Raw genomic sequence first — 461373 nt, 5'->3', positions numbered from 1 at the left:
CCCTGAAAAGTTAACGCAATTACTTGCAGAGCAAAGCCAAAACCGTGACTTAAATGACATGGTTGTGGTTTCTACATGTAATCGAACTGAAGTTTATGCCATGTCTGATAATGCGGATATGGTAATGAATTGGCTCGCCCAAGCAAATGGCATAGATGTTAAACAATTGTTTAATCATGTATATCGCTATGAAAATGCGCAAGCTGTAACACATTTGATGCGTGTTGCCAGTGGGCTTGATTCCTTAATGTTGGGTGAACCGCAAATTTTAGGGCAAGTGAAGTCTGCTCTTTCTTTGGCTAAAGATGCGCATACTGTTTCTCCTCGTTTAAACCGAATTTTTGAATATGCTTTTTATGCAGCCAAGCGAGTGCGTTCGGAAACGGCTGTGGGTAGTCATGCGGTTTCTATGGGTTATGCGGTTGCTCAGCTCGCTTTACAGGTGTTTAGTAAGCCTGAAAAGTTGACGGTCATGGTGGTTGCTGCGGGTGAAATGAATAGCTTGGTGGCGAAGCATTTGGCCGAAATGGGCGTGGGTAAAGTTTTAATTTGCAATCGTACAGCTGCACGTGCTGAAACTTTGGCGCAAGAAATCGCTCATCGAGTTGATGTGGAAATTATTGATTTTTCAGCGTTGGCAGAAAACTTATACCGTGCAGATGTGATTTCTAGTTGTACTGGAAGTTTGCACCAAGTGATCTCTTATGCTGATGTTAAAATCGCCTTAAAAAAACGTCGTTATCAACAAATGCTTTTGGTGGACTTGGCCGTACCGCGTGATATTGAACCTAAAGTTAAATCTTTAGATGGCGTATATTTATATGGCGTTGACGATTTACAAAGTGTGATTGATGACAATCTTGCACAACGTCGCCAAGCGGCTGTTGAAGCCGAAGTTATGGTCAATCAGTTGGCAACAGAATTACTGACCCAACAAAAAGTTAAAAAAGCGGGCGGTACAATTCATGCTTACCGTGAGCAGGGTGAAGTATTAAGACAAGAAGAATTGGCTTTAGCGATGACACGAATTGCTAATGGTGACAATGCTGAGCAGGTTCTACAGGAATTTTCTCATCGCTTAACGCAAAAGTTATTGCACCCAACCTCTATTTTATTGCGTGAAGCAGCGAAAGCAGAAGATCCTGCATATTTTGAGATGTTGCAGGAAAGTTTGCAAGATGTGGTAGCGAAGCGTCGTAAAGCAAAGCACTAAAATAAATGAAGGTTGATATTTATAGTGCCTCATATTGTTGTTAAGGGTTAAAAAGATTTTGTGTAGGCGATGCCTTACTTTTGATGGGTCAAAAGTAACAAAAACCCTTTATTCATCAGATGGTACGTCCCTGTAACCACTGACGAACGAGCGACATCCATGTCGCCAGTCAAGTATTCTAAATATCTTTGTAATATCTAAAATAAGTTTAATGCATCACCGTATTGAGATTATGTAATCGATTGATTCAAAAATTAAAATTTAATCTTCTAAAAGTGTCAGTGATCTTTTTTTATCAATTTCATAAATTTGATGTTTTAAATTTCTCATTTCGGCAATGCTGGTAAATTTTTTCGATTTAATTTTTTGTTGCAAGCATTGGTATTGTAATTTAATAGAAAAATCTTCAGCGAGTTTGTCTGCTTGTTCAGGTGATGAGGTGTAATCACTAATATTGGCTTGAGGTAAAATGTGCTGTAAGTCGTGGTGAAAGTTGGCACATGCACCTAGAACATAATACTGAGATAGCTCTGTATCATCGGGTAAATCATCAAAAATCGTATTAAAAATATTTAAAATTTTAAATAATAATTGATTGTGTGAAATTAAAGCACGTAGGGGTTCAAAGTGAATATAAAGATAGGGGTGATTCATTAAAATCGCAATCACATATTCCTCAGCATCAATTTTGGTGCTAAAGCTTAAGGATGCATCGTTGTTGACTTGCGGTTGCCATTTACGACTATAACCAAGCTTTTCACGGAAATATTGCTGTAGTAAATAACGATAAGAACCATGTTTGGGTAACAGTTCAGTGAGCTGTTTTAACTCACCCATCACCTGACTTTTACCTTCAGGTGATGTGCTGTTGTGATTTTGAGTTAAATGCGCAAAAATAAACTCGGACAATAAAGGCGCAGTTTGTAACATACGTTGAAAGCTTTCTAAACCTTCACGACGAATTAAAGAGTCTGGATCGTGATCATTAGGGAGTACGAAAAACTTAAGTTCGCGACCATCATTGAGTAAAGGTAAAGCAATTTCCAAAGTTCGTCTTGCTGCTTTTTGCCCAGCAGCATCACCATCGAAAGCAATGGTAATACGATTGTTTTGCTTAAATAAAATATTTAGATGTTCAGTATTACTGGCTGTTCCCAGCGTTGCAACCGCACCATAGATGCCATATTGCTGTAAAGCAATCACATCCATGTAGCCTTCAACCATTAACCAATCGTGAGCTTTTTGTTTGCGTCCTTCATATAAACCATACAGCAGTTGGTTTTTATGGAACACTTCAGAATCGGGTGAGTTAATATATTTGGGTTTGATTTCATCATTGAGCGCACGACCACCAAAACCGACCACGCGACCTTTGGGATCCCGAATGGGAAAAATGACTCGATCACGTAGTAAATCGAAGTCTCGACCTTTGTCACTGGTACGAATTAATCCCAGTTGTCTTAAGCCTTCAATGTCATAAGGAAACGCTTTTTCCAAATGCTGCCAATCTTCAGGGGCATAGCCTAAACGCCAGTATTGAATGGTTTCTGCACTTAAGCCACGTTGTTTAAAGTATTGTTGTGCGGTCTGACTGTGCGGTAATTGCTGCGCATAATACAGCGCAATATTTTCCAGTAAATCGTATAAATTGCCATCTTGAACTGTGTTTTGATCAATCGGATCAAATTGTTCAAATGCGGCAAAAGGATCGTTATGATTAAAATGTTGCTCTGTATAGGCATCATTTTGAAATTCTTCAAAAGGATCGTTGCTGCTAAAAGCAACATTTGGCGCAGGTTGTTGTTCTGCTACGATAGCTGCGGGAGCCACTTGAACGCTGATAGGTTTTTTGATTTCGCGCTTATAAGAGAGGCGTTTTGAATCTTGATTGTCTTTCGGTAATTCGATACCTGTTTGGCTAGATAGATCCTTCATCACATCGACAAAATTACGCCCGTCAATGTCCATTAAAAAGCGGATGGCATTTCCGTTGGCTTGGCAACCAAAGCAATGGAAATACTGTTTGTCGCGATAAACATGAAACGATGGCGATTTTTCCTGATGAAAAGGGCAGCAACCTGAATAGGTGCGACCTGTTTTCTTAAGTTTCACGCGCTGACCAATCAGATCGACAATATCTGTGCGATCTAATATTTGATCAATCGTGTGTTGAGGAATAGCCATACGTATGCAGTCGAGTTGAGATCTATCTATTAAAAATGACTGACGAATCAGAGGTCAGAATTTACGCAGAATGAAAGTGCGCAAGCAATTAAAGGTTAATTTGTATACCTTTTGCACAAAATGATCAATATGATCGGTTAAAATAACAAAAGGGCAAGTATGATAACTTGCCCTTCATGAAAATGCGAACAATAAGCTTGGCTTATTCAGTTGCTGGTGTTTCTTTTGGCGTTTCTTGTTTCGGTGCTGGAATGTTGGTTTCTGCTTGTGGACGATCGAGTAAACCAAAACTTAAACGATTGGTGATACTACGTTTTTGAGTATCGTCAGAATTTTGATTTTGTTCTGTATCGGTTGATGTTTGAGCTTCGCGTCCGAAAACACCTAAAGTTGCACGATTCACCCAGCTGCCTTCACTGCGTGCAGCACGAAGATTCACGCTACCATCAGATTTAACTAAGTTTGGATAATTCAGCTTTAATACTTCAATATATTGTTTTGAAGTGACTTGATCACCTAACTTGTCATAACCATAAGCAATTGTGGCTAAAGCTTCAGGGATTTGAGGGGTTTGAGGGAAATGTTCAATCACCCATTGAGAGCGCTCAACAGCGGCTAACCATGCTTTACGCTTAATGTTAAAACGTGCCGCATTCATTTCACTTTCAGCCAATTCATTGCCAATAAATTTCATTCGTTGTGCTGCATCTACAGCATAAGTGCTAGATGGGAAGCGACGAATGAAATCGACAAAGTTTTGATAAGCCACTTTTAAATAGCTGACATCACGGTGGGATTGTTTTAATGAGGTGTAACGTAATAAGCCATCATAGTTTTGTTCCATATTCGCGACACCACGAACATAGTAAGCATAGTCCACATTTGGATGTTGTGGATTTAAACGAATAAAACGTTCAGCCAGTGCAATTGCACCTTCATAATCTTTTTGTTGGAATTTGACGTACAATAATTCTAATTGAGCTTGTTGTGCGTAGTCACCTGTAGGGTAATAGGTGTCTAAAGCTTCTAGATGCGTTGCAGCATCGGTATATTGCCCACGTTCGAGCGCTTTTTCTGCTTTTTGAATATAAACTTGCTCGCTAGATTGTGGTCCTGTATCCACAATTTCTTTCTTCGGATTACTGCTACAGCCTACTATTGCCGTTGCAACGCCTAAAGATAAAGCAAGCATTGTCATTTTATAACGTGGTAACGACATAAAAATTCCTCTGTTAGTACTGGCAATGAGCTACAATTGCGCTATTAAACCACTTTTGTCTGAATGAGCAAATGAGTCAAGCACAATCTTCTAACTCTAATTTACCTGAAACTGATTTCAATTTACTTGAAGATTCTGAGGATGCAGATAACCATACTTCAGACTCAACTGCAACACGTTTATCGTTGCAATTTCAATTGGATGAAAGCTATTTAGGACAACGTATCGACCAAGTCGCAGCGATAATCTGGAGCGATTTTTCGCGTGAAAAATTGAAACAGTGGCTAAAAGAAGGCCATTTGTTGGCAAATGGTAACAGCGTTAAGCCAAAGTATAAATGTGAAGGTAATGAACTTTTAACACTTGATGTTGAACTCGAAGTTCAAACTAAAAGCTTACCTGAAAATATTCCACTTAATATCGTGTATGAAGACGACGATATTATGGTGGTGAATAAACCGATTGGTATGGTTGTACACCCAGGCGCTGGCAACAGCTCAGGTACATTGGTGAATGCATTACTTTACCATTATCCTAAGTCAGCGGAATTGACCCGTGCCGGCTTAGTACACCGTATTGATAAAGACACCAGTGGCTTGCTGGTGGTGGCTAAAAACTTAGAAGCACAATTTTCGCTCAGCAAGCAATTGGCGAAGAAAACGGTTTATCGTGTTTATGACTTAATTGTTTACGGCAATATTATTGCAGGTGGAACAATTGATGAACCGATTAAACGTCATCCTGTCGATCGCGTTAAAATGAAGATCTTGCCAGGTGGTAAGGATGCGGTCACTCACTACAACGTGAAAGAGCGTTTCCAGCATTTTACGCGTGTTCAAGCACGTTTAGAAACAGGTCGTACCCATCAAATTCGTGTTCATTTTAGCTATATTGGCTTTGGTTTGGTCGGCGATCAAGTGTACATGAACCGTGTGCGTGTACCTGCGGGTGCTTCAGAGTTATTGGGTGACACTTTACGTGCTTTTAAACGCCAAGCTTTACATGCAGCAAAACTTGGATTGGTTCATCCGCGTTCGGGTGAAGAAATGATGTTTGAAGCACCTTGGCCAGAGGACTTCGCTCAACTGGTTGAAGTATTACGCAGCGAAAATAAAGCGTATTAAGTTGCTTTGATGTTGGGTGAATGACAAGGAAATAGACATGCAATTTGTTCAGGGACTTCCATCAGGTGTATATGTTGGGCAGACACGAGTACATTATGCAAAAGCTCAAGCTTCTGCTCAGCCTGAGCTTGTAGGATTTAACTTGGCATTGCATGTCGGTGATGATGCAAAGCGTGTACAGCAGCATCGTATGGCTTTGCTGCAAGAGTTTGCAGATTTTGGCGTTGATAAAATGACTTGGATGACGCAAACCCACAGCACCATTTGTCATACGATTAATGAAGAAATTCCATTTACAGCATTAGAAGGCGATGGTCTGGTTACTCAGCGTAAGGCCCATGCGTTGATGATGATGACTGCGGATTGTTTGCCTGTGGTGCTGGGAAATGCAGATGGCACCGAAGTTGCCAATTTACATGCAGGTTGGCGAGGTTTGGCACAAGGCATTGTTGAAAATACAATTACTGCGATGCAAAGTCAGCCGACTTGGGCATGGTTGGGTGCGGCAATTAGCCAGCCGAACTTTGAAATTGGTACAGAAGTGAAATTGGCTTTTTGTGCTAAATATCCAGAATTAGAAACTGCTTTTCAAGACAGCGAAAAAGTGGGTAAGTTTTATGCTGATTTATATGCGATTGCGCGTTATATCTTGAAACAACAAGGGATTGAAACAGTGCTTGGTGGCGACCAGTGTAGCTATCGGCAAACAGACGAATATTTTTCCTACCGCCGTGAAGCAAAAACAGGACGCATGGCAACATTCGTGTTTATGGCTTGAAACTGTTAAACTTCATTAAAATTTACTGTTTTTATTGATATGTCTTTATCTTCAAAATCTCTTGCCATCGTTTATCACAGCCCATACGGACATACTGCAAAGGTCGCATCTTTTATTGCTCAAGGGGCTGAGCAAACGGGTATAAATGTGCATTGCATGAACATTGAACATGTAGATTGGGAGATACTAGACCAAGCTGATGCGATTGTTTTGGGTTGTCCTACTTATATGGGAAGTTTGACCTCAGCCTTGAAGCAATTTATGGAGCAATCTTCTAAACGGTGGTTGGCTCGAACATGGCAGGGCAAGCTTGCAGCTGGTTTTACCAATGGCGGTGGNTTTAAGTGGTGATAAGTTGGCTGTTTTGCAGCAAATCAATTTGTTTGCCATGCAGCATGGCATGTTGTGGGCAGGTTTGCCTTTTATGCCTACAGGACGCAGTTCGCAAGATATTAACCGTATGTCGAGCTTTTTGGGTTTAATGACCCAGTCTGATAATGCACCTGCTGAGATCACGCCGCCCGAAGGGGATTTGGAAACAGCGGCTCGATTTGGTGCGCATCTCGCACTATTGCTAAATCGCTTAAATTAAGATTAAAAAAACCTCCAATTGGAGGTTTTATATATTTTATTTGTAAGACATTGAATGTCTTTTAAAGCTGTTATTCTTGATTGAAACATAAATGAACAGAATAGCAGTCATGGATAAGAAAAATGTAAACCTCGTAAGCCGTGTATTAAAAATTTATAGTGTTTTACCACGTGTACCCAGATCGGCTTTAACAATAGAAGAGTTTAAAGAGCAAGTACGTCATTGTTATGGTGATGACATAGAAGAAAAATCATTAACTAAAGCAATACAGAGAGATTTAGAGCTCATTCCCAGTTTACTTTCAACTGGAGCACTTTCTGTAACTGATGGTAAAGGTAGAAAAGCAAAACAATATCAATTAAGCCAAGATGCTTTCATTGAGCAGTTTAATTCTGAGTTAGCTTTGGTCTTGGTCATGGCAAATAATTATTTAAGCGAATATTTGCCATATGATATTCACCAAAATGTAAAAGGCTTTTTTGAAGCGGCAACACAACAACTAACCAAAGATACTCGTTTGGATAATTGGCAATCTCGTTTTCGTTTTGTGCCATCTGGTTATAGTCAAAATAAAAATAGTCATTATGATTCAAAAGAAATCAAAATAATTTATCAAGTAATTTTAGAAGATGATATTTGGCTTGATACTCAATACAGAAAAGAAGGCCATTTCGAAAGCCAAGCATATACGTTAAAGCCTCATGGAATTATTCACTATGGCTATAAACAATTTTTAATTGCTAGCAAAATCATTAAAGGAAAAAGTGAGTTACGTACATTTAATATGCTGAATTTTACTGAAGTTAAAATTATTCCAGAAAAAATTTCAGTAAATATTGATCCCTATGATGTTGATGACTTGGTTGAAGAGCGTGAGTTCGAAGATGCTTTTTTTGATAGGCAAGAATTGGGAGTATTTTGCGTCTTTGAAGGAGAGTTATTGGAAGAATTAGAAATCAATCCGATAGGTAATGATCAAACAATTATTCATTTACACGATCAGTATTATGAGCTAAATGCTCGGAGTGTGATCACTCGAAGTCGTATGGAGTGGTTTGCGAAAAATGCACATTTAATTCAGATCATATCACCAGATGAATTGCGTGAAGAGATTGTTGATAGGGCATCTATTGCATTAGAAAAAAATGATTTATGTGATCCCATTGCTAAGTTTCTGAATACTTGAATAGTAAGGGTAAAATAATGAAAAATGATATATCTGTAGATAGTATTTTGAGTAACTTGTCTTCCATTATTCGAATGGGAAACTTTCTTGAAGAAAAAGTTACTGGAAAACTTTTTGAAAACATTGAGACCATGATCTGGAATCAACAAAAACATGATTTTCCTGATATGACGTGGCAAACGATGGTCTGAGATGTGTGTGCTAATTTTGAATATAAAGAATTATGGTTTGCTCCAAAACAATGGATTCATTTTGAGCAACAGGATGAATTAATTTCAGATGAAAGTTTTGATATCTATGAAAGTTATGCTTTTTTCAAGCTTACTCATTATGACAGATGGAGTCATTATAATTCTGATGAAGATTTTAGAATCAATAATAATAGATTTCCAACAGCAAATTTTTTTAGACATGAACAGGGCTATATAACGCTACAATTTTTTCTAAATTATAATCTTATACGTAAACTTTCTTATAAACGCGAAGGTTTAATTAAAGAAATCGCAGAAATGGAAAATTACCGAGAACTGTGTGAGTGGAATCATTTCCGACAGAATACCTTGATGCAATATCAAGAGTTAGCGGGCTTGGGCTTTGGATTCGATACTTGCTCTGCATTTTGGTTGCTTAAAATAGATCCGTTAAATTCTGATTTGTTTATTAAAGAGTATAACCAAGGTACATTGGATAAATCACTCGAACCTATTCAGAGTGCATTAGTAAAAATAAATGAAAACTTTGGGCTGTTTGATGAAATTCAACAGAAAGCAAAGCATTATTATGTAGAAATAGCAAAAATGTAAAGAGAACAAAAGAATATGAGTTTAAATGAAACTGAGTTTTCCAATCAATTATCAATTTTTGTTCAGGATTGGAAAATTTTAGAGGAGTCACATAGTAATGAGCTATCAGATCAAAAAACTGCAGAAAAGTTAAATCTGTTTTTTAAGAAGTGGATAAATTTACCTACAATTAAAGAGCCTCAAGAAAAGCCTTTATATGTTGATTATGCAAGTTTGGAAGGCTTCTTTCAAAATTTTGATAAAGCAGTGGAGCCTATACGTGAAGCAAGAAAAAATGGTCTTGTATTGAATGTCTGGCAAACAGCAGGCTTAAAAACAAACGAAGTCCGAAATAGTCAGGTTTTAAAATGGCTTTTAGATTGGCGTGGTGATCATGGACAAGGTAATAAAATTTTAGTGGAATTTCTGAAATTATTGCCACCACGATTTTGTTACGAACCTAAAAGCTATTCAATTATCGCTGAATGTTGTCCATTAGGTAATATAGAAAATCGGGTAGATATAGAAATTGATGCACCTGAATTTCTTTTATTTGTTGAAGTGAAAATTAATGCACAAGAAGGAAAAGAACAACTTAAACGTTATTATAGAGAAGCGATGTTGAAAACTAAAAATATTAAGAAAGATTGGGGTGTTATTTATCTAACAAAAACAGGTTATTTATCAACAACTGAACATGAAATTAAAGCAGCTTTATTAAATGATAATGATGATATTACAAAACTGATTCATGATGATTTACGGAATGACACTCAGCAAAGATTGATTCCAATGTCGTGGTCAGATATTTCAAAGTTATTATATCAATATGCAGTGCAAGCAAATGTAACCAATCGAGGAGCATGGTTAGCAAAACAATTTGCCGATCATATTAAAACTTTTTAAACCAATTACTTTATGTAAGAGAAAATACGATGAGCAATGTGCAAGCAGCAAAATTGATTATTGAAAATATTCAATTATTAGAGCAAGCAAAAATAATTCTTGAAGGGGAAATAGCTGAAAAATTGCTGACTTCAGTTGATGAAGTTGTCAAAAGATATCTTGAGGGTTTTGAGGGGTGGGGTGGTAACTTTAATTTTTATGAAAAAAATGATCTTAAATTTGCACCAGAAAATTGGCAGGCTAAGCAAGAAACGGAATTTAAGCATCAAAATTTTTATGCTCGTTATTGTTTAAATTGCGAAAGTAGTGAAATAGGTGGTGATTATCATGAATGGTGGGTAAGTACATTTCTTAAAAACGATATTGATCGTATTATTTTTAGTATTTATCCATGGTATGAAAATTATAAAGAAAAAGTAAACAAGAAAAAATGGAATGAATTTGCAAACGAGAAAAATCAATTACAGCCAGAAATTGAGCAATGCGGTTTTAAATTTAATGCTTCAAATGGGAGTTGGTATATCGTTGTAGATGGAATTGAACCAAAAACTTTTATCGAAAATTATGAAAGTGATACTTTAGAAGATGCTTTAATACCGATTACGGATGCTTTAGGTAAGTTAGAAAAAGCTCATCCTTATTTTGATAAAATTGTACAAGCTGCGATTGAAAAGTTTGGACGTATTGAGAGCGAAGACGCAGTATAAATAAAAAATTTCAAAGAGCTTTGAAATACAAAGCTCTTTGTTTATTGAAATGACAGTTACTTATGAAAAATTCGTGCTTTATCACGTTGCCAGTCACGATCTTTTTCTGTGGCACGTTTATCATGCATTTGCTTACCTTTGACTAAAGCAATTTCAATTTTAGCTAAACGACCTTTCCAGTAACACGCCAGTGGTACGCATGAATAACCTTTTTGGTTGACTGCACCCATCAACTTTTCAAGTTCACGACGCGAAAGCAGTAACTTGCGTGTACGGGTTGCTTCAGGAACTACATGCGTAGATGCAGAGAGTAGCGGTTGAATTTGCGCCCCAAACAAAAATGCTTCGTTATCTCTAAAAAGAATATAGCTTTCAGTAATGGTCATACGTCCAGCGCGTAAAGACTTCACTTCCCAGCCTTGTAATGAAAGACCAGCTTCGAATTTCTCTTCAATAAAATAATCATGGCGAGCGCGTTTATTCTGCGCAATAGTGCCACCATTATTTTTTTTAACTACGATTGATTTCGACATAATACTAATATTCCAAGATTAACTATATTTTGCCTTAAACTCGCTCTAAGGTGAAGTAATTTCAAATTTAAGGAGAATGTTCGCTAAAAAGGAAGTTTTTGTTAAACTAGAAGTATAAACAATAAACTAGAGTACAAACGGATGTCTAAAACTCGCGTCATCTATCCAGGAACGTTTGATCCAATTACCAATGGTCACGTTGACTTAGTTGCCCGTGCAGCAAGAATGTTTGATGAGGTGGTGGTTGCAATTGCAATTGGACATCATAAAAACCCAGTTTTTAGTTTAGATGAACGAATTCGATTGGCTAAAATATCGTTAAGCCATCTTTCCAATGTCGAGTTTGTTGGTTTTGATGGTTTGTTGGTAAACTTTTCTCGTGAGCAGCGTGCAACAGCTGTATTGCGTGGATTGCGTGCTGTTTCAGATTTTGAATATGAGTTTCAGCTTGCGAATATGAATCGCCAGTTAGATCAACATTTTGAAACTGTATTTTTAACACCCTCTGAACAATTTTCATTTATTTCTTCGACAATGGTTCGAGAAATTGCGCGTTTAAAAGGTGATGTTGGTAAATTTGTACCACAATGTGTGGTCGAAGCCTTTGAACGCAAGCATCAACAAGGTTGGTAGCGTGTCTTTATATATTACTGATGAATGCATCAATTGCGATGTCTGTGAGCCTGTTTGCCCCAATGAGGCTATTTTTATGGGTGAAATCATTTATGAAATTCATCCCAATTTATGTACTGAATGTGTTGGACATTATGATCAACCACAGTGCCAATTATTTTGTCCAGTCGATTGTATTCCGCTCGATCCAGAGCATATGGAGTCACAAGATGAGTTGATGGATAAATATAAAAAACTGATTGCTCAAAAAAGCACAAGCAATTAGTGCTGAAGTTTGATAAGATGCGCCCCGAAGTGAGCTAGACGATCGCTGCTGTGGAAATCTCCGTGATTGAAGCAGGGGAGGAAAGTCCGGGCTTCATAGGGCAGGGTGCCAGGTAACGCCTGGGCGGTGAAAGCCGACGGCAAGTGCAGCAGAGAGTAGACCGCCATCTTTGCAATTTCCTTTCGGGGAAACCAAGAGAGATGGTAAGGGTGAAAGGGTGTGGTAAGAGCGCACCGCGTGTCTGGTAACAGTTCACGGCAAGGTAAACCCCACCAGAAGCAAGACCAAATAGGAATCCTGAGGCACGGCCCGTGCTGGATTCGGGTAGGTCGCTTGAGCGTACGAGTGATTGTACGCCTAGAGGAATGATCGTTCACGACAGAACCCGGCTTATCGGCTCACTTCACTAATTTTTTACAATTATTGTGCGATATTTCTTGACAAAAGGTTGCTTGAAATAGATAATATGCGCACAGTTTTGGCTATGTAGCTCAGTTGGTTAGAGCACCGCACTCATAATGCGGGGGTCACAGGTTCAAATCCCGTCATAGCCACCATTTTCATAGACCACGTTTCTAAAAACGTGGTCTTTTTTTATGCTTAAAATTTAATAAATAAGTTTAATTTATTGAGTAACTATATAAAAAATTAAAAAACTCAAATTTAAGTATGCACCCGCCAGTGATGCTGGTATTGCTATGGACTACATATCAACTTAAACATGATTGTTGATTGTTGATTGTTGATTGTTGATTGTTGATTGTTGATTGTTGATTGTTGATTGTTGATTGTTGATTGTTGATTGTTGATTGTTGATTGTTGATTGTTGATTGTTGATTGTTTCCTGTAAATGAGTCAATTAAAGTTATTCAGGCTTTTGGCTTAGTGCAAGATAAGTCTAAATAAAGCCATCATAATCAAGTGGATTTTTAGCGGACTATTCACATTGTACTGAGTTTAGATCAATTGTTATTTTTTGGCGTTCTTGGTTGTAGGTATCTAAAATCTGCTGTTTTTGATCATGATCAAAAATTTGGTTCTGCAATTGCTTTATTTTATGCTCGGTGAGGTATGGTTGAGCACAGTGCATGGCAATCATATTTTCTTTAATGATTTGAATTCTTTGTTCTTCCGATTTGTTTTCAATTTGATATAGCTTTTGCTGTGTCTTGCTTAGTTGTACTAAACTGCGCTTTTGTTGCATGCTGAGCAGTTGATGATTGTTGATCCATTTGGCTACATCCATTCGTACACCGTTATAATCTACAAAAAGAGGTGAGATGACTTGGCAACCTGAGATAATAAAGATGATTAAGCCTAAGCATGCTAATTTGAATTGATTCATGTTTTCTCTGTTTGGTTAGATTTTTAATTGAGAAGGTATTGTGAAAAATAACATGAATAAAAGAAGGTTTTGTTTAAAATTTAACTAAAAGCTTTTAAATTGTTTAAAGTATGAACATTCGAAAAACAAAGGACTTGACGCTACTCGTGTAAATTTAGATAATGCGCGCACAGTTTATGGCTATGTAGCTCAGTTGGTTAGAGCACCGCACTCATAATGCGGGGGTCACAGGTTCAAATCCCGTCATAGCCACCATTTTAAAAGACCATGCTCTCAGCATGGTCTCTTTTTTTGTGGGTCGAAAAGTGGAAATTGGTTTGTTTGGAATGAGATAGCCAGACAAAAATTACATATTATTTTCTATATATTGCTGTATAAAGTGATGCGTGGTTTCACTGAGATAAAAAGGTGAAATGAGTTCTTTTACAATCCCGTCTAATAACCCTTGTTGTTCCAAAGCTTGCAGGGTGTAGGGTAAAAAGCGCAATGCTTCCTGATGTAAATCAGCTTCATCTAGTCCTACAGACTGTAATAATTCTTGTAAGTTATATTCCGCAAAATAGTCATAAAAACAAGCAACCACATCTAAAATAACGTGTTGTAAATAGTCTGCTTGTCGTAACTGTCGCCATGTTTCATACACCAAGATGAAAAACTCCTCAAAGTCGATTGCTTGAAATTGAGAGAAGGTTTCTTTGAGTGTTCTTTGTTTAATATCATCCCATAAGTGTAGGCTAATATCGGCAAGCTCTTCATTGGGTAATAAAATGATATTGCCCAACTGTTTGAGCAATGCCTGAGCGAGTTGCTGCTCAAGTTTGAGTTCAATATTTTGTTGTTGGTCTTGAATAAAGCTGAGTATTTTAGAACCTAAACCATGGTCATGTGTATTGAGCTTACGCAAATGATCAAGCCAAGGAGTATTACTTTCTAGAATCTGATTTGCAAGCTGTAAACTCACGTGTTGTATTTGTGGGTTATGTAATAAGTTCGCTTGGATGTAATGACGTAGCTGATCTAATTCAAGGATCTTGGACATCCATAATTCAAATGATTCGTCGGAAAATAGCGCATTCATTTGAGTGTTGCTGTTGATCGCAAGCTGATGAATTCTTTGTGCAATCACACCAATAAATTCTAGAATTTCTGCGCCTAAATTTAATTCAAACGCATATTTTTGAACCACACCTTGTAATGCTTCAAGTTGAATGAATTGTTTTAATAGAATTTGATCTGAATGGCTGTAAATGTGATGAACAAATTTTTCGATGTATGGATTATTTTGTTCTGATAATAATTGTTTTTTAATAAAGCGAGTTTGCTCAAGCATAAGCGCTTGAGCAAACTGTTGAGCGAAGTCAGGCTTAGACACCTGCTATCCATCCATTAGCGATTGGATAGCGACGCTCGCGGCTAAATGCACGTGAGCTGATACGTGGTCCAATCGAACCTTGACGACGTTTGTACTCGTTACGGTCAACTAGGCGAATCACTTTTTCAACCACCTCTTTTTCAAAGCCTTTGGCAATGATGTCATCTTGGCTCATATCTTCTTCAATATAAGCATAAAGAATGGCATCTAGAATGTCATAAGGCGGTAGAGAGTCTTGGTCTTTTTGATCTGGACGAAGTTCTGCAGAAGGTGGGCGAGTAATCACGCGTTCAGGAATGACGGGTGTTTCTGAAATGCTGTTACGATATTTTGCCAATTCAAATACGATGGTTTTATACACATCTTTGAGTACTGCGTAACCACCTGCCATATCACCGTATAGTGTGCAGTAACCCACAGCAAGTTCTGATTTGTTGCCTGTAGACAAAACAAGATTACCGAATTTATTCGATAAGGCCATGAGCAATGTGCCACGTGCACGTGCCTGTAGGTTCTCTTCAGTGGCATCAGCAGGGCTATTGCCAAAGAATGGATATAGTGTGTGCATGAAGCTGTTTACAACTGGATTGATTTCGGCAATACCAAATGTTACACCCATGTTTTTGGCTTGTGCTGCGGCATCTTCAATACTGATTTGAGCGGTGTAAGTATAAGGCATCATGACGGCTTGTACTTTATCCGCACCAATGGCATCAACAGCGATTGCCAGTGTTAATGCTGAGTCAATGCCGCCAGATAAGCCGAGAATGACACCTGCGAAACCAGAACGTTGAATATAATCACGCGTCGCTAACACCAAGCCTTGGTAGATTTCAGCCATGGTCTCTAAAACTGGAGTAATGCTAGTTACTTTAAAGGCTTTTTGTTCAACTTCATATTCAGCGTAATACAGATCTTCTTTAAAGCTTGGCGCTTGTAAAGCAGTAGTCCCATCTTGATTGATCACAAAGCTGGTGCCATCAAAAATGAGATCATCTTGACCACAAACTTGATTGGTATAAACCAAGTTAACATGCAATTGTTTTGCAAGTTCACCCATAGTAGTCAGTCGATGCTGAGGTTTACCCACTTCGTAAGGTGATGCATTTAAAACTAAAATTGTTTCAACATTAAGTTGCGAGAGTTGATGCACCGTATTAAGCGACCAAGCATCTTCACAAATCAGAACACCGAATTTATGACCTAAATATTCAAAAACAAGGTGTTGTTGACCTTCGCTAAAATAGCGTTTTTCATCAAATACACCATAGTTTGGTAGGTTTTGCTTGTTGTAAATACCCAGCACCTGACCATCTTTCATGACCGCTGCTGCGTTATAGCGTTGACCGTCTTCTGTTTGGTTGACAAAACCAAAGACCACAACAATATCTTTTACTTGGCTAAGCAGCTCAAATGCTTTTTGTGTGCGTTTAGCAAGGCTCGGGCGAAGTAATAAGTCTTCCGCAGGATAGCCTACGGTTGAGAGTTCAGGGAAGATGATTAAATCAGCTTTTTGTTTTTTCGCTTCATTTATCTGCTCAAGCATCTTTTGAGCATTTGCTTCGATATTGCCAATATGCGGAGAGAATTGTGCAAGGGCAATTTTAAAACTTTTCATTCCAACTTAATCCTATACCTATAGGGATATATACACAGACTTTTGATTTATTATGGCTATTAGTTCAACGCTGTATACGTGACGATAAACAAATAGATGTTTAATCAATAATTAGCAATTGGATACTATATACGAATTGCGGCATTTAATGAGAGAAAAACAAAAAAAAATCCGAATTAAGACAAAAAATTACAGCGTTAATGAGAGAATAGTCAAGTGAAGAATGTGTGGTGATTGCCAGATCAGATGACATGACTTATGAAATCTATATTAAATAATTTAAATCAATTACTTGAAATTAAAAGCCGTCAATTAACGCAGGCTGAAAAACAGCTTGCCAAGTCTGTTTTTGGTGCGCATTTAGAGTTGGATGCTATTCGGATTGTGGCGCATCGTGGCGTCATTAAAAATTATGCCATCAGCCCGAATGGTAATGTTTATTTTAATCCTCAAAACTGGTGTGAAGACTTCTCAACGCGGTCTTTACAGCAGCAGTCATGGCTGATTCATGAGCTCACCCATGTTTGGCAAATTCAGCAAGGCTTATCTGTCGTTCGGAAAGCAATATTCAATCGTCAATATGATTACATTTTAGAGCAAGGCAAACTGTTTTTACAGTATGGCATTGAGCAACAGGCGCAGATGGTTCAGGACTATTTTATGAAAAAAGCATGTGGGCAAGAGTGTCAGGCTTATGAAGCCTGTATTCCGTTTTTGTCTCATAAAGCATGATTCTGTCCTGAACTGCTAAATTGCGCTAAAAATTGTTAGACAAGCAAATCTAAAGTCATAATTTGCTAATCAGTTGATGTGAATTGCTAATGGCATACAGGATGGTATCGCTTAATTTTTCTACAAGGTTTGGTTTTTATTTTTAAGTTGTCAGCAGAATTACCCTTAAAAATAAAAGTTGCTCAACATAGGAAAATAAGGTGTCGCCATGTCATTTGCACAATCTATAAAAGCTACATTTGCAAAGAAATTTGCAGCTGCACCCTTTAGCTTAGATCAACAATCTCCCATTGTACCTATTCGTCATATGAAGTTTGATTTCGATCCTCAGCAGATTGATTACAAGTTTTATATGAATGCCGAATTGGCCAGTGCTTATTTTGCATCATTGTCGATTTTTCTCACCTATGGTGAGGACTTGGTGATTGATACTGCACGTTACCATCGTAATTTGATTCAAGATCCGCTACTAAAGCAACGTGTGACTTCGCTGATTGGTCAAGAGGCATTGCATTCTAAATTACATGAAGAATTGAATGATGCCTTTTTACAAGTTGATTTGCCCGTGAAATTGTTTCGTACTTGGGCAGGTTGGGTCTTTGATTATGGTTTTAATCGCTTACCACAACCGATGAAATTATCATTGATGGCGGCAATTGAGCATTTTACTGCTGTTTTAGCTGAATATATGATGAATCATGAAGATATCTTTTTTGAGTCTCAAGATGAAAAACAGCGTGCGATTTGGATGTGGCACATGTTGGAGGAGTCAGAACATAAAGATATTGCTTTCGATGTCTTTCAGACTTTGTCGAACAACTATGCGTTACGTATTGCTGGGTTTTTCCCCGCGCTGATTACGATTTTAGTGCTGATTTCAGTTGCATCGTTACTGGTTCCTTTTTATCGCAATCCTAAAAATTTGATCAGTTTGAGTTATTGGCAAGATATGCGTCGCAGTGTTGGGCTGATTTTTGGGCTAAAAGATGGTGTTTACGGCAGCAGTATTCAGCATATTTTTGATTATTTACGTCCTGATTTTCATCCGAATGATCATGATACTTCGGCATTTCTTGCTTATTACAAACAGCGTTTACTTAATCCTACCGATGGTGTATTGGCAGCTTATTTTGTCAAGGAGTTTACCCCAGCACTAAAAGTTTAAAAAATAAAACTTAAATAAAGACAAAATAAATGGAATAAAAATATGGCTATTTTTTCAAAAAAGTTGGCACCTACAAAAAATGCCTATGCTGTGGTCACAGGTGCGGGAAGTGGTATCGGGCGTAGTTTTGCTGTGGAGTTGGCGAAGCGTGGCGGCACCATTGTCTGTGTGGACATTAACTTAGATGCGGCCGATGAAACGGTGCAGATGATTAAAAGTCTCACCTCGGCAGAAGCTTTTGCTGTGCAATATGATGTAGGAAATCAGGATCAAGTAAAAGCTTTGGCTGATCAAGCCGAGCAACTGATGAATCATCCCGTAACCTTGTTAATTAATAATGCTGGCGTGGGTTTGGGTGGGAAATTTGATGAAGTCTCACTGGAGGATTGGCAGTGGTGTATGCAGGTTAATTTATGGGGCGTGATTTATGGTTGTCACTACTTCGTGCCTAAATTTAAACAACAAGGTTATGGCGCGATTATTAACGTGGCTTCTGCGGCAGGCTTTACTGCGGCACCTGAAATGACTGCTTATAATGTGACTAAATCGAGTGTATTGGCGTTGTCGGAAACGCTTTCAGCAGAATTACGTCATGCAAATATCAGGGTGAATGTGCTTTGTCCAACCTTGGTGCCGACCAATATTATGAAAAATGGACGCTTACCGAGTCATTATTCGGAACAAGCCGATGATTTATTGATGAATCATGCTTTTACCACCAGTGATCAAGTGGTAATTAAAACACTGAATAATTTAGATGTAGGTCGGCTTTACACCATTCCTCAACCTGATGCAAAATTGTTCTGGTTGATGAAGCGTACTGCACCCAGCTTATATGCGAAACTGCTTGGGATGGGTTATCCAATCTTTAGTAAATACATAAAAAAATAAGAAGGTTAAGAGAATGAATATTAAAACCGAACTTGATGTCGCTTTAACAAATGATGATGCAACGATACTACAAAACTCAAAACCAGTTATAGCGAAACCCACTAAAAAGCGAACCTCAGCTAAAGCTAAAAACACAGCAGATCATAATGTACAGCTGCCTAGCCATGTGTATGACACGATCGTTGTGGGGGCTGGAATTTCTGGAATTGCTGCTGCGGTAAAACTCAATAAAGCGGGTTATGATAATTATATTGTGATTGAAAAAGCGGATCGTGTCGGCGGAGCGTGGCGTGAAAATACCTATCCCGGGTGTGGTTGTGATGTGCCATCTGCATTGTATTCATTCTCATTTGCACCGAGTTATAAATGGAGCCATTTATTTGCCAAGCAACCTGAAATTTTAAGTTATTTAGAAGAGGTTACAGAGCAATTCGATCTCCAGCAAAAAATCGAATTTAATAATGAACTCATGAATGCAAAGTGGGATGAAGAAAAACATGAGTGGCAGCTAGAAACCAAAAAAGGGACTTATCAGGCCAAAACTGTGATTTTTACCACGGGTCCGATTACTGAGCCTTCCATGCCTAAACTTAAAGGAATTGAAACCTTTAAGGGGGAAATGTTTCATTCTGCACGATGGAATCATGACTATGATTTAACCGCTAAAAAAATTGCGGTGGTTGGAACGGGGGCATCAGTCATTCAGTTTGTGCCGCAAATTCAACCTTTGGCGAGTGAATTGTTTATCTTTCAGCGGACTGCACCATGGGTGTTACCTAAACCTGATTTTCCATTGGGTGAAAAAGGCAAGCTTTTGGTGCAAAAAATCCCAGCAATTCAGCAGAAATGGCGTGGGGTGGTTGCGAGTTCATTAAATATTATTAACTTTGGTTTACGTAATCCCAAAGTTTTAGAACCAGTTAATTTTCTGAGTCGGAAATTATTAAGTTGGCAAATTCCAGATTTACAATTACGTAAAAATGTCACGCCTAATTTTTCGATTGGTTGTAAGCGTTTATTGTTTGCCAATAATTATTATCCTGCATTGCAAGCAGACAATACGCATCTTATTCCATATGGTTTGGTTGAGGTGGAAGGTAATACGCTTATTGCTGCCAATGGTGAGCGACATGACGTGGATGTGATTATTTGGGGCACGGGTTTTGAGGTGTCTCATCCACCAATTGGAAAGCGTGTCAGCAATGCTCAGGGGCAGTTACTTGCAGATTTGTGGAAAGACAGCTCCCCAGAGGCTTTTTTAGGCACCAGTATTGAAGGTGTGCCAAATGCCTTTCTGGTACTGGGGCCAAATATTTTAGTCTATGATTCATTTATTGGTATTGCAGAAGCACAGCTGGACTATATTGTTAGCGCTTTGGTGAAAATGAAAAGTCTGAAATTTATTCGTTTTGAAATAAAAAAAGAAGTGGTACGCAAACATAATTTTAGGTTGCAAAAGCAGCTACAAACCACTGTATTTAATAGTGGTGGCTGTAAAAGCTATTACTTAGATGCGCATGGGCGTAACTTTGCTGCTTGGCCTTGGTCGTTGGGTAAGTTAAAACAACAACTAAAAGAAATGAATTTACAGCACTACGATATTGTTCATTGATGAATGGTGGATATATTTTGTACATTAAAAAACCACCCAAAAGGGTGGTTTTTTAATCTTTAACTCTTAAGAATTAACGACCTGCGATGTCACGTTGAACTTCACCAGTGTAAAGTTGACGTGGACGACCGATTTTGTAAGGGCCGCTGTGCATTTCTAACCAGTGGCTGATCCAGCCAACTGTACGTGCAAGAGCGAAGATTACCGTAAACATTTCTGTTGGGATACCAATCGCTTTAAGGATGATACCTGAGTAGAAGTCTACGTTCGGGTATAAATTACGTTTAATGAAGTATTCGTCAGACAACGCAATACGTTCAAGTTCCATTGCAAGCGCAAGTTGTGGATCGTTAATACCTAGCGCGCTAAGTACTTCGTCACAGGTTTCTTTCATTACTTTTGCACGTGGATCGAAGTTTTTATAAACGCGGTGACCGAAGCCCATGAGTTTAACTTCTTTAGTTTTTACTTTTTCCATGAACTCAGCAACATTTTCTACAGTGCCGATTTCATCAAGCATCTTAAGAACAGCTTCATTCGCGCCGCCGTGAGCAGGGCCCCAAAGTGCCGAGATACCCGCAGCGATACATGCGTAAGGATTAGCACCAGTAGAACCAGCTAAACGTACAGTCGATGTAGACGCATTTTGTTCATGGTCAGCATGAAGCGTAAAGATACGGTCCATTGCTTTAGCAAGAATAGGATTAACTTTGTAATCACGATCTGCAGGAGTTGCAAACATCATGTATAGGAAGTTTTCAGCGTAGCTTAAGTCGTTACGCGGATACATGAATGGCTGACCGACTGTGTATTTGTAGCTCCATGCAGCAAGCGTAGGAACTTTAGCAATCAAACGGACTGCTGTAATTTCACGGTGATCAACATTTTCAATGTCTAAGCTGTTGTGATAGAACGCAGAAAGCGCACCCACTACACCAACCATAATCGCCATTGGATGAGCATCACGACGGAAACCATTGTAGAAGCGGCTAACTTGGTCATGAACCATCGTATGGTTACGAACCTTAGCATCAAACTCTACTTTTTGTTCGGCTGTTGGAAGTTCGCCGTTTAACAATAAGTAGCAAGTTTCTAGGTAGTCTGCTTTAGTTGCAAGTTGGTCAATCGGGTAACCACGGTGTAAAAGAATACCTTTGTTACCATCGATGAATGTGATTTTAGATTCACATGCAGCTGTTGCCATAAAACCAGGATCAAAAGTAAAGTGACCTGCGGCCAACACATCTTTAACGTCGATTACATCTGGGCCCAATGTGCCGCTGTAAATTGGTAATTCAATTTCTTTGCCATCAAGCTGTAAAACGGCTTTTTTGCCAGTTGCGTCAGACATTTAATCGATCTCCTGTCCTGGTGATTGTTTTATCCGACTCGTAGTACTCATCTTTATAATGCGCGAATCAGATGGATCAAAAATTTGCTATAAGATTAGTGAGTACTGAAATTTTGTCAATTATACTTATGGATAAAACTGATGCCCTCGCAGAGGTTTAGTTTATCGTCCCTAAAATAAAAAATGAATAAAATCACAGCACCGACGCGCTATAATAAGTGAAATTATTCGCTTGGTGCAGAAAAAAATATAAATATAGCTTTAATTGTAAATGTTTATAAAAAAATACGGGTTCAATTTTTTGAACAAATGGTGCTAATCTCTTTTTACGAAATTTATCTAATTTTCATAACTTACATTCATTTTTGTTCAAATAATATTTCATTTTATTGCTTTATTTGGCATTAAATTCGAATGCATTTACTGTGTTTGATTGGTTAAAAAATGACTCATTGAGAATTGTGAATTGATTAAAAGTTAATCAAAATGCGTCATTTTTTGCAATTTTTTTAAGTTTAAATTCATTCGCAGGCATAGTCTAATCATATTTATTTGTAGCTAAGTTATTATTTCATTTGGTTATATATCTAAATTATCTTTAAAAATAAATAGTGAACATTTTGATAGGAAATGCAAGTCCTCCCATGTAAATGAAAGCACATAGATATAGAGTGGATATTTTAAATATCTTTAGTCTAAATTATAGTGGTGCATAGAGGTCACTAAAAGGGTGTAGTCGGGGTGGTTTACTTATAAAAACCAAGGGTATAGCTATGGATTAAAGCTAAATTATTGGTTTATATAGGATGTTTTTTATTGTTAATGATTCTTGTTTATAGGTTTTTATTCAAAAAGCAGTCTTTGATTGTTTGTATTTTGATAGTTGACGTTTTATAATTCAGTGTCGTTTTAAGTTTAGGCGTTGCTGGAGATAGCAATTACCTAAAAATGCTAGCTTTCCTTCGAATTAATTCCAACAAACTCCGGATGGAGTTTTTACTTACAGGATGCCCGCTGTGAAAAGCAACAGACCTGTCAATTTGTCCATGGGTCAAGTTTTAGAAGTAAACTTAAAATCCCCTGTGGCTATTGCATCAATTCTACACCGACTTTCTGGTGTCATCGTATTTTTACTCGTACCAGTACTTTTGTGGCTTTTAGACAAATCATTGTCTTCTGCTGAAGGTTTTGCTCAAGTTCAAGCAATCTTTGGTAGCTTCATTGTGCGCTTCATCGTATGGGTATTTGTAGCTGGCTTAATTTTCCACTTTATTGCAGGTGTTAAGCATTTACTTGCTGACCAAGGTATTGCTGAAGAACTGCAAAGTGGCCGAGTAGCATCTACTATCGCATTAATTTTGTCTGCAATCGGTATTGTTGCAGCATTTGTATGGATCGTACTCTAATGAAAAGTGCTACTGGTTTTTCGGGTTCAGGTTCTCGCGATTGGTTTATCCAGCGTTTGAGTGCTGTTGTACTGGCTGTTTATACCGTTGTGGTATTTGGTTGGATCCTGTGTAATGGTGGATTCAACTTTGAACAGTGGTATGGCTTTATGATGACATTACCTATGAAGATTTTATCTTTATTGGCAGTCTTATCTCTAGTTGCGCATGCATGGATTGGTATGTGGCAGGTATTCACGGATTATGTGACTACTCGTCAAATGGGTCCTTCAGCTTCAGGTTTACGCCTTGTGCTGACTTCAGCAGTAATTGTTGCTGTATTTGCATATGCAATCTGGGCAATCCAGATTTTTTGGGCGAATTGATAGGAAAATGTCATGGGCGCTATAACCCCTAAAGAAGATTATTCAAATATTCCAAGCCAAGCTTTCGATGCTGTTATCGTTGGTGGTGGTGGTTCTGGTATGCGTGCTTCATATCAACTTGCTCAAGCAGGTTTGAATGTTGCAGTGCTGACGAAAGTATTCCCAACACGTTCACACACTGTTGCGGCGCAAGGTGGTATTGGTGCATCTCTTGGTAACATGCAAGACGATAACTGGCATTATCACTTCTATGACACAGTAAAAGGTTCTGACTGGTTAGGTGACCAAGATGCAATCGAATTTATGTGTCGTGAAGCACCAAAAGTGGTTTATGAACTAGAACACATGGGTATGCCATTTGACCGTAATGCAGATGGTACAATCTATCAACGTCCGTTTGGTGGTCACTCTGCAAACTATGGTGAAAAGCCAGTTCCACGTGCATGTGCTGCTGCTGACCGTACAGGTCACGCGCTTTTGCATACGCTGTATCAAAGCAACGTGAAAATGGGTACACAGTTCTTCGTTGAATGGATCGCACTTGATCTGATTCGTGATGATGAAGGTACTGTAATTGGTGTAACGGCAATTGACCAAGAAACAGGTAAAATTGCGGTATTCCAAGCGAAAGCAACATTGTTTGCAACGGGTGGTGCGGGTCGTGTTTACCGTGCATCAACCAATGCTTATATCAATACTGGTGACGGTCTTGGTATGGCGGCTCGTGCAGGTATTCCATTACAAGATATGGAATTCTGGCAGTTCCACCCTACGGGTGTTGCGGGCGCAGGTGTTTTGTTGACAGAAGGTTGTCGTGGCGAAGGTGCAATCCTTCGTAACAAAGACGGCGAGCCGTTCATGGAGCGTTATGCACCAACTTTGAAAGACTTGGCACCACGTGACTTCGTATCACGTTCAATGGACCAAGAAATCAAAGAAGGTCGTGGTTGTGGTCCTAAAGGTGATTATATCCTTCTTGATATGACACATTTGGGCGCTGATACGATTATGAAGCGCTTACCATCAGTATTTGAAATTGGTAAGAAATTCGCAAACGTAGACATCACCAAAGAAGCGATTCCTGTTGTACCAACAATCCATTATCAAATGGGTGGTATTCCAACCAATATTCATGGCCAAGTTGTTGTTCCTGAAACTGCAGAAACTGTCGCTTTAGAAGCAGGCTATGATCAAGCAACTGATACTTATAGCACCAACAATACTGATCGCAATTATGTAAAACCTGTTAAAGGTTTCTATGCAATTGGTGAATGTTCTTGTGTGTCTGTACATGGTGCGAACCGTTTGGGTACAAACTCACTGCTTGACTTGGTGGTATTTGGCAAAGCGGCTGGTGAACATATTATCGACTACGTGACTAAACATCACGGCGAAGACTATACGCCAGTTCCAACGACTGCATTGGTTAACACCATGAAGCGTATTCGTCATCTTGATGATTCAACTTCAGGTGAAAATGCACAAGACGTTGCAGATGCAATCCGTGACATCGTACAAGACCATGCTGGTGTATTCCGTACTCAAGCATTGCTTGACGAAGGTGTGAAGCAAATTCTTGCAATTGAACCACGTGTACGCAATATCCACTTAAAAGACAAATCTAAAGTATTTAACACAGCACGTGTTGAAGCGCTAGAAGTTGAAAACTTATACGAAGTCGCTAAAGCAACGTTAATCTCTGCTGCAGCTCGTAAAGAATGTCGTGGTGCGCATACAGTGGTTGATTATGAATTGCCTGCGGATCATCCGACATACTCTTATGGTCGTCGTGATGATGAGTGGATGAAACATACTTTATGGTATTCATCAGACAACCGTCTTGAATACAAACCAGTACGTTACAGACCATTGACTGTAGACGCTATTGAACCTAAACCGCGTACATTCTAATTAGGAGAATAAAGATGAGTAGAGGCACTCGTACTTTCGAAATCTACCGCTATGATCCTGATAAGGATAAAGCACCGTACATGCAAACTTTTAAACTTGAATTGACTGATAAGCACCGTATGTTGCTTGATGCGCTTCTTGCTTTAAAAGTACAGGATGAATCATTAACATTCCGTCGTTCATGCCGTGAAGGTATTTGTGGTTCGGATGGTGTGAATATTAATGGTAAAAATGGTTTGGCTTGTTTGTGGAATTTGAACGATTTACCTGAAAAAATCGTAATTCGTCCACTCCCTGGTTTGCCAGTGGTTAAAGATTTGGTTGTCGATATGAACCAATTCTATACTCAGTATGACAAAATCCAGCCATTCCTAATCAACAACCAGCCATCTCCTCCAAAAGAGCGCTTACAGTCTCCTGAAGAGCGTGAGCATTTGAATGGTTTGTATGAATGTATTCTTTGTGCGTGTTGTTCAACTGCATGCCCATCATTCTGGTGGAACCCTGATAAATTCTTGGGTCCTTCAGCATTGTTGAATGCATATCGTTTTATCATCGATTCACGTGATACAGCAACTCAAGACCGTTTATCGCGTCTTGACGACCCGTTCTCGTTGTTCCGTTGTAAAGGGATTATGAACTGTGTATCAGTTTGTCCTAAAGGTCTAAACCCAACTAAAGCAATCGGTCACATCCGTAATATGTTGTTAGATCAAGCGGGCTAATCTGCATCCGTTAAAAAAAGCACACCATAATGGTGTGCTTTTTTTATGCTTTTAATCTTGTTGTGATTAATGCTGTTGTGTAAAAAAAACACATGTGAAAATGCTTAGGGTTAAGCAGAGCTTTTCGAGAGTTTATTTGAATGGCTTAAAATTAAAGTTAAAATTGACTAAAAACCGATTTAATTGTTGTGAAGTTGTTCGAATCGGCAATTAAGGCATTAATCTTGAGCTTGAATCTGCAAAGATGCTGTTAAAATGTTACCATATAACGTAAATGAAGAGAGCGGGTTTAAATATTGTGCTCTCTTTTGTTATCTGTGATTTGGTGGTGTAGGACTATGGTCTACATTGAATCTAATTATTAGATAAAGCACCATATATTAGATGGAAATAATGGTTATGTATTTCGCAAGTTTATGAGAGGTATGTGTCAAAAAAATTAATTGTAACTAGAGAACATGTTACGATTTAACACCAAGCTATATGTGAAAAAAGTACTTTGTTTCGGTATATTTTTTTTAATGTTTTGGATTGTATGTAGGGTTTATCAATAGATATAAATCGCTTTAGAAAAATTAAGCCGCGTGCTTATTTTTTCTAAGTCGATTTGCAAAAAATTGCTCGATTTTGGTCGAGTATTTTAATGAGTGATGATGCCGCTGAGGGGCGTTATGATTCATTGTTCACATTGGGGTTATTCCTGATGTAGTGATAACGCCCCATGGCTTATGCCTTGTGGGGGATTAATGTCATATTACCAATTTGACATTATTAATCATGGGGTAGCTTAAAAAGCATCCTGAAATGTTTTTGCAATAGGAAATGGGTCCACAAATGCAAGAAGTTGCTGACGCACTGCGTCTTGACACTGAACTTTCCGCTGACAGTGCAGCGTATATTGAAGAACTTTATGAACATTATTTGACGTCACCAGATTCTGTAGGATCAGACTGGCGCGAATATTTCGATAAATTCCCTAAAGGTGATCAACCACATAGCAATGTACGTGAGCAATTCCTTTTATTAGGTCGCAATTCAAGTCGCGTTCAACCTGTTGTTCAAAGTGCTGTAAGCTCTGAACATGAACGTCGTCAAATTGGCGTTTTACAGCTTATCGCTGCTTATCGTAATCGTGGTCATCAAAAAGCAAAATTAGATCCTTTAGGTTTGGCTAAACGTGAAGATGTTCCAGATTTAGATCTTGCTTCACATGGCTTAACGAAATCAGATTTAGATACAGTCTTTAATGCAGGTAACCTTGCTCTAGGTAAGTCTGAAGCGACTTTAGGCGAAATGGTTAACGCAATGGAAGCAACATATTGTGCTTCTATTGGTGTTGAATACATGCATATTGTTGATACCAAAGAAAAACGCTGGATTCAACAACGTCTTGAAGGTGCTAAAGGTCAATTTGGCTTTACTGCTGATCAGAAAAAACATGTTTTAGAACGCTTAACTGCTGCTGAAGGTCTAGAAAAATTCCTAGGCAATAAATATGTTGGCGCGAAACGTTTTGGTGTTGAAGGCGGTGAGTCTTTCATTCCAATGGTCAACGAACTGATTCAACGTGCAGGTGCTGTAGGTTGTAAAGAAGTCGTGATTGGTATGCCACACCGTGGGCGTTTAAACTTACTTGTAAACATCATGGGTAAAAACCCTGCTGATTTATTTGGTGAGTTTGAAGGTAAGTCAATTCACAAGAAAGGTTCTGGCGACGTTAAGTATCACCAAGGTTTTTCTTCAAATGTGATGACACCGGGTGGCGAAGTTCACTTGGCATTGGCGTTTAACCCATCGCATTTAGAAATTGTTGGGCCTGTAGTTGAAGGTTCTGTACGTGCACGCCAAGTCCGTCGTAAAGACATTGGCGGTGATGATGTATTGCCCGTGATTGTCCATGGTGATGCGGCATTTGCAGGTCAAGGTGTTAACCAAGAAACCTTCCAAATGTCACAAACGCGTGGTTATACAGTGGGTGGTACAGTTCATATTGTAGTGAACAACCAAGTTGGTTTTACCACATCTGACCCACGTGATGCACGTTCTACAGAATACTGTACCGACATCGCAAAAATGATTCAGGCCCCAATTTTCCATGTGAATGGTGATGATCCTGAGTCTGTGTTGTTTGTTTCTCAATTGGCACATGATTTCCGTCATACCTTCCGTAAGGATGTTGTGATTGATATGTTCTGCTACCGTCGCCGTGGTCATAACGAAGCGGATGAGCCAGCAGCAACTCAACCGATGATGTATCAAGTGATTAACAAAAAAGCGACCACGCGTACGCTTTATGCGGATCAATTGGTGCAAGAAAACGTGTTAGACCGTTCTTCTGCAGATGCGATGGTTGAAAAATACCGTGCAGATTTAGAAGCAGGTAAACACGTTGCCAATGCATTGGTACTTGAACCAAACGAAAAAATGTTTGTCGATTGGACGCCTTATTTGGGTCACGATTATACAGATGACTGGGATACGACTTTCCCAATCGAGCGTTTGAAAGAGCTTGGCACGAAAATGCGTGAGCTTCCAGAAGGCTTCGTAATGCAACGTCAGGTGTCTAAAGTGATTGATGATCGCTTGAAAATGCAAACGGGTGAAATGCCACTGAACTGGGGTGCTGCAGAAGTTTTAGCTTATGCGACTGTTTTGGATGAAGGCTACTTATTCCGTTTAACTGGTGAAGACGTTGGTCGTGGTACATTCTCGCATCGTCATGCAAAATTGCATAACCAAGTGGATGGTTCTGTTTATATTCCACTTTGCCACATCAAAGAAAATCAACCACGTACTGCAATTTATGACTCACTATTGTCAGAAATGGCGGTGTTAGCATTTGAATACGGTTATTCAACGACTTTACCGAAAAGCTTGATTATTTGGGAAGCACAATTCGGTGACTTCGCAAACTGTGCGCAAGTGGTTATTGACCAATTTATCGCTTCGGGTGAAACCAAGTGGGAACGTGTTTGTGGTTTAACATTATTGCTTCCACACGGTTTTGAAGGTCAAGGCCCAGAGCATTCATCTGCACGTTTAGAGCGTTTCTTACAGCTATGTGCTGAAGACAACATGCAAGTGATTACACCGACTACGCCTGCACAGATTTTCCATGCCATGCGTCGTCAAGCAATTCGTCCAATTCGTAAACCAATGATTGTGACTTCACCGAAGTCATTGCTTCGTCATAAACTTGCAACCTCTACTTTAGAAGAGCTTGCAACTGGTACATTCCAGACTGTGATTGATGAAGTGGATCAAATCAACAAAGCAGACGTTACACGTCTAGTACTTTGTGGTGGTAAAGTTTACTACGACTTACTTGAAAAACGTCGTGCAGAAGAACTGAATAACACTGCAATCGTTCGTATTGAACAATTGTATCCGTACCCAGAACAACGTATTGCTGAAGTATTTGCTTCTTATCCAAATGTAAAAGAAATCGTTTGGACGCAAGAAGAACCTAAAAACCAAGGTGCTTGGTTATTCATCGCACCTCGTTTATATGATGATGTGATGAAAACGGGTAAACAAGTTCATATTAGCTATGCAGGCCGTCCAGCTTCTGCTGCGCCAGCTTGTGGTTCACCATACTTACATGCAAAACAACAAGCTCAGCTCGTCAATGACGCACTTGCGATCGTAGCTGAACAATCAGGAGATTCTAAATAATGGCAACCGAAATTAAAGCACCGGTATTCCCAGAGTCAGTTGCTGACGGAACAATTGCAACTTGGCACAAACAACCAGGTGAAGCAGTATCACGTGATGAAGTTATCTGTGATATTGAAACTGATAAAGTTGTTTTGGAAGTTGTTGCTCCTGCTGATGGTACGATTGTTACAATCATTAAAGGTGAAGGCGATACAGTTCTATCAAATGAAGTGATTGCTCAGTTTGAAGAAGGTGCTGTTTCTGGCGCTGCTCAAACTCAAGCCGTTCAAGGAAACGTTGAACAAGCTGCGTCTCAAACTGAAGCGGGTGCTGCACCTGTGGTTGAACGCGCTCAACAAGTTTCTGATCAAGCACCTGCGGTACGTAAAGCGTTAACTGAAACTGGCATTGCTGCTGGTGATGTTGCGGGTACTGGTCGTGGTGGTCGCATCACTAAAGAAGATGTTGCAAATCATCAAACTAAGCCAGCTGCGGCTGCGGTTGCACCGTTAAGTGTAGCGATTGGCGAACGTATCGAAAAACGCGTTCCGATGACGCGTCTTCGTAAACGTGTTGCTGAACGTCTTCTTGCAGCTACACAACAAACTGCAATGTTGACGACGTTTAACGAAGTGAACATGAAACCAATCATGGAAATGCGTGCACAATTTAAAGATGCGTTTGAAAAGCGTCATGGTGCACGTCTTGGCTTTATGTCATTCTTCGTGAAAGCTGCAACTGAAGCGCTTAAACGCTACCCAGCGGTAAATGCATCGATTGATGGCGATGATATTGTTTATCATGGTTATTATGACATCGGTGTTGCCGTTTCATCTGAACGTGGTTTAGTGGTTCCTGTATTACGTGATACAGACCGTATGAATTATGCAGAAGTTGAAAATGGTATCCGTGCATACGCTGGTAAAGCGCGTGATGGTAAATTGGGTATTGAAGATATGACTGGTGGTACGTTCACGATCACGAACGGTGGCACTTTCGGTTCATTATTATCTACTCCGATCTTGAATACGCCACAAACTGCGATTTTGGGTATGCATAAAATCCAAGAGCGTCCAATGGCGGTAAATGGTCAAGTAGAAATCTTACCAATGATGTATTTAGCACTTTCTTATGACCACCGTTTAATTGATGGTAAAGAAGCAGTAGGTTTCCTTGTAACAATCAAAGAATTGTTAGAAGAACCAGCTAGACTTATCCTTGATCTTTAATACTTACCATTACAAACCAATCTAAGACAGGGCGATCCTCTGTCTTAGAGCTTGGAGATAAAAATGTCTCAACAGTTCGATTTAGTCGTTATTGGCGGTGGACCAGGTGGTTATGAAGCAGCAATTCGTGCGGCTCAACTTGGTTTTAAAGTTGCTTGTATCGAAAAACGCATTCATAAAGGTAAACCATCTTTAGGCGGTACATGCTTAAACGTGGGTTGTATCCCATCTAAAGCATTGCTTGATTCTTCACATCGTTATGAAGATACAGTGCATCACTTAGATGATCACGGTATTACCACGGGTGACGTGAAGTTTGATCTTGCAAAACTACTTGCTCGTAAAGACAAAATTGTTGACCAATTAACTATGGGTATTGATGGCCTTTTAAAAGGTAATGGTATCGAGTGGTTAAAGGGTACGGGTAAACTGCTTGCGGGTAAAAAAGTTGAGTTTGTGTCTCACGAAGGCGAAACTCAAGTTTTAGAACCGAAATTTGTCATTCTTGCGACAGGTTCTGTGCCAATCAACATTCCATCAGCACCAGTTGATCAAAATATCATTGTTGATTCAACTGGCGCACTTGAATTCCAAGACGTACCTAAGCGTTTAGGTGTGATTGGTGCAGGTGTAATTGGTCTTGAGCTTGGTTCAGTTTGGCGTCGTTTGGGTGCAGAAGTTGTTGTATTTGAAGCAATGGATGCATTCTTACCAATGGCTGATAAAGCATTGGCAAAAGACTACCAAAAACTGTTGACTAAACAAGGTATGGATATTCGTGTTGGCGCGAAAGTTGCTGGTACAGAAGTCAATGGTTCAGAAGTTACTGTTCAGTACACCCAAGGCGGCGAAGATAAAACTCAAACTTTCGATAAGTTGATTGTTTGTGTCGGTCGTCGTGCATACGCTGAAGGTCTATTGGCTGATGATTGCGGTATTAAACTGACTGAACGTGGTTTAGTTGAAGTGAATGATTGGTGTGCAACTTCTGTTGAAGGTGTATATGCAATTGGTGACTTAGTACGTGGTCCAATGCTTGCACATAAAGCAATGGAAGAAGGCGTAATGGCTGTTGAACGTATTCACGGTCATGCAGCGCAAGTGAACTACGACACGATCATTTCAGTCATCTACACACACCCAGAAGCGGCGTGGGTCGGTTTAACAGAACAGCAAGCGATCGAGAAAGGTCACGAAGTGAAAACGGGTCAATTCGGTTTCGCTGCAAACGGCCGTGCAATGGCTGCTGGTGAAAATGCTGGTTTCGTTAAGTTTGTTGCTGATGCGAAAACAGATCGTTTACTGGGTATGCACGTGATTGGGCCTGCTGCGTCTGACATCGTTCACCAAGGTATGATTGCACTTGAGTTTGTATCTTCTGTTGAAGACCTACAATTGATGACTTTCGGTCATCCAACATTCTCTGAAGTGGTGCATGAAGCTGCACTTGCAGTGGATGGACGTGCGATTCACGCGATTCAGCGTAAACGTAAATAAGATTCAAAAAAGAGCGACTTAGGTCGCTCTTTTTACATTTGGTGGTTGTTTTTATTGGAACAATCATCTAAAAATAAAGATAAGAAAGATTTTAAAAAATGCCAATGCTGCTTTGACGGATGTCTGGGTATTGGTGGTTCATAACAAAGCGAAAAAGTAATAAAAGGTTATTCAATGAATTTACATGAGTATCAAGCAAAAGCGTTATTAAAAAAATATGGTATGCCAGTTCAAGAAGGTGTACTCGCAACAAATGCAGAAGAAGCCGTAAAAGCTTTTGAGCAACTCGGTGGTAAATTTGCAGTCATGAAAGCCCAAGTACATGCCGGTGGTCGAGGTAAAGCGGGCGGTGTAAAAGTAGTGAAGTCGGCTTCAGAAGCTGCTGATTATGCCAATCAAATTATTGGTACGCGTTTAGTGACCTATCAAACCGATGCCAATGGTCAACCTGTAAATAGTATTCTTGTTTGTGAAGATGTTTATCCAGTTGAACGCGAACTTTATTTGGGTGCAGTGGTTGATCGTTCTAGTCGTCGGGTCACATTTATGGCATCGACTGAAGGTGGGGTCGAAATTGAAAAAGTTGCGGAAGAAACCCCAGAAAAAATTATTAAAGTTGAAGTTGATCCTTTAGTTGGCTTGCAGCCATTTCAAGCACGTGAAGTCGCTTTTGCACTGAATTTAAAACATGGACAAATCAATCAATTTGTTCAAGTGATGACTGCGGCTTATGCGGCATTTATTGAAAATGATTTTGCTTTGTTTGAAATTAACCCATTATCTGTACGTGAAAATGGTGACATTCTATGTGTCGATGCCAAAGTGGGGATCGACTCGAATGCATTGTATGGTTTACCTGCGATTGCCGCGCTACGTGATAAGTCGCAAGAAAATGAGCGTGAGCTGAAAGCATCTGAGTTTGACCTGAACTATGTGGCGCTTGAAGGCAATATTGGTTGTATGGTCAATGGTGCGGGTTTGGCGATGGCGACCATGGATATCATTAAATTGTATGGTGGTCAGCCTGCCAATTTCCTTGATGTGGGTGGAGGCGCAACCAAAGAGCGTGTGATTGAAGCTTTTAAGATTATTTTATCAGACACCTCAGTTCAAGCTGTTCTGATCAATATCTTTGGTGGAATTGTACGTTGTGACATGATTGCTGAAGCAATTATTGCAGCGGTTCAAGAAGTAAATGTTACTGTACCTGTGGTGGTTCGCTTAGAAGGCAACAATGCAGAGTTAGGTGCAAAATTACTGGATGAATCGGGTTTGAAATTGATTTCTGCGAATGGGCTTGCTGATGCCGCAGAAAAAGTTGTTGCTGCAGTGAAAGCGTAAGGAGTATCAATCATGAGCGTATTAGTAAATAAAAACACCAAAGTATTGGTACAAGGCTTTACCGGTAAAAATGGTACTTTTCATTCAGGACAAGCACTCGATTACGGTACAAAAGTTGTCGGTGGTGTAACACCGGGCAAAGGTGGTCAGGTTCATTTAGATCTCCCTGTGTTTAATACCATGAAAGAAGCCGTTAATTCGACAGGTGCGGATGCTTCTGTGATTTATGTTCCTGCACCATTTGTATTAGATTCAATTGTGGAAGCAGTGGATTCAGGTGTTGAATTGATTGTCGTGATTACTGAAGGCGTACCCACTTTGGATATGCTTAAAGCAAAACGCTATCTTGAAACATATGGTAATAACGTGCGCCTAATTGGACCAAACTGTCCGGGCATTATCACTCCAGGTGAATGTAAAATCGGGATTATGCCGGGGCATATTCATCAGGCAGGTAAAATCGGGATTATCTCGCGTTCAGGCACATTGACTTATGAAGCCGTAGCGCAAACCACCAAGCTTGGTTTAGGTCAGTCAACGTGTATTGGTATTGGTGGGGATCCAATTCCAGGTATGAATCAAATTGATTGCTTGAAATTGTTCCAAGAAGATCCACAAACCGAAGCCATTATTATGATTGGTGAAATTGGTGGTACTGCGGAAGAAGAAGCTGCGGAATATATTCAATCCAATGTGACTAAACCTGTCGTGGGTTATATTGCGGGGGTGACTGCTCCTAAAGGCAAGCGTATGGGGCATGCGGGTGCCATTATTTCCGGTGGTAAAGGAACTGCGGAAGAAAAATTTGCGGCCTTTGAAAAAGCGGGTATGGCTTATACACGTAGTCCAGCAGAACTGGGTTCGACCATGTACGCTGTATTGAAGGAAAAAGGTTTGCTTTAATAATTCAAAAGGTAATAAAAAACCCTCAATTCATTGAGGGTTTTTTATTACTTGATATTTATGGTACGACAGTGCAATAGCTGATGATGGAATTAAAAATGATCAGTAATAATGGGAGATAAATAATCTTTTAAGTTGGGCATTAAAGTGACCAACATACAAAAAACATGGTTAAATTATCAATAAAATGCTTTATGAAAAGCATAGAATTAGAAAAAGAAAGATATTTTTCACTTTTAAATTAATGTGACATATATCATGTTGGTTAATAAAAATACAAAACTAAACATGAAAAATGATTGATGTTATTAGGTTTGAGCGTATTGTTTATGAGGGAATACAACAATTAATAACAATGAATTAAGAGTACTTTAACTATGAATAAGATGAATTCTAAATTAAATATACTTACTCTATCCTGTGGAACTTTACTGTTTTCTACATTGCTGCATGCAGAATTGTTATATAAGGACTCTGCCCCGCAACGTGAAGAAATAGTAAGTTTAATTAAGCAAGGGCAAGTGGATGTGGGTTTGCAAAAACTTAGACAATTACTCATGCAGCAACCCGATGATCAGAAATTGATTGCTGATTTTGTTGTAATCGCCTATGAAAATAAAAAATTTGTAGAATCTGATGTTAAATACTTAAATGGCATACAAATTACACAATTTCCAGAATACGGGAAAGTTAATGTTATTAAAGCATTACGAGATTTGAAAAAATTTGAATTAGCAGAACAATGGGCAAAAAAATTCGCCGAGACCGATCAAAATCAAATGTGGGGGGTGTGGATTGGAGTATTACAGGCAGAAGCAGGAAAAACCCTTGAATCGAAAGAAACATTGGCTCCGCTTGATATCAACTATATTGACCCTGACTATTTAGCACAACTTGCTTATGCCTATCGCATGTTAGATATGCCGATTGAAGCATTGAATGCAGCGAGCCTAGCCGTTGAAAAGAATCCCAATAGCAGTACGCAAGAACAGTATGTATTGGCACTTATGGCAAATGCTGATTATGCTAAAGCTGAAAAATATATTCAAGATAATGAAGTGCTCAGAAAACAGCCTCAACTTAGAGCTAGTGCCAAGATTAGTGAATTCACCCAACGTATTCAAAATGCAGTGCAGTATTACAAGGTTTTAACTTATCGTGATCGTGGGAATGTTGCTTATAGACAACTTAATCAAGTTCTAGCTGATATGGCGAAGTTTGAATCACAACTGCCCAATGATCAAAATATTAGACGTCAATTCTACTATGAATATATCTATGCTTTAAATGAGCGCAATTTGTCTGGAAAAGTACTTGAGCAAATTCCAAAAGTTGGCATACCGATCGATAAAATGCCTCCTTATGTACGCCAATCGATTGCAGATGCCTACTTAAAAGATCGGAAACCTAAATTGGCCGAAGCACTCTATAAAAATTTGTTGAAGGAAAAGAACTATCAAACCTATGAAATTTATTCTGGCTTGTATTACGCCTTAATTGAACAAGAAAAGTATAAAGAAGCGAATCAATTGATTTTAGCTATGGATAAATTATTACCGACTTTTCAATATAGTAATGCCAAAGGGGTTGATAGGGTTACCCATGATGATCGTATTGAATATATAGCTTTAGTGGGTCTTAATTATGTTTATCGCCATGAGTATGCTAAAGCTGAAGCATATTTTGAAGATCTGGTTGCAAAAGCGCCAAATAATATAATTTATCAAAATCACCTTGCAGAGGTACAACGCTGGCGTGAACAACCACAGCGTTCCGAAGAAACCTTGGCACTGTGGGATGGTGTTGAACCTGTTGATCAGGCTATACGAATCAATAACTTACAAAATATGCAGGCCTTAGGTCATATTCCAGAATGGCGTAAGCTGAATGCTTATCTCATGGAAGCGATGCCAGGGGATTCGGGTGTTGTAAAGAGCAAAAAAGAACTCGATGATCGCGATCGTGCATCGATTCAGCATATGAGTACTTTTTCAAAAAGTGACTCTGATAATACGGCTTTGCTCAATCGCTTGAAAGGAAGTCGTGAACAGGACAACTTGACCCGTATTAATAGCCCATGGTTTTACGATACTTTTCGTACTTATGTCGATCATAGTCTTCGTTCGGCTGACTATACCGAGGGCAAAATTGACGATCAACGCGTAGGACTGGGTCTGGAATGGGAATCGCATCGTAAAGCTGCAAATATTTTACTTTCCCAAAGTGTAGATGGGGGTAATGATCGTTTTGGGGTTGAACTTAATTGGTCGCAATGGTTGGGTGACCATTTGCAGTATGTTTTAGGCTTCAATAGTCAGGCAGATATTCCATTACAAGCGATCAAAAAAGGCAATGAGGGGAAATCTTATATTGTTGGGTTGAACTTGCAAAAAAATGAATCTCAAGAAGCAGGGGCAGCATACCAATTAACAGATATTGATGACGGTAACACACGTCATGAAATCACAGGTTACGTTAAACAACGAGTTTTTGCGGCACCACATAATATTACCAGTGTCACTTTAGGGGGCTATTACGGTCAAAATGATAATGTACTGGTCGATTATTTTAATCCTAAAGAAAGTTATAGTGTAGAAATGATTTTACAACATGACTGGATCACTTGGCGTAGACATGACAAAAATTTCACACAACATTTTGAAGCGGCTATAGGAACTTTTAGACAAACATCATTTCCTTCAGAAATGATTTATAACGTTTTTTATCAACATGACTGGCAACTTTCTCGAACTTGGAATTTGAACTACGGCATAGGGTGGGGAACACATCCGTATGATGGGGAGGATGAAAAAAGGACTTATGCAACTCTTGGCTTTAAGGGGAATTTCTAATGAAAAAAATTGCAAAAAGTTTATTTTCTTCAATTTTAATAATGGGTTTAGTGATTCCTGCCGTTGGCTTGGCTCAAAATGTGACAAAAACTGCACCTGAAACATCAGATAATTTATTTGTCACTCTGACTTTTCATGATGTGAGAGATGATGTTGCAAGAACAGGGGATCGAGATGTTTATGCCATTAGTACAAAAAATTTAGCACAATATTTTGCATGGATTCAGGAAGAAGGTTGGCATCCTATTCGTTTAGAAGATGTGTGGCAAGCTCGTCAAAAGAAAAAACCTTTGCCAGCTAAATCGGTATTATTGACTTTTGATGATGGAGCATTAAGCAGCTATACCCGAGTTTTTCCTTTGTTGAAACAGTATGATTTTCCAGCGGTATTTGCAATTCCAACCAGTTGGATTAATGGTAATACTAAAGATGCTGATCAAGCTTATGGCGAACATAATCTGATGAATTGGGATCAGATGCGTGAAATGCAACAGTCGGGTTTAACTGAGTTTGTTTCACACTCAGACAATATGCATAAAGGTATTGTAGCTAATCCACAAAATAGTATGCAGCCTGCTGCGATTACGCGTGAATATTCACCGATGTTCCAGAATTATGAATCTGATCAAGCCTATTCTGATCGAGTATTTTCAGACTTAAAACAGTCGAAGGAAACTTTAGATTCTGAACTGGGTATTAATAGTTTAGCTATTTTCTGGCCTTATGGGGCTGTGACCAAAGAAAGTGAAGAAATTGCGCTAAAGGCGGGATTGCCCATGTCCTTTAGCTTAGGCAGTATGTCGACGTTGGCAGACTCGGGGGTAACCTATCAACGTGGTCTGATTATGAACAATCCATCGCCTGAAATGATCCATGAGGAAATGATGGATTTTTTGACTTTTGCACGTGCTGACTATAAGCAACGCAAAAGTTTTATTCGTTTCGATTTAGCAGAAATGCTTAGCCCAAACAATCAAGTTTTTGATCAGAAATTGGGGAGATTTTTAAATCAAATCAATTCATTAAGCAGCAATACAATTTTATTGCAAACAGTGGCTGATCAAAATGGTGATGGAAAAATCGATGTTGCTTATTTTCCAAACCAGCAATTGAAAATGAGTCAAGATTTGCTCAATCGTACTGTCTGGCAAGCGCGTACCCGAATTAATAATCGTGTATATGCGGAGTTACCAGTGAGTTTAGAAACAAAACAAGGGTTAAATCTTGCGGAGTTAACAGCTGATTTGGTCAAAAATAATTCTTCAATTGAAGGTTTAATGATAGAAACAGGTGATGAGTTTTCATGTGCTATTGAAAATAAAACATGGGATGCAGCTTGTATCCAGAAAATTAATCAAGTTTTTAAAATTAAAGAGCGGACCAAAGAACAGGCAAAATATTATACGAATATCAGTAATAACTATCAAACTGCATTAAAAATGACTTTGAAAGATAAGCATATAGAGGGTTTAAAACCTTTACTTGAACATAGTTTAAATTATAGTGATTATCTATATCTTGATTTTGACCCAGTAAGTCAGCCTGAAATATTTAAAGCTGTACAAAAACAGTTGGAAAAGTTAAATGATCAACAAAAGCAACGTTTGATTTTCAGTTTTACCATTGATCCAAATGCATCAAAAAGAGAGTGGAAACGCTATCAACGCGATTATCAAGTGTTGAAAAAGTTAGCGATACAAAAAATTGGGATTAATAATTACCAATTGGCACAAGGACAGCGTGTTCAGGAAAACCTTTATAGTGAGTTAAGCTCGAATAATAGTCCATTAACTTATCTTAATCCTTATGAACAAGCTAATGTTAAGGAGAGAAAATAATGGAAAATTTAAATCTACTGCAATTCAGCGATTTTTATTTTGGCTTTGCTTTCTTCTATCCGCTATTTATGGCTTGGCTGTGGATTGCCGGTGGAATTTGGTTCTATTTAAAACATGAACGTAAACAACCTGTATTGCCAGAGCCCAGTGAGCATGCTTGCAGCATTATTATTCCTTGTTTTAATGAAGAAGCACAGGTCAGAGATACGATTAAATTTGCGATGCAAACCCAGTATCCAAATTTTGAAGTCATTGCAGTCAATGATGGCAGTAAAGATGGAACTGCTGAAATTTTAGATGAACTTTTATTGCAATATCCAAAGCTTAGAGTGGTTCATTTGGCTGAAAACCAGGGTAAAGCTTATGCCTTACGTGCCGGAGCGATGGTCAGTCGAAATGAATATTTGATTTGTATTGATGGTGATGCTTTGTTACACCCATATGCAGTGTTATGGATGATGCACCATTTAACCAGTTATCCTCGGGTTGGAGCCGTGACGGGCAATCCGCGTATTGTGAACCGCTCTAGTATTCTAGGTAAAATTCAGGTGGGTGAATTTTCATCTATCATTGGGTTGATTAAACGTGCACAACGAACTTATGGGCGTATTTTTACCATATCTGGAGCAATCGCAGGTTTTCGCAAAACGGCATTAGACCGCATTGGTTATTGGCGTGATGATATGATCACGGAAGATATTGATGTGTCATGGCGTTTGCAGTTCGATCATTGGGAACTGCAATATGTACCCAGAGCACTGTGCTATATCTATATGCCAGAAACGTTAAAGGGGCTGTGGAAGCAACGTCTGCGTTGGGCTCAAGGTGGCATTGAGGTCTTATTTGCTTATATTCCACGTTTATTTAAATGGAATTTACGCCGTATGTGGCCGATTGCACTGGAGTCAATGATTAGTGTACTTTGGGCATATGTGATGTTTGGTATTATTCTTTTATATTTATATGGTCTATTTTTTTCTTTACCCGGCGAGTGGGCAATTCAATCGCTTTTTCCTCAATGGTACGGGATTATTCTAGGATTGACCTGTCTGATCCAATTCTTTGTTAGTTTATGTATTGATAAGCCATACGATAAAAACCGAATCTTCAGGAACTATTTTTGGGTGATTTGGTATCCTTTGTTCTTCTGGATTCTTACGATGCTGACCACAGTGGTCGCATTACCTAAAACAATTTTCAAAACTCAAAAACGTGCGCGATGGGTTAGCCCAGACCGTGGATTTAGAGGAGAGCCAGAAAATGACTAATATAAAAGAACGTTTTTTTATTAAAGATGAGTCAAAGTTAGAGCTTCCTGAATATATTGATCGACCTGAGTATGTACGCAATAAGAGCGTGGGTTATAGTTTACAAATTGCGGGTTGGTTTGTGTTTATGTGGTTGTTCATGCCGCTGATCACGGTATTTTTTTGGTGGTTTGAAGGTAAAACCATTTATCAGCAAATGGTGGTACAAGCAGCACCGAATAGTCAATTAAGTTTAATGAATATCATTGTTATGATTTTACTCTCTATTTGTGTACTGCTACTTTGGGCAAGTTACAATTGGGTTCGCTTTGCTGGTGATGAGCGACGTACTGCACCGTTAGAAGTAGATGAACAACAGCTGGCGATAAGTTTTAAAGTCAATACGGCCGATATTTTAACGATGCAACAAGCCAAAAACTTAACCCTTTATTATGATGATAAAGGGATGCTTGAATTTTTCGAGGCTAATCACCAGTTAAAAAAGCGGATTTCAGCTTAGACGGTTGAGGGTGTTCATTCACAAAATCATCAGGGTAATAACCAATATGTTTTACCCCATGCTGTTCTAAAAACTGGATGGTTTCGGTAATTTCTTGAGTTGAAAGTTTTTGATTATTGATCCAATTCACGGCTTGAAGTTCAAAAATAGTACGATCCAATGTTGGGTCGTATTTTTTACTCTGCTGAATTAAGTCTAAATAGAATTGTTGATGATCATCTGCCTCTTCCATATAAGGCATTGCCATGATGGCATTGTAGTCATAGTATTGATAGGTGCTAGGCATAGACTGGCTAAACCAATTTTCACTTTCAGGATCTAATACCACAGGTGCATACATATTTCGTGCTGTGAGTATATTGGGTTGTTGTTGTTTAATAATTTTACTAATGCCTTCCGCAAATTGATCTAAATAGGCTGTTTTGAATTTCGCTAATTGTGATGGTTTCGGATGCTTCGATTGTTTTAATAATTGGTCTGAATTAAAGCCCCAAGACTGGTACATCTTTTTGGCTATGTTGGAGGAGTCTTCATAATCACTGAGGGTAACATCGTCATGATAGAGCACCCCATCGACTGAATTTGATTGCATAAAATCTAAATAAATTTCTGAGACATATTTAAGATTTTGTGGATCAAATGGTGATACTCGAATATAGCCTTGTTTTCCGCCAGCACTGTGTGAGACATAGGAAAGTTTGTAGCGTTTAGGAAACTCCCAAGCCATTAAGGGCAGCCATGCATAAATATGTTTAACCTGTGTTGTGCTACGAATTTGGCTGACAAGCGTGGGAAATAGATTGTCTCTTAATGGGATATGTCTATTTTTAAAGTAAACTTGATCTGCGGATCCATTGGCATCTGGATCAGCAAAAGCTTGTAAAAAAATGGTATTGGGTTGAATCATGTTTATGCGTTTCAATAACGCTTGAATATTCTGTCGCTGTTGTTGTTTGTCTTCATCATATACATAGTCAATGTCGATATGCATAATCCGCATCTGATCAATTTTACTTATTTTTTTTGCAGTCGCCGTGGTTTTAGAGGCTGTATATTGTTGAACAATATCATTTATAGGGTGGTGTTGAATTTCAGCTAAACCGGCTGACGTCGATAAAGGAAAATAACCCAAACTCAAATAAAGACAGTAAGTAAAACGATTTTTGTATAAATTTTTAAAATTAATCATTTTGAATGGTACTCTTTTTAGTAAATGATGAATTGCACTGCCTATTGAGTTATCGAAAATGAAAGCCCTAAGGTGGCTGTTTGGTGTTCAACTTATTGTTTATAAAAAGTTATTTTGTTTGAATTAAATCTTGAATAATCAGTTTTTTCATTTTAAATAATGCGGTGAGAGCATGAGGGTTATTTGTTAAAATTTCCCATAAATTTTGCGGGACAATTTGCCAACTGACACCAAATTGATCTTTACACCAACTACACTGGTCTTCAGTGCCATGTAAGGTGATGGTATTCCAGTAATAGTCAATTTCAGCTTGATCTTTGCATTCAATCACTAAGGATACGGCTTCACTAAATTCGAAATTTTGTTGAATGCCACTGTCCATTGCCATTAATGTTAGATTGTTGGCTGTAAATTGAGCATGTTTTACTTGTCCGACATATTCTCCCTCGCTATATTTGAGAACACCTTGAGATTGAAAGTTTTTAAATAAAGTTTGATAGAAATTCAATGCGGCTAGGCATTGTCCTTGATATGAACCGCAATACATGAGCGTCGGGACAATTTTTTGCTGATTGACGTCCGATAATTGACCTAAATAAAGTTGCCAGTTAAAACCATGTTGGTCTTGTAACCAACCATAATAATCACTCCAAGGATATAGACCCAGCTCCATTCGTCCGAAGCCACCATCAATCAATTGTTTCCAATATTTATCAATTTCAGTTCGACTTTCACAAATTACCATAAAAGAAATAGAGGGATTGGGGGTGAAAGGGGGGCCACCATTAATGCCCATAAATGGAACACCTGCGAATTGTACTTTTAGTGCAGTTTCATGTTCTTGTATGATTTGGCTGTTTGGAAAAATAGAGCAATACCATTGCAATGCAGTTTTGGCATTTTTTTTAAACCGCAAAGCAGGGTAAATAGAGTGAGTCATTATTGTGCTCTATATATGCAGTATCAGCAGATAATGTAGCTTTTTTTCGAGTTAACTTAAGTAAGTTTACGTAGATTGATTGTATAAAATTTATTCAATATAAAATGCAGCCTAGGTTGCATTTTTGCCTTCTAAGGCCTTACTTTGTTGAAGTAATTTGAGGTTTTAACTCTGAGTTAAGCCCTTATATCACCCCCCTTGAATACCCAGTTCATTCATTAGGCTGTCAATCAGTGGCGCTTGAGTGCGGTAACGTAATGGACTATTCACCACTTGATCAGATAGGGAATTTGTCCTTGATCTGCCTAGCCTTCACCCTGCACACTATTGCCAGCAATACCGCCTAAACCAGTGACCTGCAAAATCTTAATATCATCAATATTTTCCATAGGTTTAATGCTTTCACGGATAATTTCTGGTCAATATTTTAATATTGCTCTAAAAAGCTTTGAGAACCATCACCCAATAACAGCAAAATCAGCTCTAAAATGCCGAATAACAGCATGAGATAAATTGAAACGCTAAATGTATTATTTTTAATCAATTATTTTGTTGAAATGAACATAAATTAAAATTTACATCATCAAAAAAACGCTCAGAAAAAATTAAAAGCTAGCGATGACGAATATGCTGTTCTTAGGTGAAATGAAGGGGGGTAAAACAAGCTCATTTTAATATAAACAGGTTTGCATTCGAACCTGCATGTCTAAGGCTTGCTGTACAATAAAGCTTTTCATCCAATTATACTGTTGACCCATGGGATTGGTTTTAATCGCGCTATTGAGAAAGTCTAACTTTTCATGGTGAAACAATTGGCTTTCAATGGCATTTTCTAATTGGGCGCTATTTGCCATTAAAGGCAGATGAATCAAATAAAATGCTTTGGGATAATTATAAAAAGCATAAAGTAAATTGAAGGCTTTCTGATCCGCTTTTAAATGTCCCGCACCAATTTCATAACGACGGTCTTGATTGCTGTGGGTTAAACCAAGCAAAAATTCACATGTATTGTCCGTAAGTCGTAGACCAAATTGCAGACCAATTTGGTCAGCTGTCAGCTCATGTTGAACAAAATTATTCAGGATTGAACCATCGTCATTTAAGGGTTCTTGTAGTGCCAATAGATGTGAATGATGTTGATAGATATAGCCTGCCAGTTGTGCATCTTCTAGGCTGGTTTTAACGGTTTCGATAGTATGGTCTAGCGTAAGCATCATTCAACACAACATAAGGTATGGGGAGCATTTAGATACTGTATGAAATTTTTAAGCTGAATAAAATAGATCTTTTAGATAAGTGATCGGTCAGCTTATATTTTATACATTCCTCTGCGAAAGTTATTGTATTCGCTGTATTTAAGTAAAATTATAGCGTATTTGAAATTGATCATTAATAAAAACTTATACTTATTATTAGATAAGCTCTATATGATAATTTTGCATATCAATATAATAAAACAAGCAATAGTTCAGATCACTAAATCTTTATAATGAATATATATATTTTAAAAGTGTAATAAGTACACGTTGATCTGAGCTGGTGTTGTCAATGTCCATAAATGAGGAAAGACTTACTCATCTTAAACAGCTTGAAGCTGAGAGTATTCACATTATCCGTGAAGTGGCTGCCGAATTTGAAAATCCGGTCATGTTGTATTCTATTGGTAAAGATTCGGCAGTCATGCTGCATCTTGCCTTAAAAGCATTTTATCCTGCAAAACTTCCATTCCCACTATTGCATGTCGATACAGGCTGGAAGTTCAACGAGATGATCACATTCCGTGACAACATGGCAAAAACCCATGGTTTCGATTTGATCGTTCATCAAAATAAAGAAGGTAAAGACGCTGGGATCAATCCATTTGATCATGGCAGTTCAAAATATACCGACATCATGAAAACTCAGGGCTTAAAACAAGCACTGGATAAATACGGTTTTGATGCTGCCTTTGGTGGTGCACGTCGTGATGAAGAAAAATCACGTGCTAAAGAACGTGTTTATTCTTTCCGTGATAGCAAGCATCGTTGGGATCCTAAAAACCAACGTCCTGAACTTTGGAATCTTTACAATGGTAAAGTGAACAAAGGCGAAAGTATTCGTGTGTTCCCATTGTCAAACTGGACTGAGCTTGATATTTGGCAGTACATTTACTTGGAAAGCATTCCACTTGTACCTTTATATTTAGCTGCAGAACGTCCTGTGGTTGAACGTAGCGGTACACTCATTATGGTTGATGATGAACGTATGCCTTTAAAAGAAGGTGAAGTTCCACAAATGAAATCGGTACGTTTCCGTACTTTAGGGTGTTACCCCCTCACGGGTGCGGTTGAATCAACTGCCAATACCTTACCGGAAATTATTCAAGAAATGCTGCTTGCCACAAGCTCTGAACGTCAAGGTCGTATGATTGACCATGATGAAGCAGGCTCGATGGAAAAGAAAAAGCAAGAAGGCTATTTCTAATTAATCTCCCCTTGCGCAGCAGTGCTGCTCACCTCTTTAAAAAGAGGGATTTAGGGAGATTAAAAATCGATTTCAATGAATTTGTGGAGTTTGAGCAATGTCTCATCAATCTGAACTGATTAGCCAAGATATCTTGGCATATTTGAAACAACACGAAAATAAAGACTTATTACGTTTTTTGACTTGCGGTAATGTCGATGATGGTAAATCTACCTTAATTGGTCGTTTACTTTATGATTCAAAATTGATCTATGAAGATCAATTGCAAGCCGTGACTCGTGACTCTAAAAAAGTGGGTACGACAGGTGATGCACCTGACTTGGCACTTCTTGTTGATGGTTTGCAAGCAGAACGTGAGCAGGGTATTACCATTGATGTGGCATACCGTTATTTCTCCACTGAAAAACGTAAGTTCATCATTGCTGATACTCCAGGGCATGAGCAATATACGCGTAACATGGCAACAGGTGCATCTACTTGTGACCTTGCGATCATCTTAATTGATGCGCGCTATGGTGTACAAACGCAAACACGTCGTCACACTTATATTGCAAGCTTGTTGGGTATTAAGAACATTGTTGTTGCAATCAACAAAATGGACTTGGTGGAATTCTCTGAAACACGTTTCAATGAAATTCAAACTGAATATGCCAACTTCGTCAGCCAATTGGGTGATCGTAAGCCAAGCAACATCATCTTTACGCCTATTTCTGCATTGAATGGCGATAACGTGGTGAATGTTTCGGAACACACACCGTGGTACAAGGGCGAAACCTTAATGGGTACGCTTGAGTCGGTACAAATTAACCGTGATACCACGAAACGTGATTTCCGTTTCCCTGTGCAATATGTGAACCGTCCTAACCTCGACTTCCGTGGTTTTGCGGGAACGATTGCCCTTGGTGAAATTAACGTGGGCGATAAAGTTGTGGCTTTACCATCGGGTAAGTCTTCAACGGTGAAAGAAATCGTCACGTTTGATGGCAACCTTGAGCATGCATTTGCAGGTCAAGCGGTGACATTAACGCTAAACGATGAAATTGACGTATCACGCGGCAATATGTTGGTACGTGCGGATCAGGGCGTTCCTGCAATTTCCCGTTCTGTAAAAGCGACTGTGGTCTGGATGGCGGATCAACCGCTTGTGCTTGGCAAGTTGTATAACTTAAAAGTGGGTACACAAACTGTTCCTGCGAAAGTGACTGCCATTAACTTCCGTACTAACGTGAACACGCTTGAGCAAATGCAAGTAGATCATCTTGATCTCAATGCTATTGCCAATGTGACTGTTGAATTTGATGCGCCAGTGGTATTTGACCGTTATCAAGACAGCCGTTATACAGGTTCGTTTATCTTCATTGATCGTTTAAATAACGTAACGATTGGTGCTGGTATGGTGGAAGAATCTGTTGAGTGGTTTGCGCATAGCAACCCTGTAACAGCAGAAGACCGTGCAGCGCGTTTGGGTCAAAAACCTGCCTCTATTACGGTGTCGAACAAAGCTTTGGAAAATGCGCAAGCACTTGAAAGCTTATTGCTTCAACAAGGTATTGTTGCGATTGCGAAAGCGGATTTAGATGCTGCGCAAGTCGCATTGCTTCGTGAAACAGGGATTGCGGTTATTACCTCTGTGACTGAAGGTACGGATGTTACGTTTACGCAAGATGCTGTTGAAGAGCTTGCTGAAAAAATTGTGGAATTGGTTCGTCTCTAAGGTTGAGCTGATTTAAAAGGAACCCACCGTTAGGTGGGTTTTTTATTTGTGTAAGTTTTAAGTGTTTGATTAGTATACAGTCATTTTAAAGTTGAACTTTCACTTAAATTACTTCTCGATACAATATAAATATTGAGGGGGATTTATGAAAAAATTATTATTTTTAATGGGCTTGTGTTTATCTTTTGGGGCGGAAGCTAAGCAAGGTGCTGAAAATACCGCAGCAATTAAACAGAAAATTATTCAGCAGTCGATAGAAAGTTATCCGGGGAATTGTCCTTGTCCATACAATACTGCGCGTAATGGTAGCCGCTGTGGTAAGCGTAGCGCATACAATCGGGCGGGTGGTTACGCACCGATTTGTTATGCGAAAGATATTACATCACAGATGATTAGAGAATTTAAAGGACAAGGATGATCTTCTTACAATATGAAGCTGGAATTCTAAAAACCACCGTATGGTGGTTTTTGTAATAAAAATAATGAACATAAAAGTAGTTAGACCCAACATGGTTTTTAAATTTGATAAAGACGCTTTTTAAACAATATAAAGATATGTTAAGATATATCTTAATTTAATTAAGCTATATCTTATATATGTCTAAAACTCCCAATCCAGAACTGCTTACAGACTTAGAACAATCCCAAACACCACGCAAAAACCGTTTGTTTGAAGCAGGACATATGAAGCTTGTGGTGTTGTATCTTATCTCGCTCGCACCTAAGCATGGTTATGAAATTATTAAAGAAATAGGTGAAATCGTTGGTGGCGGTTACACCCCAAGTGCAGGCACGATTTATCCGACACTGAATTATCTGGAAGATATGCAGTTCATCTCCGCAGAAAAAATCGAAGGTGATCGTAAGCAATACAGCACTACCCAAACAGGCGTAGAGCATTTAAATGCTCAGCAAGCACAAGTCGAAAATATTCTAGGTCGATTCGAAACCCGACGCGAAATTCAAAACAATCAGCAATACATCGACATTCATCGTGCGATGGAAAATCTAAAAACTTCTTTACGCCTAAAGCTGAAAAATTCAGAAATCAATGCTGAAGAAGTCCGCCTAATTGCAGAACAAATCGATCAAGCAGCTGTAAATATTGGCCGCTTGTAGGAGAAAATATGAAACAACATGAATATGAAGTGACTGTAAAACATATTGCAGATGCACAAGGCAATCCATCTACATATACAGAAGCGTTGCAGTTTAAAGCCTATAACCATGACGATATTTTTAAAGTATTGGCATATGTGCAGAAAACAGGACTGGTTGATGATGAATCTGCAAAGGTTTTCGCAGTTGGGCTAAAACTGTTTGGCGAAGTGTTACTGGAAAATAAAGACGTGCCTTTGTTTCAAGCGTTTATGCCTCAGTTTGTACAGTTTATGAAAGCACTGAAAAAATCTGCTCCAAAAGAAAGTTAAGTGCTTATTTAATTCATATCCCTCAGGTATTTTATGTCAAATTCTATTCCAAAATTTCATCCTAAACATATGGCTTGGCTCATGCCTTTAATCCTGTCATGTGTCATGAGTGGTTCACTATCATGTTTTAATCTGTTGATGAATAAAGGCTGGGTCGATGGATTTATTTCGATCTGGTTGCATACGTGGGCATTGTCTTGGTTGGTGGCTTTTCCGTTAATTCTGGTCTTTATTCCTGTGGTTCGTAAACTGCTGATGCCTTTTGTTGCTTCAGCTAATCATTCAGCAAAGTAATGCGAATAAAATTGGATAAAGTACAGGTATTTTTTCTTGATGAGTCGGCTTAAGACATAAGTCCGACCTGACTTCATTCCTTACTCTATCTATGTTCAAATAAGCTCAATAAACTTGATAAGTAACGAATAGGGAAAACCATCATGTCACAAGCAACCATGCAACAAGTCATCATTACCGAAGCGGGTGGCCCAGAAAAATTAGCTTATGAAGCGGTCGCTATTCCAACTGCACAAGCAGATGAAGTTTTAGTGAAAGTGCATGCTTTTGGTATTAATCGTCCAGACATCTTGCAACGTCAAGGCTTATATCCCATGCCTAAAGGCGTAACACCTGTGCCGGGCTTGGAAGTGGCTGGCGAGGTTGTTGCAGTTGGTGAAAATGTCACTCAGTTTAAAGTGGGTGATAAAGTTTGTGGACTGACGAATGGTGGTGGCTACGCAGAATATTGCGTTGTGCCTGAAAGCCAAACTTTGAACATTCCTGAAAATGTCAGTTTTAGCCAAGCGGCAGCGATTCCTGAAACCTTCTTTACTGTATGGGCGAATGTGTTTCAAATGGGTAAAGCCAAAGCAGGCGAAACCATTTTGGTTCATGGTGGAACCAGTGGGATTGGTACGACTGCGTTGATGCTGTGTAAAGCACTTGGTCTTAAAACTTTTGCAACGGTCGGTTCTGATGACAAGGTTGCTGCTATTTCACAGCTTACGACAGCCATTAACTATAAAACTCAAGACTTCGAACAAGTGATTAATGAGAAAACGGATAATGGTGGCGTAGATATAATTTTAGATATGGTGGGTGCACCGTATTTAGAACGTAATTTAAATCTTTTACGTCGTGATGGTCGTTTGGTCTATATTGCATTTTTGGCTGGAGCAAAAGCCAAAGAGGTAAAACTCGGTCAAATTATGATGAAACGCTTGACCATTACAGGGTCAACCATGCGAGCACGTACTACGGCTGAAAAAGCTGAAATTGCTCAAGGTTTAAAAGGCACTGTTGCACCACTTTGGGCAAAAGGTGAATGCTTACCGATGGTCTACAAGACCTTTAAGTTCGATCAAATTGTCGATGCACATATTGCGATGGACATAGGTGATCATGTTGGTAAGATTGTGGTGGAAGTGATTTAAAAATTTAAGTTGTTTTAAATCCCTCTGTAATAAAGAGGGATTTTTTTCTGTTTTAAAAGTGTTCAGTTTTATTAGACCACTACAAGTACTGCTGCGTAAGAGGGGATTTTAAATAAGAAATAAAGATCGGAAATAAATTGCTGAATTTTTTATGATATAAATATTGTTAAACTCAAATTTTAGACATAAAAAAACCAGCAGAAGCTGGGATTTTTATTGCACCATTTTAAGAAGTATTAAAATGGTGCCCGAGGCCAGACTCGAACTGGCACGCTTTGTGGGCGGGGGATTTTAAATCCCCTGTGTCTACCGATTTCACCACTCGGGCATTTTAACAAGATGGAGGCGGAGGTCGGAATCGAACCGGCGTACACGGAGTTGCAGTCCGCTGCATGACCACTCTGCCACCCCGCCATGTCTTGTTGATGCGTATATTATCAACCTTTGAAAAAAAAACAATACTATAAATAGTGTATATGCACATAAAATCGGCATATAGAATAAAATCGGCTAAATAATCATGTATTATTTGCGAAATTGATTCATATCTACTCTGGAGATGTGCCGTGGCATTAGTTTTAGATGGTCGTGCATTGGCAAAACAAATTGAAGCTGACTTGTTAACACGTGTAGAAGCGTTAAAAGCAAAAACAGGTCGTACCCCAATCCTTGCCACGATTTTGGTCGGTGATGATGGTGCATCTGCAACGTATGTGCGTATGAAAGGGAATGCTTGCCGTCGTGTCGGTATGGATTCATTAAAAGTTGAATTAGGTAAAGAAACCACAACTGAACAACTTTTGGCAGAAATTGAGAAACTCAATGCCAATCCAGATGTTCACGGTATTTTGTTGCAACATCCAGTACCAGAGCAAATTGATGAGCGTGCATGTTTCGATGCAATCTCGCTTGCAAAAGACGTAGATGGTGTAACTTGCCTTGGTTTTGGTCGTATGGCAATGGGTGAAGCAGCGTATGGTTCTGCAACACCAGCGGGCATCATGACCATTCTAAAAGAAAATAATATTGAAATTGCAGGTCAACATGCGGTTGTTGTGGGTCGTTCTGCAATTTTGGGTAAACCAATGGCAGCGATGTTGTTGCAAGCTAATGCAACAGTTACGATTTGCCATTCACGTACTAAAAATCTTCCAGAATTGGTAAAACAAGCGGATATTATTGTTGGTGCGGTGGGTAAAGCTGAATTGATCCAAAAAGACTGGATTAAACAAGGCGCTGTGGTGGTTGATGCTGGTTTCCATCCACGTGATGGCGGTGGTGTGGGTGATATTCAATTGGTGGGTATTGAAGATGTGGCATCTGCGTATACACCTGTTCCGGGTGGTGTGGGGCCAATGACCATTACTACATTGATTCGTCAAACGGTTGAAGCTGCTGAAAAAGCTTTAGGTTAATTCGATTGATATGAGTCACGACGGAGTCTTTTCGTTGTAACTATTGATGTAAGAAGCTCGTATGTTACTTTTGTTTCGGCAAAATGAGATGCGAGCATCGCAAGAAAACCATTGCCATCTACAGAACTCGACATATTTAATCGTTGATTTAATATGTCGCAGAAACATTAATTATTTAATGGCTGTCTGCCTCGAACAGCTGTAGATGGCATATCGTGTATCAAATTATTATTGTAAATTCTAATAAGTTTTCAAGGCTTATCTATGAGCTGTACTTTCCAATTTCCTCAAGCACCCGAACATCTGCTAAAAGCCTTGCATGAGGTGATTCCAAATTGTGAGCTTTTAGCTCAGCAACTGCCTGAGACACCCATTTCACTGTGGTTGATTCCACCTGTATTTCCAACAGATCGCTTGGATGATGAAGTGATTCGTCGTATTTGGAATGATACGCCGTATTGGATCTTCTGTTGGGCTTCAGGGTTGGCAATGGCACAGTGGTTGCTTGCAGAGCCGCATCATGTCAAAGATAAGGTTGTTCTGGACTTTGGTGCAGGATCGGGTGTCGTGGCGATTGCAGCGAAAATGGCAGGCGCAAAACGTGTCATCTGTTGTGATATAGATCCCATTAGTTTGGATTCCTGTCGTGCCAATGCAGAATTAAATGCTGTGGAACTCGAATATTTAGATGATCTGTATCAAGCTGAGCAAGTCGATGTACTTTTGGCTGCGGATGTACTTTATGACCAATGCAATCGTTTTTTCTTAGATGAATTTCTGAAATTTGCACCAGAAGTATGGGTAGCAGACAGCCGAGTAAAAAACTTTAGTCATCCGAATTACCAAAAATTGGATGAACGTAGTGCCACCACTTGGCCTGATTTGGATGAGTCGAAGGAATTTCGTAATGTTAGTTTCTATAAGACGCTGTAATGAGCGTCTTATAGAATTATTTTACTTAAGAGCAGGTATAACGAACCACGCGCAATGTACTCGGGCGAGTATTTAGCGCTTGGCGAGTTGCATAATCTTCGCTGTTGTATAGGTCGGGGGTATTGCTCAAGCCAATACTGGTACGGCTGTTACCAATTTGACGACCCGATTTTTCGGGTTGAGTGGCAGAGTTTGCAATTTCATTGATACTTAAAATACTGAGTGTGTATTGTTTATTTGCACCTAGAACTTTTTGGCATGCACGTTGTAATTTTTTGGCATCCATTTGTTGGTTTTGACGACCAGCCAAAGTATAAGCCAGTGTAGCGGTATTATTTGACTGGCTTTCAATTTGATAGCCCACATTGCCATTGTATTGGCGTGGAGTGCTTTGACACGCAGTAAGTCCAAGCGCAATAAAACCTAAGCCAAGCAATTTATAGGTATTGTTCATCTTCAAAAGTTCCAAGCGTTATTATTCTATTGAGTATGCCATAAGCTTATTTTTTTAACGATCTTAGATCGGCCTATATTGCATAAAAAAGCTTTCTAATGTTGAGTATTTAGAAAGCTTTTTTAGATGATTTTTCAACTAAGTTAGATAGGCTTAGGCATCAGTAATGATGTTGTCCTGCAAAAGAACTTTGGTAAAACAGATCCTGTTAAAAAGCTCCTCAATTAATGTTCTTTAATTTCTGAATGGTGCTTGGTGTCTTTCATAAAAATATAAACAATCAAAGAGATAGAAATTAAAATAGTGACATAAATGAAGTACCAAGACTCATGTCCCGCTTCTTTGAAACTGAGTGCGAAAAATTCTGCTGTTCCCCCAAATAGGGTGTTGGCAAGTGCGTAGGGAAGGGCGACCCCTAGTGCACGAATATGAGCAGGAAACATTTCGGCTTTCACCACAGCGTTGATAGATGTATAACCTGTAACAATCACTAGACCTGCTAAGCAAATCCAAAATGCTGACCAATAATCTTGAGTTTGTCCTAACTTGTCAAATATGAAATAGGTAAATAAAACACCAAGTACACCAAAGCTAATCATGAGTGGTTTTCGACCAATCCTGTCAGATAAAGCGCCTGCGAAGGGTTGTAAACACATGAAAATAAACAGTGCTAAGGTGGTGATTTGCGTAGCTTCAGGTTTGCTAAATCCAGAAGTATTCACCAGATATTTTTGCAGATAAGTCGTGTAAGTGTAAAAAGCAACAGTACCACCAGCAGTTAAAAATAAAACTGTAAATGCTTGTTTAGGATAATATTTAAACAAGGAAAACATGCTGGATTCAGGTTGGTTTTTGTCTTGTTGGATATTTTTAAACGATTGCGTCTCTAACAGCCCACGACGAATATAAAAAACCACAATTGCGAGGCAAGCACCGATAAAGAAGGGAATTCGCCATCCCCAAGCATGGAGTTGTTCTTCGGTGAGCACAACTTGCAAAATGAGTAAAACGCAGAGGGCGGTAAGCTGCCCTGCAATGAGGGTGACATATTGAAAGCTGGAAAAAAAGCCGCGTCGGTTTTTTTCTGCCATTTCACTGAGATAGGTCGCACTTGCACCATATTCTCCACCGACACTTAAGCCTTGAATGAGTCGGGCAACAACTAAAATAATCGGTGAAAATATTCCAATTTGATCATGTGTGGGAGCAATCGAGATCATCAGAGAGCCAATACACATCAGTGTCACAGAAAGGGTAAGACCTGATTTGCGTCCTTTTTTATCCGAGTAAATGCCCATAATCCAAGCCCCAATCGGGCGCATTAAAAAGCCGACAGCGAAAATGGCAGCAGCTTGGAGTAGTTGTGCGGTTTGACTACCTTTGGGGAAGAATGCATGGGCAAAATATAATGTAAATGCAGCATAGACATACCAGTCATACCATTCAACAAGGTTACCTGCTGAGCCGCCCAGAATGGATTTGACCCGTGTTTTAGTGTCTAGATTTGCTTGCGGGACATTTTGTTCAATCATCTGTACAAGTCCATTTTGTTATTCTTTTTAAATGGTAAACCAATTGTTTTAATGACATAAGCATATGGATTTTTAGTTTTGTACAAAAAGTGTGCAATATTGGGTTTTTTAAGCAATAGGTTGAAAGGAAGATGAGGATATTATTGTTGTAAATGCTTTAAGTCCTGATGTGAAATGGTTATTTTATTTTCCTTAAACTGATAGATGATTTCTCGGTGTCATTTCACTTTAAATAGTGTTAAGTTTCCTAAAATAAAAAGAAGTTTAAGCCCAATTTTTTAATAATATAAGGGAGGTAATCATGCAAGTTAGTCATCCTGTTTATGATGTGGTTGTTGTTGGTGGTGGGATTAATGGCGTTGGTGTTGCTGTTGATGCTGTAGGGCGTGGCCTGTCTGTGTTTTTGTGTGAGAAGGATGATTTAGCCAGCCATACTTCTTCAGCGAGCAGTAAGCTTATTCATGGTGGTTTACGTTATCTTGAGCATAAAGAGTTTCGCTTAGTACGTGAAGCTTTAGCAGAACGAGAGATTCTGTTGGCGAAAGCCCCGCATATAATTCGCCCTTTGCGTTTTATTATGCCTCATCAGCCCCATTTACGTCCTGCATGGCTGATTAGAACAGGCTTATTTTTCTATGATCATTTGGGTAAAAGAGAAAAATTAGCAGCTTCAACTCATGTTACTTTTGATGCAGCAACAAGCCCTTTAAAAGCAGAAATCACTCAGGGTTTTGAATATTCTGATTGTGCTGTGGATGATGCGCGATTAGTGGTGTTAAATGCGATACAAGCACGGGAACGAGGGGCTCATATTGCGACCCAAACCCGATGTACATCTGCTTACCGTGAAAATGGCCTGTGGGTGATTCATTTAGAAAATACGCAAGGCAGTTATACCGTTCAGGCTAAGGCGTTGGTGAATGCTGCTGGGCCGTGGGTGGCGCAATTTATTCAACAGAATTTAAAACAAAAATCCCCTTACGGTCTTCGGTTGATTCAAGGAAGTCATATTGTTGTCCCGAAAATTTATGCAGGGGATAAGGCTTTTATTCTGCAAAATGATGATCATCGAATTGTTTTTGCGATTCCTTATTTAGATCAATACACCCTCATTGGGACAACGGATCATGAATATCAAGGTGATTTAAATAAAGTCGATATTACCCAGCCGGAAATAGACTATTTATTGGATGTTTATAATGATCACTTTAAGCATCAATTAGGCCCTCAGGATATTTTATATACTTATTCGGGGGTGAGGTCTTTATGTGATGATGAGTCTGATAATCCATCAGTGATCACCCGTGATTATACTCTGGCTCTCTCGCAAGAGCAGGATGCACCTTTGCTTTCGGTGTTTGGGGGGAAACTCACCACCTATAGAAAGTTAGCAGAATCTGCTCTGACACACTTACAGCCTTTCTTTCCAACGATGAAAAAGCCTTGGACAGAAAAGGCTTTATTACCCGGTGCCGAGAACTTGGTTTCAGTTGAGCTTTTAATTCAGCAGCTTATACAAGCGGTTCAGGATGTATCTGTTCAATTGGCTTCAAGGTGGGCGCATGCCTATGGTTCAAGGGTATGGATATTTTTGAACAATATTTCAATGTTACATGAGCTTGGGCAGGATTTTGGGCATGGTTTGTATGCACAAGAAGTGGACTATCTTGTAAATCAAGAATGGGCGATGAAGAGTGCTGATATCTTGTGGCGTAGAAGTAAATTAGGTCTAGAATTTACTGAAGCTGAAATTCAAGTTTTGGATGAATATTTGCTTGAGCTACATAAACGCCGTGCCATGTCTGCTGTAGCTTAATTTTTTTGATTGGATGTTCTGAATTTTTGGGTGGAAATGCCAATTATTTTGTCCAATTCCATCTGGTTTTTGCGATGTCAGCTTTGAGTGGATAGACGAGAGTGTAGTTATAAATTTTATTGTGAGTGATCGATCGGGCGTTTATACATAAAAGGTCACCGCAGTGACCTTTTAGCTGTTTTAAATCATTAAATTTCTGTGCCGCCCAACGCTTTGCAGTCAACGGGAGTATTCCATTTTACGGCTGTTCCCCACATTACTGGTCGTACAACGCGCCAAGGCCAGAAACCGAATCTTTGGCTGGCATTGTAGTTGATGACCACGTTAGCACCTACTTGATGCGCTCGCTCTGCAAAGCGCGGATACAGCTCTACTACGCTGCCATAAGTACCTTTGGCAACTTTAATGCGCTTTTTAATCTGAAATTGGCTGGAATCAGGTGTACCTTTGATTGCACAAATATGAAGAGCAGGTTGTTCGGTAGTCTCTGGTTTCGCCATAGCTAGACTAGATAAGCCGAGTAAGCAGGCCGTCAGTGTGAATGTTTTTAGCATGAGTTGCCCCTTGTTGTAATAAAGTTTTTTAGATTTTTTTGTAATGTGTAATTCTAAAAAAAGGTCGCCGAAGCGACCTTTTTTTTAATTTAGATTAAGCAGATTTTTTAACTGCTTCTAAAAGTTCATTTTGACGTGCTGTTAAAGCAGCGGGTAAACGCTCACCCAGTTTACTGAATAATTCAGTATGGCTTTCAAGCTCTTTGATCCATTGATCTTTGTCTTGCGCTGTTACGGTGTTGAATTGCTCTTTAGAGAAATCAATACCTTCCCAGTTTAATTGTTCGTAAGTTGGAACTAAACCGATTGGTGTTTCAGTCGCTTCAGCACGACCTTCACAACGATCAATCATCCACTCAAGAACACGCATGTTCTGACCGAAACCAGGCCATACAAAGTTGCCTTCAGCATCGCGACGGAACCAGTTTACGTTAAAGATTTTAGGAAGTTTATTGCCTGCAACTTCAGCTTTAGCTGCAACTTGTTCGCCTAATTCTAACCAATGAGAGAAGTAGTCAGCCATGTTGTAGCCAGCAAATGGAAGCATCGCAAACGGATCGCGACGAACAACACCTTGTTGACCAACAGCAGCAGCAGTGGTTTCAGAACCCATGGTTGCAGCTTTATATACGCCATCAACCCAGTCAAACGCTTCAGAAACTAAAGGCACTGTGTCTGCACGACGACCACCGAAGATGAATGCCGAAATTGGAACACCCGCTGGATTTTCCCAGTCAGCGTCAATTGAAGGGCATTGACCCGCAGCAACAGTAAAGCGTGCATTTGGATGTGCTGCTTTTTCTGCGCCAGTGTGCGGCTGACCTTTCCAGTTGGTGAGGTTAGCAGGTGCTTCTTTGGTTAGACCTTCCCACCAAACTTCACCGTTGTCTGTTACTGCAACGTTGGTATAGATCACGTCTTTATGAAGAGTAGCCATACAGTTTGGATTGGTTTTGGTGTTTGTACCCGGTGCAACGCCGAAGAAACCAGCTTCAGGATTGATTGCATATAAGCGACCGTCTTCACCTGGTTTGATCCAAGCAATATCGTCACCTACAGTTTCAATTTTCCAGCCTTCATAACCCGCTGGTGGAATGAGCATTGCAAAGTTGGTTTTACCACAAGCAGAAGGGAATGCCGCTGCGATGTAATGTTTTTCGCCTTGTGGATTAGTCACACCAAGGATCAACATATGTTCAGCTAACCAGCCTTGTTGACGACCCATAGCCGATGCAATACGTAGAGCTAAGCATTTTTTACCCAGTAATGCATTACCGCCGTAACCAGAACCGTAAGACCAAATTTCACGTGTTTCTGGGTAATGAACGATGTATTTTTCAGGGTTGCAAGGCCATGCAACGTCTTTTTGATCCGCTTCAAGCGGTGCGCCTACAGTGTGTACGCAAGGAACATATTCACCATCAGTACCAAGAACGTCATAAACAGCTTTACCCATGCGAGCCATTTTAGACATGCTGACTGCTACATAAGGAGAATCAGTGAGTTCGATACCGATGTGCGCAATATGAGAACCTAAAGGACCCATAGAGAAAGGAACAACGTACAAAGTACGACCTTTCATCGAACCATCAAACAAACCGTTTAAACGGGCACGCATTTCAGCAGGCTCTTCCCAGTTGTTTGTCGCGCCAGCATCTTCTTGTTTTTCTGAACAAATGTAAGTACGGCCTTCAACACGAGCAACGTCAGAAGGATCAGAATTAGCAAGATAAGAACCAGGATGAGTTTCTTGGTTAAGCGCTTGCATAGTGCCGTTAGCGATCATCAAGTTAATATAACGTTGATATTCTTCTTCGCTGCCGTCACACCATTCAATTTTCGCTGGTTTCGTTAATTTTGCAATTTCTTCAACCCATGCAATAAGCTTAGGGTGACGAACGAATTCTGGTGCGTTCACTTGGGTCATGGTGAGGCCTATCTCGAATGTGTACAATTTAACTGTACAAAGTACAATCTGAGTAATGGAATACATCACTCAGATAAAATATGAAAAAAAAGTGGCTGTATTAAAGCATAAAATCATAAAAAAAATAAGACCAAAGACGTGCTGGATTTCTATTGGTGGTTTAGCTTGATTTGTTATAAAAACCATAAAATACAATTGTTTATTAGGTTTTTTTAATTCAAATCTCTTTATTTAATGTATTTATGAGTGTTATTTATTTTAATTATGTTTTTAATAATCAGCCACTTATGTGTTACTTCTTTATGAGAATTGTTATTGATTAAATAAATGGTGCTAATTCAATATTTACATAAAGGGGCTTTAAATAATAGCTCAACTGGTTGAAATTAGAACAAAAGCTTTAATTGTGTATAAAAATGTTTAAACAGCACAAACCATTATCCATTATCTATAATGCAAAGTCAGGATTTCACGCTTCAAACCAAGCTGAGTTTTATGAGCAAATCATCAATCGACTATCTAAGCATGGTTTTGAAATTCAGTCTTTTGAAATCAGTTCACAGAACAGTTTTGATCTCTTGATGCAAAAGGTATTGGCACGGCATCGGGATTGCGAACATAAAGGGGTGATTGTTGCGGCAGGGGGAGATGGCACTTTAAATGCCGTCGCTGCAAGCTTAATGGGTTTGGATATTCCGATGGGGATATTACCCTTAGGTACTTTTAATTATGTTGCTCGGGTGCTGAATATTCCACTGGATTTACTTGAAGCTGCAGACGTTATTGCCATAGGAACCACCAGAAATATTCACGTGGCACAGATCAATAATCACATTTACCTAAACAATGCCAGCTTGGGCTTGTATCCGTTATTTATTCAGAAGCGCGAACTTTACAATCAGCGTTTTGGTCGATTTCCTTTGCATGCTTATACCTCAAGTCTGGATGTGTTAATTCGTGATCGCAAGGAATTGAAGCTTGAGGTTGAAGTGGATGGTAAAAAGTATCCAGTGAAAACACCGCTGATTTTTTTTGGCAATAATCAACTTCAATTGGCGGAAATGAATTTGAAGATTGCCAAATGCGCAGAACTTGGACAGGTTGCAGGAGTGGTGGTCGCGAAAAGTGATAAGCTGACCTTATTTAAAATGGTGTGGCAATTGATTCAAGGGAATTTGGAAAAAGCCCCAGATGTCTACAGTTTTGCCGCAGATGAAGTCAAGGTTCATTCGAAGCGCAACAAGTTGACCGTTGCCATCGATGGAGAGATTGTAGAAATGCAGCCACCATTAAAAATTACTGTGCGGAAAAATGCGTTAAAAGTCATGGTGCCTTATGATTCTGCACCTGTCTGATTTACATTTTGGCACTGAGAAATCTGCCTGTATGGCTGCGATTAGGCTGTTTTGTCTAGAGCATAAAATTGAAGCTGTGGTGGTGAGTGGTGATTTAACCCAACGTGCGCGTTATACGCAGTTTTATGATTGTAAACAGTTTTTGGACAGTTTAAATCTACCTTATTTGGTCGTGCCAGGGAATCATGATATTCCACTGTATCACTTATGGAATCGGGTCTTCAGCCCATTTACCCGTTATCAGTTATTTTTTGGCAATATGGAAACCACACTGGAAACAGATCACTTTTTCATTGTGGGTGTGAACAGTATTCGGCGACGTTATCATACCAAAGGGCATATTTCACTGGAGCAAATTCAGCAGATTGATCAGTCTTTGCAGCAGGCACCGCCAAATAAAATTAAATTAATTGTGGCGCATCAGCCTTTTTATACCCCTCCAAATGCTGAACATGGCGTGAAAGATTGTCCAATATTGGGGCGAATGGCGCTGGAAGTGTGGAGTAAAAGTGGTCTAAATGGCTTATTACATGGTCATTTACATCATACTGCTGTCTATGATCTCAATGAGCTTTATCAGTTAAATATGAGTCATGCTGTTTTGGAAATTCATGCAGGAACAGCAACCTCCTATCGCTTACATGGCGGTTTGCCAAACAGTTTTAATGTAATTCATTCTAATTGTGCTATTGCACATTATTATTTTGATAATGCCTTAGGTGATTTTGTTCTGCATAAAAGAAATGCGGATTAAGTCCAGAAATAGCGAGAATTGAATAAAAAAAAGACAAAATCATAAATATTTTTTCATTTTACCCTTGAAGCGTTTTTTTCCATCCCCACAAAAGTGTCATCGAAATTATTTTCTGATAATGACCCACGGAATAATTAAGTCATTATCAATTCACTGTATAAAGACCTGTTCTTACAATCAGGTAGATGGAGTTTCAAATGAGCAACATTCGTCCTTTACATGATAACGTTGTTATTCGCCGTGTTGAAAAGGAAACCAAAACAGCGGGTGGTCTAATCTTAAGCACTTCAGCAGCTGAACAGCCTGCTCAAGGTGAAATCATTGCTGTAGGTAACGGTAAAATTACAGACAATGGCGTGCGTGCTTTAGATGTTAAAGTAGGCGATAACGTATTGTTTGGCGCATATGCTGGAACAAAAGTAAAAGTTGATGGTGAAGAACTTCTTGTAATGAAAGAGTCTGATATTTTAGCCGTTTTAGAAGGCTAATACAGACCTGTTTTATTGAATCAGATTCTTGAAAAAATTAAAAATATTTGGAGTAAGTCATGTCAGCTAAAGACGTAAAATTTGGTGATTCAGCGCGCAGCAAAATGATTGCGGGCGTAAACGTACTTGCAGATGCGGTAAAAGTGACTTTAGGTCCTAAAGGTCGTAACGTTGTTATTGATCGTTCTTTTGGTGCACCGCACATCACTAAAGATGGTGTAACTGTTGCTAAAGAAATTGTTTTAAAAGATAAATTTGAAAACATGGGCGCTCAACTGGTTCGTGAAGTATCTTCAAAAACCAATGACATTGCAGGTGACGGTACAACGACTGCAACTGTATTGGCGCAAGCGATTTTAAATGAAGGCATCAAGTCAGTAACTGCGGGTATGAACCCAATGGACTTGAAACGTGGTATTGACCTTGCTGTTCGTGCAGTGGTGGAAAATATTAAAGCAACCGCTAAACCAGCTTCAGATACGAAAGCCATTGAACAAGTCGGTTCAATCTCTGCAAACTCTGACACCACTGTGGGTAAACTCATTGCACAAGCAATGGAACGCGTGGGTAAAGAAGGCGTGATCACGGTTGAAGAAGGTTCAGGCTTTGAAGATTCGCTTGACGTTGTTGAAGGTATGCAGTTTGACCGTGGTTATATCAGCCCGTATTTTGCAAACAAACAAGAAACGTTAACTGCTGAACTTGAAAATCCGTTCATTTTGCTTGTTGATAAAAAAATCGGCAACATCCGTGAATTGATTGCTGTGTTAGAAGCTGTTGCGAAAACGGGTAAACCACTGCTTATTATTGCTGAAGATGTTGAAGGCGAAGCGTTAGCAACACTTGTTGTTAATAACATGCGTGGCATTATTAAAGTATGTGCGGTTAAAGCTCCTGGTTTTGGTGACCGTCGTAAAGCAATGCTGCAAGATATTGCGATCTTAACTGGCGCAACTGTGATTTCTGAAGAAGTCGGCATGTCTTTAGAAACTGCATCATTACAAGATTTAGGTACAGCGCATAAAGTAACTGTTTCTAAAGAAAATACAGTACTTGTTGATGGTGCAGGTAATGCAGCTCAAATTTCTGAACGTGTTACTCAAATCCGTGCGCAAATTGAAGAATCAACGTCAGAATATGACAAAGAAAAACTTCAAGAACGTGTGGCTAAATTAGCAGGCGGTGTTGCAGTTATCAAAATTGGTGCAGCAACAGAAGTTGAAATGAAAGAGAAGAAAGACCGTGTAGATGATGCTCTTCATGCAACTCGCGCTGCGGTTGAAGAAGGTGTAGTTGCGGGTGGTGGTGTTGCGTTGGTACGTGCTGCTTCTGCACTTGATGGTTTAGTTGGCGTGAATGATGACCAAAATGTTGGTATCAACATTTTACGTCGTGCAATCGAAGCGCCTTTACGTCAAATTGTTGCCAATGCGGGTGATGAACCATCTGTAGTCATCAATGCTGTTAAAAATGGTGAAGGTAACTTCGGTTATAACGCTGCAACGGGTGAATATGGCGATATGCTTGAAATGGGTATTCTTGACCCAGCGAAAGTAACGCGTTCTGCACTTGAGCATGCTGCATCTGTTGCTGCTTTAATGTTAACAACTGAATGCATGATCACTGATATTCCAGAAGACAAAGCTGCTATGCCAGATATGGGCGGCATGGGTGGTATGGGCGGTATGATGTAATCTGCCTTTGAGTAATACATGTTGTTGTAATTTTTTATAAATATTACTTTTATATCAAGATTACGCACAGTATGACTCACATTTGTTTTTGTTGTAAAAAAGGTCGCTTAAATGCGACCTTTTTTATGTTTGGATTTCATGTTATTTCCAACTAATTTAAGGCTTGGGTGAGTCTACGTTAATTAATATACTTGGTTCATTTATGCTTTTAGAAGATCTATTTACACAGGTAGGCTTCTATTACGACTATATATATCTGTGCCTAGAAATAATCTTTAAGCCTATGCCAATGCAGAGGAAGTCTTAACAAAAGCAAGTAAAAGTGCACATAGCGGGTGCTAAACTAGAAACGAAAGTGATAAAAAATCTAGCGCTTGGAGAAGCTCTATTTTTGTTGTGATACAACTTAAGGTCGGTCTAATGGTGATGAAATCTTATGATCGTAAAGGTTTGCAAAATACGGTTAGGGGAGTATAACAACAGATATCCTTTGTTCGACAGAACTTATGGTCTGAGTGATAAATTTTAATTTTATACAGAATAAACAAATACTTAAATAATGAGGAATCTTAAAATGGCTAATTCTAAAAAACAATCTAAAACGATGAAAATTGATATTGGCATCTCTCATAATGATCGTGCCAAAATTGTTGAAGGTTTATCCAAACTACTTGCTGATAGCTATACCTTATATTTGATGACCCATAACTTTCACTGGAATGTTACAGGGCCACAATTCAATAGCTTACATAACATGTTCATGAACCAATATACTGAGCAATGGAACGCATTGGATATTATTGCTGAGCGAATTCGTGCTTTAGGTTTTCCGGCTCCTGGGACATATAAACAATTTGTAAAATTAACCGCAATTAAAGAAGTTGAAGGCGTTCCAAAAGCACAGGAAATGGTCAGCTTATTGGTCAATGCTCATGAAACTGTTGCGCGCACTGCTCGAGCTATTTTCCCGATTGTCGATGAAGTAAATGACCAGCCAACAGCAGATATCATCACACAAAGACTTGAAGTACATGAAAAAACAGCGTGGATGTTAAGAAGTCTTTTAGAAGAGTAAAAATAGACCTATCTCTATTGAATATGTGGGTTTTATTTATAAAAGTAATCTAAGCTCAATGGGTTACTGTTAACTTAAAAAATCTGTCTTATTTCTCGTTGAGTGAGTGAGACAGATTTTGAATGCGCTCTAAAACATATAATTTTACAGAGGCATGGTACTTTTGATTGAGGTACTAGGCTTTTAATTTGAACTGGAGAAGCTCATTGCGCGCTGCTCGCTATAAATCTGTGGTTATGATTATACTGCTTATGCTCACAGCTGGTTTTGCAGTATTTCACTGGTGGCAGGGGCCGCTGTTGTCGAGCTATACCGTTGCATCGATGCCACTGGTGCAAACGGTAGTCGCAACTGGGAGAGTAGTGACGGTGTCACGTACCCAAATTGGCAGTGAAATTACTGGAGTGGTACTTGAGCGGCTTGTGCAAGAAGGCGATCGGGTTTCACGCGGTGATTTGCTATTGGTATTGAAATCGGATGAGATGACTGCTCAGGTGCGGCAGGCCGAGGCGGCATTGACCGAGTTGGCGACCAGCAGGCGTCCACAAGCTGAAGTGGATTTGGCGAATGCGAAAGTACAGTTTGAACAGGCTCGTCGTGAAGCGCAGCGTAGACGCAATTTGACTGAACCTGAAATGTTGTCGGCCGAGGCAAGGGAACAGGCGGAGAAAGCGGAGAAAGTTGCCCGCAATAACGTTGAGTCGGCTCGCTTAAGCGTGGCAGCACTGGCACCTGGTAAAGTTGAGGAGGTTTTGCTCCGTGAGCGTCTTGCTGCACTACAGGCACAGCTTGCCAAAACAAAAGTACGTGCCGAAGTGGCAGGTACAGTGCTGACACGTAATGTAGAGCCAGGCGATCTGGTACAGCCGGGGCGAACTCTGCTCACGATTGCGCTTGATGGCAGCACGGAAATTCGTGTGCCATTTGACGAGCGAAATTTACCACGGCTTGCTTTGCAGCAAAATGCGGCAGTCATTGCCGATGCCTATCCAGATAAACCTTTTCCTGCCCGTATCAATTTTATAGCACCCAGTATTGATCCACAGCGTGGTACGGTGGAGGTTCGGTTAGCGGTTAATCCAGTGCCTGAGTTTTTGCGTCAGGATATGACCGTATCGGTGAATATCGAAACGGGTAAGCGAGAGCAAGCGTTGGTCATTCCAAATGATGCTTTAAGTCGTGTGCAAGGAAATAAGGCGCTGGTGCTGTTGCTGTGGGATGGAAAAATACAGCGTCAACAGGTCAATCTAGGTTTACGTGGTTTGGCGATGTCTGAAGTGATTTCGGGTTTAAGTGCGGGTGATCATGTACTGGCTGATGCTGAATCTTCACTAGCGGATGGTACGCGGGTACGCTTAAAGCTGCAAAAAACACCGTTTGCCAATCATGCCAATAAAGCAAACAGCAAAAATGAATTGCCGGTGAAATTCGATTGAAAAATTTTTTCGGGCGACTTTGGATCGAGTGGACTATTGCGATCAGTTTTTTGCGCGAGGGGCGTGCGCAGTCCATCATGATTACTGTGGGTGTTGCAGTGGGTGTAGCTGTGATTGTGTTTGTTACGGCTTTAATGCAAGGTTTACAGTCCAATATTATTCAGCGTACCTTAGGCACTCAGGCCCATATTCGTTTGCTGTCACCAGATGATGTGAACCAAATAGTACCACCAGCAGTGGGTACTTTACAGTTGTTGCAGGAAGATAAACGACCACAACGCTTGCGCTCTATCAACAATTGGCAGCAAATTACAGCAACTCTAGATCAGTTGCCATTACTGACAGCTGTGTCGCCAGTCGTGTCAGGACCTGCTTTTGCCCAGCGTGGTGATGCCTTGGAGTCGGTGGCATTGGTAGGTATAGATATTGAGCGTTATCAGAAAATCATCCCCCTTAAGCAGTATCTGATCAGTGGTCAGCTACGTGTGGGAGCCGATGATGTACTGATTGGCAGCCAATTGGCTGAAGATCTGGGGGTGCAGGTGGGCAATAAGCTGCGACTGGATACTGGTCAGCAGAACAGTGCGGTGGTAAATATTGCCGGTATATTTGAACTGGGGGTACGTGAGCTGGATGCTCGCTATGTCTATTTGGACTTGAAGCAAGCACAATCTTTACTCAGTCTCCCTGGTGGGGTCACGGTTATCGACTTAACCGTCGCAGATATTTTTCAGGCAGAAAATGTGGCTGCGCAGGTCGGACGTCTGACATCGCTGCAAGCTGAAAGCTGGATTAAAACCAATGCGCAATTAATGAATGCGATTTCAGCGCAGAGTCTATCGACCAGTATGATTATTGTTTTTGTGGCTATTTCGGTAGCCTTTGGCATTGCCAGTGTGTTGTCGGTCAGTGTCGTACAGCGCACCCGAGAAATTGGTATTTTGCGTGCGACAGGTGCGACCCGACAGCAAATTTTACGAATTTTTCTATTTCAGGGTGCGATGTTTGGCTTACTTGGCTCAGTTTTGGGCAGTGTGGCCAGTTACGCGTTAGTGTGGGTATTTAATAATTTTGGCCCAGGTTTGTTTTATATTCCCGTGTCTATAGATCTGATTATGCTGGCATTATTATTGGCAATACTTACTGGTGTGTTGGCTGCTGCTGTACCAGCACGCCGTGCAGCAGCACTGGATCCAGTGGAGGCGATTCGTCATGTCTGATCAGTCCGATGAAGTGTTACGTCTAGAGGCGCTACGCAAGTCTTACAATATTGCTCAACCCAATGAGGTTGAGGTGTTGCATGGCATTGATCTGTGTATTGAACGCCACGACTTTGCTGCACTGATTGGTCCGTCTGGCTCTGGTAAAAGTACCTTGTTGAATATTCTTGGCTTACTGGATAAACCCAGTAGTGGCGAGCTTTATCTGTTGGGGCAGGCGACAAGTGGCATGGATGATGCAGGACGCACTGCACTGCGCGGCAACAGTATCGGGTTTGTCTTTCAGTTTCATCATCTTATACAGGCCTTTACGGCTTTGGATAATGTGCTGATGCCATTGATGCTGACACGAGGTAAACCTGATAAACTTGCGATACAACAAGCACATGAATTGCTTGCCGCAGTTGGTCTGGAAAAATTTGCCAACCGTAAACCGAATGAACTCTCGGGTGGTCAGCAACAGCGAGTCGCGATTGCCAGAGCGCTTATCACTGAACCAGCATTGCTTCTAGCCGATGAACCTACAGGTAATCTGGACACTCAGACAGCTGCTGAGGTTTTTGAGTTATTTCGTAAAGTGAATCGTGAGCGAGACTGTGCAGTACTGCTGGTCACACATGATCCACGTCTGTCAGCAAACTGTGATCGAACCATTAATTTGGTTGATGGGCGTATTGAAAGTGATTCGAAAAATAATTAACGCAGATTTATCCATTTAACCGTCAGCTTATTTAGGGCAATCAAGAATGAGCACTTTATTGTCATTTATATAATGGTTTATTTTTAAACTAAACTATATAGCCAAGCATAATTTAAGTGCTATAAAGCATTTCCAGTGCATTCCAAAGCGCAATATCTTGAGATAACAGGCATCTGATTTTTGTTTGTCCAACCAATTTTTACGCATAATGGGGGTGTTGAAAATTTCCAGTAGCCTTTTTAATAAATTGGAATGATCTTATCGTCATTTAAAACTTATTATTTTCTATAGAACACACCGCTACAAGTTAGATGAGGTATCTAACTTGTAGCGAGTAGTATAAGAGTACATATAAAATAATTTAAAACTTAAACTGTGCGGAAACAGAAGCATTTAAAACTTCGCCCGGTTGAACCCATAATTCACTATAACTAGAAACATAGTACTTTTCGTCAAATAAATTGTTTAGATTTAGTTGATAACGTAACTGCTCAGAGGGTGAGTAGTAAGCATTTAAATTGGTTAAGGTATAACTTGGTAGATTGAAGCCATTATCTAAGTTATGTCCACTACGTTCCCCAACATGAATGATATTTGCTCCAATTCCAGCACGTTGAGTACCGTGGAGTAACCATTCGTATTGGCTACTTAAAGAAGCTTGATGTTTGGGAATATTGCTTAAACGAGCGCCTTTTGCCAAATCTTGGTCTTTTTCAATTTTAGCATCAGTCAAACTATAGGTTGCTGCTATGGTCCACTGGTCTGTGAGTTGACTGTTTAAATCAAGTTCGATGCCTTGACTGCTTACTTCCCCAGCAGTAGTCTGAAAGTTAGAGTCAATTGGATCAGTGGTTAGCACATTTTGTTTTTTCATTTTAAATAGTGCCATACTGATTAAACTTGATTCATTTAAGCGATATTTTCCACCTAATTCATAACTTTGCCCTTGTTCTGGAGCGAAAGTCTCACCCAAACGATTCATACCGCTATTCATGGCAAAAGAATGTCCATAGTTGCTATAAATAGATGCTTGATCTGAAATTTTAAAATTAATACCTACCCGTGGGCTATTGCGTTGTAGGCTCTGTTGATCTTGTTTTGCATTTAAATGATTTTCAAAATTTTGTTGGATATAGTCGTAGCGATTACCAATTAAAATACTCCACTGATCATTAAAGAATATTTGATCTTGCAAATTAATTGCAGCATAGCGTTGTCGTTCTTGCGTGTTGGTAAACGCTGCCAGCTCAGGAGCATACACACCATATATAGGTCGATAAATATCGATGGTATTTAAATAGCCCGTACTATGGTTACGGCGTAATTGATATTGCTTAAAATCGAGTTGTCCTAATTCGGTTGCAACCAGTAATTCGTGACGTGCCCACGTCTGATCAACTGTGCCAAGTAACTCATTTTGCCATAGAAGATCTTCACTTTGATAATCACGATAACGGCGCTGACGCTCTAGAGTTTGTCCATCTGCCTGAATACGACGTGGCTCAGTTGAATAACCGACCATTTCAGCATCTTTATAGCTGATAGCCGTTTTAAAGCGCCATGCATCATTTAAAGCATGATTTAAACGTAGCTGGAAAAAATGATCCTTTACGCGCATGTCTCCATCACTGGGTTCGCCAGTAAAGGTCTTAGGATCCATCACAAATTGTTGATGAAGGGTGCTAACCCCGCGATCAAATGTACCCATGTGCTGGGTCAATTCACTGTCGAAATCCAGTTGTGTTTGATCTGAAATTTTCCAAGAAAGTTGAGGTGAAAAGAACCAGCGTTCACTAGATACATGATCTCGAAAGCTCTGATTATTTTCATGTGCCATTGCGAAACGATAAGCAATTTCATCATTTAAAGGTGCTGTGTGCTCGGCACTAAAACGATATTGTTCGAAGCTATTGGCACTTAAGTTCACTTCATTTTCAGATTGCCAAAGCGGTTTTTTACTATTGATATTAAGCAATCCACCTGTTTCACCACGGCCATATAATGCTGCGGCAGGTCCTTTTAAAAAATCGAGAGATTGAATATTGACCATATCTTTGGGTGCACTAATACCACGATTGACACTTAAGCCATTACGAATGATTGCCGCACCTAAATTTGGATCGCTACTAAAGCCACGGAAAGAGTAATTATCCCAAAACCCACCGCCATAGTTGTTTTGATGAAAAACACCACTGACGAATGTGAGCGCATCGTCAATGCGTTGAGCATTTTGTTGCTTTAACGTTTCTGAATCAATAAAAGCACGATTGAAGGGAACATCTAATACATCATGTGAAAATTTGGTCGCGGCAGTATTTTTTTGCAAATCATGCTCCGATGAAGCCTCAGCATGAACCTTAATGGTTTCTAACACCGTCATATCATCGCCCCAAGCAAAACAGGAAATAAATGAGAAGCCCAAAACAGGTAAAAAAGTGGTCTTGTATTTCATTATTGAGCAAAGTCCAAAGATAAATGAATATTTTTGTTATGATATAACATATCGTTATTTTCAGCCATTCATGTTTCTGCCTTTAGCGCATAAATTGCTGTGATTACAGTTAATTGAGGCATGAGAAGGCTTGGTGTTATTTGCAGAAATATCGGTATAGTTATTTTAGACAATGACTCTCACCAAAATAATCATCTAAGTCAGATAGGTTATTCGACCTGAAAAAACCCCATATAGTGCGGGGATTTTTTTATTCTGAGATTAAACTTGAAATTATTTAATTTTAATAAATGTGGGTGGGGAGGCTTTAGGATAAACAAAGGAGACAAGCTCATAATGGGTTTTATTGGGAGCAATGAGGCTGTTTTCTATTGTTGAAATGTGCTCATTATTTTTTTCATCGACTAAAACAATATCGCTATCGCGTAACTTAAGTACACGATCTGAGTGATTATTAATTTCAAAAAGATACGTTAGTTTTGTATTTTCAACGCTGTTTAGATTTATTTTTTCTATTTTAAATAAATCTGCCTGTATGCTGACATGTTTAAGTGCATTATTGACTTCAATATGCTGTACTTTGGGAATTTGATATTTTTCAAAATTTTCAAATTGCTTTTTATTTTGATCAAGCAGTTCAATGAACTGATCATGCAAAGTAATATAATGAATTTTGTGGCTTTTATCTTCGACTAATTGCACCAAATTAGTATTTTGAGTATTGAAATGAAGTGTTCCTGACGATTCTTTTTGCTGCTGCTTTTGCTTAAAGAATTGAACTTCTTTTAAGGTATAGGTTTTATTTTGATTCAGTTGTAATGAAATCAGTTTTTTTTCACAAGAATGACAAGGAACGAACGCTTTATAATGTCCAAGCCAATCTGGAGCTTGAGTCTGCATCGCTTTTAAGGAGTGTTGATGTGGATCAGTCTCTTGTTTAATTGAGGACGTGCTTGATGATTTCTCACAACTACTTAAAACGAGTAGTGGGAAAAAACCGAGCAGCATCATCGTTTTTTTCATAATGAGCATCAAATTATAAAAAAGGTTTTTTTAAACATAATCACAACTGAACGATCTATCTAGTCTAGATGAGAAAAATAAGTCATTTATTTGTAGCAAATCATGATCAATGCATCAGAAAAGTAACCGAAAAAAGCCATCCTTCAGGCTTTTTCGGCTCAAAATAGAGGAATTAATTCAACTTTTTCTGTAGTTTATAATTAAGCTTAGAGTCAATCGCTTTACCTGTATCCATCTCACGTGCTTCAACAAAGTTTTCACCGACAAAGAATTTACGATTTTCTCCAGCTTTATCTAAACTAATCACAGATGGATTGTCCTGATCAAAGCTAAATGTTCCTTTCACTTTAAATTCATTGCCTTTTCCTTTACCCAGATATTCTTCTGTAAGCTCATAGGTTTTATCTGCTTTTAATTCAAGTTCTGTTTCAATTCCTTCGCAGTCTGCACAAGGGAAAATTCCTGTATATTCGCCCGCCCAATCGAGTGAGGTTTCGGCTGTGTCACCTATTGGCATTGCAGGTTGGCTTGCTGTAGTTTCAATCGTTTGCGCTGCTGTATTTTCAGGTGCTTTATTGGTTTGATGAGTATCGGTATTTGGTTTCGTGCACGCGCTTAAAGCCAATGTAGTTAGAGAGAGGATAAATATTATTTTTTTCACGAGGTGATTCCTAAGATGTTTCAATGCAACGGCTAAAACTACTGAAAAAATGAAGTTTATTAAATATAGATATTGTTATGCTTTGTTATTCTGTACATAAGTTTTGCTCGATTCCGCTTTTATTGTTCTTAAAATATGGCCATGATTTTCGTTAAGAAGATAAATTTTGAAAAATAATGAAGCAATTAATTTATACATTTATATATTAATTGATGGTTTATTGATCATATTGTGCTTTCATATTTCAGCCGCATTGTTAGAATCTGCACACTTTCTTAAGTGTGGTGTTTTTAGGTGTTCGAAAAATTAGCTGAACAAAGTTTAGAAATGATGGGATGGGAACTGGATAATCATTGGCCACTTGATTTAGATCAATGTGTCATGATTGCTGCACCACACACCAGTAATTGGGATGCCTTATACGCACGTTTAGCACTTAAAGCTTTAGGTGTTAATGTTCGTTTAACCATTAAAGACAGTTACATGAAACTGCCATTTGGTCCATTTGTCAGAGCGATGGGTGGAATAGGCATAGACCGAACACCAAAAAATGCAGGTGAACCTCGTCTTAGTATGGTTCAGGTCATGACAGACTTATTTAAACAGCATCCAAAGTTGGTCATGTTGGTGACACCCGAAGCGACGCGTGCCAAACAAGAACAATGGAAAACAGGATTTTATCATGTTGCCATCAGTGCGGGTGTGCCGATTGCTTTGGCTTATATGGATTATGCCAAGAAAAAAACGGGCGTAGGAAAAATTGTATATCCGACAGGGGATTATGAGAAAGATATGGCTGAAATTATGGGTTTCTATGCTCAAATTAATCCTAAATTTCCAGAAAAATTTAGCGTAGATACGCGCTATTACCCTGAATCATAATGTTTAAAAAGACAGGGTGTGATCCCTGTCTGACTTTAAAGTAAGGCTAAGATTGATCCAGTATAAAGTTCTTAGCTTAATGTTTGATAATTTTAATAAAAAACAGAATTTCATCTCATTCATCAATTTATTTTAATTTATTGTTTATTCAGCAAATGTCGGTTCAATCCCCCCTAAATTTTGGCAAGCTGCTTTGTAAATGACATATTGCTGCTCAATGACTTCAGTTAAGGGCATATCAAATAATTGTTCACCATCTTTATAGCTTTGTACATACAAGGTGGCTTTTTGATGGCTAGAGGCTAAAGATTGTTCGTGATAAGTGGTGATAGAATTATGTGTCATTTGTGCACTTTCAATTTTATTACATTGAAAATGTGAGAGCATTTTTTCAGCAAGTTTGACTTCACGTGATGTACCCAAGGAGCAGGCAGTGAGAAGAATAACCCCTGCTAATAAAATCAAGGTTTTCATTTTTAAAACGACTGGTGAAGGGGAGCCGATATTGTATAAAGTTTTCTTTATTATAAATGCTCGATTGCATATTGATTGGCTGTTTTTTGATTAAATGAAATTTGGATTAATTACGAAACTTATTATAAAAGAATAAACCTCACAATAAGTCTGAAAGTCAGAGCAGATTACTGAACATTAAGAAACAGCCAGATGAAAATAAAAGGCTTAAAACAATATGTTTAAATTGTTTTTCTGAAATTCTATAGAATAATTTTGCCCCTAAAATGGCAGGGAAACTGACAAAAATAAGCAAGATCAGCATATAAGGTAGCAGTTGTATATCCAGCGTCCCTTGGACTAAATAGGCGAGTAAGGTAAAGAGCTGAATGCCGAAGTTAAAATGGCGTAAAATATAGCGTTGTTCTTGTTTGGATACGTTTTTGAGCATGACCCAAGCGGAAGGCAGTGCACCACAAAATCCGCCTAACCCACCCAGTATTCCACCGATAAAGCCAACCCAACTGTCTGCAAATTTTCCTGCTTGTTGCAGGCGTGGAAATTGTGGGTTGCACAACATCATCGGGCACCACACAATTAAAAATAAGCCTAAAATTAATTTAAAGGTATCGGCTTGAATAATGTGGAGTAAGTAACTGCCTAAAGGAACGCCAATCATACCCGCGATTAAGTAAGGTAAAACCAGTGATTTATTCAGATGAACTTGTTTCGGTTCATTGGATAAAGAAATAATATGGCTCCATACCGACGCAAACACCACTAAAGAAGCGGCAATCTGAGGAGAGAGCACCCATACCCAAAAAGACATGGCAATTAAGGCAAAGGCAAAACCTGTAAGTCCTTGTACAAAACCAGCGACGATTGCACCAAGAATAAATAACAGCCAAGTCATAGTAATGCGTACAAGAGGAAAGTGAGCAGTATTCTAAAGATGAGTGAAAAAGCCAAGTCTATATTTAGCTGTATTTCTGCAAATTAAAGTCAAAATTTTAATAAAAAAGGATTCCATAGTGGCATCCTTTTTTATTGGGTTTAATTAAAATCTTGTTTTTGATATAGCGCAGAGCGCACTGTTCCAGCTTTGGTTTGTTTGATTTGTTGCCAAGATGATGGCAGTTTTAATTGGGTTAAGTCGCGATCTGCTTCAACATAAATGAAACCCTTATCTTTAATTAAAGGGTCTGCAAGTTGAGCCAGTTCTTGCCACAAATCCAAACTATAAGGTGGATCTAAAAAAACCAAATCAAATTGCTCTTTGAGTGTAGGTAAGGTTTGTTGCGCCGTTGCAATTTTTAATTTTGCACGTTGATTGGTGACTTTAAGCAACTGCAAGTTATCGGTTAAAAATGCAGCTTGATTACGATTCGGTTCAATCATAATGACGTGAGCTGCGCCACGTGACAATGCCTCAAAACTTAATGCACCCGAGCCAGCACAAAGATCTAAGACCTGAGTATTTTGAATATCCCACATTAACCAGTTGAACAATGTTTCACGTACACGGTCAGGTGTAGGACGTAAACCATCAACACTAGCAAAAGGAAGTTGGCGGCGTTTCCATTCACCGCCAATAATGCGCAGTTGATTTTTCATAGATCATTCACCCTGTACTTGTTGTGGACTGGTTAATGCTGGAGCTTGAGTTGTGGCTTGAGGTTGATTCGGATGAGTAGCACCCATCACAGGAGGCGTACCACTTGGTAATTCACCAGGTTTAATTCCTGCTGTCATTAAGCCACCACTAATTTGATGCGCTGCTGGACGGATTGGATTTTTCTCACGTTTAAGTAGCCAATAATCAAAAATAGGGCGAGCTAATTGTGCTGCCGAACCACCATGACGACCATTTTCCCAAACCACAGCAATGGCAATTTCAGGATTTTCAGCTGGAGCAAAACCGACAAATAAACCATGATCTAGTTGACGCTCGGTCAATAATGATTCGTTATATCTCTTCCCTTGGGCAATACTTTTAACCTGAGCTGTTCCTGTTTTACCTGCAATTTTATACATTGGAGTGCGGATACCACGACCAGTACCCGTGTCAATGACATCGACCATTGCATCTCGCATTTTAATCCAGTCTTCAGGTTGCCCATTAAACTGAATTTTCCCATTGGGTGCATTGATAGGGGTATAGGGTTTTGCACCATGACTTTCGCGCAGTACATGCGGGGTAATGTGCGAGCCTTGATTTGCTGTAATTGCTGTTGCCATTGCCAGTTGTAACGGGGTTGCTGTAAAAGCACCTTGACCAATACTCACTGAAATGGTTTCACCTTTTAGCCACTTACTTTTACGGGTTCGCATTTTCCATTCTGGATTCGGATATAAACCTGTACTTTCGCTGGGTAAATCAACCCCAGTTTTTTCACCAAAACCAAACTGGCGCATCCACGTATTCATTTTGTCGATACCCATACGGTAGGACAATACATAAAAATAAGTATCACAAGATACATTTTGGGCTTTATGCATGTTGACCACGCCATGGCCCGTTTTTTTGTGGTCACGGAAACGGTGGCTATCGCCAGGTAACGTAAAATAGCCTGGATCAGAAATAGCCGTGTTCCAATCGACATATCCATAATGGATCCCGCCTAAACCAAACATTGGTTTAATGGTTGAACCGGGAGGGTAGGCACCTTGAACAGCACGGTTATAAAGCGGTTGGTCTAGGTTGTCTCGTAATGCACTGTAATCGGTAGTACTAATGCCTGTGACAAATAAATTAGGATTAAAACTTGGACTAGAGACCAGTGCTAGAATTTCCCCCGTTTTCGGGTTCAGTGCCACAATTGCACCTCGTCGCCCCGCAAGCTGTTCTGTCGCGACCACTTGTAAGCCATAATCAATCGACAGATATAAGTCATTACCACGAACTGGATCTTTACGTCCTAAATTGCGCAGTACATTGCCGTGGGCATCTGCTTCGACAGATTCATTGCCCGGTACACCGTGTAAAAGTTCTTCGTAGGATTTTTCAGCGCCAATTTTGCCAATTAAGTTGGTGCCTGCATATAAATCTTTATCAATGGATTTTAATTCTTTGTCATTAATACGTCCCACATAACCAATCACATGAGCAAACAGGTCACCATGTGGGTAGTAGCGAGTCATTTGGGTTTCTATATTGACCCCAGGGAACTGGAATTTAACCTCACTAAATTTAGCGATATCCGTTTCAGTTAAATTGAGTTTAAGCGAAACACGTTCTGTTTTTTTTGAGGTTTTAATTCGACTGCTAAAACGGTCTATATCTTCTTGAGTTAAGCCCAAAATTGGAATTAAGCGTTGTACGGTGCCATCAATATCGTCAACATCTGCACGAGACATGGTTGCTGAAAATACAGGGTAGTTGTCAGCGAGCAAAATACCATTACGGTCATAAATGTAGCCACGCGCGGGTGCTAAAGGTTGCAAGCGAATTCGGTTTTGATCCGATGCAGTTGAAAACTCATCATAATGTGAGATTTGCAAATAAGCATAACGAACAATCAGTAATAACAGAAAGAATGCAACAATCCCGGCCGAGATAAAAATTCGATTGCGATAAATGCGCTTTTCTTGTTGAGCATTTTTTAAAGGAAAGTGCTGCTTCATACGTGATTGACTTACATACAGGAGAGTGGAAAAACCAGAGGCATATTCTAATGCATATCATCATTTTTTGATATTTGTTCAGCTAAACAGTTGGGCTTGTTTAGCTTAAACTTTGACTTTACAGACATTAAAATTGTAAAGTGCAGTATATAAGAGTTCTCATAATTCTGCTAAAGTCAAAATTGAAAAAGGACTGTATTAAAAATAAAATTAGGGACCACGATGAAAAAAATGACAAAAATGTATCCTTTATTGGCATTTTTTGCGCTAACCAATGTAGCGTATGCACAAGATAATCCATATTTACCAGAAGCTAAATTGACACCAGAAAGTGCAACAGCATGGAATTTAGGGGCAGGATTTACACAAGAAATGCTTCATATGAATGTAGAGTGGGTGAATCCTTATGGGATTGCTTATGCTAAAGCAGGTGTTTTCATCGATGATGATTATACTGCGGGTGGTCAAGTCGGATTTCGCTATCCTTATCACCTGACAGGTAAAGATAAGAATGGCTATTATATTGGTGTCTATGCGGGACATATTGAAAGTAAGGGCGTAGACAATGAATATAAAGCGCGATTGGGTGCAGGGGTTGATTTAGCCTATGTGTTATTGAGTTCTGAACGGATTAGTACTTTTAGTGTCGGTATTGGTGCGGGTGAAGAGCTTAAGGATAAATCGGGTTATGTGGTTGCTGAGACACAGCCAAGGCTACAATTTTCCTATACCCTAAGTATTGGTTTATAGTAAAAAAATTGATTTCATAACATTTATTACTTTGTGATTAAAAATTAAATATGGATTTTATGCATGCTTGAGTACGTCAACGAATTGTGGCAAACCTTCTTGAATCGTCCTGATTTTTGGGCAGTACTTAGCATTATCCCAGTCACGGCTTTTGTCACTTGGGCGCATGTGTGGATGGCGCTTAAAATGGTATTTTATCCGCTTACTTTTTGGGGATTCCATTTAGGTCCAGTACCTGTCGGTTGGCAGGGAATTGTGCCACGTAAAGCGGGCCGTATTTCAGGCATTATTACCGATAACACCTTATCGAAACTGGGTTCATTGCGTGAGTTTTTAGATGCAATGGATCCTGTAGATATGGCACGGATCATTGGTGAACAAGTCGGTTTGGAACTTGAACACTTAATTGATGAAATGATGCTTGAGCGTAATGCTGTCCTTTGGGAAAACTTACCTTATTCGATTAAACGTCGAATTTATGCTCAAGCGCATAAACAATTGCCAGGTATTTTAAGAGAACTTGTGACTGAGCTGACCATGAACGTCGAGTCACTTGTTGATATGCGTGAAATGGTGGTTCGCCAAATGGAAGGTGATCGTCGTTTAATGGTCAATATGTTTCTTAAAGTCGGTCAGAAAGAAATCAACTTTATTTGGCATATTAGTGCGCTCATTGGAATGTTCTTTGGTGTATTCCAAATGATTGTTTGGTTCGTTGTACCATGGCATTGGACTGTACCTTTTTGGGCATCTATTTGGGGCTTTTTGACCAACTGGATTGCAATCTGGATGGTGTTTAATCCACTCGAACCGCACTATGTACGTTATCCGCAATTCTTTGAATTAACTAAAGATCGTAAGTTTCCGTGGGTAAAACCAGTGATTCCACGTATTGGCACATACAATATTCAAGGCGCGTTTATGAAGCGTCAGGATGAAGTGTCCGATGTCTTTGCACGAGTCGTCACAGAAGACCTAATTACGTTAAAATCCATTATGACGGAAATGATGTATGGCGGGAAAAAAGATAAAACGCGCCGCCTTGTCAAACGCCATATTAACCAAATTATGGAAACACCGCTGGTCAGAACCTCTTTACAACTCTCTTTAGGGCCAAAAGAGTATGCAAAACTCAAGACAGACTTGATCGATCGCTCAATTGAAATTACGATGGTGCCTGTATGCGACCCTGCGTTTAATGCGAGCCGTGCACAGAAAATCTATCAAATGTTTAGAGAGCGTATTCTAGAGTTGACACCAAGAGAGTTTCAAAATTTATTACGGCCTGCTTTTCAGGAAGACGAATGGATTTTGATTGTTCTGGGTGGCGTAACTGGATTTATAGCAGGTACAATACATTTGTTTGTGGCTTTCTTATAATTAGATTAATTGGATGCTGGACTACATGGCGAATCAATAGATTTGGCATGAACAAAGCGTCATATACATTGTTAAATGAGGATGTTTTTTTATGCGCATTATATTACTCGGACCACCTGGAGCAGGTAAAGGCACACAAGCTCAGTTGATCTGTAAGCGCTACAATGTCCCACAAATTTCAACCGGTGATATGCTCCGTGCTGCAATTCGTGAAGGTACTGAATTAGGTCTTAAAGCTAAAAGCGTGATGGAGAGCGGTGGTCTTGTCTCTGACGAGCTAATCATTGGTCTTGTGAAAGAACGTATTGCTCAACCTGATTGTGTAAACGGTTGCATTTTTGATGGTTTCCCACGCACGATTCCTCAAGCAGAAGCTTTGGAAGGCGAAGGTATTAATATCGATCATGTGATTGAAATTGATGTTCCAGATGAAGAAATTGTACAACGTCTTTCAGGTCGTCGTCAGCACCCAGCTTCTGGTCGTGTTTATCATCTCGTTTACAATCCGCCTAAAGTGGAAGGTAAAGATGATGAAACTGGCGAAGATTTAGTGCAACGTCCAGATGATCAAGAAGAAACCATTCGTAAACGTCTTGGTTCATACCACACAGAAACTGAACAATTGGTCGGTTTTTACCAAGGTCGTGCAGCGTCTGGTGAAAATGCACCGACGTATGACAAACTCAATGGTCTTCGTCCAATTGATGAAGTTCAAGCAGATTTGTTTGCAATTTTAGATCAAGCAAAATAATTCATATGCCATAGTGCGGTGAATGTTTTGACATTAAAAGAGTCCTAAGTCATATTAGGGCTCTTTTAATTTGTGCAAAATTTTGAGGATGCTATCTTGCTGAAAATGGGTTTAATTGTATTGGTGATTGTATTTGGTCTTGTGGTATTGGCCTTAATGGTTCAGAGTTTTAAAGCTTTACGTCACGTGCAAAAGCAAGAAGCGGCAGAAAAGAAAAACAGCCAATCGGTGCGTCAACTCCATCCGAAGTTGCAACAAAAAAATAAAGATCAAAACTAAATTCAGTTTTGATCTTGCAGCATTTTTACTGGAATGTTTTTGGCTGCGCCAAATTCAAAGCGATCTGGCCACTGGCAGACATCAGACACCACACATTCATTGCACTTGGGCTTACGGGCAATACAACAATAACGACCGTGTAAAATCAGCCAATGGTGCGCATCTAGCATAAATTCTTTAGGAATCACTTTAAGCAGTCGTTGTTCAACTTCAAGCACATTTTTGCCTACCGCTAAACCCGTACGATTTCCTAAACGAAAAATATGGGTATCGACTGCCATAGTCGCTTGTCCAAAGGCGGTATTAAGCACCACATTTGCTGTTTTACGCCCCACACCAGGTAATGCTTCTAAGTCGGCACGGTTATTGGGCACAATGCTGTTATGCTTCTCGATCAATATTTTACATGCTTTAATCACGTTTTCGGCTTTAGCATTATATAAGCCAATGGTTTTAATATATTGCTTTAAACCATCAACGCCTAAGGCATAGATGGCTTCAGGTGTATTGGCAATCGGAAATAGCTTGTCAGTGGCTTTGTTGACACTCACATCGGTGGCTTGTGCAGAAAGCGTAACCGCGACCAACAGCTCAAAAGGACTGGAATAATTGAGTTCAGTTTTCGGGTTGGGTCTTTGCTCACGTAATCGCTCAAAAAACACCTGAATTTGTTTTTTAGTCATATTCTTTACAGGCATTTTACACTCCTTGACAAGCATTGAGCTGTTGGTTGAGTTCATCTAAGAGTAGACGTTTTTTTGCATCATCACGAACGCTGAGCTGTTTTTCTAACTTTTTGATTTGTGTACGAAGTTTTGCCAACTCAATGGTGGATTGAGCATCTAACTGAACTGCTGGTTTATCTTCAATTTGCGTAATCAAGATGTCAGGCACACGGTCATTTTGAGCTGAAAATTGCGCAAATAATGCAGTGTCAATATTGGCACGTACCACAGGACCTTTACGATGGGTGCGTCGTTGTTCTTCACGTTGAATATGTGAGTAATAACGATTGCGTAAGTCATTTTGTTCGCGAATACGCAAAGTCTCATTCGGTATAACGTGATCATCTTCAATCAAATCAATGCAGTCGACAGGGCATGGAAGAATACAAAGTTCACAACCTGTGCAAAGATCGGTCAAAATGCTGTGCATGAGTTTACCTGAACCGATAATGGCATCCACAGGACAAGCACTGATACATTTGGTACAACCAATACATTCATCTTCACGAATAATCGCTTTCATGCGTTGTGGACGACCATCGCTTTGAATCGGCCAAACACTTTCTTCGGCTAGCAATTGAGGGCGTTTAAGCAGTGTTGCGAGTGCATCAGCGACAGGTTGACCTCCGGGGACACATTTATTGGCTTCTTCACCTTCTGCAATGGATTTGGCATACGGTAAGCATCCATCTCGATGACCACATAAACCACATTGGGTTTGAGGAAGTAAGGCATCAATATTTTGGATGAGAGCAATTTGAGAATTCATGTGTAAACCACAACCGCTAAAGAAATAGCAGCATACAGAAAAGAAAATTAAGTCAAGATGTGCGATTTTAGCATGATTTTATTGTTTAATCTCTTGCCCGAAAATAGCGCTATAAATGCATTATTATTGAGCAAAAAGTCAATGAAAACAGCAATGAAACATGCTTAGGATTAAGCACTTTTAGTTGGTTATAGTTAATATAAATATATGTTATTAAAACTTTTTTTCATTTTTTTTAAAATAACTATTGTGGATTGGCTGCAAAAGATATTTAATATTTTGCGCCAAAAATTATCACTTTTTGAAAATTTGATCAATTTTGATCCATCTTTCTGCTGAGGATTAAGTGTTGAAATATAACAGCCTTAACGACTTCCTAGACTACGTTAAATCACGTGATGCACATCAACCCGAATTTCTACAAGCTGTAGAAGAAGTCATGACTAGCCTTTGGCCGTTCATTGAAAAGAACCCACAGTATGCTGATCATGGTTTACTTGAACGCTTGGTTGAGCCAGAACGTGCGATTCAATTCCGTGTTTCTTGGGTGGATGACAAAGGTCAGACTCATGTGAACCGTGCTTTCCGTGTACAGTACAATTCAGCCATTGGGCCATTCAAAGGTGGCATGCGTTTTCACCCATCGGTGAACCTTTCAATTCTTAAATTTTTAGGTTTTGAACAAACATTTAAAAATGCCTTAACCACACTTCCTATGGGTGGCGGTAAAGGTGGCTCAGACTTTGATCCTAAAGGTAAGTCTGAAGGCGAAATTATGCGTTTCTGCCAAGCCTTAATGATTGAATTGTACCGTCACCTTGGTTCAAATACGGATATTCCTGCGGGGGATATTGGTGTAGGTGGTCGTGAAGTCGGCTACATGGCTGGGATGATGAAAAAACTCAGTAATGACACTTCATCTGTATTTACAGGGAAAGGTTTGTCATTCGGTGGTTCATTGGCTCGTCCAGAAGCAACGGGTTATGGCACGGTGTATTTTGCTGAAGAAATGCTGAAAACTAAAGGTAATTGCTTCCAAGATAAAGTGGTGACTATTTCAGGTTCAGGCAATGTTGCACAATTTGCTGCTGAAAAAGCGATGTTCTTAGGGGCTAAAGTGGTTTCACTTTCAGACTCTGTGGGTACTGTGTATGTGAAAGACGGCTTTACCGATGAATTATTGGCTGAAGTGATGGAGCTTAAAAACGTTAAACGTGGTCGTATTTCTGAATTCGCATCTAAACATGGCTTTGAGTATCTTGAAGGCAAACGTCCTTGGTCAATCAAATGTGATATCGCGTTGCCATGTGCAACTCAAAATGAATTGACGGGTGAAGATGCGCTTGCATTGATTGCAAATGGTGTGATTTGTGTTGCTGAAGGGGCCAACATGCCATCGACTTTAGATGCTGTTGAAAAATTCATTGAAGCCAAAATTTTGTATGCGCCGGGTAAAGCATCAAATGCGGGTGGCGTTGCGACTTCTGGTCTTGAAATGTCGCAAAACGCGATTCGTTTAGGTTGGACTTTCGAAGAAGTGGATGAGCGTTTACACGCGATCATGAAAGAAATTCACCGTAACTGTGTTAAATACGGTACTAAAGAAAATGGTACTGTGAACTATGTTGATGGTGCGAATATTGCAGGCTTTGTCAAAGTTGCGGATGCAATGTTGGCTCAAGGCGTATTCTAATACCAATTTTCATCAATATCTCAATATCCTAAAAATCTCCCCTCTTGCGAAGCAATGCTTCTCATCTTTATTAAAGAGGGGAATATCACAAATCAGATTAGTATTTGAATTTGTGTCACTCCTCCCTTTTTCAAAGGGAGGTTGGGAGGGATTTGAGTTGATGAAAGATGATCATTTAATTTCAAAAATTGGTATATGATTTTACTTTCTTGAATAATAAAAAACCGATGCTCTGGCATCGGTTTTTTATTATTGAAATGAACTGCTTATTTTACGGTTGCACGTTCAATCGTCATGTCATGTACATAGGCATATTTAGACTGATCTGCGGCAGGGTTCTTAATTTCATAACGTTTTACACGAATGATTTGGCGCTCATTGGGATTATGTTCAAAACCTTCAATATGGTTGTAAAACAATGTCCAGTCTTTATCGACCTGAGTTTTAACACCGTTTTCTGCGTATTTAATTTCACGCACTTGCAAACAGGTTTGTGGTGCTACGCCTGTACATTTTTTTGTTTCTGGAGCAATTTCAAGAAAAATAGTTTCAGCTTGCGTTTGATATTGTGTTTCAGGTGTCATTTTGCCTTCAAATACAACTTTTTGACCTGTTGCATCAATTAGCGTTAATGTTGGTTTATTTACATCTTGTGTATTTAAAACAAAGGGAATAGTACGTTTAGCAAAAATTGAGCTAGAGAACTGTTCTTGTTTCATTAATTCGGGTGAACAAGCCATCATGGTTGACATTAAATCAGTAGTGATAATTTGACCTTTCTCAATTTTCCATGATGTACCTTGAGTATTACAACCTGTTGCAATACTTAAACGTTGTTGATCATTGAAATTCAACACAAGTGGCTTATTTGTGCCTTGTGGTTGATAAGACCATTGGTAGGCAGTGAGTGTTTTATCCGCATTTTGTTGTTGAACCATCGACACGGCTAAATCTCCAACTTTTTGCATATCGCTAGATTGACAAGCTGCAAGCGTTAATGGAAAAAGGGCAATCGCTAAAAATTTAAGTTTCATTTTAAAAGTACTTGGTTTTGAAAGATTTTTACAAGCATATCGTATTCGTGCTCAAAAAAAATGGATACATTTTGAGGTATTAGGTATCAAAATGTATCCATAACTATTATTTTGTTGATTGTTGATAAAAAGTTATGAATCAGTCAAAACGATAGATATCCATACCCAGTGAACCCATACTAAAACTACTGTGGACAATGTTGAAGCGCTGACCTGTTCCCATCGCAAAGAACAGTGGGGCAAAGTGCTCTAAGGTCGGATGATTTCGTTTTGCATAGGGAATTGTTTGCCAGTCCAGTACAGCATCATAATTTTGATGAGCAAGTTTGCTCACGACATAATTACGGAAACTGGACGCCCATATAGGGACTTCAGTCGGTTCGCCACGCCAAGCTAATTCAGCTAAGTTATGGGTGATACTGCCCGAACCAATAATGAACACTTGTTTTTCACGCAGTGGGGCAAGTGTGTGACCAATTTTATAAATATCTTCAGCAGACCAGTTCATTGGGAGTGAAATTTCTACCACAGGAATATCTGCATTAGGATACATATGTAGCAGGGGCATCCACACGCCATGATCACGCGGACGAGTGCTATTGGCATGAGCCGCTAAACCTGCATCTGCTAAAAGATGTAAAATTTCTTCAGCAAGTTCTGGTTGACCCGGTGCAGGATAGCGGATTTCATAGAGTTCAGCGGGAAAACCACGGAAATCATGCCAAGTTTCGGCACGCACACTGGTACTTACTTCAAGTGAGTTACTTTCCCAGTGTGCAGACATCACAATAATGGCTTGCGGTTTAGGCAGGTTCAGGCTGAGTCGTTGTAATGCAGGACCCACTTGTTCTGGATTAAGCGCAAGCATGGGAGAGCCATGTGAAATAAATAAACCGGGTAAAGTTTGTAAATTCATGATGATGCGCCTAATTCAAATCATATTGACTGAAGCAATGATGCCAAAATTACCCTATAGACGAAATAGCGTTTATTTCAACAGGTCGTTGCATAAACAGAACAGTAAAAATAGCCTTACTCATTTTTATCAAACTTGTTCGATGCTATTTACGGTAAATCCAGTTTGATAAAAACTCAAGGAAGGACTCAGCAGATTTATTTAACCTGCCCGATGATAAGGATGATTGTGATTGATGGTCATTGCACGGTATAACTGCTCGATCAGCATCACGCGAACCATAGGGTGAGGCAAAGTGAGCTTGGACAACGACCAGTGCCATGCAGCTGCTTTACGCACCGCTTCCGAGTGACCATCTGGCCCGCCAATGGCTAACACCACATCATTGCCTTCTAGCATCCATTCTTTCATGGTTGTGGCGAGTTTTTCAGTGCTAAATTCTTTGCCACCGACTTCAAGCGCAATCAGGGTTTCATTTTGTTTAAGCGTATTTAAAATACTGTCACCTTCAATTTGACGATATTTTAAGATATCGGCTTCAGAATCATTTTTCCCGCGTTTGGCCATGGGCAATTCAATAATCTGAGTTTGCACAAAAGGTTGAATACGCTTGAAGTAATCTTCAAAACCAGTGAGTACCCAAGCAGGCATTTTTTGACCGATGGTAATAATACGGATTTTCATAAGATTCGATGGTTTGAGAGTCTGCACTATTATAAGCACTAAAATGCTTTTTACTTATTTTGAGCAACAAATTGCAATTGAAAGTTAGTATGTGATGCTGTTTTAATCATGAATAGTGGAGTAAATATAAATAAAAACCATGGACGAAGAATAAATGAGAGCAAAAAAAAATCATAATATAGGCTTATGCTTGAGCACATTCCTTTTTTCTATTTTTTTCAGTGCTTCACTATGGGCAGCACCTAACCTGACGACAGCGAGCACGAATAATTTAAAAGTCTATTTGGAACAAATTATTGGCACTGATAGCTATCGTAATTATAAAAATATAGAAGAATTACAGCGTGTTTCTGCATGGATTAAAGAACAAATGCGCTTGTTTGGTATTCCATGTCAATATCAAAACTATTCGGTCAATGGTTTAGGCTATCGAAATGTGGTGTGTAACTTAGCTGCTGGGCATGCGGATAAAGTGATTGTTGGCGCGCACTACGATGTCTTTGGCGAGCAGCAGGGTGCTGATGATAATGCTTCTGGTGTAGCGGGAGTGATTGAGACCGCGCGTATTCTTGCGCAACAGAAATCTCAACTCACGCAAAATATAGAATTTGTATTTTATACCTTACAAGAACCGCCATTTTTCAAAACCGAGCAGATGGGCAGTTATATCCATGCCAAATCGGTACAAGCACAAAAAGATCAAATTCAAGGTGTGTATATTTTAGATATGATTGGTTACTTTGATGAAAAATTGGTGCAAGAATATCCAGCGGGTTTGAAGTGGGTTTATCCGAGTCATGCGAATTATATTGCTGCGGTGAGTAATTTACAGTCTTATGATTTGGGCGCGAAATACTGTGAAGAAATGCGAACATTGAACCGTTTAGAGTGTCAAAGATTGGTTGCACCTTCTTTTGTTTCAGGAATGGAGTTCTCAGATCATCTTAATTATTGGAAGTTTGATATTCCAGCAGTGATGATTACCGATACCGCTTTTTTTCGAAATAAGTATTATCACACTGAAAAAGATACTTTAAAAACGCTGAATATTGGAAAAATGGCCAATGTGATTGATGGTTTAGTGAATAATTTAATGATGCCATCTGGGCAATAGATAACTTGCATAAATCAAAAGAATTTCAATATTGGATTGTTTAAAATCAGCACTGCCTCATTTTATTGATTCAATTTTTATGCCTTTGCGTAGGCATTCTCCCTACTTTTGAAAGGTCAAAATGAGGATCTCAAAATATATTTTGAATCCGCAAGAAAAACCTTTTGTTTCCCATACACTACATCCCTGTCGTGATGGGAAACGTGTGGCATCCATGCCACACTCATGAATCTAATACCTGCTAAAATTTACTTTTGGCTTTACGAATTACTTGTATTGATTAAAAAATGACTTATAAAAGAAGTTTAATAAAAAACGCAGTCCACTAAGAAAAATGGGACTGCGATCAAAAGGTCATCCACCTGGAGATGTAGATGACCATTCACATAACAGCTAAAATAGAAGCTTACAGCGCATTTATGTTTCTCTATTAATAGATGAGGTCAAAAGCTAGACTTTTCAAGTTCTCTATATGTCCAATATAACAAAATAAACGCATAAAAAAAGAGAGCCGAAGCTCTCTTTTTTGTATCAAATTACCATTAATGACGTGCAGCTTTACCTTCAGCAGCCGGTTTTACAATCGGATTTTTTGGCAAAGGTTTTGGCATTTCTGTTAAAGCCAATGGCAAAATATCATCGATACCTTTCACCGCTTTAATTTCTAAACCAGCTTTGACATTGTCTGGAATTTCCACCAGATCACGTACGTTTTCTTGTGGGATAAAGACTAACTTAATGCCGCCACGGTGTGCTGCAAGTAGTTTCTCTTTTAAGCCACCAATACGCATGGCACGACCACCTAAATTGGTTTCACCTGTCATTGCAATGTCCGCACGAACAGGAATCCCTGTGAAGGCAGAAACCAATGCTGTGGTTAATGCCAAACCAGCAGATGGACCATCTTTCGGTGTTGCACCTTCAGGTAAATGCACGTGAACATCGGTTTCTTCAAATCTTGCAGCTTCAATACCCAGCGCATCTGCACGGGTACGTACCACCGTCATTGCAGCGGTAATGGATTCTTTCATGACATCGCCGAGTGAACCCGTTGTGATGAATTTACCTTTACCTTTTACAGCTGCCACTTCAATCGACAGTAGTTCACCACCGACAGAAGTCCAAGCTAAACCATTGACACGACCGACTTCAGCTTCTTCTTCTGCCATACCATAGTCGAACTTATGTACGCCTAGGTAATCAGATAAGTTTTCCGCAGTGATGTCGATATGTAAGTTTTTGGCTTTTTTGCTGACCGCTTCTTTTACAACTTTACGGGCAATTTTTGATACTTCACGTTCAAGGCTACGTACACCTGCTTCGCGTGTATAACGACGCACGATGTCACGAATCGCTTCTTCATGAATGGTCAATTCTTTGCCACGTAAACCATTGTCTTTAATTGCTTTAGGCACAAGATAACGGTCTGCAATATTGACTTTTTCTTCTTCGGTATAACCCGGAAGGCGAATCACTTCCATACGATCCAGCAAAGCTTCTGGAATATTCATGCTGTTTGCAGTACAGATGAACATCACTTCAGACAGGTCAAGATCAAGATCTAAATAGTGATCGTTAAACTTACTGTTTTGCGATGGATCAAGCACTTCAAGCAATGCAGAAGCAGGATCGCCACGGTAGTCTTGCGCCATTTTGTCAATTTCATCGAGCAAGAATAATGGATTCTTCACACCGACTTTGGTTAACGATTGTACAATTTTACCCGGCATCGCACCAATATAGGTACGACGGTGACCACGGATTTCCGCTTCATCACGTACGCCGCCTAAAGCCATGCGGACAAATTCACGACCAGTCGCTTTGGCAACGGATTCACCGAGTGAAGTTTTACCGACCCCTGGAGGCCCAACTAAGCACAGGATAGGCCCTTTGAGTTTTTTCACCCGTGATTGAACCGCTAAGTATTCAACAATGCGTTCTTTAACTTCATCTAGACCATAATGGTCTGCATCTAGAATTTCCTGTGCTTTTGCCAAGTTAATACTGACTTTGCTGGCTTTGTTCCACGGGGTATCTAAAATGGCTTCGATATAGTTGCGAACAACAGCGGCTTCACTTGAAGCGGGCTGCATTGCTTTCAGCTTGCGGAATTCACTTTCAGCTTTTTTACGCACATGTTCAGGTAAATCTGCTTCTTCAAGACGACGTTCAATTTCTGCAACATCATCTTCAGCACCGCCATTCATGTCGGAAAGTTCGCGCTGAATGACCTTCATCTTTTCATTAAGGAAGTATTCGCGCTGATTTTTCTCCATTTGGCGTTTTACCGAGTCATGCAAAGTTTGTTCAATCTGTTGTTCTTCAGATTGTTGCAACAGATAAGTCATTAACTCTTGTAAGTGAGCTTCAAAATCATCATGTTCTAAGAACTTTTGTTTGACATCAATGTTTAAAGGCACACGGGTTGCCACGAAGAACACCAGTTGCAATAAATCATCAATTTTATTGGCAGCAGTAATCAATTCACGTGCATTACGTAATTTTGCTTCTGCATATTGTGCAAATAAAGTGCGTAGTTCTTGTACACGTGTTTCTTGAGATTCAGCTTTAATGTTGACTGTCATTGGGCTAATTGCATGTTCAGCCGATAAATATTCATCATTTTCGATGATTTTTACCAGTTTAGAACGATGTAATCCCTCAATTAATACTTTGATACAGTTTTCATCATTTTCATGATTCACAACTTGCACAATCTTTGCGACAGTACCGTATTGATATAGGTTGTCGTGATCAATTTCTTCTGTAAGCGAATCTTGTTGCGCAACAACAAATACGAGATTGTCACTGTTACGAGCCACGTCAACTGCTTTGATCGATTTTTCACGACCTACAAATAACGCAATTTGCATGTGTGGATAAACCACAACATCTCGTAGCGCTAAAAGCGGTAATACGCTTGGAACCTGTGGTTCTAAGGTTTCTTGATTCATAATAATTTCAGACATGGGCACTCCTAATGAGTAACAATGGTGTTGCCATATTTTTATAGTGATGTGTATTTCAAAAATTACAAGGGGAGCTGCACATAAATTGTATGATAAATGCTTAAATAATTGATTTAATGCTTATAACAACAGTCAAAAATGCCAAATTAACGTTTAAACAACCGCATGTGTAAAGGCGTGATCAGTACATCAAGTGGCTGATCCCAAACCTGACGTGGAAGTCGCTCTTGTACCAGTTGAAAGTCATGTGCAATGCCTAAGCGCAAAGGCTTGTTTGGCGCACTGGTAAGGGTTTTATCATAAAAACCGCCCCCCATTCCAATCCGTGTCCCGTAAACGTCACATGCCAGTAAAGGCATGATCAGCACGTCGAGTTTTGAAACATGCATTGCGCGGCTTGCCATCGGTTCTTGCATGCCAAGAGGATGATGTGAAAAGCGTTTGTTGCGATATTGTTGTTTTGAAATTTTAACCCAGTGCAATTGCTGATTCATGGTGCAAATCATGGGTAAATAGACTTGTTTATGCTGTGCGAAGCAATATTCAATCATGTGCTGGGTTTGAATTTCGCCAAAAGCATGTAAATAAATACCGACACGTTTTGCCTGTTGTAGCTGTGGAAAATGACGTAAGCGATGCAAGATTTGGCTGGAGGAAGATTGTTGTTGGAATTTATCGACTTGTTTGCGTTTGGTTTTAAGCTGTTGTCGTAGTGATTTTAAGTCGATAGACATAAGTCGTTGGTCCTAAACGCAAAGATCAAGTGTAGAGTAGAGTATAAGTTTAACTGTTTTTAAGTTCTTTCAATATTGGGCAACAGCTATTATTGGTTGTTTTACATTCATCAATCCATGTTGCAAGGCGTTGTTTTAAGCTATTGAGTTCTTGAATCCGTTGGTCAATTTTGTCCAGACGTTGTTGTATAACATGGCGAACTTGTTCGCGGTCTTCAAGTTGTAGCTGTAATAACTCCTGAATTTCACTGAGCTGTAAACCCGCATCTTTAGCTTTTTGAATAAAGCTTAAGGTTTCAATATCTTGGCTATTATAATAACGATAACTTTGAGTGGTTTCAGGCACGCGCATTAAGCCAATGCGTTGATAATAACGAATGGTTTCGACATTGACCTGACATTGTTTAGCCAGTTTTCCAATGGTGAGCATAAAAAGTATCCTTAATATGACTTGACTCTGTACCTAGGTACAGACTTTATGCTAGCACAATTGAATAATTAAATGGGTAAGTCTGATGAGTGAACAAGCTAAATCTTCTTGCTGTACAAAACAACAATCGAGTCTGGAATGGGTCAAAGTAGATCCTGTTTGTGGGATGAAAGTCACCGATTTGTCTAAACCCAATATTGACTATAAAGGGCAGCGTTATTATTTCTGCTGTAAGGATTGTTTAAATAAATTTGAGCTAGATCCTGAACAATATTTGCTGTTAGCTGAGGTAAATGAACCGAAAAAAACTGGTTGTGGTTGTGCTGCAAAAGCTCAAACTGAAGAAAAAACGGCTTCATGCTGTGCGCCTCAAGATCAACAAGCTGTGGCGCAATCATCGGGCTGTTGTGCTGGAAATAAACCGAAAACAGCAGTTCAATCCATTGAAACGGTGGTTGACCCCGTTTGTGGTATGCAGGTTAAAACCGGTTCTCAATATCACAGTACCTATCAAGACCAAGATTATTATTTTTGTTCTGAACGCTGTTTAAGCAAGTTTAATATCGCACCTGAACAATATGTGGTGGTTTCAAAGGCTCAAAGCACTTCATGCTGTGGCACAGAAAAACCACCAGAACCGAAAAAACAGGCATCGTGTTGTGCGGGTGGTCATGCGGTAAACTCTTCAGGGCAAACAGAAATAGATCCTGTCTGTGGCATGTCGGTGGACACATCAACCGATTTAAAAACTGATTATCAAGACAAAACCTATTACTTCTGTAACCCATCTTGCCTAGATAAGTTTAAGGGTGATCCTGAGTTTTACTTAATTCCACTCGATGAACGTCCTGTACCAGAAGGTGCAGCGGATATGGATTATACCTGTCCAATGGACCCCGAAATTGTACAAAAAGGCCCGGGAACTTGCCCGATTTGTGGTATGGCTTTAGAGCCTATGCAACCAACCTTGGATGATGCACCAAACCCTGAATTGGTGGATTTTAGCCATCGTTTTTGGCTGACTTTGCCTTTGACCTTAATTGTTTTTGTCTTGGCTATGGGTTCGCATATTCATGCCTTTATTCCACAGCATATTCAACCGTGGATTGAATTGGTGCTTTCTATTCCTGTGGTGCTTTGGGCAGGCAAACCCATTATAGAGCGTTGTTGGACATCTTATAAAACACGTAACTTAAACATGTGGAGTCTCATTGGTGTAGGGGTATTAGCGGCCTTTGTTTATAGTGTGGTTGCAACTGTTTTTCCCTCCCTTATTCCGATGGAAGCCAAAACAGGTCATGGCGTGGCGGTGTACTTTGAAGCAGCCTGTATGATTGTGTCTTTAAGTTTGCTTGGGCAAGTTATGGAATTGAAAGCCCGTGCCAAAACTGCTGATTCATTAAAGTCATTGCTGCGATTGCAATCCAATACTGCGAAACTGGTGCAGAATGATCAGGTGGTCGAAGTTGATATTGGCATGGTGAAACAAGGTGATATTCTGCAAATTTCATCGGGTGAGCAAATTCCACTGGATGGCATTGTGGTTGAAGGCAAAAGCTATGTCGATGAAGCGATGATGACGGGTGAACCAGTTCCAGTCAAAAAAGAATTAGATGATTTAGTCATTGGCGGAACGGTGAATCAGCAGGGCAGTATTCGTATTCAAACCACTGCGGTGGGTGCAAATACCACTTTGGCAAAAATGATTCAAACCGTGGCAGAAGCCCAGCGTTCTAAAGCGCCGTTACAACGACTTGCCGATGTCTTTGCTAAATATTTTGTTGTTACAGTGCTGGTCATTAGTGTACTGACGTTTATCGCGTGGATGGTCTTTGGTGACGCGCAATTTGATTTGGCGCTGATGTGTGCCGTGGCTGTACTGATTATTGCCTGTCCTTGTGCTTTAGGTTTAGCAACCCCCATGTCGGTGATGGCAACCACGGGGCGGGCTGCACAAAAAGGCGTACTGTTTAAAGATGCTGAAGCGATTGAAGCTTTAAGTAAAGTCAATACATTGGTGATTGATAAAACAGGAACATTGACTGAAGGCAAGCCAAGCCTAAAAGAAATTCAGTTATTGTCCGATCAGGTGACACAAGCTCAAGCTGAACAATGGATTGCCTCGATTGAACAGTATTCGACCCATCCTATTGCACAGACTTTGACGAAACTGGTTGCGGCAACTGAACTGCTTAAAGTCAATGATTTTGAAGATGTCACGGGCTTTGGCGTAAGAGGTCAGATCAATGATCAAATGCTGTATGTTGGCAGTCAAAAGCTACTCGATCAATTGGGTTTAAATTTAGAGGAGTCTGTTCAGGCTCAGTTACAACAACAACGTGCCAAAGGCAATGTGATTAGTTTTTTGGCCAATGAACAGAATGTTTTGGCGTATATTTCGATTCATGACGCAGTTAAACCCAATGCGCATCAAGTGATTGCGCAATTGATTGCCGATGGTGTGGATGTTGTCATGGCAACGGGTGATCACGAACAAAATGCAAGATTAGTGGCAGCAGAGCTCGGTATTCAGCATGTTTATGGCAACTGTACACCGACTGAAAAATTAGACATTGTGAAAAAATATCAAGCACAAGGCAAAATTGTGGCTATGGCAGGTGATGGTATAAATGATGCACCTGCACTTGCTCAAGCCAATATTGGGATTGCAATGGGCAATGGAACAGATATTGCCAAACAAACGGCACAAATTACCTTGGTGAAAGGAGATATTCGTGGGGTGGCGGATGCCATTCACATGGCAAAACTGGGTGTTAAAAACATGAAACAGAATTTGGCATTTTCATTTGTCTATAACGGCTTAGGTGTGCCTGTGGCAGCAGGTATTTTCTACCCATTGACAGGTTTATTATTGACACCAATGTTGGCTGCTGTTGCGATGTCACTGAGTTCATTATCCGTGGTGATTAATGCTTTAAGGCTGCAAAAGTCTAAATAGCCTTAAATAGTTCTAAATAAGTTTAAACGGCTCAAATACGCTGCGATACCCAAGATAAATTTCTTGGGTATTTTTTTAGCGTAAAAAGCAGGAACTAAAATGAAGTAGAGCAGTTCATGACATCGGTGATAAACATGAAAAAAGACGCTGATCAACACAGCGGATGCTAAATAACAAAAATGTCTGAAATGTCGCTGAATATAGTTTGACAGTTTTATCATTCAATCCATTTTTAAGCATTTAAATTTAATGCACCATAATTGTGCAATTATTATAAATTTTGGAAATGTATGTAAGCAAATTTATCACCGCTTTAAATGACGATTAAAAAGATTAAAATAAACGCAAAAAATTATTCGAAAGCATCAGTTTTTTTATTTACCTAGATATATTGAATTGAAAAAGCAGATTTTTTTATCTTCATTAGATTAAAAAATTGTTTATGTATTGGTATCAAATTTAAAAATATACCATCACGGTAAAATCGGGCTAAGCTAGTCGCTTGTGAAGATATGATATACATTTTTCTGTATACCATCTTCATGACTTTTGAAATGAGATAGGAAATGACGACAGATAACTTGGTGATTAAACAACCTTTATATATTCCTTATGCAGGAAATACGCTTTTAGAACTTCCGTTGTTAAATAAAGGCTCTGCGTTTACCGAACAAGAGCGTAGTAAATTTAATTTACATGGCTTAATTCCGCATGTTATTGAAACTATTGAGGAACAGAGTCATCGTTCATATCAGCAATATTGCTCATTTAACGATGCGATCAATAAACATATTTACTTGCGTAATATTCAAGATACCAATGAAACCCTGTTTTATCATTTACTTGAAAATCATTTAAGTGAAATGATGCCGATTATTTACACCCCAACGGTGGGTGAGGCATGTCAGCAATTTTCGGATATTTACCGCCGTCATCGCGGGATTTTCATCTCTTATCCTGATCGTGATCATATTGAAGACATTTTGCATAACGTAAATCGTAAAAACGTCAAAGTCATTGTGATTACAGATGGTGAACGTATTTTAGGTTTAGGTGATCAGGGCATCGGCGGCATGGGCATTCCGATTGGTAAGCTTTCCCTGTATACCGCTTGTGGTGGTATTAGCCCCGCGTATACCTTACCCATCACTTTGGATGTCGGCACCAATAACCAGCAGTTGTTAAATGATCCAATTTATTTAGGTTGGAATCAGCCACGTATTAGTGGTGATGAATATTATGATTTTGTTGACGATGTGATTGCCGCGATTCAGCGTCGCTGGCCAGATGCACTGATTCAGTTTGAAGATTTTGCGCAAAAAAATGCCATGCCATTGCTGAATAAGTATCGCGATAAAATTTGCTGTTTTAATGATGATATTCAAGGTACAGCAGCCGTTTCGGTAGGTAGTTTAATTGCAGCCTCACATGCAGCAGGCAAACAACTGAAAGATCAGACCGTTGCCTTTTTAGGTGCGGGTTCGGCGGGTTGTGGTATTGCTGAACAGATTGTGGCGCAAATGATGGCAGAAGGCTTAGCTGAAGCCGATGCACGTGCTCGTGTCTATATGGTCGACCGTTTTGGCTTAATTACTGAAAATCAGCCCAACCTACTAGATTTCCAAAGAAGACTAGCGCAAAAACCAGAAGTGATTGCTGAGTGGGGCAATGCAGAAGAAGTCATTTCTTTACTGGATGTGGTGAAAAATGCCAAACCAACGGTGTTGATTGGGGTTTCAGGTCAGCCGGGTTTATTTACAGAAGAAGTGATTCGAACTTTAGCTGCCAACTGTGAACGTCCGATTGTTTTGCCATTATCCAACCCGACTTCACGTGTTGAAGCGGTGCCTGCGGATATTATTCAGTGGACGGATGGTAAAGCGTTAATTGCGACGGGTAGTCCTTTTGCTCCAGTGAATTATCAGGGCAAGATTTATAATATTTCGCAGTGTAATAACTCGTATATATTCCCAGGCATTGGTTTGGGTGTGATTGCATCAGGTGCCACACGTGTGACCGACAGTATGTTAATGGCTTCAAGCAATGCCCTTGCAGATTGTTCACCGAAACTGATTGATCCTGATGCAGATTTGTTGCCCGACATTGATTCAATTCAACAGGTTTCAAGAATCATTGCTTTAAAAGTGGCGCAAGCGGCAATGCAGGCAGGTGTAGCACCGATTGTCAGTAATGAAACTTTAGCGAAGGCCATTGAAAAGCATTATTGGAAACCTGAGTATCGTAGTTATAAACGTATTACTTTTTAATATGTGAATAATCATATATTGCCCCGAAAATCTTTTGATGTTGATCAATGAGATTTTTGGGGTAAATTTTATGAACGGATAGTGTTTGTATTTAATTTATATTTAAAAATTTTATCGGCATCATGATGTATAAATTTAGCGTATTTTTCCTTTGTAAATGAAGTTAAATTAAATAAAAAAAACGGTTAAAATTGCTGTATAAAAAACTTTATAAGTATTTTATTTTACTTAAAATATTCATCTAAATTATGTATATTAAATTATCGATTTAAAAATATAAAACGTATAAAAATGGAACAACTTAACCCATCAGACTTAAAAGCCATTCTTCATTCTAAACGCGCCAATGTGTATTACCTTGAACATGCACGCGTCATGCAAAAAGACGGTCGTGTTCTGTATTTAACTGAAGCTAAAAATGAAAACCAATACTGGAATATCCCGATTGCTAATACCACAGTGATTTTATTGGGTACAGGTACGTCCATCACCCAAGCAGCGATGCGAATGCTCGCCAGTGCAGGGGTATTGGTTGGTTTTTGTGGTGGAGGTGGAACGCCACTTTTTATGGGCAGTGAAATTGAGTGGATGACACCGCAAAGTGAATATCGCCCGACAGAATATATGCAGGGCTGGATGCAATTTTGGTTCGAAGATGACAAGCGTCTAGCGGTGGCAAAACAGTTTCAACATGCGCGTATCGATTTTATACGGAAAGTTTGGGATAAAGACCGAGACTTAAAAGAACAGGGTTTTTATTTGGATGATCGGGATATTCAAACTGCACTGGATGGTTTTGAAAAGAAGATTCCTAATACTACAAAAGTCGGTGATTTGCTCTTGCATGAAGCAGCAATGACCAAACAACTTTATAAAATTGCTGCAACACGCAACAAAATAAGTTTTGAGCGCAATCGTGAACAGGGTGATTTAGCCAATGATTTTCTCAATCATGGTAATTATTTAGCCTATGGGTTGGCAGCGACTACACTTTGGGTTTTAGGTATTCCACATGGTTTTGCGGTGATGCATGGTAAAACCCGTCGTGGTGCTTTGGTCTTTGATGTTGCGGATTTAATTAAGGATGCTGTGGTACTTCCGTATGCCTTTATTTGTGCAAAAGAAAAAATGACTGAGCAAGAATTTAGAGCCCAAATATTGCAAAAATTTACGGAGCATAAATGTTTAGATTGGATGTTTGATCAGGTAAAGGAAGCGGCTTTGTCTTCTAAAAATGGAGATGAAGCATGATTGTGACTTTCGTTAGCCAGTGTGAAAAGAAAGCTTTAGCTCGGACGCGCCGTGTATTGGATGCTTTTGCTGACCGTATTGGTGATAACACATGGCAAACAGTCATTACCGAGGATGGTCTAATTGCCGTTAAAAAATTATTACGCAAAACGGTGACTAAAAGTACAGCAGTCAGTTGTCACTGGATTCGGGGCAGGCGTAGAAGTGAGTTGTTGTGGATTGTGGGGAATCGGAATAAGTTTAATGCGCAGGGGATTGTGCCTGTGAATAGCACTCAAAAAGAAGTATTTATGGATGTGACAACAATGAAAGCTAAACAAGATCAATTTTATGCGAATACAAAATTACAGCCTTTAGCAGAACATTCTTTTGCAATTGGATATATTGCACAGAAACTTTTTGAACGTATATTAGATAATGATGAACATCAAAATTTATCGAAAGTCGCTTATTTGGCAGGGTGTTTACATGATTTAGGCAAGTTAGATCCACACTTTCAAGATTGGGTGAAAAAGCAAAAACAGAAAGATCCTGATGAGGATGGGCAGCATATTGATGTTAAATTCACATTTGATAAACATCCGAGACATAATGAAATTTCTCTCTTACTGTTTAACTTATTAGAGAAGCAATGCGTAGGTTTAAATAATCCTCAAAAAGAAAGCTTGCAACATGTCATTTATTGGCATCATGCCAAGCCCTACCGTCAGAAAGATGATTTTACAGGTGTTATTAAGGCATATGAATATTTAACAAAAAACTTGAATGATGATGCATTTGAAAATTTGGTTAAAAATGCAGTTTTAATGCTCAAAAAAATACAACAATCTGCAAGCCATTATTCAAGTGAATTTACACAGATTGAAAAACACTTACTTTGGTCTATTGAGTCTTTTAATGATCTAATTGAAAGTTTTCAATATGATTTTAAAAGTGCTGAATTCCCTGAATTTAAACGCTACTTAATCACGGATACTTTAGCAAAGACAAGACAGAAAGTTTCATATAATGCACAGCATAATTTACTGCGTGCCTGTGTTATTAGTGCAGATCGTTTAGTATCTTCATGGTCAGCAGATGACTTAATTGAAAATTTAGCACAACAGCGCTTGGATGATTTTATTGAAGATACTCAAGAAGAAATTTCAACATTAATGTCTTCTTTAGAGGGGGTAGCACAGAAATTTCCAAATAGTGAGCGAAGTCAAAAACAAAATGAAATTGCACAGAAACTTGCGGATGTTCGAGATATTTCTGTGCTTTCAGGAGCAGCAGGATGTGGTAAAACCAAAATTGCATTAGAGTGGGCAAAGCTTAAAAATGCACAAAAAATAATTTGGGTTTGCCCGCGTGTACAAGTTTGCCAAGGTATTTTTGAGGAACTGATAACTGATTATTTACCTGATGCAAAAATTGAAATATTTACAGGAGAGTTTAAATATACAAATTCATGGGATAATTTAACATCTGAAGATGAGTATTTCTCGGGTGATGTGGTCGTTACAACGATTGATCAGATTTTAGGATCAATCACAACCCATTCCAAAGTAAATAGTTTATTACCTTTTATGGATGCTCATGTGGTCTTTGATGAATACCATGAATATATTGGTATGGAAATTTTCAATTTATTGTTTGCAGAATTAATTGCCAATAAAAATATGCGTAAAGCTTATGAAAAAAATACGTTATTGGTTTCAGCAACGCCACATTATTTATATTTAAAAGAAATTCTTGATATTGGAAGTGATGATGTTATTGAAATGCCATCATTTAATCAGAGTCACTACCAAGTTAATTTTATTGATTATGACGATGCCGATAAGCTCAACAGTCCATTTTTTAAAAAATATGATACAAAAACTTTTGTTATTAGTAATACTGCATTAACAGCACAACAAAGTTTTATTTATCAACAACAATATGAAAATAATATTTTGTTTCATTCAAAATTTAAGCGTAGCGATAAGAAAAAATGGTTTGGTGAAGTGTATGAGTCATTCAAAAAAAATGGAACAGCACAATATGATGTTTTGAGAAGTGGACCTATTGTTCAAGCATCTTTGAATATTAGTTGTAATGCAATGTTAAGTGAAATGACGTATGCTGAAAATATTTTGCAACGTCTAGGACGTTTAGATCGTTTTGGGGAAAATAATGCTGTAAATATTCTAACTATTGCAATTACCGATGATATTAAACAAGGAAAATCTAAAGGTTCATCTGCAAAATTTTTAAACTCATTGCATGGTTTACAATCCGCTAAAGTTTGGTATGAATTTTTATACCATCAGCTTGCAGATCAAACTTTTAATTTACCCAAGTTGTATCAACTCTATAAAGATTTTTATTTATCTCCTGAGAATGAAAAAAGTCAGCAATTACTTTTGCAAGATCTAGAAAAAGCAATAAAGAGCAGTATTCTGCAATTGAATAATAAAGTGACTGAACCTGTGAAAGTAGTCAAAAAATCAATAACAGAGCGTAAGTCTAAAATTAGTAAAAATTCATTACGGGGAGATAGTCGTTTTGTACAATTGGCTTTGCTGAATGTAAATGATTATAAAAATCCAATTTTTGAGAACTCTTATGCTTATCAACCACCTTTGGATGATACAACTGAGTTTGATAATTTGACAGAATCACTAAGCATAATTCGAGACTTAGGGTTAATCACTTTTATTGCACAAAAGCATGGAAATATCGATGTTACACATCCTGTGCAAGGTATTCCCGAAAAGAAACATACTGCAAGATGTACTGTTCTAGAAAATTATGCACGTGATGCAGAATATCCACTTTATTTAAGTTACATCGAAGATGATTTAAATAAAGTTGGAGGGACAGGGATAAGACATACAGAGGCTATCTATTATGCCGTTTGCGATAAGCAACCTATTGGTGCAATTTCATTAAATAAAATTCAAGTTTTAACTACAAACTAAAAAAGAGGGTAAAAATGTCAAAAGTAACAGGTATAAAAAGCGTAGATTTTAAAATTACAGCTTATGGTTATGGTGTGGTGAATTGGAACGGCCCAACGACATTAACGGGTGATGATGGTACAACTGTTGATAATCATAGTTTGCCCAAATTACGTGGTTATTCTAATTTAACAGGAAAAATTAAAGAAGAAACAGGCTATAAATATAAGAAAGAAGCTTCAGATATAGATTTTTCGAAAACGCCTTTATATATCAGTCAAAACTGTATTCGTCATCATTTGTTCCGTGACCAAGCATATGATTTACATTATGCCAAAGATAAAAACTTGATTGATGTACTAGCGTCAATCACAGGTTTAATTCGTGGTTATGTTGTGCCATCAAGTCAATGTAAACGTACAAGCCCCTTGTTGATTACAGATTTTATTGATCAGTTGGGGAATGGTAACTTTGAACAAATGGGGCGTTCAGGTTCTAAAGAAAAAGGTAAAGATGATAAAGGTAAAGATGTTGCGAGTAATTCATTTTATTCAAAAACTACCTTTGGTGATACTGAATATGTGGCTTATGGTTCAATCAGTATTGAACAATTAGAATTTATTTCATTAGATAAAAAGTTTGATCGCGCATCAATGATTATTAAAGAAGGTGAGGGTGAAAAAATTGCTGAAACTGTGCAAGCATTTATTCAACAATTGGATCCAAGTCGTCAGCCTAAAGCAATTTTTCATGCGAATTATGTACGTAAAGGCACAATCTTTGAAGAAGGTGAAGTTGGCATTTTATTGGATAACACTGCGATTGATATTTTAGTAAATGAAACATTAAATTTATTACGTGAACTCAGTATTAAGCAGGCAAAAGGTTATATGTACGTTGAATCTGTAGAAGTTGATTATAACGATAGTAATAAAATGATGCGTATTAAGCGTTCGCCCGAACAAGCAAATTTAGAACCGCAAATGGATTATGCTGTTTACTTCGAAGCACAATAATGGGGTGATTTATGCAAATCATTATTGAATATGAGTCTTCATGGCGAAATTCATTTTTGGATGGATCAAATAATGAAAGTTTGCCAAAAAATGGTCGAAATTTTATTGGCTCAATGACGGCTTTAAAAACTGATGGTAATTATAAAAGCCAAAAAGTGACTAAGAATACCGTCATGGGGATATTGAATCGTTTGATTGGTGATCAGCGAAAATTATACCAAGCTAGAAATGAACCTAATTACTATTTTAGAGAAATTGAAGAAACCTTGAATGAGAGTGATATTAAAGATACTGCGGTACTTGATCAGGAAATAATATTTTTGCGAAATGTATCGGGAAGTACAGATCAAAATGCATTTACAGGAATGATTAAAGCAAATGATTCTGCTTTTAAATCTATATATTCTTCAGATTTGTGGGGAGTTTTGTGGATGAGTTTAAATGAAGTAATAGACTTTATTTTAAATGAATCCTCTCAAGTAAATGAAGTTGAAAATCTTGATCCTATTATAGTGTGTGAGCAGATAGAGATTTTAAGCTCTGAAAAACCTATTGATACAGTGGAACACATTCAGGATGTTTTAGATTTTTTACAGGTAAAATTTCCTGATATAAATTATTTAACTGCTAAAAAACAGTTACCTTTAATTAGTCTTTATACGTCAGCTCTATATTTACAAATTGAACGTTTAGCGATGAAATATGATTTATCCAATATTTTAACTAAAAGTGGAGGGCTAAGTGGTATATCAAAGCGTGGGTTTACTAAAAAAGACTTTATGAAGCGTTATACAACAGGTGAGCAAAAATTAATTTGGGGAAATCCATATTTACTTAAACAAAAAAAGAAAGGAGAGGGAGAAATCATTTCGATTTTAACCAAAGCAAGTGGTCAATTAGAAATTAATCTGAATATTTCTAAAGATCAGGCTCAAGATTTGGAAGAAAAAATTGAAAATGCAGGTGTATCATCTTTTTATTTAGGTAAAAAAGGTCTTGCCTATGTCACAGATATTCGATGAGGTAATGATGAAATATTATATTGAAGTGACCTTAATTGAAAATCCTGAATTTGTGGCACATCAATTATGGTCAAAACTTTATACGCAATTGCACATTGCTTTGGCTGAAATAAAAGATACAAATGATAAGGTGAATATTGGAGTTTCATTTCCCCAATATCGATTTAATCAGGAAAAAAGTATTGGATTTTTGGGTGAAAAGCTTCGGCTTTTTGCCCCAAATGAAGCTGATTTAAAAAAACTTGATCTTAAAAAATGGTTAGATCGATTAACTGATTATGTGCACATCACTTCTATTCGAGAAGTGCCAGAGAATATAAAAAGTTATGCTATTTATAAACGTAAGCAAGTGAAAACCAATGCTGCACGTTTGGCGCGCCATCGCATAAAACGCGGTGATATTGGTTTTGATGAAGCTTTGGCTCGTTATAGCAATGTTGTTACAACAACGGATCTGCCATTTGTTCAAATGAAAAGTTTAACCTCAGATCAAATGTTTAAACTTTTTATAGAAAAGCAGAATAGTGAAAAATTGGACAAGCAAGCTTTTAGTACTTATGGATTAAGTTCAGAGTCATCTGTACCTGAATTTTGACCCAATATTTTTTCACTCTTTAACAGCTTAATAAAATCAATGAGTTATAAAGGTGAGTCGAAACTTGGGTCTTTTATAGATTTTTAGGTTTAACTCGCTGTTATAACTTAATTTTTTGCTATAAAATTACTGTTCACTGCCATGTAGGCAGCTTAGAAAATTTCATATACGCTTTTCTGTAAGTACATTCGGTTCACTGCCATGTAGGCAGCTTAGAAACAAGTTATAAAATCACAAACAGGTTTAGCCCAGTTCACTGCCATGTAGGCAGCTTAGAAAAGTGATAACGGCCGTTGTTTCTTTTTTTGATAAGTTCACTGCCATGTAGGCAGCTTAGAAAATACATAAAGCGTAAATTTGCGTAAAAATCTTGTTCACTGCCATGTAGGCAGCTTAGAAATTTAAATAAATCCGCATCCATGCGATAGAATCGTTCACTGCCATGTAGGCAGCTTAGAAAATAATTATCTGCCCAATCAAGGTGAGCATTAAGTTCACTGCCATGTAGGCAGCTTAGAAAAGTAGCTTCATTTGCTTTTTCAGCAGCAGCTTGTTCACTGCCATGTAGGCAGCTTAGAAATTAAAGTTTATAATCGATCAATTAAACAAGGCGTTCACTGCCATGTAGGCAGCTTAGAAATCTTTACCGCTAATTAATTCACTCACACCGTCGTTCACTGCCATGTAGGCAGCTTAGAAAATGATACTTGGGCTAATGCTGTAATGAGGTGTGTTCACTGCCATGTAGGCAGCTTAGAAATGCTAGTTTTGAAAGCATGGATTGACTCGCTTGTTCACTGCCATGTAGGCAGCTTAGAAAAAATCAAAGCGATTTTAGAAAAACCTTAAGGAGTTCACTGCCATGTAGGCAGCTTAGAAATTTCATATAAAAACTTTTAAAGCTGATCTTTCAGTTCACTGCCATGTAGGCAGCTTAGAAAACAAGCCCGAAAAATACAGCAATCGTGCTGCTGTTCACTGCCATGTAGGCAGCTTAGAAAATTAACTTCAGCTTGCTGATCCGCAAGTAAGCGTTCACTGCCATGTAGGCAGCTTAGAAAACCCGTTGCTTGGTGGCTGAATAAATGCGCCAGTTCACTGCCATGTAGGCAGCTTAGAAACATCGGGTGAATAAGCTGAATTATTATATTGAGTTCACTGCCATGTAGGCAGCTTAGAAATTCAAAGTCATCGTAAGCAAGGTCACAACGAGGTTCACTGCCATGTAGGCAGCTTAGAAATTCAGCAACCGCGGCCGCGTAAGTGTCGGGGTGTTCACTGCCATGTAGGCAGCTTAGAAAGATAATGTCTGCGTCAGGTTTGATCGCTAGAAGTTCACTGCCATGTAGGCAGCTTAGAAATCGGGGGTAACGTACCAAGGACGTGCCCAGATGTTCACTGCCATGTAGGCAGCTTAGAAACTGTAAAAAATGTATTTAAGGGTATGAGTGCTAGTTCACTGCCATGTAGGCAGCTTAGAAAACTTTAAGACCTTCTTCGGTGCTCGGATCTTCGTTCACTGCCATGTAGGCAGCTTAGAAAAATTTAATTGACGCTGCCCCTTAAAGGCGAAGGTTCACTGCCATGTAGGCAGCTTAGAAAAGCCCAAACACTTAGTGGAATAAAACTAAAAAGTTCACTGCCATGTAGGCAGCTTAGAAATTACAATCTCAGCAGAAATATCACCTTGTTTGGTTCACTGCCATGTAGGCAGCTTAGAAATTTTCAAAATTTGGTGCCTGAATATCATCAATGTTCACTGCCATGTAGGCAGCTTAGAAAGTAACAGTTCAGACTGCAGTAAAAGCCATGATGTTCACTGCCATGTAGGCAGCTTAGAAATTAATTTTAATGACCTGATGTTGTTCTAACTGGTTCACTGCCATGTAGGCAGCTTAGAAAATCATATTAATACGCCATGCAACACCACCCACGTTCACTGCCATGTAGGCAGCTTAGAAATTATACAGAAACAGTCAATTGAAGAAATGAGTGTTCACTGCCATGTAGGCAGCTTAGAAAACTATAACGGCGATAATCGTTTTGATGGGGCTGTTCACTGCCATGTAGGCAGCTTAGAAATTCTCGAAATTCCCAAGGTGAAATTACTTACGGTTCACTGCCATGTAGGCAGCTTAGAAAATAAACATTATGGCCTTGCAACAATTTAAGCGGTTCACTGCCATGTAGGCAGCTTAGAAAAAGCATCGTTGACGTTCAGATTTGGTTTTGTTGTTCACTGCCATGTAGGCAGCTTAGAAAGCTTGAGTCTAAAACAATACTAGCTGGAACACGTTCACTGCCATGTAGGCAGCTTAGAAAGTAAGTTGACACACTTTGACCGTAAACCTCACGGTTCACTGCCATGTAGGCAGCTTAGAAAAACGGCATCAGCATTCGAATATTCTTTTGCAAGTTCACTGCCATGTAGGCAGCTTAGAAATATCCAAAATGGAGCAACACAATGTCAGAAACGTTCACTGCCATGTAGGCAGCTTAGAAATATTCGAACGGGAAAAACTTTATTTGCTATTAGTTCACTGCCATGTAGGCAGCTTAGAAAAAGGAGACGAAAAACCCTTAAGAGTTACACGAGTTCACTGCCATGTAGGCAGCTTAGAAATTAGAAGTATATTTACAAAGATAGCCAACAGGGTTCACTGCCATGTAGGCAGCTTAGAAAGTCGTGTGATCAATGCGGATCGAATGGAGCTTGTTCACTGCCATGTAGGCAGCTTAGAAATAAAAAGATCGGCTAAAGGAATTTAAAAAATGGTTCACTGCCATGTAGGCAGCTTAGAAACTCTGATTACAAGCTCCGATTAACTTCTAAGAGTTCACTGCCATGTAGGCAGCTTAGAAAAATTGAGGCTCAACAATATTCGAGTAAGGTGTGTTCACTGCCATGTAGGCAGCTTAGAAATGCAATACTCCCCGAGTTTGGGTCGGTTAAGTGTTCACTGCCATGTAGGCAGCTTAGAAATATAAAAATAAAGGCCAGACAAAGCGTTTTATGTTCACTGCCATGTAGGCAGCTTAGAAAATTCCGACAGTACCCATTTTTGTACGATTAGCAGTTCACTGCCATGTAGGCAGCTTAGAAATAGAATGTCAGGTGTTATTAAAATGGCTAATGGTTCACTGCCATGTAGGCAGCTTAGAAATACCAACTAACACCTATGAAGGTGTGACCAAAGTTCACTGCCATGTAGGCAGCTTAGAAAAAGGGCAGCACCTGCTAGACCACCGCGAAACAGTTCACTGCCATGTAGGCAGCTTAGAAAGACCGCAAACTTTATAGTGGATGCCAGCAAAGGTTCACTGCCATGTAGGCAGCTTAGCAATTCATCAAAGCTCATGTTAGAACTTAAAGCTATCAGGAGCATTTGGAATAAGATGAATGAGTTTTACTCTAAATAGGAACAGGTCGATTCAATAATTAAAAAATTAGATTTAATAAAGCCAGTGCATGACATCTGTGCGGAGTTTCTCACTTACTATATATTTTTTTGTAAAATATATTCCCAAATGAGATAACCTAAACCGAATCCAATGAATGCATAAAGTGTGATGATGAAGAATACAAAACTCGCTTTATTTTTCTTTTTTAATGAATTCATATTGATGCCCACTGCTTAGCCTTTAAGATAACATCATTATGTCGAGTTTAGCTTTAAAGGTGTAGATACAAAAAATGATTAAAAAAATATAACAGATTTATGTGTTTTTATTCATCTGTTATAGTTATGTGCATATAAATCCAACAATAGAAATTATAAAATACTGACTTTTATGAATCAATTGAGGCTTTAAAACAGATAAATTATGATCGTACAGGAGGGTTATTTATAGCATATTGAATACATTCAACCACCTGTGACAAAGCAAATTTAATCCGATCATTAAAGTCAAAAGAACAATTAATACGTAAGAAATTATTTTGTTTGGCAAAGTTAGCATTAAATAAGACGCTAGGTGCAATGCTAATATTTCGAGCTAATAGTAGCTGATAAATATAGACACTCTCTATATATTCAGGTAATTCAATCCATAAGAAATAACCCGAAGGGTAATAGGCAATTTTACATACAGGTGGTAAATGTTCTGTTAGATAAGCATAAAACTGTTTTTTATTGCGCTCCAAGGATGAACGTAGGGTTTTAAGGTGCTTTTCATAATGACGGTGTGATAAATATTCAACCAATGCATTTTGAATAAATGAATTGACCGATAGTGTACTCATTAACTGAATATGTTGAATGTGTTCAGAGTATTTTCCTGCATAGACCCAGCCCACACGAAAGCCTGCGCCTAATGTTTTAGAGAATGAAGAACAATGTAGCACTAGATTTTGCTGATCAAAGTATTTCATTGAGAGTGGTTTTTTATGGTCATAATACAGTTCTTCATAGACATCATCTTCAATCAAATGAATTTCATACTGATGTAATAACTTCGCCAATTGAAATTTAATGTCATCACTCACGGTAAACCCAATCGGGTTGTGGCAGTTCAGCATCAGTAGGCACACCTTGATGGGGTATTTTTGAATTGCTTGTTCAAAGGCATTCAGATCAATCCCATGTTCAGGATGTTCAGGAATGGTAATCACTTTTAAGCCCAAGCGTTCTGCCGCTTGCCATGCGCCATAAAAAATCGTCTGTTGCAATAAAATATAATCACCTGCCTGTGTCATGGCTTGTAACGACAAGTTCAAAGCATCCAATCCACCCGATGTAATCACAATGTCTGACGGGTCAGTCTGAATCCCTTGCATACAGTAGCGTTGAGCGATCAGTTTTCGTAAGGCAAAATTACCAGGTGGCAAGCTGGGTGTTTGTTCATAGCTGAGTCTATGGCGGGCGAGTTGTCCTAAAGTCTGGATTAATTTGGCTGAATAGAGCAATTGACTATTCGGAAAAGCAGTGCCAAAAGGAATAATCGTATCGGGTTGAATGGATTTTAAATATTGAAATACAGTCGAGTTAATTTCAATTTTAGCATTGAGTGTGACATTCTGATTTTGTTCCTCATTTGAAGGTTCTTGTGCAACCACAAAATAACCCGACTTTTCTTTTGAATAAATCAGTCCTTGCGCTTCGAGTTCTTGATACGCATTCATGACTGTAATCAAGCTAAAACCAGATAGTTCTGCTTGATGGCGCAAGGAGGGCAATTTTTCATTGGCTTTCCAAGTGCCATTTTCAATCAATAATTTTAGGCTATTGGCAAGTTTCTCAGATTTATACATAACAATTCAGGTCATCATAATGTAGATAAAATATGGATAGATCACTCTATCCATATGTTTTTATCATAGTTGCTTGGCTACTGTAACAAGTCAATTCAGTCCAATCTGGAAAACCATGAATGTCGATAGATTGCATTAAAATGCTATGACGGATAAGCAAAATATAACAGAACTCGGAACAGTCCAGCAATCAATGCCAACCCTAGAAATCCAACTAACCATAGGACAATAAACCATTGGTTTGAGTTCATTTTAGACATCAGTTTATTCATTAAAAATGCCTCCAAAAATTAATGATAACCCTCATCGCCAATACGAACTTTGTCACGAAATACCCAATAAGACAGGAAGGTATAGGTCATAATGATCGGGATCAAAATGACTGCACCAACCAAGGTAAATTTCAGACTTGATTCTGGTGATGCTGCTTGCCAGATGGTCACAGATGGCGGAATAATATTTGGCCATAAACTGATAATAAAGCCAGTAAAGGCAAGAAATACCAATGCCAACGTATAGATAAATGGTTTAACATCTTGCTGTTTCTTGCAAGCGGAGATAATCAGCCAGACAAAAAGGAGCACTAAAATGGGTACAGGGCTGAAATAGAAAAGATTGGGTAAAGAGAACCAACGCTGTGCAATTTCAGGATGGGTAAATGGAGTGTATAAGCTGACACCCGCAAAGATAATCAACAAGGCAATGATTAACTTTGGCATAAGTTGATACATGGTGTGCTGTAAGTTTGCTTCCGTTTTAAGAATTAACCAGCCACAACCCAGTGCTGCATACATGGCAACCACACCTATGCCAGAGAAAATAGAGAATGGTGTCAACCAATCCCATGCACCACCGCTGTAAATTCCATGACTGGTTTCAATACCTTGAATATAAGCGCCAAGAATCACACCTTGAAAGAAACTGGATAGAATCGAACCCCAAATAAAGGCTTGATCCCACAAGTATTTGGTACGGGTTGCTTTAAAACGAAACTCAAATGCAACGCCACGGAAAATTAATGCCACCACCATAAAGGTAATTGGCAGATAGAATGCGGAAAGAACAGTGGCATAAGCCAATGGAAATGCAGCATATAAACTTGCCCCACCTAGCACCATCCATGTTTCATTACCGTCCCAAACAGGGGCAACGGTATTCATCATTACATCACGTTCCTGATGATTCTGAATGAATGGGAATAAAATCCCAATCCCAAGGTCAAAACCATCCATAACGACATAAATAAGGACACCTAAACCGATAATACCGACCCAGATTAAAGCCAGATCAATCATGATGTTTCTCCTTATTTTGATCGGTCGTTGATGTTTCATCATCAAGCATTTCATCCACAGCACTCAGTGGGCGTAATGGAGTTTTAAAATGACCCAGACCTGCTGTTTTTTCAGGTTGCAAACTGTCTAAGAAAGCAGGACCTGTTTTAATCAGTTTGAGCATGTAGTAAATGCCACTACCAAATACAACGGTATATACCAACACAAAAATAAGCAGACTGAGGCCAACTTGATCCGCTGTGACAGAGTGCGATAAGCCATCCCGAGTACGAAGCACACCATAAACCACCCACGGTTGACGACCAACTTCAGTGGTGACCCAACCTGCTAATAAGGCAACATACCCCGTAGGCCCCATGATGATGGCAAATTTATGGAACCATGAGCTTTCATACAATGAACCTTGCTTACGTAACCAGAGTGCAGTCAAAGAGAGCAGTACCATCAACATACCCAGACTGACCATGACACGAAAGCTCCAAAATACAATTGGTACATTTGGGCGATCTTCAGCTGCAAAATCTTTTAAGCCTGTGACTTGACCCTCCATCGAGTGGGTGAGAATCAGACTCCCCAAATGAGGAATGCCGAACTCGATTGCATTGCGTTCATTTTCCATATCTGGAATTGCAAACAGCAACAGAGGCATTGCATGATCACGGTTGGTTTCCCAGTGTCCCTCAATTGCTGCCAGTTTTGCAGGTTGATGTTTCAGAGTGTTTAAGCCGTGGTGATCACCAATAACGACTTGTAAACATGAGGTGATTAGAACCATCCATAAACCCATAGAGAATGATTTTTTAACCAAATCATCACGCCGTCCTTTACATAAATGCCATCCTGCTGTACCGACCACCAGTAAAGATGACACGAGGAATGCTGCGGTCGCCATATGGGCAAAACGGTAGGGGAAGGAGGGATTAAAGACAATAGCCCACCAGTCGGTGGGTATAATAATGCCATTTTCAATGGCAAAGCCTTGTGGGGTCTGCATCCAACTGTTCGAGGATAAAATCCAGAACATGGAAATACAGGTGCCAATTGCCACCATGAGCGTTGCAAAAAAATGTGCTTTAGGACTGACTCGTCCCCAGCCAAACAGCATAATGCCGAGAAAACCAGCTTCAAGAAAGAAAGCACTTAGCACTTCATAGGTCAGTAAAGGCCCCGTAATACTGCCTGCAATGCGTGAAAATTCGCTCCAGTTAGTACCGAACTGATAACTCATGACAACGCCTGATACCACGCCCATACCAAAGGCTACAGCAAATATTTTAATCCAGTACTTAAATAAATCTTTATAGATTGGGTCTTGAGTACGCAACCATTTCCATTCCAGTACCGCAAGGAAACATGCCAGACCAATAGAGGTTGCAGGGAAAATAATGTGAAAAGAAACAGTAAAAGCAAATTGTATGCGTGCTAATTCTAGAGCAGTGAGTCCGAGGCTCATATCACTCTCCACATTGTGAGCAGATCATTGTGTTGTACATGACGGATAGAACAACGGTCAGTTGATAAAACAGCACAAAAAGTAAAAGATCGTTTCATTTAAACCACCGATCAAGAGGAATTACTTTATCTTGCATGACAATTTAAATGATGAGTAGGTACAGAAATTTGCTTAAAAAAATATAACAGTTTGAATCGTGATTTTTAGAACTGTTATATTTTTTTCCAATGCTTTTGTAGCTATACATTTGAGCAGCATCACGACAAAATCTATTTTAGTCTCATGAGTGGCTATTTTTTAATGCATCAAGTTGGGGTTGGACATGACGGATTGGCATTGAATGAGCAGGCGAAATACTCATGAAATATAGCTTCGAAGCGGAATGGTGATGCAATGTTTGTTACAGAGAAATTGAATACACTCTCAGAACTCATAGAAACAAGGAGTTTTTCTGAGCAATTAAAGAATATATTGCAACAGCAATATGTCAATTTAGAAGCAACATTATTACGTGCCAAAGTTTTACGTGAATTTTCAAAGCTTAAAGTTCATTATATTATTCAATCTGAAATTCAAGCAGAGCAGGCAGGTTTAGCTTTTCTTTTTGCACCTTTTATTTTAGCGAACCTGAATAAAACAGTGATTTATAATACACCTGCAACGGAGCCTGTTCTTAATATTTTGAATACTTATTATCAGGCAGAAAAAAAGCAGAATTTGAAAATAGATGAAGTTTTGACTACTTTAAATATTTATTTAGATTTAAGTCTGACTGAATTAGAGGAGAGTGATTTTTTATATTTATCCATCATTAAAGCCCTGTGTAGATCTGATGTTTCAAGCATTTTTATCATTACAAATTTGAAAATTAATTCTGAAAAACGAGATGAATTAGAAAAATTTTTTAAAGTGAGTATCCGCCTGATTAGTACACAGCATCAGGAAAAAATTATCGATAGTGGTGAGTTAAATATACGTAAATTATTATTTAAAAACAAAGATGCAGACTATATTAAACTTTGTGAAAAATTTTCAGAAATTAATGCTGAGCTGCTTCAGTATTGTGATAGTTATAATACGCAGCAAAGCATTCACTTAATTGAAGATATGTTCTATGCCGAGCATATTTATGAGAAATTATCTGTTTATGCTGAATATATGCAAACCTGTCTACAACATCAAAGTTCTGTATTTAGTCCTCGTCTTTAACTGTGTTAATACAGGAAATGGCTTGAGGTATTCTTAATGGAGTTATTCTTAATTTTAGCCAAATTTTTATCTGCAATTGAAGTTAAATACATATTTCAATATGCAGTTAAAAGAAAAATCTGTGTTTCAAATTTAAAAACATATCTCCATTGGGCCTTTTAAACAGCAAACTTGTACAAGTTGAGTACATCATTAAATTATGTTGAGTTCATTCCGTTTAAAACAGCTGCGAGTTATGTTATTACAGATTCTTCTGATCCTGATGGTTTGGGGCTTTGCTTATAGCATTCAAAAATTTTTACATTTGCCAATTGCATCAGGCGTATTGGGTTTCTTCATTTTATTATTTTTGCTTGAAATGCAATGGATTCAGCTAGAGCAAATAGAACATGGTGCTAACCTATTGTTAACTGAATTACTTTTATTTTTTATTCCGCCTGTGGTTGGGGTTATTCAATATCAGCAATTACTCATGAATAGCGGATGGAAAATCGTCATCGTAATTTTTATCAGTACTTTTCTAGTGATGGCAAGTTCAATGCTGAGTGTCAGGATGTTATTAAAACAGGATGAGATTAAATAATGTCAATTTGGGGAGTATTTTTCTTTATATGGACGCTCGTGTGTTATTTCTTTGCCAAGAAATTATTTATACACACAAGAAAGATTTATTTTTCTCCGATTATAGTCGTTCCTATCTTTAGTATTATAAGCATTATTATTTTTCAGCGCACTTTTCAGGATTATTACACCTATACCCAATACTTGGTGGCAATGCTCGGGCCAATTACTGTGGCATTTGCAATTCCTGTATTTAGATATAGAACGATGATCCGTAAATATTTTAGAGTTTTAATCATCACCTCCAGTATTTCGATGTTGATTGGTATTTTAAGCAGCTGGTGTTTGGCAAATTTATTCAATATTGAGCAAATCGTAAAAAATAGTTTATTGGCACGTTCGATTTCTATCCCATTTGCCTTGATCTTGACTGAAAAAATTGATGGCTCTATTAGTCTTATTCCACTTTTTACTGTGATTACAGGATTAGTGGGGATGTTATTTGGAGACCTATTTTTGATGTGGATGAGATATCAGCATCGGATTGCTTATGGTGCTGCATTTGGTAATGCTGCACATGCGATGGGGATTGCTCGGGCACAACAGCGTCATTCAGAGGAAGGGGTTGTGGCAAGTTTATCGATGATTATTTCTGGCATGATTATGGTTCTCTTTGCACCACCTGTAATTGCATTGATTAAAATGCTGTCATAGCCTGAATTTTATTTAAGCCAACTGTTTGAGTGATGAATCATTGTTTAAGCAGAATGTGGGTTATTTAATATAAAATCTCGTTATGGGATTTCCGTTAGTACACTTTTCTCTTCTGTTAAGACTTTACTTGAAAGAATAGCTTTGTATCGAAATACAGGTGATTTTTACTCTTAATACTTTATTTCATCACGATATTCAAATAGAGCAATAGGAGGAATTGTCCTGAGCTGCAATATACACACTCGCAAGACTGTAAAATCAACATTAGGTGTATTGGGGCTTGAAGTATCCTGAAGATTGTAGCAGTGAGTTTGAGTCATAGTCAGTTAAAAAGACTCAACCTAGGTCGTTGAAAAAAATTAATAATAAAATCATATCACTATGCGCACACGGCATGAGTTGTTGTGACATTGAAAAATATATGGCAGGTATGTGTGGACTGGATATATCAGATGGAGCAGTGGCTAAATTGTTTGTATTTGATCAGTATATGATTTGTTTAGGCGAAAATATGGCGCGTTAGAGAGAATTTGAGCGAAGCAAAAACATTAAGATCACCGTGTTTTTTCATAAACGGAGATCTCAATGTATAAGTCTATTTTAAAACTCATGCTACCTGTTATCGGGTTGACCGCTGGATTCGCACATGCTGATGAATTCAAATTAAAAAGTACCGATATCGCGCATGGCGTATTCATGAAAAATACGTTCGAATTCCAAGGTTTTGGTTGTTCGGGCGAAAATAAATCGCCTCAGTTGTCATGGAGTGGTGCTCCAGCTGGGACGCAGGCTTATGCAATCATGGCTTATGATCCAGATGCACCGACGGGCAGTGGCTGGTGGCACTGGCAAGTGGTGAATATCCCTGCTGAAGTGACGTCAATCCCATCTGGTAATGGCAAGCTCGATTATAAAGATGTGATTGATGTGAGCAATGATTATGGTCAAAAAGGATTTGGGGGAGCGTGTCCGCCCCATGGTCATGGCGCACATCGCTACCAATTCACAGTGTATGCACTTTCAAAGAAACTGGAATTACCTGCTGATGCATCTGGGGCATTAACAGGTTATATGGTCAAAGCCCATTCGTTGGCATCAAGTACGATCGAAGCTCTATATAAAAGATAAAGCATTTCAATAGCTTCGTGAGCTATTGAAAATGTAGCTCAGGAGGCTGTTGAATCTTATTCGCAATACATGTTTCTTAAACGAAGGAAAAATAACATGTCTGCTCAAGAAAACCAAACACCGAAAATGCAGCGAAAAATCTTAGCCCTTCATGGAAATGGTAGTAATAAAATAATTACCAGACTACAACTTCAGAATTTAGAACTTAATGACCAAAATTATGATATCACTTATCTTAATGGCACCATCCAAGTTAAGTACCCAGATATTCATTTATCTGAATTGACAGGACTGGTTGAAGGACCTTGGTATTCATGGCTACCGCCTAAATCTGATTGGGAAAATTTAGATAATCAAGCATTATTGCAGAGTCTTTGTCGTGCGATAGAAAGTGTTTTGTTGGCGATTGAAATACATGGACCTTTTGATGCAATTTATGGCTTTAGTCAAGGAGGATACATTGCTAGCTTGGTAAATAATTTACCAAATGATCCTGCATTACTTGATGCAGTTCAAAGCTACATGGGTAGGGAAACTCAGTTCAATATAAATTCTAATCTTCCTTTTAAAACGTCTATTTACGCCTGTGCAGGTGCTGCCATACCACTCTTGGATATGAGAAAGCTTGTAGGTTTACCAGATCGTACCGAGGAATGTAGTCAAAACCAAGCCATACATTTAATTGGACAACATGATGCTCTGAAACCGTGGTCTGAATCATTGCTACTACATGATAAAAATCCGAATAGCCAAATTTTTTATTTAGATAGTGATCATGAAATTAGCAGTACGATACCCAAACCGATTAAGGGTGAAATAAAACGTTATATCAATGACATTTCATCAGTAAGCCCGATAAAGGAAAGCACTGAGCAAACATCTTGCAAATTGAGTTCTAGAACGATTGATACAGAGGTGCAAGTCGCTCATGTTTCGATTCATTCTGAAGGGCAAGCCACGACAATTATAGAGTTATTGGAAAGACAAGCTCAATCATCTGCTTTGTTTAGGCTTGCCAGAGAGCAAAATAATAAAATATGTACCACTTATGGAGATCTACTTTCATTTATTCGTTCAGGGGGAGAAGGTGATCTCAGACGAGCAGGGGTTAAAAGTGGGCAGATCGTTGCATATATGGCGCCTTCTGGCGGTAGTGCAGAAGGCGCTGTCGCTTTTCTTACCGTTGCAGCTCAGGCATGTGCCGTTCCGCTTTCTACCACAATGACACAGGCTGAAGCCTTATCCGCATTAAAGCAACTTCAAGTAGAGCATGTTATTTTATTTGAAGCTGTGAATGCCAAAAATGTAATTGCAGCTTGTGAAGAATATTGCCAAAGTAACAATAAATCATTACATCATGTCAGCCAACTTTCATCCCAACATCCAGGTTTATTTAAATTTAAAAACTCCTTAGATGGGTATGAAAATCAGCCAGAATTAATCACTCATGCATATGATGACTGCCTTCTACTCAGAACTTCTGGCACGACGTCTATGCCAAAGGTTGTGCCACTCAAACAAAAAGATTTGGTTATAAACAGCACGATTTTAGCGGATAGTATCGGAATTAATGAATTCGATGTGACCTATAGTGTGATGCCTTTGGATCATATTGGTGGCATATCTGCTTCGATTTTGGCAAGTTTATCTGTTGGTGCAGCCATCACATGCGAGGGTTTATATAACCCTCAGCTTATGGCTGAGGCATTGCTGCAATCCAATCCGAAACCGACGTGGTATTCAGCTGTACCCACCATTCAGCTCGCAACTTTACGTTATCTTCAGGAAAATCGAGAGCAGTATTTAGATCATGATGGCGTGTGGTCTGAACACAACTTGCGATTGATTCGTTCTGGTGCATCTGCGCTCAAAGAAGAAGATCGATTGGCACTTATCAAGACCTATGATTGCCCAGTTTTACCGACTTATAGTATGTCGGAGCTAATGCCTATCTCGCAGCCTGCTCAGACAGAAATGAGTTGGGACGTTAAGGCGAGTTCTGTTGGCGTGCCATTAATTGCATCATTGGCAATCGTTGATCCAGTCACCCTTAAACCTCAACCTTTTGGTGTTGCTGGTGAAATTGCGATTTCAGGTGATACCGTTTTTTCTGGTTATAAAGAGAATCCTGAAGCCAATCATAAATCTCGATTCTTAATGCCACTGCCTCAATCTGGTGAGATCCGCACTTGGTTTTTAACTGGGGACTTGGGGCAGATGGATGCTTTTGGTCATTTAAGCTTAGAAGGTCGACTGAAGGAGTTAATCAAAAGGGGTGGAGAGCAGATTGCACCTGCTGAAATAGAAGACAATTTAACCAGCCATTCTAGTATTGATATTGCGATATGTTTCCCTGTGCCCTCTGAAACTTATGGCGAAGAGGTAGGGTGTGCAATCGTCTCATCTGACCCAGCATTTAGTTTAGATAATCAAAGCAAGTGGGTAAATGAATTACGCTCCTTCTTACTCAAACGCGGAGTCTCAGCACATAAAATCCCTTCGGTTTGGCGCATCGTTGATAAAAATGATTTACCAATGACGAACAGCAAAAAATATAAGCGAAATATCATGGCAGAATCGCTAGGTATAACCGCTCAGCCTTCCCCTAATCAACAAAATACAGTGACAACTTCAGAACGCAAAGAGAAAAAAGTAGCCACTAAAACTACCAGTGAACTTGCTTTAAATATGAATCGCTTAGATAAGCCAAAAGTAGATTGGGATACGATTGCGGGATTTAGATTTATTTTGGCGTGTTATGTCATGTTTATGCACATTGGTGCTAATAATTCATGGGAAGCATTTAATAATCTACGTCAGTTTCAATGGCACGTGAATAGCTTCTTTATCTTAGCCGGCTTTTCTCTCGCTATTCTCATGCCTGCAATGATTCAACATAAATTTGCTTTTATAAAAGCAAGAGTAGCGGTGATGTATCCTCTGTATGCATTAGCGATTATTTTTGCGATGGGGAATTTATTTGTCAGTTGTCACCCATCAACATTTATACCTAGTTTCAGTTGGGGCCCTTTAGTTCATGAAGGTACGGCATCGTATTGTCAGGGGACGCCATGGATCGAAGGTTCTTGGCTAGGCAATGTCATTTTATCATTTGGAATTCATGCAACAGGTTTACAAGCAACACCATTGTGGGGGGCGAGCTGGTTTATTGGTTTTTACCTGTGGTTTATTTCGATGTATTTCCAATGCCTTGTTATATTTCCGATGATTTACAATGCATTGTATAAGCAACGAGGTAATGTTAAGAAAATTCTCATGTATATAGGGATTGGATTAATCACGAATATCGTGATCCTCATGGGATTCTGGTACGGATTTGCGGCAGATTTTGTGGGATATGGTTTATTTGATCCGACCACGGGATTACGTTCAATACCTACAGCGGCTCAGGTTGCATTGGCGGGTAAAGAAAATGCGATGGGCTTAGGTTTCTATTTGTTTGCACCTTTTTGGATGGTGTATTTCTTGGTCGGTATGTGTGCTGCTTTCTTGTACGATGCCATCAGACCGACTGAGCAAAAACGTTCGCATATTTGGGGGTATGTTGCTGATGCAATTACACTCATTATTATTTGCATCGGTATTGCTCATGTTGCCCAAGGCTATACACACTTTGGTCCTGAAGTGACTCAAGTTCCTGTAGATGCTTATTTTATGAGACCTGAAGCTGCAAATAGTTATGCTGATGCCTCTATAACCAATCGTATTTGGGATGAAATCTATAGCCGTTCATTTGCTCCACTGACTTTACTTTGGATTTTTGCACTCAGTACAGGTAAGGGGTTTACTGCCAGAGTTTTAAGAATGAGTCCACTCTCGAAATTCCTTGCACCAACCGCTTATGCCTGCTTCCTATTCCATCAAATGGTTGGACAATGGTACTACGCAGCGACACGTGGCGGTGAATGGTGGAACTGGTGGGATAATCGTAAAAGTTTCTATTGGTTCAGTCCTGAACCAGTTCCAGTCGAATGGTATGAATACTTCTATGTGGTTGGTTTAGTTGTTATTTTTGCCAAGTTGGTTCAGCCAGTGGATACCTTGTTCCGTAATTTGGTCGCAATGATCACTAAGCGAATCAAATTGATGGGCAGCAGCGCAGAGTATGGCAGACCTGTTCTGGATACCGCAGAAGTTGTGTTAGAAACCGCTGCAAAAATCTCTGGGCTTGAGGTGAATAGAGAACTTAGCCTGAATGACAATGGACTTGCATCACTTGGAGTTGTTCGATTTGTAAACGCTATTGAGTCTGAATTTTCCTTACCTGGACAAAAAGTATCATTTTCGATGGCAGAAATTATGGCTGCGCAAGACCTCAATGAAGTCATTGCAATTGTTGAAAAGGCGATTTTGCAGCCTGAAACATTAGAAACAAACATGATATTAGATGACCACTACCAGCATCGAGGTATATAAAAATTTAGGCGAGAAAAGTGATTTTTTCGCCTAAGCTTTATGCAACGGAAATATATGAAAACTTTAACGATAGTTTCACTTTTGGTCTTGCCTGTTTCTGCTTTTGCCAATTAACCATGTGAGCTAGATAAAAATTTAACCTCCAGATAGCTATTCAACAGTCTAATTTGATGTAGAAAAGCTATCCTGAGAGGCTTCATAGACGAAGACTGATAGTAATGTATATCGGGTAGGTGGTTCAGTCTTGTTCACTTGCAGCACAATTATATTCAAGTATACCTATCACACAGCGATTGATTTCATCGGTGATTATTTTATTGATAAAGATAAAATTGTGAGGGGGCGCTCTATGATCGACGAGGATTATGGCATGCTTGAAGTGTGGCTAAGATGCTTGCAGCGTAAACAGGATGATCCTTTTTCACACTCGTGGGAACGACATTTGCAGCAAATAGTTTCGGTTTCTCCAGCATAACAAGAGGTTTTACAGGGAACAGTGTTTTTTATTATTCCCATAAAATGAATAGCTTAAAATTTAATCTTGGTTATACTGGTGCAAATTCCGATGGTGATTGCACCTAGGTCTAGAATACAGTGATGAAAATGATGTGTTGGGAATCCATATGTTGATTTAGGGGATAAATCAACTGCCGTAGATGGGAGCAACAATAAAGATGCAATCAGATTGTATTACCTAAACAGATCATTAGTTGGCAGCTTACTTCTTTATATGAACACATTAATACACTGCGTTCTGGTAAAGATGGCTTCTAAATATTTCAATTTAGAAGCCTAGCAGCAATTTTGTTCGGGTTGTAGCTGCATTTAGACACATGCCCAATACAGAATTTAAATTCATAAATGGTTTACGCTATTCTGGATATGGTTGTCATCAGAAAAATTTGGCTTTAGCTTTCAGCTATTTCTTAGGTTTTTAAAAGTCTTAGATTTATCTATGCAGTATTAATTTAATATTAGGGGTAGAGTTTCAGGATATAACTATCAATAAATAGCTGATATCCCGAACGCTTAATTATGGATAATATTATTGTAGTCGCTAAAGAAGCGGTTAAAAATCAGTCGTGTTTTCCTTTTTCAGTTTATTCTTCTCATAAAGAGCAGATGATTACTAATGTTCCTATTATCAAGCCATTACTTATTTTTATACTCAGTGGCACTAAACAATTGGGTAAATTTGGATCGGTAGAATGTCTGTCAGGTAGCTTTGTATTTTTATCGAACAGTCCTCGAATTGATATGCGAAATATCCCGATTCAAGAGGAGTATTTTGCGGTACTGATTGATTTCGAAAATGAAGATTTTTCTGAACTCCCTAAAAATTCTGCACCGTATAAGAAATACTTTCAGGGTGAGATAAACCCCGTGCTTGCTAGCGCACTTTGCCAATTGATAGAGTTTTCATCAATCGCACCATCTCAAGTGATGAGGCTAAGAAAAAGAGAGATACTCGAGATTATCTATCATTCTGGTTACAAGGATGTTTGCAATATCGTTGAGCCTCCAAGCTTAAGTGAGAAGGTTCAGTCTATGATCTCAAATGATATTTCTTGTGATTGGTCCGTGGATTTGATTGCTTCTAACCTGTTTATGAGTGCTTCAACATTAAGACGCAAGCTTAAAAGTGAAGGCAATAATATCCAAGATATTCGCAATCGAGCCCGATTAGGTCATGGGCTTCATTTATTACAAACCACGCAATTTCATATTGGCAATATTGCAGAGCAGTGTGGTTATCAATCTCAATCTAGATTTACCGAACAATTCAAGATTCTTTTTGGTATGACGCCACGAGAAATTCGTAAAACAAAAATGCTCGATTAGGGATAATTTATGACGTATTCGGATGTATTGTGACTCGACAGATACACTTATGATTTGTTTGCAACACATCGTAAAGCAAATTAAGGAATGAATATGAAAAAAGTCGCGGTTATTTTATCAGGCTGTGGTTATTTAGATGGAGCGGAAATTCGAGAGTCTGTTTTAGCGCTATTGGCATTGGATATAGAAGGTATTGAATACAGTATCTTTGCACCAGATATGCAGCAATATCATGTAGTGAATCATATCACTGGTGAGCCTGATCCATCTGCAAGCAGAAATGTACTACAAGAGGCGGGCAGAATTGCTCGGGGCGAGATTAGCCCGATTACGGAACTTAAAGCAGAACAATTTGATGGACTTGTTATTCCTGGCGGTTTTGGCGTTGCAAAGAATCTATCAACATTTGCCTTTAAAGGTGCTGAGGGTGAAGTAGATCCCGTGGTCGTTGCTGTTCTAACAGCTTTTAAAACAAGTCATAAACCAATCGGCGCAATATGTATTTCTCCAGCATTATTGGCGCTAACATTTGGTGATCTTCAGCCTACACTGACCATTGGTAGCCATGCTGGAACTGCCGCAGAAATCAAAAAAACGGGTGCTGTGCATCAGGTCTGTGAAAGCAATGATTGTGTTATAGACACGACCAATCGCTTGGTTACAACACCAGCCTACATGGATGATCATGCCAATTTAAAGGATATTTTCCAAGGGATTACTAAGTTGGTGAAAGGCATGGTCGCCCTTAGCAAATAAGGTTTTGTTCTTTTATAGGGGCAGGGTATCACTGTCCTTATTGGCTCCGCTTAATCGCTAGAGATGGCACAGTGCTGAATCGTTTTGTGAATTGCTATATTCGTCTTCCACTTCCTAATAGGTTTATAGAAACACAAAAACTGTTATATGAACCCTGTGCTGACCTATATTTGGCATACTGTAAATTTAATCGACAATATTTTGATGTGAATTTGTTTGATGAACTCTCAATTGTGCTTCCAAATCAGTTGCTGTCATATCCAAGCATTAGGCAAAGTGAATTTTTGGCGGGGCGTTATACGGCCAAAGTAGCACTGTCTGCAATGCACCAAAGGGTTTGCTTGGAGCAAGTAAATATTGGTAAGTATAAAGAACCAATATTCCCCCAAAATTTGATTGGCACACTCACGCATAGCAACAGTATAGCAATGTGTGCGGTTACTCCTTCAAGATTGGTTAGTTTTGTGGGAATAGACATAGAACCGATCATGACAAAAACAGATCTTTCGGGGATTGAGGGCAAAATTTATTCGTCAAGAGAACTTTATTTATTGACTGCAAAAGGAATAAGTAAAGAAATAGCGGCTACATTGATCTTTTCTGCAAAGGAAAGCATGTTCAAGGCTTTTTCTAACCAAATTCATCATGGTATTGATTTTCATCGTTTTGAACTATCTGAACTTATCTATTTGGGGCATTCACTCACAATGAAATTTGACGTGAGAGAGGTTAATTTTGAGGCTCAGATTATGGTTTCAGCAAAAATATATAAACAGCACGTTTTAACGCTTGTAGCTCAGTAACAGTAATCAATTGATAACTCAAAAATAATTTAAAGCCAATTTATCTTCTGTTTGAATACACCGCAGGATTTTTCTATGCAATTAAACTCAGAAGGGCAGTTGTGGAGCACATCTGCCGTATTGCGCTGATTAAACTTAACTGCTTTTTCTATTGCTGTCTGCATTATGCAAGGGTAAAGAGACATAAGCGTTTTAAGGCTTATGCAGGGTTGAGTTATTGTTCTGCCAGATAGAAAATATTATGGTTTCAAAGCGCATATCATGATGAATACATCGATCATAGGCTTCGATAGTTGAGGTATTGAACTGCTGGTGAAACTATATTTTTTAACCGATATAGAATATTTTAAGGAAAATAATCAATATTTAGCCATTATGAATAGCTGTTAAAAGTATTTTTTACTGGAGAGTTTTTAGTTAAAACCACATTTCTAAATAATTTTAGTATATTTATTTTATATAAATTATTGTTTTTAGAGTAAATAAAACACTCCGATGATGCCGCTGCATGTCATTACCCTTGAACCCTAAAGTTCAAGGTGGACGCGACGCATACTTGCTGGGTTTCCTACTCGAAGGCAGGCATACACTCTAAATATACAGAACACATCCAATGGTGTAGATATCGGCTCAGGGGAACTTGACCCGCTGGCGAACACCTCAGAGATGTAGTAAGTATAACGAATAATGCCGCATTGGCAAATCTTCAGTGTGCAGTAACTGTAAACTTACATTTCAAATGCCGATACTTTGTTCAGTTTGATTAAAAACTAAACTAAATCATCCACATCTTCTAAAATGGTTGCCAATAAACGCTCGCAATGTGAATATTCTTGCAGAGACTTATTCATCGCAAGGACTTCTTGCATCAACTCTAGCGCCACCATAATGATCAATTTACTTGGCTCAAGACGTGGGGCTTTACGACGAAAATCATCATATTTTTCATTTAATAATTCAGCGGCGCGCTCTAAATCACCTTTTTCACTTTCAGTCGTCGCTAAACGAAAAGTATGTCCCAATACACGTAACTCAACAGCAATTTGTTCAGTCATGATTAAATGTCCTCATTTGCTTCTGTTGGGTGAGCAAGTTGTTGAATTTCTTGCGCGTGATGATCCTGAGCTGTGCCTAAAATAGACAAGCGCTGAATAATGGCTTCGACTTTTGCTTTGGCATGTTCATTTTTTTGTAACAATCTTTCACGTTCTTGCTGAAAACCCTGAATTTCCTGTTGAGCAAGACGCTGTTCATTTTGCATTTTTTCTTTGATGACGCGTAATTCATTACGTTCAGCAAGAATTTCCTGAAAACGATTCTTAAGATCGGTACAACTTTTTTCCAAACGACTATAACGATCAGCCAGTGAGGTCGCATCCGTATTCAATTGCTTGAATTGAGACTGCGCATCACTTAATTGCTCGCTAAGATTGTCTATTTCTTCTTGTTTCTGGGTAATGATGCCGTTCTTTTGCACAATTTGGGCATGATGATGATCGGCAGAATTTTCTTTTGCCGCGTTGAGTGCATTATTTTCACTTTCATAATGCGTAAGTCGCGTTTTTAAAACGCCAATATGCGCCTGTAGACGCTGTAATTCTTCTAACATATCGTAGTCGCACAGTATTGCAAACAAAGGTAATATATACGAAGTATAGAGATTGGATAAACGAATGCAAGACGATATTTCAGGTTGGTCGGAATGGCACCACAATTTTTCAAAAATTGAAGAGGTTTCAAGCCCAAGTGAGTTACACGGATTACTTACAGGTATTGTTTGTGTTACTCAAGCACCTAAAAGTGAAGAATGGCAACAAATTTTAGCAACGCTTGAAATTCCAGCATTGGATGATCATGTTCTAGATTTGTTAACAGGTGAGGCAGAAGATATTGCGCATGCATTATCGGATGATGAACTAGATTATTTACCACTGCTTCCAGACGATGAGCATGTCCTTGCTGACCGTGTACAAGCATTGGCAGATTGGTGTGCAGGCGTAGTACTGGGCTTTGGTTTGGCTTCAGGTCATATTCGTCAAGATGAAATGGAACTGATCGAACATCTGCAAGATGTGGCAGCAGTTGAATTTGAAGAATCGGATAATGATGAAGAAGGTGAGGAAAGTTATCAGGAACTTTATGAATTTGTGCGTTTAATTCCTGTTAGTCTGTCTTTGGGACGCAAAAAAGTGGAAATTGCAGAAACACCATTGCTGAAAAATATTCAGCCGCAATTGAAACAAAGTACAACTGCACCAGAAACCAACAATATTGTAGAAATGTTTACACCGCATCGTCCAAGCTAATTTAGACGATTTTGCTGTAGCAACAAACGATATAAAAATTATCAACTCCACTCATAAAAGATAAAAGTACCTCTCAATGATGAAACTGACTCAAGCAGATTTTCAGGAACGTCGCGACCGCCTAGCAGAAGAAATGGGTCCGCACAGTATTGCGATTATTGCCACCAGTCCGGTTGCTATGCGTAACCGTGATGCAGATTATAAATTTCGTGCGGACAGTAGCTTTTTCTACCTGACGGGATTTGCTGAACCTGAAGCAGTGGCAGTCATTGAGACCTTTGAGTCTATAGATGAAGGTTATACCTATAGCTTGTTCTGCCGCGAACGTGACCGTGAAATGGAAATTTGGCACGGTTACCGAGCGGGAGTTGATGGTGCGGTGGAGGATTATGATGCCGATGAAGCTTATGCTATTGATCTGCTGGATGAGGAAATTATTGAGAAATTGCTGAATAAGCAAAAATTATTTTATCGCATGGGGCAACAAGCCGATTTTGATGCACGTGTAGCCAAATGGATTGCTGAAGCCAATGGTGAATCGCGTAAAGGCACCTCTGCACCTGCACAGGTGATTCAACTCGATCGTATTTTAGATGAAATGCGTTTGCATAAATCGGCACAAGAAATTGAATTGATGCAAATCGCATCGACTATTTCAGCTCAAGCACATACCCGTGCTATGCAAACGGTTAAGCCGGGCATGATGGAATATGCGCTTGAAGCCGAACTAAATTATATTTTTGGTCAAAATGGTTGTGTGCCTTCGTATAACAGTATTGTGGGCGGTGGTGCAAATGGCTGTATTTTACATTATGTTGAAAATGACAAAGTACTGAAAGATGGTGATTTAGTCTTGATTGATGCGGCTTGTGAATATCAACTGTATGCCTCGGACATTACCCGTACTTTTCCAGTTAACAGCAAATTTAGCCCTGAACAAAAAGCGTTATATCAAGTTGTTTTAAAAGCGCAGCTTGCAGCCATTGATGCTGTGCGTATCGGTAATTCGTATAAAGAACCGCATCGTATTGCAGTACGTATTTTGGTGCAGGGTTTACTTGATTTGGGTCTGATGCAAGGCGATATTGACGAAATCATCCTTACAGAGTCTTTCCACCAATTCTATATGCATGGTACAGGTCATTGGTTGGGTATGGACGTGCATGATGTCGGTTCATATAAAATTGAAGGTGAGTGGCGTGCTTATGAAGAAGGCATGACGGTAACTGTTGAACCGGGACTTTATATTGCACCAGATGATGAAACGGTTGATGCGAAATGGCGTGGTATAGGCATTCGGATTGAAGATGATGTGGTTGTGACCAAAAATGGACCACGTGTTTTAACTGCTGCGGTCGTAAAAACGGTTGAAGAAATTGAAGCATTGATGGCTCAATAATTCAAATGAACGTCAAAAGCCGATCTGAAGTAAAAGATCGGCTTTTGACGTTTTGGAGAATGATGTTATTCCCAAGTAAAAATGCCCTATACCGACATTTTTACTTGGGGTTTACACTAAAAAAGCGAGGATCTACAGTCTTCGCTTCGTGTAACAACCATTATATTAAATAGACTTAATGATTGGTTTCAAAATCAACACTAATTCTATCAACTCTCCATTTCACAATAGTTTGATCTAAATAAGAAAAATCGATTTTTAAAATACTATCCTCAAAAATTAAATCGTTAGTTTTAATTTTTCCATTATCTAAAAATCCTATGATTTCATACTGTAAGCTATCATCTATTTGCCGAATTTGAGGAGAAGAAGTTATCTGTTCAACTACATATTCATCAAAAACAATTGCTTCTAAATCGACAATATAATTTTTTTTAAAATCTATAGGAAATGGAATTGAGGAACTGAATACTAGCAAGGTGCGATTGTGAATCTTAATATTTAAAAGAAATTCAAAATCATCATTATATTCTGTGATTTGAACTGTATATTTCATTTTTATTCTCTAAATCTATTAGCTGAAAATTTAAGTGTTTCTAAAATTAATATAATACATCTTATACGAAATTATTATTTTATTTTGATATAAATCATTAATTTAATTTTTTCATTAAAGCCCAATCTCAACCGATTGGGCTTTTTAAATGATTTTTCAAGTTGCATAATTAACAACCAATCATTGTTCCGCGATTTTAATTTGTTGAATTAAGCAACTATCTGAGCAATATCAGCGAGAAGTCTATAGCGTTATTACTTCAATCACCACCATGACATAGCTTTACGGTGAAAGTACGTAAAAACATCCACTTTATTATAAAAATTAAGATCTTTGATGTAATATAAAATCCATTAAAAGTTATAGGTATTTGAAGATTGTGACTTCGGATACATCATAAAAAGGATATACGCATGCAGCAAGAAGTGATCATTGTCGGCGGTGGTATGGTCGGGCTAAGTCTGGCGTTAATGTTGGCCAAAGCAAACATTGCGGTCAAGCTGTTAGAGGCGATTCAGTACCCGAATTATGATGATGCCAATCTTGCGCCATATCATTCCAGTTTTGATGCGCGAAATAGTGCATTGTCGCGTCGTAGTGTACAAATATATCAAGAACTCGGTTTATGGCATGCGTTGCAAGCGCATGCAACCCCAATTCTTGAGGTGCATATTACTGAACAAGGCAGTTTTGGTAAGGCACGCTTAAAAGCAGAACAAGAAAAAGTCGAAAGTTTTGGTCAGGTGATTGAAAATGCTTGGCTGGGGCGTGTACTTCTTACAGAAGTTCGCAAACAGCCGCTGATTGAATTGATTGATGGCGTGCAAGTTACTTCACTGACGCAAGACACCGATCAAGCATTGATTGAGGCAATACGTGGTGAAGAACATTTGTCATTACAGGCAAAATTGGTGATCGCTGCTGATGGTCGTGATTCATTTTGCCGTAAAGCCCTCGGTATTGGCGCAAGCGAACATGATTACGACCAAGTTGCAATTGTCACCACAGTACAAACGTCGAAACCGCATAACCATGTTGGCTTTGAACGCTTTAGCCATTTAGGACCTTTGGCATTATTACCTTTACCGGGTGAATATCGTCGCTCTGTGGTTTGGCCTGTGAAAAAAGGTACAGAAGGCGAATGGTTGGGCGATGAAAATGACCAACATTTCCTTGATGCTTTACAAGAAACCTATGGCGACCGTGCAGGTAAATTCCAAAAAACAGGTAAACGCTTTAGCTTCCCATTGTCACAAGTGCTGGCAGAAAAACAAGCGGTCGGTCGCGTGGTACTGATGGGAAATGCAGCACATACCATTCATCCCGTTGCAGGGCAGGGTTTTAACCTCTGTATGCGCGATGCTTATGTTTTGGTACGTTATCTGACAGAACAACTCGAACAATCAGATGATATTGGTCAGCCAAGTATGTTGCTTGCTTATGAGCAAGCGCGTTTAACCGATCAACAACGTGTGATTAAGTTCTGCGATTCTGTGGTACGTGGCTTTAGTAATCAAAATCCGATACTCAAATTTATCCGAAATACTGGTTTGGTGGCTTTTGATACCATTCCGGGCATTAAACCGCTTGTTGCTAATTACGCGATGGGGCTAAAAGCATGAGTGATGTTTTAGATGTGCTAGACGTGGTTATTATTGGTGGTGGTTTAGTCGGTGGTTTAACGGCCTTGTTGCTTGCTCAAGGTGGCATACAAGCAACGGTTTTAGATGCGGCTCCCATTCTAGATGAAGCCAAAACATTAGCTGTTGCCAATCCGCGTGTATTGGCATTAAGCCAAGCGACCATTCATTTGCTAAAAACAGTACATGTGTGGGATAAACTTGCGCGTCACATGCCCTATAGCGGTATGCAAGTGTGGAATAAAAATGGTTATGGTGAAATCAATTTTGGACAGCCTAGCCAAAACATGCCCAGTGCTGAACAGACTTTGGGTTCTATGGTGGAACCGAGTGTTTTGAATTTAGCTATTCAGCAAAAAATGCTGGAACAGGTTAAAGATTATCGTACGCAAGTGAAAGTCACTCGTGTGGAACAAGGTGTTGGGGTTTGGCATATTCACCTTGCCGATGGTTCACAGCTAAAAACCAAATTGGTAATCGGTGCTGATGGTGCAAATTCATTTGTACGAGAGCAAGCTTTTATCGATATTGATGTCTTGGATTATAAGCAAGCGGGTTTGACCTGTGCAATTCGAACGGTACAGCCACATTTGCATGTCGCGCGTCAAATTTTCCTTGAAACGGGGCCGTTGGCCTTTTTACCGATGGCGAGTTTAAAGCCTGAACAAGAAGGCCATTGGCAATCCATCGTTTGGACATTACCAGACGATTATGCAGAAGAATATGCAGCTCTGGATGATGCAGATTTTTGTGCACTTCTCACCCGTGAAAGTCATCATATGTTGGGTCAAGTTCTAGAGGCAACGCCACGCGCACAATTTCCGCTGAAAGCGCGTGCAGCACAGCAGTATGTCAAAGCAGGCTTAGCGTTAATTGGTGATGCTGCACATGTGATTCATCCTTTAGCAGGGCAAGGGGTGAATATTGGTTGCTTGGATGCCGCTATTTTATGCGATGTGTTGCTGCATGATCAAAAGCGTGGTGTATGGGCACACGAGCAAACGCTACAGCGCTATGAGCACCGCCGTAAAGGACAAAATGATGCCATGATGCACAGTATGTCTGCACTGGGTTGGTTGGAAACGACACAGCTTTTTCCAGTGGTATGGGCGCGAAATTTTGGCTTAAAACAAGTAGAACAGCATGCAATTTTAAAAGATGCCTTTTTGTCTCAAGCCAATGGATTGCAGGTTTTAAAACAGACCATGTATGCCGTTTAATTTTGAAAATGCTGCTTTTTGTACAAATATTCATATAAGTTTACTTTTTTGATTAAAAAAGATACGAATTTTTAATATTTGACTCTATGCGAAATGCTCAGAGATTGCTAAATTTCTTCCTAATTCGCATCCAATTTAAATTGGATCAACAGAAGTCATTTGTGGGGAGAAATAAAGATGACGGATATGAATGACTACGACGACGTAGAAGAAACAGCAGTAGATGATGATGAAGCCAAAGCGGCTGAAAAAGGTGCATCTGATAGCAGTGAAAACAGTGCAACTGATGGTGATATGGCAGAAGCTGAAACATTGACTGTGACAGCAAAATTGAAGCAACGTCAGGCATTGGAAGATGAAGTTGCAGCCTTTCTGGCACGTGGTGGACGCATTACGGAAGTTCCTGCGGACGAATCTGCAAAAGATTAATCCTCCCTTTGCTCTATTTTATCAGAGCGATAAAAAAGCATCACTTCGGTGATGCTTTTTTAGTTTTGATGGACTAATTCTTTAATCTTTATTGGTGAGTTCCAACGCACGTTGATACGCCACTTTCTTTTTAATTCCCGTCAAGTCCGCTGCCAGTTGCGAAGCCGCTTTGACCGATAAATCTTGCAATAAACGTGTCAATAACTGATCCAGTTTTTCTTGTTCTAAATCCTTTTCTTGTGTTGCACCACCAATGACTAAAACAATTTCACCTTTTTGCTGGTTACGATCCGATTCAATCAATTGAATTAAATCTGCCAAGGTCATTTTTTTAATGGTTTCAAATGTTTTGGTGATTTCGCGAGCAAAACCCACAGGGCGGTCTGCGCCAAAAACATCTGCCATATCTTTAACTGACTCTAAAATACGGTGTGGTGCTTCATAAAAAATTAAAGTTTGTGTTTCATCTTTGAGTTTTTCTAACTGAATCAGGCGTTGAGATTGGCGCGAAGGCAAGAAACCTTGGAAACTAAAACGGTCGCTAGGTAAACCCACCGAACTCAGTGCGGCAATTGCAGCGCAGGCACCCGGTACAGGAACAACGCGAATATTATTGTCTTGTGCGGCACGTACCAATTTAAAACCCGGATCACTAATGAGCGGTGTACCGGCATCACTAATCAATGCCATGTTTTCGCCGTTGAGCAATCTTTGGATCAAAATATCAATTTTGTTACTTTCATTATGCTCATGACAAGCCGTGAGTGGAGTTGATATATTATGGTGCTTTAATAATTGAGCAGAAGTACGCGTATCTTCTGCCGCGATAATACTCACTGACTTTAAAACATCAATAGCACGATAAGTAATGTCATCTAAGTGCCCAATTGGGGTCGCTACAACAAATAACTGAGCACTCATAAGGTTTTTCCAATGTTGAATAATAAAAAGAATTTGATAGGTTTTATCCTGTTTGGCATTTTTAACTATGCACAAGCCGAAGTATTGGTCATTTTACCTGAATCGGGGCCTATGGCGCGAGCTGGATTGAGTATCAAACAGGGCTTTATGAGTGCTTATCAAGCATCGGGCATGAAAACCTCGATTAAATTTGTAAACTCAGATCAGAAATCTATGACGCAACTGTTAAAACGCCATGTGACCAAAAGCACGCAAATGATTGTTGGGCCTTTAGCGCGCAGCGACGTGGATATTGTAATGCAGGCGAACTTGAAACTTCGTATTTTGGCTTTAAATGATGTCACCAACCAAGCGGAAAATGTGTGGCAATTTAGTTTGTCGAAAAAACAAGATGCGGATGCACTGAATCAAGTGTTCGAGCAAGATAAAATTAAACAGCTCTATGTTTTGCGTCAAAAGGGATCGGAAGCTGAAAGTGAACTTTTTTTGATGTCATTAATGGGGCAAACGCAGCATGCTATTCGTATTGTGGAAGAAGTCCCGCAAAAGCTGACCAAGCAGCAGGGTTTATTATTGCTTGGTCAGCATGAATGGATAAACAGCCTGATTAAACTGCCCACGCAGCACATTTATGTATTGGCCAATGCCATTGAACAAGATCAAACCATGCCTCAGGGCGTGAAATTTTGTGATGCACCCGCTTTATATAGCCGTGTCTGGCCTGATCTGATACATGCCTATCAACAGAACCCTGTTGTGATGTCCTATCAGCGCTTATTAGCATTTGGTGGCGATGCTTGGCAGATTAGCCAGCAGTATTTACAAGCGCCTCATTTGAGCAGTCTTGAATTTCAGGGACGTACAGGACTGATTCAAATGAGTGACCATCAAATTCATCGTGTGCCGCATTGTTATGAAAATACTCAACAAGGTTTGAAGGTGTTGTAATGTTAGAGACGATATCTAGCCCATTAAATTTGGGGCAGTGGGCAGAGCAGCAGGCTTTAAAGTTATTACAAGCGCAGGGTTTTACTTTGATTGTTGCGAATTATCATTGCCGCTATGGGGAAATTGATCTGATTGTACAAAAGGATCAAGAATTGATTTTTGTGGAGGTCAAGGCACGCTCAGTGACGCAATATGCACAATCATGTGAAACGATTTCATCTTCAAAGCAAAAGAAGATTATGAAATCAGCACTTTGCTTTTTAAATGCACAGCCGCAATTCCAAGAGTTTTATTGCCGTTTTGATGTAATTTGTTTTGATTTTTTCCAACAATTTGCAAAAAAGATACAGCAAGATTTTTCTAAATGCCCTTATGATCAGCAATGGATAGAAAATGCTTTTACTTTTGATCAAGAGTTTATTAATCTTTGAACAAAATTAGAGTATAAATATTGCAATAAAATAGAATTTAAATGGATGATTAGGAGTCTTGCTGAGTGTTTAATCGTATTGCAATGACGTTACTGTGTGTAGCAAGTTTATCTGGTTGTGCGAGCTTTATATCAAGTGGTACAGGGTCAGCACCAGTTGGAACAGAAAGTGGTGCTCGTTCACTTGGACAAGTCTTTATTGATTCTTCTATAGAACGCACTGCTAAAATTAATTTATATAAATTAGATTCACGCTTTAAACAATCTCGTGTAAATATTGAAAGTTTTCACGGTAATGTTCTGCTTACAGGACAAGTGCCAGACGCGCATTTAAAGCAATTGGCTGAAGATAATTTACGTGCGATGACGGATGTTAAAACGGTACATAATTACCTTACCGTTGGTAACCAAATTGGTTATAGCAGCATTATGCAAGATACCACGGTGACGGCAAATACCCGTGGTTTGATTATGAAAGCCGTGGTCGTCTCTGATAGTAAAGTGCGTATCCATACCGAAGATGGGATTCTGTATGTGATGGGGCGTTTAAATCAGGCAGAGATTAATGATCTTAATCAAGTGCTTCAGCAAGTGGGTAATGTGACTAAAATTATTACCTTGATTGATAATGTTGAACAATCACGTGCAGTGACTTCAAGCTTTAGCAGTCCAGTTGTTAATGCACAACCTGTTGAACAAACACCTGTAGCAATCGATCCAGATCAAGCAGAGCCTACGAATGCTCAATAATGTTACTCGGGCCATCACAAAAACGTTGCATCAAAAAGTAGAATTGGCGAGAACGTTGTATAAAGAGTTCCGCCTTTACGATTTTGGTAGTTATGTATTGAATCGTTTAACTCCTCGAAAGGGTTATACGCTGAATAAAAATATTGCTTATGGTTTAAAAGCACGACAGCGCTTAGATATTTTTTCTGCCGAAGTCGCACGTGAGCAACGCCCTTTAATTGTGTTTGTACATGGCGGGGCATGGTTGCATGGGGACAAAAAAGACTATCGCTTTGTTGGTGAAGCTTTTGCGAAAGAAGGCTATGATGTTGTCGTCATTAATTATCATCTGGCACCGAAATATGTTTTTCCGAGTTATATTGATGACTTGAATTTGGCATTAAATTATCTGACGCAGCATCAAACGAAATTAAAGATTCGCACTGAAAAAATAGTCTTGATGGGGCATTCAGCGGGTGCCTTTAATGTGATGTCGGCCATTTATCATCCGAAGCCTTATGCTTTGCAATGTCGTTCTCAAATTCGCGTGATTATTGGTTTGTCTGGACCTTATCATTTTGATTATAAAGATGATCCCTTATGTGCAGACGCATTTGATCAGAACGTACCCTATCAAAATGTCATGCCGTATTATTTTGTTGAAACCAATGAAGTTAAGCATTACCTGTTTTTAGCATCGAATGATCAAGTGGTCGGTCGTAATAATTCAGAAGATTTTCATCGTATTTTGCAGGAAAAGGGTAATCATAGCCAAATGATTACCATCTCTGGCACGGGGCATGTGTCCATTATGGGATCGGTTTCGAGTTTGTTTAGCCGCTATTTCCAAACCAAAAAACAAATTTTGGCGGTTTTAGAGGAAGCGCTAAAACCTTAATTTATAACCATTCACGAGTGTCATCTGCCACAGGGTGACCTTCAATGACATGTTTGATCATCGCGTATGCAATGCTGCCTTTAAATGGGATTTCAGGCAGTTGATCAAATTTAAAAAATTGCGCATCGCTAATTTCTTCTTCCTGAAGTTTGATTGCTCCAGAAGCATATTCAGCACGAAAAGCGAGCATGAGATTGCTTGGGAAAGGCCAAGGTTGGCTGGCAAGATATTGGACATTTTTTAATTTTAATCCAATTTCCTCGAAGGTTTCACGGCGTACAGCCTCTTCCAAAGTTTCTCCAACTTCGACAAAACCTGCAATGAGACCGTACATATCGGTTGTATTTTTTGCATTTTTTGCCAGCAGAATTTCATCATCACCGCGTGTAATTACAATGATAACGCAAGGTTGGACACGAGGGTATTGATGATAGCGGCATGCAGGGCAAATCATGGCATGTTCAGTCGGATGTGCTTCTGTTTGATGCCCACAATGACTGCAAAACTTATGGTTTTTACGCCATTCTAAGAGTTGAATTGCACGACTGGCATATTCAAATTGCTGGGTATCCCAAAGCGTCAATAATTGACGGATGGGAACCAACTGTAAACCTTGAGGAATGACTTCATCTTCAAGAAGATCACGGGCAATCACTTGATCGCCTGCGTGAAAGTAAAGATCACTTGCTAAACTTTCAACTCGAGGAAGTTGAAAGTTTTCATCCACTAAAAGTTGATGTTGATGAAAAATATAAGCAAGTGATAATTCAGACATTAGGCAACAGTTTTCAGTTTTTCGCTACTTTGCAATGCTACATTAAACATCGACTGTAATACAGGCTGTTTGTATTTTAAATTGTCAATCATCATATCGGCACTGGCTAAAGTGTCGAGCGTATAATTGATGTGTTCAGGGTTGATTAATCCTGACGTTTCAATTTGCTGTTGAATAAAATCAGCCGCAGTTCTTAATGCTGTTTGACCTGATTCAGCATTTAAGAACAGTAGTGCACCACCAATTTCGCGTAATTGGGTCGGAATACTTTCTACTATCGTAAGATTATTGTCTTGTGCATATTGCATTAAGGTTTGACTAGACAGATCAACCAGCATCTTCGCTTCATTGAGTAAAGCTTCATGTGCTTCGTCTAAACGATCTAACGAAATATTCATGTTGTTGACACGAAGCTGTAAACGGCTTGAAGTGTGATGACGCTCTAAAACCCCAATCGAATTCATTGCAGATAAAATACAATTCATCAATTGTTGTGCAAAACCTTCATCTTTTAGCACCTCAGCATCGTTAAGCAAACTGGCTTGGCGCGATAAATCATTGAAGGCTTCATTGAGATTTAACACTTTGAAAATATTAGCCAGATTGTTTAACTTCTGTTGTAATTCTGAAGTTTTCTCTGCGGTCATATTTTGATAGTTATATTCGATGTCGTTACGAATTTGCGCCATTTCACTGGTCACAAGTTCACTAATCGTATGCATGGTATCAAAATCGGGACCATATAAATGACGGCTGAAGACTTGTAATTGCGTATCTGTAAGATGGTCGTCACCAATGTTTAATTGGTTACGAATATGCTGTGCAGCATCATCTTCTTGGCTAATACACAAACTTAAAATATTGGCTAAATCGGACAAACTTGGTTTGAAACGATCAGGTGCATTGAAATATTGAGCCATATTTCTTTCAATGCTGACTAATGTGCGTAAACGAGGGTCATTGAGCAGCAAATGATCCATCTGGTTAAACGCGACATGCACCAAATTCCAATATTGTTTACTTGGCGTATTTTCAGCAAGACCCGCTAAATATGCACCGACTAATTTAATGGCTTGAAGATCGAATTCAGTTTCATCTTGTTTAATCATCTTGTTCAAAGATAATTTATACAAGCGATGCACATATTTAGATTTTTCTAATGTAGGTGCTTGAGGCAGTTGAAAATCTGGGGTGATGCAGTCAAGTAGCGACTCAATATGCTGACCTTCATGGGTAATTGGCTTACCCAAGACAATTTCCAAACGATTGAGGGTGTCGAGTAGGAATTGTGGAATTTTAACTTCGCGTAAGCAAATAAATTCGATATAGCGCTTCAACATGGTGGTGCCTTCACTTAAAGCAATCACCTCTTGTGTGTTAATTTGCGCAGGATTCCCCATAATTTTACGCATTAATTCAGCTGAATATTGTGCAATTTTAGCCAAACTTTGCATGTCAATCAGCGCCAAGACTTGAGCGCATTGCTCAAATTGATTGAGCGCATCATCAATACCAAAAGGTAAACTTTGGTCTTCTGCTAAAGTACTAACCGCTGATTCAACTAATTTAATTGAGTTATCAACCTCATTTTTTATTATCAGCAATGCAGTTGGGTCAAAATGAATAGAGGTTTGGTAAGACATGTATCTGCACCTTTCCTAGGGTTTTATCTGTTTATGAGCAGCCAATGAAGGCGAAACTTCTTTACGTTTAACTATAACTTAACTGCTAAACGTTTAAATACAAAAAACACTAGAAATGTAGATTTTATTTTGCAAAAAGACAGGCTATTCCATGTTTTTCTTCAAATTGTTTGATCCATGTCTCATGTTCATCAAGTTCTTGTGCTGAAGGGTAAATGATGGGTAGATCAACCTGTACACTTTGCTGGCGTGCTGTTTGTGCTTCTTGTTGTTCACTTTCAGTCAAGCTATCCATATCGAAGGAGACTTGACCACCCGTCATGGCAAGATAGACGTCGGATAAAATTTCAGCATCGAGTAACGCACCATGGAAGGTACGGTCTCGTTGTGGAACTTCATAACGGCGCACTAAAGCATCGAGGGAGTTTTTTTGCCCCGGATGCTTATTTTTTGCCATAGCCAAGGTGTCGGTGACGGAGCAGACTTCCGAGAGGGCAACAAAACCTGCGCGTTTAAACTCCATGTTCAGGAAGTTCATATCGAAGGTGGCGTTATGGGCAATAATTTCAGCACCTTTTAAGTAATTAAAAAGGACTTCTGCAATTTCTGCATACTCAGGTTTGTCTTGTAAGAAGGCATCTGAAATACCATGAATATTTTCAGAGTCGCCCACAGGTTTTTTCGGGTTGATATAAATATGAATGGAGCTGCCCGTAAGTTTACGGTTCACCATTTCAATCGCACCGACCTCAATAATACGATCCGTATCTTGGAAGTAAAAACCTGTGGTTTCTGTATCTAAAATCAGCTGGCGTGGGCCAAACACCTCTTTGCTTCGAGGGGTAATAACAATGTGTGGATGCTCCGATGCAGAAGGCGTAGGAGTACTCGATAAAATCTCTTGCTGAGGCATAATGTCTTCTTGCATCGTTTCAGTCTGAGCGATTTCTACGATTAACTGTTCTATCACCTGATCATCATTTTCTAAAATTTCATCGTCATCTTGTGGATCAGAATCCATTAAATCAAAACCAAAAGGGTCATCTAGCAACCAATCTTTTTCATCTTTTTTTTTATCAAGCTCGATAGCACCTGTAGGGGCTTGATTTGAGAGTATAGATGGATTTTTCATTGATTCTAGGGTTTGGTCTGCACCTAAATTTGCCAATTGATCTGCCATTTCATTCCCTGCATGTCCTGCATGACCTTTAATCCAGTGCCACTCGATTTCACGACCTTGGCAGGTTGCATCCAGTAATTTCCAAAGATCTGGGTTTTTAACATCTTTCCAGTTTTTCTTTTTCCAGCCGTGAATCCACTCGGTAATGCCTTGTTTGACGTAATTCGAATCGGTCCAGATAATCAATTTGGCATCGTTAGGGCAAAATTTAATCCCTTCAATTGCCGCCATTAATTCCATACGATTGTTGGTGGTGTGGGGTTCGCCACCATAAAGTTTGTGTTCTTCAGATTCAGTAATGACATATGCACCCCAACCGCCTAAACCAGGATTGCCGCGGCAAGCACCATCGACATAGAGTGTAATTGTTTGAGTCATATAACCAAATCCGAACAAGTGAGAGTCAAATTAAACAAAGTGAGTGGTATATTGTATAACGCAATTGCAGTTTAGAACCGTATAACATGGTTAATTTTTAATTTCTTGTAACATTTATACTGAAATACCGCTAAATTACAGCCTTGTGTCTACGACATGCTTCACTACAATGGCATATCTAAAAAATAAATTTTATACGAGTTGTTTGGATTCCTTTATGTATAAACCAACCGCGATTTTGTATCAGCCTTCATTACCTCAGTTTTTAAAAATTACTGTATTGGGTTCAGCCTTAGCTGCTTTAGGTTTGACGGGCTGTTCCTCAAGCCAAAATGCAACGCAAGGATCAAAATCAAAGTTGGTGGGTTCTGGATATCTAGATGCCAATAGCTTGGATTCTTTAGAAGATTTACTTTCTGCAACCGATATGCGTGCAGTAGAGGGTGATCGTCTGTTAATTTTAAAACACGGTGACGTTTGGAAGCGTATGACGGTCGGTTTTAAAATGGATCAAACGCATTGGGACTCTCGTATTGAGGCGCAACGTGGTTGGTTTATTTCGCGTCAACCGTATTTAGACCGTTTGAGCGCGCGTGCTTCGCGTTATCTTTATCACACGGTGAAAGAAGCGGAACGTCGCGGTTTGCCAACAGAACTGGCTTTGTTACCGATTATTGAAAGTTCGTATGATCCTGCTGCAACCAGTAGTGCAGCCGCCGCAGGAATGTGGCAGTTTATTCCGAGTACGGGACGTATTTATGGTTTGAAACAAACCAGTTTATACGATGGTCGTCGAGATGTGGTTGAATCAACCCGTGCAGCGTATGAGTTTTTAGGTGGGCTGTATAATCAGTTTGGTTCATGGGAGCTGGCTTTAGCCGCATACAATGCCGGTCCCGGTCGTATCCAACAAGCGATTAACCGTAATAAAGCCGCAGGTTTACCAACCGATTATTGGTCCCTGAAACTGCCGCAAGAAACCATGAACTATGTACCGCGTTTCTTGGCTGTGGCTCAAATTATTAAAAATCCCAATGCTTATGGCGTGTCATTGCCACCGATTGCCAATCGTCCGCATTTTAGGGAAGTCGCGATTGGGGCAGTCAGTTTAAATGAGGTTGCTGCGATTACGGGTTTAAGCCGTGCAGAGCTTTATCAGTTAAATCCGGGGCATCGTGGTGATCGTATTGATAGTGAAAGCCCAATGCGCATTATTATTCCTGCCGATTTAAGTCCATCAATTGATACGAAACTCAAAAAATTACAATCAAGTTCGGGCAGTTTATGGGCAAGTGCAGCACAACCTTTTACCCCAGAAAGAAGCAATCCGCCTGAACTGAATACGCAAGTGATTAATCCGGTAAAAACAGCACCACCAATATTAGTCACCAATACAACCAAAGCATCTCAGCCTGTAGCCGCGACCACGGTAAAACCTGTGAGTCCTGTGGTGGCAACACAAAGCTCAACTAAACGGATATCGACCCCTCAAGGTTCGGCAGCATTGGCCTCTTTTGCTGCAAATAGTGATATTCCAAGTGCACCACGTATTCCTGTTGCGGTCACTCAAGTTGCCAATGTTAAACTTGTGACCGTTGAGCCACCGTTATCTGCACGTGAACGTGAACAGATTTTGGCGGCAGTCAAAGCTGAAGGTGAAAATAAAACGCTAGAGCAAGTGCTTCAGCCCGTTGCCAGTAAAGCTGAACAAGACAAAGTGGTCGAAGAAATTAAAGCAATCGCACCGCAAGGTACAGAAATTACGGATCCTTTTGACGGTAAAATCAAATTAACTGCGATTCAAACCAGTCAGTCTGTTGCCGAGCAACAAGGGAAAGAATTAACCAAAGGATTCTCGTATCCAAAAGGCGTAGCTGAAAATACCAAAGCGGATTCTGACGAAGCCAAACGTAACCAAGGTAAAAATTACGTGAAGACGGATTCAGAAATTGTTGTCGTGCCGCCTAAAGGCAAGCGCAGTACCTATACGGTGCTTCCGGGGGATACGCTGGCAGTGATTGCCATGAAAAATGGTTTGAATTGGCGTGATGTGGCGAAGTGGAATCAGATTGATCCAAGTTCACCGCTCTATGTCGGAACCAGTATTTATTTATACGATGCTAAGCCGCAGAATACCGAATCATCGGCACCGCCTAAGACCAAAGCAGCACCTGAAACCTATGTGGTGCAAGCCAATGACAGTTTAACCGGCATTGCAAGCCAATTTGGGTTGTCGGTCAAACAACTGGCGGATTACAATGATTTGGCTGTAAATAGTGGTGTGCGTGTTGGGCAAAAATTAGCATTAAAAGAAACTGCTTTGGCAAATTCGAATAAAACAGAAAATAAGGCAAGCAGTGCAAGTCCAGTTTTTAAAGTAAAGACCAAGCCGTATGTGGTTAAACGCGGTGAATACTTAAAACTGATTGCAGACCGTTATGCGTTGTCTAATCAAGAGTTGGCGGATTTAACTAGCGGTTTAACTTCGGGTAGTCATTTAATGGTGGGACAAAAAATTAATGTTCCATTACAGGAAGTGGATACCAAGGTAGAAAGCAAACAGGAAGAAAAATCCACCCCTGTTAAAGTGGATGCAGCAATTGTAGAGCCATCGTATAAAACTGAAAGTTATCAGGTACAACGTGGCGATACTTTGTATAGCATTGCAGCGCAATCAAAAATATCTTTAACTGAACTGGCACAACTTAATAAACTTTCTAATAGCCGTGGTTTACAAGTCGGTCAAAGCATTAAGATTCCTGCGGGTTCAACGGTTCCCGAGAGTCACACGGTGCAATCGGGTGATAGTTTATCTGCCATTTCTGCGAAATATAATTTAGGCATGGATTATATTGCCAATATTAATGGCATGAATCGTAATACGGGATTACGTGTTGGACAGCGTTTAAAACTGAGTGGTGAAGAACCTGTCGCAAGTAAAGTCGAAGCAAAAATTGAAAAAGCCAGTGCGGAAAAGCAGAGTACTGAAAAACAAAATACGGAAAAACAGACTGATACGCATGTGGTGAAATCGGGTGAAACACTCAGCAGTATTGCCAAGAAATATCACTTACAGTTAGATTATTTGGCGAGCTTAAATGGCTTGTCGCGTACTTCAACTGTACGGGTGGGGCAACGCTTAAAAATTGAAGGTGATTTGCCAAAGCCTGAGACAAAAGTTGAAGCAGCAATCCCTAAAGCTGCGAAACCATCGCGCAATACTGAAGCCTATACGGTAAAACCCGGTGAGTCTTTAAATGCCATTGCGAGTCGGTCTGGAGTGTCGGTGGCTGAATTGGCTGCGCTCAATGATTTAAATGCGCGTGCAAGTTTACGGGTAGGTCAACAGATTGTGGTTCCTAAAACAGTGGCTGACTATAAAATTAAACGCGGTGATACTTTGATTGGTTTGGCAAACCGTTATGGCGTGGACACTGGAAAACTCGCTGAAATGAATGATATTCAAACGAATACTCAATTGCGTATTGGTGAAGTGATTAAAGTTCCAAACTTATAAAACATGCAAAGACAGGGAGTGCTTTTACATGTTATTGGCTAGCGCAAAACGCTTTGGTTTTGCCTGTGGACTGGGTCTGCTGACTCAAGGGGTGTGGGCTGCGGTGCAGACTACACCGTATATTGCTGTACATAGTCAGCCGAAATATGCTGGCTTGTCTGTCATGCCTTATGCCAATGCCCATGCGCCGAAAGGGGGTTATTTAAGTACCGCCAGTAATGGCACTTTTGATAACTTAAATAGTATGAATGGTAAAGGCAGTGCCACAGATGGGGTTGAACATCTGTTTGACTCGTTGATGTCAAGTTCACTGGATGAGCCTGGGGTGATGTATCCTTTGCTGGCAGAAAAAGTTACCTTTGATCCTCAAAAAACGCAATATGTCATTTTTCATTTAAATCCCAAAGCACGTTTTAGCGATGGCAGTGCTGTGACAGCGCAAGATGTCAAGTTCAGTTTTGATGCTTATCAGACCAAATCCAATCCGGGCTTGCAAATGTATCTGGCCGATTTGGATAAAACTGAAGTCTTGTCCAAATATGTGGTCAAGATGAGTTTTAAATCGGACAAAAATTCAGAAATGCCGCTAATTTTGTCGCAAATGCCAATTTATTCAAAAAAGGATTGGCAGCATAAAGATTTTACCCGTGTCACTTTACAACCGATTTTAGGTTCAGGGCCTTATTTAATTGATCGCATTGATGCGGGTCGCAGTATTACCTATAAGCTAAATCCCAATTATTGGGGCAAAGACTTAGCGGTGAATAAAGGGCGTTATAACTTTGCGCGTTTGAAGTATGTGTATTACCGTAGCTTAGACATCGCTTTTGAAGGCTTTAAGTCGGGTCAATATACCTTGCATGAAGAAATGACTGCGCGCAAATGGGTTACGGAATATAATTTTCCTGCTGTGAAATCGGGTATGGTGGTGAAATATAAATTTCAGCATCACAATCCCATTGCGACACAAAGTTTTGTCTTTAATACGCGCCGTGCCCCTTTTAATGATATTCAATTTCGTCAAGCCATCACTAACGCTTATGATTTTGAATGGCAAAATAAAGCTTTGTTTTATGGGCAATATCAACGCTTGCAGAGCTATTTTTCTAACAGTGAACTTGAAGCCAAAGGCGTTCCCAGTTCAGCCGAAATGGCTATTTTAAAGCCGTATTTGGCACGATTAAATCCGATTCAACGTCAGGGTGTGCTTAAGGCGTGGCAATATCCAATTTCTGATGCCAGTGGTTTTAATCGTAATAATTTGCTCATTGCACGGCAGCAGTTATTAAAAGCAGGTTATACCTTTCAAAATGGACGATTACTGGACAGTAAAGCCCAGCCCATTCAGATTGAGTTCCTCATTCATCAAGAGGGTTTACAGCGCACGCTGATGCCATTTATCCGTAATATGAAGCGTTTGGGGATTGATGTTGCTATTCGGCAGGTTGATGTGCCGCAGTACATTGAACGAATGCGGAGTAAGGATTTTGACATGACCACCAGTGTGATGCCACAGTCACTCAATCCAGGTAATGAGCAGGCGCAGTTTTGGGGCAGTGCATCGGCAGATCAGCCGGGGAATTATAATTATTCGGGCATTAAGAATTCGGTGATTGATGCTGTCATTCAGCAGGTTATTCAGGCACCAGATCGCGAACAACTGGTACTGAGAACCAAGGTGCTCGATCGGTTATTACGTGCCGGTTATTATCAAATTCCGACTTATGGTAAAGGTGAAAACTGGTTTGCCTATTGGAATATGTATCATCAACCGAAAGTCAAACCAAAGCTATCATCGGGGATTGACTATTGGTGGAGTGATGCCGAGCAAGCTAAAAAAGTCACGCATTATTTACGTCAACAATAAGCAATCACCAAGGCACAAGGAACGTTGTTTCGATGGGCATATATATATTAAAAAGACTGCTGCTGATTATTCCGACCCTGTTTTTCATTTTACTGATTAACTTCGTGGTGATTCAAATTGCACCGGGAGGACCAGTTGAACAAGCGATTCAACAAGCGGAAACTTTTCAAGGCATGGGTGCAACGGGTGGTGAAACTGCGCATAGCAAAAGTAATTATCAGGGTGCAAAAGGTTTAAGTGAGGAAATGGTGGAGAAGATTAAAGCCCAATATGGTTTTGATCGACCTGCACATGAACGCTTTTGGAGCATGCTGAAAAGTTATGCCAGCTTTGATTTTGGCACCAGTTTTTTTAAAGATAAACCTGTCACCCAATTACTTTGGGAAAAAATGCCCGTGTCCTTGTCTTTGGGCTTATGGAGCACTTTACTGATTTATCTGATCTCAATTCCTTTGGGGATTAAAAAAGCGCGCCAACATGGCATGCTGTTTGATAAATCGACGTCCATGTTATTGGCGATAGGCTATGCCATTCCATCTTTTGTTTTTGCCGTGTTATTGATTGTCTTTTTTGCCGGTGGCTCTTATTTCCAATGGTTTCCCTTGCAGGGCTTAGTGTCTGAAAATTTTCACAGCTTAAGTTGGCTGGGTAAAATTAAAGATTATTTTTGGCATATGACATTGCCCTTATTGGCCATGGTGATTGGTGGTTTTGCGGGACTGACTTATTTAACCAAATATTCCTTTATGGAAGAGTTAAACAAACAATATGTCTTGGCTGCGCGTTCTAAAGGCTTAAGTGAATCACGCGTGTTATATGGTCATGTGTTTCGAAATGCGATGTTGATTGTGATTGCGGGTTTACCCGAAGCATTGATCGGTATTTTCTTTGTGGGCAACTTGTTTATTGAAATCATCTTTAATTTAGATGGTTTAGGTTTGCTGGGGTTTGAAGCCATTCAACAGCGTGATTATCCTGTCATTTTTGGCACATTATTTTTATTTACCTTGCTCGGTTTGGTGTTACGTTTAATCAGTGATGTGTTGTATCAGGTGATTGATCCGCGTATTAATTTTGATTCGCGAGGTGCCGAGTGATGTCACCTTTAATGCACATGCGCTTAAAACGCTTTAAGGAAAATAAACTCGGTTTTGCTTGTCTGATTTTATTTGCACTAATTTTTATGGTGTCACTGGCTTCGGAATTGATTGCCAACGATAAACCGCTGCTAGTGAAATATGATGATTCATTGTATGTGCCTGTTTTTAAATCCTACCCCGAAACTACCTTTGGCGGTGTATTTGAAACAGAAGCCGATTATAAAGACCCCGTGGTACAACAGCTCATCAGTCATAACGGCTGGGCGCTTTGGCCATTGATTGAATATTCCTACCAAACGCCAAATTTAGAACTGGCAGTGCCTGTACCAACTGCACCAACTGCACAAAACTGGTTAGGAACAGATGACCAAGGGCGTGATGTGTTGGCACGTATTCTCTATGGTTTGCGCGTGTCGCTGCTTTTTGGCTTTGCCTTAACCTTTGCTTCAGCCATTCTGGGAATCGTGGTGGGCGCAATTCAGGGCTATTATGGTGGATGGGTCGATTTACTGGGGCAGCGTATCCTTGAAGTTTGGGGCGGCTTGCCGACATTATTTATGGTAATGATTCTGGTCAGCATGTTTACCCCAAATGTGTATTGGCTGTTTCTGATTATGCTCTGTTTTGGTTGGACGACACTGGTGGGGTTGGTACGCGCAGAATTTTTAAAAGCCCGTAATTTGGATTATGTCCGTGCAGCACGTGGTTTGGGAGTTAGTGATCGAACCATTATGTTTCGGCATATTTTGCCGAATGCCATGAGTTCAAGCTTGTCACAACTGCCATTTATGTTAACGGCCAATATTACCGCACTGACGGCTTTAGATTTCTTAGGATATGGCTTGCCTCCAGATGCGGCATCCTTAGGTGAATTATTGTTACAAGGCAAGTCGAACCTAAATGCACCATGGTTGGCACTTTCAGGCTTCTTTACCTTAGCCATTGTTTTATCTTTATTGATTTATATTGGGGAGGCGACACGTGATGCATTCGATCCAAGACGCCAATAATCCACACGTGGTATTGGCTGTAGAGCATTTAAATATTCAGCATGAGCAACAGCTGTTGGTGGATGATTTAAATTTTCAGCTGCATGCTGGTGAAACCATTGCGATTGTCGGTGAAAGTGGTTCAGGGAAGTCCATCAGTAGTTTGGCTTTACTGGGGCTGTTACCCAGTAATTTAACCATAAAAGGTCAGGTCTGGTTGGGGCAACAAGATGTGTTAACCCTCAAGTCTGAACAACTGCGACAAATTCGTGGTCAGAAAATGGCGATGATTTTCCAAGAACCGATGACAGCCTTAAACCCATTACATCGGGTGGAAAAGATTATTGGTGAAACGTTGTTGCTGCAAGGCTGGTCAAAAGCAAAGACCCAAGCGCGCATTATTGAATTACTCAACGATGTGGGCATGACCGACCCAGAGGATAAATTGCGCCGTTATCCACATGAGCTTTCGGGTGGGCAGCGTCAACGTGTGATGATTGCGATGGCTTTGGCCTTAGATCCCGATATTTTAATTGCAGATGAGCCAACAACGGCTTTGGATGTGACTTTACAGGCGCAAATTTTAGCGCTGCTTAAATCATTACAACAAAGCCGCAATATGGCTATGATCTTGATCAGCCATGACTTAAATTTGGTTCATCGCTATGCCGATCAGGTGATTGTGATGAATAAAGGTCTGGTTGCAGAACAGGGCAGTGTTGACGAAATATTTAAACATCCAAAACAGGTATATACCCAGGATTTATTAAATCATGATTTTGGTCAAGCCATCGCGATTGCAGATCACCCTGATATATTGACTTTACATAATGTTGCGGTGAAGTTTCCAATTAAGCAGGGTTGGTTAAACCGAGTCAAAGATTATTTTGTCGCTGTTGAACCTTTAGATTTACAGTTGGCACAGGGGGAGTCGATTGGCATTGTTGGGGAAAGTGGTTCAGGTAAAAGTTCACTGGCTTTAGCCATTACCCGACTTATTAAAAGTGAGGGTGAAATTGTTCTGCTTGGCACAGATTTAAACCAATGCAATGAAACACAATTACGTCCCTTGCGTGCTGAATTTCAAATCGTTTTTCAAGATCCATTTAGCAGTTTAAATCCACGTTTGAATGTGGAGCAGACCATTGGGGAGGGTTTGGGTTTAAAAAAACTTTCTAATCCTGAAATATCACAGCGTATTGATGAAGCTTTAGCAAAAGTAGAATTACCTATTAGCTTTAGAACGCGTTACCCACATGAACTTTCGGGCGGGCAGCGGCAGCGTGTGGCTTTGGCACGAGCGTTGGTGCTTGACCCTAAATTACTGGTACTGGATGAACCGACTTCGGCACTGGATCGCACCACACAACGGGCGATAGTGAAGCTGCTAAGACGTTTACAGCAAGAACACCAAATTAGTTATTTATTTATCAGCCATGATTTACAGGTTGTGAAAGCATTGTGCCAAAAAGTTTTGGTCTTACGTCGTGCCAAAGTGATGGAATTTCAGACCACGGAGCAATTATTTTTAAATCCGAAAACGGAATATACCCAACAATTGATTGCTGCAAGTCAGTATGTATAAATTTACTGACAAGTCATATTGTCAGAATAGTCATTGACGGATAATATAAAAAGTTTAGAGTTTTAGCTCTACATAACGACAAATAAATTAGGGTATAAATATGAGTCATCTTGCTAAAGCCGCCAGTATTCGAAATATTAACTTTAAAAACCGCATTATTAAAGGTGCGATGAGTGAAGCCTTAGCCAATTACGCAGGTCAGCCGAGCCAATTACACTGGGGTTTATATGAAGCATGGGCAAAAGGTGGCTTAGGTTGTGCAATTACTGGCAATGTGATGGTGGACTTTCGTGCCAAAAATGAACCGGGTGTTGTGGTGATTGAATCAGAGCGTGATCTCGCTCAATTACAACGCTGGGCAGCAATTGGTAAGCAATATGGCATGGTGCAATTGATTCAATTGTCGCATCCGGGTCGTCAGTGCCCAAAAGGACTGAATAAAGAAACCGTTGCCCCTTCGGCTGTGCCGTTTAGTCCAATGCTGGCGACAACTTTTGGTACACCGCGCGAATTACGTGAAGATGAAATTTTGGACATTATTCAGCGCTTTGCAACATCGGCAAAAATTTGTGAAAAAGCGGGCTTTGAAGGCGTACAGTTACATGGCGCACATGGTTATCTGATCAGTCAATTTTTATCGCCCTTGACCAATAAACGTCAAGACCAATGGGGTGGTTCAATTGAAAATCGTATGCGCTTCTTATTGGAAATTTATCAAGCTGTACGTGCAGCGACTTCAGAGCAATTTATTATTTCAGTAAAGCTCAATTCAGCAGATTTCCAGCGTGGCGGTATTACGGAAGAAGAAGTGATTACTGTCTTTAAAGCGATTGATGAGGCGGGTATTGATTTAATTGAGATTTCAGGCGGAACTTATGAAGCACCAGCAATGGCTGGAGCGAAAGCAGATAAACGTAAAGTCAGCACCATTGCCCGCGAAGCCTATTTCCTCGATTTTGCAGAGAACATTCGCAAAGAAGTAAAATGCCATTTAATGGTGACGGGTGGTTTCCGTACCGTAGAAGGAATGAATGCAGCCTTAGACAGTGGTGCTTGTGAATTTATTGGCATTGCACGTCCTTTGGCTGTCGAAACTGATTTAACAGATCGTCTGATTGCAGGGCAGGATGTACGTTATGCAGTCAATAATATTAAAACAGGGATTCCGATGGTCGATAAAATGGCGATTATGGAAATTATTTGGTATGCCGCGCAGTTTAAAGATATTGCACAGGGTAAACGTCCAAATCCTAAACTGTCACCCCTTAAAGTATTCTTGAAATATGCCAAAGGCAATATTACCGCCATGATTAAAGGTCGGGTCAATTCACGTCGTAGTGCATAGGGATTGATTACCACGCTTTAGACCAATACGATTGAAACTCCACAGCAGACCATTGTCCTTTCGCCAATGCACGTTGAAAGGCGGGTCTGCTTTGGATCTGTAATAAATAATGCTGGATATGCGGTAACGATTCAAACGCTGGGTTGGATTGCGTGCAAGCCAACAAGGGAAACCATAATAAAAGATCTGCAATGGTGAACTGATGACCTACGACATAACTGTGGTCTTTTAGATGTTCATCAATCATTTGCAGATGTTGATGTAAGGTATGATTTAAATAGCCGCGATCAAATCCCAACTTTAGCAATTGACTGACAAAACGTACTGGCCAAGGTGTTCTGGTCACAATAGCTGCAAAAACTTGTTTGAGTGCTAAATCAGGCATCAACGTCGCTTCAGCAAAATTTTTCCAATAATAAAAATACTGTATTTCTTGATGGCTAAGCTGAGCTATGCCTAAGTCATTGAATAAATAGCTTAGATAGTCTGCAATTGCGGCTGTTTCAGCAAGGGTAATCACATCTGAGTCATCATTTTCATAAATTTGCACAGTTGGAAATTTAGCGAGTCGGTGCGGATGTTTAATGTGCGCTAAGCTTTGATTCGATAGATCGTTCTGGCAAAAAACCAATTTATAATCGAGTTTTAATTCTTCTAATAACCAGATGATGCGTTGAGAGCGCGAATTGGTTTTATGAAATAGACGAATCTGCATGCGGTGATCATTTATTGTTTTGTTGGGCTTGAGTATAAAACAGAATGCGATTTTGAAGATGATGCTGCTGAAAATAAAAAAGCCTGATTAATAATAATCAGGCTTTTTTATGAGATCTTTCAATCTCGAATGTGGCGACCCTACGGGGATTCGAACCCCGGTTACCGCCGTGAAAGGGCGATGTCCTAGGCCTCTAGACGATAGGGTCAATAGGTGAGGCATACTTCTGAAAACAAAACCATAAATTAAATGGCGACCCTACGGGGATTCGAACCCCGGTTACCGCCGTGAAAGGGCGATGTCCTAGGCCTCTAGACGATAGGGTCGTTTCAGAGGTGGGCGTATAATAGGGTGGATATGAAAAGCTGTCAAACCTTTTTCGAGCATAATCTTTAAAAATAGAATCAAGTGAATAAAAATAAAACAAATCTGTGAAATATACTTTGATGTGGTTTATTTTTTGAGCTTTAAGGCATCCACAATGCTTTTGATGACCGCTGGGTGTTGTAGGTAACCCGTAATTTGATGCGGGTTATTCACAAGTGTGGTGATTGATTGATTAATAATCGGCGGTTCGAAGTCAAAAGGTGCTTCAGATAAAGGGAAGGCAGTTAGAAAATCATCGGGCGAATAAAAATTAAACCAATCGCCATGAAGTTGAGGTGGTCGAGAAATAGGTAGGTTGAGTTTTTCTTGAATCACTTTAAATGCAAGTGGTGAACCGAGGGTAATAAAACGATGCACTCTAAAATGGGTAAATTGATGCAACAAGTTGTAGGCAATGACGGTTCCTAATGAATGCGCCACAATAATATGATCTTTAGTTGGGTGGATATGGGACATAATTCTTTGGTGAACTTCATGCATAAAGTCAGGATTAGACAAGTACAAATAGGTTTCGATTAAAAATTTATGCATTAGTGTTTCGTGTAGTTTTGGGTAGTGGTTGAGAAACATGCTTAATTCTCTAAAAGCATGGTCTTTGGTTAACGCTGAAATGACGGATAAACGCTGAGTAAGCGATTCAGATTGCTCGGGATTGAAACAGGGTAAGGGGGTGACACATGGCCTATGTTCTTGAACAATAGATGTGTTATGCCTGAGGTGGAAAGGAAGGTGTAAATGTAAAAGTGACTTAGGGAGTAGTGTGGCTAAGTCTAAAATGTTATAGAGCTGGTGTTTGCTCAGTAAGTCACCATAAAAGGGCAGTTTAATATCCAGTGATTTAAGCTCAATATTTTGCTCTGCATGATTTAAGCCCGTTTTAAACACATTTAACCAATGTTGTTTTAAAGCATTTTCATCATAATGTTGTTGATTCATGCCGTGAATAAAAATGATTTTCATACAGGGTCAGATTTTTTATAGAGGACATTGTCTGTATTTAGCTTAAAAAAAAGAGTGGTACTTGACCACTCTTTTTGTGTGTTAGTTTTGCTTTCGATAGAAAATATAATAACTCAGATAACAACCTGCAATAAAAATTAGGCAGCCAATAAAGCCCGGCAACATTTCTGGGTCAGTTGCCATGCTAATACCAGTGATCAAACAGAAAACAAAACCAAGAATGGGGACGATTGGAAAGAGTGGTGCAGCAAAGCCTAATTCTTTCGCTGTATGCCCCGCTTTATACCACTGGCGACGAAAATTGAATTGGCTTAAGCAAATGCTCATCCATACAATCACCATGGTAAATGCGGCTATTCCTAGTAAATTTTTAAAAATTGTTTCAGGTGCAAATTGTTCTGATAATAAGCCCGGAAGTGCGCCAAACATGGTGACAATAATAGCAACAAATGGAATACCACGATGATTGACTGTAGAAAATACAGCAGGTAATTGTTTTTTATCCGATAAAGACCACATCATACGCGAAGCAGCATATAAGCCAGAATTTGCCGCGGATAACAGCGCTGTGATAATGACAAAGCGAATAATATCTTCTGAATATGGAATACCAATATAGGTAAACACAGTCACGAATGGACTACTACTGACCCCTTCAGCATTTAAGCCTGCCATTTGATGTGGCAAGAGTGCACTAATGACAACAATTGTCCCGACAAAGAAGATTAAAAGTCGCCAAATTGCGGCATTAATAGCTTTCGGTACATTTTTCGCTGGGTCTTCTGTTTCACCTGCGGCAACACCAATCAATTCTGTTCCTGAAAAGGCAAAATTCACAATCAGCATGGTGGCAAAAATAGGGAATAAACCTTGAGGGAACCAACCTTGAGCCGTTAGATTGCTAAATAACGGTGCAGATGAGTGACCTTGGAAAGAAAGTATGCCAAAGATTGCTAAAAGACCTAAAATAATGAAGACAATTACAGTCACAACTTTGACTAAAGACAGCCAAAATTCAGATTCAGCAAACAGTTTGGTTGAACTCATATTGAGTCCAAAAACAATTGCGGCAAAAGCAATCGTCCAAATCCAGACTGAAATCTGAGGAAACCATTCCTGCATCAGTAGTGCGGCAGCAGTAAATTCAGTTCCAAGGGTGGCAGTCCAAGTGAGCCAATACAACCACGTAATGGTATAGCCTGTACCAGGACCAATGAATTTTTGTGCATAGCTACCAAAAGAGCCAGATTCAGGCATATGTACGGCAAGCTCGCCTAAGCAAAGCATTACAGCATAGGCAATTAAACCGCCTAAAAGATAAGAAAAAATGGCACCCACAGGCCCCGTTTGTGCAATGACTTCACCCGAACCTAAAAATAACCCTGTCCCGATTGCGCCACCAAGCGAAATCATGACTAGGTGTCGAGTACTCATAGCGCGTTTTAAGGGCGCAGAATTGCTCTGATGCGAAGCATCATTCGGAGTATGAGATGGCTGCATAAGAGAAAAGGAAAGATATAGATGAAGCGAGCTATTGTAGTGAAAAACTACAAATCTGCAATGGAATAATGATGAATGTTGAAGCTTGAATGATCGTATAGCACGATATATGGCGACCCTACGGGGATTCGAACCCCGGTTACCGCCGTGAAAGGGCGATGTCCTAGGCCTCTAGACGATAGGGTCGTAAGGAGGTGATGGGTATAGTATGGATTTTTGATCAGGCTGTCAAACCTGTAATGGCATTATTTTTATAAGATTGAATTGATTGCATAAAAAATAACAAATTCAAAATAAAAAAAATGCAGTTTTTAAATAGTGCTTATACATGGCTTAATCAAAGGCTCATTCTATGGTGATATATGCAGTTGAACTTAAAATGTAGGGAACTACAAAATTAAGTGGGGGTAAGCAAATTTTAGAGTAAAGGTAAGCCAAAAAAACAAAAAATTATTGTTAGGTGTCGTGAATTAAAAAAACAGAAATAAAAATTATGTTTAATGAAAGTAATAAATAACAGTAAGGGAATCTAAAATAAAATTAGGTCTAGAAATATAGAGCAATTTTTAGAAATTGAATCAAGCAGAAATAATAGATGGCGTCCCTACGGGGATTCGAACCCCGGTTACCGCCGTGAAAGGGCGATGTCCTAGGCCTCTAGACGATAGGGACGTTTAGAAGATGGCGGTATCTTATTGATCCGCCGCCAAAGTGTCAAGTAGGTAAGGTGCGAGTTTGTTCAAAATATAACAGAACAGTTCCGCAGTCTTTTGAGTATCGTATAAAGCAGAGTGTGCTTCTTTGCCATCGAACTCAATTCCAGCCTGAATACAAGATTTTGCCAGTACCGTTTGACCAAACATCACAGCACTTAGAGTCACTGTATCGAATACAGAAAAGCTGTGAAAAGGATTTTGATTTTTAGTTCCAGTACGCGCAATAGCAGCTTGTACAAAACCTAAATCAAAATGGGCATTATGTCCAACCAATACGGCATGGGTACAGTTTTGCTGACGACGTACCTCATTCACGGCTTTAAAAATACGCTTTAATGCGGTCTTTTCATCTTCAGCCATGGCCATACGCATTGGGTTAGACGGATCAATACCAATAAAATCTAAGGAACGACGGTCTAAGTTGGCCCCTTGGAAAGGGTTGATATGTGCATGGTAAGCTTCACCTGGCACAAACTGACCTGCTTCATTATAAATGATTGGGATTGCTGCAATTTCCAATAAGGCATCGGTCTGTGAGTTAAAACCTGCTGTTTCGACATCCACAACAACAGGTAAAAATCCACGGAAACGTTGACCAATTATGGGTTGGGTTTCATCTGTCACACTTTTCTCCATTGAATGGTTTTACCCGCATACAGAGGGATAATTTGTTCACCATCCAAATAGTCTAAACTGGTCGGAATAATTTGATCTTCTTTGACCAAGGTAATGGTGTTGGTATTACGCGGAAGACCATAAAAGTCAGCACCAAAATGGCTGGCAAAACCTTCTAGACGGTCAATTTTACCAACTTGGTCAAAAGCTTGAGCATATAATTCAATTGCGGTTGGTGCACTATAACAACCTGCACAACCACATGCATTTTCTTTGGCATTTTTTGAATGAGGCGCACTGTCTGTGCCTAAGAAAAACTTAGGATTCGAGCTGGTTGCAACTTCAAGTAAAGTTTGTTGATGTGTTTGACGTTTTAAAATAGGCAAACAATAGAAATGCGGTTTGATACCACCAACCAACATATCATTGCGATTAAACAATAAATGCTGTGGTGTAATTGTAGCAGCGACATTACGGTCTTGCTCAAGGACAAAATGTGCAGCTTCACTGGTAGTGATATGTTCTAAAACCAATTTTAGCTTTGGAAATTGTTTGAGTAATGGCGCTAAAATTTCATCTACAAAGCGTTTTTCACGATCAAAAATATCGACATGGCTGTGAGTGACTTCGCCATGGAGCAGTAAAGGCACTTGGTGTTCTTCAAGTTGTTCAATCACAGCATAAACTTTACGAATATCGCTGACACCGTTGTCGGAGTTTGTGGTTGCACCAGCAGGATATAGCTTGATAGCATTTACATGTTCAGATTCTTTAATTTTTTTGACTTCACTTGGCGCAGTGTGGTCAGTGAAATAAAGCACCATACGTGGATCAAAGGCGATGCCTTCTGGCACATGTGCCATAATGCGTTCACGATACGCAATTGCTTCTTCAACTGTTTTTACAGGAGGAACAGTATTGGGCATACAGATTGCGCGAGCAAACTGCTGAGCTAAATCAGGAACCGTGCGTTGTAATGAGAGACCATCGCGAAGGTGAGCATGCCAATCATCTGGCTGGAGAAGAGTGATCGTATTCAAGGTCATTTCAATCAAAGAAATAAAACAAATGATAATCCATAAAGTGTGAAAATGGTAACGGGAATTAAAGACAAATGGTGAGATATATATAATTATGAACAATAAAATTATGTTATTTTAAGTAACTAAAAGAATTACATAATGCCTAGCAATGGAATATAAGTATAATCTGGCTAAATTACAGTACGATAAAGAAAAAATAGAAGAACTAATTACGCGGCAAAGTCGTCGTGTAGGTCAAGTTTTTCCTAAAAAAATGGAACAAGAGTTTTGGTCAAAAAACTTAGAACGTGCCCGAAAGCATGTGGAAAAATATGTTTGGGGGGGGATTTTAGCCTATTTTATTTTCACTGTTGTTATGGTGCCCAGTGATTATTGGGTTATCGATAAGCAATATTTTGTGCATGATTTTTTGCAATGTATGCTTGGCTTACTAAATGGCGCTCTATGTTTATTGGCGTTATTCTTTTTTGCTTCTTCTCCTAAAGCGCGTCCATATTTTTCTCATGCTTCCATGGTTATCATGTTTTGGGCAATTGTTTCAATTTCATGGCTGACCATTACGGTTGAAACGGTTGCCTTGCAAAATCAAGCGATGGCAATCGTCTGTATTATTTATATACTGGCTTATATTTTGACTGGGGTGAAACCCTTTTATATGCTGATGACGGGTTTATCCGCAGCAACAGTTACAGTTTTTATTTTTGTCGGACTGAATGTTAATTTTGATGCGATGGTGTTAGCACGTATTCTGTTTGGTAGCTGTATGCTTGGCTATGTGATTAGCCAGATGATTTTTGCCCGTGAACGGATGATTTATTTATATTCAATGCGTTCCAAAGTAAGTGAAAAAATTCACCGTATTTATAATTCAGAATTACTCCATTTAAGTCAGCATGATGAACTGACTAAAATTTCAAATCGTCGAACTTTTGATGAAATGATGGATGTATTTTACGAACAATCCCGTCGTGATCAAACGCCTTTGTCTGTTTTGTTTATTGATGTCGATTTTTTTAAAAAATATAATGATTTTTATGGTCATCAAAAAGGAGATGATGTCATTTCCTCCATTGCAAAATCAGTTAAAAATGCCATACGACATATGGATTTTGTTGCGCGATATGGTGGCGAGGAATTTGTGGTGTTATTACCTGAAACCGACGCGCATGGTGCTTATGCCGTGGCATCCAATATATATAAAGCCATTGATCGTTTAGAAATTCCGCACATCAAATCTTTAGTCTCAAATCATATTACGATTAGTTTAGGGGTTACGGTCTATCGGGGTGAAATAGAGTTAAGCAAAGAAGAACTACTCAGCATTGCAGATCAGGCTTTATATCGAGCGAAGGAACTGGGGCGAAATCAAATTTATTATCAATCTATTCGTACAACACAAGTCGCCTAAAATTTTAAATCAGTCTTTAGAATGAGATATAAAAAAACCGCCTTATTAGGCGGTTTTTTTGATTTTAAACAAACTTATTTGTTTTTGTCTTTTAATTGCGGAACAGCTGAACCCGTACCCACTGCAAGTAAGCCAGTGTTGGTATAAATGCTTAATTTAGCACGTGTATCTGTGATATCTAAATTACGCATGGTGAGTTGACCAATACGATCCATCGGAGAGAACATTGAATCGCCTTTCTCCATGGTTAAACGCTCAGCTTCATAAGTGAGGTTTTCAGATTCAGTGTTCATAATGGTGTAGTCATTACCACGACGCAGTTCTAAAGTCACAGTACCGCTAATGGCTTTAGCAACCCAACGCTGTGCAGTTTCACGCAGCATAAGCGCTTGAGAGTCAAACCAACGACCTTGATAAAGCAGACGACCTAAACGTAAACCGTTGATGCGGTATTGCTCAATGGTATCTTCGTTATGAATCCCTGTGACCAGACGTTCATAAGCGATATGAAGCAGAGCCATACCCGGCGCTTCATAAATACCACGAGATTTCGCTTCAATAATACGGTTCTCGATTTGATCCGACATACCTAGGCCATGACGGCCACCGATACGGTTCGCTTCAAGAATCAATTCAACTGGGTCTTCGATACGTTGACCATTTAAAGCAACAGGCATACCTTCTTCGAAAGTAACTGTGACTTCTTCAGCTTTAACGTCTACGTCATCTTTCCAAAAAGCAACACCCATAATTGGGTCAACGATTTTGATCCCTGCATTGAGGTATTCAAGATCTTTTGCTTCGTGAGTCGCACCCAACATATTTGAATCAGTTGAGTAAGCTTTCTCTTTCGACATTTTGTAATCAAAACCATTGTCGATTAAGAATTGTGACATTTCGGCACGGCCGCCTAACTCATCAATAAACGTCTGGTCTAACCATGGTTTATAGATTTTAAGCGCAGGGTTAGTCAACAAACCATAACGGTAAAAACGTTCAATGTCGTTACCTTTATAAGTTGAACCATCACCCCAAATGTTGACATCATCTTCTTTCATTGCGGTAACAAGCATAGTACCTGTCACTGCACGACCAAGAGGAGTTGTATTGAAGTAAGGAACACCACCCGTACTGATATGGAATGCGCCACACTGAATTGCAGCAATACCTTCAAGCGCAAGCTGTAAACGGCAGTCAACTAAACGTGCTTTTACTGCGCCATAAGCTTCAGCTTTCTTTGGAATCGCATCATAGTCATCTTCATCTGGCTGACCTAAATTTGCGGTATACGCATAAGGTTCAGCACCTTTTTGTTTCATCCACAATAGAGCAGCTGAAGTATCAAGGCCACCAGAGAAGGCAATCCCAACTTTTTTACCTACTGGTACATTCTGCAAGATCGTTGCATTATCAGTCATTGTTAGTCCTAACGATATAAAATAGGCACCACGATAATTGGTAGCCGAGGAGAATCTATAGTTAGCTTAATTATAGCACTCTTAGGGAAATTTTTTTTCGTAAAAATAACCAATCAAAAAAATATCTGCAATTTTTAAAGAGATCACGATTTTGGAAAATGATGATTGATTTAATTAACTTAAAAAGACAGCAGATGAAGTTAAGTCAATATTCAAAAATTACCATTCATTGTATTGGGAACTGTGCCAGTGGGAGCGTTATTTTTGGCTGGGCAGAAATGCTTTCGAGGCAGAGATTGATGAAAATAAATGGCTTGAAATGGGCAATTCCTGTTGCAAAGGTCATTTTGTTGGAAATGATCTATATTGAAAAAGTGATTTTATGATGAGCTTTTTTAAGGCTGAATTTTAAAAAATAATCGGTTTTTTTTGCAAAATGATATCTTGATTTGGATCTCTTTAACTTGATTTTGATGCTTTAAAGTACAGCGTAAACAATAAAAAATAGACTATTAGACTAAAGTTGTAGGTTGGGAGGTGTTTTCGTATTTTATGCTAAAAAATTAAATAAAAACAAAGCTGCTGTCCATTTTTATGATTTTAGAGCTTGTTGGATAAGGAGATTTTATGACTGAAATTCACTTAATATTGGTCTGACCAATATAAAATATGTTAGACCGATATTGATCTTTAATTAAACAAAATTTACTATATTTGTGTAAATACGGAATATTTTTTTATTTTATTCAATATTGGTCATACCAATTATTGGGTAATCTTATCAGTGTTCAGACCACTATTCCATTATTCATGTACCAGTAAGCATTTCAAGGAGATGACAATGCTTCAATCTTGGCAACAGATTTATGATCCTCTTGGCAATATTTGGATCTCCAGTTTTATTGCACTTATTCCTATTATTTTTTTCTTCCTCGCACTGGCTGTTTTTCGCTTAAAAGGTAGTGTAGCGGGAACGATTACCGTTGTTTTAGCATTACTGGTTTCACTTTTTGCTTATCAGGTGCCTGTAACAATCGCATTTGCATCAATGATTTATGGATTTTTCTACGGTTTATGGCCGATTGCTTGGATCATTATTGGCGCAGTCTTTTTATATAAAATTTCAGTAAAAACGGGTCAATTCAATATTATCCGTTCTTCAATTTTATCTATTACTGAAGACCAGCGTTTACAAATGCTGTTGGTGGGATTTGCATTTGGTACTTTCCTTGAAGGTGCGGCAGGTTTTGGTGCACCAGTGGCAATTACCGCTGCGCTATTGGTCGGTTTAGGTTTTAAACCGTTATATGCAGCAGGACTTTGCTTAATTGTGAACACTGCACCTGTTGCATTTGGTGCTATGGGTATTCCAATTATTGTTGCAGGGCAGGTTTCTGGGGTCGATACCATGGAAATCAGTCAGATGGTGGGTCGTCAGTTACCGTTTATGGTGCCTATTGTTCTGTTCTGGATCATGGGGATTATGGATGGCTGGCGTGGGATTAAAGAAACATGGCCGGCAGTTATTGTGGCGGGTGGATCATTCGCGATTGCACAATATCTAACCTCTAACTTTGTTGGCCCAGAATTACCCGATATTACCGCTGCAATTGCATCTTTAGTGACCTTGACGATTTTACTTAAATACTGGAAACCAAAGCATATCTTCCGCTTTGCTGATCAGGATGAAAATGTTGATGAAAACCTAGAAGCTCAGAAGCAACAGAAATACAGCATTGGGCAAATTGCCAAAGCTTGGTCTCCATTTATGATTTTAACCGTAATGGTGACGATTTGGAGTATCAAACCTTTTAAAGATTTGTTTACCAAAGACGGTGCATTACATGATTTAGTGATTTCAATCAAAGTGCCATATTTGCATCAATTGGTGCAAAAAATGCCACCCGTTGTACCTGAAATCAAAAACTATGATGCTATTTTTAAATTTGACTGGTTCTCTGCAACAGGTACAGCCATTTTTATTGCTGCGGTTATTACCATTATTTTCTTGAAAATGAAGCCAAAAGAAGCTGTGGTAACTTTTGGTGAAACTATTTATGAATTGAAAACACCGATTTATTCGATTGGTATGGTATTGGCCTTTGCCTTTATTGCCAATTATTCAGGTATGTCAGCAACCTTGGCATTGGCACTGGCGCATACGGGTAAAGCTTTTACATTCTTCTCGCCATTCTTGGGCTGGGTTGGGGTGTTCTTAACCGGTTCAGATACGTCAGCGAATGCATTGTTTGGTGCATTGCAAGCAACGACAGCACGTCAAATTGGTGTGCCTGAAGTGTTATTGGTTGCAGCCAATACCAGTGGTGGGGTAACAGGAAAAATGATTTCTCCACAATCGATTGCGATTGCATGTGCTGCGGTAGGATTGGTAGGTAAAGAATCAGACCTGTTCCGTTTTACGGTGAAACACAGTATCGTTTTCACCATAATGATGGGTATTCTTATTACCTTACAAGCTTATGTGTTCCCATGGATGATTCCATAACACGCAATTTAAGGACAGCAAATGAAAGTCTCCGACAAAGTGGTACAAAGCCTTCGTATATTGATTGAACAAAATAATATGCAAGTTGGAGATCGTTTGCCTGCTGAACGAAAATTATGTGAGCAGTTAGGTGTTTCCCGTTCTTCTTTACGTGAAGCCATTCAGCAACTGAGCAGTATGGGCATGTTGTTAAGTAAAGTTGGGGCGGGTACTTTTTTGCAGCAGTTGCCGACCAATTGGTCGCAACATCAAATTGTGCAGCCTTTAATTAATTTGATTGATCAAGATCCTGCATATCGTTTTGATGTGCAGGAAGCACGAACGATTTTAGAAGGGGGGACGGCTTGGTATGCCGCAGAGCGTGCCACGCCAGAAGACCTACAAAATATTCGTCAATGGTACGATAAAATTGCTTATTTTCAGTCGCTTGGTGATGATGATCAGGCCGCAAAAGCCGATGCTAAATTTCATCTTGCGATTGCTGAGGCATCACATAATTTGGTACTCATTCAGATGATGCGTGGCTTATTTGATTTGTTGCAATTTAACGTGGTTTTAGGCCGTCGAAAAGTCTATTCAGAATCACACCGTTTTGATCAATTGCATGACCAACATTTTCGCGTGATGGCTGCAATTGAACGTAGAGATCCAGAAGCTGCTCGACAAGCAGTGTGTGGACATATTGAGTTTGTAGTTCAACAAGTACGCTCGATTGATGAAGAAGAAGCTCGTCGTCAGCGTGCAAGTCGATTAAACAGGATATAGCTATGATTATTTCTTCTACTAATGATTACCGTGAAGCTGCAAAACGTCGCTTACCGCCGTTTTTATTTCATTACATCGATGGTGGTGCATATGCGGAACATACGCTAAAGCGCAATGTAGAAGATTTATCCAAAATTGCCTTAAGACAGCGTGTTTTGAATGATATGTCTTCCTTAAGTCTTGAAACTCAGCTATTTAATGAAACCTTATCGATGCCTGTGGCTTTGTCACCTGTAGGGTTAACAGGGATGTATGCGCGCCGTGGTGAAGTACAGGCAGCAGTCGCGGCAGATAAAAAAGGCATCCCCTTTACTTTATCTACGGTTTCAGTGTGCCCGATTGAAGAAGTTGCCCCCGCGATTCAACGTCCAATGTGGTTTCAGTTATATGTGTTACGCGACCGTGGCTTTATGAAAAATGCTTTAGAGCGTGCTAAAGCTGCGGGCTGTTCGACCTTGGTTTTTACTGTGGATATGCCCGTACCAGGAGCGCGTTATCGTGATGCACATTCGGGCATGAGTGGTCCAAATGCAGCAATGCGTCGTTATTTACAATCGGTACTTCATCCTCAATGGGCTTGGGATGTAGGTCTGCATGGTCGTCCACATGACTTGGGGAATATTTCAAAATATCTAGGTAAACCTACAGGGCTTGAAGATTATATTGGTTGGTTAGGGAATAATTTTGACCCAGCTATTTCATGGAAAGACTTGGAGTGGATTCGTGAATTTTGGGATGGCCCAATGGTCATCAAGGGTATTTTAGATCCTGAAGATGCTAAAGATGCGGTTCGTTTTGGTGCAGATGGAATCGTGGTTTCAAATCATGGTGGTCGTCAGTTGGATGGGGTTTTATCCAGTGCCCGCGCGTTGCCTCCAATTGCAGATGCGGTAAAAGGTGAGATTAAAATTCTAGCCGATTCAGGTATTCGTAATGGTTTAGATGTGGTACGTATGCTGGCGATGGGTGCAGATACTTGCATGCTTGGTCGTGCATTTGTGTATGCCTTGGGTGCTGCTGGTGGAGCAGGTGTATCTAATTTATTAGATTTAATTGATAAAGAGATGCGTGTTGCAATGACGTTAACAGGTGCAAAAACCATTGCAGATATTACTTCTGATTGTTTGGTGAAATTGGATCGAGAGTTGGCTGGGTAAGTCATTTATTCATAAATTGTCACAACCACAAATGTTGGTTTGAATTTAATGTTCTCGCGTAGGTAATGTCTTACTTTTGAAGGATCAAAAGTAACAAAAATCCTTTGTTGAGCAGAAGGAACGTCCTTGTTCCTCTGCTCAACAGCGGCATCCATGCCGCCAATCGCGATAGCTGATATTGGGATAAATCATTCTTATTTTGAAAGTTGGTTTCTCATTTTAGTTATTAGATTTTATTAAAAAGCTAGAAAATCTAAATATGCAGGGTATCAAATGCAAACTCAATCAGATTCACAGCAAACCATTCATAAGCTCATCAACATCGTGGGTAAAGCACACGTTTTAACCGATGATAATGCTACACGTTTATATCGTCAGGGTCGACGTTATGGTTCTGGTCAAGTTTTGGCTGTTGTTACCCCAGGTTCTTTAATTGAGCAATGGCATGTTTTACAAACCGCAGTCGATGCAGATTGTATTGTGATTATGCAAGCTGCTAATACAGGATTGACGGGTGGTTCTACGCCGTTTGGTGATGATTATGATCGTCCAGTTGTTTTAATCAGTACCCGCCGTTTAGCGGGGATTCAAGTGATTAATGATGGTCAGCAAGTGATTTGTTTACCGGGTGCAACACTGGATCGACTGGAAAAAGAATTGGCACCCTTTAACCGTGAACCCCATTCGGTGATTGGTTCATCGTGTATAGGTGCATCTGTGTTAGGTGGGGTGTGTAATAACTCGGGCGGTGCATTGGTACGTCGTGGGCCTGCTTATACTGAGCTGGCACTTTATGCCCGCGTAAATGAAGTGGGCGAGTTGGAACTGGTGAATCATTTGGGTGTGGACTTAGGTACAACGCCTGAAGAAATTTTATCTAAATTGCAAAAGCAGCACTATCAAATAGATGATATCCAAAATGATACTAATTGTTGTGCTTCAGATCAGCATTATGCCCATGATGTAACGCAAGTGGATGAAAATACCCCTGCACGATTTAATGCAGACCCATCGCGTTTATTTGAAGCATCGGGTTCAGCAGGGAAAGTGTGTGTATTTGCAGTGCGTCTGGATACTTTTGAGAAAATCCCAAGTCAAGTGTTCTATGTGGGTACAAATTCACAGGATAATTTAACTGAAATTCGTCGTTTTTTATTGAAAGATTTAGCACGTTTGCCAATCGCGGGTGAATATATTCACCGTGTTGCTTATGATATTGGCGCTGAATACGGTAAAGATACTTTCATGTTTATTGAAAAGTTTGGTACAGCCAAAGTACCCGCAGCTTTTGCCATGAAAGATAAGGTCGATGGTTATTTAGAAAAATTGGGTATGAAAGGACTTTCGGACAAAGTGCTGCAATTGGTCACTAAGTTTATGCCCAACCATTTACCAAAACGTATGAATGAATTCCGTGACTTATATGAACATCATTTGGTTTTGCGTATAGAAAATCAGGATGTTGAACAGGTTGAGCAATTTTTAAAACAATATTTTGCTTCAAATACTTCAGGTCATTATTTTTTGTGTACAGAGGAAGAAGGACGGAAAGCCTTTTTACATCGTTTTGCAGTTGCTGGTGCTGCCATCCGCTATCGTGATACCCATCGCAGTGAGGTGGAAGATATTGTGGCGCTGGATATTGCTTTACGCCGTAATGACCGTGAATGGTTAGAAACTTTACCCAAAGAGATCGATGATTTGATGATTCATAAACTTTATTATGGTCATTTTCTGTGTCATGTCTTTCATCAAGACTATATTGTTAAGAAAGGGGTTGATCCTTTAGCGATAGAGCATCAAATGTGGCATTTGTTGGATGAGCGTGGTGCGGAATATCCTGCGGAACATAATGTTGGGCATTTATATGTGGCGAAGCCTGCACTGAAAAAACATTATCAAAAACTAGATCCAACCAATAGTTTTAATGTCGGTATTGGGCATACAACGAAATTAAAAAATTGGAAATCTTCATAAATTGAGGTAAATAATCATCAGGTGTAATACTTTAAGTGTAGTCTCAATAGCTACACTTTTTTTATGTCAAATTGACAGTTTCTTGCAGACAAATTATTTAAAAAGCCATAAACAAAATATGAAAAGTCGGTAAAGTAGTATGCAACAAGTTGCAAAGCCAACCTTAAAGGATTCATGATGACAACTCGCTATGCAAATATATTAAAACCACTTCATTTAGGCTTTACGACCATTAAAAACCGTGTCGTGATGGGGTCAATGCACACAGGTTTGGAAGACCGTTTTTACAACTACCCTAAACTGGCAGCATATTTTGGGGAACGTGCAAAAGGTGGTGTTGGTTTAATTATTACTGGGGGAATTTCACCCAACCGTTCAGGTTGGTTACTTCCTGCGGGCGGTACTATGAATACCTTAGGCGATGTTGCACCACACCGTTTAGTGACACATGCTGTGCATAAGCATGGCGCAAAAATTTTGATGCAAATTTTGCATGCAGGACGTTATGGTTATCAACCTTTTGTAATGTCTGCAAGTCCAATTAAGTCGCCCATTTCACCTTTTAAACCGCGTCAAATGAGTGAAAAGCAGATTTTAGATACCATTGATGATTATGCACATACCGCCAGTATTGCTAAAAAAGCGGGCTATGATGGTGTAGAAATTATGGGTTCGGAAGGTTATTTACTGAACCAGTTTCTAAGTCGCCATGTCAATCAGCGTGATGATCGTTGGGGAGGCGATATTCAGAATCGGATGCGTTTTGCGGTTGAGATTGTTAGAGCGATTCGTGCAAAAGTTGGTGAAAAATTTATTATCTGTTTCCGTTTGTCGATGCTTGATCTGGTCCATGATGGTAATACTATGGATGAAGTGATTATCGTGGCTCAAGCTTTGGAAAAAGCAGGGGTAACATTGCTAAATACAGGTATTGGCTGGCATGAAGCACGTATTCCTACCATTGTCACGTCTGTACCACGAGCAGCATTTGCAGATTACACGGCAGAAGTGAAAAAGCATGTTGCTATTCCTGTGATCGCTTCAAACCGTATTAACATGCCTGAAACAGCTGAAGCTATTTTGGCTGCTGGAAAAGCAGATATGGTTCAGATGGCACGTCCGTTGTTGGCGGATGCATTCTGGGTGAGTAAAACGGCAACCAATCGTGTTGATGAAATTAATACCTGTATTGCGTGTAATCAAGCCTGTTTAGATCATACTTTTAAAAATCAACGTGCCACTTGTTTAGTTAATCCTCGTGCAGCCTATGAAACTGAATTGGTTTATTTAAAGACCAAGGCACCGAAAAAAATTGCAGTTGTCGGTGGTGGTGTAGCGGGCATGTCTGCTGCAACAGTGGCTGCGAGTCGTGGTCATCAGGTGACTTTATTTGAAGCCGCACAAGAAATTGGCGGGCAGTTTAATTTAGCCAAAGTCGTTCCGGGTAAAGAAGAGTTTCATGAAACCATTCGCTACTTTAAAGTCCAAATTGAAAAAACAGGGGTAGAACTGCGTTTAAATACGAAAGTGAACCGTGAGCAATTAGAACGTGAAGGTTTTGATGAGGTCATTGTTGCAACAGGTGTTGTGCCGCGTGGTTTAAAAATTGAAGGCAGTCATGCGCCACAAGTGTTGTCGTATGCAGAAGTATTACGTGGTGCTGCCGTTGGCAATCGTGTCGCAGTGATTGGTGCAGGTGGTATAGGATTTGATGTTTCCGAGTTTTTATTGAAACCAGAACATCAGCCTCAACCACAACCGTTGGCAGACTGGCAACGAGAGTGGGGTATTGATCCAAATCCGAACTATATTTCCGAAGGTGGTTTGCAGCCCGCACAAGTCGATCATCCTGTACGTGAAATCTATTTGTTGCAACGTAAAACGACACCTTTAGGTGCTGGTTTAGGAAAAACATCGGGTTGGGTACATCGCGCACAACTTAAAAAACATGCTGTTAAAATGTTGCGTGGCGTGCAATATAAATCTATTACCGATGAAGGTATATGGATTGAAACCAATGGCTATGACCAACTTTTACGTGTGGATACGGTCGTGGTTTGTGCGGGGCAAGAGTCAGTAAAAGACATTATGCCAAATGAAGGTGAAAATACGTTGGCAAATTACCATATTATTGGTGGTGCAAAACTGGCGGCAGAGCTTGATGCGAAGCGTGCGATTCGTGAAGGTGCTGAATTAGCAGCCAAATTATGATTTTTTAAGTTAATTTGGTGAAACAATATTCATTTGAATGCTTTGCTTGTAATTTTTACTTGTCAGTTTTTAAAAAGATCCGTATTATGGCGCACATGGAAGCGTGGCAGAGCGGTTTAATGCACCGGTCTTGAAAACCGACGAGGGTGTGAGTCCTCCGTGAGTTCGAATCTCACCGCTTCCGCCAAATTTTGAAAAAAGCCCTTGTATTTACAAGGGCTTTTTTCTTGCCTATCGTTTTATCCCACAACCTACCCCTCATAAAAATTTGGATGTAAAAATGGCTTTGTTGTACCAACCTATATCTAAAGGCTTATTCAGCAATATAATTTTCCAATGAATAAGCCTACCTCTAAAATATATCGTACAACGAACTGGTCTTCCTACAACCATGCTTTGATGAATCGAGGGAATCTCTTGATTTGGTTTAATCTTGATACCAATGGTATGCAGAACCGAATAACAAACATGGGATAAATCAAACCTATTCCGATACTGCTATTCAGTGTTGTTTGATGATCAAAACAATGTCGTCAGGTAATTGCAGATCGACAAGCCTATGCGGTAATTCCGCCAAGGAAAAATGCAAAACCTTGGAAAGATAAAAGAATCAGTTCATTAGAGCGAAATAAATTGCTTCGAACAGTTAAGCGTTTAGGATGAACTATCTGGAAAAAATGGTCGGGTTATCATCGACAAAGCTTGGTCGAAACCAATATGCATTGTATTAAATTATGAGAAGATAAACTCAGCGCAAGGCACTTTCAAAGTCAGGTCAACGAAATTCATGCAGGTATAGCGGTATTCAATAAATTCACTGAATTAGGTAGACTCCATATTCAAGTTGCCACTTGAATATGGATAAAACAGGTGAAACTCAACTTTTAAATTTTTGTGCAACAAAGCCGTTTGCTGATAATAGAAAAATCGGCAGAAAATGGATGATGTGGTCTGCCGATTCTATAGATCATCTTGATTTAAGGTTGTAGGCTATTAATCATCAGCACTAAGTTTTGTGCTTGTGCCGCTGCTAAAATAAAACTTTGGTTTTGAGTTGGTAAAGACCATTGTTGATTGACACTACCTGTACAGCTGTAACGAATAATCGTTGAACGACCATCGGCACTTGGGGTAAAACCACCGCTTAAATCAAGACATTGGTCGCCTTGATAAATGGCTTTGGTGGTTGGATTGAGGCTCCATGCTTGTCCAGCATTATCATTGCTACATGCTGTCAGTATCATTGAGCTGGTTAGACATTGATTAATGTATTGGCGGTTATGCAGTTTGCCCATTGCATCATAAATCCATTCTGAAGCAGCAACGTTACAACCATTGACACCACTAGCATAGACTTCAAATTTACCCTCGCTGAGTTGACCCGCTTTTAAGCAAGCATTGCCTTTTGAAGGTAAGCGTAATTGAGTCACATTGGCGAGAGGTTGATCATTTTGCAAGCCCAATTGCACTGTAAAAGCTTTAAATGCTGAAACTGCATTAGCATTGGTAGCAGCTAGGTCAGTACGATAGGTATTTACCCAGCGGTTTAGACGGTACAACTTGGTTTGTTGGTCGCTATAACGTTGTAACTCGGTTTGTGCGGCACTGGATAACTCAGATTTATAATCTGTGTAAGAGTCGTAGAGTACTTTGGCATTTGGTGCTAGGTTAGCAATGGCTTTGCCCTGATTACTGAGTAAAGCTTGTTCTAATTGCGGTAACTCAACTTGACGCAGCGCTTTAAAGCCTTGTTGCTTACCAATTACCACCGCAGCAGGCTGTGCTGTGGCATAGCTTGGAATTTCAATCGATGATAGTTTAACTGCTTGCTCATTGGCTCTTTTGCAGTATAAATCGACACTGCGTGGTGCATCGCTTTGGGCGATATTGATATGCAGTTTATTGGCATTACTTTCCATACGGCTTGGTGCAAGGGCAATATTTTCCTCTGCTTTGTTTACATATTTGACGTTAATCCAACAGCTTGCATTAGCCAAATTGGTTTGCGCCTGAGGTAGGGTAAAGACATTACCCCAGTTGCCACGCGCTGCAGGGTACAATAAGCCGACCTTGTTGACAGGGTCATAACCACCTAATATGGTAAAAACGGGTACCCCAAATTGGGTTGGTTTTAGGTAGTTACCATCGGTACGGTTGTACCAAACGTTATTTGAATTAGGGACTTTAGGTTGTACAACATCCATTTGACGCGTGACCGCATTCCACTTTTTATAGCCTGTTAATGAAGTTGCATCCCATACTGTACGGTCAAATGCAGGTTGAATTTTTGTTTTGGCGCTATAACCTGTGTAATGAGTAAATCGTGAAAGCGAACTTGAGAAGCTACCACCTGCCATAGAGTCAGGAGCATAGGTATATGCATTGTTAAATAATGGCGTACCACCTAAACGGTTATCAAGGTTACTATTATTCCAATTTAAGTTACTACGCATTCTTTTTCGGTAAGCAATATATCCCCAACCACTATCGGCATGGTGAGATGCCCAAAAATAATTCTCCCCATTTTGCCCAGGGTAGTGCCCAAGTCCATAGTGGTGTCCAATTTCATGGCTAAATTCGTTTCCAGATGAATCAATTAGGGTTAAAATGCCGTTACCACCGCTTAAACCATGACTGACATCACCATTTTGATATTTACCCCATGCATGATGAATTACTGCACTTTGCGTCAACTGCGGTTGTTCTTGGCTGGACATACCTGCACTGGTTATACCCCAGTTGGCAAGGTTGATCCCTGTGCTAAAGGTTGATTTAGCAGTATCACCACGCATATCTCCGCTATAAACATCGCCATCCGTTGCACTTTTTTCATCATAAATCACACCGCTTGCGACCATAACTTTATTGAGTTGCATATCATCATATTGGCTAACGATCATACGAGCAGCAGGAATCGTTTCGAAATAATCCGTTCCTGCTTTTTCAGGTTCATTGAGCATGTAGTGCCCATTGGACTTGCGAGGTGTCGTGAGCATACCTAAGCGAATGCTTTGTACCAATAGCTCGCCAGGTGGAGCAAAATCAATGGCGGTGGCAGCCAGACGGCCATTTTGACGTGATACAGGGTCAACAATACGAATATTTAAGCCTGGTTGAATTTCATTCCAATTGAGTGCAGCCGTCCATGTGCGTTTTGAATATTGTACCCGTGGGCGATCATCTGAATTGGTTTGATCTGAATTGGGGATTTGAGAGGGTTCTTGTAATGCCACACGACGAATCAGGCGACTATTTAAATAAATTTCAGCGTTGAGTTGTTCAATATTACCCATTTCTGGGGTGGGTGTGACCAGTAACAAACCATCTTTTTCACTGGTTAAACGCGGCATGTTTTTGGCTTCGTTGCCACTTGGGTCAACGGTATGGTTTTGTGCAAACTGAATCATGGCAGCAAAGTTGCCTGTTAAATCGTTACGCACGCTACGCACGTTACCGTCTTGATCAGTGTCGTAAAAACCTAAGCTGGCTTCATCAGGAATATCTTTGATCGGTTCAGGATACGCTCCTTGCATACGCATGAATGCAAAGCTTGGCATTTCTTTTAAATCAGCATTATTGGGCGTTGTTTCGGAATCAGCATCATTAGGCGTTGTTTCGGGTGTATTTTCCCCGCACGCAGAAATTAAGACTGATAAAACACATATGGTTAATATCGGTATTGGGGATTTAGTCACAGTTTTCATATTATAAATGACCTGATTTGCAATGTATTAAATTGGGATTTTATTTATAAGATAATATATTAAATTGATTATATAGGTATATATTAAATATGCATGATTAGATTTTTTTAGGGTCGTTAATCTATTTTATAATAATAATTGTTGGCTTTTTTGAATTTAATATTGTTATTAAGTGACATTTTTTGTCATTATGATTGATGGTTTTTGTTTTGATTAATATATTGTTTTTTTTAATGTTTTATTTTATTTAAGTGATTTAATTGTCATTAAAATAAAAAATTAAACATTTTTTCTTGATTTGATAGCTTATTAATTATGAATTGAGTTAACTGTTTATTATGCAGTGTGGTTTTAAAATAAAGATAAATATTGTATCTTGGTGCATATTTTATGGGTCAGGTATTTTATTTTTAGAACAGTTGTATTTAAATTGAATTTATTTTGATTTTTATTGCAGTTTTTATTTTAAATAATACTTGTATCACATTTTTAATTTTTTGTGTCTACGTTTTTATAATGATGAATTAAATGAAGACGAAAACTCAGCGTTAATATTTAATTTTAAGGTGGGGTAGCGATGAATAAAGTATATAAAACGGTGTGGAATAAAAACCTTGGTTGCTGGCAAGTGACTTCAGAGTTGGCCAAAAGTCATGGTAAAAGTGCTCAAAGTGCAAAGGTAACGGGGCAAATCAAACAAGTCGCTCAAAGTATATTGCATATTACCCGTTTATCTTTATTGAGTTTGGCGCTACTACCGATTTCGATTTGGGCGGGAGTGCATGATGTGCAACTGCCGACCAATGGCATAGTGACGGCTGGTTCAGCACAAGTTACGCAAAATAATAATACCTTAAATGTGCAGCAAAATAGCCAAAATGTTGGCATTCAATGGGATAGTTTTAATATTGGGAAAAATGCCACGGTCAATTTTTATCAACCCAATTCATCTTCGATTGCAGTCAACCGTGTACAAGATAGTAATGCCAGTCAGATTATGGGTAAACTCAACGCCAATGGTCAGGTGTTTTTACTTAACCCGAATGGGGTGATTTTCTCTAAAACTGCACAAGTCAACGTCGGGGGGATCGTGGCGTCGACTTTAAATGTCACCGATGGTGATATTATGAGTGGTAATTTTACCCTGAAAAATCAGGGTGCTGCTGGTAAAGTTGAAAATCATGGTTCGGTGATTGCCAATGGTGGTGTGGTGGCGTTTATTGCACCGACTGTTGTCAATACAGGTGAAATTCAGACGCAGGGTGGCGTGGTGCATTTAACCGCAGCTGATCAAGTAACTTTGCGTTTACAAGATGGTCAAATGACCGAATATCAAGTGGAAATCGGCACGTTACAGGGTTTAATTGATAACAGTGGCGCAATTTTAGCCAATAATGGCGCAGTGTATTTAACTGCGAAAGCCAAAGATAGTTTAAGCAAGGCGGTGGTCAATCATAGCGGTATTATTGAAGCCAATCGTTTAAGCCAAGATGGCAAAGGCGAAATCATCTTATTGGCAGACATGCAACATGGCACCACCAATGTGAGTGGTGTGCTCAAAGCCGAAGGTCAAAATGGTCAAAATGGTGGTTTTATTGAAACCAGTGCAGCACAAGTAAAAGTAGCTGACACGACCCAAGTCTCGACGTTATCGGATAGGGGTAAAACAGGGACATGGTTAATTGACCCGACCGATTTTACCATTAGTGCAGGTTCGGCAGCGCAAACAGGCAGTGGCATTGGCGCAACTACATTAGGAAAGAATTTAAATAGCACCTCGGTGATTTTAGAAACTCAAGCCGCAGGCGCAGAAAAAGGTGATATTCATGTCAATGCTGCGGTGACGTGGAACAATGACACCACGCTGACCTTAAAAGCACACAATGACATCAATATCAATGCCAATATCACCGCACAACACCAAGATGGTAAAGTTGCGTTGCTGTATGGACAAAATGGCAGTCAAGATGCCAATTATCACTTTAAAAATAACGCAAAGATTAATCTACAGGCGGGGCAGAATTTTAGTACCCAAAAAGGCAACGATGCCAGCACGCGTATAGATTATACCGTGATCACTCAGTTGGGTGCAGAAGGCTCAACTACGGGTAAAGACTTACAAGGCATCAATGGCGATTTGTCAGGCAATTATGTGCTGGGAGCAGATATTAATGCGGATGAGACTAAAAACTGGCTGACTGAAAATGGGGACATCGGTTTTAATCCGATTGGCAATGATTTTGATGGGCTATTTACGGGGCGTTTTGATGGTTTAGGGCATGGAGTATCGAATCTAACCATTAACCAAGAGTGGGGCTATAACGTTGGCTTATTTGGCACAATCCAAAATGCAGTAGTGCGCAATGTTGGAGTGCAAAGCGGTTCAATTATCGGGGATAGTTTTGTCGGTGGCTTGGTTGGAAATAGCATCAATAGTCTGATTGAAAACAGCTTTAGCCATGCTGATGTCCATGGTTATGGCACCATAGGTGGTTTGGTTGGTGGGCAATATGAAGACAGTATCACCAGAGACTCCTATGCTACAGGTGCGGTGACAGGCGGTGACAATTCCATGTATGTCGGTGGTTTGGTTGGTGGCAATGACAATGCTCATATTGAAAATTCTTATGCCACAGGCAATGTTAACGGTAGCGAAGTTGTTGGTGGTTTGGTCGGGGACAATAACCACGGTGCTACGGTCAAAAATGCCTATGCCACAGGTACAGTCACGGGAACGAAAAACATCGGTGGTTTGGTTGGTAATAACTACTATGATGCCCAAATTAAAAATGCTTATGCCACAGGTGCAGTCACAGGGAGTGATCGTGTCGGTGGTTTAGTGGGTGAAAACCTTGCTGCAAGTATTGAAAATACTTATGCTTTAGGCAAAGTCACAGGGACAACTGCGGTCGGTGGTTTACTGGGCAAGAATGTGCAAGGCACAGTCACCAACGGCTATTGGGACAAAAATAAAACTGGGCAAAGTACCAGTGCAGGCAGTGCCAATAGTTATGGCTTAACCAGCGATGAAATGTTTAGTGCCAATAAATTTATCGGTTTTGATTTCGATAAAATTTGGGGCAATGCCGATGGTCAAACCACGCCGTATTTGAAAGATCAGATTGGCGCTAACCAAGTCGTGAATAAAAAAGATCAAGCGGGTGGTTATTACAGCGTTATTCAAAATATTAACCAGTTACAAAGTGTGAATAAAAACCTTGCGGGGAATTATTTACTGGGCAATAACATTGATGCAAGCAACTCCAAAACATGGGGCGATGCCAATGGATCAGGTTTTAACCCATTAGGCGATAGCACGTATGCCTTTACAGGAAAATTGGATGGCTTAGGTCATACGGTTTCGAATTTGTATATTTACCGTGAACAAGTCGATAACGTCGGGTTGTTTGGCTATATTCAAAATGCCAATATTAAAAACCTTGGGTTGATCAACAGCAATATTACAGGTGGAAATCAGGTTGGTGCTTTGGTTGGAACCAGTGCTCAAAATTCGCAATTGTATAGTGTGTATAGCACAGGAACTGTAACAGGTATAGGTAATGCTACGGGTGGTCTGATTGGGCAGCAGCAAGAGAGTTCAAAAGTTGAGAGTGCCTATTCAACCAGCCAAGTGACAGGTAAAAACCATGTCGGTGGTTTGGTGGGAATGAACCAAAATGCAACCATTAAAGATACTTATGCTACAGGTGCGGTCACAGGTGAAACGAATGTTGCAGGTTTGGTCGGCAGCAATACCGCTCAAGCCAGTATTCAAAATGCCTATGCTACAGGTCCTGTTACAGGTAATAGTTCAATTGGCGGTTTAGTCGGCAGCAATAGTAATGCAACCGTTAGCAAAGGACATTGGAATAAAGACACTACGGGACAAAATAACAGTGCAGGCAGTGATGCAAGCTTTGCGTTAAGCAATGCAGACATGAAAGATGCCTCTAAATTTACGTTCCTCGATGCTGATAGCAAACTAGGTGGTAAAGATAGGGCATGGCGTATTTATGATGGTTTAAGTGCGCCTTTATTGCGTAGTTTCCTAACCACTGCGGATTTATCCGTGACTGATAAAACCACAACTTATACAGGCAAAGAACAAAATTTTGCTGAAGTGTGGGGCTTAGACAGCAGTAAATACACTGCCAATGGTCAAATCAAGGGTACAGATGCAGGTCAATATCAAGCCACTTACTATAGTGATAACCAACATGGTTATGATTTTATTGGCAATGAAGGCACCTTAACCATTAATAAAGCCAAAGTCACAGTCACTGGTACCAGTGAAAATGACAAAATCTATAACGGTCAACAGCAATCGATGAATAATTCGGGCTATACCGTAGGTGGATTGGTTAATGGTGAAAGTGAATCCCTATTAGGAAATATCACGGCATCGGGAGGTTCAGCTAAAAATGCAGGCAATTATGTCAACAAAATAACAGGTGAAAATACCACCACCAAAAACTATGATATTGCCTATGTTGATGGTCAATTTACCATTAATAAGAAAAAAATCACCGTAACTGCTAATAGTGATCGTTTTACGTATGATGGTGAAAATCATCGATATGAGAAAAATTCATTCACGGCTAATGGCTTAGTTGCAGGTGAAACTGAAGCAGTGTTGACAGGTGTTAATGCTCTAATGTCTAGTGCTAAGAATGCAGGGACATACAACCATGCTGTTAATGGTTCAGATAAAAACTATGATATTACCTTTAAGGCTGGGTCGATTATTATCGACAAAGCAACAGCTACAGTAAAAGGAAATAGCGCAACAACCGTTTATAATGGTCAGGTTCAAAATGTTGCTGGATTTACCATTGAAGGGGTAAAAAAGAGCGACATTGCGAACCAAAATAATATTTTTAGTAGTGCAACCGCTTCGGGTGCAAGTGGTGAAAATGCAGGTAGCTATGTCAATACTGTGACTGGTGGGACATCAACTAGCAATTATAATGTCGTGTATGAAAATGGTTCACTTGATATTGCCAAGAAACAAATCACAGGCAATATTAGCGCCCAAAATAAAGTCTATGACGGCACGATCAATGCGACTGTGAATGGAAGCCTAGAAGGTATTATTCAGGGTGATGTGGTTGATTTCACTGCCCAAGGACAATTTGCCGATAAAAACGCAGATCAAGGCAAAGATGTAAATGTATCAGGTAGCTTAAGTGGTGCTGATGCAGGCAACTACGAAGTCAAAACCAATAGCACGACTCAAGCGAATATTAGCAAGAAACAACTGCAAGGTACGCTGACCGCCCAAAACAAAGTCTATGACGGCACCACCAATGCAGTGGTACAAGGTAGCTTAAATCCAAATGATGTGATTGCAGGTGATAACGTTACAGTTGGTGGAACAGGTCAGTTTGTTGATAAGAATGCTGGTCAAGGCAAAGTGGTGAATGCATCAAGTAGCTTAATGGGTACAGATGCAGGCAACTATGAATTGATCACGAATGAATCAGTGACTGCCAACATCAGTAAGAAAGACATTACAGGTACAATTACAGCACAAGACAAAGTCTATGACGGTACGACCAATGCGACTGTGAATGGCAGCTTGAATGGTGTGATTACGGGTGATCAGGTCAATCTGAATGCCCAAGGTCAATTTGCTGACAAGAATGCAGGTCAAGGCAAAGATGTAAATGTATCAGGTAGCTTAAGTGGTGCTGATGCAGGCAACTACACGATCAATAGCAATACAACTGCCCAAGCCAATATTGCCAAGAAACAGATTGCAGGTGCAATTACAGCGCAAGACAAAGTCTATGACGGCACGACCAATGCGACTGTGAATGGCAGCTTGAATGGTGTGATTACGGGTGATCAGGTCAATCTGAATGCYCAAGGTCAATTTGCCGATAAGAACGCAGGTCAAGGCAAAGATGTAAATGTATCAGGTAGCTTAAGTGGTACAGATGCAGGCAACTACACGGTCAATAGCAACACAACTGCCCAAGCCAATATTGCCAAGAAACAGATTACAGGTGCAATTACAGCGCAAGACAAAGTCTACGACGGCACGACCAATGCGACTGTGAATGGCAGCTTGAATGGTGTGATTACGGGTGATCAGGTCAATCTGAATGCTCAAGGACAATTTGCTGACAAGAACGCAGGTCAAGGCAAAGATGTAAATGTATCAGGTAGCTTAAGTGGTACAGATGCAGGCAACTACACGGTCAATAGCAACACAACTGCCCAAGCCAATATTGCCAAAGCCAAAGCACAGATCATTGGTAACAGCTTAACCACGAACTTTAATGGTCAACAACAGTATGTCGATGGTTTTACTGTTAAAGGTTTGGTGAATGGAGAAACGACTTCTGTGTTAACAGGTGTGACGGCAACAGGTGCCAGTGCTACAACAGAAGGGACGTATAGCAATACTGTCAGTGGCGAAGATCAAAACTATGAATTGATGTTCACGGCAGGAATGCTCAAAATCCAATCACCGCTGCTAATACCACCTGTTACGCCTGAAGCACCCAACCAACCGAATGATTCAATTTGGCAAGGTTTGTTGGATGATAATTACCAACGTGCGATTCATTTTACACCTAAAAAAGACAAGCCAAAACGTTCAGATGACATCAATATTGAAATCATAGGGGATGGTATCAATATGGATGGTATTCACACATTCGCAGGGAACTTTTAATCATGTTATATCCAAAACAAACACTACTAATCAGTATGTTGGCTATTATTAGCGTCCCTGTTTTTGCAGCAACACTGCCCAATGCGGGGCAACTGTTACAGCAACAAAGCATCCAACCGTACCAACCACAGGCTGAAATCACTATTGATCAGCCTGAGCAAATGCAAACGATTCAAGCGGATAACCAGCAACAAGTTCGCATTGAGAAAATCCGTATTGTGGGCAACCAAAGTATTGCAACCGCTGACTTGCGGGCATTGGTGCATGATGCCGAAGGCAATCTGCAAACTTTGGCTGATTTGCAACAATTGACCAAACGGATCACAGTCTATTATCAATACAAAGGTTATCCTTATAGTCGTGCCTATTTACCTGCACAAAATCTGAATGAGGGTGTGCTGACGATTGCGATCATTGAAGCAAAATATGATCGTATTCATGTGAATAATCAGGCTGATCTATCGCCAGAGTTGGTGCAAGCTATACTTGCACCCTTACAATCTGGACAGGTGATTGATTCGACAACGTTGCAACAACAATTAAAGTTGCTTAATCGTTTGGATGGCGTACAAACGCGTAATGTAATCAGTGCAGGCCGTTATGCAGGTACCAGTGATCTGACCATTGATATTCAGCCAACAGCGAAACTCACAGGTTATGTGGGAGCGGATAACTATGGTAATGAATATACCAAAGAGGCGCGTTTCACTGCGGGTATTGTGCTCAATAATGCATTAGGCTTGGGCGATCGCCTAAGTTTAGATGGTCTAACTTCGGGGAATCTCAATTTTGGTCGCTTAGGATATGAAGCGACCATCAATGGTGCGGGTACCCGTTTAGGGGCAAGCTACTCGGATTTAAGCTACGAATTAGGTAAAGAATACCGTGTCTTAGATGCGGTGGGTATCGCACAACAGGCCAGTGTTTGGATCAATCAACCTGTTTTATTAAATAATCGTAGTGAAGTGATCTTGGGCGTACAATACGACCATAAACGCCTAGAAGATGATATTACAGTTGCTGATATTTATCGTCATCGTGATATTCATGTTGGGCGTATTCGCTTAGACGCATCACAGTTTGATGATTTTGCAGGCGGTGGTTTAACCCAGATTGGGGTTGCCACCGAGATTGGTAAAGTTGTTTATAAAAATGCCACGGCTGCACTTGATGATCAAATGACCGCAAAAACTCAAGGTGGTTTTGTCAGTGCATCGGTCAATGTCTCACGTTTACAAAATCTAAATGGTTCTAAAACCCAATTGTACACATCGTTACAAGCACAATTTAGTCCAGATAACTTAGATAGTGCGCAACAGTTTAGTATTGGTGGAGCAACAGGTCTGGCAGGGTATCAAAATAGTACGTTAAGTGGCTCGAGTGGCTACTATGCATCTGCTGAAATCAGACAAAATCTTTATGCTTCTGCCCATAATCAGTTTACTGGCAAAGTGTATGTGGATACAGCGACCGTGCAACATCAAGCGAGAGAATGGCAGGGCTTAACGGGTGACAATAAGGAACGTCTGAATAGTGCTGGTTTAGGGTTGAATTGGTTGAACTCTAGCCAAACACAAGCGTCATTAAGTATTGGCTTCCCAATAGGTGCTAAACTAAAAATTAGTGATAAACAAAATGATGCAGAGGTTTGGTTTAACGTTAGTAAACACTTTTAGTCAATTATATTTAGTTCGGAATTGATAGGGCTTTGTTGTACAAACCTATTACTAATAGGCGTATGCACCCCTATAATTTCCAATGAATAAGCCTATACCTAAAATCTATCATACGACCAACTGTCTTCTTATAACCAAGCCTTGATTAATCGAGGGAATATAACCATTTGGTTTGACCCTCATATACAGTGGTATGCTAAATAACAAGCCAAACTGGGATGAAATCAAATTTATTCTGATTCTGCTATTTATTACAATAATTAGCTCATTCAGCCTTATCTTTTACATTATATCTCTTGCGAAAGTTGTTATTGCGAGTTGATTCGGTTTACCAATGCAGCTATTAAGTTGACGCGTAAACCAACTCTTTTCCGTCTATTTCAATATCGTTCACTTAATATTCTAAATGTTTTCAATTGACTATTAATGTGTTCTATCACAACTCGTATTTTTCCAATCATTTTATTGTACTTTTTCTCAGCATCAAATAAAGGTAAATTTTTCTTTTTCTTGATCGGCATCAATAATTTAAAGCCCTCTTGCTCTAATCCAGAGTACCCTAAATCCGTCAGAACATATTCACAATGTTTAGGGTCTGTTGACATTTCACAGATGCTTGCGACATGAGTCGTATACGGCGCAAGATGTTTAGACGATACAATGCATGTTTTGCGAAATTTAGTCATTCTAAATGATGAGCAGTGACTAACGCTGCGCAAGATAACGCAGTAGCGAAAAAATGTCCCTGTCCCATAGGGTTATCACTAAAACTTCCCCAAACTTCGTTATGAAATTTGACAAGGGGAGTACCATTGTCTGCATTTCATGCCTTGTTTGAGTTGTTTTAGTGAATAACGCAATCCATGGCTGAAATGTCAACAGACCCTAAAATAATTGGATGAATTTTATAATTAAATTTTTATTTAAGTACTTTACAAGATCAAAAAAAAGCCTATAATCCACCCCATATTTTAATTTAATGTGTCATCCTTCACATTATATGGGGCATTTCATGAAAAAAGTCATTGTTTCGGCAGTTCTAGGTTTTTCTTCTCTTTTTACAGTAGTACATGCAGCAGGCACGGATTCTACTCAATTTGAGGTTAAACTTACAGTAAATGAATCATGTAAGTTTACTGCGGCTCAAGACGTGGAATTTGCTTCTGTTGATCGTTCTACTAAATCTGCAAGCAATGCGAAAGGTCAGTTAAATGTTACTTGTACTTTAAATACACCCTATAAAATTGCTTTGGCAGGTAGTGGTGAAATGAGCAATACCAATACTGCTTCAATTAGTAAAGTTCCATATAAATTGTATCAAGATTCTACCCGTACAACAGAGTGGGATGCTGTCAACTTATTATCAAAAACAGGTAATGGTAAAGATCAAGCAATTCCTGTCTATGCTAAGTTAGCGGGTGATACCAACGTTGAAGCTGGTAATTATGTAGATACAGTGGTTGCAACTGTAACTTACTAATTGGTTAGAGCTGTACGAGTAGAGTGATGCAGTATATGAACAAATTGAGACAATTCATTTTTGCTTCTATCGTTTCACTTTATTCGCTGAGCAGTTTGGCAGCCAGTCTGCAAGTTGCTCCAATTTCTGTTGCATTCTCCCCGCAGGAAAAAGCCAAAGAAATATGGTTGACCAATACCAGTGAACGACCTATTCGGGCGCAAACTCGCGTACTGATCTGGTCGCAAGTTTCAGGTCAGGATCAAGTGAATCCTACACGAGACTTGGTTGCCAGCCCATCGATTACAGAAATTAAAGCGGGTGAGCAGCAGCTGATCCGAATTATTCGTATTGCCTCACAAAATACCGCTGTAGAACAGACTTACCGCTTATTGATTGATGAACTGCCAAGTTCAGGACAAGCCGATGCACAGACCGGCTTGCAGTTATTATTACAGTATTCTATTCCAGTTTTTATCCAGCCTACTGACAGTATTGCTATGCGCAATGGTTTAACGTTGTTAAATCAGGTGAATTTTCAATATCAGAATCAACAGCTGATTGTGAAGAATAATGCGAAAAGCCATATTCGGATTAGTGAATTAACCTATATCAATCCAAATGGCGAAAGAATACCGTTAATCAATGGTCTGGTGGGCTACGCACTTGCTGGTCAGACTATGCGCTGGGATATTCCTGAATCTCAAAAAATCCTCCCAAATGGTAAGTTTGAAGCCAGAATCAATAGTGATGGTTTAGCACAGATGCTCCCCATCCAATAAACTGTAATGAAAAAAAAGTTCGCTTACTGTGGCCCATTATTTCAAGCATTGCTGTGTACGTATTGTTTATCCAGTACTTGGGTCATTGCCAGCGAAACCGTTAGTTTAGAGGATGATGGTGCTAAACAGCAGGAGCTGTATTTAAGTATTGTGTTGAATCAGGCATCTAGCTCAACTTTTGGGCACTTTATTCAAACACCGCATGATTTACTGATTTCACGGACGACCCTGCAAGAACTGCAATTAAAAGTCAGTGTACCTGATGCTCCCCAGCATGCAGGTTTTATCAGTTTGTCTCAAATTTCTGGTTTGAGCTACAATTACAATGCCGCTGCGCAAAGTATCCATTTGGATGTAGCCGTCTCTTTTTTGCAGAACAATACTGTGGCAGGATTTATTCCGATTGAAGCCGCCAAAGTCAATGCTCAGCAGATTAAACCGGGTGTGCTTTTCAATTATGATTTTTATGCCCAAGCCACTGAAGATGTTTGGTCTTTAAGCGGCTGGAATGAGTTACGTCTTTTTGGTTTTGGAGCGGGCAGTGTTTTAAGTATTTCTGCTAACCATGCTTATACCCAGTCAAAGACATCGGAAGAACTGAATAGCCAGATTTTAGATACTTATTGGCAAAAGGATTTTGCCAATCGGGCGCTGACATTCACATTGGGCGATAGTCAGTCGCGCGCTTTAGATTGGAGTCGTTCGACTCGAATTTCAGGCATTAAACTGGCAAAAAACTATAATTTACAGCCATACCAAGTAACTTCACCGTTAGCCTCATTTAAAGATTCAGTGCTATTGCCGTCAACGGTAGATTTATTAATTAATGGTATTCAGCAAAGCAGCAGTGAAGTGCTTCCGGGGCAGTTCAATATTCAGACTGCACCGTCAATTACAGGTGCAGGAACAGCACAGTTATTAATTACCGATTTGAATGGACAGCAACGGATTGTCAACTTTTCTTTATTTGGTACTTCACAGTTATTGCAGCAAGGTTTATCCGACTGGGATGTAAGTCTGGGGGTGAATAAACTGAATTATGCGGTCAAGTCATTTAGCTATGGGCATGATCTTTTAATGAATGCCACTTTTCGGCATGGTTTAAGCAATGACACGACATTGGAAAGCCATACTGAATATTCAAATGATGTGGCTTTAGCAGGATTTGGTGTTGTACACCGTTTGCCGAATACTTGGGGCGTGCTGAACGGTTCTTATAGTTATAGTGAATTAAATCAACAGGCAGGGCAGGCTTTTTCAGCAGGTTATGAGTGGAATAACCGCTTAATCAATTTTTCTATGCATCATCAGCAAAGTGACGGTAATTTTGGTGACTTGGCGAGTGGTTTGGGCTATGCCTATATTGACCGTTCTGATCATATTTTCTTGGGGGTGAATACGCCTCTTGGTCAATTCGGCAGTAGTTATGCAGCGCAGCAATATCAAGGGATTGATAATGAATATCTGATCTTTAATTGGTCTTATTATTTTCCTTCTAAAAGTTATTTAACCTTGAATATGACCCGTGATTTAAATGAAAAAAGTAATACTTTTTTTATGTCACTGAATATTCCGCTAGACCGTCAGACCAATGCCACCATGAATGCGCAAAAAAATACGGAACGTAATAAGGTGTCGGCAAGTGTGCGTAAAACGGCTTTGCAAAATCAAGCAGATTGGGGTTGGCAAAGCAACATCGAATATAGTGATCCAAGTAATTATAGTTTACAGGGACAGTTGCAGCGGGAAACTTCAGTTGGACAATGGGATCTAGGTTTTCAAAATGCCAAGATTAACGATGAAGATTATAGCACTGTCATTGGGTCAGCACGTGGCAGTCTGGTGATGATGAACCGCAATCTTTTTGCCATGCGTCAATCGCTGAATTCATTTGCTGTAGTGTCTACCGAAGGTGTGGCAGATATTCCTGTACGGTTGGAAAATCGTCTCGTAGGTAAAACCAATCGAAAGGGGCTGTTATTAATCGATTCATTGAATCCATATCAGCATAATGTAGTGTCTATAGATACATTAGATTTACCACTGGAATATAAAATTGAATCGACACAAATAGATGCAGTTCCTTATAGCTCTAGTGGCGTGTATGTGAATTTTCCAGTGTATAAAATGCGTTCGGTACAATGGGTTGCAGTCGATAAACAGAATCAGCCTTTAAAAATGGGAAGCCGAGTGTGGGTACAGAAAACCGCGCCTAATTTAGACAATGTTGAACATACGATTGTTGGGCGGGATGGCATGATTTATTTAGAAAATCCAGATGCGTCAACAGTTTTTGTCGAGCAAATGGGGCAGGTTTGCCGTATAGACTTGCCTGATTTTTCAGCGCAATATGGTTTTCTAGATTTGGGGGATTTAACGTGCCAATAATAATGAATATTCACCGTGCGCAGCGTTCAGGGCTGCTACTGGCGTATTGGATTTTTGCCCTAATGCTGCCTTTTGCCCTGATGAGTGTCAGTTCATCTGCTCAAGCATCTGGTTCGTGTTGGTTGTCTGGCCCCGCTTTGAATTTCGGTTCGGTATCGGGTAAAGGAAAAACCAGCTATAGCAATTGGCAAGTGACGTGTAATCAATATGGCCATACAAAAACGGTTAATGTTGCTTTGTGTCCTTATGCGACTGCAGGTGGTTTAGGTTTGTCCAATAACCGTCGCCAAATGGTTTCATATTCTTCTTGGCCGCATTCTTATCTCCGTTATGACTTGTTTTATGATCCCGCTTTGACCCAGAGAATTGATACGCAAGCCAATTTATCGACATTAAAATGTACCTATAAAACTTTCACTGTGAATGAGCACCAGAAAGTTTTTGATTTACCCATTTATGGTTATGTTTATGCGGGACAAAATGTAACAGCTGGAAGCTATCAGAACAATAATGATACGCAAGTCAGTCTATTATATGCCTTTAGTCAGGACAAACAGCCAACTACAGAAGATGTATTAGCATCTCAGTCAAGCAATCAAAGCAGCAACAGTTTGAGCGTCACGACAAACTATGAAAACAGCTGTAATTTGATTTCTGCATCCGACCTGAATTTCGGTCACATGAATGATTTATCTCAGGCAGTGACCAGTTCGACAACGGTAACTTTGTCTTGCCCCTTGAATACCTCTTGGAAAGTGAATTTAGATCAGGGAATGAACTATGACGGCACGACACGTCGTATGCGCAAAGGTTCAGACTATATTGCCTATGAATTATACCGAGATGCACAGTACAGTCAGCTGTGGAACAATAGTGGTGCATCACAGGGTACGGGCAACAATGGCACACAGACGATTCCTATTTATGGAAAGGCTGGGCCAAGTTCAGTGGCTGTACCTGCGGGAGAATATCAGGACACCATTACAGTGACGCTAACCTATTAATAAGTAATAACAGCGGTTACTTTGTCTGTATATTGACCCGCAGGAACATTGGTGTCTGCTTGGTTGACTTGTCCCCAAACTGGAATTTTTTGGGTATTTCCAGTGCCTGTATTGCTATAAGCATTTTGAGTATCTGCGCCCCAGAGCGTTGTCCGATTGGCATCCTGATACAGGGTATAAGGAATTTTAGTGTTATTTGAAGCCGCATTTGCCATCGCTCTTTGGCTTTGTAGCGCAATACGATAAGGCGTTCCTTGGGTACATGTTACTGCTAAATGGTTACTTTGATTTGAACCTTTTGATGCGCGGTTAATGCTGCCAAAATCAAGATCTGCGCTATTGGCTGCTGTAATATTGCAAGTTTCTTTAATGGTAATGCTGACGTTAAATTGAGTTGATTGTTGGTTTGCTGCATAAATCAGTGCCGATGCACCCACCAAAATACAGGTCAAGAGAGCGCAAAATGGTAATTTCATACATTATCTTTTTTATTCAATCTATTCATTAACCATAGCGTACTAATTTTTTATCAAAAAGTATATTAATAAGGGAATAATTCCTATATGAAAGGCTTATGAGTCATTAGGTTATGTCTGAAATAAGGCTAGATCATGGACAGATTTAAAAGCATATCCCCAAGATTGCAATGACTTGCTCAAAACCGTTAAATATTTAGTCAGAACCCTTTGGGAAGAAAGTGGTCAAGTGATCACCAAAAAATTGCTTGCATCTAAAATAGAGGGATTAAATTGTGAGGTGAAAGCTTTATCACAAAGGACTTTAAACTTGATTTTTTTTCTAGATGATTCACTTTATGCAAGGTGGCATTGAATGTATAGGTGCTGCTTTATTGGCGCGATTAATTTGTATCTTCTAAATCTAAGTGCTTTCGATAAAAATGATCGCTATAATGCGGGCTTAAAGTTTAAGATGATGTTATGAAGAAAAAGACATTTCTGATACAGGTCTTCCTGCTATTGTTCACCTTCCAAAGTATTTGGAGTGTGGCGGAAGCGGCGTGTCTGCATGAAATGCCAAATGTGCCTTCATTTCTCAATGAGCCCTCTCTTGCTCAACCCAATGCACAAAGTAATGACAATAAAAAAAGTCTGGTCGATGATCAGAAAATTTATGATTACTGTCAAAAAATATGTTTTAACGACAGGTGTAGCCACTTATCGAATCATATTGCACTTGAGCTAGACACAGAGCCTTATGATAACGATAAACCCAATTTTCAAGTCGATATTCTACACGCTCGGCCTTGGGTAAATTTTTATCAATCGCCCTATCTCCCTCGTTTAGCTCCACCTCCCGAAGTATCCCCGCTCGCGGTGGGATAGCCTAAAACAACCCACCATCATTCTATTTATGTTTGTGGGACATCTTCATGTCAAAAAAAGTTTTAACTCAGGGTATGGGTTTGAATGAGAAAACGACTGTTCAGCTAAAAAAAGCTCAGTTTGTTGCATTCATCCTCGGGATATCTATTTCAGCGAGCATTTTTGCTGAGCAGTCAATGGAATCCAAAAATCAGCCAGATTTAGATTTTAATCAAATATTAATGCGTGTTGAAGGTCATCAAAACCAAATTCATGCCTTACAAACCCAACAGGATATTGCGACAGCTAAACTGAAACAAAGCCAACTGTGGGCAAATCCAAGTTTATCTGTGCAAAAAACGGGCTTTAAATCTGATCAGGATCAAGAGTTAGATATCGAGATTAGCCAACCTTTAGATATTTTTGGTCAACGTCGTAGCCGAAAAAATTTAGCAAAAGTTGAATTATCTCAAGTCGATTTAAATCAAAAATTATATAAAGCCGAAACCCGATTGGCTGTGAAATATTTATGGTTTCAAGTTCTTGTTTTGCAAGAAGAGCTTAAGATTAGCAAAGCTCAATTAGCAGACAGTCAAGCAAATGTGGACGCGACACGATTACGCTATCGTGCAGGAAGTGTTTCCAGATTAGATTTGGATCGTATTTTAGTTACTCATATTGAAAATCAGCGACGAACACAAGAAATTGAATTGTCTTTAACTACGGTGAAAAGACAATTGGCAAATTTATGGGGGGCAGCTGAACTTGACGATGGTCTGAGTATAAGCCGTGCGCAATTATGGCCATTTGATACAACCGCCTTTGTGCAACAGGCGCTGAATGAAAATTTATTGGCACAAAGTATTCAACTGCAAAAAGCCAAACAGCAAGCCCATTTAGCCTATTTAAAGGCACAAGCGAGACCCAGTCCGAATGTACTTTTAGGGATCATTAATAGTAAACAAGCCGATTTAAACAACACGGAGAGTCAAATACGGCTAGGGGTTGAAATACCTTTGAATATCTTTGATCGTCAGCAATATGGCATGCAAATCGCCCAAGCAAAACAAGATTTATTGGATCAGCAACAGCAGTATTACCAACAGCAGAATAAGACTCAACTGGACACTTTATTGGCTGAGTTAAAGGGGCTGAAATGGCAATACGACTTGATCAATGAGCAACAAATTCCGCTATCGGAGTCGGTGCATCAAAAAACTTTATTGGGTTTTAAAGTGGGTAAATATTCCATTACTGATGTACATCAAGCCAGCATTCAGCTTCAGGAACAACGCTTAAATAAAATACAAACGTTAAAACAGGCATGGCAAAAATCTTTGCAAGCTGAAGGTTTAGCCTTGGGGGTAGATGCAAATGCGCTTATGTCGCCCGATGCCCTGATGAAAATTAATCAAAATTTATGGCAATCCACAAATGACCTAAACCCAGTGGTAGGAGAATAAGCGTGTCTATAGATCAAGCAAAAAAACAATGGGTTTGGATCATTGCCATTATCATCGTGAGTATCGTTCTGAGTGCCTTTTTATTATTCGGTGGTAAAGAGAAAGCAAGTAAAGCTGCCGATGAAGATGCACATGCAGATGAACAGCATGGACATGATGAAGCTGAGGAGGCTCATGCTGAAGATGAATCGTTAAACTTTACTTCAAAACAATTGATTGAGTTTGGTGTGAAATTAGCCCAAGTTGAATTGGGCGATGTCGAACAAAAACAACAATATCCTGCTAAATTGGTGGTGAATACTGATCAACAAGCCCATGTTGAGGCGAGTTTTGCAGGACGAGTTGAAAGTGTCGCTGTAACCTTGGGACAGGACGTTAAAAAAGGACAGGCTTTAGCCACGCTTTTTATTCCTGACCTTGTGGATCAACAAGCCAATTTGAGTATTGCTCAGGAAGCTTTTACTTTAGCTTCCCAAGATTATCACAGAGAAAAACAGCTTTTTGATCAAGGGATTTCTGCCAGACAGGATTACCAACGTGCATATAACGCGTATCGACAAGCGGAGATTCAAGTTCAAGCGGCTCGGAGTCGTTTATCTGCACTGGGTGCAAGCAGTGGCAGTCAAGGGCGTTATGTAATTAAGGCACCTTTTAACGGGGTGATTACGAAAAAAGATATTGTTGTGGGTGAAAATATTTCTGCGGATAAGCAATTGTTCATCATTGATCAGCTGGATCAATTATGGGTGGAATTTATTTTGCCGAGTGCTGCAAATATTCATGTTCAACCGAATCAAGACATTGAATTTAAATCTTTGCAAACCAATAATTTATTTAAAGCGCGAGTGCAGGCCTTAACCACTGAAGCGGATAGTCAAACAGGTCGTTTACAAGTTCGAGCGAAAGTTTTAACGCCAGCGCAAGAACTACGTCCAAATTTAATGGTCAATGTTTTATTAAGCAGCGCAGCAACGCGACAACCAGTATTGCGTGTTGCTAAAGCCGCGATTCAACAGATTGATGGTCAACAGATTGTATTTGTTGCCAAGACTGAAAAAGAGCAAATTCATCTGATTGCAAGCCCTGTACAACTTGGCAACTATTCCAGTGATGGTCAATGGGTCGAAATTAAATCGGGTTTAACGGAAAAACAGCAGTATGTTAGTCAGGGCAGTTTTCTGTTGAAATCGGAAATGGAGAAGGGAGAGGCTGAACATGCCCATTAATTCTCAAGACGACCTTTTTCCGAGTCAAGGACTGTTTGATCGAATTATTCAGTTTTCTATTCGCAATGCCATTTGGGTGATGTTGTTTGTCGTCGCATGGATTGGGATCGGCATATATAGTTATCAAAAATTGACCATAGATGCTGTACCTGACATTACCAATGTTCAAGTGCAAATTAACAGTCAAGCCAATGGCTTTACCGCACTTGAGGTTGAGCAACGGATTACTTATCCGATTGAAAATGCCATGTCTGGTATGTCCAACCTAGAACAGACACGCTCGATTTCTCGTTACGGACTTTCGCAAGTTACCATTATTTTTAAAGATGGGACGGATATTTACTGGGCTAGACAACTGATTAATCAACGTTTGCAGGAAGCCAAAAGTGCTTTACCTGAAAATGTTGAACCACAAATGTCACCCATTTCGACTGGTTTGGGGGAAATTTATCAGTGGGTGATCAAAGCAGAACCGAATGCCAAAAAGCCAGATGGTACGCCTTATACTGCGATGGATTTAAGGGAAGTCCAAGACTGGATTGTCCGTCCTCAACTGCAACGGGTTGAAGGGGTTGCAGAAGTCAACAGTATTGGGGGCTATGAAAAAACCTATATTGTTGCTCCAGATTTAACACGCTTACAACAGATCCAAATTTCAGTGGCCGAGTTGGAACAGGCACTTCAAGATAACAATGCAAATCGCGGTGCAGGTTTTATTGAAGATAATGGACAGCAATTGACTGTGCGTGTGCCAGGTTTATTGTCCTCTATTCAAGATATCGAAAATGTCAGCATTAGCACCAAAAATGGCTTACCTATTCGGGTCAGTGATGTGGCTTCCGTGTCCATTGGTCATGATTTGCGTACAGGTGGTGCGACTTATAACGGTGAAGAAACCGTATTGGGTACGGCCATGATGATGATGGGCGAAAATAGTAAGGCCGTTGCTCAAGCTGTGGATAAAAAAGTTCAGGAAATTCAACAGTCATTACCCAAAGGTGTGGTGATTGAAACTGTTTATGATCGTAGTCATTTGGTGGATAAGGCAATTAAGACGGTTGCCAAAAATCTTGTCGAAGGTGCCATCCTTGTTATTGTGATCCTGTTTATTTTTCTAGGCAATTTTAGAGCGGCACTGATTACCGCATGTGTTATTCCACTTTCGATGTTGTTTACCTTGACAGGCATGGCAGAACAAAAAATTAGCGCCAATCTGATGAGTTTAGGTGCTTTGGATTTTGGCATTATCGTGGATGGTGCAGTGGTGATTGTAGAAAACTGTATCCGTCGCTTAGCCGAAGCCCAACAGCATAAAGGTAAAAGATTAACGCGTTCTGAGCGTTTTACGGAAGTCTTTTTAGCTGCAAAACAAGCAAGACGACCGCTTATATTTGGGCAAATTATCATTATGGTGGTGTATTTCCCGATTTTTGCACTGGAAGGCGTTGAAGCGAAAATGTTCCATCCCATGGCAATGACTGTGGTTCTTGCACTTGTTGGTGCGATTATTTTATCCATTACTTTTGTGCCCGCAGCCATCGCTTTGTTCCTAACAGGCGATGTTAAGGAAACCGAAAGTCGTTGGATGAGTTCATTAAAAAATGGCTATGCAAAACTTTTAGATCAAGCCTATGCTTTTAAATATGTGGTGGTAACAGCAGCCATCAGTATTTTGCTGCTTACGGCTGCACTATCGACACGTGTGGGAACTGAGTTTTCTCCGACCTTGAGCGAAGGTGACTTTGCCCTGCAATTACTGCGTGCACCAAGTACAGGGATTGAAGAATCCTTAAGAATACAGGAAGGGTTAGAAAAACAGCTTTTAAAAGAATTTCCTGAAATTAAGGCGATTTTTTCTCGTACAGGTACGGCTGAAGTCGCAACAGATGTGATGCCTCCGAATATTTCCGATAGTGTTGTGTTGTTGAAACCGCATGATCAATGGGCGAATCAAGATGAAACGATTGATGATTTGCGAGCACGAATGCTGGCGTTTGTAGAGAAAATTCCCGGCAATAACAGTGAGTTTTCGCAACCGATTGAACTGCGGTTTAATGAATTGATTTCAGGCATTCGTAGTGATGTGGGCATCAAGATTTTTGGTGATGATATGCAGACGCTGAATCAAGAAGCGGAAAAGATTGCGGAAAAACTGAAAAAGATTGAGGGTGCGAGTGAAGTTAAAGTGGAGCAAACCGACGGTTTACCTGTCTTAAATGTCGATATTGATCATGCTTTGGCAGCACAATATGGTTTATCGGTGAAGTCCATACAAGATTTAGTGGCGACCAGTATTGGTGGTCAAAATGTGGGGAGTATCTTACAAGGGGATCGACGTTTCGATTTTGTGATTCGATTAGATGAAAGCATGCGAACGCCACAGCAACTGGCAATGTTACCGATTCAACTGCCAAATGGTGGATTGATTCAATTACAAGATGTGGCCAAAGTTGAAAATATTTTGGGGATTAGCCAAGTTAGTCGAGAAAATGGCAAACGCCGTGTTGTGGTCACCGCCAATGTGCGTGATCGTGATTTAGGCTCTTTTGTGCAAGAAATGCAACAAGAGCTAAAACAACAGGTCTTACCTGCGGGGTATTGGTTGGGTTATGGCGGACAGTTTGAAAACTTAGCTTCAGCAAAAGCTAGAATGCAAATCGTTATCCCGATGGCATTCATTATCATTTTTGTTTTATTGATGGCTGTGTTTAACAACGTTAAAGATAGTTTGCTGGTTTTCAGTGGTGTGCCATTTGCATTGTCTGGTGGATTAATAGCGTTATGGTTAAGAGATATTCCAATCTCTATGTCAGCAGGTATTGGCTTTATTGCGCTGTCTGGTGTCGCTGTGTTAAATGGTCTAGTCATGCTGACTTTTATTAAAGAGTTAAGAGAAAAGTTTGATGTCCATACCGCAACATGGTCAGGCGCAGTTTTACGTTTACGTCCTGTGTTAATGACGGCTTGTGTCGCTTCTTTGGGCTTTATTCCGATGGCACTGGCGACGGGAACAGGGGCAGAAGTGCAGAGACCTTTAGCAACGGTGGTGATTGGTGGCATTATTTCTTCCACGTTTCTGACGTTGTTGATTTTACCTGTGTTATATCGCTGGTTAAATGAGCGAAATACGAGAGATTAATTGATACAAGTCCGATGCAAGGTTCAGGTAGATAATCAAAGTTTGCTTAGGTTTTATACCTGATTTATGTTGTTTGGGTTCATCAAGCAAGGCATCGTTGAACAGTTAAGCACCCTAAAAGGAGGAATCAACAATGGTCTTGTTGGTTTCTCCTTTTTACTAAGTAATACTCTTATTTTAATTATAAGCTCATGATCAAATAAAAGTGGGGGATACTGCAAATATGAAAAGAGATATAATAATCTTTTAGGATGTTTAATAATCAACTGGTGTTTTTGCAGTTTGATACATTCGGCATCTTTAATAAGTCATTTTTTGAACAATATTTAATTCATAATGAAAACTCCCTCTCTTTTAAGGAGACTTGCGCAGCATAATGATTAGGCTGAGATTTTATTAAAGAATCCCCTCATCCTAACCTGCTCCCTGAGCCATATATGGCGCAAGAGAAGCAACTGTCAATATTCATTTTACTACCGATGAATGATCACTTTTTGATTTATGAAAGAAATCTATTGAACAGAATAACGACCAAAAAACTGAAGATGAGCCTAAGGTGGTCTTTACAGCAAGGAGAAGGTCAATGCCAAATTTTATGCGGCCGCTACATTTAAGTTTGCTGTTTACGCTGACACCGCTAGTCTTTGCAATTGGTGGTTGCAGTGCGCAGCAACCGAAAAATACTTCTGCTACAACGCTGAGCAAGCCGAAGAGCATTGTTTACCCGAGTATTGATTCTGGTTTAAGTGAAAAGCTATATCCTAAGGAACAGGTGATAGCCGAAGAGATCGCGGATGTGATTGAAAAATCGATTCGTAAACAATATGCCTTAGGCAGTGCGCGTCGTGATGCACATCCGAAAGCGCATGGTTGTGTACGAGCGGAGTTTCATGTGCTGAAAACGCTGCCAAAGAATCTTGCTCAAGGCATTTTTATTCCCGATAAAAAATATCAAGCATGGATTCGTTTTTCAAATGGTTCCCCAGATGCCACGCAGGCAGACACAAAAAAAGATGCACGTGGGATGGCAATCAAAGTTTTAGGCATATCGGGAGGGAAACGCTTAGAGGATGACGTTGCCACACAAGACTTTATTATGATCAACCATCCTGTATTTTTTGTGAATGATCCTAGTCGTTATCTGTCGTTTATGCAGGATATCAATAGCGATCATTTTTTTAGAAAGCTACATATTCCTTTTGCACTTGGTTTTAAGGGAACACGGATTGCTTTAAATCTCAGAACAACCATTGCAAATCCGTTGCAAACTCGCTATTGGTCTATGGTTCCCTACCAGTTAGGCATCGGTTCTGACCGTCAGGCGGTAAAGTATTCCGTTCGTTCTTGCTCGACAGTAAAAGACGCTTTGCCAAACAATCCGAGTCATGACTTTCTGCGTGATGCACTAAGAAATAGCCTACAAAAGGGCGATGCCTGTATGGAATTTTTGGTGCAACCGAGAACATCAAATACATTGCTTGTTGAAGATGCCATGACCGAATGGAAAGAAACACAAGCCCCTTTTTATCAGGTGGCAACGATTCGTATTCCTCAACAGGTTTTTGACAGCCCTGATCAGAATAAATTTTGTGAAAATCTTTCTTTTACACCATGGCATGCTTTACCTGAACATAAACCGCTCGGGGCAATAAATAGGATGCGCAAGGTGATTTATGATCGTATTAGCCGAGTCAGACATGAGATGAATTCAACCCAAAGACAAGAACCACAGTAATCTAAAACCATTAAAGCAGATGAGATCAAACTCCATCTGCTTTAATTATGGTGATATATTTTTAAAACTGCTCAATATTCGATTTAGCTAAATACTTTTCCATTTCCTCGGTAGGCACCATGCCGCCCCCCGTGCCCCAAACAATATGATTTGAATGCTGTAATTGTTGCTCGGTAAACTGATGTAGCATGGTGTACTCTGGATGCTGATTGACGATGACAGGGCCTAACATTCCAGCAAGCGCAGAAGGTTCTAACTTAAGATGTTCAGACTGATTGAGCATACCCAGTAATAAATACATGGTTTGATCATCTAAGGTATAAAAACCGTCTAACAGTCTTTGCATTGCTCGACCGACAAAACCAGAAGCACGTCCAACAGCTAAACCATCTGCTGCTGTAATGTTGTCTATACCAATTTCTTGTACTGAAATTTCATCATGCAAGCCAGTCGCTACCCCAAGCAGCATACATGGCGAATGCGTTGGCTCTGCAAAGATACAATGTACGTGATCGCCAAATGCCATTTTTAAACCAAATGCAACGCCACCGGGGCCACCACCTACACCACAAGGCAAATAAACAAATAAGGGATGTGCTTGATCCACTATGATGTTTTGTTGCTCTAATTGGGTTTTTAGTCGTTCTCCAGCGACTGAATAACCTAAGAATAAAGTCCGTGAATTTTCATCATCAATGAAGAAACAATTTGGATTTTGCAGTGCTGCTTTGCGACCTTGTTCTACTGCTACACCGTAATCTTCGACGTATTCAACAACCGTTACGCCGTGAGAACGTAATTTGTCTTTTTTCCATTGACGTGCATCGGCTGACATATGCACTGTGACATCGAAGCCCAATTGCGCGCTCATAATGCCAATCGAAAGTCCTAAATTTCCTGTAGAACCGACGGCAATGCTGTATTGATTAAAGAATTGCTTAAATTCGGGGCTATTAAGTTTTGCATAATCATCTTCAAGGCTTAATAAGCCCGCTTGCAACGCAAGTTTTTCAGCATGGCAGAGCACTTCATAGATACCGCCACGTGCTTTAATTGAACCTGAAATAGGTAAATGACTGTCTTTTTTCAGCCACAGTTTACCGCGAATGGTTTGTCCAAAGTGCTGTTCAAGTTGCTGTTGCATCTTTGGAATGGCAGCCAGTTCAGATTCGATCATACCGCCCGTAGCAGCCGTTTCTGGAAAAACTGCCATGAGATAGGGCGCAAAACGTGCTAAGCGGTCACGAGCATCATCAATATCTATCTGGTTAAGACCTACATAAGGTAAACCTTCTGCAAGTGTGGTGAAATGAGGATTGAACCAAGCAGTTTCTTTGAGTGCGATCAGATCCTTAACAATAGGGTGTCGCGCAACAAGTTGATTAAGTTGATCAGAATTCATAAGAGTACTCATAAAAGCTTAAATAAAATTAGACAGGAGGAAGGTGCAACCCAGCGCGATCAGTGAGGCAATAAAAGTTGCTGAAGTATAATATTTGAAGGTTTCACTTAAGGTTGCTCCACAATATTGTTTAACCAACCAAAAGAGAGAATCTGTAACGATGGTACAGCCAATTGCACCTGAACCAATCGCAATCGCCATAATTTCAGGGCTTAAATCTGGATAGAGATGCAGCATTGGCGCGACAATTGCAGTCGCTCCCATCATAGCAACGGTTGCAGAACCAACGGCAGCATGCAAAATGAGGGCAACTAACCATGCCAATAAAATGGGATGCATGTGTAAATGTGAAAGTAGAACAGCCATAGAATCAGCTAAGCCACTGGCTTTTAGAATGCTATTAAATGCACCGCCAGCACCAATAATCAATAAGATATTCGCGATAGAAGAAAATGAACTTTCAGTATCTTTTAATAAAGATGCCATGCTCATATTACGGCATAAGCCTAAAGTGTAGTAAGCGACAAATACTGCAATAAACATGGCTGTGATTGGGTTGCCGATAAAGTCTAAGAATTGGTAAAACACGGTTTGGGATTGAGTGTTTAATTCGGCAATGGTCTTAATGAGCATTAGTCCAATCGGTAAAAACACCGTGAATAATGTTATTTTTAATGAAGGCAGTGTGTGTTCTTCTCTCAGGGTTAAATTCGAAAATTCTTCAGGGACTGCTTTAAAAGGTAAGCGTTTACCCAGTAATTTTAAAAATAGCGGGCCGCCAATCAATGAAGCGGCTAACCCCACCATTAAACCGAAAATAATCACTGTACCCACATCAGCGCCCAGTTTATTGGTGACATAAAGTGCTGCTGGATGGGGTGGAACCACGCAATGTACCGCCATCAATGCGGTACATAAGGGAATGGCTAATTTAAATAATGAAGTCTTAGTGTGCTTGGCAATGGAAAAGGCGAGTGGAATTAATAAGACCACGCCCACTTCAACAAATAAGGTAATGCCACAAAGTAAGCCAATCAGTACCATGATGATATCTGTAGATAGCCAACGACAACGTTGCAGAGAGAGGGCAATACGTTCCGCAGCACCAGAAATTTCCATCATTTTACCTAAAATGGTTCCCAGTGCGATGACGGTTGCAAGAAAGCCGAGCGTGCTTCCAATGCCATTTTCAATGGCATTGATCATTTCGAGTGGCTGCATGTTCATTGCCAACCCAACAAAAAAGCTGGCAAGAAGCAAGGCTAAAAAGGGATGTAGCTTGAACTTTAGAATCGTAAAAATGATTAAACATATACTGGTCAATAAAATACCGACATCTAAGAAATTGGTTTCCATACCTTATTGTCTCCATGACTAAAATTTCTATTGCTCTATTGGAGTAAAATAAAGGTACTGCGTCAAACGATGAAATTTTGCTTTTAGATTAAAATAATTCATCTGAAAAAATAGAATAAAATAAATATTGCTCTTTAAATAAATTTTGAGTTAAATTTTTTCATCTGATAGTAGGGGCTGTTGACATTTCAACCATGCATTGCGTTATCCGCTAAAACAACACAAACAAGGCATGAAATGCAGACAATGGTAATCCCCTTGTCAAATTTCATAACGAAGTTTGGGGAAGTTTTAGTGATAACCCTACGGGACAGGGACATTTTTTGCCGCTACTGCGTTATGTTTTTCTCATTTAGAATGACTAAACTTCGCAAAACAAGCCTTGTATCGTCTAAACATCTTGCGCCGTATACGGCTCATGTCGCAAGCATCTGTGAAATGTCAACAGACCCTAGGTATTCGTTTAATTTCTGATGAATAACATAATGAATGGGCTAGGGATAAATGAATGACCAATCTACATAAGACGCTGACGGGTTTTCAACTCTCAAAGCTAATTACCTTCGAAGTTGCCGCAAGGCATGAGTCCTTTGCTTTGGCTGCGGAAGAATTATTTCTGACGCCAAGTGCAGTGAGCCACCAAATTAATTTGTTAGAAAAAGAATTAAATATAAAATTATTCCTGCGCTTGCACCGTAAAGTCGAGTTGACCAATGAGGGAAAACGGGTCTTTTTGGCTTTACAATTTTCATTGGATTACTTGAATACTGAAATTAAAGCCATACAAAATCAAGCACTGGCAGGCTCTCTGACGATTTATGCTCGACCTTCAATCGCACAATGTTGGTTGGTGCCTAAATTATCTAGTTTTACCGAATGTTATCCATTCATTCAGTTGTCTATTTTAACGGGGAATGAGAATGTTAATTTTCAACGTACTGGCATTGATTTAGCAATTTATTTTGATAATCAGCCATCCTTTCAATTGGATTATCAGTATTTGATGGATGAACATATTATTCCAGTGTGCAGTCCAGAATATGCAGCAAAGTTTAATCTTATGGGCAACTTGGACAACCTCATGCATTGCACCTTATTACATGATTGCCAAGCGTGGAGTAACGGTACTGGAACGGATGAATGGAATAGTTGGGCGATACATTTTAATGCCCATATAGATAGTTCTGTCGGGATTAGCTTTGATCGTTCAGATCTTGCATTAATTGCTGCCAAAAATCATTTAGGCATTACGATGGGCAGAAAACGATTGGTAGAAAAGGAAATTGCACGTGGAGAGTTAGTGATTCCATTTTCAGAGATGTATCTGCGCTGTGATCAGCATTATTATGTCGCTTCACTCAAAGATCGTAAGTGGCCCAAAATAGATGCTTTTATTGATTGGTTGCAAGCAGCGGTGAATGAAGAGCAAGCTTAAGTTTTATCATTGCAGATGGCATATCTATTTTTCTATGGATTCTCAAATAAATATCATTAAGCTTTCGGGTATGACGGAAGGCTTCTAATGTGAATAGTCATCAAAGTTCCCGCTTATTTGAGCAACATCGCTTAAATAAGAAGGGAACTAAGATGAAAATACTTTAATTATTTAAATCAAACCAAATAAATTGACTATCTGTATGGGCTTTAATCGTCGCCAGATCATCAAAAAATAAGGCATCACCCGCTTTAACGCTCTGTCCTGCAATGTCGATTTCGCCCTCAATCACATGGACATAGTTAAATTTTTGGCTTGCCTCTACATCGAGCGTATGACCTTGTTGTAAAAATGCAGTTTTTACTTCTGCATTTTGACGAATATGCATTGGGGCATTGGCATTTGGACCAACGATCAACTGCCATTCATTCGGTGTTAGCTTCGGATCACGTTCAATCTGTTGATAAGTCGGTTCTGCATTTTGCACATTGGGAATAATCCAAATTTGCAGTAGATGGACGGCTTCATCACCTTGGTTCATTTCGCTGTGCTTAATGCCTGTGCCCGCACTCATGAGTTGCCATTCACCTGCATGAATTTGGCTTTCATTGCCCATACTGTCTTGATGAGAAATCGTACCTTTGAGCACACAGGTTAATATTTCCATATTGTCATGTGGATGCGTGCCAAAGCCATTATGTGCTGCAATAATGTCATCATTAATGACGCGTAAAGATCCGATTCCCATCAACTCAGGGTTATACCAACTGCCAAAAGAAAAACTATGTTTCGATTCTAACCAACCTGCTTTGACATGCCCACGATCTTCACTACGATGTAAATAAGTTGTCATGCTCAATCTCCGAATTATTATTGCTTCAATGACGTAATTTTAATCTTTGGATAGGTGGGATGAAATAGTGAAAAAGCAACATATTGTTTTGTTTTTAGAACGATGCTTGTAAATGAATTGATTAAAGATCAGCGCATAAAAAAAACCTACTTTAAAGTAGGTTTTTTTTATGCTGAAAGTTGAAAATAAAGCTAAATTTATTCTAAGAACTTAACCGTTACGCCAGATTTTACTTTTTTACCCAAATCGTTGGCATCCCAGTTGGTTAAACGGATACAACCATGTGAAGCCGTTTTAGAGATTGCCGATGGATTCGGTGTACCATGAATACCAAACGATTTTTTGCTTAAACCAATCCAAATGTTACCTACAGGAGCATTAGGACCTGGTGGTAAGGATAGTGGCTTTTTGTTGTTGCCTTGAATAAAGTTGCTTGGCGAATAGCTATACCATGGGTTTGGTGCTACCCCCGTAACTTTATAAGTACCTGTTGGTGATGGCGTGTCAGAACTACCAATGGTCGCAGGGAACGAGCCAATCATTTGATTACGGCTGTTAAACAAATACAGCTGTTTAGCACCTTTATGCGCAACAATCAGATGAATGTCTTCAGGGACTTCGTTGCGGATGTTGGCAACAATAATTTTTTCACCCGCTTTTTTGAAAGTCGCTTTTGGATTTAACTTTTTCAAAAAGTCTTCATCCATATGGAACTTTTCACCAAGCATTTCAGTTACACGCGTGTAGTACAAGCCTTTCATTTTGGCTTGTAAGGCATAATCATGCGGAATCGAGGCTGCATAAGGGCCTTTTAAATCAGCATCGGTAATGGTGTATTCAATAAATGCAGGTTTAGACCCTTGTTTAGCAATTAATGCATTCCAAGTTTCTTGCGTTAACGTACCTGTTGGTTTAATGCCATTGATTTGTTGGAACGACGCAATTGCTTTTAGGGTGTTTTTACCACTTGAGCCATCAATAGCACCAGGTGAAGCATGTGCATTATTGAGCATGACATGCGCACGTGCATAAACAGGGAATTGACCTTTACCAATATTTTCATACCAGTTGGCATTGTTTAAACCATCAAGTGTCCAAGATGCTTTAGCCACTGTGGTATTAGAAGGAGTTGCCGTACTTGCACTCGGTGCTGCACCGATGGCAGCTGTATCATCTTCAGATTTTTCAAGATCTTGTAAGGTTTTTGAAGCCTTATTTAAGTCTTGTTGTTCTTGTTGTGTAATCTGGGTTTCAGCCGTGCTTTGAGCACTTGATGCGGCATTAGTCGCAAGTGGATCAATCGGGTCTTGAACCGCAGTATCAGCAATCTTTTTAGGATTTAATGGTTGTTCCGCGATAGGTGCGGCAAATGCTGTACCCGCAATAATGCAACTTAAACTCATAGCGAGTAATGTGCGAACGAACATGTAATTCAACCTTAAGAATTATTCATTAACAATTTGATAAAACGACACAAGTATTGCAGAAAAAATGAGGAGATGCAGTAGTTCTTTTGTGTAAAAATTATTTTACCTTAAGCATGATTGATTTTTAGATGCGTTAGAAGTTATTAAATTTTCGACCTTTTTGTTATGATGGTTCGAAGATTAAAAATGAGATGGGAAAGAAATGACGGCTCTAAAAAATGATCGTTTTCTACGTGCTTTATTACGTGAGCCAGTAGATACCACACCAGTTTGGATGATGCGTCAAGCAGGGCGTTATTTGCCTGAATATCGTGAAACACGTGCCAAAGCAGGCGATTTTCTTTCCTTATGTAAAAATAATGACTTTGCATGTGAAGTGACATTACAGCCTTTACGCCGTTATGACTTGGACGCTGCTATTTTATTTTCAGATATTTTAACCGTGCCTGATGCTTTGGGCTTGGGTTTGTATTTTGAGGCAGGTGAAGGACCGAAATTTCACAAAACCATTCGTACAGAACAAGATGTAGCGAATTTACCAAATTTTAATGCCAAATCAGATCTTGATTATGTCATGAATGCGGTAACAACAATTCGTTCTGCATTGGGTGGACAAGTGCCACTGATTGGTTTTTCAGGCAGTCCGTGGACACTTGCAACATATATGGTTGAAGGGGGTTCAAGTAAGGATTTCCGTTATACCAAACATATGATGTATAGCCAGCCAGAAGTGTTACATGCTTTGCTTGATCGATTGGCGATTGCGGTGATTGATTATTTAAATGCGCAAATTGATGCTGGCGCACAAGCGGTACAAATTTTTGACAGTTGGGGTGGGGCTTTGGCACACCGTGAATATATTGAATTTTCACTTAATTATATGCAAAAAATTGTTGCAGGTTTACAACGTGAAAAAGAGGGTCGAAAAGTTCCCGTAATTTTATTCACTAAAGGTGGCGGTCAGTGGCTAGAACCAATGGTTGCAATCGGTGCAGATGCCTTAGGTTTAGATTGGACGACACCGCTGCATGTGGCTCGTCAAACGGTGAATGGCCGTGTAGCTTTACAAGGTAACTTAGACCCAGCCACTTTATATGGCACGCCAGCATCCATTGAAAAAGCGACTAAAGCCATGCTGGATGATGCTTATGCTGGTGGTGAAAAAACGGGTTATATTGCCAACTTAGGTCATGGTATTACCCAGTGGGTCGATCCTGCAAATCCTAAAGTATTTATTGATACGGTGCATGAATATAGTGCCAAATATCTTTAATGATATATGAGTCAACTCATTTTTAGGATTCAACCTTGATCAGTCTTTTTAAATCATGTTTTGAGTTCTCATTTAAGGCAGCTTCGGCTGCCTTATTTGGGATTTTACTTCTTGTTGCATTTGCATTCACGGCATCTATGGGCAGCCAAGAGTTTTATGGTTTTTTTCGTTATGACTACTTACTTTTTTATGCCTTAATCATTCAAGTTTGCCTAGTGTATTTGAAGTTAGAATCTTGGGCAGAAGCGAAAGTAATTGCTTTGTTTCATATTATGGCTATGGTCATGGAAATTTTCTTGACCCACCCGCAGATCGCCTCATGGCAGTATCCACAACCAGCCATCTTTAAAATTTTGACTGTTCCATTATTTGCAGGATTTATGTATTCGGCAGTGGGCAGTTTTTTTGCACGTTCATTACGGTTATATCAGGTGTCATTTGAAAAGCTTCCGAGTTTTTTCAATATGATCTGTTTGGCGGTGCTTTCTTATATTAATTTTATGAGTAAGTTTTTTGTTGCTGATATCCGATTGTTGCTGTTCACATGGAGTGTCATCATTTTTTGGAAAACCAAAATTCACTTTCAACTACAGCAACATCAGATCACACTGCCAATGTTACCAGTGCTGACAATTTTGGCTTTTATTATTTGGATTGCTGAAAATATCAGTACTTTTTATAAAATTTGGTTGTATCCGAGTCAGGTCGATGCATGGCATATGGTGGGTTGGGGTAAGTTAGGTTCATGGTATTTATTGTTGCTTTTAAGTCTGGTTTTAGTGTTAAAGATATTAGGTCAGCGTAGTGCAGAAGGGATATGGAAGTTAAAAAATGATGAATTTGAAGTGGTTAATAAGTAATCACTAACTTTGGTGTAAATTGTTTTGCGTTATGATAAAGATATGGCTATCTTACAAAGGTGTAATAAAAATTACGCAATTAGAAATAATTAAAAATACTCGGATAATAATTTCTGGAGAAATAACCATGTTGAAAAAATTAGCTTTAGTTGCAGTTGTCGCACTCGGTTCCAGCGCTGCATTTGCAGATAAAGATGTAGGTTGTGGTATTGGTTCACAAGTTTGGGCAGGTCAATCTGGTAAAGTACCTAAAATTCTGGCTGCAACGACAAATGGTTTATTTGCAAACCAATTATTCGGTATCACTTTTGGTACACTCGGCTGTAGTGGTACAGGTACAGTAACTGCACAAGCGGTGACGTTTACCAATGAAAATGCTGAATCTTTAGCGCGTGATATGGCCGTAGGTCAGGGCGAAAGCTTAAATGTATTGGCTGAACTGCTTAACATTCAATCACAAGACAAATCACGTTTCTTTGCAGTATCTAAACAAAACTTCTCTGAAATTTATTCAGCCAATAATCAAGACTCTTTACAAGTTTTGGCTGCGTTACAAGCGGTAATGGCAAAAGATGACGTGCTTAAAGCCTACGTATAATTGTTGAATATTTAAACCCTGTCACTTAGATGGGGTTTTTTTTCTTAAATTTAAATAAATCATAAATAAAAGATTTGAATGAAATCCATCGCGTTATTGTTTACTTTAATTTCTTCAACTGTTGCTTATTCAGCAACGACCTCTCAAATTATTCAACCTTATTTAGATCAAGCAGAACAGCAAAAATTACAGCAGAACATCACTTGGCAAAGGCTGATGTATGCCAATGAAAAAGGTCAAAGTGACGTTGGTTATTCAGGTTATTTTCTTGCACCTGAAGGTCAAACACAGCTCAAAAAAGAGTTACAGGCCAATATTCAAGCCCTATTTCAACCCGCTGAAGCCAATCAATCGGTACGTTGTCGCTTTCCTGCACGTAGTCATTGGTTAATGCAACAGCTGCATATTCAGCAACAAGACTTACCTACAGTTGTTTGTCCAGAATTAGATGATTGGATGGGGCAAATTAAACCTTATAAAGCCACGCTCATCTATGCAACCGATTTTATGGGTAATCCTAGTTCCATGTTTGGACACACCTTATTGCGTTTAGATCCTAAAGATCAAAAACAACTCAATTTAGTCTCTTATGCTGTGAATTATGCAGCAACAGTGACAGATAGCGAAGGCTGGTCTTTTGCATGGAAAGGTTTAACGGGGCAGTATCCTGGTGAATATTCCCTCATGCCGTATTATCGTAAAGTGAAAGAATATGGTGATTTGGAAAGCCGTGATTTATGGGAGTATGAATTAAATTTAAGCCCGCAAGAAACGCAGTTTTTAGTTGAACATATTTGGGAAATGAAACATGTCAGTTTTCCCTATTATTTCGTCAGTGATAATTGTGCTTATCGTTTATTGGGTTTAATTGATTTGGTTCGTCCAGAGCTTAATTTATCTGAACATTTTAACGTGGCGGCAATACCCATTGAAACCATTAAAGCCATTGAACAGCAAGGTTTAGTCAAAGAGATTGTTTATCGTCCTGCTTTAGAAACACAGTTATTGGCGCAAGCGAAACAGCATGGTCAGATTCTTGCTCAAGCAGCACATGAAGTTGCTTTTTCTGAAATGAAAGATATGCCGCTGGTTTTGGAAAAATATCCAGCTTTAGAGCAAGCTAAAATTCTAGAAATGGCTTATGACGACTTATATTTACAATTTACAGGGCGCAAAGTGGAGCCGAGTTTTGCACAGCCACGATTGCGCCAGTTATTGAGTTTACGTAGTCAAATTGATTTAGAAAAACAACGCCAACCACCTAAACGACCTAAAGATGATCCGACACAGTCACATGATGCACGTAATTTTTCAGTCAATGTTGGTGAGATTCAAGGTAAGAAATTCGTTGAAATTGGACACCGTCAAGCCTATCACGATTTGCTTGATCCGCAAGCGGGCTTTCGCGTGGGTACGCAGTTATTGTTCTGGGATGGCTCCATTCAATACCGTAATGATGAATTGAAGTTGAATCATTTTGATTTTCTGTCAGTGAATTCTTATAACCCGATTACGCCATTTAAAATGCCACTGACTTGGGGTTTTAATTTGGGCTGGCAGCAAGAAGCACTGAATAAAGCCGGTGAGTTTAGCGAACAGGAACAACATGGCGTGAGTAATTTAAAAGTTCAAATGGGCTATAGCTATGCGGACAAAGAGCGTGAACATTTATGTTATGCCCAACTGCAAAATCATATTCAGGCAGGCAAGGCATTAGAGCAAGGTTGGCGTGTGGGTATAGGGCCAACTCTAGGTTGCCAAAATATTTGGACGGATAAAATCAATAGTTTGTTGCAAGTTGAATTACCGTATTGGCAAGACTCACACCAATGGCAATTAAAGTTGAATACACAATTTCAATATATACTCAACAATCAAAATACCTTGCGCATTGGTTGGCAATATCAGCAACAAGATGGCAAGGATTGGAATAAAGCCAGTTTGGGTTATGTGCGATTTTTCTAGGCTTGATCAGCCCAATGTACCCAACCAAAACAAGTTTTACTGATCAAACTTCAACAATCACATAATATTTTTTCACGGCTTCAATCACTTCAAATGTCCCTACAAATGCAGGTGGAATAATGCCTGCATTTCCCGCAATGACTTCAATGAATGAACTCGTTTTTGCATCATGTATACGCACAATACCTTCAATTACTTGAAAAAATTCCTGTTTATTTTTAGCAAATTGAATATTCCATGCACCTACCTGACAGTGCCAAATTCCACAACTCATATGAGGGTGTTCATACTGACTATAGGTTAAACGCTCGGGATTTCCTGTGACTAAACGATCAGGGCGAGGGTAATCTATCGTGACTTCGTATTGTGTTAAATCTGAGCTAGGCAGCAAGATTGCTTGGGATACTGGAATAGATGACATAGATATAGTGGTACAGATGCTTAAATTTGAGTTTTATTATAATAGAAAATCTATATATACAGTAAATGATGATGAAAGTTGAAAGGGGGGAGTGAGTGTCAAAGTGAGTATATTTAATCAAGAACATGGCGTTAGAATAACCAAGCTTGGGTGAAGCTTGGTTATGTATTGCGATCAATAATTTTCAGGCACTGCACTTAAGAATTCACGACGCTCTTCTTTGTTGGTTTTAAAGTCACCCACAAAAGAAACAGTACGTGTCGTAGATTCTTGTTTACCGACACCGCGCATCATCATACACATATGTGCAGAATCAATCACGACTGCGACGCCACGTGCTTTGGTGACTTCAGCCACAGCTTCAGCAATTTGCTGCGTTAACTGTTCCTGAATTTGCAAACGACGGGCAAACATTTCGGTAATACGGGCAAATTTAGACAAGCCTAAAACATTACCTTCAGGTAAATAAGCAATATGCACACGGCCATAAAATGGCAGTAAATGGTGTTCGCAAAGTGAATAAAACTCAATGTTTTTCACTAACACCATTTCATGGTTATCGGAAGGGAAGACCGCATTATTGGTCACTTCTTCTAGAGTTTTGCTATAACCAGACGTTAAATACGAAAAAGCTTTAGCAGCACGCATAGGTGTGTCTTTCAGACCTGGACGATTAAGATCTTCACCAACGGCAGTTAAAATATTGGCGTAGGATTGCTGCATAGACATAAGACGTGTTCACTTACACTGATATTGAACAAGGACGGCATTGTAGCAGAAAACCGTTACAATGCCCTGTTTTCGGGAAAAATTCCGATTACTGTTTAAATTTAGGGTTTTTTTCGCTGCGTTTGAGTAAAACTAAAACAGCACCTGTGCCACCTTGTTTCTCTGGCGCACTGACAAAAGCTAAAACATCACGATGTTGACGTAGCCAGCCATTGACATAGGTTTTCAAAATGGCTTCAGGACCCTTGCCATGCACAATTTTAATGACATTTTGATTTTCATCTTTTGCCATTTGAATGATCTGTAATACGGCAAAACGCGCATCTTCAACGGTACAACCATGCAGGTCAACCGCTTCAAACCAACGTAAATTACCTGCTTTTAAATCTTCAAAAACTTTGTGCTGCAAAGTCGCAATACGATAGTTTAAGGTGGCTTGACTGGCAACGGGATTGAGCATGGCTTGCGTATCTGAAAGCTCTGCATTGTCCATTTCCATCGGGCCAGTTGCAGCCGCACGTTTTGCCAAAGTTTGGCTATCCAGCTTTTTCTTTTTGTTCTTTTCAATCGGTGCAATATTACTGCTATCCATTTTTTGGACACCTTGCATCGACTTCTGGAACAAATCGAAATCATCCAGTTCTTCTTGTACAATTGGAGCCTTCACTTCAGCTTGCTTTGCAATCGCACTTGAATGAGGATGGGTCATTTGTTTTTTAAAGGCTTTCAGTAAATTAAACTGATCTTTAGAAAGCGAAGAATCATGTTTACTCATAGCATCTATAACTTTTATACGGTTTGTGGCTGACCAAATAATGCAGTAAATGCATGATCTGGACGGGGTTGTTTCATAAAACTTTCACCAACAAGGAAAGCATGAATATTATTTTCCTGCATCAGGCGAACATCTTCTGGCGTTGCAATACCGCTTTCAGTGATTAAAAGACGTGAAGGCCCGAGTAATTTTTTCAAACGTAGTGATATATTGAGATCGACTTCAAAGGTTTTTAAATTACGGTTATTGACACCCAATAAACAAAGCTCTGAAAGTTTCATCGCACGTTCAAGTTCAGCTTCATCATGCACTTCAACCAGTACATCTAAATTCTGTTCAAATGCTGTTTTCGACATTTCTTCAAGTTGCTGATCCGAAAGGCTGGCTACAATTAAAAGCACGCAGTCCGCATGCAATGCACGTGCTTCAATCACACCATAAGGATCAATTAAGAAGTCTTTACGCAGTGCAGGAAGGGAACAATGTTGACGGGCAATGGCAATGTTTTCATCGGCACCTTGGAAAAAATCCACATCCGTCAGAACAGATAAACAGGCTGCACCTGCTTGTTCATATTGCTGAGCAATTTCAGCAGGATTAAAGTTTTCACGAATAATCCCTTTAGAAGGTGATGCTTTTTTAATTTCTGCAATCACCGCTGGGCGTTTCGCATTTAAAGCATCGGCAAAACCACGTACAGCTGTCGCAGCCTTTGCCAGCTCTTCGACATCTTTTAAGCTACGTTGTTTTAAACGTGCAGCAAATTCTTCGTATTTACGGTCAACAATTTTACCTAAAATTGTATTTGCGATATCTACCATGATTGTTATTCCTGTATCTGTTTAAGCTTCATATTCTTTGAGTGTTTTGGTAAATTCAGACAAAACGCTCATTTTTTCTAAAGCTTGTCCGCCATAAATAATATCATGGGCTAAAGCAACACCCTGTTTATAGTCATTGGTTAGACCAGAAACGTAGATCCCTGCGCCAGCATTCAGCGCAAGCATATTTGCTGCTTTCTCACCAATGGCTGATTTCTTTTTACCTAAAGCATCTTTAATTAAAGCTAGACTTTCAGCAGAACCATCAACAATTAAACCCGTTAATGTTTGGGATTCAATATCAACCTCTTCTGGTGTAATCATCCATTCTGTGATTTCACCATTTTTAAGTTCGGCCACATAGGTTGGCGATGCAAGACTGATTTCATCCAGTCCATCTTTAGAGTGAACCACCATGACATGTTCAGCACCAAGTTGTTTCATCACTTCAGCAATCGGGCGACAAAGTTCATTCGAGAACACACCAATCACTAAGCGTTTTACTCCAGCCGGATTCGTAAGCGGGCCAAGTAGATTGAAAATACTGCGAATACCTAATTCACGGCGAGGGCCAACAGCATATTTCATGGCTTTATGATGGTTCGGTGCAAATAAGAAACCAACCCCCATTTCACGGATACAGCGTTCAGTTTGCTGCATATTTAAATCAAGATTAATACCGGCCTTTTCTAATAGGTCAGATGAACCTGATTTGGTTGATACACCGCGGTTACCATGCTTGGCAATGGTTGCACCAGCCGCTGCAATTACAAAACTGGCTGCTGTTGAGACATTAAATAGGTTTTGACCATCGCCACCTGTACCCACAATATCGACTAAATAGGGAATATCGCTGACATCAATTTTGATGGCAAATTCACGCATAATACGTGCAGCAGCGGTAATTTCATCAATACTTTCGCCTTTAAGACGTAAGCCCATCATTAGCGCGCCAATTTGTGCATCAGTTGCTTCACCAGACATGATTGCTCGCATCACATCTTCCATTTGTGGCTGAGTCAGGTGAATCTGTTTGGTAATATTATTTAAAGCTTGTTGAATATTCATTGTGTTCACTATGCATAAATTTCTAAGAAGTTTTGGAAGATTTGATGACCATGTTGGCTCAAAATTGATTCAGGGTGGAACTGCACGCCTTCTACAGGCAATGTCTTATGTTTTACACCCATGATTTCTTCCATCGTGCCATTGGCTTCATTGGTCCAGCAGGTGACTTCTAAACATTCTGGCAAAGTTGCTTGATCAATCACCAAAGAGTGATAGCGTGTTGCAGAAAAAGGAGAAGGCAGATTGCTAAAAATACCTTTGTTACTGTGATACATGTCAGACAAACGACCATGCATAACGGTTTTTGCGCGAACAATCTCACCGCCAAAGGCTTGACCAATCGCTTGATGACCTAAACATACACCCAGTAATGGAATTTTTCCTGCAAAATGCTGAATAGCAGGAATGGAAATACCAGCTTCAGAAGGCGAGCAAGGACCAGGACCAATCACGAGGTACTTTGGTTGCCATCGCTCAATATCTTCCAAGGTCACGGCATCATTACGGACGACTTTTACTTCCTGATTTAACTCGCCAAAATATTGCACGATGTTGTAGGTAAAAGAGTCATAGTTGTCGATCATTAAAAGCATGAGCTAACCTGTTGAAATTTATGCACGTGTATGTGCTCGAATAGTCCAAGAATACTCACATTGTGCTTATTTTTTAAGAGCTGACCTGATATAAATGAGGGGCTTTAAAATAAGTAAAAAATGGAGTGTGAATAATCATAGCAAAAAATAAGCATTTTCGGCTGAACTATTTCCATGATAATGATTTTAGAGGGATCTCAGCAGAGGAATAAACTGCTTTATTCGCATGTTATGCTGCATCAATTTTAATCATTTAGATTGCTAAAACCTAAAATAAGCTTAAATAATATAAGGGTTTTATTCAGCTTTAAAAGGCAGTTTAGAGTAAAATATTTTTAACTTTAAGTAATAGACTAACTATAAGTAAGTTTTTATATTGAAGTTTAAATGGTTGAAGATTGGCTTTATCGGTGTACATTTATCAAATGGAATGAGGGTTAGAACTCTTGTCACCAAAATAGCGCATAGAGTTTGAATTGTTTGGTCGAGTGAAATATTTGCATATTTAATGTAAAAGCATAAAATAGCACCACAATAACCCGCTAATAATTTGATCAAAGTAAATTTATTTTTATTAATTTATATTTAATGGCTGAAATATTCAGCAATTAAATCATCAACATGGCATAAAAATAAATTTTAAGGATTGATTTTGAAATAAAGAGGCTACTTTAAAGTTAAATAGCTCGAAAAAAGGATCTTTTACACGGTTTAAAAATAAATTCGCACCATTTTGATACATTGAAAGAAACTTTTTAATCAAAAGTAATGAAGAGTGTTTGAATATGGTGCATTTACATTTTCACACAGTATAATAGCCTCAAATCAAAGTGGTTAAATCTTCTATTCTGATAAAGAATTCAATATTTTATCTTTGTTTTTAAAAGTTGGTATGAGAATTGCTTAATAGATACCAACTACTAACACGCACTTAGCAGGTGCAACAAAAAATCATCGGAGCAAAATGAGCATGGCGAACAAGGTCCTTCAACTCATCCAAGAAAGTGGCGCAAAATGGGTCGATTTTCGCTTTACTGATACTAAGGGTAAAGAGCAGCACGTAACTTACCCAGCAGATACGATTGACGAAGATACATTTGAAGACGGTAAAATGTTTGACGGTTCTTCAATTACAGGTTGGAAAGGCATTGAAGCTTCGGACATGATTTTACGTCCAGATGCTGAAACATGTTTCCTTGACCCGTTCTTTGCTGAAGCGACAGTTGTTGTAACTTGTGATGTAATCGAGCCATCTACTGGTCAAGGTTATGAACGTGATCCACGCTCAATCGCTCGCCGTGCAGAAGAATACTTAAAATCAACAGGTATTGGTGATACTGCATTCTTCGGTCCTGAACCAGAATTCTTCGTATTTGACGAAGTTAAATGGGAAATCGATATGTCTGGCGCGCGCCATACATTAATCGCAGAAGAAGCTGCTTGGTCAACAAACAAAGACTACGAAGGCGGTAACTCTGGTCACCGTCCACGTGTTAAAGGCGGTTACTTCCCAGTTCCACCAGTAGATTCTTCACATGATATGCGTGCAGAAATGTGTGCAAAAATTGAAGACATCATGGGCCCTGGTCGTGTAGAAGTACATCACCATGAAGTTGCATCTTGCCAATTAGAAATTGGTGTGAGCTTCAACACGATGGTTCGTAAAGCGGACGAAGTACAACAGTTTAAATATGCTGTTTGGAACGTTGCGCACCAATATGCAAAAACTGCTACCTTTATGCCTAAACCAATGGTTGGCGATAATGGCTCTGGTATGCATGTTCATATGTCGATCTCTAAAGATGGCAAGAACTTGTTTGCTGGTGATGAATATGCAGGCCTTTCAGAAATGGCATTGTACTTCATTGGTGGTGTGATTAAGCATGCTCGCTCGTTAAATGCAATTACCAACCCATCGACTAACTCGTACAAGCGTTTAGTGCCACATTACGAAGCGCCAATTATGCTTGCATATTCGGCTCGTAACCGTTCAGCGTCTATTCGTATTCCTTACGTTTCTAGCCCTAAAGGCAAACGTATTGAAGCGCGTTTCCCAGATCCAATGATGAACCCGTACTTAGGTTTCGCGGCATTGTTAATGGCTGGTCTAGATGGTATTCAAAATAAAATCCATCCGGGTGAAGCTGCTGACAAAAACTTGTATGATCTTCCTCCTGAAGAAGAGGCGAAAATCCCTACAGTTGCACATAGCTTAGATATGGCACTTGAAGCGCTTGAAGCTGACCATGACTACCTATTAAAAGGTGGCGTGTTCACTAAAGATATGCTTAATGCGTATATCGAAGTTAAAACTGAAGAAGTTCGTCGTTTGAACACGACAACGCATCCAGTTGAATTTGATATGTACTACAGCTTGTAATTCGTACGCGAATTTAAGCAAAAAGAAACCCGCTCATGTAGCGGGTTTTTTTGTATCATTGCTTTTGAATTAGAAAATTTTATGAAAACTTATGGCACAACGTAAAAAAGAAACCAGCTTTTATCCTTGGGTTGATGTTAAAGATCATAGTAAAGGTTTTAAAATGAATTTTTCCACGGTTATTTACTTGGAGCTTGGGCGAACAGCTGAAGGGTATAAGCAGGCTGAATTCATTGGTTTAAAAAATCCAGCATTGGCTTTAGATTATGCTTATCCTGAACATTTTTTTCTAAGTTCTGAGGGTTTAATTTTACACAAAACAGCCAGTGGTAAATTTGAAGTGATTGCAAAAACGGATAAGTGCTGATGCTTTGGTATTTTGTCGCTTTGGATAAATGAACATAATTTATTTAGGCGAGGCCGTGACAAAAGCATGAATCAATTTAGTTACAGTAAATGATATTCAAAAAAATCATCTTCAAAGAGTAATGGGTATATGCGAAATAAGCAGGCATGTAACGTACAGAATGCGCAACTTTCTCCTGAATTAAAAACATGGTTATATGCGTCAGGTTCGTTAACACAACAGCTTACAGATTTAGCGGATGGTGAGTTTAGGGTTAAACCTATTAAAGAACATTTTAAACGTCTTAATTTTAGCGATGCACAATGGATGCAAATGCCACATTGGCATACGTCATGGGTACGTGAAAGCTATCTGTATGGCTGTGAAGCGCAGCCTTGGGTCAAAGCAAAAAGTATCTTTCCTATTTTAAGTCTGCAAGCAAAAGCACGGATATTTCAGCATATTGGTAAAAAGCCCATAGGATGGTTCCTATTTCAACGCACTAATCCGCAGTGTCAACGTCGTGTCATTCTGCTTGAAGATGGTTGGACGCGGCAAAGTTGCTATACTTGGCATGGTTGTAAATTTATTGTTCAAGAAACTTTTTTGTCTGCATTTGAGCAATTTATTCAGCAAAATATTAAACAGTAACGTAAGTTAAGGATAGTCATGGACATTGCGCAACAAACTACATGGCGTGAGCGTTTAGCAGCATATTATTATTTATGTCGTTTTGATAAGCCGATTGGAACGGAATTGGTTTTTTGGCCAACCATGTGGGCATTATGGATTGCGGCAGAAGGGATTCCAAATCTCACCATATTGATTGCGATGGTATTGGGTACGATCTTCATGCGCGCTGCTGGTTGTGCTATTAATGATTTTGCTGATCGTAAAGTAGACGGGCAAGTAGAAAGAACTAAAAACCGTCCATTGGCGACAGGGGTTATTTCAGCTAAAGAGGCTGTCTGGGTATTTATGGCATTAATTGTAGCAAGTGCTTGTACCTTATTTTTTCTACCTATCGCAACATTTTATTGTGCTCTGGGTGGCTTATTACTTGCATTTATTTACCCATTTATGAAGCGTTATACGCACCTGCCACAGGTGGTATTGGGTATGGCTTTTTCTTGGGGAATTCCGATGTCATTTACGGCCATGGGCAAGCCCCTAGATTTAACCTGTTGGTTACTCTATTTTGGTAATTTGGCGTGGACTGTGGCTTATGACACTCAATATGCTATTACTGACCGTGAATATGATTTAAAAATTGGTGTGAAATCTACAGCGATTTTATTTGGTCGATATGACATTGAAATTATTTCAATGTTACAAGCGATGAGTGTGTTATTGATTGGCTGTGCCTTATATTTAGAAAATTTATTATTTCCTTATGGATTAATTGCCTTATTTGTAGTTATTGCTGATTTTATTTATCAATGGATAAAAACCAATGACCGAGATCCGCAACGTTGTTTTTGGGCATTCCGTCATAACCGTTGGATTGGTGTAATTATTTTTTTAGGTATATTTGTTTCACTTCTATGAATTTGAATCTTTGGTAAAAAGCATCCTAGCCAGATGCTTTTTTTATTCTTTTATATTTTTGAAATTGTCTTAGTGTTAGGGCATCTTGCGAATTAAAATGAGCAATTCATCAATCAATTTTCTTAATATTTGTAACTATTCACAGAATAGAAGTTATTAAATAAAAATATTTTAATTTAATAACTTAGCTTTAATATGGTCTTATATGTTGAATTGTGTTTTTATTACATAGCTCTCAAGGAGAGAGCATAAAACTAACAAAAATAGGATGTTAAAATGAAGCATATACTTAAAAGATCATTGTTGGCGATGAGCTGCTCTACACTTTTCTTTTTAACAGCTTGTAATGATAATAATGATGATTACGTTGGGGTAACGCCAAGTCAGACGTTTATTTCTGAAAAAAATTACGTATTTGATAAAAGTTTGCAAGAAGCTGCATCTATCAAAGTTATGACTTATAACATGGTGAATGTACAAGGTAAGACCGCAAAAGCAACTGCGATGGTCTTATTTCCTACTGTTGCTCAACCAAAAGATGGTTATCGAGTTGTGGTGTGGGAGCATGGAACATTGGGTGTGGCAGATGGTTGTGCGCCAACAAATAATATTTTAGGTACTAATTTTAAAGATCCTTTAGCAAAAAGTCTTTTAGCTGCTGGCTATGTGATTGTTGCGCCTGATTATGAGGGAATGGGTACTGCTGGTATTCATCCGTATTTACATCTTGAAAGTGAAGCTAAATCAGCGATAGCAGCGGTGAAAGCGGCACAAGATCATTATGGTAATACTTTGAATAAACAATGGATGTCTGCTGGTCAATCACAAGGTGGACAGGCATCATTGGGAACAGCGCAATATGCGAATACAGACTTAAACTATAAAGGTGCAGTAGCAGGGGCACCAGCATCAAGTTTGGATAAGATTATATTTAACGTAGCACCTACAGCTTTGTTAGATGCTGAAACTCAAGAGCTGAAAGCTGGTAAGACATTGGCTGAACGCGAACAGGGCTCAATTGGTGCCTATGCTACATTATTAAGCTATGCTGCATTTGCTGCTGTCGGGATTAAAGCTTCTGATCCTCGTTTTGATTATCGCGAAATTTTTAACGATGTACGTTCACAAAATATTGCGGCACTAGCAGAAGGAACAACAGGTGATAATGGTTTGTGTTTAAGTAGTTCTGATCCAACTAACCATCCTGAAGATGGTTTACGCTACCACTTTACCAAAGATATTGTGGCATTCTTAACGGAAAATCCAACTAAGGGTTTATTAGATTATCCTGGTTTGAATAAAGATAAGTTTTATGCAAGTGCTCAAATACAGAAATTTTTGAAGGAAAGTCAGCCTGCAACGGTGAAAATTGATAAACCAATTTTGATTATTCAGGGTACTGCGGATATGAGTGTTCCATATCCTGTGACTGAAGCAATGTATAAAGCGATGTTAGCGCAAGGTACAAACGTGAAATTTTTACCCGTTCTCGATGCAACACATACTGAAGCGATTGTTAAAAAGAATCCAGAGTTAGTGGCATTTATTCAGCAATATATGCCAGCAAAATAAATAGGAATTAAAAAAAGGAGCTTTGGCTCCTTTTTTTAATGAATATCTTTTTGAAGTTGGCGAACAGTGGGGATGCTGGTGTATCTGATTACGGTGTAGCCAGCTTCTTGTAGCATTGCATCACGTTTTGCATCTTCATCTTCTTTGCCCACATGACTTGGATCATCTAATTCAATAATACACACCACATCAAGATGGTGGTTTAAGATGACAAAATCAGTTACTTTCCGATTAAATTTATTTCGTGTTGCCATGTAGTTACTGGTCATTAATGCGCTAAAGGCGACCTGTGCTAAAACATGATGCTCTGGGCAAGCTTTCTTTAAGCGTTCAAACATTTTAATTTCAAAATTACTAATGACAGGCTTAGCGTAATATTCTTTTTTAGTACTGCTAATTTGAGTGTCACGTTTAAATTTAATTTTTTCAAGATTGATGATGATGAGTATGGCAAGGCTTGCAATACACCCAATAATTAAAAATGTAATTTGGCTTAAATTAACCACAATATTTGTGTCTTTTAATGAGATAAGAAAAAACCCACTCAAAAGAGTGGGTTTTTAGAATTTTGGCTCTCCAACCTGGGCTCGAACCAGGGACCTGCGGATTAACAGTCCGTCGCTCTACCGACTGAGCTATTGGAGAATCTGAAACGGATTCTATTGACCTAAAGTGCTTTGGTCAAGTTAGTTTTGATAAAAAAAGCTGAATGTTGATTTAACTGCTTTTTTTATCATCATTCTGGTCAAATTTAGTGCTTTTGATGCTTATGTTTTGATAAGTTGAGCGCGTGGATCTTATTTATTGAATAGCTCATAAATACGGATATAAAAAAAGCCCACTTCATTATGAGTGGGCTTTTTAGAATCTGGCTCTTCCACCTGGGCTCGAACCAGGGACCTGCGGATTAACAGTCCGTCGCTCTACCAACTGAGCTATGGAAGAATAGATGGCTCTCCAACCTGGGCTCGAACCAGGGACCTGCGGATTAACAGTCCGTCGCTCTACCGACTGAGCTATTGGAGAATCTGACGCGCATTTTAGGGATGAAAGTCTGGCTCGTCAACATGTAAAGATAAAGAAATGAATCATTTGTCTTATAATTATGCAGAAATGCGCTAAAAATAAAAAAATCGCCCATAAAGGACGATTTTTTAGACTAAAAATAAGAATTTATAAAAAACTTATTTTTCAACACCAGCAGCTTGACCCGCATATTTAGCATTTGCATAATCCCAGTTTACTAGGCTATCAAGGAAAGTTTTGATATAAACAGGACGTGCATTACGGAAATCGATGTAGTAAGCATGTTCCCAAACGTCAATTGTGAGTACTGCAACTTGACCATGAGCAAGTGGAGTATCTGCATTTGATGTTTTAAGGATAGAAAGGTTGCCATTTACTTTATCAGCAACTAACCAAGCCCAACCTGAACCGAATTGAGTTGTTGCAGCCGCAGCAAATTCTTCAGCAAATTTTTCAAAAGAACCGAAAGCTTCATCAATTTTAGCAGCCAAAGCGCCAGTTGCTTTACCACCACCATTTTTAGCCATACAGTTCCAGTAGAATGTATGGTTCCAAACTTGAGCCGAGTTATTGAATACACCCGCTTTAGTTGCATCACCAGCAGTCGCTGTAATGATTTCTTCTAAAGTTTTACCTTCAAGGTCAGTACCTTTGATTAGGTTATTCAAGTTCACAACGTAAGTGTTGTGATGTTTGTCGTGATGGTATTCTAAAGTTTCTTTGCTGATGTGCGGAGCAAGATCTTCATAGCCGTATGGAAGTGCCGGTAAAGTAATCGTTGTCATGTTTTCAATTCCTTGCATTTTGCTGGGTTTTGACATTAAGTGGCTTTATTGTAATAGATTCTTAGGGAAAATTGCGCATTGCTTATAAATAACAATACAGAATAAAGCCTGAATTTATATGTATAAAGAAAAATGCCAAACACAAGCGATTTTAAAATTAAATCGGATTGTTTAATTCGAAATAACTATACTCAATATTGAACTGTTCTGAAATAGCTTTAGCAAGACGCTGAACACCATAACGCTCAGTTGCATGATGACCACAGGCGTAATAATTCACGTTTAATTCACGTGCTTCATAATATGTACGTTCGCTGACTTCCCCAGAAATATAAGCATCACAGTCGCGTTCAGCCGCTTTGCTGATAAAGTCTTGTGCAGCGCCAGTACAATATGCCACTTTTTGAATACTGTCTTTTTCGGCAGGTAAGTGGATGGTGTTAAAACCTAAACGATCAGTACAATACTGTTTAAAGGCCGCCGCAGACATAGGTTGATTTAAGTAACCAATATTACCAATCGGGTAGCGTTCATTGGAATCTAGCGGTTCGATATCGCGTAAACCTAAAATTTCCGCGAGGGCTGCATTATTGCCAAGACTTGGGTGGGAGTCGAGCGGTAAGTGATAACCTACGAGGGAGATATCATGTTGAATGAGGCTCTTAATACGTTTACCACGCATTCCTGTGATCGGGTAAGGTTCACCTTTCCAAAAATAACCATGATGCACTAGGAGTAGGTCAGCACCTTGTTTAATCGCTGCATCAATGGCATCTTGTGATGCGGTGACCGCACACAAAATTTTATTTACATCTTGTTTACCTTCAATTTGTAAACCATTTGGTGCATAGTCTTTAAATTCATGTGATTTCAGGGTTTGATTGCACCACTGAATAATTTCATTAAGTTTTGCCATAAATTTCTCAAAAGTCTAAATATTTAACATCAACAACACATATTTTAAATTGTAACTAAAGCATGACAAAACTCTTGTACTATTTTATGTTTCTTGATGTATTTCATCTTACAATGATTCATAAATTACTTAGTCATCAACGAATTAAAATATTTATTAGAGGAAATTAAAGTGCGTCGCACATTTTCATGGTTACCTTGGGTTTTACTCATTCTAGTGACTCTCGGTTTTCTTTCATGGCAACAATATCAGAAACCTAAAGCGCCTATTGCAGCTGATGGTGTAAAAATGCCAGCAGAGAAAGTGGAGTCTTTGGTCAATACGACCAAAACGGGTGGGGTTGATTCTTATAGTGCTGCTGTCAAAGTTGCAGCTCCGGCAGTAGTGAATATTTTTACCACACAGAAAGTAAACAAAGTTGAACACCCTTTATTAAATGATCCTGCTTTTCGTGAATTTTTTGGTGATCAAATTCCAGATCAACTGGGTCAAGAACAAAATGAAAACAGTTTAGGTTCAGGTGTTATTGTTCGTTCTGATGGCTATATTTTGACTAATAATCATGTGATTGCGCAAGCAGATCAGATTGTGGTGGGGTTAAATGATGGTCGTCGTGCACTTGCAAAAATTATTGGTACTGATCCAGATTCTGATCTTGCCGTAATTAAAATTGAATTAGATAAGCTGCCTGTTTTGCCCTTTAAGCTGAGTGGTAATGAGGTTGGAGATGTTGTCCTTGCGATTGGTAACCCATTTGGTGTTGGGCAAACAGTAACGCAAGGGATTATCTCTGCAACCAATCGTTCAGATTTGGGTATTAATACCTATGAAGACTTTATTCAAACAGATGCTGCAATTAATCCGGGTAATTCTGGTGGTGCATTGACTGATGTCGCGGGTAATTTGATTGGGGTAAATACTGCTATATTTTCTCAATCAGGTGGTTCATTAGGGATTGGCTTCGCAATTCCTGCTAAAGTTTGTCAGCAAGTATTGAATTCAATTTTAAAAGATGGTCGTGTGGTTCGTGGTTGGTTAGGGATCAGCTTGATGCCTGTGCAGCAAGAGAATTTTCTTGAGCCTAAGCAAGCAGGTGTTGTGGTGGCGGATGTGCTGCCTAAAGGCCCAGCGGCAAATGCGGGAATTAAAAAAGGCGATAAGATTATTCAGGTCAATGGCGAGCCAATTACTTCGGCTTCTCACCTGATTAACTATGTGGCTTTACAGGCTCCAAATAGCAGTATCAAAATTGCTGTTGTTCGAGATGGAAAACCATTAATGCTTGATGTAGTTGTAGCTGAGCGTAAAGCGCAGAATAATAGTTCACAGTATATTCCTTTACCGAAGCGTTAAAAAAATCTGATTTTTATTTAGATAATTTGACTAAAAAAAGCGCATTTCGATGCGCTTTTTTATTTTTTAGATTCTTAAATGAAGTGCAACAGAGATTTATTTTCGATCTATTTACACGATCATTTTTAAGTATTGATGATAAGGTAATGGTAGATGTGGGGATTTATCTTAAGAGTGATTATTTAGTTTTGGCCGAATTAATGGCTGTTATTAAGGTGATTTGAAGCGCTAGAAATATGCGTTCAGTTTTAATCTGATTTAATAAAAAATCCCCTTAAGCTGGAGAATTTTTTTATTCTAGTTGCGATACTTATTGGTCTTTAGATTCTGCAAAATACAAACCTAAACCAATAATTAAAATCAGTGTGGTTTGAGTGAAAAATGCGTGATTAAAGCCACCAAATTTTTGTTGTGCATACCCTGCAATAATCAGAAAACCTGTTAAATACAGCAGGCGATAGAGTGAATTGCCAAAGCAGTATAAAACACTCGCCAAGGATAAGAGTAGGCATCCGAATACCATGTAGTTGATGTCCCAAACAACGGTATGTACTGTAAAAAGTAAGCTGCTGAGCAAGCCAATGGTTAGCGCTCTGCTGCTCTTAAAGCCTTGATTGAAATGAAACAGCAAAAAGCCCAACACAGGAAGAAATATCAAGGCATATTTAAACCATTGTATATATTGACTGCCTAACATGGCGCTGGTCTGTTGTAAGGTGATAGGATTTTCACTGATGCTTAATCTTAACCAGTGGATGCTTAAGCCCTCAGGAATATTGGCTTTCACTATAAATCTTAACGATTGTGCGTTGTAAGGAATACTGTAGATTTCTTCAAAATCATGTCCATAAAACAACCAAGACTGATTGGCTTCTAGGCTTTGATATTCTGTTTGTTGGTTGGTCGAGACATTAAAGAAATATCCCTGATCATTTATATTACTTTTACGACAAGGTGCTGGCTTGCCTTGTATCTCACAGATCGGCAGTACTGTAATTTCAAGATCTTTACGGTTGTCTTGTTGCCCCGCAAAATCAACGTGCAGGTAAAATCGACCTGTAGCGCTATTAAATGGGGTTGCTGGACTCATCCAATGTTTTTCTGTTGATATTTGCTCAAGTGCAGGGAGATTTTCATTCGGCTGAAATTTATTATCCTGAATTTGATCAGTGGGAATGAGCAATTGTTGAGTGGTGGGAATGGCTTGATTGGTTTGACTATCGTAGAGCGGTGGTGCGGCCTTGGTTAGTTTTTCAAGCTGAGTTTTTGGTGAGCAGCTCACTAAGTAAATGACAAAGGGAATACTTAAAAATAGAAGTGCGAAAGTGGCGAGTTTAGCGCGTAGCAATGCGGCTTGATTGGACTTTAAATCTGTTTTAATTAGCATTTTTTATTTTTAAGAGAATGATTTGGCGCAGTATATTTAAAGTATAGGCATAAAAAAAGCCCAATTCAAAATGATTGGGCTTTTTAATATTTGGCTCTCCAACCTGGGCTCGAACCAGGGACCTGCGGATTAACAGTCCGTCGCTCTACCGACTGAGCTATTGGAGAATCTGAGTGCGATTATAAGGGGATTTTTCGGAGGGTCAAGCTAAAGTTGTCACCTTTCCTTCATTTTTGCACTGTATGCTTTTTATTTAGACAAATAAATCAAAATAGTTAAAAAAACTTGCACAGCCAAAAATGAGTTGCTAGATTAAATCCATAACAGAGCGTTTGAATGAATATTCAAACAGTGTGGATTTAAAACCAACTTGCCAGCACTAAAATGGCTAAACAGGAGAAAGCGAATGCATACGCTGACGATTGCCGAAATTTTTTCAAATTTATCTTTTTATCAAGACAACTACCTTTCAATTATTCAAGATTCTGTACAGTATCGAACTGCGGTAGAAGACGCTTATATTCAAGTGTGGCCAGTGGGTACTGAACAGCTTTATCTTGGTGATTTATTACAACTTTGGTTTAGTGATAAATGGTTGATTAACTCGCCATGTCAATTGCTACTGGAAAGTTATTCTAATGGTCGTAAAAAACCGTTACAGCGTGATCATGATTTATATCTTTATCAATTGAATGGTAGTGCGTTATCAGGACGAAACAATTCGAAAGTCTGGTCTGTGTCTGAGCAGAAAAAGCTTTCCGTATCTTTGGATAGTGTATTTAAATATTTGTGTATTTTTAAAGGCACATATCGTCCGAGTGTTTTTCAGGGCAGCCTGATTAAAAATTTTAAAACAGCCATATAAACAGAAAAGTATATCGTAATGGCAAACTTTTGATTGGTTTGCCAAAATACTGGGTTAAATGTCTTAAACTATTAAAAATTAAATTAACGGATAATCATGCAGGTTGCAGTGGCATGTGCATATAACTTGCCATTTTCATCGATAATTTTACCTTCCGAAATACCTAAGTTTTTACTGATGTTAATGACTGTGCCAATTGCAATAAGTTCTTTATCTTGTGGGATGGGGCGGCACATTTTAATATTTAGGTCGATTGTACCGTAACCCACACCTGCTTCTAACATGCTGTGTACAGCGCAGCCTGTGACAGAATCGAGTACTGTTGCTGCAAAACCTCCATGCACACCACCCAGCGGATTTAAATGACGGTTGTCGGCTTTAGCCTTGAAGTGGATGGTTCCTTTAGAAACCTCATATGGCTGCATAGGAATGGTTTCACTAATACTTGCAGCTGGAATTTTGCCAGCGCACATGGCTTGTAAAAGTTGTAGCCCTGTCATTTCTTTGGGATTCATCACGATCTTCCTGAATTATTATTGAGTTTTAAAATAAACGTGTAGGTAACTTAATGGGCTGTTTTATATTCGTCAAGTTAACGCAGCTGATTTGTGTGCTGGACTGCTGATATTTACTTTAAGCCCTTGTTGGATATTCTTTTTGTAATAATAAGTTTGAGATAAGCATAAAATGAGATTGTGCGCAGCATATAAGTTTTTATGACTGACTTGAATTGGTTTATTTAATTTAAGACATGAGAGATAAAAACTGGAGTTTATGTCTAAATTTGTATATCTATAAGAGTAAATAGAAGCCCGTCGTTGAATATGGATACTCAACAATGTTCTTAAAAATAACCTTGGCTATGATGGCCTTTGCTGCAAATTCTGTGTTGTGTCGTTTGGCTTTGGCTGGACAGCAAATAGACCCGTTAAGTTTTAGCGTGATTCGTGTCTGTAGTGGTGCGGTGGTCTTATTAATGCTGTGGTTGCTGAGTCAAACGCGACAGGCAATACAATGGAATTTATACAGCGCACTGGCTTTGGCGATTTATATTGTGGCATTTTCATATGCCTATATCCAAATTGATGCAGGGGTTGGGGCACTTTTACTGTTTGGAATGGTGCAATTGGCGATGGTTTTTTATGCTGTTTTTCATGGTGAAAAACTAAATTTAAAACGTGGTTTCGGTTTAATCATTGCATTAATGGGGATTGTAATTTTACTTTTACCGGGAGCTAGTGCACCGAGTTTGAGTTATGCCATTATCATGATGATTTCCGGTTTAGCTTGGGCAGCTTACAGTATTTTAGGTAAGAAGATGCTGAATCCGTTATCAAGCAGTTTGGGGAATTTCTTGCTGGCTGTTCCTTTGGTGCTGATGGGCTATTTTATGTTACATCAAGGTGTAAATATCAGTACTCAAGGCATTGTTCTTGCTATGCTTTCAGGTGGAGTTACCTCTGGTGGAGCCTATGTGCTGTGGTATTCCATTGTTAAACGTATCGACCGTATAGATGCGAGCATTGTACAGTTGAGTGTGCCGTGTTTAGCAATTTTAGGTGGTTCGACTTTTATTGGTGAAACCATTGGGTTACGCCTTGTTTTATCAACCGTGATTGTATTGTTGGGTATTTTTTTTGTGATTTATGCAGGAAAAAATAGCGTTGAAGAAAATAAGTAAGTCACTTTCTTATATTAAGTATTTATTTTTGATTAAAAAAACCCGCGAAAATCGCGGGTTTTTTTAATCTGGCTTTATAAAAAGCAGATTATTTTTCAGCAGCAATTGAAGCAATTGCAGCATCAACGCCTTCGATTGAATCAGCCGCTTTCTTAATACGAGCAAGTGCATCTACAAGTACTTCATCAGCAGTTGCGTAAGAAATACGCATGAAACCGCCTAAACCGAATGCATCACCAGGAACTACGGCAACACCTGTTTCTTCTAATAACCACTCAGAGAATTCTGTGCAAGATTTTAAACCTTTAGCACGAATCAACGGTTTGATATTAGCGTAAGCATAGAACGCACCATCAGCAGGTAAGCAAGTGATACCGTTGATGTCGTTTAAGCCTTTTACCACTAAGTCATGACGACGTTTGAATGCTTCAATCATTGGTTCAAGAACTTCTTGAGGACCATTCAATGCAGCTTCAGCAGCAACTTGTGAAATAGAGGTTGGGTTTGAAGTTGATTGAGATTGGATTTTTTTCATTGCGCCAATCAATTTAGCAGGACCCGCTGCATAACCAATACGCCAGCCAGTCATTGCATAGGCTTTAGACACACCGTTTAACACGATTGTACGGTCATAAAGATCAGGCGCAATAGTTGCAATGTTGTAGAACTCATCATCCCAACGGATTGGCTCGTACATATCATCAGAAGCGATATAAACTTCTGGGTATTTACGAAGGACTTCAGCCAAAGCTTCTAATTCAGCTTTAGTGTAAATCATGCCTGTCGGGTTAGATGGGCTGTTAAGCACAACTAAACGCGTTTTGTCAGTGATTGCAGCTTCTAATTGAGCAGGAGTGATTTTGAAACGTTGTTCTTCACCACATTTAACAACAACTGGCACGCCTTCAGCGATGATTACCATATCTGGGTAGCTTACCCAGTAAGGTGCAGGAATAATGACTTCATCACCTTTGTTTAACAAAGCAAGTGCCAAGTTAAAGAAGGATTGTTTACCACCGCAAGAAACCAAGATTTGGTTTGCTGCATAATCAAGATTATTGTCGCGTTTAAATTTTGCGATGATCGCTTTTTTAAGACCTGGCGTACCATCAACAGCGGTATATTTGGTAAAACCGTTGTTAATTGCTGTAATTGCTGCATCTTTGATGTGTTGTGGGGTGTCAAAATCTGGTTCACCTGCGCCCAAACCAATTACGTTTTTACCAGCCGCTTTAAGTTCAGCAGCTTTGTTGGTAACAGCAAGTGTAGGGGACGGTTTGATGGCATTTACACGATCAGAGAGACGTACGTCCACGGCAGTATTCCTTCTTATGGGGATTAGAAAATAAAAAAGCAGATTATTTTAGCCTAAAAAACACAAGAAAGGGGAGACAGAATGCGCCAACAATAGAAAAAGTACATTGTTTTGTTTAATTGATGCTTTATATAGCGCTATAAAAGCGGATGGCTTTATTGGTAGTGAAATTGGAATATGGTTTGTGGCAATAAGTCAGGTCTAAAATTGAGGTTTTAAGCAAAGATTTGTAGGGTGTTGTGGGCACTGCACTTGAATCAAAAAGAGTGCTCATTAAAGTGCCCAACATGAAGAAATGCTTTAATTAAACCTTAGTAAGCGTATTTTAAGTCAGTGTAATCGGTGAGAGATTTTTGTAGATGAGCATTGATGAACTCACGAACATCTTCAGGTGTCATCGCTTGTCCTTGCTTGGTAATGACATGCTCTATCGGTTGTTGATCAACAGCGGTAATTTTATAAACGAAATTAGATGAGGTGGTGTAACCAGACTCTTGGTTAATCACGCAGGTCACATAACGATAGTTGTGTTCAAAGTTTAAATCGGTATGTGAAAAGACAAATTGCTCGAATAATTTGAGACTTTGACCATGAGCTAGGGCTTTTAGTTCATCGACAATCGTTGCGCTAAAATTCATACCATAACGTTCAGAAATAGGCTTTTGATCAATTAACAATGAAACAGAATCATCATCATTGTGGGTTATTGTGACATTACTAAAATTAGACATAGAAGGCTCTGAACTAAAAATGAATTGGGATACATGGCAGTATGGTTAAAATGGTTTAAAAATCAATGAGCACTTGTATGGATGTGAAATAAAAACTGCACATTAAAAGCAAGAAATAAAAAGGCTACATTCAAGTAGCCTTTTTAAAAATAGACGCTTGAATTTTTATTTCATAAAGCGTGATAAATCTTCTTCAGGACGGGCAGTGAGTATTTCGACCCCAGTTTTTGTGACCAAAAGCGTATGTTCATATTGAGCAGACAGAGTATGGTCTTTGGTGACTACTGTCCATTTATCACCGAGAAGTTTAGTTTTCCAGTCTCCACCATTGACCATAGGTTCAATGGTAAAAGTCATACCTTCTTCAAGGATCATACCGCTATTGCCTTGACCATAGTGCAGTACCTGTGGTTCATCATGGAAGACTGTGCCAATCCCATGACCACAGTATTCACGAACCACACCAAAGCGTTCCGACTCAACATATTGTTGAATTGCATGACCAATGTCGCCAATCGTTGAACCGGGTTTAACGGTTTCGATACCGCGATACATCGCTTCTTGAGCCACTTTACATAAACGGTCAGCCAAGATGGACGTTTCGCCACCGACGATATACATCATATTGGTATCGCCATGATAACCATCTTTAATCACAGTGACATCAATATTGAGGATGTCACCTTTTTTTAGTTTTTTACTGTCAGAAGGAATGCCGTGACAAACCACATGGTTGACCGATGTGCAAATGACGTGTTGGAACGCTGGACGTCCGGGAGCTGCGCCATAACCTAAACACGCTGGAATGGCATCTTGAACATTGACAATATAGTCATGACAAATCGTATCAAGCTCAAGTGTGGTAACACCCGGTTTGATATGCGGTTTGATCATATCCAAAACTTCAGCCGCCAGTCGTCCCGCCACACGCATTTTTTCAATTTCATCTGGGGTTTTAATAAGTCGACGTGGTGCTTGGTAAGTACTGTTCATGATCTCTAAAAACTTTTGGAAATTTATATGTGACTATGGTATAAATAGCCGCCCATTTTATCAAATGCTTTTTCGTGAATATATTTCACGGGCTTTGTTGGATGGGGCAACAAAATCCGCACATATATCGACACATTTCTCTGGGTGCCCTTTGGGGTGGAGAATGCGGATATATGGAGGCCTAACCCAAACTTTAAGGTATAAAGAAAATGGCAGATTACAACGTAAGCATGCGTGACCTTCTTCAAGCAGGCGCGCACTTTGGTCACCAAACTCGTTTCTGGAATCCAAAGATGCGTGAATACATCTTTGGTGCGCGTAACAAAATTCACATCATCAACCTTGAACACACTGTTCCTGCGTTAAATGATGCTTTGAACTTTGTTAACAATCTTGCTAGCAAAAAGAACAAAGTATTGTTCGTTGGTACTAAACGTGCTGCTTCTAACATCATCCGTGAACAAGCGCAACGCGCTGGTCAACCATATGTTGATCACCGTTGGTTAGGTGGTATGTTGACGAACTGGAAAACGCTTCGTCAATCAATCAACCGTTTGAAAGACCTTCAAACTCAATCTCAAGACGGTACTTTCCTTAAGCTTACTAAACGTGAAGCTTTAGAGCGTACTCGTGAGATGGAAAAACTTGAACGTGCTTTAGGCGGCGTTAAAAACATGGGTGGTTTACCTGACGCATTATTCGTAATTGACGTTGACCACGAATCAATCGCGATTAAAGAAGCTAAAAACCTTGGTATTCCTGTAATCGGTATCGTTGATACAAACTCTAACCCAGACAACGTAGACTACGTTATTCCGGGTAATGACGATGCAATCCGTGCGGTTACACTTTACGCTTCTGCTATGGCTGATGCGATTCTTGCTGGTAAAGAGTACGCTCAATCACAAGCAAACGCTCAAGCTAAAGTTGAAGAAGTTGCTAAAGAAGCTCCAGAGGCTTAATGCGTTTTGACGCAAGGTTGTCATTTTTGCGACATGTAATGGTGGCAAATTAAGCGTCAAGAAAGCAGAACGGTCCAGAGAACACTTTGGGCCGTTTTTGTTGAACAGATTGAATTTTCTACCGTATTTAGGAGAACAACATGACTGCAGTTACAGCGAGCATGGTAAAAGAATTACGTGACCGTACTGGTCTTGCGATGATGGAATGCAAAAAAGCATTAACAGAGTCGAATGGTGATGTTGAATTAGCGATTGATAATCTTCGTAAATCAGGCCAAGCAAAAGCAGCTAAAAAAGCTGGTAACATTGCTGCTGATGGCGCGATCACTATCGTTCAAGAAGGCAACAAAGCACTTCTTTTAGAAGTAAACTGTCAAACTGACTTCGTTGCTAAAGACGAAAACTTTGCTGGTTTCTCTGCTAAAGTTGCTGCTGCTGCACTTGCTGCAAACGAAACTGATGCTGCTAAAATTGCTGAATTAAAACTTGAAGATGGTACGACTGTAGAAGAAGCGCGTATTGCACTTGTTCAAAAAATCGGTGAAAACATTCAAGTTCGTCGTGCGAAAATTGTTGAAGGTGAAAACCTTGCAGTTTACAAACACGGTTTAAAAATTGGTGTAGTTGTATCTTACACTGGTGATGCTGCTACAGGTAAAGGTATTGCAATGCACGTTGCTGCATTCAATCCAGTTGCTGTAAATGCTGAAGGCGTATCTGCTGATCTTATCGCTAAAGAGAAAGAAATTGCTGAAGCGAAAGCAATTGAATCAGGTAAACCAGCAAACATCGTTGAAAAAATGGTGACTGGTTCAGTTGAAAAATACTTAAATGAAGTTGTTCTTGAGCGTCAAATGTACGTTATTGACAACGACAAAAAAGTTGCTGATGTATTAAAAGCAACTGCTACAGTTGTAGCTCAATTCGTTCGCTTTGAAGTAGGTGAAGGGATTGAGAAAAAAGCAGAAATGAGCTTCGCTGAAGAAGTTGCTGCTGCTCAAGCTGCTGCTCAATAATTTTACTGTATAAGTAAAAGTATTGTGTAAAAAAAGCCCCTAAAGGGGCTTTTTTTATGTGAATATTTTAAAGTTTTCCAATTAGATAGGGAAAAAGGTGATGGCTATAGCTACGTGCGCAATAGTAGCGGACTGGGTGGCTCGGATCGCTGTGTTCTGTTAAATAAGCAGCCAATGCTTGTAAGGCTGAGCGATCTGGATTGCGGCTTAAAATTAGCTGAAATTTAACAGGTAAATCAATAAAAATGACATCAATACCATTTCTTAGAATGCAATTTAGAATATTGTCGAGCAGAATATTTTCAGCTTCTATAAGGATAGAGTCATCTTCATTAGCATCATCTTGTTCAAAATTTTCTACTTCAAGGTCTTCTACTGCAAGATCATCTATTTCAAAATGATCCATTTCAAGGTTGCTAAGTTCGTCAAAACCCAATGCTGGTTCAAAGAAATCATAAACGTCATCAAGAACACTATCGATAGGAATAGGGTTGTTTTCATTGGCTTTTAAAAAATGAAGTTTAAGATCTAAACTATTTGACCAGTCTTCATAATCACATTCTAAGAGGTATTCTTGGCTAATTGGGTATTCAGATAACCAATTTGTAATCCAAGTATCTATATCTTGAGAATGGTTGATCGGTGGGAAATCGGTAGGTTGGAGTTCAGGGAAAACGGCAATCAGATGATCACGAAACTGTTGGCAAGCTAACATGCAAGAATAAATCTAAAGAAATACAGCGGTAATATAAATCATTGTCTTGTGAAGAGGAAAATAAAATTGTGAATAAGAAAGTATAAAATTTTGACGATTAGAGGGCGTGTAGTCATGATGGAAAGCTCAAGAGTTTCATCATTCAGATCACCATCAGCTTAAAATATTGAGTGATATTATTCTTAAGTCAAAGAACAAAAGGAAGAAGCAATAGTAAAATAAATTTTTGGATGATTAGGGTTTGTTCAAATTTTAGTTCGTGGATCATGAGCGTTTGAAGAGGAAATGATTAAAGCGTAATTAAAAAATAGGATAGCAATTTTGTTCTATCCCTTTTTTTTGATCATGTTATGGTGAAGTGCGTTTATATTTTGACTTTATCAAATATGCAAGAGTGGGCAAATTATCTTCATTTACAAGAATTGGGTGGTTTGGAGTTGCTCAAGGCACGCTATCATCAAAAACAATTTTCTAAACATGTTCATGAAGGCTATTGTATTGGTGTGATTGAAGAGGGTGCTCAAAGTTTTTTCAGAACAGGACAGCTACATACGGCTCCCAAAGGTGACATTATTTTGGTGAATGCAGATGAAATTCACACTGGTTCATCTGCTGTAGAGTCGGGATGGGGGTATCGTGCGATTTATCCGACTCCTGAAATGCTATTGGAGATAAGCCAAGATTTTTTTACCATTAAAAATAGTGTACCGTGGTTTACAAATGCAGTAATTCACGATATTGGGTTGGCACAACAACTTAGCTTACTATTTGATTTATTAGAGCAAAAAGAAAATACCCTGTTAAAAGAAAGTATGTATTTGTCTACTTTAGCGCGTTTAATTGGTAAATATGGTCGGGCAAAAGTTACGCCTTTAAACTTGCCTGAAGCATGTAAAAAAATTGAACTTGTAAAAGAGCTATTGGTAAGTTTTCCTGAGAGGAATTTTTCTTTAACGGAGTTGGCTCATTATGTGGGATTAAGTCCTTGGCACTTTCTCCGTGAATTTAAAAAGTGTACAGGATTGCCACCGCACAGTTGGTTGGTACAAATACGATTACATAAGGCACGGCAGCTATTAAAATACGGCCATTCTATTGCCATGACAGCACAAAACTGTGGTTTTTCTGATCAAAGTCATTTGACTCGACATTTTAAGAAAGCGATGGGAGTTACTCCATCACAATATATTATTCATCTGAAATGAAAGTTGCGCAATTTTGTTCAATTCATAGGACAACGATTCATTCATAGTGCAATTAATAGCAATATCGCTGAGCTTATGATGAATTTACCTATAAACGCCTTATCTAATTTAGAAAAGAAAACTCAAAAGAATGTGCTAAATAAACAGGCCTTTTTCAAAGGGGCAGTTGATATTTTACCGCTTTCTATTGCTGTCTTGCCGTGGGGGATTTTGGCGGGATCAATGGCCGTTAATGCTGGATTAAGTTTTGCCCAATCTTTTGCGATGTCTGCAATTTTTTTTGCAGGCGCGGCTCAATTGGTTAGTTTGGGGTTGGTCATGTCTGGTGCATCACTATTTACTATAGTCATTACTGTACTTTTTTTAACAAGCCAGCATTTGATCTATGCCTTAAATTTTCGTAAAGATATTCGTTGTTTACCTGTGTATAAAAGGTTGATAGTTGGTTTTTTACTGACGGATGAATTATTTGCAATAGGAGTTACTCATCAGGCTCAGCGCAGTTTTGCTTATTTATTTGGTGCTGGGATTTGTTTTTATTTTGCTTGGTGTCTTTTTAGTTTGTTGGGGATTTTTTTAGCCAATGCCATTCCAAACTTAGAGCGTTTACATTTGGATTTTTCTATTGTTGCCATATTTATATTAATTATTGTTCCAATGATTAAAAATTTAGTGACTTTGATGGGGGTGGTAAGCACATTAATTGCGACCTTGATATTCAAATATTTTCAAATTGAAATGGGCATGATTCTTTCTGGTGTATTGGGGATGATCACAGCACTGCTTTTACAGAAATGGCAAGGTACGAAAAAATGACTTGGGCATTGTTATTAATTTTAGCTGCGATTGTTTTTTTAAACCGTTATTTGTTTTTAGAGCCTCGAGTTTGCCTTAAATTGCCTCATTGGGTTGAAGAGATGCTGCAATATTCTGCTCCTTGTTTATTGACAGCAATTTGCGCCCCTATCATTTTTTATCAAGGGGAGGTTTTAAGATCAATTCCTTTAGATCCATATTTTATTGCAGCAGGCATATGTATTGTTTTGGCCTTACTATTTAAAAGGCTTCTTCCGAATTTAATTGTCAGTTTGGTTTGCTTTTATCTCCTTATTTTTATGTTTAGTTCTTAAGAAATAGATAAAATACGTCAGAAATATTGATACCACGCTAAAATGCGCTAAAAAGCGAGTTTTTGGCGGGTTTTCCATTTAGGTATCAATTTACCTAGATAGGCGTCCATGCACCATACTGGGCCAATGAGGAGGAATTGGAGGTCTTTAAAGAATGAAGGCTTTTTACCTTCGACTTTGTGACCATAAAATTGACCAATCCAAGCTAAAACAAAAAGCCCGATATAAAATCCAACGCCTACAGGTAATGTGTAAATCAACCATGCCATGACCACTAAAAGTGCAGCCATCGTTACAGCGAGAACCAAATCAAGTCGAGCATAAAAAACGAAGCTGAGTAGCAGAAGTAGAGCAGTCAATAAGGCACTGAAATGAGCCAGTATACCGATAATAGAAAAAAGGATTGTGGGTACACAAACCCAATGAATTGCTTTATTGGTTTTATTTTGATGGCTTTCGCTATATTCATCAAACCATTGGTTTATTGTTTTCATTATCACTCCTGTTGGGTGTTGATCCATGTGTTTTTTATATGATTAAAATATAAACCAGAAGCAATTGTGGGTCAAAGTATCCAGCAGTCGGTTTGAGTCATTCAGTTTAAATTGGCTGAATGACCCATTAAAGCACTCGCGATACCATTATTTTATGGTGATGTTTTGAGTTCTATGGTTTTTAAGTTTTGGTTTTGATAAATCTGCTGACCTTCTTTGTAGGTGGCTAATATTTGGATATCTTTAATTTTGTTGCTAGGGACTGTAATGGGGTTGTCACTTAAAATGACAAAATCAGCCAGTTTTCCTTTGCTTAGAGTTCCTTTGTTATTTTCTTCAAAATATTGATAAGCAGCCCAGTCTGTGAGCGACTTTAATGCAATATAAGGGCTGACGCGTTGTTCAGCCCCCAGTATTTTGCCACTGCGTGTGACGCGATTTACAGTGGTATCCAGCGTCATCATGCTACGAGGTGGAATTACAGGGGCATCATGATGTTCGGTAAATAAAATGCCTTTGCGTAAAGCAGAACCCGTTGGCGAAATGCGATTTGCCCGTTCTACGCCCAAAGTTTCTTCCCGATGCCAGTCGCCCCAGTAATAGGTATGTAATGAAAAGAAGGATGGAATGAGCTCGAGAGATTTAGCTTTGTCTAGCTGATCTTCACGCATGGTTTGTGCATGAATAATGACATTGCGTCGGTCTAATTTTGGATAGTGCTTGGTTGCAGTATCAATATCATTTAAATATTGGTCAATTGCAGCATCACCATTGGCATGCGCCAGTATTTGCCATTTGTGTTCAAAGGCTAAATTAATGGCATCTTGTACTGTTTTGTTTTCAGGAAAGGCGGGGTAGCCTGCATAGGTTTTTGCTTTACCTTCTGGTGGAATTAAATATGGTTGAGTCAGCCAAGCTGTTTTGCCTTGAGGTGAGCCATCCAAGTTGATTTTAATGCCACCGATACGAAAATGATGATCATAGCTTTGACTGGTGCCATGCTTAAGCATGTATTCTTTTTCAGTATTGATGTCGGGATAAGACACCAGATCAATCGGTAATTTTCCTTGCTTGCCTAAATTGCGCCACAATTCACTGGTTCCTGCATCTGCACGACCTTCCTGAACGGTGGTGTAGCCATTTTGGATATAAGTTTGAATAGCCGTGAGCGCCATTTTCTGCATAATATCGGGTGGAACAGTTTTAAAAGCCTGCATCATGGCACTAAAAACAACACTTTCTTCAAGTACACCATTTGGTTCCATGGAGTTGTTCATCCGACGAATCACGCCACCAGATGGATTAGGTGTTTTTGCATTGATGTTGAGTATTTCTAAAGCTTTATGGTTTGCCGATGCTAGATGTCCAGATTGATGAAGAATTAAGACTGGCTGATCTTTAGAGATCTGATCGAGTTCTGCTGCTGTAGGGTGTCGTTTTTCTTTGAGTTGAGCATCATCATAACCGTTGCCCATAATCCAGCCTGATGTTGCCTGAATAAATTCGGGGTTTTTCTGCTGCCAGTTTTTCATGGCAACAATGAGCGAGTTGATATCTGTCACTGTTCCATCTGGTGGAGAATAAAGATTCGCAACCGTTTGTTGTAAACCGACACTGTTGACATGGCTATGTGCATCAATGATACCGGGGATGACTGTACGTTGTTCTAAATCAAGCTGCTGTGCGCGAGGGGCAATTTTTCGCGCTTGTTCAAGTTTCCCACTAAATTCAATATGACCTGCTTGAATTAGTAATGCTTCGACATAGGTAGGTTGCATTCCCTCCATAGTCAAAATAGGGCCGCCATAAATTAATAGTGTATTTGACGCTTTTGTTTGAAGTGAATCATGTTGTGATGTGGGTAAATTAGAACAGGCAACAAGTAAAGTGAAGGGTAGTGATGAAACGATGCATTTGGCTATCAAGTTCGATGTATAAGTTTTTTGCGTTTTTAGCATGATGTTCATCCTCAATGCTTATCATTCTTTATAATTTATATGCTGTATTTATTAAACACTAAGATGATGCTTAAAACAAAGTTTTTTAAGGTATTAAAAAAGCCACATTAAGTGGCTTTTTAAGTCAAACGTATTAGAAGTTTTGCATGTGTTTATGAACTTGGGCCATCTACACGTTCAATATTAACCTTGGCTGTACCCGCATTGGTAATACCCAATTGCTTAGCAGCACCGTAAGACAAGTCTAGAACTCGGTTACCATGGAATGGACCACGATCGTTTACTTTTACTACGACACTTTTACCATTGGTTTTATTCGTAACACGAATATAACAGTTCAATGGCAAGCTACGGTGAGCAGCAGTTAATCCATTCATATCGAATGTTTCACCACTTGCTGTTTTACGACCATGAAACTGGCGACCGTACCATGATGCTGCACCAGTCTGACTGAACTTACGAACAGTATTGGATGCAACGGTGTTTAACTTTTCAATCACTGAAGGCTCGTCTTCAGGGATTTCAATTTTTGCTGCAATCGTTTCACGACGGATTTTATCGCCAGAACGCTCAGTGATTGAAAGGCTATTTAAATTTGAAAAGTGTGAGTTAAACTTTTGAGCATCTTTATTTAACACACGCGTAGCTAGGCGAGTGTTGTCATTATCGGTACTGAATGATGACTGAACCATTTCTGCTTGAGACTGACTCAGGGCAAAAGTGGTGGTTAAAGCTAAAATATACTTAAGCGAAGACTGCATTATTAAACTCCTAAAGACCATGTGCTTAACTTCATCTAAACGATTGAAATATCGGCAATCAAGTCTGTTAATTCTCTTTTGCAACTACATTTGACGAGATGGATAATATTCATGCTAGGCTAAAGCTGTCTACTCTTTAATTGAAATAATTACAAAAAGGGTGAAAATATATCAATTTTTGATTAAAAAATAATCAATATTGTAACATATTATTTAAAAAGTGTGTTTTGTGCACTATTTTGTAAAATAAAATCTTGACTTTTATTGTTTGTGGTAAAAGCTAGTCTCAGCGACTAGCGATTTCAGTGCCTAATTGCCATACGGCAGTCGCATACATACGGCTCTTATTATAAGTCGTAATCACTTGGAAATTAGGGTAAGTAATATAGTAAATCGGTGCATAACTTTCTTGAAGTTGAATCACATTGACCAGATCTAAGTCATCTATTTTAACAATCGAATTTGTTGGTGTAATCCCTTGATTCTTTAAGGCTCCGTAGGGTGTTGGTTGTTCCAAATTTTTGGCAATAATGGATTCAGGATTGTTTCCTGTATAGCGAGCTGAGAAACCGATGGGTTGATTGCGCTGCCATCCGTGTTGAGCTAAATAGTTCGCAATTGAACCGATGGCATCGACCGCAGAATTTCGAAGATCAATATGCCCATTTCCGTCGTAGTCCACACCGAGTTTTGGAATGTTACTTGGCATAAATTGAGGGTAGCCAATGGCACCTGCGTAAGAACCAACCACTGAATGCGTTGGAACGCCATCTTTATATGACCATGCAATGAGTGCGGCAAGTTCATCTTGGAAATATTGTGCGCGTCGTTCGTAACCAAAGCCTAGGGTTGCTAATGCATCACGGGTGACGAAATTGCCTTTATTGGCACCAAAACCTGTTTCCACACCTAAAATGCCTAAGATCACCGATTGGGGGACACCAAACTGTTGTTCGGCACGGTTTAAGGTGTCGGCATATTGGTTTTTAAAACGCACGCCACGTTGAATGGTACTTTCAGCCATAAAGTTGGTTTTGTATTCGTACCACGGCTTACTTTCACCGGGGCGATTCATAATATTAATAATGTTCGGCAGGTTTTTTGAACCATTCATAGCCCAATCGATTTGTTCTGCACTTAAACCATAGGTTTGCATGGTTTTCTGTTTAAAACTGCTATAGCCAGGATGGTTGTAAAAATCATTGGCTTGGCAGAAGCTGGTGATGGAAAGCGCACCAATAAGTAAAGGGAGACGTTTCATTTTGTTATAAAAGTGGATGTTTAACATATTGCTCAAAGTTCCAAAAAATATCATTTGTGTGTATGGATAGACATCACAACGCTAAAAGCAGCCATTAAAGTAATCATTGCGGTACCGCGATAACTTCAAAAAGAAGTGCTGTAATAGCTAAGATAACACTGACCATGCCAGCGTTAACAAATACATATACAAAAAACGACAAACCTAGACCGCCCACCAGTAAGTGACCATACTGATGAAAACAATTCAGTTTAATTGGCATCGTTGTAAGAATAATGACGAAACATAAAATAATCAGGATCAATACAATGTAAAGGTTGTCATTTAGAGGGTAATCTTGTTGTGCTTGCAGCATTGCGTGGAGTTGGGCTAAAAAATCTATAGTGCAGGTTGGTTAACATGACTTTTTGGGGTGGATAAAAGCAAAGACGATGCTAACATAAACTTGAATTTAGACAATATATATCAATATTTTGCAATAAAAAAACCTAGCAAAAGCTAGGTTTTTGAGCATTTTAAAAAGGCTTAAACATGAAATAAAGTATCATGATATTCAGCAAGTGCCATTAGCTCGTCTTTATTGAGATTGGGGATGATTTTATCCGCAGCAATATGCACCGCTTTAATCACAGCAGCAGAACCGAAATCAGCAGCTTTACGTTTGATCATGCCTAGATCTAGCGTCTTATTAAAGTCATTCATAAAATGATGGACTGTGGCTTCTGCAAATTGTTTATAAAGTTCAGCTAACGCTGCTTTATTGACATCATTGCCCGCTTTAATTTCAGCATAACTATTTTTGAGATTTGTCACCAAAGTTGCATCTAGAAGTTCACCAACGCGGAAGTTGCCTTCTGCATCTTTAAATAAACTTTTTTCAGAAAACTCAATGGATTGCTTAACAACGTCATTTGAGGATTTACCCATGAGCTGTTTTAATAAAACAGCAACAGTCGATTTGATATAACCCGCAAGTTTCTCTGCTGTATCGCGTTTATCGCTAGGTGGAAAACGACGGACAAGTTCAGTCAAAAGCCCATCAATGATTTCATCATTAATCAGTAGTGCTGTTTTGTCACGTAAAGGGTAAAGCGGCTCGCTCGAATTTTTCTTTTCCTGACCTGTTTGAATGCTTGTTAATAATTCTGCAGAAGGAATAAAACCAAAAAATGGCATGTCAAAAAACCTCAATATTTTTCATTTTATTGTCGCGCCAAACGAATGGGGCGGGGCATCCATGTGAGATCCGACACACGACAAGGATTAATATCTAATCCACCCCGACGTGTATAGGTTGCATAGACCATCAGTTTTTCTGGTGCAAAATTTTGCCAGATGTCGGCAAACATTTGTTCCACACATTGTTCATGGAACCCATTATGCTGACGGTAAGAAATAATATAAGCTAAAATACTGCGATAACAAGGTTTTTTACCCTGATAGCGAATAAAAACTGTGCCCCAATCAGGTTGTCCTGTGACTGGACAATTACTGCGTAGTAAATGTGAATACAGTTGAATATCGACAGTTTCAGTGTTTTCTGTGTCTAATTTTAATAAAGTTGCATCTGGATGCGTTTCTAAGCGCTCAGGGCTGAACTCATCAACACAAATGCCCTCAGGTTTAGAAATATCTAAATCGTCGGCTTGGAATAAGCTGAGGGTGACTGGTGCACCTGCGGCTGCGGACAAATCCTTTTCTACAGTGGCAATAAAAGCTTCTTTTGATTCGAACGACGTAAAGTTCATGCTATTAAAGTAGAGCTTTAAAGATTTTGATTCGATTAAATTCGGTGATGATGCGGGTAGAGCAATACGACCAATCGCAACTTGTGGAATGCCTACTGCATTTAACCAAGATATTTCAAAAACATGCCACCAATCCTGACCTTGTTGAATGCCTTCAACATGCGCATAGTGTTCACGCGCTGGTGCGCGCGCGATAGGAAACAGAATGTCAGGTTGATATTCTGTTGGATAGTTGGTGTCTTTACCTAATAAAGAGAGTTCTACAGTCATTATTCACGCATTCCTGAACCACGAGAAAGTAAATAGTAAGCTATGCCGTAAAGCGCAACGCAACATAAGGTAATGATGCTTAATGAAACGGAAACATTGACATCACTATGCCCTAAAATGCCGAAACGGAAGGCATTTACCATATATACAATTGGGTTAATTAAAGAGAGATTTTGCCAAAAAGGGCTTAAAGCGCTAATCGCATAGAATACCCCACCTAAATACGTCAGTGGTGTAAGTACAAATGTTGGAATAATTGAAATATCATCAAAAGATTTGGCATACACTGCATTAATCAGCCCCCCAAGCGAAAACAGGAGAGATGTAATTAATACTGTATATATAGTCACAAACCAGTTCGTGATATATAAGTCAGTAAAGAACATGCTCATGCTGGTGACAATAATGCCGACCAAAACACCACGACACACGCCACCAATCACATAGCCCCAAAGAATCATATGTAAAGGGACTGGACTCATAATTAATTCTTCAATGCTTTTTTGAAACTTAGCACTAAAGAAACTTGAAGAGACATTGGCATAACTATTGGTAATGACCGCCATCATGATTAAGCCGGGTACAATAAACTGCATGTAGCTAAAGCCACCCATTTGACCAATACGCGAACCGACCAAATTTCCAAAAATCACGAAATATAAACTCATGGTGATTGCAGGGGGCAATAAGGTTTGTGGCCAAATGCGCATGAATCGACGCACTTCTTTATGCACAAGTGTATAGAGTGCAACGCATAATTGATTAAAGTTCATTGCGCAGCCCCTTCAAGGTTTTTTTCCACCATTTTCACAAACAGTTCTTCTAGGCGATTTGATTTATTCCGCATACTCGCCACTTGAATGCCTTGTGCTTGTAAAAGTTGAAACAGTTCATTTAGGGTGTGGGCTTTGTCCATTGTCACTTCTAAGGTAACGGGATCGATTAAATTGAAACGCACACCAATAATGTCGATATGAATAGGCTGAATTGGTTCGACCAAATCGAAAATAAAGGATTCTTCACTGAGCTGATTTAAGAAAGACTTCATGGTGGTATCTTCTTTAATCACACCGCGGTCAATAATGGCGATGCGGCGACAGAGCATTTCAGCTTCTTCTAAATAATGTGTTGTGAGGATAATGGAAGTGCCTTGTTCATTCATTTCAGTGAGGAAATCCCACATTGAACGACGCAATTCAATATCTACACCCGCAGTCGGTTCATCTAAAATGAGCAGTTTCGGCTGATGCATCATGGCACGAGCAATCATTAAGCGGCGTTTCATACCACCAGACAGCATGCGAGCTTGAACAGCGCGTTTGTCCCAAAGACCCAGTTTTTCTAAATATTGTTCAGCACGTTGTTCTGCAATTTTTTTGGGAATGCCGTAATAACCCGCTTGAGTGACTAAAATATCAAATGTTTTTTCAAATTGCCCAAAGTTAAATTCTTGCGGCACAACACCTAAGCATTGTTTTGCTTCTGAAGGGTGGGTATCTAGATTGTGTCCAAAAATTTCAACAGTACCTGAGGTTTTTTTTGTGAGTGAGCTAATGATGCTGATGGTGGTTGATTTACCTGCGCCATTGGGTCCAAGGAGGGCATAAAACTCACCTTCAGGCACGCTTAAGTTAATCCCTTTTAGCGCTTGAAAACCATTTCGATAAGTTTTAGATACGTCTCTCAAGGTCAATGCATCAGTCATGAAATTCTCACATGGTGAATAGTATGAGTATTGTGAGTGATCTTGGGTAATAAACCAAGTCAATAAGGCGGAATTCTGTGTTGCAATTATGGAACATTGTTTAAAGTATGAGCACAAAAAATGATGACTTAGAGATAGTTGCTTTACCTTATGGTTTTTTTTGTTATGATGTGCGCTATCCGAAAGAAGCGCTCATAGCTCAACTGGATAGAGTACAGGTCTCCGAAGCCTGTGGCGTGGGTTCGAGTCCCGCTGAGCGCACCAAATTTAAAAATCTAAATTCCAAAATAGAAGAATTTTGTTCATTCAATTTTCATTCTTATAGCCTTGTTTAGTTTATATATCTCGTGCTTCATAAATTTACTTTAATTCAATTAGAATTTTATTTGATTGATGTGTATAAATGTTGAGCACACTTGCCTAATATACTTTTCAGTTCTATATTAAACCTACAGTAGGTCGTGAAGATGCTACGAAGTAGTTGGACGGATCAATGACAGCTCGTTGAGTTTGCAACCTTAGGGTTGAACAAGAAATCAGCACTAGCCTTCCAACATAAAAGCCCGCAGAAATGCGGGCTTTCTTAATTGCATTAGAAATATTTTCTTAATTAAAAGGGTCTGTGAGTGTAGTAGATCGCTGAGACTATATTGAGTTATTGCTTCATTTTCTATTTGAAAATAGCCAAAGTAAATATGATTTCTCTGTTTATAAAACATTACATTGCCAAGAAATCTAACAACTCTAGACCGTGTTCACGCAAGAACTTGTGTTATAAAAAGGTCCATTAAGTAAAATAAGACGAGAAAAGCATATGACTGAAGTAATTGAATTAAAAGTGAAAGATCAATTTAGCAATACTCATGAAGCACTAGCATTACTTCGAGATCTTCCTGAACATGCTGAAGCGAATAATCTGTCCATTTTCCAAAGGATTGAACATATTGTGGTGAATGGTGAAACGATTCAACCGAGTATTGAATTACTCTTCGAAAGTCGACATTCTGACAGTATTTATCGTGTTATTGAATAAATAATTTTTGTTAAATATGTGGTTTGCTCGAATGAAGGCATCAGATCTAAAAATTCACCTAAATGAACTGCACCTCGAAAGTTGGGCGCTTTTAGTCTAGTTTGAAGGGTGCATTTTGTTTTATTAACCCGATATCAGTAATAAAAAAAGTATCCGTAATAAAAAGCCCATCGATGTGAGCTTAAAATTAAAACTCACAATAAGTTTACCTCTACATCGTATTTATTAAATTCTTGAATCAAATTTTGAATGACTTGTTTGCCGACTTTATCATTACAGCTTAATAATTTATCTTTGCCGTCTAGACTGTTATAACATTCAATTTGTTGAATTAACCAACGATTATCGAATTCTGTTTGATGAATAATAATTCGGCTGGGTTGTAAGTTATCACTTAATTGACGGGGCAACACACTGGTAATTGCCAGTTGGATATTCGCCACTTCATCCTGAGAACTTAAAAAAGTAATCACCCAATTACCTAATTTTTTTAAGTACATTGGGTTGTCGGCTGGATGAAAGTCTAAATAATATAGAGCACTCATATTCATTTCCCCTTAAATACTAAATGTATGTAATTTTTGGAGAATATGCGCCATTGAACAAAAGTCTTAGTATGATAAGTGATATGGCTTAAGGACTATGAAATATTTGAATTATAAATTAAACAGCATTTTTTTTTAAAAATAAAATAAAAATATAGCGTAAAAATTAGAGCTTAAATGACTGGTAAAACACAAAAATACTCTTAATTTTTTACGAAGCATTGAGCTTTTGTAGCGAAAAATTGATTTGTTTTAAGCAATGATTTAATTGGTGAGGTCGAATACGACTTTCTTGCAACTCTGTGATCCATTGCATTTGACACAATTTTAAACTGCGTAAATCGTGGCTGTTTAGAATGCGATTCATCAATTGTTTGCCCATTAAACCGCAGTTTTGTTGTAGCAGTTGAGCCATCAAATGTTTTACTTGCTCAAAGTTTAATTCTTCTAAAGTTAAATCTATGTCATGTTGTAGTTCTGTCACCGTAGAGTGGGTATGAGTAATGCTTGAGCTAACTGGTGTGATAGTCGTTGTGGTGATAGGTTCAGCTAACTTCTCTTGAATAGAATTCGTTGTTTGCAGTGGAAGGTTGGTTTTAATTTCAGTATCGAGCAATGTTGTCGGTTCTGGCGTTTCAATAGGGTGCTGAATTGAAGGCGTAATTAATCCCATGTCTATTAATTGTGACAGAACTTCTGGCGGTGCAATCCGATGCTTAAATTGTTCATCGAGGAGGTCAAAATCATCTGTACCAATAAGCAGTAACAGTCTGCGTTGGCGAGCATTTAGATTCATTGAACGCTGTTTTAAACTTTCAATGCCCAAATCAGTTTTGTAATATTGAGACATGCCTTAATTTACTCCCCGCAATAAATTAAGGCAGATTGTATGAGTTGATCATGACAATATTATGTAAAAAATATTACAAATCAAAAGATTATAAAGTCACGATCTTGGCATTTTCTATTGCCTTACGTAAGTAAGGGTCTAGATCTTCCTGACGAAGTAACCACTGCATATAGTCTGCGGGTAAATCAGCAATCGCTGTACCACGGTGTTTACCAAAATTAATGGTTCGTGGAATACGTGCATCTTCGGATGCTGTATAGAGTTCTTCAATGGTTTGAATTTTTAAATGATGTATTTCATGCATTAAAATATTGGCTGTTAAAATAATATCCATATCGGCACGGTGCGCTTTTTTAATCATGTCGCGGGCTTTTGCACTGCCTTTGGTAATCATATAAATGAGTGCGGAAATATTATGTGCTTCGGCATCTGGCCAAACTAAACGTGCAAGGGCAAGTGTGCAAATGGCTTTAATTTTTGATATATCTACGCCACATTTTTCAAGTGCACGAATATCGTAATCAATATTGTGACCAATAATATAGGTTGTGTCCTGTGGAAGGCTAAAGCTCGTATAGTGAGGTTGATCGACCAACTCGGATTCTAAAATATGGTGTACAGCCATTGCTGCATAAGAAATCGGTTCATCGACACGATAGAGCTGATCGAAAATTTGGCTTTTATCTAGCGTAAGTTTGCCATCATGGATTTGAATCGGCGCATAAGCAATCTCAATGGGCTGTCCATTTAAAGTATGGGTTTCTGTATCGAGAATAATTGCTTGCATGACCTAGTCCATAACCGTAGCGAAATTTTAAATAAATTTAACACTTTCAAATGCCTTGGTACAAACTGAAAACATCAACTTTGGACTATTCCTGATTATTTCTGCCTAAAGGTGATGTTTAAATGGTCTTGTTTTAATTTATTAATCGAAATGAGAGTGTTTTATAGATATAAAAGCTAATGTCATGACTCATTTATTTCATGCCTTAAGATGTTATTCATACTCCTCTAATCACGATCTAGAATCATAAAAAGTTGTATTTTTAAACAAGCTATTGGTAATGTCTGCAATTTTTTCAGATGTAGTGTGTGAGTAATAAAGGTGTATATCTTGTGGAGCTGTACTCTTTATTAATCTTTCAAAAGTAGGATCATTGTCTATGCCAAATTAATGAAACGATACTGGGCAAACAATGCGGTGTTTATTTCAAAAGATACAATATTCTAACATTTTGAGGTGCTTAGCTTTTCTATTAAAAAATATTTTATTGAATTGATATTATTGGTTATTTGTAATATTAAGAAATAATAATTTAAAAAATCAACACCTTAGTACTATTGTGTTTTACCTTTTTTTAAAATAATGTATTTAGTCTGAAATTGAAAAATAAAAGTAATTATTTTATTTAAATCATCACAACAAAAAACGTATAAGGAAGTGCAAACATGAAAAAAACATTGCTTACAGTGTTCATGAGTAGTTCAGCCATACTTTTAACAGCATGTGGAAGTGGGGATGACGATTGGAATATTTCAGGTGGTGAGCAAATTCCTGTCAATAATATTCAAAATCCAGTTGTAAATGTTACAGCTTATACTAAGGATGGTATGTCTGGAATTGCTGCAGACAGTCAGCTGATGACATATAAAATGCTAGGTGTCGATAATAAAGAGGTCACAGCAACGGCTTTGGTATTTGTTCCGAGAACTACGCAACCTGTAAATGGTTGGCCGATTGTGGTTTGGGCACATGGTACAACGGGTGTTGCAGATAAATGTGCACCTAGTCAGCAGGGCTTAAATGACTCTCAAATTCTGCTGAAACAACTATTAGTAGAAGGTTATGTGGTAGTTGCTCCAGATTATGAGGGATTGGGAGCAGAAGGTAATCATCCATTTCTTAATTTAAAAAGTGAAGCTTTTTCCATTACTGATGCTGTAGTAGCAACGCGCGACTACCTAAGTCGTCAAGGTAAAAAAGCTGCTCCACAATGGATGGCAGTTGGTCATTCACAGGGTGGTCATGCTGCATTGGGTGCAGCACAATATGCTGCTAGAGCGCAGCTCGACTATAAAGGTACAATTGCAATTGCACCTGCATCAAACCTTGCTGCAATATTGCAAGGGGGTGAAAATGCAGTGAAAGATAAACCTGCAAATATACAGATACCAGTTCTTGCACCTTTAGATACGTTTACTGCTTTAATTGTTGCGGGAATGCAAGGGCATCAGGTTTCGGTCAGTTATGCTGACGTTTTTAAAGCAGATACTGCAAAAATTGCACCTCTTGCAGAAACAGAGTGTTCAGGTCCTGTTGGTGCTGCCTTGGCTCAAGGAATGTCAGATTATGCATCATTACCTGAGCATCCGAACTCATTAGCTGGTTACGGACGAAATCAAGATAATTTTATGTCTATACCTGTGATTAATAATTTCTTAATCAAAGACTCACAACCTGGTACAGTGAAGCTAAATCAGCCTGTTATTATTTATCAAGGTGAAAAAGATGCGACTGTACCAAAAGCAGCAACTGATTTACTGAGAGCAAGTGCTGAAGCTAAAGGTACGAAAATTCAATATAAACCAGATGCAGAATGGACTCACAGTACTGTTTATACAGCAAATATAAATCAGTTTGTTATTGATGTTAAATCGATGATGCCACCAACAACGCCAACTCCATAACTTGATTTGGCCTAAAAAGCTCATGTTTGTATTTACATGAGCTTTTTTATTTAAAACTGAGTAAAGTTCATTCTCGAAATTTATAAACTTCATGCTACAATACGCGCCAATCTTAGCACGGCTTAAAAGCCCTAATTTATAGGACCTCGCTAATGTTTGCCAATATCTCAATTGCTGAATTTGACCCAGAAATCGCGCAAGCAATCACACAGGAAGATGCTCGCCAAGAAGCGCACATCGAACTGATTGCTTCTGAAAACTATTGCTCTCCAGCAGTGATGGAAGCTCAAGGTTCAAAACTTACAAACAAATATGCAGAAGGCTACCCAGGCAAACGCTACTATGGCGGTTGTGAATATGTAGACATCATCGAACAATTGGCAATTGACCGTGCTAAAGAGCTTTTCGGTGCAGATTATGCAAACGTTCAGCCACACGCTGGCTCACAAGCTAACTCAGCTGTTTACTTGGCGCTGCTTAACCCAGGCGATACCGTTTTAGGTATGAGCTTGGCTCACGGTGGTCATTTGACTCACGGTGCAAAAGTTAGCTTCTCTGGTAAAACATATAATGCGATTCAGTACGGTTTAAACACCGAAACTGGTGAAATCGACTATGAAGAAGTTGAGCGTTTAGCACTAGAACACAAGCCACGTATGATCGTTGCTGGTTTCTCTGCTTATAGCCAAATTGTTGACTGGCAACGTTTCCGTGATATCGCGGACAAAGTTGGCGCTTACCTATTTGTTGATATGGCTCACGTTGCTGGCTTAGTTGCTGCGGGTGTTTACCCAAGCCCAGTACAAATTGCTGACGTAACTACAACGACTACGCATAAAACACTTCGTGGTCCGCGTTCTGGTTTAATCCTTGCGAAAGCAAACGAAGAAATCGAGAAAAAATTACAATCAGCGGTATTCCCTGGTAACCAAGGTGGCCCATTGGTTCACGCGATTGCAGCGAAAGCGATTTGCTTTAAAGAAGCAATGACACCTGAATACAAAGAATATCAAAAACAAGTTGTGGTAAATGCTAAAGCAATGGCTGAGGTATTAATCGCACGTGGTTACGATATCGTATCTGGTGGTACTGAAAACCATTTATTCTTATTGTCACTCATTAAACAAGATGTGACTGGTAAAGAAGCAGATGCATGGTTAGGTGCTGCTCACATCACTGTGAACAAAAATGCCGTACCAAATGACCCACGTTCTCCGTTCGTGACTTCAGGTATCCGTATTGGTACACCAGCTGTAACCACTCGTGGTTTTGGTGAAGCAGAAGTTCGTGACTTGGCAGGTTGGATCGCTGACATCTTAGATGCGAAAGGCGACGAAGCTGTAATTAACGCGACTAGAGCGAAAGTTGAACTTGTTTGTGCTAAATTTCCAGTTTATGCAAAATAAGTAAAGACTTGAGAAAGCTCCCTCAAGGGAGCTTTTTTTATAGATGTTTAAAAGTCATATTTTTCAAATCACATATTTCTGCTATAACAGAATAATACTTCATAAAAGATATAAATCATTTTGCTGTTGCTGTAATGACATCTTTCTTTCAAAGGAATCAGGTAAATGGCTAAACCAACAATTATTATTTCACAACAAGATCTTCAGCGTTTAGAAACCATGCTTGAGCATCAATCTAAACTCAGTCCGACCATGCAACATCTTGAAGATGAGCTTGCACGTGCGGATGTTGTTGCTCCACAAGATGTCCCGGAAAATGTAGTGACCATGAATGCTCGTGTGCGTATTACTATTGCACCCGCTAGTGAATCTACAGAAATTACTTTGGTCTATCCACATGATTTTCGCGGTGATAAAGGTCAAGTAAATGTCCTTGCTCCAGTCGGTGCAGCTATTCTTGGCTTGGCTGAAGGGCAAGAAATTGAATGGCCACAACCCGATGGTCATTTAATGAAAGTTAAGATTGAAAAAGTGCTGTATCAGCCAGAGCGAGCAGGCGATTATTTATAAGTTTAAATGCATAAAATGTTGTGGAGAAGACACAGCATTTTTATATTGAGAGCGTATTTTTTAGTCGAAATAAACATTATTTTTATAAATATTCATCATATAAAAATGATGCAGTAAAAATTAGAAAAGAGTGTTTTTAAATAATAAAAAAGGCAAAGTAAAAACTTTGCCTTTTTTTGATCTGTACCGATCTTAGTGGTGATGACCACCAGCGCCGTGTACGTGACCGTGTTCTAATTCTTCAGCAGAAGCTTCACGAATTTCAACAATTTCAACTTCAAAAGTTAAATCTTGACCAGCAAGTGGGAAGTTTGCATCAACAAGAATGTTGTCACCTTCAATTGCTTTAACAGTAACGATTTGAACACCGTCATCCGTTTGAGCTTGGAATTGCATACCCGCTTGGATATTGTCTACGCCTTGGAACATTTGCGCAGGAACTTCTTGTACTAGGTCTGGGTTGTATTCGCCATAACCTTCAGCAGCAGGAACGTTTACAGTGAATTTTTCACCAACAGTTTTGCCTAATAAAGCATTTTCTAAACCAGGGATGATGTTACCTGCACCGTGCAAATATGCAAGTGGCTCACCTTGTGATTGGTCGAGAGTTTCGCCCTCTGCGTTAGTCAACGTGTAGTGGAAAGAAACCACGAGGTCATTTGCAATAGCAGTCATGTCATTGATCCATTCAATTTTTTAAGGGTACATCATAAAGTGAAAAGCAATTTTTGTAGACTATATTTATCAAAAAATTGCATTTTCCGCGTTTTTATGGCGTTTTTTTAATAATAGGGACGGTTTTTAAAATTTCAATGCAATTTTATCTTCGAAGTGATTTTTTCTTGTGACAAAAAATTTAACTATGTCAGTAAAGCTTATTTATTTTCCAGCTATGTACCATTTTGCAGACAAAAAAAGAAGATGACATCAATCAGTCATCTTCCAGTTATTACTTGTTAAAATTGCTATGCCGATTGCATAAAGTCAAGAAATTGAACTTCACTGTCCTAAAGGATAGATTTTGAGTTCTACTTCATTGTTGGAAAACAAACTAAAAAGTTGTTTAAACCAAATTGCAATTTTTTGGAAAAAATTAGCTTCTTCAATCTGCACATCATTTTCAATGGCAATCGTTCGAATCAATTGGTTATTTTGATACACCTGTACCGTGGCCAATTGCATGACTTTAGCCAAGGGAGCGGTAAGTAGTTTTTCGTTGATTTCAACATTTAAGTGGGTTTTTGTTTCTTGTAAGGGTTCTATGGTTTGAATCGTACCATTGCCTGTATTCAACATAATGCGCTGATTGGTTGTGTCATAGGTTTTTAAATCAATCGCAAAAGGTTGGTCATATAAAGATGTGGTGATAATTTGCGGTTTGCTGGTTTCTAATTTAAACATTTTTAATGTGGATTTGATCACAGGTAATTCTGCAATCAGTTGTTTGTCTTTAATCGCAACTTCATTACGGGTATAGGTATATCCCATGTTCATGAGGTTATAGGCAACTTCGGCACGCTTTGCCGCACTAGCCGCACCCAAGACAATGACCACTAAACGACGTTCAGGAGCGTCTGGGTTCATTGTTGGGCGGTTTGCAGTTAGGGCGAGATTATAACCTGCGGCTTTAGTGAAGCCTGTTTTTAAGCCATCTACCGTTGGATCAAGTTTTAATAACCTATTCGTTGCATGGTGAAAGCGATTATTATAAGAAAAGCTTTGTTGTTTTGAGTAATTTAAATAATCGGGCGTTTGTGTCACAAGGGCTTGCCCTAAAAGTGCTAAATCTGCTGCGGTTGAATAATGCTCAGGCATGCTAATACCTGCTGGGTTTTGGAAGTGAGTATCTTTCATTCCCAAAGCTTGGGCTTCTTTATTCATCCGTGCAATAAATTTTGGCACATCTCCAGCAATGCGTTCTGCCAAAGTCACAGCAGCATCATTGGCAGACATCACCACTAAGCCTGCAAGAAGTTGATCGACTGAAATCTGCTCACCTTGTTTCAGGTACATCTGTGATTCATCCCACATCACCATGTTAACCACAGGTGTTGCAGTTAAGACCTCATCTTTACGCAAATGACCTGCCTGAAGTTCTTTTAATGTGATGTAAGCCACCATCATTTTAGTCAGCGAGGCTGGAGCACGTTGAACATGACTATTATGTTCAGCAATAACTTGCCCTGATTGAGTATCAATAACAGTCCAAGCTTGCGCTTCAACGCTTTCTGGGACTAGATTGAGTAATGTGGCATTGACTATTGTGGAGCACAATAAACCAAGTGATGCGATGAGGTAGATAACAGCTTTCAATGATGTTCCTTTATTTGCCAATCCGTTGACTTTAAAATGCAAAAAATCTTGCGAATGCTATGCCTTTTTTTACTGAATGGCTAGTCAGAATTGTAGACAATTGCGACAGTTCAGCATTGCTTTGTAAAAAAATGCTAAGCTCATTGATAAGTTACCTTTTTCACATTTTGAATCGCCTATTATGTTGCATTATCAAATCGAATTTGACGATTATCGTCAGCATTTAATTCATGTCACTTTACGTTTTGTTGCCATCCCAACACAGGTGCTTTCGTTACCGACTTGGATTCCCGGAAGTTATTTGATTCGTGAGTTTTCAAAGCATATTGAGTCTGTCAAAGCCTATGATGAAGATGGGCGTATGCTGCAAATTAGTAAATTTGAAAAAAATAAATGGCGTTTATTTAATACCGATTTTGAACTGATTACCGTGGAATACGATGTTTATGCGTATGACCTGTCGGTACGTGGTGCTTATGTTGACCAGAACCGTTTATATGTGAATCCAGCATGTGCGTGTTTGGGGCTTGAAGGTCAGGAAGAAAACCAAGTCGAAGTTGAAGTCTTCCTTCCAAATGAACTGAAACACTTCCAATTGGCGACGGGCTTAGCGCATAAAAGCTTGGTTAAAGGTCGTCATACCTTAAAAGCTAAAAACTATGCACAGTTGATTGATAGTCCATTTGAACTGGCAGATCAAACGCGTTTTAGTTTTGAAGCGAATGGAATTCCACATGAGTTTGTAGTTTCAGGCAAACATGCCATGAACGCACAACGGATGCAGCAAGATATTGAAAAAATCTGTAGCACAGAGATTGCAATGTTTGGTTCTGCACCATTTGAACATTACACCTTTATGACCATGGCGACGGGCAGTAGTTATGGTGGTTTGGAACATCCAAACAGTACCAGTCTCATTACGCCACGTTATGACCTGCCTAAAGCAGATGAACCGATTGAGCCATCTAAAGATTATCAACGCTTTTTAGGTTTATGTAGTCACGAATATTTTCATTCATGGTTGGTGAAATTTATTCGCCCTGAAAACTTTGTCAATTATGATCTCAACAAAGAAGGCTATACCTCTTTATTGTGGATTTTTGAAGGTTTTACGTCGTACTATGATGATTTGATTTTGCTGCGCAGTGGTGTGGTTAATCAAGTATCTTATATTGAGTTATTAAAAACACAGATTGATCGTTATTTACAAAATCCCGGTCGAGCTGTTCAGACTGTTTCTGAGTCTAGTTTTGATGCGTGGGTGAAATTTTACCGTCAGGATGAAAACTCAAATAATGCAGGAACCAGCTACTACAACAAAGGTTGTTTAGTGGCATTGTGTCTAGATCTGGGCTTACGTTTACGTGGGTCAAGTTTAGATGCCTTAATGCGTAAGTTGTATGAAAATGCACAAAATGGCATTCAAGTCAGTGAGCGGACTATTTTTGATTTGTGTAAAGCGCTGACAGGTCAAGATTGGGCAGAGCAGATTAATCACTTGATTAATACGACAGATGAATTGCCGCTTGATCAGTTGTTCCCTGAATTTGGTCTAAGTTATACCTTGGAAAATGATAAAACTTTACCATATGGGTTAAAAGTTGCTGATAAACCTGAAGGTGTGTTGGTTCAAAGTGCGCGACGTGATGGTGTGGCAGCTCAAGCGGGTCTTTCTGCCAATGATGTGATTATTGCCATTGATGGTTTAAAAGCCACTGAAAAACTGATCGAGCAATATGCAAAACAGGAAGCTACTTTCATTGTACATGCATTTCGCCGTGATGAGTTGATGCAGTTTGAACTTTCAGGTAGTGCAATTAACTTAACCACAGTTGAATTGAAAGTTGAAGATCAAGTGAAAGCAGAGAAGTGGCTTAAAGCTTAATTTTCTAACGATTTGAAGTCATGTAAAACCGATGCTTAGGCATCGGTTTTTTATTAGAAGTAGATATAAAAATTTATAAATATAGATTAGCTTTAAAAAGAAATTTAGCAGCCTTACAAAAAGATGGTTTTTATGTATTTCATTAAGAGTACTTCAAGGCATGTCGATAACAAGCTATGGAGCAAGGGTAAGGCATTAAGAGTGATCGGATGAATTGAACTTCGAATACTTATTGCTTTAAATATGTTGAAATTGAAGATTTTTAGATTCACAGGTGATGTCACACTGATGCTTATTATTCCAAAGTCTTTAAATTAAGTACAACATCATAGTGAGGAGAGCAACCTTAGCATGACAGCTTTTTCGGCTGATCAGGCAGGAAATTTGCATCGTATTTCCTGATAGGTAATTTATTTCCATGATACCCAACATGTCCCAAGAAATTGGTTTGTAAATTGGCAAATCGGTCTGGTGAAATTTTAATCGTTTTTATGGGGTATTAAACAGTTAAAATATTGATAAATATGCATATTATTGCATTTAGGCCCTAAATCATTGCTTGGCTAATCAGATGTGTTGATACAGCCATAGAGACCATCTGGGACTGCCTATATTCGAAAAAAGAAGAAATTTCAAGTAGAATATCCGCATTGGTGAACAACACTGATGCGTATAAATTATCAGCCAAACAGTAATATGAAAAAATATTACTTTGACTGAGGTGCAATCAGCACCAATACTTTAAATATTTTATTTAAGCAAATCGGTTCGCAGGGCTGAGTCAAAAGCTTAGTCCTAACAAACTCAATCCAAAGCAAGGGGCTAAATATGGCTGGTGGAAAGTCAACAATCATTTATACATTGACCGATGAGGCGCCACTATTGGCGACCTACTCACTGCTGCCGATCATTGAGACCTTTACTAAACCGGCTGGCATCGAGATCGTTAAAAGCGATATCTCCGTAGCCGTACGTGTACTCGCAGAATTTACGGACTTCCTAAGCGACGAACAGAAAGTGCCTGACACTCTCGCAGAGCTAGGCCGTCTCACGCAAGATCCAGATACAAACATTATCAAACTCCCAAATATCAGTGCCTCTGTTGGTCAATTGATGGCGTGTATTAAGGAGCTTCAGTCTAAAGGCTATGCTATTCCTGATTATCCGGAAAACCCAGCCACTGAAGAAGAAAAAGCGATCAAAGCACGTTATAGCAAGTGTCTAGGTTCGGCTGTGAACCCTGTACTGCGTGAAGGTAACTCTGACCGTCGTGCACCTGCTGCAGTAAAGAACTACGTTAAGAAGCACCCGCATTCAATGAGCGAGTGGAAGCAGTGGTCACAGACTCATGTGTCGCACATGGAAGAAGGTGACTTCTACCATGGCGAAAAATCAATGACGCTTGACCACGCGCGCAATGTGAAGATGGAACTCATCACTAAGAGCGGTGAAAACATCGTTCTTAAGCCAAAAGTGGCGTTGAAAGACGGTGAGATCATCGATTCGATGTTCATGAGCAAAAAAGCACTTTGCGATTTCTACGAGAAGCAACTTGAAGATTGCCGTGAAGCGGGCATCTTGTTCTCGTTACACGTGAAAGCGACCATGATGAAAGTTTCACATCCGATCGTATTCGGTCACTGTGTGAAAATTTACTACAAAAATGCATTCGAAAAGCATGGTAAATTATTTGATGAGTTAGGCATTAACGTCAATAACGGTATGTCGGGTCTTTACGAAAAAATCGCAACTTTGCCTACTTCTCTTCGTGAAGAAATCATTGAAGATCTTCATGCATGTCAGGAACATCGTCCTGCACTTGCAATGGTAGATTCTGCGAAGGGTATTACCAACTTCCATTCACCAAACGACGTGATTGTAGATGCTTCTATGCCTGCAATGATTCGTGGTGGCGGTAAAATGTGGGGTGCTGACGGCAAACCTTACGATTGCAAAGCTGTGATGCCTGAATCGACTTTCGCGCGTATTTACCAAGAAATGATTAATTTCTGTAAGTGGAATGGCAACTTCGATCCAAAAACGATGGGTACTGTCCCTAACGTTGGTTTGATGGCGCAAAAAGCCGAAGAATATGGTTCGCACGACAAGACATTTGAAGTACCAGCAGCTGGTGTTGCTAATATCACTGACATTGAAACTGGCGAAGTATTGATGTCACAAAATGTTGAGGAAGGCGACATCTGGCGTATGTGTCAGGTGAAAGATGCCCCGATTCGTGACTGGGTGAAACTTGCGGTAAATCGCGCGCGTAACTCTGGTATGCCTGCGATCTTCTGGCTTGACCCGTATCGTCCACATGAAAATGAATTAATCAAGAAAGTAGAAGAATACTTGAAAGATTACGATACAACAGGTCTCGACATCCAAATCATGTCACAAGTGCGTGCGATGCGTTACACACTTGAGCGTGTAGCACGTGGTCTTGATACGATTTCAGTAACGGGTAATATCCTACGTGACTACCTGACTGACTTGTTCCCAATTATGGAATTGGGTACGTCTGCGAAAATGTTGTCTATCGTTCCGTTAATGGCTGGTGGTGGCATGTACGAAACGGGTGCGGGTGGTTCAGCTCCGAAACACGTTCAACAGTTAGTGGAAGAAAACCATTTACGTTGGGATTCACTTGGTGAATTCATGGCGCTTGCGGTTTCTTTAGAAGAAATGGGCATTAAAGAAGACAATGCTCGTGCGAAATTGCTGGCGAAAACGCTTGATCAAGCAACAGGTAAGTTACTTGACAACGATAAGTCACCATCGCGCCGTACTGGTGAGCTTGATAACCGTGGTAGCCACTTCTATTTAGCTAAGTATTGGGCTGAAGAGCTTGCTGCGCAGGATGAAAATGCTGAGTTGAAAGCGAAGTTTGCTCCACTTGCGAAAGCATTGGCTGAAAACGAAGATCAAATTATTGCTGAACTTGCTTCCGTTCAAGGTAAGTCAGTTGACATCGGTGGTTACTATGCCGTTGATACAGCTAAAGTGAATGCTGTGATGCGTCCGAGTGTAACTTTAAATACAGTTCTTGAGACTGTTTAAGTATGATCATGCAAAGTCGATGATTTAGTCGGTGATGTAAAAAAGCCGGTGCATATGCACCGGCTTTTTATTGTCCGCAATTTTTAAGGTATGAAGTTTCCTCAAAAAAGCAACCAGATTTAAACTAACTCTTAACGAGCATTACGTCCACGACCACGTGGTGATTTCGTGTTGTCACGAGTTGTACCATTGGTCTTACGACGTGGTTTATCCGCATCATCCATTTGCCAAATACGGGTTGTACCACCATTTGGCGTTTTCTTGCCTTTAAATGGTGCTTCGCCTTTTTCTTCACGTGCTTTATCTTTTGCAACAGAGAAATGCTGTTTCTTCTTCTGTACAATTTTTTTCGGAAAGTCACGACCTGTATACGGTTTATCCGCAGGAACATCTTTAAAGTCAGGATAAAGTAAAGGTTCAATCTCGACTTGCTCACCTGGTTGTAAGCCCAGTTTTACAATGCTAATTGTACCAATTTGAGTACGAATTAAGCGTAAAGTTGGGAAGCCTACAGCAGAGGTCATACGACGTACTTGACGGTTACGACCTTCACAAATTGAAATTTCTACCCAAGAGGTCGGAACAGAGGCACGAAAACGAACTGGTGGAGTACGTTCCCATAACCAATCTGGTTCGTCAATTTTTTGAGCTGTAGCCGGCAAGGTGATACCGTCTTTAAGTTCAACACCTTTACGAAGTTGCTCTAAAGCTTCCTCCGTAATGTCGCCGTCAACCTGAACCACATACGTTTTAAACTTTTTGCTGGCTGGGTTGGTAATGAATTGGTTCAAACCGCCATGATCCGTTAAGAACATTAAGCCTTCTGAATCTAAATCAAGACGACCTGCAATACGCAAGTCAGGATCTTGAGTAAAATCAGCCATGGTTTGATGTTTCTCATCGGCACGGAACTGGGAGAGAACGTCATAAGGTTTGTTGAGAATGACGATTTTCATAGAAAATAACTACTTTGCTAATGATTAAATTTGGAAACGTTGAGTATTATTTAATCGAGAAATATTGTTATTTCTCATATAAATCTCAAAAATACTGAATCTAGATTAGGATATTATGCGTTAAGAACAGTTGAAAGTATTGCTTATTGGCAATTATTTTTTAGATTCGCCAGCGACAAACGGAGAAGTTGTACAATGGGTTATCAAAAGATTGCAGTTCCTGTGGATGGTAGCAAAATTACCGTAAACGCAGATTTGTCACTCAATGTTCCGAATAATCCAATCATTCCTTTTATTGAAGGTGATGGTATTGGTGTGGATATTACACCAGCGATGAAAGCTGTGGTAGATGCTGCGGTTCAAAAAGCTTACGGTGGCAAACGTTCGATTGAATGGATGGAAGTGTATTGCGGTGAAAAAGCAGACAAAATCTATGGTACTTATATGCCAGAAGAAACTTTTGATGCACTGCGTGAATTTGTTGTTTCTATTAAAGGCCCATTAACGACTCCAGTGGGTGGTGGTATTCGTTCACTTAACGTCGCTTTACGTCAAGAATTAGATCTTTATGTTTGTGTACGTCCAGTTCGTTGGTTTGAGGGTGTTCCTTCACCCGTTCATCATCCTGAACTGACTGACATGGTGATTTTCCGTGAAAACTCTGAAGACATTTATGCGGGTATCGAGTGGAAAGCTGACTCTCCTGAAGCTAAAAAAGTGATCAAATTTCTGAAAGAAGAAATGGGTGTGACTAAAATCCGTTTTGAAGAGAACTGTGGTATTGGTATCAAGCCCGTATCTAAAGAGGGTACTCAACGTCTTGTGCGTAAAGCAATTCAATTTGCGATTGATAATGATAAGCCAAGCGTGACTTTAGTTCATAAAGGCAACATTATGAAGTACACCGAAGGTGCATTTAAAGAATGGGGCTATGAAGTCGCGCTTGAACGTTTCGGTGGTGAACTTCTTGATGGTGGTCCATGGGTCACGATTAAAAATCCTAAAACTGGCAAAAAAATCATCATTAAAGACGTTATTGCCGATGCATTTTTGCAGCAAATTTTGATGCGTCCAGCTGATTACTCTGTAATTGCGACACTTAATTTGAACGGTGATTATATTTCGGATGCGCTTGCAGCTGAAGTAGGTGGTATTGGTATCGCTCCTGGTGCAAATATTGGTGGTGCGATCCAAGTTTATGAAGCAACTCACGGTACTGCGCCTAAATATGCGGGTCAGGATAAAGTAAATCCTGGGTCTATTATTCTTTCTGCTGAAATGATGCTTCGTGACATGGGGTGGGCTGAAGCTGCTGATTTAATCATCAAAGGTATTGCTGGTGCGATTACTGCGAAAACGGTAACGTATGACTTCGAGCGTTTAATGCCTGATGCGACTTTGTTACGTTGTTCAGAGTTTGGTCAAGCAATCATTAATAACATGGAATAAGCATATATAGTTTCATTCAACTGATGAAAGCCTGTATTTATTGCTAATGCCAGTCAGTTAAGAAATTGACTAGTTTTTTTTATTTTAAATTCATGATGTTACTTGATGCGCGGAAACGTCATCCGCAACTGTCCGAGGCAAAACTACTGTAAAAAAAGTAAAATTTCTGCGATTAATTGATCAATAAAAAGTATTTGACGAGTTTTGCGGATGACAAATGTTTTTGGTTCTTTTGGCTAATGAGAAACATTGTTTCGCAAGGAACAAACGAGCTCCAAGGATTTGATTTAAGGAGATAAGACCCCGTCGTGAATAACTAAAAAGTTAAGGAGTTGATTGTAAAACTCCTTAACTGACTGGCATTACGTATTTATTGCGGGTTTTTTATAAGCGTAAAGCTAGTGATTTAGAAAAAGTGATGATATTTTAGTCATCATAATTAAAGGGGATAATAATGAACTACAATTGGGCGATCTTTATATTGTTAGGAATGCCATTCTTAACACAGGCAGGTACTGTTTATAAATGTAATAACAAAGGTGCAACGGTATATCAGTCTAAGCCATGTCCTGACACAACAGTAGATGCTAATTTTCAGCGTGAGCAACGCATACAAAATCAATCAAATTCCGCTTATCAGCAACGGACAACAAATGGAACTTCCAACGAAATTGCGGAAACAGCAGAAGGGAAAAAGAAAAGTTTAGCAATTGCCCAAGAGGCATACCGTATAACAAAAGAGCGCTAAAATAAATCAAACTTTATTTGGTTTACTGAAAGGGAAATATTATTTGGTGACGACTAAAGCGAGAAGTATTGAAGGCTATTTGGTAGGTATTTATGCCTTATTATGTGCCTATCAGCTTTGTCACCAAAATAAGCCCACGATCAAAATTAGCGAAAGTTTTAAAGCTTATATTCAATTTGAGAGTATTGAATAAAGAGTAGGATTACAGAAAATACCTATTAAGAATTGTATTTGATAAATAAGATTAAAGAGTGTTCATTTAAAATAATAGATGCAAATAAATGATGTTTAAAAAATTAAAAATATTTTGTTTATCCATCGTTTTTCTAGGTATAACTGTTTTATTGACAGGTTGTAAGCCACCACCATCAGGTGAAGCCGCAGGTATTCGTTACCCAATTTTATTTATACAGTTGCAGCAAATGGAGTTGCCTGTACAGCTTGCAATGCCTGTTGAAAAGATTAAGCCTCGGCAAATACAAGATACTTGGGGTACAGCACGGAGTGGCGGTAGAAAACATGAAGGCATTGATATTTTTGCTAAGCGAGGAACACCTGTCCTAAGTGCAACACAAGGGATTGTAGTTCGTGTAGGCATCGATGATTTAGGCGGGAAAGTGGTTTGGATTGTTGGCCCAAATTTAAGCCGTCATTATTATGCACATTTGAATGATTATGCTGACCAGATTCAACAGGGTGATTGGGTTGAAGTGGGTGAGGTGATTGGTTATGTGGGCAATACGGGCAATGCTAAAAGTACCCCACCACACTTGCACTATGGAATTTATTTAAATGGACAAGGAGCAGTTAACCCTTATCCATATTTAACACCATCTTCTTAAATATTAAAAATTGCTACACTTGTTCAGTTATTTTGTATTTAGTTGAGTGTGTGTGCCAAACCAATTGCAAAGTACCAAGCAGCAAGACAAATGAAGCCAAAATGAACTGTTGATGATAGGTCACGCCAAAATGTTGCAGGGCACTAAAACTTAAACCACCGACAAGCTGTGTAAATGCAAAACACAGTGTTGCAATACTCCAAAGCTTTTTATAAGCAGCACCATAAAGTTGTAAAATGGTGTAAGAGGTCAGAAAAACCACCGCAGGATTAAGCATTCCTGTAAAAAATGAAGAGGTAAAAGTTAGAATAGGGCTTGTACTTGCAGTGGCAATAAAAATAGCGATGATATATAGACTATAAAGAATTTTCAGTGCAGTAAAATTACCAAATTTTCTTGCTAATAAATAAGCGGAGAAAGCACCTAAAGCACTGCCGATCCCATAGAGAATCCAATTGAAGTTAATCCAAAAGAGATTGAGTTTTAATTCATGACTCAGGTAGTCAATCCAAAACAGTGAGTGGGGAATATAAGCAAAGGCACTACTTGAATAGGCAATCAGTAAACTATAGAACAGCGTATTTAACGATACTTCTGTGGATGCTGGTGCAGTTTGTGCAGATAAATGATGTTTAAACTGTTGCAGTAAAATACTTAGACAAATACAAATGATCAGTGCAAAACCACACAGAATAAGCCATGCTATTTGTGTCGAAATTTGATCTAAATAAGGCAGGAAAAGTGTTGCCAGTAAAACCCCAAGTCCAATGCCGCTAAAACCGATAAAATTGATTTTAAAGCGATCTTGGATGTCACAGCATTGTGCCACTACGCTAGGTGACAAGATCATCAATAGACCACCACTTACTCCTGAAATGATGCGCCAAAAGATATACCAAGCTTTTGGCAAGTCTGAAAATGCACAACAGAGTAAGCTCAGCATGCCAACAACGGCTGCTATTTGAATGTATAAAGCCATGATTTTATTTTGAGCTAAACGCATGGCCAAAAAAGCACCGAGCAAATAACCGAGTAAATTCGCACTGCCTAAAAGGCTGGAAAATTCATTCGTCCAAGCAAATGCTTCACGAGTCGTGGGTAATAATGCAGTATAAGAAAAGCGTAAAATACCTATTCCTAAGCACATGCTAAGGCATAAAAAAAGACTGAGCTTAATTTTGTTTGAGGACATCCAGTGTTCTCACCGATACTTATTATTGATTAATAACAATAAATAGCATGAATTGTCATGATTTAATATGAGAATAATGAACAAGTGCATGAGTTCGCAGATTGGCTGTTTTTATTCTGATTTATTGGGTGAGTAGGTGCTAAGGCTAAATAGTGAAAGTTGAATAAAAATGATGAATTTTACAAAAATAAATCTTTAAAAAAAACCGCGTTAAAGAACGCGGTTTTTTTAGCGCTAAAATTAACGCATTTTGGCTAAGAAGCGACTTAAACGGTTTAATGCTTCACGTAATTCATTTTCAGCAGGTAGGAATACCACACGGAAATGATCAGGTGTAGGCCAGTTAAAACCAGTACCTTGGACCAATAATACTTTTTCAGCACGTAAGAAATCGAGCATGAATTTTTCATCATCTTGAATAGGGTAAATTTCAGGATCAAGACGAGGGAAGCAGTACATTGCACCTTCAGGTTTAACACAGCTTACCCCTGGAATGTCATTTAACATTTCCCAAGCGATATTGCGCTGTTCATATAAACGACCACCGGGACGAATCAAGTCATTAATTGATTGGTAACCGCCTAAAGCTGTTTGAATAGCATATTGGGCTTGATGGTTCGCACATAAGCGCATTGAAGCGAGCATATCTAAGCCTTCAATGTAGTCCATTGCACGTGATTTATCACCTGTAATGGCCATCCAGCCTGAACGGAAACCCGCAATGCGATATGCTTTAGATAAACCATTAAATGAAACACAAAGATGATCACCCGCAAGTGCAGCAACAGCAACATGTTCAATGCCGTCATACACAACTTTGTCGTAGATTTCATCTGCAAACAAAATTAAGTCATATTTTTTTGCCAGTGCGACAATTTGTTCTAAAACATGACGGGGATAAACTGAACCTGTCGGGTTGTTTGGATTGATAATCACAATACCACGTGTATTGGGCGTGATTTTGCTTTCCATATCAGCAATGTCTGGATACCAATAGTTTTCTTCATCACATTTATAGTGAATTGCTGTACCACCCGATAAATTTACCGCAGCCGTCCATAATGGATAGTCAGGCATAGGAACTAGCATTTCATCGCCATCATTCAATAAGCCTTGCATAGCCATCACAATCAGTTCAGACACACCATTACCAATATACACATCGTTGACGTGCATATTTAAAATGCCTTTTTGCTGGTAATACTGACAAATCGCTTTACGCGCAGGGAAAATCCCTTTTGAGTCTGTATAACCAACGGCATTTGGAAGATTTAACGCAACATCATTAATAATTTCTTGTGGAGCTTCAAAGCCAAATGGGGCGGGGTTACCGATATTTAATTTAATAATTTTATGACCAGCTTCTTCCATTTCATTGGCCGCTCGTAACACAGGTCCACGAATGTCGTAGCATACATGCTCGAGCTTAGACGATTTTTTTATTTCGCGTGGGGTTTGGATAGTGTTCGGCATTTTGATGTTCTCGGAAAGAGTGGAGGTCATTTTTGCATAACGATATAAATAACTTTTAAATGTTTCAGTTGTTACCAGATCGAGATCATGTTCATCTCTGAGTAAAGCAACAATTTTTTCATGCGTAAATCCCACCTGTTGATATTGTTTAATCACAGGCAGTAGATGTTTAAAAATAACGCTCTTTTTTTGCGACATTTTTTAATCTTGAGCAAGAATTTCAATAAGATTAACATTAAATTTGCTCACAAAAAAGCATTTAAAAAATAAAATGCTCACCATGTTTTGTATTTTTGCTTACCTTTTGCTTTTAAGTAAATTATAGGTCTTTTGTAAATTGTTAACTAAAGACTAGAAATTTTAAGATGAATCACGTAAATATAGGATTATCCTATTTTAAATAGCAAGATAGAAAGGGACGTAATCATGGGAAAACTCAATAAAACAGACCGAGAATGGCAAAGAGAGTTATCACCAGACGAATTTCGCATTACGCGACAAAAGGGGACTGAGCCAGCATTTACAGGGAAATACTGGAATACCAAGCAAACGGGGACTTATTTGTGCCGTTGTTGTGGGGCTGAATTATTCTCGTCTAATACCAAATATGATAGTGGTAGCGGTTGGCCAAGCTTTTATAAACCGATTAGCAGTGGTGCGGTTGATGAAAATCAAGATGCGACGCATGGTATGGTCAGAACTGAAGTTGTTTGTCATCATTGCGATGCACATTTAGGGCATGTTTTTGAAGATGGCCCACAGCCAACAGGATTGCGCTATTGCGTAAATTCAGCTTCATTAGAATTAAAAACACAAGAAAAAAATGACGAGGAAACCTATCCATGACCAACATTTATCAGTTTGAAGCTGAGTTGTTAGATGGAAAAAATAAATCATTTGCTGATTATGAAGGCAAAGTTTTATTAATTGTAAATACTGCAAGTAAATGTGGTTTTACACCGCAATTTTCAGGTCTTGAAAAGCTGTATGAAAAATACAAAGATCAAGGTTTGGAAGTTTTGGGCTTTCCTTGTAATCAATTTGGTGGGCAAGACCCTGGATCCAATGAACAAATCGGTGCATTCTGCCAAAAAAATTATGGTGTGAACTTTCCGATGTTTGCCAAAGTAGATGTGAAGGGGCCAGAAGCACATATTTTATTTCGTTATTTAACCAATAACAGTAAAGGTGTTTTGGGCAATGGAATTAAGTGGAATTTTACCAAGTTCTTGATTGGTAAAGATGGCAAGGTCTTAAACCGCTTTGCGCCCACCACCAAACCTGAAACTTTGGAAAGTGAAATAGAGGCGGCATTATCGCAGTGATGTTTCATGTTGGAAAATGAACAAAATGTGATAAGTCAGCCAGAACCGAATGTTCAGTTCTGGCGTGATTCGCGCATGCCTTATGTAGAAACACGTCAGGCATGCCAAAGTCAGATTTGTTATAAGGCCCACAGTCACACTACTTTTTCTATTGGTGCAGTCGATACGGGGCTAAGTCGTTTTAGCAGTTATTTAAGTGCTGTTGAAATGATTGAGTCCGGTGCTTTAGTGGTTATTCCTGCTCAGGTTGAACACTCCTGTAATCCTATGCCTAATCAAGCATGGAGTTATCAGATGATGCATTTAAATGCTGACTGGCTTGCCGCATTATTGTCAGAGACAGTAAGAGAACAAATTCATGCACCAATTCCACAATTAAAACCCAGCGTGATTAAAGAACCAGAATTGTATTGTGCATTCACCCAGCTAAATCGAGATTTATTTAATCCTGAAGTTGATTTTAGGGAAAAAGAACAGCGTTTGATAGAGGTGCTCACTCAAATTGTTTTGCCCTGCTTTGAATGGGAAAAAACGGATACATCTCATTATTTTTATGATCATTTAAAGGATTTGATTATCTATTTAAAAGATGTTGATACGATTGTCCCACTGGAAAAATTGGCAAGTATGCTGGGAATTAGTCGTTATGCCGTCATTCGTTTATTCAAGGCAAATCTGGGTTTGACCCCACATGCCTTTCAGCTCAATTTAAAAGTGAATCAGGCAAGAGAATTGCTTAAATATGGAAAAAATGTTGCTGATATTAGTTATGAACTAGGTTTTAGTGATCAAAGCCATTTTCATCGTGTATTTAAAATACATACAGGGGTTACGCCTAGGCAGTATCAACAAGGTTTTATATGAAGCACTTGGTTTTTTATTATTGAGCCTTTTGTCTGTTTAAAACCTAAAACCTAAAACCTAAAACCTAAATTAAATTTATGATCGCGCAATTTTATACAAGAGAGAATTGTGCTGGTTCTCTATGCTTATTTCAGCTAGATACTGGAATGATTTATGGAACTGTTTGTTATTATTGCATTCACGCACTTTATTGCTTTGCTTTCTCCCGGACCTGATTTTTTTCTTATTTTAACGACACTTTTACGTCATGGTCGGTCTGCGGCTCGCTTTGTCTGTGTAGGAATTGCATTGGGAAATGCATGTGTTTTAATGGTGATTTATGCCTGTTTATTTTTTCTTGGAAAAATTGATGAAAATATTTTGCTCTATATACGTTATATCGGTGCAGTGTATTTAATATATTTGGCAGCATTATGCTTGTATTATGCAAAAACTGAAGTGATTACGACGCATGGAAAAACGGATGCTATTCCGACTTTATCCAGTACAGTTAGTTATTTGAGTCAAGGCTTACGTTCAAGTGTGCTGAACCCTAAAAATATTTTATTTTATAGTAGCTTAGTCCTGTTGGTTTATGTTGATTTTGGGGTTTTTCAGCATATTTTAATGGTGTTATGGATGGTTACTGTCGTCTTGGTTTGGAATATTTTACTGGTTAAATTGTTAAGTTATAAAGTTTGGATTGAATGGCTTAGCCTAAAGTCTAGATGGTTATATTATATTTCAGGGGGCTGTTTTATCTTTTTTTCCCTGATGTTATTAATGATGAATAAATTCGATTAAATGATTTTTATTTTAGCTTGAATTGGGACAGAAAAATTCAAATTAAAGTAAAAGCCACCTTTAGGTTAATGCTCGTCAGTGAGGTGTTGTTTAATCCTCCCCTTGCGAAACAGTGTTTCTCATCCTTTTTCAAAGGAGGGAGTATCTAAAATTTAATAAGATATTAAAGTCTATATCGTTCCCCTCTTTTTTTAAGAGGGGTTAGGGGAGATTAATTAATCAGTAATCATTAAATTACTCTTAACTGACTGGCATTAACTCAAAGGTTTGGCATTAAAATTTAAAGTATCGCTTTGAGGCGTTTAACCACTTCTTCACACTGAGCAATGTCCGCGACCAATGCTAAACGAACATGGTTTTCACCCGGATTACCTTGTTCAGTATCACGAGACAAATAACGCCCCGGAAGCACTTTAATGTGCGCTTTTTCCATCAGCATTTTGGCAAAAGCTTCGTCATTGTCTACTTTAAGCCAATAATAAAAACCTGCATCAGGTTTTTTAAGTGGCAATAGATGACCCAGTTCTTTTTGAAAAAGTTCGAATTTTGCACGGTATTGTTTACGGTTTTCTTCAACATGTGCTTCATCGTCCCAAGCGGAAATCGATGCAAGTTGATGTTGAACAGGCATTGCTGCACCATGATATGTACGATATTGCAAATACGGCTTGAGTAATGCTGCATCACCCGCAACAAAACCTGAGCGCATACCGGGTAAGTTTGAACGTTTAGACAGTGAATGAAACACGACACAGTTTTTATAGTCATCACGTCCAATTTCGGTACACACTTCAAGTAAGCCAACGGGTGCTTCATCAAACCAAAGTTCTGAATAACATTCATCCGATGCAATGACAAAATTATATTGATCTGAAAGTGCAATTAACTTTTTAAACTGCTCTTTAGATAGCACAGCACCTGTTGGATTACCCGGAGTACAGACAAATAACAATGCCGTTTTTTCCCAGACTTCAGCAGGTACAGCATCAAAGTCGCCTAGATAGTTGTTTTCTTCTGTGCAATTGATGAAGTATGGTTTGGCACCCGAAAGTAAGGTTGCACCTTCATAAATTTGATAGAAAGGATTCGGCATGACCACATAAGGCGCATCTTCACGGTTCACTAAAGCTTGAACAAAAGAAAAAATCGCTTCACGTGTTCCCGATACAGGAAGAACATGGGTTTCAGCGCTAATGCTGTTTAGCTTAAAACGTCGTGTCAGCCAATCAGCAATACTTTGGCGCAGCTCTGGTAAACCTTTACTGTTTGGGTAAGTCGATAAATGCTTAAAGTTGTCAATAATTGCTTGTTTTACAAACTCTGGTGCAGGATGTTTTGGTTCACCAATCGACAATGGAATGAGTGGTAAATCTGCAGGTTGAATATCCTGAAAAAGTTTATTTAATTTTTCAAAAGGATAGGGATGCAATAATGACAAACTTGAGTTCATAAAATCGATACCGCTTAATTTAAGTTAATGTTGGCCACAGACTTGATTCGAGACTTCATCGAGTGCTGATTTTAATTGCGCAGCAAACGTTTTGGCTTCTGAATCGGACATTGGAATGCCATCTTTTTTAGTGACAAAGAAAATATCTTCTGCGCGCTCACCCAGTGTTGCAATTCTAGCAGAGTGAATATCTAAACCTTGCATCATAAATAAACCACCTACTTTGGCGAGTAAGCCGGGATGGTCAAGTGTTGAAATTTCAACCATATTTTGTTGTAGCGCGGCATTGAGGGTGATGTCGACAGTATTTTCAATATCGAAATGGCGTAATTGGCGTGGAATACGACGCTGCATTAAACCAGGATATTTATCTGATTGGCTCAGTGCTTTGACTAAGGCATCAATGACAGTTTTTTCACGTTCAGGATCGGTCAGCAAAGTACCAAAACGGTCTAGAACCACATAGGTATCTAAACTAAATGCCGTACTTGCGGTAATAATTCGGGCATCTTGCACGTCAAGATTCATACGGTCAAATACAGCCACTGTGGTGGCAAATAAATTGGGTTGATCTTGGGTGTAAATAAAGATTTGTACGGCATCTTGTGCAGATTTACGATGTGCACGCATTAACACTAAAGGTTCAGAGTTGTTGCCATGCTGCAAGATTGCACGGGTATGCCATGCAATTTCATCTGCTGATTCCTTAATAAAGTATTCATCACCCAGTTCCTGCCACACGGTTTCTACATCGTAGAGGGAGAAATCATTGACCAATAGTTCACTGGCTGCAAATTTAGTGTCTTCAATCAGCATTTGATAATCGACAGGGCGACCCAGACCCGTACGAATCACATCACGGGCATGGGTATAAAGTTGACGCATAAGCGATGCGCGCCATGTATTCCACAGTTTTGGGTTGGTGGCATTAATATCGGCAACAGTCAGAGTATATAAATAATCGAGATGCTCCATGTCACCGAGTTTTTCAGCAAAGTCTTGCACCACATCTGGATCGGAAATATCTTTTTTCTGTGCAGTCATCGACATGAGCAAATGATTTTGAATGAGCCATGCGACAAGGTTACATTCACGTTCCGTAAAGCCGTGGGTACGACAGAAGTTAATCGCATCTTCTGCACCTAGTTCACTGTGGTCGCCACCACGACCTTTGGCAATGTCGTGAAATAAAGCGGCTAAATAGACAATGTCACGACGTGCCAGACGTTGGAATACCGAACTTACCACAGGGAAGTCTTTGGCAAATTCAGGTGCTTTAAAGCGGTTGAGGTTACGCAGCAATAACAGGGTGTGTGCATCTACGGTATAAATATGGAACAAGTCATATTGCATGAGTCCCATAATTTGCCCGAATGCAGGAATATAGTTACCTAAAACGCTATAGCGTTTCATTGCAACCAAAGTGTCATATAGACGATGTGGTGAACGAATAATCGCCATAAATAAGGCTTGATGCTCAGGATTGTCTCTATAGCTTTGATCAATCCGTTTTGCAGCAAGTATGAGCAGACGTAAAGTCCGTGCGCGAATGCCTTCAATCTCTGGGCGATTTGCTAAGATATAAAACAATTCTAAAATAGCGCTTGGGCGTTCTGAAAAGATTTTATGATGTTGTACGGCAAGTTTGCCATCCACCAGTTTGAAGTGTTCGTTAATTTCTTCAATTTTACGTTCGTAGTTGGGTAGGCGCGGGGTAATCACCGATTCATTAAAGTATGCAAGTAGCATTTCATTGAGGGTTGAAACTTGCTGTGCGCTACGATAATAGCGCTTCATGAATTGTTCAATTGGGTAATTAGGTGATTTATCTTCTTCACGGGTATAGCCAAACAAAGCCGCGATATCACGTTGATAATCGAACAATAAACGGTTTTCATCGCGTTTGGTTAAGCGGTGTAAATGATGGCGAATTTCCCAAAGAAAACTTTCTGCTTCCTCTAAAACACCCAGCTCAAACTCAGAAATAAAACCTAAATGTACCAGATCATAAATACGATTGACCCGAAAATGACGCTTTGCAATCCAGCCAATTTGGTTAATGTCACGGATACCACCCGGTGCGTTTTTAATATCGGGTTCTAAATTACTTTCGGTATTGTTATGTTGCGCATAACGTCTGGCTTGCTCGTCCATTTTGGCATCGAAAAAGGTTTTATCTGTCCATGTTTGTGACACGATACGACGCGGCCATCTGGCTAAATGCTGATTCCCGATAATGAGACGTGATTCAATTAGCGCTGTAGCGACGGTTAAATCATTGGTTGCTTGTTCTACACATTGTGAAATGGTGCGCACGCTAATACCGGGTTTGAAATTGCCCACATCCCAGAGTGATGAAATAAAGGTTGAAATCAATTGTTCTTGATCTGGGCTGAGGTCATCTTCCGATAAAATCATGATATCGACATCTGAATACGGCAACATTTCCCGACGACCATAACCACCAACTGCAAATAAACCTAAATCCGTTTGATCGAGTTCTGCATGTTTCCATAGGAACTGTAGTGCTTCATCAATTAAATTGGATCGACCCAAAACGACTTCACGAATGGACTGTCCATTTTCAAAACCATCTTGCAGCTGCTTTTCAACATCTGTGCGCCATTGGTTAATCGCTTGAATGTCATGGTTACTTTTAACGTAATTCAATAGCGGAGAGGTATTGATCATGAACAGTGGTCCGTAAATAAGGTGACAAGTTTAGTTTTGTTGAACACTGACTTGAGTCGCGGTGTGTAGTGCGAGCTCACGTGCTTGATCCGTTGTTTCAGCACGTGCGGTTGCAACGCCCATGCGACGACGTTTAAACCCTTCGGGTTTACCAAACAGGCGAATATCGGTGTTTGGATTTGCTAAAGCAAGATTTAAGCCAGAAAATGAAAGATTGTGATCATCTACACCTGCGTAAATCACAGCACTTGCTGCCACACTATGACGTGTTGTGTTCACTGGCAAGCCTAAAATGGCACGTGCATGCAGTTCAAATTCACTTTGAAATTGTGAAGCAAGGGTCACAAGTCCTGTGTCATGCGGGCGTGGTGATACTTCACTAAACCATACTTGATCGCCTTTGACAAACAGTTCGACCCCAAAAATACCACAGCCACCTAAGGCGATTGTGACTTTGTTAGCAATGCGTTTTGATTCTTCTAATGCCGCTGGCGTCATGGCTTGAGGCTGCCAACTTTCAACATAGTCACCTGAGTCTTGACGGTGTCCAATTGGGTCGCAGTACTGGGTTTCAATTTCACCCGTTTCAGCATTTTTAGCACGTACAGTCAGTAAGGTAATTTCAAAATCAAAATCAATTTGTGATTCAACAATCACCGTGCCCTGATTTACGCGACCACCAGTTTGCGCATATGTCCAAGCGGCATCCACTTCATCAAAATTTTTAACACGTGATTGACCTTTACCTGAAGAAGACATCACAGGTTTTACAAAGTTTGGATAGCCAATATCATCACAAGCTGCACGGAAAGACTCCAGCGTATCAGCGAAGCGATAAGCCGATGTCGGTAGACCTAATTCTTCCGCTGCAAGGCGGCGAATGCCTTCGCGGTTCATGGTCAAATTAACGGCTTTAGCCGAGGGAATAACGGTGGCAATATTTTGTTGTTCGATGTCGACTAAAACTTGTGTCGCAATGGCTTCAATTTCAGGAATAATTAAATGTGGTTTTACTTGTTGAATCAGTTGTTTGAGTTCTTCGGCATTTGCCATATTTAAAGTATAAGAATAATGTGCAACTTGCATGGCAGGAGCATGATCATAACGGTCAGCAGCATGAACTTCTACACCTAGACGTTGTAAAGAAATCACCACTTCTTTACCTAATTCTCCCGAACCTAACAATAAAACTTTAAAAGCAGAAGATTGAAGGGGAGTACCAATGGTCACGCTCATATGAATCGTCCTTGCTAAAGTGGTCTTTTAGCATAGCAGAACTGTTCTGACTGTTAAGGTTTGATTCACATAAAATAATGATATTGTCTAACAATTTTGTTGATAAAGTTTATTGAAATCTCCCTAAATCCCTCTTTATAAAAGAGGGACTTGTATAAAGGAGTTAAAATGAAACGGGCAGGTAGGTATAAACTAAACCATAGACCACAGCCGCCGTGAGTGTTGCAGCGACAATTTGCTTAAATTTAAAATATAGTCCTGCTAAAGTGATAAAACCAACCAGCATGGCAACGCTTTTATTGGGTGTTTCTATTAGAGGGGGAAGTGTTGCAACCACCAGCATTGAGCTAATGGCAGCAATGCCAATACTGCCTAATGCAATTTTAATCCAAACAGAACCGCGTTTTTGTGAGTTTTGTTGATGTTTTTGAATGACATAAAATGGGCCAAAACGAGAGATGAAATTCGCAATTCCGACAATAATGCCGACCAAAATGATTTCAAGATTCATGTGGTGCTCCAAATGCATCATCATGTTGTTTTAAAACATAGTGCTTAAATAAGCCTGCCAAAATTCCCGATAAAATCCCAATAAAAATGGCCGCGGATAAATTAATAAAATAACAGGTGATGGCCGAAACAATTAAACACACAGCGACAATAAAAGTATGTTTCTTTTCAAATGCGGCAAGCAGGAAACTTAAGAACAGTGCAGGTAATAAGAAGTCTAAAGCCGCTTGTAAAAACTGCGGTAATGAACTGACTTGGTCGGCAAATAAACCACCTAAAAAAGAGCCTAAAGCCCAAGACATCCAACTAAATAAACTTAAACCCAACATCCAAGATTCAGACCATTCTTGACGACGTTGTGACAGTTTAATCATGCCTGAGGCAAAAACTTCGTCAGTCAGTCCCCATGACCAAATGGCCGTTTTTTTTAAGTTTAATTTATCTTGGATTAAATTTTGTAAGGCTGGGCCATAAAGCACATGGCGAATATCTAACGCAATCACCGTCAGTGCAGTCATCCAAATAGAGGTACCGCTACCGAGTAAAGCCACCACTAAAAACTGGCTGGCTCCGGCATACATTGAACAGGATAAAAACAGCGCTTCCCAAGAGCTAAAGCCAAATTGGGTTGCAGAGACACCAAAAGCAAAAGAAACGGGAAGATAGGTAAAAATAATGGCTTGACTGTCTTTAGCGCCTTGCCAAAAGCCAGCAGCTTGTACTGGAGGAATTTTGTGCTCAGACACGACACACCTAAAGAGTTAAACAATGGGGCAAATGATGATTGAGTATTCTACCCGAATTCACTAGCATAGTGCCGAAATGTTTGTATAGGCAGCTGATATGTTTGCGTTCAAATCACGTGCAATAGTGATGGTTTCTGTACTGTGCAGTACTTTTGCATTGCAAGCTTGTGGTCATTCTTCAGAAGAACCTGAGCAAAAAGTTGAAATTAAGTCTGCACCTAAACTCACCAATGATGCGACCACTTACGCGCAACATGCTTGGAACTTCATCAATCAAGTGGATGGTTTGGTTTATGCGCAAAAATTGGATTTGTTAGAAGATCAAGTCCGTAAACCTGCGCGTAAGTTGAGCACCGATTGGCGTATTAATGTCAAAATGACGGATTCTGTGACTGAAGGTAAATATGCATTATGCCGTAAAGCATTAACCAGTTTAGAAATTTGGGCGCGTGAAAGTATTGATCAAACAAATTCGGTGGCGCAAAAACAAGCCGATTATGAGCGTGATAAAGCACAATGTAGAGGTGCAATCGAACATCCTGAACTTGGAAATACAGATCCTAAAAAGAAAGGGGTTTGATTAGGGGTTGTTGATATTTCACAGATGCTTGCGACATGAGCCATATATGGCGCAAGATGTTTAGAAGATACAAGGCATGTTTTGCGAAATTTAGTCATTCTAAATGATGAGCAGTGACTAAAGCTGCGCAAGATAACGCAGTAGCGAAAAAAATGTCCCTGTCCCATAGGGTTATCACTAAAACTTCCCCAAACTTCGTTATGAAACTTGACAAGGGGATCACCATTGTCTGCATTTCATGCCTTGTTTGAGTTGTTTTAGTGAATAACGCAATGCATGGCTGAAATGTCCACAGACCCTAAGATAAAACGAGGCAATGACCTCGTTTTTTTGATCTGAACTTTGAGGGAGATATTTCTTCTTATAGTTTTAAACAATCAGTAAGAGGGTAAAACGATCACTTGATAAATATATTAAATTATCACTAAATGATAATTTGTGTATAATAATAAACATTAAATCACTGGTTGATTTTGTAATTATTAGATAGGTGGGAGTGGGTAATATGTTTAATAAAGTATTTTTTTCAATAAGTTTAATGGTCTTTCTGAGTGCATGTAGTAGCGTTCAAACGACAGCTACAACAGAAAAAGCACAGGTGATTCCTGCCACATCTTTAAATGTCGAACGAGATATAGCACCTTGTCGCAATGGTTTTGATGAGGTGAATGTGTGTCAGTTGTTATCTTAAAGTGGAAAAGGCCTAAATTTTTGTTCTGCATTTAATGTCGTTTCAAAACATGTGAAAAGCTGATTCATATTAGGCATAAGGATTTTCAGCAACAAAGTTCAATCGTTGATTATTTCGCTTTAAGCAATAATGTTGACGAGAGGGCTTTTTTTTGTCGATGCCAAATATACAACCTCAATACGAGCAAAGTGTAATTAGATGATGTGATGCTGAAAAAAACAACAAACAATTGGGGGTAATTTTAAGTGAAATGAATAGCTTGGGTGAAAAATGGAGATTCTGTATATGATTAGTAATGAAAATAGTTATCATTTATATTAGTATTTGGTAAATTTTTGCCATGCCTCCCATTTATGCCGTCTTTTTTTGGTCATCCACATTTAGCTTTTAAACACACACATTCAGAGCGAATTCTAAAGTTGAGTCTACTTAGCTTAATGATCGCGTGTGCTCATTCCACCTTTGCCAGTGAACATCTTGATTCAGCAGAAGGAAGTAAAACAACCGCAGTTCTTCCAACCATTGCTATTGAAGCCATGAGTGCACAAGATCCTGTAAAAACCTATGTCGACTACAAACAAGCCAGTGTGACGCGTAATGGTTTGGATAAAAAAGATATTCCACAAACCATTGATACGATTGATGTACAAAAATATAAAATCTATGGATCGAATGATTTAAGCGTCATGCTTCAAGGCACGCCGGGTGTCGATACGTCTTATGATATGCGTGGCGACGGAATTAAGCTGCGTGGTTTTCAGGCAGACATGAGTGATATTTACCGTGATGGTGTGCGTGAAAGTGGGCAAGTACGACGCAGTACCGCCAATATTGAACGGATTGAAATATTAAAAGGGCCTGCTTCTGTGCTGTATGGGCGAAGTGCAGGAGGTGGCGTAATCAATATGGTAAGTAAATATGCCAATTTTGACTCGAAAAGCAGTGTTGGAATTTATACGGGCTCATTTAATCATCTGGGAACCACTTTAGATGTCAATCAGGTTATTTCTGATCAATGGGCTGCGCGTTTAACCACCGATGTTTATAAAACGGATAGTTTCCGTCAAGGCATTAGCAGTGATGAGCTAATGCTGTCACCGAGTGTGACATTTAATAATCAAAATGGTTTGGTTTGGACAGGGCAATATACCTATGACCGTTTGCACCGTGTTCCAGATCGCGGCCCCAATTTTTTTGAATTACCATCAGGAACGTCGCGTGACATGGGCTTCGCTCAAGACGGTGATTATGTCAATGATGTTTCCCAGACTTTGCGTTCCGATTTGAGCTATACCTTTGCGCCAGACTGGACGCTACATTGGGCTGCCAGCTATAGACAAGCCGATCAAGATTTTGACCATTTTTATGCAGGAAAAATGTGTACCGCAGATCAGCCAGCTACCGCAACAAATAAGGGCTGTTATAAAGGATATATTGATCAAAACTATTATTGGCAGCAAACCAGCAATAAAACTACATCCACAACGTTTGATGTGAAAGGCAAATTTAATACTGGTGCATTTCAACATCAGATGTTGCTTGGCGTAGATGTATCTTATGAGCAGCGTGAACCAAAACTGGCTAATAAAAATAGCGATGGCACTTTAGTTTATGGATTTGTGAATCCGCTAACGGGGGATCGTTTTAGTCATCGGGCGGACAATCCGTTAATTGCGCAGCATAATTATAATCAAGGCACAAGTTATGGGGTGTTTGCACAGGATTTAATCACCATTGTTCCAGAAGTGAAGTTGATGCTGGGGCTGCGTTATGATCATTATAAAAACGCCACAACCAATAAATTAAAGTCTGAAACTGATCAGGATTATAAGCGTACTGTCAGTGATCAATCGGTCAGTCCAAATGTGGGTGTGGTTTGGCAACCTGTTGAATCACAAAGTGTCTATGCATCTTATAGTAAAAGTTTTGCACCCTTTGGTGGGAAAATAGGGGTGAGTGTGATCAGTGCTTCACAAAATTTAAATACCTTTGACGCTGAACCGCAATATAGTGACCAATATGAAATTGGGCTTAAAAGTGATTGGATGGATGAGCGCTTAACGACACAGTTTTCGATTTATGATATTCGTAAACATAATATACGCTATCGTCCAGATGAGGATAAAGAACCCGATGTCTGGGCTGTTGGTGGTGAGCATCAGTCGCGTGGTGCAGAGTTTAGCTTTATTGGTCGCGTACTGGACAATGTCTACGTTCGTGGTGGTTATAGTTTCTTGGATGCGACGGTTAAACAAAATAAAGAAAAACCTGAGTTGGTGGGCAATCGTTTAAAAGAAACAGCCAAGCAAACAGGAAATCTTTTTGTGCGTTATTTGCCTACAGAGCAATGGTATGCTGAAATTGGCATGACCAAGGTTGGCGATTCATGGAACGATGAGGAAAACACTCAAAAACTAAAAGGTTTTAGCCGAGCAGATGCGGCCATTGGTTATAGTGCAAACCCGTGGAATGTCACTTTAGCCTTAACCAATTTAACCGATAAAGAATACTGGCGTTCAAGTTCAATGCCGGGTACACCACGTAGTGCTTTACTGCGTGTGAATTATGAGTTTTAAGCTGCAATGTTAAAGCATGTTTAAATCAGCATCTGGCCATCTTAACAATTAAGGTGGCTTTTTTATGTTTGCTTAAAAGGCACCTTTAATGTGCATTTTATTCAGCAACAACATGTGCAATACGATGTAATTCTGCAAGGTCTAAAATTTCAATTTTCCGAAAAGAGAGACACAAAATATTTTGCTTTTCCAGCGTTTGTAATTCTTGATTCACCGTTTGTCTAGAACAGGTCAGCATTTGCGCCAATTGTTCCTGAGATAAGTGAATGGTGTTTTTTTCAATCATCAGATGGTTGCCATAACCATTTAAAATAAACATCAGGCGTTGGGCTAAACGCTGCTTTAAGGTTTGCGTTTGAATTGAAATCAGTTCTAAAAAAGCAAAACGTAATTTCTGACTGGTTAATTGCGCAATGTGATACCAAAAAATGGGCTGTTCTTTGAGTAGTTTTTGAATTGCGCTACTTGGAATATGCAAAATTAAACTTTTTTGAATGGCGATGGCATCGTGTGAGCGAGGTTGGGCATCGACCAAGGAAATTTCACCAAACCACATAATTGGTTCCACAATTGCAGCCACCGATTCTTTACCTTCAATGTCAATATAGCCTAAGCGAACAGAGCCATTTAAAACGGCATAAAGACCATTAAAAGCATCACCCGAATGGAAAATGGCTTGTTCTTTATCAAAATTTTGTTGAACCGCATGGCTTAAGATAAATATTTTAAATGTAGGTGGTAGTTGAGAAAACCACGTATTATTTTCTAAATGATGGATATCCTTTGCTGCAAACACATCAATTCCTTTTTGCTATGAGTTGTCATTTAGCCGACAACTTTGTCTTTCATATTTTTATATAGTGGAAGCATAGTGTAACAAGGAACAATCACATGACCAAATTAGAACAGTTGCTGAGCCAATATGCAGCATATCACTTAGACCATAAAAATATTTTGACCCATTTTGTCGGTATTCCTTTGATTGTTTTTTCTATTCTTTGTTTAACCGCAAGAGCAGGGTTTCTGCTGTCAGGTATGGAGCTGACGCTGGCTTTGGGACTTATTGTGGTGACGAGTCTTTATTATTTTAGTCTGGATCGTATTTTTGCATTCATTATGTTGATTGTTTTGCTTGCTGCATATCCTTTGGCTTTAAAAATTGCCCATCTAGGATTTGCGGCTTGGTTAAGTTTAAGTATTGGGATTTTTGTCGTGGGATGGGTATTTCAGTTTATTGGTCATTTTTATGAAAAGAAAAAACCAGCCTTTATGGATGACATTGTCGGGCTTGCAGTTGGCCCATTATTTGTATTAGCGGAAATGGTGTTTATGCTCGGTTTTCGTAAGGCGCTAGAGCAACGGATGTTGGATCATGCCCATGTGTTACGTGCTGAAATGGATGCTAAGTCTATATATATCAGTTAGATAGTTGCTTAAAAATATAAAAAAGCCAGTGGATTTCACTGGCTTTTTGTATATCTGATTATTTACTGCGTCTTCACTGCTTTATGGGTCTCAGTTTTAGCTTTGTGTGCATCTGCACTTGCAACTGGAGCTGCTTTATGGGATTTATCAGCCATATTATTGGTTTTCATTGGATCATGTTTCATCATTTGATCTTTTTTCATCATCTGGTCTTGTTTCCCCATTTGATCGTGTTTCATTATTTTGTCTTGTTTTGCCATCTTATCGTGTTTCATCTTATCTTGTTTAGCCATTGCCGTGGCTGGGACACATTTACCACCTTTATGATTTGGGCCTGAACCACCTGCTAATGTTGTCCCTTGTGGACACGCAAATGCAGTTGCGCTAAGCATCGTGAACAAGCCTGCTGCAATAAATGTGCTGATCTTTTTCATTTTCGATTATTCTATACAGGCATTAGTGCCTGTGATTAAGTTACCGATAATAAAGAATAATTAACGTGATAATATTGTGTGAAATTCAAGTGGTTAGCGTATTCATTTGTCATTTAATGCTATTTTTAAGCTTAGTTTAAGTTAACAAAAAAGCCCTGATTTAAATCAGGGCTTTTATATTAAAGACTACTTATACGTTAAAACGGAAGTGTAAAACGTCGCCGTCTTGCACCACGTAAGTTTTACCTTCTAAACGCCATTTGCCAGCTTCTTTTGCGCCAGCTTCACCGTTGTATTGAATGAAATCATCATAAGCGATACATTCAGCACGAATAAAGCCTTTTTCAAAGTCAGTGTGAATGACACCTGCCGCTTGAGGTGCAGTTGCACCGATTTTAACTGTCCAAGCACGAACTTCTTGTACGCCAGCAGTGAAGTAGGTTTGTAAGCCAAGCAGTGAATAACCTGCACGAATCACTACATTCAAGCCTGGTTCTTCCATGCCCATCGCCTCTAAAAACTCAGCGCGGTCTTCATCTTCAAGTAACGAAATTTCAGCTTCAATCTGGTTGCACAGGGGAACCACAATGGCATTTTCTTCAGCCGCTAATTTCTTAACTGCATCTAAGTGTGGGTTGTTTTCAAAACCATCTTCAGCGACGTTAGCAATGTACATGGTTGGTTTTAAAGTCATTAAACCAAAACCACGAACCAATTTACGTTCGTCATCATCAAGGTCAGCTGCACGTGCTGGTTTACCTTCGTCAAGTAAAGGCTGAATTTTTTCTAAAATGGCTTTGACTGCAATGGCTTCTTTGTCGCCACTTTTTGCAGATTTAGACAAACGTGTAATGGCTTTGGCAACCGCTTCAAGGTCAGCAAGTGCAAGTTCAGTATTGATGGTCGCAATGTCATCTAGCGGGTCAATTTTACCATTAACGTGAATTACATTTTCGTCTTCAAAACAACGAACAACGTGAGCAATCGCATCTGTTTCACGGATATTGGCAAGGAATTGGTTACCCAAGCCTTCACCTTTAGACGCGCCCGCAACTAAACCTGCAATATCAACAAATTCCATAGATGTTGGAATAACACGTTGTGGTTTTACAATCGCAGTCAATTTGTCTAAACGTGGATCTGGTACAGGCACAATCCCTGTATTCGGTTCGATGGTACAGAACGGAAAGTTTTCTGCAGCAATGGCAGCTTTAGTCAATGCATTGAAAAGTGTAGATTTACCCACGTTCGGCAAGCCGACAATACCGCAATTAAAACCCATGAAATGACTCACAACGTATGATTTAAAAATTGTGGCTGATTTTACATGAAAGCCATGACAAAGTCAGGTCATGGCTTTCATGTTTATTGAAAACAACTGCAAGGCAACGGGCTTTAAACTTTTCGTTTGTCTAGCTGATTGGCAAGCGTGTCTCCAGCCAGTTGTACCAACATCACCAAAATAATAAGCACTACAATCACCGCAAGCATGATTTGCATATCAAAACGCTGATAACCATAACGGTAGGCGATATCACCCAAACCACCAGCACCAATGGCACCTGCAATGGCTGAGGAGTTAATCATGGTGACCAAGGTCACGGTAAAGCCGGCCACAATTCCGGGTAGGGCTTCTGGTAAAAGGACATACCAAACGATTTGCTTACGGTTACACCCCATGGCTTGAGCGGCTTCAATCAACCCTTGATCGACTTCACGTAAACTAACTTCAGCAATACGGGCAAAGAAAGGGGTCGCTGCAATGGTGAGTGGAACAACCGCTGCCCATACGCCATAACTGGTGCCGACAATCAGTCGAGTCAATGGAATCAGTGCCACCATTAAAATCAGGAAGGGCACAGAGCGGGTCATGTTGACTAGCCATCCCAAAGATTGGTTAATACTTTTTGATGGATAAATGCCGTGTTCCGAGGTGTTGACCAAAATTACCGCCATCGGTAGACCAATCAGCAAGGCAAAAAATGCGGAAACGCCAACCATTAATAAGGTGTCAATGGTGCCAGTAATCAAAAGATCAATAAGTTGGTCGTGCATAGCCCAATACCTCTACCTGTGCAATTTGATTTTTGAATTGTTGTTGTAGGTGTTGCAGATCAATATTCAAATCCGCCACGCCCACAATTAAAGTGCCGACCAAATGATTTTGAATGCTATCAATATGGCTTTGATACAAATGCACGGCATGGCCAAATTGATTTAAAAGATGGGCAAGGTCAGGAGAATGTTTGGCTTCACTGGCATATTTTAGTTTTAAAATACTGTGTGTGACCAAGCCATCTAATTCTGGATAAAGCGTAAAGGGTAGATCCAATTGTTCAAGATTGAGCAGCTCTTGGGTAATGGCTTGTTTAGGATTGGAAAATACCGACCAAACTTGCCCTGATTCCACAATTTCACCCTGATCAATCACCACCACTTGATCACAAATTTCACGAATGACTTGCATTTCATGGGTAATCAGTACAATGGTAATCCCCAGTTTCTGATTAATTTCCTTAAGCAGGGAAAGCACCACCGAGGTACTTTCAGGATCGAGTGCCGAAGTGGCTTCATCGCAGAGTAAAATTTCGGGATGACTGACCAACGCACGGGCAATACCGACCCGTTGCTTTTGTCCACCTGAAAGCTGTGAAGGATAATGCTCGGTTTTATCACTGAGTCCGACCAATTCAAGGACTTCATTGACTCGTTGTTCAATGTCCGCCTTGTTAAAGTTAGAAATTTTTAACGGTAGCGCGACATTTTCCCAAACGGTTTTAGCTGACATTAAATTAAAATGCTGAAAAATCATGCCCATTTTCTGGCGCAGCTGAATCAAGTCATGATGGTTTAATGCGGAAATTTCTTGTTGATGAATATGGATACTGCCTTCATTGGCCTGTTCCAATCCATTTAAGGTGCGCAGCAAAGATGATTTACCTGCACCACTTTTACCAATAATGCCCAGTATTTTGCCTTGAGGAATATCCAGATGGATATCTTTCAAGGCATGCACTTGCGTATTTTGCACATGGTAAAACTTATTCAACTGCCGAATTTTAATATGTGGGACTGAAAAGTCGATTTGTGAACCAAAACTTACCATTGTTATTCTCCTTATTTCCAGCCTTCAAACCACATGCTTTGTCCAAAATTTTTATTCAAAATTTCACGAACTTTGGCCGAGTTTTGGAAAGCTTTTACAAATACGGCCAGCTTTTGGTTTTCATCTTGGTAGTCTTTACGCGTTACAAATAAAATGGCGTATTTTTTATCCACTGGGTCAATAAAGAGTGCTGAATTTGGGTCAGCGACTTTTGCCATTTTTAAGTAATGTGGAAAGCCCATAATCAAGTCTGCTTCGTTATAGGCATGCGCTGTTTGTGGGCCTTCAACTTCAATTAACTTGAGTTGTTTCGGGTTACTAGTGATGTCTTGCAGTGTGGTTAATTCATTGTTGACATCTTTTACCGAGAGCAAGCCTGCACGCGCCAATAGCGTTAAGCCACGCGATAAGTTCACAGGATCATTCGGCACGACCACTTTGGCTTGATTGGGGATTTGATCAAGCGACTGATATTTTTTTGAATATAAGCCAACATGACTGCCCGAACCTTTGGCAAAGGCATGCAAGTTATACCCTGTTTCACGCACGGCATTGGCTAAGAACACACTTTGCTGGAAAAAGTTGGCATCAATATCGCCATTTTGAACCGCAACATTGGGGGCTTGCCAGTCTGAAAATTCAATCAGTTCGACATGAATGCCTTGTGCTTTGACTTCGTCAGCGACACTTCTTAAAAGTTCGGCATAGGGCGGGCTAATACCAATCTTTAGAACGTCTTGCTGGCTTTGACTGTTGCTATAGCGATAAATTGAAAGACCTGCAATCACAACAATGACACTGAGTGCAATTAGCCAAATTTTAAGATTTTTGGAGGTGGAAATAGACATAATCATTCCTTATTTCCAGCCCGGAAACCAAAGTTTGGCACCAAAATCTTCATTCAAAGCTTGCTGCACTTGAGCTGAATTTTGATAAATGCTGACGAATTTTTTCAATTTGTCATCTTTGTCCTGATAATCTTCACGCACCACAAACAGAATGGCGTAGCGCTTATTGGTGTTTTCATCGAACAATAAGGCACTTTCAGGATCGGCGGTTTTAGCCAGACGTAAGTAATGTGGATAGCCAAACGCCAGATCGACATCGTCAATCGCACGTGCTGTTTGTGGACCTTCTACTTCAACAAATTGTAGATTTTTAGGGTTGCTTGCAATGTCTGATACATTTGATAAATGATTTTCAGGATTTTTTAAAGTGATGAGTTTGGCTTGTTGCAAAAGCAATAATGCCCGACCTTGATTTACAGGGTCGTTAGGAATGGCAACTGTGGCATTTTGTGGCAGCTGATCAAAGCTTTTATATTTTTTAGAATATAAGCCAACATGCGTTGCAGCACCAGCAGCAAAGCTTTTGAGTTTAAAGCCCGTTTCTTTTAAAGCATTGCTTAAAAAGGGTTGATGCTGAAAAAAATTGGCATCAATATCACCATGATTTAAGGTGATATTGGGTGTGTTCCAGTCAGAGAACTCGACCAGTTTGACATTCAAACCTTGTTGTTTGGCTTCATTTACTGCGACTTGTAATGGTTTGGCAAATGATGGACTAATGCCAATCACCAGTTCATCTAAACCCGATTTTTTTTGTTGATTCCACACCACCAGTCCAATAATGACTGCGGCAACAATCACCCCAATAAGGGTGAATTTGGTTTTTGCTGTTTGTGCCATGCTGCACCTCAAAATTTATGCGGTTTGTTTTTAATTTAAGTTGGAGTTCGAAGTTGAGGCGGTGCTTTGACATCGAAATTGTTGAACAGGATGTGAAGCAGACAATCGGTTACCTTGCTGAAAAAGTTTGTGTCTTAAACTGCCATTTTCATATTCAGTTTTATATCGTCCACGTTGTTGCAGTTCTGGAATCACCCACTGGATAAAATCATGATGTGACTCAGGGGCAACGGTACGGGTCAAATTAAAACCATCAATGCCTGTGTCATCCATCAATTGAATCAGTTTTTCAGCCACAGTCGCGCCACTGCCGACAATCAGTGGATAGCGTCCACCCAATATATGCTGCGCTTTTAAATCATTTTTACTGATACTTTGTTCTTTAAACTTGTTATTGACTGAAGCGATACTATTGGTCTGCTGATAAGGAATGGTTTCATCATCTGCAAATTGAGACAGATCCATACCCACTGAGCTAGAAAAATGTGCCAGACCCGCCTCAGGACTGGCATAGCGAATATATTCATCCAGTTTTTGTTGTGCCAGTTCATCCGTTTCGGCAGTTACTACGCTAATACCAACAAAAATTTTAACGGCTTCAGGGTTACGACCTTGTGCAGTGGCTTGATTGCGGATTTGATCGACCTGTTGTTTAATTTTCTCTGGTCGATCACCACCAATAAATAGACCTTCTGCATGTTGTGTGGCAAAGGTTAAACCACGTGGTGATGCACCTGCCTGAAATAACACTGGTGTGCGCTGAACGGAAGGGGAAACTTGAAACACCCCTTGGCTTTGGTAAAACTGCCCTTGATGCCGTACCTGATGCACTTTGGACGGGTCGGTAAAAATACGCTGTTTTTTGTCTTTTAAAACGGCATCATTTTCCCAAGAGCCTTCCCAAAATTTATAGCAAAGTTCAAGAAACTCTTCGGCTTGTTCATAGCGTAGGTCATGGTCTTTTAAACCTTTTTGCCCAATTAGTCGTTCTGCACTGTCCAAATATCCAGTGACAATATTCCAGCCAATTCGTCCTTGAGTTAAATGATCAAGACTGGCGAAGCGGCGGGCAAACTGATAAGGCGATTCATAACTTAAGTTAACGGTTATGCCAAAACCTAAGTTTTGCGTGACTGCCGCCATCGCTGAAACCAACGTGGTTGGATCATGACTGGGCAGTTGAATAGACTCTTTTAAAGTGAGTTCAATGCCATTTTGGTAGACATCATAAACACCGGTAATGTCAGCAATAAATAAGCCATCAAACAAACCTTTTTCTAAGGTTTGCGCTAAATCAGTCCAATAGCTCAGTTCATTAAAACGATGAGATTCATCCCGTGGATGCGTCCATAAACCATGATTAATATGACCGACACTGTTCATATCAAATGCATTAAGCAAGATTTTTTTGGACGTATTTGGCGTTGAGGAATTTGTCATTACAATGTTCCTCGACGTGGTGGCAGTACGCCGTTTAATAGATTATGTGCAATAAAATAGTATTTCCAACGAGATGCATCATGCAAAGTGTGTACACGCGCATTGCGCCAGAAACGATCCAGTCCATCTTCACGTTGGCTGCCACGACTGCCTGCCAGTTCAATTAACTTAGATGATGCTTTTAATGCTGTTTCGGTACTGTGAGCACGTACCTTTGCCACATCTAACGAGGCTTTGGCAATATTTGCAGCAGTGGGCTGCGGTTTTGCAGCATCAATCGAACGTGCCGCTTGTTTCAATAACACTTCACTGGCACGGACATCGGCAACAATGCGACCCAGTTCAAATAGGGTGAGTGGATCAGCCGTGGCTTGATCAACTCCAGAGTCAATCCAAGGTCGTGCTTGACGGACACGATGCAGGGTTTCTTCAAAAGCTGCACGAGCAATACCCGTTTCAATGGCTGCATGCATAATTTGTGCAAATGGACCGACCAAAGTGGCTTGGCTAAAGGCGCTATCAAAGGGAATAATGTCTTCTGCTGCAACCTGAACATTATTGAATTTGACCGTGCCACTGCCTGTGGTACGTTGTCCGAAACCAGACCAGTCATCAATCAATTCTAGACCTTCACTTTCACGTGCAATAAAGGCTAAAAATTCACGATTTTCATGATCTTTGACTAAGGTTGGAATGCGATGTGCAAATAAGCTGCCTGTGCAATAAAACTTTTCTCCGTTGACCACAAAGCCATGTTCAGTTGGCGTGATTGCGGTTTGCTTTTGCGTTGCATTTTTGGTTTTAAATTCCGCTAAGGCATTACCAAAACGAGCCCCTTTTAAAACCTCGGCATAGAGTTTTTGCTTTTGTTGTTCTGTGCCCGTATTTCTGAGCACTTCCAAAGCATAAAAATGATTTTGTGGAATCTGACCAATCGAACCATCGACACCACTCATTAAGGCAATAATTTTGGCAACCGTAAGGCTAGAAACTTCTGCACCACCATATTGCTTTGGCACAGTAATCGCCCATAAGCCAGACTGGCTGTATGCTTCAATTTCTTGAAAAGGTAAAATGCGCTGCGCATCGCGTTGTACAGCATTGCTTTTAAACTGTTCTGCTAAAGCATGTGCAATGTCCAAAGCTTCAGCATCGGATTGAATAATATGCGCCTGAGCCAATGATTGATCTTTTGATGGGGAGAGTTTTTGATATGAAGTCATGTTTTTATCCTTAAATCCAAGCGTGACGTGCAGGGAAGGTGTGATTCAGGTAATAGTCACCTAAGGCATGTAATTTCCAGCGCACAGGATCGTGTAAGGTATGCACACGGGCATTGCGCCAATGCTGATCTAAATTATGCTGACTTAAACTTGAACGGCTGCCACCGAGTTCTAACAGTTTTTCTGAAATATGAAGGGCGGCATCATTGGCATAAATTTTTGCTTCTGCAACTAAAATGGATGCTTGAGCTGCTTGTTCATCCGTAATTTCATCGAGTAAATCCAGTTCATCTAAATATTCAGCGGCTTCATCGAGTAATAAAATGGCAGCATCCAGTAACACATTGGACTTGCCCACTTCTTGTAAGGTGTAATGCTCAAAACTGGCTTTTTCGACATGGGCATCCACAATCGGACGTGCTTTTTGTACAGCTGTTAAGGTGTCGGCAAAAGCTGCTTCAGCAATGCCGACATCAATGGCAACTTGCAATAATTGCGAATAGGCACCACGATAATTTGCTGTGTTGCCAAGTAGACGTTCATCAAAAATTAAGAATGGATCAATTTCGACCTGATTGAGTTTGACTGTACCGCTTGATGTTGTACGTTGACCAAAACCATTCCAGTTATCAATGATTTCAACGCCTGTTGCCTGACGATTAATAATGGTCAGTACCACATGACCTTCGGGATGAATGGCTTTAATCGCCAACCAATGGGCAAAACTGCTGCCTGTGGAGTAGAACTTTTCACCATCAACAAAGTAACGATTATTTTCGATTGTTAACGTTGTATTTAGGGTTCTGGTATCTTTGGTGTGGCGTTCTGGGCCACCATTGGCTAAACGTTTGCCTTGTAAAATTTCATTAAAAATAAATGTCTTTTGTTGTTCTGTCCCCATGATATTGATCATATTCAGCAGAGCAATTTGATTTTGTGGAATTTGCCCAACACTTGAATCGGCTTTATTCAAAATACGAAAAACATGCGCCAAAGTTTTATTGGAGACAAAAGCACCGCCAAATTTTTGTGGAATACGAATTCCACCCAAACCTTTTGCACTGAATAAATCAATTTCAGCAAAAGGCAGTAGACGTTTTTGATCACGTTCATTACGACCTTCTAGAGCAAAATCTGCAACTTGATACGCTGCATTAATCGCACCTTGGTCATTTTCAACCACATGAACATTGTCAGAAATTAAATGAGACATAATGACACCCTAAATAGATATCAAAACGCTACAGCCAATTGAATTTAAAATTAAGCAATTGCTTTTGCAAAGCTTATGAAAAATGATGTTTAAGAGATAAAGTGCTAGATTTTGAATAAATTTAACTATGCTAACTGTTTAAAAAGCAACATTATTTTGTCTTACAAGGCTTTTTGCTTGAGTTTTAATTAATCGGTTTATCTACTTTGATGATAATGAAAAGAAAAAAAGGTATAAAAATAAATGATATAGCATGGAGTTGTGTGCATCTATTTTTGCATAAAAGTACATTGTATTTCTAAGGTAGGGTGACTAAAGTATTCGATGAATGTTGATGGTTATATTGATAACCAGAACTAAAAAATAAATTGCGGAGAATTTATGCGAACTTTATACCAGTTTCCTTTATCTCATTTTTGTGAGAAAGCTCGCTGGTTGCTCGATCATAAAGAGTTAGACTATGTTGCACATAATTTGATCCCAGGTGTACATCGTGCATTTGCGCAATTAAAAACAGGGCAAAATCGGTTACCTATTTTACGTGACCAAGACCATTGGATTGCCGATTCGACCAAAATTGCATTGTATTTAGATGAGGTTTATCCAGAACATTCTTTACTGCGTTCTGATGTACAACAGCGTGATTTAGCGCTAGAGATTAATGAGCAAGCGGCAGAGCTTGGTATGCATGTTCGACGTTGGGGTTTAGCGCATACTTTAACTGAAAGTGCAGAATCGCTCGATATTATGATCGGTGAAAAAGGCTATTTACGCCAGTTTGAAAAATATTCAAAACCGATTATGAAGGCAATTCTTTCAAGAGGTTATCAACTTAATTCGGATAAAGTGGCTGAATCAAAACAACGCATGGATATTTTAGTTGATGTTTTAAATCAGCGTCTCATTGAAAATCATGGGCGTTATTTTGTTGGCGAACGCCTCGGTTTGGCGGATATTGCAGTGTGTTCAATGCTTGCGCCGTTGTTAGAAATTGCAGGTACGCCGTGGGAAAAAGAGCGTGGTGAAAATCTATCCGATGAGTTCATGCAATATAAGGCCTTTTTGACCAACTTACCTTTAGGGCAATATGTCTTGCGTATTTATCAAACGGAGCGTAATGCCCGTGTCGACTGGCGTGGCGTTTAATATTGTAAAATAAAATACCTTAATCTCTTACTTCTAGTCGAGAGAAGGGGAATAGGTGTTTATTTTTCCTAAAAAATCATGTTGGAAATATTTCTAAAGACATCGTTTGCATTATCTTAAATATATAAACATCGTGGAGCTTATGATGGAACTGGATCGTTTTGATAAACAAATTCTTGAAATTTTAACCAATGAAGATCTTAATCTAAATGAGCTTTCTGAACGCATTAATCTTTCTGTAAGTTCGGTGCATCGTCGCATTAAGCATTTGATTGAAAATAATATCATTTCTGGATTAAAGCGTGATTTGAATTATAAAAAGTTAGGTTTTAGCCTGCATGTTCTATTACAGGTTTCCTTAAGTCGACATGATACCGATACTTTTGCCAAGTTCTTGGAAGAGTTGGAAAATATTCCAGAAGTGATTAATGCATTTTTGGTGACGGGACAATCTGCTGATTTTATTGTGGAAGTGATTGCACGTGATATGGAAAATTACAGTGAAATTTTACTCAAACGTATTGGTAAAATTGAACACGTTGTAGCGCTACATTCTAGCTTTGTCATTAAAGAATATAATGTTTTTAACTGTAGTGGTTTGCTCAGCAAGCTATAAAATTTAATGGCTTTAGACAGTGCAGCTTAGCCGCTTTGTTTATATCGGCTTAATCAATTTATTGATTTGGCTCATAGCCGATTTTATTTATGTTCAATTAGGACAACAGTCATCACATCGTAGTTTTGATTATTTGTTGCTTATTTCTCAATATGTTTTTTGGTTATGGGGAACAATACCTTTATTTAAGCACTTTTCCTTTTGCAAAAAATGGCTGTTACGGATGATATTGGCATGTATTCTCTGGCTTTTTTGTCTGCTATTGATAGGGGTATTGGTGTTGTTTGTACATGTGTATATGTTTAAGGCATCTTTATAACAGGCATAAGCTTTCACAAGACACATAAAAAAACGCACGAATATGTGCGTTTTTTTATCACAGATTTAAAGCCAGTTGATTGGATTAAGCATCCAATTGTTCTAAAACTTCATCTGAGAATTCAACGTTGGTATACACGTTCTGAACATCATCAAGGTCTTCAAACATATCAATCATTTTTAAAATCATTTTTGCTTGATCAATGTCTGTAATTTCAGCTTTGGTTGATGGGCTCATCACCACTTCAGCATTATCAGATTTCAATCCTGCGGCAGTTAAGGCATCTTGAACATCACCGAAGCTTTCAGGTGTTGTGATGACTAAGATTTCATCTTCACTGACTTCAATGTCTTCAGCGCCAGCTTCCAAAGCCACGTCCATGATTTTATCTTCTAAAGAAACATCTTCAAAAGTAATTTCACCACGTTTCGTAAAGAGATATGCCACCGAACCTGCTGTACCCAAATTACCATTGGTTTTGGAAAAACAGTGACGTACATCAGGTACAGTACGGTTTAAGTTATCAGTCATTGTTTCAATAATAACGGCAACACCACCAACGCCATAACCTTCGTAAGTAACTTCTTTTAAATCGTCATTATCTTCACCACCAGCACCACGTTGAATGGCACGGTTAATCACATCACGTGTCATATTTACAGATAATGCTTTTTCAACTACAGCACGAAGACGCGGGTTACTTGCTGCATCGGGACCGCCGAGTTTTGCAGCTGTGGTTAATTCACGAATATATTTGGTAAAAACTTTACCACGGCTAGCATCTTGTTTTGCTTTACGATGCTTAATGTTAGCCCACTTGGAATGACCCGCCATGCGAAATATGCTCCTTGTAGATTGGCTGTATGCCTAATCGAATGTGTTAAATTCTACCATAAGCCCTTTTTTCTTAGAAAGGGCTAGCTTTTGAGTTTTTAAACAAATTAGACCTTAGTTTTTAGCTTCAGGAATAATAATATCCAAATCGACCTTATCTTTATAAAGTTGTTTTAACAGCGCTAAGTCATGGTTGATCTCTGTTGGGTATATTTTCCCTAAAATTCCACCTTGTTTAGTTTTTGAATTGGCATACATTAAAACAATAGGTACATTTGCTGCTTTAGCAATATGCCAAAATCCAGTACGAATTGGACGTCGCGCTTCACCAGGCTTTGCGCGTGTGGCTTCTGGGGCAATCACCAAGTTGAATTTTTCATTTTGTTGGAAATGCTCAACCATAAGCGAAACAATATCTTGGTTGGATTTACGATCGACTGCAATTCCTCCCAGTGCTTCTAATAATGGTTTCATTGGCCCTTTAAATAATTCTTTTTTAATTAGGGTATGAATTTTCATATCAAAAATTTGGAACAGCGCCAGAGAAAGCACTGCATCCAACATAGATGTATGTTCAAAGCCAACAATCACTTGTTTGTTTTCAAGTACATCTGGTTCTATATGATAGTTCCATCCCGCAATTTTGAATGCAGATTCACCAATAAATTTTTTTAACATAGAAGGAAATTAGGCAATATGAAAGTGGGCTAATTTCTGCTTGTTCTGATTTAGAGTCAAGAGCATATAAGCTTAAAATGACAAATAAATACATTTGTCTAGATATGTTGGGAAAATGGCGATACTAATTGTTTTTATATATAAATGGGCATTAATTGATATTTAAAATAAATAAGATGATATAAATTAAGACTTAATTTTGATTGAAAATGACTATCCAGATCAAAAAATACCTATTAGACTTTTGTCGAAGATAAGAGCTTTTGAACAAATTGTTCAACTTTGGCATATGTTTAATGAGGAATGAAAAGAATGATGTATTTTTCAACTTTTCTATTGGCTTTTGGGCTGTTTATGTTAGTGGTTGTATGGTCTTTAATCGAAATTTGTGTGGAATATCGTAAAGAACGTAACTTTGGTTCGTAAGTAGATAAAAAGTTAATTTTTTAATCAGCGTTGTTCTACTTTTATTCTCAAAGTGCTATTTTACATTGTTGTTGAATTATTTTATTTAGACTTTATAGGTATAATTAAATAATTGCTCTAGTCAGTGATTAATTTCAATACTTGGGTGGTTGAGTTGGCATTTATGATCTATTAAATACAATAAATTTTTTTGATTAATATCAATAATACCAAGACTTAGTATTGGAGATACGATTAAGACTTGATCGAAAGATAAGCGCTAAAATAAAAGTGTGAAATAATTGTTGTGTTACTGTGCAAGTGGTAACGAAAATGCTTGTTTTTTGAAACAATTTTCGTTAGTATTGCCTCGCTTGAACTTGTTGATATATAACAAATTCAGCTTATAAGGGCCTATAGCTCAGTTGGTTAGAGCAGCGGACTCATAATCCGTTGGTCCCGTGTTCAAGTCACGGTGGGCCCACCAAATAAAACAACCACTTAGGTGTACTAATCCTAAGTGGTTTTTTGTTTTTATATTCTGGTAAGCAGAATGAATCTACAAATCTTAGTCACTGCTCATCATTTAGAATGACTAAATTTCGAAAAACATGCCTTGTATCGTCTAAACATCTTGCGCCGTATACGGCTCATGTCGCAAGCATCTGTGAAATGTCAACAAACCCTAATAATAAATTGACAATGGATATTCCATCTCCTTTTTAAGGAGACTTGCGCAGCATGCTGCTCAGAGTCAGGATTTTATTAAAAAAATCCCCTCATCCTAGCCTTCTCCATGCGCCATATATGGCGCAAGAGAAGGAACTTTTAATATTAATTTCACTGCCAATTGATGATTATTTGTTGATTTATCAAAGAGGTATATTAGACTCTCATTAAGCTGTGGCTTTAATCACTTCCGCAATTGAATTTGCAACATAATCAATATTATTTAGATTTAAACCAGCAGCGCACATACGGCCACTGCGAAGTAAATAAATTGCATATTGATCTTTCAAAATATCAACTTGTTCAGTGCTTAAACCGGTATAACTGAACATTCCTTGTTGCTTCACCAAATAGCTAAAGTCACGTTCAGGCACTGCATGGCTTAATTTATCATTTAAAATTTGGCGCATGCGAATAATGCGTTCGCGCATTTCCTGCAATTCCGCCTGCCATGTTTCAGTCAATGCTGCATCATTTAACACCTGATCTACGATTAAAGCTCCCGTTGTTGGCGGGCTGGAGTAGATACGGCGTACCGTTGCCTTGAGCTGACCTAAAACTTTTTGCGCAGTGGCTTGATCATCACAGACAAATGTCAATCCGCCAATCCGCTCGCCATAAAGTGAGAAAATTTTAGAGAATGAATTACTGACAATAAAATTCATACCTGCTTGATCCAGTGCGCGAATGGCATAGGTATCTTGTTCTAAACCTTGACCAAAACCTTGATAAGCAATGTCTAGGAATGGAATCAGGTCTCGCTGTTTCAAGACTGCAATCACTTGATCCCATTCATCAGGCGTTAAGTCTGCACCTGTTGGATTGTGGCAACATGGATGAAGTAAAACAATCGCTTTGGCAGGCAGCTGTGCTAAATCTTGCAGCATTCCTTCAATATCGACGCCATTGGTTGCTGCATCAAAATAACGATAGAAGTGGGAGTTGATTCCTGCACCATTAAAGATGGCAATATGATTTTCCCAAGTTGGTTGGCTAACCCAAATATCCGATTCAGGAAAATATTTCTTTAAAAAGTCTGCGCCGACTTTAAGCGCACCAGAACCACCTAAGGTTTGAATCGTGACCGCACGACCTGCATGATGTGCTGAACTGTTTTGCCCTAAAATCAAAGCTTGTGTGGCTTGGTTATAAGACTTTAAACCATCCATCGGCAAATACAGCTTTACCTTATTATTGGTCGGTTCAATTTGTTTATAAGCGGCTTTAACCGCATTTAATTGAGGAACAATACTGTCTTCATTATAGTAAAGTCCAATACTTAAATTCACTTTCTGCTGGCGTTCATCTTTACTAAACTCTTCCATTAAAGAAAGAATTGGATCACCTGCATAAGTATCAACATGCTGAAACATGAATGTATCCTTTGTTGTATAGTACATAAATCAAGCTTTCGGTATGGAGCGCATTTTATCTTTTGGAACTAACTGATTGGCCGTTACTTTTTTAGTTTGAAAGAAATAAGCAATTGAAAGCGCTGAAATCCAAACAGGTATCATCATTACAGCGATGCGCATATCGGGGGTTTGACTCATAATGACTAAAATGCCGCACATAAATACAATGCATAAATAGTTGGTAAAAGGGTAGAGAATGCTTGGAAATTGAGTTGAAGCATTCATTTTAATCATATGCTTTTTAAATTTTAAGTGGGTGTATGAGATAACGACCCAGTTAATGACGATTGCCGCAACGACTAACATCATCAGTAGATTAAAAGCTTTTTCAGGAAAGAGGTAATTGATTAGTACACACATCAGGGTAAAAAATGCCGAAACCATAACAGCATTCACTGGAATTCCGCGAGGGTTAATTTTACTTAGAAATTTAGGTGCATTCCCTTGCTGAGCTAAACCTAATAACATGCGGCTGGTGCAGTAATTAGTGCTGTTATAAACAGAAATGGCAGCAGTCAATACGACAAAATTTAAAATAGTCGCAACAGTTTGGCTTCCTAAAGAATCAAAAATAAGAACAAAAGGGCTGCCGCCTTGCGCCATTTGATTCCAAGGATAGAGTGATAAAATAATCACCAAGCTTAGGATGTAAAATAATAAGACACGATAGACAATTTGATTAATTGCTTTAGGCAGTGTTTTTTGCGGATTATCCGTTTCTGCGGCTGCAATGCCGACTAATTCAATCCCGCCAAAAGCAAACATGATCATTGCCATCGCCATGACCAATCCCATTATGCCATTTGGGAAAAATCCGCCTAATTCCCATAAATTTTGTATACTGGATTGTGAACCGCCACTGCCACTTGCCAATAAATAGCTGCCAAATGCAATCATGGCAATAATTGCCAGAACTTTAATAATCGCGAGCCAAAACTCCATTTCACCAAATAACTTTACATGTAAAAGATTAATGACATTAATAAAGATAAAAAAGCCCAATGCTGAAACCCAAGTTGGAATTTCGGGCCACCAATAATGAATATATAAGCCAATGGCGCTTAATTCCGCCATGCAGACCAATATGTTTAATACCCAGTAATTCCAGCCAGACATAAAGCCTGCAAATTTGCTCCAATATTTGTAAGCAAAATGGCTGAATGAGCCGCTGACAGGATCTTCAACAATCATTTCACCTAATTGGCGCATCATTAAAAAAGCAATCAGTCCTGCAATGGCATAACCGAGAATTACAGAAGGGCCTGCGAGTTTGATGGTTTGTGCAATACCTAGAAATAGCCCTGTACCAATAGAACCGCCTAGAGCAATCAGTTGGATATGGCGATTACTTAAACCTTTTTTGAGGTTTCCTTGTTCAATTTGCTGCATTTTCTATCTTCATCCATGTTAAGACAGTGCCCTATATGATGATTAATGTTTTTTTTATTTTTATTCTGTTTAATGATCAGAGCAATATCAGAAATTTTATTAAAATGATTTAAATCGTATATAAATTTCTTATGTACCCATACAGTTGGATACATAAGAAATAATGCTTACCTAAATATTAAGCATTTGAAATATCTAAAACACCGCGCTTAATTTGATCGCGCTCTATCGATTCAAATAAGGCTTTGAAATTGCCTTCACCAAAGCCATCATCATCTTTGCGCTGAATAAATTCAAAGAATACAGGGCCTAGCATATTTTCTGAGAAAATTTGCAGCAATAAGCGCTTGTCTTCATTTTGAGTATTGCCATCTAATAAAATTCCGCGCTTCTGCAATTCTTCAGTCGGTTCACCGTGGTTGGGCAGGCGTTCTGAAAGCATTTCATAATAAGTGTTTGGTGGCGGTGTCATAAATTTAGCCCCCAATGCTTTTAATTTATCCCATGTGCCAATCAGGTCATCGGTAATAAATGCAATATGTTGAATGCCTTCACCATTAAAATCACTTAGGAATTCGGCAATTTGACCATTGCCTTTTTCTGAGTCTTCATTGAGCGGAATACGGATTTTCCCATCTGGCGCAGTTAAAGCTTTTGAGGTTAAACCAGTATATTCACCTTTAATATCAAAATAGCGAATCTCTTGAAAATTAAAAATCTTTTCATAAAAGTCCGCCCAATACTGCATACGCCCTCTATAGACATTATGTGTTAAGTGATCGATTTCTTTTAAGCCTGTTCCGACAGGGTGTGAAGCTACGTCATCAAAGAAAATGAAATCACTTTGGTAAATGTCGCGATCGACCAAGTAAATCGGTGATCCTCCAATACCTTTAATCGCTGGAATATTCAATTCCATCGGGCCAATTTTTGAATAAATAGGTTCTGCACCCAATTCAATCGCTTTATTAAATGCTTTGGCTGCATCTTTGGTTCGAAAGCCCATTGCGCATGCAGAAGGGCCATGTTCTTTAAAAAAATAAGCGGCTGCTGATTCAGGTTGATAATTGAGAATAATATTAATATTGCCTTGACGCCATAAATACACATTTTTTGATTTATGCTTAGCAACTTTGCTGAAACCTATTGTTTGAAAAATTTCATCCAGTTCCTTGTCTTTAGCGACGAATTCAATAAACTCAAATCCGCACAGTTCCAAAGGGTTGGCTAGCTCATTCATACAACATCCTCATTTTTTAAAGCAATCCTATTGCTTGTTTTTTAAAATTAACTTGCTTTTAAACAGACGGAAAAACCGCATTAAATTACAAAATTTCTATGACAGATCCGTTTGTCTAATCCTGCATTTCCCGTTTTATTTTGACTTCAAGATATAATAAAAAAACGGGAAAAATAATTCTTTCTTCATGATAGCAAGGTTTTTAAATTATTCAATGCATAATTTAATTACTTAATGCGTAATTAATTTAACTAAGAATAATTACCCTGCGAATTTATGAAGCTAAAGCTGCTTCAAGGTCAGTGATCATTAAATCTATACCTGTCGCGGCCTGAATTTGTTCAAGGCTGACCTCTTTTGCCAGTTCGATCAATTTCACGCCTTCTGCGGTCACATCCATCACACCTAAGTCCGTGATGATACGGTTTACAACGGCTTTACCTGTTAAAGGAAGCGTGCATTGATTGACAATTTTGGGGCTGCCATCTTTGGCACAATGCTCCATCAGTACGACAACCTTCTGTACGCCTGCGACCAAGTCCATGGCGCCGCCCATGCCTTTGACTTTTTTCCCGGGAATCATCCAGTTCGCCAAGTCACCTGTTTGGGATACTTCCATTGCACCTAAAATTGCAATGTTGACATGACCGCCTCGAATCATGGCAAAAGATTCTGAGCTAGAGAAAAATGCAGCGCCTTTGCGGGCAGTGACCGTTTGTTTGCCGGCATTAATCAGGTCGGCATCAACGCTTTCCGCAGTGGGAAATTCATCAATGCCTAATAAGCCATTTTCGGACTGTAGCCAAACGTTGATATTTTCAGGAATATAGTTTGCAACTAGAGTAGGCAGACCAATGCCCAAATTGACATAGAAACCATCTTCCAGTTCAAGGGCTGCACGTTGTGCCATTTCATTGCGTGTCCAAGCCATGATTTATGCCTCCACCTTTAAAGTCATTTGTTCGATGCGTTTTTCAGGCGAACCATTCACTACAATGCGGTTGACATAAATGCCCGATAAATGGATATCATCCGGATCAATCTCACCAATTTCAACTAACTGTTCAACTTCCACGATGGTCAATTTTCCTGCCATAGCGCATTCAGGGTTAAAGTTACGCGCAGTTTTGCGGAAGACTAAATTGCCAGCTTTATCCGCTTTATAGGCTTTGACTAATGCAATATCTGCCGTGAGTGAGGACTCCAAAATATACGCCTTGCCGTCAAATTCACGCACTTCTTTGCCTTCGGCAATCAATGTGCCGACTCCTGTTGGGGTGAAAAAGGCTGGAATACCCGCACCGCCTGAGCGCAGCTTTTCCGCCAATGTTCCTTGTGGGGTGAGTTCGACTTCAAGTTCGCCATTTAAATACTGGCGTTCAAACTCTTTGTTTTCCCCCACATAAGAGGAAATCATTTTTTTGATTTGCTTGGTTTTGAGTAATTTACCTAAACCAAAATCATCGACTCCAGCATTATTGGAAATACAGGTTAAACCTTCCACACCCGTATTTTTTAGTGCTTCGATGAGCGCCTCAGGAATTCCGCATAAACCAAAACCACCGATTGCCAACGTTTGGTGATCCGCAGCGATATCTGCCAAGGCCATATCTGCACTTGCAAAAATTTTATTCATGACTCAAATTCCTCCAATTGTTTAGCAAAGGCTTAAGCGTCTATCTTTGCAGCGTTAGAATGATGATCTAGTTCAGCTGCATGCAAGAAATGTGTGTGGTCAGGGGCGCGTTTGGTTTGTGACCATTGCTCTAGCATTTCATACTTCATTACTTCGGTAATCATGGCAATTTTGGCAGGGGCGGTTTCATCGTCATAGGCCAATTCCAGACGGTGGCCATTTGGGTCAAAGAAGTAAATAGAATGGAAAATACCATGATTGGTAATGCCTAAAACATTGTTGCCATTGGCTTCTAAATGCGCTTTTGCTTCCAGCAATGCTGCGCGGTCTTTCACTTTAAGCGCAATGTGTTGCACCCACTTAGGTGTGTTTTCATCACGTCCCATCTCTGGTTGAGTCGGTAATTCAAAAAAAGCCAGAACATTGCCATTGCCCGCATCTAAAAATAAATGCATATAGGGGTCAAAAGCTTTGGTTGATGGAACATGATCTTCAGCAAAAGCTAAAATGAAATCCATGTTGAGGTTCTTTTTGTACCATTCCACCGTTTCTTTGGCATCTTTGCAGCGGTAAGCGACATGGTGAATTTTTTCGATTTGAATCGCCATATAAATATCCTTATTTAAAATTTAGGCTGCATCGGCTTGCGCTTCAGGCGCAGCGTTTTGGAATGCAGACAGCGTATTGCAATGGGTATAAATAGATTGAATTTTCGGGTAGGCCGATAAATCAATATTGAAACGCAATGCGTTGTAAACTTGTGGAATCAGGCAGCAATCGGCAAAGCTTACGCTGTTGCCAAAGCAGAATTGCCCATTGGAATTTTTTAATTGCGTCTCTAAGCCTGCAAAGCCCACTTCAACCCAGTGTGTATACCAAGCTGTTTTCTGCTTTTCTGAAACTTCAAGTATCCCGCTTAAATACTGCAAAATACGCAAGTTATTTAATGGATGAATGTCACAGGCAATACTTTGACTAAAGGCACGAATCAGGGCGCGTTGCTGGATGTCTTTGGGAAGCAATGCCGTATTGGTAAATTTTTCGTCTAAATATTCTAAAATACTTAACGATTGCGTCAGGGTAAAACCTTGTTCAGCGTTAGTTTCTACCAAAGCAGGCACCAATTCACTTGGGTTAATTTGACGGTAGGCAGCACTATGCTGTTCACCGCCATTTTTAAGCAAATGAATCGGAATAACTTCAGCTTCGAGTTCTTTTAAATTTAGGGCGATACGTACACGGTATGCCGCAGAACTGCGAAAGTAGCTATACAGCTTCACTAAGTTTCTCCTCGGCATGATCCATAGCGAAGTCAAACTGAACAGCAGGCAGTACTTTGCCGGATACTTCACCAAAGCCAATGCGTAAGCCATCTTTTTCACAATAGCCTTTCATTGTTAGGGTATCGCCATCTTGCATAAAGCTGCGCTGTTCGCCATTGGAAAGGGTTAGTGGCTTGGTATTATTCCAAGTAATTTCGAGCAGTGAACCATAAGATTCAGGCGCAGAACCTGAAATCGTGCCTGAACCCATCAGATCGCCGACTTGAAGATTGCATCCTGCAATGGTGTGATGGGTGAGCTGCTGCGCCATAGACCAGTACATATATTTAAAATTGGTTTGGCTGATCACATCTGCTTGTTCATTGCCGTCGGTCTGAATTTCTACGGAAAGATGAATGTCATAACTGTTGCTAGAATGATCTTCACGTAAATAGGCCAGCGGCTGGGGTTCTTGAACAGGAGAGTTAGTTTTAAACGGTTCAAGCGCTTCCATGGTCACAATCCATGGAGAGATAGAGGATGCAAAGGTTTTGGCGTTGAATGGACCTAAAGGCACGTATTCCCATTGCTGCAAATCACGTGCGGACCAGTCATTGAGCAATACCATGCCGAAGATGTGATCCCAAGCATTTTCAATTGAGATTGGTTCGCCTAATATATTGGATTTACCCACAATAAAGCCAGTTTCAAGTTCAAAATCAAGTTTGCGAGAGGCTGAAAAAATTGGACGTTCTTCAGCAGGCAGCTTGATTTGACCAGAAGGGCGCACCACATTTGTACCGCTGACAATGATTGAGCTGGCGCGGCCATTATAGCCAACTGGCAGTTCAGACCAATTGGCTAATAAGGCATTTTTAGGGTCGCGGAACATGCAGCCGACATTGGTGGCATGTTCTTTAGATGAATAGAAATCTGTATAACCTGAAATATGGACAGGCAAGTGCAGGCTAACATCTGCTTGTTTAAAGAATACTTGATTGCGCAATTCATGGTTGTCACGCAGTGTTGGGTTATCGGCAGATAATAGATGCTGCAATTCAGCGCGAATTTTTGACCAATTCTCTTTGCCTGAATCAATAAATTTATTCAGCGTTGATTGGTTGAAAATGAATTCATTCGAATGAATTTGCAAGAATCCATTCGCTTCAAGGGCAGCAAGGTCAATCACCCATTCACCAAGTGCTACACCTGCACGGCGTATGCCTTCAGCAGTTTCGCTAAATACGCCATAAGGCAAGTTTTGGATTGGGAAATCCGAATTTTGTGCAACCTCAATAAATGATTTCAATTGGCTTGTCATCTCAGTCTTCCTTGTCTTGAAGTAAAGCAATTTTAATAATCTAGATTTTTACGATTGATTTAATCATACTTATTTTAAATAATTACGCAATATGTAATTTGATTATATATTACGTAATTTGTTCGAATTTTAAAATTATTGGCGGAAGATGCTATCTCGAAAAGATAAGCCCTTGTTTTTTTGTGAGCTTTGAAATTAGCGAGATTCGAGTAGAATGCTAATCATTCAAGTGAGAGTTAATGACAAATGTCAGAAGAAAAAATACAAGCTGGAGTTCAGTCATTAGAAGTGGGGTTAACTGTACTGGATGCGTTAATTGCTAACCGTAAACCGATGATGTTGAAGGAGCTTGCCGAAAAGTTGTCGATGCATCCTGCAAAAGTTCACCGCTATGTGGTGAGTTTGGTGCGCATGAACTATGCCAAGCAAATCGATGATGGGCGCTATGATCTAGGGGATCAGGCATGGAGATTGGGATTAAGCTGCATACAGCGTACCGATGCGATCCAAGCCGCTCAGCCGATGATTAATGAACTGCACCGTAAAATTGATTGTGGCCTGCAAATCAGTAAATGGACATCGCAAGGGCCTTTAATTGTGCAATGGATTGAGCCGAATCAAGCCGTTTCAGTCATTACAAGAGTAGGGTCAATTATGCCGTTGTTGAATTCGGCAACAGGTCGTGCTTATGCGGTCTTTATGGCTGAAGATATTGTACGACCATTATTAGAACAGGAATGGCAGCAGAAACAATTACAGCAGCAGCGAGTTTATCCTGCCAATTGGGCTGAATTTTTGGAAATGAAACAGAGCTTCATCGAACAAGGTGTAGCGACTGTTTCTGGTGATATGCTGGTTGGTGTGAATGCAGTTTGTGTGCCTATTTTTAATGCACAAGGTGAAATTGAATTTTGTATTGCAGCATTAGGCAGTGAATTACAATTGCCCGTTGACCTTGAAAATGAGCGCGTTAAAGCGCTGAAAGAAACAGCACAGGCTTTAACGCGGTACATTGCTCGTCGCTGAATTTTGCTTCTGCGCTGGCGTAAATTACCTGCGGCATTTTTAAATATTTTGAATGCGGCGCTCTATTCAATTGAACGGTTATATTTTTAATTTTAGCTTTGTGAATTTAGCTGTGTTAAGCAAAAATTGGCTTATGAAAGAAGTCTCATTAATATTTTAGACATTAATGTGCTTTTCATCTGTAGCATGAAATGAGTGGTTTCTTGAATAGGCTTTGCTTTTAAAGGGCTCATTTCTTCCTTAGATTCTCAATTTTGTAAGCTGATTATTGGTTACGTAAATCAATAAAATTAAAAATTTTAATTAACCCAAATCGTGGTTATGTAAGCACTACGTGCAAGTTTTTGGCTTATTTTGCACCATTTTATTTTTCATTCTGCACTAAATGATTTTTCATGAATCTACTCAAGCATTTAGCTCAGATAATTTTATCACGTTCTGAATTTCACGAGTGTTGAATAAAAAATAATCTGTATTTTGGCGTTAAAAGTGCTTTTATTTTGTAATTTGCGATAATAATTATTGCAAGGTTGTTTGCATGATCAAAAAAATATGTTAATAAATGGATGTGATTTTTTAATCACAGATACATTTTAGGATGAAATGTATTTTTAGTAAGCTAAATTTAAAAACAAGCAGAAGGAAATTTTGAAGATGCTTCAATTGCTAATGAGATTGTTTTGTTTACATGGTTATGAAGATGAGCACATGGAAGAAATAGGAGAATACAGGGAATGAAGGAAGAGTAGAGTTAATTAATAACTTTAATTTAGAATGATAGAAAGTGAGCTTTAAGCTCACTTTTTTGTTTTTTAGGAAACAAAAAATAGTAATAATGGACATCAGCTACAATCGCTTTGTGTAACAAAGCCTTTTATCAGCATAAAAGCAATAATCTTCACCTAGCCAGATAGAAATATGTCAATGAACAAAGATTTTAAAGCACAAACTTATATTGTAGATGAGCATTTGCCAGATACATTGACGTGGTTATGTCATCATCAAGATAGTTTTGATTCTTTCACTTATGATGCGATTGCTCAAGAATTGCTGGTACATCATGCCAATGGGGTAGATTGTATTCGGGTAGGCGATTATTTGAATGCAAGCTATGGCATTCTAATTACAGCACATAACTTTGCAGAATAATGAAATCAATAAAAAAGCCCACAAGGGGCTTTTTTATAAACGGATGCTATGAATCACTTAACTTGCCATAGCATCTACAGATAATTCCTGAATACGTGGTTTGGCTTTTTCAGCAATCAAACCTAACTTATCAAATAATTGTTTATCTCGGCCTTCACCTGCATTTGGGGTTGTTAACAGCTTTTCACCCGAGAAAAGAGAGTTTGCACCCGCCATAAATGCCAGAGCTTGATCAGAATCGGATAAAGACTCACGCCCAGCAGAAAGGCGAATATAACTTTTTGGCATAATAATACGTGCAACAGCAATGGTGCGAATCCATTCGGTTACATCCAGTTTTTCAACATCAGCAAGTGGTGTGCCTTCAATTGGAACCAGCATATTGATAGGGACAGATTCAGGGTGAATGGCTAAGGTTGCCAATTCATGCAATAAACCAATACGATCTTGCTGGGTTTCACCTAAGCCGACAATTCCGCCACTACACACTTTCATGCCAGCTTGACGGACAAAATCTAAGGTATTTAAACGGTCATCAAAAGTACGTGTCGTGATAATATTTGAGTAGTATTCACGTGATGTATCTAAATTGTGGTTATAGTAATCTAAACCCGCTTCATTTAAGCGTTCAGCTTGTGATTGATTGAGCATGCCTAAAGTCATACAAGTTTCTAAGCCCAATGCTTTAACTTCGCTGACCATTTCTAATACATAAGGCATATCACGTTCGTGTGGATTACGCCAAGCAGCACCCATACAAAAACGTGAAGAACCAGAAGCTAATGCTTCTTTTGCTTCTTGAATAACTTTATCTACAGCTATGCGTTTTTCAGCTTCGAGTTTTGAATCGTAACGTGCTGACTGTGAGCAATATTTGCAGTCTTCAGGACATTTACCTGTTTTGATTGAAAGCAGTGTACTAACTTGAATTGTATTTGGATCAAAGTGTTCACGATGAATGCGCTGTGCTTCAAAAATTAAATCTAAAAAGGGCTGATTATATAAAGCCTGAATTTCTTCGCGTGACCAGTCATTACGTACATTCATTGGTGAAAATCCATAATCATCATTATTTATTATTTATCATACCTAATTTATATGAAATCTAAAGGCATAAAAAACCAAATATTATAGTATCTATCGATTGGTTTTTGTCAATATTGCAAATTATGAGATTGATAATTTAGTTACAAAGTAATGCTATTTATTGTAAATATAGTCACAATATTTTTTAGTCTCATTTGTGAAGTTGTTGTGAACTGGATGCTATTTTTTTTCTACAGTGAAAACTTTGTTGATATCTAGAAAAGATCAAAAGAAAGGAAGTATCATTTGTTTTGTTTTAAATTTAACAAAATTTAGCCAATTGTTCTTGAATTGCCCAATCAATATGGACTTGCACAATCTCATCATATTGTTCACGTGTTTGTTGCAATGTTGCAAGTATTTCATTAGAAAAAGGGGCATTACCTAAACCAATTGCAATATTTCGCATAAAACTTTGATAACCCGTGCGTCGTAATGGACTGCCTTCAGTATTGGCTAAAAAGGTGATCTCATCCCAATGCCATAAATCCAGTAAACTGCTCTGATCTAAATCGTGTCGTGGATTAAAATCTTCAATTGTGGCTTTCTTCGCAAAACTATTCCACGGACAAATTAGCTGACAGTCATCACAACCAAACACACGATTACCAATACCACGGCGTAATTCTTTGGGAATAATGCCCTGATATTCAATGGTTAAATAAGCAATACATTTACGTGCATCGAGCATATAAGGTTCAACAATGGCTTGTGTTGGACAAATGTCGATACAAGCAGTGCAAGAACCGCAATGTTTGGTTGTCGGGGAGTCAAAAGGTAAATCCAGTGAGGTAAATAATTCTCCCAAGACAAAGAATGAACCTGATTTTTTGTGAATTAATAAGGTGTGTTTACCTGTCCAGCCCATACCTGCATTTTCTGCTAAAGATTTTTCAAAGATGGGTGCCGAGTCGGCAAAGGGACGTGATTCAAAATCACCCACTTTTTCACGAATTTTGCTGGCTAATGTTTTTAAACGACCACGCATGACCTTGTGATAATCCCGACCACGGGCATAGCGCGCAATAATGGCTAAATTCGGTTCATCTGGGACATAGCGAGGTTTGGGTGTTTCCACCAAATAATTCATTCGTACACAAATAATGCTTTTGGTGCCGGGAACCAGTAAGGTTGGATCAGCACGTTTTTCTAAATTCTCTTCTAAAAACTTCATATCGCCATGATAACCCCGTTTTAGATATTCTTGAAAACGTGGCAATTCTTCTTGAGCATCTGGTTTGGCAATGACACAATCACTAAAGCCTAATTCCAAAGCTTGCGCTTTAATCCATGCTTTGAGTGTCTCAGGATCATTTTGATCTAAGGGAATTTTTTGTGACGGTGTAGATGAAGCCATAATTTATAAGAAGGAAAGAACAATGCATCAACAAGTTTATCATAGCCCTGTTTATGATAGCCAAAGTATTCAAGCATGGGAGCAACGCTGGTTTGCCAAACAAAACAGTTCTTATGCCTTGATGCAGCAAGTGGCTTGGATGATTACGCAGCGTTTAGTTCCCATTTTAAAACAACGTCATATACAACAGATTACAGTGTGCTGTGGGCAAGGCAATAATGCAGGTGATGGTTATTTAACTGCGAAATATTTAAAACAATTCGGTTTTGATGTGGAAATTTATGCAGCTGAATTAGGTGCATCAACCGATTTACATACGGCTTATCAAGAAGCGGTCGATGCAGAAATAAAAATTTATGCTGGTTTTGAATTTCAAAAACAATATGACTGTTATATCGATGCATTATTTGGGATTGGTTTAAACCGTGCATTAAGTGCAGATTGGCAAAAAATTATTCAGCATATCAATGCTCAAACGGGCTTGAAAATAGCCATTGATATTCCGAGCGGCTTGCATGCCAATACTGGTCAACCCTTACCCTGTGCGATTAAAGCCGATTACTCATATGTTGCCTTAGGGCTTAAAGCAGGATTGTTTACAGGACAAGGGAAAGAGTTTGCTGGTCAGGCGGAAGTCATTTCCCTAATTCCTCCAGATGCAGCATTAAAACCACTCGCGCAACTTTCTAAAATCGCCATTGCACTCCCACAACGTGAGGCTTTTGGTCATAAGGGGAGTTATGGTCATATACTTGTGATTGGTGGGCATGCAGATATGGGGGGTGCGGTGATGATGGCAGCCGAAGCAGCCTTTAGTGCTGGTGCGGGCAAAGTGACCATTGTTTGTCATGAGAAACATCACACGGCTATTTTAGCGCGCTCACCAAATATTATGCTGCGTGATATCAATGCGTTGACCAAGGCAGAGATTCAATTGTTATTAGATCATGTCGATGTGGTGAGTTTTGGCATGGGCTTGGGGCGTGATACGTGGTCAGAGCAACAGTATTTTAATTGGTTCCCAAAAATAAATAGTACTGAACATTTGCAAGTTGTATTAGATGCGGATGCACTTTGGTTTTTAGCCAATCACCCTGAAGAATTAAAAGCAGATTCATATTTAACACCGCATCCAGGTGAAGCTGCAAAATTGTTAAATTGTTCGATTCAAGATATCGAAAATGATCGAATTGTGGCTATTCATGCATTAAAAGAAAAATATGCCGGACAGTGGGTGTTAAAAGGTGCAGGAAGCCTGATTTTGGAAGATCAACTGTGGATTTGTACTGCGGGCAATGCGGGGATGGGAACGGGGGGTATGGGTGATGTATTGGCAGGGATGATTGCGAGTTTAAAAGCACAATGGGGTCATCAAATTCATCTGCATGAAATTGTCACTTTACATGCCTTAGCGGGTGATTGGTTGGCTGCAAAGGGGATGCGTGGATTGCAGGCACATCATATGAATGAAGCTGTTTATCATGTGGTTAATATGCGGCATGATCATGAATAAAGCCATTAAGCTCATTATTCGAGGTCGGGTTCAAGGTGTGGGCTATCGTCGTTGGTTTGAGCAGCAGGCTTTAGCACTCGCGTTAACAGGTTATGTTAAAAACCTAGATTCAGGTGAGGTTGAAGCTGTGATTGTTGGGCATTTTGATGTCCTTCAAGAGCTGATTTCACGGAGCTATGATGGGCCACCGCGTGCAGAAGTGGTTCAGGTGATTCAAATTATTTTAGATCATGAGCAGAATTTTATCGCATTTACAATGTTGCGCTCAAGCTAATTGCTATAAAAAAAAGATAAGGTGGAAATGATGGATAAATATTGGGTCGTGGCAATCGTTGTCGTATTTTGTATTTTTCTGGTGATTTATACCCAACGTGTGAATGCAAGCCCAAGCAAAATATCGTTTAAAGAGATTGTGCAGAAAGAGTTTAGTCAATATCACGTGATTGAAAAAAGCCAAACCATTATGATTTGCACAGTGAGTGATGGTCATCAGCCAGATGAGTTGGTTCTCATCCGCATTGATCCCGATCAGAAAAAAAATATGCGGAGTTTTGGGCGCAGGGTAACTTTCACTTACCCCAAGCAACCTTCACTGCGGGAAATGCGCAAAGATTTTGCGCCTTATCTTCAAAATAGTTAATTAACGTCTTCTACTACTTGAACGGCTGCGACCTCGTGCCATGCCGCCTAGTGCATTTAACACCGCCATTTTACTCATACTGCCTGAAGCATGCGCATGGCAAATTGCAGCGGCTAAAGCATCGGCAGCATCTTGTTGCGGTTTAATGCTTAAATTTAAAATACGCATCACCATCATTTGAACTTGTTCTTTATCTGCTGCACCATAACCGACAACGGATTGTTTGATTTGCCGAGCTGTATATTCAGCCACTTGCACGTCAGAATTGACCAAAGCGGCAATGGCTGCGCCACGTGCTTGCCCCAGTTTAAGTGCCGAGTCAGGATTTTGAGCCATAAACACTTGTTCGACTGCGGCTTCGGTTGGACCATGAAATTTAACAATACGTTCAATCCCAGCAAAAATTCGCTTCAAGCGTTCAGGCATTTCTGGGGTCTCAGTACGAATGGTTCCAGCATCTACAAAAGTCAATTTTTGCCCATCTTTTTCGATAATACCGTAGCCAGTTAAGCGAGAACCCGGATCGATACCAATAATTAATGACATACAAAGACTTTAAAAATAGAATAATGCCCATATTGTTACATAAGCGTATCAAAAAAGCTTGATCCTGATTAAGCGCTTGAATATTGCACCCTATTTATTTTGTTGAGATTAGATTAATTTTTATGAAATTATTTCTTATTGTTTTGGCTGGTTTAATTCTAGAAGTATTTGTCTGGATTGGCGTGGGTGACCTCGTCGGCAGTATGTGGTACGTATTTTTTTGGTTTATTGCTGCCTTTTTTATGGGTATGAATTTGATTCGTAAATATTCGGCTGGTTTAATGCCTCAGATGCAGCAAATGCGCGCGGGGCAAATGACAGGTGATCCTGCGTTAACTTCAAATCTACCCAAAATTTTAGCAGGATTTTTATTGCTTATTCCCGGTTTGATTACCGATGTTTTAGCGGTATTAATTTTGATCCCGAGTGTTCAAAACATTTTTAAAAATATCATGATGAAAACAATGGCAAAACGTCAGCAAGCCATGATGGAAAAAATGATGGGTGGCATGATGGGCGATATGAATGGTATGGGGGGTATGGGCGGTGGTGCTCAAGGTCAAAATCCATTTGCAGACTTAATGCGCCAAATGCAAGACATGCAACAACAAGGCGGTTCACAGCGTCAGGACTCGAGCATTATTGATGGTGAAGCACGTGAAATCACCCCTGATGTGCAAAAAATTGAAATGAAAGACGTTAATAAATAAATTTATTTATCTTTTTCTATAAGCCGAATTATGATGATTCGGCTTTTTTATTGTCCTTATTTTTATTAACAGAGTCTGGGGCAGGAGACATGCAAAAAATTGAACAAACGATATAATATGCTTTTTTAAAATCCTCCTTATTGTTATGTCATTGCTTTTGACCATTTGCGCCCTCCATTTTGTTGCACAGCTTAGTCCCGGCCCCGATATTTTATTAATTGCCAAAAGTTCAGCGTCAACTTCAAGGGCAAATACATTAAAAATTATTTTGGGTATTTCCGTGGGTATTGTGGTTTGGGTGGTATTAACGCTGCTAGGTTTTACTGTACTGATTGAACAGTTTCCATGGATACAACACATTTTAATGCTTGTTGGAGGATTGTTTTTGGCTCGTATGGGCTGGGCAATGTTAACTGGTGGTTTGAAACAGCGTAAGCAAAACTTAGCTCCTAAAGATGTAGACGTGACTGTATTAGATACGAAAAATTATTTTATGTTGGGGCTAATGACCAATTTAGCCAATCCTAAAACACTGATTTATTTTAGCAGTGTATTTTCTTTGGCTTTAAGTTCTGCCGCATCAGATCATTTAAAAACCCAGTTGGCGCTGATTATTCCAGTTCAGACTTTTATGGTGTTTACAGGGTTAATGCTGATTTTATCCATGCCTAAAATTAAACAGGCATATCAGCGCTCAGGCAGTTATATCGATATTATTTCAGGTGGACTGTTCCTGCTTTTTGCCCTTTGGTTGTGGTATGACGTGCTGGCAGTGCTTTAGTTTTGTTGTGTAGCGTCATCATTCATTTGAGTAGATGGGGGAGTAACCGTGGTTATTTCCTCATTTTTTTTGACTTGAGAGTAACGATTTGGTTTCAAGGTTGTTTCAGTATTTTCTGAACCTTTATAGCTGCGACTACGGTTTGCACGTTCGCGTAAACCTCCTTTTTTAATCAGTTGCATCATCATAAACTCTAAATTATTGCGTGTTATTTTAACGAAAAAGATAAAGAGAATGTGGGTTTTACAAGCTTAATCTTTAAATTTTGATGTACTTGATTGTGTTACAAACAATGTCATATCAGCTTATTATGCATTCATATTTTTTAATATAAATAAAGAGCTTATGTCGGAAATTTTGGGGTGTATTCTCAAAGGCTTTTTTAGCTATGGATAAACACTATTGTATCCATAAGCAGACTCACATACTATTTTATGGATATTGCACATCATCATAAAGCATGATGGAAATATAAAAACAAAAATGCGTAATGTAGGAGCATCCTTATGCTATATCAATACCATTGTGCTTGTTGTAATCGGGTTGTTGAATCAACTGATAAGGAATGTATAAATTGCGGTTCGCATAATATTAGAAGTCCGTATGGTTTCTGGATTTTTTGTATTTTAACCTGCTTAGCAGCAGTGATTGTCTTTAAAGTCGTTCATATTTATTTAAAGGATCATCAGGAAACACCAGTTCAAACTTCATTATTAACGGTTTTACAACAAGGTGAAAAAAATAAGCAATGAATATTTTTGCAACAAAAAAAGCCCACATGACGTGGGCTTTTTTATAACAAAATTACAGTCCAGCAGATGCTTTAAGCGCTTCCACTTTATCTGTTTTTTCCCAAGTAAATGCCGTATCTGAACCTTCACGGCCAAAGTGGCCATAGGCAGCAGTTTGCTTATACATCGGTTGAATCAAGTCTAACATGCGGGTAATCCCGTATGGACGTAAGTCAAAATGTTCACGAACCAATTGAATAATCAGTTCTTCAGACACTTTAGCTGTATTAAATGTATTGATTGAAATTGAAGTTGGCTCTGCTACACCAATAGCATAAGACACTTGAATTTCACATTTATCAGCAAGACCTGCTGCAACAATATTTTTTGCAACATAACGACCTGCATAAGCAGCAGAACGGTCCACTTTAGATGGATCTTTACCAGAGAAAGCACCGCCGCCATGACGCGCCATACCGCCGTAAGTATCGACAATAATTTTACGACCCGTTAAACCACAGTCACCTACAGGACCACCAATCACAAACATCCCCGTTGGGTTGATGTGGAATTTGGTGCCTGCATGGAACATTTCAGCAGGAATCACTTTTTTCACAATTTCTTCAATCACGGCTTCTTTTAAAGCTGCTTGAGTAATTTCAGGATCGTGTTGGGTTGACAATACAACCGCATCTAAACGAACAGGCATGCCATTTTCATAGGCAAAAGTCACCTGACTTTTAGCATCTGGACGTAACCAAGGTAAACGACCATTACGGCGTAGTTCAGCTTGTTTTTCCATTAAGCGATGTGCATAAGAAATAGGAGCAGGCATTAAAACGTCAGTTTCGCGGCTTGCATAACCAAACATTAAGCCTTGATCGCCAGCACCTTGATCTTCAGGTTTTTGACGGTCAACACCCTGAGCAATTTCAGGAGATTGTTTACCAATCATATTGATAACAGCACAGGTTGTACCATCAAAACCGAGGTCAGAATGATGATAGCCAATACCATTTACGGTTTGACGTACAATCGCTTCAAAGTCAACATTTGCTGTTGTTGTGATTTCACCCGCAAGTACTACAGCACCTGTTTTGACAAGCGTTTCACAAGCAACCCGTGCAAATGGGTCTTCTGTTAAGATTGCATCCAAAATAGCATCACTGATTTGGTCAGCCATTTTATCTGGATGACCTTCGCTTACAGATTCCGAGGTAAATACAGCGTACTCGCGCATAAGTCCTATCACAGTTAATTCAAAAGACGCAATATGTTACATCGAGTTAGACTTTTGGACCAGTTCCATACGACCAAAATGACTGAAATTATTTCAATTTCACGACTTTTTAATTGATATGAGCATCTAAAAAATTGATAAGCAGACAAAGTTGAACTTTTAACGAAGGGTTTTTGTATATAAATATGGAGATAAAATCCATCGTTTATAGGGCTGAAAAAGATAATATAATCAAAAAAAAGTATGTTTTAAAATATTAAATGGTTTTGTTTTTTAATTAATAATTATATATATCAATATTTTAATTTGGTTTTAGTGTGGCGTTTAATTTTTTCTAGAGAAGAACAAGGTCACCATAATGACGTGAATCGAGACGAAGCCTCAATTTCTCCTGATGAAATTGTTCAACTTATTTTGACTAAAGTGAATTTTATTCAATTTTTAAACTTTTTTCAGATTTATTGATCAATCATCCGATTTTAAGCAGTATCAACATGTCAAATGAAGTGAGATTATTCATTTCACAGCGCAAGTATTCAAATTATGCTTTAAATAAACAAGGAAACTTCTGATTATTAAAATCTCAGCTATTGAGTCTTAAATGGAATAAATCAGTGTATTTTAGATGGTCTTATCAGTAAAACTGATGTGAAAATAAGTGATACAGGTATTAAAACATGAACTGTTAAGAATAAATGTTGAAATGTTGGCTATTAGGCTTTACCCCTTACTGTTTTTTTAAGACAATACGCACAGCTTTGAATTTTCCTATTCATCATCATCTTTAAACGATTTAGTTGGACTCTGACCTATGACAACCCCGCTTAACGAACGCCGTATTGCAAACGCAATTCGTGTATTGGCAATGGATGCTGTGCAAAAAGCAAATTCAGGACATCCAGGTGCTCCAATGGGGATGGCAGATATCGCTGATGTGGTATGGCGTGACTTTTTAAATCATAATCCAACCAATCCACAATGGCCGAACCGTGACCGTTTTGTACTGTCGAATGGTCATGGTTCTATGTTGCAGTATGCGTTATTGCATCTAACAGGTTATGCACTTTCAATTGACGATTTGAAATCATTTCGTCAATTGCATTCAAAAACTCCGGGTCATCCAGAATTAGGTTATGCACCAGGTATTGAAACCACAACTGGTCCTTTAGGTCAGGGTATTGCCAATGCAGTTGGTTTTGCACTGGCTGAGAAAACACTAGCAGCTCAATTTAACAAAGATGACTTATCGGTTGTAGACCATTTCACTTACTGTTTCTTGGGTGATGGTTGTTTAATGGAAGGTGTTTCTCATGAAGCATGTTCATTGGCAGGGACTTTAGGTCTAGGCAAACTTGTTGCTTACTATGATGACAACGGCATTTCAATTGATGGCGAAGTAGAAGGTTGGTTCTCTGACGATACAGAACAACGTTTCTTGGCTTACGGTTGGCAAGTACTTAAAGTTGACGGTCATGATGCTGAAGCATTACGTGCTGCAACTTTGGAAGCAAAAGCTGAAACTGGTAAACCAACACTGATCATCTGTCAAACGATTATTGGTTTAGGTTCACCAAATAAACAAGGTAAAGAAGATTGCCACGGCGCGCCTTTAGGTAATGACGAAATCGCATTAACGCGTCAAGCTTTAGGCTGGACTGAAGAAGCATTTGTTATTCCTGCTGATATTTATGCAGCGTGGGATGCAAAAGACAAAGGTGCTAAATCTGAAGCTGCTTGGAATGAAACTTTTGCTGCTTATGCTGCAAAATATCCAACAGAAGCTGCTGAACTTAAACGCCGTGTAAGTGGTGATTTACCTGCTGATTTCGTTGCTCAAGCCGATGCTTATATTGCTGAAGTAAATGCAAAAGCTGAAACCATTGCAACACGTAAAGCCAGCCAAAACGCACTTCAAGCTTTTGGTCCATTACTTCCTGAAATTTTAGGTGGTTCTGCTGACCTTGCTGGTTCAAACTTAACGTTGTGGAAAGGTTGTGTAGGCGTACAAGATAATCCAGCGGGTAACTACGTACATTATGGTGTACGTGAGTTCGGTATGACTGCGATTGCCAATGGTGTTGCACTTCACGGTGGTTTCATTCCTTACGTTGCAACATTCTTAATGTTCATGGAATATGCACGTAATGCAGTCCGTATGTCTGCCTTAATGAAACAACGTGTAATTCATGTATATACTCATGATTCAATTGGTTTAGGTGAAGATGGTCCTACACATCAACCTGTAGAACAAATTGCATCTTTACGTGGCACACCAAACTTAAATACATGGCGTCCATGTGACACTGTAGAAGCTTCTATTTCTTGGAAATCTGCATTGTTACGTTCAGAAGGTCCTACAGCGCTAATTTTCTCTCGTCAAAACTTGCCATTCCAAGCACGTACTCAAGTTCAAATTGAGAACGTGGCAAAAGGTGGTTATGTATTGGCTGAAGAAAAAGGCGAATTGAAAGCAATTATTATTGCAACAGGTTCTGAAGTTTCATTGGCAATGGAAGCATATGCACAACTTGATGGTGTACGTGTAGTGTCTATGCCTTGTGCAGAAGAATTTGTGAAGCAGGATGCGGCTTACCGTGAAGCCGTTCTTCCTGCAAACATCCGTGCACGTGTTGCTGTTGAAGCTGCACATGTGGATTACTGGTGGAAATTTGTAGGTCTTGATGGTCGTGTAATTGGTATGACCACATATGGCGAATCTGCACCTGCAAAAGACTTGTACCAACACTTTGGTATCACCACTGATGCGGTTGTTGCAGCGGTAAAAGAAATTACAGCTTAATCGAAAAAAATTTAGCTTGTTAAAAACGCTCCAATTGGAGCGTTTTTATTGAGATGAATTTTTAACGATATTGTTCTAGTAGTTTGTACCAATAAGTATATAGTGATGCCATTCATTGAGTATTCATTTTGAGATGGCATTTATTCAGCATAAGTGAGGAAAATATGAGCCTTTATAACCAGATTAATGACGAAATTACCATAATGGATGCTGGCGAGCAGAAGTGGATTGGTCAAGACATTCCACTTGAGTCTATGATGGCAGTTGTGTTGATGTTGAAAGACTTAGATGAAGAGAAAGTCATTAAAGTTCGTCGACAAAATCATGAAAAACATACGGGTCTTAAGCAGATTGATCGTGTGTTGGTTGAGAAGTTATAAAAGATTAAGCATCTTTAAAAAAGCCCCTAAAGGGGCTTTTATTATTTCAGACAGTGCATTTTCTACGTTGTTAATTCAGTCTGAATCTGAATATTTGAAGTCAATAATTTGTGAACAGGACAATTTTCAGCGACTTTCAATAATCGTTTATGTTGATCTTCAGTGAAATCGCCTTTTAGGGTAATTTTACGCACAATATTGTTTTGGCCTGCTTCTTGTTCTGCATTTGGATTTAAAGCCAAATCGACCTGTACATGTTCGAGTTTAATATTTTTGTGATCTGCATACATTTGTAACGTGACTGTTGTGCAAGCGCCTAAAGCCGAAAGTAAAAGTTGTATGGGGTTTGGTGCGCTATCTTGTCCACCTTTTTCTGTTGGTTCATCGACATACCAGAGATGACCTGATGGATCTGTGAGTGTAACGCGATAGGGTGTGGTGGTACTTTGAGCTAGTGCACTATGGATCATTAGAATTACAGCTGCTTTTTTGAAAGAGATATTGTTATACAATCCTTTATATCGTGTTAAGACTGTTTGTTTTTTGTATTCAATCATTTTTAAATGCTGAATAAAAGATTAAAAATAAGGCTGCTATATCTGTTAGAGCATAAATAACAAAATATATTTATGATTATCAATATTTTATGAGCATTTTGTTTTAAATCTTTAAGCTAAATAAAGGGATTGTTCTATTCTTGCAACATATCGTTTTATCTATATCAGTGAATTAAGATGGGAAACGTATACACTAACAATCATTCTGAAGCGAGATAAAAACACATGAATTTTAAAGCAATAACTTTAGGTTTGGCCGTAGCATCCGTTGCAACTTTGTCGTTGGCAAAACCAGTTGCATATCAAATTGATCCAACCCATACAGCAACTGTATTTTCTTGGAATCATTTTGGCTTTTCTACACCATCTGCAAACTTTAGCGACATTCAAGGTACAATTAACGTCGATAATGCAAAACCTGCAAATTCATCTGTTAATGTGACTATTCCTTTATCGAGTTTAAATACGAATGTAAAAGCATTGGATGAGCATTTGCAGAAAGCAGATTTCTTTGATGCTGCAAAATATCCAAATATCACTTTTAAAAGTACCAAGGTTCAGGCTGTAGGCAAGAACAAATACAAAATCACAGGTAACCTTACAGTGAAAGATGTGACTAAGCCCGTTGTGCTAGATGCTGTATTGAATAAGCAAGGCGTGCATCCAATGACCAAAGCTGAGTCTATTGGCTTTAATGCTACCACTTCATTTAATCGTTCTGCATTTGGTGTAGGTGCATATGTACCGAATGTCGGTGATAAAATTACGGTAAATATCACCACTGAAGCGTCAGTTAAAAATAAATAAGGATTACAGAACCATTTGCAGTAATTTTGCTGCAAGTGGTTTTATCAGTGATAGTAGGTTGTTTTTAATTTTCACTAGAATCAGAAAAAATCTACATCAAGCGATAAAGCTTCCCAAGCCTATTCATCATGACGCACTACCGTCACTTATTCTCGGCAAAGATACTTAACTACTCGTGACACATCAAAAGAGTGTGAATAATCAGCTGCATTAACATGATTAGACTGAAGAACTGCTCATGCTCAAGAGAAAAATAAATTAAGCCAAATTGTCCATTTAGCATATTATGCCAAAATATCATCAAGAAAAAGGTCGGTATTTAAAATCAGGTTATGTAGCAAAGAAAATGTCAGAAAACTTAAATTAAATATTTAGTATATTTTATATTTTTCAATAATTTATCATAAAATTATTTTTTATTTAAAAGCAAGCTACTTGGTCTTACCATATAACAAAAAGTAAGCATAAGGTATATACTTAAAGGCACTGTTAGAATCTTATGTGAGCAAAAAAAATGCCTCAAAATTTTGTAATTCGATTCGCTAGTGTTCTTTCGCTAGTTTTAATATTGGCTGCACTTGTTATTCATTTTTTATTTTCAGGGGAAACAACCGTTGTATTGTGGATCTTCACCTTCCCAATTATTCTTGCAATTCCTATTTTGACCTCGGTGTTATTGGCTAAAGATCAGGAATTGGGCGTTTCTGTACATAAATAAAAGTTTAAAATGATATCAGCTTCAATTTAAGCTGATTAAGTTGAATGGCACCCTTTGAATTGGACATTTTTAGTCTTATTTGAAGGGTGCTTTTTTTAACAAGATGAATACTTTAATCACGATTTAAAATGAGATAACAGCCAAAGCTAATAAAAATTCCACCAGTGAATCCGTCAATCCATTTACTTAAACGCTGGTAGGCAGCATTCATTTTATGCCATGAAAATAAATAAGCGACTAAGGCAAACCAAATTAAGCTTTCAAGCCAGATTAAGGCAAGTAATGAGCTTTGTGTGGTTAAAGGCATGTCTGCATTAATGGCCAAGGAAAAAACACTACTAAAATAGACCAATGCTTTAGGATTCGCCATATTGGTGAAAAAGCCTTGTAATAATAAAGTGATCTTGGATTTTGGTATAGCGGTTGAAAGTTGTTGTACTGATGCTTGTTTATTGAAAGCTGATTTAAATAATTGTATGCCCAGATAGAACAGGTAGAGTCCACCTAAAATCACCAGTGCTTGTTGTAACCATGCGATTTTTTGGAACAGGAAGTGTAAGCCACTGATGGCACAAATAGCCCAGACTAAAATGCTTAAGGAGATACCTAAGGCTGCAAACATCGCATGTGATCTGGATTGACGAATGGCGCTTTGACTAACAAAGAAAAAATCTGGCCCCGGACTTAGCAGGGCAAAGAAATGAATAAGGGCAATACCAAGAAAAAGTGTCATCGTATGGTCTTATCGTGTGAGATGACACTTTTATAAAGATGAATACAGGAATTGTACAGTTTATTTTGCTTAAAGTTGCATGAGATACTGTTGAATAATTTTCCCTGAAACTTGTTCTAGTGCAGAGGCATACTGTTGGTTATCTGCCCGAAGCGCTGTGATGTCGATATTGGCGTGTCGTAATTCACAAGTATGACCAATTAACCATTTTTCTAAGCTGTCGGCAGCAACTTCTAAATGGAATTGTAATGCGAGAATATGCTTACCAAGAGTAAATGCCTGATTGGGGTACAGATCAGAACTGGCTAATAAAGTTGCGTTTTCAGGTAAATCAAAAGTATCGCCGTGCCAATGCAGTACAGGCGTATCTATTAAAGTAGAAAGCAAATTGTTCTTTGCATTTGAAATATTCAGTGTACTCCAACCAATTTCCTTTTGATGTCCTGCGTAGACTTTGGCACCTAAGGCATGTGCAATGAGTTGAGCACCTAAACAGATTCCAATTGTAGGCAAGTTCTGCTTTAAACGCTCTTTAAGTAAGTCTATTTCTTTTTGTAGGAAAGGATAGTCATTCGACTCATAAACCCCAATTGGCCCACCTAAAATAATCGTTAAGCCTTTATGCCCAAATGCTTGAGTTAAGTCATCTACCCCAGCTTCAAAATAACGTACCCGATAGCCTAATTGATAAAAGACATCTTCAAGCGCGCCTAAATCTTCAAAGGCAAGGTGTTGAATGGCATAAATGATGTCTGGAAAGTCTGGAGATGTTATTGTCATGTGATTATTCAAAAGATTGAGAATAATAGAAATCTAACTTGAATAAAGAGAAAAAAGAAGATTTTAATGTAAATAGTTTGATGAATATTTGCAGTTACCAATTCGAGCTTAGACACAGTCGCTCATTTTGTTTAGGATCAAAATAAACATATCTTTGAGGATGAGGGTCATAAAAGGAAAAAAGCGAACCGAAGTTCGCTTTTTGATGCTTTATACAAATAGTTTTAGAAGAAACCCATTGCCTTCGTTGAATAACTTACCAGTAAGTTCTTGGTTTGTTGGTAATGATCGAGCATCATTTTATGATTTTCACGACCAATCCCTGATTTTTTATAACCACCAAATGCCGCATGAGCAGGGTAAATATGGTAGCAGTTTGTCCATACACGACCCGCTTCAATCGCCCGACCAGCACGGTAAGCCGTATGGGTAGAACGTGACCAAACACCAGCCCCTAAACCATAAATGGTGTCATTGGCAATTTTAATCGCTTCATCATAATCTTTGAAGGTTGCTACAGAAAGTACAGGACCAAAAATTTCTTCTTGGAAGATTTTCATGCTGTTATCGCCTTTAAAGATGGTCGGTTCAATATAGAAACCTTGACCCACTTCCTGACGGTCACCACCACCTGTAAGCACTTGAGCGCCTTCAGCACGACCTGTTGCGATACACCCTAAAATTTTCTCTTGTTGCTCTAGAGAAGCCTGAGCACCAATCATGGTATCGGTATCAAGTGGGTGTCCAGTCTTAATGCGTTTTACACGTTCAACTGCCATTTCAAGGAATTTATCGGCAATGCTTTCTTGAACCAGTGCACGTGAAGGGCAAGTACAAACTTCACCTTGGTTTAAGGCAAACATTGCAAAACCTTCGAGTGCTTTGTCTAGGAACTCGTCATCTTTATCCATAATATCTTCAAAGAAGATGTTTGGAGATTTACCACCCAATTCAAGCGTTACAGGAATAATGTTTTCAGTCGCATATTGCATAATTTGCTGACCAACAGCTGTTGAACCAGTAAATGCAATTTTAGCAATACGCGGATTGGTTGCCAGAGGGCGACCTACTTCAACACCGTAACCGTTCACAATATTCAACACGCCAGCAGGGAGTAAATCTTGAATGAGTTCGACCAAAACAAGAATACTGGCAGGTGTTTGTTCAGCAGGTTTTAAAACAATACAGTTACCCGCAGCCAATGCTGGTGCAAGCTTCCAAGTCGCCATTAAAATAGGGAAGTTCCACGGGATAATTTGCCCGACAACACCTAAAGGCTCATGAAAATGGTAAGCAATGGTATCTTCATCAATTTCTGAAATACCACCTTCTTGCGCACGAATACAGCCAGCAAAGTAGCGGAAATGGTCAATGGCTAAAGGAATATCAGCAGCTAAGGTTTCACGTACAGGTTTACCATTATCCCAAGTTTCAGCAACAGCCAAAAGCTCCAAATTGGCTTCTAAACGGTCTGCAATTTTTAACAGCATATTAGAACGTGTGGTAGCAGAAGACTTGCCCCATTGTGCTTTGGCGTTATGTGCAGCATCAAGTGCAAGTTCAATATCTTCAACACTTGAACGTGGAATTTTAGTGAATACTTTACCGTCGACAGGAGAGATGTTGTCAAAGTATTCACCTTTCACTGGTGCTACCCATTGTCCACCAATAAAGTTTTCATATTGGGCTTTAAATTGAACTTTTGAACCAGATTGATTAGGATCGACGTAACGCATATGTATCTTCCTTTGCTTATTTTAGTGTTTAAAGCTGCATCTACAGCTTTGGTATAAGGTACTTTTGCACATTATTTGATTAGCATACTCTGAACAAGGTTGGAGAAAGGTTGGATACAAGAAGGTTTACAATCTTTTTCATTGATCATAAAAGAATAGGTATTACAGTGGATGTAAATCATGAATTGTTGAGAGAATAAGGAATGATGACAAAACAGAATTTAACGCAAAAAAGACAGAAGATTGATCAGTTTAGACAAAGTAGCAGTCTGTCTCCATTGCATGCCGAACAGTTGGGAGAAAGTATAGTCAGTTCTTGGCAACGCTCTACATCTGCCGAAATCCCCAAAGACCGTTCAGCTGCACCATTGGTTCATTTACAAAAAGAAACTTATCCCACTGCTTTGGAACATGCACTGCGACATTGCGCCCAAGATTTAAAGCATATTGCGGAACAATCCTCAATGGTGCTGGCGGTTGGGGATATCGGTAGTACCATCATTTGGACGGCTTCAAGCCCACAAATGCAAAGTGCAGCAGAGAGTGTACATTTTATTGAAGGCGGGCAATGGCGCGAAGAGTTGGTAGGCACCAATGCTTTGGCTTTGTCGTTAAAAACCCAGCAATCTAGCTGTGTATTTTCCAATGAACATTTTATGTCGTCCATACATGATTGGGTCTGTTATGCTGCCCCGATTATTGATCCCTATTCGAAACAAGTGTTAGGCGTGATTGATTTATCAACGCTATGGCAAAAGCATAATAGTTTGGGCTTACTTGCAGCAGAGCGTTGCGCATCGATTATTCAATCCGCTTTAATGGAGCATCAAAAACAGCAATTGTTTATTCGTGCTTTTTCCGTGCCACAAATATTGTTCAATGGCAAAATTTTGGTGCTGACACCGCGTCAAATTGAAATTTTAACGATTTTAGCGTTATGCCCTCAAGGTCTAAGTTTAGATACCCTACATCAAGCTTTGTATGGCGAAAGAAAAGTAAGTATGGGCACTTTAAAGGCAGAAATGTCACAATTACGCGATATTTTAGGTGGCATGCTGGGTTCTAGACCTTATCGTTTACTGGCCCATGTAGAAGCTGATTTTTTACTTACAGAACAATCCTTAGATGCAGGCTATATCGATTCTGCTTTAAAACTATGTACGGGCGTGTTCTTAGCAAAAACGGAAAGTCCTTTTTTATGTGCATGGCGTGATTGCTTAGAGTCACGTTTAAGTAATGCTATTTTTAAAGCCAATGAAACCGATGTCCTACTGAAACATGTGGCTCGTTTTCCAGAAGCGATTGATGCCGTAGAGCGTTTAATTGAACTGATGCCAAAAACGCATCCTGTGCATCAAACCTTACTGAAATATAAAGATGATTAATCCTTAAAAGGATAAACCAAATTTACAGACCTTTTTGTTTTAGCCACTCAAAGAGTTGTTGATAGACATTTTCGCGTACAGATTTTTCAGATAAAACCAAGTCATGTAAGCCATTGTGTATTTTACTGATGGTGACATCACCTTTAATTTTTTTGGCATATTTTTCAATGTGTTTTACATTTAAAATCACATCACTGGTTTGAGCATCTTTATGCCATTTTTTCGGGTTTTTGGTTTGATGTGAATGCATCACCAAAGCAGGTACATTCAGCTTGATGCCCTGATGGATTTCTTTTTGTGCTTCAAAAATTGCCCGTACAAAACTCAGCCGAACCATCGGGTAAGAGGCTTGCTTCCATTCCAGATTAAAGTCCCATTCACCATGCATGCTTTTGTGTAAACTTGCTCCATACCATTTATTCAGTTCACTTGGAAATTTTAAATCGGGACAAATTTTACCCACGCGACTTAAATTTGGAACTCCCAATTTTTTCTTGATCGGGTGCATATTGAAGTCGTAAAAGGGGCTGTTAAGCCATAGTGCTTTAATGAGTGGATGATCAGGATGATGTGCCGCATATAAAGTTGTGGTTAATCCACCAGTAGAATGTCCACACAGCAGTACAGCATCGTGTCTTTCTGCACCAATGATATCGAGTGCTTCAGTGATTTCAGCATTATATTCAGCAATGTCACGTACGTTATAGTATTTTTGATGGGGCAGATGAGAACGACCATATTTGCGTAAGTCGAGTGCATAGAAGTCGAAACCATGTTGGTTAAATTGTTCCGCCATTTCAGTTTGAAAAAAGTAATCAATAAAGCCATGAATATATAAAACGGCTTTTGAGGTGGCTTGTTCGGCTTTTTTACGAACTAAGGTTGCAGTGACTTGCCCTTCATAATCATCAGGGAAATTTAAGGTGGCTTGTTCGTAACCTGAACCCAGTACATCAGGTTGATAAAGTGGTTCGGTAATTTGTTTTGTCATTATTCTGCTCAGTTGGAATTATGGATTTTCTATTATCCTTCATGATGAGCTTGAATTTGTCAAATGGAAATAAGATGAAAAAACAACCTATATTCTTACTCTTTGGTAAAGAGGGAATATAGGTTGTTCAATAGCTAAGTCAAATAGGGAGAGAAAACTTACACCGCTGCTTTAAAAATATCGACCACTGGAGCATTTGCCTTTAACGCTGCTTTAAAGATACTGACCACTTGAGCATGTGTTGCTTTGCGTGGGTTGGTTAACATGCAGGCATCTTTTTGTGCATTTTCAGACATCACACTCAGATCTTGCTCTTTCACGCCCAGTTCCGACAAACTTGAAGGAATACCAATTGATGCTGATAATTCACGAATTGCGTCGATGGCTGCATAAGCTGCTTCTGTTACAGTCAGCCCAGCAGTATTTACACCCATTAATTGTGCAATTTTGGCATAACGATCAGGACAAGCAATGAGGTTAAATTCACAGACATGCGGAAGTAAAATGGCATTACATACACCGTGAGGCAGATTGTAGAAACCACCCAATTGGTGTGCCATAGCATGTACATAACCTAAAGATGCATTGTTGAATGCCATACCAGCCAGATATTGTGCATAGCTCATTGCATCACGTGCTTCAAGGTTTTCACCATTGGCAACAGCAGGGCTTAGCCATTCACTAATCATGGTAATGGCTTTTTCAGCACAAGCATCGGTAATTGGCGTTGCAGCAGTGGATACATAAGCTTCAACCGCATGAGTCAGCGCATCCATACCTGTTGCTGCTGTCAGTGCTGCTGGTTTTGCAACCATGAGCTTAGGATCATCAATTGCAATAAGCGGGGTACAACGCCAATCGACAATTGCCATTTTTACATGGGTGTCAGTATTGGTGATAATACAGAAACGTGTCATTTCTGAAGCTGTACCTGCCGTAGTATTGATGGCAATAAGCGGTGTCATTGCAACTGTACTTTTATCAATGCCTTCGTAGTCACGGATATGACCACCACCCGCAGTCACTAAGCCAATACCTTTGGCACAGTCATGCGATGAACCCCCACCTAAAGACACAATAAAGTCACAACCTTGTTCATTATAAGCTTGAACACCATTGTGTACGTTAATATCCGTTGGGTTAGGTTCTGCGCCTGGGAAGATGTGGTAGTCAACGCCTGCTTCTTTTAGGTAGGCAGCAATGGTGTCCGCAACCCCAAATTTGAACAGACCTGCATCTGTAACAATGAGCGCTTTTTTTGCACCTAAATTTTGTGCTTTAGCACCAATTTCTTTGGCACAACCTGGACCAAAAAGAGAAACACAAGGAATATAAAAACCGTTCGTTTGATCTGCAATATTTTTAAAAGCCATGGTGCGATTCCTTCTACCATTCATTATGTTATCGGTGACCCTCACCGTTAATTGAGTATCAAATGAACAGAGAAATAATCCTACCTACCAAACACCTACCATTAAAAAATATTGATTGTAAATGTATTTTTGAATGATAACTCAATCAGAAAATAGAGCTTTATTAGACTTGTAGGAATATGAAAATTGTTATTCATTAGCATAATTTTTATTGATTTAAAGTGTGATCAATATGCCAAGCGAATGAAAAACAAATCACATCATGCTTTGAGTCCATGATCGAAAATCATAAATTTATCATGACTGTTTTAAAAGCCTACTTTCTTTTTATGTTATTCTTAGAGCAACTCAATTTCGATTAAAATGAGTGATTAAAAAAATGAAAGACTGGAATTATTTATAAAGGATAAAAATTTTAGCGTGATTGATGATTTAAAAAATCATTGCTTTAAAGATAATAGAAAATTTGAAGATGTAATATAAGTAGCGACATTTTTTAATGAATTGACCATAATTCGTAGAATAAATAATATTACATAGGTCTGATTTTTATATTAAATTAGTAAGGGGTAGGTATGGACGTTGCACATAATAAAGATGCAATATTATTGTATGGAATACATAAAGTTTTACTCAATGAATGGGATCCTTTAGGAATTGGTCGCAATCCTTCAATGCGAGATGAGTATGAAGATTATTTGCCCAAAATTTTTAAAATGATTCGCGATCATTCAAGTGAGTCTGAAATTTTTGAATATTTATGGTGGGTAGAACATAAAGTCATGGAACAAAAAGGCAATAAGCAACATACCTTACGTATTGCGAGTTTACTTAAAAAATTGTAAATGAAATATAAATGCATATTTATCTTAGATTAAGTCGGCAGTTTTTTGCATTAATCATGCATGTTTTAAGCTAAAAAATATTATATCCAACATACGAATATTAATTTTTTGAATAAAATGAAGCCTATTCACTTGATGTTTTTTAATTAAATCTCACCATTGATTCCTCTTAAACAGTGTTAAAAAATACATATGTATTGATAATAAAAACCGGTGCATTCACACTGATACCAGTCAGTTAAGAATTTTTTAATCCTCCTCAATCCTCCTTTTTCAAAGGAGGGAGTATTTTAAATTCATGATGTTATTCGATACGCGTAAACGTCATCATCAACTGTTCGAGGCATGAGGTGTATACACCGCAAGATTGAAACAGTAAGGTTTCTGCGATTAATTGATCAATAAAAGGTATTTGACGAGTTTTGCGGTGAGAATGGTTCTAAATAATTTATTTAAAACTATTCGTAAGATACTTTTCTTACAAACTCAAAATATATTTTGAGGATTCTCATTTTGGCAAATGAGAAAAATTGTTTCGCAAGGAACAAACGAGCTCCCAAAATTTGATTTAACACGATAAGACTCCGTCGTGAATAACTAAAAAGCTAAGGAGTTAATTGTAAAACCCCTTAACTGATCAGCATTAGTGCATTCACACCGGTTTTAATGTTTAAAATTTCTTTTCTAGACTGATTAAAACACTTGGAATTGCTTGATTGATTCGTGATTCATACAGACTACCATCAGTTTGATAGGTTAAGCGTTCTTTATAATCGGTACTTAAAATATTCCGTGCATTCAGTGTAGTCGCCCAACCACCAGTAAAGCGTTTGGTGATACTGATATCCATATTTACCCGTTCATTGCTGGTGCGATCATAGGGTTGATTATCTAAAGCACGGGTGAATTCAGGCACATAGTTCAAATTGACACTGGTTGCAAGCTGCCAAGGCTGATAGTTGTAGGATAAGCCTGCACTTGCAGTATATGGCGCAACATCACTGACTAAGCGTTGTTGATGGTTTTCATCCTCAACTTTGGCGCGTACAGTAGAGAGTTGTCCATTCAACATGAATGAATTTCCCCGTTTTGTTTGTTTTAAGGCATAGCGACCCGAAATTTCAACGCCATACGTGGTGGCATTATCTTGGTTCTGTGGACGCTCTACAAAACGTGAACCTTCCTGACGAATGACTTTTTCGATGTAGTCTTCAATTTCACGTTGATATGCCGTGATATTGATACCACCTGATGGCGTGTTGTAGCCTAAAGTCGATTCAAATGCAGTAATTTTTTCAGGACGTAAATTAGGATTTCCACCACGATCTGGGTTGTTGAGGCTACCCGCATCGCTATCGGTAGAAACCGAAACGGTGGGTAATAAACGATCTGTTTTAGGGCTCAAGAAGGCTTGGCTAATATTGGTTTGTAACGACCATGTATCATTAAAGTCAAAACGGTGCGCCAAGACAGGGCTTAAGTGATGATCACTATATTCAACTAAGCCTGAACGGTTGATCCATTCTTGACGAGCACCCAAAGTTACAGTTTGGCGGTCAGTAAACTTCCAACTGCCTTCAACATACAGCGCGTAGAGTTGTTCATCTAAACTTTGACTCACATTGCTATCGAGTTCATTGGCACGTGCATCTAGACCAAATTTAAGTTGGCGAGTTTCATTGAATTTTCGAACACCGTCATAGCCAATACTGTATTCATTGATGCGTTCATCGGTATAGCTGTTCAATAGGGACGATTGAGTCGATTCAGTTTCATTTTGTTGTTCAACGGATAGACGAAGCTTATCTGAATTGCCTTGGTCTTTACGCTCGTAACGTGTGTTTAAACGGATACTGTCATTTTGATCATTTTGAACTTGGTCAGCACGGACACCCTCACTTTCATTGTTGCGATAGAATAATTCAGCAACTAATTTTTGTTGATCGTCTAATTCATATTCAAGGCGTGGTGACAACATTTGCGACTTGCGCTGCGTAATCCGTTTTTGTTCACGTGTCTGAGTGCTGGTTTGGGTCTGGGTGATCGAGGTGTTGTCATTCCACATTTGATTGGCAGAAAGGCTATATAACCATGGACTATCACGGCCATCGAGTTGCACACTAATATTTTTACGTTCTTCTTCTTTTTGATCTGATTTTGCCAAACCATATCCGACACGGGCATTACCGCTTAGGCGTGTATTATCAAGTGGTTGTTTTAAAATAATATTAATGACTGCCGAAGATGCGACAGAGGCTTGAGCCACACTCGGTTGTTTGGTAATTTCAATTCGTTCAATCATGTCGGGTGTTAAGCTATCAACAATCGACATTCCGCCACGTGGACCCCCTTGAACCGCTTCACCATTAATTAAAAATACTGGCGCACCGCCCCCCCGAAAACGCATACCTGAAGCACCGCCGCCACCGCGTGGACCTTGTCCAGGTGTTGGCATTTGGAAACCCGCTGCACGACGTAAAGCATCATTAACGGATTGATCACCAAATTGCAGCATTTCCTCACGTGTGACAATGGTTTTTGCCACCGCACTAATGTCAGGATCTTTCGCTGTATTGGGTGTGGCTGCAAATTTTAACGTTGCCAAAGTTTGTACGGACTGGGCTTGAGTGGGCGCACTGTTTGTTGTCGTTGTAGTGGTAATGCTGTCAGCAGCCCATGTTGGGGACATAAAGGTGAATAATGCACAACTTAATGCACTTAATTTCCAACGCGCTTGTATGCGTTTCATTATTCGATGTTCCGTATGTAATTTTGCGTAAGATAACGTACAAATGTGAAGAAAATTTGAGGAAAATAGAGAAACTAAAGATAAAACGTAATTTTTATGGGTAAATATGCTCACAATGAATCATTTAACCTCAGTACGTTGTGGTGATGAATCGTACTAAGGCAATGCTAAAATTTTAAGCTTGAAAAGATAAAATACAGTTTTGGCTCATTTTTTCGAGATCTGTTTCACTGATAATCAGTTTGTCCCATTTCACCATTTGCTGAATCAGCCATTTAAAATCTTCAATTTTGGGCTGCGGTGATTCATCGACAAAATTACGGATAATATTTTGAATAGAATGGAATTTTTGTACATGAACGGTGTTAGAACATTGGAATTGAACAATGTTGAAGTCCATTAGCATTTGCCAAACCTCAGTATAGTCATCTAAATATTTCAGTTCTTGTTGTGCTTTTTGAATGGCTTGGGTTAAAGCGCGGTGTGTATGGGGATGCTGTAAAGCCCAATCAACGGTGACGGCCAAAACTTTATCTGCAACTTTAGGCATAATGTCTTGGCTCGATGCCACAATTTGGCTGACACCGAATAACTCACCTTGCGTATTCCAAGGTTCACCTACACAGAAACCGTCAATCACATGATTGCTTAAAGCCTCAACCATATAGGGAGGGGGAAGTGTGACCAATTTGATGTTTTGTGCAACATCAAAATCGATCAGTGCTAACCATTCTCTTAAACAATAATGATGAATCGACTGTTTAAACACATGTGCCAATTGAATGGGTTTTTGTTCCAGTATGGCTGTGACTATTTTTTGTGCCGATTCTTGCATGTTATCTTGTGTTGTAATATTGAGGTCAAAGCATAATTTTTGACTCAAGCTAATAAATGCACGATTTTGGCTTAAAACTAAAGCGGTTTGTAAGGGAATACCGAGTTGGTCTTCACCCAAAGCTGCGGCAGGAAGCATGGCAGATAGACAATGTGCCGCATCTAAAAAGCCAAACGCCAACCGATCTCTTAAACTTGCCCAAGAGGCTTCCTTGACGAGCGATACATCTAAGCCAACTTCATCAAAAAAACCACGCTGCTTTGCCCAAAGAATGGCAACACAATCGAGCAGAGGAATGTAGCCGATTTGGATTTGAGTTTTTTCTAAATCTGTCATGGCCTAGTCCTTTAATTGGTTCTGTAACAATTCTTGAGCATCTAATAAACGCCGTGCCATTTCGCCCATCGTCATGCGATGACTCATGGCATTTTTTCGCAGTAGTTGAAAGGCTTGATCTTCAGTTAAGGTATGCAATTGCATGAGTAAAACTTTGGCTTTTTCTACATCTTTACGATTTGCCAGTTTATTTTTGGTGTCTTCTAAATCACCTAGTAATTTTTTATGTTTTTTAAATTGTTCAATCGAAATTTCTAAAATGCTTTCTAGTTTGGTTGGGTCAATCCCATCCACAATATACGCAGTAACACCTGCATTGATGGCACTTTTGATGGTGTCTTTATGGCTGTTTTTGGTAAATAGCACCGTGGGTAAATCAAATTGGCTGACGCAACTTTCTATAATGTCGCGGTGAGGGTGATCCATATCCAATAAAATGACATCGGCATGCAATTGTTCTAAACGGAACATATTTAAATGATCGATTGTGAGACAGGCGACCACATCGAAATGATGTTCGATCAGGGATGCTTTTATATAATTGGCACGTTCTTGATTGTCATCAATGAGTGCGATTTTGAGTTTTGGCATATTGGTCAAATATCATCAGGTAAAACCTGAAAGAAAAGTTATTCATAATATAAAGCAATTAAAATGCCAAAGTTATGAAACTTATATTAATTCAATAAAAATCATACATAAAACCAGTGTGTAATCTAATAGCGCACTGTCTTGATGCAAAAATGCGCTACAAGGAAGCACAATGGCAAGCTTTGTTCTTCGATCTGTTGTCATTCAGATGAAGAGTTGAACAACCGGTTGGGGATGAAAAATGATTAATTAAATATAAAAATTAATAAAAAACATCATTTTAAAGTATTTTTAAATATGTTGGCATAGTCATTGCATAATCTCTTGTGAGTCAAAGAAGACTCTAAAAATTTGTAAGACGGCCAACGATGTCCGTTCTGATCGAATCTGGTATGCAGCAATCCGCATAGCAGATAAACCAATACGTTCAGTTCAGGAAGGAGAAGGCTATGTCTTCAAATTTAAATGCTAAAAAAGCAACAAAAATAAATCTTTTTAACTTCAGTAGCGCAGCAATGAGAGCCTTCCATATGAGTTGGCTCGCTTTTTTTGTCTGCTTCTTTGCATGGTTTGCCTGTGCACCACTGATGCCTGTCATTGCTGGTGAGTTCCATTTAACCAAAGACCAAATTGCGAACATTAATATTGCCGCCGTTGCAATTACCATTTTAGTTCGTCTGGTTGTTGGACCGTTGTGTGATAAATATGGTCCACGCAAAACTTATACGGCTTTACTGATTATCGGCAGTATTCCAGTCTTTGGGGTAGCATCTGCCAACAGTTATGAATCCTTTTTATTCTTCCGCTTACTGATTGGTGCGATTGGTGCCAGCTTTGTAATTACTCAATATCACACCAGTATTATGTTTGCACCCAATGTAGTGGGAACGGCCAATGCTGCATCAGCGGGTTGGGGAAATGCAGGGGGTGGTGCAACACAAGCATTGATGCCGTTAATGCTTGCAGCCTTGGTGATGTTCGGTGTTGAACAAGCGATGGGTTGGAGAATTGCGCTGATTGTACCGGGTGTGATGATGCTGATTGTGGGTGCAATGTATTGGAAATACACCCAAGACTGTCCACAAGGCAACTTTAAAGAACTGCGTGCACAAGGCATTCAAGTTGGTAGCGATAAAAAAGGCGGTATGGCAATTCTCATGCACGCTGCACGTAACTACCGCGTTTGGATTTTATTTGGTGCTTATGCTGCATGTTTCGGTATTGAAATTTTTATTCATAACATCGTGGCGATGTACTACGTTGATCATTTTAGCTTTGGCTTAAAAGAGGCAGGCTTAGCCGCAGGGATCTTTGGTTTGTTGGCACTGTTTGCCCGTGCTTTAGGTGGAATTATCTCAGACAAGGTTGCGACTAAAAAAGGTCTAGATGGTCGTACCAAAGTACTGTTTGGCATGATCCTGATGGAAGGTTTGTTCTTAATCTTATTCTCACAAATGAATACCGCAGTTCTGGCAATTCTGGTCATGACCGTATTCGCACTCTTTACCCATATGGCATGTGGTGCAACGTATGCACTGGTTCCATTCATTGACCGTGATGCCTTAGGTGGTGTTGCAGGCATCATTGGGGCGGGTGGTAACGTGGGTGCAGTTGCAGCAGGTTTCTTACTCAAAGGTATGCTCGATATTCAAACTTGTCTTATGTTCTTGGGCGGCTTGGTGGTGATTGCAGCGAGTTTTGTTCTGATGATCCGTTTCTCGGTAGAACATAAAGAAAAAGAGCAAAAGTTGTTTGAAGCTGCGGTGCTTGAACGTAACAGTATGGCTGAAGCTCAACAATAAGCTAAAAAGTTAAAAAGGAATTGAGGAGAAAGTATATGAAATTGGTAATGATTGGTCATGGCATGGTGGGGCACAAATTCATTGAATCTGTATTGGAACATGCAGGGGATGAAGTTGAAATTACCATCTTAGCGGAAGAACCTCGTTTAGCGTATGATCGTGTACATTTAACTGAATACTTCTCAGGAAAATCAGCTAAAGATCTCACCCTTTGCCGTTCAGACTTTGCGGATGCTTATGGAATTGATCTACGCTTAAATACCAAAGCAACTGAAGTTGATACTTTAAATAAAACAATTACCACCAATCATGGTGATGTGATTGGTTATGACAAATTGGTATTGGCGACAGGTTCATATGCTTTTGTTCCTCCAATTCCGGGTAATGAGCGTGAAAACTGTTTTGTCTATCGCACCATTGAAGACTTAGATGCCATTCGTGCTGCAAGCTTAAATGCAAAAACAGGTGTGGTGATTGGTGGTGGTTTACTGGGTCTTGAAGCTGCAAAAGCGTTACGTGATTTAAATCTTGAAACTCATGTGGTGGAATTTGCACCCCGTTTAATGGCCGTTCAAATTGATGATTTGGGCGGTAAGGTTTTACGCGCAAAAATTGAAAATTTAGGCGTAAAAGTTCATACCCAAAAAGCGACACAATGTATTGAAGCGGGGAGCAATACCACGCATGTGATGAAGTTTGGCGATGGCTCTGAACTTGAAACCGATATTGTCTTGTTCTCTGCGGGTATTCGCCCACGTGATGAATTAGCGCGTCAAAGTGGACTCGCGATTGGTGAGCGTGGCGGAATCGTGATTAATGATTACTGCCAAACGTCAAATACAGACATTTATGCGATTGGTGAATGTGCGCTTTGGCAAAATAAAATTTATGGTTTAGTGGCACCGGGCTATGACATGGCTCGTATTGCTGCAAAACATGTCATGGATCAGAGCTGTAACGAGTTTACAGGTGCGGATATGAGCACCAAACTTAAACTCATGGGTGTTGATGTTGCATCGGTCGGTGATGCACATGCCATGACGCCAAATGCACTGAGCTATTTTTATGCAGATGAAGCTGCCATGGTCTATAAAAAGATTGTGGTCAATAGCGAAAAAACCAAGTTGTTGGGTGCTGTTTTGGTCGGCTGTGCCAAAGAATATAACGACTTATTGCAAATTATGTTGAATGGGTTGGCTGTTCCAGAACAACCAGAAAGCTTGATTATGCCAGGCTTTGAACAATCTTCAGCAAAATCGGGTGGTAGTGGTGTCGACTTATTGCCAGATAGCGCAACCATTTGTTCATGTAATAACGTCTCTAAAGCAGATATCTGCCAAGCGATCAATGAGGGTTCAACATCGCTCGGTGCCTTAAAAAAATGTACCAAAGCTGCAACAGCGTGTGGCGGTTGTGCACCTTTAGTGACACAAGTGTTGAAGTCTGAATTACAACGTCAAGGCGTAACCGTCAACAACCATTTATGTGAACACTTTGCCTATTCACGCCAAGAGCTGTATCACTTGGTTCGTATCAATGAAATTAAAACCTTTGATGATTTGATTGGGCAGCATGGTCATGGTTTAGGCTGTGATATCTGTAAACCAACTGTGGCGAATATTTTAGCCTCTTGTTGGAATGATTTTGTACTCAAACCAAGTCATGCTGGATTGCAAGACAGTAATGATTATTATCTGGGTAACATTCAAAAAGATGGTTCTTACTCTATCGTGCCACGTATTGCAGGAGGTGAAATTACCCCTGAAGGTTTAATCACCATTGGTCAGGTCGCAAAAGATTATGGTTTATATACCAAAATCACGGGTGGGCAACGAATTGACTTATTTGGCGCACAAGTCCATCAATTGCCTGAAATTTGGGAAAAATTGATTAATGCTGGTTTTGAATCGGGGCATGCTTACGGTAAATCTTTACGTACCGTTAAATCGTGTGTCGGTAGCACGTGGTGCCGTTACGGTGTCGATGATTCAATGGGTTTAGCCATTTTTCTAGAAAATCGCTACAAGGGTTTACGTTCTCCACACAAACTCAAAATGGCGGTCTCTGGTTGTACCCGTGAGTGTGCCGAAGCGCAAAGCAAAGATGTTGGTGTTATTGCCACTGAAAAAGGCTGGAATCTGTATGTTTGCGGTAATGGTGGGATGAAACCACGTCATGCTGAACTGCTGGCTTCAGACCTTGATACTGAAACTTTAATTCGCTATATCGACCGATTCTATATGTTCTATATCCAAACAGCAGATCGTTTGCAACGTACTTCGGTATGGCGCGACAATCTCGAAGGTGGTTTAGATTATCTTAAAGCCGTGGTGGTTGAAGATTCTTTAGGACTTGCGACTGAATTAGAACGCCGTATGGATCATGTCGTCGGAACTTATCAAGACGAATGGCGTACTGCGATTGAAGATCCTGAAGTGCGTAAACGTTTTAAAACCTTTATTAATGCAAAAGCTGAACAACAGAATGATCCGCATATTCAGTTTGCTGCTGAACGTGGGCAAATTCGCCCAAAAACCACAGTGGAACGTGATCCAAGCCGTATTCCTGTAGTAGAAGCTTAAGCATTTGTGATTAAAGGAGAATAAATATGACGATTTTAAAAGAAATGAATGCGACAGATGAATTGGACTGGATTGAAATTTGTCATTTAGATGACATCACGCCTAATACTGGTGTTGGTGCAATGCTTGATGAGCAGCAAATTGCCTTATTCCGTGTCGGCCATGAAAAACGTGTTTATGCCTTAAGTAACCAAGACCCGTTTAGTCAAGCCTTTGTTATGTCACGCGGGATTTTGGGTGATTTGCAAGGTGAGCGTGTGGTGGCATCGCCTATTTATAAGCAGCATTTCAGTTTAGCCACAGGACGCTGCTTGGAAGACAAAAATCAAAAATTGTTGGTGTTTCCAAGCAAAATTGAAGAGGGTCGTGTTTTTGTTAGCCCAACGGCACAAAAAACCTATATTACCAATAATGGCACTTCGCAAGAAAAGATGAAATTGGTCTTGGTTGGGAACGGTTTAGCAGGGATGCGCTGCCTTGAAGATTTACTCGATATGGCGCCAGATCGCTATGAAGTGACCGTGATTGGTGAGGAACCGTGGGGTAACTACAACCGTATCATGCTTTCACCGGTGTTATCGGGTGATAAAAGCATTGAAGATATTATGCTGCATCCGCATGCATGGTATAGCGATAAAGGGATTCACTTTATTGCTGGTGATGCTGCGGTGAAAATTGACCGCCCACGTAAACAAGTCCATACAGAAAAAGGCATAGTGGTCGATTATGACCGATTAATTCTTGCCACAGGTTCTAAGCCATTTATTCCACCCATTAAAGGTTCAGATTTAAAAGGTGTATTGAGCTTCCGTGATATTTATGATGTGAATACCATGCTGGAGTACTGCAAAAATAAGAAAAATGCGGTGGTGATTGGTGGCGGATTACTCGGGCTTGAAGCGGCTTATGGGTTAAAACAACGCGGCATGAACGTCACCGTGTTGCACTTGATGGATCGTATTATGGATCGTCAACTGGATGCACGAGCAAGTGCTTTACTGAAACAAAGTATCGAAGCCAAAGGTATTCCAGTATTGACTGAAGCCAATACAGAAGAACTGATTGGTCAAGATGGTCATGTGAGCCAACTGCGCTTAAAAGATGGCACTGTATTAGAGGCCGATTTTGTAGTTTTTGCAGTCGGGATTCGTCCAAATATGACACTGGCACAAAGTGCAGGTTTACGTTGTAATCGTGGCGTGATGGTGAATGACACCATGCAAACTTTTGACCCGAGCATTTATGCGGTGGGTGAATGTATTGAGCATCGTAATCAAACTTTTGGCTTGGTTGAACCACTGTGGGGACAAGCATTTATTTGTGCCTCACATTTGGCTGAACATGGTAGCTTAACCTTTAAAGCACCGACCGTTCCAACACAGCTTAAAGTCAGTGGTTGTGATGTGTTTTCCGCAGGTAACTTTGAACCCGCTGATGATTATGAAGATATCATTTTGAATGATGAAAAACGTCATATTTATAAACGTATTATTATTCAGCAAGATAAAGTGATTGGTGCGGTATTGTTTGGTGATACCGAAGATGGTGCATGGTATGCAGAGTTAATTGCAGATCAAACACCTATTTCTTCAATTCGCAATAAATTGTTATTTGGTAAAGATTTTGCATTAAAACAAGCAGGTTGAGAAAAATCAAATTTTTTAATGCACTGAATAAGAGACGCGGAAACGTCATCCGCAACTGTTTGAGTCAGGAAGAAATATGAAAACTCATGTTTCTGCGAAATTTTTGATAAATGACGGACGTGAACGAGTTTTGCGGATGACAATGGTTTTGCCTACTTTTCCCGAAAGAAAAGTAGGTCGAACCGAAGGTTGATCCAGAAAAATGAGTTTTATTGAAAAGACACCGTTTTAATGAATCTATTTGTATATTTCAAAATTAAGGAGTTTCTATGAATAGTATCCCTGTGATGGAACTGCATAGCTCCACAGAATTATTGACGAAAAAGACAAATACCACTTGTCCTTATTGTGGTGTGGGTTGTGGTGTGACTGCAACCGTGCAGGAGACAGCGTCAGGTCAGAAAGTGACTGTTGAAGGCGATATTACCCATCCTTCCAATTACGGCAAGTTGTGTATTAAAGGCAGTAATTTGGCAGATACTTTGGGCTTAGAAACCCGTGTACTTGAGCCGATGATGGGGCGCAAGGCACAACGAAAATTGGGTGATTGGGATACTGCGATTACAAAAATTGCAGATCAATTTCAGCACTGTATAGATCAATATGGTCGTGACAGCATTGCCTTTTATGTGTCAGGTCAGTTGCTGACGGAAGACTATTATGTGGTGAATAAGTTCGTCAAAGGTTATTTGGGTACGGCTAATATAGATACCAATTCACGTCTTTGTATGTCATCGGCCGTTGCTGCCCATAAACGTGCTTTTGGGGAAGATATTGTCCCAGCAAGTTATGAGGATTTTGAACATACCGACATGGTGGTTTTGGTGGGTTCAAATACTGCATGGTGTCATCCAGTATTGTATCAACGCATCATGAAGGCCAAAGAACAACGCGATTTGTTTGTGGTCGTGGTTGATCCTCGTTTTACCAGCACCTGTGAAGCAGCCGACTTACATTTACCGATTTTACCGGGGCAAGATGTCGCGTTATTTAATGGCTTATTACAATACCTATCGAAAAATGGTCATGCCGATCAAGCGTTTATTACTGAACATACCCAAGGTCTAGCGCAAGCACTGGTACAGAGTGAAAGTGAATCTCTCATTGAAAATGTGGCGACACGCACAGGAATTTCTGTCGAAAAATTGCAGACTTTCTATGAAAAATTTGCCAATACTTCAAAAGTGATGACACTGTTTTCGATGGGGGTGAATCAATCTTCGCAAGGGGTCAATAAGGCCAATAGTATTACCAACTGCCATTTATTGACTGGAAAAATAGGCAAATTGGGTGCTGCACCATTTTCGATGACAGGACAACCCAATGCCATGGGTGGGCGTGAAGTGGGTGGGCTAGCAAATATGTTGGCGGCGCATTTAGAATTGGAAAATGAAAACCATCAACAATTGGTGCAAAATTTTTGGCACAGTCCGTATATTGCCAAGCAAGCTGGCTTTAAAGCAGTTGATTTATTTCATGCGGTTGAAAGTGGCAAAATTAAAGCCATTTGGATTATGGCAACCAATCCTGTGGTCAGTTTACCCGATGCTGATCAGGTGAAACGTGCTTTAGAGCAATGTGAATTTGTGGTGGTCTCTGATATTTGTATCGATACCGACACCACGCAATATGCTGATGTCTTATTACCTGCACTAGGTTGGGGCGAAAAAGAGGGTACAGTCACCAATTCTGAGCGTCGTATTTCCAGACAACGTGCCTTTTTAGCGCAGCCAAGTGAGGCAAAGGCAGACTGGTGGGCCATTAGTCAGGTGGCGAAAAAATTAGGCTTTGATGGTTTTGATTTTAAAAATAGCCATGACATTTTCTTAGAGCATGCACGATTATCATCAGATCAAAATTCAGATTTAGAACAGCGCAGTGAAACACCGAATTTTCGTTATTTTAATTTAAACGGTTTAACGGATTTAACCGCAACTGAATATGACGAACTAAAGCCTGTTCAATGGCCAGTATGGACTAAACAGCAGCCAGAGGGCGCGGTGGCACGACTGTATGCAACGGGACAATTTAGCCATGCCGATGCTAAAGCGAAATTTATTGCTATTACGGCAATCAATCCCGTTAATTCAGTGTGTAAAGAATTTCCTTTGGTTTTAAATACGGGGCGGATTCGTGATCAATGGCACACCATGAGTCGAACAGGTTTATCTGCTAATTTAAGTACTCATCGTGCAGAGCCGTATTGTGAAATTCATCCACAAGATGCGTTGAAATATGGCGTTAAAGATGGTGAATTGGTTGAGGTGAAATCGAACTGGGGCAATTGCGTATTACGTGCGATGGTCAGTGATGATATTCGCCGTGGACAAGTTTTTGCACCGATTCACTGGAATGACCAAGTGGCATCCGATGCCCGCATTGGTAAAGTGGTCAATCCTGTTGTGGATGCCATTTCAGGTGAACCTGAGTTTAAACATACGCCAGTGATCATCCATCCATTTTATAGCCAATGGCAAGGCGTGTTTTATGTGCGTCAAGGCTTTGAAAAAATTGTGCAATCGTCAATTGAAAGCACAGTGTGGTGGACTAAAATTATAACGGCTAAAGCTACGCGATATGAAGTGGCAGATCGTAAAAAATTTACCCAGACCACAGAACATTTAAAAGAGCTATTACCGTTTCACGATGAAAGTTTTGAATGGCTGAATATTGAAGACCAGACTGCGCATATCAGTCATAGTGTGGTGCTGAAAGATGGTCATTTGATTGCAAGTTTATATATTGCACCTAAAGCGTTATTGCCAGATCGTGATTGGGTGGCAAGTCTGTTTAAACGTGAACGATTAAGTGCTATGCACCGTAAAGCTTTGCTTGCAGGACAGCCGATGTCGATGGCCAATAATGAAGGGCCGTTGGTTTGTAGTTGTTTTAAAGTCGGTAAAAACCGCATTATTGAAACCATTAAAAGCAAAAATATTACCGATGAGAAGCAAGTCACAGCCTGTTTAAAAGCTGGGGGCAATTGTGGTTCATGTTTACCTGAAATTCGTGGCTTGATTAAAGCCTGTCAAACGGAGGCGGTTGAATGAAAAATAGTGTTAAAAATTCAATTTATCCCGATACTGATTTGGTGATTTTGGCTGGTGGGCAAGCTCGACGGATGAATGGTCTGAATAAGTTATTACAAAAATTTGATGATCAAATTCAACTGATTAAAATCCATCAACAGCTTAAATCTGATGTTGCACAAGTATGGATCAACAGTCATCGGGATTATTCGATTTATCAAAAGATTATTCCCAGTATTCATTGCTATCAGGATGATGAACATGGTTTTTTAGGTCCACTCATGGGAATGAAAAGCGCATGGTCACATGTACAAGCAGACTATGTGCTGTTTGTACCCTGCGATGTGACCTACATTCCTCCAAAAGTTATTTTTAAATTACATCTGGCTTTGGCTAAAAATAGTTTGGCGGAAGTTGCTTATGCGGAAATAAATGGCAAAGCACTGTATCCATTTTGCTTGGTTAAACGCAGTAGTTTGGCGCACCTGAGTGATTGTCTTGAGCAAAAACAGCGCAGTTTAAGGCATTGTTTTGCAGAATTGCACGCTCAAGTGGCACATTTTACCAACCATGCCTTATTTTTTCACAGTATTAACTCACCCGATGAGCTGCAACAGCATCAACAAATTAAATTTCTACATTAAAGCGCGATATTTTACCTTTGGCACAAAGTTGGAACACTTATTGCAGATCTAATAATAATAAGATTGGGCGATTTAAAACTTTTGCACACTATTTGTGCAGTAATGACCTAATGCCTGAAGATGGATGTTCAACATGAATATGATGACACAACTTAAAAGCAATGCATTATTTGTCGATCAATTCGGTCGTGGTAAGCGAAAACTGCGCATTTCAGTGACTGATCGCTGTAATTTTAAGTGTGTCTACTGTATGCCTGAACACCCAGAATGGATGAAAAAACACGATTTACTCAGCTTTGAAGAGCTTTATCAGTTTTGTGACTTTATGGTGCGCCGTGGTATTGAATTTATTCGTATTACAGGTGGTGAGCCACTCATGCGTCAGGGCGTGGTACATTTTGTTGCACAACTACAAAACTTAAAGCCGCTCGGGCTAAAGCGGATTTCCATGACCAGCAATGCGCATTATTTAAAACAATATGCACAGGCGTTAAAGCAAGCAGGTCTAGATGACCTGAACATTAGTTTAGACAGTTTGGATGCGAGCCAATTTAAACAACTGACTCAAAAAGATTTAGCACCTGTACTTGATGGAATTCGTGCGGCTCAAGCGGTAGAGCTCCCAATAAAAATTAATACTGTATTAATGAATGGGATAAATGAAAATCAAATTTTGCCTTTGGCGCGTTGGTCAATTCAGCAGCAAATTGTTTTACGTTTTATTGAGTTTATGCCGCTCGATGGTGATCGAAAATGGTCAACTGAACATGTGGTGAGTGAGCAACAAATTTTAGAAACTTTAGCCACTGAGTTTACAGTGACTAAGCAAGCACATGGTTCGACTCAGGCCACTTCAGATCCCGCAAGACAGCATTTTATTGATGGTCATCCAATTGGCATTATTTCCACCATTACCAACTCGTTTTGTGGAACGTGTGATCGGGTGCGTTTAACCGCACAAGGCGAGTTTTATAATTGCCTCTTTACTCCGCAAGGGTTGAAGTTAAAAACACAAATTAAAGCCTTGACCTTAAAAACAGCGTCAAGTGAAGTGAATTTAAACGATGCTTTATTTACCTATATCTGGCACAAAGAACAGGGTTATCACGCGATAGAACAGCGCTTGAAAAATCAAAGCTTGGATAAAAGCAGTCGAAAAATTAGTATGCACATGATTGGAGGTTAAGATGTCACAAATCAAAATCAAAATTGAAGCCTTCGGTGCGGTAGAGCGACAGTTACCGCAAAATTTAGAAATCATATGCAGCCTAAACAGCACAATTACGGATGTCTTGGCTCAAGTTGGGCAAGCCTATCCAGCTGCTTTAGCGATGATCGAGCGTTGTGCCTGTGCTATGGGTGAGGACATTATTTCACGTCAGACCGAACTTCGCTCGGACAGTACCTTAGTGCTACTTTCACCCGTGGCAGGAGGTTAAGATGGAAGAGTTAAAACAATTTTCACGAATTCAAGATACTGCATTAACGCTAGAAAGCTTTGATCAAATTCAACATTTTCCTGAATGTGGTGGTATTGGTATTTTTATTGGTACGGTGCGTAACCATCATGAAGGCAAAGCGGTGAAGGCATTGAAATATACTGCTTATGCACCGGTGTCGGAAAAAATGATTCGTCAAATAGAACAAGAAATTCAAGCCAAATATGCGGTGTCCTATGTCCGGGTTATTCACCGCATTGGCGCTTTAGATATTGGTGAAAAAGCCATTATTGCGATTGCTTATGCGGCACATCGTCGTGAAGCCTTTGCCGCTTGTGAAGAAGCAGTAGAGCGTGTGAAACATGAAGTGCCCGTTTGGAAAGAAGAATTCTATATGGATGGCAGTAGTCAGTATGTGGAAGGCTGTTGTATTCGTAAGGACGATGTAGATGAGCCACATTCACATCATCATGCAGTCAACACACATGAACATGATCAACATTGTCATCATTAAATTGAGAATGATTTAATAATTTATCATCCTTTATTTAAGCCCCAAAACTTAACTTTACTGTAAAAATAAATGATAGGAACATGCAATGAAAAATGTTGGGATGAAAGCAGAGAGTTATCGTACTGCAGTGGCAACAGGTATTTTGCATGCTCCGCCACATTGCATTGAGCTTCTGCGTAATGGCAATACGGAAAAAGGCGATGCGCTTAAAACTGCACGGATTGCAGGTATTTTAGCAGCGAAACGTACCGATGAGCTGATTCCACTCTGTCATCCACTACCAATTTACCGTGCCGATGTAGATTTTGAACTCTTTGAAAATTATGTGGAAATTATTGCCACAGTTGAAACTATTGGCCCGACTGGCGTAGAAATGGAAGCATTAACTGCGGTCAGCCTTGCGGGCTTAACCCTGTACGATATGTTAAAACCACATTGTGAACCTGAAGATTTATGTTTGGATCAATGTAAATTACAAAAGAAAAAAGGCGGTAAGTCTCACTTTACTCGTGTGTTAAAAGAAAGTTTGTCAGCATCTATTATTGTGTTATCCGATACTGTAGCGGCAGGGAAGAAACCAGATACAGCAGGACAAAATGTCTTAGAAATTTTACAAGAAGCCAATTTTAGTCAGATTGCTTATCAAGTGATTCCAGACAGTCCAGAACAATTATTGGCACTGATTGAACAGCAAAAAAATAATTATCCGCTGATTTTAACCGTGGGTGGGACAGGCTTAGGCCCGAAAGATTTAACCGTAGAAACTATTCAGCCTTTATTAAAACGGGAAATACCGGGGCTAATGGAAGCTTCACGTAGTTTTGGACAAAAACGTACGCCTTATGCGGCTTTAAGCCGTGGTGTTGCGGGTTATATCGACCATAGCTTGGTGCTGACTTTACCGGGCAGCCGACAAGGTGCTCAAGAATCTTTGATTGCGATTCTTCCTGCCTTAGTACATTTATTTGATGTGCAAAAAAATATCCCACATCAAGGTGGCTATCAATGAGTAGCAGCATGTCAGCATGCGGAGCAGAACAGGGCTTGATTACAGTCGATCAGGCTTTGGCTTTAATTTTGGATAACGCTCAAGTTTTAGCGACGGAACAGCTCGGTTTAGATCAAGCTTTAAATCGCTATTTAGCTGAAGATGTTTATTCTCAAATTAATCTGCCGTTATTTTCCCAAAGTGCAGTGGATGGTTATGCGCTGTGTGCACCATCGACAATTGAGCCGAAGAGTTCATTTGAATTGGTGGGAGAGATTCAGGCAGGTCATGGCTCTGAGTTACAGTTAAAACAAGGACAGGCAGCGCGGATTTTCACGGGGGCAAAAATTCCTGTGGGTACGACCACCGTAGCGCGTCAAGAAATTGTGAGCGTTATTGATTCATCTAGCATTGAAATTACAGAGAACTTAAAAGCCCATAGCGATATTCGAGACGTTGGTGAAGAAATTTCTATAGGTGAATTACTGGCAAGTCAAGGGCAGCAACTCTCTGTGGGAGCAATTGCATCTTTGAGCATGGCAGGTGTTCAAACGGTTCAGGTTTTTCAATATCCCAAAGTGGCGGTGGTGATTACGGGCGATGAGGTGGCAGTTTCAGTTGAGGATTTTGCATCAGGTAAAATTTTTGATGCCAATGCACCCTTAATTCAAGCGTGGTTTCAGCAGCAATCTCAACAGGTCGAAATTTTTCATGTGGCAGATACTGAACATGCCGTTACAGCATTAATTCAAATGCTCTCTCAAGATTATGACCTTATTTTAACCACAGGCGGGGTATCGGTTGGCGATTATGATTTTATTCGACCCGTCACGTTAGCTTTAGGTTTTGAGCAAATTTTCTGGAAAGTCAAACAAAAACCGGGCAAACCTATCTTCTTTGCGACCTTAGCGAGAGCGGATCGTTCGGCTTGTTATTTACTCGGATTGCCGGGTAATCCTGCCGCTGTTTATATGGGGATGCAAATTTATACTTCGACTTTGCTGAATGCGTTACAAGGTCAAAAGCAGCCGCCGAACTGGTTTAGTGCAGTACTGTCACATGATTTGAAAATGGATGCACGAGAACGCTTTTTAAGGATGTCCGCCAGTTTTGAGCAGTCTGTCCTTAAGGTCAAAAGTTTGTCTAAACAACAATCACATATGCTGAGTAATTTAATGCAAGCCAATTGTTTAGTGCGGATACCTGCGGGAGAAAGTATGTTTGAAGGTCAAATTGTGCAAGGTATTTTTATTCACTCGTGATTTTACCATTACTCACTTAAATTTATTCAATCAGGCATTGATCAAATCACACCATATTTAAAATGACGGAAAGTAATGAAAAACTTAATATTTGGTACAGTACTCATTGGTGTATGCGGTACGCTTCAGGCAGAAACAGTTAAGATTTATGCTGCTGCAAGTTTGACCAATGCTATCACCGATATTGCCACACTTTATGAAAAACAATATCCAAAAACGGATATAGTTCCTGTTTTTGGCGCATCATCTGCTTTGGCAAAACAAGTAGAAGCAGGGGCAAATAGTGATATTTTTTTCTCTGCGGATTTAGATTGGATGAATTATCTGATTAAAAAACAGATCATTACCGAAAATAAAGCCCAACCTTTGTTGTTTAATCAATTGGTTTTAATTAGCCCGAAAAATTTACACATTCCATTTAAAGCCCAACCGAGTTTTAATTTCGCCCAATCGTTTAAAGGGCATTTATGTACAGGGCAAATGGAGTCTGTTCCTGTAGGAAAATATGCGAAACAAAGCCTACTGAAATTGAATTGGTTAGATGCTTTAAAAGGCCGTATTGTGGGTACAGATGATGTGCGTTCGGCTCTGGCTTTTGTAGAGCGAGGTGAATGTGAAGTTGGTATCGTCTATAAAACTGATGCACTAATTAGTCAAAAAGTGAAAATTATTGGAACCTTCCCAAGTCAATCACATAGTCCGATTGTGTATCCACTGGCATTGACTAAACAAGGTGAAAAAAATAAAGAAGCCGTTCAATTTGAAAAGTTTGTGAAACACAGTGCACAAGCCAAAACGGTCTTCCAGACATATGGTTTTAGTTTAAAACCCTAAGTAAATGAATGGGGGAGTGAGCATGTTCAGTCCAGAGGAACTTAGTGCACTTTATTTATCTGCCAAAGTTGCAGGCTTTGCCACATTGTTTTGCTTACCTTTTGCAGTTGCATTGGCGTGGTTACTTGCACGGCATGAATTTCGACTAAAATTTATTGTGGAAGCACTGCTACAACTACCGATGGTTTTACCTCCTGTCGTTTTAGGTTATTTACTTTTAGTTTTATTTGGTAATCAGGGATTGATTGGCCAGTATTTAAATGCGTTGGGTATTCAACTGGCATTTAACTGGAAAGGGGCAGTTTTAGCGTCCATGATTGTGGCATTTCCCTTGATGGTACAACCCATCCGTTTATCCTTTCAGTTGATGAATCAACAGCTCGAACAAATTGCGGGTTCACTCGGTGCAGCACCGTGGAAAGTGTTTTTGAGTATTAATTTACCGTTGGCTATTCCCGGAATAGTGATTGGCAGTATTTTATGTTTTAGTCGAAGTTTGGGTGAGTTTGGCGCAACCATCACTTTCGTTGGTAATATCCCCGATGAAACTCGGACTATTCCGATAGCAATTTATTCATTGCTACAACAACCCAATGGTGAAGAGATGGCAATGCGACTGGTGGCATTGTCTTTGATTTTGGCATTTAGCGCTTTAATTGCCAATTATTTTATTTTGCAAAAGTATCAACAAAAATTAGGAGCGTGATATGTTGAAGTGTAATTTTCAATATCAACATGCTGATTTTATGTTGAATGTTAAACTGGAAATGCAACAACAGCTTTTAGGGATTGTTGGTATATCTGGCTGCGGTAAAAGTACTCTATTAAAAAATATTGTGGGTTTATTAAAGCCAACACATGGGACAATTCAGTTTAATCAGCAGATTTTATTCGATAGCCAGCAAAAAATTCATGTACCGATGCATCAACGAAAAATTGCATTAATTTTTCAAAATGCATTGCTGTTTCCACATATGAATGTGCAGCAAAATCTTTGTTATGCAGAAAAATTAATTCCCCAATCTGAACGAAAATTTCAGTTTAATGACATCATTGCGTTGCTCGAACTGACACACTTATGTCAACGTAAAGCACATCAACTTTCTGGTGGAGAAGCACAACGCGTGTCGATTGGACGAGCATTGTTATCTTCTCCTCATTTATTGCTTTTAGATGAGCCATTAACGGGGTTGGATCATCAGTTAAAACAGCAAATTTTACCATTTTTAACGCGAATTAAAGATGAGTTAGATTTACCCATGATTTATGTGACGCATCATTTGGAAGAGTTGAAATATTTAAAAGCTGATATTTTGCAGTTAGATCAAGGGCAATTACAGCATAGGCAAAACCCAAAGGGTCTAATTATTGAGTGAAAAATAGCCTAAGCATGATACCCAAACTATTTTTATCCATTTCAAATGATACTATTCAGATTTTTGATAGTCATTAATCACTTCAAGCGCAGCACGAAAGGCTTCCTGTGTGGCTGGGGCACCGCAGTAAGGCAGACTATGAAGGAGCACTTCTTGAATTTCTTCTACAGTCGCACCGTTATTTAATGCACCGCGGACATGACCTTTAAGTTCTGTTGGGCTTTTTTGAGCAGTTAAGAACGCAATGGTAATCAATGAGCGATACTTACGGGGCAGCACACCTTCACGTTGCCAAGTTGAACCCCACGCATGTTCATTAATCCAGTCTTGTAAGGGTTGAGTGAAGGGCACCGTATTATCTTGTGCGCGTTTCACGAAAGATTCACCCATAACTTCAGTGCGAACTTTTAAACCATTTTCGAAGTCTTGTTGTGACATATTTTTACTCTGATCATGTCGATAAAAAACTGATCAAAGTTTATGCTTTAATGTTGTCAATGTGAATTGATTTATAATCTTAATTTAATTGAATTTTTTGAGTAAGCTACGTTTAAGTTACCAAATATTAAAAGTAAAAAATCAGCTCACATAAAGTGAGCTGGGGAACTGTGCATAAAATATTATTTTGTGTGTTTCATCACGAGTACGGGAACATGGCTGGAAGTCAGTATGTCTTGCGCAATACTGCCAATGAGCACTTTTTTTAAACCCGTACGACCATGTGAACCGACCACAATTAAGTCAACATTTAACTCATCCGCAAGTTTGGAAATACCATCACTTGGAGAGTGGCTGCTAATGAGCTTCGTCTCTGTTTCAATACCGTAGTCAGTAAATTTTTGATTGAGCTCAGCCAGAATATTTTTGGCATGCGCTTTTGCTGCCAGATAATAATCCGTTATGCCTGGTACATTTTTATAAAAACTAACGCTGGTTAAAGGGTCGAGCACAACAACACTCGCTATGGTGACTTTACTGCTTAATGCTTTCGCTAAAATAATCACTTGCTCAGCAGTCGCAATAGCAGTTGGGGAATCATCAACAGCAAGTAAGATGTGTTGGTAATTCATAACACTTTCCTCTTGTTTCAAGATTCTTTATCTAGCTCAAGATTAACATAGTGAACATGCTGTAATAAAAAAGGATAAAAATATATCTTTTTGCTTTCATCAAACTCATTGTATAGATCAGTGTTTTACTTGCTTGTTTAAGTAGATGAAGAAATATGTGGTTTCAAAGTCTTTGAGTTGTCGAATAATTTGTTTTTAGGATAAGGTGATTGCTGTATTAGGGCTTTAAAGTTTAGCTCATCATGGTTTGATGATGAATGTCATTCAAGATAGAAAAATACTCGGGGTTAGAGATAAAATTGGGATGAAAAAAAGCCCTTATCAATGATAAGGGCTTTTTCGTATTTTGGAGCGGGAAAAGAGACTCGAACTCTCGACCCCAACCTTGGCAAGGTTATGCTCTACCAACTGAGCTATTCCCGCTTTATGGAGTGCATTATAGAGCGTTTTATAAAACTGTCAACTCTCTATAAATTTGATTGTTTAATTAATCAGCACGACGCCAAATTGTACCTTGACGGGTATCTTCCAAAACAATGCCTTGATCAAGTAAAGATTGACGAATCTCATCAGCTTTGGCAAATTCTTTGGCTTTTTTGGCATCAACACGTTGTTGAATTAAATCTGTAATTTGTTCTTCAGATAAACCTAAAGCATCTTGACCAATATCAGACTTTAAAAATTCATCTACATTGTATTGAACCAAACCAAGAATATTGGTCAAGTGACGTAATGTTGAATAGTAAACAGTTGCCTGTTCAGCATTTTCATCTTTTACAGCGCGGTTGAGTTCTTTATTGATTTCAAACAATACAGCAATCGCTTCGGATGTATTAAAGTCATCACGCATAGCGGTATTAAAGCGTTCAACCAAAGTTGCATCTAAAGCTTCAGTGGTTTTTTCACCGTAGCTTTGTTGATACGCTTTAAATGAATGATAAAAACGACTGAGTGCATTTTTTGCTTCTTTTAATGCAAAGTCTGAAAAATTGACTGGGCTTCTATAGTGAGAAGAAACAATAAAGTAACGAATCACTTCAGGGTGAAATTTCTCCATCACATCACGAATGGTAAAAAAGTTGCCTAAAGATTTCGACATTTTTTCGCCATCAGAGTTAATAAAGCCGATATGCATCCAATAATTGACATATTGTTCATCTGTAGAGGCTTCAGATTGTGCAATTTCATTTTCATGATGTGGGAACATTAAGTCTGAACCACCGCCATGAATATCAAAATGGTTGCCTAAGCAGCAGGTAGACATGGCAGAACATTCAATATGCCAACCCGGGCGACCATTGCCCCAAGGCGAAGCCCAAGAAGGTTCATTTTCTTTGGCATGTTTCCAAAGCACAAAGTCAAAAGGATGTTTCTTTTCAACTTCGACATCGACACGTTCAGATGCACCTGCTTGCATATCTTCCAGTTTACGACCCGATAAACGACCATATTTGGCAAATTTTTCCACTTGGAAATAAACATCACCATTATTTGAAGGATAAGCTGTACCTTTATTGACTAAATTACCAATCATGTTTTGCATTTGATCAATATAGTCAGTGGCGCGTGGTGCTTCATCAGGTGCAGCACAACCAAGATTTGCAGCATCTTCATTCATGGCTTGAATAAAGCGATCTGTCAGTGCAGTAATGCTTTCGCCATTTTCATTGGCACGTTGAATAATTTTATCGTCAATGTCGGTAATATTACGAACGTATTTAACGCTCCAACCTTGACTGCGCAAGAACCGAATAATGTAGTCAAATGCAACCATGACTCGAGCATGTCCAATATGACAGTAGTCGTATACAGTCATACCACACACATACATGTCGATATGTCCTTCAACACGTGGAACAAATTCAACTTTTTTACGTTGCTCTGAGTTGTATAGAACAAATGGTTGCATAGCTCTTCAAAATAGGTCAATTAAATGGTAGCTCATCTTAACCTAAGCATTATTTTTCATAAAGTTTTATACGCTTTTTTTATAAGCTTGTGAAAAGTTGTACATTTAGAAACGTGAGATTTGCATAGATATGATAAAATTGCGAAAATTATTTTTGCTTGATTAGAGTCACTCTTTAAATAGAGTTAAGGTAAACCTACATTGAACCCAAAAAATATGCCGAACCAAATAGACTTCCAAAAAGTTGCATTAGAAACTTTGCGTATAGAAGAAAAAGCCCTAGAAATATTAGCGACGCAAATTGATGAACGTTTTAGCCACGCTTGTGAAATTATTTTGCAGTGCCGAGGGCGTTTAGTCATTACGGGAATGGGTAAGTCGGGGCATATTGGTCGTAAAATGGCAGCAACCTTTGCTTCAACAGGTACGCCATCATTCTTTATGCATCCGGGTGAAGCGGGGCATGGTGACTTAGGTATGCTGGTGTATGGTGATGTACTTATTGCCATTTCAAACTCGGGCAAGAGCGATGAAATTATGATGCTCATGCCATTGATTAAGCGTTTAGAAATTCCTTTAATTACCATCAGTGGCGATGATAAAGGGCCAATGCCGCAAAATGCCGATGTGGCTTTAACTTTGGGGAACATTCAAGAAGCTTGCCCACTAGGTTTAGCGCCAACGTCAAGTACCACTGCAACCTTGGCTTTAGGTGATGCACTGGCGGTTGCTTTACTGGATGCACGTGGTTTTACTGCGGATGATTTTGCAATGTCACATCCAGCGGGAGCTTTAGGAAAACGTCTATTACTTCATGTTAAGCATTTGATGCATACAGGTGAAGAATTGCCGAAAGTATCTCCAGATACACCAATGAATCAAGTTTTATACGAAATTTCAAATAAACGTCTAGGTTTAACCACAATTGTGGATCAAAATAATGTTCTGCTGGGTATTTTTACCGACGGAGATTTACGTCGTTTAATTGATAAACAGCAAGGTTTTGATGTGAATTTGGCTGTTTCAGAAGTCATGATGAAGAATCCTTTAACGATTTCGCAAGAAGCTCGTGCAGTTGAAGCTTTAGAGCGAATGAATGAAAAGAAAATCAATCAATTTGTTGTTGTTGATGACGTTAATCAAGTCATTGGTGTCATTAGTATGCATGACTTGATTCAAGCTGGGGTAAATTAATAAATGGCATCTTATATTTTATTGGAACAAGCGCGTCATGTTGAAGCTTTGGTTCTTGATGTCGATGGTATTTTAAGTGATGGTTTTGTGACACTCACTAATACAGGTGATGAAATTAAATCATTTGATATCCGTGATGGTTTGGGCATGAAACTTGTGCAACAAGCAGGCGTTAAAGTCATTATCATCACTGGACGTAAAAGCAATATTGTTGAAAAACGGATGTCTGACTTAGGTGTAGACTTGGTTTTTCAAGGTCGTGAAGACAAAGGTATCGCATTACGCGAAGCATGTGCACAATTGAATATTGCACCAGAAGACTGTTTGTATATGGGTGATGATTGGCCAGATCTTTCTGCATTCGCGATTGCGGGCATGAAAGTTACCGTTCCAAATGGTCATGTGGAAGTACGTCGCCGTGCCGACCTTGTGACTCAGGCGATGGGTGGTCGTGGTGCAGTGCGTGAAATCTGCGATATGATTTTGATGGCCAAAGGAGCGTATGACGTTTTCCTTGAAAAATATACGTCTGTCCCACATTAATAGTTAAGTAATTCATTTAATTTGAGTTAAGACCACACTTATGGATACAAAAGTTTTATACGTAACTGCTATAGCAATTGCAGCTATAAGTGGTGGTTACTACTATTACAGCGGTAAGGGTAATAAACTTGAGGTTGATTCAGCAAGGAGTATGACTTATTCCGCTGAAAAAATTAATCTGACTCAAACCGATGATAATGGTCATTTGGCTGTGCGTGCTCAAGTCGATCGTCTTGAGCAAGACATGCAAAAACAAACATCAAAACTGACCAATCTGAATGCTTCAACGTATAAAGATGGCGCTGTAGATGCCACTTTTTATGCCAAAGTTGCGAATGGTTATGACGATAATGAACGCATTGTTTTGTCAGGTGATGTGTTGGCAGTTAAGCTGATGCAACAAGGTAAAATGCAGTTCCAAACGACAGAGTTAACGGGATATCCTAAAACTCGAGAAATTGAAACCAATAAACAAGTAATTGTGCAATCTCCACAAGCTGAGTTTGTGAGCCAAGGTTTGAAAGCCAATTTAAATAACGGTCAATACGAATTTTTTAATATTCGAGGAAAATATGAACCAAAATCTTAAGCTTACATTTTCTAAAACCTTGTTTAAGCAAGCAGCTTTAGTCGGTTTGGTTGTATTATCATCGGCAACCGCATTTGCAATTCCTGCTGACCGAAATCAGCCCATTTCATTGGTCGCTGACCGTGCAACGTATAATGAAAAAACAGGTATTACCACCTATACAGGTAATGTCATCATTGAACAAGGCACCATGAAATTACAAGCAGCTTCGATTGTTGCGACTTTAAATGCAAAAAGAGAAATTAGTACGATTACTGCGACAGGTGGTCCTGCTCGGTTTCAACAACAAGTAGATGTGAACAAAGGCTTAGCCAAAGGGCAGGCACAAAAGATTATTTATAATGCTGAAACGGGCATTATTACCTTATCTGGAAGTGCATTGTTGCAACAAAATGGTGCGAGTATTCGTGGTAATACGTTGAAATATAGTATGAATAAAGGTGATGTCGAAGCTACAGGTACGCCAAATAGCTCAGGTTCATCTTCAGGTCGTGTTCAAATTGTTATTCCACCATCGGGTGCAAAATCTTTCCCAGGAGCACGTGATTAATGGATCAATCGCTCAATCAACCACAAACGCTTTGTATTAAACATCTTGCAAAAAACTATAGTAAAAGATGGGTGGTTAAAGATGTTTCTTTTCAAATGCAAAGTGGACAGATTGTTGGGTTACTTGGGCCAAATGGCGCAGGTAAAACCACAAGTTTCTATATGGTGGTTGGTTTAGTTCGTATGGACAAAGGCGAGATTCATTTAGATGATCTTGATTTGTCTGATTTAGCCATGCATGAGCGCGCCCGTAAAGGGATTGGTTATTTACCGCAGGAAGCCTCGATTTTTAGGAAATTAACCATTTCTGAAAATATTATGGCCATTTTAGAAACACGTAAAGATTTAAATAAACAGCAGCGTCAGCAACGCTTAAATGAATTATTGGCTGATTTTAAAATCACCCATATTAAAGATTCATTGGGTATGAGTGTGTCTGGTGGTGAACGTCGCCGTGCAGAAATAGCACGTGCTTTGGCGGCTGACCCTAAGTTTATGTTGCTTGATGAACCTTTTGCTGGGGTCGATCCTATTTCTGTCGGGGATATTAAAGATATTATTCGTACATTAAAGGATCGTGGTATCGGGGTTCTTATTACGGATCATAATGTACGAGAAACCTTAGCCATCTGTGAACGTGCTTATATTGTCAGCGAGGGTGCTGTGATTGCGGAAGGAACACCACAAGAAATTTTAGAAAATGAGACGGTACGCCAAGTTTATTTGGGTGATGATTTTACTGTTTAATCAAGCCTTCATAAGCATGCTGTAAATGCATAGATAAAATCACTTTCAAAAAACCGTCTTATCATAGGCGGTTTTTTTGTCTCTAAAAATCGCTGAAAAGAGGCTATACTGCTGTGGTGTTGTTATTAACTTAAGATTTATGCCATTTACCATTGCCTCACAAGTGACTTTTGAAGAAGAGATTAAAAAAAGTCGCTTTCAAGCTCTTGCTGTTCCTGTTGCAAATGAACAAGATATTAAAGACTTTTTAGAAATCAGTAAGGACGTTAGTACCACACATCAATGCTGGGCATGGAAAATTGGTCATAATGTCCGCTTTAATGATGATGGTGAGCCGTCAGGAACTGCGGGCAGACCTATTCTTGCAACTATTGAAGGGAACGAATTAAGCAATATTCTGGTTTTAGTGAATCGTTGGTATGGCGGCGTTAAACTGGGCACAGGGGGCTTAGTTCGAGCTTATGGCGGTTGTGCTGGGCAGTGTTTATTGCTGGCTGAAAAAATTGAACTGATTGAAAAGAAAAAAGTCAGCTTTAGCTGCCAGTTTAATGAATGGGCAATCTTTCAATACGAACTGAATCAACAACAGATAGAATTTCAACAAGACTATACTGCAACAGGTGTAGAAGTTATCGCTTTGCTACAAATTCATCAAATTGAACCTTTGTCCTTAAAAATTCAAGATGTGACACGTGGTCGTGAACAATTAAAAATGCTAGAAGAGCCACAGCATGACTGAACAAGACCCATTGTTGAAATATCGTGAGCAGCATAAACATCGTTTGAATTATATGCCTTGGCTGTATTGGTCATTAAAGCCTAAAAATCGGGGCTGGGCTGAAGCATGGCAAAAAGAATATCAAGCCTATTTAATGCAAATGGAAACAGTGGAAATTGGTGAGAATTGTTTTATTTCACCATTGGCACATATTTTTGCCGAACCTGGACGTAAAATCATTATTGGGGACAATACTTTTATTGCCGCAGACTGTACTTTACACGGCCCCTTAGAAATAGGGAGCGAAGTCGCAATTAACCATCACTGTATTTTGGATGGTGGGCGCATGGGCATCAAACTGCATGATCAAGTCCGTATCGCGGCGTATTGCCATTTATATGCTTTTGATCATGGTATGGAACTTGAGCAGCCTATTTATCAACAACCGGTACGTTCGCAAGGGATCGAGATTGGTCAGGATGTTTGGTTAGGCGCACATGTCGGAGTCAAGGATGGTGTAACAATTCATGCACATGCTGTTGTTGGTATGAACAGTATGGTGACCAAAAATATTGAACAGTCGGCTATTGTGGCAGGCAATCCTGCAAAATTTATTCGTTATCGTGATTAAGACAATTCATACAATTAAGATCTTTACATATCAACAGTTTGATTACATAAAAGCATGCACAGTCACGTATAGTTATGCTAAGTTAAAAATAACAAATAGACTTAAAGCCTTCATGGGCGACAAGCGAGGCGAAAATGAAACGTGTAATCGCATGTATTGATTCTTCCCCATGCGTGAATGCGGTTGCTGAAGCCGCGGCATGGGTTGCGAAGCAGACACAACGTGAACTGGTGTTATTACAGGTTTTAGACTATTACCCCGCAAGTTATCATTTGGGGGAAATTAGTGGCGTGATTGGTTTTGAAAGTAATGCAATGTTGTTAAAAGAACTGGCAGAACTTGAGCAAAAACAAAGTGAACTCGCACTGGATTATAGTAATAATTTGTTGAACCATATTTCTGAAATGATTCAGCAAAAGTACGATATAACCGCCTCGCATATTCAAGAAAAAGGCGACTTTTTAGAACAAAGTTTTAATGTGCTTAAAGATGATGATATCGCCATTATTGGTCGAGTCGGTGAGCGTGCAGCAGAACGAAATAAGCCGATTGGGAGTAATGTTGAGAACTTTATTCGGGGTGTAAACTGTACTGTTATGACGGTGGGGGAAAACTTTAAACCACCGACACGTTTTATTTTTGCTTATGAGTATTCGCCAACCTGTATCAATTTGATGAAGCGCGTAGCACAAAGTGATTTATTAAAATTGTTACAGTGTCATTTACTGTATGTTGGAGATCATCCAGAAGTATTAAAGGAACCTGCACAGTATTTGACCGATGCTGGGTTTGATGTGGTGATAGAGTATCGTTATGGTGATGTAGCTGAAAATATACTTGAATATCAAAATGAACATGGGATACAGTTGATACTACTCGGTGCGTTTAGTCACAGTAAAATTCGTCAATTCTTTTTGGGAAGTGTTGCAACCAGTATATTCCGAAATTCACTTGTCCCATTATTGGTCGTAAAATAGAGAACATATTGCTTTAAAAGCAGCGATCAATAATTAAACATAGTTATCCGCATAACTTGTGGATAACTATATGGACAGTGTTTGTAAATATATAATAAATAAATAAAAAAACAGTTAGGCTGTTTTTTGATCTGTGTGTCAAATTATTTCACTATAGCTAAAGCAAAGCCATCATGTCCCTTACTTCCAACCGTTTGTAGGGCGGTAGAAGATAAAATCCGAGGATGGTTCTGTAAAGCGGTAAACATGTCACGAATACCTTCAATACTTGGTTTGTGATTCTCAGCATTGATGATGTCACCTGCACGGATGACATTATCTAGCACAATAATGGTTCCTGAATGAGACAAGTTTAAGCTTAATTCTAAATATTCTGGGTAACTCTGTTTGTCGGCATCAATAAAAATAAAGTCGAAAGTTTCAAAATTATCGGGTAATGCTTTTAGGATATCCGCAGCACGTCCAACTTTAAGCTCAATCGTTGGCGGAAGTTTCGCATGATCAATATTTTCTTGAGCCAACGCTGCATGAGTATCTCGACCTTCAATGGTTAAGACGTAACCATCTTTCGGTAGGGCACGTGCAAGCCACATTGTGCTATAAGCTGCAAAAGTACCAAGTTCCAGTACGCGCTTACAGTTGTTCATTTGAATGAGCATTTGCAGCAGCATGCCTTGATTCGGGGCAACTGCAAGGTGATCTGGAAAACCTTTATCTTCAGTATGTTTTAAGGTGTGTAGAAGAATCGGGTCTTCTGGAATTAAATGTGAATCGATGTAGGCATCAATCTCTGTCCACATTTGTTGCATAGCTTTGTCACCATGGTTGCGATGCAAGCATTTTAAACTTTTCCATTCAGAGTGCAATTTTTCGTTTACGATTTATGACGACATTAGCAATAAAAAAGAGATCTTGGAGATCTCTTTTTTATTTGAATCGACTTTTTAGTAATTACACATCGATGAATAACGTGAAAGGTCAGGCCCCCAAGTTCTATAGCCTTGGGTATCAATATGGATTTGACCTGAAGCATATAGTCCAAGTCCCATATTTAGACTTTGACCATGTTGTGCCCAAAATTGACATAATTTAAATTTGGTATTTTCAACAAATGCGTAATCTTCAGCTTGAGGATATGCAGGGCCAATGCGGAAGTCGATTGCAGAGTTAAATAAATGACGTGATGAATTTGCACCACCAGCACACTGATTCAGTGGTAAATCACGGTACACTGAAGTTACTTCAAAATCAGTTAATACTTTTGCTGCCACTAAATATTTAAATACACGCAATGTTGAAATTTGGTTATTCCACAATTCTCGGTTTGGAATCATATATTGGGAACGAGCACATTTTTGCCAATCACGTGCAGTACGCATAAGTTCAAAACTTGGGATAATATTACCAACCCCATTACGTTCAAGAAAGGTTTCATATTCACGTACTTGACGTAAATTCTCACCTATAGCAACCCATGCGTTATAAGCATAAGGAACGGTTTTCGGTGGAATTGGACGTTCAATAATAATACGTTCTTGTGGAATGAAGATCCGTTTCCCATCGGGTGTTTTCTGATGAGATGTGGTACATCCAATCATGACAAGTGGAACTAAGCTTAAGCCTAGTAATCCCTTTAGAAAATGCTTCATTATAGAAATCAAATATTTATAAACACTCGCTCTATTTTAATCTAATTTGAAGGATAAAATTTGAAAATATTGCAATCAAATGTGTGTTTTAGGTATAAAAAAAGACCAGCAATTGCTGATCTTTTTTTGGGTCTAAAAATACTGTTATTTTTCCAAGTATTGCAACTTGTCTGTTTTACCATTCCATTCTTCACGGTCAGCAGGTTGGTCGCCAATCTGTGTAATGTTTGGCCACTTTTGTGAAAGTTCAGTATTGAGTTCAATAAAGACTTCTTGACCTTCTGGTAACTCATCTTCAGAGAAGATAGCGTTAGCAGGACATTCAGGTTCACATAAAGCACAGTCAATACATTCATCAGGATTAATGACGAGGAAATTTGGACCTTCGTAGAAACAATCCACTGGACAAACTTCTACGCAGTCTTGGTATTTACATTTAATACAATTTTCAGTGACAACAAAGGTCATGGCGACAGCTACCTAAAAAATATGGTTCTAATTACTCTTGCTGTATTTTAGGCAAAAAAGCATGTAAGTAACAATTGCTTTTATTGATATTTGTTATATGCAGGGCTGTTTATTCTAATAAAAACTGAATATATGACTAAATAGAGGGCGTAAATGACAAAGACTCCTATTCGGGAGTCTTTGTCTGATACCAAATAGTTTTAAATTATGCTTCTAATGCATCTTTTAAAGCATATATTTGCTGTAGCGCCTCACGTGGTGAAAGATTGTCGACATCTAAAGCTCTTAATAGATTGAGTACGGGTAGATCTTTCTCAACTTCTATAATACGTTCAATGACTTCAACAGCAGGTTCATCTGTGGCACTGAACAAGTCATTTTGCACGGCTTTATTCAGTTGTAGATGTTGCTGTTTTTCTAAAATCTTTAAGCGATTTTGTGCTTCTTTAATTACGCTGGCAGGAATACCTGCCAATTTAGCAACTTGTAAGCCATGACTTTGACTTGCTGGACCATGTTGAACTTTGTGCAATAAAATTAAATTGCCATTTAATTCTTTGGCTGTGACATGGTAGTTATCAATGCCTGATTCTTTGCCAAGTTCAGTGAGTTCAAAATAATGCGTGGCAAATAGACACAGACATTTAATCCGCTTACTGAGGTCAAGCACACATGCCCATGCTAAGGATAAGCCATCATAGGTACTGGTGCCACGTCCAACTTCATCCATCAACACTAAAGATTGATTGGTTGCATGGTGTAGAATTTGAGACGTTTCCGTCATTTCAACCATAAAAGTCGATTTACCTGTAGATAAATCATCGGCAGAACCAATACGAGTGAAAACACGATCGATAGGGCCTAAAATAGCAGATTTGGCAGGAACATAGCATCCGCAATAAGCCAATAAACTAATCAGTGCTGTTTGGCGCATAAAGGTCGATTTACCACCCATATTGGGTCCAGTCACAATTGCCATGCGGTGGTTGAAATCTAAACTGGTATCATTCGGTGTAAAGGCAGTTTTGCTTAAGGCTTCAACCACAGGGTGTCGACCCGCAATAATTTTTACCCCAATTTCAGGGCTAAATTCAGGGCGAGACCAATTGCGTAAACGTGCTTGATGGGAAAAGTTAGCCAGCATATCAATTTGTGCAATCGCGCTACTCATCATTTGTAGATTGCCAATATCTTGACGTAATTCATCCAAAAGAATTTCAAACAACATTTTTTCACGTGCAAGGGCACGAGATTCACTGGATAACACTTTATCTTCAAAAGATTTGAGTTCTGGTGTGATATAGCGTTCAGCATTTTTTAAAGTTTGGCGACGAATGTAATGGTCAGGTGCTTGCTCTGCCTGAGCGCGAGTCAGTTCAATATAGTAACCACTAACTCGGTTGTAACCAATTTTAAGCGTTGAAACGCCTGTGTTCTGACGCTCTTGGATTTCTAAGTCGATGAGGAATTGACCTGCATGATCGCGGATCTTACGCAGTTCATCGAGTTCACTATCAAATCCTTCTGCAATTACATTGCCATCACGAAGTAATACCGGTGGATGTTCAACAATGGCTGACATTAAGCGTTGGTGTAGACCATTAAAATCACCTAATTCATGATCCAATTGTTGAATTAAGCCAGATTGATGCGCTTGCGTGATGGGTTGAATGGCATGGCGTAATAAGGGAATTTGTGCACAGGCTTGACGCAGTTGTACCAAATCACGTGGACGGGCACTGCCTAAGGCAACACGGCTCAGTACACGTTCAATATCGCTAATGTCTTTAAGCACTAAGCGAATAGGCGATTCATGATAGCCGTTGAGCACAGATGCTGTGGCATCGAGTCGGGCATCTAGTAATTTGGTGTCTCGTAAGGGTTGCATGATGGTACGGCTGAGTAAACGACTCCCCATCGCAGTTTGGCAGTCATTAATGAGTTGAAACAGTGATGTACCGTGTTCAAATAAAGGTTCGACCAGTTCTAGATTACGACGTGTTACTGGATCAAGTGCAATAAAGTCACTGCTTTGTTCTAATTGAATTGAGCGAATGTGTGGTAAAGCCGTTTTTTGTGTTTCTTTGGCATAATGAATGAGCGCTGCCGCAGAGGCTTTGGCAAGTGGTAAATGATCGATACCAAAACCAGAAAGTGTAGATACCGCAAATTGGTCACATAATGTTTTTTGCGCATTATTGATGTTGAAATCAACATTGGGACGTTTTGTAACAGGGCAGTCCAGTTGTTTTTTTATGTGTTCAATAATATTGGGGTCGACAATATCTTCATCAACCAAAATTTCACTTGGCATTAAGCGTGATAGTTCAATCGCAAGCTGTTCTTGTTGAAAATTTTGCTGTTGGACTTTAAAAATACCTGCACTTAAATCGAGGAGTGCAATCCCAATTTGATTTTGTTGAATACAAAGCGCGACTAAATTAGACGATTGATGACTGTTTAAGAGTGCATCATCGGTCAGCGTGCCAGGAGTAAGAATTCGGACAACGCCACGTTCCATAGGTGCCTTACCGCGAGTGCCTGCGCTCTCGCCTTCACCAAGCTGTTCACAAATAACAACAGTTTCGCCTTTTTTTACCAGTCGCGCTAAATAACCTTCAGCAGCATGATAGGGAACGCCTGCCATAGGAATAGGTTCGCCATTGGCTTTACCACGATGGGTGAGGGTAATCCCAAGTAATTTTGCTGCCTTATGTGCATCGTCAAAAAATAATTCATAAAAGTCACCCATACGATAAAACATGAGTGAGTGTGGATGCTGCATTTTTATCGTTAAATACTGCTGCATCATAGGTGTTAGTGAGGACAGGTCGGGTGTTGTTTTATCAGCATTCATCTCTTAAAGCCCTTTAAATATATACGTTTTTTCAGTAAGTTGCATTTGATGCGCTGTCCTATTTTGACCTATGGTGTTTCATGTAAATCAAAAGAATCCGAAACATAAGTGTACCTTTTGGTAGACCTAATTTTAAATGCTAATGTGTGATCTATATCAGAAGTTAAAAGTAACAAAGCCCGTTACTGGGGAATTTTAACAAAATCTAATGAATCAGAAAGGGAAATAGGAATAGATGGGTGAAAATAATACATTCGCTTTAAAAGAGGCGGTGCAGAACTGAGTTCAGCCAAAGATACTGTATAAACAAGTCAAAATCAGTCGGATGTTGTTTTACAGTGGCCTAAGCATTTCTTAGAGATTATGTTTGACCGCTTATGGAGTTGTATCATGAGTTTGGTATGGCATTTGAAGTACATAAAAATCAAATGTTAGAAAAAACAGCTATTTAATCTAGCACGCTTAAAAAGCATCAAATAATATTCAAACAGGAGTGCGTTATCAATATGTTCAGGCAGACACAGACAGTTATTTAACTGCGCGTAAACCTTATACTTTAATGGCTGCCGATTCGACAGATTCTGATAAATTCTTATTTAATTTAGGTGCAGTCTATAAACTGACCGATGCTCAACAAATTTATGCGAATTTCTCACAAGGTTATAGCTATCCCGATGTACAGCGTGTGCTACGGGATGTTGCTGCTTATACATTAACGACTTCAGGCATTGCACCGATTACGGTCAATAGCTATGAATTGGGTTGGCGCTTAAATCAAGATGAGGGTTTAAATTTAGGTTTAACAGGTTTTTATAATACTTCTGATAAAGTGGCACAGTTCAATTCAGACCATTCCGTCAATATTGTCGATACCGATCAACGTGTTTATGGTACAGAAGTCAATATTAGTTATCCATTTATGGAAACAGTATTTGCCCAACAGGCAGCAGTAACCAATGCAAATCCATTATTGGCTATTCCTGCGGAAGGTCGTACTTTTGCCTTAAGTTATACGATTAATTATTAACCTTTGCGATCAAAGTATCCGTAAATTTTGCGGATATTTTTTAACTTTTGAGATAGAACTATTTTGTTGCACAAACCCCATCATTGAAGGTTGATTCAGTCATATAATTTTAACAGTCATATCATTCTAAAATGAATAAACCTGCATCTGAAACTTACTGTACTCTCAACTGGTCACCATACAATAGCGCTTTAACTAAGCCTTTTTAATCATTTTTTGTGCTGTTACATGCTTAATGATGATGATAACTAGAGCAACAAGCATACTAATCCCAAATATGGGCAAAAGAATTGCCATGATGCTCAAAACAAAAAATAGCGCTATTTTTTGTTTAATTGCAGCCTGCTTCCAAATCATTATGCTTTGTTCTGTAAGTTGCACGGTTGTTTGTTTTAAATCAGTTCGTTTGTACCAAGCCAAATATGCATAAATAATCATACTACATAGCGCAAGTGCATAAATGATTAAAACGAGTTGGTTCATCCAGCCAAATAAAATACCGATATGTGCATCAACGCCCCAACGCGTTAGTTTGGCAATCAATGGATAATCTTGGAAATAAAGCTGATCTAAGACTTGATGCTGTTGCACATCAATGGCAATACTGTCTGCCTGAGTCGGCCAGCGCCGCTGAATTTCTGAAACAGTCCATGCTTGGTTCACATCTGAAGGTGGCTTGATTTGTATTTGAGACGCATCAATACCATGCTGCCGTGCGATTGCTAAAGCAGTATCAAAAGCTTCAGAAGAAATATGTGCAGTAGGATTGTGAGGAGTCATAACATGATCTCCATGATGCATCATAACTACTGGCATATTCTCAGCTTTGAGCGATGTTAATAATGTAGGTGTTTGCCAACTCAGTGATTGCCGAAGAATACGAATATTTTCTCCCGCCCATTCAGACCATGTTAGACCAGTAATCGCAATAAAGAGCAGCAGTGGAAATAAGAATAACCCGATCGTGCTATGTTTTTGAATGAGTCTGTTGTGATTAGTTTTCTTGTCTTTTAATATTTTACGATGTTTAATCCATTGATATAAACCTGTAAAAATTAAAATGGCTAACCAACTTGCTGCTAGTTCACTATAAAAGCGTCCCCAATTTCCTAATAATAAATCTCGATGAAGATGGTCAAGTGTTGTTCGAAAGGGTAATAAGCCACTTGTACCATACACAGCCAATTGACCTTTAATTTCAAGCGTATAGGGATCTACAAAGACCGCTTCATTGTCTTGCTTTAGCTTCGGGTCTGAGAAAATCACACGAGTTGTTTGATTAGGCGCTGCCGATGGACGTACTTCTGTGATCTGTGCAGTAGATGATAAAGATTGTTTAGCTGTTTCAATTTGTTGACTCAGAGGCTGAATTTTTGAATGGTTTTGATCTACATATAGTACTTCACTGTAAATCAACTGTTCAATTTGAGGCGTGGCGGCATAAAAAAGGCCAGTTAGTGCGGCAATAAAAATAAATGGAGCAATAAAAATTCCAGCATATACATGTATTAAACGGAAAAATGCTTGCCAAAAATTAAAGTTCAAATTCATTTTCTAACGCAATTTTAGGGAGCCAAGGTGAAAAGCTTACTTGATATAAAAATAGATATAAACATGTAAGTGTTTATGAGAATTTAGCATAAAGCCATTTTGGACCAAAGCCTATGCCATTTTTTTAGGCTTTTGTTCATACATCGGCTTGATCAACGCTGTTCATAGCATATCAGAGCACATTCTAGCACTTCGAGGTGCAGGGAAAATAAAATCAAGTGATTGAGTATCATTCTGAATGGATTCGAGTAAATTGATAGCTTTTTAGATAAAGGAATACTTGGGAGAGATTACTTTTTCTGCCGTAGATGCTGAACAAGTTCTGTAACCTGTGCATAGGGGAAAGATGGATGAGGGGGTGATCCTTGTTTCAAATTACCGAAGATTGACTCTAAGTTGCCTTTGCATACAGTAAGGCTAATCTTACGATAAAATGTTTACTTGCTAAGATCTAAAGGTAAATGTGCTTATTTGTTGTGTCTGTAGAGGTGGTTTCGGTATAGGGTTCAGCAATATGATAACGGTTTCGTCCTTCATTTTTGGCGAAATACAATGCACGATCGGCTAAGTTAATCAGTTCCGAGATTTGTTGATCCGCTTGCGGTACTACGGTCGCGATTCCTACACTAATGGTGACGTGTTCAGAAATGGGACTGGATGGATGGGGAATAGCAGCTGCCTCAATGAGTTGTAAAAGGCGTATGGTGAGTGCTTCAGCTTGCTGTTGGTCTGTCATTGGAAAAACGAGTAAAAATTCTTCTCCACCATAGCGTGCAGCTAGATCATTGCTTCGTGCAGTAATCGAGTGTATTGAATCTGCAATCAATTGCAGACATTGATCACCTGCGATATGCCCAAGATGATCGTTGTAGTTTTTAAAAAAGTCGATATCGACCATTAATATACTTAATGGTGTTTGATGTCTTAGCGCATAGCGCCACTCTTTATCGAGAACTTCGTTCAAATAACGTCGATTAGCCAAACCTGTGAGTGAGTCTAATTGTGATAATAATGCCAATTGTTGCGCTTGTTGGGTTAATTCAATTTGGTTCAGTTCAATAATACAGTTCTGTAAATAATTTTCCCGATGTTGGCGGTCAATGGCATAGGTTAAAGCCATGCCTAAAAAGCTATAAAAGGTATAGGTTCTATTTAATAAGGTCCAGCTAATATCTTGATTTGACCAGATTGAAATGAAAATCGCAATCAGACCGCCCATCCAACATACAATAACTGCCGTGTAAAATCGCATACCGACAAAACTGTAAGTAATCACCACGGCATACATCATGGCAGTATGAAATAACACATCATTCTGTGCGGTATTATTGGGATTATCACCAATATTGGTGATAATGATAAAGGAGATGGCAATCGCGACCATGGAACCAAAACCGGTATAATAGTCGAAATATTGGTTAAATTTTTTAAAAAAAGATAAGATCCAAGCGGTGATGACAATAATTCCGACCCATGCATAATAGGTGAGCCACTGCTGCATTATGTCATGGTCAGAAATAGTTTGATAAATACCTAAACTGAGAAATAAGTACAAAATTAATATAATTAATCCACGAAATCTAAATTCATAAGCTGCTTCATTTTTGTATTGTTCTTGGTAAATCCGCTCGAGTGTTTTAGAAAAATGAACAGAGTTTAATCCCCTAGAAGCAACTTGTTCAATTTGCATTCTATTTAATGCACTAGACCCTTTTAATTTCATGAATTTTCTCACTATTCATGTAAAAAATGATTGTTCATTTTTTTATTAAATATTCTATATTAAAAGACCATATACTTATCAATATAATAAATAGCTTGCATAAGTAAAAAATGTTTAAAATTCAATTTCTTAAAATTAGTACAGCCTCAGTTTATTGATTCAATTTTTATGCTTTTATGTCAGCATTTCACAGCTATGAATCCAATATTTCCTAAAGTTTATTTTTTAATGTCGGCTTTATAAATTATTTGCATTGATCAAAAAATGACTTATGGAAGAAGTCTAATATAATTGAATTTTTCTTGAAAGAATAGCCATTTATGAAAATAAGCAGCGCTATTTCTGCACTTTCGATATGGTTCAGTAAGTGTTTTAAAAGTCTTTAGATTGCCAATATATGTGCGATTCTGATGATTATTTTATTGATTTTCTGGTTGTGCAATTCCAATTCTGGAGTTAATGTGCATCCTTATTTGGCTTTTAAAAGCAACATGCTTCTTGTATCAAAAGAATGAATATCCTGATCATCTTGATCTTGTCTTTAGGCATTAAATGTAAATTCCGTTTCAATCATTTGGGGCTAGATAAATTTTAAAGCATGCGTTGTTCCTTTGCAGCTTAGAATGTGCTGTAAATTATCGTTTGTCCTTGAAAGGACGGAGCTTTTTACTTGGGGATAACATTATTCTGATTGATTCATTGCCATGACCACACAACGGATTAAGCCGTTATGTGGTGACAATTCAGCCATGCTTAGCGCTTGAATTTGTTCACTAAGGTTTATACAAACCTAGCTGTGTGAGATGTAATCGTAGAATACGGCGTAATTCTAAAACGGCTTCTGGTGTTTCCTGAATAGAATGCCCACCGTTGATGATCTTTTCAGAAACGGCACCATCTAAGTGTGCGCTTTTATACGGTACGACATCATCGGTAATCAGATTCAGATCATCACTCTTGGTCGCATTACCAATAATTGAATGGAAAGCTAAACCTTTACGTGGTGTAACGTCTTTGGTGAGCTCCATAAATTTTGATTGATAGCTTAAATCGCTTGGTCCATTTTGAATTAGCCCGTGATCAATTTGATTTAATAAGTCTTTAAAATCTAAATCTTGGCTCTGTAACGTATCACTTACGGCAGAAAGGAATGCACCGGGTAAACGAATGACTTTACGTGCTGCTTTGGTAAACCATCGGTCAGCAAATTCTGTTCCTTTATGTGGTGAAGCAAGGAAAATTGCGCGATTAAAGTTAGGAATATCTTTAAGAATTAAACGCTGCGATACAATCGGGATATTTTTATATTTATTCAATTGACGATTGCTCATCATGGATAACGCTTTTTGAGTCAGGTTGGCATCACTGACCAATAGTCGGGTAATAATGCCACCCATACTGTGGCCAACAAGAACAGCATCTTTTTTTGCCGCAGCTTTAGGATCAACTTGGGCAAAAGTTTGGTTAAGCAAGGCATAAATCTGGAAGCGGCTTTCAATAATGGGCATATTGGTGGAGTAGAACACTTGCCATACTTGGAAATGTTCACGTAGCACAGGGTCGCCCATAATGTCATTGGTGAGGCGTATCCATGCTTCTGGGCTACTGGCTAGACCATGAACCAATACAATGACTTTTTTATTCGGATTATAGGGTTCCAGCATATATAAATGCGGCATGGTGAGATGATCATCACGATCAATCAGGGTTAAATATGCGGCCTTACCTAAATTGTTTTGTGCAAGCCATAAACCATAAGGGGTGGAAAAGTTGGCTGCAAGTGGATAGGTTTTACCCGCCATCATGACATTGTCATATTTATAAGGATCAAAGGCTTTTAATTCAAACTCAGGAGTATTTAAAATATCTTCAATACTGCTGGCTGACTTAGGTTGTACGGTGAGCGTCGCAGCTAAATAACGGGCTTGGTGGATATTCGGATTGATGCCATTTTTATAACTAAAATTGATCGGATCAATAATATACTTACTTTTACCTTCGCCAATATCATTTTTAACTTGAGGTAAAACAACGACAAATTCCGAACCAAAACCATCACGGCGGTTAATGGAACGTAAACCAGAAAAATTAAGATTATAACTGGAGAGCATTTGTTCAATTTTTTGTTCTTTTAATTGAGGATAATGATCAAAGTTAATGTTGTAGATACTTTTTCCAACTTTAATTTGATGTTCTACTTCTGTTGGTTTGTAACGTAGCGCATAAGCTGAAACCAATTTTGCGATGGCTAAATTATAAAAATCTCGAATTTGTACTTGTCTGTTATCAAAAATACGGTCTTGCGGGCCACGTTTGGTTTTAAACATGTAGGCATAACTATAACGGATGCTTTTATCTAACATATAGAGTTGTTGATCTAAGCATTTTTCATAAGTGGCTTGTTGTAATTTTTGTTTTTCTTCAGATTTAGTACTGGTTAAAATGCTGATTTTACAATCACTTGATTTTTCATATGCTAAAGCTTTAGCTAAATAAACTTCACTTGCTGTAGAAAGGATTTGTTCGTCTTGAATTTGAGGGATTTGTTGTATTTCTTGGATGCACTGTTCTGGTTTGTCAGCGCAAATTTTTGCTTCACGCCCTGTCATAGAGAGTACATTTAAACTGGCTTCACTTAATTTGTTGCGGGTGAGTATGCTTTCTCGCTCATTGGTAATGGTCACGTTAATGGCTTGATTTTTGACACTGACGATTTGACAACCCGTCAATAGAGAACTACTCAATAAGGTGGCAAACAAAATTTTGTATAGCGAGTTTGGCATAAAAGTCATCTGCATTAAGTATTTGTTTGAGTTTTTATTCATCATACAGTCATTCTTCTAATTTTCCATTCATAGAAACAAAAATAGACCGTACAAGACGGTCTATTTCATAATGATTTTAAAATTAAGATGCTTTAGGTGAACTAAGCACTTGCCATACGTTCCAACGGCCTTGTTTTTCAATTTCATTGATTAAACGGTCAGCAACTTCTGCTTCTTGCGGATATTTTGCTTTGTAATTTTTCAAAGTTTGAATCGCATTTTTCTTCTGTTCCATCGCAATATAGTTATTTGCGGCAGACAGATAAGCTTCTTGTACGCCTGCTTTCATGGCCTTGTCTAAATATGGAATCGCTTCACGTTGACCGCCACCTTCAGACAAACCAAAGCCAAACCAAAAGTTTGCTTCAGCATCGTCTTTGTTGATTTTTAAAATACGCTGTGCATAGGTTAAAGACTTGGTGGTGTAGACCGAACCCAAATCAAGGTTACGTGCCATCACGCTGGCTTTAAATGCACGAATCAGGACGTCGAAAGACGCATTATCTTTAGATGCCAAGGTATCTAGCTGTTGGGTTAATTCTTTGAGTTTGGCTTCAAAACCTTTACGTTCTTGACGTTCACTAAAGCGAGGTGGGTAATGACGCGCTTTACCTTCAACCAATTGTAAAAAGTCATCAATTTCAGTGATGTCAATTTCATTGTCACCAGCAAGAACAGCATATTTTAAAGTGCGTTGATTGTTGTTCACTGTTGGAATGATCAATTTATTAACATCTAAAGTGATTTTTTTAGATGGATCACTTTGCAGATTCACTTCCATTTTAGTCACAGGCTGTGCGGCTGCTTTTCTAAGTGCAATTTCAAATGGAGGTGGTGCATCGTAATTAAATGGATTTAGTGCATAGAATGGTGCAGTTAAATCAGGTTCAGTGAAGATAATTGGGCTATTCGGTTTTTTCTCTTCAGTGGGTGCCATGCTACATGCAGAGAGCAAAGACATTGCAATGAGTGTACATGCCAAAGGCTTAAGTGTCATATGGGTCATCCATTCATTTAATTTTAAAGTTGATCAATAAGCACATTTGTCAGTCTAAGAAAACTCTGATCAACATGCAAGTTAGTGCTTGTTAATATTTCATAACCACTTTAGGCTTTAGATTGCGTACTTTGTGCTTCACATTCGCGTCGCACATCTTCAATAATTTTAAGTTCTTCAATACTAAAAGGCTGTTCATCTTGCTGCTTTTTAAATGACGGATCGAGCAAAGATAAGCGCTGGCATAAAGTATTCATACGTTTTTCATTGTGTTGAATTCTGTCCAGTAGAACACGCATACCCTCTAAAATTGGGTCAGATTGATCTTGCGTTGCTGCATATGCCTGAAAACCAATACTTTCCGCGTAATCATGACGACGTGCTTCTTCAGCATCTTTAGGTTTGTCTTTGGTGATAAAACGGGCAGGGTTACCGACTGCGGTAGTATTTGGCGGAACTTCTTTGGTCACGACGGCATTAGAACCTACTTTCGAATTTTTACCGACAGTAAATGGCCCCAGAATTTTTGCACCAGCACCGACCACGACACCATCTTCTAATGTCGGATGACGTTTGCCTTTATTCCACGTGGTGCCGCCTAAGGTGACACCGTGATATAGCGTGACATCATCACCAATTTCAGCCGTTTCACCAATGACCACACCCATGCCGTGATCGATAAAAAAACGACGACCAATTTTAGCGCCCGGATGAATTTCAATACCTGTGGCAAAACGACTAAAAGAAGACAACAGGCGAGCAGAGCCTTTACACTCTTTTTGCCAAAGTTCATGAGCAACACGGTGCATAATGAGCGCGTGAATGCCGGGATAAGTGGTGAGAACTTCCAAAGTGTTTCGAGCAGCGGGATCGCGCGCGAATACAGCTTGTATATCTTCTTTGAGCTGTTTAAGCATTAGGTTGATCCTCTGAAGAATCTGTTGTTTTGTCTACTGATTTTTTCCATGTACCATTATTCATCGCTTGTACACGAGTGAATATGCCACGAAGTAAATGGTATTCCATACGGTCTAATTGTATACGTCCAAATAGGCGACGCAAGCGTAAAGGCAATAATCTTGGATTTTTAGGATCCATAAATTCAATTTCAGCCAACATTTTTTCAATGTGTGGATAAAATTGTTCCATTTGTTCATGCGTGACTAAAGGCTCATCCCAATGCATAGATTCTGTTTCGGTCACAGGCATGCTTGCTTCAGGATTTTCCTTCTGTTCTACAAACGCCATCGCGGCCATACGCATTTCATAACAAATGACTTGAATGGCTTGTGCAACATTCAATACGCCATAATCAGTATTGACTGGAATAGTGACGTGATAATTCGCCATCGCCAATTCTTCATTGGTCAAGCCGCGATCTTCACGACCAAATACAATCGCAATTTCTTGTTGGTTTTTAACAACCGCTTGCATGGATTTTTCAGCAGCAGGGCGTGCATCAAGCAAAGGCCAAGGAATGGTACGGCTACGCGCACTGGTGCCAAAAATAAGGTGACAATCTTTAATGGCATCTTCTAACGTCGCTACAATTTCAATCTGTTCGATGAGATCTACAGCACCTGCGGCTAGAGCATTAATATCGGGGTGCGGATAGGTTTTAGGCGCAACCAACACCAGCTTAGATAAGCCCATGGTTTTCATTGCTCTTAATGCACTGCCAATATTTGCAGGTAATGTAGTATTCACCATGACAATACGCACATGGGAAAGATGTGCTGAAACAGCAGCATTGTCAACTTGACTCATAAGGTATCCAATTTGAATTTAAATATTTAAAAATTAAGAATATTGGTTGGCTTCAGCCTGATACATGTCCATTGCGTCATCCATGCTGACATTTGCAGGTGGCGGTGCAATTTGTGCAGGCTTACTATACTGTACGGCTTTTGCGGCCTTAGATTTCACTTGATATTCGATGTGGATGACATCTTTACCAAAATAATCGCGTAATTTAGCCAGCAATTCATCCTGTGGTGCAACTTTCCAATTTAATCCCAAATGAACTTCGGCAGTCGCATACGGATAATCAATTTGTAATTGCATTGGAATATGATTACACATATCGACATTGCAAAATGGCAGCAGAATCTTTTGTAAATCTGAACTGAGTGATTTGGTCAGATGTTCCGCAGCCAATTTAATTTGAATGCTATTGGCACGTTTTTGACGAATTTCATTGAGACTAAAGGCTTTGGTTAGGCGTCCCATTGGGCGATCATAACCTTCACGCTCATAGATTTCACCTTCAATCACCACCACACGGTCAGCTTGGATAATATCTTTAAAGCGTTGGAAGCGTTCATGGTTGGCAGACACTTCAATTCGTGCTGTACCATCATCTAAGGTGACCATCATCCGATTTGGGAAATTGGCAACGTCCACCACCAAGCCGGCAAAAACGGTGGTCACTCCACGACGTGTTGGTGTTAACTCATTAATACGCACAGGAATAAATGATTTTAACTCTGGACGATAAACATCAATCGGATGTCCCGTTAAATATAAGCCAAGGGTATCTTTTTCACCTTTGAGACGAACTTCATCTGACCATGCTTTAACAGGTTTGGCAGGTTTGCGTTGAACTTCTTCAACTTCACCAAATAAATCCATGATGCCCGTTTCACGATTTGAGCGTGCTTGATCAGCTGCTTGCACCGCTTCAGGCAATTGCGCCATGATGCTGGCACGATCAATGCCCAAGCAATCTAAAGCCCCTGAGCGAATGAGTGCCTCTAAAGTTCGTTTATTGATTTTTTTCAAATCAATACGATGACAGAAGTCGAATAGATCTTTGTAAGGGCCATCTTGCAAGCGTGAATCAATCACCGATTGCATAGCGGCTTCGCCCACACCTTTAATGGCACCTAAACCATAGACAATGGTTTTTTCATCACTGGCATGGAACTGATAAAAAGACATGTTAATTGAAGGAGGAAACACTTCTAAGTCATTGATTCGACAGTCATCAATCAAAAATACAATACTGTCGGTATTTTGCATTTCTGAAGTCAGTACTGCCGCCATAAATTCAGATGGATAATAAGCTTTTAGCCAAGCCGTTTGGTAAGCGACGAGGGCATAGGCTGCAGCATGTGATTTGTTAAAACCATAGCCGGCGAATTTTTCCATATAGTCGAAAATATGGTTGGCGGTGGCTTCATCAATGTCTTTTTGCGCCGCACCTTCAATAAAGATTTGACGCTGTTTGACCATTTCCTCAGGTTTCTTTTTACCCATGGCACGACGTAACATGTCTGCGCCACCCAGTGTATAGCCTGCACAATATTGCGCGGCTTGCATCACCTGTTCTTGGTAAACCATAATCCCGTAAGTTGGTTCTAGAACCCCTTCCAATAAAGGATGCAGATACTCAAACTCACCACCATGCATACGGTGAATAAAGTCAGGAATAAGATCCATTGGACCCGGGCGGTACAAGGATACAAAGGCAATAATTTCTTCAAACTTACTTGGACGAGCCTCTTTCAGCATTTTTTTCATGCCGACGGATTCAAACTGGAAGATCGCCGTGGTGTTGGCATCCGCAAAGATTGAATAGGCTTTTGGGTCGTCTAACGGAATATACGTAATATCGACTGATTTTTCAGGGCCAATGCGTTTATTAATATTTTGAATGGCATCTTCAATTACGGTCAGGTTACGTAGACCCAAGAAGTCGAATTTAACCAGACCTGCCGATTCAACATCATCTTTATCGAATTGTGCGACACGGTTGGTGCCATCTGCATCGCACATGACGGCTGAATAGTCGGTAATTTTACCCGGTGCAATCACCACACCGCCTGCATGTTTACCGGTATTACGGGTAATGCCTTCAAGTTTAAGCGCCATTTCCCAGATTTCGGCTGCATCATCATTGTCTGGGTTGGATGGGTTGGTCACAATGTCTTTAAGCTGCGGCTCGATATCGATGGCACCACGAAGGTCGACACCTAAGGGTTTGGTCGGGATCATTTTCGAGATACGGTCCGCCAAACCATAGGATTTACCTAAAACCCGTGCTACATCTCGGATCGCACCTTTGGCGGCCATCGTACCAAACGTCGCAATTTGTGAAACAGCTTCACGACCATAATGACGCGCAACATAATCAATCACGCGGTCACGACCTGCGATACAGAAGTCGATGTCAAAGTCGGGCATCGAGACACGTTCTGGATTCAAGAAACGTTCGAATAGCAAATCGTAACGGAGTGGATCAAGATCGGTAATTTTTAAACTATAGGCCACCAATGAGCCTGCACCTGAACCACGTCCGGGGCCTACAGGAACGCCATTATTTTTAGACCATTGAATGAAGTCCATCACGATCAGGAAGTAACCGGGGAATCCCATGTTTAAGATGGTGCCAATTTCATAGGCTAGGCGTTCATCATAAACTTTACGAATGTCAGCCCAATCTTCATCGCGTTTTTCAACCGGATAAAGGAAATTTAAGCGTTCTTCTAAACCTTCTTGAGACACATGCTCAAAGAAAGTATCAATGGTATGACCTTCAGGGACTGGGTAATCTGGAAGGTCATTGAAACCTAAGCGCAAGCTGACATTACAGCGTTTAGCAATGTGGTAGGTATTTTCAATTGCAGAGGGAATGTCTGAAAAGAGTTCCGTCATTTCCTCGGCAGTTTTGAAATATTGCTCAGAGCTATAATAACGAGGACGACGACTATCGCCTAAAACATAACCATCGGCAATACAAACACGGGCTTCATGTGCTTCAAAATCTGTTTGTGCAATAAAATGCACATCGTTATGCGCAACGACACCAATATTATATTTTTGAGCCAGCTTGATTGCCCCAGCAATGAAATTTTCTTCATCAGGGCGGTCAGTGCGGGTTAAGGCTAAATAGACACGGTTACCAAATTTTTCAATCCATTCCTCTAGTAGTGCGTCGGCTTTTTGTGGATTGGATGAATTCAGCATTTTACCCACATCACTATGCATACCTAACAGCACGATAATGTCTTGGTTTTGTTCTAAAACCCACTCTTTTTGTACACAAGGGATATCAAGTTGCTGACCTTCAATAAAGCCACGCGAAACAATTTCAGTGAGACTGCGCCAACCTTTGTTGGTCATTGAAAGCAGAGTGACTTTATGTTCTGCATCATTTAGGCGAATGTTACTGCCCAAAATAGGTTTAATGCCCTTATCTAAGCATTTTGTATAAAATTTAACTGCGGCATGTAAGTTCGATAGATCTGTTAATGCCAAAGCTGGCATTTCATCATTCACTGCAGCTTTAATAAGATCAGGTATACGTACGATAGATTCCGTAATTGAAAATTCTGTATGTATACCAAGATGAACAAAGTGCATAAATGAGTCCCTGCAAAAACCGTCGGCTATTTTAGCATGGCCCGTAGTTAATCTGAGGGATATTCAAGTGATTTGGCGAAGTTTTATTTATTATTGAAGTTTAGTTACCTAGATTAGAAGCACTTGGTGAGGTTGAGGTCTTTAGGACCCGAGGCTTTATGTTTATTTGGGATTTACTCAGGTTTTTGTGGTAGTTTTAATTCATAATATTATTCTTTATAAGAAAAACAGAAATTTAAAACAATGCCTTTTACATTTTCACATACAGCGGCAGTATTTCTTTTTAAACCTTGGCTAAATAAATTATCGCTAACTGGTCTTGCTCTTGGGTGCATGGCGCCAGATTTCGAATACTTCTTAAGAATGAGAATGCAGGGGAGTTTGGACATCATATTACTGGAATTTTTCTTTTTGATCTGCCTGTTTCAATTTTAATTGCTTTGGTTTTTCATCAAGTGATTCGTGATGAAATGATTGAAAATTCACCTTGGTTCTTGAAAAAAAGGTTTGTTATTTTTCAAAATCTTGATTGGTTTGGATATTTTAAAAATCACTATTTGATGGTCATTATTTCGATTTTCTTCGGGATATTTACACATGTAATATGGGATTCTTTTACGCATCAAATAGGTTTTTTTGTGCAAAAATTGGTTGTTTTACAAGATACTATTTCAATTGCAGACTTTGATATACCGCTGTATAAAATTTTTCAGCATTTAAGTTCTAGTTTGGGATTGATAATCATTTTTATTTATTTTTTTAAATTTCGGCCTTATACAAGTTCTCAAGAAAATCAAACCAACAGTGAAAGAAAAATCCAATGGCTGTATTGGGGAGCGATATTGGTATTGTTAGGGTGTTTGTTTAGCTTATGGTCAATATTGAATAGTGATTTAAAATTTTCTTTAGTTCATGTATTGGTCGCTGCAATAGCGTGTTCGTTTTGGAGTATTTTAATTGTATCTTTGTTTTATAAGATAATGAAAAATAGAAAGATCATAAATACTAAATGAGCCATTTAATTTCCAGAAAATAACTGTAGCCCATTAAATTTATGTAATAAAAAAACCCTCAAATTTGAGGGTTTTAAAGGATTTCTTAAATGCTGATTTATCTGAGCTTAGCTAACCAATTACCTAAGGTTTGAACAATTTGAACAAGCACTAAGAGGACAATAACGGTGAGGTAGACGACACTTTGATCAAAGCGTTGATAGCCATACGAAATCGCTAAGTCACCAATACCGCCTGCACCGACAGCACCCGCCATCGCTGTTGCACCAATAAGACTAATGGTTGCTGTTGTGAGGCTCAAAATTAATGAACTACGAGATTCAGGAATAATGAATTTGAAAATAATCTGCCAAGGAGATGCCCCCATCGCTTGGGCAGACTCAATAATTCCTTCATTCACTTCAAGCAATGATGTTTCTACAAGACGACCAATGTAAGGGCCGACATAAATGGTCAGTGGCACAATGGCTGCCCAAGTGCCAATGGTTGTCCCGACTAACGCTTTGGTGAGTGGGAAAACAGCAATTAGTAGAATAATAAAGGGCAGTGAGCGTAGCGCATTTACAATCGGATTTAAAATTTGATAAATCGCTCGATTTGGCAGAATACCATTCGGACGAGTGACCAATAATGTGATCGCTTGAATAAAGCCCCAAATTGTACCGAACAACATAGCGAAAACGACCATTTGAATCGTTTCTTGCATTGCTGTAACAAATTGGTCAATGCTTAAAGAGCTTTTCCAAAATGGTGCTGTCAGTGTGGTGAGCCATTGTACGATGAGTTCTCTCATAGTCTAACTCCTGACTGTTCCACTTTGACGCCATTTTGTTCGAAGAAGTCGATAGTTTGACGAATGATTTCGGGGTCGCCCAAAAGTTGTATAAACATTTGACCAATTACTGAACCATTAATTTCAGTCATATTGGCAAATAAAATGTTCAAACTCACATCAAATTGCTTAATTGCAGTTTGTACGACAGTTTCTTGCGCGGATGTACCCAAAAATTGCAGGCTATAAATACTTTTATGATTTTGGTTTTCTAGGTTATTTAAAATATTAATGGGTAATTGTTGCTGTAACACGGTTTGAATAAAGTTTTTAGTCGTTGGATGTTGAGGCTGACTAAAAATTTCTAAAGTAGAACCCGTTTCAATGACTTTACCTTGTTCCATGACTGCAACATAATCACAAACAGATTCAATGACATCCATTTCATGTGTGACCATGACAATGGTAATGCCTTGCTCTTTATTAATCTTTTTAAGCAAAGCAAGAACAGATTTTGTGGTTTGCGGATCAAGTGCAGACGTTGCTTCATCACACAGTAAAATTTTAGGGTGATTGGCTAAAGCTCGTGCGATACCGACACGTTGCTTTTGACCACCTGAAAGTTCATCAGGGAAAGCATCTTTTTTATGTGTTAAATCAATAAATTCAAGTAATTCATTGAGACGTTTTTCACGTTCGACTTTATTTACGCCCAGCAGTTTCAAAGGCATTTCAATATTGTCTGCAACCGTTTTGGTTTGCAGTAAATTAAAATGCTGAAAAATCATGCCGATATTTGCACGTTCTTGACGTAATGTACGTGAATCCAGTGCCGTAAAATCTGTTTGATTAATAATAACTTGTCCGTTATTTGGACGCTCAAGCAAATTAATCAAGCGGATTAAGGTACTTTTTCCTGCACCACTATAGCCAATAATGCCAAAAATACTGCCTGCTGGAATTTCCAAATTAATTTGGTCCAGTGCGCGTATGGTTTGACCTTTCAGCTCATAGTGTTTTGAAATGTTTTTAAATTCAATCATATCGTCAAAAGCTATACAAAAATGAAAAAACAGGCAAATTAACTTTGCCTGTTTCGTTTAAGTCATTATAAGACTATTTTGATTCTGTAAGATAGCTTACAGGTTTATTTACATCGACTTTAGTTCCACCGAAGTGTTCTTGAACATATGTACCTACAGCTGGAACGTGATATAGCTCACCCACTTTTTTCAAAATAGGGTCATCTTTACGTGATTCAGCAACGGCAAGAACATTGACATTCATTTTTGTGCTTTGGTCAGTAGGCTCATAGTAAATAGAGTCTTTTAGTACGTTTAAACCACCTTCCATTGCCAAAGTATTACCCAGTACAATCGCATCAACTTCATCTTTAGCACGTACAGCAGTTGCCATTTGAATAGGTTTGATCACGATTTTTTTCGTATTTTCAGTAATGTCTGAAGGTGTACCTTTAACAATATCAAAGCCATTTTTTAATTTGATTAAGCCAGCAGATTGTAAAAGCAATAATGCACGTGATTCATTTGCACCGTCGTTAGGGATCGCAATAGTTGCACCATTGGCAAAGTCTTCAACTTTTTTAACTTTGCTTGAATAGATTCCCATAGGCTCTAAATATGTTGTTGAAACAGGTGCAATTTTATCTTTATTTGACTCGTTGAAGGCAACTAGATATGCATAAGATTGGAATGCATTAATATCCACTTCTTTATTTGCAACAGCAGTATTCATGGCCACATAGTCGGTGAAATTTTTCACTTCAAGTTTAATCCCTGCTGCTTTTGTTTCAGGCAGAGTTGCAATATAACGCCAAATGTCAGCATCAGAACCAGTTGATGCCATAACAACGGTTTGTTCTTTTGCTGTATCTGTTTTTGCTGTGTCAGTCGCAGGTGTTTCTGGCTTAGAGCAACCAGCTAGACCAACGGTTAAACCTAAAACAAGTCCAAGGAGCTTTTTCATGTATCCATCCTCAGTAAATTTAATTTTGGCTTTAAATTTACGAATTATTCATTGAAGAGATTAAGTCAAAATCGAGATCAGTATAAAACGAAGATGTGATTACAGTCATTCTATCCAAACGTTCTCTGATCTATGCATAGCATGATAAAATTAACAAATTATGCTATTCAATTAGCAATCTGGTGAACATCAAATTAAAACAATAATAAGATATTTTAAATCATTGTATTCATTCACGAGATGGCATTTTAACTGAATCAAAATTTGGCTCATCATAACAATAAATCTATATGCAATATAGTGAATAAAAACTCAATAATTATCTCTTTTATCGCATAACAAAAGCGAGATATTTGAAAATTTAATAGTAAAAACAATATATTATTTTAAATTATATTAATAATTTGTAAGATATTGTTTTTAACACTTCTTTATAATTTTTTTTTCAGTCTAAATCTAAAAAATAGATAATAAGAATAATACTTTATAAAATGGCAACTTATGTTTAAAATTTATTGATTATTATGTGCTCAAAATAACCATCTTGCAGGGTGAGATATTTTGAGTAACGATTCATTTTAGTCGGGAAAATGAGGGTTATCTCATCTTGATTAGAAAAATAAAAAAAGCCCGCATAAAGCGGACTTTTTCAGATCTTTTGAAAAACTAAGCTTTAAGCATTTTCACGCGCAATGGCACGGTAACCAATATCTTTACGATATTGAACGCCATCAAAAGTCACTTTTTCACAAAGTTCTAATGCTTTTGCTTGTGCTTCACCAATCGTATTGCCCAATGCTGTTACGCAAAGCACACGACCACCCGCAGTCACGATCTCGCCATTTGCATTTACAGCCGTACCTGCGTGGAAAACTTTAGCATCGGTCATTTCGGTGTCTAAACCAGAAATCACATCATCATTGCTCGATGTTTCTGGGTAGCCTTTAGACGCAAGTACGATACCAACAGTTTTGCGCTCATCCCACTGTGCTTCCGCAGGTAAATTACCTGCAATGCCAGCTTCAACCAAATCAACCAAAGAAGATTTTAAGCGCATCATGATCGGTTGAGTTTCAGGATCACCAAAACGACAGTTAAATTCGATCACACGCGGTTGACCTTGTTCATCAATCATTAAGCCTGCATACAAGAAACCTGTATAAACATGACCATCAGCCGCCATACCATCAACCGTTGGGCGCATGACTTCTTTCATGACTTTTTCGAAGACTTCAGCAGTCACAACAGGCGCAGGAGAGTAAGCACCCATACCGCCAGTGTTTGGACCTTGGTCACCTTCAAAAATACGTTTATGATCTTGTGAGGTTGCCATTGGTAAAATGTTGTTGCCATCAATCATACAAATGAAAGACGCTTCTTCACCAGCAAGGAATTGTTCAACCACAACACGAGAACCTGCATCGCCAAATTTGTTGCCTGCAAGCATGTCATCAATGGCATCAAAAGCTTCTTGATTGGTCATCGCAACAATCACGCCTTTACCCGCAGCAAGACCATCGGCCTTGATCACAATTGGTGCGCCATTTTGTTCAACATAGGCTTTAGCAGCATCAACTTCCGTGAATACATCGTAGAAAGCGGTAGGAATGTTGTGGCGTTTTAAGAAGTGTTTGGCAAATGCTTTAGAGCCTTCAAGTTGGGCTGCAAACTGTGTTGGGCCCCAAATTTTAAGACCCGCTGCGCGACCTGCATCAACCACACCATTAACCAGTGGTGCTTCTGGGCCAACAATCACAAGGTCTACAGCATTATTTTTTGCGAAATCAATAATTGCCGCATTGTCTAAAATATCGATATTGACATTTTCGCATTTATTTTCAGTTGCAGAACCTGCGTTACCCGGTGCTACAAATACTTTTGCGACTTTGTCATCTTGTGCGATTTTCCATGCAAGTGCATGTTCACGACCGCCACTACCCAAAACTAAAATATTCATTTTCAAAAATCCTTTAGAAATAGAATCCCCCTAAATCCCCCTTTGGAAAAGGGGGACTCCCTTCGTTCTACTATGATATAGAAAACCCTCCTTTATTAAAGGAGGGCTAGGGAGGATTTAAAAATTAATTAATGACGGAAGTGACGCATACCTGTGAATACCATTGCGATACCTGCTTCATCAGCAGCAGCAATGGTTTCTTCATCACGCATAGAACCACCCGGTTGAATAATACATTTAATCCCTGCTTTTGCAGCGTTATCAATACCATCACGGAATGGGAAGAATGCGTCAGATGCCATTACTGCACCTTCAACCACTAAGCCTGCATGTTCAGCTTTAATTGCAGCAATACGCGCTGAGTTTACACGGCTCATTTGACCTGCGCCAACACCAATGGTTTGACGACCTTTGGCATAGACAATCGCATTTGATTTCACGTATTTTGCAACTTTCCAAGCAAAGATCAAATCGTCGATTTCAGCTTCAGTTGGTGCAATTTTAGTCACGACTTTAAGGTCATCTTTCGTGATCATGCCTAAGTCTTGGTCTTGAACCAATAAACCGCCATTTACACGTTTGTAGTCAAGCTGAGTTTGACGTGCATCAATTGCAGGGAGTTCGCCACAGATCAGTACACGTACGTTTTTCTTCGCACCTGTAACTTCAAGTACACCTTCAGCGATACTTGGTGCAATAATGACTTCAACGAATTGACGGTCGACAATCGCTTGCGCAGTTGCAACATCTAATTCACGGTTGAATGCAATGATGCCACCGAATGCAGACTCTGGATCTGTTGCATAAGCAAGGTCATAAGCCGCAGCAATGCCCTCTAAAGACACAGCAACGCCACATGGATTTGCGTGTTTTACAATCACACATGCAGGTTTAGCAAAAGATTTCACACATTCAAGTGCTGCATCGGTATCTGCAATGTTGTTATACGATAATTCTTTACCTTGAAGCTGTTTCGCAGTTGCAACAGAAGCTTCAGTTGCTGTGCTTTCAACATAGAATGCAGCAGACTGATGCGGGTTTTCACCGTAACGTAAATCTTGTGCTTTATTCAATTGTGTGTTGAAAGTACGTGCAAATTTATCTGCTTGACCTTCTTCTTTGCCGACGCGAGCACCTAAGTAAGATGCAATCATACCGTCATATTGTGCAGTATGTTCAAATGCTTTCACAGCAAGATCAAAACGTGTTGCATGAGACAATGAACCGTCTGCTTTAAGTTCAGTAATCACGGTGTCATAATCAGATGCGTTTACAATAATGCCCACAGACGCATGGTTTTTTGCAGCAGCACGAACCATAGTCGGGCCACCGATGTCGATGTTTTCAATCGCATCGCTTAGTGAGCAGTTTGGTTTTGCAACAGTTGCCGCGAATGGATAAAGATTCACAACCACTAAATCGATTGCATCGATGTTGTGTTCAGCCATTACAGCTTCGTCTAGACCACGGCGAGCTAAGATGCCACCATGAATTTTTGGATGAAGTGTTTTAACACGACCATCCATCATTTCTGGGAACCCAGTGTGCTCTGAAACTTCTACTACAGCGATATTGTTGTCTTTAAGCAACTTATATGTACCGCCAGTAGATAAAATTTCTACCCCAAGAGCTACGAGGTTTTTAGCAAATTCAACGATCCCTGATTTATCAGATACAGAGATTAAAGCGCGTTTAATAGTCATGATTTTCGTCAACAATATTAAAGGTCTAGATTAAAACAATAGGCAAAACAGAAGATAAAAAAAATGCCCACGGTAGCCGTGAGCATTTTATCATTTATTCACTCATTAAACCGTGAGCTTTTAACTTTTTGCGTAAAGTGCCACGGTTAAGTCCGAGAATCTCGGCAGCGCGTGTCTGGTTGCCGCGAGTATATTCAAGCACTACAGATAAAAGAGGTTTCTCCATTTCTGCTAGCACCATGTCGTAAACTTGAGATGGTTGCTCACCTTGCAATTGTGCAAAATAGTGGCGAACTGCGCGATCTACGTGAATACGAAGAGCGACATCAGATTGTGCAGTAAAAATAGGAGATTTGCTATTCATGCGAATTAATCCGAAAAATCAAATATCACTTGGGTAAAGAGATATATAAAAGTGGTCTATAAAATTAAATGAACTCCGTTTTAGATCCTAAAGCGGAGTTCTAAAACTTGAACATTTAGCATGCCACAAACCAACGGAATGGTCGAAATTTAAGCGTAACAATAGTTAAATATTTGTTACCGACCAAAATCAAAACAAAAAAATCTGCTCAATACGCAATATATAGATAAAGCGCATTTTGCTAAATTGTATTTGTAGTGAAAAATAGCGAGGAGTTTGCGGCACAAAGCTTTCGTGGCGCGTATGATAGCATTGTCTCAGAAAAAGTGAGCAAGAAAACTGCATTTTTTTTACATTTTTTTGTTTTTTTTAATAGTTTTTTTCAATATTAAGGAGAAATTATTTCTAAACTGTAGGTGTCGAAGCTTTTGCGAGACACAGGAAGGTTAAACTTAAATTTAAAAGGACTATTTTGTGGGATGCGGTGGATGCCAGCAAGACTGCTAATCAGGTATTCGGAAGGTTGCAAAGAATAAGAAGATATAATTTCTCCATTATCTTTTAAATTCACCTTGATGATTGGAAGGGCTAAACTTTTAGAATGATAGTTGATTAGTTCACCAGTAAACTGAGTTTCTTTTTTTGAAATTTGTTTTAGTTTTACTTTGTTGGTCGAAATAAGACGATAATTCTGATCCAATATCGAGCAATTAAATGCCTGACACACGGTATTAAATACGGCACTCGCTGCTGGACTATTGTTTAAAATTTTAGGGTTGAACCAGAAAAATTGGAAAACAAGTAAACTAATTAAACATATATTCACCACAATCCAGAGCACATAGTGCCAAGCACTATGTTTATTTTCTTGTTCTGATTTGTCAGACCAATTAAGCGCAGGATAGTTGCCAATCGGGTCCGTACTGAAATAATTTAAGTTATTGAGATAGGTTTTTAAATCAATATTTGAGTTTTCTACTTTACGATCAAAAATATCCAGTAGGTGTTGTTCTGATCGTTGATCGTCTGTAAATTGCTCTGTTATTTCTGTGGCTTGGCTTGGCTTTGCAGAAGGAATAGAGAGTGTAGTAGAGCAAGGTTCTTCTTTGTCTACTACCAGATGTGTTAGCGCATTAAAATTGGTTGAGCATTTGGCACAACAAACCATGCCCCGAGCAACTGTGAGTTGAGCCACTGAGACTTTATACTTGGTAAAACAGTTAGGGCAGTAGGTTTGTTTTTCGCTCATAGTCTATTCAAAATTTGAATGGGTATTTTGGCGTTTCCCCGAAATACGGCACCAATGTTGTTCACGTTTTTCAACTTCTAGTATATCAAAAAAACTTGAATAAACATTAGAAACATCAGCTACTTGCTCTTCTAATATGCCCGCAAGTGCGAACTCTCCCTCAGATTTAATCAAAGTTGCGAATTCAGGCGCAAGAGCCATTAGGGGGCCAGCAAGAATATTTGCGACAAATACATCTGCTTTTTGATCTTTTAACGCGACATTGAACTCTTCTGGCAACCCAACATATAAGTTGTCGAGCACACCATTCAGTTCAGCATTTTGTTTGGTTGCAAGAATAGCTTGTGGGTCAATATCGGTTGCGTAGACTTTTTTCGCACCGAGCAGTAGCGCAGCAACACCTAAAATGCCAGAACCACAACCATAGTCGATTACAATTTTATCTTTAACATCGGTTTTACCTAGCCATTGTAGGCATAAGAAAGTACTGGCATGGTTGCCTGTACCAAATGCTAGGCCCGGATCAAGCTTGATGTTTACTGCATCTGCTTCAGGTGCTTCCATCCATTCAGGAACAATCCAGTATTTTTCAGCAATTTGAATCGGTTCATACGCATCCATCCAAGTACGTTCCCATTCTTGGTCTTCAATGAATTCATGGCGTACTGGTGCTTCAGGCATTTGTGCAGTAATAAATGTGAGTAAAACATTCACATCAATTTCTTCGTCATCTTCTTGGGCATAAATACCTGTCACAATGACTTTATTCCAAAGCGGAGTTTCGCCTGGAAGTGGTTCAAGTAAGTCCTGATTTTCAGCATCATCTAAAGTTACACTGACAGCACCGAGTGAACTTAATAATGTTTCAGTAAAATCGACTTGCGCTTGTTCAACAGTAATATGAATTTGTAACCACTTCACAGAGATAACCTAAAATTGTCTTTTCTAAAGTCAGTATTGTATAGAACTGATGCAATAACAGCTACCTATTCATGCGGTAGAGTAAGAAAAGGATGCACTGTGGCATCCTGATATTAAGTTGTAGTTGTTTTAAGTTGCAGGTTCATGAATAACGTCTACCTTCGGTTGCGGTGCGAACTTATTTAACAACATGCCAAATACGGCTGCAAATACATACATGAAAATAGAATACACGGCAGCTGGCATTGCAACTGTAGAGCTGGCCATGACTGTAAGGGCTATGGTCATCGCAAGGGTACTATTGTGAATGCCAATTTCAAATGCACATGCACGTGCTTGTGCACTATTGATCCCCAATAATCGTGGCACAAAATAACCGATCAATAAACTACATAAGCAGAATAAAACAGTGGCTAAGCCCACTTGTGCTAAATATTCTAAAATTTGATGACGCTCTTTGGTAATGGCGCCAATAATAATTAAGATTAAAAAGCTCACTGCAAAAATACGCAGAGGTTTGTTTAGTTTTTCAGTAAAGTGCGGTGCATAGTGCCGAATCAGCATACCAATACCAACAGGAATGATGATGATCGCAAACACTTGTAAAATTTTACTAAATTGTAAGCTAATTTCTTGGCCATCATTCATAAAGTGTTGAATAGCAAAATTAACAATGAAAGGTAGGGTGAAAGCCGCAATGACTGAATTGATCGCGGTTAAAGTAATATTAAGCGCAATGTCCCCTTTAAAGAGATAACTAAATAAGTTGGCTGTACTCCCACCCGGTGATGCTGCAAGGAGCATTAAACCAACAGCAAGCAGGGGTGGAAGAGCTAAAACTTTACAAATGATAAAAGCAATGCTGACCAAAATCACCAATTGGCAAAATAAGGCAATTAAAACTGCCTTAGGTTGTTTGGTTACACGGGTAAAATCTTTTGGTGTGAGTTCTAGTCCTAAGCCAATCATGATAATGGCAAGTGCTAAAGGCAATAAAATGGTGATCATTCCTGAATCCATTCAAAATCTCCTATCTTGAGTTGGTTTTATTTGATTGAGATTAATTTTTTACTGATTGTTATAAATTGAATAATAGTTGTATAGCCGATAAATAAAAAATATGGAATAGCCCGTATGAATTTTGCGTTGGCTTCGGTTGCTAATGATTTGTTCGTTTTTATCAGGTGGGTGGAGTGCTTGGGTCTGATCAAGATTGTTCACCTTAAAGGCAATGTAGATTAAGTACTCCTTTGTAGTTTAAAGGAGTAGTTTAGCTATGTTAGTCATTAATTGCTTTAGGCTTTTCTTGCTTAAGAGTAAGTGGACTTCTTGTTAAAATATAACCAAACAAAAATGCAAAAGCGTACATGAAAATAGAATAAATGCCTGCCGGAATAGCGATGGTGCTATTGGATAAAACTGAAAGTGCGATTGTTAATGCAATAGTGGTGTTGTGAATGCCTATTTCAAAGGTACATGCACGCGCCTGTTGGTCAGGGATTCCAGCGAGGAGGGGTAATAAATAACCCACTAATAAGCTAATAAAACAAAAAAGAGCGGTTGCAATGCCAATGTCTGCAAAATACTCAATGACGTTAAATTGTTCCTTATATAATGCAAAGCAGAAAATAAAAATTAAGAAACAAACAGACAGTAATCGCATGGGTTTTTTAAGTTGCAATGCAATCGTCGGTATAGCTGAGCGAATGAGCATCCCTAAGCACACGGGAATAAAAATGATTAAAAAGACCTGAGTAATTTTTGTGATTGGCATGCCAATTTTTTGATGATCGCCTAAAAAATAGTGAATTGATAAATTGACAATAAAAGGTAGGGTGAAGGTGCAAATAATGGAGTTAATAGCCGTGAGGGTGATATTTAATGCAACATCCCCTTTATAAATATAGCTAATTAAATTTGCAGTTGGCCCACCCGGTGAGGCGGCAAGTAGCATTAAGCCTACAGCCAAAAGTGGTGGTAGTTGTAAGAAGATACAAATTAAAAAAGCAATAAAAACTAAAATAATCAGTTGGGCGAATAAAGCTAAAAAAATAGCCTTTGGATAGTATTGGATCCGTAGGAAATCTTTCGGTGTTAGTTCCAGTCCCAATCCAGTCATCATGATGGCAAGTGCTATTGGTAAAAAAAATGTGAATAGCCCTGAATCCATGAAACATCCTTTTTCTATTTTTATTCCTTAATATGCTGTGAGTTTAAACAAGTTCTTTTAATAAGCAATAAAGGAAGTGGGCAAAGAAATAATTTTTTTGCCCACTTTTTTGACTTGGTTAACGAAATAATAATAATCTGATTATTTAGGCCGTGGTGCAGTAAATCCTAAAGCACATTTACCTTTGATTTCATGCCCTTCAATATTCATTGAGGTTGCATTTGTATCACTGTGGCAAATAGAATTTAATTCTGCTTCGTCACCTTTTAGCATCACTTTTTTGGAAGACGGGAAGAATTGAGGTTCGCAAGTGCCATTCCAGATAATGCCTCGGTAAGCAAAGCTGACTTGATCACCTTGCATTTTGCCTTTACAAACCTGTTGGTACTTTTGCGCATTATAAGTTGTTTCAACTTTATCATTGGCCTGCGTGGTAAAGGGGGTGAGACAAAGACTACAGAGTATTGCGGAGAAGAAAATATTCTTATTCATCACTTATACCTTTGTTTGTCGTGTACTAACTTACAGGTTATAAAACAGCCAAAATAAAACAATGTGATTCAAGTAAATTTTGAAGATTAAATGTTTTATTTATATGTAACTCTGCAAAGCATGATTACATTTCAATTTTTTGATGCGCTGTACATGAATACGGTGGTCACGCTTAAAATTGACTGAATTTGTCAACTTATCTTGCTTAGTTTTGATATAATACTCCGTCATTCTTTTTTATCTCTCAAACCATTATGCATTATCCTAAAGTTTACGATGTCATTGTTATCGGTGGCGGTCACGCAGGTACCGAAGCAGCACTTGCTGCGGCGCGTATGGGTCGACAGACATTACTCTTAACTCACAACATTGAGACTTTAGGGCAGATGAGCTGTAATCCTGCCATCGGTGGTATTGGTAAATCACACTTAGTACGTGAACTTGATGCACTAGGCGGTGCAATGGCATTGGCTGCCGACAAAAGTGGTATTCAATTCCGTATTTTAAATTCACGTAAAGGTGCTGCGGTTCGTGCAACACGTGCGCAAGCTGACCGTGTGCGTTTTAAAGCAGCCATTCGTGAAACATTAGAAAATCAAGCCAACTTAGATATTTTTCAACAATCAGCAGATGATTTGATTGTTGAGGGTGATACCGTTAAGGGCGTTGTGACGCAAATGGGTATTCGCTTTGATGCGAAAACCGTGGTGCTAACCACGGGTACATTCTTGGGTGGTGTGATTCACGTAGGACTGGAGAAATCGAGCGGTGGTCGTGCAGGTGATCCTCCATCTATTTCATTGGCAGCACGTTTACGTGAGTTGAATTTACCCGTTGGTCGTTTAAAAACGGGTACACCGCCACGTATTGATGCGCGTTCGGTGGATTTTTCAGTAATGACACCGCAGCCGGGTGATTTCCCATCGCCAACCATGTCATTCATGGGCGATGCGTCTATGCATCCGGAACAAGTGAATTGCTATATCACCCATACCAATGAACGGACGCATGAGATCATTCGTGGTGGTTTAGACCGTTCACCAATGTATACAGGTGTGATTGAAGGTGTGGGGCCACGTTATTGCCCATCGATTGAAGATAAAATTCATAAATTTGCCGATAAAAATTCGCATCAAGTGTTTCTTGAACCAGAAGGTTTGGAAACGCACGAGCTTTATCCAAATGGTATTTCGACATCGTTACCGTTTGATGTTCAGTTTGAATTGGTACGTTCAATTCGTGGTATGGAGAATGCACATATTCTTCGTCCGGGGTATGCAATTGAGTATGATTATTTCAATCCACAAGCATTGAAATTCTCTTTAGAAACCAAAGCCATTAATAACTTGTATTTTGCTGGTCAAATTAACGGTACGACGGGTTATGAAGAAGCAGGTGCACAAGGTCTGCTTGCAGGCTTGAATGCTGCACGTCGTGCGTGGGATCAAGAACAATGGACACCAAAACGTGATGAAGCGTATATGGGTGTGCTTGTGGATGACTTGATTACATTGGGGACTAAAGAACCGTACCGTATGTTCACTTCACGTGCGGAATACCGTTTAATGTTACGTGAAGACAATGCGGATCAGCGTTTAACGGCAATGGGTCGTGAACTTGGTTTGGTTGATGATACGCGTTGGGCGGCTTACTGTGAAAAAATGGAAGCAGTTGAGAAAGAAACCAGTCGTTTACAACATTTATGGGCTGCACCGAATAATCCAATGGGTAAAAAATTCGTTGAGATGACGGGTGCAGATCTTTCTAAAGAGTGTTCTGCGATTGATTTGTTGAAACGTCCAAATATCAATTTTGCTCAAATTGCAGAACTCACAGGTTCTGAAGTTACGCCATTTGTGGGCGAACAAATTGAAATTGCAGTGAAATATGCGGGCTATATTAACCGTCAACATGAAGATGTTGCACAGATGAAACGTCTGGAAGATACCAAAATTCCAGCGGATTTCGATTATGACATCGTGTCTGGTTTATCACGGGAAATTACATTGAAATTGAAAGATGTACGACCTGAGACTTTAGCGCAAGCGAGCCGTATTCCAGGTGTGACACCTGCTGCGGTACAGCTAGTCATGATTACCATTCGTAAGAATGCACAAGCTAAAAAGTCTGCTTAATATTTGAAAGTTATTAAAAAATCCCGCTTTATGCGGGCTTTTTTTTGGTAAAATATGTGCGGGGAAAATATACAATAAAAAATAAGGTGAGCTAATGTCATTATATTATGAAAGTGGGGAAGAGATACGCGCGGGTGATATTATTATCTGCTTAAATCAAAATGGTGAGTTTTATCAATTTGATCAAGCCATTATGAAAGTTTGGAATGTGGCTAAAACCAATGATGGGGAGCTGGTTGGGGTAAATTTAATGCCCCCTCAAGCAGAATCTCCCATGCAAATGCTGAGACGTTTAGTCCGACCAGATGAACCTGAGCCATCTTCTGAAATCATGAAAATGAAAGATGTTCCGGGTATCTATACCATCACACGGTGGTTTTTACCTTTGGAGCAAGTGTCTAACAGTTTGGGCTTGATTGCACGCATTGAATATTTTTCTGAGCATGAAACGGGGCATGGTGAATTAATTCAGCGATGCATTCAGAATAAAGCAGATCAGTATCGCGGAATATATCAATATTACTTGGCAGATCAGGCCTATCAACAGCGCGATTTTCAGCGCTATATTGATTTATTGCGCCAGTCCTCTCAATCGGGATATACGCCTGCGATGTGCCAATTGGCGCAGCAGCTCTTTATTGGTGGAATTTTACAGAAGAGTTTAGAGGGGAGTTTTAAGTGGTATCGAGAAGCTGCTACTAAAAAGGACGGTATTGCGCTGTATCGGTTAGCAGGCTGTTATGCACGTGGACATGGTGTTGAGCAGGATTTGGTGCAAAGTTTACAGTTCTTGGAGCAGTCTGTAGAACAGGGGTGCTGGGAAGCAACTTTGGGATTGGCTGGATATTACCGATTTGGCTGGTTAACTTGTTTTTTGGTGAGCTCATCTTATTCAAAATATGGTGTAGTGAGCGAACATATTATTCATCCGAGGAGGGCATTAGGTCTTTATCATAGGATTGCCTCTCAGGCGCCGGAAACTGAAAAATCAGTTTTGGCAAATGCTTATTATCATCTGGGGTGGATGTATCAAGATGGTATTGGTACTCAACAAGATTATGAACAGGCGGTATTTTGGTATCAGAAATCATCTGACCTTGGAAATATTATTGCGACCAATAATTTAGCGGATAAGTATGAGCATGGTTTAGGTGTGCCTCTTGACTTGGATATGGCAATTGGGCTGTATCAGGAAGCAGCAGGACGCGTGATTGCTGCGGATTTAAGTTTAGGACGTATGTATGTTGAAGGCCGTGGCTTAGTGCAAGACTTTGAGAAAGCAAAAGCGCATTTGGATGTGGTGCTAAATGCGAATATCGACGGTATTAAAGACATGCAGAGTGAGGCGATGGTATTGCTTGCCACATTCCGCAATGACAATCCGTTGCAGGAAGCGGAGGAAATGATTCAAAATCCGCGAAATTATACCCTTGAGCAGATTTCTGATCAGGCCAGTAAAGTCGGGAAGTTTTTGGAGTTGCCGGAAGCCCAGCCTTTGTTTTTTGGTTTATATCAGCTTAAGGCGAGAATGGGGGAACGTTCTGCGCAGTATCAGTTGGGGTATTGGTATTTAAAGGGTTTTTATACAGAGATTAATTACGAAGAAGCGGCGTATTGGATTCAAAAAGCCGCTGATCAAAAAGATGAATATGCAGAAGCGAAAATTGGCTATATGTATGAAAAAGGTTTTTATTTCAATAAAGACTTAAAGGTGGCGAAAAAATGGTATGAGCGTTCTTTACGCCGTCCGGCAGAAAGTATTTGGCCTGAATATATTAATGGTGGGCTGAACTCAGAATTTTTATACCGCTATGAAGAGATGAATAAAGAGGCACTTGAAGGTTTGGTGCGTATTGAGGAAAAAATGCCAAAGCCAAGCAAATGGAAATTTTGGAAGAAATAATCCAAAAATTTTATAAATAATCAATTTTAGCTATCGAGGCATAGTTGTAATCTTTGAATTAGTTAAAATTTTGTATTTTATATGGAAAATTAAAAATTAATAGGTTTTATATATTGGTAGTTAACCTTTTAGCTATAATTTTGGTGTTTGATTAAAAGCTTTGCTTATTAAACCCGACCATTGTCGCGCTATTTTTATACAAGATTTGATTTCACAATACTTGAGCAAATTACTTGGTCATGTAATTTGCTAATTATTGATGGAGATCGATCATGGCACAAACACACACAGGGAAACTACAAAAATTCTTAACGATATTTTTGTGTTTTTGGGTCGCATTTTTTGAAGGTTTTGATCTTCAAGCACCGGGTATTGCAGCTAAAGGAATTGCAGTGACATTCGGTTTGGATCAAGTTCAAATGGGATATGTTTTTAGTTTGGGTGTATTCGGAATGCTTTTTGGAGCATTCTTTGGTGGGCGTATTGCGGATTATTTCGGGCAGAAGAAAGTCTTGATGCTTTCTATCGCCATTTTTGGCGTCTTTATGTCTTTGACAGCATTGGCACCAAGTGCTGAAACTTTATATGCGGCTCGCTTTTTTACCGGTTTAGGGCTTGGGGCTGCAATGCCAACCATGATTTCAGTCGTGGGTGATGAAGCAACTGAAGCGAATCGGGGTAAGTTAAATAGCTTGATGTATTGCGGGTTGCCTGTTGGCGCAATCTTTGTTGCAAGCCTTGCAATCTTGTTACCTGAAGTTAAATGGCAAACTTTATTTTTGATTGGCGGTTTAACGCCGTTAGTATTAATTCCATTGATGGCGATGATTCTTAAGGATAAACCAAAAGCGGTTGTTGTCGAGAAAGCAGCTATAGAAGCTGTGCCAAATATGGCGCAAGTATTGTTTAAAAAACAACAATATAAAAATACCTTGCCACTTTGGGTGGGCTTCTTCTTTACCTTAATGATTAATTATATTTTGATTAGTTGGTTGCCTAATTTATTGATGGAACAAGGTTTGGAAAAGCCGCAAGCCTTTATGGTCATGCTGGTGTTTCAAGTCGGTGCAGTGATTGGTACGTTGGCTTTGGGTTATTTGTTGGATCGTTTAAAACTTTGGCAAATGGCGACAATTATTTATGGTGGTTTATTTGTTGCGTTAGTTTTACTGTTCACGACAACGTCTATTCCTGTATTAATTTTAGCAGGCGTAATGGGTGGTATTTTCTCTACAGGCGGTCAGTCCATTCTTTACGGTATTTCACCCATCTTCTATTCAGGAATGGGGAAAGTCACGGGGGTTGGAAGTGCAATTTCTTTGGGGCGTTTAGGTGCAATGACAGGGCCTTTGTTAACTGGAAAAATTTTGGCATTAGGCTTGGGCACGACGGGTATTTTAATCGCAAGTTTGCCTGCTGTAGTCATTTCAGCGGTTGCTGTAACTGCGCTATCGCATTATAAATCGACTTACAAGTAACTCAAACAAGAAAAAAGAGGATCGAAAGATTCTCTTTTTTTGCAATTTTATTTAAAAAATAGAGAAAGTTAAATTTTTTGCTAAACTACAATAATAGAAAAACTGATTTATTTTTTATGACCTATCAATTGATTCAACTCTCTATTCACGCAACAGATAATATTTCTTGTCCACATTGCAAACAAAACATTATAGATTGGGCTGAGGAGCAATATGTGCAGCCATGTGAACATACTTTATTTATTGCCATGGATGTGGGTTTTGAATATATGACCGATGAGTTCGAGCAGACCATGCCGCGTTCAGTAGATGATTTACATGCTCATGATGATCAGGTGAATATGTTTGCAGAAATCACCCAATCTACTTATCTTAATTATTTGATTGTTAAATCAGATTTGGGAATAGAGGGGTATTTTCGCTATGTGGGTTTTACTGCATAAAATGGTATGACATTGGATTAAAAAAAGCTCCCGAAGGAGCTTTCTTTTTGAGAAGAAATTAACTTTCGATAATTTCTTCTTCAACATCATCATCGACAGTGTCCATGCCAAGTTCTTTTAGCTTACGGGTTAAAGTATTGCGACCCCAGCCTAAAAGTTCAGCCGCATGGCGTTTACGTCCACGTGTTTGTTGTAAAGCTGCTGTAATTAGAGTGCGTTCAAACATAGGCGTTGCAATGTCAAGAATCTTCATCTCGCCATTTTTAAGCTTTTGTATAGCCCATTGCCCTAATAACTCATCCCAATGATGTAGTGAAACACGATCAAAAGTACTATTGGGTTGAGCTTCATCACTAGAACGCTGAATTGGAATTTGCTTTAATTCAGAAGGTAGGTCTTCAGGGTAGACCTCACGTCCAGTAATCATGACCGTTAGCCAACGGCAAGTATTTTCAAGCTGACGCACATTGCCTTGCCAAGGCAGTTGTTGCATATATTCTTGGGTTTCTGGACGTAAAATTTTAGGATTCACACCTAATTCTTTACCAGCACGAGCCAAGAAATGTTGCGCCAACATTGGAATGTCTTCGCTACGATGTGCAAGTTTTGGAATGTGAATACGGATCACATTTAGACGATGATATAAATCTTCACGGAAGCGTCCATCATTGACTAATTTTTCTAAATCCTGATGAGTGGCAGCAACAATCCTTACATCAACTTTGACAGGAATGTGTCCACCAACGCGATAAAATTCACCATCTGCTAAAACGCGAAGTAAACGGGTTTGTGTTTCAAATGGCATATCGCCAATTTCATCTAAAAATAGCGTTCCACCATTGGCTTGTTCAAAACGACCTTGGCGTTGAGAGTTTGCACCGGTAAAGGCACCTTTTTCATGTCCGAAAAGTTCAGTTTCAATCAAGTCTTTTGGAATGGCTGCCATATTTAAGGCAATAAAAGGCTTACTGCTACGTGGGGAATGGCGATGAAGCGCATGTGCAACTAACTCTTTACCTGTTCCAGATTCACCATTAATTAGTACAGTAATGTGGGATTGCGATAGGCGGCCAATTGCTCGGAATACTTCCTGCATAGCAGGGGATTCACCAATGATTTCAGCAGATTGAATCGGAGGCGCAGTTTTGGCAGATTCTTGTTGTTGTAACTTGGTAATATGCAAGATCGCACGATTGACCAAGGCCAAGGCTTCATCAATATCAAAAGGTTTAGGTAAATACTCGAAAGCACCTGTTTGATAACTGGAAACAGCAGATTCTAAATCTGAATGCGCTGTCATAATAATCACAGGGAGATCAGGATGGCTGGCTTTTACTTTGCCTAAAAAGGTGAGACCATCGATGCCTGGCATACGAATATCGGTCAAAATTACATCAGGTAAATCGGTGCTCAGTTGATCAAGAGCAGATTGTGCTTCTTCAAAACTGGTAACATCAAAACCTTCTTCTTTGAATGTTTTTTCCAACACCCAGCGCATGGCACGATCATCATCAATTACCCATATTTTATTTCGCGACATGGTTAGACTCCCAAGGTAAATATAAGCTAAATACTGTTTTTCCTGGAACTGACTGACATTCAATCATTCCGCTATGTTGATGCATAATATTTTGTGCAATGCTCAGTCCTAGTCCCGTGCCTTTAGCACGTCCTGTGACCAGTGGGTAAAACACGGATTCTAAAATTTCTTCTGGCACACCTGGACCATTGTCTTCAATGTCGATGCGAATAGCAGAACGTTTTAATACGCCATTAATCGTGACAAGGCGTTGAATACGTGTGCGTAAAATAAGTTCAGGTTGGTGATCAACAAAGAATTCTTTATTTTCCATCATGGCTTGTACTGCATTTACGCTGATATTCAGCATGACTTGAATGAGTTGATCGCGATCTGCCATCACATCAGGTAATGACAAATCGTAGTCACGAGTAATTTTGATTTTCTTTTTGGTTTGATTGGTAATCAGAGAGCGAACACGTTCTAAAGGTTCATGCACATTAACCAGTTCATAACTCGGTAATTGGCGAGATCCGAGCATGGTATCGGCCAAATTACGTAAGCGATCGACTTCACTAATAATAATGTCAGTAAATTCTGCATATTGTGGATCATTCAAACTGCGCGCAAGCAGTTGTGTTGCACCACGAATGCCACCTAAAGGATTTTTAATTTCGTGCGCCACACCGCGAATCAATTGTCTTGCAACTTGATGTTGTTGAATTAAGTTTTCTTCTTTAGAGATTTTCAACATCCGATCAATTGGATTGAGTTCTATCAGGAGCAGCGGATGATACGGCTTTTGAGCGTTAATTTGTGAGACAGTATAATCCACATGAATATCTTTGAAATTCACACTAATGGTTGCTTCACGACGGGTATAGGGTTGTCCTGTGGTGAACGTATTTAATAATGCTTCTTGGGTATTGAATTCATCATTGGGCATATGGAGTAAATTTAAAACAGGTTGACCCGAAGCGCGCAGCAAACTAATGTCAAATAATGATTCACAAGAAGAATTTAAATAAAAAATATTAAGGTGACGATCGACCAGCAAAATAGCTGTAGTTAAGTTGTCCACTAAAAGGCGGTAGTCGATAGCGACGGGTTGATCCATTAGCGAAAGCATCCTGTATTAAAATAGCGCAATGGCATCTGCACTTCTTGTCATTTCTCCCTATTCTGGGACATTCAACGAATTAAACGTTGTCAAAATAAAGCAAAATGCACGCCAACTTTAAGTATTTGTCTAAATAAAAAAATTGCCGCAATAAAAGTGTGCTTTTTTTTGTGCTTTGATTGCAGAAACTCATAGCATAGTAAAGCAATTAAAATTATTAGTGAACCAAAATGGTGCGCGTAAAATATTTGGTAAAAAATTGGATGTATTTTGGTGCGTTATACAAAGAGTCGGCTTTCTGTCTGTTTTTATGATTCGAAAAGACATACAATACGCGCATTATAGTGGAGTGCAGATTCATGAAGTCCCCCAAAGTCGGTTTCGTTTCTTTAGGTTGTCCTAAGGCATTGGTAGATTCTGAACGAATTTTAACTCAGTTGAAGACTGAAGGTTATGATGTAGCATCGGATTATGATGGTGCTGATTTGGTTGTTGTTAATACTTGTGGTTTTATTGAATCTGCAGTACAAGAGTCTTTAGACGCAATTGGCGAAGCCATTAGCGCAAATGGCCGTGTCATTGTGACGGGATGTTTGGGTAAAGATGAAGAAAAAATTCGTCAAATGCACCCAAGTGTTTTAAAAGTAACAGGTGCTGCCGCGTATCAAGATGTGATGGAAGCTGTGCATGAATATGTGCCTGCACCACCTAAGCATAACCCATTTATTGACCTTGTTCCTGAACAAGGGATTCGTTTAACGCCAAAACATTATGCTTATTTGAAAATATCAGAAGGCTGCAACCATCGTTGTACATTCTGTATTATTCCAAGCATGCGTGGCGATTTGGTTTCACGTCCTGTGGGTTCGGTTTTAAGCGAAGCACAAGCGCTGAAAAAAGCGGGTGTGCAAGAAGTCTTAGTGATTTCACAAGATACATCAGCTTATGGTCTAGATACTAAATACAAATTGGATTTTTGGAACGGTCAGCCGGTTAAAACCAAATTCTATGATATGTGTGAAGCTTTAGGTCAGCTTGGTATCTGGGTGCGTTTACATTATGTCTATCCATATCCACATGTGGATGCGGTGATTGATTTAATGGCACAAGGCAAAATCTTGCCATATTTAGATATTCCTTTTCAGCACGCCAGTCCGCGCATCTTAAAATTGATGAAGCGACCAGCTCATAGTGAAAACACATTGGAACGTCTGAAATTATGGCGTGAAAAATGTCCAGAATTGGTAATTCGTTCAACATTCGTAGTGGGTTTCCCCGGTGAAACTGAGGAAGACTTCCAAATTTTACTTGAATGGTTGAAAGAAGCTCAGCTTGATCGTGTAGGTTGCTTTACCTATTCACCTGTAGAGGGTGCGACTGCAAATGATTTGCCAGATCATGTGCCTGAAGAAATCAAGCAAGATCGTTATGAGCGTTTTATGGAAGTTCAACAGGCTATTTCTGCTGCGAAACTACAAAAACGTATTGGTCAAACCATGACTGTGCTGGTTGATGATTTGGATGAAGAATTCCCAGTAGCGATTGCCCGTTCTTATGCAGATGCGCCTGAAATTGATGGCAATGTTTTTGTAGAAGATATTGATAAGAGCTTGATTAAATCGGGTGATTTGCTCGAAGTTGAAATTACTGATGCAGATGAATATGATTTATATGCCAAGCTCATTCAGATTAAATCAGCTTAAAAAAGATACGAATAAAGTTTTAGATATTTGAAAATTCGGAGATTCCCAGATGTTGGACTCAAAAAAGCCCCGTTATGCACGCATTTTATTAAAACTTTCTGGTGAGGCACTTGCTGGAAATAAAGACATGGGGATTGATGCACAAGTGCTTGATCAAATGTCTTTAGCAATTGCACACTTAGTTGGTTTGGGTGTTCAAGTGGGTATCGTGGTTGGTGGTGGTAACTTATACCGTGGTAGCCAATTACAAAAAGATGGTTTGGTTGGCCGTGTAACAGGCGATCAAATGGGTATGCTTGCGACTGTGATGAATGGTTTGGCTTTGCGTGATGCTTTGGTGCGCCGTAACATTAAAACGCGTTTAATGTCTGCTTTACCCATTGGTGCTGTAGTTGAATCTTATTCAAGTCGTGATGCGATTCGCCATTTAACTCAAGGCGAAGTGTGCGTATTTGTTGCGGGTACAGGTAATCCATTCTTTACCACGGATACAGCAGCTTGCTTACGTGGTATTGAAATCGAAGCGAACTTGATCTTGAAAGCCACCAAAGTCGATGGTGTTTATAATAAAGATCCAAGTAAATACGATGATGCTGTGAAATATGACAAGTTGACTTTCGATCAAGTACTTGATGAAAAATTAGGTATTATGGATTTAACCGCAATTTGCTTGTGCCGCGACCATAATGTACCACTTCAAGTTTTTGATATGAACAAATCTGGCTCATTGCTTTCAGTAGTTATGGGTGAAAAAGAAGGGACTCACGTTACGAATTAATGTACGTGAGCCTGAAAGCTCTTTATACTACACGCTATTTAGTAATTACATCTCTTAGAATTAAGTAAGGAAGATCATATGATTAACGATCTTAAAAAAGACAGCGAAGACCGCATGAATAAGACTCTAGAGTCTCTAGAGCACGGTTTTGCCAAAGTTCGTACAGGTCGTGCGCACCCATCTATTTTAAATGGTGTGATGGTTTCTTACTATGGCTCTGATGTTCCACTGAACCAAGTGGCAAACGTTGGTCTTGAAGATTCACGTACATTGTTGGTACAACCATTTGAACGTTCAATGGTGTCGGCAATTGATAAAGCGATTCGTGAAGCAGGTTTGGGTCTTAACCCGATTACTGCCGATGCGATTCGTGTACCAATGGCTGCACTGACTGAAGAAACGCGTCGTGATATGCAAAAAGTTGCGCGTACTGAAGCTGAAAATGCCAAAGTTGCGATTCGTAATATTCGTCGTGATGTATTGGGTGATTTAAAAGCATTATTGAAAGAAAAAGAAATTTCTGAAGATGATGATCGCCGTGCATCAGACGATATTCAAAAAATCACCGATAAATTCGTTGCTGAAGTAGAAAAGCGTTTAGCTGCGAAAGAAGCTGAATTGATGAAGGTTTAAGATTTAATGACCGCATCAGAAGATAGCTTGCTTCTTCCAAAACATGTTGCCATCATCATGGATGGCAACAATCGTTTTGCTAAAAAGATGCAAATGCAAAAAGGTGATGGACACCGTGAAGGTAAAAATGTCCTCGATCCGATTGTTGAACACTGTAGAAAAAATCAAATTCAAGCGTTAACCGTTTTCGCATTCTCTAGCGAAAATTGGAATCGTCCCCAATTTGAGGTTGATTTACTCATGGTATTGTTAGAAGAAACAATCCTAGAGCAATTGCCTCGAATGGAAAAATTTAATATTGCTTTACGTTTTATTGGTGATCGTTCTCGTTTATCTTCACATTTACGTGAGTTAATGTTGCAAGCTGAACAAAGGACTGCTAAGTTCGACAGCATGACGTTGACCATTGCGATCAGTTATGGTGGCATGTGGGATATGGCGCAGGCTGCAAAGCAAATTGCAGCGGATGCTGTTGCAAAAAAAATCGCTATTGAAGATATAAATGTTGAGTTGTTTGGACAACATGTCAGTATGGCGGATTTACCGGCTGTCGATCTCTTGATTCGTACAGGTGGTGATTTTCGTTTGTCGAATTTTTTACTTTGGCAAGCAGCATATGCTGAACTGTATTTTACCCAAACCTTATGGCCTGAGTTTACTGTTGAGGAATTCGATGATGCGTTAGCAGTTTTTGCTGGGCGTGAACGTCGTTTTGGGAAAACTTCAGAGCAAATCCAACAAGAGAAAAATTGAGAATTAATACATGTTAGAGCGGATTATAACCGCATTGGTATTGGTAGCAGTCGTACTCAGTTGTATGTTTGCTACACAGTCTCAGTATCCAATGTTTATGCTGATGATTGTTGCAGCAGGGGTTGCAGGGTATGAGTGGTTTAAGCTTATGCCAAGAAAAAATAAAAATTCTGTCAAACTCCTAGCTTGGGTTTATGGTATTGCAACTGCGGCTTTAGCAACTTTGGCATTATATTTTAATGATATTGCTTTATTGCTTTGGGCTGCTTCTATTTTATGTTGGATTTTAAGCATCTTTTGGGTTAAATCGTATCCAGATTATGATGGATGGTACAATCCGAGCTTAAAGATTATTGGATTTGTTTTAATTTCTGCTGCGGTTACCGCAATTTTCTCTGTATGGCACAGTTCACCATGGTGGCTCATGTACCTATTTTTATTGGTATGGGGGGCAGACAGCGGTGCTTATTTTGTCGGACGTAAATTAGGAAAGAAAAAACTTGCACCAGATGTGAGTCCAAATAAATCGGTTGAAGGTTTATATGGGGGTGTTTTTACTGCAATGCTGATTGTTGTTGTTGTAGAGGTTCTTTATTTAGACTTAACCATTGCTCAACATATTCTGTTTTTAATTTTATCTGTGGTTACTGTATTTAGTTCTGTTTTGGGTGATTTGTTTGAATCTATGATCAAACGTCGTGCAGGAATTAAAGATTCAGGTCGTATTCTACCAGGACATGGTGGCGTGCTCGATCGTATTGATTCATTGCTTGCTGCGGCTCCAATTTTTGCTGCTGGCATGTATGTTTTAAAACTTATTGGTGTAAATTTATAGATGTCGCAATCTGTTTGTATATTGGGTGTAACGGGTTCCATTGGTCAAAGCACCTTAAAGATTTTGCAGCAGCATCCTGAAAAGTATTCTGTATTTGCAGTCACGGCACATAGTCGAATTTTAGAACTTGTTGAAATATGCAAACAGTATCGACCGAAAATTGTGGTTGTTCCAGCAAATAAAGTTGCCGAACTGCAACAATATTTTCAAAAACAAAATTTGAGTCATATTGAAATTTTGACAGGTGAGGCCGGCCTAATTGCTGTTGCTGAACATGCAGATGTTGATGTGGTTATGGCTGCTATTGTAGGTGCTGCTGGCTTATTGCCAACACTCGCTGCCGTTAAGGCGGGTAAGCGGGTCTTGCTTGCAAATAAAGAAGCATTGGTGATGTCTGGTGATCTCATGATGCAAGCTGCACTTGATTACCATGCCCAATTGCTTCCTGTTGATTCTGAACATAATGCTATTTTTCAATGTTTGCCTGAGGGTTATTTTCAGGCAGAGCGCAATGGACAGCCGAAGCAGGGTGTATCTCGAATTTTACTGACCGCTTCTGGTGGACCATTTCTCAACCATAGTCTTGAACAATTACAAAATGTAACGCCTGCACAGGCCTGTAAGCATCCCAATTGGTCTATGGGGCAAAAAATTTCTGTTGATTCTGCCACCTTAATGAATAAAGGCTTGGAACTTATAGAGGCTTGTCATCTGTTTGCAATTTCAGAACAGTTTGTAACAGTGGTGGTTCATCCGCAGAGTATTATTCACTCTATGGTTCAGTATGTGGATGGTTCAACTTTGGCACAAATGGGTAATCCTGATATGTGTACGCCAATTGCGCATGCACTTGCATGGCCTGAGCGTATTCAGACCCATGTGCCTGCACTTGATCTATTTATGAATCATCAGTTGGATTTTCAAGAACCCGATACAACGCGTTTCCCTGCATTAAAACTGGCACGACAGGCTATGCAAAGTGGTGGGTTGGCTCCTGCCATTTTAAATGCAGCGAATGAAGTTGCTGTTGCAGCATTCTTAAATCAAGCGATTGCTTTTACTGAAATCCCTCAAGTGGTCGAACAGACTTTGAATCAAGTGGAAAATAGTGCTGCGGAATCGATAGAGCTTATTTTGCAAGCAGATCGAGTGGCTCGTTCTGTTGCACAGCAAATTGTCATCAATAATGGAAGTTAAAACATGAGTGCCTTGTTTATTATTGTGGCTGCAATCTTTCTGCTCGGGCCGCTGATTGCGATTCATGAGTTTGGACATTATATTGTTGCACGTAAACTCGGTGTCAAAGTTTTAGTTTATTCGATTGGTTTTGGTCCAACTTTACTGAAGTGGACATCTAAAAAGTCTGGCATTCAATATCAGCTTTCGGCATTACCATTTGGTGGCTATGTCAAAATGTTGGATGAACGCGAAGGTAATGTTGCAGAACAAGATTTGCCGAAGGCGTTTAATCGACAACATCCTTGGAAGCGAATTGCAATTGTCGCTGCGGGTCCGCTGATTAATTTGGCTTTTGCCGTGGTTTTATTTTGGATTTTGTTTTTACCCTCTCAAGAGCAACTTAATACTCGTGTTGGTAAAGTGTTACCGAATACACCCGCTGCCACAGTTCAAATGAATGTTGGTGATAAAATTACGGCAGTGGATGGTACGCCAGTCACAACGTGGGAAAAGTTGAATTTTGCTCTGGTGGATCGTGTTGGTGAAACAGGGTCAATCGAAGTTCAAGCTGATCGTAATGGTCAAATACAAACGTTTGAATTGCCGATTCAAAACTTCTTAAAGGATCAAAGTCAATCTGCATTAGATAGTCTGGGTTTTATGCCATACCGTCCACCTATTGCTGCTATTGCCACTAAACTGAGCGCAGATGGTGCTGCAATTCGTCAAGGGATGAAAGAAGGCGATAAAATTATTGCGATTGATGGTGTGAAAATGAATGATTGGTTTGATGTGGTTCAAACTGTTCAGGCTGCACCAGAAAAATTATTGAAAATTGATGTGTTGCGTCAAAATCAATTGGTACATTTGCAAATCATGCCACAAGCGAAGCGTGATAATATGGGGAATGTTTCTGGTGTGCTCGGTGTACAAAGTATACCCGGAAAAATAACTATACCAGCAGAATATAAACAAACGATTCAATATAGTCCAGCTGAAGCTTTTGTCATGGCGGTTGATAAAACGGGTCAAATATCAGGTATGATTTTGAACTCGATTGTCAAAATGGTCCGTGGTTTAATTGGTTTGGATAATTTATCTGGGCCCATTACGATTGCTAAAGTTGCAGGACAGAGTGCAGAAATGGGTTGGCAGACCTTTATCTCATTCATGGCTTTAATGAGTGTTAGTTTAGGAATTTTAAATTTATTGCCTATACCTATGCTTGATGGTGGGCATTTAGTTTACTATTTTATTGAGCTGATCCGTGGTAAACCTGTTTCTGAACAAATACAATTGGTTGGTTTGAAAATTGGTATGGTACTGCTTGGGAGTATGATGCTCCTTGCATTATTTAATGACTTCATGCGTTTATAAGAACGTGGATACGAAATAAATTAACATCGGAAAAGACAGGCATGCAGCACACACATTTATTTATGCCTTTGGCACTCATCAGTGCAATGGCAGCAGTACAACAAGTATATGCAGCAGATGAATTCATTGTCCGCGATATAAAAATTAACGGGCTTGTTCGTTTAACGCCAACAAATGTCTATGGGATGTTGCCTGTCAATGCTGGTGATCGTGTCAATGATACAACCATTGCAAATGCGATTCGTGCTTTATATGCCACGGGCTTGTTTGATGATATTAAAGCATCTCAAGAAGCGGATGTGCTCATTTTTACAGTAGTTGAACGCCCGCTCATTTCAAAGGTTGAGTTTAAAGGTAATAAGCTCATCCCTAAAGAAGCGCTGGAAGAAGGGCTGAAAAAAATGGGTATTGCAGAAGGTGAGGTTTTGAAAAAATCTGCCCTGCAAACTATTGAAACTGAACTTGAACAGCAGTATATGCAGCAAGGTCGTTATGATGCTGATGTTAAAGTTGTTACCACGGCTAGACCGAATAATCGTGTTGATTTAACCGTTGATTTTGTTGAAGGTAAAGCTGCTAAAGTTGTTGATATCAATATTATTGGTAATACGGTTTTCCAAGAAAGCGAAATTAAACAGGCTTTTGCTGTTAAAGAGAGTGGTTGGAGTTCGATTGTTACACGTAATGATCGCTATGCACGAGAAAAAATGGCAGCCAGCCTGGAAGCTTTACGTGCATTATATTTAAACAAAGGTTATATCAATTTTAATATTACCAATTCAAATTTGAACTTGAGTGAAGATAAAAAGAATATTTTTGTTGAAGTTGCTGTGGAAGAAGGTGAGCAATTTAAGTTTGGTGAAACTAAGTTTTTAGGCGATGCACTTTATAAGCCAGAAGAATTAAAAGCACTCAAAATTTATAAAGATGGCGAGACTTATTCTCAAGAAAAAGTAAATGCAGTCAAACAACTTTTACTTCGTAAGTATGGTAATGCAGGTTATTACTATGCTGAAGTAAATATGGTTCCTGAAATTAATAAAGAAACAAAACTGGTTGATTTGAACTATTACATTAATCCGGGGCAGCAGGTGACTGTACGTCGTATTAATTTTATGGGTAATACGAAAACAGCCGATGAAGTATTACGTCGTGAGATGCGCCAAATGGAAGGTGCATTGGCAAGCAATGAAAAAATTGACTTGTCTAAAGTTCGTTTAGAGCGTACAGGGTTCTTTAAAACGGTTGATATTAAGCCGGCGCGTATTCCAAATGTGCCAGATCAGGTTGATTTAAATATCAATGTTGAAGAGCAACACTCGGGTACAAGTACGCTTGCTGTTGGTTTCTCACAAAGCGGTGGTGTAACGTTCCAAGCGGGCTTAAGTCAAACCAATTTCTTGGGTACAGGTAATAGTGTAGCGATTGATTTATCGCGTTCAGAAACCCAAGATTATTATAATTTAAGTGTCACAGATCCATACTTCACGATTGATGGTGTACGTCGTGGTTATAATATGTATTACCGTAAAACCAAGTTAAATGATGACTATAACGTTAACAATTATGTGACGGACAGTTTTGGTGGTGGTATTACATTTGGTTATCCAATTGATGAAAACCAAAGTATTAGTGCGGGTCTGAATATTGACCAAACCGATGTTACGACAGGTCCATATGTGTCAACCTATGTACGCGATTACTTGTTGGCAAATGGTGGTAAGCCTAAAGGGCAAGGTCAATATTGTTCGACTGATAAATTGATGTCTCAACGTGAAATCGAAAAAGCAAGAGATGGGGTTAATTATGTGGAACCTAACCCGATTCCTGCGGGTTATGATGATGCACTCTGTGTAAATACGGCGAATGCGAATGCCGATGTTGGTTTTACTCCATTTGATAATCAGTTTGGTGGTGATTTCTTAACCTATAACTTGAATTTAGGTTGGTCATATAACACATTAAACCGTCCTGTATTCCCAACCAGTGGTATGTCGCATCGTGTGAATGGGGAAATTGCTTTACCAGGTAGTGATGTTGAATACCAGAAATTGACATATGATGCCCAAGCCTTCTTACCCTTACCTTATGATTTCGTGCTGCGTGGTTATGGTAAGTTGGGTTATGGTAATGATTTGCCCTTCTATAAAAACTTCTATGCAGGTGGTTTTGGTTCGGTTCGAGGTTACGACAACAGCACTTTAGGTCCAAAGTATCCAGGTGTGACGAATAACGAATCTAGAAAGATAGACTATAATCCTGAGGAAGTCGGTGGTAATGCATTAATACAATTTGGTGCTGAACTGGCCTTACCTTTACCATTTAAAGGGGATTGGACACGTCAAGTTCGACCAGTACTTTTTGCTGAAGGTGCACAAGTATTTGATACGCAATGTTCAATTCCAAGCGGAAAGTTGTATTTAGCTGGTACGCCAACGGATCCAGGTGTGGATGCTAAAAAATATTGTGAAGATAACTTTGGTTTCGATGCTGGAAATATGCGTTATAGCGTAGGTGTTGGCTTTACATGGATTACCATGATTGGTCCACTTTCACTCAGTTATGCATACCCATTAAATGATAAACCAGGTGATGAAACTAAAAATATCCAATTTGAAATCGGTCGTACTTTCTAAGTACGATCCTGTAAAGGTTTAAGAAGGATATTAAAATGAATAAAATATTAATGAGTATGCTTGTTGCTGGATTAGCCAGCACTTCAGTTGTTCATGCTGCCGGTTATGGCGTTATTGATTTGGAAAAAGTGGTTGAAAATAGCACTTATTTAAAGCAGCAAAATGCTTCTTTACAGCAGACTGTGAATCCGCAAACGACAAAACTTGAGCAATTGGGTAAGGAGTTGGAGGGTATTCAACAACGTGCTCAACAAAACCCAAATTTATCTGAAGCTGAAAAGCAAAAGATGATGACTCAGTACCAAACAAAACTCAAAGAGTTTAATTCAATTCAACAGGGCTTGCAGACGACGGTTCAGTCTTCAATTCAGGTGATGAATAAGACTTTGGATGGTCGAGTGAAACAAGTTGCTGAACAATTGCGTAAAGAAAACAACCTAGATGTTGTTTTAAATAAAAATTCAGCGCTTGCCTATGACGCTAAATATGATTTAACTGATAAAATGATTCAAAAGGTCAATGTTATTAAGTAATCAATGAATCCTAGACAATTGCGCTTAGAAGATCTGGCTCGCCTTGTACAAGGCGAGTGTATCGGTCAATTTGATTTAATATTAGAAGGGTTGGCAAGCTTAGATGCTGCCGAAGCAAAACATATTGCATTTGTAAATGCGGATAAATACTTAGATCACGCACGTGCTTCAAAAGCAGGTGCGTTAATTGTTACGTCAGCTTTAAAAGCGCAGTTAGATAGCCATAATAACTTTATTGTGGTTGATAATCCTTATCTGGCTTTTGCTATTTTGACCCATGTGTTTGAGAAAAAACATACACAGCAGGGTATCGAAAGCACAGCCAAAATTCATCCATCTGCCATAATTGCTGATAGTGCCTACATTGGACATTATGTAGTAATTGGCGAACACTGTGTGATTGGTGATGAAACGGTTATTCAATCACATGTCAAAATTGATGATGATGTCGAAATTGGTAAACAATGTTTTATCGATTCGCACGTAACGGTCACTGGCGAGACTAAAATAGGCAATCGCGTCCGTATTCATGCCAATAGTGTGATTGGTGGTGAAGGTTTTGGCTTTGCGCCTTATCAAAGTAAGTGGCATCGGATTGCACAATTAGGCTCAGTCAAAATTGGTCATGATGTCAGAATTGGATCAAATTGTAGTATTGATCGTGGTGCATTAGACGACACAATTTTGGAAGATGGAGTCATTATTGATAACCTTGTGCAAATTGCGCATAATGTGAAGATTGGTGCAAATACAGCTCTTGCTGCAAAATGTGGTGTTGCAGGCAGTACCACAATTGGCAAAAACTGTGTGTTTGCTGGTGGGGTAGGTGTGGTTGGTCATCTTAATATTGCAGATAATGTGACAATTACAGGTATGTCAATGGTCACAAAAAGTATTTCTGAATCTGGTAGCTATTCTTCTGGTACGCCAATGTTGGAAAGTTTACATTGGAAACGCGCTGCTGTACGCTTTAAACAATTAGCAGATGTGCCATTGACCCAATTGCTAAAACGGCTTGATCATATACAGACTCAAATCGAGTCCCTTGAATCAACTTTTAAGCGTAAATAGAATATGATGACTGAGTCGAATACTGCTGCATTTACGAAGCCTGAATTGCCAATGCACATTCAACAAATTCGTGAATATTTACCTCACCGCTATCCATTTTTATTGGTCGATCGTGTTGTTGATGTGACTGATAATGCTATTGTGGGTTATAAGAACGTTTCAATCAACGAAGAGTTTTTACAGGGACATTTCCCAGGCTATCCAATTATGCCTGGTGTATTGATTGTTGAGGCATTAGCTCAAGTCTCTGGTATACTTGGTTTTATTATGAATAATGAAAAACCAAGTGAAGGCTCTTTGTTTCTTTTTGCTGGCGCAGAAAAGGTCCGCTTTAAGAAACAAGTTGTTGCGGGTGATCAACTGGTTTTAAAAGCTGAGTTGGTGATGCACAAACGTGGTATTTACAAATATAATTGTATAGCCACAGTCGATGGTATTGTAGCAACTACTGCGGAAATTATGGTTTCGCATCAAAAAATAGAGCAGGCATGAGTAATAACGATTTAATTCACCCAACAGCTATTATTGACTCATCAGCAGTCATTGCTTCAGATGTGCAAATTGGTCCCTATTGTATTATTGGGCCACAGGTCACTATTGCTGAGGGCACCAAACTGCATTCACATGTCGTTATAGGTGGCTTTACTCGGATTGGGAAAAATAATGAAATATTCCAATTTGCGAGTGTGGGTGAAGTTTGTCAGGATTTAAAATATGCTGGCGAAGAAACTTGGCTTGAAATTGGCGACCATAATTCAATTCGTGAACATTGCAGTTTGCATCGTGGTACGGTTCAAGATCAAAGTTTGACTAAAATCGGTAGTTATAACTTATTGATGGTAAATACCCATATTGCTCATGACTGTGTAATTGGCGATCATAATATTTTTGCCAATAATGCTGGTATTGCTGGTCATGTGCATATTGGTGATTATGTGGTGGTTGGCGGAAATTCAGGTATTCACCAATTCTGTAAAATTGATTCTTACAGTATGATTGGTGGTGCTTCGTTAATTTTAAAAGATGTGCCTGCTTATGTGATGGTCTCGGGTAACCCAGCACATGCCTTCGCGATGAATGTAGAAGGTATGCGTCGTAAAGGTTGGTCTAAGAACGTTATTCAGGCATTACGCCAAGCATTTAAATTGATTTATAAAGATGGTTTAACCACTGAGCAAGCGATTCAGCAGATTCGCACGGAAATATTGCCTGAAGTTCCTGAAGTACAGTTACTGATTGATTCTTTAGAGCAATCTAAGCGTGGCATTGTTCGTTAATTCAATCTTGCGTTGCACAAAAAAGACACCTAATGAGGTGTCTTTTTTTTTGATTTTATTTCTTAAAATAACCAGCTTCTTCTGATTTTGGATAATTTTTAACAAGCTTGCTTTTGAGTTGGTTGGCAAGTGTTGTATTGCGATCTACATCTTTGGCGATATTGTGAAGTTGATAGAGTGCTCGTGCCGCTTTTGCTGAATTAGGATATTGATTGACGACAATATTGTAATTCTTTTTCGCTTCAGTGTAATTGGTCGGTTCAATGGCTAAATTAAATTCAGCGAGCCAAAAATAAGCATTACTAATATAGACGCTGTTGGGATTGTTTTTGATGAAGTTTTGCATTGGTGCAATTGCTTTTTTAGCACCGCCTTGTTTGTAGGCATCTAAAGCCACGGTATAAGCGGCTTTATCTAAATCAGCAGTAGACGGAGGTTGTGTGCTTGTTGTCGCTGCTATTGGGGTGGGTGTGTTGGAGGTACTGGGAGGAGTATCCTGTTGGTTATCCTCCGCTGGAGTAGCACTTTCAGGATCAATTTTTTGTTGCAATAGTTCTAGTCGCTGATCTAAGTCTGTGTAGCGATTGGTTAATTCATGTTTAAGCTGTTCAATTTCATTACCTTGTTCTTCAATTTTGCCACGTAGTGTACGAATATCATTTTCTAATTGTTGATTTTTTTGCATGATTTGCCAATTCAGATTGGTTGGCACATTTTCTGTAGTTGCACCTAAATTAATGGCAGCATTATTTGCACTAGTCTCGTTGCTATTTTGACTTAATCCACGGGATTCAATTGGAATATTGGCATAAAGTGAGGCTGAGCTAAATAAGACCAGTGCGCATAAAGCATGCTGTTTGAGCATCATAAAAATATCCATTTCGTATTTTTGGGCACATTCTAAATTGCTGACTTTAGAGCGTGCCTATTTAAAAGACCTGACGACATTAAAAACGTCCATGCTATGAAATGCAATATACATTTACAATCTTGTCGTAGTTTTAGAGTAAGTGATTGGATTGCTAAAAAATAGACAAAAATACTGTTTTGAATCAAGATTGTTTTTTTAATAAGCAAATGAAAGCAATACGCCTATAAAAGTTGCTTGAACGCTTGCAAGTTAAATAAAAATCTCTATACTCTGTTCTTGCAATGGTAGCCCCGCTGGTGGCTTCGCAATTGTACTCTGTGAACCCCGCCAGGACCGGAAGGTAGCAACGGTAACAGAACTATGATGTGCCGAAGTTTTGCTAGTGGGGTTGCCACCAGTTTATATAATAATAACGTTAATCCCTTCTGTTAAATATCATTTTCTTGTCTCGTAATTGCTTTAATAATTGCCTCCATTTCAAATCCTCGATACATTAAAAAGCGAATTTGTTTTGCTTTAAGTTTTGCTTCTTTTTCTACACTTAAACCAAACTTCTTTACCTTCAGTTCATACGCTTGTTCGTTCCAATCGGTTTCTTTTAATTCTTCTTGAATTAAACTGCTATCAATTTTTTTTGATTTTAAAGCCAGCTTAATGCGATTAGGCCCTTTACCTTTGCGTTTTTGACTCGACAGCATCATTTCGGCAACACGCTGGTCACTCTGATAGTTTTGTGTTGCTAGCTCATCGACCAGTTTTAAAACTTCATCTCGATCCATCGCATATAAGGCTAGTTTCTCAATCAGTTCTGCTTTTGAGTATTCCCGACGTGTCAGTACAGCAAAGGCATAGGAGCGCAAACGCGAGCCTGTAAGACCTTGTGCTTTAGGCTGTTGCTCATCGTTAAAGTTCAATGCTTCTAATGATTCAGGTGGAGTGGTAGGAGAGTCTGACTCTGTCTGGGAATTATCAAATTTTTGCTTGAGTGCATTATAATCAAGCATAGTCGGAAATTTTGAATTGCTCATAGTGTATCGATCACATCAAATAAAAAACGCCCCGTAGGGCGTTTTACAGTTTAAGACTTATGTAGCTTGAAAACAAATTTCTGTTTTAAGCGTCAAGAAAGTCTGGCTCTACTTCATCTTTTTCTTCAATAGGTGTGGTTGTTGGTGTCAATAATTTTTCACGAATCAGACGATCAAGTTCTTGTGCAATTTGAGGGTTTTCCTCTAAATGGCGAATCACGTTGTTTTTACCTTGACCAATTTTATTACCTTGATATGAATACCAAGCACCTGCTTTTTGTACCAGTTCTTGCGCAACGGCAAGATCAACCAGTTCACCCAGTTGGTTCACACCTTTGCCATATAAAATTTGGAACAAGGCTTCCTTAAAAGGAGGTGCCATTTTGTTCTTCACGACTTTAACGCGGGTTTCTGAACCGACAATTTCATCGCCTTCTTTCACTTGACCAATACGACGGATATCCAAACGTATAGACGCGTAGAATTTGAGTGCATTACCACCCGTTGTGGTTTCAGGGCTACCAAACATGACACCAATTTTCATACGAATTTGGTTAATGAAGATGACCATACAATTTGAGCGTTTTGCATTACCGGTAATTTTACGTAATGCCTGACTCATCAAACGTGCTTGTAAGCCCATGTGCGAGTCGCCCATTTCACCTTCAATTTCTGCGCGAGGTGTAAGTGCGGCCACGGAATCGACAACGATCATGTCAACAGCGCCAGAGCGTACTAACATATCTGCAATTTCAAGGGCTTGTTCACCGTGGTCTGGTTGAGAAACCAACAGGTTGTCAAGGTCGACACCCAGCTTACGTGCGTATTGAGGATCAAGTGCATGTTCTGCATCGATGAAGGCACAAGTACCGCCCGCTTTTTGACATTGTGCAATGGCTTGCAATGTCATTGTAGTTTTACCAGAAGATTCAGGACCGTAAATTTCGACGATACGACCTTTCGGTAAGCCACCAATACCGAGTGCAATGTCTAGTGTTAAAGAACCAGTAGAGACTGCCTCAACAGCCAGTACAGTGTTATCACCAAGACGCATTACAGTATTTTTACCAAATTGTTTTTCAATTTGGCTTAGGGCAGCATTAAGCGCCTTGCTTTTATTATCATCCATCTCACAACCTCAAAACGATGTCACAAAAATATTAACTTAAGTGGATGAGTTACTTTTAAACGTGTTCCACTCAAGTATAGTGACAGATCTATTCTTTATGTTCTATATCAATTCTGTCTAGTACGACAGAATATGACGCTTAAATTAATCATCATTAGAAGACCAGCTTTGGTCAGACTGCTGATTATTGTCTTGTTTGAATTTACTGATTTGTCGTCGATCTTTTTTACTTGGTCGATGTTCAGGTCGGGCTAGATTATGCAACTTTCTTTGTGTTGCAAGCAACTCTCGTCGTGCAATACTCACTTCTGTTTCTGCATAAAGTTGTTGTGCAATTGGTGCTGCACCGCGTATGGCCGACAATGCTTTGATCACAATGGTTTTTCGCTCGGAACCTTGTTGAATGGTCAGTTCCATGCCAACACGAACTTCTCTCGATACTTTAACCCGTTCACTCTTATGATGAACCTTACCACCTTCAATGGCGGCCTTCGAGATTGAGCGTGTTTTAAAAAAACGTGCAGCCCAAAGCCATTTATCAACACGCATACTTTCAACGTTGTTTTGTTGAGAGAGATTAGGCATATTTTTTCAGATCCTCAGCTTGTTCCAATATTGCAATGAAGTCAGTTAAATGATTTAAAATCGGATAAGGGCTTTCAGATCTTATCTGTCCTTTAGATGAGGGCTGTGCAATGGTAATCAAATGCTGAAGACCAAATTTTTCTGCTCCATTGAGGACTTTTTCTGTGTCATCAATAAAATAGGCTTGATTGATTTGGATGGGGTGTAATGCGTGTAGCTGTTGCCAAAATTCCGGATATTCTTTGGCATAGCCGATACTTTCGCTGCTGATAATGACATCAAAATAATGGGCTATTTGGGTTTGTTCAAGTTTAAACTTTAAACCCTCACAATCGGCATTGGTTGCAATCCAGCAGGAATAACCATTTGATTTTAAATAATCGAGTAATTCCAAACAGCCTGCGCGTAAAGCAACGTTGTGTTTAAATTCTTGTTGCAATGCAAGGGTATCGACGCCTACTTTTGAGCTCCAAAAACGGGTCGAATACCAATTTAGGGTATGATTATGTTCTTGATAAAACTGAAAGAGGGCTTGGGTGCTTTGTTCCAATGTGCAACCATGTGTGGCAGCATATCGAAGTGGAAGTTGATGATTCCAAATGAAATCATCGTAAGCAAGATCAAGGAGCGTACCGTCCATATCAAAAATAATGGTCGGTTTTTCTGAGTAATTCGACATATTAAAGGTAATCTATGTTTAAAACAACAACAGCACCACAAGATGCTTTGATTTTACAGTTGGTTCCCATTGTGACACAGGCATGTGAAATTTTGCGAGCAGAATATCAAGCATATTGTGCAGGTGTCGCCTTTGATGTTGAGAGAAAAAGTGATAATTCACCTGTAACCCAAGCGGATTATCGGGTGAATGAATTTATCACCACAGCATTGCAGAAAAATTTCTCAGATATCCCTGTATTGTCAGAAGAAGGAGATAATACAGAACGTAAGCAGTGGCAAAGCTTTTGGTTGCTTGATCCTTTGGATGGTACGAAAGAGTTTCTGCATAAGAGACCTGAATTTACAATTAATTTAAGTTTGGTGGAAGGGGCGCATACCACTTTTGCTATATTGGCCATTCCCGGTGAGCAAGCGATTTATATTTGCCCAAAACAAGGTTTGCCTTTAAAATTTGAGATTCAAACGGGTTTGTGGCAGGAATATGTGCAAGATCAGCCATCGACAGAGATTCGAATTGGTTTAAGTCAAAGTAGTCAAGATAAACCTAAATATGCTGAATACTTAGAAATATTAAAACAAAAGGTGAGCATTGCTGAGTTTAAAGCAGGCAGTGCTTACAAATTTTGTATGATCCTTGAAGGTAAAGTCGATATTTACCCACGGTTTCATCCTACTAGTGAATGGGATACCAGTGCGGGTCAATGTCTGGTTGAGCGTATAGGGGGGGGAGTGGTTGATTTAAAAGGCCGCCCTTTTTTATATAATCAGCGGGATAGTTTGTTAAATGCTGGCTTTATTGCATTTCGTAATATTGATATGAAAAAATTGGCATTTCAAGCGCTAGAACTTATGGCAAACAGACCTTGAGCTGATGGTTTAACATGCTATAGTGTGCCGAACCATGTTTATTTTGGCTGGATCATGGCGTTAGAGCTGCTCCCTGCAAGTATGTTGAAGGCAATTGATTTATTGCCCGATGCAAAAACACCTGTCACTTTATTTACTCGTCATTCTATTCGTGAAGTAGTGGCTGGGCAGGGTTTGGCTGGCTATGATTTGCAGTTAACCTCGCAAGGTCGTGACTTGGCACAGGCGTGGGGAACTTATTTAATTGATCATACAGACCGAAGTATTCAGCACTGTATTTCAAGTCCGATACAACGCTGTGTCGATACCGCCGCTTTAATGATTCAAGGTGCTGATTCCAGTACACTTGCGCAAAATACCCATTGTATTGAGATTGTCGAGCAAGGCTTGTTGGTAGAACCGGGAAGTTTTGTACTGGATATTAAGCAAGCTGGGCCTTATTTTCGAAAACAGGGTGCATTGGGTTTTATTAATAGTTTTGTGAAAAATGCGTTGCCGGGCATGAAACATCCAATTTCTGGCGTGGTTGATGTATTGGAACTGATTTATAACACGCATCCACAAGACAATTTTGGTTTAAGTCTGGCGGTGAGTCATGATACGATTTTAGCAGCCATTATTGCAGTGATTTCTGGGCGTAATACCGTTAGTCAGGAAGACTGGCCTAGAATGATGGAAGGCCTGTTTGTCTGGTTTGAAGGAGATGAGTTCTTAGAGTCAAAACTGAAATGGATTTGGCGTGGTAAGCTGAGTGAATTGTCAATACGTGATTTTCAAAAATTAGAAAAATAAAACAGATGTTAATAAAAAGAAAAAATGAATTGACCTAAAAAATCACCAAGCAAGTCTTTAAAAAATTATAAATGTCTTTTGGAAATTATTTAAAGCCGCGTTTATTTAGTTTACCTGTATATACCATTATGGGTGGATATGATCCCGTCAATCAGTCGGGTTTAATTTATCCAGCAGCACGTGGTAACTGGGGGTATTTGATTTGCCGCAAGCCAACACGGGTGGTACAGCTGCAAATTGTTGGTTAAAGGTACAGTCTGCCAATGGTGTGCAAAATATTGTACTAGCACCACAGCGAATGAATCCTAACCTTGATCCTAAAAATTTGGCTGTTGTAAATAAGTTTCATATTAATTTAGCACAAAGTGAGCAACCTCAAGCAGTTGACTTATATTGTCAAAAAGCCAATGAGCAAGCGCTTAAACTTTCAAGTATCGCGATTCCTGTCAGTACTGACGTTATGTCACCGTATGTGAGTATTGGTCAGGAAGATGGTTATTCCGTTTTGAAACGTGTTGAAATGCCAGAACTGGACCAAGCATTTGTGCAAAATAAGGGTAAGGAAATCGTTAATTTATCGCCGATATTTAGACTATTTTATGATTCTTATCGTCGCTTTAAAGATGACTTTTCTCCAGATGCTCAAACTGAAATGGTACGTTATACCCAGCAACAAATTAAAATTTACCGTTTGAATCGTTGGGTGAATGTTTATCATAACGACCTCAATAATGGTAATACTGAAGCAGTCGCAGAGTTTCATAAATTTGTTGAGAGCTTAGGATTGAAGGATGATCTTCCATTTGCCAATGCAAGCATGTTGGTCATGCCAAAAATGGGTAATAGCTGTCTTAAAGTAGAGCAGCTTGATACTGGAGTGCTGAATGTTTATATGAGTGGGAAAAATGGTTGTACAGGTGAGGCATCGACATTATGGGTACATGATGCAATCGGTAAAATTCACAGTCAACAATATCCAGACTTATGTTTAACCAACGCTAGAACACTGTCTTCATGTAGTAATGATGTGCAGGGTCAAGTGTGGCAAGCTACTGTAAATGGTGATACACAACAACTGCGCCAAGGGAATAGCTGTTTAGATTTGAGTGGTGGTCGTACACCAAGTGCAGATGGATGCGGTGAAATTACTATGTATGGTTGTGGTGCTGGTAATAACCAGAAATGGAGTATTGTTCCACAAAGTCACAGTCTAATTCTGGCGATATCGAATAATAAAAATTTACCGTTGTTATCAAGAATTTTAGCAAAATAGCCACATTGTAAAGTGTTAAGTGAATAAAATAAGCTTTATGTAGGATTAATGCCAGTCAGTTAAGAAATTGACTGGCTTTTTTATTTTAAATTCATGATGTTATTTGATACACGTAAACGTCATCCGCAACTGTTCGAGGCAAGATTGAAAAAATAAGGTTTCTGCGATTAATTAATCAATAAAAGGTATTTGGCGAGTTTTGCGGTGAGGCACACTGCGCCGCAAGATGCCTTTCTTGCGAAGCTTTGCTTCTCATTTGGGCTTATCCAAAGTAATAGATGAGCTCCAAGTGTTTGATTTAAAAATATAAGACTCAGTCGTGAATAACTCAAAAACTAAGGGCTTTATTTCTAAAACCCTTAACTGACTGGCATTACTATATAGGGCTTATTTTATTATGATATGAATAATGAACAGACACAAAAAAAGCCCTAAAAGGGCTTTTTTCACATGCATAAATTAGTTAGCTAAAGCTTTAATTTGTGCATTTAAACGGCTCTTATGACGAGCAGCTTTGTTTTTATGGATGATGCCTTTATCAGCCATACGGTCAATTACTGGTACAGCAGTTTTGTATGCTGCTGAAGCAGTAGCATAGTCACCAGCAGCAATAGCAGCTACTGTACGTTTTAAATAAGTACGAACCATTGAACGTAAGCTAGCGTTGTGTTTGCGTGCTTTAACGTTTTGACGGGCACGTTTTTTAGCTTGAGCAGAGTTTGCCACTCGTGCACTCCTTGAAATAGATTGGTCTGGGCGGGCTGAAATTGCAACTGAAAACCTTCATCAGAAGAATTATCACCAGCCCGTAAACAAGTGCCATATTGTGATTAAACTATGACGTTAAGTCAAGTCTTGACTTGCTTTGACAACATTTTAGATGCATAAAAATTCTAAAGAAACCGTTAGATTAGTAATAACCTCTAGAGATTGTTTAAAAAATGACTAAATCAATTAAAAGTGTAATTGTAATTGGAGCAACGGGTTTAGTGGGGCGTGAACTGCTAAAACAACTTAATCAGATTGAGAGTTGTGAGAAAATTACAGCCATTGTTCGGCATGAAGATGTAGAGCTTAAATCTTTAAAAAAAGTACAACAATTTATTTTAGATGATTTTCTATTGTTGAACGATGAAGATGCCAATGGTTATAGCCATGCATTTAGTTGTTTGGGAACAACGCTGAAAAAAGCAGGGTCTAAGCAAAATTTTTATAACGTCGATTATGAAATGAATGCCCATTTTGCTGATTTATTTGAAACCACAGATACGCATTACTTACTCATTAGTGCGATGGGTGCCAATGCGCAGTCAAAAATTTTCTATAATAAAGTGAAAGGTGAACTAGAAAATCATATCCAAAGTTTAAATCTTAAATATGTGTCCATCTTACGTCCTTCACTATTATTAGGTGAGCGTCAAGAACAACGAACTTTGGAGGATATGACTCAGAAGTTATATCGAAAATTTTCGCATTTGGTGCCGAATACATTCAAATATAAGCCAGTGACAGCAGAGCAAGTGGCTCATACTATGGTCGATGCAGCGCGAACTCAAACGGATAAGTTTGAAATTTATGATAATTTACGTATACAAACGTGCAAATAAGGGAGATGAAAAGTGTCTAATGTCGCATTCGTAACTTGTGATTTACTGGATGACCATCCAGAGAAAGACTTTCAAGTGGTCACACCATCGATGGATGGTAAATGCTTTAAAAGTTATGGGGCGCGTAAAAGTTTTGGCGGTCAGGTGGTGACGGTAAAATGCTTTGAAGACAATTCACGTGTTAAAGAACTCTTGGCAACGGATGGTACGGGTAAAGTGCTTGTCGTTGATGGCGGTGCTTCAATGCGCTGTGCTTTAATGGGGGATATGATTGCAGAGTCAGCCGTTAAAAATCATTGGAATGGCGTGGTGATTTATGGCTGTGTACGCGATGTTGATGCAATTGCTGAATTAGATTTAGGTGTGCATGCATTGGCTGCCATTCCTCAAAAAAGTAATCGTAAAGGCATTGGCGAAGTAGATTTAACTTTGTATTTTGGTGGTGTGACCATCAATTCCGGTGATTATCTTTATGCAGATAACAATGGAATCGTGATTGCAAAAGAAAAATTAGTCGATTTATAACGACAATGATTAAATAAGGATAAAAATGGTGAATCATCAACTTAAAATTGTACAAGCTTTAGCTTCAGCATTGACCGCAGGTGGACGTGGCGTGAGTGGCACAGCTTTTCCCAAGCAGCCTGAAAAATCACTTAAACTTTATGAGTTTGAAGGTTCACCATTTTGTCGTCGTGTACGGGAAGTATTGACCTTATTAAATTTAGATTACGAGGTTTATCCATGTCCAAAAGGTGGAGTGAAATATCGTAAAATTGTCAAAGAAAAAGGTGGGAAATTACGCTTTCCATTTTTAATTGATGAAAACACAGGGATTGAGATGTATGAGTCGAAAGACATTATCGATTACCTATTTAAGCATTATGGTAAAAGTGGTAAGACGCCAAAAAAATATTCAGACTATCCTAAATATCCTGTCGTTGCCTTTGCGGGTACTGTGATCAATGGCGCACGTGGGGTATGGATTAATCAAAAAATTATTGATCGGGAAGCACCTGAGCAACTTTTAGAATTATGGGGTTTTGAAGCGAGTCCATTTACTCGAGTTGTACGTGGTGTATTAACTGAACTGGAATTGCCTTTTAAGTTTCATAATGTGCCCAAAGAGCGCTGGCAAGATATGGGGCCAGCAGTGTTACGTTTAAAACCTGGAAAATATCAACCGTTAAAAGGTGGTAAACGTGAAAAAGTGATTGAAATTATGGGGCGTGATATTCAGGTTCCGTATTTGGTCGATCCCAATACAGATGTGAAGATGTTTGAGTCTGCAAAAATTGTAAAATATTTAGAAAAACAATATGGTTGAATGATAAGTTTGAAATAAAGAAACAGCGTATTTCGTTGTTTCTTTACAGCGTGAGTGGTCTATGAATACATTGACTCGCCCCTCAAATTTTTTATTTTATCGTGCTAAATTGAAATGATAACGCTTAGAAAGACTGCAATATAATTTTAATGGTCAGTACAAACTCCTTGCTTTCAGGGATATGCTTTTCATTGTATTTGTCGTTATATTGAGTGGTCATAAAAGGGGATAGTTTGTGTCAGGATTAGAAACGATTTTACCCGTACCCGTTTTAATTGTTGAGGATGAAGATCTCATTCAAGAACGATTAAGGAAGATTTTGGCAGAATTGGGTTATGACAATGATGGACTCATTTTTGCTAAGAATCTGAAAGAAGCATTTTTACACATCGAACAGCAGCATATTTCCTTGGCATTGGTCGATTTAGGACTGCCTGATGGAAATGGGATCGAATTGATCGAAAAGCTGCGTGCGCAAGATAGTAGCGCCCTTATTTTAGTAATTTCAGCATGGAGTACCCAAGAAAGTTTATTTTCAGCAATCAAAGCGGGTGCGACAGGTTATGTGTTGAAAGAACGTGATGATGCTGAGGTTTTGTTATCTATACGAAGTATTTTGCGTGGTGGCGCGCCTATAGACCCTTTTATTGCGCAAGAAATTCTAAAGCAGATCTCAGCTTCTGTCATTACAGCAGCAAAGGGTGATAAGTCTTTAGATTCTGAAGTCGCGCTTTTAACCAATCGTGAGACAGAAATCCTTGACTTGGTGGCGCAAGGGATGAGCAATAAAGAAATAGCAGAACAATTATTTGTCTCTAAATATACGGTTGAAAGTCATATTAAACATATTTATCGAAAATTATCGGTCACCAAAAGAACCAAGGCTGTGAGTACCGCAAGATCCTTAGGGATTTTATGAAACCTTCCGTTTTACATTGTTTGACTATTTTTTTGCTTTGCTTCGTCAGCAGAATCAGTTATGCAGAAATAAAACAAAGTATTAATAGCCAATGCTCAGTGTATATAAACTCTATCTCTGCTGTGAAAACACCTTCACAATTGGTTTTACCTAAGCATGGATGGCAGTCGGTACAATTACCAGATAATTGGGCCAAGCATTGGCAAAATTATAGCGGAAGTGCTTGGTATAAAATTCAGTGGAAATTATTATGCCAAGAGAATACGCGGCTTGCCGAACCCATCGCATTTGCAGTTGATTATATTAATTCTGCGGGTGCTATTTTTTTAAATGGTGATTTACTTTGGCAAGACCAAAACCTGCAAGAACCGTTGTCAAAAAGTTGGAACATGCCACGTTATTGGATCTTACCCGCATCAGGATTAAGATCCGATCAAAATGAAATTTTGATTTATGTAAGTGGTCATGCTTTTCAATCTGCAGGGTTGGGCGAAATCTCCTTTAATAATGTACAAAAAAATTATCAGCTGCATCAAACAAAAATATGGAATTCTAGAACTTTATTTGAAATTAATATTATTTTATCCATCACTTTTGGCATTATCTGTTTTGTTATTTGGTTGTTAAGACCCAAAGAAACAACCTTTGGCTGGTTCGCATTAAGTTCATTGTTATGGGTGTTATTTATTTCGAATGTACTTATTACAGAAACATGGCCCTACTCAAGCAGCTTAAGAGCAACCCAAGCCAATTTAGTTTTTTTTATTCTGTATATCTTGAGTTTTTGTATTTATTTACTCAGATTTATCCAAACACATTTCGTTAAAATAGAAAGAGCGATTGCTCTGGTAACCGTCTTTATCATCATCGGTATCTTTCTAACGCCACAGCATGCTGTTCGTTTTATTTTCCCACTGATATTTTTAAGCTATGTCAGTTTGTTTATTCTCACTTATTTATATTTAAGCTATCAAGCGGTTAAATTGAGAAGCATGGAGTATATTTTTTTAGCGATTAGCCTAACAGGAATCGTTATTTTTGCTGTACTGGATATTATAGTATTATCATCGGAATCTATGTCCAACACCCAATCTTTATTGCCGTATAGTGCCCCGATTATTACTTTCTTTGTGGTGATGATATTGGGGTTGAGGTTGGTTCGCAATATAAAAAAAGTAGAAGCATTCAATGCAGAATTAGAAGTTAAGGTTAAGCAAGTAAGTGATGATTTAAGTTCAAGCCTAAATGAAAAACATCAGTTGGAAATTGAAAATGTGAGGTTACAAGAAAGAATACGCTTATCACATGATCTACATGATGGCTTAGGTTCTTCATTGGTTCGTTCTATGATTTTAGTCGATCAAAGCGCAGATAATATTCCAAATAAGCAGTTTTTATCGATGCTTAAATTACTCAGAGATGATTTAAGGCAAATTATTGATAGTGGATCATCTGTAGATAATAAGATTCCAGTCAGTCCCATTATGTGGGTTGCTCCAGTGCGACATCGTTTTAGTCAGCTGATGGATGAACTAGAGATTTCATCTAAATGGACTTTTCCTCGTGAGTGGCAAGCAGTTCCCACGGCCTTGCAATGTCTAACCTTGATTCGTGTGTTAGAGGAAAGTTTAACCAATATTATTAAACACAGTCAGGCAAAAAATGTAACAGTATCGATGGTTTATCTTCTAGAAAATCAATTAAGTTTACTTGTGCAAGATGATGGTGTGGGGTTTGATACCAATTGTGTGGAGCAGCAAGGTTTGAGTGTTGGTATGCGCAGTATGAAAATGCGTTTAGAGCGCATCAATGCAGAGCTTAAATTGTCGTCTGTTGCGGGCTGTACGAGAATACAAGCGGTTGTTCAGCTTAAATGACTACTTGTTATTATTAAAATTAAATTGATTCATTTATTTATTGGTATGCAATCTGCATTGATAAATTTCTTATTCTAAAAAATAAGGGGAAATTAAATTTCCCCTTATTATCTGGTTATTCTGAGTCTGCCGCAGGCAATAACATCAGAATCGACTCATTTAACAAGTTTACGATGTCTTCTAGCATATCTGGATCATCAAGTTTTTCGTCAAGTAATACCAGATTGCCGTCAGCAATTTGTTTTAGAACGGGTGCAAATGCATCTGAAATACAAATACCTTCACCATTGGCCCAGAACAGCAATTCATCTTCGTCTTCGGTATAGAGTAGACGCGATGCTGGTTCAAGGATGAGTGAATAGCCTAAATCAAGTGCTTCCTCTAAATCACCCGTACCAATTGCTTCAGCGTCTGGAATGTTTTCAGGATATTTCGCTTCTGACATTAGGCTCATGAGCGCATCTTCAAGCACGGTTGGATTTTGCAATTGTGCTAAAAGTTCTGCTTTTAAATACTCAAGTTCAGCTTGACTGATTTGACCAATCGGGCTGATTTTGTCACGAATAATGTCCGTCAGTGGGTTTTTAAGCAATTGATCGACAGCAAATTTATCACTCACGCGATCCATCATTTCCGCCACATTTGGCATACGAAAGCCAAATGAGTAAGTCAGACATTCATCTTCAGCAACGCCATAGTGTGATAAACCCGGTGGCACATACAGTAAGTCACCTGGTGCAAGTACTTCATCAAAATTAACATCCATTTCTGGCAGTAATTTTAAGGGTTGACCTGCAACAAATTCGCTTTCTGCATCACACATTTGACCCAGCTGCCAGCGACGATGACCGTAACCTTGCACTAAAAACACATCGTAAAAATCGAAATGCTTACCAACTGAACCGCCTTTTTGGGCATAGGACACCATAATGTCATCACGGCGCCATTGTGGAATAAAAGGGAATTTTTTCCATAGTTCAGCCAAATCAAAAGAGTAATGATCAATAGCTTGAACCAGTAGTGTCCAAAGTTTAGGCATTTTTTGGAAATCGGCTTTTATTAAAGGCGATGATTTCACTGACCATTGGTTTGGATCTTTATCTTTCTGTTTGATTAAACGTGCAGTGATATTTTCATCCAGTGCAAGTTCCATCACATCATTCGGTTCTAACAGATTCGCAATTTCTGGAAGTGCATTACGTACCAGTAATGGTTTTTTTTGCCAATATTCGGCAAGGAATTGTTCAGCGGTAATTCCGCCTAATATATCTAAAGGTTGAGACATAAATACAGCCTAAAATTAAGGAACTAAAATATTCAATTGACGCAGGATATGACACAGCTGAATCATCGGCATGCCCATGAGTGTGGTTTGGTCTTGCCCACTCATTTGCTCAAATAAGCTGATTCCTAAGCTTTCACATTTGAAACTGCCCGCACACATGAGAGGTTGTTCTACTTCAATATAGCGTTCAATTTCCGCCAGTCCAAGTTTACGGAATTTAACTTTATAGTGTTCAACCAGTGTTTGCTCAAAGCCTGTAGCCAGTTGCTGTACACTTAATGCTGTACTGAAATACACGATTTTATCGGAGTTGGCTTGCAGTTGTTTGACGGCCTTTTCAACAGTCAAAGGCTTGCCAATAAAAATATCGGGTGCACCTTCACGCCATGCCACTTGATCTGATCCAATGACGATGGCTTCAGGATGCTGTTCTGAAATCACTTTGGCTTTCTCAAAAGCCAGTCGTTTGGCTAAATGGTCAGCATGATTTTCACCGCGTGGAGATTCATCAATATCAGGCACAATGCTTTGATAATCGATGCGAAGACGATTCATTAAGTCTTTACGGGTTTGACTGCTGGAAGCCAAAATAATTTGAGATGTATTCATTACACTGCATATTCCATAAGAACATCAAGCGGAACATAAGAGAGCACAGCTTGATGGCAAGCTTGAATTTTAATAGGGGGAGCAATACCAGCTTGGTAAGCATCTACCCAACGGGTCACACAAATACACCAAAAATCACCCGGTTCTAAACCCGGAAAATCGACTTCTGGTAACGGTGTGATCAAGTCATTACCTACTTTTTGAGAAAAGTTAAGAAACTCAGCGGTCATTTGAGCACATATTGTATGCTGACCTAGATCTGTTGTCGCTGTATGACAAAAACCGTTACGAAAATATCCCGTAATAGGAGAGTAGCAACAACTTGCCAATGGTTCGCCTAAAACATTTAAGCGATTGATATTTGGATCTGGGTGAATAGACATGCGTTCCGAATCATTATGTGACTTTTGACTATCATAATCAAAAGTTTGCCTTTCGACAGCTTTTATGCAAAAGAAGCTAACCTTTTTCTGCATAATCATTTAAAATCGGGCGGTTTTTATATCTATCAAGAGAGCTATACATGAATTTTCAGCGTATGACTGACCTCGATTTAACAGGTAAACGCGTTCTTATTCGTGAAGATTTAAACGTACCTGTCAAAAATGGTGAGATTACAAGTGATGCACGTTTACGCGCTGCACTTCCTACCATTAAAGCAGCAATTGAAAAAGGCGCTGCGGTAATGGTTTGTTCTCACCTTGGTCGTCCCGTTGAAGGTGAAACTAAACCAGAACAGTCTTTAGCCCCAGTTGCTGCTTATTTGACTCAAGCTTTGGGTCAGGACGTTCAATTATTAAAAGATTATTTAGCGGGTGTTGAGGTTGCAGCGGGTCAAGTTGTATTGCTTGAAAATGTGCGTTTCAATCATGGTGAAAAGAAAAATAACCCTGAATTGGCACAAAAATACGCAGCACTTTGTGATGTGTTTGTTATGGATGCGTTTGGTACAGCACATCGTGCAGAAGCTTCGACTGAAGGTGTGGCTCGTTTAGCGCCAGTTGCAGCAGCAGGGCCTTTACTTGCCGCTGAATTAGACGCATTGGGTCGTGCGCTTAAAACGCCTGAATCTCCAATGGTTGCTATTGTTGCTGGTTCTAAAGTTTCAACTAAACTTGATGTACTGACTTCACTTTCTACAATTTGTGACCAAATTATTGTTGGTGGTGGTATTGCCAATACCTTCCTTGCTGCGGCAGGTTACAACGTGGGTAAATCACTGTGTGAAACCGATTTGATTGATACAGCTAAAGCCATTGCGGCAAAAGTTTCAGTACCATTACCAACTGACGTTGTGGTTGCAGATGCAGCTGAAATCGACTTTGCTGATTTCTTGGGTTCATTGGCAAACGCAACAGCCGTCGTTAAGAATGTTGCCGATGTGACTGACAACGATATGATTTTAGACGTTGGTCCAGAAACAGCAAAAGCATTTGCTGAAATTATCAAAACCTCAAAAACAATTCTTTGGAATGGTCCAGTTGGCGTATTTGAGGTTGATCAATTCGGTGAAGGGACGAAAGCATTGTCTTTAGCCATTGCTGACTCAGCAGGTTTTTCTATCGCGGGTGGTGGTGATACTTTAGCTGCAATCGACAAATATGCAGTAGCTGATAAAATTGGTTATATCTCTACAGGTGGTGGTGCTTTCCTTGAATTTGTCGAAGGTAAAACACTTCCAGCCGTTGCTGTATTGCTTGAACGTGCATAATTGACAGCACTGTCAGGATGACTGTTTGATGAAAAGGTTGATCTCATGATCAGCCTTTTTTGTTTTTGATTCATTTTACCGTCATTAAAATGAAATATAACTGCAATAAAATCATGTTCATTAAATCTCCCGCAGTAGGAAAATCGGATGAACTTAAAACTAACACTTGCAGCATTACTGATTGCACCTTTAGCTTTAACTGCTTGTGCGAAGAAAGATGAAGCACCTAAAAATGAGACAGCTGAAACTGTAGTAGTAGAAGAAAAAGTTACACCAGAACAGCAAGCCGTTATTGATTCAATTGATCAACCTGTTTTGGATGAAAAAAATACAGATATACCGGCAGAAATTTCGAATGTAGATGCCGATGCAGAGACAGCTGTGGCTGAAGAAGCGGCTTCTAACGCAGCAACGCATTAAGTTTGTCATTTTTTATTTAAAAGTCCCTGCATTTGCAGGGACTTTTTTTGAAATAGTGTTTTTTCTTGCTGAATTGAAAGCAATCAGCATGTAGAATATGGGGCATTACCTGGGAGGACATTATGGCTCTTATTTCATTGCGCCAGCTCTTGGATCACGCCGGTGAACACAACTACGGCGTACCAGCATTTAACGTAAACAATTTAGAACAAATGCGCGCAATTATGTTAGCCGCAGATGAAACGAATTCACCTGTTATTGTTCAAGCATCTGCGGGTGCTCGGAAATATGCAGGCGCTCCGTTCTTACGTCATTTAATTTTGGCTGCAATTGAAGAATGGCCACATATTCCAGTGGTTATGCATCAAGACCACGGTACAGATCCTGATGTATGTCAGCGTTCTATCCAATTGGGCTTCTCATCAGTGATGATGGATGGTTCACTCGGTGCAGATGGTAAAACACCAACTTCATACGAATATAACGTAGATGTAACTCGTCGCACGGTTGCGATGGCTCATGCATGTGGCGTTTCAGTTGAAGGTGAGATTGGCTGCTTGGGTAGCCTTGAAACTGGTCTGGCTGGTGAAGAAGATGGCGTAGGCGCAGAAGGCGTACTTGACCATTCACAGCTATTAACTTCAGTTGAAGAAGCAACTCAATTTGTTGCAGATACCAATGTAGATGCTTTGGCAATTGCAGTAGGTACTTCACACGGTGCGTACAAATTCACCCGTCCACCTACAGGTGATATTTTAGCTATTGACCGCATTAAAGAAATTCATGCGGCATTGCCAAATACACATCTTGTGATGCACGGTTCAAGCTCTGTACCACAAGAATGGTTGGCTGTGATCAATGAATTTGGCGGTGACATCAAAGAAACTTATGGTGTTCCTGTTGAGCAATTGGTTGAAGCAATCAAACATGGTGTGCGTAAAATTAATATCGACACTGACTTACGTTTGGCTTCTACGGGTGCAATGCGCCGTATGATGGCTGAAAAACCAAGCGAATTCGATCCACGTAAATTCTTCGCTGCAACTGTTGATGCAATGAAACAAATTTGTGTAGATCGTTATACGTCATTTGGTACAGCAGGTCATGCAGATAAGATTCGTCCAATTTCTTTAGAGAAAATGGTCAATCGTTATAAATAATCGCTAAAGATTATCTATAATCAAAAGCCCACATCTATTGTGGGCTTTTTTGTATTTAACCATAAACCATTATAAATAAGGAAAATAAGGCAAAAGATGGAACTTATATTGGCCGCAGCATGCTGTAGCGTAATTGTCTCAATTCTTTTAAAGCTCGCTAAAGCGCAAGGTTTTGATGCATTACAAATGATTGTATGGAACTACGCTTCTGCAAGTGTGTTGTGCTTCCTCTGGTTTAAGCCAGATTTACAGCATATTTCAATCATCAATACGCCGTGGTGGTTAATTGTTGCTTTGGGTGTGTTACTGCCGAGTGTGTTTTTATGTTTAGCGAAGTCTTTGCAATATGCAGGTATTGTGAAAACTGAAATTGCCCAGCGTTTGTCCGTGGTCTTGTCTTTATTGGCTGCATTTTTTATTTTTCAGGAACAGTTCAATACGCTAAAAATAATCGGTATTGTTTTAGGGGTTTTAGCTGTATTAAGTCTTTTATTTTCCCATCAGCAAGACAAGACAGGGCAGTCATCGACAAAGCAAGCCATGCTCTATTTTGCATTGGTCTGGTTTGGCTATGCCTTCATTGATGTTTTGTTGAAGTATACGACTGGATTGGGGCTTCAGTTTGCAGTTGCACTGAATTTAATGTTTATTTGTGCCTTTATATTGTCATTGGCTTATATTGCCATGACCACCAAAACCGTTGGTAACAGAAAAAATATACTGGCTGGAATGGGATTAGGTCTGTTAAATTTTGCCAATATTGCACTTTACGTTAAAGCACATATGCTCTTGAAAGACACACCTGCAATTGTTTTTGCAGGCATGAATATTCTTGTTGTTGTATTTGGTGCATTCAGTGGCTTAATCATCTTTAAAGAAAAATTAACACCACCGACTGCTCTAGGTTTAACGTTGGGCTTGGCCAGTGTTATTTGTTTAGCTTATGCGATATCTGTTTAAGTAGATTTTTTGCGAAAGTACTAGGGTATTTAATAAAATCTGTGATCTCGGCTGTGCCCAAAAGTAAGCCAGCCTTTTTGCAGTCAGGGCAGTCGGGATAAAAAGCAAAAGCATCTATTCGATATGGATGCATATAAATTTTATTACAGTTTGTACATTCGAATTTTATTGGCATTTTAGTGGCAACTAGCATAAAGATGTCCGACCGTTTAATTTTTGTGCAAATATACCTGAATAATGTTAAAAAAATAAGTCCTGAAATGACATAAAAGAGGAATATATCCCCTTTTATTGTAATTAATTTTTAATTAAAGCTGAGTGAAGATTTCTTCTTTACTTAAACGAGATTTTGGCAATTTTGCATTAAAATCATTTTCACTACGATAACCCAGTGTCAGTAATACAGATGGTACTAGACCTTTTTCGGTTAACTGTAATTCATCATTAATGATTTGCTCATCAAAACCACCAATTGGCGTTGCATCAATACCTTCAATTCCAGCCGCTAACAAGATTTGACCCAGCGCGATAAAGGTTTGATTTTCAGCCCAACGCTGAATATCACCTTTTTCATTTCGATAGTAATTGACATAACCTGCACGGCTATCTTTTTGTCCTTGTTTAGCGCTTGAGTCCTTAAAGCGACCACTGATATCATCTTGAGTTAACAAGTTATCTAAATGTTGTTCGCTGATATCTGCCTTAGTACAAAATAAAATAGTGTGCGATGACTCTAAAACTTTAGGTGCATTATAGGCATATTTTCCAACCAATGCTTTTGCGATACGCTCTTTCGCCACTGGATTGTCAGCAATAAAGAAATGCCAAGGTTGAATGTTGATAGAAGATGGCGTTAAACGTAAAATTTCTAATAAACGGTTAATTTGTTCCTGCCGGATTTTTCGAATCGGATCATAGGCTTTTGTTGTATAACGAGTTTTTGAGATGTTTAATAAATCCATGATTAAAACCAAATTAAGTGATTATGTATTTAATAATAGCAAATAATGTATTCATAACTAATAATTTAAAATGAGGAAGCTTATGGCAAAATATCAAATATTGTTACCAGATGATATTGATGAAATAGAATGGTTGATTGAAGCAAAAGGTTGTTTTAGATTAGATGTTGAAATTGAAACAGAAGTTTATGAATTTAACTTTTATGATTCTGTAAGATTGATTCAAACAATGAATGATTGTTTAGATTGTAATACATATTTTTTTGAGCAAAATCTCGTGGTTTTACCGACGGTGAATATCGTCAATATGCGGGCATTTATTGAACAGATAATTGATACGGTTGAAATCAATTCTTTTGCGGTGAATAAAAAATAATCATATTGTTAAAGTATTTTAAATTGAATGAATTGCCATTCTGCATTTTCATTCATTTCCAAAATCATTGCTTCAGATGTTTTTTCACGCCAATCACCTAAAACAATACGAGTCTTGCCAAATTCATGGTGAATTTCAGGGCGATGCGTATGTCCATGAATCAGTAAATCTACCGATTGAAGTGATTGTTCAACCGCATGTTGATTCACATCCATAATGGCATAGGATTTTACTTGTTTGGTTTCTGTACTTTTTTTACGGAAGCCATTAGCCAACTTCTGACGGAAACTAAGCGGCATGCTTTTAAGAAAGCCTAAAAGCAGTGGATTGCGAATAATCTTACGAAATTTTTGATAGGACACATCATCGGTACACAGTAAATCGCCATGCTCGAGGCGTATTTGAATGTTACCTATTTTTAATGTATCGACATCAGGCAATAAAATAGCATTAAATTGTTTTAAAAATTGCTTACCTAAAGCAAAATCACGATTACCGACTTGAAAATAAACTTGATTGCCAGCTTGATTGAACTGTTTTAAAGCATTAATCACTTCATCTAACCATGGGGCAGTGTAGTCATCACCAATCCACGCATTAAACCAATCACCCAAAATATAGAGTTGGGTATTTTTGTTTTGATAGTGTGCCAATAAATCCAAAAACCCCCGAACGAGTCGAGGGTGTTCAGGTGACAAATGTAAATCAGCGATAAACAGATAGGTCACTTATTTTTCCTTTTAAATCTCCCTTGCGGAGCAATGCTCCTCACCCATCTTTGAGAAAGAGGGACTTCCCAACTTTTATATTAAAGGAATAAACCTTTATTTTATGGAGGAAAGTTCCTCCCTTTTTAAAGGGAGGTTAGGAGGGATTTTTATTCAGCAATAATTTTAGCAGATTCGATCACAACATTTTCTAAAGGAACATCAGCATGGTGACCACGGTTACCAGTGCGAACACCTTTAATTTCGTTAACGATGTCTAGACCTTCAGTTACTTTACCAAATACAGCATAACCCCAACCTTGGACATTTTCGCCTGAGTGGTTAAGGAAAGCGTTGTTACCAACGTTAATAAAGAATTGAGCAGATGCAGAATGTGGCGCTTGAGTACGCGCCATTGCGATTGTGCCCATGTCATTTTTTAAGCCGTTGTTAGCTTCATTTTCAATAGAATCGCGAGTCACTTTTTCTTTGAAATTTTCATCCATGCCACCGCCTTGGATCATGAAACCGTCAATAACACGGTGGAAAATTACGCCATCATAAAAACCATCACGAACGTATTCTAAAAAGTTAGCAACAGTTTTAGGTGCTTTTTCTGAATTAAGTTCAAGAACAATACGTCCTTTATTGGTGTTTAATTCAACTTGAGGAAAACTCATTCTATAATCTCCTGATCATGGACAAAAAAGCCATGGGTTTTTGGTTGAGAGAAGCATAAGCAAACTGTAAACTACAAGGCAAGCAAAAACGCGACTTTCTTTGTTAAAAAACAAGAATTGCGTTTTAATTATCCTATTTTATCCTATAGAAGTGATTTATCAACTATGAAGCCGAATGATGTTGTTTCATCCCTGCCAAATAACCCGACAACTAATACTCAATCTGTCGATGCTGTGCAGCAAGAACAACAGGCAGGCTTAGACTTTGTACGCCAAGTCATTACCGAAGATTTAGCAGCAGGTCGTACCAAGCAGGTGGTGACGCGTTTCCCACCAGAACCAAATGGTTATTTACATATTGGTCATGTCAAAGCCATTTGTTTAAACTTTGGTATTGCACAAGAATTTGATGGTGTATGTAACCTGCGTTTTGACGATACCAATCCCGATGCAGAAGAACAAGAATATGTTGATGGTATTGCCAACGATGTAAAATGGTTAGGCTTTGACTGGAATGGCGAACCGCGCTATGCATCAAGCTATTTTGACCAATTGCATACGTGGGCAATTCAATTGATCAATCAAGGTGATGCTTATGTCGATTTGCAATCGCCTGAAGAAATTCGTTTAAACCGCGGCAATTTTGTTGAACTGGGGAAAAACTCACCTTATCGTGATGTGAGTGTGGAAGAAAATCTTGCACGTTTTACTCAAATGAATAATGGCGAGTTGGGTGAAGGGCAAGCGGTATTGCGCGCCAAAATTGATATGGCTTCACCGAATGTACATATGCGTGACCCGATTTTATACCGTGTATTGCATTCTGAGCATCATCAAACAGGTGATACATGGAAAATGTATCCAATGTATGACTACGCTCATCCATTATCAGATGCGATTGAAGGCATTACCCATTCACTGTGTACCCTTGAATTCCAAGATCACCGTCCATTCTATGATTGGGTTATAGAGAAAGTTAAATCTGAAGCCGTTCCACGTCAGTACGAATCGAGTCGTTTAAATATTGATTACACCATTACCTCTAAACGTAAGCTTCGTAAGTTGGTAGAAGGTGGTCATGTCAATAGTTGGGATGATCCACGTATGCCAACTGTTGTCGGTATGCGTCGTCGTGGTTTTACTGCGGAAGGTTTACGTGATTTCTGTAAGCGTGTAGGCGTGTCGAAAACAGATGGTATTGTTGATGTGGCAATGCTTGAGTTCTGTATTCGTCAATCACTGGAAAATACCGCTGCACGTGGTATGGCCGTGTTAAACCCGCTTAAAGTCACATTAACCAATCTTCCTGAAGATATGGATTTAACCCATTCACGTCATCCAAATGTCGACATGGGCGAGCGTATTATTCCTTTATCTAAAGAAATTTATATTGATCGTAAAGATTTCGAAGAAGTGCCACCGAAAGGTTTTAAACGTTTAATTCCTGAAGGTGAAGTACGTTTACGTCATGCTTATGTGATTAAGTGCGATGAAGTGATTAAAGATGCAAACGGTGAAGTGATTGAGCTGAGATGTTCAATTGACCCTGAAACTTTAGGTAAAAACCCTGAAGGGCGTAAAGTAAAAGGGGTGGTACATTGGGTTTCTGCGGAAAAAGGTATTCCTGCGGAAGTTCGTGTTTACGACCGTTTATTTACTGAAGCTGCACCAGATGCCGATGATGATTTCTTGGCGCACTTAAACCCAGATTCTTTAACGGTACTTCAAGCCGTGATTGAACCTGCATTGGCACAAGCGCAACCTGAAGATCGTTTCCAGTTTGAACGTGAAGGTTATTTCGTTGCGGATCAATATGATCATACAAGCGACAAACCGGTGTTTAACCGTATTTTGGATTTAAAAGATAGTTTTAAACCAGGTAAATAACGAAAGCACGATATTTTTAGTAAAAGATTGGCATCCAAGGTGAATGCCACTATGCTGAAATAAGCCATAAAAGCTCAACTTAGGTTGGGCTTTTTCATGCAGATTAATAAGGACTTGCCATGATTGTTCGAGATAAAACCAATAGTTTTGCACTACTGTTTGCTTGGCACGGCACAATTCTGCCTAAAGTTTTTCCTGCACTGATGATGGTGGTACTAATCTCGACGACTTTGGTGTATTTGTCGAAGCATCATTATGTTTCGGTGCCAGAAGTTCCTGCGATAGGTTTTACTGTTTTTGGGGTGATCTTATCGATCTTTCTAAGCTTTAGAAATACTGCGTGTTATGAGCGTTGGTGGGAAGGGCGCAAGTTGTGGGGTGCTTTAATTGCCAATTCACGACATATGATACGAGATACTTATGTGTTAGATGATCAACCGCGTGAAGTATTGATGTACCGTATCATGCTGTTTACTCATTTATTACGTGATCGGCTACGCAAACAGACGCATTCATTTGAACATTATCAAGCACATGTACAATTGACAGAACCGCAATGGCAGATGCTGAGTGGTCATATGAATCCACCGCAATATGTATTGGAAATCACGCAAAAAGATTTAGTGGCTATTTATAAACGTGCTGAAATCACCGATATTATTTACAGTACCTTAACCAAACATACCGTTGCGATTGGTGATATTCATGCAGGTTGTGACCGAATTTCATCGACACCGCTGCCATTTTCATATTCTGTGTTGCTACATCGCGCGGTGTATTCATTTTGCTTTATTCTGCCGTTTAGTCTTGAATCCAGTTTAGGAGTTTGGACTCCTGTTATTGTCGCGCTGATTGCTTACTTGTTTTTAGGTTTAGATGCCTTAAGTGCAGAGTTGGAAGAACCATTTGGCATTCAGGAAAATGATTTGGCTTTAGATTCGATGGTACGCAACATAGAGCGGGAAATGCTGAGTTCATTAGGTGAAGAGTTACCGCCTGTGATAGTTGCGCATAAAGCGAATTTGATTTAAAAAAGTTATCTTTGCTAGAACTCAAATTACGGATTTTTATGTTTATCATCTTTTAAAAATAAATAATCTATATTTTTATGTTTGGCTTTATCGCGTAATTTCTTTTTGATATACAAAACCAAGGCAAAACAGGTGGTAGTGACTGTCAATAGCATACTGTTCATATAACTCATAATTGAACTGACATAGCCAATGGTGGTGAGTCGATTCATCATACGAATCACTTGCGGGCTGCTTTCCACCCCTGTAATGGCCCAAGTGCATAAATGTTCACAGTTATTCATAATCAGATGATAGCTGTTTTCATTCATGCGTGAACGCATACGACGAACCACTTTACGACCGATAAATTTTGGCTGGGTATAGCTTTGAACAATAATGGTTTTGCCAAAACTGAATTTTTCCAGTGATGTGATTTCAATCGGGCGTTTTTTGAATAAATGTGCAAAACCTGAATAATGAATAACCCGACCACGCCCTGCATAAATGCCATGATGAGAGTATCCCCAATGCTTGACGATCAGATGTGTCCCTAAAGGAAATCGTGTTTTCTGCTGCCGCATCGTACGCTTAGCCCATAAAGTTACAAGTGTATATTGTTGATGTAGTTTACTGTTTCTGTGTGAAAGAATCGAATATTTCATTCAGATGAATAAATTTGTGATGTTTTTACTCAGAACGCCCCATATTGCTTTTTCAAGCATATAGGTAAAAAGCCATCGCCTTCATGGGGAGTGGGTAAGTAGAGTGATTTTTTAAATGGAATAGATGCATCACATTCGTTTGACTAAGCGTCAGTAGCCAAGAGAGAAGTGAAGGGATAAAGCTTAAAGATAAATTTATCGTATAGGCAAATAAAAAAAGCATTTAGATGATCTAAATGCTTTTTGTCAGATTCTACTATTGGAGTGGTAGATGCTGTAGTTCATTTAACTCTTTACGGCTATAACCTCGCGAAGCTAAAACCTTTTTAATTCCAATGATCACTTCTTCATCTGTCGCTTTTGCTAAAGCTTGAATCAGTTGTTCATTCGATTTACAAGAGTAATCATTTTCGATACAAGAAATTTGGTTCTTGTGTTCGTTTTGCTGTTGATTAGCAGAAAACAGCTTTTGCCAAAAACTCATAGAGCCTTCATACATAACTTAATATAGTTCGAAATATAGCCAATTTAATAAATAAAACAAGCCTACTAAAGCGATAAAAGCAGCAATTGAACAGTAAATTTTCCGATAGTAGCAGAAGAGTTTAACGATATTATGACATTTACAAATAGAATTTTATTATAAATTATTGATTTATATATTAATAAAAAATGGAGCTCAATTGAGCTCCATTAGAGTGTAAGAAATTAGGTTTTTTACAACGAAATAAATTGTTTAAATTTTTTCGAGCAGTACGCCTGATTCTACATGATGGGTGTATGGGAATTGGTCAAACATCGCAAATTTAGTAATCTTATGCGTGGTTGCTAAAGTATTTAAGTTGTCTTGTAAGGTATCAGGATTACATGAAATATAAATGATACGTTCAAAGCGTTGAATCAACTTTAAGGTTTCATCATCAATGCCTGCACGTGGCGGATCAACAAAAACAGTGTCGAAATCATAGCTTGAGATGTCAATATTTGCTTCTTGTAAACGACGGAACTCACGTTCACCATTATAGGCTTGAGTGAACTCTTCCGCAGATAGACGTGCAACTTGAATATTGTCAATTTGATTTTGTTCAATATTCCACTGTGCAGCATAAACCGATGATTTAGCCAGTTCTGTCGCCAGTACACGCTTGAACTTGGTTGAAAGCGGTAGGGTGAAATTACCATTACCACAGTACAGCTCAAGTAAGTCTTTATCTGACTGTTCAGCAGCATTACATGCCCATTCCAGCATCTTTTGGCACACTTGCGCATTGGGCTGTGTGAAGCTACTTTCGATTTGTTTGTATTGATAAGTACGGTCAAAAACTTGGAGTTCTTCAACCACATACTCATCAGACAAGACGAATTTTACACCGCGACTACGACCAATCAACTTAATGTTGAGTTGTTCGGCTAAAGCTTTGGCAGCAACTTCCCACTCTTGTTCAAGTTTACGGTGGTAGATGAGTGAAACAAGCACTTCACCGCTTAATGTTGCTAGAAAATGTGCTTCAAATAAACGTGCTTCCAAAATAGGATTTGCTTTTAAAGCTGCCAATAATTTTGGCATTAAATCATTAATGCTTTGATCTGCAATTGGGAATTCATCTATACGAATAACGGTTTTTTGATTGTCGTCTTCATTGCGTTCGAACATGGCATAGAACATATCATCTTCAGTATGCCAAATACGAAATTCTGCACGCATACGGAAGTTTTGTTCAGGCGACTGAAACACTTCTAAAGAAGGGGGATTAAATTCGGCAAATTGAGCAGAAATACGTGCAATCTTGGCATCAAGTTGTAACTGATAAGCTGAAGTCATATGCAGTAAAAATCACAAACACATTGAAAACAGGGATGGTAACAAAGTTTGAATAAGATGACTAAACTTATTCCAAATTAAGCAGTAGAAATATAGGGTGAATAGGTCTTTTGTGTGGATCTGTTGTTGATCTTATTTATTGCCGTTAAAAGTGCTTTTGCAATAGGTGTATCAAAATCAGCTTAGTGATGATGGATTATTTATAAAAAAATAGCCAAGTCAACAGGATTAGGGAGTCGTTGACTTGGCTGAAAAGGAAAAAGATATTTTGTTATAGGGGGGCTAAATGTTTATTTTTAGCTTTACGTTAGTGTCATTAAACTGGCATTTCCTCCTGCTGCCGCAGTATTAATACTAATGGCACGCTCAATGACTAGACGTTCAACAGGAATCTCTTGTTCAGCAGGTTGCAAGTGTGTGATTCCCACAATTGCGCCTTGACGCTGTGCAATCGTGTTTTGTAACTCAAGCAATTGTGCTGTCGTACCGTGATGGAGTACCGCATCAAAATTACCCGTTGCAATGCTTTGAATAATTTTGAATTGTTGTGCTACTACCTTTGGCATAGAAGACATGTGTTTCAGAGCAAATATATTGTCTGCTAAAACCGCAGCTTTGCTGCCCACGGCAAAAATTGCATTGAGTTGAGTCAATTGATCCTGTTCTTGTTCAGCAAGCGACAATACGCAGTGACGTGCAACAATCGTATATTGGTTGCTTTCTCCTGTAGGGCCATTTAATTCATAGACCTGACCAGAAGCAAGTGCAGGCAATTGAGGCAACTTAACTTGTGTGAACTGTTGTTTAACCCAAGCACTGAATTGCTCATACACCACATTTTGTGGAGCTTGCTGTAACACTTTGCCTGTCGCAAATGGTGTGCTTAATTGTTTAGCACTACATTCTTGCATTAAGCGATAGAGGTATAATGGACCACCCGCTTTAGGGCCAGTACCTGATAAACCTTCACCACCAAATGGTTGAACGCCTACAACAGCACCAACGATGTTGCGGTTGATATACAAATTACCCACTTCAGAATGGCTAATCACAGTTTGAATTGTTTCATCAATACGTGTGTGAAGACCCATGGTTAAGCCGTAACCTTTCGCGTTGATTTGATCTACTACAGCTTTTACATTACCTTGAGGGTAACGGATTACGTGTAATACAGGACCAAAGACTTCACGTTCAAGATCATTTAAGTTTGGTAATTCAATCAACGTAGGTGGAATGAATGTACCTTGAGTCAGGTTTACATCTGCATTGTCGTTATGCATGAATTGATGAACGGCATATCCTTTGGCACGCATTTTTTCAATGTGGTTTTGGATATTGGTTTTTGCTTCTACATCAATTACAGGACCAATGTCAGTTTTTAATAATGCAGGATTGCCTACATTCAGCTGTTGCATTGCACCTTTTAGCATATGAATAACGCTCTCGGCATTATCTTCTTGTACGCAAAGAATACGTAAGGCAGAACAACGTTGACCAGCACTGTCATAAGCCGAGCTGACAACATCTAAAACTACTTGTTCGGTTAATGCAGATGAATCGACAATCATCGCATTTTGACCACCCGTTTCTGCAATTAAGGAAATAGGTTGACCAGATGTGCTTAGGCGTTTAGCGACTGTTTTCTGAAGAATTTTTGCGACTTCAGTTGAACCTGTAAACATAATCCCTTGGATACGAGAGTCGGCACTTAATTGTGCACCCACAGTTTCACCACGACCCGGAATTAACTGTACAACAGCTTCTGGAACACCCGCTTCCCAAAGCATTTGAATTGCAAGGGCAGCAATAAGCGGAGTTTGCTCAGCAGGTTTTGCAATAACGGCGTTACCCGCAACCAATGCTGCTGAAATTTGACCGCTAAAAATAGCCAGTGGGAAGTTCCATGGGCTAATACACAATACTGTACCTAATGACTCAATGTGTGCAGTTGTTGGTAAGTTAATGCCTTGAGCAGCGTAATAACGTAAAAAATCAACTGCTTCACGCACTTCAGCAATCGCATTGGCATAGGTTTTACCACTTTCACGACATAGCAAGACCATAAGCTCTTGGATACGGCTTTCCATAAGGTCGGCAGCACGATTTAGGCATGCAGCACGTTCATTTTTTGGTGTATTTGTCCAAGCTGCTTGTGCATTTATAGCGTTGGTCAAGGCTTGATTGACCTGTTCAGCTGAAGCTTCTTTTACTGTACCTACGACATTGTTGTGTTGAGCAGGATTGTTTACCGTAAGTTCCGTAGCAGCCGTAATGTCAGCTAAGTCTGGACCCATTGGCTGAGCAGTCCATTGCTGTTGCAATAAATTTTGTACTGTTGTGTCTAAGTTAATCAGGTCACTGTCATTTGCTAAATCTACACCTAATGAGTTTGGACGTAATGCACCATATAAATTCTGTGGTAACGGAATCGCAGGGTGTTTTAAGCCAACAGATTGTTCTTGCTTCGCAGATGTTAGAATCGTTTCGCGTGGATCTTCGATTAAATCTTGAATTTGTAGGGTTTTATCAGCAATACGGTTTACGAATGATGTATTGGCACCATTTTCTAATAAACGACGGACTAAGTAAGCCAATAAAGTTTCATGAGTACCTACTGGTGCGTAAATACGGCAAGGAATATCCAATTTTTTTTCAGACTTTGGACCGACCACTTGTTCATAAAGTGGCTCACCCATACCATGTAAGCATTGGAATTCATATTGACCTACATAATATTTCTCAGGGTTTGCCAATTGATAAATTGTGGCAACAGTCTGAGCATTATGTGTCGCAAATTGTGGGTAAATTTGATCTGGTGCAGCCAACAGCTTTTTCGCACATGTAATATATGACAAGTCTGTATGCACTTTACGTGTAAATACAGGGTAGTCACTCATACCTTCAATTTGTGCTTTCTTGATTTCGCTGTCCCAGTATGCGCCTTTTACTAGACGAATCATCAGGCGTTTTTGGCTACGTTTTGCTAAATCAACGACATAGTCGACCACGTAGAAACAGCGTTTTTGGTAGGCCTGAATGACAAAACCAATGCCTTTCCAATCAGCAAGTGTCGGTTCAAAACAGAGGCGCTCTAGAAGTTCTAAAGAAATTTCTAAACGCTCAGATTCTTCAGCATCAATGTTTAGCCCAATGTTATAGCCTTTAGCCAAGCGCGCTAACTCAAGTACTTTGCCATAAAGTTCGTTGTGAACACGTTCTACTTGAGAACGTTGGTAACGTGGGTGTAAAGCAGAAAGTTTGATGGAGATACCAGGGCCGTTGTAAACGTCTTTGTCTTTTGATGCTTTACCAATGGCATGAATGGCATCGCTATAATCTTGATAATAACGTTCAGCATCATGTTCAGTCAGTGCTGCTTCACCCAGCATGTCGTATGAATAGCGGAAACCTTTGTCTTCTAGGCGTTCTGCATTGCCTAAAGCTTCTTTGATGGTTTCGCCAGTAACAAACTGTTCACCCATCATACGCATAGCGGCGTCAACAGCTTTACGGATTACACCGCGACCACTCCGTGCTAATAAGCCAGTCAATAAGCTTGATAAGCTGGTTTGCTTTGGTGTTTCCATCAGCATACCTGTTAACATCAAGCCCCAAGCTGCGGCATTGACAAACATCAGGTTACTTTGACCGAGGTGTTCTTTCCAGTTGCCTTGATTAATTTTGTCACGAATGAGCAAGTCACGCGTTGCACTATCTGGAATCCGCAGCAAGGCTTCAGCCAAGCACATCAGTGCAATACCTTCTTGCGAAGATAAAGAGAACTCTTGCAATAAGCCTTGTACAATACCTGCTTTACCTGAAGAGCTTTTGCGCTCACGTAAAGTATGTGCAAGGTTAAAAGCTAAATCTTGAATACGCGTATTTAATTCATCTGGAATTTTGCTATGCTCAAGTAGATTCTCAACACATTCGGATTCGGCACGACGCCAAGCAGTGTTTATCTCTGATTCATAAGCACTTTTTTCTTTGAAAAGCGTAATATATTCGTAGTGAGGTTTTGCCTCATCATGAAGGGGAGAGGTTTCTATTGTATTCATGCCAACGTCCTGTACCGAGCAAATTTTTTGTTGAGTGAAATGCCTTACATAATTTATGATTACAGAAATAAGACCGAATAACTCACTATAATCTTTGTTCATTTTAGAGAATAATTCAGATGACAAGCCCCATTTTTACATTGGACAGAACGGATATCAAAATTTTAGATATTCTGCAAAATGATGGTCGAATTTCAAATATAAAACTGGCTGAAGCGGTTAATTTATCAGCGACTGCTGCTTTGGCACGGGTGCAAAAATTGACGAAAGATGGCTTTGTTTTGGGTTATGAAGCAAAGCTAAATCCTGAAATGCTGAATGCCAGTTTTGTGGTTTTTGTGGAAATTTTATTGGATAAAACCACACCGAATGTTTTGGAGGAATTTTCTGATGCCGTGATGCAATATCCAGAAATTGTGGAATGTCATATGATTAGTGGCGGCTTTGATTTTGTGGTGAAAATTCGCTGTGCCAATATGGAAGAGTTCCGCAGAATTTCGGGGCAGGTATTGTGGCGACTTCCGGGGGTAAAAGAAACCCGAAGTTATCCAGTCATGGAAGTCATAAAAGAAAGTTCTAAATTAAATCTTAAAATCAAAAAACAAAGATAAAAAATAAAGGGGCGATAAGCCCCTTTATTTATACGACAGTGAAGCCCATTATTTGCTCTTCAAGGAAGCCATTTCTCGTTTGTAAATAGCATCTGCTTGTTCAAAACGCTCAACTACATCTTTTTCAGGTGCTTTGCCAAGAAGGCTCACAACAACGATACTGATGAATGACAAGATAAAGCCCGGAATAATTTCATATAGTCCAGTACTCGCCATAGTGTTTTTCCACAAAATAACGGTTACAGCACCGACAAGAATTCCGACAATCGCGCCGTTTAAAGTCATACGCTTCCAGAACAAAGATAAGATGATGAGTGGGCCAAATGCAGCACCGAAACCTGCCCATGCATAGGAGACTAAACCTAAAACCTTACTGTTCGGATTACTTGCAATCATAATTGCCAAGATTGCAATACATGCAACCATTAAACGACCAATCCAAACTAATTCTTTTTGAGACGCGTTTTTACGGATAAATCCTTTGTACAAGTCTTCAGTTAAAGTACTAGAACAGACTAGAAGTTGACAGCTTAACGTACTCATTACTGCTGCAAGAATTGCCGCAAGAATAATACCTGCCACCCATGGATTGAATAAAAGTTTAGTCAATTCTATGAAGATAGTTTCAGGGTTTTGAGAAATAGTTAATGCAAACTCAGGGTGTTGCTGGAAGTATGCAATCCCAATGAAGCCAGCAGCAACCGCGCCACCAAGACATAAGATCATCCATGTCATACCAATGCGACGTGCGGCAGGAATTGTCTTAACGGAGTCTGCTGCCATAAAGCGCACAAGGATATGTGGTTGACCAAAATAGCCTAAACCCCATGCCATTGAAGATAAAATTGCAACAGTACTTAAACCCTCAAGCATGTTCATCGCTTGTGGGCGAGCAGCCTCAAGCAATAAGCCAAATTGTTGGTTATGATCATCAATTGCTAAATAAGTGATGACTGGGGTCAGCAACAAAGCAAAGATCATTAAGCCTGCTTGGAATGTATCTGTCCAACTGATTGCAAGGAAGCCACCGATACAAACATAAGAGATTGTAGCAATTGCACCAATCCAAAGTGCAGTGGTGTAATCCCATCCGAAAAGGCTTTCGAATAAACGTGCACCAGCAACCATGCCTGAAGCACAATAAATGGCAAAAAAGATTAAAATAACAAATGCAGAAATAATACGTAGCACACGTTTCTTATCACCAAAACGACCAGTGAAATAATCTGGTAATGTTAGTGCATTATTTTGAATTTCGGTATGAACACGTAAACGTCCAGCTACCAAAAGCCAGTTTAACCATGCGCCAATAATGAGACCAATGGCAATCCATGCCTCAGATAAGCCCGAAAGATAAATCGCTCCTGGTAAGCCCATAAGCAACCAGCCGCTCATGTCAGAAGCACCTGCAGAAAGTGCTGTCACTACGCTTCCAAGACTACGTCCACCGAGAATGTAATCTGAGAAATCCGTTGTAGCCTTGTAGGCATATAAGCCAATACCGACCATTGCGACAATGTAAAAAATAAAGGTGATTAATGTGGGGTTCACTTGACTCATATGCCCATCCTTTGTCCTGAAATCATCAATCCGAGATGATTTTTTGAGCTGCAATAGCGAGGAGCTGATTCAATCATAAAATCAAAATTACTTACTGTTACATTTCTAGCGTAATTATAGTGATTTTATGTAGCGAAATGTATTTTTAGATACAATTGGAGAAAAGATTATAAAATGAAAAGATGATAAACATGATGCTAAATGCCATTCCTCTTTTGGGCATATTTAATTAATGTAAATTTAGAATCAGTCTAAAAAGATTTCTGAGTTTCATTTTTAATGAGAAAAATTGAATATAACCAACAATATTACAAGTTGTTACAGTCGCTACAAAGTGGATGTACTTGAGTATTGCTCAATAGATATCTTTTTACTGTATTCAAAATAAAGCAAAGGTTTAGGGTTTCTTATATTGCACAATTCTAGTGCATAAAATGTGAGTATATTTAAAGTGTCTACGGTTCAACTCGATCATACAAGAATAGAGCGTGATTTATTAGGAGCGAAAGAAGTTCCAGCAGCATGCTATTACGGTATTCATACTTTACGTGCTTTAGAGAATTTTCAAATCTCTAATCAAAAAGTAGGAACTCATCATCATTTTATTCGTGCGCTGGCGCAAGTCAAAAAGGCTTCAGCACAAACCAATTTCAAATTTACCAAAATTTCTGAACAAGTGAGCCAAGCCATACAGTTTGCGTGTAATGAATTAATCGAGTTTCCAGAGAAATGGAGTGCTGCTTTTCCCCTAGATGTTTATCAAGGGGGTGCAGGAACATCAATTAATATGAACAGCAATGAAGTGTTGGCGAATATTGCTTTAGAACATTTAGGTTTTCAGAAAGGTCAATATGAACATATTCATCCCAATGATCATGTGAATAAATCGCAATCGACCAATGATGTCTATCCGACGGCTTTACGTTTAGCGACCTATTATAGTTTGGATGATCTGTTAAGTCAGATCCAAAAATTGATTGATACATTACATATAAAGGTTGCAGAATTTCAGTTTGTTTTAAAAATGGGGCGAACTCAATTACAAGATGCCGTTCCAATGACACTGGGGCAAGAGTTTCGTGCTTTTGCGACCTTATTAAAAGAAGATATCCGTTTGATTCAGCGTACACGTGAGCTTTTATTAGAAGTGAATTTAGGTGCGACAGCCATTGGCACAGGCATAAATACACCGAAGGGCTATGCGTATGAAGCCGTTCAAGCTTTAAATAAAATTACTGGCTTGAATTTAATTGGCGCAGAAGACTATGTTGAAGCGACCAGTGACTGTGGCGTATTTATTATTTTATCCAGTACGCTGAAACGCCTTGCAGTTAAACTTTCAAAAATCTGTAATGACTTACGCCTATTAAGTTCTGGCCCACGTACGGGTTTAGCTGAAATACGTTTACCTGAATTACAAGCAGGTTCATCTATTATGCCTGCAAAAATTAATCCAGTGATTCCTGAAGTGGTCAACCAAATTGCATATCGAGTGATTGGTAATGATTTAACGGTAACACTGGCTGCGGAAGCAGGGCAATTACAGTTAAATGTCATGGAACCTGTCATCGCTATTGCAATTAATGAGTCAATTGAATTACTCACACAAGCGGTTAAAAGCTTAGATGATAAATGTATTCAAGGTATTCAAGCCAACGAACAAGTCTGTTATGACGCAGTCATGCGTAGTGTGGGCATTGTCACTTTATTGGATCCTATTTTAGGTCATGCTAAGTGTGATGAAATTGGTAAGCAATGTATTGCTGAAAATAAAACCATTCAACAAGTGGTTTTAGAGCAAGAGTTACTGACTCAAGAGCAGCTAGATGAAATCTTCTCATTTAGTAATTTGGTTTCAGAAGTTACAGCAGTACATGAGTCATTAGCACAGGTAAGCTAAGTTTCGGATGCAAAATCTAATTCTGTGAGTAGCCACTGAACTTAAATAGCGACTAAATAGCTATTTAAGTAGTGATAAAGGGTAGTGACTTAAGTTGCTGCCCTTTTTGATGAAAAATAGTCGTGTACAGACAGCAGCTCAGGTTAAAATAGGTTGAATTTTTAATATTTGTAATGCTTATGTTGAATAAACTCGCTGGATTGTTTAAAAGTTCAAAAGAATCTGCTGAACAACTGTTTTTAAAAGAACAGCATATCCAGTTTGATCAAGTGCAGGGCTATATCGTCGATGGTATTGTGGTCAATCAACTTTCAGAACGCTTAGCTTATTTTTCAAATCGGAAATTAAGTCATTTTGACGATTTAAAAAAACTGTATTTCACTGCCATAATTATTAATGAAAAAATTGATCTTGAAATTGCCAATCAACGCTTTGTAGCACGTTTAGGCAATACTGAAGAAAATTTATTGCAGCTGAAGCAGATTGTTAAAAAGTTAAATGACTATTATCGAATTTTTTTGCGCGAAAAATAATGAAAAAATAGGCTTTGAGTCAATGAGATCTTAAACTTCTAAAAGGATTTGGGTTAAAAATTGCGTCGCATATAAAAATAACTCAACCGAAAAATTACACATGCTAATATATTGCTTATGTGATTTAGACCAAAAGCTATATACATGTTCCAACAAGAAATTTCCCAACTGAATCTGCAACAATTAAAAGCAGGCGAGAAACGCTGGGTCGGTAATTTACAAGGCTCATCTGCATCTTTGTTGTTCAAAGAAATTGCGACGCAAAGTAAGCAATTATTTATTGTTGTTGCCAAAAATAATCAGCACTTAGGGCAGTTGGAAAGTGAATTAGAGTTTTATGGCATAAAACCGACTATTTTCCCAGACTGGGAAATTTTACCGTATGACCGTTTATCGCCACATCAAGATATTGTGTCAGAACGGCTGTTAATTTTATCGAATATGCCACAATCGGGTGTGTTGCTTTTGTCTGCATCGACCTTAGTGCAACGGGTCGCACCAACGTCGTGGGTGTTGGGTGAGCATTTTGATATTAAAGTCGGTCAAAAATTTGAATTAGAACAACAAAAACTTCGCTTGGTGCAAGCGGGCTATCATTTGGTCGATACCGTTTATGATCATGGTGAATTTGCTGTACGCGGTAGCATTATGGACATCTATGCGTCTGGGCAAAGTGCGCCTATCCGAATAGATTTATTTGATGATGAAATTGAGAGTTTAAAGTTTTTTGATCCTGAAACACAAAGAACGACGCAAAACTTAACCCAGTTTTCAGTATTACCTGCCAAAGAGTTTCCACTTAAAGAAGGGCGTGCGACTTTCCGCGATCGTTATGCAGAAAGTTTTCCGACTGCAAATCCAAAGAAAAATCCAGTTTATCAAGATGTTTTAGAGGGTATTGCATCTCCCGGGCTTGAGTTTTATTTCCCTTTATTCTTTAGTAAACAAGCCATGGCAACACAAAGTACGCTTATGGCGTACTTACCAAAGAATGGCATTGTCATTACAGATAAGTATTTAGATGAAGGATTAAGCAGCTTCTGGCAGGATGTCATGCGACGTTATGAAGATCGTCGTCATAATGTTGATCATCCTATTTTATCGCCAGAGGAGATTTTCTTACCACCAAATCAGGTCTTAGAACAACTCAACCACTTTGCCAGAGTGATTGCTTCATCAGAAGAATTTGTAGAAAAAACAGGTGTTCTGAATCTGAACACTGAATTGCCTCCACGGTTGCCTGTTGATCCAAAACAAGAAAAACCTTTTTCAGCGGTTAAAAAGTATATTGATGCTGCCAATCATCCCGTACTTTTGGTTGCTGAAAGTGCTGGTCGCCGTGAAACTTTAAAAGATGCTTTAAGACCAACGCTTGGGGATATCCCCAATGTGGAAAATTTTGCTGACTTTAGAGCATCATTACATGCCATTGCCATTACCAGTGCACCACTGGATCGTGGTTTAGTGATTCCTGATCACCTCACGGTAATTTCTGAAAATCAGCTGTATGAACATCGTGTAGTACAACGCCGTCGTAAACGTCAGCAAGAAGTATCCGAAGAGTTTCTCATCCGTAGTTTAACGGAGCTGAGTATTGGCGCGCCTGTGGTACATATTGATTATGGCGTGGGGCGTTATGCAGGTTTGGTCACCTTAAGTATTGATGATCAAGACCATGAATTTTTACAGCTTGATTATGCTGATGCGGCTAAAGTTTATGTTCCTGTCACCAATTTACATCTGATTAGTCGTTATAGTGGTGGCGATCCTGATTTAGCACCTTTACATAAATTAGGCACCGATACTTGGAATAAAGCAAAGCGTAAAGCCTTAGAACAAATACATGATGTCGCGGCTGAGCTGTTACATATTCAAGCGCGTCGTCAAGCTAAACCCGGTTTTGCTTTTGAACTTGAACAAAGTCCCTATATGCAATTCGCCAGTGGTTTTGCCTATGAAGAAACCTTAGATCAAGCCAATGCCATTGATGCAACATTACATGATATGCAACTGGCCAAACCCATGGATCGCCTTGTCTGTGGTGATGTCGGTTTTGGTAAAACAGAAGTGGCTATGCGGGCTGCATTTTTAGCGGTACAAAACAATAAACAAGTGGCAGTTTTAGTGCCGACCACTTTGCTTGCGCAGCAACATTACGAATCGTTTAAAGACCGTTTTGCAGATTGGCCAATTCGGATTGAAGTGTTATCCCGTTTTGGTTCCAACAAATCACATGTGAAAACAACTGAAGATTTGGCTGACGGTAAAGTTGATATTGTGATTGGAACACACAAAATTTTGCAGGAAAGTATTCAATTTAAAAACTTAGGTTTAATGATTGTCGATGAGGAACATCGCTTTGGTGTGCGTGACAAAGAGCGTATTAAAGCCATGCGTGCAGATGTCGATATGCTTACACTGACTGCAACGCCAATTCCGCGTACCTTAAATATGGCATTTAGTGGGATGCGTGATTTGTCTATTATTGCCACGCCACCCGCGCGTCGTTTGGCAGTAAAAACCTTTGTGCAAGAACATAGCAGTGAATCGATTAAGGAAGCCGTTCTGCGTGAATTACTTCGTGGCGGTCAGGTTTATTTTTTACATAATGAAGTCGATACTATTGAGCGTGCCGCAGAAAGTATTCGTCAATTGGTGCCAGAAGCACGTGTAGCCGTGGCACATGGACAAATGCGTGAACGTGAGTTAGAGCAGGTCATGCAGCAGTTCTATCACAAAGAATATAATGTTTTAGTGTGCTCAACCATTATTGAAACAGGGATTGATGTTCCAAATGCCAATACCATTTTAATTGAACGTGCGGATAAATTGGGTCTGGCACAATTGCATCAATTGCGTGGTCGTGTCGGTCGTTCACATCATCAAGCCTATGCTTACTTGCTTGTGCCTTCGATTAAAGGCTTAAAAGGGGATGCAGAAAAACGTCTGGATGCTATTCAGCGTGCATCAAATTTAGGTGCAGGCTTTATGCTTGCTACGGAAGATTTGGAAATTCGTGGTGCAGGTGAACTGTTGGGTGAGCAACAAAGTGGTTCAATGCAGGCCATAGGCTATAGTTTGTATATGGAAATGCTGGAGAAGGCGACGAAAGCCATCAAAAAAGGTAAAACGCCAAACTTTGATGCGCCACTTTCTTTAACCGCTGAGATTAATCTGCATATGCCAGCATTGATTCCAGATGATTATCTGGGCGATGTACACCAACGCTTGTTATTTTATAAACGTATTAGTAATACCGATAGCCAAGATAAGCTTGATAACATCCGCATGGAATTGATTGATCGTTTTGGTGTGCCACCACAACCAGTGAAGCAATTATTTGCTGTGCATCAGATTCGTTTGAAAGCAGAACAGTTGGGAATGACCAAAGTCGATATCAGTTCGCATGGCGGTTATATTGAATTTTCTCCCGATACTCCAGTACAAGCCATCAGCATTATTCAAATGATGCAAAAACATCCGACTTTTTTCCGTATGGATGGTGGGCAACGTTTAAAAGTGATGGTGATGTTGGAAGATTATCAAAAAAGAATTCAATTTATTTCTGATTTGTTGGTCAGTTTATTAAAAGAAATTCACTAAAGAGAATGTGAGTGCGTAAATATTACGCACTCATATTTAAAATTGACCATAATTTCAAAAAATCGTGCAAGAAATGCTTGATTTTTTAAAGAAATTTACTACATTCGTAGGAGCTAAGGTGCTCAATATAAATAGTGGTTTATTTGTAATGAAACACATTGCATAGAATATTCACGTCTCATTGGATGTGATAGTATTAGCCATCATTCTAATTTTGCATAATTTATAAAGATATGTTTAGTTTGCATCCACAACTTGCTCAAGATACTTTTTTTGTAGGCGACTTTCCACTGTCAACATGTCGTTTAATGAATGATATGCAATTTCCGTGGCTCATATTAATTCCGCGTGTACCGGGTATTACTGAGTTATATGAATTAAGTCAGGCCGATCAAGAACAATTCCTACGTGAATCTAGCTGGTTATCAAGCCAACTGGCACGTGTATTCCGTGCAGACAAAATGAATGTTGCAGCTTTAGGCAATATGGTGCCACAGTTGCATTTTCATCATGTCGTGCGTTACCAAAATGATGTCGCTTGGCCAAAACCAGTTTGGGGGACACCTGCGGTTCCTTATACCAATGAAGTCCTTGCGCATATGCGTCAAACTTTAATGCTCGCACTTCGTGGTCAAGGTGATATGCCATTTGATTGGCGTATGGACTAATTCATAACCATTTAAAACCATAAAGGAATATATGGTGTGAATACTCGGACTAGGAGTGCTTGAGTGCCGTTAGACGACTGGATTAGAAAAGAGCCTAGACAATTTGAATATTTCCATCGCTTGATGGGATATGTGATGTTGTCTTTGCTCATGATTGTCTATCACTACACTTCATCCGATACCAAATATCAGATTTATGTTCCTTTATTCTTACTGTTTACTTTACTGATTACACCCAAGTTATCGAATTGGCTGCTATACCGTTATAATTCCAAAATAAAACGCAGTGTCTTATTTATTATCGATATTGTTATTATTTCAGTTCTTTTGTCGGCTATTCATTTAAATCTGGTTCTGACTTTTCTTTCATTTTTTGCAATTTTATATACTGCAATCAGTAATAAAATTTCATTCCTTATGGTGTCACTGGCAAGTTTAATTGGCATTGCCATTTTTTATTTGTGCAATATTTTTATTTTTGGTTTTGGTGAGTATTTTGAGCAAACCACTGGGGAGTTAACTGTCCTTGGTTTTATTTGCTTAATTACTTATTTTGGCGTAGGCAGTTTTTACCAGCGTAGTCAAATTCAGCATATTACCGATCGTAAAGCTTATTATTATGAGCAAATGAATCGTTATATGGAGTTTGCAAACCAACTTAGCCGTTATGCACCGGTCCAATTGTGGCAATCGATTATGAAAGGTGAGTCTGAAGCCAAAATTGAATATAAACGAAAAAAAATGACCATTTTCTTTTCAGATATTCAAGGATTTACCGAGCTTTCTGAAACACTTATTCCAGATGACTTGGCATTTTTACTCAATGACTATCTCAGCCATATGACTGAAATTGCAAAGCAATATGAAGCAACTGTCGATAAATTTATGGGCGATGCCATTTTAATTTTCTTTGGTGATCCTATTTCTCAAGGTGTTGAACAAGATGCAAAAACTTGTTTAGACATGGCGATTGATATGCGTCAGCAAATGAAATTACTAAGAGAAAGATGGATTAAAATGGGTTATCCCGCTTTGCATATTCGTATGGGAATTAGTACAGGTTATTGCCACGTGGGGAATTATGGTGCAGCTCATCGTATGGCGTATACCATTGTTGGGCGTGATGCAAATTTGGCCGCGCGTTTACAAAGTGCTGCTGCGGTGGATGAAATTTTAATTTCTGATGAAACCTATAATTTAATTAAAAATGACTATTTGTGTGCGCCTAAAGCACCGATTACCCTCAAAGGTATTCAAGGGCCAGTAAATACTTGGCAGGTGATGGAAAAATATACTTCACGTAAATCGGATTATCAGCGATGGTTTGATTATGAGTATAAGGGTTTTCATTTATTGTTGAATTTGGATGAAGTTCAAAATTATGAATATCCAGAACTGCTTAATGTTTTAGAAAAAATGATTAAGCGCATACAAAAACAGCAAAAAATGACCAATTCTCAAGGCATTGTAAAATTGAATTTAGAGGATGAAGTGATAGAAGAAAAAGATCAACAATATCACTAAAATCATGTGTGTTGTGCTGCATTTAGATAGAAAAAACCACGCTATAGCGTGGTTTTTTATTGCCTATCAAATCAATTAATGATTTTCAGAAGCATGGTTGATTGTATATTTAGGTATTTCAATTTCTAAGTCTTCATCGACCAGTTTCACTTGGCAAGATAAACGAGAATCAGGTTCTAAGCCCCAAGCACGATCAAGCAAGTCTGCTTCAACATCATTCATTTCATCTAAGCTGTCAAAGCCTTTACGTACTACAACATGACATGTTGTGCATGCAGCAGACATATCGCAAGCGTGTTCAATTTTAATGCCATTTTTCAATAAGCTTTCGCAAAGATTAGCATTTTGTTCAACTTCAAACTCAGCACCATTCGGGCAAATTTGCGCATGTGGAAGAACTTTAATACGTGGCATGATTTTTACCTATTTATTTGTGTGAGTTTGACCAGTCATCGAGTTGAGTGCCTTTAAGTGCGGAATCAATATGTTGATTCATGCGTGCTGCAGCAAAAGCATCACTATGTATTTTAAGTTGTTGTACAGCTTCTTCAATAGCTTCGATGTTGGTTGTCGATAATTGCTGTTCGAGTTCAACTTTTGTTTGCTCTAAAGCTACCAATTGTTCAGCACTCAGTAAGTTTGCATCAACTTTTAAGGCTTGTGTAAGTGCTTCCAATTCACGCTGTGCTTCAACTTTGGTTTCTTGTAAATGGCGAAGATTCTTATCTTCTTCAGCAAATTTAAAACCATCAATCAATAAGCGCTCAGTATCAGAATCGGATAAACCATAAGACGGTTTAATGTCAATTTGTGCATGCACACCAGATGTTGTTTCTTTAGCGGAAACGGTGAGTAAACCATCGGCATCGACTTGGAAGGTGACTTCAATGCGTGCTTGACCCGCAGTCATCGGTGGAATGCCATGTAAGACAAAACGACCTAAGCTACGACAGTGCTCAACCAGATCGCGTTCACCTTGTACCACATGAATCAACATCGCAGTTTGACCATCTTGATAGGTGGTAAACTCTTGGCGACGTGCGACTGGAATAGCGGTGTTGCGTGAAATCAGGCGCTCAACCAAGCCGCCCATGGTCTCTAAACCCAAAGAGAGCGGGGTAACATCAAGCAGTAATGAACCATCTTTACTGTTACCAATCAATTGGTCTGCGGTAATGGCTGCGCCAATAGCGACCACTTCATCAGGATTAATTGTGCACAGTGGTTCTTGATTAAATACGTCACGAACTGCTTTTTGTACCGCATAAGAGCGAGTAGAACCGCCCACTAAAACCACATTTTGAATGTCATTTAGTTCAAGTTTGGCATCACGCATTACACGTTTACAGACACTAATGGTTTTGTCTAAAGCAACTTTAATAATGTCTTCAAATGTTGCACGATCTAAAGTTAAAACTTGATCTAAGGCATGAAGCTCTACCGACTCGGCATCCGTTAATGCTTCTTTGGCCTTGCGTGCAGCAACGATAAGATGCACATGTTCTGAATTATCTAAAGTTTCAATATTGAGTTGTTTTTTAGCCCATTTAACAATTAAACGGTCTAAATCATCGCCACCCAGTGCAGTATGACCACCTGTTGCGAGAACTTCGAACACACCTTGGGTAAAACGCAAGATAGAAACGTCAAAAGTACCACCACCTAAATCATAGATGACATAGTTACGATCAGAAGCTAAGTTACTTTCTTGGTCTAGACCATAAGCGACCGCAGCAGCAGTAGGCTCATTGAGTAAGCGTAAAACGTTTAAACCTGCCAATTGAGCCGCATCACGTGTTGCTTGGCGTTGGGCTTCATCAAAATAAGCAGGAACAGTAATCACTGCACCATTAATTGGGTTTTGTAGACTTGATTCTGCACGTTCTTTTAAGTGTTTTAATATTTCAGCTGAAATTTCAACAGGTGTTTTACGTCCGTGATTGGTTTCAAAAGCTGGCATCTGGTGGTCTTCACCCACCAGTGTATATGGGTGTTGAAATTTAATATCCGCTTTTGAGCGGCCCATAAAGCGCTTAACAGAAACGATGGTATTTTGGGGGTCACTGATCATGAACGCTTTTGCTTCATCACCATATTGAGTTGCTTGATCCGCATAGTGCACAATCGATGGGAGTAACACGCGACCTTGTTCATCGTTAAGAACTTTGGCTTTGCCTGATAGAACCGTAGCCACTAAAGAGTGCGTAGTACCTAAGTCGATACCAATAGCAATACGGTGTTCATGGGGCGCACTTGATTGACCAGGTTCTGCAATTTGCAAGAGAGCCATTGTGTTACATCCTTTGAACGTCTAAAAGTAAAAATAAATTAAAAATCATCATCAAGATCGAAAGAGTCATCATCTAAAAAACGATCTTCAGCTTTGTTAATATCAGCCATGACTTTTTGAAAAAAGCGTAATTTTCGCACTGTATCGCGCGCTTCAGCCCAATCTTCTTCAGTATAGTCAATTTTAAATTCACGCACTAAGCTGTCAATCCATTGTTGGACTTCTTCTTTAAGTGAAATTAAATCGTCAGCCGAGTGGGCTTCATCAAGCTGTTCACGAATTTCTAGTGCAGATTGTAAGAATTCAAAATCGCTGATGGATTGATCAAGGAGGTGATCTTGTTTTTTTAACGAAAGCAGATATCCCGCACGACTATCAACTTGAGATAGAACTTTAAAAGCTTGATTGATCTCGCTAGATTTAATGAGCGCTTGATCTTTATCTTCGGCTTTATCTGGGTGATATTGTTGCTGCAATTTTAAAAATTCATTTTTTAAAACGGCTAAATCAATATCGAGTTCTACTGGAAGATTGAACAACTCAAAATGATTCATGGGAGATTTGATCCGCGAAAGTTCTATAAAATAATTGAAAATTAAATGCAATTAAAACAGTGTATTGTACACTGTTTTAATGCTTAAAAAGAGAATATAAGAGGTTGATTAAACAGTGAAAGATTCACCACAACCACATTCACCTTTTTTATTGGGGTTGTTAAATTCGAAGCCTTCGTTTAGACCATTTTTTACATAGTCCATTTCTAAACCTTCTAAATAGACACTGCTTTTAGGGTCAACGAAAACTTTAACGCCAAACTGTTCAAAAACTTGATCATGTGTATCAACTTCGTCTACGAATTCGAGTACATAAGCCAAACCAGAACAGCCTGAAGTTTTCACGCCAACGCGAATGCCTTCACCCTTACCGCGATTTTCTAAGTAATTGCTGATATGAGTTGCAGCATTTTCAGTTAAATGAATCATGAAAACTCCATTATTCCTTATTCAAAACTTAAAATAATTAAGCTTTAGCTTTTTTGCTGCGGTAGTCTTCAACAGCAGCTTTAATTGCATCTTCAGCAAGTACAGAGCAGTGTACTTTCACTGGAGGAAGCGCAAGTTCAGTGGCAATATCAATGTTTTTGATTGCTTGCGCTTGGTCTAAAGTTTTACCTTTAAGCCATTCAGTGACAAGCGAACTTGAAGCAATAGCAGATCCGCAACCATAGGTTTTGAAACGTGCTTGTTCAATCACACCATTGTCATCCACTTGGATTTGAAGGCGCATAACATCACCACAAGCGGGTGCACCGACCATACCTGTACCAACATTTTCAGCATTTTTGTCTAAAACGCCAACATTACGAGGGTTTTCGTAATGATCAATTACTTTTTCACTATAAGCCATGATGCGTCTCCAAAACTCGGGGTCAGCCTAATAAGATTTAATATGAGGGCATCTGCATGGAATTTCCATGCGATGCCATGAATAAATTAGTGTTCAGCCCATTCTACTGTAGAGAGATCGATACCTTCTTTGTACATATCCCAAAGAGGAGAAAGATCACGTAATTTATCTACAGCTGCTTTGGTGATTTCAAGGACATGGTCGATGTCTTCTTCAGTCGTATATGTACCGAAGCTGAAACGAATCGAACTGTGCGCAAGTTCATCAGACAAACCTAATGCACGAAGCACATAAGAAGGTTCAAGTGTTGCAGATGTGCATGCAGAACCAGATGAAACAGCAGCATCTTTCAATGCCATCATCAATGATTCACCTTCCACAAAGTTAAAACTTACGTTTAAGTAGTTTGCAACATTGTATTCAGGATGACCGTTTAAGAACACTTGTTCTAAACCTTGTAAGCCGTTCCAAAGTTTGTCACGTAATACACGAATACGTTTTTGTTCAGACTCTAGGTTTTTGCCTGCAAGTTCAAATGCTTCACCCATGCCGACAATTTGATGCGTTGCCAATGTACCTGAACGCATACCACGCTCATGACCACCACCGTGCATTTGAGCTTTTAGGCGGACACGTGGGCTACGACGTACAAAAAGTGCGCCCATGCCTTTAGGGCCATAAATTTTATGTGCTGAAAAACTCATCAAATCAACTTTCATGGTTGAAAGATCAATTTCAACTTTACCCGCAGCTTGAGCAGCATCGACATGGAAATAAGTTTTATTTGCACGTGTGATTTCGCCAATTGCGGCTACATCAGTTACAGTACCAATTTCGTTGTTGACCATCATGAGTGAAACAAGCACGGTATCTGGACGAATGGCTGCTTTCACCATTTCAGCTGTGATTAAACCCGTCTTTGGCTCTGGCTCAAGATAGGTGATTTCAAAGCCTTCTGCTTCAAGTTCACGACAAGTGTCTAAAATTGCTTTATGTTCAATTTTACTGGTAATGATGTGTTTGCCTTTAGAGGCATAAAATTGAGCAACACCTTTTAATGCAAGGTTGTCGGATTCAGTTGCACCTGAAGTCCACACGATTTCACGTGGGTCGGCTTTAATTAAATTAGCGACTTGTTCACGTGCATATTCGACTTTTTCTTCTGCCTGCCAACCGTAAGCATGGGAACGAGATGCTGCATTACCGAAAATACCGTCGAAAGTTAGGCATTCCATCATACGTTCTGCGACTTGAGGGTCTACAGGAGTTGTTGCTGCATAATCAAGATAAATCGGACGTTTCATGTCAAATACCTGTAACCGATAAAAGGGCTGAATCAAATGATGGTGTATTTTGGCGAATCGCAACGGTTTGCACGTTGTCTCTTGCTACAAGGTCTGCCAGTGTGATTTTTGCTAAATAATCGGCGATGTGGTGGGAGAGTTCTTGCCATAAATCATGAGTTAAGCACATTGCACCATTTTGGCAGTTACCTTTATGGTCACAACGTGTTGCGTCAACTGTTTCGTTTACAGCTTCAATAATTTCTAACACAGTGATTTCTTCAGCGCTACGAGCGAGGTGGTAACCACCGTTGGCACCACGAACACTAGAAACTAAGCCGTGACGCTTTAATTTCGCAAATAACTGCTCAAGATAAGCCACAGAAATAGTTTGACGGGCTGCAATTTCAGCAAGCGTGATCGTTTGTTCGGTTGGCTGCAAAGCTAAATCAAGTAGAGCAGTCACTGCGTAGCGACCGCGAGTAGTAAGACGCATGATTCGATACACATGTTAAGACTAGATGTGTCGATTTTAAGAATCCTGACTAAAATAGTCAAGTTTTTTATGAGGCTTTAATTTGTTTTGTTTTATAAGAAAAATTATATATTTATGCAAGCCATAAATTATACACTAATAATGCAATTAAAAGCATGGTGGTTACAATAAATGCAATGTTGGTTCTTTTCTGTTTTTGCTCCAGACGACGAATACGGTTCTTATATTGTTTGACTTCCACATGTAAACTATTAATGGTTGAGCGTTGTTGGTCAATTTTTTCTAATAGGGGTGCAATACGTTTTTTTGAGGAAATGATATCTTGTTCATCAGTTGGTTCGGTTAACCATTGTTTCCAGTCAGATAAAACTTTTGGCACACTAAACAATAAAGCTAAATCGCGAAATTCATCTTTTAAAGTGATATCACCATCAATCCGCATTTTTTTAATACTGCGGCGATTCGCCAAAACAAAGACTTTAATTAAGTCCATTAGCGTGGTACGGATATCAAGATCTACAACTTGCTCTGGCGCTTTGGTGTCAAACAAAATGCCATGTTCAGTAAATTGAACATAAAAATCAAAATAAGGTAAATAACTATTAATTTTGATGGAAACTTTTTGCTCTATAAACTTTTTAGCTTGTAAACCGACGACACGATCATGTTTCAAAATGAAGGTGAAAATTGTTTCCAAAACAATCATCGTCATTGTAAGCAACAAATGTGGTTGATTTTGACTTTGTTGCGATTCACTCATAAAACTTAATCCTTCCCTGAAATAGAGCATCCTAGCTTGTAAAAATACTTCAGGACTTTAATCAAATACATAATAATCTTGCTTTGTAGAACAGTTTAGCAAATCGATCAAGTGTTTAGTTTGCTATTATGAGGCTATTTTATGGGTAAATATATTAAGCGGTATAAAAAATAATCGGGAGAATGGGGAAAATGGATAAACAAATAAAAGATCAAAATGTTGATCAAGAAAAACAGGAAAATTCCGATAAAACAAAGAATAAGCTACGTTCAGGTCGTAAGTCGAGTCTGGATTTTCGTAAATATACCCAGCAAATTTGGCTTGCTGGATTGGGTGCTTTTTCACGTGCTGAGGAAGAGGGAAATAAATTATTTGACTCCTTAGTCAAGGTCGGTGAAGAGTTAGAATCGAAAACGACGGAAATTGCTGATCAAACGGTTGAAAAAGTGTCGGAGAAAGCAAAAGACTCGGTTACCGATACCAAAGATAAAGTCGAAAAGTTACTTGATCAAAGTGTTAATCATTCACTAAACCGAATTGGTTTAGTCACAGTAAAAGATATTCAGTACTTAGAAAGTCTCATATTACAGTTACATAGTAAGGTTGATTTTTTGGTTGAAGAAAATAAACTTTTAAAAGAGCGAATTGTAAAAAAATGAAACAATTTTACTTTTTCTTCATTTTTCAACAATTTTTTTCACATTTATTTTGCAGAAATGCAGATCGATAGTATTGCCTTTTGCCCCAAAGCATTGCTATAAAGATGTCATGGAATCCTTAGACCTTAAATAAACGATATTAAGAGGACGTAATCTTCATGAATAAATCAGAATTAATCGATGCAATTGCAGAGAAAGGGGGATTGTCTAAGACTGATGCAGGTAAAGCCTTAGATGCGACAATTGCTTCTATTACTGAAGCGCTTAAATCTGGTGATACTGTTACACTTGTTGGTTTTGGTACATTCAACGTTAAAGAACGTGCAGCGCGTACTGGTCGTAACCCACAAACGGGTGCAGCTTTAGAAATTAAAGCAAGTAAAGTGCCTAGCTTTAAAGCTGGTAAAGGTTTGAAAGATTCTGTAGCTTAATCTTTTCTAAAGCCGATAAACGCGCCGAATAAGGCGCGTTTTTTTATTAATAATGCCGATTTACAGTTTGAACTCATTCATTCGTTGTGGGTTTTCGGGTAAAATCCCTGACAAATAAAATATTGGAATACTTATGGAATCTTTTCGTAAAGTTATTAAGGGTTGGTTGGGCAAAGTTCTGCTCATTTTGTTTTTGACCCCTTTAGCACTTGTAGGTATTGAAGGATATTTTAGTGGTGGGAAGTCAGAAGACTCAGCAAAATTAGTCAATGGCCAAGAAATTTCTAAGAAAGAGTTAGAAGCACTGACCAAAACATTTAAAGAACAGTACTTGGCTTATGCTAATGGCGACGAAACTTTATTGAATCAATCCTATATTCAAAATAAAGCAATGGATAGCCTTGTTGCTCGTACCTTGTTATTACAACAAGCAGAAAAATTGGGTATTTCATTAAGTGATGCGCAGATTGAACAAATGGTTGCTCAACAACCGAGCTTTCAAGAAAACGGTAAATTTTCTGAAACCTTGTATTCAAATTATTTGCGTTCAGTCGGTATGACCAGTCAAGCTTTAATTGTGAATTTACGTCAAGACCATGCTTTAAAAATGTTGACTTCAACATTTATGGATTATGCATTGGTGAGTAAACTTGATATTCAACAAATTGCGAATTTGCAAACTGAACAACGTACTTTGCATTTGGCCAGTATTAAGCTTGATGAATATAAGAAAAATATAAAAGTTACCCCTCAAGAGATAGCAACTTATTACGACAAACATAAAGACTCATTTAAGCAAGTTGCCAGTGTAGATGTGGATTATGTTGTATTGACACCTGCAAATGTTGCACCAGCGAATACTCAAGTCACAGATGCTGAATTGCAGCAAGCCTATGCCACATTTGTGGATGCACAAAAGAAAAATATTAAACCTGTGGTAAAACATATCTTAATTGCTGCGGACACTCGTTCAGATGCTGAAGCGAAGAAACTGGCAAATGAGGTGGCTGCGAAAATTAAAGCAGGGATGACTTTTGCTCAAGCAGCTGCGCAATATTCAGATGATACTGAGTCTAAAGCCAAGGGTGGCGTGATTGAAGCATATGAAAAAGGTGTATTTGGTGATGCATTTGATCAAGCAGTGGCTGCTTTAAAATCAGCTCAAGTATCAGAACCAATTAAAACCCAATATGGTTATCATTTAATTGAAACACAAGCCGCTGTGGTTAAGCTCCCTTCATTTGAAGCTGAAAAACCACGTTTGATGGCAGAGTTGCAAAAGAACAAATCTGCCAATGTTTTTGCAGATACGGTAAATAGTCTGAATGAGTTGGTGGTGGGAAGTGATGCACTCGATGTTGTTGCACAAGAGGTTAAGGGTGTGACAGTTCAATCTGTGAAGGGCATGACATTATCTACACAACATGCAGTACTGAGCGATGCCAATGTAAAAGTTAAATTGTTTAATGATGATGTGAAAAATGGTGATCGTAATGCTTCAAGCAGTATTCAGTTAGGTAACGGTGATACTGTTTGGGTGAAAGTACGCAATTATCATGCTGCTGGTGTACAAAGTTTGGCTGAAGCGACTCCACGTATAAAAGCTAAACTCATTGAACAAAAAGCAACTGATGCTGCGAAAGCAAAAATCCAAGCGTCATTGAATAGTTTTAAATCACAACCTGCGGCAACTGTTGTAGCACAAAGTAAAATTGCATTTGAAAGTGCTGGCATTTTTACACGTTCACAAGGCTTGAAACGTGAAGTTGAACGTGCAGCATTTAGTGTGCCAGCACCAAAAGCAGGTATGTGGTCAGTGGCAACGGCATCATTGCCAAATGAGTTGGTTGTTGTGGCTGTCTCTGATGTGAATAAGACCACATCAAGTGCGTTAACGGATGAACAATTGAATGAATTGTCTAAGTTGTACCAACAACTTCGTGGGCAACAAGAATTGGATGATTACACTCAATATTTAAAATCAAAAGCAAAAATTAAATAATTTTTGCTGAAATAAAAAACCTGCGTAAACGCAGGTTTTTTTAATGGATGGGATAAAGTTTTATTCGGCGCGCAGCTTAAGTTGATAACCTGAGTATTTACGAATATTAATCACCCCAGTATCTAAAATTAAATATTGACCTTTAATACCTTGCAAGACACCACGAATAATTGGTGTTTTGTCTAGATTATGAGATTTTACTTTTTCAGGATACTGCTCTACAGGATAGATAAACTCATGCGGAAGTTCATTTTCCATCAGTTCAACGGTTTCATTGAATTCAAGGTTTTGACTAAATTCATCACGAATCATTTGAATTTTTGGTGCAAATTCGGCTACCAATTGCTCGCGAGCTTCTAGTAGATTTAGGGGGGCAGCTTCACCTTTGAGTAATTTGCGCCAATCAGTTTTATCAGCCACTTGTGTTCCAAACATAATTTCAAGTTGACCAGATAAGCGGCGTGAACCTACTTTCATAATAGGCAATGCTTGTGTTGCACCCTGATCCAACCAGCGTGTTGGCATTTGTCCAAGTCGTGTGATACCTACTTTGAGCGCACTAGAATTGGCAAGGTATACAATATGCGGTTGGAAGCAGACCTCATGGGCAAAACTATCTTCACGACAAGTACCTAAATGATAGTGACAAGTCTCTGGCTTCATAATGCACATATCGCATGAAGCTTTAGTTTTAAAACACTTGAAACAGTGACCTTGTGAATATGATTTTGGTGTTTTACTTCCGCAAGAAACACAGTAGATATTACCTGTCCATTCAATTTCAATTTCTTGACCTAAACGAAATGGAAGGTTAACTTCTGAACGATCTAGAACGAATTTATACTCTACATTTGCCTTACGTGTCTGTTGATCAGTTACACTAAGGTCCTTTAAACCTGCATGCATTTTATGGCAAATGCCTTGTAGTTCCATGGAAAACTCTCTTAATAATAAGGATGCAGTTATGGCTGAACAAAATGTCATCACTTCAATGCTAGACGATTTATTCAAAGAACAGCCGATTCAAACTGCATTGTGCATTGGTCAAAATCTTGAGCAATACGACAATAATCAATCAATTCAATGGCACCATTTTAGCGTAACTGAATTTTTAAATCTGCCTTTTACCCAGCGATATGACGTGGGTTTTGTATTGCTTGACTCTCAAGAGTTATTGGCTATTTCAAATATTCAAAAATCACAATTACTTGTAAGATTGAGAGATTTGATGGCAAAACGAATTGTTGTGGTTAGTCAGCTACAAGATGAGAAATTACTGCGTTCTTTAGGCTTTACTCAATTGATTGATAAAACTCTGCATGATCGTGATTTTGCTTTATGGCAATTTAATATACTGACGTATAAACATGTACCCGATTGGTTTAATTCCAAATTTTGGGCTAATCCTGAAAATTGGAATAAATTCCGTTGGTAAGTAATTTGTTGATACAGTTTTTATGATTGTAAGTTTTAACACTTTGTTTTTATTTGTTGATTTGAAAGTATCGTATTCCTTTATTGCACTTCTATGCAGGACAATACGATGATCAATTTAAGTACTCAGCACGCTTCTGGTGGAAATCTTAATGGTGATTTCCTGTGGTAAATAGGCTATTGGGTTTGGATGTTTTCTTGGCAATATAGTGTGATTTTTTTAAACGAATTAAAATGATCTGAGATTGAAATTCGAGCTCACCAAATTCTGGCTCAACTTGTACATAATGTAGTTGACCAAATTCATCACGAACACGTGCTTGTGCTGAGAAGCCTGGGCGTGCATTGCCACTGGAAATCGTTGCGAGTCGTCCGAGTAAACTGACTTGTTGTTTTGTTTCTACTGGTTTAATCACTTGATCTAGGCAATGAATCATAAAAACTGTAAAGAAAATTGCAATAATCAGTGCTGGAAGAATTAAGTAATAAGCAGGAAGAAATTTTTGTTGCTGAGCATAAACACAAAGTTGAAGGAAATAGCCTGAAAAGCTAAAGTTCATCAATAAGAACACCACAATTAGTGTTTTAGAGAACTTAACATTAAGGAGCGGTGATTCAGAGAGTTTTTTTGGGGATAGACTTTTTAGATATTGAGTGGGACGAATATTAAAGTAATAGCCGATGGTTTCGACCATGCTGAGCAAAATTAAAGCCAATAAACTTAAATGAAAGGGGATTAAGTTATAGTTCTGCAAAAATTCAAGCATGGTCAAATTCCATTGATTTTATTCTTCCGTGAGGTAAATTCCACCATCAGAATGCACGTTGATTGTTACTTTTTCAAGTGATTGACCTAAGCAAGGGCCAGAAATACATTCACCTGTTTCAACCAAAAAAAGCGCACCATGGGTTGAGCATTGAATATATTCACCGTCTTGATCTAAAAACTGATTTTCTAAAAATTCCAATTCAGTTTGTAGGTGAGGGCAAAGATTATTGTAAGCATAGTAAGCCCCATCACGTTGAGTGATAAAAATGGTTCTACCATCATCTGTGTCAAAAGCACGTGCTTCGCGTTCAGGAATTTCTTCCGTCATGGCAATTCTCATCATTATGCACATTCCTTTTGGAAGTTGTTTAATAGTTCCGCATAGCTTTCAACACTAAGGCGTGGGCCGAACTGTGAAACAACTTCACTTGAAATTAGAATCGCCAATTCAGCAGCCATTTGAAGACTTAAACCTGCATTTAATGCATAAAGGAATGCGCCAGCAAACGCATCACCAGCACCATTTGCATCGACAGCGGTTACAGTACGACCAGAAACTTTAAGTGTTTGTTCTGAATCAGAAATTAAAGCACCTTCTGCGGATAATGTAATGACAGTGTATTTGCTTTTTAATTGCAATTGAGTAAGTGCTGCCTCTACAGAATCGGTTTCTGTATACATCATTGCTTCTTGTTGATTGCAGAAAATCAAATCTACACCATCATCTAATAGCTCATCTAAACCTTGACGTGCATATTGCACCATTGCGGGATCAGACAGGGTTAATGCAATTTTAACCCCATGTGCTTTGGCAATTTGACGAGCTTGTTTTACAGCAAGGCAGGCAGAACTGCTGGTCGATAAATAACCTTCAATATAAAGCCATTTCGCTGTTTTTAACGGTTCAAAATTGATTTGATCTGCACTCAGTTCCGCAGTAATACCAAGGTAAGTGTGCATGGTACGTTCAGAATCTGGGCTGACCAATACCATACAAGTACCGGTTTCACCTTCACTTACAGAATGTTCGGTGGTTTGGATGCCAGCTTCATTTAGACCTTTTAAGTAAATACGACCTAATTCATCATTGCCCACACGGCAGCCGTAAAATGCTTTGCTGCCTAAAGCACTAAAAGCAACGGTCGTATTTGCAGCAGAACCACCAGATGCTTGACCTTTGTAGATTTGTGTTTCTTTTAAATTATTATATAAATTTGCTTGTGTTTCACCATCAGTCAACTGCATAGTGCCTTTTTGCAAATTTTGTTGAATAAGGAAGTCATCAGAGACTTTAAATTCTTGGTCAATTAATGCATTACCAATTGCAAAAAGATCAACAGTTGCCATGTTTTTCATTCACACTTTAAATTAAAGCGCTAAGTTTACACCAATGCTCATGATAGCTGTAGATTGATGAATAAAATTCAAGATGTGGCGCATTTATTCGGTCAAAATGCAATATAGGAAAGGATGAGGAAGGTTAGATGAATATCACGATTGATAAAGCTGAACAATTACCAACACAAATTCAGGAATTGGCGAAGCAAGCACAGAAAGAAGGATTTCAGTTTGTTGATCGATTGATTGAAGAGTATGAAAGTGGAAAAAATAGGTTCAATCAACCAGGGGAATTTCTTCTTTTTGTTTATGACGATGAAAAGCTGATTGCTTGTGGGGGGCTAAATCAGCAGTGGAATGAAAACGAAATTGATAACAGAATTGGTCGCGTACGTCGTTTTTATGTATTGCCCAAATACCGTAAGCATGGTGTAGGTAAGCAGTTGTTACAACATTTGGAAAAAAATGCTCGGGAAAATTTTTCAGCACTTTGCTTAAATACAGATACTAAATCTGCGGCTCATTTTTACCAGAAGCAAAATTATGTTTTTGTGGAAAATCACCCGAATTATAGTTATTTCAAATATTTACTCTAGTATTGGATGGCTTTAGATTATGATGCTGCTTAGCTTGGCTTTTATACTGGGTAGCGTCATAATAATGGCTGTTGTCGATTTTGTTTGAAATTTTAATTAACGCAATATCTTTTTTAAATTGATAAAATCAAAAAAATCAGTATTTAAAAAATTTAATTTTTTTATTTTGTGAAAAAATAAGCGTGGTTCAAATCATTTAAGTGGTTTTTGTGGGTAATACCCTTGATTTAAAAGCTTAAATGATGCAAAAAATTATATCGGGAATTATACCAATTTTAATATTGAATTAAGTACTTGGCTTGAACATATCCGTAAAGATTGTTGTTGAGTCTAGCTGATGAACCAGCCACAAAGTTTTGCCTCTTCCTTATCCAAATCCAAAGTGCCAGAAATAACAGCGCTCTTTTGGGTCACGAAAATATTTGCCACAACTTTTGGTGAAACAGCGGGTGACGCTGTATCTATGTCACTGAATTGGGGGTATTTAATGAGCACGGCTATTTTTGCTGTGCTCTTCATTTTACTGCTCTATTTTCAGGTGAGTGCAAAAGCATATCGACCTTATTTATATTGGTTCACCATTATTGCCAGTACCACAGTGGGTACAACTATGGCCGATTTTGTTGATCGCTCTTTAGGGATTGGTTATATCGGTGGCAGTACGTTGTTACTAAGTTTTGTGCTCCTTTCTCTTTTGGTTTGGTATAAATCGGAAGGCAGTATTTCCCCGCATAGTGTGAATTACCCTCGTGCAGAAATTTTCTATTGGTTGACCATTACCTTTTCACAAACACTGGGAACGGCTTTGGGAGATTGGTCGGCAGATACCGCGGGTTTGGGTTATAGCGGTGGTATTGTTTTGTATGTCGGTCTCATTGCATTGATTGCTGGATTGTATTTTTTGAGTCGAATTTCTCGAATAGTGTTGTTTTGGAGTGCTTTTATTTTGACCCGTCCCTTAGGTGCAGTTGTTGGCGATTTTTTGGATAAACCGCTGGCTTCTGGTGGTTTGGATTTAAGTCGCTTTGGTGCCTCTGCGGCAATTTTGATTGCAATCGTGATATGTATTTATTGTGCTTATCGACCAACGATGAAAAATATTTAATCTTTAGGGCATATTGCATTATTTTTTAACCAAAAATTAAAAATGTTGACAACGAACTTAGGAGAATAAAAAATCTATACTGAAATACACGGAAATTAGTGTTTGCACCAATCCATAGTCATGAAAGATTCAGGTATAATCGGAATAACTTATAAAGTTGTATCTGATTTGGAGATCACATGACTGTAGATGTTACTGAAACCATTACTCAAACTGTTCATCCTGCGTTTCAGTTGATACGTCAACACCATGTTGAAGCCTTAGACGTTTTTATTTCTGAATATAAACACAAAGTGACGGGCGCAACGCATTATCATTTGGCAAGTGACCTTGATGAAAATGTATTTTTAGTCGCATTTCGTACCCAGCCCATGGATTCAAAAGGTGCAGCGCATATTTTGGAACATACTGCATTGTGTGGTTCGGAAAAATTTCCAGTGCGTGACCCATTTTTCTTGATGATTCGTCGTTCACTGAATACTTTTATGAATGCGTTTACTTCAGCCGATTGGACAGCGTATCCATTTGCAACACAAAATAAAAAAGACTTTCAAAACTTGTTAGAAGTTTATTTAGACGCTGCATTTGCCGCAAATTTAAATGAACTTGATTTTGCTCAAGAAGGTATTCGTATTGAGTTAGAAGAAGGTCAACCTGTATATAAAGGTGTGGTTTTTAATGAAATGAAAGGGGCAATGAGCTCTCCTTCAGATCAGCTTTATCATCAATTGGCACATCATTTATTCCCTAAAACTACGTATCATTACAACTCAGGTGGTGATCCTAAAGATATTCCAGATTTAACCTATTCAGAGTTGGTTGATTTCTATAAGTCGCATTATCATCCAAGTAATGCTGTATTTATGACCTTTGGTGATGAATCTGCCTACCACTTACAAGAACAGTTTGAAACTTTGGCCCTGTCTAAATTTGAACAAGGTCAAACACTGTATTCAACACCTGAAACACGTTTAGCTGCGCCTATTGAAGTGACAGAAACCTATGCCGTTGATGCTGAAGATTTAACTGATAAAACCTATCACATCATTTCATGGTTATTACCTGAAGCTAGTGATATTAAATTGCGCTTAGGTATGCGTTTGGTTGAAGGTATTTTGCTGGAAGATTCAGCTTCGCCATTACGTCATTATTTAGAAACGTGTGATTATGCACAATCTACTGGCCCGATTATGGGTGTAGATGATTCAAACTTTGAAATGACATTTTTCTGTGGTGTGCAAGGTTCAAATCCAGAACATGCTGAAGAATTTAAAAACGGTGTGTTTAAGATTCTTGAAGATGTTGCATCAAAACCTGTCGACACCGATATGGTGGATGCAATTTTACATCAAATTGAATTGCATCAACGTGAAATCAATGGCGATGGTATGCCGTATGGTTTAAGCCTGATTTTAAATGGTTTAAGCAGTGTGATTCATCACAGTGACCCCATTCATGTTTGGGATGTTGACAGCGCGATTGAGCAAGTTAAAGAAGAACTTAAAGATCCAATGTGGTTGTCGAATCTGATTAAAATCTATCTGATTGATAATTCGCATCGCGTACAAATGACTTTGGTGCCAGATGCCAACAAGTCAGCCGCTGAAGCCGAAGCAGAAAAAGCACGTTTGGCTGAAATTGGTGGCAAACTGACTGAAGAACAAAAGGCTGAAATTATTGCGCAAACAGAAGCGTTAAAAGTACGTCAAGATACACCTGATGACCTGAACTTGTTACCAAAAGTAGGGCTAGAAGATGTGCCTGCTGATTTGCATATTGTACAAGGTCAATTGCGTGAAATTATCAGCAATGGTTTAGATACGCCACTGAATTTGTACCATGCAGGAACCAATGGTATTTACTACCAGCAAGTGACCGTTAAAATTCCTGACGAGGTTGTACAGTCGCCATATTTTACTTTGCTGTCGGTGTTATTGGGTGAAGTGGGTGCTGGAGAATATGATTATCTCGAGTTACAACAACTGCAAACCGCGGTCAGCGGTGGTGTGGGGATGGGTGCATCTTTACGCTCAAAAGTGGATGACAAAAACAAAATTAGTGCATGGTTAACGCTCACGACGAAATCGTTGGTGAATAATTTTGAAGCCATTCGTTTATTGAAGTTGGCATTTGAACAACTCCGTTTTGATGAAAAAGACCGCATTATTGAATTATTACAACAACGTAAAACCCATTGGCAGTCGCGTTTGTCAGGTTCAGGTCATAGTTATGCAATGCAGATTGCATCACGTAACTGTGGTGCTTTAGCGCAACGTGATTATCAAAATACGGGCTTAGGCGCGCTGAATTGGTTAGGTGACTTGGTTGCTAAAATTGAAAATGATGAAGCGGCTTATGATGCTTTAATTGTGGAACTAAAAGCAATTCACCGTCTACTCTTGCAAGCACCAAAGCAATTTCTATTGGTGTCTGAAGAACATCAATCTGATGCTCTAGTTGAAGAAATTCAAGTTGTTTGGGATAAGTTAGCTGTAGATAAAACTCCTGTGGAATTGTCAACAATTAGCACGGAAAATAGTACGAAAGATGAGGCTTGGTTAATTCAAGCCAATGTTCAATTCTGCGCTTTAGCTTATCCTGCTGTCGAAGTTTCTCATCCTGATGCAGCACCTCTAATGGTATTGGCTGCTTACTTACGCAATGGTTTCTTGCATAGTGCTATTCGTGAAAAAGGTGGCGCTTACGGTGGTGGTGCA

397 protein-coding genes, 16 tRNA genes, 3 other RNA genes, 10 pseudogenes and 1 CRISPR repeat array (2 of these 427 running past the window's edge) are annotated in these 461373 nt (G+C 39.2%); of the genes and pseudogenes, 231 read left to right on the top strand and 195 right to left on the bottom strand.

Annotated elements, in window-relative coordinates; translation table 11 throughout:
* A protein-coding gene (gene hemA / locus B9T24_RS02425) for a glutamyl-tRNA reductase (RefSeq protein ID WP_086164328.1) crosses the window boundary here: on the top strand, positions 1-1213 show its 3' portion. It extends 71 nt beyond the left edge of the window; 1213 of the gene's 1284 nt are visible here — the last part of the coding sequence; the start codon falls outside the window, past its left edge; its stop codon occupies positions 1211-1213.
* 261 nt (positions 1214-1474) lie between these two features.
* Here hemA and B9T24_RS02420 read toward each other — a convergent pair whose 3' ends face one another.
* Positions 1475-3397 (bottom strand): DNA primase, encoded by a 1923-nt coding sequence (locus B9T24_RS02420; protein ID WP_086164327.1) that lies wholly within the window; start codon positions 3395-3397, stop codon positions 1475-1477.
* Positions 3398-3599: 202 nt separating this feature from the next.
* A complete protein-coding gene (locus B9T24_RS02415) occupies positions 3600-4616 on the bottom strand; it encodes an outer membrane protein assembly factor BamD (protein ID WP_086164326.1) in 1017 nt (338 codons plus the stop codon).
* Between the two features lie 71 nt (positions 4617-4687).
* On the opposite strand from B9T24_RS02415, the gene rluD reads away from it, so the two are divergent.
* The 8 genes and pseudogenes from rluD to B9T24_RS02380 all read left to right on the top strand — a co-directional run bounded on the left by rluD (position 4688) and on the right by B9T24_RS02380 (position 10691).
* Entirely contained in the window at positions 4688-5740 is a 1053-nt protein-coding gene (rluD, locus tag B9T24_RS02410; RefSeq protein ID WP_074945591.1) for a 23S rRNA pseudouridine(1911/1915/1917) synthase RluD, read from the top strand.
* A gap of 37 nt (positions 5741-5777) precedes the next feature.
* Positions 5778-6518 carry a peptidoglycan editing factor PgeF gene (pgeF, locus tag B9T24_RS02405; RefSeq protein WP_086164325.1) on the top strand — a complete coding sequence of 247 codons (741 nt, stop codon included), beginning with the start codon at positions 5778-5780 and terminating at the stop codon, positions 6516-6518.
* Positions 6519-6557: 39 nt separating this feature from the next.
* A pseudogene (locus tag B9T24_RS02400) lies at positions 6558-7110 on the top strand (flavodoxin family protein).
* 109 nt (positions 7111-7219) lie between these two features.
* Positions 7220-8296, top strand: a complete 1077-nt coding sequence (locus B9T24_RS02395) for a helix-turn-helix transcriptional regulator (RefSeq protein WP_171264823.1) — start codon at positions 7220-7222, stop codon at positions 8294-8296.
* Between the two features lie 17 nt (positions 8297-8313).
* Positions 8314-8487 (top strand): hypothetical protein, encoded by a 174-nt coding sequence (locus B9T24_RS17070; RefSeq protein ID WP_228145678.1) that lies wholly within the window; start codon positions 8314-8316, stop codon positions 8485-8487.
* A gap of 3 nt (positions 8488-8490) precedes the next feature.
* Positions 8491-9099, top strand: a complete 609-nt coding sequence (locus B9T24_RS02390; RefSeq protein ID WP_228145677.1) for a hypothetical protein — start codon at positions 8491-8493, stop codon at positions 9097-9099.
* Between the two features lie 15 nt (positions 9100-9114).
* The gene (locus tag B9T24_RS02385; protein WP_086164323.1) at positions 9115-9984 is read left to right on the top strand and encodes a PD-(D/E)XK nuclease family protein; all 870 of its coding nucleotides are present in this window, start codon (positions 9115-9117) and stop codon (positions 9982-9984) included.
* Between the two features lie 29 nt (positions 9985-10013).
* Complete coding sequence (locus B9T24_RS02380) at positions 10014-10691, top strand: hypothetical protein (RefSeq protein ID WP_086164322.1); 678 nt, start codon at positions 10014-10016, stop codon at positions 10689-10691.
* A gap of 56 nt (positions 10692-10747) precedes the next feature.
* Here the strand turns inward: B9T24_RS02380 and smpB are convergent, their stop codons facing one another.
* Positions 10748-11224: an SsrA-binding protein SmpB gene (gene smpB, locus B9T24_RS02375; protein WP_004651257.1), complete on the bottom strand. Its 477-nt coding sequence runs from the start codon at positions 11222-11224 to the stop codon at positions 10748-10750.
* Positions 11225-11365: 141 nt separating this feature from the next.
* Between smpB and coaD the strand changes: the two genes are divergently transcribed.
* The 4 genes from coaD to B9T24_RS02355 all read left to right on the top strand — a co-directional run bounded on the left by coaD (position 11366) and on the right by B9T24_RS02355 (position 12679).
* Entirely contained in the window at positions 11366-11857 is a 492-nt protein-coding gene (gene coaD, locus B9T24_RS02370; protein ID WP_004651258.1) for a pantetheine-phosphate adenylyltransferase, read from the top strand.
* Between the two features lies 1 nt (position 11858).
* Positions 11859-12122 carry a YfhL family 4Fe-4S dicluster ferredoxin gene (locus B9T24_RS02365; RefSeq protein WP_086164321.1) on the top strand — a complete coding sequence of 88 codons (264 nt, stop codon included), beginning with the start codon at positions 11859-11861 and terminating at the stop codon, positions 12120-12122.
* Between the two features lie 26 nt (positions 12123-12148).
* Positions 12149-12531, top strand: an RNA gene (gene rnpB / locus B9T24_RS02360) — RNase P RNA component class A.
* Positions 12532-12602: 71 nt separating this feature from the next.
* Positions 12603-12679: transfer RNA gene (locus B9T24_RS02355), tRNA-Met, on the top strand.
* A 380-nt stretch (positions 12680-13059) separates the two neighbouring features.
* On the opposite strand, the gene B9T24_RS02350 is transcribed toward B9T24_RS02355, so the two are convergent.
* Positions 13060-13467 carry a hypothetical protein gene (locus B9T24_RS02350; RefSeq protein WP_171264821.1) on the bottom strand — a complete coding sequence of 136 codons (408 nt, stop codon included), beginning with the start codon at positions 13465-13467 and terminating at the stop codon, positions 13060-13062.
* 178 nt (positions 13468-13645) lie between these two features.
* On the opposite strand from B9T24_RS02350, the gene B9T24_RS02345 reads away from it, so the two are divergent.
* Positions 13646-13722: transfer RNA gene (locus tag B9T24_RS02345), tRNA-Met, on the top strand.
* A gap of 91 nt (positions 13723-13813) precedes the next feature.
* Here the strand turns inward: B9T24_RS02345 and B9T24_RS02340 are convergent.
* A complete protein-coding gene (locus B9T24_RS02340; RefSeq protein WP_228145676.1) occupies positions 13814-14839 on the bottom strand; it encodes a hypothetical protein in 1026 nt (341 codons plus the stop codon).
* Positions 14832-16457, bottom strand: coding sequence for an NAD+ synthase (locus B9T24_RS02335; protein ID WP_086164320.1), 1626 nt, complete (start codon positions 16455-16457; stop codon positions 14832-14834). Before B9T24_RS02335 ends, B9T24_RS02340 begins: the two co-directional genes overlap by 8 nt.
* A 258-nt stretch (positions 16458-16715) precedes the next feature.
* On the opposite strand from B9T24_RS02335, the gene B9T24_RS02330 reads away from it, so the two are divergent.
* The 4 genes from B9T24_RS02330 to B9T24_RS02315 all read left to right on the top strand — a co-directional run bounded on the left by B9T24_RS02330 (position 16716) and on the right by B9T24_RS02315 (position 20857).
* Complete coding sequence (locus B9T24_RS02330; RefSeq protein ID WP_086164319.1) at positions 16716-17189, top strand: type IV secretion protein Rhs; 474 nt, start codon at positions 16716-16718, stop codon at positions 17187-17189.
* 208 nt (positions 17190-17397) lie between these two features.
* A complete protein-coding gene (locus tag B9T24_RS02325) occupies positions 17398-18354 on the top strand; it encodes a metal-dependent hydrolase (protein ID WP_143223726.1) in 957 nt (318 codons plus the stop codon).
* Between the two features lie 42 nt (positions 18355-18396).
* Entirely contained in the window at positions 18397-19245 is an 849-nt protein-coding gene (locus B9T24_RS02320) for an SDR family NAD(P)-dependent oxidoreductase (RefSeq protein ID WP_086164318.1), read from the top strand.
* Between the two features lie 13 nt (positions 19246-19258).
* On the top strand, positions 19259-20857 hold the full coding sequence (locus B9T24_RS02315) for a flavin-containing monooxygenase (RefSeq protein ID WP_228145675.1): 1599 nt from the start codon (positions 19259-19261) through the stop codon (positions 20855-20857).
* A 73-nt stretch (positions 20858-20930) separates the two neighbouring features.
* On the opposite strand, the gene gltA is transcribed toward B9T24_RS02315, so the two are convergent.
* Positions 20931-22208, bottom strand: a complete 1278-nt coding sequence (gene gltA, locus B9T24_RS02310) for a citrate synthase (RefSeq protein WP_004651294.1) — start codon at positions 22206-22208, stop codon at positions 20931-20933.
* A gap of 1007 nt (positions 22209-23215) precedes the next feature.
* On the opposite strand from gltA, the gene sdhC reads away from it, so the two are divergent.
* The 13 genes from sdhC to pgaD all read left to right on the top strand — a co-directional run bounded on the left by sdhC (position 23216) and on the right by pgaD (position 41699).
* Positions 23216-23614 carry a succinate dehydrogenase, cytochrome b556 subunit gene (gene sdhC, locus B9T24_RS02305; protein ID WP_086164317.1) on the top strand — a complete coding sequence of 133 codons (399 nt, stop codon included), beginning with the start codon at positions 23216-23218 and terminating at the stop codon, positions 23612-23614.
* Positions 23614-23979 (top strand): succinate dehydrogenase, hydrophobic membrane anchor protein, encoded by a 366-nt coding sequence (sdhD, locus tag B9T24_RS02300; protein ID WP_086164316.1) that lies wholly within the window; start codon positions 23614-23616, stop codon positions 23977-23979. The genes sdhC and sdhD overlap by 1 nt, the downstream gene beginning before the upstream one ends.
* A gap of 12 nt (positions 23980-23991) precedes the next feature.
* Positions 23992-25890: a succinate dehydrogenase flavoprotein subunit gene (sdhA, locus tag B9T24_RS02295; RefSeq protein WP_086164315.1), complete on the top strand. Its 1899-nt coding sequence runs from the start codon at positions 23992-23994 to the stop codon at positions 25888-25890.
* A gap of 14 nt (positions 25891-25904) precedes the next feature.
* Positions 25905-26615, top strand: a complete 711-nt coding sequence (locus B9T24_RS02290; RefSeq protein WP_086164314.1) for a succinate dehydrogenase iron-sulfur subunit — start codon at positions 25905-25907, stop codon at positions 26613-26615.
* Positions 26616-27449: 834 nt separating this feature from the next.
* A complete protein-coding gene (locus B9T24_RS02285; protein WP_086164572.1) occupies positions 27450-30290 on the top strand; it encodes a 2-oxoglutarate dehydrogenase E1 component in 2841 nt (946 codons plus the stop codon).
* Positions 30290-31501, top strand: coding sequence for a 2-oxoglutarate dehydrogenase complex dihydrolipoyllysine-residue succinyltransferase (gene odhB / locus B9T24_RS02280; protein ID WP_086164313.1), 1212 nt, complete (start codon positions 30290-30292; stop codon positions 31499-31501). The genes B9T24_RS02285 and odhB overlap by 1 nt, the downstream gene beginning before the upstream one ends.
* 63 nt (positions 31502-31564) lie before the next feature.
* A complete protein-coding gene (gene lpdA, locus B9T24_RS02275) occupies positions 31565-32998 on the top strand; it encodes a dihydrolipoyl dehydrogenase (RefSeq protein WP_086164312.1) in 1434 nt (477 codons plus the stop codon).
* A gap of 174 nt (positions 32999-33172) precedes the next feature.
* On the top strand, positions 33173-34339 hold the full coding sequence (gene sucC, locus B9T24_RS02270; protein ID WP_086164311.1) for an ADP-forming succinate--CoA ligase subunit beta: 1167 nt from the start codon (positions 33173-33175) through the stop codon (positions 34337-34339).
* Positions 34340-34351: 12 nt separating this feature from the next.
* On the top strand, positions 34352-35242 hold the full coding sequence (gene sucD / locus B9T24_RS02265; protein ID WP_074945622.1) for a succinate--CoA ligase subunit alpha: 891 nt from the start codon (positions 34352-34354) through the stop codon (positions 35240-35242).
* A gap of 377 nt (positions 35243-35619) precedes the next feature.
* Positions 35620-38094, top strand: coding sequence for a poly-beta-1,6 N-acetyl-D-glucosamine export porin PgaA (pgaA, locus tag B9T24_RS02260; protein ID WP_086164310.1), 2475 nt, complete (start codon positions 35620-35622; stop codon positions 38092-38094).
* Positions 38094-39932 (top strand): poly-beta-1,6-N-acetyl-D-glucosamine N-deacetylase PgaB, encoded by a 1839-nt coding sequence (gene pgaB, locus B9T24_RS02255; protein WP_086164309.1) that lies wholly within the window; start codon positions 38094-38096, stop codon positions 39930-39932. The genes pgaA and pgaB (B9T24_RS02255) overlap by 1 nt, the downstream gene beginning before the upstream one ends.
* Positions 39932-41200, top strand: a complete 1269-nt coding sequence (gene pgaC / locus B9T24_RS02250; RefSeq protein ID WP_086164308.1) for a poly-beta-1,6-N-acetyl-D-glucosamine synthase — start codon at positions 39932-39934, stop codon at positions 41198-41200. Before pgaB (B9T24_RS02255) ends, pgaC begins: the two co-directional genes overlap by 1 nt.
* Positions 41193-41699 carry a poly-beta-1,6-N-acetyl-D-glucosamine biosynthesis protein PgaD gene (gene pgaD, locus B9T24_RS02245; RefSeq protein ID WP_086164307.1) on the top strand — a complete coding sequence of 169 codons (507 nt, stop codon included), beginning with the start codon at positions 41193-41195 and terminating at the stop codon, positions 41697-41699. The genes pgaC and pgaD overlap by 8 nt, the downstream gene beginning before the upstream one ends.
* Here pgaD and pgaB (B9T24_RS02240) read toward each other — a convergent pair.
* The 5 genes and pseudogenes from pgaB (B9T24_RS02240) to B9T24_RS02225 all read right to left on the bottom strand — a co-directional run bounded on the left by pgaB (B9T24_RS02240) (position 41665) and on the right by B9T24_RS02225 (position 45042).
* Positions 41665-42888 carry a poly-beta-1,6-N-acetyl-D-glucosamine N-deacetylase PgaB gene (gene pgaB / locus B9T24_RS02240; protein ID WP_086164306.1) on the bottom strand — a complete coding sequence of 408 codons (1224 nt, stop codon included), beginning with the start codon at positions 42886-42888 and terminating at the stop codon, positions 41665-41667. The genes pgaD and pgaB (B9T24_RS02240) overlap by 35 nt on opposite strands.
* 109 nt (positions 42889-42997) lie before the next feature.
* Complete coding sequence (locus B9T24_RS02235; protein ID WP_086164305.1) at positions 42998-43828, bottom strand: VOC family protein; 831 nt, start codon at positions 43826-43828, stop codon at positions 42998-43000.
* A gap of 189 nt (positions 43829-44017) precedes the next feature.
* Positions 44018-44247, bottom strand: a pseudogene (locus B9T24_RS02230) (flotillin domain-containing protein); the annotation flags it as partial.
* An 8-nt stretch (positions 44248-44255) separates the two neighbouring features.
* Positions 44256-44372 carry a hypothetical protein gene (locus B9T24_RS17355; RefSeq protein ID WP_416224342.1) on the bottom strand — a complete coding sequence of 39 codons (117 nt, stop codon included), beginning with the start codon at positions 44370-44372 and terminating at the stop codon, positions 44256-44258.
* 127 nt (positions 44373-44499) lie between these two features.
* Positions 44500-45042 carry a hypothetical protein gene (locus B9T24_RS02225; protein WP_086164571.1) on the bottom strand — a complete coding sequence of 181 codons (543 nt, stop codon included), beginning with the start codon at positions 45040-45042 and terminating at the stop codon, positions 44500-44502.
* Between the two features lie 340 nt (positions 45043-45382).
* Here B9T24_RS02225 and cysD point away from each other — a divergent pair, with 340 nt between their 5' ends.
* The 7 genes from cysD (at position 45383) to B9T24_RS02190 (ending at position 50865) form a co-directional block, all read left to right on the top strand.
* On the top strand, positions 45383-46291 hold the full coding sequence (gene cysD, locus B9T24_RS02220; RefSeq protein WP_171264836.1) for a sulfate adenylyltransferase subunit CysD: 909 nt from the start codon (positions 45383-45385) through the stop codon (positions 46289-46291).
* A gap of 97 nt (positions 46292-46388) precedes the next feature.
* Positions 46389-48005: a sulfate adenylyltransferase subunit CysN gene (cysN, locus tag B9T24_RS02215; protein ID WP_086164303.1), complete on the top strand. Its 1617-nt coding sequence runs from the start codon at positions 46389-46391 to the stop codon at positions 48003-48005.
* Positions 48006-48150: 145 nt separating this feature from the next.
* The gene (locus tag B9T24_RS02210; protein WP_086164302.1) at positions 48151-48423 is read left to right on the top strand and encodes a hypothetical protein; all 273 of its coding nucleotides are present in this window, start codon (positions 48151-48153) and stop codon (positions 48421-48423) included.
* A gap of 179 nt (positions 48424-48602) precedes the next feature.
* On the top strand, positions 48603-49124 hold the full coding sequence (locus tag B9T24_RS02205; RefSeq protein WP_086164301.1) for a PadR family transcriptional regulator: 522 nt from the start codon (positions 48603-48605) through the stop codon (positions 49122-49124).
* A gap of 8 nt (positions 49125-49132) precedes the next feature.
* Positions 49133-49435, top strand: a complete 303-nt coding sequence (locus tag B9T24_RS02200; RefSeq protein WP_086164300.1) for a DUF3861 domain-containing protein — start codon at positions 49133-49135, stop codon at positions 49433-49435.
* Positions 49436-49468: 33 nt separating this feature from the next.
* A complete protein-coding gene (locus B9T24_RS02195) occupies positions 49469-49729 on the top strand; it encodes a DUF2798 domain-containing protein (RefSeq protein ID WP_086164299.1) in 261 nt (86 codons plus the stop codon).
* A 143-nt stretch (positions 49730-49872) separates the two neighbouring features.
* Complete coding sequence (locus B9T24_RS02190) at positions 49873-50865, top strand: NAD(P)H-quinone oxidoreductase (protein ID WP_086164298.1); 993 nt, start codon at positions 49873-49875, stop codon at positions 50863-50865.
* 242 nt (positions 50866-51107) lie between these two features.
* On the opposite strand, the gene B9T24_RS02185 is transcribed toward B9T24_RS02190, so the two are convergent.
* Both B9T24_RS02185 and B9T24_RS02180 read right to left on the bottom strand, forming a co-directional pair.
* Positions 51108-51193: transfer RNA gene (locus B9T24_RS02185), tRNA-Leu, on the bottom strand.
* Between the two features lie 12 nt (positions 51194-51205).
* Positions 51206-51279, bottom strand: a tRNA-Cys gene (locus tag B9T24_RS02180).
* A gap of 152 nt (positions 51280-51431) precedes the next feature.
* Here B9T24_RS02180 and folD point away from each other — a divergent pair.
* Together folD and B9T24_RS02170 are read left to right on the top strand one after the other, a co-directional pair.
* Positions 51432-52280, top strand: a complete 849-nt coding sequence (gene folD, locus B9T24_RS02175; protein WP_074943399.1) for a bifunctional methylenetetrahydrofolate dehydrogenase/methenyltetrahydrofolate cyclohydrolase FolD — start codon at positions 51432-51434, stop codon at positions 52278-52280.
* A gap of 264 nt (positions 52281-52544) precedes the next feature.
* Positions 52545-53213, top strand: coding sequence for a class I SAM-dependent methyltransferase (locus B9T24_RS02170; RefSeq protein WP_086164297.1), 669 nt, complete (start codon positions 52545-52547; stop codon positions 53211-53213).
* A gap of 25 nt (positions 53214-53238) precedes the next feature.
* On the opposite strand, the gene B9T24_RS02165 is transcribed toward B9T24_RS02170, so the two are convergent.
* Both B9T24_RS02165 and B9T24_RS02160 read right to left on the bottom strand, forming a co-directional pair.
* Positions 53239-53667 (bottom strand): hypothetical protein, encoded by a 429-nt coding sequence (locus B9T24_RS02165; RefSeq protein ID WP_086164296.1) that lies wholly within the window; start codon positions 53665-53667, stop codon positions 53239-53241.
* A gap of 224 nt (positions 53668-53891) precedes the next feature.
* A complete protein-coding gene (locus B9T24_RS02160; RefSeq protein ID WP_086164295.1) occupies positions 53892-55199 on the bottom strand; it encodes an MFS transporter in 1308 nt (435 codons plus the stop codon).
* A 301-nt stretch (positions 55200-55500) separates the two neighbouring features.
* On the opposite strand from B9T24_RS02160, the gene glpD reads away from it, so the two are divergent.
* Complete coding sequence (gene glpD / locus B9T24_RS02155) at positions 55501-57015, top strand: glycerol-3-phosphate dehydrogenase (RefSeq protein WP_086164294.1); 1515 nt, start codon at positions 55501-55503, stop codon at positions 57013-57015.
* Between the two features lie 188 nt (positions 57016-57203).
* On the opposite strand, the gene B9T24_RS02150 is transcribed toward glpD, so the two are convergent.
* Together B9T24_RS02150 and B9T24_RS02145 are read right to left on the bottom strand one after the other, a co-directional pair.
* Positions 57204-57569, bottom strand: a complete 366-nt coding sequence (locus B9T24_RS02150; protein WP_086164293.1) for a hypothetical protein — start codon at positions 57567-57569, stop codon at positions 57204-57206.
* 94 nt (positions 57570-57663) lie between these two features.
* Positions 57664-59496, bottom strand: a complete 1833-nt coding sequence (locus tag B9T24_RS02145) for a phosphoenolpyruvate carboxykinase (GTP) (RefSeq protein ID WP_086164292.1) — start codon at positions 59494-59496, stop codon at positions 57664-57666.
* A 416-nt stretch (positions 59497-59912) separates the two neighbouring features.
* Here B9T24_RS02145 and B9T24_RS02140 point away from each other — a divergent pair, with 416 nt between their 5' ends.
* From B9T24_RS02140 to B9T24_RS02105, 8 genes are all read left to right on the top strand, one after another.
* Positions 59913-60851 (top strand): diacylglycerol/lipid kinase family protein, encoded by a 939-nt coding sequence (locus B9T24_RS02140; protein WP_086164291.1) that lies wholly within the window; start codon positions 59913-59915, stop codon positions 60849-60851.
* A complete protein-coding gene (locus B9T24_RS02135; protein ID WP_086164290.1) occupies positions 60832-61605 on the top strand; it encodes a metallophosphoesterase family protein in 774 nt (257 codons plus the stop codon). Before B9T24_RS02140 ends, B9T24_RS02135 begins: the two co-directional genes overlap by 20 nt.
* A 197-nt stretch (positions 61606-61802) precedes the next feature.
* Positions 61803-62093, top strand: coding sequence for a co-chaperone GroES (locus B9T24_RS02130; protein ID WP_086164289.1), 291 nt, complete (start codon positions 61803-61805; stop codon positions 62091-62093).
* Between the two features lie 59 nt (positions 62094-62152).
* Positions 62153-63787: a chaperonin GroEL gene (gene groL / locus B9T24_RS02125; protein ID WP_086164288.1), complete on the top strand. Its 1635-nt coding sequence runs from the start codon at positions 62153-62155 to the stop codon at positions 63785-63787.
* Between the two features lie 574 nt (positions 63788-64361).
* Positions 64362-64862: a Dps family protein gene (locus B9T24_RS02120; RefSeq protein ID WP_086164287.1), complete on the top strand. Its 501-nt coding sequence runs from the start codon at positions 64362-64364 to the stop codon at positions 64860-64862.
* Between the two features lie 206 nt (positions 64863-65068).
* Complete coding sequence (locus B9T24_RS02115; protein ID WP_086164286.1) at positions 65069-66298, top strand: efflux RND transporter periplasmic adaptor subunit; 1230 nt, start codon at positions 65069-65071, stop codon at positions 66296-66298.
* Positions 66295-67518, top strand: coding sequence for an ABC transporter permease (locus B9T24_RS02110; RefSeq protein WP_086164285.1), 1224 nt, complete (start codon positions 66295-66297; stop codon positions 67516-67518). The genes B9T24_RS02115 and B9T24_RS02110 overlap by 4 nt, the downstream gene beginning before the upstream one ends.
* Positions 67511-68218, top strand: coding sequence for an ABC transporter ATP-binding protein (locus B9T24_RS02105; RefSeq protein ID WP_086164284.1), 708 nt, complete (start codon positions 67511-67513; stop codon positions 68216-68218). The genes B9T24_RS02110 and B9T24_RS02105 overlap by 8 nt, the downstream gene beginning before the upstream one ends.
* Before the next feature lie 361 nt (positions 68219-68579).
* On the opposite strand, the gene B9T24_RS02100 is transcribed toward B9T24_RS02105, so the two are convergent.
* The 3 genes from B9T24_RS02100 to B9T24_RS02090 all read right to left on the bottom strand — a co-directional run bounded on the left by B9T24_RS02100 (position 68580) and on the right by B9T24_RS02090 (position 72354).
* Entirely contained in the window at positions 68580-70670 is a 2091-nt protein-coding gene (locus B9T24_RS02100; protein ID WP_086164283.1) for a TonB-dependent siderophore receptor, read from the bottom strand.
* Positions 70671-70943: 273 nt separating this feature from the next.
* Positions 70944-71693, bottom strand: a complete 750-nt coding sequence (locus B9T24_RS02095; RefSeq protein ID WP_171264819.1) for a copper resistance protein NlpE N-terminal domain-containing protein — start codon at positions 71691-71693, stop codon at positions 70944-70946.
* Positions 71694-71865: 172 nt separating this feature from the next.
* Positions 71866-72354: a copper resistance protein NlpE gene (locus B9T24_RS02090; RefSeq protein ID WP_086164281.1), complete on the bottom strand. Its 489-nt coding sequence runs from the start codon at positions 72352-72354 to the stop codon at positions 71866-71868.
* A gap of 294 nt (positions 72355-72648) precedes the next feature.
* On the opposite strand from B9T24_RS02090, the gene B9T24_RS02085 reads away from it, so the two are divergent.
* Positions 72649-73236 (top strand): 1-acyl-sn-glycerol-3-phosphate acyltransferase, encoded by a 588-nt coding sequence (locus B9T24_RS02085; protein WP_086164280.1) that lies wholly within the window; start codon positions 72649-72651, stop codon positions 73234-73236.
* 144 nt (positions 73237-73380) lie between these two features.
* On the opposite strand, the gene B9T24_RS02080 is transcribed toward B9T24_RS02085, so the two are convergent.
* The 4 genes from B9T24_RS02080 to mrdA form a co-directional block, all read right to left on the bottom strand.
* Positions 73381-73710, bottom strand: a complete 330-nt coding sequence (locus B9T24_RS02080; protein ID WP_086164279.1) for a hypothetical protein — start codon at positions 73708-73710, stop codon at positions 73381-73383.
* A gap of 157 nt (positions 73711-73867) precedes the next feature.
* Complete coding sequence (locus B9T24_RS02075; protein ID WP_086164278.1) at positions 73868-74602, bottom strand: sulfite exporter TauE/SafE family protein; 735 nt, start codon at positions 74600-74602, stop codon at positions 73868-73870.
* A 140-nt stretch (positions 74603-74742) separates the two neighbouring features.
* Positions 74743-75303: a 16S rRNA (guanine(966)-N(2))-methyltransferase RsmD gene (gene rsmD / locus B9T24_RS02070; RefSeq protein WP_086164277.1), complete on the bottom strand. Its 561-nt coding sequence runs from the start codon at positions 75301-75303 to the stop codon at positions 74743-74745.
* A 3-nt stretch (positions 75304-75306) separates the two neighbouring features.
* Positions 75307-77313 (bottom strand): penicillin-binding protein 2, encoded by a 2007-nt coding sequence (mrdA, locus tag B9T24_RS02065; protein WP_086164276.1) that lies wholly within the window; start codon positions 77311-77313, stop codon positions 75307-75309.
* A gap of 231 nt (positions 77314-77544) precedes the next feature.
* Between mrdA and B9T24_RS02060 the strand changes: the two genes are divergently transcribed.
* The 4 genes from B9T24_RS02060 to B9T24_RS02045 all read left to right on the top strand — a co-directional run bounded on the left by B9T24_RS02060 (position 77545) and on the right by B9T24_RS02045 (position 80473).
* Positions 77545-78063, top strand: coding sequence for a hypothetical protein (locus B9T24_RS02060; RefSeq protein ID WP_086164570.1), 519 nt, complete (start codon positions 77545-77547; stop codon positions 78061-78063).
* Between the two features lie 63 nt (positions 78064-78126).
* Positions 78127-79443 carry a hypothetical protein gene (locus tag B9T24_RS02055; RefSeq protein ID WP_086164275.1) on the top strand — a complete coding sequence of 439 codons (1317 nt, stop codon included), beginning with the start codon at positions 78127-78129 and terminating at the stop codon, positions 79441-79443.
* A gap of 91 nt (positions 79444-79534) precedes the next feature.
* Positions 79535-80194, top strand: a complete 660-nt coding sequence (gene adk, locus B9T24_RS02050) for an adenylate kinase (RefSeq protein WP_086164274.1) — start codon at positions 79535-79537, stop codon at positions 80192-80194.
* 96 nt (positions 80195-80290) lie between these two features.
* Positions 80291-80473, top strand: a complete 183-nt coding sequence (locus B9T24_RS02045) for a hypothetical protein (RefSeq protein WP_086164569.1) — start codon at positions 80291-80293, stop codon at positions 80471-80473.
* A gap of 2 nt (positions 80474-80475) precedes the next feature.
* Here the strand turns inward: B9T24_RS02045 and nth are convergent, their stop codons facing one another.
* Complete coding sequence (gene nth, locus B9T24_RS02040; protein WP_086164273.1) at positions 80476-81171, bottom strand: endonuclease III; 696 nt, start codon at positions 81169-81171, stop codon at positions 80476-80478.
* 1 nt (position 81172) lies between these two features.
* Positions 81173-81967: an RnfABCDGE type electron transport complex subunit B gene (locus tag B9T24_RS02035; protein WP_086164272.1), complete on the bottom strand. Its 795-nt coding sequence runs from the start codon at positions 81965-81967 to the stop codon at positions 81173-81175.
* A gap of 346 nt (positions 81968-82313) precedes the next feature.
* Here B9T24_RS02035 and gdhA point away from each other — a divergent pair, with 346 nt between their 5' ends.
* Positions 82314-83660, top strand: a complete 1347-nt coding sequence (gene gdhA / locus B9T24_RS02030; RefSeq protein ID WP_228145674.1) for an NADP-specific glutamate dehydrogenase — start codon at positions 82314-82316, stop codon at positions 83658-83660.
* A gap of 266 nt (positions 83661-83926) precedes the next feature.
* Here gdhA and B9T24_RS02025 read toward each other — a convergent pair whose 3' ends face one another.
* From B9T24_RS02025 to rlmH, 3 genes are all read right to left on the bottom strand, one after another.
* Positions 83927-84694 carry an META and DUF4377 domain-containing protein gene (locus B9T24_RS02025; RefSeq protein ID WP_086164271.1) on the bottom strand — a complete coding sequence of 256 codons (768 nt, stop codon included), beginning with the start codon at positions 84692-84694 and terminating at the stop codon, positions 83927-83929.
* Between the two features lie 139 nt (positions 84695-84833).
* A complete protein-coding gene (locus tag B9T24_RS02020) occupies positions 84834-85610 on the bottom strand; it encodes a dioxygenase (protein ID WP_086164270.1) in 777 nt (258 codons plus the stop codon).
* A gap of 201 nt (positions 85611-85811) precedes the next feature.
* Positions 85812-86294 carry a 23S rRNA (pseudouridine(1915)-N(3))-methyltransferase RlmH gene (gene rlmH / locus B9T24_RS02015; protein WP_086164269.1) on the bottom strand — a complete coding sequence of 161 codons (483 nt, stop codon included), beginning with the start codon at positions 86292-86294 and terminating at the stop codon, positions 85812-85814.
* Positions 86295-86448: 154 nt separating this feature from the next.
* On the opposite strand from rlmH, the gene B9T24_RS02010 reads away from it, so the two are divergent.
* Positions 86449-87408: a M28 family peptidase gene (locus tag B9T24_RS02010; protein WP_228145673.1), complete on the top strand. Its 960-nt coding sequence runs from the start codon at positions 86449-86451 to the stop codon at positions 87406-87408.
* A 542-nt stretch (positions 87409-87950) separates the two neighbouring features.
* Here the strand turns inward: B9T24_RS02010 and lon are convergent.
* The 3 genes from lon to B9T24_RS01995 form a co-directional block, all read right to left on the bottom strand.
* Positions 87951-90377, bottom strand: coding sequence for an endopeptidase La (gene lon, locus B9T24_RS02005; RefSeq protein ID WP_086164268.1), 2427 nt, complete (start codon positions 90375-90377; stop codon positions 87951-87953).
* A gap of 146 nt (positions 90378-90523) precedes the next feature.
* Positions 90524-91111, bottom strand: a complete 588-nt coding sequence (locus B9T24_RS02000; protein WP_086164267.1) for a 5-formyltetrahydrofolate cyclo-ligase — start codon at positions 91109-91111, stop codon at positions 90524-90526.
* Between the two features lie 49 nt (positions 91112-91160).
* Complete coding sequence (locus B9T24_RS01995) at positions 91161-91541, bottom strand: MerR family transcriptional regulator (RefSeq protein ID WP_086164266.1); 381 nt, start codon at positions 91539-91541, stop codon at positions 91161-91163.
* Between the two features lie 85 nt (positions 91542-91626).
* Between B9T24_RS01995 and B9T24_RS01990 the strand changes: the two genes are divergently transcribed.
* The 7 genes from B9T24_RS01990 (at position 91627) to cas6f (ending at position 103575) form a co-directional block, all read left to right on the top strand.
* Positions 91627-94500 carry a heavy metal translocating P-type ATPase gene (locus B9T24_RS01990; RefSeq protein WP_086164265.1) on the top strand — a complete coding sequence of 958 codons (2874 nt, stop codon included), beginning with the start codon at positions 91627-91629 and terminating at the stop codon, positions 94498-94500.
* 566 nt (positions 94501-95066) lie between these two features.
* Positions 95067-96767, top strand: a complete 1701-nt coding sequence (locus tag B9T24_RS01985; protein ID WP_086164264.1) for an NAD-dependent malic enzyme — start codon at positions 95067-95069, stop codon at positions 96765-96767.
* Between the two features lie 291 nt (positions 96768-97058).
* On the top strand, positions 97059-98018 hold the full coding sequence (gene cas1f / locus B9T24_RS01980; protein ID WP_086164263.1) for a type I-F CRISPR-associated endonuclease Cas1f: 960 nt from the start codon (positions 97059-97061) through the stop codon (positions 98016-98018).
* The gene (locus tag B9T24_RS01975; protein WP_086164262.1) at positions 98015-100963 is read left to right on the top strand and encodes a CRISPR-associated endonuclease Cas3''; all 2949 of its coding nucleotides are present in this window, start codon (positions 98015-98017) and stop codon (positions 100961-100963) included. The genes cas1f and B9T24_RS01975 overlap by 4 nt, the downstream gene beginning before the upstream one ends.
* Before the next feature lie 14 nt (positions 100964-100977).
* Positions 100978-101958, top strand: coding sequence for a type I-Fv CRISPR-associated protein Cas7fv (cas7fv, locus tag B9T24_RS01970; RefSeq protein ID WP_086164261.1), 981 nt, complete (start codon positions 100978-100980; stop codon positions 101956-101958).
* 11 nt (positions 101959-101969) lie between these two features.
* On the top strand, positions 101970-102980 hold the full coding sequence (gene cas5fv, locus B9T24_RS01965; protein ID WP_086164260.1) for a type I-Fv CRISPR-associated protein Cas5fv: 1011 nt from the start codon (positions 101970-101972) through the stop codon (positions 102978-102980).
* 7 nt (positions 102981-102987) lie between these two features.
* Complete coding sequence (gene cas6f / locus B9T24_RS01960) at positions 102988-103575, top strand: type I-F CRISPR-associated endoribonuclease Cas6/Csy4 (RefSeq protein WP_086164259.1); 588 nt, start codon at positions 102988-102990, stop codon at positions 103573-103575.
* 131 nt (positions 103576-103706) lie between these two features.
* Positions 103707-106919: direct repeats of the CRISPR family, unit length 28 nt; unit sequence GTTCACTGCCATGTAGGCAGCTTAGAAA.
* A gap of 153 nt (positions 106920-107072) precedes the next feature.
* Here cas6f and B9T24_RS01955 read toward each other — a convergent pair.
* The 5 genes from B9T24_RS01955 to B9T24_RS01935 all read right to left on the bottom strand — a co-directional run bounded on the left by B9T24_RS01955 (position 107073) and on the right by B9T24_RS01935 (position 111574).
* A complete protein-coding gene (locus B9T24_RS01955) occupies positions 107073-107195 on the bottom strand; it encodes a hypothetical protein (protein ID WP_086164258.1) in 123 nt (40 codons plus the stop codon).
* A gap of 203 nt (positions 107196-107398) precedes the next feature.
* The gene (locus B9T24_RS01950; RefSeq protein WP_086164257.1) at positions 107399-108826 is read right to left on the bottom strand and encodes a PLP-dependent aminotransferase family protein; all 1428 of its coding nucleotides are present in this window, start codon (positions 108824-108826) and stop codon (positions 107399-107401) included.
* 143 nt (positions 108827-108969) lie between these two features.
* On the bottom strand, positions 108970-109086 hold the full coding sequence (locus tag B9T24_RS17010; RefSeq protein WP_413772550.1) for a DUF2474 domain-containing protein: 117 nt from the start codon (positions 109084-109086) through the stop codon (positions 108970-108972).
* Positions 109087-109116: 30 nt separating this feature from the next.
* Positions 109117-110121 carry a cytochrome d ubiquinol oxidase subunit II gene (cydB, locus tag B9T24_RS01940; protein WP_086164255.1) on the bottom strand — a complete coding sequence of 335 codons (1005 nt, stop codon included), beginning with the start codon at positions 110119-110121 and terminating at the stop codon, positions 109117-109119.
* Positions 110114-111574 carry a cytochrome ubiquinol oxidase subunit I gene (locus B9T24_RS01935; RefSeq protein ID WP_086164254.1) on the bottom strand — a complete coding sequence of 487 codons (1461 nt, stop codon included), beginning with the start codon at positions 111572-111574 and terminating at the stop codon, positions 110114-110116. The genes cydB and B9T24_RS01935 overlap by 8 nt, the downstream gene beginning before the upstream one ends.
* 393 nt (positions 111575-111967) lie before the next feature.
* Here B9T24_RS01935 and B9T24_RS01930 point away from each other — a divergent pair, with 393 nt between their 5' ends.
* From B9T24_RS01930 to B9T24_RS01895, 9 genes are all read left to right on the top strand, one after another.
* Positions 111968-112783, top strand: coding sequence for a hypothetical protein (locus tag B9T24_RS01930; protein ID WP_086164253.1), 816 nt, complete (start codon positions 111968-111970; stop codon positions 112781-112783).
* A gap of 235 nt (positions 112784-113018) precedes the next feature.
* Positions 113019-113366: a CidA/LrgA family protein gene (locus tag B9T24_RS01925; RefSeq protein ID WP_416224341.1), complete on the top strand. Its 348-nt coding sequence runs from the start codon at positions 113019-113021 to the stop codon at positions 113364-113366.
* Positions 113366-114058 carry an LrgB family protein gene (locus tag B9T24_RS01920; RefSeq protein WP_416224340.1) on the top strand — a complete coding sequence of 231 codons (693 nt, stop codon included), beginning with the start codon at positions 113366-113368 and terminating at the stop codon, positions 114056-114058. Before B9T24_RS01925 ends, B9T24_RS01920 begins: the two co-directional genes overlap by 1 nt.
* A 585-nt stretch (positions 114059-114643) precedes the next feature.
* Complete coding sequence (locus tag B9T24_RS01915; protein WP_086164250.1) at positions 114644-115186, top strand: YbhB/YbcL family Raf kinase inhibitor-like protein; 543 nt, start codon at positions 114644-114646, stop codon at positions 115184-115186.
* Positions 115187-115282: 96 nt separating this feature from the next.
* Positions 115283-119623, top strand: coding sequence for an AMP-binding protein (locus tag B9T24_RS01910; protein ID WP_086164249.1), 4341 nt, complete (start codon positions 115283-115285; stop codon positions 119621-119623).
* Positions 119624-119972: 349 nt separating this feature from the next.
* Positions 119973-120098: a hypothetical protein gene (locus B9T24_RS17285; protein WP_265733456.1), complete on the top strand. Its 126-nt coding sequence runs from the start codon at positions 119973-119975 to the stop codon at positions 120096-120098.
* A gap of 560 nt (positions 120099-120658) precedes the next feature.
* Positions 120659-121465: a helix-turn-helix transcriptional regulator gene (locus B9T24_RS01905; RefSeq protein WP_086164248.1), complete on the top strand. Its 807-nt coding sequence runs from the start codon at positions 120659-120661 to the stop codon at positions 121463-121465.
* A 93-nt stretch (positions 121466-121558) separates the two neighbouring features.
* Positions 121559-122221 (top strand): isoprenoid biosynthesis glyoxalase ElbB, encoded by a 663-nt coding sequence (elbB, locus tag B9T24_RS01900; RefSeq protein ID WP_086164247.1) that lies wholly within the window; start codon positions 121559-121561, stop codon positions 122219-122221.
* A gap of 71 nt (positions 122222-122292) precedes the next feature.
* Complete coding sequence (locus B9T24_RS01895) at positions 122293-123024, top strand: 4'-phosphopantetheinyl transferase family protein (protein ID WP_086164246.1); 732 nt, start codon at positions 122293-122295, stop codon at positions 123022-123024.
* A gap of 486 nt (positions 123025-123510) precedes the next feature.
* Here the strand turns inward: B9T24_RS01895 and ssrS are convergent.
* The 3 genes from ssrS to B9T24_RS01880 all read right to left on the bottom strand — a co-directional run bounded on the left by ssrS (position 123511) and on the right by B9T24_RS01880 (position 124633).
* Positions 123511-123694: non-coding RNA, 6S RNA (gene ssrS, locus B9T24_RS01890), on the bottom strand.
* Positions 123695-123794: 100 nt separating this feature from the next.
* Positions 123795-124079 (bottom strand): cell division protein ZapA, encoded by a 285-nt coding sequence (locus B9T24_RS01885; RefSeq protein ID WP_004651386.1) that lies wholly within the window; start codon positions 124077-124079, stop codon positions 123795-123797.
* 2 nt (positions 124080-124081) lie between these two features.
* The gene (locus B9T24_RS01880; RefSeq protein ID WP_086164245.1) at positions 124082-124633 is read right to left on the bottom strand and encodes a hypothetical protein; all 552 of its coding nucleotides are present in this window, start codon (positions 124631-124633) and stop codon (positions 124082-124084) included.
* 64 nt (positions 124634-124697) lie between these two features.
* On the opposite strand from B9T24_RS01880, the gene B9T24_RS01875 reads away from it, so the two are divergent.
* The gene (locus B9T24_RS01875) at positions 124698-125330 is read left to right on the top strand and encodes a UPF0149 family protein (protein WP_086164244.1); all 633 of its coding nucleotides are present in this window, start codon (positions 124698-124700) and stop codon (positions 125328-125330) included.
* Between the two features lie 79 nt (positions 125331-125409).
* Positions 125410-126729: a Xaa-Pro aminopeptidase gene (gene pepP / locus B9T24_RS01870; RefSeq protein ID WP_171264834.1), complete on the top strand. Its 1320-nt coding sequence runs from the start codon at positions 125410-125412 to the stop codon at positions 126727-126729.
* Positions 126730-126904: 175 nt separating this feature from the next.
* Here the strand turns inward: pepP and B9T24_RS01865 are convergent, their stop codons facing one another.
* Entirely contained in the window at positions 126905-127285 is a 381-nt protein-coding gene (locus tag B9T24_RS01865) for a hypothetical protein (protein WP_086164242.1), read from the bottom strand.
* 413 nt (positions 127286-127698) lie between these two features.
* Between B9T24_RS01865 and ubiH the strand changes: the two genes are divergently transcribed.
* From ubiH to B9T24_RS01850, 3 genes are all read left to right on the top strand, one after another.
* Entirely contained in the window at positions 127699-128907 is a 1209-nt protein-coding gene (ubiH, locus tag B9T24_RS01860; RefSeq protein WP_086164241.1) for a 2-octaprenyl-6-methoxyphenyl hydroxylase, read from the top strand.
* On the top strand, positions 128904-130145 hold the full coding sequence (locus B9T24_RS01855) for an FAD-dependent monooxygenase (RefSeq protein WP_086164240.1): 1242 nt from the start codon (positions 128904-128906) through the stop codon (positions 130143-130145). Before ubiH ends, B9T24_RS01855 begins: the two co-directional genes overlap by 4 nt.
* 177 nt (positions 130146-130322) lie before the next feature.
* On the top strand, positions 130323-130574 hold the full coding sequence (locus B9T24_RS01850) for a hypothetical protein (RefSeq protein WP_086164239.1): 252 nt from the start codon (positions 130323-130325) through the stop codon (positions 130572-130574).
* Between the two features lie 81 nt (positions 130575-130655).
* Here the strand turns inward: B9T24_RS01850 and rsmI are convergent, their stop codons facing one another.
* On the bottom strand, positions 130656-131495 hold the full coding sequence (gene rsmI / locus B9T24_RS01845; RefSeq protein WP_086164238.1) for a 16S rRNA (cytidine(1402)-2'-O)-methyltransferase: 840 nt from the start codon (positions 131493-131495) through the stop codon (positions 130656-130658).
* Positions 131496-131507: 12 nt separating this feature from the next.
* Between rsmI and B9T24_RS01840 the strand changes: the two genes are divergently transcribed.
* The 4 genes from B9T24_RS01840 (at position 131508) to B9T24_RS01825 (ending at position 134500) form a co-directional block, all read left to right on the top strand.
* Positions 131508-132443: a penicillin-binding protein activator gene (locus tag B9T24_RS01840; RefSeq protein ID WP_086164237.1), complete on the top strand. Its 936-nt coding sequence runs from the start codon at positions 131508-131510 to the stop codon at positions 132441-132443.
* Positions 132443-132874 carry a YraN family protein gene (locus tag B9T24_RS01835; protein ID WP_086164236.1) on the top strand — a complete coding sequence of 144 codons (432 nt, stop codon included), beginning with the start codon at positions 132443-132445 and terminating at the stop codon, positions 132872-132874. The genes B9T24_RS01840 and B9T24_RS01835 overlap by 1 nt, the downstream gene beginning before the upstream one ends.
* A 65-nt stretch (positions 132875-132939) precedes the next feature.
* Positions 132940-133623 (top strand): BON domain-containing protein, encoded by a 684-nt coding sequence (locus B9T24_RS01830; protein ID WP_086164235.1) that lies wholly within the window; start codon positions 132940-132942, stop codon positions 133621-133623.
* A complete protein-coding gene (locus B9T24_RS01825) occupies positions 133613-134500 on the top strand; it encodes an alpha/beta hydrolase (RefSeq protein ID WP_086164234.1) in 888 nt (295 codons plus the stop codon). The genes B9T24_RS01830 and B9T24_RS01825 overlap by 11 nt, the downstream gene beginning before the upstream one ends.
* A 1-nt stretch (position 134501) precedes the next feature.
* Here B9T24_RS01825 and nudC read toward each other — a convergent pair whose 3' ends face one another.
* From nudC to dnaQ, 3 genes are all read right to left on the bottom strand, one after another.
* Complete coding sequence (gene nudC, locus B9T24_RS01820) at positions 134502-135275, bottom strand: NAD(+) diphosphatase (protein ID WP_086164233.1); 774 nt, start codon at positions 135273-135275, stop codon at positions 134502-134504.
* Complete coding sequence (locus B9T24_RS01815; RefSeq protein WP_086164232.1) at positions 135275-136918, bottom strand: chemotaxis protein; 1644 nt, start codon at positions 136916-136918, stop codon at positions 135275-135277. Before B9T24_RS01815 ends, nudC begins: the two co-directional genes overlap by 1 nt.
* Positions 136919-137042: 124 nt before the next feature.
* Positions 137043-138476, bottom strand: a complete 1434-nt coding sequence (dnaQ, locus tag B9T24_RS01810; protein WP_086164231.1) for a DNA polymerase III subunit epsilon — start codon at positions 138474-138476, stop codon at positions 137043-137045.
* Positions 138477-138693: 217 nt separating this feature from the next.
* On the opposite strand from dnaQ, the gene B9T24_RS01805 reads away from it, so the two are divergent.
* The 6 genes from B9T24_RS01805 to B9T24_RS01780 all read left to right on the top strand — a co-directional run bounded on the left by B9T24_RS01805 (position 138694) and on the right by B9T24_RS01780 (position 148879).
* The gene (locus tag B9T24_RS01805; RefSeq protein WP_086164230.1) at positions 138694-141993 is read left to right on the top strand and encodes a lytic transglycosylase; all 3300 of its coding nucleotides are present in this window, start codon (positions 138694-138696) and stop codon (positions 141991-141993) included.
* Positions 141994-142021: 28 nt separating this feature from the next.
* Positions 142022-143860 (top strand): extracellular solute-binding protein, encoded by a 1839-nt coding sequence (locus B9T24_RS01800; RefSeq protein ID WP_086164229.1) that lies wholly within the window; start codon positions 142022-142024, stop codon positions 143858-143860.
* Between the two features lie 32 nt (positions 143861-143892).
* Complete coding sequence (locus tag B9T24_RS01795) at positions 143893-144957, top strand: microcin C ABC transporter permease YejB (RefSeq protein ID WP_086164228.1); 1065 nt, start codon at positions 143893-143895, stop codon at positions 144955-144957.
* Entirely contained in the window at positions 144957-145970 is a 1014-nt protein-coding gene (locus B9T24_RS01790) for an ABC transporter permease (protein ID WP_086164227.1), read from the top strand. Before B9T24_RS01795 ends, B9T24_RS01790 begins: the two co-directional genes overlap by 1 nt.
* Positions 145945-147534: an ABC transporter ATP-binding protein gene (locus B9T24_RS01785; protein WP_086164226.1), complete on the top strand. Its 1590-nt coding sequence runs from the start codon at positions 145945-145947 to the stop codon at positions 147532-147534. Before B9T24_RS01790 ends, B9T24_RS01785 begins: the two co-directional genes overlap by 26 nt.
* Positions 147535-147634: 100 nt before the next feature.
* Positions 147635-148879 (top strand): NADH:flavin oxidoreductase/NADH oxidase family protein, encoded by a 1245-nt coding sequence (locus tag B9T24_RS01780; protein WP_086164225.1) that lies wholly within the window; start codon positions 147635-147637, stop codon positions 148877-148879.
* A gap of 7 nt (positions 148880-148886) precedes the next feature.
* Here the strand turns inward: B9T24_RS01780 and B9T24_RS01775 are convergent, their stop codons facing one another.
* From B9T24_RS01775 to pyrC, 9 genes are all read right to left on the bottom strand, one after another.
* On the bottom strand, positions 148887-149594 hold the full coding sequence (locus B9T24_RS01775) for a glutathione binding-like protein (protein ID WP_086164224.1): 708 nt from the start codon (positions 149592-149594) through the stop codon (positions 148887-148889).
* A 132-nt stretch (positions 149595-149726) separates the two neighbouring features.
* Positions 149727-149802 (bottom strand) — tRNA-Glu (locus tag B9T24_RS01770).
* A 42-nt stretch (positions 149803-149844) separates the two neighbouring features.
* Positions 149845-149920 (bottom strand) — tRNA-Glu (locus B9T24_RS01765).
* Positions 149921-150047: 127 nt separating this feature from the next.
* Entirely contained in the window at positions 150048-150941 is an 894-nt protein-coding gene (locus B9T24_RS01760; RefSeq protein ID WP_086164223.1) for a hypothetical protein, read from the bottom strand.
* An 81-nt stretch (positions 150942-151022) separates the two neighbouring features.
* Positions 151023-152441: an amino acid permease gene (locus tag B9T24_RS01755; protein ID WP_086164222.1), complete on the bottom strand. Its 1419-nt coding sequence runs from the start codon at positions 152439-152441 to the stop codon at positions 151023-151025.
* A 110-nt stretch (positions 152442-152551) separates the two neighbouring features.
* A tRNA-Glu gene (locus B9T24_RS01750) sits at positions 152552-152627 on the bottom strand.
* Between the two features lie 410 nt (positions 152628-153037).
* Positions 153038-153113, bottom strand: a tRNA-Glu gene (locus B9T24_RS01745).
* A gap of 20 nt (positions 153114-153133) precedes the next feature.
* Positions 153134-153793 (bottom strand): ribonuclease T, encoded by a 660-nt coding sequence (rnt, locus tag B9T24_RS01740; protein WP_086164221.1) that lies wholly within the window; start codon positions 153791-153793, stop codon positions 153134-153136.
* Positions 153778-154812, bottom strand: coding sequence for a dihydroorotase (gene pyrC / locus B9T24_RS01735; RefSeq protein WP_086164566.1), 1035 nt, complete (start codon positions 154810-154812; stop codon positions 153778-153780). Before pyrC ends, rnt begins: the two co-directional genes overlap by 16 nt.
* Positions 154813-154963: 151 nt before the next feature.
* Here pyrC and B9T24_RS01730 point away from each other — a divergent pair, with 151 nt between their 5' ends.
* Positions 154964-156223: a GGDEF domain-containing protein gene (locus tag B9T24_RS01730; RefSeq protein ID WP_086164220.1), complete on the top strand. Its 1260-nt coding sequence runs from the start codon at positions 154964-154966 to the stop codon at positions 156221-156223.
* A 74-nt stretch (positions 156224-156297) separates the two neighbouring features.
* Here the strand turns inward: B9T24_RS01730 and argG are convergent, their stop codons facing one another.
* Complete coding sequence (gene argG / locus B9T24_RS01725) at positions 156298-157641, bottom strand: argininosuccinate synthase (protein WP_086164219.1); 1344 nt, start codon at positions 157639-157641, stop codon at positions 156298-156300.
* A 161-nt stretch (positions 157642-157802) separates the two neighbouring features.
* On the opposite strand from argG, the gene B9T24_RS01720 reads away from it, so the two are divergent.
* The 8 genes and pseudogenes from B9T24_RS01720 (at position 157803) to B9T24_RS01685 (ending at position 167112) form a co-directional block, all read left to right on the top strand.
* A complete protein-coding gene (locus B9T24_RS01720; protein ID WP_143223725.1) occupies positions 157803-158027 on the top strand; it encodes a hypothetical protein in 225 nt (74 codons plus the stop codon).
* A 449-nt stretch (positions 158028-158476) separates the two neighbouring features.
* Positions 158477-160147: an L-lactate permease gene (gene lldP, locus B9T24_RS01715; RefSeq protein ID WP_171264818.1), complete on the top strand. Its 1671-nt coding sequence runs from the start codon at positions 158477-158479 to the stop codon at positions 160145-160147.
* Positions 160148-160168: 21 nt separating this feature from the next.
* Positions 160169-160912 carry a transcriptional regulator LldR gene (lldR, locus tag B9T24_RS01710; protein WP_086164216.1) on the top strand — a complete coding sequence of 248 codons (744 nt, stop codon included), beginning with the start codon at positions 160169-160171 and terminating at the stop codon, positions 160910-160912.
* Between the two features lie 2 nt (positions 160913-160914).
* Positions 160915-162069 (top strand): FMN-dependent L-lactate dehydrogenase LldD, encoded by a 1155-nt coding sequence (gene lldD / locus B9T24_RS01705; protein ID WP_086164215.1) that lies wholly within the window; start codon positions 160915-160917, stop codon positions 162067-162069.
* A gap of 273 nt (positions 162070-162342) precedes the next feature.
* Entirely contained in the window at positions 162343-164046 is a 1704-nt protein-coding gene (gene dld, locus B9T24_RS01700; protein ID WP_086164214.1) for a D-lactate dehydrogenase, read from the top strand.
* Positions 164047-164220: 174 nt separating this feature from the next.
* Positions 164221-166257 carry an NADPH-dependent 2,4-dienoyl-CoA reductase gene (locus B9T24_RS01695; RefSeq protein WP_171264817.1) on the top strand — a complete coding sequence of 679 codons (2037 nt, stop codon included), beginning with the start codon at positions 164221-164223 and terminating at the stop codon, positions 166255-166257.
* Positions 166258-166354: 97 nt separating this feature from the next.
* A tRNA-Ser gene (locus tag B9T24_RS01690) sits at positions 166355-166444 on the top strand.
* Between the two features lie 149 nt (positions 166445-166593).
* Positions 166594-167112: pseudogene (locus tag B9T24_RS01685) on the top strand (transposase).
* A gap of 122 nt (positions 167113-167234) precedes the next feature.
* Here B9T24_RS01685 and B9T24_RS01680 read toward each other — a convergent pair.
* Positions 167235-169961: a M66 family metalloprotease gene (locus B9T24_RS01680; RefSeq protein WP_086164212.1), complete on the bottom strand. Its 2727-nt coding sequence runs from the start codon at positions 169959-169961 to the stop codon at positions 167235-167237.
* A 577-nt stretch (positions 169962-170538) separates the two neighbouring features.
* Between B9T24_RS01680 and B9T24_RS01675 the strand changes: the two genes are divergently transcribed.
* The 3 genes and pseudogenes from B9T24_RS01675 to B9T24_RS16760 all read left to right on the top strand — a co-directional run.
* On the top strand, positions 170539-176643 hold the full coding sequence (locus B9T24_RS01675; RefSeq protein ID WP_086164211.1) for a YDG domain-containing protein: 6105 nt from the start codon (positions 170539-170541) through the stop codon (positions 176641-176643).
* A 2-nt stretch (positions 176644-176645) separates the two neighbouring features.
* Positions 176646-178319, top strand: coding sequence for a ShlB/FhaC/HecB family hemolysin secretion/activation protein (locus tag B9T24_RS01670; protein WP_086164210.1), 1674 nt, complete (start codon positions 176646-176648; stop codon positions 178317-178319).
* Positions 178320-178401: 82 nt separating this feature from the next.
* Positions 178402-178520: pseudogene (locus tag B9T24_RS16760) on the top strand (IS5/IS1182 family transposase); the annotation flags it as partial.
* Positions 178521-178627: 107 nt separating this feature from the next.
* Here the strand turns inward: B9T24_RS16760 and B9T24_RS01665 are convergent.
* A pseudogene (locus tag B9T24_RS01665) lies at positions 178628-178924 on the bottom strand (transposase family protein).
* A 407-nt stretch (positions 178925-179331) separates the two neighbouring features.
* On the opposite strand from B9T24_RS01665, the gene B9T24_RS01660 reads away from it, so the two are divergent.
* Genes B9T24_RS01660 through B9T24_RS01645 form a run of 4 tightly spaced genes read left to right on the top strand, consistent with a single transcriptional unit; the run spans position 179332 to position 183952 of the window.
* A complete protein-coding gene (locus B9T24_RS01660; protein WP_228145672.1) occupies positions 179332-179799 on the top strand; it encodes a spore coat U domain-containing protein in 468 nt (155 codons plus the stop codon).
* A 35-nt stretch (positions 179800-179834) separates the two neighbouring features.
* Positions 179835-180560 (top strand): molecular chaperone, encoded by a 726-nt coding sequence (locus B9T24_RS01655; protein ID WP_086164208.1) that lies wholly within the window; start codon positions 179835-179837, stop codon positions 180558-180560.
* A 6-nt stretch (positions 180561-180566) separates the two neighbouring features.
* The gene (locus B9T24_RS01650) at positions 180567-182948 is read left to right on the top strand and encodes a fimbria/pilus outer membrane usher protein (RefSeq protein WP_086164207.1); all 2382 of its coding nucleotides are present in this window, start codon (positions 180567-180569) and stop codon (positions 182946-182948) included.
* On the top strand, positions 182939-183952 hold the full coding sequence (locus B9T24_RS01645; protein WP_143223724.1) for a spore coat U domain-containing protein: 1014 nt from the start codon (positions 182939-182941) through the stop codon (positions 183950-183952). Before B9T24_RS01650 ends, B9T24_RS01645 begins: the two co-directional genes overlap by 10 nt.
* On the opposite strand, the gene B9T24_RS01640 is transcribed toward B9T24_RS01645, so the two are convergent.
* Positions 183949-184428, bottom strand: coding sequence for a spore coat U domain-containing protein (locus tag B9T24_RS01640; protein ID WP_086164205.1), 480 nt, complete (start codon positions 184426-184428; stop codon positions 183949-183951). The two genes, B9T24_RS01645 and B9T24_RS01640, sit on opposite strands and share 4 nt — an antisense overlap.
* Before the next feature lie 462 nt (positions 184429-184890).
* Between B9T24_RS01640 and B9T24_RS01635 the strand changes: the two genes are divergently transcribed.
* From B9T24_RS01635 to B9T24_RS01615, 5 genes are all read left to right on the top strand, one after another.
* Positions 184891-185295 carry a hypothetical protein gene (locus B9T24_RS01635; RefSeq protein ID WP_086164204.1) on the top strand — a complete coding sequence of 135 codons (405 nt, stop codon included), beginning with the start codon at positions 184891-184893 and terminating at the stop codon, positions 185293-185295.
* A gap of 47 nt (positions 185296-185342) precedes the next feature.
* Complete coding sequence (locus tag B9T24_RS01630; protein ID WP_086164203.1) at positions 185343-186737, top strand: TolC family protein; 1395 nt, start codon at positions 185343-185345, stop codon at positions 186735-186737.
* A 2-nt stretch (positions 186738-186739) separates the two neighbouring features.
* A complete protein-coding gene (locus tag B9T24_RS01625) occupies positions 186740-187963 on the top strand; it encodes an efflux RND transporter periplasmic adaptor subunit (protein WP_086164202.1) in 1224 nt (407 codons plus the stop codon).
* Positions 187953-191102: an efflux RND transporter permease subunit gene (locus B9T24_RS01620; protein ID WP_086164201.1), complete on the top strand. Its 3150-nt coding sequence runs from the start codon at positions 187953-187955 to the stop codon at positions 191100-191102. Before B9T24_RS01625 ends, B9T24_RS01620 begins: the two co-directional genes overlap by 11 nt.
* Positions 191103-191685: 583 nt before the next feature.
* Positions 191686-192837 (top strand): catalase family protein, encoded by a 1152-nt coding sequence (locus B9T24_RS01615; protein WP_086164200.1) that lies wholly within the window; start codon positions 191686-191688, stop codon positions 192835-192837.
* 61 nt (positions 192838-192898) lie between these two features.
* Here the strand turns inward: B9T24_RS01615 and dsdA are convergent, their stop codons facing one another.
* Entirely contained in the window at positions 192899-194239 is a 1341-nt protein-coding gene (gene dsdA / locus B9T24_RS01610) for a D-serine ammonia-lyase (protein ID WP_086164199.1), read from the bottom strand.
* 18 nt (positions 194240-194257) lie between these two features.
* Positions 194258-195595, bottom strand: a complete 1338-nt coding sequence (dsdX, locus tag B9T24_RS01605; RefSeq protein WP_086164198.1) for a D-serine transporter DsdX — start codon at positions 195593-195595, stop codon at positions 194258-194260.
* A gap of 508 nt (positions 195596-196103) precedes the next feature.
* Here dsdX and dsdC point away from each other — a divergent pair.
* Complete coding sequence (gene dsdC, locus B9T24_RS01600) at positions 196104-197030, top strand: DNA-binding transcriptional regulator DsdC (protein WP_086164197.1); 927 nt, start codon at positions 196104-196106, stop codon at positions 197028-197030.
* 163 nt (positions 197031-197193) lie between these two features.
* Here dsdC and B9T24_RS01595 read toward each other — a convergent pair whose 3' ends face one another.
* Positions 197194-197883, bottom strand: coding sequence for a pirin family protein (locus B9T24_RS01595; protein WP_086164196.1), 690 nt, complete (start codon positions 197881-197883; stop codon positions 197194-197196).
* Positions 197884-198080: 197 nt separating this feature from the next.
* Entirely contained in the window at positions 198081-199310 is a 1230-nt protein-coding gene (locus tag B9T24_RS01590) for a L,D-transpeptidase family protein (protein ID WP_086164195.1), read from the bottom strand.
* Between the two features lie 202 nt (positions 199311-199512).
* Here B9T24_RS01590 and hemE point away from each other — a divergent pair, with 202 nt between their 5' ends.
* The 4 genes from hemE to B9T24_RS01570 all read left to right on the top strand — a co-directional run bounded on the left by hemE (position 199513) and on the right by B9T24_RS01570 (position 204006).
* Positions 199513-200583 (top strand): uroporphyrinogen decarboxylase, encoded by a 1071-nt coding sequence (hemE, locus tag B9T24_RS01585; protein ID WP_086164194.1) that lies wholly within the window; start codon positions 199513-199515, stop codon positions 200581-200583.
* 38 nt (positions 200584-200621) lie between these two features.
* Positions 200622-201443: a DUF817 family protein gene (locus tag B9T24_RS01580; RefSeq protein ID WP_171264833.1), complete on the top strand. Its 822-nt coding sequence runs from the start codon at positions 200622-200624 to the stop codon at positions 201441-201443.
* Positions 201444-201570: 127 nt separating this feature from the next.
* Positions 201571-202041, top strand: a complete 471-nt coding sequence (locus B9T24_RS01575; RefSeq protein ID WP_086164192.1) for a DUF3015 family protein — start codon at positions 201571-201573, stop codon at positions 202039-202041.
* A gap of 78 nt (positions 202042-202119) precedes the next feature.
* Complete coding sequence (locus tag B9T24_RS01570) at positions 202120-204006, top strand: DUF4105 domain-containing protein (RefSeq protein WP_086164191.1); 1887 nt, start codon at positions 202120-202122, stop codon at positions 204004-204006.
* Positions 204007-204049: 43 nt separating this feature from the next.
* Here the strand turns inward: B9T24_RS01570 and B9T24_RS01565 are convergent, their stop codons facing one another.
* From B9T24_RS01565 to B9T24_RS01540, 6 genes are all read right to left on the bottom strand, one after another.
* On the bottom strand, positions 204050-204427 hold the full coding sequence (locus B9T24_RS01565) for a cupin domain-containing protein (RefSeq protein WP_086164190.1): 378 nt from the start codon (positions 204425-204427) through the stop codon (positions 204050-204052).
* A 174-nt stretch (positions 204428-204601) separates the two neighbouring features.
* Positions 204602-205150, bottom strand: a complete 549-nt coding sequence (folE, locus tag B9T24_RS01560; protein ID WP_171065360.1) for a GTP cyclohydrolase I FolE — start codon at positions 205148-205150, stop codon at positions 204602-204604.
* A 94-nt stretch (positions 205151-205244) separates the two neighbouring features.
* Positions 205245-205931 (bottom strand): Smr/MutS family protein, encoded by a 687-nt coding sequence (locus tag B9T24_RS01555; protein ID WP_086164189.1) that lies wholly within the window; start codon positions 205929-205931, stop codon positions 205245-205247.
* 14 nt (positions 205932-205945) lie between these two features.
* The gene (gene trpC / locus B9T24_RS01550) at positions 205946-206752 is read right to left on the bottom strand and encodes an indole-3-glycerol phosphate synthase TrpC (protein ID WP_086164188.1); all 807 of its coding nucleotides are present in this window, start codon (positions 206750-206752) and stop codon (positions 205946-205948) included.
* A 21-nt stretch (positions 206753-206773) separates the two neighbouring features.
* Positions 206774-207820 (bottom strand): anthranilate phosphoribosyltransferase, encoded by a 1047-nt coding sequence (gene trpD / locus B9T24_RS01545; protein ID WP_086164187.1) that lies wholly within the window; start codon positions 207818-207820, stop codon positions 206774-206776.
* Positions 207821-207828: 8 nt separating this feature from the next.
* Positions 207829-208413, bottom strand: coding sequence for an anthranilate synthase component II (locus B9T24_RS01540; RefSeq protein ID WP_086164186.1), 585 nt, complete (start codon positions 208411-208413; stop codon positions 207829-207831).
* Between the two features lie 964 nt (positions 208414-209377).
* Here B9T24_RS01540 and glnA point away from each other — a divergent pair.
* The 5 genes from glnA to B9T24_RS01515 all read left to right on the top strand — a co-directional run bounded on the left by glnA (position 209378) and on the right by B9T24_RS01515 (position 214259).
* Positions 209378-210793 (top strand): type I glutamate--ammonia ligase, encoded by a 1416-nt coding sequence (gene glnA / locus B9T24_RS01535; protein WP_171065353.1) that lies wholly within the window; start codon positions 209378-209380, stop codon positions 210791-210793.
* A gap of 91 nt (positions 210794-210884) precedes the next feature.
* The gene (locus B9T24_RS01530; protein WP_086164185.1) at positions 210885-211160 is read left to right on the top strand and encodes a hypothetical protein; all 276 of its coding nucleotides are present in this window, start codon (positions 210885-210887) and stop codon (positions 211158-211160) included.
* Positions 211161-211289: 129 nt separating this feature from the next.
* A complete protein-coding gene (locus B9T24_RS01525; RefSeq protein WP_086164184.1) occupies positions 211290-211790 on the top strand; it encodes a chorismate--pyruvate lyase family protein in 501 nt (166 codons plus the stop codon).
* Between the two features lie 18 nt (positions 211791-211808).
* Positions 211809-212687 carry a 4-hydroxybenzoate octaprenyltransferase gene (ubiA, locus tag B9T24_RS01520; RefSeq protein ID WP_086164183.1) on the top strand — a complete coding sequence of 293 codons (879 nt, stop codon included), beginning with the start codon at positions 211809-211811 and terminating at the stop codon, positions 212685-212687.
* A 276-nt stretch (positions 212688-212963) separates the two neighbouring features.
* A complete protein-coding gene (locus B9T24_RS01515) occupies positions 212964-214259 on the top strand; it encodes a prolyl oligopeptidase family serine peptidase (RefSeq protein WP_086164182.1) in 1296 nt (431 codons plus the stop codon).
* Between the two features lie 35 nt (positions 214260-214294).
* Here the strand turns inward: B9T24_RS01515 and B9T24_RS01510 are convergent, their stop codons facing one another.
* From B9T24_RS01510 to B9T24_RS01485, 6 genes are all read right to left on the bottom strand, one after another.
* On the bottom strand, positions 214295-214765 hold the full coding sequence (locus B9T24_RS01510; RefSeq protein WP_086164565.1) for a DUF2726 domain-containing protein: 471 nt from the start codon (positions 214763-214765) through the stop codon (positions 214295-214297).
* 63 nt (positions 214766-214828) lie between these two features.
* A tRNA-Asn gene (locus B9T24_RS01505) sits at positions 214829-214904 on the bottom strand.
* A gap of 224 nt (positions 214905-215128) precedes the next feature.
* A tRNA-Asn gene (locus B9T24_RS01500) sits at positions 215129-215204 on the bottom strand.
* 5 nt (positions 215205-215209) lie between these two features.
* Positions 215210-215285, bottom strand: a tRNA-Asn gene (locus tag B9T24_RS01495).
* 158 nt (positions 215286-215443) lie between these two features.
* Positions 215444-216070: a superoxide dismutase gene (locus B9T24_RS01490; RefSeq protein WP_004651484.1), complete on the bottom strand. Its 627-nt coding sequence runs from the start codon at positions 216068-216070 to the stop codon at positions 215444-215446.
* A gap of 157 nt (positions 216071-216227) precedes the next feature.
* The gene (locus B9T24_RS01485; RefSeq protein WP_086164181.1) at positions 216228-216986 is read right to left on the bottom strand and encodes a Nif3-like dinuclear metal center hexameric protein; all 759 of its coding nucleotides are present in this window, start codon (positions 216984-216986) and stop codon (positions 216228-216230) included.
* Between the two features lie 171 nt (positions 216987-217157).
* Between B9T24_RS01485 and B9T24_RS01480 the strand changes: the two genes are divergently transcribed.
* Positions 217158-218339 carry a S1C family serine protease gene (locus B9T24_RS01480; protein ID WP_086164180.1) on the top strand — a complete coding sequence of 394 codons (1182 nt, stop codon included), beginning with the start codon at positions 217158-217160 and terminating at the stop codon, positions 218337-218339.
* Positions 218340-218649: 310 nt separating this feature from the next.
* Here B9T24_RS01480 and B9T24_RS01475 read toward each other — a convergent pair whose 3' ends face one another.
* Together B9T24_RS01475 and B9T24_RS01470 are read right to left on the bottom strand one after the other, a co-directional pair.
* Positions 218650-219726, bottom strand: coding sequence for a hypothetical protein (locus B9T24_RS01475; RefSeq protein WP_086164179.1), 1077 nt, complete (start codon positions 219724-219726; stop codon positions 218650-218652).
* A 91-nt stretch (positions 219727-219817) separates the two neighbouring features.
* A tRNA-Asn gene (locus B9T24_RS01470) sits at positions 219818-219893 on the bottom strand.
* Positions 219894-220132: 239 nt separating this feature from the next.
* Here B9T24_RS01470 and B9T24_RS01465 point away from each other — a divergent pair.
* Positions 220133-220591, top strand: a complete 459-nt coding sequence (locus tag B9T24_RS01465; RefSeq protein WP_086164178.1) for a hypothetical protein — start codon at positions 220133-220135, stop codon at positions 220589-220591.
* Between the two features lie 83 nt (positions 220592-220674).
* On the opposite strand, the gene B9T24_RS01460 is transcribed toward B9T24_RS01465, so the two are convergent.
* On the bottom strand, positions 220675-221109 hold the full coding sequence (locus B9T24_RS01460) for a PaaI family thioesterase (protein WP_171264816.1): 435 nt from the start codon (positions 221107-221109) through the stop codon (positions 220675-220677).
* 320 nt (positions 221110-221429) lie between these two features.
* Between B9T24_RS01460 and B9T24_RS01455 the strand changes: the two genes are divergently transcribed.
* On the top strand, positions 221430-222272 hold the full coding sequence (locus B9T24_RS01455) for a DMT family transporter (RefSeq protein ID WP_086164176.1): 843 nt from the start codon (positions 221430-221432) through the stop codon (positions 222270-222272).
* 88 nt (positions 222273-222360) lie between these two features.
* On the opposite strand, the gene B9T24_RS01450 is transcribed toward B9T24_RS01455, so the two are convergent.
* The 3 genes from B9T24_RS01450 to map all read right to left on the bottom strand — a co-directional run bounded on the left by B9T24_RS01450 (position 222361) and on the right by map (position 225311).
* Positions 222361-223587: a pyridoxal phosphate-dependent aminotransferase gene (locus B9T24_RS01450; protein WP_086164175.1), complete on the bottom strand. Its 1227-nt coding sequence runs from the start codon at positions 223585-223587 to the stop codon at positions 222361-222363.
* Between the two features lie 311 nt (positions 223588-223898).
* A complete protein-coding gene (locus B9T24_RS01445; RefSeq protein ID WP_086164174.1) occupies positions 223899-224318 on the bottom strand; it encodes a hypothetical protein in 420 nt (139 codons plus the stop codon).
* 165 nt (positions 224319-224483) lie between these two features.
* Complete coding sequence (gene map / locus B9T24_RS01440) at positions 224484-225311, bottom strand: type I methionyl aminopeptidase (RefSeq protein ID WP_086164173.1); 828 nt, start codon at positions 225309-225311, stop codon at positions 224484-224486.
* Positions 225312-225520: 209 nt separating this feature from the next.
* Here map and rpsB point away from each other — a divergent pair, with 209 nt between their 5' ends.
* Positions 225521-226273 carry a 30S ribosomal protein S2 gene (rpsB, locus tag B9T24_RS01435; RefSeq protein WP_067867857.1) on the top strand — a complete coding sequence of 251 codons (753 nt, stop codon included), beginning with the start codon at positions 225521-225523 and terminating at the stop codon, positions 226271-226273.
* Between the two features lie 140 nt (positions 226274-226413).
* The gene (gene tsf, locus B9T24_RS01430) at positions 226414-227289 is read left to right on the top strand and encodes a translation elongation factor Ts (RefSeq protein ID WP_086164172.1); all 876 of its coding nucleotides are present in this window, start codon (positions 226414-226416) and stop codon (positions 227287-227289) included.
* Between the two features lie 67 nt (positions 227290-227356).
* On the opposite strand, the gene B9T24_RS01425 is transcribed toward tsf, so the two are convergent.
* A complete protein-coding gene (locus B9T24_RS01425; RefSeq protein ID WP_086164171.1) occupies positions 227357-228004 on the bottom strand; it encodes a hypothetical protein in 648 nt (215 codons plus the stop codon).
* 386 nt (positions 228005-228390) lie between these two features.
* Here B9T24_RS01425 and B9T24_RS01420 point away from each other — a divergent pair, with 386 nt between their 5' ends.
* From B9T24_RS01420 to B9T24_RS01410, 3 genes are all read left to right on the top strand, one after another.
* Positions 228391-229209 carry an AraC family transcriptional regulator gene (locus B9T24_RS01420; RefSeq protein WP_086164564.1) on the top strand — a complete coding sequence of 273 codons (819 nt, stop codon included), beginning with the start codon at positions 228391-228393 and terminating at the stop codon, positions 229207-229209.
* A 78-nt stretch (positions 229210-229287) separates the two neighbouring features.
* Positions 229288-230025 carry an AzlC family ABC transporter permease gene (locus B9T24_RS01415; protein ID WP_086164170.1) on the top strand — a complete coding sequence of 246 codons (738 nt, stop codon included), beginning with the start codon at positions 229288-229290 and terminating at the stop codon, positions 230023-230025.
* Positions 230022-230339 carry an AzlD domain-containing protein gene (locus tag B9T24_RS01410; protein ID WP_086164169.1) on the top strand — a complete coding sequence of 106 codons (318 nt, stop codon included), beginning with the start codon at positions 230022-230024 and terminating at the stop codon, positions 230337-230339. The genes B9T24_RS01415 and B9T24_RS01410 overlap by 4 nt, the downstream gene beginning before the upstream one ends.
* Positions 230340-230386: 47 nt before the next feature.
* Here the strand turns inward: B9T24_RS01410 and B9T24_RS01405 are convergent, their stop codons facing one another.
* The 9 genes and pseudogenes from B9T24_RS01405 to B9T24_RS01365 form a co-directional block, all read right to left on the bottom strand.
* Entirely contained in the window at positions 230387-230833 is a 447-nt protein-coding gene (locus B9T24_RS01405; protein WP_086164168.1) for a DUF962 domain-containing protein, read from the bottom strand.
* 152 nt (positions 230834-230985) lie between these two features.
* On the bottom strand, positions 230986-232791 hold the full coding sequence (locus B9T24_RS01400) for an amidohydrolase (protein WP_416224339.1): 1806 nt from the start codon (positions 232789-232791) through the stop codon (positions 230986-230988).
* A 152-nt stretch (positions 232792-232943) separates the two neighbouring features.
* Positions 232944-233552 carry a septal ring lytic transglycosylase RlpA family protein gene (locus B9T24_RS01395; protein WP_004651505.1) on the bottom strand — a complete coding sequence of 203 codons (609 nt, stop codon included), beginning with the start codon at positions 233550-233552 and terminating at the stop codon, positions 232944-232946.
* 286 nt (positions 233553-233838) lie between these two features.
* Positions 233839-234840 carry a lytic murein transglycosylase B gene (gene mltB, locus B9T24_RS01390; protein ID WP_086164166.1) on the bottom strand — a complete coding sequence of 334 codons (1002 nt, stop codon included), beginning with the start codon at positions 234838-234840 and terminating at the stop codon, positions 233839-233841.
* A 23-nt stretch (positions 234841-234863) separates the two neighbouring features.
* Positions 234864-235120, bottom strand: a pseudogene (locus B9T24_RS17065) (FtsW/RodA/SpoVE family cell cycle protein); the annotation flags it as partial.
* A gap of 218 nt (positions 235121-235338) precedes the next feature.
* The gene (locus B9T24_RS01380) at positions 235339-235989 is read right to left on the bottom strand and encodes a hypothetical protein (protein ID WP_086164164.1); all 651 of its coding nucleotides are present in this window, start codon (positions 235987-235989) and stop codon (positions 235339-235341) included.
* Between the two features lie 26 nt (positions 235990-236015).
* Positions 236016-236831, bottom strand: coding sequence for an NADPH-dependent 7-cyano-7-deazaguanine reductase QueF (gene queF, locus B9T24_RS01375; protein WP_086164163.1), 816 nt, complete (start codon positions 236829-236831; stop codon positions 236016-236018).
* Positions 236831-237604 (bottom strand): ABC transporter permease, encoded by a 774-nt coding sequence (locus tag B9T24_RS01370; RefSeq protein WP_086164162.1) that lies wholly within the window; start codon positions 237602-237604, stop codon positions 236831-236833. Before B9T24_RS01370 ends, queF begins: the two co-directional genes overlap by 1 nt.
* Positions 237601-238536 (bottom strand): ABC transporter ATP-binding protein, encoded by a 936-nt coding sequence (locus B9T24_RS01365; protein ID WP_086164161.1) that lies wholly within the window; start codon positions 238534-238536, stop codon positions 237601-237603. Before B9T24_RS01365 ends, B9T24_RS01370 begins: the two co-directional genes overlap by 4 nt.
* Before the next feature lie 188 nt (positions 238537-238724).
* Between B9T24_RS01365 and B9T24_RS01360 the strand changes: the two genes are divergently transcribed.
* A tRNA-Arg gene (locus tag B9T24_RS01360) sits at positions 238725-238800 on the top strand.
* Between the two features lie 550 nt (positions 238801-239350).
* The gene (locus tag B9T24_RS01355) at positions 239351-239569 is read left to right on the top strand and encodes a hypothetical protein (protein WP_086164160.1); all 219 of its coding nucleotides are present in this window, start codon (positions 239351-239353) and stop codon (positions 239567-239569) included.
* 194 nt (positions 239570-239763) lie between these two features.
* On the opposite strand, the gene B9T24_RS01350 is transcribed toward B9T24_RS01355, so the two are convergent.
* The 3 genes from B9T24_RS01350 to B9T24_RS01340 form a co-directional block, all read right to left on the bottom strand.
* Positions 239764-240114, bottom strand: a complete 351-nt coding sequence (locus B9T24_RS01350) for a hypothetical protein (protein WP_086164159.1) — start codon at positions 240112-240114, stop codon at positions 239764-239766.
* Positions 240115-240325: 211 nt separating this feature from the next.
* Positions 240326-240964 carry a hypothetical protein gene (locus B9T24_RS01345; protein ID WP_086164158.1) on the bottom strand — a complete coding sequence of 213 codons (639 nt, stop codon included), beginning with the start codon at positions 240962-240964 and terminating at the stop codon, positions 240326-240328.
* Between the two features lie 88 nt (positions 240965-241052).
* Positions 241053-241751 carry a putative quorum-sensing-regulated virulence factor gene (locus B9T24_RS01340; RefSeq protein WP_086164157.1) on the bottom strand — a complete coding sequence of 233 codons (699 nt, stop codon included), beginning with the start codon at positions 241749-241751 and terminating at the stop codon, positions 241053-241055.
* A gap of 665 nt (positions 241752-242416) precedes the next feature.
* Here B9T24_RS01340 and B9T24_RS01335 point away from each other — a divergent pair.
* The 3 genes from B9T24_RS01335 to rnk all read left to right on the top strand — a co-directional run bounded on the left by B9T24_RS01335 (position 242417) and on the right by rnk (position 245631).
* Complete coding sequence (locus B9T24_RS01335; RefSeq protein ID WP_086164156.1) at positions 242417-243655, top strand: alpha/beta hydrolase family protein; 1239 nt, start codon at positions 242417-242419, stop codon at positions 243653-243655.
* A gap of 152 nt (positions 243656-243807) precedes the next feature.
* Positions 243808-245061 carry a serine hydroxymethyltransferase gene (glyA, locus tag B9T24_RS01325; protein ID WP_086164155.1) on the top strand — a complete coding sequence of 418 codons (1254 nt, stop codon included), beginning with the start codon at positions 243808-243810 and terminating at the stop codon, positions 245059-245061.
* Positions 245062-245226: 165 nt separating this feature from the next.
* Positions 245227-245631: a nucleoside diphosphate kinase regulator gene (gene rnk / locus B9T24_RS01320; RefSeq protein WP_086164154.1), complete on the top strand. Its 405-nt coding sequence runs from the start codon at positions 245227-245229 to the stop codon at positions 245629-245631.
* Between the two features lie 192 nt (positions 245632-245823).
* Here the strand turns inward: rnk and slyD are convergent, their stop codons facing one another.
* A complete protein-coding gene (gene slyD, locus B9T24_RS01315) occupies positions 245824-246306 on the bottom strand; it encodes a peptidylprolyl isomerase (protein WP_074943109.1) in 483 nt (160 codons plus the stop codon).
* A 324-nt stretch (positions 246307-246630) separates the two neighbouring features.
* The gene (locus B9T24_RS01310; protein WP_086164153.1) at positions 246631-247944 is read right to left on the bottom strand and encodes a D-alanyl-D-alanine carboxypeptidase PBP6B; all 1314 of its coding nucleotides are present in this window, start codon (positions 247942-247944) and stop codon (positions 246631-246633) included.
* 181 nt (positions 247945-248125) lie between these two features.
* Between B9T24_RS01310 and B9T24_RS01305 the strand changes: the two genes are divergently transcribed.
* Together B9T24_RS01305 and B9T24_RS01300 are read left to right on the top strand one after the other, a co-directional pair.
* Positions 248126-249829, top strand: coding sequence for a M61 family metallopeptidase (locus B9T24_RS01305; RefSeq protein WP_086164152.1), 1704 nt, complete (start codon positions 248126-248128; stop codon positions 249827-249829).
* A gap of 828 nt (positions 249830-250657) precedes the next feature.
* On the top strand, positions 250658-252889 hold the full coding sequence (locus B9T24_RS01300) for an NADP-dependent isocitrate dehydrogenase (protein WP_086164151.1): 2232 nt from the start codon (positions 250658-250660) through the stop codon (positions 252887-252889).
* 131 nt (positions 252890-253020) lie between these two features.
* Here the strand turns inward: B9T24_RS01300 and B9T24_RS01295 are convergent, their stop codons facing one another.
* The gene (locus tag B9T24_RS01295) at positions 253021-253845 is read right to left on the bottom strand and encodes an rRNA large subunit pseudouridine synthase E (protein ID WP_086164150.1); all 825 of its coding nucleotides are present in this window, start codon (positions 253843-253845) and stop codon (positions 253021-253023) included.
* 195 nt (positions 253846-254040) lie between these two features.
* Here B9T24_RS01295 and icd point away from each other — a divergent pair, with 195 nt between their 5' ends.
* From icd to B9T24_RS01275, 4 genes and pseudogenes are all read left to right on the top strand, one after another.
* Complete coding sequence (gene icd, locus B9T24_RS01290; protein WP_004651586.1) at positions 254041-255294, top strand: NADP-dependent isocitrate dehydrogenase; 1254 nt, start codon at positions 254041-254043, stop codon at positions 255292-255294.
* Positions 255295-255748: 454 nt separating this feature from the next.
* Positions 255749-256042 carry a hypothetical protein gene (locus tag B9T24_RS01285; protein WP_086164149.1) on the top strand — a complete coding sequence of 98 codons (294 nt, stop codon included), beginning with the start codon at positions 255749-255751 and terminating at the stop codon, positions 256040-256042.
* A 7-nt stretch (positions 256043-256049) separates the two neighbouring features.
* Positions 256050-256235: pseudogene (locus B9T24_RS01280) on the top strand (hypothetical protein); the annotation flags it as partial.
* Between the two features lie 88 nt (positions 256236-256323).
* On the top strand, positions 256324-256884 hold the full coding sequence (locus B9T24_RS01275; RefSeq protein WP_171264815.1) for a M23 family metallopeptidase: 561 nt from the start codon (positions 256324-256326) through the stop codon (positions 256882-256884).
* Between the two features lie 13 nt (positions 256885-256897).
* On the opposite strand, the gene B9T24_RS01270 is transcribed toward B9T24_RS01275, so the two are convergent.
* Together B9T24_RS01270 and B9T24_RS01265 are read right to left on the bottom strand one after the other, a co-directional pair.
* Positions 256898-258076, bottom strand: a complete 1179-nt coding sequence (locus tag B9T24_RS01270) for a YbfB/YjiJ family MFS transporter (RefSeq protein ID WP_086164148.1) — start codon at positions 258074-258076, stop codon at positions 256898-256900.
* 240 nt (positions 258077-258316) lie between these two features.
* The gene (locus B9T24_RS01265) at positions 258317-259747 is read right to left on the bottom strand and encodes a pyridoxal phosphate-dependent aminotransferase (protein WP_086164147.1); all 1431 of its coding nucleotides are present in this window, start codon (positions 259745-259747) and stop codon (positions 258317-258319) included.
* Between the two features lie 228 nt (positions 259748-259975).
* Here B9T24_RS01265 and msrB point away from each other — a divergent pair, with 228 nt between their 5' ends.
* The 4 genes from msrB (at position 259976) to B9T24_RS01245 (ending at position 262521) form a co-directional block, all read left to right on the top strand.
* Positions 259976-260395 carry a peptide-methionine (R)-S-oxide reductase MsrB gene (gene msrB / locus B9T24_RS01260; protein ID WP_086164146.1) on the top strand — a complete coding sequence of 140 codons (420 nt, stop codon included), beginning with the start codon at positions 259976-259978 and terminating at the stop codon, positions 260393-260395.
* Complete coding sequence (locus B9T24_RS01255) at positions 260392-260874, top strand: glutathione peroxidase (RefSeq protein ID WP_086164145.1); 483 nt, start codon at positions 260392-260394, stop codon at positions 260872-260874. Before msrB ends, B9T24_RS01255 begins: the two co-directional genes overlap by 4 nt.
* Before the next feature lie 6 nt (positions 260875-260880).
* The gene (locus tag B9T24_RS01250) at positions 260881-261738 is read left to right on the top strand and encodes an AraC family transcriptional regulator (RefSeq protein WP_213032944.1); all 858 of its coding nucleotides are present in this window, start codon (positions 260881-260883) and stop codon (positions 261736-261738) included.
* Between the two features lie 153 nt (positions 261739-261891).
* Positions 261892-262521 carry a LysE family translocator gene (locus B9T24_RS01245; RefSeq protein ID WP_086164144.1) on the top strand — a complete coding sequence of 210 codons (630 nt, stop codon included), beginning with the start codon at positions 261892-261894 and terminating at the stop codon, positions 262519-262521.
* Between the two features lie 280 nt (positions 262522-262801).
* Here the strand turns inward: B9T24_RS01245 and dapC are convergent, their stop codons facing one another.
* From dapC to B9T24_RS01220, 5 genes are all read right to left on the bottom strand, one after another.
* Positions 262802-263971: a succinyldiaminopimelate transaminase gene (gene dapC, locus B9T24_RS01240; RefSeq protein WP_086164143.1), complete on the bottom strand. Its 1170-nt coding sequence runs from the start codon at positions 263969-263971 to the stop codon at positions 262802-262804.
* A 24-nt stretch (positions 263972-263995) separates the two neighbouring features.
* Positions 263996-266662 (bottom strand): [protein-PII] uridylyltransferase, encoded by a 2667-nt coding sequence (glnD, locus tag B9T24_RS01235; RefSeq protein ID WP_086164142.1) that lies wholly within the window; start codon positions 266660-266662, stop codon positions 263996-263998.
* 30 nt (positions 266663-266692) lie between these two features.
* Positions 266693-267898 carry a formate-dependent phosphoribosylglycinamide formyltransferase gene (purT, locus tag B9T24_RS01230; RefSeq protein ID WP_086164141.1) on the bottom strand — a complete coding sequence of 402 codons (1206 nt, stop codon included), beginning with the start codon at positions 267896-267898 and terminating at the stop codon, positions 266693-266695.
* A 163-nt stretch (positions 267899-268061) separates the two neighbouring features.
* Complete coding sequence (gene ygaH, locus B9T24_RS01225) at positions 268062-268409, bottom strand: L-valine transporter subunit YgaH (RefSeq protein ID WP_086164140.1); 348 nt, start codon at positions 268407-268409, stop codon at positions 268062-268064.
* Positions 268399-269154, bottom strand: a complete 756-nt coding sequence (locus B9T24_RS01220; protein ID WP_004651602.1) for an AzlC family ABC transporter permease — start codon at positions 269152-269154, stop codon at positions 268399-268401. The genes ygaH and B9T24_RS01220 overlap by 11 nt, the downstream gene beginning before the upstream one ends.
* A 97-nt stretch (positions 269155-269251) precedes the next feature.
* Between B9T24_RS01220 and B9T24_RS01215 the strand changes: the two genes are divergently transcribed.
* The 3 genes from B9T24_RS01215 (at position 269252) to B9T24_RS01205 (ending at position 273001) form a co-directional block, all read left to right on the top strand.
* Entirely contained in the window at positions 269252-269734 is a 483-nt protein-coding gene (locus B9T24_RS01215) for a hypothetical protein (RefSeq protein WP_086164139.1), read from the top strand.
* A gap of 505 nt (positions 269735-270239) precedes the next feature.
* A complete protein-coding gene (locus B9T24_RS01210; protein WP_086164138.1) occupies positions 270240-270425 on the top strand; it encodes a hypothetical protein in 186 nt (61 codons plus the stop codon).
* Positions 270426-270778: 353 nt separating this feature from the next.
* Complete coding sequence (locus B9T24_RS01205; RefSeq protein ID WP_086164137.1) at positions 270779-273001, top strand: TonB-dependent receptor; 2223 nt, start codon at positions 270779-270781, stop codon at positions 272999-273001.
* A gap of 97 nt (positions 273002-273098) precedes the next feature.
* Here the strand turns inward: B9T24_RS01205 and B9T24_RS01200 are convergent, their stop codons facing one another.
* On the bottom strand, positions 273099-273797 hold the full coding sequence (locus B9T24_RS01200) for a Crp/Fnr family transcriptional regulator (RefSeq protein WP_086164136.1): 699 nt from the start codon (positions 273795-273797) through the stop codon (positions 273099-273101).
* Between the two features lie 95 nt (positions 273798-273892).
* On the opposite strand from B9T24_RS01200, the gene B9T24_RS01195 reads away from it, so the two are divergent.
* The gene (locus tag B9T24_RS01195; RefSeq protein WP_086164135.1) at positions 273893-274426 is read left to right on the top strand and encodes a DUF962 domain-containing protein; all 534 of its coding nucleotides are present in this window, start codon (positions 273893-273895) and stop codon (positions 274424-274426) included.
* A 62-nt stretch (positions 274427-274488) separates the two neighbouring features.
* Here the strand turns inward: B9T24_RS01195 and B9T24_RS01190 are convergent, their stop codons facing one another.
* The 9 genes from B9T24_RS01190 to B9T24_RS01150 form a co-directional block, all read right to left on the bottom strand.
* Positions 274489-274860, bottom strand: coding sequence for a hypothetical protein (locus B9T24_RS01190; protein ID WP_086164134.1), 372 nt, complete (start codon positions 274858-274860; stop codon positions 274489-274491).
* Positions 274861-275050: 190 nt separating this feature from the next.
* Positions 275051-276142 carry a redox-regulated ATPase YchF gene (gene ychF / locus B9T24_RS01185; protein ID WP_086164133.1) on the bottom strand — a complete coding sequence of 364 codons (1092 nt, stop codon included), beginning with the start codon at positions 276140-276142 and terminating at the stop codon, positions 275051-275053.
* Positions 276143-276255: 113 nt separating this feature from the next.
* The gene (locus B9T24_RS01180) at positions 276256-276915 is read right to left on the bottom strand and encodes a methionine ABC transporter permease (RefSeq protein WP_086164132.1); all 660 of its coding nucleotides are present in this window, start codon (positions 276913-276915) and stop codon (positions 276256-276258) included.
* On the bottom strand, positions 276896-277966 hold the full coding sequence (locus B9T24_RS01175) for a methionine ABC transporter ATP-binding protein (protein ID WP_086164131.1): 1071 nt from the start codon (positions 277964-277966) through the stop codon (positions 276896-276898). Before B9T24_RS01175 ends, B9T24_RS01180 begins: the two co-directional genes overlap by 20 nt.
* Before the next feature lie 11 nt (positions 277967-277977).
* Positions 277978-278814: a MetQ/NlpA family ABC transporter substrate-binding protein gene (locus B9T24_RS01170; RefSeq protein WP_086164130.1), complete on the bottom strand. Its 837-nt coding sequence runs from the start codon at positions 278812-278814 to the stop codon at positions 277978-277980.
* A 9-nt stretch (positions 278815-278823) separates the two neighbouring features.
* Positions 278824-279654 (bottom strand): MetQ/NlpA family ABC transporter substrate-binding protein, encoded by an 831-nt coding sequence (locus tag B9T24_RS01165; RefSeq protein WP_086164129.1) that lies wholly within the window; start codon positions 279652-279654, stop codon positions 278824-278826.
* Between the two features lie 30 nt (positions 279655-279684).
* On the bottom strand, positions 279685-281094 hold the full coding sequence (locus tag B9T24_RS01160) for an LLM class flavin-dependent oxidoreductase (protein WP_086164128.1): 1410 nt from the start codon (positions 281092-281094) through the stop codon (positions 279685-279687).
* Entirely contained in the window at positions 281094-282317 is a 1224-nt protein-coding gene (locus B9T24_RS01155) for an SfnB family sulfur acquisition oxidoreductase (RefSeq protein ID WP_086164127.1), read from the bottom strand. The genes B9T24_RS01160 and B9T24_RS01155 overlap by 1 nt, the downstream gene beginning before the upstream one ends.
* A gap of 10 nt (positions 282318-282327) precedes the next feature.
* Positions 282328-283530: an SfnB family sulfur acquisition oxidoreductase gene (locus B9T24_RS01150; RefSeq protein ID WP_086164126.1), complete on the bottom strand. Its 1203-nt coding sequence runs from the start codon at positions 283528-283530 to the stop codon at positions 282328-282330.
* A gap of 381 nt (positions 283531-283911) precedes the next feature.
* On the opposite strand from B9T24_RS01150, the gene B9T24_RS01145 reads away from it, so the two are divergent.
* Entirely contained in the window at positions 283912-284676 is a 765-nt protein-coding gene (locus B9T24_RS01145; RefSeq protein ID WP_086164125.1) for a glutathione S-transferase family protein, read from the top strand.
* A 145-nt stretch (positions 284677-284821) separates the two neighbouring features.
* A complete protein-coding gene (locus tag B9T24_RS01140; protein ID WP_086164124.1) occupies positions 284822-285292 on the top strand; it encodes an Lrp/AsnC family transcriptional regulator in 471 nt (156 codons plus the stop codon).
* A gap of 403 nt (positions 285293-285695) precedes the next feature.
* Here B9T24_RS01140 and B9T24_RS01135 read toward each other — a convergent pair whose 3' ends face one another.
* Both B9T24_RS01135 and B9T24_RS01130 read right to left on the bottom strand, forming a co-directional pair.
* Positions 285696-286445: a YebC/PmpR family DNA-binding transcriptional regulator gene (locus tag B9T24_RS01135; RefSeq protein ID WP_086164123.1), complete on the bottom strand. Its 750-nt coding sequence runs from the start codon at positions 286443-286445 to the stop codon at positions 285696-285698.
* A 114-nt stretch (positions 286446-286559) separates the two neighbouring features.
* Complete coding sequence (locus tag B9T24_RS01130) at positions 286560-287123, bottom strand: 1-acyl-sn-glycerol-3-phosphate acyltransferase (protein WP_086164122.1); 564 nt, start codon at positions 287121-287123, stop codon at positions 286560-286562.
* Between the two features lie 815 nt (positions 287124-287938).
* Here B9T24_RS01130 and B9T24_RS01125 point away from each other — a divergent pair.
* Positions 287939-288015: transfer RNA gene (locus tag B9T24_RS01125), tRNA-Ile, on the top strand.
* A 409-nt stretch (positions 288016-288424) separates the two neighbouring features.
* Here the strand turns inward: B9T24_RS01125 and B9T24_RS01120 are convergent.
* From B9T24_RS01120 to fahA, 8 genes are all read right to left on the bottom strand, one after another.
* On the bottom strand, positions 288425-289630 hold the full coding sequence (locus tag B9T24_RS01120; protein WP_086164121.1) for an aromatic amino acid transaminase: 1206 nt from the start codon (positions 289628-289630) through the stop codon (positions 288425-288427).
* Positions 289631-289660: 30 nt separating this feature from the next.
* Positions 289661-291061, bottom strand: a complete 1401-nt coding sequence (locus tag B9T24_RS01115; protein ID WP_086164120.1) for an amino acid permease — start codon at positions 291059-291061, stop codon at positions 289661-289663.
* Positions 291062-291239: 178 nt separating this feature from the next.
* Positions 291240-292301: a 4-hydroxyphenylpyruvate dioxygenase gene (hppD, locus tag B9T24_RS01110; protein ID WP_004651550.1), complete on the bottom strand. Its 1062-nt coding sequence runs from the start codon at positions 292299-292301 to the stop codon at positions 291240-291242.
* A 274-nt stretch (positions 292302-292575) separates the two neighbouring features.
* Entirely contained in the window at positions 292576-293232 is a 657-nt protein-coding gene (locus B9T24_RS01105; protein WP_086164119.1) for a CoA transferase subunit B, read from the bottom strand.
* A gap of 3 nt (positions 293233-293235) precedes the next feature.
* Positions 293236-293937 carry a CoA transferase subunit A gene (locus B9T24_RS01100; RefSeq protein ID WP_086164118.1) on the bottom strand — a complete coding sequence of 234 codons (702 nt, stop codon included), beginning with the start codon at positions 293935-293937 and terminating at the stop codon, positions 293236-293238.
* 32 nt (positions 293938-293969) lie between these two features.
* Entirely contained in the window at positions 293970-294545 is a 576-nt protein-coding gene (locus B9T24_RS01095; RefSeq protein ID WP_086164117.1) for a VOC family protein, read from the bottom strand.
* Between the two features lie 21 nt (positions 294546-294566).
* Positions 294567-295217 carry a maleylacetoacetate isomerase gene (gene maiA, locus B9T24_RS01090; RefSeq protein ID WP_086164116.1) on the bottom strand — a complete coding sequence of 217 codons (651 nt, stop codon included), beginning with the start codon at positions 295215-295217 and terminating at the stop codon, positions 294567-294569.
* Positions 295204-296520, bottom strand: a complete 1317-nt coding sequence (fahA, locus tag B9T24_RS01085) for a fumarylacetoacetase (protein ID WP_086164115.1) — start codon at positions 296518-296520, stop codon at positions 295204-295206. The genes maiA and fahA overlap by 14 nt, the downstream gene beginning before the upstream one ends.
* Positions 296521-296766: 246 nt before the next feature.
* On the opposite strand from fahA, the gene B9T24_RS01080 reads away from it, so the two are divergent.
* A complete protein-coding gene (locus tag B9T24_RS01080; protein WP_086164114.1) occupies positions 296767-297546 on the top strand; it encodes an IclR family transcriptional regulator in 780 nt (259 codons plus the stop codon).
* Positions 297547-298470: 924 nt separating this feature from the next.
* Positions 298471-298695 carry a hypothetical protein gene (locus B9T24_RS01075; RefSeq protein WP_086164113.1) on the top strand — a complete coding sequence of 75 codons (225 nt, stop codon included), beginning with the start codon at positions 298471-298473 and terminating at the stop codon, positions 298693-298695.
* Between the two features lie 57 nt (positions 298696-298752).
* Here B9T24_RS01075 and bioB read toward each other — a convergent pair whose 3' ends face one another.
* Both bioB and queG read right to left on the bottom strand, forming a co-directional pair.
* Positions 298753-299742 carry a biotin synthase BioB gene (bioB, locus tag B9T24_RS01070; RefSeq protein WP_086164112.1) on the bottom strand — a complete coding sequence of 330 codons (990 nt, stop codon included), beginning with the start codon at positions 299740-299742 and terminating at the stop codon, positions 298753-298755.
* 301 nt (positions 299743-300043) lie between these two features.
* Positions 300044-301138, bottom strand: coding sequence for a tRNA epoxyqueuosine(34) reductase QueG (queG, locus tag B9T24_RS01065; protein WP_086164111.1), 1095 nt, complete (start codon positions 301136-301138; stop codon positions 300044-300046).
* A gap of 22 nt (positions 301139-301160) precedes the next feature.
* On the opposite strand from queG, the gene B9T24_RS01060 reads away from it, so the two are divergent.
* The 3 genes from B9T24_RS01060 to B9T24_RS01050 are packed head-to-tail and all read left to right on the top strand — an operon-like array spanning position 301161 to position 303291.
* Positions 301161-302651: an NAD(P)H-hydrate dehydratase gene (locus B9T24_RS01060; protein WP_086164110.1), complete on the top strand. Its 1491-nt coding sequence runs from the start codon at positions 301161-301163 to the stop codon at positions 302649-302651.
* Complete coding sequence (locus tag B9T24_RS01055) at positions 302644-302925, top strand: acylphosphatase (protein WP_086164109.1); 282 nt, start codon at positions 302644-302646, stop codon at positions 302923-302925. Before B9T24_RS01060 ends, B9T24_RS01055 begins: the two co-directional genes overlap by 8 nt.
* Positions 302926-302952: 27 nt before the next feature.
* Positions 302953-303291, top strand: coding sequence for a hypothetical protein (locus B9T24_RS01050; protein ID WP_171264814.1), 339 nt, complete (start codon positions 302953-302955; stop codon positions 303289-303291).
* Here the strand turns inward: B9T24_RS01050 and ruvC are convergent, their stop codons facing one another.
* Positions 303292-303837 (bottom strand): crossover junction endodeoxyribonuclease RuvC, encoded by a 546-nt coding sequence (ruvC, locus tag B9T24_RS01045; RefSeq protein ID WP_086164107.1) that lies wholly within the window; start codon positions 303835-303837, stop codon positions 303292-303294.
* A gap of 122 nt (positions 303838-303959) precedes the next feature.
* Here ruvC and B9T24_RS01040 point away from each other — a divergent pair, with 122 nt between their 5' ends.
* On the top strand, positions 303960-304547 hold the full coding sequence (locus B9T24_RS01040; protein WP_086164106.1) for an FxsA family protein: 588 nt from the start codon (positions 303960-303962) through the stop codon (positions 304545-304547).
* A 145-nt stretch (positions 304548-304692) separates the two neighbouring features.
* A complete protein-coding gene (locus tag B9T24_RS01035; protein WP_086164105.1) occupies positions 304693-305328 on the top strand; it encodes a LysE family transporter in 636 nt (211 codons plus the stop codon).
* Here the strand turns inward: B9T24_RS01035 and B9T24_RS01030 are convergent.
* A complete protein-coding gene (locus B9T24_RS01030) occupies positions 305325-305513 on the bottom strand; it encodes a hypothetical protein (RefSeq protein ID WP_086164104.1) in 189 nt (62 codons plus the stop codon). The genes B9T24_RS01035 and B9T24_RS01030 overlap by 4 nt on opposite strands.
* Before the next feature lie 321 nt (positions 305514-305834).
* Here B9T24_RS01030 and B9T24_RS01025 point away from each other — a divergent pair, with 321 nt between their 5' ends.
* Positions 305835-306080 carry a hypothetical protein gene (locus B9T24_RS01025; protein ID WP_086164103.1) on the top strand — a complete coding sequence of 82 codons (246 nt, stop codon included), beginning with the start codon at positions 305835-305837 and terminating at the stop codon, positions 306078-306080.
* 52 nt (positions 306081-306132) lie between these two features.
* Here the strand turns inward: B9T24_RS01025 and metK are convergent, their stop codons facing one another.
* Entirely contained in the window at positions 306133-307299 is a 1167-nt protein-coding gene (gene metK, locus B9T24_RS01020) for a methionine adenosyltransferase (RefSeq protein WP_004651638.1), read from the bottom strand.
* A gap of 811 nt (positions 307300-308110) precedes the next feature.
* Here metK and tkt point away from each other — a divergent pair.
* Both tkt and B9T24_RS01010 read left to right on the top strand, forming a co-directional pair.
* Positions 308111-310099, top strand: coding sequence for a transketolase (gene tkt, locus B9T24_RS01015; protein ID WP_086164102.1), 1989 nt, complete (start codon positions 308111-308113; stop codon positions 310097-310099).
* 164 nt (positions 310100-310263) lie between these two features.
* A complete protein-coding gene (locus tag B9T24_RS01010; RefSeq protein WP_086164101.1) occupies positions 310264-310479 on the top strand; it encodes a hypothetical protein in 216 nt (71 codons plus the stop codon).
* A gap of 62 nt (positions 310480-310541) precedes the next feature.
* Here B9T24_RS01010 and B9T24_RS01005 read toward each other — a convergent pair whose 3' ends face one another.
* Positions 310542-310949 carry an OsmC family protein gene (locus tag B9T24_RS01005; protein WP_086164561.1) on the bottom strand — a complete coding sequence of 136 codons (408 nt, stop codon included), beginning with the start codon at positions 310947-310949 and terminating at the stop codon, positions 310542-310544.
* A gap of 312 nt (positions 310950-311261) precedes the next feature.
* On the opposite strand from B9T24_RS01005, the gene B9T24_RS01000 reads away from it, so the two are divergent.
* Complete coding sequence (locus B9T24_RS01000; RefSeq protein WP_086164100.1) at positions 311262-311843, top strand: YceI family protein; 582 nt, start codon at positions 311262-311264, stop codon at positions 311841-311843.
* Positions 311844-312357: 514 nt separating this feature from the next.
* Complete coding sequence (locus B9T24_RS00995; protein ID WP_086164099.1) at positions 312358-312561, top strand: hypothetical protein; 204 nt, start codon at positions 312358-312360, stop codon at positions 312559-312561.
* 112 nt (positions 312562-312673) lie between these two features.
* Here the strand turns inward: B9T24_RS00995 and B9T24_RS00990 are convergent, their stop codons facing one another.
* From B9T24_RS00990 to B9T24_RS00980, 3 genes are all read right to left on the bottom strand, one after another.
* On the bottom strand, positions 312674-313294 hold the full coding sequence (locus B9T24_RS00990; RefSeq protein ID WP_086164098.1) for a LysE family transporter: 621 nt from the start codon (positions 313292-313294) through the stop codon (positions 312674-312676).
* Positions 313295-313363: 69 nt separating this feature from the next.
* Positions 313364-314074, bottom strand: coding sequence for a glutamine amidotransferase (locus B9T24_RS00985; RefSeq protein WP_086164097.1), 711 nt, complete (start codon positions 314072-314074; stop codon positions 313364-313366).
* A 224-nt stretch (positions 314075-314298) separates the two neighbouring features.
* Positions 314299-315810, bottom strand: a complete 1512-nt coding sequence (locus B9T24_RS00980; protein ID WP_086164096.1) for an aldehyde dehydrogenase family protein — start codon at positions 315808-315810, stop codon at positions 314299-314301.
* 203 nt (positions 315811-316013) lie between these two features.
* Here B9T24_RS00980 and B9T24_RS00975 point away from each other — a divergent pair, with 203 nt between their 5' ends.
* Positions 316014-317195: a transcriptional regulator gene (locus B9T24_RS00975; protein ID WP_086164095.1), complete on the top strand. Its 1182-nt coding sequence runs from the start codon at positions 316014-316016 to the stop codon at positions 317193-317195.
* A 22-nt stretch (positions 317196-317217) separates the two neighbouring features.
* On the opposite strand, the gene B9T24_RS00970 is transcribed toward B9T24_RS00975, so the two are convergent.
* Complete coding sequence (locus B9T24_RS00970; protein ID WP_086164094.1) at positions 317218-318186, bottom strand: alpha/beta hydrolase; 969 nt, start codon at positions 318184-318186, stop codon at positions 317218-317220.
* Between the two features lie 158 nt (positions 318187-318344).
* Positions 318345-319559 carry an iron-dependent methanol dehydrogenase gene (gene mdh, locus B9T24_RS00965; RefSeq protein WP_086164093.1) on the bottom strand — a complete coding sequence of 405 codons (1215 nt, stop codon included), beginning with the start codon at positions 319557-319559 and terminating at the stop codon, positions 318345-318347.
* A 575-nt stretch (positions 319560-320134) separates the two neighbouring features.
* On the opposite strand from mdh, the gene B9T24_RS00960 reads away from it, so the two are divergent.
* Positions 320135-320404: a hypothetical protein gene (locus tag B9T24_RS00960; RefSeq protein ID WP_086164092.1), complete on the top strand. Its 270-nt coding sequence runs from the start codon at positions 320135-320137 to the stop codon at positions 320402-320404.
* Between the two features lie 670 nt (positions 320405-321074).
* Here the strand turns inward: B9T24_RS00960 and B9T24_RS00955 are convergent.
* The 3 genes from B9T24_RS00955 to B9T24_RS00945 form a co-directional block, all read right to left on the bottom strand.
* A complete protein-coding gene (locus tag B9T24_RS00955; protein WP_086164091.1) occupies positions 321075-323153 on the bottom strand; it encodes a TonB-dependent receptor plug domain-containing protein in 2079 nt (692 codons plus the stop codon).
* 175 nt (positions 323154-323328) lie between these two features.
* The gene (locus B9T24_RS00950; RefSeq protein ID WP_086164090.1) at positions 323329-324324 is read right to left on the bottom strand and encodes an ABC transporter substrate-binding protein; all 996 of its coding nucleotides are present in this window, start codon (positions 324322-324324) and stop codon (positions 323329-323331) included.
* A 3-nt stretch (positions 324325-324327) separates the two neighbouring features.
* Entirely contained in the window at positions 324328-324915 is a 588-nt protein-coding gene (locus B9T24_RS00945) for an ANTAR domain-containing response regulator (RefSeq protein ID WP_086164089.1), read from the bottom strand.
* 449 nt (positions 324916-325364) lie between these two features.
* Between B9T24_RS00945 and B9T24_RS00940 the strand changes: the two genes are divergently transcribed.
* From B9T24_RS00940 to B9T24_RS00880, 13 genes are all read left to right on the top strand, one after another.
* Entirely contained in the window at positions 325365-326717 is a 1353-nt protein-coding gene (locus tag B9T24_RS00940) for an MFS transporter (RefSeq protein ID WP_086164088.1), read from the top strand.
* Between the two features lie 35 nt (positions 326718-326752).
* A complete protein-coding gene (gene nirB / locus B9T24_RS00935; RefSeq protein ID WP_086164087.1) occupies positions 326753-329299 on the top strand; it encodes a nitrite reductase large subunit NirB in 2547 nt (848 codons plus the stop codon).
* Positions 329300-329325: 26 nt separating this feature from the next.
* Entirely contained in the window at positions 329326-330945 is a 1620-nt protein-coding gene (gene nirD, locus B9T24_RS00930; RefSeq protein WP_086164086.1) for a nitrite reductase small subunit NirD, read from the top strand.
* 269 nt (positions 330946-331214) lie between these two features.
* Positions 331215-333995, top strand: coding sequence for a nitrate reductase (locus B9T24_RS00925; protein ID WP_086164085.1), 2781 nt, complete (start codon positions 331215-331217; stop codon positions 333993-333995).
* Complete coding sequence (mobA, locus tag B9T24_RS00920; protein WP_086164084.1) at positions 333992-334618, top strand: molybdenum cofactor guanylyltransferase; 627 nt, start codon at positions 333992-333994, stop codon at positions 334616-334618. Before B9T24_RS00925 ends, mobA begins: the two co-directional genes overlap by 4 nt.
* A gap of 133 nt (positions 334619-334751) precedes the next feature.
* Positions 334752-335804, top strand: coding sequence for a GTP 3',8-cyclase MoaA (gene moaA / locus B9T24_RS00915; protein ID WP_086164083.1), 1053 nt, complete (start codon positions 334752-334754; stop codon positions 335802-335804).
* A gap of 1 nt (position 335805) precedes the next feature.
* Complete coding sequence (locus B9T24_RS00910) at positions 335806-336057, top strand: MoaD/ThiS family protein (RefSeq protein WP_086164082.1); 252 nt, start codon at positions 335806-335808, stop codon at positions 336055-336057.
* A 1-nt stretch (position 336058) separates the two neighbouring features.
* Positions 336059-336571: a molybdenum cofactor biosynthesis protein MoaE gene (locus tag B9T24_RS00905; RefSeq protein ID WP_086164081.1), complete on the top strand. Its 513-nt coding sequence runs from the start codon at positions 336059-336061 to the stop codon at positions 336569-336571.
* Positions 336572-336656: 85 nt separating this feature from the next.
* A complete protein-coding gene (moaCB, locus tag B9T24_RS00900; protein ID WP_086164080.1) occupies positions 336657-337580 on the top strand; it encodes a bifunctional molybdenum cofactor biosynthesis protein MoaC/MoaB in 924 nt (307 codons plus the stop codon).
* A gap of 8 nt (positions 337581-337588) precedes the next feature.
* Complete coding sequence (locus tag B9T24_RS00895; RefSeq protein WP_086164079.1) at positions 337589-338821, top strand: molybdopterin molybdotransferase MoeA; 1233 nt, start codon at positions 337589-337591, stop codon at positions 338819-338821.
* Positions 338822-338896: 75 nt separating this feature from the next.
* Positions 338897-339655 (top strand): molybdate ABC transporter substrate-binding protein, encoded by a 759-nt coding sequence (modA, locus tag B9T24_RS00890; protein WP_086164078.1) that lies wholly within the window; start codon positions 338897-338899, stop codon positions 339653-339655.
* 22 nt (positions 339656-339677) lie between these two features.
* On the top strand, positions 339678-340361 hold the full coding sequence (modB, locus tag B9T24_RS00885) for a molybdate ABC transporter permease subunit (RefSeq protein ID WP_086164077.1): 684 nt from the start codon (positions 339678-339680) through the stop codon (positions 340359-340361).
* 1 nt (position 340362) lies between these two features.
* Entirely contained in the window at positions 340363-341031 is a 669-nt protein-coding gene (locus B9T24_RS00880) for an ATP-binding cassette domain-containing protein (RefSeq protein ID WP_086164076.1), read from the top strand.
* A gap of 51 nt (positions 341032-341082) precedes the next feature.
* Here B9T24_RS00880 and B9T24_RS00875 read toward each other — a convergent pair whose 3' ends face one another.
* From B9T24_RS00875 to cysS, 4 genes are all read right to left on the bottom strand, one after another.
* A complete protein-coding gene (locus B9T24_RS00875) occupies positions 341083-341469 on the bottom strand; it encodes a carboxymuconolactone decarboxylase family protein (protein WP_004651671.1) in 387 nt (128 codons plus the stop codon).
* Positions 341470-341651: 182 nt separating this feature from the next.
* On the bottom strand, positions 341652-342101 hold the full coding sequence (locus tag B9T24_RS00870; protein ID WP_086164075.1) for a universal stress protein: 450 nt from the start codon (positions 342099-342101) through the stop codon (positions 341652-341654).
* 347 nt (positions 342102-342448) lie between these two features.
* A tRNA-Gly gene (locus tag B9T24_RS00865) sits at positions 342449-342524 on the bottom strand.
* 64 nt (positions 342525-342588) lie between these two features.
* Positions 342589-344010, bottom strand: a complete 1422-nt coding sequence (gene cysS, locus B9T24_RS00860) for a cysteine--tRNA ligase (RefSeq protein WP_086164074.1) — start codon at positions 344008-344010, stop codon at positions 342589-342591.
* A gap of 216 nt (positions 344011-344226) precedes the next feature.
* Between cysS and B9T24_RS00855 the strand changes: the two genes are divergently transcribed.
* From B9T24_RS00855 to B9T24_RS00820, 8 genes are all read left to right on the top strand, one after another.
* Positions 344227-345204 carry a KpsF/GutQ family sugar-phosphate isomerase gene (locus B9T24_RS00855; protein WP_086164073.1) on the top strand — a complete coding sequence of 326 codons (978 nt, stop codon included), beginning with the start codon at positions 344227-344229 and terminating at the stop codon, positions 345202-345204.
* Between the two features lie 3 nt (positions 345205-345207).
* Complete coding sequence (locus tag B9T24_RS00850; RefSeq protein WP_004651676.1) at positions 345208-345747, top strand: KdsC family phosphatase; 540 nt, start codon at positions 345208-345210, stop codon at positions 345745-345747.
* 40 nt (positions 345748-345787) lie between these two features.
* The gene (gene lptC / locus B9T24_RS00845) at positions 345788-346336 is read left to right on the top strand and encodes an LPS export ABC transporter periplasmic protein LptC (RefSeq protein ID WP_086164072.1); all 549 of its coding nucleotides are present in this window, start codon (positions 345788-345790) and stop codon (positions 346334-346336) included.
* A complete protein-coding gene (gene lptA / locus B9T24_RS00840; RefSeq protein WP_086164071.1) occupies positions 346320-346886 on the top strand; it encodes a lipopolysaccharide transport periplasmic protein LptA in 567 nt (188 codons plus the stop codon). The genes lptC and lptA overlap by 17 nt, the downstream gene beginning before the upstream one ends.
* A complete protein-coding gene (lptB, locus tag B9T24_RS00835; RefSeq protein ID WP_004651679.1) occupies positions 346886-347632 on the top strand; it encodes an LPS export ABC transporter ATP-binding protein in 747 nt (248 codons plus the stop codon). The genes lptA and lptB overlap by 1 nt, the downstream gene beginning before the upstream one ends.
* A 139-nt stretch (positions 347633-347771) precedes the next feature.
* Complete coding sequence (locus B9T24_RS00830) at positions 347772-348371, top strand: IMPACT family protein (protein WP_086164070.1); 600 nt, start codon at positions 347772-347774, stop codon at positions 348369-348371.
* The gene (locus tag B9T24_RS00825; RefSeq protein WP_086164069.1) at positions 348364-348981 is read left to right on the top strand and encodes an acyltransferase; all 618 of its coding nucleotides are present in this window, start codon (positions 348364-348366) and stop codon (positions 348979-348981) included. Before B9T24_RS00830 ends, B9T24_RS00825 begins: the two co-directional genes overlap by 8 nt.
* Before the next feature lie 134 nt (positions 348982-349115).
* A complete protein-coding gene (locus tag B9T24_RS00820; RefSeq protein ID WP_086164068.1) occupies positions 349116-349958 on the top strand; it encodes a universal stress protein in 843 nt (280 codons plus the stop codon).
* A 143-nt stretch (positions 349959-350101) separates the two neighbouring features.
* Here the strand turns inward: B9T24_RS00820 and B9T24_RS00815 are convergent, their stop codons facing one another.
* The 4 genes from B9T24_RS00815 to mutS all read right to left on the bottom strand — a co-directional run bounded on the left by B9T24_RS00815 (position 350102) and on the right by mutS (position 354932).
* Positions 350102-350767: an O-methyltransferase gene (locus B9T24_RS00815; protein WP_086164067.1), complete on the bottom strand. Its 666-nt coding sequence runs from the start codon at positions 350765-350767 to the stop codon at positions 350102-350104.
* Between the two features lie 135 nt (positions 350768-350902).
* Entirely contained in the window at positions 350903-351607 is a 705-nt protein-coding gene (locus B9T24_RS00810; RefSeq protein ID WP_086164066.1) for a D-Ala-D-Ala carboxypeptidase family metallohydrolase, read from the bottom strand.
* A gap of 144 nt (positions 351608-351751) precedes the next feature.
* Positions 351752-352075, bottom strand: a complete 324-nt coding sequence (gene fdxA / locus B9T24_RS00805) for a ferredoxin FdxA (RefSeq protein ID WP_053580096.1) — start codon at positions 352073-352075, stop codon at positions 351752-351754.
* A 205-nt stretch (positions 352076-352280) separates the two neighbouring features.
* A complete protein-coding gene (gene mutS / locus B9T24_RS00800) occupies positions 352281-354932 on the bottom strand; it encodes a DNA mismatch repair protein MutS (RefSeq protein WP_086164065.1) in 2652 nt (883 codons plus the stop codon).
* 478 nt (positions 354933-355410) lie between these two features.
* Between mutS and B9T24_RS00795 the strand changes: the two are divergent.
* Positions 355411-355959 (top strand): annotated as a pseudogene (locus B9T24_RS00795) (TonB-dependent receptor domain-containing protein); the annotation flags it as partial.
* 195 nt (positions 355960-356154) lie between these two features.
* On the opposite strand, the gene B9T24_RS00790 reads toward B9T24_RS00795, so the two are convergent.
* The 7 genes from B9T24_RS00790 to dnaE all read right to left on the bottom strand — a co-directional run bounded on the left by B9T24_RS00790 (position 356155) and on the right by dnaE (position 368419).
* On the bottom strand, positions 356155-357510 hold the full coding sequence (locus B9T24_RS00790) for a PepSY-associated TM helix domain-containing protein (RefSeq protein WP_086164064.1): 1356 nt from the start codon (positions 357508-357510) through the stop codon (positions 356155-356157).
* Positions 357511-357961: 451 nt separating this feature from the next.
* Positions 357962-359233 carry a GGDEF domain-containing protein gene (locus B9T24_RS00780; protein ID WP_086164063.1) on the bottom strand — a complete coding sequence of 424 codons (1272 nt, stop codon included), beginning with the start codon at positions 359231-359233 and terminating at the stop codon, positions 357962-357964.
* A gap of 773 nt (positions 359234-360006) precedes the next feature.
* Complete coding sequence (locus B9T24_RS00775; RefSeq protein WP_086164560.1) at positions 360007-362016, bottom strand: esterase/lipase family protein; 2010 nt, start codon at positions 362014-362016, stop codon at positions 360007-360009.
* A gap of 124 nt (positions 362017-362140) precedes the next feature.
* The gene (locus B9T24_RS00770) at positions 362141-363055 is read right to left on the bottom strand and encodes an ABUW_2363 family tetratricopeptide repeat lipoprotein (protein WP_086164062.1); all 915 of its coding nucleotides are present in this window, start codon (positions 363053-363055) and stop codon (positions 362141-362143) included.
* Positions 363056-363165: 110 nt separating this feature from the next.
* Positions 363166-363972 carry a serine O-acetyltransferase gene (cysE, locus tag B9T24_RS00765; protein ID WP_074944546.1) on the bottom strand — a complete coding sequence of 269 codons (807 nt, stop codon included), beginning with the start codon at positions 363970-363972 and terminating at the stop codon, positions 363166-363168.
* On the bottom strand, positions 363965-364822 hold the full coding sequence (locus B9T24_RS00760; RefSeq protein ID WP_086164061.1) for an RNA methyltransferase: 858 nt from the start codon (positions 364820-364822) through the stop codon (positions 363965-363967). The genes cysE and B9T24_RS00760 overlap by 8 nt, the downstream gene beginning before the upstream one ends.
* Positions 364823-364855: 33 nt before the next feature.
* Complete coding sequence (dnaE, locus tag B9T24_RS00755; RefSeq protein ID WP_086164060.1) at positions 364856-368419, bottom strand: DNA polymerase III subunit alpha; 3564 nt, start codon at positions 368417-368419, stop codon at positions 364856-364858.
* 243 nt (positions 368420-368662) lie between these two features.
* Between dnaE and B9T24_RS00745 the strand changes: the two are divergent.
* Positions 368663-369432, top strand: a pseudogene (locus B9T24_RS00745) (DUF4184 family protein).
* 97 nt (positions 369433-369529) lie between these two features.
* Here B9T24_RS00745 and B9T24_RS00740 read toward each other — a convergent pair.
* The 11 genes from B9T24_RS00740 to B9T24_RS00690 form a co-directional block, all read right to left on the bottom strand.
* Positions 369530-370225 (bottom strand): methionine ABC transporter permease, encoded by a 696-nt coding sequence (locus B9T24_RS00740; protein WP_086164057.1) that lies wholly within the window; start codon positions 370223-370225, stop codon positions 369530-369532.
* Positions 370222-371247 carry a methionine ABC transporter ATP-binding protein gene (locus tag B9T24_RS00735; protein ID WP_086164056.1) on the bottom strand — a complete coding sequence of 342 codons (1026 nt, stop codon included), beginning with the start codon at positions 371245-371247 and terminating at the stop codon, positions 370222-370224. The genes B9T24_RS00740 and B9T24_RS00735 overlap by 4 nt, the downstream gene beginning before the upstream one ends.
* Positions 371248-371320: 73 nt before the next feature.
* Positions 371321-372190 (bottom strand): MetQ/NlpA family ABC transporter substrate-binding protein, encoded by an 870-nt coding sequence (locus B9T24_RS00730; RefSeq protein WP_086164055.1) that lies wholly within the window; start codon positions 372188-372190, stop codon positions 371321-371323.
* A 673-nt stretch (positions 372191-372863) separates the two neighbouring features.
* The gene (purD, locus tag B9T24_RS00725; RefSeq protein ID WP_086164054.1) at positions 372864-374147 is read right to left on the bottom strand and encodes a phosphoribosylamine--glycine ligase; all 1284 of its coding nucleotides are present in this window, start codon (positions 374145-374147) and stop codon (positions 372864-372866) included.
* Between the two features lie 128 nt (positions 374148-374275).
* Positions 374276-375850, bottom strand: coding sequence for a bifunctional phosphoribosylaminoimidazolecarboxamide formyltransferase/IMP cyclohydrolase (gene purH, locus B9T24_RS00720; protein WP_086164053.1), 1575 nt, complete (start codon positions 375848-375850; stop codon positions 374276-374278).
* Between the two features lie 94 nt (positions 375851-375944).
* Positions 375945-376214 (bottom strand): DNA-binding transcriptional regulator Fis, encoded by a 270-nt coding sequence (gene fis / locus B9T24_RS00715; protein WP_001086304.1) that lies wholly within the window; start codon positions 376212-376214, stop codon positions 375945-375947.
* A gap of 388 nt (positions 376215-376602) precedes the next feature.
* Positions 376603-377463: a DUF3426 domain-containing protein gene (locus B9T24_RS00710; protein ID WP_086164052.1), complete on the bottom strand. Its 861-nt coding sequence runs from the start codon at positions 377461-377463 to the stop codon at positions 376603-376605.
* Positions 377464-377466: 3 nt separating this feature from the next.
* On the bottom strand, positions 377467-378384 hold the full coding sequence (prmA, locus tag B9T24_RS00705) for a 50S ribosomal protein L11 methyltransferase (protein ID WP_086164051.1): 918 nt from the start codon (positions 378382-378384) through the stop codon (positions 377467-377469).
* A gap of 129 nt (positions 378385-378513) precedes the next feature.
* Complete coding sequence (locus tag B9T24_RS00700) at positions 378514-379404, bottom strand: bile acid:sodium symporter family protein (RefSeq protein WP_086164050.1); 891 nt, start codon at positions 379402-379404, stop codon at positions 378514-378516.
* Between the two features lie 259 nt (positions 379405-379663).
* A complete protein-coding gene (locus tag B9T24_RS00695; protein WP_086164049.1) occupies positions 379664-380554 on the bottom strand; it encodes a bile acid:sodium symporter family protein in 891 nt (296 codons plus the stop codon).
* A 141-nt stretch (positions 380555-380695) separates the two neighbouring features.
* Positions 380696-381046, bottom strand: coding sequence for a hypothetical protein (locus tag B9T24_RS00690; RefSeq protein WP_086164048.1), 351 nt, complete (start codon positions 381044-381046; stop codon positions 380696-380698).
* 254 nt (positions 381047-381300) lie between these two features.
* Here B9T24_RS00690 and mnmG point away from each other — a divergent pair, with 254 nt between their 5' ends.
* The 4 genes from mnmG to B9T24_RS00670 all read left to right on the top strand — a co-directional run bounded on the left by mnmG (position 381301) and on the right by B9T24_RS00670 (position 387005).
* Positions 381301-383181 carry a tRNA uridine-5-carboxymethylaminomethyl(34) synthesis enzyme MnmG gene (gene mnmG / locus B9T24_RS00685; RefSeq protein ID WP_086164047.1) on the top strand — a complete coding sequence of 627 codons (1881 nt, stop codon included), beginning with the start codon at positions 381301-381303 and terminating at the stop codon, positions 383179-383181.
* Between the two features lie 94 nt (positions 383182-383275).
* The gene (locus tag B9T24_RS00680) at positions 383276-385084 is read left to right on the top strand and encodes a tetratricopeptide repeat protein (protein WP_086164046.1); all 1809 of its coding nucleotides are present in this window, start codon (positions 383276-383278) and stop codon (positions 385082-385084) included.
* Positions 385085-385356: 272 nt separating this feature from the next.
* The gene (gene mhpT, locus B9T24_RS00675) at positions 385357-386562 is read left to right on the top strand and encodes a 3-(3-hydroxy-phenyl)propionate transporter MhpT (protein ID WP_086164045.1); all 1206 of its coding nucleotides are present in this window, start codon (positions 385357-385359) and stop codon (positions 386560-386562) included.
* A gap of 116 nt (positions 386563-386678) precedes the next feature.
* Positions 386679-387005: a hypothetical protein gene (locus B9T24_RS00670; RefSeq protein ID WP_086164044.1), complete on the top strand. Its 327-nt coding sequence runs from the start codon at positions 386679-386681 to the stop codon at positions 387003-387005.
* Between the two features lie 58 nt (positions 387006-387063).
* On the opposite strand, the gene glnG is transcribed toward B9T24_RS00670, so the two are convergent.
* Complete coding sequence (gene glnG, locus B9T24_RS00665; protein WP_086164043.1) at positions 387064-388545, bottom strand: nitrogen regulation protein NR(I); 1482 nt, start codon at positions 388543-388545, stop codon at positions 387064-387066.
* On the bottom strand, positions 388532-389641 hold the full coding sequence (gene glnL, locus B9T24_RS00660; RefSeq protein WP_086164042.1) for a nitrogen regulation protein NR(II): 1110 nt from the start codon (positions 389639-389641) through the stop codon (positions 388532-388534). Before glnL ends, glnG begins: the two co-directional genes overlap by 14 nt.
* A 362-nt stretch (positions 389642-390003) precedes the next feature.
* Between glnL and rimO the strand changes: the two genes are divergently transcribed.
* From rimO to lpxA, 12 genes are all read left to right on the top strand, one after another.
* Positions 390004-391347, top strand: a complete 1344-nt coding sequence (rimO, locus tag B9T24_RS00655) for a 30S ribosomal protein S12 methylthiotransferase RimO (protein WP_086164041.1) — start codon at positions 390004-390006, stop codon at positions 391345-391347.
* Positions 391348-391396: 49 nt separating this feature from the next.
* Entirely contained in the window at positions 391397-392125 is a 729-nt protein-coding gene (gene pyrH, locus B9T24_RS00650) for a UMP kinase (protein ID WP_086164040.1), read from the top strand.
* Between the two features lie 78 nt (positions 392126-392203).
* On the top strand, positions 392204-392758 hold the full coding sequence (gene frr, locus B9T24_RS00645; protein WP_086164039.1) for a ribosome recycling factor: 555 nt from the start codon (positions 392204-392206) through the stop codon (positions 392756-392758).
* Between the two features lie 6 nt (positions 392759-392764).
* The gene (gene uppS, locus B9T24_RS00640; RefSeq protein ID WP_004651727.1) at positions 392765-393511 is read left to right on the top strand and encodes a polyprenyl diphosphate synthase; all 747 of its coding nucleotides are present in this window, start codon (positions 392765-392767) and stop codon (positions 393509-393511) included.
* A gap of 10 nt (positions 393512-393521) precedes the next feature.
* A complete protein-coding gene (locus B9T24_RS00635) occupies positions 393522-394346 on the top strand; it encodes a phosphatidate cytidylyltransferase (RefSeq protein WP_086164038.1) in 825 nt (274 codons plus the stop codon).
* Positions 394347-395543 (top strand): 1-deoxy-D-xylulose-5-phosphate reductoisomerase, encoded by a 1197-nt coding sequence (gene ispC, locus B9T24_RS00630; RefSeq protein WP_086164037.1) that lies wholly within the window; start codon positions 394347-394349, stop codon positions 395541-395543. It begins immediately after the preceding gene.
* 3 nt (positions 395544-395546) lie between these two features.
* The gene (rseP, locus tag B9T24_RS00625; RefSeq protein WP_086164036.1) at positions 395547-396902 is read left to right on the top strand and encodes an RIP metalloprotease RseP; all 1356 of its coding nucleotides are present in this window, start codon (positions 395547-395549) and stop codon (positions 396900-396902) included.
* Between the two features lie 41 nt (positions 396903-396943).
* Positions 396944-399538, top strand: coding sequence for an outer membrane protein assembly factor BamA (gene bamA / locus B9T24_RS00620; RefSeq protein ID WP_086164035.1), 2595 nt, complete (start codon positions 396944-396946; stop codon positions 399536-399538).
* A 35-nt stretch (positions 399539-399573) separates the two neighbouring features.
* Entirely contained in the window at positions 399574-400071 is a 498-nt protein-coding gene (locus B9T24_RS00615; protein ID WP_086164034.1) for an OmpH family outer membrane protein, read from the top strand.
* 3 nt (positions 400072-400074) lie between these two features.
* Positions 400075-401142 (top strand): UDP-3-O-(3-hydroxymyristoyl)glucosamine N-acyltransferase, encoded by a 1068-nt coding sequence (lpxD, locus tag B9T24_RS00610; protein ID WP_086164033.1) that lies wholly within the window; start codon positions 400075-400077, stop codon positions 401140-401142.
* Between the two features lie 6 nt (positions 401143-401148).
* Positions 401149-401634: a 3-hydroxyacyl-ACP dehydratase FabZ gene (fabZ, locus tag B9T24_RS00605; RefSeq protein ID WP_171264829.1), complete on the top strand. Its 486-nt coding sequence runs from the start codon at positions 401149-401151 to the stop codon at positions 401632-401634.
* Positions 401631-402419 carry an acyl-ACP--UDP-N-acetylglucosamine O-acyltransferase gene (gene lpxA, locus B9T24_RS00600; RefSeq protein ID WP_004651735.1) on the top strand — a complete coding sequence of 263 codons (789 nt, stop codon included), beginning with the start codon at positions 401631-401633 and terminating at the stop codon, positions 402417-402419. Before fabZ ends, lpxA begins: the two co-directional genes overlap by 4 nt.
* A 55-nt stretch (positions 402420-402474) precedes the next feature.
* Here lpxA and B9T24_RS00595 read toward each other — a convergent pair whose 3' ends face one another.
* Positions 402475-403287, bottom strand: a complete 813-nt coding sequence (locus B9T24_RS00595; protein WP_086164031.1) for a YbgF trimerization domain-containing protein — start codon at positions 403285-403287, stop codon at positions 402475-402477.
* A 294-nt stretch (positions 403288-403581) separates the two neighbouring features.
* Here B9T24_RS00595 and ffs point away from each other — a divergent pair.
* Positions 403582-403678: signal recognition particle sRNA small type (ffs, locus tag B9T24_RS00590), an RNA gene on the top strand.
* Between the two features lie 40 nt (positions 403679-403718).
* Here ffs and B9T24_RS00585 read toward each other — a convergent pair.
* The 4 genes from B9T24_RS00585 to B9T24_RS00570 all read right to left on the bottom strand — a co-directional run bounded on the left by B9T24_RS00585 (position 403719) and on the right by B9T24_RS00570 (position 406711).
* Positions 403719-404318, bottom strand: coding sequence for a regulatory protein RecX (locus B9T24_RS00585; RefSeq protein ID WP_086164030.1), 600 nt, complete (start codon positions 404316-404318; stop codon positions 403719-403721).
* A gap of 85 nt (positions 404319-404403) precedes the next feature.
* Complete coding sequence (recA, locus tag B9T24_RS00580) at positions 404404-405447, bottom strand: recombinase RecA (RefSeq protein ID WP_086164029.1); 1044 nt, start codon at positions 405445-405447, stop codon at positions 404404-404406.
* Positions 405448-405591: 144 nt separating this feature from the next.
* Positions 405592-406032: an RNA-binding S4 domain-containing protein gene (locus B9T24_RS00575; protein WP_086164028.1), complete on the bottom strand. Its 441-nt coding sequence runs from the start codon at positions 406030-406032 to the stop codon at positions 405592-405594.
* The gene (locus B9T24_RS00570; protein WP_086164027.1) at positions 406025-406711 is read right to left on the bottom strand and encodes an HAD-IA family hydrolase; all 687 of its coding nucleotides are present in this window, start codon (positions 406709-406711) and stop codon (positions 406025-406027) included. The genes B9T24_RS00575 and B9T24_RS00570 overlap by 8 nt, the downstream gene beginning before the upstream one ends.
* Positions 406712-406725: 14 nt before the next feature.
* Between B9T24_RS00570 and B9T24_RS00565 the strand changes: the two genes are divergently transcribed.
* From B9T24_RS00565 to B9T24_RS17345, 4 genes and pseudogenes are all read left to right on the top strand, one after another.
* The gene (locus B9T24_RS00565) at positions 406726-407580 is read left to right on the top strand and encodes a 3'(2'),5'-bisphosphate nucleotidase CysQ family protein (protein ID WP_086164026.1); all 855 of its coding nucleotides are present in this window, start codon (positions 406726-406728) and stop codon (positions 407578-407580) included.
* Positions 407581-407634: 54 nt separating this feature from the next.
* A complete protein-coding gene (locus tag B9T24_RS00560; protein WP_086164025.1) occupies positions 407635-408372 on the top strand; it encodes a histidine phosphatase family protein in 738 nt (245 codons plus the stop codon).
* Positions 408373-408452: 80 nt separating this feature from the next.
* Positions 408453-409168 (top strand): annotated as a pseudogene (locus B9T24_RS17350) (TagA domain-containing protein); the annotation flags it as partial.
* 21 nt (positions 409169-409189) lie between these two features.
* On the top strand, positions 409190-409645 hold the full coding sequence (locus B9T24_RS17345) for a ricin-type beta-trefoil lectin domain protein (RefSeq protein WP_416224344.1): 456 nt from the start codon (positions 409190-409192) through the stop codon (positions 409643-409645).
* Between the two features lie 459 nt (positions 409646-410104).
* On the opposite strand, the gene rpsT is transcribed toward B9T24_RS17345, so the two are convergent.
* Entirely contained in the window at positions 410105-410371 is a 267-nt protein-coding gene (rpsT, locus tag B9T24_RS00550; RefSeq protein ID WP_086164024.1) for a 30S ribosomal protein S20, read from the bottom strand.
* 215 nt (positions 410372-410586) lie between these two features.
* On the opposite strand from rpsT, the gene B9T24_RS00545 reads away from it, so the two are divergent.
* From B9T24_RS00545 to B9T24_RS00525, 5 genes are all read left to right on the top strand, one after another.
* Positions 410587-411252 (top strand): nucleoside-diphosphate sugar epimerase, encoded by a 666-nt coding sequence (locus B9T24_RS00545; RefSeq protein ID WP_086164023.1) that lies wholly within the window; start codon positions 410587-410589, stop codon positions 411250-411252.
* A 12-nt stretch (positions 411253-411264) separates the two neighbouring features.
* Positions 411265-411777, top strand: coding sequence for a ribonuclease E activity regulator RraA (gene rraA, locus B9T24_RS00540; protein WP_086164022.1), 513 nt, complete (start codon positions 411265-411267; stop codon positions 411775-411777).
* A 25-nt stretch (positions 411778-411802) separates the two neighbouring features.
* Positions 411803-412579, top strand: a complete 777-nt coding sequence (locus tag B9T24_RS00535; protein WP_086164021.1) for a glutathione S-transferase N-terminal domain-containing protein — start codon at positions 411803-411805, stop codon at positions 412577-412579.
* A 235-nt stretch (positions 412580-412814) separates the two neighbouring features.
* Positions 412815-413498, top strand: coding sequence for a response regulator (locus B9T24_RS00530; RefSeq protein WP_086164020.1), 684 nt, complete (start codon positions 412815-412817; stop codon positions 413496-413498).
* Positions 413495-415375, top strand: coding sequence for an ATP-binding protein (locus B9T24_RS00525; RefSeq protein WP_086164019.1), 1881 nt, complete (start codon positions 413495-413497; stop codon positions 415373-415375). Before B9T24_RS00530 ends, B9T24_RS00525 begins: the two co-directional genes overlap by 4 nt.
* Positions 415376-415490: 115 nt before the next feature.
* On the opposite strand, the gene B9T24_RS00520 is transcribed toward B9T24_RS00525, so the two are convergent.
* Genes B9T24_RS00520 through B9T24_RS00510 form a run of 3 tightly spaced genes read right to left on the bottom strand, consistent with a single transcriptional unit; the run spans position 415491 to position 417652 of the window.
* Positions 415491-416660 carry a cupin domain-containing protein gene (locus B9T24_RS00520; RefSeq protein ID WP_086164018.1) on the bottom strand — a complete coding sequence of 390 codons (1170 nt, stop codon included), beginning with the start codon at positions 416658-416660 and terminating at the stop codon, positions 415491-415493.
* 15 nt (positions 416661-416675) lie between these two features.
* Entirely contained in the window at positions 416676-417269 is a 594-nt protein-coding gene (locus tag B9T24_RS00515) for a Maf family protein (RefSeq protein WP_074944664.1), read from the bottom strand.
* Positions 417269-417652: a DUF2237 family protein gene (locus B9T24_RS00510; protein ID WP_086164017.1), complete on the bottom strand. Its 384-nt coding sequence runs from the start codon at positions 417650-417652 to the stop codon at positions 417269-417271. Before B9T24_RS00510 ends, B9T24_RS00515 begins: the two co-directional genes overlap by 1 nt.
* Positions 417653-417792: 140 nt before the next feature.
* Here B9T24_RS00510 and B9T24_RS00505 point away from each other — a divergent pair, with 140 nt between their 5' ends.
* The 4 genes from B9T24_RS00505 (at position 417793) to B9T24_RS00490 (ending at position 421520) form a co-directional block, all read left to right on the top strand.
* Positions 417793-418980, top strand: a complete 1188-nt coding sequence (locus B9T24_RS00505; protein ID WP_086164016.1) for a phosphoglycerate kinase — start codon at positions 417793-417795, stop codon at positions 418978-418980.
* Positions 418981-419127: 147 nt separating this feature from the next.
* Positions 419128-419400 carry a hypothetical protein gene (locus B9T24_RS00500; protein ID WP_086164015.1) on the top strand — a complete coding sequence of 91 codons (273 nt, stop codon included), beginning with the start codon at positions 419128-419130 and terminating at the stop codon, positions 419398-419400.
* Positions 419401-419522: 122 nt separating this feature from the next.
* Positions 419523-420560 (top strand): class II fructose-bisphosphate aldolase, encoded by a 1038-nt coding sequence (gene fba, locus B9T24_RS00495; protein ID WP_086164014.1) that lies wholly within the window; start codon positions 419523-419525, stop codon positions 420558-420560.
* Positions 420561-420656: 96 nt separating this feature from the next.
* Positions 420657-421520 carry a DMT family transporter gene (locus B9T24_RS00490; protein ID WP_086164013.1) on the top strand — a complete coding sequence of 288 codons (864 nt, stop codon included), beginning with the start codon at positions 420657-420659 and terminating at the stop codon, positions 421518-421520.
* 308 nt (positions 421521-421828) lie between these two features.
* On the opposite strand, the gene nfsB is transcribed toward B9T24_RS00490, so the two are convergent.
* The gene (gene nfsB, locus B9T24_RS00480) at positions 421829-422482 is read right to left on the bottom strand and encodes an oxygen-insensitive NAD(P)H nitroreductase (protein WP_086164011.1); all 654 of its coding nucleotides are present in this window, start codon (positions 422480-422482) and stop codon (positions 421829-421831) included.
* Between the two features lie 82 nt (positions 422483-422564).
* Between nfsB and B9T24_RS00475 the strand changes: the two genes are divergently transcribed.
* Positions 422565-422858 carry a hypothetical protein gene (locus B9T24_RS00475; RefSeq protein ID WP_086164010.1) on the top strand — a complete coding sequence of 98 codons (294 nt, stop codon included), beginning with the start codon at positions 422565-422567 and terminating at the stop codon, positions 422856-422858.
* Positions 422859-422866: 8 nt separating this feature from the next.
* Here B9T24_RS00475 and B9T24_RS00470 read toward each other — a convergent pair whose 3' ends face one another.
* A complete protein-coding gene (locus B9T24_RS00470) occupies positions 422867-423586 on the bottom strand; it encodes a UDP-2,3-diacylglucosamine diphosphatase (RefSeq protein ID WP_086164009.1) in 720 nt (239 codons plus the stop codon).
* Between the two features lie 149 nt (positions 423587-423735).
* Positions 423736-424245 (bottom strand): peptidylprolyl isomerase, encoded by a 510-nt coding sequence (locus B9T24_RS00465; protein WP_086164008.1) that lies wholly within the window; start codon positions 424243-424245, stop codon positions 423736-423738.
* A gap of 165 nt (positions 424246-424410) precedes the next feature.
* Here B9T24_RS00465 and B9T24_RS00460 point away from each other — a divergent pair, with 165 nt between their 5' ends.
* Together B9T24_RS00460 and B9T24_RS00455 are read left to right on the top strand one after the other, a co-directional pair.
* Positions 424411-426132: a glutamine--tRNA ligase/YqeY domain fusion protein gene (locus tag B9T24_RS00460; RefSeq protein ID WP_086164007.1), complete on the top strand. Its 1722-nt coding sequence runs from the start codon at positions 424411-424413 to the stop codon at positions 426130-426132.
* 119 nt (positions 426133-426251) lie between these two features.
* Positions 426252-427163, top strand: a complete 912-nt coding sequence (locus B9T24_RS00455) for a bestrophin family protein (protein WP_086164006.1) — start codon at positions 426252-426254, stop codon at positions 427161-427163.
* 26 nt (positions 427164-427189) lie between these two features.
* Here the strand turns inward: B9T24_RS00455 and B9T24_RS00450 are convergent, their stop codons facing one another.
* From B9T24_RS00450 to putA, 4 genes are all read right to left on the bottom strand, one after another.
* Complete coding sequence (locus tag B9T24_RS00450) at positions 427190-427726, bottom strand: lecithin retinol acyltransferase family protein (protein ID WP_086164005.1); 537 nt, start codon at positions 427724-427726, stop codon at positions 427190-427192.
* A gap of 337 nt (positions 427727-428063) precedes the next feature.
* Positions 428064-428291 (bottom strand): hypothetical protein, encoded by a 228-nt coding sequence (locus tag B9T24_RS00445; RefSeq protein ID WP_086164004.1) that lies wholly within the window; start codon positions 428289-428291, stop codon positions 428064-428066.
* Positions 428292-428543: 252 nt separating this feature from the next.
* Positions 428544-429629, bottom strand: coding sequence for a tRNA (uridine(54)-C5)-methyltransferase TrmA (gene trmA, locus B9T24_RS00440; protein WP_086164003.1), 1086 nt, complete (start codon positions 429627-429629; stop codon positions 428544-428546).
* A 302-nt stretch (positions 429630-429931) separates the two neighbouring features.
* On the bottom strand, positions 429932-433687 hold the full coding sequence (gene putA / locus B9T24_RS00435) for a trifunctional transcriptional regulator/proline dehydrogenase/L-glutamate gamma-semialdehyde dehydrogenase (RefSeq protein ID WP_086164002.1): 3756 nt from the start codon (positions 433685-433687) through the stop codon (positions 429932-429934).
* 119 nt (positions 433688-433806) lie between these two features.
* On the opposite strand from putA, the gene B9T24_RS00430 reads away from it, so the two are divergent.
* Positions 433807-434298 carry an Lrp/AsnC ligand binding domain-containing protein gene (locus tag B9T24_RS00430; protein ID WP_086164001.1) on the top strand — a complete coding sequence of 164 codons (492 nt, stop codon included), beginning with the start codon at positions 433807-433809 and terminating at the stop codon, positions 434296-434298.
* 48 nt (positions 434299-434346) lie between these two features.
* On the opposite strand, the gene putP is transcribed toward B9T24_RS00430, so the two are convergent.
* Positions 434347-435858 carry a sodium/proline symporter PutP gene (putP, locus tag B9T24_RS00425; RefSeq protein WP_086164000.1) on the bottom strand — a complete coding sequence of 504 codons (1512 nt, stop codon included), beginning with the start codon at positions 435856-435858 and terminating at the stop codon, positions 434347-434349.
* Positions 435859-436309: 451 nt separating this feature from the next.
* Here putP and aspA point away from each other — a divergent pair, with 451 nt between their 5' ends.
* The 5 genes from aspA to B9T24_RS00400 all read left to right on the top strand — a co-directional run bounded on the left by aspA (position 436310) and on the right by B9T24_RS00400 (position 444086).
* Entirely contained in the window at positions 436310-437758 is a 1449-nt protein-coding gene (gene aspA / locus B9T24_RS00420) for an aspartate ammonia-lyase (protein WP_086163999.1), read from the top strand.
* A 179-nt stretch (positions 437759-437937) separates the two neighbouring features.
* Positions 437938-438291 (top strand): hypothetical protein, encoded by a 354-nt coding sequence (locus B9T24_RS00415; RefSeq protein WP_086163998.1) that lies wholly within the window; start codon positions 437938-437940, stop codon positions 438289-438291.
* A gap of 144 nt (positions 438292-438435) precedes the next feature.
* Positions 438436-441894 carry a transcription-repair coupling factor gene (gene mfd, locus B9T24_RS00410; protein ID WP_086163997.1) on the top strand — a complete coding sequence of 1153 codons (3459 nt, stop codon included), beginning with the start codon at positions 438436-438438 and terminating at the stop codon, positions 441892-441894.
* A 233-nt stretch (positions 441895-442127) separates the two neighbouring features.
* On the top strand, positions 442128-442562 hold the full coding sequence (locus B9T24_RS00405; RefSeq protein ID WP_086163996.1) for an HIT domain-containing protein: 435 nt from the start codon (positions 442128-442130) through the stop codon (positions 442560-442562).
* A gap of 63 nt (positions 442563-442625) precedes the next feature.
* Positions 442626-444086, top strand: a complete 1461-nt coding sequence (locus B9T24_RS00400) for an adenylate/guanylate cyclase domain-containing protein (protein ID WP_086163995.1) — start codon at positions 442626-442628, stop codon at positions 444084-444086.
* Between the two features lie 75 nt (positions 444087-444161).
* Here B9T24_RS00400 and fdx read toward each other — a convergent pair whose 3' ends face one another.
* From fdx to B9T24_RS00360, 8 genes are all read right to left on the bottom strand, one after another.
* Entirely contained in the window at positions 444162-444500 is a 339-nt protein-coding gene (gene fdx / locus B9T24_RS00395; RefSeq protein ID WP_074944718.1) for an ISC system 2Fe-2S type ferredoxin, read from the bottom strand.
* Positions 444501-444513: 13 nt separating this feature from the next.
* Positions 444514-446376, bottom strand: coding sequence for a Fe-S protein assembly chaperone HscA (hscA, locus tag B9T24_RS00390; RefSeq protein WP_086163994.1), 1863 nt, complete (start codon positions 446374-446376; stop codon positions 444514-444516).
* A 38-nt stretch (positions 446377-446414) separates the two neighbouring features.
* Positions 446415-446930: a Fe-S protein assembly co-chaperone HscB gene (hscB, locus tag B9T24_RS00385; protein ID WP_086163993.1), complete on the bottom strand. Its 516-nt coding sequence runs from the start codon at positions 446928-446930 to the stop codon at positions 446415-446417.
* Positions 446931-447038: 108 nt separating this feature from the next.
* Positions 447039-447359 (bottom strand): iron-sulfur cluster assembly protein IscA, encoded by a 321-nt coding sequence (gene iscA / locus B9T24_RS00380; RefSeq protein ID WP_004651784.1) that lies wholly within the window; start codon positions 447357-447359, stop codon positions 447039-447041.
* 37 nt (positions 447360-447396) lie between these two features.
* On the bottom strand, positions 447397-447783 hold the full coding sequence (gene iscU / locus B9T24_RS00375; protein ID WP_004651785.1) for a Fe-S cluster assembly scaffold IscU: 387 nt from the start codon (positions 447781-447783) through the stop codon (positions 447397-447399).
* A gap of 86 nt (positions 447784-447869) precedes the next feature.
* Positions 447870-449087, bottom strand: a complete 1218-nt coding sequence (locus tag B9T24_RS00370; RefSeq protein WP_086163992.1) for an IscS subfamily cysteine desulfurase — start codon at positions 449085-449087, stop codon at positions 447870-447872.
* 1 nt (position 449088) lies between these two features.
* A complete protein-coding gene (locus B9T24_RS00365; protein ID WP_004651787.1) occupies positions 449089-449562 on the bottom strand; it encodes an Rrf2 family transcriptional regulator in 474 nt (157 codons plus the stop codon).
* 112 nt (positions 449563-449674) lie between these two features.
* A complete protein-coding gene (locus B9T24_RS00360; RefSeq protein WP_086163991.1) occupies positions 449675-450322 on the bottom strand; it encodes a hypothetical protein in 648 nt (215 codons plus the stop codon).
* Positions 450323-450513: 191 nt separating this feature from the next.
* Between B9T24_RS00360 and B9T24_RS00355 the strand changes: the two genes are divergently transcribed.
* From B9T24_RS00355 to B9T24_RS00345, 3 genes are all read left to right on the top strand, one after another.
* On the top strand, positions 450514-450981 hold the full coding sequence (locus B9T24_RS00355) for a phasin family protein (protein ID WP_416224338.1): 468 nt from the start codon (positions 450514-450516) through the stop codon (positions 450979-450981).
* A 158-nt stretch (positions 450982-451139) separates the two neighbouring features.
* The gene (locus B9T24_RS00350) at positions 451140-451412 is read left to right on the top strand and encodes an HU family DNA-binding protein (RefSeq protein WP_004651791.1); all 273 of its coding nucleotides are present in this window, start codon (positions 451140-451142) and stop codon (positions 451410-451412) included.
* 133 nt (positions 451413-451545) lie between these two features.
* Positions 451546-453414, top strand: a complete 1869-nt coding sequence (locus B9T24_RS00345; RefSeq protein WP_086163990.1) for a SurA N-terminal domain-containing protein — start codon at positions 451546-451548, stop codon at positions 453412-453414.
* A gap of 60 nt (positions 453415-453474) precedes the next feature.
* Here B9T24_RS00345 and B9T24_RS00340 read toward each other — a convergent pair whose 3' ends face one another.
* Entirely contained in the window at positions 453475-454347 is an 873-nt protein-coding gene (locus tag B9T24_RS00340) for a DUF2797 domain-containing protein (RefSeq protein WP_086163989.1), read from the bottom strand.
* Positions 454348-454378: 31 nt separating this feature from the next.
* Between B9T24_RS00340 and B9T24_RS00335 the strand changes: the two genes are divergently transcribed.
* Entirely contained in the window at positions 454379-454849 is a 471-nt protein-coding gene (locus B9T24_RS00335) for a DUF6231 family protein (RefSeq protein ID WP_086163988.1), read from the top strand.
* 148 nt (positions 454850-454997) lie between these two features.
* Here the strand turns inward: B9T24_RS00335 and B9T24_RS00330 are convergent, their stop codons facing one another.
* From B9T24_RS00330 to B9T24_RS00320, 3 genes are read right to left on the bottom strand one after another with little or no spacing between them, the layout of a single operon-like run.
* Positions 454998-455615, bottom strand: a complete 618-nt coding sequence (locus B9T24_RS00330) for an OB-fold-containig protein (RefSeq protein WP_086163987.1) — start codon at positions 455613-455615, stop codon at positions 454998-455000.
* Positions 455616-455633: 18 nt separating this feature from the next.
* Positions 455634-455945, bottom strand: a complete 312-nt coding sequence (locus B9T24_RS00325) for a Rieske (2Fe-2S) protein (RefSeq protein WP_167356295.1) — start codon at positions 455943-455945, stop codon at positions 455634-455636.
* Positions 455946-455959: 14 nt separating this feature from the next.
* Positions 455960-456964, bottom strand: a complete 1005-nt coding sequence (locus B9T24_RS00320; RefSeq protein WP_086163985.1) for an adenosine kinase — start codon at positions 456962-456964, stop codon at positions 455960-455962.
* A 137-nt stretch (positions 456965-457101) separates the two neighbouring features.
* On the opposite strand from B9T24_RS00320, the gene B9T24_RS00315 reads away from it, so the two are divergent.
* From B9T24_RS00315 to B9T24_RS00305, 3 genes are all read left to right on the top strand, one after another.
* The gene (locus tag B9T24_RS00315; protein WP_086163984.1) at positions 457102-457551 is read left to right on the top strand and encodes a GNAT family N-acetyltransferase; all 450 of its coding nucleotides are present in this window, start codon (positions 457102-457104) and stop codon (positions 457549-457551) included.
* A gap of 337 nt (positions 457552-457888) precedes the next feature.
* Complete coding sequence (locus B9T24_RS00310) at positions 457889-458656, top strand: hypothetical protein (protein WP_086163983.1); 768 nt, start codon at positions 457889-457891, stop codon at positions 458654-458656.
* 179 nt (positions 458657-458835) lie between these two features.
* Positions 458836-461373, top strand: the 5' portion of a protein-coding gene (locus B9T24_RS00305; protein WP_086163982.1) for an insulinase family protein. It continues 402 nt past the right edge of the window; the window shows 2538 of its 2940 coding nt (coding positions 1-2538); the start codon lies at positions 458836-458838; the stop codon falls past the right edge of the window.

The sequence above is a fragment of the Acinetobacter sp. ANC 4654 genome (assembly GCF_002135425.1).
Taxonomy (GTDB): domain Bacteria; phylum Pseudomonadota; class Gammaproteobacteria; order Pseudomonadales; family Moraxellaceae; genus Acinetobacter; species Acinetobacter kyonggiensis.
The sequence above is the reverse complement of the archived record's forward strand: the minus strand, read 5'-3'. Positions and strand labels throughout refer to the sequence as shown.

Bases quoted from the DNA above. Each gene is read 5' to 3' on its own strand.
- B9T24_RS00335 (WP_086163988.1), top strand. From the start codon at position 454,379: ATGGCTGAACAAAATGTCATCACTTCAATGCTAGACGATTTATTCAAA.
- B9T24_RS02020 (WP_086164270.1), bottom strand. From the start codon at position 85,610: ATGAATTTACAAACTTTACCCGGTTTATTTATTTCACATGGCTCTCCC.
- B9T24_RS02205 (WP_086164301.1), top strand. From the start codon at position 48,603: ATGTCTAAAACTCCCAATCCAGAACTGCTTACAGACTTAGAACAATCC.
- B9T24_RS01380 (WP_086164164.1), bottom strand. From the start codon at position 235,989: ATGCCATTTTTTGGTTTTATTCCTTCTGCAGAATTATTAACAAGCATT.
- B9T24_RS01485 (WP_086164181.1), bottom strand. From the start codon at position 216,986: ATGGCAAAACTTAATGAAATTATTCAGTGGTGCAATCAAACCCTGAAA.
- uppS (WP_004651727.1), top strand. From the start codon at position 392,765: ATGACCGCATCAGAAGATAGCTTGCTTCTTCCAAAACATGTTGCCATC.
- B9T24_RS01410 (WP_086164169.1), top strand. From the start codon at position 230,022: ATGACTTGGGCATTGTTATTAATTTTAGCTGCGATTGTTTTTTTAAAC.
- B9T24_RS01100 (WP_086164118.1), bottom strand. From the start codon at position 293,937: ATGAATAAAATTTTTGCAAGTGCAGATATGGCCTTGGCAGATATCGCT.
- metK (WP_004651638.1), bottom strand. From the start codon at position 307,299: ATGCGCGAGTACGCTGTATTTACCTCGGAATCTGTAAGCGAAGGTCAT.
- B9T24_RS01975 (WP_086164262.1), top strand. From the start codon at position 98,015: ATGATTGTGACTTTCGTTAGCCAGTGTGAAAAGAAAGCTTTAGCTCGG.
- B9T24_RS01755 (WP_086164222.1), bottom strand. From the start codon at position 152,441: ATGCAGCCATCTCATACTCCGAATGATGCTTCGCATCAGAGCAATTCT.
- B9T24_RS02025 (WP_086164271.1), bottom strand. From the start codon at position 84,694: ATGAAACTTAAATTTTTAGCGATTGCCCTTTTTCCATTAACGCTTGCA.
- B9T24_RS01130 (WP_086164122.1), bottom strand. From the start codon at position 287,123: ATGTTAAAAAAATTTATTGGTGAATCTGCATTCAAAATTGCGGGATGG.
- B9T24_RS01815 (WP_086164232.1), bottom strand. From the start codon at position 136,918: ATGTCTTACCAAACCTCTATTCATTTTGACCCAACTGCATTGCTGATA.
- B9T24_RS01595 (WP_086164196.1), bottom strand. From the start codon at position 197,883: ATGACAACTTATTTACATCGTAGTGAAGATCGTGGGCATGTCAAAGCA.
- B9T24_RS00690 (WP_086164048.1), bottom strand. From the start codon at position 381,046: ATGAATAAGAATATTTTCTTCTCCGCAATACTCTGTAGTCTTTGTCTC.
- B9T24_RS00475 (WP_086164010.1), top strand. From the start codon at position 422,565: ATGGCAAAATATCAAATATTGTTACCAGATGATATTGATGAAATAGAA.
- lpdA (WP_086164312.1), top strand. From the start codon at position 31,565: ATGTCTCAACAGTTCGATTTAGTCGTTATTGGCGGTGGACCAGGTGGT.
- fdxA (WP_053580096.1), bottom strand. From the start codon at position 352,075: ATGACCTTTGTTGTCACTGAAAATTGTATTAAATGTAAATACCAAGAC.
- trmA (WP_086164003.1), bottom strand. From the start codon at position 429,629: ATGACTTCAGCTTATCAGTTACAACTTGATGCCAAGATTGCACGTATT.
- B9T24_RS00960 (WP_086164092.1), top strand. From the start codon at position 320,135: ATGGACGTTGCACATAATAAAGATGCAATATTATTGTATGGAATACAT.
- B9T24_RS01800 (WP_086164229.1), top strand. From the start codon at position 142,022: ATGTTATTGGCTAGCGCAAAACGCTTTGGTTTTGCCTGTGGACTGGGT.
- B9T24_RS01445 (WP_086164174.1), bottom strand. From the start codon at position 224,318: ATGTCTAATTTTAGTAATGTCACAATAACCCACAATGATGATGATTCT.
- B9T24_RS00565 (WP_086164026.1), top strand. From the start codon at position 406,726: ATGTTTAAAACAACAACAGCACCACAAGATGCTTTGATTTTACAGTTG.
- B9T24_RS01805 (WP_086164230.1), top strand. From the start codon at position 138,694: ATGTATAAACCAACCGCGATTTTGTATCAGCCTTCATTACCTCAGTTT.
- glpD (WP_086164294.1), top strand. From the start codon at position 55,501: ATGCAAGTTAGTCATCCTGTTTATGATGTGGTTGTTGTTGGTGGTGGG.
- B9T24_RS00730 (WP_086164055.1), bottom strand. From the start codon at position 372,190: ATGAAAAAGCTCCTTGGACTTGTTTTAGGTTTAACCGTTGGTCTAGCT.
- B9T24_RS01250 (WP_213032944.1), top strand. From the start codon at position 260,881: ATGTTGGAAAATGAACAAAATGTGATAAGTCAGCCAGAACCGAATGTT.
- B9T24_RS01525 (WP_086164184.1), top strand. From the start codon at position 211,290: ATGCGAAATAAGCAGGCATGTAACGTACAGAATGCGCAACTTTCTCCT.
- smpB (WP_004651257.1), bottom strand. From the start codon at position 11,224: ATGTCGAAATCAATCGTAGTTAAAAAAAATAATGGTGGCACTATTGCG.
- B9T24_RS00415 (WP_086163998.1), top strand. From the start codon at position 437,938: ATGTTGAATAAACTCGCTGGATTGTTTAAAAGTTCAAAAGAATCTGCT.
- B9T24_RS01055 (WP_086164109.1), top strand. From the start codon at position 302,644: ATGAATAAAGCCATTAAGCTCATTATTCGAGGTCGGGTTCAAGGTGTG.
- B9T24_RS01655 (WP_086164208.1), top strand. From the start codon at position 179,835: ATGAACAAATTGAGACAATTCATTTTTGCTTCTATCGTTTCACTTTAT.
- B9T24_RS01865 (WP_086164242.1), bottom strand. From the start codon at position 127,285: ATGAAATATACAGTTCAAATCACAGAATATAATGATGATTTTGAATTT.
- B9T24_RS00850 (WP_004651676.1), top strand. From the start codon at position 345,208: ATGGCATCTTATATTTTATTGGAACAAGCGCGTCATGTTGAAGCTTTG.
- B9T24_RS01780 (WP_086164225.1), top strand. From the start codon at position 147,635: ATGAGTCATCTTGCTAAAGCCGCCAGTATTCGAAATATTAACTTTAAA.
- B9T24_RS01165 (WP_086164129.1), bottom strand. From the start codon at position 279,654: ATGGCACAAACAGCAAAAACCAAATTCACCCTTATTGGGGTGATTGTT.
- B9T24_RS01425 (WP_086164171.1), bottom strand. From the start codon at position 228,004: ATGTTAGCTTGCCAACAGTTTCGTGATCATCTGATTGCCGTTTTCCCT.
- B9T24_RS01155 (WP_086164127.1), bottom strand. From the start codon at position 282,317: ATGACTTCATATCAAAAACTCTCCCCATCAAAAGATCAATCATTGGCT.
- B9T24_RS01565 (WP_086164190.1), bottom strand. From the start codon at position 204,427: ATGTCATCTATTCCAGTATCCCAAGCAATCTTGCTGCCTAGCTCAGAT.
- B9T24_RS02210 (WP_086164302.1), top strand. From the start codon at position 48,151: ATGAAAAAATTATTATTTTTAATGGGCTTGTGTTTATCTTTTGGGGCG.
- mhpT (WP_086164045.1), top strand. From the start codon at position 385,357: ATGGCACAAACACACACAGGGAAACTACAAAAATTCTTAACGATATTT.
- B9T24_RS00810 (WP_086164066.1), bottom strand. From the start codon at position 351,607: ATGAAGCATTTTCTAAAGGGATTACTAGGCTTAAGCTTAGTTCCACTT.
- rnt (WP_086164221.1), bottom strand. From the start codon at position 153,793: ATGGAGAAAAGTGTGACAGATGAAACCCAACCCATAATTGGTCAACGT.
- B9T24_RS01035 (WP_086164105.1), top strand. From the start codon at position 304,693: ATGTCATTGCTTTTGACCATTTGCGCCCTCCATTTTGTTGCACAGCTT.
- B9T24_RS01405 (WP_086164168.1), bottom strand. From the start codon at position 230,833: ATGAAAACAATAAACCAATGGTTTGATGAATATAGCGAAAGCCATCAA.
- B9T24_RS00525 (WP_086164019.1), top strand. From the start codon at position 413,495: ATGAAACCTTCCGTTTTACATTGTTTGACTATTTTTTTGCTTTGCTTC.
- B9T24_RS01270 (WP_086164148.1), bottom strand. From the start codon at position 258,076: ATGTCCTCAAACAAAATTAAGCTCAGTCTTTTTTTATGCCTTAGCATG.
- B9T24_RS00815 (WP_086164067.1), bottom strand. From the start codon at position 350,767: ATGCAACAAATGTGGACAGAGATTGATGCCTACATCGATTCACATTTA.
- B9T24_RS01670 (WP_086164210.1), top strand. From the start codon at position 176,646: ATGTTATATCCAAAACAAACACTACTAATCAGTATGTTGGCTATTATT.
- B9T24_RS01170 (WP_086164130.1), bottom strand. From the start codon at position 278,814: ATGTCTATTTCCACCTCCAAAAATCTTAAAATTTGGCTAATTGCACTC.
- B9T24_RS02225 (WP_086164571.1), bottom strand. From the start codon at position 45,042: ATGCTTACGCTAGACCATACTATCGAAACCGTTAAAACCAGCCTAGAA.
- nth (WP_086164273.1), bottom strand. From the start codon at position 81,171: ATGCCTGTAAAGAATATGACTAAAAAACAAATTCAGGTGTTTTTTGAG.
- glyA (WP_086164155.1), top strand. From the start codon at position 243,808: ATGTTTGCCAATATCTCAATTGCTGAATTTGACCCAGAAATCGCGCAA.
- ispC (WP_086164037.1), top strand. From the start codon at position 394,347: ATGTCGCAATCTGTTTGTATATTGGGTGTAACGGGTTCCATTGGTCAA.
- B9T24_RS01855 (WP_086164240.1), top strand. From the start codon at position 128,904: ATGAGTGATGTTTTAGATGTGCTAGACGTGGTTATTATTGGTGGTGGT.
- B9T24_RS00780 (WP_086164063.1), bottom strand. From the start codon at position 359,233: ATGAAATTAAAAGGGTCTAGTGCATTAAATAGAATGCAAATTGAACAA.
- B9T24_RS01540 (WP_086164186.1), bottom strand. From the start codon at position 208,413: ATGCTTTTAATGATCGACAACTATGACTCTTTTACCTACAACATCGTG.
- glnD (WP_086164142.1), bottom strand. From the start codon at position 266,662: ATGATCAATACCTCTCCGCTATTGAATTACGTTAAAAGTAACCATGAC.
- B9T24_RS01415 (WP_086164170.1), top strand. From the start codon at position 229,288: ATGAATTTACCTATAAACGCCTTATCTAATTTAGAAAAGAAAACTCAA.
- mfd (WP_086163997.1), top strand. From the start codon at position 438,436: ATGTTCCAACAAGAAATTTCCCAACTGAATCTGCAACAATTAAAAGCA.
- pgaB (WP_086164309.1), top strand. From the start codon at position 38,094: ATGAAAAAAATTGCAAAAAGTTTATTTTCTTCAATTTTAATAATGGGT.
- B9T24_RS00545 (WP_086164023.1), top strand. From the start codon at position 410,587: ATGACTAAATCAATTAAAAGTGTAATTGTAATTGGAGCAACGGGTTTA.
- lpxA (WP_004651735.1), top strand. From the start codon at position 401,631: ATGAGTAATAACGATTTAATTCACCCAACAGCTATTATTGACTCATCA.
- B9T24_RS01885 (WP_004651386.1), bottom strand. From the start codon at position 124,079: ATGACTGAACAAATTGCTGTTGAGTTACGTGTATTGGGACATACTTTT.
- B9T24_RS00925 (WP_086164085.1), top strand. From the start codon at position 331,215: ATGAATAGTATCCCTGTGATGGAACTGCATAGCTCCACAGAATTATTG.
- pyrH (WP_086164040.1), top strand. From the start codon at position 391,397: ATGTTGGACTCAAAAAAGCCCCGTTATGCACGCATTTTATTAAAACTT.
- B9T24_RS01795 (WP_086164228.1), top strand. From the start codon at position 143,893: ATGGGCATATATATATTAAAAAGACTGCTGCTGATTATTCCGACCCTG.
- dapC (WP_086164143.1), bottom strand. From the start codon at position 263,971: ATGAACTCAAGTTTGTCATTATTGCATCCCTATCCTTTTGAAAAATTA.
- B9T24_RS01075 (WP_086164113.1), top strand. From the start codon at position 298,471: ATGAACAAAGATTTTAAAGCACAAACTTATATTGTAGATGAGCATTTG.
- ychF (WP_086164133.1), bottom strand. From the start codon at position 276,142: ATGGGTTTTAATTGCGGTATTGTCGGCTTGCCGAACGTGGGTAAATCT.
- B9T24_RS02080 (WP_086164279.1), bottom strand. From the start codon at position 73,710: ATGAAAACCTTGATTTTATTAGCAGGGGTTATTCTTCTCACTGCCTGC.
- B9T24_RS01465 (WP_086164178.1), top strand. From the start codon at position 220,133: ATGCATACGCTGACGATTGCCGAAATTTTTTCAAATTTATCTTTTTAT.
- B9T24_RS01920 (WP_416224340.1), top strand. From the start codon at position 113,366: ATGTCAATTTGGGGAGTATTTTTCTTTATATGGACGCTCGTGTGTTAT.
- B9T24_RS01640 (WP_086164205.1), bottom strand. From the start codon at position 184,428: ATGAAATTACCATTTTGCGCTCTCTTGACCTGTATTTTGGTGGGTGCA.
- cas1f (WP_086164263.1), top strand. From the start codon at position 97,059: ATGGAACAACTTAACCCATCAGACTTAAAAGCCATTCTTCATTCTAAA.
- B9T24_RS01620 (WP_086164201.1), top strand. From the start codon at position 187,953: ATGCCCATTAATTCTCAAGACGACCTTTTTCCGAGTCAAGGACTGTTT.
- B9T24_RS02075 (WP_086164278.1), bottom strand. From the start codon at position 74,602: ATGACTTGGCTGTTATTTATTCTTGGTGCAATCGTCGCTGGTTTTGTA.
- dnaQ (WP_086164231.1), bottom strand. From the start codon at position 138,476: ATGACTCAAACAATTACACTCTATGTCGATGGTGCTTGCCGCGGCAAT.
- nfsB (WP_086164011.1), bottom strand. From the start codon at position 422,482: ATGGATTTATTAAACATCTCAAAAACTCGTTATACAACAAAAGCCTAT.
- B9T24_RS00895 (WP_086164079.1), top strand. From the start codon at position 337,589: ATGTCAGCATGCGGAGCAGAACAGGGCTTGATTACAGTCGATCAGGCT.
- iscU (WP_004651785.1), bottom strand. From the start codon at position 447,783: ATGGCTTATAGTGAAAAAGTAATTGATCATTACGAAAACCCTCGTAAT.
- pgaD (WP_086164307.1), top strand. From the start codon at position 41,193: ATGACTAATATAAAAGAACGTTTTTTTATTAAAGATGAGTCAAAGTTA.
- B9T24_RS00700 (WP_086164050.1), bottom strand. From the start codon at position 379,404: ATGGATTCAGGAATGATCACCATTTTATTGCCTTTAGCACTTGCCATT.
- B9T24_RS01285 (WP_086164149.1), top strand. From the start codon at position 255,749: ATGAACTACAATTGGGCGATCTTTATATTGTTAGGAATGCCATTCTTA.
- B9T24_RS00595 (WP_086164031.1), bottom strand. From the start codon at position 403,287: ATGATGCTCAAACAGCATGCTTTATGCGCACTGGTCTTATTTAGCTCA.
- B9T24_RS00710 (WP_086164052.1), bottom strand. From the start codon at position 377,463: ATGAGCGAAAAACAAACCTACTGCCCTAACTGTTTTACCAAGTATAAA.
- B9T24_RS01555 (WP_086164189.1), bottom strand. From the start codon at position 205,931: ATGAGTAAACATGATTCTTCGCTTTCTAAAGATCAGTTTAATTTACTG.
- B9T24_RS00760 (WP_086164061.1), bottom strand. From the start codon at position 364,822: ATGAGTCAAGTTGACAATGCTGCTGTTTCAGCACATCTTTCCCATGTG.
- bamA (WP_086164035.1), top strand. From the start codon at position 396,944: ATGCAGCACACACATTTATTTATGCCTTTGGCACTCATCAGTGCAATG.
- B9T24_RS00985 (WP_086164097.1), bottom strand. From the start codon at position 314,074: ATGACAATAACATCTCCAGACTTTCCAGACATCATTTATGCCATTCAA.
- glnG (WP_086164043.1), bottom strand. From the start codon at position 388,545: ATGTCGCGAAATAAAATATGGGTAATTGATGATGATCGTGCCATGCGC.
- dld (WP_086164214.1), top strand. From the start codon at position 162,343: ATGCAAACTCAATCAGATTCACAGCAAACCATTCATAAGCTCATCAAC.
- B9T24_RS02140 (WP_086164291.1), top strand. From the start codon at position 59,913: ATGTTTAAACAGCACAAACCATTATCCATTATCTATAATGCAAAGTCA.
- B9T24_RS00345 (WP_086163990.1), top strand. From the start codon at position 451,546: ATGGAATCTTTTCGTAAAGTTATTAAGGGTTGGTTGGGCAAAGTTCTG.
- B9T24_RS00460 (WP_086164007.1), top strand. From the start codon at position 424,411: ATGAAGCCGAATGATGTTGTTTCATCCCTGCCAAATAACCCGACAACT.
- B9T24_RS01160 (WP_086164128.1), bottom strand. From the start codon at position 281,094: ATGACAAATTCCTCAACGCCAAATACGTCCAAAAAAATCTTGCTTAAT.
- mdh (WP_086164093.1), bottom strand. From the start codon at position 319,559: ATGGCTTTTAAAAATATTGCAGATCAAACGAACGGTTTTTATATTCCT.
- ubiH (WP_086164241.1), top strand. From the start codon at position 127,699: ATGCAGCAAGAAGTGATCATTGTCGGCGGTGGTATGGTCGGGCTAAGT.
- map (WP_086164173.1), bottom strand. From the start codon at position 225,311: ATGAACAGTACTTACCAAGCACCACGTCGACTTATTAAAACCCCAGAT.
- B9T24_RS01145 (WP_086164125.1), top strand. From the start codon at position 283,912: ATGCGAACTTTATACCAGTTTCCTTTATCTCATTTTTGTGAGAAAGCT.
- B9T24_RS01660 (WP_228145672.1), top strand. From the start codon at position 179,332: ATGAAAAAAGTCATTGTTTCGGCAGTTCTAGGTTTTTCTTCTCTTTTT.
- B9T24_RS00325 (WP_167356295.1), bottom strand. From the start codon at position 455,945: ATGACGGAAGAAATTCCTGAACGCGAAGCACGTGCTTTTGACACAGAT.
- groL (WP_086164288.1), top strand. From the start codon at position 62,153: ATGTCAGCTAAAGACGTAAAATTTGGTGATTCAGCGCGCAGCAAAATG.
- B9T24_RS00830 (WP_086164070.1), top strand. From the start codon at position 347,772: ATGCCATTTACCATTGCCTCACAAGTGACTTTTGAAGAAGAGATTAAA.
- argG (WP_086164219.1), bottom strand. From the start codon at position 157,641: ATGACTGATAATGCAACGATCTTGCAGAATGTACCAGTAGGTAAAAAA.
- trpC (WP_086164188.1), bottom strand. From the start codon at position 206,752: ATGGTAGATATCGCAAATACAATTTTAGGTAAAATTGTTGACCGTAAA.
- moaCB (WP_086164080.1), top strand. From the start codon at position 336,657: ATGAAAAATGTTGGGATGAAAGCAGAGAGTTATCGTACTGCAGTGGCA.
- B9T24_RS02200 (WP_086164300.1), top strand. From the start codon at position 49,133: ATGAAACAACATGAATATGAAGTGACTGTAAAACATATTGCAGATGCA.
- nirD (WP_086164086.1), top strand. From the start codon at position 329,326: ATGACGATTTTAAAAGAAATGAATGCGACAGATGAATTGGACTGGATT.
- B9T24_RS00825 (WP_086164069.1), top strand. From the start codon at position 348,364: ATGACTGAACAAGACCCATTGTTGAAATATCGTGAGCAGCATAAACAT.
- B9T24_RS01395 (WP_004651505.1), bottom strand. From the start codon at position 233,552: ATGCAGTCTTCGCTTAAGTATATTTTAGCTTTAACCACCACTTTTGCC.
- B9T24_RS01095 (WP_086164117.1), bottom strand. From the start codon at position 294,545: ATGGCGATTCAAATCGAAAAAATTCACCATGTCGCTTACCGCTGCAAA.
- B9T24_RS00945 (WP_086164089.1), bottom strand. From the start codon at position 324,915: ATGCCAAAACTCAAAATCGCACTCATTGATGACAATCAAGAACGTGCC.
- B9T24_RS01150 (WP_086164126.1), bottom strand. From the start codon at position 283,530: ATGTCTCATTTAATTTCTGACAATGTTCATGTGGTTGAAAATGACCAA.
- B9T24_RS02145 (WP_086164292.1), bottom strand. From the start codon at position 59,496: ATGACCCAAGTGAACGCACCAGAATTCGTTCGTCACCCTAAGCTTATT.
- B9T24_RS01000 (WP_086164100.1), top strand. From the start codon at position 311,262: ATGAATTTTAAAGCAATAACTTTAGGTTTGGCCGTAGCATCCGTTGCA.
- icd (WP_004651586.1), top strand. From the start codon at position 254,041: ATGGGTTATCAAAAGATTGCAGTTCCTGTGGATGGTAGCAAAATTACC.
- B9T24_RS02120 (WP_086164287.1), top strand. From the start codon at position 64,362: ATGGCTAATTCTAAAAAACAATCTAAAACGATGAAAATTGATATTGGC.
- B9T24_RS02170 (WP_086164297.1), top strand. From the start codon at position 52,545: ATGAGCTGTACTTTCCAATTTCCTCAAGCACCCGAACATCTGCTAAAA.
- B9T24_RS01335 (WP_086164156.1), top strand. From the start codon at position 242,417: ATGAAAAAAACATTGCTTACAGTGTTCATGAGTAGTTCAGCCATACTT.
- mrdA (WP_086164276.1), bottom strand. From the start codon at position 77,313: ATGAAGCAGCACTTTCCTTTAAAAAATGCTCAACAAGAAAAGCGCATT.
- B9T24_RS02135 (WP_086164290.1), top strand. From the start codon at position 60,832: ATGATTCTGCACCTGTCTGATTTACATTTTGGCACTGAGAAATCTGCC.
- rsmD (WP_086164277.1), bottom strand. From the start codon at position 75,303: ATGAAAAATCAACTGCGCATTATTGGCGGTGAATGGAAACGCCGCCAA.
- B9T24_RS00570 (WP_086164027.1), bottom strand. From the start codon at position 406,711: ATGTCGAATTACTCAGAAAAACCGACCATTATTTTTGATATGGACGGT.
- B9T24_RS01995 (WP_086164266.1), bottom strand. From the start codon at position 91,541: ATGCTCACCATTGGAAAACTGGCTAAACAATGTCAGGTCAATGTCGAA.
- sdhC (WP_086164317.1), top strand. From the start codon at position 23,216: ATGCCCGCTGTGAAAAGCAACAGACCTGTCAATTTGTCCATGGGTCAA.
- B9T24_RS01570 (WP_086164191.1), top strand. From the start codon at position 202,120: ATGAAATCCATCGCGTTATTGTTTACTTTAATTTCTTCAACTGTTGCT.
- B9T24_RS01420 (WP_086164564.1), top strand. From the start codon at position 228,391: ATGCAAGAGTGGGCAAATTATCTTCATTTACAAGAATTGGGTGGTTTG.
- hemE (WP_086164194.1), top strand. From the start codon at position 199,513: ATGACGGCTCTAAAAAATGATCGTTTTCTACGTGCTTTATTACGTGAG.
- B9T24_RS01370 (WP_086164162.1), bottom strand. From the start codon at position 237,604: ATGAACTTTAATCAATTATGCGTTGCACTCTATACACTTGTGCATAAA.
- B9T24_RS00735 (WP_086164056.1), bottom strand. From the start codon at position 371,247: ATGATTGAATTTAAAAACATTTCAAAACACTATGAGCTGAAAGGTCAA.
- sucC (WP_086164311.1), top strand. From the start codon at position 33,173: ATGAATTTACATGAGTATCAAGCAAAAGCGTTATTAAAAAAATATGGT.
- trpD (WP_086164187.1), bottom strand. From the start codon at position 207,820: ATGAATATTCAACAAGCTTTAAATAATATTACCAAACAGATTCACCTG.
- B9T24_RS01345 (WP_086164158.1), bottom strand. From the start codon at position 240,964: ATGTCTCAATATTACAAAACTGATTTGGGCATTGAAAGTTTAAAACAG.
- B9T24_RS01115 (WP_086164120.1), bottom strand. From the start codon at position 291,061: ATGCAGCAAATTGAACAAGGAAACCTCAAAAAAGGTTTAAGTAATCGC.
- B9T24_RS02325 (WP_143223726.1), top strand. From the start codon at position 17,398: ATGTCATTTGCACAATCTATAAAAGCTACATTTGCAAAGAAATTTGCA.
- B9T24_RS00770 (WP_086164062.1), bottom strand. From the start codon at position 363,055: ATGACACTTAAGCCTTTGGCATGTACACTCATTGCAATGTCTTTGCTC.
- dsdX (WP_086164198.1), bottom strand. From the start codon at position 195,595: ATGGAAACCAATTTCTTAGATGTCGGTATTTTATTGACCAGTATATGT.
- B9T24_RS02100 (WP_086164283.1), bottom strand. From the start codon at position 70,670: ATGAAATACAAGACCACTTTTTTACCTGTTTTGGGCTTCTCATTTATT.
- cas6f (WP_086164259.1), top strand. From the start codon at position 102,988: ATGAAATATTATATTGAAGTGACCTTAATTGAAAATCCTGAATTTGTG.
- B9T24_RS02320 (WP_086164318.1), top strand. From the start codon at position 18,397: ATGGCTATTTTTTCAAAAAAGTTGGCACCTACAAAAAATGCCTATGCT.
- B9T24_RS01180 (WP_086164132.1), bottom strand. From the start codon at position 276,915: ATGCACGACCAACTTATTGATCTTTTGATTACTGGCACCATTGACACC.
- B9T24_RS01300 (WP_086164151.1), top strand. From the start codon at position 250,658: ATGGCTGGTGGAAAGTCAACAATCATTTATACATTGACCGATGAGGCG.
- B9T24_RS01050 (WP_171264814.1), top strand. From the start codon at position 302,953: ATGATGGATAAATATTGGGTCGTGGCAATCGTTGTCGTATTTTGTATT.
- B9T24_RS00310 (WP_086163983.1), top strand. From the start codon at position 457,889: ATGAACCAGCCACAAAGTTTTGCCTCTTCCTTATCCAAATCCAAAGTG.
- B9T24_RS01350 (WP_086164159.1), bottom strand. From the start codon at position 240,114: ATGAGTGCTCTATATTATTTAGACTTTCATCCAGCCGACAACCCAATG.
- hppD (WP_004651550.1), bottom strand. From the start codon at position 292,301: ATGAATGAGCTAGCCAACCCTTTGGAACTGTGCGGATTTGAGTTTATT.
- purT (WP_086164141.1), bottom strand. From the start codon at position 267,898: ATGAGCGTGACCATTGGTACTCCCCTTCAATCTTCTGCTTTTAAAGTT.
- B9T24_RS01925 (WP_416224341.1), top strand. From the start codon at position 113,019: ATGTTATTACAGATTCTTCTGATCCTGATGGTTTGGGGCTTTGCTTAT.
- sucD (WP_074945622.1), top strand. From the start codon at position 34,352: ATGAGCGTATTAGTAAATAAAAACACCAAAGTATTGGTACAAGGCTTT.
- mutS (WP_086164065.1), bottom strand. From the start codon at position 354,932: ATGAATGCTGATAAAACAACACCCGACCTGTCCTCACTAACACCTATG.
- B9T24_RS01025 (WP_086164103.1), top strand. From the start codon at position 305,835: ATGCTATATCAATACCATTGTGCTTGTTGTAATCGGGTTGTTGAATCA.
- B9T24_RS00905 (WP_086164081.1), top strand. From the start codon at position 336,059: ATGGAAGAGTTAAAACAATTTTCACGAATTCAAGATACTGCATTAACG.
- purH (WP_086164053.1), bottom strand. From the start codon at position 375,850: ATGACTATTAAACGCGCTTTAATCTCTGTATCTGATAAATCAGGGATC.
- B9T24_RS02195 (WP_086164299.1), top strand. From the start codon at position 49,469: ATGTCAAATTCTATTCCAAAATTTCATCCTAAACATATGGCTTGGCTC.
- B9T24_RS00910 (WP_086164082.1), top strand. From the start codon at position 335,806: ATGTCACAAATCAAAATCAAAATTGAAGCCTTCGGTGCGGTAGAGCGA.
- rnk (WP_086164154.1), top strand. From the start codon at position 245,227: ATGGCTAAACCAACAATTATTATTTCACAACAAGATCTTCAGCGTTTA.
- B9T24_RS00340 (WP_086163989.1), bottom strand. From the start codon at position 454,347: ATGGAACTACAAGGCATTTGCCATAAAATGCATGCAGGTTTAAAGGAC.
- B9T24_RS00355 (WP_416224338.1), top strand. From the start codon at position 450,514: ATGGATAAACAAATAAAAGATCAAAATGTTGATCAAGAAAAACAGGAA.
- B9T24_RS01490 (WP_004651484.1), bottom strand. From the start codon at position 216,070: ATGACAACGATTACTTTACCGGCACTTCCATACGGCTATGAAGATCTT.
- dsdA (WP_086164199.1), bottom strand. From the start codon at position 194,239: ATGAATTCTGATCAACTTAATCAACTTGTTGCGCGACACCCTATTGTT.
- B9T24_RS01825 (WP_086164234.1), top strand. From the start codon at position 133,613: ATGCTCAATAATGTTACTCGGGCCATCACAAAAACGTTGCATCAAAAA.
- rluD (WP_074945591.1), top strand. From the start codon at position 4,688: ATGAGTCAAGCACAATCTTCTAACTCTAATTTACCTGAAACTGATTTC.
- B9T24_RS01210 (WP_086164138.1), top strand. From the start codon at position 270,240: ATGTTTAATAAAGTATTTTTTTCAATAAGTTTAATGGTCTTTCTGAGT.
- rlmH (WP_086164269.1), bottom strand. From the start codon at position 86,294: ATGAAAATCCGTATTATTACCATCGGTCAAAAAATGCCTGCTTGGGTA.
- B9T24_RS00990 (WP_086164098.1), bottom strand. From the start codon at position 313,294: ATGACACTTTTTCTTGGTATTGCCCTTATTCATTTCTTTGCCCTGCTA.
- B9T24_RS01615 (WP_086164200.1), top strand. From the start codon at position 191,686: ATGCCAAATTTTATGCGGCCGCTACATTTAAGTTTGCTGTTTACGCTG.
- B9T24_RS02330 (WP_086164319.1), top strand. From the start codon at position 16,716: ATGAAATCTATATTAAATAATTTAAATCAATTACTTGAAATTAAAAGC.
- B9T24_RS00575 (WP_086164028.1), bottom strand. From the start codon at position 406,032: ATGCCTAATCTCTCTCAACAAAACAACGTTGAAAGTATGCGTGTTGAT.
- B9T24_RS01935 (WP_086164254.1), bottom strand. From the start codon at position 111,574: ATGAGCCTCGGACTCACTGCTCTAGAATTAGCACGCATACAATTTGCT.
- B9T24_RS01635 (WP_086164204.1), top strand. From the start codon at position 184,891: ATGAAGAAAAAGACATTTCTGATACAGGTCTTCCTGCTATTGTTCACC.
- B9T24_RS00970 (WP_086164094.1), bottom strand. From the start codon at position 318,186: ATGACAAAACAAATTACCGAACCACTTTATCAACCTGATGTACTGGGT.
- B9T24_RS02190 (WP_086164298.1), top strand. From the start codon at position 49,873: ATGTCACAAGCAACCATGCAACAAGTCATCATTACCGAAGCGGGTGGC.
- B9T24_RS00505 (WP_086164016.1), top strand. From the start codon at position 417,793: ATGAATTTTCAGCGTATGACTGACCTCGATTTAACAGGTAAACGCGTT.
- tsf (WP_086164172.1), top strand. From the start codon at position 226,414: ATGACTGCAGTTACAGCGAGCATGGTAAAAGAATTACGTGACCGTACT.
- fba (WP_086164014.1), top strand. From the start codon at position 419,523: ATGGCTCTTATTTCATTGCGCCAGCTCTTGGATCACGCCGGTGAACAC.
- B9T24_RS01475 (WP_086164179.1), bottom strand. From the start codon at position 219,726: ATGCTAATTAAAACAGATTTAAAGTCCAATCAAGCCGCATTGCTACGC.
- B9T24_RS01265 (WP_086164147.1), bottom strand. From the start codon at position 259,747: ATGTCGCAAAAAAAGAGCGTTATTTTTAAACATCTACTGCCTGTGATT.
- B9T24_RS01205 (WP_086164137.1), top strand. From the start codon at position 270,779: ATGCCGTCTTTTTTTGGTCATCCACATTTAGCTTTTAAACACACACAT.
- B9T24_RS00875 (WP_004651671.1), bottom strand. From the start codon at position 341,469: ATGTCACAACAAGACTTCGAAAATGGTTTAAAAGTTCGCACTGAAGTT.
- B9T24_RS00680 (WP_086164046.1), top strand. From the start codon at position 383,276: ATGTCATTATATTATGAAAGTGGGGAAGAGATACGCGCGGGTGATATT.
- B9T24_RS00775 (WP_086164560.1), bottom strand. From the start codon at position 362,016: ATGCCAAACTCGCTATACAAAATTTTGTTTGCCACCTTATTGAGTAGT.
- B9T24_RS00510 (WP_086164017.1), bottom strand. From the start codon at position 417,652: ATGTCTATTCACCCAGATCCAAATATCAATCGCTTAAATGTTTTAGGC.
- B9T24_RS01305 (WP_086164152.1), top strand. From the start codon at position 248,126: ATGTTGCATTATCAAATCGAATTTGACGATTATCGTCAGCATTTAATT.
- modA (WP_086164078.1), top strand. From the start codon at position 338,897: ATGAAAAACTTAATATTTGGTACAGTACTCATTGGTGTATGCGGTACG.
- B9T24_RS00940 (WP_086164088.1), top strand. From the start codon at position 325,365: ATGTCTTCAAATTTAAATGCTAAAAAAGCAACAAAAATAAATCTTTTT.
- B9T24_RS01695 (WP_171264817.1), top strand. From the start codon at position 164,221: ATGATGACAACTCGCTATGCAAATATATTAAAACCACTTCATTTAGGC.
- tkt (WP_086164102.1), top strand. From the start codon at position 308,111: ATGACAACCCCGCTTAACGAACGCCGTATTGCAAACGCAATTCGTGTA.
- B9T24_RS00360 (WP_086163991.1), bottom strand. From the start codon at position 450,322: ATGAGTGAATCGCAACAAAGTCAAAATCAACCACATTTGTTGCTTACA.
- B9T24_RS01120 (WP_086164121.1), bottom strand. From the start codon at position 289,630: ATGTTTCAGCATGTTGATACTTATGCAGGTGATCCAATTCTTTCTTTA.
- B9T24_RS02105 (WP_086164284.1), top strand. From the start codon at position 67,511: ATGTCTGATCAGTCCGATGAAGTGTTACGTCTAGAGGCGCTACGCAAG.
- lldD (WP_086164215.1), top strand. From the start codon at position 160,915: ATGATTATTTCTTCTACTAATGATTACCGTGAAGCTGCAAAACGTCGC.
- B9T24_RS01875 (WP_086164244.1), top strand. From the start codon at position 124,698: ATGCAAGACGATATTTCAGGTTGGTCGGAATGGCACCACAATTTTTCA.
- B9T24_RS00670 (WP_086164044.1), top strand. From the start codon at position 386,679: ATGACCTATCAATTGATTCAACTCTCTATTCACGCAACAGATAATATT.
- B9T24_RS01455 (WP_086164176.1), top strand. From the start codon at position 221,430: ATGTTCTTAAAAATAACCTTGGCTATGATGGCCTTTGCTGCAAATTCT.
- B9T24_RS01880 (WP_086164245.1), bottom strand. From the start codon at position 124,633: ATGTTAGAAGAATTACAGCGTCTACAGGCGCATATTGGCGTTTTAAAA.
- rsmI (WP_086164238.1), bottom strand. From the start codon at position 131,495: ATGAGTGCTCAGTTATTTGTTGTAGCGACCCCAATTGGGCACTTAGAT.
- B9T24_RS01245 (WP_086164144.1), top strand. From the start codon at position 261,892: ATGGAACTGTTTGTTATTATTGCATTCACGCACTTTATTGCTTTGCTT.
- cysE (WP_074944546.1), bottom strand. From the start codon at position 363,972: ATGCTTAAACAGCTCAAAGAAGATATACAAGCTGTATTCGCGCGCGAT.
- B9T24_RS01215 (WP_086164139.1), top strand. From the start codon at position 269,252: ATGTTTGCGTTCAAATCACGTGCAATAGTGATGGTTTCTGTACTGTGC.
- sdhA (WP_086164315.1), top strand. From the start codon at position 23,992: ATGGGCGCTATAACCCCTAAAGAAGATTATTCAAATATTCCAAGCCAA.
- B9T24_RS01950 (WP_086164257.1), bottom strand. From the start codon at position 108,826: ATGTATAAATCTGAGAAACTTGCCAATAGCCTAAAATTATTGATTGAA.
- B9T24_RS01295 (WP_086164150.1), bottom strand. From the start codon at position 253,845: ATGAAAATCGTCATTCTCAACAAACCTTATGACGTTCTCTCCCAGTTC.
- B9T24_RS01985 (WP_086164264.1), top strand. From the start codon at position 95,067: ATGACGACAGATAACTTGGTGATTAAACAACCTTTATATATTCCTTAT.
- B9T24_RS01990 (WP_086164265.1), top strand. From the start codon at position 91,627: ATGAGTGAACAAGCTAAATCTTCTTGCTGTACAAAACAACAATCGAGT.
- B9T24_RS01785 (WP_086164226.1), top strand. From the start codon at position 145,945: ATGCATTCGATCCAAGACGCCAATAATCCACACGTGGTATTGGCTGTA.
- B9T24_RS00820 (WP_086164068.1), top strand. From the start codon at position 349,116: ATGAAACGTGTAATCGCATGTATTGATTCTTCCCCATGCGTGAATGCG.
- B9T24_RS02150 (WP_086164293.1), bottom strand. From the start codon at position 57,569: ATGCTAAAAACATTCACACTGACGGCCTGCTTACTCGGCTTATCTAGT.
- modB (WP_086164077.1), top strand. From the start codon at position 339,678: ATGTTCAGTCCAGAGGAACTTAGTGCACTTTATTTATCTGCCAAAGTT.
- B9T24_RS00450 (WP_086164005.1), bottom strand. From the start codon at position 427,726: ATGCGGCAGCAGAAAACACGATTTCCTTTAGGGACACATCTGATCGTC.
- putP (WP_086164000.1), bottom strand. From the start codon at position 435,858: ATGAGTCAAGTGAACCCCACATTAATCACCTTTATTTTTTACATTGTC.
- adk (WP_086164274.1), top strand. From the start codon at position 79,535: ATGCGCATTATATTACTCGGACCACCTGGAGCAGGTAAAGGCACACAA.
- coaD (WP_004651258.1), top strand. From the start codon at position 11,366: ATGTCTAAAACTCGCGTCATCTATCCAGGAACGTTTGATCCAATTACC.
- B9T24_RS00880 (WP_086164076.1), top strand. From the start codon at position 340,363: ATGTTGAAGTGTAATTTTCAATATCAACATGCTGATTTTATGTTGAAT.
- mnmG (WP_086164047.1), top strand. From the start codon at position 381,301: ATGCATTATCCTAAAGTTTACGATGTCATTGTTATCGGTGGCGGTCAC.
- glnL (WP_086164042.1), bottom strand. From the start codon at position 389,641: ATGGATCAACCCGTCGCTATCGACTACCGCCTTTTAGTGGACAACTTA.
- B9T24_RS00560 (WP_086164025.1), top strand. From the start codon at position 407,635: ATGGCGTTAGAGCTGCTCCCTGCAAGTATGTTGAAGGCAATTGATTTA.
- gltA (WP_004651294.1), bottom strand. From the start codon at position 22,208: ATGTCTGACGCAACTGGCAAAAAAGCCGTTTTACAGCTTGATGGCAAA.
- B9T24_RS01915 (WP_086164250.1), top strand. From the start codon at position 114,644: ATGTATAAGTCTATTTTAAAACTCATGCTACCTGTTATCGGGTTGACC.
- B9T24_RS02235 (WP_086164305.1), bottom strand. From the start codon at position 43,828: ATGACTCACTCTATTTACCCTGCTTTGCGGTTTAAAAAAAATGCCAAA.
- B9T24_RS02420 (WP_086164327.1), bottom strand. From the start codon at position 3,397: ATGGCTATTCCTCAACACACGATTGATCAAATATTAGATCGCACAGAT.
- B9T24_RS01275 (WP_171264815.1), top strand. From the start codon at position 256,324: ATGATGTTTAAAAAATTAAAAATATTTTGTTTATCCATCGTTTTTCTA.
- B9T24_RS01105 (WP_086164119.1), bottom strand. From the start codon at position 293,232: ATGGCTTGGACACGCAATGAAATGGCACAACGTGCAGCCCTTGAACTG.
- nudC (WP_086164233.1), bottom strand. From the start codon at position 135,275: ATGTCTGAATTATCACTTGCTTATATTTTTCATCAACATCAACTTTTA.
- B9T24_RS00695 (WP_086164049.1), bottom strand. From the start codon at position 380,554: ATGGATTCAGGGCTATTCACATTTTTTTTACCAATAGCACTTGCCATC.
- hscB (WP_086163993.1), bottom strand. From the start codon at position 446,930: ATGAATCATTTTGAGTTGTTCAATCTTCCAGTAGAACTCGATATTGAT.
- cas5fv (WP_086164260.1), top strand. From the start codon at position 101,970: ATGCAAATCATTATTGAATATGAGTCTTCATGGCGAAATTCATTTTTG.
- B9T24_RS01905 (WP_086164248.1), top strand. From the start codon at position 120,659: ATGGATAATATTATTGTAGTCGCTAAAGAAGCGGTTAAAAATCAGTCG.
- B9T24_RS01650 (WP_086164207.1), top strand. From the start codon at position 180,567: ATGAAAAAAAAGTTCGCTTACTGTGGCCCATTATTTCAAGCATTGCTG.
- B9T24_RS00975 (WP_086164095.1), top strand. From the start codon at position 316,014: ATGATGACAAAACAGAATTTAACGCAAAAAAGACAGAAGATTGATCAG.
- B9T24_RS17070 (WP_228145678.1), top strand. From the start codon at position 8,314: ATGAAAAATGATATATCTGTAGATAGTATTTTGAGTAACTTGTCTTCC.
- B9T24_RS01040 (WP_086164106.1), top strand. From the start codon at position 303,960: ATGAAATTATTTCTTATTGTTTTGGCTGGTTTAATTCTAGAAGTATTT.
- B9T24_RS02055 (WP_086164275.1), top strand. From the start codon at position 78,127: ATGCTTGAGTACGTCAACGAATTGTGGCAAACCTTCTTGAATCGTCCT.
- B9T24_RS01060 (WP_086164110.1), top strand. From the start codon at position 301,161: ATGCATCAACAAGTTTATCATAGCCCTGTTTATGATAGCCAAAGTATT.
- B9T24_RS00950 (WP_086164090.1), bottom strand. From the start codon at position 324,324: ATGACAGATTTAGAAAAAACTCAAATCCAAATCGGCTACATTCCTCTG.
- B9T24_RS01720 (WP_143223725.1), top strand. From the start codon at position 157,803: ATGATTGATTTAATTAACTTAAAAAGACAGCAGATGAAGTTAAGTCAA.
- B9T24_RS00870 (WP_086164075.1), bottom strand. From the start codon at position 342,101: ATGAATTACCAACACATCTTACTTGCTGTTGATGATTCCCCAACTGCT.
- lptA (WP_086164071.1), top strand. From the start codon at position 346,320: ATGAACCAAAATCTTAAGCTTACATTTTCTAAAACCTTGTTTAAGCAA.
- B9T24_RS02160 (WP_086164295.1), bottom strand. From the start codon at position 55,199: ATGATTGAACAAAATGTCCCGCAAGCAAATCTAGACACTAAAACACGG.
- purD (WP_086164054.1), bottom strand. From the start codon at position 374,147: ATGAATATTTTAGTTTTGGGTAGTGGCGGTCGTGAACATGCACTTGCA.
- B9T24_RS02395 (WP_171264823.1), top strand. From the start codon at position 7,220: ATGGATAAGAAAAATGTAAACCTCGTAAGCCGTGTATTAAAAATTTAT.
- B9T24_RS00955 (WP_086164091.1), bottom strand. From the start codon at position 323,153: ATGAAACGCATACAAGCGCGTTGGAAATTAAGTGCATTAAGTTGTGCA.
- B9T24_RS02285 (WP_086164572.1), top strand. From the start codon at position 27,450: ATGCAAGAAGTTGCTGACGCACTGCGTCTTGACACTGAACTTTCCGCT.
- ubiA (WP_086164183.1), top strand. From the start codon at position 211,809: ATGGACATTGCGCAACAAACTACATGGCGTGAGCGTTTAGCAGCATAT.
- rimO (WP_086164041.1), top strand. From the start codon at position 390,004: ATGAAGTCCCCCAAAGTCGGTTTCGTTTCTTTAGGTTGTCCTAAGGCA.
- B9T24_RS02165 (WP_086164296.1), bottom strand. From the start codon at position 53,667: ATGAACAATACCTATAAATTGCTTGGCTTAGGTTTTATTGCGCTTGGA.
- B9T24_RS01575 (WP_086164192.1), top strand. From the start codon at position 201,571: ATGTTGAAAAAATTAGCTTTAGTTGCAGTTGTCGCACTCGGTTCCAGC.
- cydB (WP_086164255.1), bottom strand. From the start codon at position 110,121: ATGATTGATCTGGCTTTAATCTGGGTCGGTATTATCGGTTTAGGTGTC.
- queF (WP_086164163.1), bottom strand. From the start codon at position 236,831: ATGACTGTAGAACTCTCTTTATTAGGTAAAGACACCAACTATCCAACA.
- folE (WP_171065360.1), bottom strand. From the start codon at position 205,150: ATGCAGCAATCCTACGCCAATATTTTAACTGCCGTTGGTGAAGATCTT.
- B9T24_RS01790 (WP_086164227.1), top strand. From the start codon at position 144,957: ATGTCACCTTTAATGCACATGCGCTTAAAACGCTTTAAGGAAAATAAA.
- B9T24_RS01775 (WP_086164224.1), bottom strand. From the start codon at position 149,594: ATGCAGATTCGTCTATTTCATAAAACCAATTCGCGCTCTCAACGCATC.
- B9T24_RS00365 (WP_004651787.1), bottom strand. From the start codon at position 449,562: ATGCGTCTTACTACTCGCGGTCGCTACGCAGTGACTGCTCTACTTGAT.
- B9T24_RS01140 (WP_086164124.1), top strand. From the start codon at position 284,822: ATGGAACTGGATCGTTTTGATAAACAAATTCTTGAAATTTTAACCAAT.
- recA (WP_086164029.1), bottom strand. From the start codon at position 405,447: ATGGATGATAATAAAAGCAAGGCGCTTAATGCTGCCCTAAGCCAAATT.
- B9T24_RS00740 (WP_086164057.1), bottom strand. From the start codon at position 370,225: ATGAGAGAACTCATCGTACAATGGCTCACCACACTGACAGCACCATTT.
- cysS (WP_086164074.1), bottom strand. From the start codon at position 344,010: ATGCAACCATTTGTTCTATACAACTCAGAGCAACGTAAAAAAGTTGAA.
- lptC (WP_086164072.1), top strand. From the start codon at position 345,788: ATGGATACAAAAGTTTTATACGTAACTGCTATAGCAATTGCAGCTATA.
- msrB (WP_086164146.1), top strand. From the start codon at position 259,976: ATGGGAAAACTCAATAAAACAGACCGAGAATGGCAAAGAGAGTTATCA.
- cysN (WP_086164303.1), top strand. From the start codon at position 46,389: ATGTCTCATCAATCTGAACTGATTAGCCAAGATATCTTGGCATATTTG.
- pgeF (WP_086164325.1), top strand. From the start codon at position 5,778: ATGCAATTTGTTCAGGGACTTCCATCAGGTGTATATGTTGGGCAGACA.
- lldR (WP_086164216.1), top strand. From the start codon at position 160,169: ATGAAAGTCTCCGACAAAGTGGTACAAAGCCTTCGTATATTGATTGAA.
- moaA (WP_086164083.1), top strand. From the start codon at position 334,752: ATGAATATGATGACACAACTTAAAAGCAATGCATTATTTGTCGATCAA.
- B9T24_RS01680 (WP_086164212.1), bottom strand. From the start codon at position 169,961: ATGAAAACTGTGACTAAATCCCCAATACCGATATTAACCATATGTGTT.
- fabZ (WP_171264829.1), top strand. From the start codon at position 401,149: ATGACTGAGTCGAATACTGCTGCATTTACGAAGCCTGAATTGCCAATG.
- B9T24_RS00995 (WP_086164099.1), top strand. From the start codon at position 312,358: ATGCCTCAAAATTTTGTAATTCGATTCGCTAGTGTTCTTTCGCTAGTT.
- B9T24_RS01175 (WP_086164131.1), bottom strand. From the start codon at position 277,966: ATGGTAAGTTTTGGTTCACAAATCGACTTTTCAGTCCCACATATTAAA.
- B9T24_RS17010 (WP_413772550.1), bottom strand. From the start codon at position 109,086: ATGTCTAAAATGAACTCAAACCAATGGTTTATTGTCCTATGGTTAGTT.
- B9T24_RS01760 (WP_086164223.1), bottom strand. From the start codon at position 150,941: ATGAAAATCATTTTTATTCACGGCATGAATCAACAACATTATGATGAA.
- B9T24_RS00585 (WP_086164030.1), bottom strand. From the start codon at position 404,318: ATGAGCAATTCAAAATTTCCGACTATGCTTGATTATAATGCACTCAAG.
- B9T24_RS01850 (WP_086164239.1), top strand. From the start codon at position 130,323: ATGACGGATATGAATGACTACGACGACGTAGAAGAAACAGCAGTAGAT.
- B9T24_RS01630 (WP_086164203.1), top strand. From the start codon at position 185,343: ATGTCAAAAAAAGTTTTAACTCAGGGTATGGGTTTGAATGAGAAAACG.
- B9T24_RS02290 (WP_086164314.1), top strand. From the start codon at position 25,905: ATGAGTAGAGGCACTCGTACTTTCGAAATCTACCGCTATGATCCTGAT.
- B9T24_RS01930 (WP_086164253.1), top strand. From the start codon at position 111,968: ATGTTTGTTACAGAGAAATTGAATACACTCTCAGAACTCATAGAAACA.
- B9T24_RS02415 (WP_086164326.1), bottom strand. From the start codon at position 4,616: ATGTCGTTACCACGTTATAAAATGACAATGCTTGCTTTATCTTTAGGC.
- B9T24_RS00490 (WP_086164013.1), top strand. From the start codon at position 420,657: ATGGAACTTATATTGGCCGCAGCATGCTGTAGCGTAATTGTCTCAATT.
- pgaA (WP_086164310.1), top strand. From the start codon at position 35,620: ATGAATAAGATGAATTCTAAATTAAATATACTTACTCTATCCTGTGGA.
- B9T24_RS01590 (WP_086164195.1), bottom strand. From the start codon at position 199,310: ATGTTCGTTCGCACATTACTCGCTATGAGTTTAAGTTGCATTATTGCG.
- sdhD (WP_086164316.1), top strand. From the start codon at position 23,614: ATGAAAAGTGCTACTGGTTTTTCGGGTTCAGGTTCTCGCGATTGGTTT.
- B9T24_RS00790 (WP_086164064.1), bottom strand. From the start codon at position 357,510: ATGAATTTGAACTTTAATTTTTGGCAAGCATTTTTCCGTTTAATACAT.
- B9T24_RS00465 (WP_086164008.1), bottom strand. From the start codon at position 424,245: ATGAGTTTTCCTCAAGTTGAATTAAACACCAATAAAGGACGTATTGTT.
- ruvC (WP_086164107.1), bottom strand. From the start codon at position 303,837: ATGTCATTAATTATTGGTATCGATCCGGGTTCTCGCTTAACTGGCTAC.
- B9T24_RS02385 (WP_086164323.1), top strand. From the start codon at position 9,115: ATGAGTTTAAATGAAACTGAGTTTTCCAATCAATTATCAATTTTTGTT.
- B9T24_RS02315 (WP_228145675.1), top strand. From the start codon at position 19,259: ATGAATATTAAAACCGAACTTGATGTCGCTTTAACAAATGATGATGCA.
- B9T24_RS00500 (WP_086164015.1), top strand. From the start codon at position 419,128: ATGAACTTAAAACTAACACTTGCAGCATTACTGATTGCACCTTTAGCT.
- B9T24_RS02350 (WP_171264821.1), bottom strand. From the start codon at position 13,467: ATGAATCAATTCAAATTAGCATGCTTAGGCTTAATCATCTTTATTATC.
- B9T24_RS01340 (WP_086164157.1), bottom strand. From the start codon at position 241,751: ATGCAAGCAATTATTCTCGATACAGAAACCCATACTTTAAATGGACAG.
- B9T24_RS17285 (WP_265733456.1), top strand. From the start codon at position 119,973: ATGATCGACGAGGATTATGGCATGCTTGAAGTGTGGCTAAGATGCTTG.
- B9T24_RS01730 (WP_086164220.1), top strand. From the start codon at position 154,964: ATGGAATATAAGTATAATCTGGCTAAATTACAGTACGATAAAGAAAAA.
- rseP (WP_086164036.1), top strand. From the start codon at position 395,547: ATGAGTGCCTTGTTTATTATTGTGGCTGCAATCTTTCTGCTCGGGCCG.
- hscA (WP_086163994.1), bottom strand. From the start codon at position 446,376: ATGGCTCTCTTGCAAATTGCAGAACCTGGTCAATCAAGTGCGCCCCAT.
- B9T24_RS00535 (WP_086164021.1), top strand. From the start codon at position 411,803: ATGGTGAATCATCAACTTAAAATTGTACAAGCTTTAGCTTCAGCATTG.
- B9T24_RS00370 (WP_086163992.1), bottom strand. From the start codon at position 449,087: ATGAAACGTCCGATTTATCTTGATTATGCAGCAACAACTCCTGTAGAC.
- lon (WP_086164268.1), bottom strand. From the start codon at position 90,377: ATGTCTGAAATTATTATGAATCAAGAAACCTTAGAACCACAGGTTCCA.
- B9T24_RS02095 (WP_171264819.1), bottom strand. From the start codon at position 71,693: ATGAAAAAAACGATGATGCTGCTCGGTTTTTTCCCACTACTCGTTTTA.
- B9T24_RS00320 (WP_086163985.1), bottom strand. From the start codon at position 456,964: ATGGCAACTGTTGATCTTTTTGCAATTGGTAATGCATTAATTGACCAA.
- fis (WP_001086304.1), bottom strand. From the start codon at position 376,214: ATGAATAGCAAATCTCCTATTTTTACTGCACAATCTGATGTCGCTCTT.
- B9T24_RS01955 (WP_086164258.1), bottom strand. From the start codon at position 107,195: ATGAATTCATTAAAAAAGAAAAATAAAGCGAGTTTTGTATTCTTCATC.
- B9T24_RS02130 (WP_086164289.1), top strand. From the start codon at position 61,803: ATGAGCAACATTCGTCCTTTACATGATAACGTTGTTATTCGCCGTGTT.
- B9T24_RS01840 (WP_086164237.1), top strand. From the start codon at position 131,508: ATGTTGAATAATAAAAAGAATTTGATAGGTTTTATCCTGTTTGGCATT.
- mobA (WP_086164084.1), top strand. From the start codon at position 333,992: ATGAAAAATAGTGTTAAAAATTCAATTTATCCCGATACTGATTTGGTG.
- pgaC (WP_086164308.1), top strand. From the start codon at position 39,932: ATGGAAAATTTAAATCTACTGCAATTCAGCGATTTTTATTTTGGCTTT.
- B9T24_RS00980 (WP_086164096.1), bottom strand. From the start codon at position 315,810: ATGCGTTACGTCGATCCTAATCAATCTGGTTCAAAAGTTCAATTTAAA.
- B9T24_RS00445 (WP_086164004.1), bottom strand. From the start codon at position 428,291: ATGAGTTTTTGGCAAAAGCTGTTTTCTGCTAATCAACAGCAAAACGAA.
- B9T24_RS02060 (WP_086164570.1), top strand. From the start codon at position 77,545: ATGACAAAAATGTATCCTTTATTGGCATTTTTTGCGCTAACCAATGTA.
- B9T24_RS00315 (WP_086163984.1), top strand. From the start codon at position 457,102: ATGAATATCACGATTGATAAAGCTGAACAATTACCAACACAAATTCAG.
- fdx (WP_074944718.1), bottom strand. From the start codon at position 444,500: ATGCCACGTATTAAAGTTCTTCCACATGCGCAAATTTGCCCGAATGGT.
- glnA (WP_171065353.1), top strand. From the start codon at position 209,378: ATGAGCATGGCGAACAAGGTCCTTCAACTCATCCAAGAAAGTGGCGCA.
- dsdC (WP_086164197.1), top strand. From the start codon at position 196,104: ATGACCAATCTACATAAGACGCTGACGGGTTTTCAACTCTCAAAGCTA.
- B9T24_RS01255 (WP_086164145.1), top strand. From the start codon at position 260,392: ATGACCAACATTTATCAGTTTGAAGCTGAGTTGTTAGATGGAAAAAAT.
- B9T24_RS00635 (WP_086164038.1), top strand. From the start codon at position 393,522: ATGTTAGAGCGGATTATAACCGCATTGGTATTGGTAGCAGTCGTACTC.
- B9T24_RS02000 (WP_086164267.1), bottom strand. From the start codon at position 91,111: ATGTCTATCGACTTAAAATCACTACGACAACAGCTTAAAACCAAACGC.
- odhB (WP_086164313.1), top strand. From the start codon at position 30,290: ATGGCAACCGAAATTAAAGCACCGGTATTCCCAGAGTCAGTTGCTGAC.
- B9T24_RS02010 (WP_228145673.1), top strand. From the start codon at position 86,449: ATGAGAGCAAAAAAAAATCATAATATAGGCTTATGCTTGAGCACATTC.
- queG (WP_086164111.1), bottom strand. From the start codon at position 301,138: ATGGCTTCATCTACACCGTCACAAAAAATTCCCTTAGATCAAAATGAT.
- dnaE (WP_086164060.1), bottom strand. From the start codon at position 368,419: ATGCACTTTGTTCATCTTGGTATACATACAGAATTTTCAATTACGGAA.
- B9T24_RS00855 (WP_086164073.1), top strand. From the start codon at position 344,227: ATGCCGAACCAAATAGACTTCCAAAAAGTTGCATTAGAAACTTTGCGT.
- slyD (WP_074943109.1), bottom strand. From the start codon at position 246,306: ATGACTGCTATTGCAAATGACCTCGTGGTTTCTTTCCACTACACGTTG.
- B9T24_RS01195 (WP_086164135.1), top strand. From the start codon at position 273,893: ATGACCAAATTAGAACAGTTGCTGAGCCAATATGCAGCATATCACTTA.
- lpxD (WP_086164033.1), top strand. From the start codon at position 400,075: ATGAATCCTAGACAATTGCGCTTAGAAGATCTGGCTCGCCTTGTACAA.
- elbB (WP_086164247.1), top strand. From the start codon at position 121,559: ATGAAAAAAGTCGCGGTTATTTTATCAGGCTGTGGTTATTTAGATGGA.
- B9T24_RS01135 (WP_086164123.1), bottom strand. From the start codon at position 286,445: ATGGCGGGTCATTCCAAGTGGGCTAACATTAAGCATCGTAAAGCAAAA.
- B9T24_RS01365 (WP_086164161.1), bottom strand. From the start codon at position 238,536: ATGACTGATGCATTGACCTTGAGAGACGTATCTAAAACTTATCGAAAT.
- B9T24_RS01515 (WP_086164182.1), top strand. From the start codon at position 212,964: ATGAAGCATATACTTAAAAGATCATTGTTGGCGATGAGCTGCTCTACA.
- B9T24_RS01005 (WP_086164561.1), bottom strand. From the start codon at position 310,949: ATGATCCATAGTGCACTAGCTCAAAGTACCACCACACCCTATCGCGTT.
- B9T24_RS01030 (WP_086164104.1), bottom strand. From the start codon at position 305,513: ATGATGCAACTGATTAAAAAAGGAGGTTTACGCGAACGTGCAAACCGT.
- cas7fv (WP_086164261.1), top strand. From the start codon at position 100,978: ATGTCAAAAGTAACAGGTATAAAAAGCGTAGATTTTAAAATTACAGCT.
- rpsB (WP_067867857.1), top strand. From the start codon at position 225,521: ATGGCAGATTACAACGTAAGCATGCGTGACCTTCTTCAAGCAGGCGCG.
- B9T24_RS00405 (WP_086163996.1), top strand. From the start codon at position 442,128: ATGTTTAGTTTGCATCCACAACTTGCTCAAGATACTTTTTTTGTAGGC.
- putA (WP_086164002.1), bottom strand. From the start codon at position 433,687: ATGAATACAATAGAAACCTCTCCCCTTCATGATGAGGCAAAACCTCAC.
- B9T24_RS01910 (WP_086164249.1), top strand. From the start codon at position 115,283: ATGTCTGCTCAAGAAAACCAAACACCGAAAATGCAGCGAAAAATCTTA.
- bioB (WP_086164112.1), bottom strand. From the start codon at position 299,742: ATGAATGTACGTAATGACTGGTCACGCGAAGAAATTCAGGCTTTATAT.
- B9T24_RS01400 (WP_416224339.1), bottom strand. From the start codon at position 232,791: ATGCTAAAAACGCAAAAAACTTATACATCGAACTTGATAGCCAAATGC.
- B9T24_RS17345 (WP_416224344.1), top strand. From the start codon at position 409,190: ATGTTGGTCATGCCAAAAATGGGTAATAGCTGTCTTAAAGTAGAGCAG.
- B9T24_RS01010 (WP_086164101.1), top strand. From the start codon at position 310,264: ATGAGCCTTTATAACCAGATTAATGACGAAATTACCATAATGGATGCT.
- B9T24_RS00330 (WP_086163987.1), bottom strand. From the start codon at position 455,615: ATGCTTGAATTTTTGCAGAACTATAACTTAATCCCCTTTCATTTAAGT.
- B9T24_RS00430 (WP_086164001.1), top strand. From the start codon at position 433,807: ATGACAAGCCCCATTTTTACATTGGACAGAACGGATATCAAAATTTTA.
- nirB (WP_086164087.1), top strand. From the start codon at position 326,753: ATGAAATTGGTAATGATTGGTCATGGCATGGTGGGGCACAAATTCATT.
- B9T24_RS00455 (WP_086164006.1), top strand. From the start codon at position 426,252: ATGATTGTTCGAGATAAAACCAATAGTTTTGCACTACTGTTTGCTTGG.
- frr (WP_086164039.1), top strand. From the start codon at position 392,204: ATGATTAACGATCTTAAAAAAGACAGCGAAGACCGCATGAATAAGACT.
- fahA (WP_086164115.1), bottom strand. From the start codon at position 296,520: ATGACAAGCCAATTGAAATCATTTATTGAGGTTGCACAAAATTCGGAT.
- B9T24_RS02335 (WP_086164320.1), bottom strand. From the start codon at position 16,457: ATGAAAAGTTTTAAAATTGCCCTTGCACAATTCTCTCCGCATATTGGC.
- B9T24_RS01190 (WP_086164134.1), bottom strand. From the start codon at position 274,860: ATGAAAAAGATCAGCACATTTATTGCAGCAGGCTTGTTCACGATGCTT.
- pepP (WP_171264834.1), top strand. From the start codon at position 125,410: ATGAAACTGACTCAAGCAGATTTTCAGGAACGTCGCGACCGCCTAGCA.
- mltB (WP_086164166.1), bottom strand. From the start codon at position 234,840: ATGTTAAACATCCACTTTTATAACAAAATGAAACGTCTCCCTTTACTT.
- B9T24_RS02380 (WP_086164322.1), top strand. From the start codon at position 10,014: ATGAGCAATGTGCAAGCAGCAAAATTGATTATTGAAAATATTCAATTA.
- B9T24_RS01835 (WP_086164236.1), top strand. From the start codon at position 132,443: ATGTTAGAGACGATATCTAGCCCATTAAATTTGGGGCAGTGGGCAGAG.
- B9T24_RS00515 (WP_074944664.1), bottom strand. From the start codon at position 417,269: ATGAATACATCTCAAATTATTTTGGCTTCCAGCAGTCAAACCCGTAAA.
- B9T24_RS01530 (WP_086164185.1), top strand. From the start codon at position 210,885: ATGGCACAACGTAAAAAAGAAACCAGCTTTTATCCTTGGGTTGATGTT.
- B9T24_RS01355 (WP_086164160.1), top strand. From the start codon at position 239,351: ATGACTGAAGTAATTGAATTAAAAGTGAAAGATCAATTTAGCAATACT.
- B9T24_RS01080 (WP_086164114.1), top strand. From the start codon at position 296,767: ATGTCAGAAGAAAAAATACAAGCTGGAGTTCAGTCATTAGAAGTGGGG.
- B9T24_RS00615 (WP_086164034.1), top strand. From the start codon at position 399,574: ATGAATAAAATATTAATGAGTATGCTTGTTGCTGGATTAGCCAGCACT.
- iscA (WP_004651784.1), bottom strand. From the start codon at position 447,359: ATGATTCATTTAACTGAAAATGCTGCAACTCATATCAGCAATTACTTA.
- lptB (WP_004651679.1), top strand. From the start codon at position 346,886: ATGGATCAATCGCTCAATCAACCACAAACGCTTTGTATTAAACATCTT.
- ygaH (WP_086164140.1), bottom strand. From the start codon at position 268,409: ATGAATCTTGAAATCATTTTGGTCGGCATTATTGTCGGAATTGCGAAT.
- lldP (WP_171264818.1), top strand. From the start codon at position 158,477: ATGACAATGCTTCAATCTTGGCAACAGATTTATGATCCTCTTGGCAAT.
- B9T24_RS00350 (WP_004651791.1), top strand. From the start codon at position 451,140: ATGAATAAATCAGAATTAATCGATGCAATTGCAGAGAAAGGGGGATTG.
- B9T24_RS00520 (WP_086164018.1), bottom strand. From the start codon at position 416,660: ATGTCTCAACCTTTAGATATATTAGGCGGAATTACCGCTGAACAATTC.
- pgaB (WP_086164306.1), bottom strand. From the start codon at position 42,888: ATGATTAATTTTAAAAATTTATACAAAAATCGTTTTACTTACTGTCTT.
- B9T24_RS02035 (WP_086164272.1), bottom strand. From the start codon at position 81,967: ATGAATTCTCAAATTGCTCTCATCCAAAATATTGATGCCTTACTTCCT.